A 461,373-nucleotide genomic window follows, 5' to 3' on the forward strand; every position below is an offset into this window, starting at 1 on the left:
GATCACCTCCTTTTTAAGGAGATCAAAATCTAAGCTTGCTTAGAACGACGAAAACCCAGTCCTTGCTTGCAAGGGCTGGGGGTGTAACAATTCGGTGAGTCACGCTACTCTATATGTTTTCGAAGAGCCTTTCCTCTTCTTCTTAATAATTCAAACAAACGAAAGAATCAAACTGAGCAAAGATCGATCTTTGTCTTGAGATTTTTCTGTAGGAACTCCTACATAAAAAGGAGACTGCCCCCACCCAAGTTCGGGTGGAGGAGGTGGGCCCGTGGGAGAAGCCTTTACCCCATATACTAAAATTCCCTAAACTTCAACTCCAATTTTGTGCTCAAATACATGTTGGAATTCCTACAAAATATTCAGAAGTCTAAAGATTTTTTTCCAAAAAATAACTTAAACTTAACATATTTATAAATAAATTTCCTTTAATTCACCAGGCTTTCTTTTAGGAAAATTTTTGAATAAAAAGTAAGTTATTCGTCTTTGGTAATATTAGAGGTTTTTTAAATACCTCTTAAACAGAATGCAAACTGATATTTGGAAACTTGTAATAGGTGGATTAATGGTGATATTTCCGTTATTCTATTTTTTACCAAGTTCTTCTTCAGGAATGATGGAAGCAGACAGAAATCTACCTGAATTTCAAATTAGTGAAGAATACGGTGTACCTACAGATATACGAGAGGCTCTAATCGGTAAAGAGAATCTGGTCTATTTTGGATATCTCAACTGCAAGACAGTATGTCATGGTAGTTTGCAAAAATTGAAAAATCTAATTTCGAAACAAAAAGATCTAAGACTCGTATTCGTAAGTTTAGATCCTGAATCGGATACAGAAGAACGTTTTGAAAAATATTTTTCCGATCTAAAAACGGAAACGAAATTTATCCGGTTAGAATCGCGGGGAAGGGCCTTCGAACTCGCAAGACTTTTCGGAATTATGGCATTTTCTTCTAATAAAAGTGGAGATATAGATCATCCAGATTCTGTTCTTTGGGTAAATTCTCAGGGAAGGATCAGAGGATTGATTTTCGAATTTGATAAACATTGGGATCAAAACCCACAAGAACTTATCCAATTCATAAGCGATAAAAAATACAAAAGCCTCTAAACATTTAAGCGATTTATAACTAAGCAAAAAATAGACCGGGATCCTTTCTAAGGCAGCCCCGAAACAAATAAAGTCCGAAATCGGACCTAAAAATAAAAACCCTTCCAGGGGAAATATATGAATCCGCCTCAGCCTAAACAAAGTATCCAAGATACTGCAAAACTAAAATTTAAAGAAGAAACTAAGAGAGTAGATCGCTTTTTCTATCTCCTTCTTTTGGCACATATTCCTTTTGCATTGTTATTATCTTTAGAATATGGAACCTGGAAATTCGTTTTAAATTCTTCGATAATCATTACGATACTTTCAAGTATTGGCTTTCTGTTCTTACGAGGACAATATATTCTCAGAATTTTAAATGCTATCCTTATCATGGCATGGTCTGGGATTTTGATCCAGTCTCAGTTTGGAAGAATAGAGATGCATTTCCACGTGTTTGTTGCATTGGCATTTCTTCTCTATTATAGAGATTGGAAAACACTTCTCCCCGGGGCATTGTATATCGCAGTTCATCACGGATTATTATCTTTTTGCCAAAGTATAGGATACAAGATTTCGGAAACTCCAATAATTATATTCAATTACGGAAACGGTTGGGACATTGTTCTTCTGCATGCAATTTTTGTAATTTTCGAGACTGGAATATTGATCTACTTCTCCGCTACTTTCAAAAAAGAATTTTTGAATCAAGCAATTAATCTGGCAGAATTGGAAGAAGTCCGAAAATACAATGTTTCCATACAGGGAGAAGTTCGAGGAAAATCAGAATCCGTAAACGGAATTTTAGAAGGTTTAGTTCGGAGTTCAGCTACGGTAGCAGATAGAACGACCGACCAAGCAAATAGTTTAGAAGAAATTAATGCAAGTATGAACCAAATTTCAGAGGCGATCTCTGATGTATCTGATTCTGCAAAAAAACAGTTGGAAGCGACTGGAACCTTGGAGAATTCTTTTCAAAATTTAGAGATAAGTTTCCAGGATATGGAAGCCGGACTTGTTTCCACCAAATCATTATTCGAAACAGCATGGAAACATGCGAGAGAATCTGAAGAAAGCCTTATGGCGATCGAAAGATCCATCAAAAGAATTGAATCCAGCTCTTCCAGCACTAGTGCTAAACTTGGAACGATTACAGATATTGCAGATAAAGTCAATCTTCTCGCATTAAATGCATCTATAGAAGCAGCAAGAGCTGGGGAACATGGAAGGGGATTCGCAGTGGTCGCGGACGAAATCTCAAAATTGGCAGACCAAACTGCGAGCACCATCAAAGAAATTTCCAAATTGATCCGAGATGGCAAAGAGGAAATGACAAAGAATACGGATATAGTTCAATCCGGCACAAAAACAATTTCATTAATCTTGGGAGATGTAGATTCCATTAAAGAAAGTTTAGATTCTTTCTTTTCTCTTTTAGCAAAACAAACAGATATTCGGGTTACTGTGGCTGGCGCTCTATTTAATGCCGGAGAAATTTCTCAAAACGTTCACAAAGCGACGGAGGCGGAGAAGAAAAGTTTAGAAGAGATCCGAAACTTTTTAGACCGGATCCAAAATTCAAATGCAATCATCGCAACCCATGCACTTGAAGCGGCAGATCAGGCCAGAAAATGTGAAGAATTAAGCGATTCCTTGCAAAAGCAGGTCCAAGAATTCAAAGCTTAAACGCAGAAATGGAAGCCAGAAATTTCTTTCCAAACTAAGATAGAATTTTCCAATCTGTAAAATTTTTCGTTTGAAATATTTTCTTTCCAAATAGAAAGTTCCTATTTGTTTCCGACCCTTACTATGAAAAAATTTCTATTTATCTCTGTTTCCGCATTAGCCGTTGCAGTCTTTTTAGCAATACCAGGCACTATTAGCTCACAAAGTGGCGATATCGAAGCTGCTATCCAAGCCGCTTGCAACCGTTTGGTAGAAGGCGGACTCTATAAAAGTTGCAAACCAGCCCCAGGATTCTCGCTCGGACAAGGTTATTACAGCCAATCCGCGCAAATTAAATGCCAATGCGAGAACAAATCCGATAACGGAAAAACAATCGTTACTATTTCTCTCTGGCAAGGATATTGATCCTTATCTAAAATCTCGACTTTCCGGGTTTAATATCTTTCCTGGAAAAGTCGGGATTATGTCTAATTAGACCTTCGCAAAAAAGGAAATCTATTTTGGACATTTTTTCAGTTCTTTTCTTTTTGCGATTATATTCAAAATCACATCTTTGATCACATCTTTATAGTATAATTGTCCTTCTTTTTGATCTTCTCCGGCCCAAAAGAAGAAAATCAACGGCAACCAAAGCCAAGACTTGGCCTCATGCAGATAGGTTTTCTTAAATAATAATTTTTGATCTTCAAAAGCAGAAATATCGAAATTCTCGAAAGCAGTTAATCTACTAGGAAAGATCGTCAGAGTCATTCCGGACAGAAGTCTTCCCGCATATCCAAGTGACGAATAAGTGATTCTATTGTTGATTTGGATAAAAACACCTTTTTGAATATCGGTTCCTTGCTTATCATTTGAGGAAAGAATGCCAGACTCGTTAAAGACTTCTTTTGCCATCACATCCAAGACTGGATGAGACTGGCCATTGTATTTATCTTCTGTAACCTTTATATTTGTTCTTTTACCATCGGCAGATTGTTCCGTACTGATATCCGGAGGAAGTCCATTAATCAAAGTTTTAAACGCAACAACGCTCAAACAGGAAGAAGGTTCCAGATGATTTTTGGAAAGAACCGGGTCAACTGTATGATAGTACAAACAATTGAAACTTATACTTGCGAATAAACCAAGGATGAAAATAGAAATGATAGAAGCTTTCATAACAAGCCATTATAGATAGCTCCAAATCGATGGAGTCAAGAATAGTAAATAAATTATCTTCTAATTTGCTTATAGAAAAGAACAGGGAGCATCTAAACTTCTTTTATTTCTACAACCAGCCACTATTCCTAATGCGACATAATACCTATTATCGGAAGTTGGGAATATGTCTGCAAAAGGCGAATTCTATCAAAAATAACCCATTGTCGAAGTGCCTACAAATACAAATCCCAGGACCTCGAAACCTTCTTCTTATCCTTTAAAAATCGCTCAGATCATCATGTAGGATCAAATCGTCCAGATATACGTTTGCATAATCAGTCCGGATCCCGGAAGTTCCCCAGCTAAAAGTTCCATCGGTAATAGATAACTGCAGAACATTATCTACATAAAAATCGAGATGATTTCCAATCGCTACCAAGGTCAGCTTGTACCATTGTTTGGTATTGAAAGACTTTCGATTTCCAGACTGATCCTTAAGAATTCCATTCGCTAAATGAGTATAAACTCCACAAAGTTTTTTCTTAAAGTAAACAGATCCATCACTTCTAAGCGATGCCACATATAAATCGTTTTCGGTCCTATATCTTGTAAATAGATGAATTCCCTGCCAACTATCTGAAGAAGCTTGCCAAGAATCGATATAGAATCGAGCCTCCAACGCTTGGTCCGTCCACTTTACGCGGGAACCATTATATACACCTTGGACAAGCATTCTGAAATTGTAATCTTCCGTTTTTGCTCTTTTATAAACTCCATTGGAAAGATGTTTAGATACCAAACTCCCGGAAGTTACTTCTAAATGAGATTGTAAAGACTTATTAGAACTATTTTCTATCAAGTCTCCATCGGTGTATGTTTCAAAACCTTCAAAAGAAATTCCTGCAGGCGTTTGCCATATGTAGATTTCACTGGATCCACTCGGATAATAACCTGTTCCAGGAAAAAATTCATAGATTCCAGGTGGATTACAAGAGCTCGCTTGCAATTGGTTTACAGTTTTGGCAGAAGGATCTAAAACCTGTTCCAAAATAATATTTGTCCCAAAATCAAAAACGCCCAAATACAGAAAACTAGCAAAAACTAACATTCTAAAGGTGGAAGTCATCTTGTAACCCATCCAATTATTTTCGACCCGAGATCAGATACCTTCAGCCTTTGAAAGTCAAGCTGTTAACCTTCTCTTCATTAAAATTGAATCCAAAGAAAAGCGACCAGGTCCAGATAAATATAGAAATAAACAACCAAGGGCTTGTGAATACTCGGATCGAATCTCATGTAGTACCGCCCAAAATCCAAAAATCGGCGGAGCTTGAGGCGGTAATAATGGAGAAGTTTCAAATAATAGAGGCAATTTTGTTAGATACATTGCCACGAGCATTTGAATAATAAATACGAAACTTAATGGTTTTGTTAGAATTCCGAGTATCAGCATGGCTCCTCCCAGAATTTCCAATCCGCCGATAAAGGACGCAGTCATTTCAGGATGCGAAAATCCTAATTTTGTAAATCTTCCGATACCTTGATTTACAAAGAGGAATTTAATGATTCCTTCCCAGATAAAAACTCCGCCAACAAGGATCCGGATGATAAGATTAGATCTATCACCCTCCTCGACACGAAAGAAATGATTAATAAAATTACTTAAATACATAGTTTTTCCTTTGGTATAAGCAATGGCCTAAGTCTAAATACCATCGCTTTATAAATTGTTTTATAGTTAGAATATGAAATGATTCAAAAGGTAGAAAGAATACGATGGCGAGTGAACGAACGATAAAATTAGGAGTTTAAACTCCTCTACAAGGATTAGCGAAACCTACTAGGACTCCCATTCACAAAGACTACGAACCGTAGTATATTTTAGACCGTATTACAAATTTCGAATAGACCGCTTTCTACTTCCAGGATACCGACAATACTTCGGTCTGGAAAATTATTTTCACTAGTATGTAATCAATTAATTACTTATAATCTTGAATTCAAATCTTCTAAATAGGAATTTGGTCCTATGCGACCATCCGTTTCAGTTATACTTCCTACATACAACGAAAGTAAAAATCTGCCCATTGCAGCCGATAGGATAACCAGATCTTTGTCTGATTACCGTCATGAGATTATCGTGGTGGATGATGATAGTCCAGATCATACTTGGGAGGTTGCAGAACACCTTCAGGAAAAAATCCCACAACTTAAAGTGATTCGTAGATTAAGCGGTAAAGGTTTATCTTCTGCAGTATTAACTGGTATGGGCGCTGCAGAAGGAGAAGTTTTCGTGGTGATGGATTCCGATCTGCAACATGACGAAAAAATCCTTCCGGAGATGATCCGTTCCTTTTACGAGCGTGATGTGGATCTATGCTTAGGTACCAGATACGCTAAAGGTGGATCTACTGGTAAATGGTCTTTGGCTAGGATCGGCATCAGCAGATTTGCAACTTTCTTAGCAAAAGGACTTTTAGGTCTTCCAGTTTCAGATCCTATGAGCGGTTATTTCGGCATTAAACGTTCCGTTTATTCGGAAACTAAAAACTCAATCAACCCTAGAGGTTTTAAGATACTTCTAGAATTTTTAGGGAGAAGTAAAGAGAACCTTAAAATAGAGGAAATCCCTTATACCTTCCAAACCAGAATGTACGGAGAAACAAAACTGAATAATTCAGTGATCAAAAATTTCTTTTTGGCAATTTTAGATATTCGTTTTGGAAAATGGATTTCACCGACATTTCTACTTTATTCACTCGTTGGCGCAAGTGGAGTACTTGTAAATTTAGTCGGATTTTTGATAGCTGAATTATGTAAATTTCCGGAAGTCCAAACAGGGATATCTTTCTTGGATCCCTTTTCACTTTCTGTATTTTTTGGGATAGAACTTTCGATCCTGTCCAACTTCTTCTTAAATAACTATTTTACATTTTATGAAAGAAGATACTCCGGAAAAAATTTGAGCTTCGGATTTCTATTATTCCATTTAGTGAGTATGGTAGGGATTTTAGTGCAGATGTCTGCATTTCATTTTATCTACTATTCCATCTTTAAACAATGGAATGGAGCATCTGAACTTACTTTGAAATTCAGTGCAGATATTCTTTCCATTCTGACGGCGATGGTATCAAATTATTTCCTAAATTCCAATCTAACCTGGTCCAAAAAGCCTGAACTGAAGAGTTAAAACTTAGGCGAGAACATCTTTCCGTCTAAGTTTTAATTGATTTCTTCTACCTTCTTTTTACATTATAAAAGCCTGTCTTTCGGGTTATGAGAAGAAGATCAACATCCTTCTCAATCATTATTGGAGAAGAATATGGCCAAGGTACTGGTTCCTTTTGCTGATGGAATGGAGGAAATGGAAGCAGTTATAATTATAGACGTGCTTCGCAGAGCCGGGATAGAAGTAGTCTCTGCTGGGATTTCCACAAATACGGTTACTGCATCCAGAGGAGTTAAATTAGTCTCCGATTCTCTTTTATCGGAAATATCCCCTTCTTCCTTCGATATGATTGTTTTGCCAGGAGGAAATCAAGGCACCAAAAACCTGAATGCAAGCGCACTGCTTTCGGAAATATTAATAAACTTTAAAAAAGAAAACAAATGGATCGGCGCAATCTGTGCGGCACCAAATGTTCTGCTAACTCATAGTATTCTTCAAAACCAAAGATTCACAGCATTTCCAGGAAGTGTTCCGTCTAACGAAGAATACACTGGGAATAGATTAGAACTTTCTGATAAAATTTTAACGAGTATAGGCCCAGGTTCGGCATTTGAATTCTCCTTAAAAATTGTGGAACTTCTCTCCGGAATGGAAAAAAGAAAAGAAGTAGAAAAGAATTTATACTTACCTTTCTAAAATGCAGTTCTCTCATTCATTAATAGATAAATTCAAAAATTCTAAAAATATCCTGGCACTTACCGGTGCTGGAATTTCCGCAGAAAGTGGAGTTCCAACTTTCAGAGGAAAAGAAGGACTTTGGAAAAAGTATCGTGCGGAAGAACTTGCAACTCCTCAAGCGTTTGAAAGAGATCCAAAACTAGTTTGGGAATGGTATCTTTGGAGAATGGAATTGATCTCTACTAAGTCTCCTAATCCTGCTCATTTTGCATTGGCAGAATTAGAAAGAAAAAGATCGAATTTTAATCTAATCACTCAAAATGTAGATGGACTTCATAAAAAATCAGGTTCCGAAAAGATCATAGAGATCCACGGAAGTATTTTTAGGAACAGATGTATTCGCTGCAATAGAACTTACGATTCGGATATTTCTAAACTTAAAAATTCAACTGACTGCCCGAACTGTAAAAGTTTAGTCCGACCAGATGTTCTATGGTTCGGAGAATCATATGATTCTGATCTTCTAAATCGTTCGATATCACTTGCAGAAAGTTCTGAAATTGTTTTTGTGATCGGTTCTTCCGGAGCTGTAGGAATTCCGGTAGAACTAGCTCGGATCGCAAAAGAAAATGGAGGGTTCGTAATCGAAATCAATATAGATCCTAGCGGATATAGCAGATACGCAGATCTATTTTTGCAAGGAAAAGCAGGAGAAATCCTACCAGAACTTATTACCTATTTTGTTTGAGTTTTAGGGAACTTTTTTTCTAACTTTTGGAAGATATAATCTCCGAATACTGGAAAACAATTCGGGGACATATGGCCTGGGTCAGCAAATTCTTCACAATTATAATTTGGATCTTCATTCATATTCCAGAATTCAGTACCTGTTTCTTGGTTAAACTTCTCTACGATAGGTTTCCAAACTTCGATAGGAGTTTTAAGCCCTTCTGAAGTTTCCACCTTTCTAGTCATATACAAATTAAAATAAGGTCTAGCGACCTTTACCCAAATTGTGGCGTACGGAACATTATATTCTTTTAATATATGGATAGAATCCTTTTGCATCTCGAACATATTCGTGTGAAATGTATAAGGTTTCAAATATGAAGAAAAGTCCATTTCAGAAGCCTGTACAAGTTGCTCATCTGTATGCTTTTGGTTGACCAAATCTCTTGGAGTACTTCCTTTTTCTTGCTTCAGCATGGTTAATACTTTTTGGACAGCATCCTGATAAACTTTTGCCAAAGCGGAGGAATTTTGCATCCTTTCTGAAATTCGCCATAATTTAGGCCTGTCTCTATATGTATGAAATAGATGTTTGGAAATAAACACGGACAATTCTTCTCTCGAATACCTGGTCCAATGTCTAAAGAAAAAATCCGGAGAAAGTCCGTAATTCAACACTTCGTCGAGGGCAAGAACTGGAGTCTTATTATAGATTTCTAATGATTGGTCTAAAAGTACAAAATCCGGTCTTGTACCATCTGATTGAAATCTTTCTATCCAATATAAGAAATAATCAGGAGAACCGCCTGGAACTGAAAAATTATACAACACCCAATCCGGATGTTTCTGCTCCAATTCTCTAGTAGGAAGCAAAAGTGCTCTTGAATTTCCAAAGAAAACCAGAGTTTTTTTACGAGTGCTTGAGTCCTTCTTCAAATATTCTCTGAGATCTGAATACAGATCTTCTTTGCTGATAAAATTTAGGTGAGATAGCGTATTTGAATAATAATACTGAAAAAACTCTAAGGTGAACAAACGATCCAAACCTAAAGAAATTAATAGAACAAGTAAAGGAAGAAGTAAGAATGTATTCTTTTTCATAATTTTTTCAGTCCTAGAACTGGCAATAGATACAGGCTCCGGAATCCTCCGATAATAATGCGATCGCAAATACTGTTGCTACTCCACAGGCAACAAGAAGCCAATCTTTTCCTCTTCCCCATTGCAATAATAGATCCTTCCTAGTTTGAATCCAATGAAATACAATAAATCCCAAATAAGAATATCCTATCTTCTCAATATTCTTCATGGATTCCAAAATAAAAGGTGAAGGCCCTGTAACTAAAGAAATCGAATTTTCTATCCAACCAAAACCCAAGGATTGTAAGGATGCAGAAAGATAATTTTGTGTATTCGTTACAAGTCCAATAACATGCTGAACCATCTTTGTGGCTGAGTTCGCTCTGAACAAAATAGCGCTGAAAGAGAATAAACAGAATACGAATTGTATTCTTAAAAAATTGAGAATTTTACTTTTGGAATCCTCGTCATTCCAACCAAACTTACCGACCAGAAATCTTTCGAATGCAAGTATGACTCCCCAATAGAATCCCCAAGCAATAAAGGTATAATCAGCTCCATGCCAGACTCCACCTACTGTCATTGTAATGATCAAGTTTAGGTAAGTACGCCATTCTCCTTTTTTACTTCCGCCCAATGGAAAATAGATATAATCCCTAAGCCAGAAAGAAAGACTCATATGCCATCTCTGCCATAACTCTCTTCCGGAAGGAGAAAACAAAGGTGCATTAAAATTTTCAGGAAGTTCAAATCCAAAATATAGACCCACCGCCCTCGCCATATCTGTAAGTCCCGAAAAATCACAATATACTTGGATCGCATATCCGAATGCAGCTAAAACAAGCGAAACATTATCGTACTGGCCTGGACTTCCAAAAACAGGAGCGATTACTCCTGCTACAGGATCTGCGATCAGTATCTTTTTGATCAAACCTGAGATCATAAGATAAGAAGCTCGAACGATCTTATCCTTATCCGGGCTCAAATGGCCTATATTTACGAAATAATCCTTGGTTCTTAAAATTGGGCCTACGATCAACACGGGGAAGAATATTACAAAACCGAGATATTGCTTAAGACCAATCAATTCCCCTTCAGGTTTTCTATAAGCATCCACAGCCGCAGCGATCATTTGGAAGCTGTAGAAACTCACTGCCAAAGGAAGAGAGATCTGTAAAATCCTAGGAACTTCGTCAAAGAATGGATACTTAGTAAGATCAAAAAGTATCCTGTTCATAAAATAGAAATACTTAAAGAAACCTAAGTTGATCGCGTTCAATAGAACAGCGAATATCATCCAACCTTTAGGTTTTGTAGAAGTTTTGATCTTAAAATAAGCGAAGTAATTGAATAAAACGATGCTTAAGAAATGAAGAAAGAAGTAGATCCCACTTAAAATAGTAGAAGAGGCTACTATATAAAAGATACCACTGGAAATGAGTAAAAAATCAGATCTTCTTTTTTCTGGAAGAAGCCAATAGATAGAATAAACGATTGAGAAAAAAACGAAAAATAAGATCGAATTGTAGAGCACTCTTTTACTTTCCCTTCTTGAATAGTTCCTTCCAGTAGAGAATCTCTCCCGGAGAAAGTTTTGCGCCCAGAGTTTTTTCTTCCCGAGTCGGTTTTTCAGCTAAGGCGCTTTCTATTTTTTTTACGAACTCTTCGGAAAGTATAGGTTTTGTTCCTAGTCTTTTTGCAAAAGCCAAAATTTCCTGATCAGAAGTCACCACGAATAGATCCGCAGGCCTAGGAGCAAATTTGATATATTCTTTGATCAAATCGTCCGCTTTTCTGTCCAAACTGAAATAAACCTGTATTTTTCCGTACAAATCTTCTTTGGTTTCGTTCCCTTTTTCTTTTTTACCATCAAAGAAAACATGGACCTTAGAACTTTTCAGCTTAGATGAATAAGATTCTAAAATTCTCAAGAGGCCTACTCTGGCATCCCTTAACCGATTGGAATACATATACTCTTCCAATTCAGGAATTTTGTAAATCAGATTGAAACCGTCTACGACTAAATGCATCCCTTTAAAACTAGTGACCAGAATGTATGTTTTGGAAAAACTTGTAAACACCGAACCGAATCGGACAATGGCACATGGCGGAAGCAAATTCCCAACCCGCAAAATCCTCTAAAATCCGAAACTTCATACGAGCAGTAAAATACTGGAGAAGTGTTTTACCGGGAACGGCAAGAGATTATTTTCTTTTAGGCCTAGCCGCAATCGACGTATTCTTTCTATTATTCGTAAACTCATACAAAGAATTCATCCACAAAGATATTCCTGCCTATGTTCTTGCATTTGACCTATTCGTCATTTTTTTATGGGGAATAGAAGTTTGGATCAAGGTTAGACAAAAAAAAGACATTAAAAAATATCTGAGAACCAACTGGTACGAACTCATAGGAATCGTTCCACTTTATTTCCTCCGACCCTTCTTACTTTTAAGAGGAGTTAAACTTGCAATTGCATTTTATAGATTCGGAACTTCCGGACAGAATGTAAGCGAGGTATTAACTCGTGAGATCACATTCAGATTCAGAGATGTAATCGTAGATACAATTGCAGATGCAGTATTTCTACATTCATTGGAAAGAGTGGAAGAAGTGATGCTAAGATTAGATTATAGTCAGCTCGCAAAAGAAGCCATTTCCAAACATAATGACCAGCTCAATTCCAAGGTAAATGAATCCTTACAATCCAAATTTTTATTAGAAGAATTATCCAAGATACCTTTCATGTCGCAAATCTCTCATAAATTAGGAGAAGATATTGGAAGAATGATTGCAGAAGTTTTAGAAACAGAAGTGATCGGAGATATTATGAAAGATATTACAGCGAATATCTTAAAAGAAATGGCGGAACACGTGAAAAAACTTCCTTTAGAGAGGATAACGGAACCGAAAGAGGAAATTTCCTCTCCTCCCTCAATTCCGGAAACTTAATATTTCAAGCCGCTCCACCTGGAAGCCTTAAGATCAGAACTTGAGTGGTTGATTTTGCAAGAAGTTTACCTTCTTCATCAAAAGCCTCACCTTCTAAATAAATATGCTGGTTACCTCTTGCCACAACTTTTGCTTGTACGGTAATCCTTTGGTTCTCTTTTACCATACGAATATAACTAACGCTTAATTCTAAAGTAGTGGTAGGTTTACCCGCTGCCAAATAGCATAATGGACCAAAAGTATTGTCGAAGGCTGCAGCTAAAAATCCGCCTTGAAACACTCCCATCGGATTGGAGAATCTAGGCTCCACATAAAAACTGCAGACCATCTCCTTCTTACGCACATACGAAACGAATTCACCGGACAGTTCCTTAAAAGCGGGAGGAGGAACCTTTAAGCCTGGTGCGGCTTTGGAAAACTTCTCCCATTCTTTCTGCATATCATCTAAATCTTTTTGATTCGCCAAGGTGGATCTCCTAGTCTATATTCCGATCTTGGAAAGAAATTGGATTCGGGCAAATTAAAATTGCCATGATTTGGTGACACAACCATTATGTAGGAAAATGAACCCGCTCTTTTCTATAGAAACTAAATTGAAAAACGGCATCCGGACCGCATGGCAAGAATTAGGGACCAAAAAAGAGATCGCTCTTGCAATCGCAGGAGGAGGGATCAAAGCATTTTACGGGCTTGGTTTTGCATATACACTAAGGACTTGGGGACTAAAAATTAAAGAAGTTTCTGGAGTGAGTGCGGGAGCCGCAATGGCAATTAGCACCTTATCCGAAACGGAAGAAGACAGTTCCAATTATTTCCAAGAGCTGACAAAACGAAATCCTAAAAACTTTTATTGGAATAGGCTTCTTCGGATCAGTGCCCCATTCCCTCATCATGGGATCGCGAGAAGGACTGTAGAATACTGTCTTAGATTTTCCAAACTCATCTCAAAAGCCGCAAAGATCCGGATCCATACAGTAGAGATCCCTAATGAAAGTTTAGACAAAAACAAAAAAGGCCAGCCGATCCAGAGGATCCTTTTTGCTAAAGCTGCTTCTATCATCCGAGCTTATTTTAAGGATGAAACTTTAAGAAGAAAGGGAGAACAACCTTTTGCAGTATTACAAAAAATGAAAGATTGGGGATGGAGAGAAAAAGTTTTTACTGAGAAGGACCTAACAGATCCTGAAACAATCACACAGATTGTTATGAACTCTTGCTCAGCTTTTCCCGTTTTGCCTCTCCAAAGTTTTAATGGAAATTATTATCTGGTGGCTTAACCAATAACTTACTGCTGGAAAACTTCTCCTCTGACCTACCAAAGATAGGAGTTTTTTATGAACCTACTACCTTAGTGGGAAAATCTGCCTCGGTCTTATCGGATACATTGCTTGTTTCTCCTGAGGGGCCATTTATTGAGCAGGGTTTTGATTATACCAATCCAAACCTTGTAAGGCATGCATTCGAGACAGGACGTAAGGATGCAGAAGAACAAAAAGAAAGGATCTTAAGTCATCTGGATCCAAATTGGAAAAAACACTTGCATTCTTTTTTCGAACAAATAAAATAATTAACTTGCTCCTCAAATATGAGGGGGTTGATCCCCTTCTCCTTCGAAAGGAGCCTTAGAATTAGCGAAAACGGTAAATAGAAAAAAATTTTCAGGACCCAAGAAATGCCCAAAATCGTAAATCACGAAAAATATAAGGCCGAGATTCTCTCTAAGTGTGTGGATATTTTGGCAAGGCGAGGGTATTCGGCCGTTTCCATGAGAGAAATCGCGACCGAATTGGATGTTTCCACCGGAACTCTTTACCACTACTTCTCCACTAAAGAAGATATATTTAAAGAACTCGTAAAGTTCGTATTAAACAAAGACATCGAAGAATTACAGGTCTATTCCAAGGGAGAAGAGAACCAAACCATCGAAAAAAGAGTAGAGGCGCTCTTCACAATGGTAAAGGACAGAGAGACCTATTTTCAAAATCTTCTCTATATCATTTGCGATGTTTCTAGATTAAAGAATCATGAGGAAGAGAAACAGCTGATCGCAGAAGCGATGAAAGAATACGTAACCATTATTACAAAACATTTAGGCATCACTAATCCTAATTTAAACAGACTCTTGATCAGTATTATTTTAGGAACTGTGGGTCAAAGAATAGTAGATCAAGAATCTATCAAACTGGATGAAGTCGCAGAAGTTGTGAAAGATTTTATGGGAGTTGTTCTCGCGAACACTTTCACTTTCTGAAATTTTTAGATTGGGGGTTGCTAACTCTGCAAACTCCGAGATATTCTTTTCTGTAAATAATTCGAGTCGATTTGTTGGAATTCCAACAAGAAGTTTTGAGTGAAAAAATAATTGTAGAAATTAGAATTTCATGATATAGAAACGAAGGCCTCCCACGAGCCACTCCCCTCCACCCAAAACTCGGGTGGGGGCAGCGCGCTCGGACCTGTTGGAACTCCAACAGTAGAATATTTCTTATCTCAGAACTTCTTCTTTTTTGCCTGAATATATATCAGTGATGAGTCGCGAATATTTATCTGTCACAACATGGCGTTTTACTGAAAGTTTCGCGGTTAGTTCATCTCCAGTCTCAAATGGTTTCGGCAATAATCTAAAATCCACGACCCTTTCAAACGATTTGAATCCATTCGTCGAAGAGATTGAATTTTTAATCACTCCTTGGATTTTGACTGCACATTTTATTTCTTCTTCCGCAGAACTAAATCCAACGCCTGGTTTATAGTTCGGAAAAAAATCAGGATTCGGAACAATCAAAGCAGAAAGATATTTTTGGTCCTGACCGATCACCATACATTGTAGTATGAATTCTGATTGGCTTAGAATATTTTCTATCGGGACCGGTTCCACGTTCTCTCCACCTAATAGAACGATTGTTTCCTTTGTTCTACCTACAATTTTCAAACAATTATTATAAGTCATCATCCCAAGGTCACCCGTGTTGAACCATCCACCGTTCATCACTTTGCGAGTGTTCTCCTCGTCATGATAATATCCAGACATGACCTGATCCCCTTTTACATGGATCTCTCCTTTGATCGCGTATCCTTTTGATCCACCCTCTTCAGTAGTCCAAAGAATTTTAGAAGTATTCGGATCAACTACCCTGAGAGAAGTTCCCTTATATAAAGGACCCACTGTTCCCATCACGGCTTCATCCAAAATGCGAACGGAGATCACAGGAGAAGTTTCGGTAAGTCCATATCCTTCCAAAACTTGGATTCCAATCGCATTAAAAAATTTGTCTACATGGATCGGAAGCGCTCCGCCACCGGAAACTGTACCCTTCAATTTTCCACCGGTCGCCAGTCTGATCTTTCTAAGAACGATCAGATCCAAGAGAGTTGCAGGAAGAATATTCAGAATATATTGAATTACTTTGAAAATTCCTACAAATAAGGAAATAATGGAACTTCTTCCATTCAGATCCAATTCTCTAAAACCAAGCCAACGTTTTGCGGATTGAATATTGGAAGAAAAAAATAAAGCCGCATGAAACAGACTTTGTTTTACACCGGAAGACTTCGCAACAGTCGCATAAATCCCTTGGTAAACACTTTCCCAAAGTCTCGGAGCAGAAGCCATAAATGTAGGTTTTACTTTTTTAAGATCTTCTTTCAAAGTTCTAACAGAAGAATAGTACGTACCCGCTCCGAAATAGATACAAACCATCTCGAACATTCTCTCAAAACTATGCCAAACGGGAAGAATAGAAAGTATCCTCTCTCCTGCTTCAAGTTTAATCGGAATTCGATTAATCTGAGACATGATATTCTTATGAGTTAGAGGAACTCCCTTTGGGCGACCGGTTGTTCCAGCAGTATAGATCAGAGTAAAAAGATCTTCCTCCTGAATTTGGGAAATTCTATTCTCAATTTCACGATTTCCTTTATCTCTAAGTTCCTTTCCTCTTTGTACTAAATCCCAGAATCTGAGTTCTTTTCCAGTTCCTTTAGCATTCTTATCTATTAGAATAATTGTATGTACATTCTGGATGGCACTTTGGTTTTGGTAGAGTTTCTTTAATACTGAATCATTTTCAGCAAATACAATTGTAGCACCACTATGAGGAAGAATATGGTTTAGATCAGAATCGGTCACATCTGTCCCTCTCGGAACATCTGCTCCACCCGCCATCACGATTGCATAATCAGTAATAATCCATTCTAAACGGTTGTCAGCAAGAACTGCTGCATGTCCTTTGTAGGGAAATTCCAACTCTATAAGAGCAGTCCCGAGCTGTAATCCTAACTCATACAATTCGGAATAGCTGACTGAATCAAATTCACCCGAAGAATTTTTAGTTAGAAACGCAGCTCTTTCCCCATATTTATTTTTGGACGATTGATATAAATCGGCAAGAGTTTTCATGCCACCTCCTAGGATGGAGGAAAGTATAGAGCCCGCTTAGATATTTGTCGTCCTGGCGTATAACTCAGGACGTGCGAATTTTAAAATTTTAACGAAGCCTTGTATAAAACTGCTGTTTTTCTAAATTCACTAGGTGTAGAGTCTGCAAATTTCTTAAAAGCTTCATTGAATGCTGATTTAGAATTGAATCCAACTGATTCCGAGATTGCTAATATCGAACGATCCGGATCTTCTAAAAGAAGCACCTTTGCTTCTTCTACTCTCCAAGAATTGATATAGTCTGAAAATTTCATGGATAGACGTTGGTTTAAAAATTCTGAAAGTTGGTGATTAGTTAGTCCTAACTCATCTGCAAGTTGAGAAAGTGTGAGATCCTCGTCTGCATAAACCTTCTCTCTTCTCATCAAAGATTCTAGGCGATCTTTGATCTTGGATTCATCCATTCCTTTCAGTCTTGATTTTTTATATCTGACTTCTCTTAAACTTTTTCCTACAAATCCCAGCCAATTCGGTTCTCTTTGAGAAAGTAAAAATCCGACCACCAACAAGACTGGAAGGCTGAATATGCTCTCCTTTACAAATTCTATTCTTCTCAGTATAGAACCTGTAAGCCCCCAGAAGATAACAAAGCAGACTAGACAAATGAAGATCAGGAACATTCTTCTGGCTCTTTCTTCGTTCTCGTCTTGCTCAGAGCGGAATAAGTAACTTTTGTAGATCCAAAGCAATGGCAGAAAATATGAAAGGATCGAAATTTTAGGAGTAATCTGCAAAAAGACTAGGATACTTGAATAGGTTTTGGCCTGAGTGATCTCTTGCAATGTGCGAAATCTAAATTCTTCTCCACCTAACCAAAAAGGCAGGAGTAGAATTACAGAAAATAGAATTGGGAGAAAGTGAAGAAGTATCTCTTTTTTAGAAAGTTCCAGTCCAAGCAATGTGATCTGAAAGTGAATATATAGAAGCGGTGCAATCCCTAATGCAAAAGGAATATGGATCGCATACAAGATAGGATAGGTTTTGACGAGTCCCGAAAGAAATGTTGCAGCTCCTACAAGCCAGAAAGAAGAACAAAACATGATTAGGGAGGCTCTTACTCTTTCTCCCAAAGAAGCAGGAGAAAGTAAGATTCCTAAAGACCAGATCCAGCCGAAAGCTATACCAAAAACTAAATAAGCAGTTTCTAAATCCATGTAACTTATTTAGAAATACCAGATAGAAACTAGATTAAAAGTCAAAAATGGTAGCGAGAAAGTATCTCCGAGGTTTCCAATTTTTTGCAAGCGGGGTTCCAACCCAGAGTTTTTCCCAATTCTTCTACAATTCTATGTAGTGATCCAGAAGAAGGTGCACCCGGCACTCCTACCCCAGATCTGCGGAAAAAGAAGTCAGTCCCCTTCTCTATTTTTTCTTCCGTAGCAATATAACGGATCTCGGCAGTATTAAACTCTTCTCCATTATTCAATGTCACTGATTCATCGTTCGATTTTTGGTATTTAAGAACTTCATACGCTAAACTTCCATATCGAGATCCTAAGGTTTCGAGATATTCTCCTGAAAGTTTTGGATATTTTTTTGTAAGGCCTTTAACTAAAGAAGAATGGTCTGAAAACTCTCCGGAAGAAAGAGGGATCTGCTCAGTTTCGCAAGGCAAAAATTTTCCTGGTAGGTATTCACAGAGTTTGTCTGTGATCTTCTCTGCTAAATGCCTACTGGTTGTGTATTTTCCGCCTAGAGCCGTATAGAATCCAGGAAGTCCCTTTTCTTTATGATCTAAAATTTCAGTTTTACGAGAAGCATTGTATGTGTCTGATTTTTCACCCGGATCTTCTACGAGAGGTCTCATTCCTCCATAATAAAAATCCACATCTGATTCTGTTAGATCCGAATATCCAAATGTATAATTAATTTCTTCTAATAGTCCTTGGATGTCAGATTTGGTGACTTTAAATTTATCCGGAGAATCTGAAAATACTGTATCTGTAGTTCCGATGATAGTTTTACCTCTCCAAGGAAGAACAAACATATGGGTCTTGTCCCTTTTCTTTAAGACGATAGCCCGAGAAACAGTCAATGATCTAGTTACTATATGTATCCCTTTGGATCGGACTAACACCTTATCCATTCCGACTCCAGCAAGAGACTCTATAGAATCTGCCCAAGGACCAGCAGCATTCACCACAGTTTTTGCAAATACTGGAAAAGTTTTGCCGCTCCTTTTATCCTTTAAAATTGCCTGATACACTTCGCCCTGCTGGGAGATAGCAACTAACTCTGTATAATTAAGAGCTGTTCCTCCCTTTTTTTCAGCGGAGAAGATGAACTCGCATGTATGTCTTTCCGGGTTCGTGTTCTGGTAATCGTAATATAAAAATCCTCCTTTGAGTCCACTGCGAGGAAGACTAGGTGCTTCCATAACAACTTCTTCAGGAGATAAAAATCTATATTTAGGGATCCAGGAATCAGAACTGATATTTTTATTTCTATCGTACGAAAAATAATCGTACATTCCAAGACCGATGCTAGTGATCCATTTCTCAGGAGTAGAATATATTGGAATAATAAAGCCTAATGTCTTCAGAGCGTGAGGACTGATCTTTGCGAGGATCCTCCTTTCCCTTAGTGATTCTCTTACTAGACCAAACTCCGCGTTTTTTAAATACCTTAAACCACCGTGAATTAACTTAGATGTCGCTTGAGTTGTACCAGAAGCAAAATCATTCTTCTCAACTAAAACTGCCTTTAACCCGCGTAAGGTGGCATCCCACAAAGTAGTGGCACCAGTGATTCCTCCCCCTATCACTAAGGTATCGAAAACCTGAGAAGAAAGCGAAACGGAAGAAGATTTGGAGACTTTTGTTTTGGCCATAGATTCACAGTATGGATTTGAGAACTCGGTCGGTCAAGACATTAGAAATTACACAAGTTCTTTACTCCAAATCAGCAGATGATAATTTTAGTTTAGACCCGGTTCTTATTTCCCGCTTATTTTAGGGACCTGAACCGAACGGAGTTCGATTCAATAGATGTCATACACTTCCTCCCGGGCAGGTAGTTTTCAAAACAAATGGAATTCTGTTCTAGGTTTTTTTAAGAAGGACCCAGATCGAGATGTGTATGAAAAAGAATACATCGAGGATCTGAAAAGACAAACTCGTTCAATCCAGTATCCTGGCGCAGTTCTTGCGATTTTCGTATGGTTGGGATTTGCTTTTGGAACAGACCAAAAATTACATCCTGAGTTCCCTGAACTTTTCTATTTCAGGATCGGATTTTCTTTAGTAGGCGTTCTTAGTTTAATTTTCCTTCTCTTGGATACTTTGTTCAAGATCCCTACTCGCAGATACAGTTTAGAAATGGCGTATGCTTTCATCGCCTATCTGCTTCTTTGCACTTCCTTTTTTACAGGCAGAATTGCGGATGATCCGAATTACGTATCAGGGCTGCAGATCGCACTTATCTCCATTGTATTTGTTCCTCTTCCTAAGAAGGCGTATTATATTTTTCTGATACTTTCTGTGATTTCATTTATAAGTTCTGCGATTATCTATTCTCCGAATTTGAGCACTCCTCAAGCTGCTTATTCTATGCAGAATCTGGGAATTGCATATCTTCTCACTATTGTGTTTTCAATAATCCTGGAAAGATATCGTTTTGTAAGTTTTGTAAGCAGATTCAAGATCCAAGAAAGTAATAAAGAAATTTCCGAGAAAATGCAACAAATCCAAGCTTTAAAAGAAAAGCAGGATGGGGACTATTTTTTAACAGCACTTCTTTTATCTCCTTTGATCAAGTTGGACAATGCCGAAAATTCTGCAGTTAAAGTGGAATTCTTACTAGATCAGTACAAAAAATTCTCCTTCAAAGAAAAGGATTACGAATTAGGTGGAGACTTCTTAAGCGCTTATATAATAAAAATCCAAGATAGAGATTATACTGCGTTTATCAATGGTGATGCGATGGGAAAATCCATCCAGGGTGCCGGTGGCGCATTGGTTTTAGGTTCTGTATTCAACTCTATTATCAGTCGTACTAGACTTTCTCCGGAAATACAATCTAAGTCGCCAGAACGCTGGTTAAAAGAAGCATTTATCGACCTACAAAACGTCTTCGAAACATTCGACGGATTTATGTTAATTTCCGCCGTTTTAGGAATAGTAGAACATTCTACCGGAGCGATGTATTATATAAATGCGGAACATCCTTGGCCTGTACTATACAGAGACGGGAAGGCAATGTTCCTTGGAGCAGAATCAAATATTCGTAAATTAGGAATTTCTGAAATGTTCGGCTCTAAGATCCAAGTCCAAACATTCCGTATGCTTCCAGGGGATACGATTTTCTGCGGATCTGACGGAAGAGACGATCTTGTTTTAGAAGAGGATTTTTCAGGCAAAAGGATAATGAATGAGGACGAGACGATTTTCTTAGCCTCTGTGGAAGAAAGTGGCGGGGAGTTAAAAACGATTCGTAGATCCTTGATCAGCAGAGGAAAACTTTCAGACGATTTAAGTATTTTATCAATTTCTTATAATCCTTCTAAAAACTCTTACATGGAAGATAAAAGATCCATTACCGAAGCAGAGTCTTCTTTCCAAAAAGGAAATATAAAAGATGCAATACACATTTTGGAAGAAGGTTTAAAAAAATCTGGAACGGTGGGAGAACGTTATTTTCCTCAGGTGGCCAAACTTCTTTCCAAATGGTATGATAAGGTATCAGAATTCAGAAAAGCAGCAGAATGGGCAGAGAAGTCTATAATCTGGGATCCTTCAGAGACTGAACTTCTATTCTATTCTTCAATTCTATGGAAGAAAGCTTATACCCAGAAAAAAGAGACGGAATATTTAAAATCAGCGGCAGAGTTAGGAGAAAAGTTAAGAGTACGTTCTCCCAATCATTTAAAAAATCTGATCAACTTGTCGGATATTTATAGGTTGCTAGGCAATTCTTTCCGGGCAAAAAAGTTATTGGATGAAGCATCTATTCTTTCTCCTGACGACCCCAAGATAGCAGAATTAAAAAAGCGTCTATAGAACATCAAATAATAAGGATGAGGAGTTCCTACATCTGATATTTGATCTAGATCGAAAATCCTTTTTACCTTGCCCTCTGGAAAGATTCATATTTATTGGAAACGTTTTTAATTAATCGGAGATAAGCCCCATGTTCTACCACGAACTCAATTCTAAAATCGACTATTCTAGATCCAATCTTAGATGGAATGCCTGGGGTGCAAACGATCAGGATTTCGGAAGAAAGGCTCAAATGCCGGAGATATTAAAACTTCTTCAAAGAGAATTCAAATTGGATTCTATTCACGAAACTCCAGCTGTTTCCTTAGAAAATATAAAACTTCCAAACAGTAAATTAAGTACTGGGGATATCAAAAACCTTAGCTCTATTGTAGGTAAAAATAATTTTAAGAACGATAGATATGAAAGAGTCTTCCATTCTGCTGGTAGAAGTTATTATGATGTAGTTCGACTTCATTTCAATACTTTAAAATCATTCGTAGACGGAGTCGTTTATCCTAAAAAAGATTCCGAGATCATTAAACTTTTAGAATATTGTTCTAAAAACAAGATCACAATCATTCCTTTTGGAGGCGGATCTTCCGTTGTAGGCGGAGTGGAAGTTTTAAAAGGAAAAGGACAAAAAGCAGTAATATCATTGGATATGACCGAGATGAAAGAGCTGGTATCTTTCGACCCAATCAGTATGACTGCAACATTTCAAGCCGGAATCTACGGACCTAAATTGGAATACGAACTTAACTTAAAAGGATTTACACTAGGACATTTTCCTCAATCATTCGAATATTCTACTTTGGGCGGTTGGGTCGCAGCAAGAAGCGCAGGACAACAATCCAACAGATATGGAAAGATAGAAGAGATACTAAATTCCGTAAAACTAATCACTCCTAGCGGAACTGTAGAAACTTTAAGAGCACCGGCAGCTTCCATTGGACCAGACTGGAACCAAATCATCGCTGGCAGTGAAGGACTTTTAGGAATTATTTCAGAAGTTACAGTCAAGATCCACAAGATCCCAGAGACTAGAAAATATTTCGGTTTAGTTTTCCCAGACCTTCTCTCTTCCATTAATTTTATCAGGAAAGCAAATCAAGAAGAAATTAAAACTTCTATGATGAGACTTTCTGATGCGAATGAGACGAGACTTTATGAGTATTTGGGAGAATTAGGAAAGAAGAATACACTGGGTCGCAAATTCAAAAAATTCCTGCAAAATTCTTTTCTAAAATTAGTAGGGATCGGAGAGAATAAATGTGTGGTTTTAGTGGGGTTAGACGGATCCAAGCAAGAAGTAGATCATTCCTTTAATAGGCTCAAAAAACTTTGGAAAAAGTCAGGCGCGATCTTTGCTGGAGAAAAGTTAGGACAAAATTGGATCCATAGTAGATATAATATGCCATTCCTTAGAAATCATGTGATGCAGCATGGAATGGGAGTGGATACGATGGAAACTTCCAGCACTTATGATAAGTTAGAAGACTTGCATAAGGCTGGGATTGAATCCCTGCAAAATTCTATTCCTGGTTCCATCGCTATGTGTCATTTATCTCATAGTTATCACGAAGGAGCTTGTTTGTATTATACAATCTTATTTCCAATGGATCTGAAAAAGCCGGAAGACCAATGGTTTAAGATGAAAAGAAATGTTTCGGATACTTTCACTTCTTTTAAGGTTCCGATCAGTCACCACCACGGAGTTGGTATAGATCATAAAAAATGGTATGAATCTAGTTTAGGTAAACCAGGACTACAGGCCTTAAACGGATTAAAAAAAGTGTTAGATCAAAAAGAAATTTTGAATCCTGGAAAATTATTCCATTCTTAAAAATACGTGAGTGCGAACGTATAAAAGCCTGGGACATTTCCCAGGCTTTTTATTTATATCAGGTGAAAACTGGACGTCTTCTTTCTAAGATGGACTTCATTCCTTCTTGTCCATTAGGACTTGCGATTGCTTGTGCAAGAAGGTCTACATCTCTTTTTTCCAAAGTGTCAGCAAGCAAACGTTGGGAATCTCTAAGAGCAATTTTCACTCCCACTACTGACTCCATTGCCATGTCTTGGAATTGAGAACACCATTTTCTGGCTTTTGTAATAACTTCCTCTGGAGTTGCAGATTCTTCCACTAGTCCTACTTGAACAGCCTCGTCCGCTTTTAGGCCTCTTCCGCTATACAATAAGTCCCTTGCAGTTTTCATTCCAACTAGGTCTTTCAAAACTGTTCCTGCGGTGGACGGAAAATTAATACCGATTAAAGATTCAGGGAAACCTAATCTTCCTTTTTTCTCTACTAAAATCCTATAATCTGAGAATATAGCAATAACTGCTCCTACTCCCATCGAGTGGCCGTTCATTGCGCAAACAACTGGTTTAGGAGAAAATAAAACTCTTCCACAAGCGCCTAATGCCTCTCTCAGAACTTCTTTAATTTCTTCCAGGTTTTTACCTACAAAAATCTCAGGATCGAATCCATTCGAAAAAAACTTATCGTTTCTTGCAGACAAAAGAATAGATTTTACTGTTCTGTCGTTTTCTGCCTGTTCAAGTACTTCTCTAAATTTGCGGAAAAATTCTCTCCCTAAAGAGTTTGTCTCATTTGTTTTGATATAAAGTTCTAAAATATGGCCGTTTTTTTCTACGTCTAACATATTCAATTTCCCTAATATTAGAATCCAAACACTGCTTGATTCAATTCATCAGTGCGGGATACTTTTTTCATTTTAATCTCGATACGATTTTGGTCAGCACCATCCGTTCTAGATACGATACGAGTGATCGTAGTTTTAGGGGGAAATTCAACTTCTCCCTGAACATTTGTGACTGCCTTTACATTTTTGCCACTGGAATCCCATTCCACGGAACGAATCCCGTTTTCTGCAGTGTAGTAAGTCCATTCTTCACCCGGCTTTCTGACGAGTACAATTCCATCATTGGGCTGAACGAGCGTCCATTGTGGTTTAAACAATTCAGCGTTTCTGTTTGAGAGAAGATAATAGATCACTGGAAAAGGTACAACTGTCTGTTTTCCGGTGCTTGGGTCAGATAAGACAATATCGTCCATTGCTTGTTCATGTATCTTGTCTACGGAAACAGTTTTGATCCGGATTGTTTGACCATCGCTAAACACTTTCGAAACACTGATCCCAAAGAGTTTATCCATAAGCTCTATTTGCATTTTGCCAGTCGGCTTATCGTAGTAGATCTTTCCAGATAAAGAGAATACGTCCTTTTTAGGGAAAAAATTCTGTATCCTAATGTCGAATTCTCCTGAATAAGAAGTATTAGATTCTTCTAATTTACGAAGTCCTTCTAAGTATTTAGATCCATCTTTGGATTTAGCGCTCCAAAATTTGACCTTTCCTTTTTGACGGAAATTAATCTCTTCAATATCAGTAGTTACACAGGATTGAAAGAATAGAATAAAACAAAATAATGATCCGAATATTGAAATTCGATTTAAATGGTTTGTTCTCAAAACAAGTCCTCCCGATCTATGATTTATTTGAGACCGGATTCGTTCTTAACCTCTCCAATTTTTCCCGAATTCGAACCTTGTCTTCCTTCTTTTGGAAAAGAGTTTCTGATTTTTCCCAGAATCTTCTAGCATCTGCAAATTCTCTTCTTTCATGATGAACATCTCCAAGATGTTCACAAATTGTGGGATCGAATTCGTTTTTATCCTGTAAAATTTGAAATGCAAGATTCAGATGTAATAAAGCCTCATCTACTCTTCCTTTTTTATAATAGATCCAACCTAAACTATCTTGATAAGCTTCGTTATCAGGAGCGAGTTCCACAGCTTTTCGGATAAGGTCTAATGCCTCGTCTAGACGAATTCCTTTTTCAGAATAATGGTAACCTAGATAATTATATGCAATCGGATTTTCAGGATCAAGTTCCATGGACTTACGAAGGTCTGACTCCATCTCAGGAATTCTTCCTAACTTCTCCAAAGTAGAAGCTCTGTAAAAATGATATACGGAAGATTTCGGCTCCAATCGGATTGCCTGTTCGAACGCTCCCCGACTAGCCTCCAACTTTTCAGACTGGAATAGTACAATTCCCAAAAGATAATACGCATAATGATTATTCGGATCATTTTTTAGAATGTTTTGGATGATCTCTTCCGATTCCTGGACCTTTCCTGGAGGATTTCCTCGGAGTAAAAATGCCAAATGTAATTCATACTTTTTAGAATCTTCTGGAGAAGAAGTAAATTGTATCGCTTTACGAACAGAAATAATGGATCTAAATACAGAACCGGACTGTTCATATACTCCCGCTAAAAAGTCGTATTGTTCTGCAAGAATTCTTGGATCTAGTTTTTCTTGTTCCGTGATCTTGATAGATTCAAGAAGTAATGTTTCTGCAAGTGTGGTCAATTGGGATTGAAGTGCGATTGAGGCCACTTCTACCAATTCTCTGATATATTCTTTTTTATCAATATTGAGATCTCTTTTTTGCACTTCTAAAACGCCTAGGCGAATAGAAAGTCTTTTCGGAAATTTTTCCTTTAAAGGAAAAAGAATACGCCTTGCATCTGAATATTTGGAATTCAGAACAGAATAGAGTCCAAATAAAACCCCGTCCTTATTTAGCTTTCCTTTTTTCTTTAGATCCTCAAAATAACCCGCAGCCATGGATCTACTTTCTATAAAGTACATCTCTCCAAGCATTAGCTCAACGGAAGAATTCCCTTGGATCTCTTGCAGAATTCTTTGCAGTTGCTTTTTGGCTTGGGAAAATTTGCCTAGCTGATCTAAAATTTTTGCGAGAAGAAATCGGATCTCCCAATTTTCAGGCCTCATCTCCAGATAACCGGAAATATAAAATAGAGCCTTTGTATTTTGGCCCAAAGCAAAGTATGTTTTTCCTAAAGATAAATATACAAATTCAGGATATTTTGGATTGGAATCTTTGTGTTTGATCAAATCTCTAAGTGAACTTAGATAAAGAACAGATTTTGCATCATTCTTCAAAGCAAGTTCAGCTGAGCTTAATAAATAATAGAAATCGGGTTCTTCTGAAAACTTACTCAGATGAGATTCCAAATAAGTCGCGGCCTTTTCATATTCTCCGCTATTTAAAAGAATGGTTCCTTTTAGAATATAGGATTCTCGAAAATTCGGATCCGACTTTTCAGCCAAGTCTAACTCGGAAACTGCATCTTTCCATTGACCCAAATAGTAATGTGCGAGTGCCTTATTCCAACGAAACACAGCTGAAACAGGAACTCCTACAGATTCAGAACAGCGAATATAATCTTGGAAATTTTTGACCGATTCTATGATCTCTTCTGTTCTTTCTCTTCCTTCAGAGTTTCTAGCCTTATTCAAACTCTCTAAACCAAGAGAGTAATAATAGGCTGGCCAAACAGCCCTCGCCTTTCCGGAAGAATCCGTGTCCCGACATACAAAAACGGAGTCAGTATTTCGGGGAGAAGCAAATAGGCTGCCTGCATCCAGAACGGATATCAGAAGGATCGGAATAATGCTTGCGTGTTTCATAATCCCCGGACTTGTATAGGGTTTGGAATCGAAAAAAGCGAAATCTTCACTCTCTCTACTCTCAAGCGAGGGACTCTATTCGTCTAACGAATTTTCCGGAACTTAAGGAAAGAAATTGTTCAGCATTCTAAAAGAAAAGAAAAAGTTATTCTTAACACTTTTGTTGATTTGGACCCTGGCAGCGATCTATATCTATCCCAGGAGATTCCAAATTTTACGTTCCTTCGCACTTTGGTTGGAACCTCCCGTATTAAACCCTTCCCTTTCAGCAAAATTGCAGTCCAAGGGAGATGATTTATTATCCGAAAAAGTAGAATACAGACAGATTGAACATTACCTTAGAACAGATCAATTGTCCAGAGCATGCGTTCGCGCGTATAGAATAGGGCAAGAAGGTACTGGAGATATTTTCAGGGTCCCAAGCTGGATGGAAGCAAAACACCAAGGTTGGACCATCGAGAGACTTTCCGACCCAAGTCAGACCAAATTTTCCACGGGAGAAAAACCTGTGGATCCATTCGATTACTGGAAAGAATTTAATAAAATTCCATTAGAAGCTTTAGATTATTATAAAAGAGCCTTAAATTATAATCCTTTCGATGGATATAATTCTCCATCTACCCAAGCTACTCTTGGAAAAGATAAACCGGAAATTGCAAGCAAAGGTCTTTTAGAGAAGATCAGAATTTCTTCTTTTGCGTCTTGCCGCCCGGAAGAAGCGATACTTGCACATTTCCAATCAATCCAAAGGATAGAAGAATTAGTATTCGAAAAATTGAAAGAAGCAAAGCCTGTTTCTATTCCTTGGTGGAAGCGAATCTTGAATTTTTTCAATTTTAGCTGCAATAAGGAAGAAGAAGGAAATGTTACGGAAGATCTTCCTAAAGAGATACGAATCTGGCAAAAGATTACGGAATCCCAATCTTCTCCAATTGTGTTTTCAGAAGATTATCCGGATACAACTACGTTAACTGCCAATAAATATAAAACTCTTCTCATGAAAACGTTGGAACTCCTCAGACTTAGAACGGATGCCTCCCATCCTTCTCTTTCTCCTGAAGAATCAGTTTCCTTATTCATAAGAGTTTTGTATTTTTCCTGTTCAAAAAGATCCATCCCTGCGGAAGCGAAATACTGGGGAGCAAGTGCGATCGCTGCTATTCCATGTGAGGCTTCTGATACAGAAGGATCTAAATTATTTTATTCTAACTTAAACCGAAATGCACAATTATTCTATAAATTAGGAGATAGAGATTCCAATTATAGGAAAAAAGCTAAGGAAATGTTCGAGGCGGTTTATCAATCTTCTGCGACAGACCTAGGAAACAGATTCGAAGCAAAATTAATGAGAGTCAGATGTTTATTGCACGAATCTGATTTTGATCAAGCACTCAAAGAATTGGACGCTTTAGATACCGAAGTCTACACAATAGATCCAAATTATCGCAATGATAAGTCCGGATATGAAGACCTGATCGAAGATAAAAAGAAACTATTGCAGTACACACTTCGTCGAAAAGGAAGATACGAAGAAGCAGACGATATTTTCGATGAAAAGAATTAAATACTTCGATTATAATGCGACTCATCCTCCTATTCCAGGCTTATTAACTAAGATCTTAGAAGAATACGAGGAAGATTTTTTCAATCCTTCCGGGCCTACTCGATTCTCATTAGCTAGACAAGGTAAAATTGAAGAAGCCAGAAAAGTTTTAGCAAAACTCACAGGTAAGGATCCTAAAGGATTTGTATTCACATCTTCTGGGACCGAAGCAGATTATTCACTCATATACTTCGCAAAACAATTTGTTAAGACAATAGCATATTTGTCTCCTTTCGAACATGCTGCCATGTATTCTTCTTTTAGAAGTTTAGGAATTCCTTATAAAGTATTAAGCGCTGACAAATCAGGACTTGTTTCCGTTTCCGAATTAGAAACTAATCTGAAGAATGAGCCAGGACCTGTATTTGTTTTACATGCAGGCAATGAAACTGGTGTGATCCAACCGATCCAGGAATTAGCAGAAGTTTCCGCGAAATACGGAATGCCTTTTTATTCCGATCTAATCCAATCATTTTCCAAAATTCCAGTTCCATTTTCAGTTCTGAATGGGTTTACATTCTCAGGTCATAAAATCGGCGGAGGACTTGGAGCATCTGTTTTATGGTTCGATCCGAAACATTTGCCTGAGGCAGGCGTTTTCCAAGGAGGAAATCAAGAAAATGGACATAGAGCAGGTACGGAAAATTCTCCTTCTATTTTAGCCTTAGCCGAAGCAGCAAAAATTCAATTTTCTGAAATGGAAAATAAAAACAAAAGATTGGAATATTATAGAAATAAGATAGAATCCAAACTCAAAAGTTTAGGTGCAGAGATAATCGCGGAGAATTCTCCAAGACTATTTTCCACAACCTTTACTCTACTTCCTTTAGATGATCTTGATTTTTTTATGATGGGAATGGAAGAGAAGGGATTTGCGGTTTCTACTGGATCTTCCTGTAAGTCTCGGTCCAGAGAAGCAGCGCCTTCTCTGCTCGAAATGGGTTATTCTAATGAAGAAGCTCTAAGAGCAATCCGTATCTCCACCGGCCTATATACATCGGAAGAAGAAGTAGATTCTTTGCTTGTCGCTTTAGAAGAAACGATTCTTTCTATTCGATAGTAGATGCCATTTCTTCCGCGTATCTGTCAGTCATACCTGCTACATAATCGCATACACATCTTTCCAGGCCTTCTTTTTCTATTCTTCTTTTATAGGTTTCCGGAATGGAATCTGGCTGTTTTCTAAAATGAAAAAATAGTTTCTCTAGAATATCTCTTCCCCTATCACTTGTGACGACCACAGATGGATGTCTATACAGAGTTTTGTATAGAAAAGATTTTAATTCTCTGACCTTCTCCCCGTAAGAAGGTTCATAGGTTGCGATCCTTTTTCCTTCTTGGAAGGCAAGGTTCAGATCAGACCGATTTGAAATTTTCCATTCAGAGATCCTTGATTCTATTGTCTGGATCATATTAGAGACCATACTATTGGTCAGTTCTCGGATCACAGTTCTAACCAAAACTTTTCCATCCAGTTTTGGGAACTTCCTTCTTACCGTTTCAGAAGTTTCAGCCCAAAGAGAAAGTGAGTTCAGATCTCCCGCTTTTAGATAACCCATTTCCAAACCATCATCGATATCATGGCTTGTATATGCAATCTCATCCGCTACGTCCGCGCATTGCGCTTCTAAACTCGGACCTTCGCTCTTTCTTTCTTTTCCAAGCATAGATCCGTCATATTCTGCCCCATGCTTCATCATACCTTTTAAGGTTTCCTTGGAAAGATTCAATCCCGGAAATTCCGGATAACGTGTTTCCAGTATAGTAACGATTCGAACTGATTGTTTATTATGTTCGAATCCACCAAATTCTCCCATCAAATCGGAAAGCATATCTTGCCCGGCATGTCCAAAAGGTGTATGCCCCAGATCGTGAGCGAGTGCTATCGTTTCTGCAAGTAATGAATTGAGTCCTAATGCAGAAGCGATCGTTCTAGAAATTCCGGCAACTTCTAGAGTATGAGTCAGACGATTACGATAATTTTCTCCAACTGAATAGACGAAAACTTGTGTCTTATATTGTAATCTTTTAAATGCGCTAGAGTGAACTACCCTATCTCTATCTCTTTGAAATGGAATACGGTACGGGTGTTCTTCTTCCTTATATTCTCGTCCGCCGGTTTCGTCTTGTAAAACTGCATAACCCGCAAGTAGAGAATTTTCGGCTTGGATGATTTGGTTTCTGTCTTTTTGCACCTGAAACCAATTTGGAACCTAAAAAGACCAAAAGCAAGCCAAACAAATCTAGTTTTTCGATTCCAATTTGCTCTGGATAAGTTTCACTGGTGCAATTCTACTCGGTAGATAAAAGTATTCATGGATCTAGTTAATATTCCGGATTTAGTCAATTTTTTTTCCCGCTTTGGGAATGAGTTCTCTTACTTAGCAGTTTTCTCCACTCTGATCCTTTGCGGTTTCGGCCTTCCTATCCCTGAGGATATTTCTTTGGTTTCCGGAGGAGTTTTGGCAGGCTTAGGATATGCAAATGAACATGTAATGTTCGGCGTCGGAATGGCTGGAGTTCTTGTAGGAGACGGTTCCGTATTCTTACTCGGAAGAGTTTTTGGGGAAAAGGTATTACAAATCCCTTTCATCGCAAAATTTTTGACCCCGGAAAGATTTGCCAAAGTACAGGAAAAGTTTTCCCAATACGGGAATTGGGTTGTGTTTATGGCAAGGTTCATGCCAGGACTTAGAATGCCTATCTATCTAACAGCAGGAACCTCGGATCGAATTTCCTTCTTTAGATTTTTGTTTTTGGATATGTTCGCTGCAGCGATTTCTGTTCCGATCTGGGTCTATCTAGGGCATTACGGTGCAAAAAATTTAGACCAATTAAGTAACTTAGTTCACCAAGGACAAATTACAATCTTTGCATTATTAGGAATTCTTGTATTAGGCCTAGTTCTATATTTTGCGATTAAAAAGAAACGTTCCGCGAATTAATACTTTTACTCGACATAATTTTGTGAATCTATACAGTTTGGTTAGATATGGATGTTCTAACCCAACCTGTGTTGGTGCTGAACGCGACCTATGTCCCGGTTGCGATCCGAACCGTAAAAGACGCCGTTATCCTTCTTATTCTTAGAAAAGCAGAACTTATTAAAGACGAAAAAGGCCTATTTATCCGGTCCGAAAAGCTGAAACTATCCACTCCGAGGATCATTCTACTCACCGATTATTATAAGGTCCCTAAACGTAAGCATAAACTCTCTAGAGAAAATATATTCTTAAGAGATGATCATGAGTGCGTCTATTGCAAACGTAAACTTCCTTCTTCCAAACTCACTTTGGATCATGTGATCCCCAAAAGTCGTTGGGAAGAGATCCCACGTGAAAAAAAACCGAAAGATTATCATACCTGGGAAAACCTGGTTACTGCTTGTAAGGACTGTAATTCCAAAAAGGGAAACAAACTTCTACAAGAACTCAAGTGGGAGATCCCTGAAAATCGGTCGACAAACAAGAGACGTTTTCCACAATTTTCAGTATCCACCCAATTGGTCGAAAAATTCGGCTGGGCGGACTATATACGCAGCTAAATGAATCTTTTTTTATCCAGAAGAATGAACACATTCTTCTCCATCTTACTACTAATCTTTTCTCTATTCTCTTGTTATAATTATTCCGCCAATCGGATCGTTACGACTCCACCCACTTTGGTAGGAATCACTTTGATCGGCACAGGAGTATATGAACTCAGACTTAGAGCAGGAAACCCAGAAGCATTTTTTAGCGGTTATACTTTATATACCGGAAGCAGTGTAGACGCATCTAGAAACCCTTCTGATTTTTCTTCAGGGAAAGCATGCCAACTTCCTTTGAACATGCTTCCGAACCAACCTAGAGAATATTCTATAGAAGTAAATCCAACTGCTGGACCACTTGCTGTTCCGGGTGCAGGAGAAAATACGAACAGAGTCTGTAAGATTGTAGCTACGTTAAATCCTGGAGATTACGTAACCCTTAGGTCTTCTGTCATATCTTTGGATTTGAATAGCGGAACAAAAGATATTTATGTATTCTCCATGCCTTCGAATACATTACAAGTTCCTTAATCTTTAAACCAGACACTTATCTTCTTAAGAGTGGTTTCCGTATCTTCTTTCCAGATACTTTTAGGAAATTTTTCCAAGAACTCTTCCAATTCGTTTTTAGCAGTTTCTAATTCCTGTCTTAAACGTAGAAGAGCAGGATTGTCTTCTTTCTTTAAATATACTGGATTTCCGTCAGTGAATTGAAAATATTTTTCGATCGCTTGAGCAGCTTTCTGCTTAGCCAATTTATAAAATTGGAATCCTTCCGGATCTTCTTTGAAATTTTCTAAAATTATAAAAGGGTCATTTTGGAGAGAAGAAAGTAAGACATCTCTCAATTGGACCAATTCCTTAAATAAAATATCCGTTTCGTATTCTCCAGAATCAGGATGATACTTACGAGAGAGTTCCCGGAATCTACTCCGGACTAGATTAGCGTCGAATTTTTTTGGGAGTCCGTAAAAGTCCAGGGCACGGCTCAGCAGGTCCCCGTCTTCCAACCTAATTTCCTATGAGCTAGGAATTTTTTGAGTTGGATTTTGGATTGGACCATATTCAACTCCTTGCGATATTCCTGCAGAATGATCTCCATCTTTTCCCCTACTTGGGAATTCAAATCCCTGGACTCTTCCAATTTTTGGAAGATCGTATCGGAGAGTCGAATAATTTCTAAGGTTTGAGGAGAAGATTCTTCTAATTGTTCGATCTTGCGATCCAATCGTTTCATCTTTTCGACTAGATCTGAATTTTGGATTTCCAGTTTGGCAGTACCTTCTCCGTCACCGAATCCTAAAATTTGCAACTGGCGTTTTTGGAGTTCGATCAGTTTATCCAAAAAGGAAATTTTTTCCTCATAGAGTGAGGAAAGTTTTTCTCCGATAGAACCTAGATTTTTAATTTCCCTGCCCGCCATTCTCGATCTTAACCTTGGAGAGAGAGTCCAGTTCTCTGAGAACCAGCGGAAGGCATAGGAACCACGGATGAAGTTTTTTCCTTCTTCTCAATTTCTTCCCAGGCAAGTTTTAGATCTTCCAGATATTTGATAATTTCAGAAAGGATCTCGCTGTCCTTCTTCATGTTTGCTTCGAGTAACCGTTTTTTAATATAAACATAAATACCAAGAAGGTTGTTTGCGACCTCTCCACCGTTCTCCATGTTTAGAGCGAGCATCAGTTCAGTCACAATCTCTTGGGCTTTTAGGATATTATTATTCACCACGTCGTACTTGCGGGGTGTATTATTCTCGATGGCAACGTTCAGGAAGCGAATAGCCCCTTCATATAACATCACGATAAGCCGGCCCTGACTCACAGTAGAAATTTCATTGGATTTATACTGTTCGACGGACGCCGTCGATTTTCTAGCAAGTGACATGTGTCTCTCCTGAAATACTTTTCGACAAAATTCCGGACCGCCTTAACGTGGACTGGTAATTCTTAGCGTATCGGATGCGAAAATTCTTGGCAAGCCTGATTCCCAAACCCAGAAAAAAGCTTGTCTTTTTGGCCTCCGGGCGGGGGAGCAACCTAGAAGCTGTCCTTCAGGTAATCCAAAAGGGAAAAATCCCCGGAAATCCGGCATTCTTAGTCACTGACAACCCGGAAGCGCCCTCTATCCAAATTGCTGCCCACCATAATGTCCCGGCCAAGGTTTTAGACTTCAAATCTTATTCCAAAAAGGAAGAATATCATCTGGATCTTCTCCGCACCTTGGAGGAAATCTCTCCAGATCTGATTGTGGCCTGCGGCTACATGAGAATTCTAAAACCAGAAATCATCCGAGCCTTTAGAAATAGGATCATCAATATACATCCTTCTCTTCTCCCCTCCTTTACTGGTCTACATGCTCAGAAACAGGCATTCGAGTACGGAGTTAAGTTCGCGGGTTGCACCGCTCATTTTGTGGACGAAGGCGTGGATTCTGGTCCTATCATTTTGCAGGGAGTTGTTAAAATCGAGGAAGGAATGACCGAAAGAGAATTGACTCTTGCCATTCTCAAAGAGGAACATAAAATCCTGCCCCTCGCGGTTAAACATTTCTGCGAAGATCGGCTCCTCATTAAAGACAGGAAGGTCTCAATCCTCTAGCATGATCAAAATCACTCGCGCCCTTATTTCAGTTAGCGATAAAACAGGACTTATCGGATTTGCTAAGTACCTGGAATCCAAAGGAGTGGAAATCATTTCCACCGGCGGAACCCTCAAAACACTTACCGAAAACGGAATCAAAGCAATCGCAATAGACGATTATACCGGGTTTCCAGAAATTTTGGACGGAAGAGTAAAAACTCTCCATCCAAAGGTTCACGGAGGACTTTTAGGTGTGACCTCCAAACCAGAACACAGACAGAAAATGGAAGAATTGAAAATTCCAAAGATCGACCTGGTTGTTGTGAATTTATATCCATTCGTTCAGACGGTTTCTAAACCTGGGGTTCATCTAGACGAAGCAATAGAAAATATCGATATTGGCGGACCTTCTATGATCCGTTCCGCAAGTAAAAACTACAGACATACAGTAGTAGTTACAGACCCGAATGATTATAAAACTGTAGAAGAATCCATGAAGGTAAATGATGGTTCCGTAGACGCGGACACTTCTTTCCTTCTAATGAGAAAAGCATTCTCTCATACTGCAATGTATGATACCGCAATCTCTTCTTGGTTCAATAAGCTTGCTGGGGAGAAGTTTCCAGACATTCTAAATCTTTCCTTCACCAAAAAACAAAAGCTTAGATACGGAGAAAATCCTCACCAGGGAGCCGCATTCTACGAGCCTTTGTTTACCAAGAGCGAGTTTTCTCCTCTACAAGGAAAAGAATTATCTTTTAATAATATGTTGGATTTTGATGCGGCATTCCATATCTCCGCACTTCTTCCCGACAATACTGTTTGTATCATCAAACACTTAAACCCATGCGGGATCGCGTATGCGGATGACACATTAGAAGCATTCCGTTTGGCAAAAAGAACGGATCCGATTTCTGCATTTGGCGGGATCATTGGGATTAAAGGTACGGTCACCGGAGAATTAGCAGTTTTAATTGGAGAAACTTTCGTAGAGGGTGTGATCGCTCAAAAATTCGAACCTGCTGCTTTGGAATATTTCTCTAAGAAACCGAATGTTCGTCTGATTGAGATTGCGGATTTCCAAGAAGCATTGGATGAAATGGATTTAAGACCGATCCATCACGGAATTCTTTTACAAGATAGAGACTATGCAACCATCACAGAAAAAGATCTAAAGATTGTTTCTAAAAAACAACCTACTGAAGAAGATATCAGAGGTTTGATGTTCGCTTGGTCTACAGTTAAATTTATCAAGTCAAACGCGATCGTTTATACGGAAGAGAACGCAACTTTAGGAATAGGTGCCGGACAAATGTCCAGAGTGGATTCAGTTCAGCTGGGTGCTACTAAGGCTCTGAACGTAGGACTTTCAGTTGTAGGTTCTTATGTTGCTAGTGATGCGTTCTTTCCTTTCAGAGATGGAATTGATGCAATTGCAAAAGTAGGAGCTAAAGCAATCATCCAACCTGGAGGTTCTATCCGGGACGAAGAAGTGATCAAGGCAGCTGATGAGCATGGACTGATCATGGTGTTTACCGGCATGAGGCATTTTAGGCATTAAGATGGAATTCTTTCTCTACCTGATCTATTTAGTAATTACATTAGTAGCTGTTTCTTTAGGAGACTATTATTTCGGACTTATCTACCTAAGTGGAAAAGATACTTTCGAAAAACAGGAACTGACTGATTGGGCGAGAATTATTCCTTCTAAGATCGTTTCCATTTTTGAATCTGCGGGAAGTCTTCAATATGGACTTCTCGCATTTGGACTCTCCGCATTCTCTGCATATGTCTGGACTTTAACTGGAGGACTGATCGGTTCTCCTCATTATACAGATTCTTTTGGAAATTATTTCTTCCTATCTTTTTTGATGCCAGTGCTTGTGCTCGCATTCTACTCTTTTATCTCTTCCGAGGTTTTAAGAGCAGCCAGGATCTCTCGTAATAGCGGATCCTTTCTCGCAAGACTCCTAAACCAAGAGATTCCACTACTTTCTGGGATCTTTATTTCTGTGATCGCTTCGAATCTGGCAGTTTACGGTCTCTACCATCAGATTTCCTTTTTATTCGTTCTTCCGAACGTACTGGCCCTAATCGTCCTTCTTATCCTAAGATGGAACGGAAAGGTTAAATTTGGAGGAATTCGTGTGGACAGAGAGGAAGAAGATGTGGACGATTTGGGGGAAGATTCCTAATTCTTGTTCTGTTTTCTGCCGATAGTTAAAGAATGAAAGGGCAATCCATCTTCCTGTTCTTATTCTCCTTACTCCTTCCTTGGAGTTCCGTATTTTCTCAATTTCCGGGAGATAATTCCAGAAATAACGGCTCCAAACCTACCTTAGACGGATTTGCAGAAGTCTCCTGGGAAGCATCCTATGGGCAAGTCAGAGACAAATTTTTATCTTTGGCAGCTAATCCGGGGAGTGATGAAAAAATAGAAGTAGTTCATGAAGATAAAGAGAAGTCCCTGCTTGTAAGAAGAAATGGGATCTTCTACCTTTACCGTTTTTATTCCACTCCTAAATTGGTTCTTGATTCCCGTCCAAAAGACAAAAACCAACCTCGTCCCGAAAAAGAAACTTCTCCAGATGAAGACGAACATTTGGAGCCAGGTAAATTATTCTCAGTTGGAGTCTCCTTCCGTTATCTTCCGGGGAAAGAGGTTCAGTCCAAACTGGAAAATAAATATGGAAAACCTAAAAAAGAAACCCTAGACGATAAGAAGATCGGCGGAGCCGTAATTTGGGAATTGACCGACGAAAGACAAGCTCCGCCAGCAGGCGGATTCATTGTCCAATGGAAGGAAGCTTATAAAAAACAACCATTTACTAGAAGAGTGGATTATTTCAGCTCTAAGGTAAAGGCCCAGATCGAAAAAGAATACAAAGAGTTCTTCTCTGCCGAAGAAATCAAAACTTTAAGAGATCTGATCCCGTAAGAAATCCTTGACCGAGGGCCCCTAAGGACGCCAGTATCCAGAGAGATTCAAAATCTTTTGGAGCCCAATCGTGGAATTATATTTAGATACAGCCAATGTGGACGAGATCAAGGAGATCGCGTCCTACGGTCTTTTGGACGGAGTTACTACAAACCCTTCATTGATCGCTAAGTCGGGTCGTAGCTTTAAAGAAGTTATTAAAGAGATTTGTGCAATTGTGCCTGGTCCTGTAAGCGCAGAAGTTCTCGCAACCAAACATGAGGAAATGTTAAAAGAAGCGGACGAACTTGTAAAGATCGCACCAAACGTAGTTATCAAAGTTCCTTTAATTCCGGAAGGATTAAAAACCGTAGTGAAACTGACTGAGAAAGGAATCCCAACGAACGTAACACTTTGTTTCTCAGCTCCTCAGGCTCTTCTTGCTGCAAAAGCGGGAGCTACATACATTTCTCCATTTATCGGTCGTGTAGATGATACTTCTTGGGACGGGATGGAACTTATCTCTGAGATCAGAGAGATCTATGATAATTACGGTTATGAAACTAAAATCTTAGCTGCTTCCATTCGAGGGCCAATCCACTTAAAAGAGTCGGCACTTCGTGGAGCAGATTGCGCTACTATGCCGATCTCTGCTTACCAACAGCTATTCAAACATCCACTTACCGATATTGGCTTAGAGAAATTCTTAGAAGACGCTAAAAAACTGAAGTGGTGATTTAGCTCTTTTCTCACGCAGAGTCACAGAGCCGCAAAGAAAGTAAAATTTATGGATTTTTATCCCTAAAAATCTCTGCGTCTTAGCGCCTCTGCGTGGGATTAAACTCCGAGACTCTTTTTCTCTTCGCGGCGTGGCGTGAAAACCTTAAGGAAGTTTCTTCTTCCCTGTCAAATCATTCATTAAAATTTCAGACTGTTCTAATATACAAAGTACACTTTGGTGAGAACCGTCGTAATATAGATCACAAGAACTTAATGTATTCATATCCGCCGCAGAAGCTCCATATCTAAAAGCAAGTTCTCTGATACGCGGCCACCAGGATTTTTCAAGTCCTAACTCGTAATAACCTTCTCTATAACCTGGATAAACTTTAGGCCAGATCAAATAGGTTTTGATCCCTTCCTTCTCCGCTAACTTTAAGAATTCTTCTACAAAGAAAAATTCGGTCTCTCCCAAAGTGAATCCGGAAAGGTAAATACTCTTAAGACGAAGTGCATCCTTTTCTAATTTTTTAGGATTATTACTGGCACTTGCATATGCAAGCTGTTCTCCATTCCCAAGCTCCAAGATCAGATTTTCATGATTTTGATCCGCTCTATACAGTTTCAACTTACTGCCGGTCAGCCGGCTCCAAAAAAGTTTAAACCCAGGTTTTATCTTTCTTATACTGAAAAATTTTTCCTTCCAAACTTCCAATTTATCGGAGAAGGGAAACTTCTCCCAATATGTGTTTTTAAATTCCTCGTCCGCACCTAGTCTTAAAAAAGGTTCATAGAATAAACCCTTAGAATCATCAAAACCTTCCGGGCTGATCACATAAAAAACCGCCTTAGGCTTAATCCCAGCATCTATAATTTTGCGAAACCAATAGAAACCATAAGCAGGAACAGCCTGCGGTCCTGAAAAATTATACACAGTCCAATCTTTTGCAAAAGAACTTGGAAGTGTTTTGATAGAGTAAGGATAGGCTCTGGAATCTCCGAATGCCAAAAGTAAATTTTTATCTTTAAGAGAAGATTCCTTCTGAAGTTTCTCGAATAGATGTTTTCTTTGGGTATAATAGACAGGATTCCCTTCTTGGTAAAAAGAAGTTTGAAAGAAGTCCAAAAGAAAAATTTTATCCGCGAAGAATAAAACGATCAGAAAGAGTAAAGGAAGATAGATATATTTCTTTTTCATGATATTTCTCAGAATTGTCCGTAAAAGAAATCAGCGTTTCCGCTAGGTAAAGCAAGTAAGACTAAGATCCACACGATTGGAAGAAGTGCCATTTTCCACTGGAATTTAACCTTAAATTTATCAGGCCATTCTTCCGCAGAATGGAATAGGATCGCGACTAAAAGTGCAAAAATACAAGGTTCCATATTCGGGAAAGCTACCCCATTCGACCAAACGAATATTCTTTGCACAGCTGCTAGAGCAGATCCAAAATCAGGAGTGAAGAATAATATCCAAGAGATACTGTAAATATTCAGAACAAACAAGTAAGTGATAGTTCTCTTCACATATGGGATCTCAGGTAGGATCGTAATTTTCCAATCAGTTAAAACTCTTTCGATAGAAAGATATAAACCTGTTAAAACTCCCCAAAGAAGATAATTCAAATTTGCTCCGTGCCAGAGTCCACCCAAAGCAAATGCTACGAGATAATTAAAACAAGTGCGTAATGTTCCACTTCTGGAACCACCAAGTGGTATATACAAATAATCGCGGATCCAAAAGGAGAAGGTTAAATGCCATCTTCTCCAAAAATCTCCAAATCCATTAAAGAAGAATGGAGCCCTAAAGTTTTGAGGAAGAGTAAATCCTAAAAGTTTCCCCATTCCCCTTGCAATATCAGTCAGTCCTGAAAAATCCAAATACAGATAGATTGCAAAGAAATACACTGTATTTAACAGTGCTGCTCCAGAAAAAGCGGATGTTTCTGCAAATACCTGAAATATAGAGCCTGACATCAAAACAGAAACTACCGATTTCTTAAAAAGACCGATCACTACGAGCCAAAGCCCATCCACCATATCTTCCTTTTCCATTTTAGGAGAATCGAATTGAGTAGCTACATCATTAAACCTTAATATAGGCCCTGCGATCATTACAGGAAAAAGGAAAATATAAGAAGTTAACTTGAAGAACCCTATATCTTCAGTGATTATTCCTTTCTTCTTATCTACTAAGAGAGAAATAAATTGGAATGTATAATAGCTGATTGTCAAAGGAAGAACTACTTCGAATCCGGCCCAGTCCAACGATTTGGAAAGTATTCCATCTAAGCTGACCTTATTTTGAAAATCAGGAATTCCAAAAAATATCCCGATAATATCAGCAAAAAAATAGAAATATTTAAAAAAAGCTAAATTAAGAACATTGAATCCAACCGAGACAGGCAAGAACCATTTTTTCGATAAGAAAAATCGAATGAATGCCCAGTTGATGGCCACTACTATGATAAGGTGGAATAAAAACTTCCAGGAGGAGAATGCGTAAAATAACGCAGAACTTAAGATAAGAAAATATTTCTTTAAAGCGTCCGGAAGATTCCAATACACCAGAAATACTAAACAGAAAAAAAATAAAAATTCTAAACTGGTAAAATTCATGGTCTCCAAACTTTAGGATCCAATAAGACAAACTTACCTTCTCCGATTTTCAATTTTTCCAAGGAAAGTTTTCCGATCCGTATTCTTTGTAGATCAATCACCCTTCCCCCGAGTATCGAGAACATTCTGCGGATCTGACGTTTTCTTCCTTGCTTCAAGATCACTCTGAACTTGGAAGATTCTTCACCTTTTACTAAGGATGTAACCTTCTCCGCTTTCAAAAATTCTCCCTCGTCCATAAACCCCTTAGTGAATCTGTCCTTCACTTCCTTGGCATCCAATTCTTCTTCTAAGATTACTTCGTATTCTTTTTCGGAACCTTCGGATGGATGGGTGATTTCTTGGACTAAATTCCCTTGGTCGGATAAAAGAAGAAGTCCCCTGGAATCCAGATCCAATCTTCCTGCTATAAAAAGTTTTCCGTATTTTTTAGGGAGTAATTCAAAAACTGTATTGGAATGAAAACGATCGCTATGGGAGCAAAGAAAACCTTTAGGTTTGTTTAATGCGAGGAATACGGACTCTGCAGGAGGAACTAATTTTTTATTTCCTACCAGAACTATGTCTGAGCCGACTCGAATCTTTGTGCTTAGATTTTTTTCCACGGCTCCGTTAACTTTCACTTTGCCGGAAAGGATCAATTCTTCTACCTTTCTGCGAGAACCTAGGCCGCAGTCTGCCAAGAATCTGTTGATCCGGATCTCTTTGGAGGAATCTTCCCCCGATTTTTCTTTTGCGCTTTTTTCGCCCAAACTTGCCCCCGGTCTTGCCGATCCCTCCAGATTCGAACACCCACCTATTTCCGGCTACCCAAAACACTTGACTCTTTTCGGACTCGGATAGAGGCTTTAAGGGTGAATCCTCTTAAAAAGAAGCCAAGATCCAATGCATACCAACCTGCTCCCGAAAAACCGGATTGGTTAAAGGTTAGGCTTCCTTTCCGTGAAAAGGAAAATCCGGTCGATTTCGTCCGTAATTCCGTTGAAGGAGGAAAACTCAATACTGTCTGCGAGAGCGCTTCTTGCCCGAATCTAAACCATTGTTGGTCCAGAAAAACCGCTACGTATATGCTTGCAGGAGATATTTGTACAAGACGTTGTTCCTACTGTGATGTTGCCTTTGGAAAACCACTCGCATTAGATCCAGAAGAACCTTTAAGAGTAGCAGAATCCGCAAAAGCTTTAGGTCTCAATCATGTAGTAATCACATCAGTAAATAGAGATGATCTTTCAGATGGGGGAGCTGCTCATTACAAGAGAACTGTAGAGCTGATTCGAGAAAGATTGCCTGAATGCAAAATTGAAATTTTAGTCCCTGATTTCAAAATGAGGGAAGAAAATTTAGAGATCGTATATTCTTCCAAGCCAGACATATTCAATCATAACCTAGAAACAGTGGAGAGATTATTTCCCTCTGTAGCTCCCGCCAAAAAATACGAAAGATCTTTGGATGTCTTACAACACGCGTCTGAGCGAGGATTATTAACCAAAAGTGGGTTGATTTTGGGGCTTGGAGAAACATTAGAAGAAGTTCATCAGACTTTAAAAGACCTAAGATCCGTTGGTGTTCAAATGGTTACTCTAGGACAATATCTACAACCTACTCCTACACATCTTCCGGTCAGTGAATATATTCGTCCGGAAGTTTTCAAGGATCTGAAAGAATTCGGAAAAGCCTTAGGATTCAGAACCGTATTCTCCGGACCTTTGGTCAGAAGTTCTTATCACGCGGACGAGCAAGTGCCGTGGTTCGCAAACTAAAAAGAACCAAAGATAAACTTCCGGACGTTCCGGAACCTGGAGAGATGAAAAAAATCATCTTCCATTCTGTCCTATCTTACCTTTCAAAACAAGATGGTCATGTTTCTAAAATGGAGATCAAAGATCTTCTATTCGATGCCATTAGTTTAATTCCAGGTTTCAGAGTGGAATGGGGAGAGATCCAAAAATTCGGCCGAACGAAACTTCTGGTAAATTACAAGGATAAGGTTCTAGTTTTAGATCTGGAAGAAATTTCAACGATGATCCTGAAACTGTGGGATCATTACCTGGATACCCATCCTCATCATAAGTCTAGGTAAGAGGAGGCAGAGTTCTGTCGAGGCCCAGTGATTTATTGGCACGCAGAGGCGCGGAGCCGCAGAGAAATATTTTGAATTAGTGGTTCTAAAAAACCTCTGCGTCTTGGCGTCTCTGCGTGAGAAAAATACTCTGTGTGCTCTGTGCGAAAAAACTCCGTGCCCATAAATAGAAAAACCCGAGCCACCTTACGGTAACCCGGGATTTTTCCACCTTTAAGCTTGTGCCTGTGGATTAGTTTTCGGATTTAGTTTGGAAGTCGTAGATAACTTCTTTTACATCATCCTGGTTGATCTTCTTAATACCGTCTTCGGTATGGACGATCATTGTACTACCTTGCTGGTCTACGATCGCTCCGATGATGGTAGTTTTGCCATCAGCCAGTACGATTTTTTCCAGTTTTTCGTAGTAGTTTACAAGATCCTTATTGGTTTTCAGGTTTTTAGGAGCGGAAACAAGAACGTTCTTGAATCTTTTCAGCTCGTCAGCCTGACGCTTAGCTAATTCTTCTTCGATTTTCTTTCTCTCAGCTTCATTAGCAGCGTTTGTAGCTTCGTCTACTTTACCAGACTTAGGATCGATATTCAGTTTTACTAATTTATCGGTAGTGTCTTTGTCCAGAGTAACGATGGTTCTGATCTCTTCTTCTTCGGTTTTGGAAACTCCAGCGCCACTTAATTTAGTAACCGCTTTAGGAATGTCTTTCTCCAAAGTAGCGTCTAGCTTAGTAAGTTCTTTCTCGCCGAATTTTTTATCAGGAGCTTTTACTATAGAAGACTCATCTTTTTCTAAGATAACTTCAGCTTTGTCTAAAGAAGCTTTGATCTTTTGCAATTCTGCGTTGGCAGAAATTTCTTCTGCACTTGCACCTTCCAGAGCGCGAACTCTTGGAGATACTGCAACGGATCCTTCTAATACTTTTACAACAGATCTGTCGTTTTTAGTACGATCTACAACGAAAGAAGTTCCTCTAACTCCCGCGATTGCGGTCGGAGTTACTACAGAAAACTGATCGTCTTTGCTTGCTTTATTTACTTTAGCGAAAACTTTTCCAGAAACTAAAGACAATCTAGTGTCAGTGTTTCCTTGGGTATTCAAAGCGAGAGCGGAGAATTCCAAGCTTGATTTTTCAGCTAAACGAACAGCTGATCCATCGGAGAATTGGATATCGACTTTCGCTTTTGCCTTGGTTTCAACCTTGTCCCCTTCTTTAAGGACGGTTCCAAGACTAGCTTTGTCTTCAGTTAAGTCAGCGTGTTGGATTTTTGCTTCTCCTACGCTAAATACTACGATTGCCGATGGTTGGCTCTGTTTTGCGTTCGCGGAATCCGCGTTCTCCGCAGGCTTTTTACAAGCTCCGGATGTCAACAGACCGACCATTAGGACGGCCGATGCAACGGAAATGATCTTATTCATACCCCTATCCTTCTTTGATCGAGATTAATCAGAAACCGCGGTGGAGGCAGTCCGATCTATATTGGGTTAACATCTATGGATTTGGGATTTTCAATTTATTTCAATTTTTTTTTCCAATTTGGAAGATATTTCCTGAACTAAAATCACCAAAATACAGCTCACCTGTGAAATCTTGGCCAAATGTGCTAATTAGGAAGTGAGTATCCCCTAATACAGTTAGTTTCCTTTTACCTTCTGCTTCGGTAGGAAAACCAAGCAGTTTTCCAGAGACAAAGTCAGCAAAAATATACCACCCAAAGTATTTGGAAAGATTTTTCCCTCTGTAAACGTACCCACCTGTGATAGAACGCCCTAAATCATGATCATATTCCAAGATTGGATCGGTTAACCCTGGTTTTTCGCAAGAATCCTTAGGTAAAAAGCAATGAAATCCTTCCTTTATATTCCATCCATAGTTTTTGCCTTTTAGAACCAGATCTACTTCTTCCCAATCATCCTGTCCTACGTCCGCAAGATATAGATCTCCTGTTTTGGTATCGAAGGAAAACTTCCAAGGATTTCTGAATCCATAAGCCCAGATCTCGGGTAAAAAGCCTGGTGAGTTTTTGTAAGGATTGTCTTCCGGAATTTTATATGGAGGAGCATTTGAATCCAGATTAGGTGTTATTCGGATCAAGGTGCCTAGATAAGTAGAAGTGTTTTGCCCATGTTTGTATGGATCTCCTCCTGCGCCTCCATCCCCAAACCCAATATATAATTTTCCATCTGGTCCGAAGCTTAACTGACCCGCATTATGATTGGAATAAGGTTGATCCACTCTTAATAAGATCCTTTTACGATCCTGCCAACGAATGACCTTAGAATCATCCCATCTAAATTCTAAAATGAATGTTTGGTCTTTACCAGCTTCCTTTGAAACCGCGTTGATATAAAAGAGTTTGTTTTCGGAAAACTTAGGGTGAAATGCAAGACCCAGTAAACCTTCTTCCGATCTCGTCTCAACATTTCCTGTAAAATCTGCGATGAGCCTGGGCTGCTTACTTTCAAAATTCCAAAGAAGGATTTTTCCCTTCTTCTCTAATACAACCATCTCTCCCGGTAAACTTGGATGGAATTGTATATCAGTGATTTCTTTAAATCCGGAAGCAACCGGGGTCCAACCAAAAACGTATTCGGTGCCGCTTACCTTTGTAGGTTTTTGTTTTTTAGTTTTGGCAAGAAGATAGGTGTCCGAGCCTGCGAAAAGTAAGGAGAGTCCCAGAAATAGAGAGAAGGTTAAGAACCTATTGCAAAATCGTCTCATTCTGGCAGAAAAAATACAGTTTGAAATCTCTCAGTCAAGGATGAAAAAGCCAAAAACTAGATGCCAAAACTCCCATGTAAACCAGTCTGGAGTTAAGATGAGCACGAGTACCCTTCGCCCCGAATCTTCCATTGCCTTGTTAGAGGAAATGGAAAAAAAATATAAACAGATCCCATTCGAAGCAATTCTGAAGCAGGATATTCTGAGGCAAGGGATCCATTTTCTTCCTGAATCTTTTCAGATAGAGGGAGATTATAAGACAAAGGATTATTTCATCTTCTCCTTCGACCATATTCCACTTGCTGATATGAAAGAAGGAACTGATTCCAAGGCTCCAGAAGAGATCAAGATCACAGGAGGTTATTTCGATTTATTACCTACTGTAGTTTCTACTCGTAATAACCCGGAATCACCTTACAAAGTAAAACGTATCCCTGCTGGAGAAAAAGACGAAGGCATACCTGGTCTTTATTTAAACGAAACATTTTTAGGAAAGCTGGAATATCCGCCTAAGCCTGCTTGGTACAGACACAAAACCAAATCAGGAAAAATCCCTGGAGAGATAGCACCTGTAATCGAATGGGGATACTTGATCTACTTAACAGTTTTCCGCAACTGCCAATACTTTGGTAAAGACGAAGAATGTGCTTACTGCGATATCAATCATAACTATCGACAACAGAAGAATGCTGGCAGACCGTACACAGGCGTTAAAGATATCGAAGATATTTTAGAAGTTCTGTCTTGGATAGATGCGGAAGACGAGATCGCAAAAGTTTACACGATCACGGGTGGTTCTGTCATCACTTCTCTCAAAAAGAAAAACGAGATCGATTTTTATTTAGAATACGCACAAGCAATCGAACAAAGATTCCCTGGAAGATGGATGGGCAAAATCGTTTCTCAAGCTTGGGAAAATGAAGATTGCAAAAAATTCAAAGACGCAGGTATCCAAGTTTATCATCCGAACTACGAAGTATGGGAACCGGAACTATTCAGAAAAATCTGTCCAGGTAAAGAAGCATACATTGGTAGAGATACTTGGATCAGAAGGATTGTAGACTCTGCAGAAATTTTTGGGCCTTCTTATGTAATCCCGAACTTTGTAGGGGGAGTAGAACTTTCGAGGCCTTGGGGATTTGCAACAGTTGCTGAAGCAATCAAGTCAACGGGAGAAGGTTTGGACTTCTTCATGTCCAAGGGAATCATGCCTAGATTTACCGCTTGGTGTCCTGAACCTTATACAACTTTAGGAACACAGGCTGGTCCTCCACTGGAATATTTCTGTGAATTACTCACAGTCTGGAAGTCTACATTCGAAAAATATAATCTTCCAGTTCCTCCAGGTTACGGAGAACCAGGACCAGGAAAGGCGGTATTCTCTGTATCCGCCTTTATGGATGTGATTGGTTATCCAGGAAGGGTTTAATCCCCCACATTTGAAGAACGTTGCACTCTTCTCCAGGTATTTGCCCAAGAAGCGAAAGAGTTTTGGTTTCTAGTTTGTAGATATAGTTTTCCTTTACCGGAAAACTTAGCTACAAGTCCTTCACCGGATAAGAATAGAGATTTTAATCCGCCCACTTTATCTATATGATAATCCAAACTAGGTTCGAATGCTACAATATGCCCTGTGTCCACGATGTACATTCCATCCACATCTACTTGGTGGATTGCTCCAAAGCTAGAAAAGAAAAGGTCCCCTGTTCCGGAAACTTTTAGGAAGAATAAACCTTCTCCCGCGAAAAATCCTTTGAAACCTCCCCATTTGCTGTCTATCACAAGCTCGGTTCCACCTGCAACATAGGCTCCTCTACTTAAGATCAATTCTTCGTTTTTGAGGGTTATATGTTCTAAGTCTCCTTGTGTGGCTGAGGTTAAAAATAATTCCCCAGTTCCACCTTCTACTGTGAATGTGTTCTGGAAGAAGGACTCACCGCTGAACAATGCTCTTTTTGCAGACGCGAATATTCCGCCTTGGGCCTTGGTCTCCATTTTGACTTCTGGGGACATTGCTACCATCGCTCCGGATTCCGCACGGATGGATTCTCCAGAATTCATATTAAGTTTTAAGATGGGAAAATCAGGTTTTGCTAATATTTCAAATTTCATATATTATTCCTTTCTAGGTGGTAATTCAGATCTGAACCAAGCGCCTAATGTAGGCACATTTCTGGATTGGAGCCAAAGCCTTCCTCTCCCTTTAAATTTGGCGACTAAACCTTCCCCACCCAAGAAGAATGATTTCCAACCTCCAAACTTAGTGATCTCGTATTGTAGACCTTCTTCGAATGCGACTATATGGCCTGTATCTACTATAAATTCACCTTCCACATCCAACACTTCTATCCCGCCATAGCTTGAGATAAGAACAGGACCGGATCCAGAAAGTTTTAAGAAGAATAAAGACTCCCCGCTAAAAAAACCTTTTAGTCCTTGGAACTTTGTATCTAGATCGATTTCAGGTTTTGCAGCGAGAAAGGAACTGGATTGAATGAAGATAGTTCCATTTAAGTCCAGTTTTTCGATATCACCAGGAAGTGTCGGAGCAAGTAATACTTCTCCAGGTTGTGACGCGGAGAATGTATTCATCCAGAAAGATTCTCCTCCTAAAAAAGCAGCTTTCAGGGATTTGAATAATCCTCCTTGTTGTGCCTTACTAGTTTGCATTTGGATATGAGAGCTCATACTCATAAGAGCTCCCGCTTCCGCCTTGATAGATTCTCCGGAACTTAAATTAACTTTCGCTACGGAATAAGATGGTTTGTATAAAACTTCGATATTCATTATAATTCCTAATGTTTGTTAAACTGGAAGAAGTTTGGTAAGCCAGCTGATAAATCCAGATGGCACTCTTGATTGGATCCATAGAGTTCCGTTACCCGAAAAATTTGCGACCAGACCTTCTCCACCCAAAAGTGTGGATTTCCAATTTCCACCGGCTTTTCCCACTTTGAACTGTAGAGAATTTTCGAACGCAACAATATGACCCGTGTCTACAGTATAATTTCCTTGAACTTGGATTGGAATGATAGCTCCATAAGAACTTAAGAATACCTTTCCGGTTCCGGAAATTTCTAATAAGAACAGACCTTCTCCTCCAAATAAAGAACGAAGACCACCAAATTTAGAAACAACTTGGATGCCTGGATCGGAAGCCAGATAAGATCCTGATTGTACAAAAATACTTTTTCCATTCAGATCCAGATCTATGATATCACCTGGAAGATCAGGAGCGAGCCCAATCTCTCCACCAGAATCAGGAGCTGTGTAAGTATTGAAAAAGAATGATTCTCCTCCGAAAATTTTTCGAGAAAGTGCCGAAAGAAAACCGCTTCCCATTTTGGTTTCCACGCCCATTCGGGAACTCATGTATACCATGGCTCCGGCTTCCGATTTAATCGATTGACCAGGGCCTAATCTAAGTTTCAATAAGGAGAAGGAAGGTTTATGAGAGATTTGGAATTGCATACGCGGGAAACTTTGGAAAATATTTTCCAAACCGTCAATCGATTCCCGATGGCCACTATATCTTTCTATACTTCTTCTTTTTGAAATTAATCCCAATGAAACATATTTTAATCACCGGAGCAAATCGAGGAATCGGTCTAGAGCTCGCCAATTTATATTCCGAAAAAGGTTACACTGTTTACGCAGCTTGTAGAAAAAGTTCAGAACCGTTGCGCAGGCTCGGCGTAAAAGTTTTTGAAGGCCTAGATCTGACCCAAAGTCAAAGTTTCGATACTCTTTCCAGTTTTTTGACTGGGGTCAAGCTGGACGTATTCATCAATAACGCCGGAATCCTTATCCCGGACAATTTAGAGAGTGTGGACTTCACTGAGCTCGAAACCCAGATCCAGGTAAATGCAATCGGACCGATAAGGCTAAGTCGTCTACTTCTTCCTAGACTTGGTCCAAACTCTAAATTGATATTTATTACTAGCAGAATGGGATCCATCGCAGACAATACATCTGGCGCCTATTACGGATATAGAATGTCCAAAGCGGCTCTAAATGCAGGGGCAGTCAGTTTGGCTCGCGACCTTGCACCTAAAAAGATTTCTGTAGGTATATTCCACCCCGGAATGGTAGCCACCGAAATGACTGGAAGACAAGGAATTCCACCGAGAGACGCGGCCGAGGGACTGGCACATTTGGTGGAAAAACTAGGTCCAGAAAGGTCCGGAAGATTCTTTCATCAAAACGGGGAAGAGTTACCATGGTAAATGGATTCTGTCTCCCTAAAACAACACTGTTGTAAAAAAGAGACAGAAGTACAGAAATTTCTTTCAAATTATGTCTAGTTGTCTCTGTACCGAGCTATAAAGCCCGTCTAAAATCATCTTTTTGCACTGCACCTGGCATGGATATTGCTTCTATAGTCCTAAAGGGTTAATTTTGGACTTGGATTTCCCAAACGTCCAATAGTAAAGAGCCCAGTGCAAAGCGAATGGATTCCGGAAGCGAAAGTTTCCGGGGTAGGAAATGATGAATTTCACAGAACATAGAAAAACTCTTAAAGAAACAGTTAGAATTAAGGGGATCGGATTACATTCCGGCAAGGAAGTAAATCTGGTCGGACACCCTGCTCCTGTAGGAACAGGTATAGTCTTTGAATACAGAAAGGGAGAAGATAAAGCCTCCATTCCTGTAGAACTAAGCAATGTAGTAGATACGAGTAACGCAACCACACTTGGAGACGGGCTCCACAGAGTCCAAACCGTAGAGCACCTGATGGCTGCGGTATTCTCCTTAGGAATTACGGATATGATTTTGGAAATCGACTCCGTTGAAGTTCCAATTATGGACGGATCCTCCCTTCCTTTCCTAGAGGCTTTTGAAAGCACAGGCTATACAGAATTCGAAGAGAAAATCGAACCTATTTATGTAAAGAACCCAATGTGGGTGGTAGATGGGGATAAATACCTTGTGATCCTTCCAAGCGAAACCTGGAAAGTGACCTACACAATAGACTTCCCTCATCCTCTTCTAAAAGGCCAAAATATCACAATCGACCTGGACAGAGATGTCCTCAAAAACGAAATCTTGCCAGCCAGAACATTCGGATTCCTAAAAGACGTAGAAGCTCTACAAGCGAGGGGTCTTGCAATGGGAGGTTCTCTGGACAACGCAATCGTCCTTACCCAGGACGGATACCTGAACGAATCTCTTCGATATGAGAATGAATGCGTCCGCCATAAAATTTTGGACCTGGTAGGTGACCTTTCTATTGCCGGAAGACCTATTATAGGACATTATTTAGCTTCCAAGGCGGGCCACGCACTCGATGTTTCCATGGCTAAATTAGTAATGAGTTCAGTAACTGGAAACGAATTGGGTAAATACAAAAGCCGTCGTATTCCTCTTTTCAATAGAAAAGCTGCAATGGTCTAAAAATATTCGATATCGCGCCTCTGTTCGGGGCGGGATATCCTAGATTTATAAAAGACTTGTCGATTCACTAAACTACTGTATTTCTACCTGCGGATATTCATCTATGAATGGCGGCGGGAAAAGAAGTACATACATGGGAATAGTCGCTTTTCCCGGCAGATTTTACGGTCGTTGCGTAAAAGTCGGAACAAAGAGAAGACATCTTGCTCACGGCGCTTATATCCACGAGAGCCAAAAAACGGAAGAGCTTAAAAAACTATCTAACGCACTCGATTCTTCCAAAATAGAATTAAAATCTATCATCACTAGTCTCAAAGCTAGGGAACAAGACAGAGAGTTAAAAGAAATTTTAGAAACCCAGGTCACAATTACGGAAGATCCAGGGCTGCAAGATTCGTTCAGAAATCGGATCAAAGAATACAATGAAAACGCATTTTTAGCAGTCCAAAATACGATCAACGAACTCACGGACAAGTTCACTCGTTTGGACAATCCATTCTTCAGAGAAAGATCAGATCATTTCCAAGATATTTCCAATCGGATCTTAGAAAACTTATTAGATAAAAAGGAAGAAGTTTCTTTCTTAGCAGATCAATCAGAGGACGTGATTTTAGTCGCAAGACAATTGACTCCCTCTCAGATGATTCTGATGGATAAGAGTAGAATTCGAGGGATTGCCACGGATCTTGGCGGAAAAACTGGACATATGGCGATCCTTGCCAGAAACTACGGAATCCCAACCATAGTTGGCCTAAAGGAATTTTATAGAAACATTAACGATTTTGAATATGTTTTTTTAGACGCGGATACGGGGCAAATCGTAAGAAATCCTACGATAGAAGAAGTGAAATATTATGGTGCCTCTTCTCCTTTAAGCTTTGAGACAAAGGTAATAAAACCGAAAAAAGCAGTCACAAAAGACGGAATCAAGATCCGACTAAAATGTAATCTGGAATCGGATACCGATTGCGAGCTTGCGAAAAAAGCGGATGTAGACGGCGTCGGTCTTTTCAGATCGGAGTCATTATTCTTAAAATACCAAGACAAAAACGTATCAGGCGAAGAGCAATTCTTAGCCTATAAACGTATTGCAGAAGGAATGGATCCAAACCCGGTGTATATCCGCACCTTTGATATAGGTGCTGATAAATTTTCCACAGGAGAATTTGAAGAGAATCCATTTTTGGGCAATAGAGGAATTCGGTATAGTCTCCAGAATCAAGAATGGTTCAAAGAACAATTGATCGCTATCCTTAGAGCTTCCGCTTATGGAAATTTGAGTATAATGCTTCCTATGGTGACAAATCTAGGAGAGATCAAGAAAACAAAAGAGATAATAGAAGAATGTAAAAGAGAACTTACGACTAAAAAAGAAAAGTTCAACAAGAAGATCAAAATTGGAGTGATGGTGGAAACACCTTCTGCTGTATCTTCTATGGATGTTTTAGCAAGAGAGGTGGATTTTTTCTCTGTAGGCACAAATGATCTATTACAATATTTAATGGCAGTAGATCGAAACAATGTGAATGTTTCTTCTTTATACAATCCATTCCATATTTCTTTTTTAAGAGCTTTGGTCCAAATTGTTGAAACTGCTTGGAAATACGAAAAACCATTGAGTATCTGCGGTGAACTTGCTTCAGACACAAATTTTACGATCTTACTGTTAGGAATGGGATTTAGGGAACTTTCAATCTCAATTCCATTCGTAGGACCAATCCGTAAAATTTTAGGATCCGTAAGTCTAAAACAGGCGAACTTTCTTTTGAAAAAAATTATGGAACTTTCTGAGAATGAGGACTACGAAGCGATTGAGGCCTTCTTATTCAGCAAACATCTCGAATAAACAAATTACTCCAAAATAGAAAGTTTTAGCAGATTCTTACAAGCATGATCCTATAAATACTGCTACCTTTCTAGTATGATCCAGTATTCAAACGACAGATTAGATATCGCATTAGAAGACATCCTAAATTACTCCGCAGATCTAAAAAACGGACTGACTAGTCATACTACGATGGTAATCGAGGCGCTCTACTCCTTAGGAAGGCCTGAAAAGATCCCAGCTTGGTTAGATTCATATAAATCAGAATTTAAGCCCAAAGGGCCGATTATAAAAGAAATCACGGAAGAAAATTATAAAGCCGCTTTAGGAAACACGGATAGAAACACCGATTGGGTGAACTTCTTTCAAACGGAATTGAAACAAAAAGATTGGAAGGATATTTTAGATCTTTGGGTAAAAAGGTTTTCTCCCGGTTTTTGCTCGGACGCGACTCATGGAATTATACGAGTAGGTCATGCTGTCCGAAATCTTTCCAGATTAGTTACAGAACTTCGTTTAAGAGAATTAGCGGAAGGACTGGGCAGATGGGCCTCTACGTACCAAACTCTTCCCACAAAAGAAAATTCAGACATTTTAAAACTAAGACCTGAAGTTGCCATTTCTAAGGTCAAAATCGTGCCAAAGGAAGCGAGAAAATACAATGGTACAATTGTAGGAGCATTAAAGGATTTAGATGAGAATCCTTATTTTGCAGAAGTAATCGACATAGTTGATCTGTCTGGATCCGTAGAGGTGACGATATCGGAACTTAGTCTTACATTCGCAAAAATATTTTTAGAGAATGCACACGATACTTTAGGAGCAATCGTTTTTACTCACGGAGTCACAAGTATTGTTTCTATCCGACATTTACTACCTTATGTATCCGAAAAAACAAAGAAGAAACTATTAGAATACGGATGGCAATCTTCCTCGTCCCTATATGCAAGCTTTGGCGATCCCAAAAAATTCGATATAACAAAGCCAAATTCTAAAACAAAACAAGAGTTAATCGACAATGCTGTGGAAAATGGAGATGAGCATGCAATCAAGCTAACAGAGGCTTGCTTATTAGAAAACGATATTTGCCCGGATTCTACCTATTATTTAGCTGCAGAAAAAGCGATCCGCTTACTGGAGAAAACAAAGTGATCGGAAAAAGTAATATATTCGGAGTATTCTTAATAATTGGAGGATCATTACGGATACTCGCATCCTTTCCAATAGAATTTCAGATCATACGTAAGGAAACCTTCTATTGCATTATAGATAGCTTTCTTTTCTTAGGGATTATAGGGCTATATTTACGATTCGAGATCCCTCTTCGAAGTCTGAAATTTTTAGCGTTTATTGTTTCGTTGTTTTCTTCCTTACTTTTACTTAGCAGAGGTTTCATTTTATATGAAACGAATCCATATTTTGTTGGAGCCAGTTTTCTTTTATTGGGGGCAACCACTTTTAGTTGGAGGATCCGAAATATTAGTTCAAAAATAAAATTTTCTTTTTATTCCTTTTTAGGTTCTCTCATTTTCGGGATTTCTGCATCCATTTTACCAATACAATCATTTCTATTTTCGATCTCTGGAATCTTATTTGGACTGGGCGCAATATATTTAGGAAGGAAAAAATAACGAAATTAGTTTCAGAATAGGTATAACTTTGTTTTAGAATTTAAAAACTGAGAAGGAAAAAAGCCGTACGCTTTTTTGAATGAATTCGCATAATGAGCAGAATCATAAAAACCTACGGCGTGAGCTGCATCCGTCAAATTTTCTCCCTGAGAAATGGCAAGGGTGGCGCTCTTAAGTCTTTGCCAATTCCTAAATTCGGTTATAGAAATTCCTACCAGTTCTTTAAAAAGGTGTTCTAATCTGGATACTGAAAGTCCCGCAAATACGGAGAGCTCTGCTGCATTCAGATTTTCTAATAAATTTTCGGAGATCTTATTCACCACTGAGGAAATCCTTGGATCTGTGGCATTAGAGATAAATTTCGGTGGGATTAAAACATCCAATTTGTTTAAATATATTTTTTGTTTTTCTCGATCCTCGGGACAATAAAATAGCTCATTAGAGATAGTTTTGAATTTTTCGCCAAGTTCAACCGGTTCAAAAAATATTTCCGACGAGTAAGATCCAAAATGATCTTCTACATCTTTTGGATCTGTGCTCAAGGCCGCAATTGTAGAGCCATTTCCGAGAAAATCAATACTCAGTCCTTTCGGAATTAAAATAGAATGAAAAGATTCCCAAGGATGTCCCTCTTTTCGAATTTTGAAAGTTCCTGAATTTAAATTGGAAAGAAGATAGCTAGAACGATCCGAATGAAAGGATAATTCCGAAATATTTCCAATCAGTAATGATCTAGAATTCCAAACGAATATTTTCATCGAAGGAGCCTATATCACTATAGATAGAATTACTTTTCTTGCGAGGATATTTCGGAAAATTCTAAACTTAAAAACAAAAAAGGATTCTGTTCTATCTTCTTTTCTTGTAAGAATAAAGGTCCGAATGATTCTTTTGGTTTTAAAAAATTTAAATACGATTGTTTTTCGGTCCTAAGAAAAAAATTTCCTTCTATCTTTTTATCCGAATTGAAATTTGATATTTCTTTAAGAATAGACGGAAGATTTCTATCTTCCGATTTTTCGTGTGAAAAGAGGATGAGATAATTCTTATCTTTCAACTTCCCTTCCAATACGAAACCTTCCGAACCAAAAAACTTCCTGAAAGTTATATCCGTTTCAACTTCATCTAATCTGCAATATACGCACAAATTTTCGGAGCCGAATACTTTAGGTAAGAAAGAATCAATTTTTATCCCGACTGTTTGATCCCAACCTGAACTTAAACAAAGTCCCTTTCTAAACGAAGGGCTTAAATTTTTTATCTCTAAGTGGCTTCCGGTTTTTTGAAATCCTAATTCTGCGCGTGCTAAAACGAATCCCAAATTTAAGACTGAGAAGTCTCGAACTCTCGAAAAATCCCAGACCTCTTTCTCCCTTAATGTGGAAAAATAAAGGTTGTCCAAAGCATATAGGTCCGAATGACCATAAGGTTCGAAAATACTGGGTTTGGAAAGAGTCGTTTTCGCCATATATATTCAATATCGGCGGCTTGTAAAATTCCCCGCAGGGTAAAAAAAAAGCCCCGGTTTAAACATCGAGGCTTCTTCTTTCCTTTTTAAGGGCTATCCACCCATATTAAGAGAATTATTTATCCGTTGTGTAGACTTTTTTAATCTTATCAGCGTATTTTTCAGCAATTACGTGACGTTTCATCTTCAACATATTGTTTAACTCGTCTCCTACCTCGAAAGGTTTGGAAACGATAAAGAATGGAGTCACTTGCTCGAAGGACTTAAATCCGTTCTTAGCATTATTTAGAGCTTTGATCTCTTTTCTGAATAGATCCACAACTTTGGCGTTTTCGTTCAAAGCGTCTTTATTAGAAATATCTACTCCGTTCTCTTTAGCCCATTCCCCTAACTTTTCAAAGTCAGGAACAATGATTGCTCCCAGGTTTTTCTGGTCTTGGCCAATGATCATACACTGACTGATATAAACGGATTCTTGGAGTTTGTTCTCGATAGGAACCGGCTCCACGTTCTCTCCACCTAACAGAACCACTGTATCTTTTGCTCTTCCGGTAAGTGTTAAGGTATTTTTAAAATTGATCATCCCCATATCACCGGTATTCATCCATCCGTCTACAAGTGCCTTAGAAGTAGCTTCTTCATTTTTGAAGTAACCCTTCATAACTTGAGGACCGTTTACGAATACAACACCCTTGCGACCTAGTTTGCCTTTGATCACTTTTCCGTTTGCGTCGATCTCAGTTAGAACTTCGTTATTATCATTTCTGATCTGAAGATGAGTTTTAGGAACGATAGAACCTACAGAACCTATAATCAATTTTTGGAAAGTTCTTACAGAAAGCACAGGAGAAGTTTCAGTCATACCGTAACCTTCCAATACATTGATACCAATATTATTGAAGAACTCATCTACGTGACGAGGAAGCGCTCCTCCTCCTGAAATAGAAGCTTTCAGTCTTCCACCGGTAGCAGTTCTGATCTTAGAAAGAACTATCTTATCAAGAGTTGCACTATTGAAGAATACTCCAAGTCCTGCCAGAATATATAAAGGCAGGCTTAAGAAAGAAAATTCCGTTGAAGCAAGTAGATAAGCCGCTATGGAAGAAGCAACTGTCAATGTGAAAGGTCCAGTTAAAACCAATTGGATCGACATTAAGATCCCATAAAATAAGGAAGTGATTGGATTTCTTCCGTGATAATCCACTTCTTTTCCTGTGATAAAACGAACTGCAGCGTTTTTCTTATCAGAGAAGAAGTAAGCTAATTTGAATAATCCACGACGTAGCGCAGGAGTTTGGCTTGGATCGTTGATCCTTGTATAAATACCGTTGTAAATATTTTCCCAAAGACGAGGAGCGGAACCCATGAAAGTAGGTTTCACAGTTGCTAAGTCTTGGCGAAGATCCCTTACATTTGTGTAATATGTAGCTGCACCAATGCTGATACATACATATTCCACAACTCTTTCGAAGACGTGCCATACAGGAAGAATAGAAAGTAATTTTGCTTCAGCATTGATCTTTAACATAGGAGTTACGTTCAATACCTGGTGCATCATATTAGAATGTCTTAATTGAACACCTTTAGGAAGACCTGTAGTTCCTGATGTATAGATCAATGTAAAAAGATCTTCAGGTTTGATAGCTGCAACTCTATCTTCGACCTTGCGAGAACCAGAAGCTCTCAAACTTTTTCCCTTTTCGATCAGGTCATACATTTTAAGAACGCCTGGTGCCTCAGATTCTTTATCCATTAGGATAATAGTTTTAACTTTTCCGAGCTGGGATTTGTTTCTGTTGAATTTCTCCAACATTTTATCGTTTTCTATGAATACTACTTCGGATTCTGAGTGGCTAACGATGTACACGATCTCAGAGTCAGTGATATCTGTTCCTCTTGGAACGTCAGCCGCACCGGTCATAATGATACCGTAATCTGCAATGATCCATTCTACACGGTTATCAGCGAGTAACGCGACATGATCTCTGGATTGAATACCAAGTTCGATCAAAGCCTCGGCAAGATTTACACCTGCTTCGTATAACTCAGAATAGTTGATCGGCAAATAATTTTTTTGCGCATCTTTGTATAAGAAAGCAGGTTGATTTTTAAATTTTTCTGCAGACTCACGAAATAATTGGGCGAGATTCTCAGCCATGAATGGAAATTCTCCTGAAATGAAATGGAAAGATGGATGATGTCCGGCAACACCTACCGGGAATCTGATTCCAGATTCAAACTAAATGCTTAAAGATAAATCCTTTTTTTTAAAACCAGTCGGAGTTTGGCTTTTATTACACGATCGTTATGGATAAAGCGCAATTTTAAGGAGATTCGAGCCAGTTTTTTAGTCTTCCGGTCAATATTGGTAGATCTTTCTCAGAAATCCCATATTGGGAATGAAGTTTCTTTCCGGATTTACTAAAAACGAATAATGCTGGCTGTCCTTCAATTTTAAGTGGGGTCACAAGCTCCCATTTCGGGTCCAAAAGGCTCGGATATAACATTCCAAATTCAGAAGCTGCTTTTCTGATCTCTTGTAAACTTAGATCGTCCTCAGTGTTCACACCGAATACAACTGCTGGAGATTCTTTCAATTTTTCTCTCAGCTTTTCGACTACTGGGACTGCTTTTTTACAGGGCTCACACCAACTTGCCCAGAAATCCAAGACCACTAACTTGCCTTTGTCTTCCGAAAATTTATGAGAATTCCCGTCCCAATCCTGAAGTGTAACTTGGTAGAGCAATGGTTGCTCATCCGACCTGCAATCGTTTAAGAATAAAATAGAAGAAAGAAAAAGGAAAATAGGCCAGGCTTTTCTAAAAACCATACTTCCAGCTTACAAATAAGAATCCAAGCTACAAGTCATTTACTTCAATTCTACCTTGCTTTAAAGAGACTAGCTCAAAAACTTGTACAAGGTTTTCAGCCTTGGAAGAAACCAGGATCTATAATTATTTTTTCCAATTTTCAGAATTCCATTCTTATTTGGAAGCAAGGAAGTTCCGCGGAGAAGGAATCCATTTCGACTCAGGAACCCTGGGAGAAGTATCTAAAAAGCCACCAACTCTTTCTGCATTTTTGGATCCTAAAAAAGGATTAATCCTACAACTAAAATCCAACAAAGCTCTAGAAAGAATCTGTACTGACTGGTCTGATCATTCCTGGGAAAGAAAAGAAGATCTATTCGTTTGGAAGATAAGCCCAACCGAGCAAATTTATTTTCAGGCCTTGGACAAAAACCGCATCCATACTCACTGGAAATCTGCTACCGATATTATTTTTTCTGGAACGATAGAAGTAGGAACAAAATCGTTCTTCCAGAAAATCTTAAACTTTTTTAGAAGAAACTAGATCTCTAAAAATCTTTTTCACTAATGCAGCAGATTTTTTTCTTTCAAATCTTCTGAGATCAGGTTTAGGAAACTTGAACTTTTTCTTCTGAAAATCTAAAATTGCATTCTTCCATTCTTCAACTGACTTGGGAGAAATATATACACAAGATTTTTTAGCAATTTCTTGAAATACTTCGAGATCGGAAACGATACAAGGAAGAGAATAAGCAAGCGCCTCTAATAGTGGTATTCCAAATCCTTCGTAAATAGAAGGAAAAACAAAAAGGCTTGCTTGGGAATATAGATATTTCAGTTCTTCTTCACTTACAAAATCAAACCAGTAAAGTTCTCCTGACTCGGATGCCTTTCTGAATTTTTCCAAAAATTCGGAAGATTCCCAACCTTCTTTTCCAGCATGAACCCAAACCAGCTCCGATTTTTCTTTTTTAGCTTCCTTATAAGCTTCCAGAAGTGTTCCAAAATTTTTACGCGGCTCCAATGTCGAAACAGTTAAGAAAAATTTTTTAGGTAGTTTAGAAATCCGTTTTGTAGGAGGTGTTTTAATCTTTTGGATCTCTTTAGGATCATATCCAGGATAGATGATATCTATTTTATCTTTTGGAAAGGAAGAATACTTTAATATCTCCGAAGAAGTAAATTCAGAGTTTGCCAAAATAAAATCCGCTCTTTGAATACTTCTTCTTAGATAGAAAAGCTGCTGGAATCTTGCGACAAACCTCATTGTTTCGGGAAAACGATAAGCTACAAAATCGTGATACGTTAAAACCCCTGGAATATTCTTAGATAAGAATAGCGGAAAAACCTGCTGAGTTCCCCAAAATAGATCGATCTCATATTTTCTGAGTTGAAAAGGAAGATAAAATGCAAAGTAGATCCCTCCTTTTTTAGACAATAAACCTTGTCCTATCACCGGTTTTATATTCGCATTTTTGAATATATCCTTATAACCTTCATGAATAGGTCTATGTGAAAAAAGGTAAAACTCAAAATCAGGATCTTTCTCGAAACCTTTCAAAACGGATTCGATCAATCTGCCCACACCTGAAACTGGCGTGGATAATGGCCTAGCGTCCAGGGCAATCTTGTATTTTTTTCTATTTGAATTGGACAAAGAATGAATTGCCTTTTCTAAGTTTGATTTACCAACGATCCCTGACTGAACCTTGTAGGGAAGTTTTAAACTTTTCCCAAATCTGAGTCACAAGTCCGGATTCTCCAGCGAGTAAACCTATTCCCAATTTAGATGTTAAAAATGGATAATCTTTACCAGAACGAATTTCCAGATCTTTCCCAAGGGAAGCTCGGAGTATCGCAATTCCTCCTGCTACATCCCAATCGTTTTTCGGCCTAAGAGAAAGTGTTAAAGGATATTTTCCAACTGCTACTAACGCAAGTTTATAGGCAATGGAACCTTTCGACTCTAATACAAAATCATTTCCATAATCTAATTTTTTGAAAAGTCCTGCTTTCGATTCAGAAATAGAAACTAGGATTTTCGGAAGTTCGGAAGATTCAAATTTCGGAAGATAAAAAGTATTTTCCCAATCTATCTTATTTTCATTAAAAGGAGGCTTTAAGATTGTATAATATGCACCCTTACCTTCCAGACCCCAAAAAAATTCCCCTGTTGCGGGATTCATCACGATCCCAAAAACAGGTCTACCTTCTTCCAGGAGTCCTAAACTAATCGCAAATTCTGGATTTTTAGCTACAAATTCTCTGGTTCCATCAATTGGATCCAATATCCAAACTCTTTCGCCTTGTAGAGAAGAATGAGAAAAGTCTGAATCTTCTTCCGAATAAACTTTGTCTTTTAGGATTTTGCGGATACCGCCTGCAATGATCTCGTTTGCTTGCAGGTCAGCTTCGGTGAGAGGATCTCCTTTGGATTTTTCCATCACATGGAAATTTGTTCCATAGATGGAAAAGATCCGATCTGCGGCTTCCAGAACAAGTTTAGAAACTAATTCCGCTTCTTCCGGAAATCGCATGAAAGAAGATTATTTTCCGGCAGGCTGTGCTGGTTGTTTATCTTCTTTATGAGGTTCTTCGTCCAAATTATCAGGACGAACATAGAATACCTCGTTGATAGGAGTTTGCAGATAAATTTCCGGATCCATTAGATAACTGTAAAATACGATATAAGTTTTGTATTTTACATATACTCCATAAGTTCCCTTTTGAGGCTCATATGATATAGAATCCGCTTTTAGATCCTTAGTGTATTCCTTATAATCCAAGTATTTACGATGAAGGCTGTATTTTAAAGCGGAGAGAAGATTTTTTTCTAGTAACGCTTTTTTAGCGGATTCAGATACTTTTCGATTCTTATTAAATTCTTCTACTTTATTAAATTCTTCTACTAAACCGCTGACTTTTCCAGCAAACAATGGGGTCCCGAGGCAGATGGCCAAGGATAGTATTACGATCCGTTTCATTGTTTCTCCTATGTTCCTGTGAATAATATCGGTATTTTTAGGGGCGAACTTTCCCCCTTGTTATAATTTCTCTAAGGGGGTATAGGCAAGGAAAAAGTTTTTCTCCAAGCCTCCAAACTTAATTTTTACCTTGCGGTTTTTGCCTGTTCCCTGGACAGAAATCACCTGTCCCAGGCCAAATTGGGCATGTTTGACCTTATCTCCTTCTCGGATATCTGACTCTTCTCCCAAAGGTTTGGAAGAATCTTCCCTTTCGTGAGTAGTTTCTGGGATTTTATAAGCTCCAGAAGAAGCAGTAGGAGGCCCAGATGGTCTGCGAACACCTTTTTGGGCGAAAATACCTTCTTCTCCAAAACATTCGGATGGAATTTCTGGAAGGAAACTGGATGGGATCCTGTCCTCCACTTTTCCAAATTTTCGAGAGGTCCTGGAATAGCTGAGATATAATTTCACTCTAGCTCGGGTCAATGCCACGTAAAAAAGCCTTCTTTCTTCTTCCTTTCCATTCGGTTCTTCCAAACTCATAGAATGGGGGAAGGTCCCTTCTTCCAAACCGGTCAGAAATACTGTAGGGAATTCCAGTCCTTTTGCATTATGGACAGTCATAAGATGAACATAATCAGTAAGCTGAGCTGAATCTTCTTCCGAAGTAAGAAGGCTGATCTGGTTCAGATATTCTTCCAAGTTCGGAGAGTCTTCTCTGGACTCGTATTCCTCGATTGAGTTAACGAACTCTCTTACGTTCTCTACTTTAGAAACTGCTTCCTCATCATGAGCGTCTCTTTCCATATAATCGATCCAACCGGATCTTCCTACAATCTCCAAAGCGATCTTGGACGGAAGCTCTCCTTTTTCTTTTCGATCGATCAAATCTTCAAATAGATGATAAAGCTCTTTGGCTTTTCCTAAACTTGCTTTTTTTAAGGGAAGATCTGGATGTCCTATCGCTTCCAGGAAAGAAATTCCTTTGTCTAAGGAGAATGTCCTGATCTTCTCCACGCTTGCCTCGCCTATTCCCCTAGGAGGAGTATTCACAATTCTTAATAAAGAATTGGAATCCATAGGATTTGCAACTACGTTGAGATATGCGATCATATCTTTGATCTCGGCTCGGTCGAAGAATCTAAAACCACCAAAAATTTTGTATGGTATACCGGAAGATCTAAGTCCTTCTTCGAAGTATCTGGACTGTGCATTCGTTCTGTAGAAGATCGCAAAATCTTTATAGTCAGCACCTCTTGCAGAACCTGCCCTAATTTTTTTTACGATATCGTATGCTTCTTCGGTTTCGTTCTCGAATTGTGAAACGGAGATAGGTTCTCCCAATTCATTGTTTGTGAATAATTCTTTCTCTTTTCTTCCACTATTATTTGCGATCACCTTGGAAGCTGCACGTATGATCCGAGAAGTAGAACGATAGTTTTCTTCTAATTTTACTACGTAAGCATTCGGAAAATCACTTTCGAAATTTAGAATATTCGTAATATCTGCGCCTCTCCAGGAATAGATGGACTGGTCATCGTCCCCTACTACACAGAGATTCCCCCTATCTCCGGAAAGTAAACGTACCAATGTATATTGTGCCTTATTTGTATCCTGGTATTCATCCACCATGATATAGTTCCATCGATCCTGATACGATTTTAGAACGGACGGATTCTCTTTGAATAATTGTACAGTCTTTTGGATTAAGTCCCCGAAATCTAAGGCCTGATTCTTCTTCTTACGTTTTTCATATTCTTCGTAAATGTTTGAAATCATTTGAGATCTATGAGAAAAATTCTCTTTTCGAATATACGAATCAGAATCGGAAAGTCCATCTTTCCAGGATGAAAATATCCCAGTTAAAGAGGAAGGTTTGTATTGTTTAGGATCCTCATGCAGATCCTTGATCACTTGCTTAATTAAAGATTCCTGTAATACAGAATCATAAACAGTAAACCCGGAAGGCATACCTAAGTAAGTAGTTTCTCTTCTTAAAATATACAAACATAAAGAGTGAAATGTTTTAATCTGCACATTCCATGGGATGGAGGGCACCAGTTTTGCCACCCTTTCCAACATTTCTGCGGCGGCTTTATTGGTAAAAGTGAGTGCACAGATTGAATCTGTCCTTTTATTCAGGATCAAGTTTGCAATTCTATGAGTGATTACTCTAGTTTTTCCAGAACCTGCTCCTGCTAATATTAAAACAGGACCTTCTAACTTTTCGACTGCGGCTTTTTGAGGTTCGTTCAAGCCTTGTACTAGATCAATTGACAAAGCTGAAACTCCTTAGAATCGGTAATCACCGATACCAAATACGAACTGAAATGCGTTATCTGATTCGTATCTTTCAAAAGGTGCCCAGAAATTTCCGGTAGGCTTTAATTTCTGCGCGAAGTAAATACGCAACGGAAGAACAGGAATTTGGACTCTCAGACCCACACCCCAGGAATATCTCATTCTATCCATTGCAACGTTATCCGCCGATAGGATCAATCTTCCTGGATTATTCAATTCGTCATATGTTACGTCAGCCTTACGTCCATTCTGCAAATTGAAATTGTTTTGGATGTACCAACCGATCGGGTTAGCAGCAATCTGATCCGCCTTATTCTTATCATAAGATTCGAAATAATCTTTTTTAGTTCCGACCGCACGATTCGTCTGCTCATATAGAGCACCTCCATCCAAGAATACAACAAGCCATAGTAAGCTTGGTTCAATTGGAATACGAATCTCTGTATCAAAGAGAAGACGATGCTGAGCCCCATCTCTCCATTCAACTGGATACTTTTGGTCGTTATAATACCAACCTCTTAAAGATTCATAACCACCGATGATAAGTAAATCCTGAGGACGGATATAAGGATCTTGAACAGGATCTTGATTATGAGATCCACCCATCGGAGCCCTTTGGAAAATAAAAGTATCAGAGGTCCTGAATTCCTGAACTACTCTCCATCTACGAAGAGCGTTGTTTCGGATCAAACCTCCAAAAGTGAAGTCAAACCAAGTATGATAATATTCCGCTAAGACCCTATATTGGTCGAAGTGAGAAGATCCACCAAGATACTGTCCTACGTTATCCACCTGAAAGAGAAGATCATAACCACGAGTTGGAGCAAATACGTTATCTCGGATATCATAAGCAAGACCATTCGTAACCTGAGAACGGAACTGCCATCCCCTTCTTACGTTAGCCAAAACTGCATCCGACACAAGTGCAGTCGGGTTGGAATATGAATAAAATGCAGGAGTATATCTGTGAAAATGGGTCCAGTTGGTCCCGAGCCTGTGAGCCACACCCATGGTGACCCCCAAACCGTTGTTATCGTAGGTAGCATTTTCAACAGTTGGAGAAGTTGTACTATCAGAAATGGAAATCGTAGAAGTAGAACCTAAAAATATGGTTCGAGAGAAATAGAACATGGAAAGGGAAAGCGACCAAGGAGTATCGTACATCCAAGGTTCTGTCCAAGAGATCTGAAAGGATCTACGGTAAGGTCCAAATTCCAAACGACCCGATACCTTTTGACCAGTTCCGTTTAAGTTGTTTTCACCAATTTCAGTAAAGATGGTAAATCCTGTGATAGTTCCGTAACCACCACCCATAGAAACTGTTCCGGTAGGCTGTTCTAATACTTCAATGACAAGATTCATTTTGGTATCATCCGAACCAGGTCTCATGTTAAAGTTCACTTCTTTGAAGTAACCTAGGTTGAAGATTCTCTCCCGCGAACGGTTTACTAAGCTAGAATCGAATAAGTCGCCAGGTTTAAAAAGTAACTCTCTACGAATTACCTTGTCCTGGGTTTTCTTATTACCTTTGATAATTACGTTTTCGATCTGAGCCAAATTGTTCTCACGGATAGTAAAATCCACATGAACAAATTTACGCCCTCTCAACTCTGGACTATCTCTATAAATTTCTCTTAATTTACGGATATTTAATTGTTTATATTCTTCCTCGCAGGATTTTTTCTCCACCTCGGTTCTTCTGGAGGCGCAATTTTCATAATATTCCAAACTTTCTGAATCCAAAGAAACGATCTTTCTTCTTGGAATGACCTGTGCGAAAATATGTCCTTTGGAACCATAGAGTTCGTTTACTGTAGCTCTATCTCTGGAGAATACAGTCTCATCGAAGATCTCTCCCGCATCTTTGGCACTATAATCTAAAGATTTTTCGATTTCAGGGACCGTAAATAGTGGTTTTAATTTGTCTTTTGGAGTTTCAGGGGGGTTATTTTCTTTGTTCAAGAAGATCGGTCTTCCGTCCCCATCTGTAGTCATATCGTGAGCTACAGTATATCCGTTAAAATAATACACCTGCCCTTCAAAGAGTTTGATATTGACTATGATTACCCTTCTATTTTTCTTTTCGGGGTTTTCCCAGTGGATCTCCCAGTTAGTACCTTCTCGGATCAACTCCGAGTCCAGGTATCCCTTACTTCTTAAATAAGCCTGGATAACTTCCTTATCTTTTTCGAATGAACTTTCTTTGAAGTTACCACCTTCAAATAGGCCTTCTTCTTTTAACTCCATAAGACCTAAGATCTCTGAAGTTTCGATAGTCTCGTTCCCGTAGATATTGATCTTTGCAACAGGAATCTCTTCGCCCTCATCGATGATGAAGCGGACCTTAACTAAGTTTGTTTTTGGATCGGGCTTTCCAAGCTCTACTTTTACATAAGCCAGGAAGAATCCTTCGTCTTTATATTTTTGTAATATAACATCTCTGGACTTCGTAACCTTTTGTGGAGTAATTACTTCATTGTCCTTAAGAGGCATTTTGTCTCGGAGATCCGCGGGAAATACTTCATCTGCTCCGATAAATTCGACATCTTTGACTCTAGGTCTTTCTCTGAGTTCGAAAATGACCCGAACTCCACCTTCCATTTCTTCAGCTTTGATATCTATAAAGTAGAAAAATCCGGATGCAAATAACGCCTTTAAGTCTCGGTCAATAATTCCTTTGGTGAGGAGTTTACCTGTTCGGAGTTCCAAAAGACCACTGATATCCGAATCGGATGTGTTCTTATTTCCGCTAAATTTTATTTCTCGTACGATCTTCCCGAAATAATCACTCTTTTTGGAGAAAAGTTGAGAGATCTCGCCGGAGTAAAAAAAGAATCCGCTTACAAAAATAACGGCAAAGGATTTATATATAGATACTTTTCGTTTCAAGAGTCTTTTGAAATCGCCATAAGGCTTTATTTAAAATCGAGACCGTTTTCCTTCTCGAAATAAGTCTTTAGATCCACCTGAGCGGATCACTGACCTCCCGGTTGACGAACCATCGCAAGATTGAATCTTGTTACTCCGGCTTCGTTCACTTTATCGATTACCTTAACGATGGTTTGGTAATTTGCAGCACCATCTCCTCTGATAATCACCCGATTTTTACTCTGTTCTTTTTTGTCTTTGTCGTCGCCTTGGTTTTGGCCATTGAACAATTTTATCTTTTCAGTCAGTTTTTCTAAAGGTACTGGTTCAGTGTCTTTATCTAGGAAAATTTTTCCGTCTTTATTGACAGTGATTACCAATTCATCTTTTTTCTTTTCCTGAGCAGTGCTAGAAGATCTAGGGAGTTCTATTTTCACAACAGTGGATTTCTCCAAGGTTGCATTCATCAAAAAATAAATTACGATGAAGCAAATAACGTCAATCATAGGAGCAAGCTCAATCTGGCCTGCCCTAAAACTTCCGCTCTCTCCCCGACTCCATTTTTTAAATTTCATCTTACTTTAAAAACCTAAGCGCCTGCTCGGATAGACTTTCCATTTCGGAAATCGCATCTTCTTTTTTCTTTTGAAAAAAGTTATGGAAAATATAAGCTGGAATTGCAACCGCGAGTCCCATAGCAGTGGTAATCAATGCTTCACTGATCCCGACCTCTGCTCCTCTCGTTCCGGATCCTTCTGCGAAGGAACGTATGATCCCAAGAACAGTTCCCAAAACTCCCAAAAGTGGAGAGATGGTAGCTATCGTAGCTAACGGAGAAAGGAATTTTTCCATTCTCTGGATCTGATTTAAACCTTGGGTTAAAATTTCATCATCCACAGAAGATGCATTTTTCTTAAACTGAGTAATACCAGCTTGTAAAACTTGGGAGACCGGACCTTGGCTCAGACTTCTCATTAAGTCGGAAGCGGAGTCGTAGTTTTTATCTCTGAGTAGATCTTTTACCCTTCTCCAATCGTCCGGAGTAATAGACTTCCAGCGAGAAAAGAAGATCAGCCTTTCGATGATGATTGTAAATCCTACTATAGAAACAAGAAGGATCAGAATAGGTACGGTTTCCGGTGGAATAATGGAAACCAAAGAATCTGTTTTGGCAAGGATCATATCGGCTTGAGGTTCTCCAAGGAGTAGGGTTTCCAACTCGGCTGTCCCTGCCAAACGATTTTTAAAAGGAAGTTTTCCTTTTTACCGGCAGCGATTTACGCCCCAGTAAAAAGGGAATTTGAGAAGACGAATTATACCGCCTTCTTTTTGAGCAATTCCTTTGCGTGATGGAGAGCGCCTTTGGAGATATTTTGACCCGCAATCATTCTCGCAAGTTCCATTGTTCTCTCCTCCATTCCGAGGAATTCAGTTTCAGAGACAGTTCTTCCCTCTTTGACTCGTTTGCTTACTAGAAGATGATGGTCCGCAGCCGCAGCTATTTGCTGTAAATGAGTGACTAAAATGATCTGGTGAGTTTTAGAAAGAGTTCTGAGTTTTTTTGCTACGTCGGAAGCAATCTCTCCACCCAGACCAGAGTCAATCTCATCAAAAACCAAAACTTTTCCGTCAAAATTGGAACCAAGTACACTTTTGATAGCCAACATTACTCTGGAAATTTCCCCTCCAGAAGCAATTTTACGAAGCGGCCTTGGCTTTTCTCCAGGGTTTGGACTAAAATAGAATTCTGCCTGGTCCAATCCGAATTCGTTTACCAAATAGGATTTTCCTTGGGCCTCTACTTCTCCTTCAGGACTTGTCTCCCAACGAAGAACTACTTGTAGCCCAGCTCCCTTCATCCCTAAAACTTCTAATTCAGATTTGAGTTTGGATTCGAATTTGTTCAATACTTCTCGTCTAGATTTAGAAAGTTGCAAACAAGCTTGGGTTAATTTATCTGCCGCCCTTTTCTTTTCCTTTTCCAGAGAAGTTTTAGAATCTAAGTTCTGCTCTAGAGCTGCGAGTTCGTCTTCTGCCTTCTTCTTTGTTTCTAAAATTTCAGAAATTGAATTTCCATATTTTTTCTTTAGCTTATGGATCAGATCAAGCCTGGACTGTACATGAGATAGTCTTTCCGGAGAGAAAAATACCTCTTCCTTTTGATCCTGAGCAGTAGTATTGATCTCACGGATTGTTACATATACTTCCTTAAGAGCAGAATCCATTTCGTTTAATGATTCGCTCAAAACTTTAATCTTATCGGAAGCAGCAAGCACTTTAGGAAAAATGCCTAACACAGAAGATTCACTTTCATGCAGGTAACCGGTGATTATATCTAGGTTCTCAGCGAGTTTTTCTCCATGAACGAGTAGGTTCTCCTCTTTACTGAGTTCTTCCTCTTCTCCCAATTTTAAATTAGCAGTGTGGATCTCTTCTATTTGGTATTGGAGTATCTCTTTTTTGCGATTTCTATCAGCATGAGATAATTCTAATTCTTCCAATCTCTTTTTGAGGCTTTTATAAGTTAAAAACCCTTCCTTCACTTCTCCTCTTAGTGTGTGCAAACCTGCAAAACCGTCCAAGATATCCAACTGTTGGGCCTTGTCTAAAAGCAGAATTTGATCATTTTGATTATGCACTTCGGATAGAATTTCTCCTAAACCACGAAGTACTTGAGCGGATGAAAGGGAATGATTGATCTGGATCTTTGTTTTTCCGTCCCGAGTGAATTCCTTTCGGATTACGATTACGGAACCGTTTAGAGGAAATCCATGCTCCCTCATCCAAGTTATGGCGCTTGGATTTTGGGAAATATCGAACTCTGCTTCTAAACAATACTTATCCGAGCCTGTTCGGATATCCATCGTACTGCTCTTTCCTCCGAGTAAGGATGAAAGAGCATCCAGTAAGAGAGATTTTCCGGAACCGGTTTCTCCCGTAATCGCAGTTAAGCCCCCTCTTAAGTCAATCTGGGCTGATTCAATTAATGCAAAATCTCGGATACTAATTGTCTGAAGCATAATTTTTCCCCTTAGCTACAACATACTATTCGGATGATTGTATACTTTTGTAAACTATTTTTTTGTATAGTATTTTGAAAAAATTAGAATAGGAAAATGGAATTGAACACATATTTCTACTTAGAAAAGTAAGATTCCCTCGGAATGTCCATTCTGTTCGTCTTTGATTATAACAGAAAAACCTTATTATTTATGACTGAAATTTTGCAATGCAAAGATAAATAACGTTGGCGTTCATAAATGTGATTAGGAAATCAAGGAGACATTTTACGAATCTACTCTGCTTCTTTTTTAAAAAATGGATAATTTGAAGGCAAATATTATGGAACGATTATTCTCATTATATATATTAACCCTTTTTTGTAGCTTTAGTTTGTTATTTATTGCATGCTCAAGGGAAGACGTAGATGAGATTCAAGGTAAGAAAAAGAAATCCAACTGCACAGTTGAATATATAGGGTGCGTGGAATATTATAAACAATGCATAGACAACGGCACTTGTGATTTAAGTCAATATACTGGATCGACGACGGAAAAAGCACAATCCTTTTGTTCTAGTAGCTTTTTACTTTGCGTTGGATATATAATGGGAGGCGCATCTGCTGGTCGAGATTAGCTCTCCCATACGCAATCGTGCAGCATACTAGGATATATTCGAAAGAGGGCCACCCCGCGAAAGATCGAACCGTGGTCAAAAAATCGTGGATACGATTTTTTGACCGGAGGCGAGAGCTTGATCCGAAACGGACTTAAAGTCCGGTTCGGACGCGGCCAACCTTTTAAGTTTGTATCCTTTTTGAGATCTGGAACTCGCCGATTTTTGATTGCATGAATCGTCCTAGGGGAAACACTGGGTATCGATTTTTCTCCCACAGAGGACGTAAACGAGCATGGCAAAAAGTTTCAAAGATTTAGACGCCCAGCTCTCAGACTACATCCTCAGCCGCTCCCGCATCTCCGTTCAATCTTCCAGAATGAATTCCAAATTGGAAAAATACGTTTTGCGTATTCTAACGGAAGTTCTGGAAAAATTAGGCCAAACAAGATACATTGAGATGTTGTATACGATCACCAAAGAAATGGCGATCAATGGAGTAAAGGCCAACCAAAAGAGGGTTTTTTTCGAAGATCTTGGTTTGGATATCCGAAATCATGAGCATTACGACCAGGGTCTGGCCCAGTTCAAACAGAACTTCTCCGAAAAAATGGCTGACGAATATGGGAAACGTTGTCTTGCAAGAGGCGTTTTTGTCAAAATTTCAGTTACTTATACTACCGAAGGTTTGGTCGTCGAAGTAGTTAATAATACTCCTGTGATTGAGATCGAAGAATCTCGTATGAGGGAGAAGATGAGAAAGGCGATGGAATATAATGATATCGCCGAGTTCTATATGGATAATATGGACAATACTGAAGGAGCTGGTTTGGGTATCGCTTTAATCATGATCCTTCTCAAAAGTGAGAATATTGATCCAAAACTATTCAGAATCCAAACAAGCACCGCAGAAACTGTCGCCAGGGTAGAAATCCCTTTCACCGACAATTACGTAACTATTAGAAGTAAGGAAATCAACCAAGTTGGAAATCACAAATAAGACTGCCGTAATCACCGGTTCCGCCGGAGGTTTAGGCAAAGAGATGGCCCTTCATTTTGCAAAATTAGGAGCCAATATTGTTCTATCGGATATCTCCGCAGACAAACTGGAAGGCGCCAAAAAAGAGGTAGAAGCTCTAGGCGTTAAAGTGATCGCGGTGCCTACAGACGTTTCTAAGGAAAAAGACGCCGTTGAACTCATGGAGAAAGCAGTTTCCGCCTTCGGATCCGTAGATATCGCAGTTTTGAATGCGGGGATTTTGAGAGATGGTCTCTTAATAAAAGCGGATAAACAGACTGGTAAGGTTGCGTCCAAGATGTCTTTGGCAGAATGGCAGGCAGTAATCGATGTGAACTTGACCGGAGTATTCTTAACAGGCAGAGAAGCGGCAGTTCAAATGGTAAATAACGGTACCAAAGGGGTAATCATCCCTATTGCCTCTGTTTCTATGCATGGTAACCCAGGCCAAACCAATTATTCCGCAGCGAAAGCCGGAGTAGCAGCGATGACTAAACTATGGGCGAAGGAACTCAGCCGTTATGGTATCAGAGTCGCGGGTATTGCACCTGGATTCATCGCTACAGAAATGGTAATGAAAGACATGAATCCGGAAGCTCTCAAAAAATGGGAAGCGTTGATCCCGATCGGTAGATTAGGCAGACCAGATGAGATCGCTAGCACTGCGGCATTCATCGCTCAAAACGATCTGGTAGACGGAGTCGTTTTGGAAATTTCTGGAGGGGTCAAAATTTGACCCCTTTGTTTCTTTTATTCCCTTTCTCAGTCCATTAGTTTTCCTTAATTCTTCCACACTTTTGCCTTTAATAATTTCATTTCGCCTATCTTGGTTAAGCTGAAAGCTTGTTCACCCTTCAAAACGTTTTCTTGAATTAGAAATCTGGCAAATTCGAACTTTATAATAGTATATATTTCGTTTATTGTTAAATTAGAATATTGAGTTTTTGGGATCTTCTAAACGTAAGAGGGTTCTAATATTCGAAGGATTGAAAGTTATAATATTCAATTTCTCTAAGCTTGAGGTTATTATATCTACAATTGGTAATAAATTATTTTCCATTTTATTTACATAATTATATCATAATTTACATGATTTCTAATTTTACAAAAAATAGAGATAGTTTTCGGAAATCCTTGTAAATTTCAAAGGTTATGTTAGAGTGGATTCAAATACAACAGAAGGCAGATTATGGCAGCCCAAAAGTTAGAAATTAAAAAAACTCATCTGGATTCTACCATCCGCGGACTTAAAGCAGTAGCTCATCCTGACAGATTAAAAATTCTTCTCCATCTTTCTAGAAAAGAACATAGCGTAGGAGAACTCGTAGACGCACTTGGTATCAGCCAATCAGCTGCTTCCCAACACTTAAGCAAAATGAAAGAAGCAGGATACTTAGGAAGCAAAAAAGTTTCTAACCAAGTATTCTACTCTATCAAAGACGCAAAATTCAAAGCATTCGCAAAATCTTTACTTCAGATCTTTTCTAAGTAATTAATAGCTGTGGGGGGTCTTCAGGGGCCCCTTTATTACTCTTCTTTTTTCAGCAAATCCACGTAATCCGCAATCGCAGTTTCCAAATCAGTAAAACCTTCTTTGTAACCACTTGAGATCAGTTTTTGGGTCTCTGCCTTCGTATAATATTGGTATTTTGCCTTTAAACTTTCAGGCATTTCCATATATTCAATATTTTCAGGTTTTCCCATTGCTTTGAATAAAGCAGATGCGAGTGAATTCCAAGTTTCAGCTTGTCCTCTTCCAACATTATATAAACCGAATTTACGATTTTCCAAAAGGAATAAGCTAATCTTGGCCGCGTCCTTTACATAGAGAAAATCCCGTTTTTGTTCGCCATTCTTATAGTCTGGGCGATAGGATTTGAATAATTTCAATTTTCCTTCTGAAGAGATCTGTTCGTATCCTTTTAAAACAACGGATCTCATATCTCCTTTATGGGCCTCCCCAAACCCGAAGATATTGAAGTATTTCACACCAGTGATTTGATCCAAGAATCCTTTTTTTAAGGCGTATAGATCGAACATATGTTTGGAGTATCCATACATATTCAAAGGTTTTAGAGGATGGATCGGGGTCTTATCATCATATCCAAACTGCCCTTCTCCATACGTGGCCGCAGAAGAAGCATACAAAAATTGGATTTTTCTGCGAAGAGACTCTTCTGCTAATATCTTTGTATATTCGTAGTTATTTCGGATCAAATAAGAAGCATCAGTCTCCGTTGTAGAAGAACAGGCTCCTAAATGGAAGATATGAGAATAATCTTTTAAAATATCTGTAGTTTGAACTTTTTGAAGGAACTCTTCTTTTTCTAAATAATCTGTATATTCCAAACCTCTAAGGTTTTTCCATTTGTTAGTCAGGCCCAAATGGTCTACTACAAGGATATTTGAAATCCCCTGCTCGTTTAGAAGTCTAACTACATTACTTCCTATCAGTCCGGCTCCGCCGGTAACGATTACTCGTTTCATTCCCATTCTTCCATTTACCTACATTGAATCCAGAAGTCTACCAAATCTATTCTCTACTTGTTTGGTGATTTTAAGATCTTCTTCTAGAACCGGAGGATACCAAGTTTTTAGTCTTGCATCTACAAGGATTGGACCTTGGAAAGAAATATGATTCCGAACTACTTTAGAATCTCCATAGATATCAGCGGCTGGTTCGAATCGAGTGAATACATTCCAAATAAAATCGTGATCAGATTTTGTTGCTTCTTCTGAATTATCTACTAAGAATACGAATAAAAATCCTTGGGTGATTGCTTCCTTGCGAAGTGTTTCTAAAGCCCCATCCCCTTTTTTGTATTTTGGTCCGGAAACTACTAAGATTCCAGGGCAATATACTTTTGGATTTTTGAATTTAGAATTTTTAATATTAGAAGTGATCTTAGGTTTTAATTTTTGGGTTTTAGGTCCCACTCCAAGTAAAACTGCCTTACTTCCTTCATTTACCTTTGGTCCTGTATAATCCAAAGTGTCTTGAGAAATATTGGAGAAGATATGTAAGTCAGTCTCCGGTTGGAATCTCTCCAGTGCGGCAAGGAAAGTAGTTTTAAAATCCATCAATGGAACATCTTGGTCAGTAACGATCAAAAATTTAGTAAGGGATAATTGTCCTTCTCCCAAAATCCTAAGAGCGCCCATGAATGCTTCTTTTTTATATCTTTCTTTTACGATCGCTGCCGCTAAGGAATGTACTCCGGATTCTTCGTAAGCCCAAATTCCTTTTACTTGGGGCATAACGATGGGGAACATGGGAGATAATAGATGTTGTAGATACTCCGCGATCCAATGGTCTTCCTGTGGAGGACGTCCTACAACTGTAGCAGGCCAGATTGCATCTTTTCGAGCATAAATTTTATCAATTTCAAATACTGGATAATCATGTTTAAGCGCATAATATCCATAATGATCTCCGAAAGGTCCCTCCGGTCTTCTAATCTTCGGAGGAATTTTTCCGATTAATGCAAAATCAGCATCTGCCACGATTGGAAGAGGACTGATCTTTTTGTTTTTGATAATTTTAAGTCTTTCACCTAACAAAAGCGAAGCGAGAAGAAATTCACTAATCTCTTCTGGCAAAGGTGCCACTGCCGAAATCGTTAAAGCAGGTGGACCTCCTACATAAATATGCGCAGGTAAAGCGTTACCTTCTGCTTCGGCCTCTGAATAATGAAAGCCACCGCCCCTATGGATCTGAATATGCATCCCTGTAAGCTTAGCTCCATGGAATTGGATACGATACATTCCCAAATTTCCTTTTCCGGTTTTGGGACTTTCTGTATACACCAAAGGTAATGTGATAAATCTTCCTGCATCCTTGGGCCAGGATTTTAATGCAGGCAATTCGTCGAGGCTTTGTAACTCTGAATCCAAAATAGGAGCCTTACTCACCTTTCTAAGGCCGACTTTCAAAGCAGTCCAAGCGAGAGATCTTGCTTCCCATACTTTTTTAGGAGTAGGAGGCATTAAATGTTTTGCAGTATATGCGATTTTTTGAATAAACTTTACAGGATCTTCTCCGAATGCGATCTTGATCCTGCTTTCTGAACCATACAAATTAGTAGCTACAGAAAATCTGGAACCTTTCACATTCGAGAATAGAAGTGCCGGTCCTCTTTTGGCAACAACCCTTCTTTGGATTTCTGCGATCTCAAGAATTGGATCCACCTCTTCTTTGATCTCCAAAAGTTCTCCTTTTTTAGAAAGTTCTTTTACGAATTCGGAAGTAGATCGAATATTCATAGTTTTCCTTTAAAATAATAATTCAATTATCTAAACCTGGTAAAACAGCTCCGTCTTTAGCCAGAGTCTGTTTTATTTTTTTTGCAATAGAAGAAGGAAATTCAGTCTCCAAGTTTTTCCAATTGCAGTATTTGATTTCTATTGATGGCCGAATTTTGTGAAAATTTTCTAAAATTTTTCTCTCTAATTTTTGATCCAATGCTGTTTCAGAAACAAAACCTTGGATCTTATGATGAGTAATCGTGTGTTTAAATTTGATTCCAAGATCAAAAGATTTTAAATTCCAATCCAAAACGGGATCTGCTTCATAAGGATTTTTTCCTTCGAACGAAAAAGGAAGAGAATATATTGTTTTAAAAAATCTTCTCTCTGGATAGCGGACCAGTAAAATTCCCTGTTTGGTCTTTAGTATATAAAAACGGATATTTAATGGGATTTCCTTCTTCTTCTTTTCTATTACCGGGATCTCTTCTTGGACACCATTTCGGTAAGCTATACAATCATTTTGAAGAGGACATTGGGTACATAAAGGTTTTGGAATACAGATGCGGGCTCCTAACTCCATTACTGCTTCGTTATGATCTCCCGGGAACTCAAGATTCAAAAATGAATCCGCAATCTTTTGTAAAACCGGATCCGCTTTAGGACCTGACTCTTTGAACATGACCAATCGAGAAAGAACCCTTTTTGCATTCCCATCCAAAACAGCAAAAGGTAAATTATAAGAAATAGAAAGAATAGCTCTTGCCGTATAAGGCCCCACTCCAGGAAGAGAAAGTGCGTCTTCTAAGGTTTTTGGAAATTTGCCACCGAATTCATTGACTAGTTTCTGAACTCCGGCCAAAAGATTTTTGGCTCGGGAATAATAACCAAGTCCTTGCCAGTAACGGAATACTTCCTCTTCCTCCGCGATCGCAAGATCTTCCGGTTTGGGAAATCGATGCATAAACTTTTCATAGAGAGGGAGCATCGCTGCAACTCTTGTCTGTTGCAGCATAATCTCACTTACCCAAGTTGAATATGGTGTTCTGTTTTTTCGAAATGCCAGGTCTCGTTTTTCTTTTAAGAACCAACTTCTAAGCTTTAAATTCGTTTTAGGATCGAATTCGTAAGTCGGAAGATCGGTTACTTTTTGTTTCAAACCGGCGGGCATGTATCTGACTATCGGAGCCTTTTACTCCAGGGAGAAAAGGAGTTTTCGAAGCCGGTTTGTTGGAATTCCTACAATTTATTTGGGTGCCCCACCCTTTTTCTGGGTGGGGGCCGGTCTGTGGTACCCGGAGTCCGTCCTATCACAAAAAACTCAAACAAGCAAGCAAGATTCTAAACCAGAAGTCCTGTAGGAATTCCAACAAGACTTCTCCCAGTTCCCGCTTGTTCATTCCTATCTATAGCAAAAATCCTCCTGACACCTCTAAATCCTGAGCAGTCACCCAAGAAAACTCGTCGGACAACAAATTCACAATAACCTTAGCTATATCATCCGGACTTCCAATTCTTCCTAAAGCAGTCTGATCCGCTATAGGTTGGATGTACTCTGGATGTTTATCAAATGCTCCTCCTCCAAGATTTGTATGAACTGGACCTGGAGAGATTGAATTCACTCTTATCTTTCTAGGAGAAAGTTCTTTTGCAAGATACTTAGTCCAAGAAGTCAAAGCAGCTTTCGAAGCACCATAAGCGGAATACCCTACAAAGGATCCGTGACTTGCTGAACTGGATGTATTCACGATTCTTCCGTTATCTTCTATAATTTTAACAAGATGCTGTGTTAAGAAAAATGGCCCTTTAAAATTCGTGTTTAGCATTTGATCGAAATATTCCTCTGTAATCTCTGTAAAAGGCACCCCTCCTCCGACACCTCCGTTATTTACCAAGTAATCAAAAGTTTTTCTCTTCCAAATATCTTCTAGATTCATTTTTACAAGCTCAGCAAAAGTTTCAAAGGAAGACTTTTGACTAAGATCTAATTTAAGACTTACTGCTTTTGAGCCGTATTTCTCCACTTCTTTTACTACATCTTCTGCGCCTTTCTTATCCGAATGATAAGTAAGAATTACACCAATCCCTTTTTTACCTAGTTCGATCGCGGTATTTTTTCCGATCCCGTTACTTGCTCCTGTGACGATTGCAATATTCATAACGTCCTCCAATACCCTGAAGCGTAGAACATTTGATAAAGATAGTAAAGATCGGATCATGCCGATTGATTGCCTAATCCTACCGACTTATCAATAAATCGAAATATTCCATAAATTTAGCTTTAGATAATATGATTTCATTCTATTATGTTACAGAATGAAGGAAATTCTGAAAGAGATTGCTGAACTAACAATCCAGGCAACAACAAAACCAACTAAAACGGAACTCCCAAAAGTATTACTTATAAAAGGAGAAGTATCCGAACACCAACTTGCGGCGGTCTACGAACCTATGATCGGTTTAGTCGTGCAAGGAGGGAAAACGATCTCGATAGGAGATCAAACTATTCAATTAAAGGCGCCTTCTTATTTTGTAATTTCCGCTGATATCCCGGCCACAGGAAAAGTTCAACAAGGCAAAACTGGACCTTACATTTCTTTGGGACTCGAATTGGACCAGGACTCCATTTTAGATTTATTAAATGATCTTCCTAAAGATCCTTCAGAAGAAAATGCAGAGAATGAGTTCATAGCCTGCGAAGCGTCTACTGAATTTTTAGAAGTTTGGGTTAGAATGCTCCGACTTCTTAAAACACCAGAACATATTCCTGCCCTTGCTCCTATCTATGAAAGAGAAATATTATATAGAGTCCTTCTTGGTCCCCAAGGATGGCGTTTGAGAAAATTTTGCCAAACTCAAGGAAAAGGACCGACTATCTATCCTGCAATTCGATGGATCAGAGAAAATTATACTGCCTCAATGGAGATTAAACGATTAGCGGCAAAATCCAGATTGGGAGTTACAACATTTCATAGACAATTTAAACAGATAACAGGCCTAAGTCCTATTCAATTCCAAAAACAACTCAGATTGCTCGAAGCGAGAAAACTTTTAGTCCATAGTGCTTATTCCGCGTCACGCGCTGCCTTCGAAGTTGGATACGAAAGTGTTACTCAATTCAATCGAGAATATTCCAGGTTTTTCGGGAACTCTCCAGTAAGAGATGCTTCCAACCTAAGAGAAAAAATAGCATTGACGAGGTACTAAAACTCATAAGAATCCAGCGATCGGTTTCTTAACGGAGAAGTATCAAATGCAAACTTCTAAACAGAATCTCACTTTAGCGCGCTTAGTATTCGGTTCTACCGCTCTAGTTTGTTTTGTAGGTGTTCTATTAGAACTTTGGTATGCCTACAATCATCAATCCTCTCTTCCACCAAACGCAGGTTTCACCCGCACATTTGGTCCCGGCTTTGATAGTTTGCTAAATCAATTTTCATTTTTTACAACCCAATCCAATTTAATCTTAGGGATCACCACTCTCCTTCTTGCATTGAATTTGGATCGAACATCTTCTAATTTTCATATTTGGAGGTTGATAGGGATCATTGATATTACGATTACTGGAATTGTTTTTAACTTCGTTTTACAGACTGTTCCTAAAAATGATCTCATTGCAGATACTGCGAGTAGATTAGAACACGATATTGCTCCTATAATAGCTGTGATTGGTTGGATTATCTTCGGACCAGCAAGAACAGTCACGTTACGCAGGATTTTAATAGCTGCCATTCTTCCTATTGTATACGCTATATTCACTCTAGCAAGAGGAGCAATTCAGGAATGGTATCCATATAATATTATGGATGTTCCTCGACTTGGTTATTCAGGGGTCATGATCAATATTATAGGGATTTTTGTTCTGTTTTTATTGATCGCGGGATTTTTGGCGTTAGTAGATAAACTTTTATCTTCCAAATTTGGAAGAATCTCTTTCCCAAACAGTTAGATTTCTTTTCATCTGTTTGTAGGAGATCCTACTCACAGCTGAATCTTTAAAATGGTTCTTGAATTCCTTTTCATCTAGATCCGAGAGATTTTCTTTTTTGAAAAGTTCTCGGATCTTAAATTCTCCTATCTCCGTTTTCCAACCCTTCTTGCGGGCTTTTACCTGATTCCAAGGGCAAATCTCTTGGCAGATATCGCAGCCGTATACCCAACCATGTAGAGAATCAACATTCTCGGATCTATCTTCTATCGTTTTATAAGAAATACATTTACGAGCATCAATTTTATAAGGTTCCAAAGCACCTGTTGGACAAGAATCGATGCATGCCCTGCAAGTCCCGCATCTGTCCTTTGCTTGGATGGAAATGAAACTTGTAGGAAGATCTGTAAAAATTAAACTGATAAAGAAGAAGGATCCATATTCTTCATGAATTAAATTTGTATTTTTTCCGATCCAACCAACCCCAGCTTCCCTTGCTAAAATTTTTTCGGGAACAGGGAGAGAATCTACACCTTGTCTGAATTTTTGGTTTGGGAACTTCTTCCTTAAAAATTCTAATAGATCAGAAGCTTTTTTACGAAGAACGGAATGATAATCTTCTCCCATAGCATACCTGGAAAATCGATAAGGCAGATCTAAGTTTTCATATTCAGGATCATTATATAATGCGCCTAATGCAATCACCGATTCAGGTTTAAATCCAAGTCCTTCTAATTCTAATCGAAGGTTCATGTTTTTAGGATACCAATCCATATTTCCATGACGGCCTTCTCCGACCCAATGAAGTATGTTTTCTTTGTCTTCTGAAGGAACAGAAGCAGGTCCCACTCCAAATAATTGGAACCCATTCGTCATCGCAATATCTTTCAGTTCATCCAGAAGTTCTTTACTTTCAAGAAGCATATCTTATTCTTTCTTCATGCAGGAAGGAGAAGAAACATCCTTACATTCTATATCGGGAGGAATTCCTCTCCAAGAACTTTTAAGCGCAGCAAAAGAAGCTGGCTTGGATCTTCCTAAAGAAAGAACAAGACCCTTGGGTAGGATTTTACTCGCAGGACTTTTAGGGGCGCTGCGAGGTTTTGAGGAGAGAGGACTTTCTCCCTTCTTACCAACTCATAAATACATTTTTGCTGAGATCGTTTCGGACCTAACCGACGCTTATTCTATCTTGTCCCAAGAGTCGGATGAAAAGATGATTTTACAAGCAGCTTGCGACTTCGGCATCAAAAAAGTATATCACCTAGAATGGAAATTATACTCTTCCCACGATCTATTCTAAATTCAGACCGCAAAAAATATAATAGCGGAGAAGGATACAAGCACCACCGCTTCCAAAAGCCCTGCTCCGAAATTTTGATCTCTTTCTATTTCTTCCTGTAATGTTGAGCCAGGCAATACCACCCAGTCTGCAAAAAAATGCAAAATAGGAATGATTATGAATGCAAGTCCTAGATCCAATAGTAGTAAGATCCCTGTTTGGTATAAAGATTCAAATTCCCTAAACAATGCTCTAGTAAGTAAGATCCCGATCGCAAGCAACGCTCCTGCAAATGCAGTTCCAGCCGCAAGGTTTTGTTTTTCTTCCAACTCTAATCTGAGTTTATAAGGGATCCAAATTTTATAATATACTGAGAATAAGATCATTCCGATCTGTCCCACTGAGAAGAAAATTACAGAGATAATTGATCCTATGATTGTTTTCTCCACAAGAGGAGAAACAGCTATACCTAATCCCTGTGGGAAAACCTTCTCTCCTATATCTCCGTTCAATGCAGCTGCTATAAAGAATGAACTTGCGATTGTTCCGCCAAATAGAACTGACGCAACAGCTAAGTTTCTTTTTTCATATATTTCTTCGATTGCATCTATCCCGCCTAAAATCAGTCCATCGTTGATTTTTTGGGAAAGAAGAAGAAGTATTACTCCTAAGATAGAAAAAGAAGACACTTGGAAAAGATCTCCGAGTAAATCTCCCTTTTCTCCAGGATGAGAAACTATTGTGATAAATAATATGATGACCCCGATATAATAGCCGGATAAGCTCAGAGCGAGCGCGCTATTATCGGATTTTACTAATTCCTCGTCTAACTTACGAGGTTCCGTCCAGTCCTTGAGTTTTTTGCCGATGTAAAAGACTAAAAAGCCTAAAACGAAAAAGGCAAGATCCTTACCTAGTAAAGAAATATATTTCCAAACGAAATCCATGCACGACAGATTACTATGCTTGGGTCAAAATTTCATAGCCTTTTTCAGTGACAAGAATGGTATGTTCGAACTGAGCGGACCATTTTCCGTCCTTTGTGGTCACAGTCCATCCATCCTTTTTAGAAAAAATCACTTCCCAAGTCCCTAAATTCACCATTGGTTCTATAGTGAATGTCATTCCAGGTTCGAGTTTGGCTAGTTTACGGCCGGAACGATAATGAGGAATTTGAGGTTCTTCATGGAAACCTCTTCCTATTCCGTGGCCCATTAGATCTTTAACGATCCCATATCCTTTAGGAGTCAGGTAATCATCGATCGCATTTGATATATCGCTTACACGATTTCCAGGCTTTACCTGTTCTATCCCAATCCACATAGCACGTTCTGCATCTTTAACGAGACGTTCCACTTCCGGAGAAGTTTTACCACCTACTATAAAAGTACGAGAACTATCACCATGATATCCATCTACGATAGGAGTCACGTCTACGTTAACGATATCTCCTTCTTTCAGAACATCGATTGCTTTAGGTATCCCATGACAAACGACTTCGTTGATGGAAGTACATACTGATTTCGGAAAACCCTTGTAACCTAATGGAGCCGACTTGCCTCCATTCTTCTTAGTGAACTCTTCGCAGAGATCATTGATCGCAAGAGTACTAATACCGGGTTGAATAAACCCGGAGATATAGTCCAGAAGCGCGGCGGCTAATTTGCCCGCCGCCCTCATTTTCTCGATTTCAGTCTTGTTCTTGATGTAGATCAAGAATGGATTAGAAGTCGGTTGGTCTAACCGTAGTGCGTTTGTTCGCCTCGGTACGTTTTAAAGCATCGTCGATCAGTCCGTATAACTTTTCATTCAAGCCATCGACCGCGTCTCCGGAAGTCATAAAGCCTTTAGATTTGATATAAGCTTTTACCTTGCTTGCGACGATGAGGGTATCCTTTTCAGCGCTTTGAGCCATGGAATTCTTCCTCTTAACAGTAGTTTTCTTTTTTTGTACCATACGAACGAGCTTTGGGAGCTTCTCCTTATTTCATCCCGAGACTTTTCCGGAACGTTTCAGATTTACTGTGATACGTTTCCAGACGCCTCGAAAAAAGGAATCATTTTCGGATTGCTACCCTACAATTTCAGTTTTTTATTAAAAACGAAAGGATCTCCCTATGAAATTTTTTGCATGTCGTATAATACAAGTGGGAACGAGACATATTGGGGAAAAACTTTGGGGTCAAGAAAAAAATCATCCCTTTTTCACCGTCTCGTTTTGAATGATAGTTTGGACCAAAGAAGTTTCGAGCCCTAATTTTTCAGCGATCGTCTCTGGTTGCCAATGAAAATTATGAAATAAATTCAACACTGTTGCTTTCTTTCTAGCTACAAGGGGATCTTTATCCGAAGTCTTTCCGGACTTGCCCCCGCCAGTCTTAGATATATTGGTCTGGACTACGTCCATGAATGCAGAAAGTTTTTCAAAGGTATCTTCTGCTTCGGAAAGTAAACCTTCTAGGTCGTCCTTAACCGATAAAGCACCTTCTTTCATATCATCTAATCTTTGTTGAAGAGTGCTGATCTGTTTATGGCGCTCTCCTAACTCAGACATTAGGTCTTCTATCTTATCAAACTTAGCTTCTACAGAAAGTATCTCTTCTTTTCTGCCTGCAAGAGTCTCTAATCTGTCGTCGGTCTTTCTTAAAGTTTCTGCGACTTCTCTTTCTCTCGCTTCTATTACGGAGATTTCTTTTTCCATCTCACGTATTTTCTGAGCCAACTTGAATGAATTCTCTTTATGACCTTGGCTATCTTGATCAAGTTGTTTGATCTCTTCTCTAACGGATACAACTCTACCCAAACGATCTTCCAGATCTAAGAAGCGGGATTCCATTTCGAATGCTCGCTCTCCGGCTTCGACCAACTTGCGATGAGTATCGTTCCACTGAGAAGATTCTTCCATGATTCTTTCGAATTCTTCTTTTAAAACTTCTGCTTTTTCTTCTATAGAAAGAATTTCCGAACTTCTCTCTTCTGCCTGAGATATACGAGTTTCCAGATCTTCTTGTACTTTTTTGATCCGAACTAAGTTTTGATCCAGATCTTCATACGTTTTTTCCGTATGATTTGCATCTTCCAGAGCCTCTTTCATCTCAGAGACAAACTCTTCAGAACGTTCTATAATTTCTTTTACATCTAAGAAGAGTGCAGAACGTTTTTCTGCATCCAGGATTCTTTCAGAGATCTCATCCACAGAAGAGCGCAATTTCTCTGCTTCTTCTTCCAATTCGGAGAATAGAGAACGTTTTGCATCTTGGATCTCTGATAGATCTTTGCGAAGATCGATTTGAAGAACACGATATTCTTTTTGTGCCTTCTGGAATTCTTCTCTTCCTGTTTTTAGGAATTCCTCCGAAGATTCTTCGGTTTCTTTCAGTAAATATTTTACCTGATTTTGGAATTCCTTCATCTGGCCTTCGCTTTCTTTGATCCCTGAATCTAAAGCTTCTTCCAGATGTCGTTTTACATCCGCTAAATGTTTTGCGATCCTTTCTTCCAATTGGCTTAATTGGATCTGGCCTTTGTCTAAGAGAGCGGATAATTGTCTGTTGATCTTGGAATCGATCGTATCGTTCAAACGATCTATTTTTTCTTCCTGTCTTTCGAAGAAGTCTTGGCCCGATTCTTTCAGTTTGTCTAAAACGACTCTTGCCTGCTCCCCTGCCTTCTCCAGTTGGGATTCGGTAGAAGTACGGATCTTCTCCGCTTGCATTTCTAAAAGTTTTTCATTCTTGCGCAGAAGGTTTTCGAATCTTTCTCCTACAGCAGAATATTCCACTTTTACGTTCTCTACGTTTGTAATTGCTTCAGCTCTAAGATCTTTGAAACGAGAGATAAGATCTTCTCTGACCTCTTCTCCCTCTTTTTGGAAGTTTGTTTTGTATTTAGATACAAATTCTTCGATCTTATCTTTTTGCTCTGCATAAGATTTGGAGAATTCTTCCAGATATTCCGCACCTTTAAAATGGATCTGTCCCAGTCTTTCTTCCAATCCACGGATCGCATCCATGGTATGATTTTTCTGGGATTGTACTTCTTCTTCCCAAGAACGAGAGAAGTGTTCGAATCTCCTGTCCATTTTGCGGAACTCGTCTTCTATAGAAAGACCGATCTCGCTTACCTTGGATTCTGCTTCCGCAAGAATATCACCTGCGGTTCCTTCCAATGCCTCTCGGATATCTTTTACGTAAGAATCCATTTCTTTCATCCGGGTAGAAACCTGGACGTCGAAAATTTTTACATTTTCTCTGATAGAATCCCATTCAGAACGGAAACGTTCAGAATGAGAAGCATGTAATGCACCAACTTCTTCTTCCAAAGAACCTTTTAGTTCTTTTACGGATGTCTCCATTTCCTTCATTCTAGAAGAAATTTGAGAAGAATAGTCCTTAACGTTTTCTTTAATAGCTTCCCAGTCCGCACGGAATTTTTCCGCTTGAGAGTGTTGCAGGACTTTGAGTTCTTCTTCCAAAGATTCTCTTACTTGGTCCAATTTCAGTTTGGACTTTCTTTCTTCTTCCGAACGAGAAGATTCTAAAGCGGAATGGAATTCTTTTAATCCGGAAAGGATTTCCTTTCTCAGATCTTCTGCTTCTATTCTTAAGCTGCTGGAAATACGATTGAATTCGTCTTCGAAAGAATCTATTTGGCGCATCAGATCCGCTTTGCGGGAATCTGCTTGTTTTAATAATTTATTCTCAGCTTCCAAATATTTTTCTTGGAAGATATTGATGGAGTCGTTGATTCCTTCGGCTTGGCGTCTAGTCTCGTTCAAGATCTCATCACGACGAGTCAGCGTTTCGAGGCTCATTCCTTCTATTTCTTTACGAATGGTTTCGATCTCTATACGAACCCCGTTTAGGAATGCTTCTTTGGAATGAACTACTTGTTCTAATACTTGATCGTATTTTTGGCGAATGACTGATTCATTACGGGAGAAGGTTTCCTCTAACTTACGATCCGCAAGTTCCGCTTTCTCATCCACTCTAGTTTCTAAACGATCAATTTTTTCGGATACGGACAAGAAAGCAGTCTGCATTCTATCCGTCCTGGCATCTAGATCCTCTTCTTTTACTTTTACTGATTCGAGAAGAGTCTGAACTTCTTCTCGAGCAGAATCTACTTTGCCTACTGTTTCATGATATAATGACTTTGTTTGAGCTTCTAATCTCTGGCGGAAAGCTTCACCTAATTCTTCCAATCCAGACTCGATACGATCCGCTTTAACTTCTAATAATCCCTCTAATTCAACTATCTTAGAAGCTAGTGATTGTAGAATATCATCAGAACGGAAATTAAGTTTTTCCTGGAAGGCTTCGAGTAAAACTTCTGCCTCGGAACGAAGTTCTTGGATACGATTTCCGATACCATACACTTCTTTTTTGCCAAGCTCCAGTCTTTGCAATCCATCCTGGATAGATTGAGATTCTTGGCGAATATCAGAAGAGAGATGGACTACTTCTTTTAGATCTAACGTAACTGCGTTTAAAAAATCCCGATTGGAACGAATCGTTTCCAATAATTGTTTGGATTCATCGTTGAGACCTCTTACCTCTTCAGCAAGTTTTCTGGTCTGTTTTAAACTGATCTCCAGTTCAATTCCGGAATCCTTTACGGATTGGATTTTTTCCAGTGCGATCTCTTGCAATTCTTCCTGGAGTTTGCCAGTATATCTTTTGATCTGGCTGAGCTTATAATTCGACTTGTCCATCCTGCGAAGGAGGATAGTAATGCCTACACTGGCTAAAAAGGGTAAAAGAAGTTCTAGGCCCATACTTAGAGTTTCAACGAAGATTCTATGAAGAAAAACCCTTCAAAGAATTATGTCGCATCAAATGGATAGGAATACTCGCGAGCAGGGGAATAAATCAAGAATTATTTCTCCAATCCCCAAAAAAAGGCCATATACGGCATTTGCGGGCATTTATGACGGAGTCATGAAACGGGCACCTTATCGTGACTGGGCAAAGATGATTTTGGAATCTTACCAGATCGGAACCCAAAAAATCCATCCAAAAATCGCATTGGATTTAGGCTGCGGTACCTGCAAAATTTGGAAATTTCTACCTTCTTCCACGGAACTTTGGGGAATCGATAATTCTCCTGAAATGCTTCAAATCGCCGATTCTAAGCAAATTAGAGGGGTCCGGAAACTAGGGGACCTTTTATCTTTTCCTAAATTGGATCGATCATTTGATCTAGTTTTTTCGGTGCACGATACTCTGAACTATTTCCAAACAGAAAAAGAACTCTCTCAGATATTTGCCCAAGTTTCAGGCGCTTTGGAGAAGAATGGGGTCTTCTTTTTTGATGTTAGCACCGCTGAAAATTTTCGAAAAAATTTTAAAGGTAAGGTCCTAAAGGAGACCCACGGGAAGACAAAACTCGTCTGGAAGAATGAATTTGATCCGGAAACTTCCATTTTAAAGACCAGTTTGGAATTTTCGGAGCCCGGAATTTCGGAACTGGAGGAGCATTATCACAGGGCTTATCCACTCGAAACTTGGTCGAAGAACCTACAAAATTCAGGCCTTGAAATTCTAGGAATTGGCTCCGATTATGAGTCCTGGGAAATTTTTCCAAAGGCGAATTATTGGAATTTTATGTGCCGAAAAATTTGAGTCGCTTGTTTGAACTATAGACCAGAGTTCTTTCCCCGTTTTATTGTTGGGATGCTCCGGTTTTAGGAGTCTATCTCAGTAAACAAGCTGTTACCTATGGCCAAATTAACGATACAAAATAAACACGGAATCGTTCGTTTCGAAAATCAACTCCTGGATGGATACGAAAAGGTATTTGATGAGATTTCGGAACAGGCTTCCAGGGCACATATCCAAAACCTAACCTTGGACATGACCCCAACCAAAAAAATTACCTCAAGTGGCGTTGCAAAGCTACTGACTCTTAGAAACCTTTTGGACCATTTTGGAGTAAAATTAGAAGTAGTGAATCTTCAACCTACTCTAATGGATGTGCTTCGTAAGTTCAAAGTGGATGCAATGCTTCGTATCAAGGCATAAATTCCGGGAAAAAAAGTTGCATAGGCTTTAAGGCCCGAAAGAATAACTTTCGTGGCCTCTCTTCAGGTATCCGATCTTTCTAAATCCTATTTTGGAAAGGTCGCGATCTCTAATCTAAATTTCTTCATTCCTAAAAACAGAATCACAGGTTTGCTTGGACCCAATGGTGCTGGTAAAACAACCGCACTCAGAATTCTAACAGGTTTTATTCGACCAGATAAAGGTTCCGTATCACTCGACGGAATCTCTTTAGAAAAAGATCCACAATCTATTAAACAAAGATTAGGCTATCTTCCCGAATCTTCCGCGATCTATCCAGATATGACTGTGGGAGAATATTTAGATTTCCTAGGGAATGCGAGAGGAATGGAGGTCTCCTTCTTCAAAAAAAGAAAAAAAGAAGTATTAGATATTTGTGATCTAAGGTCCCAAACTTTTTCTTTGGCAGGAATTCTGTCCAAAGGTACAAGACAAAGACTTGCTTTAGCGGGAGCATTGCTTCATGATCCGGATTGGATCGTTTTAGATGAACCTAGTTCCGGTTTAGATCCATTACAAATCTCTCATTTCAGGGATGTTTTGCGAAATTTAGGAAAAGATAAAATAGTATTATTATCCACTCATATTCTTTCAGAAGTAGAAGAAACCTGTGATCACGCCTTAGTTTTGCACAAAGGGAATTTAGTAGCTGATCTTCCTGTTTCTGAATTCAAAAGATCTGACTCAGTCCTTTTAAGAGCCAAAACAAATAAGGAAACTTTAGAAAAAGTTTTAGAAGGAAAGAATGTGCGAATTCTTTCTTCCGAAAAAGAGGGTGAATATACTAAATTCAGATTAGAATCCACTTCTTGCAAACCGGAGGAAATTTTTGAACTCATACGAAGAGAGTCTTTTCCAATTTTAGAATATAAGATTTCCCAAAAGTCTTTAGAATCAGTCTTTCAGGACCTGGTTTCCGGTTAAAATATGAAGCTTCTAAACATACCTCCGGGGCTTGTTGCCGTTTTTAAAAAAGAATGGGACAGTTATTTTAATACACCTATTGGCTATGTATTCTCCATCCTATACTTATTCTTATCCTCCTTCTTATTCTTTTATGGATTAGGAGAAGGTTCCTTCTGGGATAGAAAAGTTGCAGGTATGGAAGAATACTTCGTATGGACTCCCCTGCTATTTGTAGTATTTATTCCTGCGATCACGATGAGACTTTGGTCCGAAGAAAAAAGATCAGGGAGTCTGGAGATAATATTCACTTTGCCTATCTCTAAGTGGGAAATCGTTGGAGCTAAATTTTTAGCAGCTTGGGCATTTTTAGGATTCACAGTTTGTTTAAGTCTTAGTATCCCATTTTTCATCTGGGCATTCGGCGATCTTGATTTAGGGATCGTATTTGCAGGATACGTTGGTTGCTGGTTACTAGGTGGAGCATATATTAGCCTCGGGATCTTTCTTTCTTCCTTCGGAAGAGACCAAATCAGTTCCTATATTCTAACAGTTCTTGTTTGCCTTTTCTTTTTTCTATTAGGGACTCAGCCGGTTCTGAAATTTTTCGGAGGCGGGCCTTCTGCGTTTGCATATCTATTCGCTCTATCCTCTCATTTTGAATCTTTTCGCTTAGGGATATTAGATCTTTCGGATACTCTCTATTTTCTCAGCTTTATTTCAGCAAATCTAGGAGGAAATGTTTTCTTTCTCCGGAGAAATTATCCATGAGAGAATTATTACGTCCTCTATTAGATATTTCTAAATCTCCTTGGTTTGGTTTCGCAAATGGGATTTTACTTTTTGTACTTTTGAATGGACTTTTCTCCACAATCCCGTGCAAAGCAGATCTTTCCAGATCTGGAAGATTTCAAATTACATCCAGCACAGTAAAAGTATTAAAAGAAATAGACGATCCACTGTATATAGACGCGTTTTATTCTTCAGAGATTCCAGGAGAATACAAGGCAAGAGCAGAACTCAGCAAAGAACTTTTAAAAGAGATCGCCAAGATAGGAAAGGAAAATGTTTCTTTGCGATTTTACAATCCCTCTAGCTCGGAAGAAGATGCAAGAAAAGCAATGGAGTTAGGATTAGAACCTCAAATCCTACAACAAACTTCCAGAGATTCAGCCTCAGTCAAACAAGCCTTTATGGGAATTGTCCTGACCTTGGGTCATAAAACCGAAGTTTTATCCTTCGTATTTTATACAGAAGATTTGGAATACCAGATCTTAAATTCGATCCGTAAAATGCAAAGGCAGGATAAGGATTCAGGAATTGTTCTCTTAAAATCACCAGGAAATCTTTCCCTCCAAGAACAAGGCTCTACCAAAGATAGGATCGAAATTTTTGCAAGAAGAGTTTTGAGAGGAGAATACGGACCAATTTTAGAATTGGATCTGGAATCAGAAGAAATTCCCCAGGAAACTGAAGTGGTGCTTTGGATAGGAGGAGGAGCTCTTTCTAAAAACACAGAGCAAAAACTGGACAAGTTCCTCTTAGGTGGAGGAAGTTTACTCCTTCTCTCCAAAACAATGGAGTTCAAAACAAACTCTGAAAGAGGAAGTTTCGGACTTCTTTCAGGTGATTTAGGAGCAGGACTCGCGGAGAAAAATCCAAACTCAGCGGAAATGGTGCGATTTTTAGAACATTATGGAATTCGAATTAACTATGATATAGTTCTAGAACCGGATCATTCCTTACCAATGGGCTCTGTAATAGAAATTGAACCGGGAATTTTAGGAAAATATCCTTATCCTCCTTGGATTGTTCCAGACCAAAAATCAAATACCTTAGATCCAAATAGCGCATTTACCAAAAACCAAGAAAGTCTTTTGATCCCTTGGTCTTCTAGTTTGAATATTCTAGCTGAGAAACAGAAAGAAGTAAAGTTTACAATATTAGCAAAAAGTGGACAAGATGCTGAGTCCAGAACAGAGCCAATCTCTCTTGGAGAAAAACAAATTCTTTCTACTCCGATCCAAGCGAATGGCGGACCTTTTACGCTTGGAGTTTATGCAGAAGGAAAATTTACTTCTTATTTTCCTGACTTCCAACAAGGTGTAAAAGATCCACAATCTAAAAATAAACCAACTAAAACGGGCAGGATTCTAGTATTTGGTTCTCCCTATTTAGTTTCAGATCTTTTGGCATTTCCGGAATTCTCAGAAATACTGAAAAACTCAAATATTCCATTTTTATTAAATGCAATCGATATACTCAAAGGAGAAACAGATCTTATAGAAGTTCGTTCTAAACAATCTGCAGTTTTAAAACTAAAACCTTTACCATTCTTCTTAGAAACTGCGATCAGCTTATTTCATTTATTTTTAGTTCCTGGTTTATTAGCTCTTTATGCCTTCCGCAGGCTGAAGAGAAGGAACGTATAATAATGGATTTTTCAAGACCTAAAGAACTTCTCCGCTACACGTATAGAGAATATCCACAGATACTATTCTTTTTGGGGAATATAATATTAGCCTTCCTATTATTGATCGCAAAAGATCCATGGGACTGGTTCAAAAAGACCTACCAAAATTCTGAGCCCTTCTATAAAACTAAATCAGAAGAGATTCAAACCATCATCAGCGGACGCAAAGGTCAGGAGAGTGTTCTAAACCGAAATCTAGATGGATGGATAGTTCAGCTACCATCTGGATTAGTATTGCCAGGAGATTCTGCCAGAATCGAAGAATTAATCCAAACTTGTTTACATCTGCGTAAATTCACTCTACTCTCAGAATCCAGTTCAATTTCTAAGGAAGAATTCGGCTTAGGAGGAGATGAACCAATTATAGAACTCAAAAGTGTTTCCGGAAATTCATTGGGGAAAATTCTAATTGGAGCCCCTGTCAGAAAGGGTTCAGGGACCTATATCCTGGACGAAAAAAATCAGATCTGGTTAGTTAAAGAAAATCTAAAATCAGTTACAGGCGGAGGTAAACTAGACTTTTTCCTGAGTAGATCTCTTGTTCCGCCCTTTCCTGATAGAGAAAAAGTTTCGGAGATCAAGATCTCGGGACTTGCCTCTGTTGATTTTACTTTAAGTAAACAAGATGAAAATTGGATCTTAGAAACTTCCAGTGGGCAGATCCTTGCATCTTCTGAGGAAGTAGAAAACTATTTAGAAGAAATCAAAAAACTAAGTGCGGACGAAGTTATTTTGGAGAAGTCGGAAGAATATGTTCCGGTTCCTAAAGATAGAAATTTTAAAATTGAGATTGTAACTAGCACGGATCGTTATCTAGTTTCTCCGATTGGAATGACCAAGTTAGGAAGTTATGTTTTCCAGAGAGAGGGCCTAAGTTACAGATTGGTCTTGGATCCCTGGAACCTGGAAAGGATACTACAAAAGGATCTTGCAGACTTTTCTAATAGGTTTCTTTCTCCCTGAACACCTCTGAATCAATGGTTGACACTCCGGGGGGATAAAAGTTTCCTTCCTTAATACCACAACCTAATAAGGAATTCGTATGGCATTAATTGAAGAATTGGATCAGCAGGGGAATTTTCTATTTCGCTGGAGATCTTATATACCAGGATTTATTCTTCTTCTTTGTCTATACTCTTTGAGCAAATTCGAATTTTTAGAAGATTCTTACGAGATCAACTTATACTATGCGGCCGCTTGTTTTGCAGTTAGCTTACTTGGTTTAGCAGTTCGTTGTTTTGTGATCGGTTATGCCCCTGCCCGCACTTCCGGTAGAAATACTAAAGAGCAAGTAGCAGACGTGGTTAACCAAGAAGGAATTTATTCTCTTGTTCGCCATCCTCTTTACTTAGGAAATTTCCTAATGTATTTGGGACCGGTTCTGTATTTCAGAGATATTCCCCTACTTATAGTATTTTCATTATTTTTCGGATTCTATTACGAAAGAATAATGTTTGCAGAAGAAAAATTCTTGAGAGATAAGTTCGGTCAGGACTATCTGAATTGGGCCGATAAGATCCCAGCATTCATTCCGAAATTTTCAGGTTATGTAAAACCTAAACTTGGTTTTTCATTCCGAAATATTCTTAAAAGAGAATATCCAAGTTTATTCGGTATCTTAGTGATCTTTGTATTATTTGACTACGCGGCAAGTTTTAAGGTTGGATTCGGAGATTGGAAAGAGCCTTGGACTGTGATCACCGAACCTCAGATCTGGGCATTCGGGATTGGCGCTGCGTTCTATACAATTGTTAGAGTAATAGTAAAAACCACTAAGTGGTTGGTGGTAGAAGGCCGTTAATTTTCGGCCTTCTTCTTATTTTAAACGTTCGCAGTATATTCCAGATAAGATTTGAATTTTTCCCCATCCTTGGTCAAAAAGATCGGGGTTGGGTATTCTCTTTTTAAAGGAAGTAGCGCGAAACCTTGGTCGTAAAAAACGATCTTCTCTACCTCATTCAGTTTATAACTGAATTCTGAATTTCTTGCTTGGAAAGTAAATCCACCCGGGATCTCTCTAATACTTCCCTTACCCATTCTTCTAAAACCTTTTAAAGTTTCAGGTCGGATCTTTTCTTGAAGAGCCTCATACGGTAATCTTCCGGAAAGATCTAGGAATAATACTCCTTCCATAGACCATTCTTCTTCTTTAGGGATTCTAGGCTGGGTGCGTTCAGGTTCAGTTACCATTTCTAAAATTTCTCCCCTTTTTGTTTCATCCCAAATTTCAGTTCCGAATTCTTCCTCAGTGGAAACCTCAGGTTCAGTTCTTTGAGATTCCATTCTTTGTCTTTCGGAAAGAGGACGGATCTTTCTATCTTCTGCAAACGCCTGATCCATTTGAGAATAGGTTTCCGAACGTCCCTGTTTTTTAAGAGAAGCTAATGTATCATAGGAAATTTTTTTCTCTCTTGCTTGCGGCAGGTTTCCTTTTGGAAATTGGCCGGCGCTAAACTCTTTTTTAGAATTAGGCTGGAAGGAAACATAAATAAAGCAGAGGATTCCTACTAAAATGAGTGCTAAGGCAATATAGAGCATCATTATATGTATCTATCCAATTTCGCCGTTCCTGAAGCATTTTTCGGGCGGTTTTTCTCCTTTACAGATTCCAGGCGCGGGCCAGGCTTCCTTGTAAACGTAGTTTTATGACAAATCCAGACGGAATTTCAGTTAAAGATATTTTATTCAAAGTCGGATCAGCAGTTTTTTTGGGAATTCTTGTCCTAATGCTGATCATTATGCTATTAAAGCCAGATGTGGAACAAGTAGGTATTGATATGCTCGCCGGAAAGGCAAGCATCACCATGGGAAGTATTGACGACCAAAGTGTCCCAATCGATTCATTTAACGCGGCTAAAAGATTTTGTATCCAGATGTACCAAGGACAAGGTTCCGAAGCGCTCTGGGCAGATTGTGCCTTCCAATCTTTAAAAGGACAATATATCTTCCGCAAGATCGGAAACGCGGTAGGTTTTACTATCACTGAAGAATCAGAAAAACAGGCCCTTATGCAGGAAGCTGAGAGAGTCTCTAAAAATTCTCTCCAAGGTGCAGGATATTCCGAGGAAGACCTGAAAAAACCAGTAGAAATTTATCGTCAATTACTCCAACAGGCACCTTTGCGCTTTAGGATTGATTATAAAGTGTCCCAGGCTCTATTCCAAAACTTCCTTCCAACCGAGATCCGACGCACGGATGGAGAGCTAAATGTACTCTCTGAAGCATCTGGTGCAAGAGTGGATCTGGATGCAGTTTTATATACAGAAGAAGATCTAGTCAAAGCTTCCGAAAGAAATTTAGAGCCTACAGACGTTCAACTCAAAGAGTTGTACGACAAAGAATCCTTGGATCCAAATACTCTAAAAGGTAAAGATGGCAAGCCTGTTCCATTTGAAGAAAGAAAAACAGTCCTAAGAAGTAAGTTCTTATTAGAAGCACGTAAAAACGCTTTAGAATCTTTAAAAGCTAAACTTGTTACTCTTCAAAATGAGCCAGACGGTTTGCAAAAAATCGCAACACTTTTAGGAAGACAAACTGTTTCCTTGAAAGGTAAATCTCTTTCCGACCTGAAAAAGATCAGCGTTGGCAAAGATGTATTCTCCTTAAGCTCCGACAAAAAGTTCTTACAAGATTTGAGCCTTCCAGGTTTGACCCAAAAGAAAAACATCGGACCATATAGAGAAGGAGAAAAATACGCGATTGTTTCTTTCTCCGGAGTCAAATTGGGAACTCCTGATCCATCTTTCTTAAGAACCAGGGATAATGGTTCCTTACTCACTGCAATACTCATGGAAATTCCGCAATCCCTAGAGGAAAGTATCAAAGTCGAACGAGCATCCGTTAGATCCGTTTCGGAGGAATAATGCAAATCCGCGCCGAGTTAGTAAACCCATTCTTAGAAGCAGCTACAATTGTCTTCCGGGATATATTACAGACCGACCTGATCCGTGGAAAGATCGGTATCAAAGACACTCCTGAAACCACCCTGGAACTTGCGATCATCATCGGAGTTCTGGGAACTTTTAACGGAGAAGTTATCTACGGTTTGAACTACGACGCGGCTTATAAAATTTCAAAGAAGCTGATGCCAGGTATGAGCGATGACGATATCAAGAATGAATATAAAGATATCTTAGGTGAGATCGCAAACATGACTACAGGTAACGCGATGAATATTTTCGCAACTGCAGGTCAATCGATCGAGATCACTGCGCCAAACATCGTGGACGCAAAAAACGAAACAATAAAGATCCCTAAAAAACAAGCTTTAGGGATCAGTCTATTTTCCAAATTCGGAAAATTAGAAGTAAACGTAGCCTTAACTTAAAGATCGCTTTTCGCGAATGATTCCATTTCCATTCTCAAGGGGGAATACACTCCTTGGGATTCGGAAACAGACTTATCTAAATACTTCTTCAAAAAACGTTTCGCCCATTCCCCTTCTCCCGCCTTATAGCTGGATTTAAAAAGTAAATAAGCACCTAATTCCTTTTCTTCTCTTTGTCTTTTGAATTCTCTTGAGGAGATATCTTCCGCATTGGGAAAAGTTTTACCGAAACGATTCCAAAAATCCATAAGATAACTGCGAGCATCAGAATATCTTCCCAGTTTAAAAAGCATATCACCTAATTGTAATAAAGCCCTGGATCGATATTCACCTTCTCCCTCAGTGGCAGTTCTAAGTAGAATGGACTCTGCTTCTGAGTTTTTTCCTTGAGCCCTAAGAGATCTCGCAGTTTCTAACGAAGTTTTCCATCTGGAATCATCCTCTGCAGGAGCTTCCGCATTCGAATCTGGAGCCTTAGAATTGTCTAATTTAGATAGTTCTAATTTTGCTTGAGAACTTGCAGTTCCTTCTGTCGATGCAGCTTTCCCGAATTCTTCTTTGGCTGCATCTTTTTGTCCGTTTCTAAGTCGTAAAAGCCCTCTTTCATAAGCGGCTCTACTCGGGTCCGCTGCGGCTTCCTTTTTCTTGCCGTTCTTTTTATCTTTTCTATCTGCAAGATTTGGAAGTTTAGTTTTCTTTTCTTTGATCGGTTCTGAGGTCTGCGGTTTTACTTCTGTAATTTTTGGTTCTTCGCTAGTTGCTTGTGTATTTTCAGAAACTGATTCTGAACCTGCATCTGATCTCTGTTCTGCAACTACAGAACTTGCATCAATCGGAGGAAGCGGTTCATCCGGAGAAGTTCCCCTGGTGGAAAAACTTCCCTCTGTCGGCTCTGGAATTGGCAAAGGAAAATCCGCCGCCAATTGATCTGCGAAAAGAAGAATACTTAAAATAATTAGAATATATTTCACTTCATTCGCCCCTAGGCTTTTGTTCTTTTCTAGGCGGACGACTTAATCTGGACTCTTCCTTTTCGGAAGGAAGCTCTCTATTAGGTTGTTTAGTACTAGGTTGCAAACGAGGAGAATCGGATTCATTTCCGCTCGGGCTCAGATCCTCTCTAGGTGGTCTTTCATTCTCTGTAGGAAAGAAAACTCTCGAATCCCCATCCTTTATCTTAGAATTGCGGATTGTATCTGACTCTTCCAGCTCAGGTTTAGGAGAAGAAGGATCCATCTTTGGTTTTTCCAAAGAATATCTTTCAATATCCAAGGAAGAACTTCCTGACTCCGAATAAGAAGGATCGCTCCATCTAACATCCTTTCTTTTCCGATTATATTCTCTTTCTATATCTTCTAAAAATAGCGCCTTACGATCCAGTTCCTTTGCCTGGTCCTCTTCTCCCGCTAAAGCCAATCCCTTTTGGAAACTGAACCAGCCTAAAACCATAGCGACTAGAACCGCCAAGCTAAGAGCAGCTGTGCCGATCGTCTTTACCACTTTTGGAGGGAGATTTCCCAAAACCTGGTCGATCGAGACCCTGATATTGGTTAAGATGGAGAATGGATTGAATGCCATAGGTTTACCCTAGGATCATCGGCCGTTTTCACGGTTTTTCAAGGACATAATTTTTGAAAAAAGGAAGGGAAATCCTGACTTGTAGTAACTTCGACAGATCAAGCCCAGTCTGAAAATCAGCAGATTTCGGAGATTTTTCGCCTTCTTCCCATTAAGTCTTTTTACAGGTTTTCGATTGTAAAAAATAGGATGGAACTTACTCTCCAACAACGGCCCCCCAGGATGAGCGACTCAATTCGCAATTATACTGAATCATTATTAAAAGATCTGGAAGAGAACGAAAACGGATTTTTCAAGGTGGAAAATCTGGACGGACTCGCGTACCTCACCATCTTCCCAGCTGGGAGAAAGGGTAAAGAAGTAGAATATCGCGAAATTCTAAAACGTTTGGATGTATTCAAAATTTCAGGAGTTTCAGAAGAAGAAGTCAAACGTATCTTAAAGACCAAAGACTCAGAACCTCATCTAATCGGAAAATGGCCAGGCAAACCGGAAGCCTCTAGTCTGGACCTGAAAATTTCAGACGATAAGATGTCCGTCCACGGAATTCTCCACCCGCCTAAATTCGGTGGAAAATTATTAACTAGGGACGAGATATTATCTAAGTTACAGACCTATGGTATCGTTTTTGGAATTATAGAAGAATCAATTCTCAAACTTTCTCAGGCAGAAGATTATGGAAAAAGGACCTTAGTTGCCCAGGGAGAATTTCCTATTCCAGGAAAAGACGGAGACATCCGCATACTGTTCCAACATCCAGGCACTCCTACTTTAGAAGAAGACGAATTTGGAAGAGTAGATTTTAAGAATATTCAAATCATCCAAAGTGTTAAGAAAAACCAGAAACTTGCGGAAAAAATTTCTCCATCTCCAGGTAAACCTGGCAAAAACGTAAAAGGAGAAGTCCTTCCATTCGAAGAAGGTAAATTAGCAGAATGGAAATTAGGCCCAAATGTTAAAATTTCAGAAGATGGAAATGTAGTTCAATCCTTGATAGATGGCCGACCAATATTAGATCGTTTCGGACTGATCCGAGTTGATGAGGTTTGTTTACTGGAAAATGTAGACTTCTCCACAGGAAACATAAATTTTCCCGGTACAATCATTGTTGAAGAATCTATCGCTGACGGTTTCACTCTCGAAACGGACGGATCCATTATAGTTAAAAAATCTGTAGGTAAAGTTTTTCTAAAAGCAAAAGGAGACATCGTTCTTTCCGGAGGATTTATGGGAAGAAACGGTGGAATGATAGAATCAGGTGCAGATATCTATGCAAAATTTATAGAACAGGGAAAGATGATCGCTAAAAATTCTATCTTCATAGAAGAAGCTGCGATGCACTCTGAACTGATTGCAGGGGAATCCGTTGTAGTTAGAGGTGGAAGAGGAGAAATCATCGGAGGACAATGTGTTGCGGGGAAAATGATTACCTGCACGAAACTCGGTGCAATCGTTGAGACACGAACCGTGCTCAGCTGCGGAATGCCTCCTGAACTTCTTTCAGAATTAGAGGATCTAAAATCAGAGATCCGTAAAAACCAGGATATATTAAAAAAAGTAGATATTAGTATCCAAAAACTAAGCGACGATTCCCAAAGAAGAAGTTTAAGCCCCGAAGAAAAAGATAGTCTTCCAAAATTACAGGCAATCCGTCAGAAATATAGTTCTATCTTAGAGAATTTATTTGCTCAGGAACAATCTGCGATCCTATCCTTCGATCCTGATAAAAATTCATTTATAGAAGTAGAAAGAGAGATTTTCCCAGGAGTGGAAGCTAACCTAGGAAGGAACAAAAAGTTCAGTGTAAAATTGAAAGAAATCCCAGGTCCTTCTTTCCTATACTTAGGAGGAGATGGTCAAATCGCTCATTCTAAGGTAAAACCTAAACGATTGGGGCTTTTACAGGAAGAATCTCCAGAATCAGATTCTTCCGCAGATTAATTCCCTTCCGGAAATAATTCCCTGCAAGACGGGATCCCGCCAGCTTGCTCCATATCTGAACAAGGAGTTTTAAGAAGATCGTCCATACAACGTTTTACTTTCCCTATCTGTTGGTCGGTGACCTTTTCGTAATCATCCGGAAGAATGGATTGATTACTTTGCTCGGCCATACATTGATCCAGCGAAGAAAATCCTGACTTGGCCGCATTCTGCTCTCCGGAAGGAAGTGTCTCCAAATATTGAGCAGAACATTCTAAATTTTTTTTACACAACTCTTTAATATAGTTTTGGCTAAGTTGTTTGACTTCTTTTTTGGACAAAGATGGTCCCTTTCTGCAGGAAAGAATTAAGAGTGAAAATACAATTATAGAGATAAATTTCATTTGGGTTATCGAAAGCATATGCTTAGATTATACAGAATAGACGGACAATTCTTCCATTCTGCAAGCTGTTCTTTTTAATTATTTCATTTTTGTGAGAATCAAACGATTCCCTTTTCCGGATTGGTCTATATAAAAATGGTCCGTTAGTTTCCGAACCAGGTAGAGACCGATTCCTTCTTCCCTATAATCTCCTGGGTCAAATCCTCTGATCTCAGAAATATTTTTCTGAACTCCGAAATCTCGAATCCTGACTTCCATACGATTTTCGAGAACTGTGACTTCTAAAAAGATTGGATAATTCGTTTTTCCAAGATATGCGTGTTTAATCACGTTCAGAAGACATTCCCCCACTGCCAATTTCAGATCGGCAGCATCATACAGGGAAAATCCCGATTCTCTTGCTAGGTTGTAAACGAAGTTCCGCGCTACAGTCACGTAACGCGGATGGGAAGGAACTTGTATCCGAAATTGATTCGAATAATCGGTTTTTTTGATCTCGGCCAAAATCAGGTCCGGGGAAAATTATCCTCTCGGATGGAATTTCTTATGAACTTCCTTCAGAGTTTTATTCGCCATATGAGTATAGATTTGGGTAGTCGAAATGTCGATATGCCCCAAAAGTTCCTGAACCGATTTTAGATCCGCGTGGTTTTCCAACAAGTGGGTTGCGAAAGAGTGTCTCAGAGTGTGAGGAGTCACTTTTTTCTTGATGCTTGTTCGTTTGATATAATGGTTCAGAAGTCTCCAAACGGATTTTCTATTAATAAAAGATCCTTTTTTGGAAACGAAAAGGTAATCACAATTTCTGTTTTTCAGAATATAAGGTCTGCTTTGTTTTAAGTAACGATTCAGAATGTCCAAAGATTTCTCACCAAATGGAACTAGTCTTTGTCGTCCGCCCTTACCTTCTACAGTTAGGGTCATTCCGGACATATCCATATCAGTCAATCTCAGGTTACATGCTTCCGAAATTCTAAGTCCGGAAGAATACAGAAGTTCGAAAATACATTTGTCTCTGAGTTCGTAGAGATTATCCTCTTTGATCACAACGAATAATTCATCGATCTCTTCTTGTGTCAGATAATCCGGGATGGATCTCATCACTTCCGGAGTTTCGATCTTTTCCGTTGGATTTGAATCCAGCTTCTTTTCGTCTTTTAAAAATTTATAAAATTGGCGGATGGCAACTACTTCGCGAGCGATCGTCTTTGCAGAAATTTTACGATTCCTCTCTTCGTTCAAGAAACGAACTATGTCGTTCGCCTGGACTTCTAAGAAGTCGAGATGTTCTTTTTCGAGGAAGTTCTTAAACTTGTTCAGATCGTATCCGTACGAGTAAATGGAATTGTCGCTCAGACCCTTCTCAACCGAGAGGTATTCTTGGAAATTTTGTAGTAGATTCTTATGAGAAGATGTCACTTTCTTAGTCCCGCTTCCGATTATTACAGTACTAAATCCTTCGGACAAATTCTCCCTCGAGATTGAAACTTTTTTAAGATTGCGGCACGAGGAGGCCCGTAAATTGTACAAATTCGACGGGCGGACATAACAAAAAACCGTCCTTTTTCTTATCCCCTAAGGGAAAAAAAACTATGGAAATGAGACAGAAGTTCCGATACGCCATAATTTTGCTTATGTCCCAATTTGCTTTGAATTGCGATTCCTCAGGGGAACTAGCAAGTAAGGCGAGAGAAAAAGAAGCGCAAGGCAACACAGCAGAGGCTTTATATTATTACGATTTAGCACTTAGAGAAAATCCTGAAAATTTTACGGCGAATAAAAATTTAGGAATTCTTTTAGCAGAAAGCGGAGAAGCACCTGGATCCGCTTCTCTCTATCTAGAAAAAGCTCTTAAAAAAGATCCAAAAAACCCTGAGATACTTCTATATCTTTTGGAAATTTATATCTTAGCAGGCTCCAAAGACGAGACCGAATCCGTTTTAAGGGGATTTTCCGAAAGTTGGGACAAGGACAGAGAGAGTCTCGCCAAGTTTCTAAGCTCTTGTATCTTAGATTCCAAGAAGAATATTTCTGAAAGAAAACGTTTCCAAGAGAATCGTATCCCTGAATCGAATCCCGCCTCTAAAAGACTCTTTGAACTTTGCGGAAAAAAACTCTATGAGGAAACTTCAGGTAAATGAGAGAGATTACCTACTCGCGAAAGATCCGCTTTATTTTTTTATTATATTCTGTTTTTCTGTTTGGTCTCTTAGAAATTTTACTGAGACTTCCCATTTTTCCTTCCGTTCAATTTAGATTAGATGACAAAAAACTTCATTGCCTTCAAACTTCAGAGAATTTAGATTCAATACCTTGGATGAGGCTTTGTCCAAGCCAAAGTTTAGAACTTTTTCATCCGGAAAAGAATATTCGTTATCATATTTCTACTGATTTTAGAGGAGAAAGGATTACTTCTAACAACGGAAGCAATGGCGCTGATCTTGCAGATCGGAACTCCTACAACGCTGATAGACATGAAATTTGGGTTTTGGGAGATTCTGTTGCTTTAGGATATTTGGTTAGCGACCAGGAAAGTCTTCCTTGGGCTTTAGATTCTATTTTAGAACAAAAGAATGAACATGTAAAAGTCAGAAATTTGGGAGTGGATGCTCTGGGAAGTTTTGGCATCCAAGAAAGATTAACCGAAGTTTTGAAGGAATCTTCCCCACCTCAGGCTGCCTATTGGATCTATCATATTTCCGATTTTACTGATTCTTATAAAGAGTTAGAATTACAATCTTCTTTAAAAAAAAGGATCTTAGTACGAGTTTCCTATATCCTTTCCAAATATAGTGCAGTATTCAACGCGTTCAAAATCGTTTATGAGAAGTATAAACCGGAATCAGCGGAAAATTTAGTAATTCCTTCCAGTGGTAACGTTCTGAGTCCGGATCATCCTCATAGAAAAGCAGCTATCTCTTTATTTGAATTTGTAAAAGAGAAGAAGGTCCCTTTTACCTTAGTATTTCTGCCTGAACCGAATGAAAAATATGATCCGGTTGTTGATTCAGCACTCGTAAAAGAAGTCAGACAGATCGCAGTCGATTCTAAAATTCCCGTGTTGGACCTCCAACAACCCATTTATGATTTTTGGAAAAAGAACAATCAGGAAATCTTTCTTCCGAAAGACGGACATCCAAACCCAGCGTTATATAGTTTCATTGCACAAGAAATAGCAAAAGACATTCATTAAAAACTCTCCGCGTCTTTGCGACTCTGCGTGGCGAAAATTGGATCAGATTTAATTCTCACGCAGAAACACGGAGTCGCAGAGATTTAGTACGCGGCAGTGATGCGCAGACCTTTAGTCCGGGCGAAGCCCGGATGAGCGCGGCTGCGCGAAGTCGTAGCAGCACGGTCCGAGCAAAGCGAAGGAGCCGCCCAAATCTTAAAACTGGAAGTACAAGAAAGGTGCGCTTACAGTCACACTGTATAAGATAAAACAGATAGAGATCAGGATTGCTGAGATACCATATACCCAGATACGATTCTCAAAAAGTTTTTTGGCCCAAGGAGTCTCTTTTTCCATCAGGTAATCTCCAAGCATTAGTATAAACACTGTGGAAAGAACGGATAACGGTACTGGTAGGAAATCGCCTTCTACTCCAGAGAACATTCTGCTGACCATTGCCCAACCTACTTGGACGCTATTGCCAATTCCTTCGACTGGTCTTGCCCGGAAGAAATACATGGAAATTCCGAAGATGGTAAATGGATATGCTACTTTAATTGTGCTCGGGATCTTTTCCCAATAATTTTTAATTTTTTCGAAAGAGAATGCGAATCTTTCAATCACCATTAAACTCGCGTGAACAAATCCCCAAACTACGAAATTCCAATCTGCACCATGCCAGATTCCGCTCACAAATGTTGTGAGGAAAAGGTTTATATAAGTTCTGGAAATTCCTTTTTTGTTTCCGCCCAAGAAGATATATACATATTCCTTCAGCCAAGAGCTGAATGATATATGCCAACGTCTCCAGAATTCTGAAACTGTTTGAGAAAGGAAAGGTTGTCTGAAGTTAATTGGAATATGAAATCCCATGATTCTTCCGGTTCCGATTGCCACATCAGAATATCCTGAAAAGTCGCAATACATTTGAATAATGTATAAGGAACCTGTGACTGCCAAAGAAAACCATCCATAATGAAGAGGATCCGCAAATACTGGATCAATGACGGCAGCAATCGGATCTGCTACGAATGTTTTTTTGAAAAGTCCCCAGGCAAGTTGTCTAATCCCAGGCAGTAAATTCTCTTTTTTGAATGTATATGTATCCAAGAATTGATGGAGCATATCCTGGGCACGAATGATCGGACCAGCCACCAATTGTGGGAAGAAACTTAGGAATAATCCGAATTGAAATAAACTCTCAGCTCTTTTTACTTTTTTGTGATATACGTCGACCGCATACGCGATTGCCTGCAAAGTAAAGAAAGAGATCCCCATTGGCAATAGTATCCCTGATGGATATGCATAATATGGCTCACAAGGAACGAGACCAAGGATCGTATTCCAAACTGTAAAAGAAAAATCCAGATACTTAAAGAAGTATAGTAAAGATAGGTTACCCCAAATAGCTATATTCAGGAAAAATAATTTTCCAAATCTGGATTCTGATTTGTCCATCCATAATGTGCAGAAATACGTGATCGCTATGGAATAGATCAGTAATAAGATGAATGGAACCCTGAAAACTGCATAAAAATATAAGCTAGTAACGAGTAGCCAAAGTTTTTGGAATCTGGAAGGTACCAGGAAATAAACGAATATGACTATAGGAGCGAAAAGTAAATAATGAAGGGAATTAAAGAGCAAGATCAGTCTCCTTCAATTTGGCCTTGAGAGATTCTGCCGCCCAAATATTTCCTCTTTTCGTAAAATGCCCGTCTTCCGGAATATAGTGATCTAAGATTCCGAATTTTTTGCCGTTCTGATCAAAACCACACATAGAAGAAGTTTCCTTTTTGAAACGTAAAACTTTCACTCCACGTTTTTCGAAAAATGCAGAGGCGCGGGTTGCGTAATTTTCTAAAGGATGGTATTTTCCATTATTATAACAATAAATCTCTTCTATTTGGATCGGGAGGATCACAGGAACCAGTTTGAATCCTCTTTCCTTTGCAAGATCTATCATCTTTTGGTAATATTCTTGAGTGAGTTCTGGTAAAATCGGAAGAGTTTCGAAAGAAGGAGCAGAATCCACACAAGTAACGTGAGCCGGAATCGGTTCAGGGCACATTGCACCAAATACCGCAGAAGTTGGCGTAATATCCGAATCACAATTTGGCCTTTTGACAGGCCTAAAAAAAGAAGACTCAAAATAAGAAATTAAATTTCCAGAAGGGTGGCTATCGCTTACTTGAGCACCCGCATCCGGAGCGGTAAGCATAGTACATTTATAAAATCCTGCTGAATCCAGTTCTTTACAAATTGAAAGTTTTGTAACTGCAAACGTAACTTGTATCTGTTCGTAAGCTAGTTTGAGAGCCTGGAGTGTATAAGAGATTCTTGTTAAAATAAATTGTAATTTAAAATTCCGAGCGTAGTTCGGATCTTTTTCTCTGATTGCATCTGTTTGATCATCAGGTAAGATCCCCTTTTTTGCAAGAGCTTCCGGCATATCGAAATCGTTTGGAGAAATAAAGAAGAGTACTTCTTTAACATTGTCTAATTTCGTAGAAATATCTTTAAGCCTGTAATAAGAACCTCTAGAACCATAGGCGTCCACTCCCAAGTTCAGTGCTTGGCGAGCTTCTCCTTTTAATTTTATTCCATCCAAGAGTTGACAGAATGTGTCTGAGTCGCCTACCCCAAATCCCATTACCAAACTATCTCCTAAGCATAGAAGTTTCGGTTTTCCAGGGATCGGTTCTTCTTTTCCTCTCAGGCCAAGGGAGTTTATGCTAAACTGGCCTTCCCATTTTCCAGCAAAATGACTGACATATTTGGATTGGCCTGGCTCAAGAGCCACGTAATAATCGGGATGAAAACTATGGATGAGTTTTAGATCTCTATAGTATTGTAGAGAAGGACTGCGTAATAGAACCAAACCGGCTTCGGTTCCGAGGAAGATTAAAATCAAAAAAACTAGGCCGAAAAACGATTTTTTGGCGAAATCCATGAATACTGGATAGCATTTGGATTCCTACCCGGATGACAAGACAATTCATCTAGGAAAAGGACTGTTGGAATTCCGACTCTTTCTTCTCGAAAAAAAAGATCTACTTTACAATTCCCCAGTCTAAAAATAAAATCAATTTAGAATCATTCTAAATCATTAGAGGAAATGAGATGCCCCATAAAGTAGTCATCATTGGATCCGGCCCTGCGGGTCATACGGCAGCAATTTACGCAGCCAGAGCGAATTTGAACCCAGTTATGTACGAGGGATTTATGGCGGGGGGAATCGCCGCAGGTGGACAGCTCACCACTACCACTGAGGTGGAAAATTTCCCAGGTTTTCCTGAAGGAATAGATGGAACCCAACTTACAAATTTGTTCCGTGCCCAATCCGAAAAATACGGCACTAAAATTATCACTCAAACAATCACCAAAGTGGATTTCTCTAAAAGACCGTTTCGTATTTGGTCGGACGATGAATTGATCGAAGCAGAGACTGTGATCATTGCAACAGGTGCTACTGCAAAAAGAATGTTCATCCCGGGCGAGGATTCTTATTGGCAAAAAGGAATTTCTGCATGCGCAGTTTGTGATGGCGCACTTCCGATCTACAGAAACAAAGAACTAGCTGTTGTAGGTGGTGGAGATTCTGCAGTGGAAGAGGCCGCTCACTTAACTAAGTTCGCATCTAAAGTGTATCTGATCCACAGAAGAGATTCTTTAAGAGCTTCTAAGATCATGCAGAAAAGAGCTACCACTCATCCTAAGATAGAAATTATCTGGAACACTGCCGTGGAAAGTGCACAAGGAAACGGGAATCAACTCACTTCCCTTGCTGTGAAAGAACTTACTACTGGAAAAACGAAAGAACTTCCTGTGGGTGGTTTATTCTATGCGATCGGTCATAAGCCGAACACTGAAATTTTCGAAGGCCAATTGGAGCTGGACGAAACTGGTTATATCAAAACAGTTCCAGGCACCACTCGCACAAGTGTAGAAGGTGTATTTGCCGCTGGAGATGTTCAGGACAAAACCTATCGCCAAGCAATCACTGCTGCTGGCTCGGGATGTATGGCCGCTCTTGAAGCAGAAAGATGGTTAGAAGCTCAAGAAGAGTAAAGCGACAATGGTGCGCCTACGGGCGCTCTATCATCTGTCCTCTTTTTTGAAGAGTATCATAAATAAATAATATAGGAAGGTTCGGCTTCTTTTTATTGGAGCTGGATTCTTCTTCTCTTTTTACAATCATTACAAGTTTATTTTCCGGAGTGTCCGGTAGGATTTTTTCCAGATAGAACTTTTTGGGAAGAATAGGAAGTAGTTCATCATAGTTCGGATCGTATACAAAAACCTTTTTGGAATCCTTTTGGTTTAGATATCCATCCTTGTTGGTATCTTCTGGCATTCCAACGATCACGAATTTTTTTCCGGTTTTTAAACCTGGGAATACATCTTCAGAGATTTCTCCAGTTTCTGAATCGGAACTTAGTTTTTCAGGTTCTGCCCCGTAAAAATAATCCCAAATATACACACTCTTATTGAATACCTTACGATTCCTTCCAGTTTGAAGATCCACGAATACTAGATTTTGAGCATGGTTTAATGTTTTGCGGGGTCCGAAATTTTCCCTGTCCCTGTTTAAGCCTAGCGGATAATATAAAAATTTTCCCCAAACTACGGAAGAATGTTCTACTAGATCATCATCCGGTTCTACGTATACAGTCTGGATGCTGTTAGACGGATTTTTTGCGAGTTCAATGCCTCGGTCGTATACGAACCAACTTTTTAACAAAGTAAATACGATCAGGATGATGATAATCCCGATTACAAAATATACGGAGAGACGAAACTTTTCCATAGAACGGATCTAAAGAATCCGTTTTATGCCTTAGGGGTCAATCTTCTTTCTTTCCAAAACTCCGGTTCTTGTAGGAACTAATAATGCAGAAGAGATCTCTCCAGTATCTTCTCTTAACACTGTAAGAGGATTATAAGTATCCACTACGATCTTTCCATCGACTAAGAAATTATATTGGTATTCACCAGGTTTTAATTTTTTGACTACTCTGAAGGTTCCATTCCTTTCTTTGATCAAAAAGTCGGATTCTGGATCCCAGTGGTTGAAATCTCCGATCAGACTTACAGACTCAGCTTGGGGCTGATAAATTCTGAATTCTACAGTTCTAAATTCTTTTTCTTCGTAAGGAGAATCTTCTAAAACCCTAGTGCTTGTCTGTTTATTTGGCCCACCCTCTCGAAATGCAATCCTGGAAATTAAGGAGCCTTCTCCATCTTCTACAGTATCAGGGTTTTCAGGATCATGCGTAAAAATACCATCTACCTTAAACTTATATTCATAGGCAGGTTTCGGCTCATAGAGTTGGTCTCCGTGAATGTCCACTACTCCGTAAAAGATTCCCTTATCATTTTTCTGTAAGGAAACACATTGCCAGTGACTGAATTCTCCACAAACGCTTACCTCGTCGTTTGCAAGACCCTCATAACTGAATAAAACTCCACGGTTCAATAATTTACCGGTTTTCAAAGCCGAGAATGTATCCACAAATCGAATGAATCTAGGCGGTACAGCCTTTCTCAAATTCTCCAATTGCCAGAAATAATAAATTTTTTCTTCAGGAAGGGCTTCTTCTCCCTCCTCATAATCCACTGACCGGAAGGCTCCGATCCAATCTTCTGCCTCTTCCGCAGCAAGGGCGAAGGTCAATATCAAGGTAAGTAAGGCAACCGCCTTGGCTTTATGCACCATAAACCGATTGTCGTAGGTTTTCCCGGAAACCCTAAGCGTATTTCCAGGGCTTGTATTAGATCCGACATAAGGAAAAAATCTTTGCTCTTTCAACGACCAGCCGATACTATTGGAAGGACTTTATGGCTGATTATTCAGAACAGGAACTGGAGCAGATCCGCTCCATCTTGGATCCGTTGAACAAGAATCCGGAATCTTCCGAAGATTTGAATCCTATGCTTTCCTCGTTCCGCGAGAAGATGGGATACGGCGTTCCTATATCTATCGGGGATGACGATGAGGACCAACAGGAAGAAGGATCCGAAGAAAGTTTCGATCTAGGTGACGAAGAAGAAGCACCAGAACCTATCCAAAAGCCAAAGCCATTATCCTTTTCCGAAGACGATGATATCGATCTAGACGAATTATTAACTGAACCTTCCAAAGCGAGCGCAGATGCGGGAGAAGATCCTTTTGGCGGATTTGACGAAACTCCGCCTGCATCCGACGATTTCGGTGATTTTGGAACTCCAGAGCCAGAATCGGATCCATTTGCAGATTCAGGCTTAGATGATTTCGGTGCGCCTTCCGACACAGCAGAACCTGAAGCGGGTCTGGAAGATTTTGGAGCTCCTACAAGTGAAGAAGATCCATTTGGTGGATTCGACTCTTCTCCTGAACTAGATACTCCTTTTGATTCTTCTCCTAACGAAGATTTAGTTTCCTCTTCACCGAGTGCTGACCCGTTCGCAGATTCTGATCTAGGAATGGATGATTTCGGGGCAGGAAGTTCCGATTCTTCGGACGATCCTTTCGCAGGAATGGGTGGAGAAGAACCTGGAGGTTCCGGTCTAGAAGACTTTGATTCTCCTGCTCCTTCCGCTTCCGATGATCCATTTGCAGCATTCGATGCTTCCGGAATGGAAGATACTCCCGGAGACGAATTCGGTTTAGAAGAAGGAGACCCGTTTGGAGCCTCCCCTACCTCAGGAGATTCTGATTTTGGAGACCTAGGTGGCTTCGATTCCGAACCGTCAGGTTCCGGAGATTTTGGCGGAGATGATTTTGCCGAAGCTCCTACAGACTCCGACCCATTTGCAGATTTTGCACCGGTTTCCGGTGGAGACCACGATCCGTTTTCAGATCTTTCCAGCGCAACTTCCATTCCAGAATCTGATCCATTTGCTGATTTTGCAGCAGAACCTGCTTCCCCAATGGAAATGGAATCTGTTCCTGAATCTTCAGATTTTACAAGCTTCTCCCCGGATCTGGATTCAGACTCAGGTGATGAGGATCTTGGAGGCGCCGCATTTGAAGAAGACTTACGTTCTTTGGGTGGAGAAGATAAGGACGAGATAGATAAATCTCTTACAGACGAAGAACTTGCAATTATTCAAAGAGAAATACTTCGTTATCCTCCACTTTTACGCAGAACGGTCATTGAATCAATTGTCCAAGACCGTCTTTCTAAAAAGGCTCAAAGAGATCTATTAGAACTTATTAAAATAGAAAGTAGCCCTGAGGATATCGCTGCATTCTTATCATCCGCATTAGGTGTCACAGTTGCACTTACGGATAGAAGTGGAGCTTATTCCGCAGATGGCGTTCCTATCATTTCTTCTGACCCTATCTATACAAGAGAAGGCGTATTAGAAAGAAGGAAGAAGATCCGCAGAACATTCTTCGCAGCTGCAGCAGCGCTGTTGATCGGATTTGGAAGTTATTTCACTTACAAACATATCATTCTTCCAAGACAAGCAGCTCAAAATTACGAAGCAGGCCTGGAACAGATCCGTGAACTAGGGGCTAAAAGATTCGCGGGAACTTTGGGCGATGAAGAAAGAAAAAAATATATAATCAATATAGAAGATTCTTATGAGAAAGGTTTCGATATTGATCCTTATAATCTGAAGTATATGAACCTGTACGGAGTGGAATATAGCCGTGCAGGAGAATACGATCTTTCCTTCCAAAAATTATTCGGTAAGATAGAGCCGGATTTAGGAATGGGAACATTAGATTCTTGGAATAAAAGAGAACAATCTCCTATGGTCCGATTGGCTCAGGGAGAATCCTGGAATGATAAAAAGCTTAAGACCAATAAAGGTGTAAACCAAGGGATAGAAGGTATCAAATTCCTTTTAGATCAGGAAAAAACACCAAGAAAGGTAATGGTCGCGGGTGCATTCCTCGCAATGAGACTGAAAGAAAGGACTCACGATAATAATACCTACAGAAATCTTGGCTGGTTCCATTCTCAGATCATGCCGGATTTTGCTGAACCGAGCGAAGGCAAGAAAGGAAGATATAAGAATGACGCGTTAGCCGTTGATTATTATTCCAAGGTATTCACTGACGGAGAAAGTCCTTATGATGAAGATTCCACTGCTGGTATCGCTAAAATATACTATAACAGAAGAGAATTTGGAAAAGCAGCGTCTTTTTACAATAGAATTGTAGAAGCAAATCCAAAGAGTATCCCTGGCCAAGCAGGACTTGTTTCTACATATTTAGAAATGTGGAAAGAAAGTGGAGATCCTCAATTTGTTTTGAACCATCATCGTCTTCTCAGAAACAATCTGGACATGGAATCAGAACTCCCCTTCTACACTCTTGCAAAATTAGCATCTTTTTATGCTGCAATTGATCCGGAAGAGCTTAGGATAAAATATAATATCAATCCGGTTGACCAAGTTTCGGGAATCGAAATAGAAGAAAGTGCAATCCGTCTTTTAGATACTATTTATAGAAAGTCTATGGAAGATGAAAGGACTGGAGTTGAGATAGAAGGAAAAGATTACGCAGAAGGATATTACCAACGCGGACAATATTATCTTTCTCAAAAAGAAAATAGCCAAGCAAGAAGATTCTTCGAAAAAGCGGCTACTCTAGATCCGAAACATTGGCTAGCAGTCCTGGAACTTGCGGAACATTCTATCCGAGTTGGAAATTTTGAAGAGGCAACAGATCTTTTAAAAGAAGCTGAATCTCGTTATACAAATAGCGAGCGTTGGTTCGGCTCAAAAGATGAAGACGAAACATTATTCGAAGGAAATCCTGCACGCATTCATTTCGATCTTGGAAAGATCAGATATCTATTGTCTGCAGGACTTTCAAACAAGGATTCGCTCAAAGAATTTCCTGGTAGAAAAATTTATCCATTCCGTTCCCGCTCCGAATCTGATGGCAAAAGCCTTTCTGTATTAAAAGAAGAAGAAGAAAAAAGAAATCGTAGAAACGAACTTAGAAATTCGCTTCAAGAATTTGCAAAAGTAGATTCAGAAGAGCCTAAATTTGATTTAGTCCGTAAATGGAGAAGAGAACTTCCGGCATCCATGTTGAGAGAAATGAAATTTTTCAAAGGCTGGGTAGAATATATGGATTCTGACTTCGACAAATCTTTAGCGGATTGGACAGGTTTCGAAGATAAGGACGAGTATTATAATCCTACTCTTCTCATGGCAAAAGGAAACGCATTTTTTTATACCGGTCAGACCAAAACTGCTCTCGGATATTTCCTAAGAGTAAAAGATGATATGGAAGAAAAACTTCCTCAAATGAGTTCACCTAAAACGGAAGATCCATATCACCAAGAAGTGTATCAAACTCTGACTGCTGCTTACAATAATATTGGTGCGTGTTACGAAACTCTATCGAAAAAAGCAAATGTACAAGAGTCCGAAAATTACACTGCACAAGCCCTACAAAATTATTGGAAAGCAATCGAAACTGCTCGTAAGATCAATGAAGCAAGCGAGATCTCACTTGCAAACAAAGACCTTTTATTTAAAAAAGAAGCTCTCAAAAGAGAGCCTCTTTTAGAAGACTGGGTCTCACCAACACTAGATTCGATTAAAGATCTAGTGCGTAAATAAAGCCTAACGCCGGATGACTCCGGCATTAGGCAGTCTATTTTAATCTTTTGTACATCGAACTCTAAAAGATACTGTATTTGCAGCACCACCTCCAAAAGGAGATACTCCACAATTTACTACCTGTAGATCGTAAGTTGTAAGAGAGTTCTCCATGATAGTGGCGGGACAAGTAGTGGTCGGGAAATACGTTCCGGAAGCTGTATCTATATCCACATGAAAAGGACCAGCGCCTCCTGTCACATTCACCCCGAAATTCACAGAAAAATCCACATTATGAATAAATAATGTAGGCATTTGATCTGCATCGTCCATAAGAAATCCAATCCCTCCTGCTCCTTCCTTACAGTCCAACTTGTCAGTAAGGGTAAAATAATTACCTCCCACAATCATGCTAACGGTATCTGTATCCGGTTTCGGAAGGTTTGAGATCGAGTTCGCAGCCAACAGAGCAATCACACCTTCATTGCCCCCATCTTTCTTGCCGTCACAGTTCACTACATTTGTTAAAGTTAGTATACTGATGATTAAAGTTTGAAAAATTATAGATAGTCTCATCCAATTTCCTGTTTTGCTATATTTCTATTTTCGCTAATTTCTTTTCACTTTCTCAGAAGAACAATTAGCAAAGGTATTATTTGAGGCTGAAGGAACTATAGTTAGCTAAATCGGAATGAACAATACAATCCAGGGAACTAACATCAGAAATTTATATGGAGAATTTGCGGAATTAGCCGTAAAATGCGGTGCTGGGACCTACAGCATCGCTTTCACTGAGGCGTTTACTTTTTCTTTTTGACGAAAAGAGATTTAATAGCTACTACAATAAAGAATCCGAACATTCTGCTCAGGCGAATTAGTCTCCAAGGACGGACCATAATTCTCCAAAGCCAAGTTAAACCCTTCAGTTTGAAAACGTTCGGAGCCTTTTTTACTTTTCCGGAAAGAATATCCATAGCCGGTCCGACTCCAATCACAACTGCGTGACCGAAAAATGCGGTATTATTTTCTACCCAGATCTCTTGGTCTGGGAAATCCATTGCAAGAAATATAATATTTGGACTGGTCTTACGAATGGATTCTTTTACAAGCAACTCGCGTTGAGTATTTAGGTAACCCGCATGACGTCCTACGATACGAACTCCAGGAAAATGTCTGGAAAGATTGAAATAAACTTTCTCAACAATCTCTTCCTTTCCACCCAAAAGAAAAATAGAATAATTTCTAAGCTCACATAGACGGACTAAGTCCATCATAAGTGCAATTGTAGGAATTCTCTCTTTTAATTCCCCGCCTAATTTTTTAGCAGCCCATTGAAGACCTGCGCCTTCTGCCAAAATGAGGCTAGCTTTTTGCGCTATCCTATGTAATTTCTTCCCTTTACGGAGGGCCATAGTCTTGATCGGATCTAAAAGAAGGACATGATGAAATTTATCCTTCTCTTCCATGAGATGATAAATTTTTGCTACTGCCTCATCTAGGCTGGCATTATCAAAAGGCACACCTAAGATAGGCGCCTTTTCCAGATCATCCACATTCAGGGTCTGATAATCTAGTAAGTAGTCGCGATCATCCTTTGCAGATAGATGGCGTATTTCCCCTGGCTGTTTCATAGGGATCATCTTATTGGACATAATTTGTGAGTCAATTGAAACTTGTGATTCCTATCCTCCAAAATTAAGGAAGAATCGGCATATAAGTCTCAGTGTCCTTTATGGATTCTTTATTTCCTTAAGAATACGAACGCAATCGTAAAAAGAATCTCTTTCAGAAGCAGAGGCAATCATCGCATAGGATAATGGACCTAATTCAGATAGCTCGATGATCTGCTTGGGGCCGATCCCGCCGATCGGGGTGACAGGTATTTTAGCAATTTGTAAGGCTTCTTGGACTCCGGATAGTCCAATAGGAAGATCTTCAGTGTTTTTTGAGTTGGTAGCATACACTGGTCCAATTCCAGTATAGTCCCAAACACCGGGCTCTAAGCCCGCTATGTCTTTAGAATTATGACAAGAAGTGCCTAGGTATAATCCGCTTGAGCGGACCTTCTTCTTATCCTCTAAGGAAAGAGAAGCATAATCTTCTTTTCCTATATGAAGCCCAAAACATTTCCATTCCAAGGCCTCTTTCCAATAATCGTTGAGTATGATTGGAAAATCAGGAAAAGCTTCTATCAGGCTTTTATAAACCTTCTTTAATGAATCTGGAGTTTCTTTTTTGGCGCGTATCTGATAGAATGGGATCCATTCTCTTTGGTAACTCCAAAGTTCCACAATACTGACCGGGTCCTTGGAAAATTTGGAACAATATTCTAAATCAAGGATTGGATATATACCAGGTGCTTTCCAGATGCTATGTCTAGGTCTAAGTGGGAATTCCAAAAATGATTCAACCTCCTCCTACAAATTTCAGGATCTCTATTTTATCTCCTTCCTCTAAGAAAGAATTCTTCCAATGGTCCCTTTTTAGGATCTCTCCATTCTTCTGGATCGCTACCGTCTCCGGTTTTAATTTTAAGGATTCTAATAGGGAAAATAAGTCCGGAGAAGAAAGTTCCCCGATAGAGAATTCCTTACCGTTTACAATCATTCCATGCACCTCGGTCTAGATACTTCATTCCGGTTGATTCTCCGCTAACGTCGAATGTTTTTTAGTTTACCGTTCTGTCCGGGCCGAAAACGATTTACTTATATGACCCGATTTCTCCCGTATTTACTAGCAATCGCACTCCTAGGTATTTTATCTTGTAATAGCGGAGAGAGAGATATCAAGGGAAATGCTTTGGCGACTTTCTACGCAAACTGCACCGGTGGATCTTATCCTGCCTGTAAGAATGCTTGCGAAAATAAGTACGGCACCACGGTCACTACAACAAATTTGGCCGGTTTGAATTCCTGCCTTACTTCTTGTAATACAAGCTGTAATGTTTCTACATTTTGCTTCCAATTATCCCAAAGCTGCAAAAGTGATTGTGATAATTATCTGAACACCTGCATTCTAGTTTTAGGTGCGAGTGGATTCGGCCAGTAATCAGCGTAAGTTTCCCAGCCTAAACATGGAGGCCGCAAAAATTCCCGCGGTCTCTATTCTTAAAATAGATTCTCCCACATTTACAGATAAAACCCCAAACTGAGAGATCAGTTCTAATTCTTCTTTTCTAAATCCACCTTCCGGTCCTATCAAAACTGTTTTGTTCTGTATATTTTCTGGATTGAGTTGTACTGCTGATCTTGGATCGAAAAGTATAAGCTCTTCATTTTTAGATTTGGATTCTTCTAAAAATTTAGAAAGTGCAAACGGTCCTTTGATCTCAGGTAAAAAATCTTGATTAGACTGAGAAGAAGCTTCCGCCGCTACTTTTAGAAGTCTTTCCTGGTTTAGGTCCTTTCTATCCGAATGAGAAAATATTAAAAAAATAAATTCAGTAATTCCAAGCTCTGTCCCTTTTTGGATGAGCCATTCTAATCTATTTCCTTTCGGAATTGCAGTCGCTATCTTTGCTTTAGTTTTAGGTCTTTCTTTTTTTTCAGTACCGACAAGACTTCCAATCTTGGAAGAAGAAGGTACACTGTAAGTAAAACTTAACCCCGCACCATCTTTGATGATCACTGTTTTATCTTCAGAAAAAACTCGAAATGCTTTTAAATGGGAGATTTCTTCTCCCTCTAGTTTCAGTTCGGGAGAAGAAGAATATCCTGGTCGAAAAAAAACAATTTCTTCGGAGGACATTAGAGTCTGTTTAAATTATCCAATTCAAATAGAGAAGGATCCGGTTTTACATCCCTATCCACCTCAGTATATTCCAATACGCTGATCGCACCTGTATTCAAATCCAACATTTCCAATCGACTGACTATATCTTCTTTTGTGACCTTCTGTTTTGCTTTTACCTTCACTGGACCGTACTTTATGTTCATTGTTTTATAAAGTACCCCGTCTTTGTCATGGAAATCCAAACGAATAGGTCTTAATGTATCCGGTTCCAAAAGTAAAATCAGTTTGGAATAAAAATAAGGAACGATTGGTCGAAGAGCAACCCGTTTCATCTTCTTCCCTGCAATATCCAAATCACTTTGAACGATAGGATTATAATTTGCTTGGTAAGAAGTTCCCGCCAGATCCACAAAACTGAATCCAGTGTTCAGATGGTTTTCGTATTTTTCTTCGTCGTTCTTTTTGAAAATTTTCCGAGAAAGAGCGTTAAAGGCGAAGATCAACTCTCCATCTTCTTTAAATAAGATCTTATATTCTAAACCTCGACCTTTGCTTTCAAATAGAGAGAGTGAATCTTCTCCCTTTCTGAAAATACTCATATCCCAGGTCCAGGAATCTCCTGTCTTTTTGATCAGGATCAGATTTGCTTTTACTAGACCATCCGTTTTTAAGAGTGCCTGGTCTAGTCTTGCGACTAGTTCCTGGGCAACTCTTGCTTTATCTGGCGGAGTCTGAGCATGGGAAACATCCCCAGCCATGAAAATCGGGAATATTAAGATTATCGAAATAAGATGAAACTTTTTCAAAACCTTTCCTTCCCGATAAATCCAAGGGATCTAATTTAATTACTCTGCTCTTAAACTAGGTGCACTATAAGAGTAAAGACTGTGAACAGAACCTTGGGCTTGAGCGGATTCACTCCTTCTTTCGAATCTGAGTTTTCCTTCCCGAAGTCCTTTATGTAAATCTTGGACGGAACGGAATCCCATATCCTGAAAAGAAAGTCTTAGTCCAAGGCTTAAATAAGGAATAAAGTTCAGAATTGAACCTCTATCCACTACGGAACCACTTACACCCTGGGCCACTTTTACTTTTTGCCCCTCATTGAAATAACGTTTGTCACCGCCAGCTTTCATAGCCTCGATGCTGGCCATTCCTCGATACTTTTTGAGACGTATTCCGTTTTCATAAAAATACTCTCCGGGTGCCTCGGATGTTCCTGCAAACATAAATCCCATCATACATGCAGAAGCCCCAATTGCCAAAGCATTTGCGATATCTCCAATATTGGAAATTCCACCGTCTGCAATAACTGGAACATCATGTTTTGCCGCATGGGCAGCAGTCTGGTAAACAGCAGTTGCCTGTGCTCTACCCACAGCCATGGTGTCTTGAGTGATACAAATGGAACCAGGCCCCATTCCGATCCTAAGTCCGTCCGCTCCCGCACCAATCAGATTTTCTGCTTGGCCACGGGTGACCACGTTACCACCGATCACTTCTAGGTTTTTGAAATTAGATTTAATGAATTGGAGCATCTCTATCTGGTAGATCGAGTTCCCTTGAGCGGAGTCAATGATGATCACATCTACTCCTGCCTCATACAATGCAGCAACCCTGTCCCTGGATTCAGGTAAGGTAGAAACCGCAGCTCCACATCTGAGCCTTTTGTTCTCGTCCTTGGAAGAATCAGGAAATTCTTTATTCTTCTTCAGATCAGAACGACTTACTAAAGAGATAAGTTTTCCGTCTTTATCTATGATCGGAAGTTTTCCGATCTTCTCTTTTTTGATAATATCGTTTGCTTCTCTTAGAGTGATCCCTGCTTTACCCGTAATCACTTCTGTGGTCATAACTTTTTCCACAGGGATAGAACGATCTCTCTCAAAATCGATATCTCTATTTGTTACAATTCCGACCAACTTTGAATTTCTGGTTCCGTCTGCAGTGATCGGTATTCCAGTGAATCCCAAAGTTTCTTTAATCCTGTCCAAATCATGGATTGTATTTTTTGGTCCAAGAACAACCGGGTCTGAAATAAAACCGTTCTCAAAACGTTTCACTTTGCTGACTTCAGCAACCTGTTCTTCTACAGTATTATTATAATGGATAATTCCAATCCCTCCCATAAGGGCCTGTGCAATAGCCATTGAGGACTCAGTCACAGTGTCCATTGGGGAACTTACGAATGGTCTTTTGAGTTTGATTTTTTTTGTTAATCTAGTCTCTAGTTCTACGTCAGAAGGATTGAAGTCGATAAAACCGGGCAGGACTAAAAAGTCCCGATAAGTAAGCCCGATTTGCATGCTGAAAAGTTCTTCGCCGGATAGGCCGTCTAAAAATTGGGAGTCTCGGTAAGATTGGTTTGACATTAGTGTACCTTACCTATTACATCAAAACGAAGCCAAAGGCTGGAATCAAGATAATTTTCCGCCGGAATCCGATCGACCTAGGAATTTAATGGAAAAGGTTCAAAGGAAACAAAGAGACAAAGAGTTCATCACAGATCCTGGTAAAAAACTCCATATCATTGGAAAATTTCTACTCAAAACAGATCTACTCGTAAGGGATACGGAAACTCACGAATCCGTTCAACTTCTCTCCGTCAATAAGGACGCCACAAAAATTTTAGTACAAGGTCGAATGGCCGAACAATTTAAGCTGAATGCTCATATTGTTTTGTACAAATTACTCGCGAGATATGTCGAACTAGAGTGCGAGGTCCTAGAAGAAAAACCCAATAATCAATACATCATGCAGGTGGAGCATGTTTCCATCGCAAGCAGAGAAAGAAAATTTACGAGGATCAAACCTCCAGATGGCAGTGTTTGGATCACTAACCTGCGCACTAGCAGGACCACAATCGACGCGAACTTATTCAATATACCGACTTCTGTAAAAGTCAATTTTGCGGATACGGAAAGAACTCTTAAACCAAAGTTCGATATTGTCAAAATAGATGTTTTCAATTCTATCGGGGATAAGTTCGACCTAGTCAAAAAGACAGGTAAAATATTATATATCCCGAATACACAAAAACCGGATTGTTATAAATCATCCGATCCCGACGGATTTATAGATTATGAGCATGAACTAGGCGACGAAGATGATGTTCGTAAAAAGATCATAGAATATGCAAACCAAAAGATCAGATCAGAACTGATCGTTCCAGTTATCTATATCAACCACGATGAGCAAGCAATTCCAATCGGATATGTACATGCCCAAAATAGGACAAAAGAAATAGATTTAGCAGAAGTAATGGAAATTAAGACGCTTACATTTGATATGGTAGACCGGATCAGAGAATCCAATACCATTCTAGTAAAGGAAAGATTTTCTGTTATAGATCTTTCTACTGGCGGCTTGAGAGTGAAGATCAATCATCCTGATCTTAATAGCGAACTTCCCAGAAGAAAAGGATTTACATTCGATATTTTTTTCAAAATGCAATCACCGATCACTGCTTATGGAGTAGTACGTTCAATTGCAAGAGATACGGACGGTAATTTATATGTAGGACTTTCTTTGGAAGGAAATTCTGCAAGACCTGGAGAGAAAAAACGTTTTATAGACAATGTAAATCGTATGCTTTCTGACTCCGGTGTAAAAGTTGGCTAAATTTGAAAAAAATTTCCAAAAGCCGATCTTATTTTGGCTTCATCATTTTTCAAAAAGATATATTATATAGAGTGAAGCGGTAACGCCTAAATTCTATTAGAGCCCCGCTTTATGGAGGCTCTATGATATATTCTCCAGAAATCAAAACATTAGATCCCTGTAAGGGCAAAATTGTCTGGGCGCCAATCAAATCTCTCTGGTTCATCTCTTCCATTTCCATTTTTCTAATATTCGGGTATTCAACGTATTCAAGTTCGAATGCGTTAATATCATTTATATTAACCATTCTCACACTTAGTTTTGGACATTCTGTCGGAATACATCGAGGTCTGATCCATGACTCGTTCTCTTCTTCGATAGCACTAAAACGTTTCTTAACCTATTTAGGAGTTTTGACAGGTTTAGGTGGTCCGATTTCCTTAAGATATTTACATGATCTGAGGGATTGGGCGCAAAGAAGTCGGGCATGCCATCCTTTCTTTTGCCATTACGATAATATATTTAAAGATTTCATAATACAGATGAATTGTACAATAAAATTAGAGCGGCACCAAACATTTCGTTACGAAAACAACTACGGAGAAGATAAAATCATTCAATTCCTGGAAAGAACTTGGCTACTGCAACAGATTCCACTCATTATACTCTTTGCATATATCGGAGGCCTAGGCCTGGTCGTATGGGGAATATTTGGAAGAACTTCTACATGCATATTAGGTCATTGGTTAGTGGGTCACTATGCTCATAAAAGAGGTGAATTGATCCGAATTGTCCCAAATGCATGCACGCAAGGATATAATGTTCCTTTTATTTCACTTCTTACAATGGGGGAATCACTTCATAATAACCATCATGCATATCCGGAATCAAGCAAGTTCTCTCTTCAAAAAGGAGAGCTGGATCCTGGTTGGTGGTGTATACAGTTCTTAAGTTTATTCGGATGGATCAAATCAACGAATGTAGCGGAGGTCGGAAGAACTTAAGGAAAGTCCCACATTCGAACATCTACGAATAGAACATTTCCTTCTTCCATACTTTTGGAGTAAGTTACTAAAAGAAGGTGACTTTCCAAATCAAAGTATGGATTACTTGCGATCCAACCTCCGGAAGAATCTTTTGCGTTTCTATAAAATTGTTCTAAGAAATATGGTCTCCAACTCCAATTCCTCCCTACAAAAGAATCGTCTTCCAACATTCCTGAATCCGAGATACTTGAATAATTAGGAGAAAGTTGTCTTCCTTCATGATTGGTAACATACATTCTAAAAACGGATTTTTCCAAAAGATAAGAATTTCTTAATTTAATAGTTACAATTCCTTCCGAAGAGATGACTTCGATCCCGGAAGATTCCAAACGATCTTCCAGTTCCTTCTCCTTTTTAATCCTTCGAAGTAACTGGTATTTCTTATAATTAAAGAATAGTTCATGGAGTTGGGAGAACCGGATACTCAAACCATTGATATCCATTAACTCAGGACTTGGTTCTGCAAAATAAAAACCTTGTAAGAATCTTGCCCCGTAAGTGAGAGCATTGTATAATTCTGTTTCAGTTTCTAAACCTTCGAATAATAGAGAACATCCTAAACTTTCAGCAAGCCTGGACAAAGTAAATAGGATCTCTTGGAAATTTCGAGAAGCAACGGAACTGCGAATCAGGCCTAAATCAACTTTGATAATGTCTGGATGTAATGCACCGATACGGTCCAGGTTAGAAGATTTAGATCCGAGATCATCTATCGCGACTAAAAACCCCGATCTTTTATACAAATTGATCAAAGGTTTTAACTGATCTATTTCTCCTGAAAAATGTTCTTCTACAATTTCAACAACTATCCTTTTAGGATCCAAACCCGAACTTCTTGCGATTTGTAAAGTATAAGGTTCCTCATCCGTTTTTGAAGAAAGATAATCCTGCATAAAAGAAGGAGATATATTTAGAAAAAGTTTTGCCTTAGGATCTATACCCGGAGTATTACTGATCTTCTCCACCGCTTTTTTGCGAACGGTCCTATCTATTTCTAATTTAAGATTTTTGAATTCTTCTCGTTCAGAGATAGAAAAAGAGTGAGGTATATCTGCTAAGAAGAATGGGCCAAGACTATGGACAGCGCCTTGTTTATCTATAAATCGAGCTAAAGCCTCGTAACCAAAGATTGAGTCTTTTTCGACAGATAAAATAGGTTGGAAGTATGGAACTATCTCACCTTCGGAAAACCATTCCTGCCATTTGGACGCGTTCCAAGAAGTTCTTCCTTCACTCATTCTTAACAATAAAATGGAAACCCTGTAAGAAGGATCAAGAATTTAAAATCAAAAGTTTAGATCAAATGCTAAAAGAAGAATGAAGACTAATTAAACTAGTAACCGACTCCCAGTCCACAACCGAAACCGTCTGGAATTCCAATCCAAGGAGTTCTTGGTTCAGAATTTTGTATCAAATATCTATTGCCGCCTAAGTTTTCTCGGAGAATTTCCACAAATCTCTCTTTTGTGAAAAGATCTTGCGATTCGGTTAACAATTTCAATCTATCATAGTATACTTTCAAATTTGGATCTAAGATCTGGTTTTCTCCGGAAGAAACAGATTCTAAGTATCCTAAAGGAATATTTCGAGTATAATGCCCCACTCTCCAGTTAGAGACTGATTTCAATTTACTTAATAAAGGGTCCGTTAAAGCGTTTGCATCGACGATCTTATGAGTTTCTCCGGAAAAATAGCCATAAAAGCCTACGTTAATCGTAGCGCATGCCTTTCCTGGATCTTTAGGGGCCTTTTTATACTTTCTACCTGCATCCGCCCATCCATGAGTCGGGAAGTCCTTGAATTTGAGGGAGCGTATAAAATTTGTGCTTCTAAAATAAGCACCTTTTTCATCTTGGATCTCTCGATCATTTCTAAGCCTAGTATACTCTTTTGTAATATACAGATACGAATTTTGGTTTAACAGAAATAAGGCGATAAAAAATAGAACGCTCACTCTAGGAAGAATAATAGGAGAAAGTTCCACGAATAGGAACATACAGGCGACAAATGGAAGGGCAAAAAATCTTCCCGCCATAAAATCCCCGCCTATAGTGCATATATAAAGGATATATAGGCCTATACCGGCAGATAATGTTGCGTGTAAAAATTTACCTCTCCATACAAAATATGGCAAAAGTAAAACTACAATAACGACTGAAAGTGAGGTATAAATATCCCAACGAAAACTATTTTCTAAGTAGTCCAGACCGTAAGGCCATAAATTAGAAACCGTTAGGCCAGTGTTCAATTTTGCATAAGCAGTATTCGGGAACAGATATCCATAATATACTAATGAAAACGCTGACCAAAAAAGAATTGGCATAAGCCCGAGAGCAGCGGCCCCTATAAACTTACCCCAGATTTTTTTTCCTTTTAAAAATTTATATAAATACAGAAGAAAAGGAAGTTCCAAAAGAACGGTATCTTGCCTATTCAAATATGATAGAGAAAGATAAAAGAAGAAGAGGAAAAAGTCTCTAAAATCTCCCCTCTTCTCTAAATCAAATACCTTAGATAAAAATAAAATAATCAAAAGAAAAGAAAGCGGGTTTTCCAAACCAGAACTGGAAAAATCCACAAATGCTCTGGAGATAAGTAAACTTAAAAGTATCCAAGAACCATACTGCCAGTCCCCTTTTCTTTTCCCAAAACGAGAAATAAGCAAAGAAACCGTTGCTCCAACACAGATCCAAGAAAGAATTAGAGAAGAATAATATACTGGAATTTTGCAAAAAGAAAGAAAGATTATGCAGAATAGCCAGAGAGGATGAGTATAAGCCTGGACTCTTTCATAAGTATTCCACCTAAGTCCAAAACCATTTAGAAAATTCTCTACAGTCCTGAAACTGATATAAGCGTCTTCTGTGACCCAAGAATTTACGATGACCACATAAGCGAATAGAATACATGAGATCGGAAAAAGAGTTTTTGGAAGAGGCTTTTTAAAAAAAGACAAGAGTTTTTCTGAGACTGAATCCACTCACTCCAAAGAAACATTCGGAATCCAACTGTCATTCAGAATTCGGATGCAAATGAAATTGTCCAAACTTTACTTTGGGATTTCTTCTTGACCTTGGGTTTTCATGGGACTTCCTAGCAGAATGTTCAATAGCCTTCTATCCAGGGTTTCTTCTTTTATTGGCAAGCCTTCTGGCTTCTTGATTTTTGGAGCCGTATTTCTATCATTATTTCTGGCATGGCAGTACCAAACAGGAATTCGGGTCGGGGATGGAGCAATAAAACAACAGCAGCTTGCGGACCTTCTACAAAACGGCTTGCCGGATTTTTCCTGTAGATACTCAGGAAAAGAAATCGATCCTGAATTTAGATTTTTACCTTTAGATCTGAAAAAAGGGTCCACGATGACCCATGTCTATAAAGGAAAATGTTATTACGTATTTCCTTTTTATTACACTGCAATCCAGTACCCGTTCGCGCTTCTAATGGGAAGATTTGGAAGCTTCTTCTTATCTTTAGCTTTCGGAATACTAACTCTAAGAGCATTATTCCAAATTTCAGAATTATTCCAGTTAAAAGAACAATCTAAATTATTCTATTTGATCTTGCTACTTCTAGGATCTGCATTCAGCTTATTCGCAACCGATATTTCCGAAACGATCATAGCGATCTACGGAGTTACCCAAGGAATTTATTTTTTACTAAAGGAAGAAGAATCTTCCAGTTCAACTGACTTAGTATTTGCAGGAATATTTTTTGGACTTGCAGCATTTTTCCGGCAAGAAACAATTCTATTGGCGGCCAGCCTTTCCTTAGTTTATGCTTTCAGAATATTCAGAAATCCGAAAGCTGCACTATTCCCATTTATATTCGGGACTTTCCTCATCATCCAGGCTATAATCAATTATTCAGTAGTTGGACATCCGCTGGGATCGAGAGGTTACCTGCAAGAAGCCGCTTCTTACCGGTTGATCGCACAGATCTACTATTTAGGACAATTGGTGTTTTTAGGAAAAGGATCCTTAGGACTATTTGGAGCATACCCTGCATTAGCATTTATCGTTTTATGGAGACCAAAATCGAATTCATTAACTCGGGTTTTATATGGAATCGGGATATTCATACTTATATCCGGATTCTTGACCTCTACAAAATTTTGGCAGGGAGTTTTATTTGGGCCTAGGTTCTTAATGATCGTTCTTCCGTTTCTGCTTTTATTCCTATTTTTTATTTTAGAAAAAAATTGGGAAAAACTAAGCAAACCATTTAAGATTATTGCGATCATTCTTATTTCCTACTCCGTCGTAGGGGGTGTAATATTCGATAGACTATATTATAAATTCACAAAGTCAGTTGTAAATGAACAAAAAGAACTGAGCGACCATACTTCCAAAATTGTAATCTATAGAAAGGGTTCGGTATTTTTACCTTCTAATTCTTATAGAGAAGAAAGAGAAGTATATGAAATCGACTCCACTGAATCTTTCGATGTGCTTTTGGAAAAATTGTATAAGATTGGAAAAACTCAGGCAACTGTGGTTGGCTTTAAGGATACTTATCCGAAAAATATTTTAGTTCCTAAATCAGAACAATTTACTTTTAAGAACAGAATATTCTACCAAAGCCCTTCTATCAATATGGAAACTTTAGAGTTTCATAAAATAGAAAAGTGATACAGTTTCTCACTGAGTTCGCGGAGTGCACAGAGATAAAAGGAATTACAATTAGTCTCTGTGATCTCGGTTAACTCCGTGCGAACTGAAAAATATTCTCTTATTTTCCCCAGACCCTTCTGAATAGATCGGACTCTAATAGATTTTTAGGATCTAGTTTCTTTTTCATTGCTCTGAACTTTTCTAGGTTTTGTTTAGGCATGGATCTTCTATAAACTTCAGGGCGAAGAGTACTATCTTTTGCAAAATAGAATCTTCCTCCATTCTTAACGACGATCTCGTCCATTTCTTTGGCGAGCTCCCAAAGTTTAGTCTTATTTCCTTTAGTCATAGGAAAGTCCATAGCCATCGAATAACCATCTACCGCATGAGTGAGTAAGAACTTGTCCGGTCTATGTTTTTTAAAAACGCCAAGCCAGTTTACAATCCCTCTTTTTTGACAAAGACTTAGGATCTCTTCGAAACCCTTGACTGCATTTTCCTTTGGAATAAAACTTTGGTATTGAATCATCGCACCGGGCTTGTACATAAATTTCCAATTCGGAACATAGTCCAAAAGAAAAGCATACTCTGCATGCCCTTGCTCATAAGGTTTATTATTATTTAAAAATCCTGAGATCCACTTTCCAAAGTTTACGAATCTCATTCCAAATTTATTGCTGAAAGGATACATGAAAAGCCACATCCAAGATTTAGGAATGATCCCTAAGAATGTGCTTGGAAGAATCTGATTTTCCAATTTGCAGTTTTCAGGAAAGTCAGGATCTTCTCCTGCTTTTAGATGAACTGCTTTATGGATTTGACCTCGACCAATACCTTTTCCGGAAGCAAATCCATCCACCCAACCAACTAAATAATCAGATTGTTTGTATTCTCTTTCGAAATAATCATACATCTCTTGTAGGTTCGAAGTATTCACCGGCCAAACCTTCATCTTTCCGGAGTAGATTTTTTTAAGTTTGATGGTTACTGTTAGAAACGCACCTAACATTCCAAAACCGGAAATAGCAGAGTAGAATAGATCCGAATTCTTTTTAGGAGAACATACTGATTCTTTTCCATCAGGACTTAGAAAAGTAAATTCTTGGATATGATCTCCAATCGGCCCAACTGCGAAGTTATTCTTTCCATGAATATTCATAGAAAGTGCTCCACCTAAAGTAGGGAACATTGTTCCACTTACAACCGGTGGCCAAAATCCTCTTTCGATTCCGAATTCCCAAAGTTGTTTGATAGTCACTCCGGACTCTGCAACTAAGATTCCAGTTTTGGGATCAAAAGATAAAATCTTATTGAAGTTGCGGATATCTACTACGACCCCTTTTTCATTAGTGGCGGCATCGCCGTAACTACAACCGCCACCTCTAAATGCAACTTTCGTATTCGTATCTCTTGCGTAAGAGAATAGATCCTTAAAGTCCTGAATAGAAGTCGGTAAAAAAACCTTACTATTGGAGAAATGATTCATTCCCCAGGCTTCTACTTTTTGAACAGTACTTAAGCGGGACTCGAACTCTTTAGGATCGAAACCCGCTTTTTTAGTTTTGGAAGATGTAGCTTTTTTAACGGTCTTTTTTTTAGAAGCGGTTGCCATTTTAGATCACCTTTTCCTTAAACGGAAAGTTTTCTGAAAATAAAAGAAGGGATAAGTCTGATTATGAGAGAAACGAGCGCCCAGCGAGCCGGCACATAGAAGTTTTCTTTTCCTGCATTTACTTTTGCTAATATAACTTGAGCTGCTTCCTTAGCAGTGATCAACCACATAAGTCCAGGTAAACCTTCTGTCATTGGTGTCTCGATCATTCCAGGTTTTACTGTAACCACTTGGATCCCTTTTACAGCTAAACGATTACGTAAAGCTTCCAAGTAAGTGGACATTCCAGCTTTAGATGCATTATAAACCGGGTTTCCTCTACGCCCTCTATCGCCTGCGATAGAAGAGATACCAATAATTTTTCCTGCTTTCTTTTCTTGGAAATAAGCAGCTGCAGAATCCAACCAAGCTACACAGCCTAGAAGATTGACTTCTAACATTTCTAAATCTTTTTCAATAGGAAATTCTTCCGGACCAACTCTATGCATCACACCGGATGCGTAATAAATTTCGTCCAAGCCGCCTAATGCTTTCACAGCCTTGGCAAATTCTCCAGGGATCTTGGAGTATTCAGTAACGTCATGTTTGACGAATAAGTTTTTTACTTTGGAAGAAGGAAGTTTTTTCAGTTCCTTATCTCTCCTTGCAAAAGCAGCGACTTGATGTCCCTCTTCGATCAATTGAGATGCAATTTCTTTTCCGATACCGCTAGAAGCGCCTACTACGATGATCTTTTTAGCCATACCAACCTTTCTGGGACGCAAGGCCAGTATGACAAGCCTGATTTAAGCGGTTTTGAAGAGAAGATCTACGAGGGAATATCTTCTGCGACTCTGCGTGCCAATTTATACTTCTTCAATTTCACGCAGAGACCAAAGGCACAGAGAAAACTACGAAGTAAGTTTCCCACCATTTGCAGCATTCTTCGAAAAATAATCAGAGAGAAAAGAATCACTCTTCGTCCAAACCCCAGTCTCGCGATCCAAAATTTCGGAAGGTTTCCAGTTCCTTTTATAATCCATCTTAGGATGTCCCGGAAGAAAAAGGCCTAATTGAAATTCTTTAAAACCATTCTCCTTTGCCCAAAGGATAGAAGATAGAATCAGAAAATTTCCCAAACTCCTTTTACTTTCGTCTGGATCAAAAACGGAATACACAGCAGAGACTGTCTCGAGCCCCAGATCCAATAAAATCCAACCTAAAAGTACATCTCTTTTATACAGAAGAAGTTCTCCAGAATTTTCAGAACCCTCATACATCTGGAACTTCATAGTTTCCAAAATTTCGGATTCCGATTCACCGTAGCTTCCTTCATGACGAGATGTTTGGTACCTCACATATAAACTCTCTTTATCCGCATCAATTACAGGTGGAGAAGTTTTTATTATCAAATCTTGATTCTTTTTGATCAGTCTTTTGTGATTCGAACTAGGAGAAAATTCAGACAATAAAACTCTATAGCTAAGACAATGAGAACAGACTGAACAATTGGTCCTATAAAAAAGATTACCTGACCTTCTGAAACCAAAACGAAAAAGATCATCTAAAATTTCAGGAGGAAGTTTCTCTTTAGAAAAGAAACCCTTCACTTTGGAATTCCTTTCCGGATAATAAGCGCATTCCGACTCGGGAGTCTCAGGAAGAGAACCAAGGAATGTAAAATAGTCCAGCCCCATCTTTGCCATGATACAGATCTATTTTTACATTGCCAAACCAAAGCCTCCGAAGGATAGGACTATTGATGGTATTTGGTTTAATGATGGATCATCCGGCACGTTGGAACGCTTATAAATTAGCTTTCGGATTTACGATCCTCAGCTATCTTTTTTATTTCTTATCCCTTCCGTTTGTTCTATTCGCATTATTAGCAGCGGGACTACTCTGCCTGATCGGAGGGTTATTTTTCCCTCAAACATTCGATCAACTGTATCGAACTTTCCAATTTTTGGTTTTAGGTATACTCTCCTTTTTAGGCTCCCTTGTAATACTGATCGGGTATCTAATTTTTTGGAGACCTTTACAATTCGTATTGGGAACTAAAAACCAAGATCCAAAGCAGTGAAAAAGTTCAAAATATACTGCGACGGCGCTTCTAAGGGGAATCCGGGGCCGTCTTCTATTGGAGTTGCTGTTTACGAACAAGAAACGGAAGTGCATTCTATTTCCCGTAGGATCTCCGACGGGACCAATAATGCTGCTGAATGGGCAGCTCTGGAAGCAGGGATAGAATATTGCCTCTCCCAAAACGCGGTAGAAGTCACAGCTTATCTGGATTCCGAATTAGTAGTGAAACAATTTAAGGGAGAATACAAGGTTAAATCCCCTCACTTGCAAGTTGCAAAGGAAAAAGTAAAAGGCCTTACATCCAAACTCAAATTGTTCTCCATTCATCATGTCCCCAGGGAAAAGAATAAACGGGCAGACAAGCTCGCCAACCTAGCTTTCGAATCTTGATTGCTCGGAAAATTTGGACGGCCCCTTCGCTTCGCTCGGACCAGGCTACTACGGGTTCGCGCAGTTGCGCTCATCCGGGCAAGCCCGGACTTAAAGCCCTCCGTATCCTTTCCGCGGTTGACTCACGCAGAGGCGCTAAGACGCGGAGCTTTTACAAAATAAAAAATGGTTTCCCGATAGAGTTCTTTATAAAAAAATCCTAAGCATGGGTCATAAGATAATCCTAATTTTGTTTCTACTCTTAATTCAAGCCTGTAAGGCGGGCATCTTAGATAAAATGAAAGAGCTTCAAAAAGAAGGAAAGTATCTGGAACTTGCAATTCTATGCAACGAACATGCTGACCAAGAATATAAAGAAATCTGTAATTCTGCTTGGGACGAAACAGGAAAAAAAATAGACCTTATACTTTCCCAACAATCCGACCTTCCCTTCTTAAGGGTTTCTGTAGACCAAAAAACTAAAAAGCAAGTGGAAGAAATTTTTGCCAAAAACCCTGCGCTCAAAGACCGTTATCTACCAATTTGGAAAAAGATCGTCCAGGAATAATGAACTCTGATCCGAATAAACTTATCTCCCAAATCCCTTCTCCTTTTTTAGAAGATCTACTAGAGATCAGTACTATAATAAGAAATCATGGAGGAGAAGCTTATCTTGTCGGGGGAAGTGTACGAGATCTAATCTTAAATAAAATCCCTCACGAATATGATTTAGCTATTTCAATCCATCCGGAAGAAATACAAAAGATCTTCAAAAGAACTGTTCCGACTGGGATCAAACATGGAACCATCACAGTGTTATTCCATGATAGATCCTATGAATTGACCACATTCAGAAAAGATGAAGATTATCTAGATGGAAGAAGGCCAGAAACAGTACAATTTGGAGTGAGCCTGAGTGAAGATCTAAAAAGAAGGGACTTCACAATGAATGCTTTGGCCTTAGATCTTCAAAAAAAGATCTTGGTAGACGAGCATTCCGGAACAGAGGATATTCAAAATTCTTTAATTAGGACGATTGGTAACCCAATCTCCAGATTTACTGAGGACGGGCTCAGACCAGTTCGTGCAATTCGATTTGTTTCGACACTCGGATTTACAATCCATCCGGAAACTGCAGAGGCAATAGAAACCTGCAGACCGGTCACTGCAAAGGTTTCTCCAGAAAGAATACATGACGAATTTTTAAAAGTTCTCAAAAGTAAAAATCCGATCGGTGGATTGGATCTATTAAAAAAATATAAAATTCTGGAATTATTCTCCAAAACAAAATTATATTCAGGAGACTGGGAAAAACATAAAAATGGCTTTTCCAAACTTCTCCAAGTATCTGAAAAATCAAAGATAGCCTATTTCCTAATTATCTGTTTCTCTGAACTAAATTGGCTTTCTGACTCGAATATATTTTTTAAAGAACTCAGATTCTCCAACCAAAGAACAAAGGATTCTCAATTTCTGGTTAAAACCTTATACTCTCTTATCCAGCAAAAAGAAGAATTAAAAACTGCTCCGGGACTTCGAACTCACCTACTTCATCCTATCGCTCAATATGTAAGTAAGAAAGAGCTCTGGTCTTGGTGCTTAGAACTTTCTCTTCTTTGGTCTGCCTACTTAAACGAAGAAGCATTTTGGCTTTCTGGGGCGGAAGAAGAATGGAAGAAGGATCCACCGCTATTACTCTCAGACCTTACTATAGATGGAAATCTTATCCGAGAGAAATTCCCGGAACTACCTGCCCCTAAACTGGGAGAAGTATTGAGATCTTCTTTGCTTGCTGTCCTCCAGGACCCGAATCAAAATTCAGAAGAACTTCTGCTGGATAAGATTCGAAAAGCTAATTAATCCAAAAATTTGGGTCTGACGTTAAACCGTCGAAGTGCCTACAGGGTTCCTTCCCCCTCAAAACATCTTCCTTTGCCTAGTCTTTCAGCATCCGAATTGATGCTTAAATAATAAGCACTATGTTAATATATAAAAAATAGTCCAAAAAGTATATAATTTCTGAACATCAAATATTGGATTTAGAATCGTTTTTAAGCCTAATTTAGTCTCTTTGCCTATTTTTAGCAAGCTGGCACGCAAGTTGCATAGATATGGGCATAGGAGATTTAGGAGAATGATGAGAAAAAAAACAATGAACCTCATTGCTACCTTTACTCTGGTGACCGCCTCTTCGGTTTTTGCCCAACCGAAAAAGGAAACGCCGGACCCGAAGGCAGCAGGGGCAGTGAAAACCGCTCCAGCCCCAGAACCTGTTGAAACGAAATGGTATGACGCAATCGACTTTTCTGGATTCGTGGATGTGTACTACATGTACAATAACAACCCGTTGCAAGGAAATGATATCGACGCGACCAGAGCGTTCGAGACCAATAACAAGAACTTTGCAGTCAACGCTGCGGCATTAGCAGTTCAAAAAACTGCGGAGAAGTCTAGTCCTTGGGGATTCCGTGTGGATTTCCAAAACGGATTAAATAACCCGTACCAAGAAGGTCTTTATAGCACTGTTAACGGTGTATATAACTACAACCTGTTAAAACAAGCATACATCAGTATGTATTTCCCGGTCCTGAAAGGGATGACATTGGATATTGGAAAAATGGCAACTCATATTGGATATGAGGTGATCGAGTCAATGGGTAACCCCAACTACTCGATAGGGGCCATCTTCCAAAATACAATCCCCTTCATTCACACCGGTGCTCGCTTAACTACTCAAGTTACCGATAAATGGTCTGGAACCTTTTATCTTTACAACAGTGGTGGTGGTACTGGTTATCTGGCCCCAACAGAAGCAAATTTGACCAACGGAGCAAAAAACACCTTCGTAGAAGGAGCAACTCAGCATAAAGCGGTTGGAACTCAGGTTAAAGGACAGATCATCGAAGACAAACTTTCCGTTACTTGGAACACTTTGTATTCTCAAGATGGCGCGACTGGAGTCGTAGATCCTACTTTAGCGTATATTGCAGGGCAAGTTGGTGCACCTACCCCTGGAGCACCTAGAGCAAAGTATGATACTGACTATTGGTTCATGAACCATGCGATCGTATCCTTTACTCCTCACGAAAAGATCACTTTAGACTTTGATTATACTTGGAGTGAAAAAGCAGGTGGCTTTGCACCGGTTAACAAAGAGTCTGCTCTTGCTAACGCAGACGGTTCTGATCCTTACACTTTGGAAAAAATCCTAGGTGGAGCAGTTAACACTAAAGACAACAAGGCTACTTACAGAGCTTACGGTTCTTGGATTAAAGTTAAGTTCAACGAAGAATGGGGAGTTAACTTCCGTTTCGAGTACATCGACGATAGTAAATATAACACCCAGTTGACTACTTTCAACCCTTTCAGAAATGCGAATGCTTATTTGGGCGAAGCTCGTGCGGCAGAAGACGCATCTTTAGCTGCGGCAGTTAAAGCTTCTACTCCTGCTCTTGCTGGCTTAAGCGATAACGAAGTATTGCAAATTCTGAAACCGAAAGATTACACCAATTACGGAAATACCCACTACGGATCTTACAAAACGTTTACGGTAACTCCTGTCTGGAACTTCACTGAAAATCTACTCATTAAACTTGATATGAGAAGAGACTGGGCGAACGGATACCAATTCGTTAACTCCTCAGGTGAAAAAAGTAAAGATCAGTTAGGTCTAACCTTAGGAATCGTTGCTAAGTTCTAATCAAACTTAAAAAACGAGACATTAGAAAAGAGCGTCCAAAAGGGCGCTCTTTTTTTATTTGCTTACTGAATTGATACCAAGGATTAAAAAAGAAGAAGGGTTACTGCTCAGAAGTCCAGATCCGATTGTCCAGACATGGCGACCAATTGTCTTCTGAAAGAATGCGGAAGAACATTCCAACAGGATCTGAGAGTTTTTTTCCAAAAGCCGCCTTCGGCTTTTTTCAATTTTGCCTTTAAGTGCTCACTCATCTCAAGATCCTCTCTTAAGTTTTTTAGATCGAAAAAAGGTTCAAAAAACTTCGGGTGATTCGATATTTCGTAGATCGGAATTCCAAAAATCTATCCAGAAAATTGTGGATTCTCTGGATAGATTTTTACGATTTTTACGTCCTATTTGGGACAGCTCGGGACTAATTAACCTTTTACACAAAGAACCTGTCTTAATTCAGAGACAACTTCTACCAAGTCCTTTTGGGAATCGATTACATCGTGAATATCCTTATAAGCGCCCGGAATTTCATCCAAAACACCGGTATCCTTTCTGCACTCGACTCCGCTGGTTTGTTCAAGAAGATCTGATTCGGTAAATTTCCTTTTGGCTTCTCCCCTACTCATTCTTCTCCCTGCTCCGTGAGATGCAGATTCAAAAGAATCAGGATTTCCTAATCCTTTTACGATGAATGAACGGGACCCCATAGATCCAGGAATAATACCAAATTCTCCTTTCTTTGCGCTAATTGCTCCCTTTCTGGTGACAATAATGTCCTCTCCAAAATGTGTTTCTTCAGAAACGTAATTATGGTGACAGATCACTCTAGAAACTTCTTGGACCTGAGGAAAAAATTTCCTTAGAGCTTCAAAATACAACTCCAACATTGTTAGGCGATTTAAGTAAGCGTATCTTTGGGCCCAGAATAAATCCCGCCTATACTCTTTCATTTCTATCGTACCGGAAAGAAAAACTGCCAAATCTCGATCTGGCAAAATTTCCTTATGAGCAAGTTTACGCGCTCTATGAATATGAAATTCAGCTAATTCCTTTCCAATATTTCTAGAACCTGAATGAAGCATCATCCAAACTCTGTTTTCAGTATCTAAACAAAGTTCTATAAAATGATTTCCTCCTCCTAACGTTCCACATTGGCTTAAAGAACGCTCATAAAGCGGTTTTGCACGCTCCGAAAGATGTTCGAACTCTTGTTTAAATAGAGATTTAGCTAATGCGTAAGTTTCCCCATGTTTAAAAAGTTTTTCAACGACTGGACGTTTATGCATCCCAAAGCCAACTGGAATCTTCTTTTCAATCTCTGAACGAATTTCTTTCAGGGAATCTGGTAGATCATCCCCCGTTAAATTCGTAAGAACTGCCGCCATCCCGCAGCCTATATCAACACCAACCGCCGCAGGTGCGACTGCATCTTTCATCGCGATAACCGATCCAACTGTAGCACCTTTTCCGTAATGAACATCAGGCATCACAGCCACATGTTTAAATACCCATGGCAGGGAAGCTATATTACGCAATTGTTGTAAAGCGGAGGAGTCCACTTTATCTAAATCGGTCCACAATTTGACCTTTACTGTTTCTCCTTTTAATTCTGACCTACACATTTACTTTACCTTGTTGATTCGCTTGATATATACGAATCTAAGGAAGACACAGACATTTTTTTGATTAAGGAAAAATTAAATTTTTGGAAACCGTCTCAAAGTAAATTTCTATGTAGATAAGCTCATATAAATTTCCTCCAAAATTTCAGGGCTACTCTTAAGCTACTAAAACCCCATAAACGATAATGGCGATCCCAACTAAATTTGCTGTGACCCCGATTCCACCTATAATTTTTCCTAGAGGCGGATTTTCTTTGAATTCATCTTTAACACCTTGGAGCCAGTCCACTGTATCTTTTAGAGCAATAAATCCAGAAGAAACTGCAAATGAGATCGCTCCTATTAAAGCAGTCGTCTCAGAAAGTGGAGCGAGTTGAAACGCGAATACTAATCCAAGGATCATAGCACCTTGCATTAAAGGCCCAATATGAGCAGCTTGCAAATATCTGGAGGGAAATTCGGCTTTCATTCTCGCGAATGCATATGCGAATCCAGTCAAACTTCCGTAAGCTAAATTTAAAACTCCAGTTAGGATCAAAATTTTTTCGGGTAAATTCATAGTCATCACCTATTTATATTTAGGCTTGAGTAGATATTCGTTCATTCAGAATGCGTCAATTCAGTTTTCATTCTTCAAAGATTGAACAGAAAATAAAAAGGCCGCGTTTAATCGCGGCCTCTTAAAACTTTAATTCGATTATGGATTCAAACTATCGTTTCTTTTTAGTGACTTTTTTCTTCACTTTTTTACTTCCATTTCGATTAACAGGAGCTGCATCTTCTATTTCCTCTTCATTGTATAAGGAAACATATGCTTCCGGATGAAGTGCAAATGATTCCTCTTCTACAGGATGTTTTCTATCTCCTACTACAACTAAATAGAGAGACGGAAGAACGCTCAATACCAGGAATAATGCGGAAAATAATCCTCCAACGATTACCGTAGCTAATGGTCTCTGGACGTCGGAGCCTACCCCAGATGCCAGGGTAGCCGGAATCAATCCGAGAAGAGCAAGTAGCATTGTCATCAACATTGGTCGTAATTGGATCACTGCAGCTTGTGTGACTGCTTCCTTTGTAGTCAATGTAGGTTCATCCATTAAAAGATGATTTGTTCTAGATACAAAAAGAACCCCGGACATCGTAGCAATTCCAAATAGAGAAATAAATCCCACCCCGCTGGATACGTTAAAATAATACCCTCTGAGTAGAAGTGCATACATTCCTCCTACCAAGGAAAGAGGTAAACAGGCCAAGGCCACGTAAACATATTTTAGATTTCTATAAAGTAAAAATAATACTCCAAAGATAATCGCAATAGTTACTGGGATAACTATGGCTAACTTTTTACCCACCCGAGCCAGGTTCTCATATTGTCCTCCATAGCGAACTTCATATCCTTCCGGAAGTTTGATCTTTGCCTGGACCTTCTTCCTAAGTTCATTCACAAATCCACCCTGGTCTCTTCCCCTTACGTTCGTACGAACTGTGATCGTCCGTCTACCTTCTTGACGGAATATCATAGTAGGTCCGTCTTCTAAGGTAATCTTTGCCAATTGAGAGAGAGGAACTCTTTCACCTTTAGGAGAAATAATTGGCATTGCTTCTATCGCTCTTTTGGAAGCTCTATAATCTTTGGAGAATCTGACGACGATCCCGAATCTTGCAGGCGTTTTTGGAGGAATATCCGAAGGACCCTCGTATAGAGTACTGATCCTTTGCATTCCAATGGCAGCTTCTACCATCTGTTGTATATCGCTTACATTGATCCCGTAACGAGCTGCTGCTTCCCTGTCGATCCGGACGGTCAATTGAGGGCTATCCGCTTCCTGCTCGATCCCAAATTCACTTGCCCCGTGCATGTCTTTTACAATTTCAAGGATCTCTTCTGCAAGCTTACGCATTACTTTTAAGTCTTGTCCAGAAACGAAAACAGCAAGGTCTGCGATTGTTCCCATAATCGCTTCGGATAGGTTATCCATGATAGGCTGAGAAAAACTGATCCTTGCCCCTGGAAGAGTTGCTTCCAGGTCGTTTTTCATTCTGAGAAGAAGTTCCTGTTTAGTAATTCTTTCCTTCCAATCATCGTAATCTTTTAAACTTACTAATACTTCTAATCGGTTTGGAGGAAGCGGATCTGTTCCATCGTCGTTCCTTCCCAACTGAGAAAGTACTACGTTGACTTGTTCATTTTTATAGATAGTTTCTCGGATTTTAGGCATAAACTTGCGAGCTTCCGGAAGGGAGATCCCCACTGGGAAGAAAATCCTTAAGTTAAAACCGCCTTCATCCATTTCTGGTAAGAATTCGGTTCCGAGTTTGTATCCGCCTATTCCCAAAAATAAAGTAACCGCTAAGAATGTGTAAATGACCACCTTCTTGGATCTTTCTACTAGATAGACTATTAGTTTTTTATAACGTTCTTCTACCCAACCGTAAAAAGGGTTATGCCAAGCAATCGGTCCAGGTTTCTCTGATTCGAAATAATTTCGGAACATAAAAGTCATCATGACAGGAACAACTGTCATAGAGAATATCAATGCTCCTAAGATCGCGAAGGAAATAGTAAATGCCATCGGTTTGAACAATCTTCCCTCGATCCTTTCGAAAGAGAAGATAGGTAAATAAGCAAGTATGATGATCAAAATAGAGAATAAGATCTCAGTACCTACTTCACCTGCAGACTCAGCAGTCAGTTTAATGATACCTTTGCTTTTGTCAGATGGAGTGGCGTCCCTATATCTTCTGATGATATTTTCTACCATGATAACGGCACCATCCACTACGATCCCGAAGTCGATGGCTCCTAAGGAAAGTAAACTCGCAGGGATTCCGGTCATATTCATGAGAAGGAACGCGAATAATAGCGCAAATGGAATAGTTGCCACAACTACCAAAGAAGCCTTAGCACTCCCTATAAAGAAGATGAGTACTAAACTGACAACCATCACACCTTCCAGGAGTGTTCTCCCAATAGTGCGTAACGTATAATTTACAAGATCACTTCTGTCGTAAGTGGTTCTAAGTTGAACTCCTTCAGGAAGATAGTTCTCATTGATCTCTTTTACCTTGGCACGTATCCTGTCACCCATCTCATTCGGATCACCCCAGCGGCGCATTGCCACGAGCCCCTGAACGGAAGAATCCACATCCACGACTTGATCATCTATTCGAACAGTATAACCCAGGACCCCACTTGGTATAGGGTGGGAGATTTCAACTGTGGCAAGATCCCTGATAAAAACAGGGACTCCATTCACGGTTTTCACTACGATGTTCTCTATATGCTGGGCTTCTCGAATAGCACCTAAGGAGCGGATCGGAAATCCTTGCTCTCCTTGCAATAGTAGATTTCCTCCTGTGTTCAGGTTATTTTCCTGAACTGCTTGGATCACATCACTTATTGTAAGTTTATAACGTATTAATTTATCGGGAGAAGTTACTATATGGAATTGTTTAGGTAAACCACCAAAAGTCACCACATCTGCGATTCCGGGAATAGAAAGCATCTTAGGCATTACGATCCAATCCTGGATGGTTCGGAGTTCCATAGGAGTATGGTTCCCGGATGACTCCACTACGTACCTGAAAATTTCGCCCACCGGAGAACTCATCGGTCCTAAAGCGGGTTGGACTTCCTCAGGAATATCCGCATCTGCGACTCTTTCCATAAGTCGCATCCTCGCAAAATAATCATCTGTTCCGTCCTCAAATACGAATTGGAATACGACGAGACCATTAATCGTTCTAGAACGACGGACAGCAACTTTAGGGATCGCATTTAAAACCCTTTCGATTGGAAGAGTGATCCTTTCTTCCACTTCCACAGCAGCTTTACCAGGAAATTTAGCAATTAAACGGACCTGAGTATCCGCAATATCCGAATACGCTTCCTTTCGAATATCTGTCCAAGCCCATATGCCTAAAACCGAGATAAAGAGCGAAGTGATAATAGTAGGGATTCGATACTTGAGTACCGATTCGATGAGTTTATCAATCATTAGTAAGACCTCGTATCAAACAAGTAACCCAACTGAATTAGAAGCTGAGGATTTTTATAATCTCCACTTCCTACTCCCCCGCCAACTTGTAAGAAGAAATTTCCTAAAAGGAAATCGTAAGTTAGTCCTATATATCTTTGGTTTAAAGTTACTTTCTGTTTATCCCTGCTATCATATTCCAAAATAGCCGCTAGATTCGGATTTTGTTCCGCAACATAAGAACGAATGATTAAATCTTCAAAAGTAGGATCTCGATGCTGGTATCCAGGAAAATCAGTACCAGTAGGATAAGAAGTCTGTCCTCCTCTTCCTAATTCGGGAGCAAAAGGATTCACTTGAAATTGTCCTAATACCACAGAAACACTGTGAGCAATTACGGAAGTTTTCCAAAAACTAAATCCGAGATCGGCCTGCCATCCCCACCAATGCGGTCCCCAATGGCCTCCCGACCCGCGTATTACAATATCCTTATAATAGTATCCTAAATTAAAATTGATACTACCTGGAGAACCTACAGTCGCTCCGTACACGAAGAAATTAGTGGATTTTGGAAGAGCTTTCTGAGTAAGTTCATCCTTTTCTTCCTGTCCGAATCTGGTCTTACGATCCGCATCGGGAGTCCATTCCGGGGAATAATCCTCGGTTTTTTCGATCTTATCTTCCTTCTTCTTTTCTTCCGAATAAACGGATGAAACAAAAGAAAATAAGAATATTAAAATAATAAAACTTAGTATTCTTTTCATAGAGGTTAAAATCCGAAACTAAGTCCTTTCAATAGAATGGCTCCTTCTATAACCACTCGGTCCCCTTTGGTTAAACCTTCCAGAACATTGACTCTTTCTCTGGTGGAAATCCCAAGCACAACTTCTCTTCTGAAAAATTCGTGAGGAGTTTCTTCTACAAATACATAGTTTTTACCTTCTACGGTAACAACTGAGTTAAAAGGGATTACTACGGAGTCGCTCCCTGTTTCTTCAGGGAATTTTACTGTTGCGAACATTCCAGGTTTTAATCTATAACCCTCATTTCTGATCGCGATCCTGACTTTTACAGTTCGTGTATAAGGATCTACGTTATCTCCGAGTGCTTCTGCTGTTCCATTCCATTCTTGGTTTGGGAAGGAGTTAAATACAACTTTCACTCTTCTTCCTTTTTGTAGACTGGAAAGTTGGGATTCGGGAACGTCCGAAATGATCCAAGCAGTTTGACCTGCAGCCTTTTTGATCAATGCAGGATTTAAACCAACTGCTCTTAGTTTTCCCTCGAACTCTGCGAATTCTGCCTCATCGTTATTTACTTCAGTTTCTGCTTCGATCAAATCTTTCTCAGTAGCTACTCTGTGTTTGAACATATCCTTGATACGATCTAAGTTTTTGCGGGATCTGTTCAGACTGTTCTTAGCATGAACATAACCTACATAAAGATCATTCAATTCAGCAGATTCAAATAATACGATCTGCTCTGAATCAGATACTGAAGGAGAAGTAGTTGCAATCAATCTTGCAGGAGCTTCTACATTTACGAATTCTCCCGGTTTACCTATCTCTGCACTTTTTACAATTTCAAGGCCCGGACTGTTTTCTTTAAATTCGATCCTTTCCCCGTGATCATGGACAATCGCTTTTTGAGGTCGAGGAGCGTTCTTCTTCCCACCCTTGCTTAAAGTGAAAGAAACGATGGAAACGGAAATTGCCGCCACCAGAACGATTAATATAATTCTAAGTTTGTTAGATGATGGAATCATTTCGAGCTCCCTTCCTTAGCACCGGAATCTCCGTTGGACTTGTAACTTGGGACAATCAGCCCCGTTCCGACCGAGTAATTTACTCCTTCGATTGCTTCCATCCTGTCCGTTTGGAGGCGTAACATCTCCACGATACTGGATCTGTATGTTTCGAAGAAGTCTGCGAATTCTAAAATGGATATATAACGTTTTTCGTAACTAAGGATCATATCCTCCGCGAGATCTGCGTAATCCTTAGTATATGTGTTTCTGAATTTTTTATAGAGATCGTCTTTTGCTCTCGCAGTTGCTAATGCAACGCTTACATCGTTCTCTACTTCCAAAATTAAGTTTTTCAATTCTTGTTTTCGGACTTGGATGGATTTTTCGGCAGCCTTGATATTACCCTGGTTCCTATCGAAGATCGGAATGTTCAACTGAGCTGTAATCCCCCAGTAGTTCTGGAAGGCCGTTCCCCCTCTGTTGTACATCGGACCAAATGCAAGATCAGGAATTGCGTTTGCATGTTGCAATTCCAGATTCGCTTCTTCGTATCTTAAAGCTTGCACTGCTTTTTTTAGGTCGGGTCTGTATTCCCTGGCCTTAGTAAGCATATTATCTAATTTTAAACCTTCAATGGTTGCTTTTTCAACAAAGTCTAAATCCAGAACAGGAACGATCGCAACTGACTGACTTTTGTAAGTGTCTTCGTTAAGTAAAACTCTTAGGTCCGCTTCCTTCTCCAGGACTTTGATCCTAAGATCCTCTCTTTCTTTTCTTAAGAAAAATAGAAGTGCTTTTAAACGTAAAACTTCCGATTGAAGAACTGCTCTTCTTTTATAGGCAAGCTCTGCAGAGTTAACTGTTTTATCCAGAGCGATCAAACTTCTGTCATAGAAAGCAATCGCATCTCTATAATAATGAATAAAGTAGAAGGTCCTACGAAGTTTAGTAATCAGTGCTCTTGCAAGATCATAGAATTCTTGCTCGCTCATTTTAGCACTTAACTCAGCAACTCTGATCCTTTTATCTATCTTACCTCCAAGCAAGAATACCTGTTGGATTTGGACAACAGTTTGCCCGGATCTGGTAAAGTCGAAATAACGTTGTGTGGGCTCTGCGAAGATACTTTGATCTATAAAAATATTCGGGTTCGCATAGAGGCCAGCTTGTTCTATGCCTGCTTTTCTTGCGTCTATGTTAAATTTGGAAGCAAGTAATAGAAGGTTATTCTTCCAAAGTAATTCTTCTGCCTTAGCAAGTTCTAAACGTACCTGTGTCCTTTCTTGATCTCCTGAAGCGGCTGCTATCCTTTCTTCAGAATATAAAGGATCATTTCCACCAGGAGCACCACCCGAGGAAGAATCCGGCTGAGATATGGTCTGATTTGTTGCCCAGACCAAGATTAGAAACGTTAGTATCTTTTTATTCATGTTTGTACGAAGTTATCCGTGAAGATAGCTTTTGCTTATGCAAGACTCCCCTATGGAACGAAGATCATAGACCTATGGCGTGAAAACCGTTCCGAAGTAATATATTACGATTAAGCCAGGCTAGGTGGAGGGAGATTTGTTAGGGAAAAGTGGAGAAGTCGGTTTGATCTGTATCGACCGTCTACAAATACGATCTTAGAATCGAATGTGGGAAGGGTCCAAGGACAGCCAACTAACTCATCGGCAATAAAATCAACAAGTCTGCTGTCTCTTTCTCTTGCTTGAGTGTAAACTAATCCTTCGGAATCCTTAAGATCCGATTCAAGGGCGGTGGAAATGTTCTTCTTTGTTTGTGATAAAGAAATGGCGCGGCTTTCTAAGTCCCTATCTACCCATTCCAAAGTAGATGAGAAGACTACCAGAGCTATCTGTAATAAAATCAGCAGAATGTAAGGTATGCGCCGCACTATTATGCCAAAAGAATATAGACGATTATTTCGTCAAGATTTCGAGAATTTTTAGACTGAAAAGAGCACTAGATCGTTTAATATAAAAGAACTATCCCAAAACGTTATTAACGCAATGGGTCCGGAGGAGTATGAGTGACTTTCAGCACAGCCCCTCTGGAGAATAGAATTTTAATTTCCTTATCTGGCCTTGACCCTTCCGCATATTTAGAGATTGGCCTGTAATAGAGCCATTCTTCCATTCCAGGCGCCCAACTATTGACAATTCGTTTTTCGTCAGGCTCCCCAAGTTTCCCTTTTACAAATAATTTATTTTGACTCATCAATGTACGGATTAACTCAGTACGAATAAAAATATTCGAAGCGGCTTCTACAACATTAGGATCCGCATCTTTTCCGAGTAAACTTATGTCTGCATCCGGAATAGATTTCAGGACGAATTCCTTACACTTTGCGTCATCTGCAAAGGTTTCCATACATTCAGAATATAAACGTTTTGGGCTTTTAGATTCCTTATTGGATTCAGGAAAGAAATAAGCACATTGAGAGATAGAGAGTAAACAAAAAGCAGCAAATAAGAACTTAAATTTCATTTTCTTTTCCTCCTACTCGTTTTTCTCTCAGATCCCCCGCCTCCGGAAGAAACCGGCATTGCCTCTGCTGCAGGATTTTTAGGTTTAGCTCCCTGCAATTCTTGGAAGCCTCCAGTAAGTTCTTGTCCTACTTTTTTATACTCTTTTTTCTCTTCTGGCAACTGAGTTTTTTCGGTAACTTCTACACGAACCAAGAAGCTAACGATCTCATACTTCATGTTCTCGATTGCTTGGTCGAATAATCTGAAACCTTGCAGTTTATATTCTACTAGAGGATTCTTTTCTCCGTAACCAACAGTCCATATACCCTCTCTTAGATGGTCCATGGAGTATAGATGTTCTTTCCAGCGATGGTCCAGAATATCTAAGAAAATATTTCTTTCCAAAAGTTTCCAAACATCAGCGCCTATACGATCCGCTTTATCTTGGTAAAAACTTTGAGCAGCATTGTTCAGAGAATCAAAAATTGCTAATTGAGGATTTTTGGATTTTTTAATTTCATCCTGATCTACTTTCCAAGGAAGTCCTAGGCCTTCGAACCACTCTTTTAAAACATCCCATTCCCAACCGTTAGGATTTCCGCCTTCACAGGTAGCAACCACTTGGGCTTCTATCATTTCTTCTAAGAAACTTTTTGCCTGACCGGTAACATCTCCACCTTCCAGAACTTCGTTTCTCATTTTATAGATAACAATACGTTGACGGTTCATCACATCGTCATATTCCAATAGGTGTTTACGAATATCGAAGTTATGACCTTCTACCCTTTTTTGGGCCCTAGCAATTGCGTTAGACACCATTGGATGCTCGATTTCTTGTCCCTCGGGCATCTTGAGTCTTTCCATAATACCCGCAATCCTATCGGATCCGAAAATCCTCATCAGATCATCTTGTAAGGAAAGATAGAATCTACTGGAACCTGGATCCCCTTGACGACCGGAACGACCTCTGAGCTGATTGTCGATCCTTCTCGCCTCATGTCTTTCTGTTCCCAAAATATGAAGGCCGCCTGCTTCCAGAACCTCTTCATGGTTCTTTCTCCAGATTTTTGCGCTGGTTAAGATCTCATTTGCTTTGGATTTTTTTGCTTGAGAATCTAATCTTTGGGAAATGGATTCTGCTCTTTCAAAATCAGCGCGAACCACTGCTTCTTTAAATTCACTGATTACTGGATCTGATTCCTTCCAAGACTCGAGGCTTTCTTTAAATAACTGAGCCCCGCCTAAAACGATATCAGTTCCCCTTCCCGCCATGTTAGTAGCAATTGTAACCGCCGCAGGTTTTCCCGCGTTTGCGATAATTTCTGCTTCTTTTTCGTGGAACTTAGCATTTAGAACGTTATGTGCAATTCCCGCCTGAGCTAAAAGTCGAGCAAGAACCTCTGATTTTTCGATAGAGATCGTACCTACAAGAACAGGTTGTTTTTTATCTCTACAATCTTTGATCTCATTTAAGATAGCAGTGAATTTTTCTTTTTCAGTTCTATAAACTCTATCAGCTGCATCCTTTCTTTGAACAGGAACGTTTGGAGGAATTACGATCACATCTAGATTATAGATCTTATGAAATTCTTCCGCTTCTGTGTCTGCAGTTCCAGTCATACCAGAAAGTTTTTCATATAATCTGAAATAGTTTTGGAAAGTGATACTTGCGAGAGTTTGGGATTCTCTTGCAATCGGAACTCCTTCCTTTGCTTCCAAAGCCTGGTGAAGTCCATCTGAATATCTCCTACCAGACATCAAACGACCGGTAAACTCATCTACGATGATCACTTCTCCATTTTGGACCACATAGTCCACGTCTCTTTGGAATATTTTATGAGCTTTTAATGCTTGGTGAACGTGATGAACTAAATCTACGTTTTGAGGAGCATATAAGTTCTCAATTCCTAAGATCTCTTCTACATGAGCCACACCCTTTTCAGTCATGAGAGTGTTTTTGGCCTTCTCATCCTTCTCGTAATCCTCACCTTCGATGAGGCGAGGAATGATCTTATCTATACGAGTATATTTATCTGTGGATTCATCAGAAGGACCAGAAATGATAAGTGGAGTTCTTGCTTCATCGATCAAAATCGAGTCCACCTCATCCACGATCGCAAAATAATGTGATCTTTGCACTTTATGATCGATATGAGAAACCATATTGTCTCTCAAATAATCGAAACCATATTCGTTATTAGTTCCGTAAGTGATGTCTGCAGAATATGCTTTTTTACGATCATCATGGTCCATATCATGCTGGATAATACCAACTGATAGTTCCAAGAAATCGTAAATTGGTTTCATCCAATTCGCATCCCTTCTTGCCAGGTAATCGTTCACTGTTACAACATGAACCCCTTTACCGGCTAAAGCGTTTAGATAAACTGCAAGTGTAGAAGTTAGAGTTTTACCTTCTCCAGTCTTCATCTCGGAGATATTTCCCCAATGAAGAGAGATACCACCCATCATCTGCACATCGAAATGGCGCATCCCTAATTTTCTTAGGGCGGCTTCTCTGACAGTAGCAAATGCTTCCGGAAGAATATCATCCAAAGTCTCTCCCTTTGCGAGTCTTTCTTTAAACTTTCTAGTTTGGGAAGAAAGTTCAGAATCGCTTAAAGAGCGCATGGACTCTTCCAGAGAATTGATCTGGACTACAATCGGAGTAAGTCTTTTGAGGTCTCTTTCGTATTTACTTCCGAATAGAACCCTGAGTAATTTCTGAATCATTTATGCACCATCAACCGTTTCAATTCAATAGATAATAGTCCCGGGAATTCGGGACATTGGATAGAAATATTATAAATCCAAAATTCCTTCAAAGAGCGCTCTACCGGCTCTTTCCATCTGAGACCTAAGGTCTTCCGTTTCGGGTCCGGGAATCCATCCTGCTTTTTTAATAAACTCAGAATGTATATTCTTCCAAACGCCCAACATATTCTCTGTTACTTCCAGATGACATTGGATGCCGAAAACACGATTTTCATATCCAAACATCTGGTTAGAATAAAAACTTCCTTGTAACAGATGATCAGCACCTTTAGGGATCTCGAATACATCTTCATGCAAATGGAATGCAGGAAAAGAAGAAGTACCATTCAACTTAGAGAATGCAGGATTAGAAGGATTTACCACTTTTACGTCGGAGAACCCTACTTCCGGGCCCTTCTCTCCTTCGTATACTTTAGCGCCCAAAACAGTTGCTAAGATCTGGGAACCTAGACAGATACCTATCACCTTCTTATCTTTCATAGATACCAAGTGTGATGCGAGTTCCAGCCAAGGTTTGAAAAATTTATGCTGTTTTGGATCATGAACCGTCTGAGGTCCGCCTAAAAACACAACAAGATCAAACATCTGATGAGCCGCAGGAACGATATGCACTCTTTCGTCGTACGCATTATGATAGGTAATTCGATAATTCCTGGCTTGCAAAGAATCTAATAGAGTTCCAGGACCCTCACAGTCCTTGAACCGAATGATGAGACATCTCATGATTGGCCGGCCATTCTTTTGAAGAAGATCACTTTCATATTTTTAGGGATTTTATTAGGATCAGACTCTTCGCTGATCGGCCCAATAAAATTATAATATAAGATCAAAGGTTTTGTTTTGAATAGAAGTGTTTCCGGAGTTCCAGTGACAAGTCCTTCCGCACGATCCACTTTGAAAGGTGGCTTCATAATAATGACAGGAAGTTGTATCCCGAATTTTTTAACTTCTTCTTTCATCAAAACTGCAGCTTCTTTCATTTTTTGTTCGGTAGAAAGAGCTTCCGGATTATCAAAAAATATATCCGGATCCACGATCATATATAACTTGATATGTGGAGTTTTTTTCAGTTCTGCATTCAGATAATTTAAAACTGGAATTTCCTTAACACAAGGAAGACAATTCGGTCCATACACATTAAGTGCAATACGGTCAGCATCAATATCCGATATCCGGATATTCTCTCCTTCCAAACTGATGCCTTCAAAATCTTTAACACCTAGATTGGATTGTTCTGACGGAGCACAAACTGTAAGAAGGCTCGCTATTAATAAAAGGATTAGGCGGAAGAAAATCCCCTTGGAAAAGGGAAAACTAAGCCTGGAATCGGAGTTGGCCTGAGAATCCATGGGCGTTTACCAAAATCGAAGATTCTCCCCAGAATTCAAGGAATAAACGAAAGATATAAGGGATTGACAGAGAAGAGAAATTGAGAATGATGGTAGTTTCAAAGGCCTCTATCCCCTCTCAGGAATACAAAATGACCCAGAACCAGAATTCAGAATTCGATATTGTAACTTTGATTGAACTGGCCAAAAAAAACAAGTACGAAAGAGCCGTAGCCGGCTTCCAAATCCTGGATAGAATCGACAGACTCGAATTACCTAAGAAAATCAAAGGACGCAAACTTGCCGTCCAAGCGATGTTTGCACTCGCAAACGACGAAGTTCAGTATAAATACGTAACTAAAGAAGAAAGAGCCATCACCGAAGCGGAAGCACAAGGAAACGGCGCTACTTATTCTCAATTCAACGGACTTTTCGAAGCTCCTCAAGCTCCTATCGCAGAAGAAGATATGGAAGAAGATTTCATCCCAGAAGAAGCTGCAAAACCTCTTATGGACATGGAAGATGGTGAAGAGGGAGAAGCCTACGACGAAGAGGAAGATGATGACGACGACGAGGATGAAGACGAAGAAGATGATGATGATTCCGACGACGATGACGACGACAAGGAAGAAGAAGACGAGGATTAATCTATCTTCCAGCTTGTCCGGCAATCTGACGGTTCTCTGAATTTGAAGGAGGAAAATTCCTCCTTCCATCTACATTCCACACAAAATCCAATCAAAGAGGGAGAGAGAATCTCCCTTTCTATTCCTTCTCCCCTTCAAAAAGACGAATTCCTGGTGATCATTGGCATTGGTTGCGGGTATCATGTGATTTCTTATTTGAAATCTGTCGAAGATACTACAAAAATCCTGCTACTCGAACCATTCTCCGAACTAGAAACCTTAGTTGGACCCGACCTGAAGGAAAAATTAGGCGGAGTTCCTATCTATTACGGTTGGGAAAAGTTTGAGAAGCTAGATAGATCCAACTGGATTGCTGCGAACACCAAGAACCTCCGAATTTTCATTCACCCGAATTATTCCAGACGGTATCCAGATCTGAGCGAAAAGATCCTCTCCTTCTTTCAAAAAAAAGAATCTGTTTCACAGAACAAACTCGCGAAGCAAGAATTCGGAAGACTCTGGGTCAGGAACTTCTTCAAACATCTGAAAAAATCGTCTGAAAGTCCGAACTCTTATCGAATCCTGGGTAAAACTCTTTCGCCTAAACCTGGAAAAATTGGATGTTTTGTAGGAGCTTCGCCAAATTTAGAATCTGAGATTGATTGGATCAGGAAAAATAAAGAAAAAATCTTCTTACTTAGCTCAGATACTGCACTCGGATATTTATTAGAAAATGATATCCAACCACATGCTGTACTCTCCATAGACAGCGGACTTGGAACCTTCTACCATTTTCCGGAACAAGTTCCTGAGAATATTCCGATCTTCACATGGTTTGGCGGAGCTAGTAGGATCTTCGAACTGAAAAATCCAAAGGTTATCTATCTTTCTACTCACCCATTGGACCAGATCCTAGGAGCAAAATTTTATCCAAAGGCTCCAATCTTAGAAAATCCCACTCTAAACGTGGCGGGTCTTGCAGTTTCCTTACTTCAATCTCTAGGAGCAGAATCAGTTCTATTGAAAGGATTCGGTTTCGAAAGAGAAGGAGGAAAAACCCATTGCAGGTCCACAGGTTACGAAAGATACGATAGATTTTTCATCGATCGTAAAAGAAGCTTATACAATTCGAGATATACGCCTGATTCTCGATGGAAAACAAGAACGAGTGTCCTAGAAATATTACAAAAATGGAGTCCTATCCCAATCCTTTCCGAAATCGGCTCTAAGATCGAGATATTCTCTGGATGGGAAAATTCTTTGGAAAGTTATCCTTCTTCTTTTCCTGGTTCCGGACAGAACTGGAGAAAACTCTGTTCCGGAATTTCGGAACTTCCCAATGAGATCCAGATCCTTCTTCCTAGAGAAACTAGGCTTTTAGATCCAAGAACCTAATTTTGAGTCGAAGAACCTATAAGAAGAAGATTCTACTACTTGACATTCCGGGAGAATTCTCCAAAACTCTCTAGTTCCGGGAAACCGGCCAACCTTTCGGTTTAGGATTATGAATAAAGGTTATATTATTTGTGTCGATGATGAAGTGTCAGTACTGGAGACTCTCCAGGAACAACTTCATAACGAGTTCGGAAAGACTCATGAGATCGAAACCGCAAGAAGCGCGGAAGAGGCACTTGCCTTATTGGAAGAGATCCAAGCTTCCGGTTATGTGATCGAAGTTATCATTACGGATCAGGTAATGCCCGGGATGAAAGGAGCCGATTTTTTGGAATCGGTCCACAAACGGTCTCCTGATTCGATCAAAATTCTGCTCACCGGTCAAGCCGGTCTGGATTCCGCAATCCACGCGATAAATTTCGGGGGATTGAGCAGATACGTGGAAAAACCTTGGAACATAGAGGATCTAACCAGAGACATCCGATCTTTGATAGAAAAGTTCCGGCAGAACCTGGAGAATCAACATTTAGTCAATGAGCTTAACAGAAGAATTAAGGACCTCGAAGAAGAAAACCGCAAACTACAGCAAACAGGTGAATAACCTGCCTGAGCGTATTGGTAAAATTTTCCTAGGAAACATTTGCTCGTTCTCCCTGGTACTTTGTTTGTTTTCTTTCGGTTCCTTGGCCGCTAAAGAAGCTCCACCTAAGCCTAAATATACAGAAGAACAGATCCGCAAAAAGAAAGAAGTTCTCTCCAAGATCTTAAAATACGGAACCACAAAAGAAAGAGCAAGCGCTCTTAGAGAATTAGAAGATTTTCCAAAAGAAGACGCAGGAGAATTATACGATCAAGTCGGAGTAATCCTTTCCAAGGATCCGGATTGGTCTATGAAGATCTATGCACTTAGAATTTCAGGAATCCTAAAACTCACTCAATTCGAAGATAAGATCATTGCATTATTAAAACATGACCAACAAGACGTGCAGAAAGAAGCAGTCTATGTAGTCAAAAAGCTCAAATTCGATTCTGCAATTCCAGTTTTAACTGAATTGCTCAAAAGCCAGGATTTCACCAAAAATTCAAATTTTCTAATCGCGCTCATCGAATGCTTGGCTGAATTTCCTCAGGCAAACGAACCATTCTCCGTATTAGAAGCAAGATTCCAGGAGAAGTTTAATGATCCTGAAGTGAGAGCTCAAATCGCACTTTATTTCGGAAAAGTAAAAAAGTCTTCAATCGAGAATGTTCTGATCGCAACTGTAAAAGACGAAAAAGAGCCGATCACTCTTCGCGCTTACTCTGTAAACGCACTCGGAAAAATCAAATCAGAAGCTGCGATTACTCCTCTCAGAGAATTATTAGAAAAGATCAGAGCATTAAAATCCAAGAACGATATCCAAGATTACCAAGCACTTAAGATACATACAATCACTGCTCTTGTTTCCTTAGGAGATAAGGAAATTATAGAAGAATTATATTCATTCGCAAGAGATGACGATGCAATGGTCCGACTTCGTGCCATCAAACATTTGGCCGAAACAGAAGATCCTGCAGTGATCGAAATTTTAGAATATAAGGCACAAAGAGATCCTAGTGAAAAAGTAAAACGTGCGGCACAAAATGCATTAGACCAGCTTCGCAAAAAACTAGATCCGACTTTTGTTCCTACAAGTCCCGATACAAAACCTGCAAAAGATACTAGCACCAGAAAGGCTGGCAGCGGCGGATCCAACTCTTCTTCCAGAAGGTCTAGACCAAGCAGCGGAGGCGGAGATGGTTCCAATCCAGTTCCATTAAGTGGAGAAGGTAGCGGATCTTCCTCCGGTAGTGGCGGTGGATCCGGTTCAGGTAGTGGTGGTTCTTCCGGAGGAGGAAAACCCTCCGGCGGAGAATCAGAGGATCTGGAAAACGATTAATGAAACAATTCCTTCTCCTATCCGCGATCCTTTGTTTGATACCTACATCGGATGGGAGAAGATTGGATGCGGAACCTGCAGGAAACACCTATCGCGGGACAATCACTCTCAAAGAACCTAGAGCTTTAGATATAAAGGAATCCTTAACGGATTCTTCTCCGAATTATCCAGAAACGATCAAACTATATTACCAAGGTCTAAAGGAAAATTACGTAGTATTCTACGATTGGAACGGCCATACTCTTTATTATAAATATAGAGATAATAAATTTGATAGAAGATTAAAAAAATATGTTTCTAGGCTGGCGCCAGGTGCACCCTACGAGGTCACAGGAGAATACCAAGGAGTATTCGTATTCGAAAATAAAACGATTCGAAGATTTAAGAAAAAAGGAGAAGATACATTAGCCGACAGAAAGGAAAAACAATCTATACCTGTATTCCAACTAGTCAAATACAGAGAATTGATCTTAGAGGAAATTATCTTTTGATCCGACTCCCCTTTTCCTACTTCTTTCTGCTCTTATTCATCTTTGCAAATATATCCATAGATTCTGTTCCTTTAGATCCGGACCAAAAAGTCTATCAACCTGGAGAAACATTCACAGAGGATTTTATTAAAATCGATTTTCCTGAAAAAGCACTCGTCCGCACTGAATCCAGAAAACGGTGGAGAGCAGTTCCACTCAAAGACAGACCTTGGCTTGTAATTTGGCGCAAACTGGATCGAGTAGGAGAAGAAACTCTTGGAACCAAGACCCTAGAAGCTGTTTTTCCAGATAGTGCTCCTGAAAAATTCACTATTTATAGGACGGAGATACTACGTTGGTCTAAAGAAGACAATTCTGGGGGAAATCCACTCCAACTCTATTTCTTCCTACTCAGAAAAGAAGATAAGGCCTACACATTCTATATCGCTTTCTACAAAGAACGCCAAGACCTGAAAGAATGGTTTTCAAATCCAAACCGATATCTGAACCCACAGTAAAATCGACTTGCTAGGAGGCGCGGTCCTCAAAAAATGGAGCCTCCGGGCCTATAGCTCAGTTGGTTAGAGCAGCAGACTCATAATCTGCGGGTCGAAGGTTCAAGTCCTTCTGGGCCCAAAAATTTCTTCTCATTTGCCCATACAGCAGATTCAGAATCTCCGGGTTGCAGGTGCAATTCCTTCTGGTCCCAAGAATTCATTCCTTACAATCTACATAAAGTCCCAGAAGGACTTGAGGCTTTTGAGCGAAAGCATTTATAGCGACCCTATCGAGCGCCCCTTAGGAAGCGAGATCCCCGACAGGGTGACTGAGCAAGGCGAAGTCAAATCTCACATCAAACAAACTGCATTTGAATCAACAAAGGTAGGGAGCGTAAATAAACGCGTGCCGAGTCCATGGATGGACGAAGGCGCGAAAAAGACGCCGCGGAGCTAAAGTCGAGCAGGATGCGAGATCAAGTGCATCAAATCATTTCTATCTAAACTTTCGGTTAAACGATTGGTTTTGATTTTATCTAACCACTCGTTTAGCCTAGCGGCTACCGACTCGCTTCCGCGGTCGTTTCCTCACCCCCTATGGGTCGCTGGGGATTGTAGCGGCAGTCCGATCCCCTTAGAATCGCAGGTGCACCGCCTGCTTTTAACCACCCACCCCATGGTCCAAATTTGTTCTCAAAAACCAATCTGCACCAAAATATAGAAAGATACTTTCTGCATAGAACAGAAGGAAGGAGATCCATTTTAATCTGGATCCTAACCCAAACCAAACTGAAATATCCAAACACAGAAACGTATAACACATGTTTAATGCCGCAGATAAGAACAGCGTAGTATCTTCGACGAGCTTAAACAGAATAAGACATAAACTATTCTAATGAGACAAAATAAGGTTAAGAATTCTTAATATTACATCTTTTGCATTAGTTTTTCAGAGTCTGAGCTTTTTAGAAGGGAGTCTAAATTTTTCAGTTTTGCTTGCTCTCTTATTTGGGATATCTTAAATTGTGTCATAATTACTGAATTAGTCAAAACTTTGACACAGTTTGTGTTAGGAGAATCGGGATGATCCAGACCGTAGAAAAAATTTTTAGAGAATACTTCCCCATCCCGGAAGAAAGAAAGAAAACCATCCTTCTTGTGGAAGATGAGGCTATCATTGCACTTTCTGAAACCCAAAGATTAAAGAAGAATGGGTACAGAGTTATCTCTGCCTACACCGCAGAGGAAGCTGTTCAAATAGCGACTAACGACTACACAATCGATTTAGTTCTTATGGATATTGACCTTGGAAAAGAAGAGGACGGAACAGACGCCGCAGTTCGTATCCTAAAAACTAGAGACATCCCTATTGTATTTCTCTCCAGTCATACCGAACCTGAGATCGTTGAAAAAACGGAAAAAATAACCTCTTACGGTTATGTGGTTAAAGATTCAGGAGAAACTGTTCTAATTGCTTCGATCAAAATGGCTTTTAAACTTTATGAGTCTCATCTTCGGTTAAAGAGAAGCGAAGAATCCTTAAAAGAAAACCAAGAACTTCTTAAAGCTACATTAAGATCCATCGGTGACGGAGTTATCTCTACTGACGAATTAGGCAATATTACAGATATGAACTATGTTGCAGAAACTTTGACTGGCTGGTCCAGAGTGGACGCAATTGGTGAACCTATCGAAAGGGTTTTTAAGATCGTAAACGCGAAAACCAAAAGAAGGATGAGAAATTCTGTAGATGTACTTATCCCTAAGGAAAAAATGATGGGCTTGGAAAACCAAGCATTACTCATTTCTAAATCAGGTTCGGAACATAGGGTTGCAGAAAGTTCTGCTCCGATCCGTTCTGAAAAAGGTTATACCGCAGGATCTGTTTTAGTTTTCAGGGACATCTCTAAAGAATACAGTTTGTTAGAGAATATTAAAGAAAGTGAAACTAGATTTAAATCTGTCGCAAATGCGGCTCCAGTAATGATTTGGGTTTCCGGTCTGGACAAAAAATGCAATTGGTTCAACCAAACCTGGCTGAATTTTACCGGTAGAAGTATGGAGCAGGAAATGGGAGATGGTTGGGCGGAAGGTGTTCATCCAAACGACTTGGAAGAATGTATCCAGATCTATTCCAGCCATTTCGACGAAAGAGAAGCTTTCAGTATGACCTATCGTTTAAAAAACAAAAACGGGGACTGGAGATGGATCCAAGACAATGGTCTTCCTATAACCAATGAATCGGGGATTTTTGCCGGTTTTATCGGTTCCTGCGTAGATATCACAGAAGCAAAAGAAGCATTAGAAACCTTGGCAAAAGATCTTCACGAAAGAGAATATCTTTATACGGAACTCCAACATAGAGTTAAGAATAGTATGAGTATGATCAGTTCTATCGTAGAGATAGAAGCGTCCAGATCTTCAGATACTAGGTTGGAAAATACCTTAGAGAATTTAGTAAATCGTATCCATTCCGTCGGCAATTTGTATGAGATGTTATCTACTTCTAATAATTCTCATACTGTCCGTTTGGATCGTTATATCCAAAAAATCACTGAACATTTATTAAATGCATTCCGGGAAAAAACAAAGGAGATCTCTCTGCAACTTGATCTAAATGGTCTAGAGATAGATGTAAAAAGTGCAATCCCTCTCGGGCTCATCTTGAATGAATTAGTCACCAATATTTTCAAGTATGCATTCCCTCAAAAGCAGGAAGGAAAAATTTCTATCCGACTTTTCAAAGAAGAATCTTGGGTGAACTTAGTTGTATCAGACAATGGGGTCCCCTTTCCGAAAGGATTTCGCACAGATTATTCTCCCGGACTCGGACTTCAACTTGTGAATATGTTAGTCGATCAGCTGAAAGGAAAAATCCAATGGAAATTGAATGGAGAGAAAGAAGTTTCGATCCGCTTCTGCGGTAGAGAAGAACATTCAGATCAATTTTCGTTCGCAAAATCTTAGAAATTTCTTCCCGATTTTTCTAAATTTCGGCCCAAAATAAGCCAGAATTCCAGATTGCCAGGGTACAGGGTGAAATGGAAACTTAAACTATGGACCAGACCCTAGCCCGAAAGGTCAACCCCAAGCCCCGCAGAAAAGGGGGCGCTTATGCGGTGGGAGCAGAAGATATTTATATCTTTCCGCTTTCAGAAAGTACAAACCTGTTTCTTCAAAAAGTTTGGACTGCATTCGTAAACAAGATGGTCTCTATGACCCTTCCGAATGGAAAACCCGTATTCCAATACGCAATCTTCGAAGCGATCCAAGATAAAAATTTGAAGATTGTAGCATCTTCCACCCATTTCAGAATGAAACAGGTGACTGATAGGATTGGCCTCCAAAGTATCGAGGACTTCATCCGAAATACAATCCCTATCTCCATCCAAGATCCTGGAAATCTTTCCGCCAGATATTTGAGAGAAGCTATTCTTTCTGTGGAAAAGAAAGCAAGACCGGAAGTTTATTTTCACAGCCTCGACGATGAAAGAGTCCATCCCAACTTAAAACAACTTCTTACCAAAACAATGAACTACGCGGCGGGTATTCCTTTATTTGTGAAAGGTTCTCCGATCGGGATGTTATGGGGGATCCGAAGGGACAATATGAGTCCCGAACAGGAAGAAGAAGTTCGTCAGCAATTGTACAGTCTTTACGACGTAGTAGACTTCGTGATCTCCAAAGAGATGGGTCTAAAGGGAGATCCTTACTATGCGCGTAAGAATATCGAAAAGTCGGATCTTCATTCCAGAGCAAAACACCTGTTCTATACTAGAGGTTTCGGACAAGACGAACCTGTCACAACCATAGTATTCGATTCTCATACCTACCAAAGATCTTACCGTTTGGACGCGAGTTTTTTAATCCCTTCTGGAGATGGATACTCGGTTAGTTTAAAACGTTTCGAACCGAAGGAAAGAAATGATACGGGTAAGAACCTTCTTCTTATTCCTGGCTTCTTTTGTAGAAGGTCCGTAATGGACAAGGTGGCCAGAGAGTTATCTCTCCGCCATGGTTATAGAGTTTTCTCTATGGATATGCGGGGAAGGTCCAGAAGGACCCTTCCACTCTTTGGAATCCGAGAAGGCTGGACTGTGGATGATTTTATCCAAGAAGATTTTCCGGCAGTTCTTAACTGGATCAAAGAAAATTTTCCAAACGAAGAGCTTGTTGTAGTCGGTCATAGTATGGGGGGAATGATCCCTCGCTTCTACTGCTCCGCCTATGAAGAAATTGTAAAAAGAAAAAAAGACTCCCCTGTCCCACTTATAGATCCTAAAGAATTAATTTCAGGAATTGTTTCGATTACTTCTCCGAATTTCGTAAGACTACAAGCGCAAATTCCAGGTCTAGACATTCTGAAAATGGGACTGAAATTGGTTCCTTCTAAAACGATCTCTGATTTTCTCTTTGACCTGACTTCATTTTCTCTGCAAACCACTCTTCCTACTGTAGATCTTAATAAATTTTTCAAATTTCTTTTAGGTCTACATTCTTCCCTGAGAGCGGTTTCTTTTGATCTTCATGCAAAAGTTGTAAACCTGAGAGACTTCGTTGGATACAAACAGATCTCTCCTCCTGAATGGTATTTTCTGATCGAAGATATTTTCTGCGAAGAATCAACAAAAGTAGTTCTTCAATTTTTGAGATCTCAATTGAGCCAGGACCGATCTTTTCTTTCCTACGACGGAACTTTGGATTATACCGCGCTCCAAAAAAATCTGCAGATCCCACTTTTTTCAGTTTTAGGTTCTGTGGATAAAGTAGTTCCGAGCGAAACAATTGAGAACGATCTAGCTGCTCTTCCTCACAAAAAAAATAAGATACTTTCTTACGAACAGGGTCACTTAGGTATTGTTTTCCATATGCCAGTGGTGAAGGAAATGTGCTCCGAAATTGACACCTGGATCAAAGGATTGGACTCGACTTGAGCCCCAGGTTTAGAACGCTTGACATTTCGGGAAACGAACGATAGGTTCAAATACTAGGAAATGGATCTTTTGGAAGCGACCATATATAATATCTCTCTCACGAATGTGGGCTTTGCCGTATTTTTGAAGGCAAAAGACGATTCGGACCAGAGAGTTGTTCCGATTTTTATCGGTCCTTTAGAAACACATTCCATTACATCGGTTTTAGAAGGAACAAAACCTCCTAGACCTATGACTCACGATCTGATGACAATTTTACTCACCACTCTAGGAGTGCAGATCGTAAAAATCGCAATAGAAGAAATAATAGATAATACTTTCTACGCAAAGATCACTTTGCGTAAAGACGAGGAATTGATCGTGCTTGATGCAAGACCGAGTGATTCAATCGCACTTGCTCTTCGCGCTAACGCTCCTATTTATCTGGCAAAAAAAGTCATCGAAGAAGCTGGGATCGTCATGAAAGACGACGAGATCCCTGGAGAGACAATCGGAAAGGAAAAAATTTCTCAGCTTCCTAAGTCTCAGTTGGAGATCCTACAAGACTCTTTAGACAACGCTCTAAAAGCAGAGGACTACGAGACAGCTGCAAAGATCAGAGACCAGATCCGCAAACTTCTGGAAAATCCCTCCTAATTTCTTTTCAAATCGGTAAAATTTCCGATTTTATTCCCGAACATACTGGACCTAAGTCCTTTCCTTCTGTATCCTTGGTCGCCTTGGAGCAACAATCATGGAAAAATCTCTAATGGACATCCTAAACGCCGGAATTGCGCTATTTCAATCCGGAGAAGATAAACTAAAACAAAGCCTTTCCGATCTAGACCATGCCTATCAGGACCTCAAAAGCAAGGGAGCACAGAACCAATCGGAACAGGCAAATAGACTTAGGGACCTAATCCAGAAAACGGTGGGTGATGCTCAGGACAAACTACTGAATGCAAACGAAAGTTCCAAGGCAGTGATCAACCAGCTCAAAGAGAATTTCGAAAAGATTTCCGTTCAAATCGACGAGGCTCTTCCGGAAGAATTTAAAACAAAGGCGAAGTCCGCTTTAGAAGAGCTGAAAAAGCTGACTAAAAAGTAAAATTCGGAAAACTTGATAAAAGTTAACTCTTAGAAAAATTCGGGACAAACAAACCGGGTCCCGGATACTAGGCCTCATCTTATTCAGGCCACCAATGATGAGGAAACAATCCTTCATATTAATACTAACAGTCTTCATTGACATGATGGGATTTTCCCTCATCTTCCCTATTTTTCCAGAAACTCTAAATCATTTTTTAGCTCAGGCGGGAGATCCTGTTTTGGATCTTTTGGCGGGTTGGACTTCCAGAATTTTGGACGGAAGAACAAGCGACTGGAAACTTTTCGTGGCACTCTTCGGCGGAATTGTAGCAAGTTTATATTCAATTCTTCAATTTTTGTTCTCTCCTATTTGGGGAAAACTTTCAGACAGTACGGGCCGTAGACCTGTTTTAGTTTTTACCTGCACAGGTAGCTTTTTGGGATACCTAGTATGGTTATTCTCCGGAAGTTTTTCCTTATTCGTTCTTTCGAGACTGATCACAGGTCTTATGGGCGGGAATGTTTCGGTGGCAACTGCTGCGATGGCAGATTCTACATCTGAACAAGACAGAACGAAAGGAATGGGAATGATAGGTGCTGGGATCGGTCTTGGATTTATCGCAGGCCCTTCTATTGGTGGAATTTTAGCGCATACGGATCCTTCTTACCTTCTTCCTTTTTTACCTTTGGATAAGATGACGATCTTTCCTTCTGTTGCTCTTATGGCAACTGCTGCGTCTTTCGTAAATTTACTATTAATACTTTTTAGATTCAGAGAAACTCTTCCTCATAACTTGCGTAAAAAATCAGAAGGAAGATTACATCCTGCCTTAGGAGTTTTTGATCTAGGCTCCAAAGAGATCATGTATTTAGGATTTTTGAATTTATACTTCCTATTATTCTTTTCTGGATTCGAATTCTCTCTTAATTTTTATCTGGATCAATTCTTAGGATATAAGCCGGTAAGTATCGGTTATACTTTTGTTTATATAGGACTCATAATAGTATTCGTGCAAGGTGGGATTATCCGCAGGATCAGTGGAAAAGTTCCTGAAAAGAATGTAGGACTTCTTGCTTCTATATTTTTGATATTAGGATTTTCTTTCTTATATTTTTCAAGCGCATCGGTGATTGCTTCCGAACAATCTACATTTTTATTATTTGTGGCATTGACATTTTTAGCAATGGGAAGTGCATTCTTAAATCCTACTGTATCTTCTATCGTATCCCTATTCTCTTCTCCAAGTGAGCAAGGGAAAAATTTGGGAATTTTAAGAAGTTTAGGATCTTTCGGAAGAGGGATCTCTCCGATTATATTCAGCGTAGTGTATTCTCAAAAAGGACCTCAGATCTCATTTTTGTTATCTGGGATCTTGAGTTTTGTTTTCTTAGGTCTATTTCTGTTTGTAAAACAGCCTTCTCCTAAAAATTAAAAACGAAGAAATGCTGCTACAATTATCGCGGGTCAAAGGACTGCGTTTAATGCTTCCTTCAATCTATTAAAGTGTAGATTTTCGTTCAGCTTAGACCCATTCTCTAGTCTAAGCAAGAATGTATCTCTTACCTGGCCTGAATCAGTAACTGCTTTAAAAGATAGAATATCTACTCCGAATAAAAATAAGATCTGGGAAATCTCGAATAAGATACCAGGTCTATCTTCCATTCTAAGATCCATTACTGTAGAATCGCTAATCTCTGAATTGAATAGGAAAATTTCAGGAGAAATCTCTACCTTGGCTCTCAAACTTTCCATTTTTTCAGGATGATTTGCCAGATAGTTCATTACTGACATTCCACCGTAAAACAACTCATGCAAATCTGCATGTATTGCATTCAGGTGCTCATCCGTCATAGGAGCACCATCTATACGTTTCACGATGAAGATGTCCTGGATATAACCGTCCATGGAGGTTTCGGCAATTGCCTCTTCTATATTCCAACCATGAACATATAACACTGCTGTTACTCTATAAATGATCCCTATCTCGTTTTTGGAAATATTGACCTTTAGGGCATAGGCCTCGCCCCTAGGGATACAAGAGAGATGTAGAGGTTTTCCTGGCGTAGTGATCATCGGATACCTTTGATGCTAAATGCTGAATTCCTGGACATTTTATCCAATGAATCCCGGACTTTTGCATTCTACTAACTATACTGCAAAAGGCGTGCCTTTTTTATATATGCTTATAATAAAATTAGGAGAAATGAACAAGCCCGAGTTCCCCGGGCTTATTATTCTTAAAGAGCGAACTTAATACCTAGATTCGCAGAGTAGATTTTATCGTCAGTGGCCATAGCTTCTGCCAATACCTTGAACATCAATATGTTCAATTCAAAACCACCAACGAAATAGTTCATCTGAGTTCTAACATCAGCAGATCCACTAGTCCTTAAGGATAATGTTCCACCTGCATTACCGTTCATCTGCTGGATCACCTGAGGAGGAAGACCGGATGCATTAGGATCCAAGGCCAAATAAAGCGGCCCGCTCACTCCTAAATTCAGTTTAGTATATCCGCTATTATTGGAAATACCGGCACCAGCAAACAAGGTTAAGATATAGAAGAGACGAACCCCTGTTCTAATATCTACCGGAACAGATTGAACCTTAGATTGATAAGCGAAATTAACGTCCGCATCCCATTTACCTGTGGCAGGACCAAACTCAACCTTAACTGCATCGGATCCACTCGGGTGATAGTTCATATTGATCTCTTCCCATTTTCTATGGAAACCGATCCCTAAACTAACTCCAGTAAAGCCGAAAAAATCTAACTTTGTATATCGTTCTCTAGCAATTTGGAATCTAACGGTCATTCCGAAACTGTTTACATTTCCAGACATGGATAAGTCTTTAGAAGTAGAATCGCTCAGAGACTTTATATCTCCGTTAGCAATATTACCTTGGAAACCGTGAGCATAAATATTGATCCTATGTAGAAACGATCGATTGGAATCCTTATTCTTATCGTCTTTCTCCGGTTGGTCCGCAGGTCCTTGACCAAGTAACCATCCAAGGTTTACACCCACCATTGCTCCAGGATTAATCGAAGCTCCTACATTTGGGAACTTAGGGATAGAAATATCTGCATATTGGATATTGATATCGTCTTTTTGGACTCCAGCAACTCCAAGTCCCGCTCCCACTTGGAAACGATTAACTGTCCCTGGTCCCATCATTGATGAATTGATATTTGCAAGAACAGAAGCGTCTGCCATTGATTTGGTGAGCTCATTCAAATATTCTTTGCGGATGGTTTCTTCCAACCCGTTGAACTGAGACACTGTGGATGCTGGAATTATACTACAGACATTGTTTCCGGATGCAGGAGGAAGGCAGGAAACCTGAGCCTCTGCAGAAGAAACTGGGATGAAATATACAGAAGAAGCTAAAATAACAAAGGCGGCATACCGAATACACCGCCTAACTATACTCTTTAAAGGAGCCATTCGATCCATTTTACCCTTGGACGATAGCTATTTCGAGTTTATTTCAGAGTCCTAAACTTCCACCAATAATTTCTTTCATGATTTCAGTAGTTCCCGCGTAGATCGTCTGGATCCTTGCATCCAAATACGCTCTTGCAATCGGGTATTCCATCATATAACCATATCCTCCGAAGAACTGGAGACAAAGGTCTGTATGACGTTTTTGCATCTCAGTGGAGTAATATTTAGCCATAGAAGCCTCTACAGTTAATTTTTTCCCAGCAAGATGCTCCGAAACCACTTTGTCGACGAAGGTGCGGCACATTTCCAGTTCCGTAGCCATCTCCGCCATTTGAAATTTGATGTGTTGAAAACTTCCGATCTTTTTCCCGAAAGCCATCCTCTCTTTAATATATTTTAGAGTCATTCTCTGAACAAGTGCAGTGGCTTCTACCGCTGCGATTGCCAATACGAGACGCTCTTGCGCGAGTTTCATCATCAAATAACGGAAACCTTGTCCGTCTTTTCCGATTACATTCTCTTTAGGAACTACTACGTCGTTGAAGTATAATTCCGAGGTATCCTGAGCCTTTAGCCCGATCTTCTCGAGATTACGACCTCTTTCGAAACCTTTCATCCCCTCTTCTATCATAACAAGCGAAATCGTGCCATTTTCATGTTTCACGGCAGTAATTACTAAATTTGCAAGCTGTCCGTTGGAAATAAATGTTTTCTGACCATTGACAACATAATGGTCTCCCTTATCCACGGCGCTGGTTCTAAGGCTTTTTAAATCAGAACCCGCTCCAGGTTCTGTCATAGCGACTGCTAAAATGCTGTCCCCGCTGCAACAACCAGGCAACCATCTCTTCTTTTGTTCTTCATTTGCATACGCACTGATATAAGGTGCGATCACATCGTTATGAAGGGATACAAAGAATCCACTATTCCCAGCTCTGGAGGATTCTTCTATTACAACAACGTTATATAGAAAGTCTGCACCTGATCCACCATATTCTTCCGGAACATCTGGACAAAGTAATCCGCTTGCTCCCGCCTTCTTCCAAAGTTCTTTCGGAACCATTCCGACTTTTTCCCATTCATGATGATGAGGAGTAACTTCTGTTTCGAAAAACTTGCGCGCCATATCCCGAAAGGCGTTATGCTCTTCGGTAAATTGTAGGACTCTATCCATTTATATCCCCCGTGTCAGTAGACGGTATTCATTCTCATGTAAACGCCGGGATTCCGTTTAATGTACTGGATGAGTTCGTTCTGAGAAATAGAGAACAATTCCGTTTCTGATTCTGCTTGGAACGTGTAATTTGACACCAGCTTCTTGGATATCGAGTAAATCTCACCAACGAAATCTCCGTCTGTCAACTCGGCCAATTTTTTGCCATGTTGATATACGCTTACTTTTCCATGACGAATAATATATGCCTCGTGGTAAAACGCTTTTTCCGTAATAAGCACTGAACCTTTGTTCACCTTAGAAAGCCTCATAATCATTTCTAATTGAGTGACCTGATGGCTGGTAAGTCCTTTAAAATGACGCGAATCTAACAGTGTTTTCCAAGAGTTACTATCACGAATGCTGTTCAGTCGTATTAAGTTTTGTCTTAGGTCTGTATTTCTAATAAACTGTAAGAACTTATTCTTCTCTATTGTAAGAGCTACTACATCAGTTTCTGCAAAAACATCCGCAGCTCTTGGAAGATCTAGAACCAGAGAAGCTTCTCCAAAATATTCATATTGCCCATATCGTTTAATGGGCGCTATATCGGACTCACTTAAGAGTCCTTCAAACTTTACGTTTCCGGAAGCGATGATATAAAATTTATCACCCGGAGTTCCCTTCTTGATAATCTGATCACCACGTTTGTATTTTTCGTCGCGTACGATCAGTAGGAATTCCTTCGCCTTCTCTATTGGGAAACCGCTGAAAATATCAATTTGGCTTAAGATGTCTAGAAGGTTATAAGCCTCCATATGTTTAGGAGGAGTGATTTCAGGATAAACAGTGTTCTCTATTCCGAAACGAGCTAGTTTCAGTTTAGTACCGGGAGGCATATCCGTTCTTGCGATATGATACACAGTGATTTTTTCCTGGATCTCAGGAGGTAAACTTGCTAAATAACTAACTCTTGTATGAAGAGGAGGAATTCCCGCCTCATGATAGATAATCCTTCTGTCCCACGGGAATTCTTTTAAAAATTTCCAACGAGATTCCGGAAGAACTCCTTTCTCGTACATCTTATCATGAACGTCAGGTTCATTTAAATGATCAGAAGTATACACGAAAGATTGGTCTTGGAAGAAAAACTCGAATCCTACAGAAGGAATAGAATGTAATGCATAATGAAAATTGAATTCTCCACCGTTGATCATCGCAGGCCTTCCTATGATGATTTGCTGGAAATTGAAAAGTTCCAATAATTCCTTACGAGGAATTTTAGTAAGAGCTGAGTATTTACGGATGAAACTTTCCATCACAGTTGCAGTTGCATGAATTGTGATCTTGGTTTCTTCCATAATTTTCTGGAAAGTCCCCGCATCATGATCCGCATGGCAGTGAGTAAGAATCACGTGGTTTATCAGTTTAGGATTTACATTGGACATCCTAAGCCACTCTGTAGAATTCACAGGCGGATCCACCATGATACCTTGGTGGTTTAACCAGATAATAAAACCTGAAGTGTTATCCTCAGGATCAAATCCATGAGAAGGTCCTAGACAAGTAATTCCAAGCAAAGGAGCTTGAAAAGGTTCCTTTAGTCTATGACCGATCTCATATTTGATATTAAATCCAACTTCTCCAGGAATCTCGGTCTCTTTAGTTCCGTCAGTAATTCTAAAATCACCTGAAGGAAGTTTACGGACCAAAACCTTTCCTAAGTTGACCATATTATCTTTATCGAATACTTGGAAGTCGACTACATCATCTAACCCCTTATATCCTCTAAAATATGCCATCTCTGCCTTCATATCAGGAAAGCCGAAAGATTCTGCCCCATCCAAATATTCGGACTCTAAATTGATCTCTTCAGGACCCATTAAGGATTCTTTAAGTACTGTGATGAGCTGATCTTTCTGTTCAGCAGTACAGATGATTGTGGTCTTTTTTTGTCTTAAGAAGAAGTTAAAGTAAATCGGGAATTCAAGCTCTGCAGTGCTGATCCCTTTTTCTACATGAAAGAATTTGTTAGGAAGTATAAATACCAGGGGAGTCTTTTTTTCAGCCATCGTATCTTTGATGGTCTCGGGAGGAGAGCCGATTTGAAAGAAGCCCTCACTTGTTTCTACTAGATAGCCCCCTCTAGGAAGCTCTATGTATCCCCTGGTTTGTTCTTTTAGCATGGAAAATTCCGCCGCAGTCGAGATCGAATTTTTTATTTATGTCTTTCGATGAAACTTTTGATTTGCGCCTTAGGAAGAGCTCCTATGATCTTATCCACCAATTGTCCGTCTTTGAAAAGTAGAAGGGTCGGCAAAGATTGGATATTTAATTTTTGCGCCGTGTCCTGGTTGTCGTCTACGTTTAATTTTTTAATTTTTAAGATATCATTCATCTCGGACGAAAGCTCTTCCAGAACCGGGGAAACCATTCTACAAGGACCACACCATTCCGCCCAGCAATCTACTAGAACCATACCCTTGTTGATCTCGGAACTGAAAGTTGAATCGTTTATTTCGGTCAATGCCATGTGCTAGATTTTCTCCTGTTTTTTTCCCACTCTTTATAACAAATTGGACGGGTCTATTTCTTCTTTTTCTTCTTTTCCTTCTCAGCTTCTATCGACTCTACCTTTTCTTTTAGGGATTCTATCAGGGTTTTTGTCTTTCCCAGGTCCTCCGTTTCGCCTGTGGTTTGCAGGATTTTACGGTTTACCTCCAAAAGGGATATGGATTTTTTCAAATCCCCTGCGTCCTGAGTAGACAAATCGAATTTGGCACGATATTCCTGGGCCGCGAAGTTACAAAGTTCCAGAATTAAATTATAGTGTTCTTGTCTAGGATAGTAAAACGGATTCTCCAAGTCTCTTTCCTTCTCAAAAGCCCGGAAGTCAAAAAGATTCTTACTAAGTATGGCGATTTTGAAATGTATCTCCGGAAAGCTCCATTTCCACTTTGAGTTTGAACCGAACGCCTCGATTGTATTGGTTGTGCAGGTCTTAAGTCCCTTTACATAATTTAGTCTTTGGAGAGGATTAAATTCTATAATTTTAGCAAGAAGGTCCTTATTCTCCCCTAAACCAGACTCAAAGTCGGTTCCGACTACCTTCTCCATAAAAGAGATCGCACTATAAATTTCTTTCCTCCCCTGGTTGAGGTAGGTATCCGATTTCAAATCCAAGATCGCTACGGAGATCTCATTGATTAGAAGGCAGGTATTTATGTTTTTGATAGAATTTAAGGAAAGAGCCACATTAAAGTAGCCTTCCATTTTAGGATCTTTTCTGGATTGGGCCTTGAGAAGATTTGCTTCCTTCTTCAAATCCTCCAAAAATGCGCGAAAATCCGCCAGTTTCTCCTGGAATTCCTGCTTTTGTTCCTTGGTAAGGGCCATTAATTACACCTGCACATTTATCAGACTTCCGACAGAAAGAGCGTACATATAATCGGAATTCGGAGCATTCTCCGCTTTTTTCCGATCTTCTTCTTTTTCTTCCTCTCCGCCCGGTTCTCGAACTGGAAGAGGAACGGAGATTGAATCTAATGGGCTGGATTCTATTCTCATAAACTCGTCCGTTTTTGCCTTTCTATCTGAACCGAAGTCCCAGTAGAATTATCGGCTAGTTCCTACTAACTATTTGACATATATTACAGAGGCAAAATCCTAACTAAGGAGATAGTATATGTACGCACCACTCGCATTTTTAAATTTAGGCCCTTGGGAAATCTTTTTCATACTAGGTTTAGCTCTCCTGCTTTTCGGGGGCAAGCGACTTCCCTCTTTAGCAAAGGATTTAGGGGACGGAATACGCCAATTCCGGAAATCTCTATCCGGAGATGCAGAATCTGAATCTGCTAAAATCCAGGAACCAGAAGCAAAACCAGCGACTCCTGCTTCTTCCACTAAAAAATCCAAAAAATCCGCTTAAATATGATTAGGGCCCTCGGGCCCTTTTATAACCGGGAAGGAATTCCAACCTTTCGATATGCCTTCTAAAAAAAAGAGCCTTTCTAGTATTCCCCAACCTGTAATCTCTGCATCAGAGGAAAGTCTTCCTCATGATAGAGAAAAGTTTATGACCCTGGGGGAACATTTAGAAGAATTACGTTCCGTACTTATCCGTTCCATTCTTGTCTTTACTGTTTTCTTTGTGGTTGCTTTGTATTTCGGAGAAGAGCTGCATAAGATAGTTATTAAACCGTACAAGAACATTTTGGGGGAATCAGCTACATTCTACCAAATCAAACTCATGGCTCCTTTCATGGTTTATCTACGAACTGGATTCATGGTCTCTATTTTGATTACTTTTCCGTTCGCGTTAGCTTTTTTATGGAGCTTTGTTTCTCCCGCATTGGAGCCCAGAACCGCAAGACTCGGAAAAGCGCTTATTGCATTTTCCACAGTTCTATTTTGGTTAGGAGTTTGGCTTTGCTGGGCACAAGCATTCGAAAGTTTCCTAAAAATATTCTTAGTCACTGTTCGACCTTTAGATATAGAAACCAGACTTCCTATAGACGAATACTATGACGTATTCTTCAATATGCATCTGATCTTCGGATTGTCTTTCCAACTTCCGGTGATCATGGTATTGCTTGCAGCAGTCGGGATATTAAAACTTTCTTTTTTGCTAAAACATTGGAGAGAAGCATTCATAGGGATCGCATTCGCTGCAGCAGTATTATCTCCCGGACCAGACGTAATTTCCATGTTAATGTTATTCGTTCCATTGCTGGTCTTATTCGCGATCTCTCTGGCATTGATCGCAATTATAGAGAGGAAATGAGTTGTTTCCAAATCTTCAGTCCAAGCATAAATTAGCATTCGCTTCATTTACCGCGTCTTTTGTATTATTCTTATCTTATTTACTTTTGGACGATTTTCTCTTCGGGGAAGAGATCAGAAAAGAATTAAGGGCATATGTTTGGGTTCGTCTGGGAGTCGGTCTTTTATTTTCAATTGTTCTAGGAATAGTCACCTATTTTCTATTAAATTTAAGTTTTAAATCTCTCAAATCTATTTCTCAACTATTACAAAACTGGTCCCAGGATGTGTATGAGGATTCAGGAGAGTCTGAAAAAGATGATGAGTTAGGAGAACTTGCTAGACATTTCCGCATCGCTCTTTACCAGAAAAAAACTAAAGAAGAAACAGTATCCCAAGAATCTTTAAACAAAAAGGAAAGAGAACTTTCAGATAGGATCCAGAAATTTTTTCATAAAATCAGACTTCATAAGATCAAAAATCTAGATATCACCGTTTTTCCTCGGTCCTCCGATACTGGAGAATCAGATTACGCAAATATCATTCCGACTGCCGACGGTTGTTTTGGAGTGTTAGCAGGTTTCCCCAATCACGGAGCAATTGAATCTTCTCTCAAGGCAAGGATAGAAGGAATGATCTCACTCGCTCAGGAAACCACTGGGCTTAGAGGAGAAGATCTACTCTATAAAATAGACAGAGCTCTACGATCTACGCCTATCTCTTATCTGAATCTCACACTATTCTATTTAGAAACTAGAAATGGAGAAGCAGGCATCTTGCAATTTCAAAAACTGCCCGCGCTTGTTCATAAAAGTGGTAAAACGAATATATTACCGATCTCTAAACAGGTATTTTACGATTTCAGAAATTCCGCAAGAGACGTTAAGAAGATTCAGATCAGACCTGGAGAATATTTGGTTTTCTTAAGTGATAGACTGACTGAACTTACTAGTTCGGCAGGTGTAAATCCACTTTTGATCCAACTACAAAACTGGAGTTCTGGCAGAGAATATAAAAACTCCAGAGAACTCACACTGGACTTCGGAAGATTTTTAGAAATGGAATCCGGCAAAAAAGGACTTTCTAAGGCAGCAATTCTGACTGTGGGTAGAGTCCGAGATTAGAGACGCAGAGGGTGTAAAAGAGTCACGGAGTTTTTGGCACGCAGAGACGCCAAGACGCAGAGTTTTTTAGAATTTTTTACTTCTCAATTTTTAAACAAACCTCTCTGCGGCTCCGCGACTCTGCGTGAGATAACCGTGCACTGCGCCTCTCCAAAACTCTGTGCGAGCCAAAATCGACCGCGGGACAATATTCATTTTTTAGAATGAAGAAAAAATTAAAAACAAAACCTATGCAGTCCTGTCTAATCAGGGAAATTTTTTCGACTTAAAAATTCAGAATTTCTCAGCGCTTAAAATTCATCCAATATTCCAAACCAAACGAGGAACAAAATGATCCCAACAAAAGGTTATGCTGCAGCTATTTCAAAGGCTCCTTTAGCACCTTTTCAATTCGATAGAAGAGATGCAAAAGACGAAGATGTTGTCATCGATATCAAATACTGCGGTATCTGTCATTCGGATATACACCAAGCAAGAGATGAATGGGGAGGATCCATATTTCCGATGGTTCCCGGACACGAGATCACAGGCATTGTTTCAAGTATAGGATCCAAAGTTACTAAGTTTAAAGTAGGAGATAAGGTAGGAGTAGGTTGTTTCGTAGACTCTTGCAGAGAATGTGAACAATGTAAAGCAGGACTGGAACAATTTTGCGAAACAGGAATGAGTGCCACCTATAATGGAAGAGAACAAGACAGAAAAACCCCTACCTATGGCGGTTATTCAAATAAGATCGTAGTAGATCAGAATTATGTTCTAAGAATTCCTGATAATCTTCCTTTACATGCTGCAGCTCCCCTACTTTGTGCAGGCATCACACTATATTCTCCACTTGCTCATTGGAAAGCAGGTCCTGGTAAAAAGGTAGCGATCATTGGTCTTGGTGGACTTGGTCATATGGGTGTGAAGATCGCTCATGCACTCGGAGCGGAAGTTACGGTGCTTAGCCAATCCCATAAAAAAGAAGCGGATGCTAAACGTTTAGGCGCAGATCATTTCTATGCTACATCGGAGAAGAGCACATTCAGTAAGTTAAGAGGAAGTTTTAATCTGATCATCAATACCGTTTCCATGCCTTTAGACTGGAACGCGTATCTTAGCCTATTGAGAGTAGATGGTTCTATGGTAGTAGTTGGTGTTCCAGAAGAGCAAGTTCCAATAGGAGCATTCTCTTTAATAGGAGGCCGTAAAAGTTTGGCAGGATCTTTAATTGGTGGAATTGCAGAAACCCAAGAGATGTTAGATTTCTGTGGTAAACACAATATCACTAGCGATATAGAACTGATCTCAATTCAAAATGTGAACGAAGCCTACGAAAGAGTGATTAAAAGTGATGTACGTTACAGATTTGTGATAGATATCGCTACTCTAAATTAGGAGACGCAGAGCTTGTAAGAGGCGCAGGGATTATGGCACGCAGAGGAGCGGAGACCGCCGAGGATCTAAAGTTTAAAATTATAAAACCTTAAACTTCCACTCTGCGGCTTTGCGTCTCTGCGTGAGAAACAATGCCGCGGTCCCTGCTCACTCTGCGTCTCTTAAGCGATTTTCGGTTCTTTTTTCAGAATTAGTTTCGGAGGTTTGGTTCCGGTTACTGCCTCTTCTGTGATGATAACTTCTTCTACGTCTTTGCGAGAAGGAATCTCATACATAAGATCCAGCATTAGATTTTCTACGATGGCACGTAATCCTCTAGCTCCGGATGCTCTTTCTATCGCAAGTTGAGCAATCTTATCTATAGCTGCTTCTTCGAAGGAGAGTTTTACATTTTCCATTTCTAGGATCTTAGTGTATTGACGTAAGATTGCGTTCTTAGGCTCTCTGAAAATACGTTTGAGCATTTCAACACTTAAGTCTTGCAGAGTAGCGATCACTGGCATACGGCCAATAAATTCTGGGATAAGTCCGAACTTCATCAAGTCTTCAGGGATCACTCGCGCAAGTATTTCACCTTTGCTTTCGTCTCTTAAAATTTTTCCGTCTTTTTCATCGCTACCGAAACCGATCGTTTTTACACCGGTTCTAGTTTTGATAATATTATCCAGGTCAACGAATGCTCCACCTAGAATAAATAGAATATTTTTAGTATCTACTTGTAGATATTCTTGGTGCGGATGTTTTCTTCCACCCTGAGGAGGAACGTTTGCAACTGTTCCTTCTATAATTTTTAAAAGAGCTTGTTGTACACCTTCTCCGCTCACGTCTCTCGTGATGGATGCGCTGTCTGATTTGCGAGCGATCTTATCTACTTCGTCTATGTAGATGATACCGATCTCTGCTTTTTTAATATCATTATCAGCATTTTGGATCAGCTTGAGGATGATGTTTTCTACATCTTCTCCCACGTATCCAGCTTCAGTGAGTGCGGTAGCATCTACGATCGCAAACGGAACCTTAATGATCTTTGCTAGTGTTTGTGCTAACAAAGTTTTTCCGGAACCCGTAGGTCCGATCAGAAGAATATTCGATTTTTCTAATTCGATATCCGCTTTTTTGTCTTTGAGATAAATTCGTTTGTAGTGATTATAAACCGCAACGGACAAAGCTTTTTTAGCATGGTCTTGTCCGATTACGTATTGGTCTAGGATCGCTTTAATAGCTGCAGGATTAGGGACTTCTCCCAAAAGTTCTGTGCGTTCTTTTTCCTGCTCAGGCTCTTCTGCAATGATCTCATTACAAAGAGAGATACATTCGTCGCAAATATATACACCTGGACCAGCAACCAGTCGTTTTACGGAGTCTTGTTCTTTTCCGCAGAACGAACAAAATAATTTTTGTTTATTATTGGTTCCGGTAGGTTTTTTTGCCACGGGATCCCCCTATCAGTTCTTTTGACGCTCTATAGAAATTACGGAATCGATAATCCCGTATTTTTGGGCCTCTTCTGGAGTCATGTAAAGATCCCTCTCGGTATCCTTTTGCACTTCTTCCACAGACTTGCCCGTGTGTTTAGCGTACAAACCGTTTAACACCTGCTTTAATTTCAAAACTTCCTTCGCTTGGATAGCGATATCGGAAGCCTGACCAGTAGCCCCACCAGTCGGCTGATGCATCATAATTCTGGAATGCGGAAGAGCAGATCTTTTGCCCTTTGCCCCGCCTGCCAGAAGAAGAGCAGCCATAGAGGACGCTTGGCCAATACAAAGTGTACGAACGTCGGCCTTAATATACTGCATAGTGTCATAAATGGCAAGCCCAGAAGATACATATCCACCGGGAGAATTCAGGTATAAATAGATGTCCCTGTCCGGATTTTCCGCGTCTAGGAACAGTAATTGGGCGATGATTACGTTCGCGTAATCGTCAGAAATTGCGTCACCTAGAAAGATAATTCTATCCTTTAAGAGGCGGGAAAATACGTCATACCGCATTTCTCCGCGACCGGTTTGCTCTATAACTGTAGGAATTATTGCCATACTTCTCCAGTTTCCTTATTAGAAAGGAATTCCTTTAGCTGACGGATACTCATCTTCTCGTTGTATTTCTTTTCTACAAGCTGGAAGAGGGTATCGTCTATCTTTTTTGCTAAAAAATTGTCCCGGTAAGTTTCCAGAAGTTTACCTTTTTCCAATTCTTTTTTAAAATCGGCGTCAGACATACCATATCTTGAGGCAAGGGTGGAGATTTCACGGTCGAAATCCTCGTCCGTCAAAACAATATTTTCCGTAGAAGCCAGTTTCTGTCTGGAGAAATACCCTTTCAGTCTATTTTCAGCGATAGTTTTGAAGGAACCCCTTACTTCTTCCAAAGGTTTTCCAACCATTTCAGCATATTTTTCAATACTTGGGATCTGTTCCTTAGGTATTCTAGCTTGGCCTCTTCCTAAAACATCCTGCATCATATTTTGATACACATGCTCAGATTCTTCTGTAAGATAGGACTCAGGGAATATAAACTTGGAATCTGCAACCAGTTCCTTGTAGATCTCTTCCATCTTCTTATTTTTTACAGCTTCAGTATAATTCTTTTGTAGATCAGTTTTGACCTTATCTTTCAAAACTTGTAATGAAGAAGAGCCGTCATATTCACTAGCAAGATCATCGTCCAATTCAGGAAGAACTTCTTTATAGATCGCCTTTAAGGTCATGGCGAATTCCATCTTCTTGCCAGCCAGATCTTCTCTTGGATAGTCGCTCGCGTAAGTATAAGAAAAGTCCTTGGTCTCTCCTGTTTTGATACCGTAAAGATTATCATCAAAACCAGGAAGATTATTACCATCTCCTAATTTATAATCGCTTGAACCGTTTTTTGCGTTCTTAGGCTCCTGCCCTTCTTCCTTCACTTCGAATTCCATATCCACGATATCGCCGCTCTCGGCTCCTTCGCTCGGTTCTCTCAGAAGTTTTCTAGCAAGCTGTTTGCGAACGAACTGGAGCTCTTCCGTAACATCTTCGTCTGTTACTTGTACTTCAGGAAGTTTGATCTTGATCTTTTTGTATTTCCCTAAGGAAACTTCCGGATCAGTATCATACACCGCAGTTGCCACTAAACTTTTTTCGGGAACATAGTCCTCTACAGTAAATTTAGGGAAACGTACAATCTTGTGTTCCAGTTTCCCGGAAAGGTCACTGACAGTTTCTAATAATAGAAGATTGATTGCGTCGTTTGCTACCGAGTCTCCCAAATGGCGTTTTACCATTTCGATCGGTGCTTTTCCAGGGCGGAAGCCCGGGATCTTGAGATCCTTTTGTTTTTCTTTATAAGTCTTTTCGAACGCCTTTTCTAGATCGTTCTTATCAAAGGTTAACTTAAGGTCTACGGATGCGTTTTGATTTTTCTTTGTCTTGAATTCCATGGTCTCAGAAGACAGAAAGCGGAGGACGCCTTCTGTAAGCGGGAAACGGGATTCGAACCCGCGACCCCCTCCTTGGCAAGGAGGTGCTCTACCACTGAGCTATTCCCGCATGGTTGGTAGAACCATTTTTTCTCTCGGGGACCCCATGTAAATCGGTTTTTGATCAGAAACTTATGACTTTGGAGGCTTTAAATCCTCGGGAGAATTCAGGTTAATAAAAGAAGATTTTTCCATTTCCGGAATAGACAAAAGACTCGGATTTCCTCTTTCGATTAGAGTTTTAGGAGAAAAAGAATTTAAGACCCCTTTTTCAAATTCGAGGAATAAAAACCGCAGATAATCGGAAGAATAAAGACCGCATAACGGTTCGATTCCTTCTTTCGTTTGATAAAAAACCCCTGAACCGATCATCTCTTTTTCGGAATATAACCTTGCCAATGTTTTGATCCTCATGTAAGGAAGATCTACAGCTAAGATCAAAAAATTTTTAATTTTTGGTTCGTTTTGGAAATCAAGGAAAGAACTGAAAATCCCTTGTAGCGGACCTTCCATGTCCGTAATTGAGTCCGACACTAAAAACTCATTAGGCACATGTTTAGAATATTCTTCTCTTTGTTCTTCTCGAATAGATACGCGAACATTCCTACATAAGAATTTTAATTTTTTATAAGATTCTATAAGAAAAAATTTTTGGCTTTTGAGAGATAAAAAGGATTTATCCCTTCCCATTCTGGAACTTTTTCCGCCTGCAAGTAATATCCCTACGGAATCAATGGCTCTCATGTACGCAGCCCTTCGACCACTCGGAAGAACCGTCAAAATAAAATTCCTTTTTCCAGATCGGAACCTCGTGTTTTACTCGATCAATTATATAACGATTGGATTCGTAAGCCTCTACCCTATGCATGGATCCTGTCTCAACAATGACTGCTATCTCGGAAATTTCTAATTTTCCAACTCTATGTATGCAGTTTGCATGAAGAAGGTCCCATTTTTTACAAGCATCTGCGAGAATAGCCCGGATCATCTCGTTTGCCATCGGCGCATATGCTTCGTATTCTAGATGAGTTACCTTCTTACCTTCATTTAAATTTCGAACAATCCCTGAAAATACTACAAATCCTCCCATCTCGGGAATATCAGGTAACTGAGAAGATACAAAAATGGGAGAAGAAGAAATATGAGAATGAGCTTCTAAAACGGACATCTCAACCACCGCTAGAAGGAGGAAGTATTGCAACGACTGAACCTTCTCTCAAAACAAAATCATCACCCACTATGGATTGATTTACTGCGAACCTGCTGACTTTGAGAATGGATTCGGAGCCTGGATTTTTACGAGTGAGAATTTCACGAAGACTTAAAATAGAATCTCCTTCTGAAACTTCTAATTTTTTCAGATCTGGAAAATGATCTTTAATAGCGGCAAAAAACAAAAGTTGAATATCCATCTATCCGCCTATATATTTCATAGAAAGTTCACTTCCGGTAAACTCGGTTTTTTTGGTTTTCATTGCCAGATCTAAGGAATTCTCTAACTCTGATTCATCTTCTGAAACTGGAAAAGAACGAAAATCACTTAAACATCCGTAAATTTTACCCAAATGATCCATCCTAAGACGATTACAACCATCACAAAAAGGTTCCGTATGATTTGCAATAATTCCGAATCTATAGTTTTCTGAAGTGTGATAATATTTTGCGGTGGATTCAATCGGAGTATTCTCAGGTTCAAAATCAAATTCCTGACTCAACTCTTCTTTTATTTTTGCAGCGGAGAAAAATAACTCTGAATGTTTTGATCGAAGAGGCCCCATCTTCATGAGTTCCAAATAGCGGATCGGAAGATTTCTTTCTCCCGCCCAATGAAGAATAGGACGGATTTGTTCTTCATTATAACCTTTTAATACAGTGCAGTTTAATTTTACTTCCAGTCCTTCTTGTATGGCTTCTTCTATCCTATTTAATAAACGAATTACAGGAAGATTTTTTCCCGAGATCAAAGAAAAGGATTCCTGGGACAGTGAATCCAAGGAGAAATTCATTCTGTCAAGCCCTGCCAACCTCAGATCCTTAATCAAACCATCTCTAAAAAAACCGTTAGAGGTCAGAGCGATATTGGGGATCTTCTGTTCTTTAGCAACTCGAACAAGACTCGGAAGATCTTTATGAAGAGTCGGCTCTCCACCTGTCAAATGGATCTCTTTGATAGAAATTTTACGGGAAAGAAGAAGTATATTTTTATGAAGAAGTTCCGCGCTTAAGAAAGAACCATTTGCTCCTTCTCCATTTAACGCAGTGCCGGGAGCACAATATACACAGCCGAATCCGCAAGAGGATGTAACACTCACTCTAAGCACTTCGAATTTTCGACCGTAAGCATCCACGATGTCCAAGCTTACTATACCCGGACGCTTATGAAAGCCAATTAAAAAGTCTTGTCGGGTATGCAAAAATATAAGATCCTTTCCTGAGATGAGTCCGGAGCAGAAAAAGTATTTTTCCAGACAAACTAAACTACCGTTTTTAGGAGAATCGGGCCAAACTGGGCTTCTCCAAAAATCAGCATTGGTGATCGGTCTCGGAGGCTTAGGCTCACCTGCTTCTTTACATCTAGCAACGGCAGGAGTAGGAAAGATCGGTCTTTGGGATTTTGATACGGTAGAATTAAGCAACCTTCATAGACAAACCACATTTACTCTTTCTGACATCGGTAGAAAGAAAACAGATACCGCAAAAGAATATATACAGGCAAGAGTTCCTGGAATCCAAATAGAAACATTTACTGAATTTTTTTCAGAAAGGATAAATCCAAGTATATTCAATAATTGGGATATTATATTAGATTGTACAGATCAGATCCAAGCTAAATATACAATCAATCGATTCTGTATCCAAAATTCCAAACCCCTAGTCACCGCATCCGTTTTTAGAACTAGTGCGCAGATCGCGATCTTCTCACCGAAAGGAAAACCTTGTTATAAATGTTTATATCCGAATTTAGAAGGATCTGAACTTCTTTCCTGCGAAGATGGAGGAGTTCTAGGCGTCCAAACTGCAATCGCAGGTTTATACCAAGCTTCCTTCGCAATACAATATTTATTATTTCCGGAAAAATCCCCTACTCACTCCACATTTCAACTCGAATGGGAATCCCCACTTCTTTATGAAACTTTTTTAGAGGCAGATCCAAATTGCACAGAATGTGGTTCAGGCAAAAAGGAAGAAACTCTCTTAGATGAAATTGACCTGAAAGATTGGAAAGAATGGAAGAAGGACCCGAAATATATTTTGCTCGATGTAAGAGAATCGGAAGAAAGAAAGGAAACTCCGATTGGTAATTCTATTTTTTCACCACTTTCTGAACTTTCTATAAATACCGCGCTTAGCTTTTCTAATGAGAAAATCTATATTACAATTTGTGAATCAGGTATCCGATCCCAAAAAGCAGCTAAAATCCTAAAGGAAGCAGGGCTCACTGCATATTCTTTGCAAGGTGGGAGAAAAATTTTAGCGTTAGAGGAGATTATTTAAAAATCTAACTTTTACGACGAACGATAGGCTCTAACTCTATTTCCATAATGTGAAATATATAATAACCCCGACTATTATAAAAGTGATTCCAAATTGGAGAAAAAATCTAGAGAATGATATTCCTGCCAGACGAAGTGACCAACCGTTTCCCTTATCCTTTAATTTATCCTTGATTTCATCCAAAGCATACCGGTCCCACCCATAACATTCGAACCAAATTACTTTTCCAGACATTGTTTCCAAGGCTATCGTACTCCAGCCCAGGTAATATTCCAAATATGTATATTTGATTTCGTCCTTACTGCAATATCCAGAAGACAAAACCTTGTTTTTAGAGTATTGCTTATACAAAAACTTATCATCTGTAATTAAAATTTCTAGATTTGGACTAAAAAACCAAACAATTAATATTATTAGAGCGTAATCACTGATACGAGTCGAATTCCATTCTTCTTGCGGTAAACTCAGCAATCTTTCTACCTACTAATTTTTCGACCAAATGTAAAGACATCAAGATCCCTCTGGAAACTCCTCCAGAAGTTAAAATATGTCCATGATCTATAAATTTTTCGTTAGCGACATTTTTGATTTTAGGATAGTTCTTCCAAAGAGTTTCTTGGTCCATCCAATGAGTGGTGACTTCCATTCCGTCCAAGATCCCTGCTTCGGCGAGCAAAAACGCACCAGTGCAGATAGAGGCTAAGATCTTTACCTTAGGCTCCATCTCTTTAATCCAAGAGATCAACTTCTTATTATGTATCTCGATTTCTTCTGCTCCGTATCCCCCGGGGATGATTAAAATATCCGGAATCCCTGCTTCTTCTAAGATAAGATGAGGAAAAACTGGAAATCGGTTCCTTGCATGTAGGAGTTCCTTCTTTTCAGCAACTATAGAAACTTTGAATAATTTCTCCTTATTTTCATTTTCAGTGATGGAAAATACTTCGTAAGGACCTGAGAGATCCAAAACTTCCACTTCATTAAATGCTAAAATATGAACGCTAATCTGCTCCATAATCCCTCTTTGTCATATTCTTAACTACAAACTAGTCTGAAAATAATTTCCTAAAAAGTACTTGATTATTTCCATTCCATAACCATATGGTTATATAAAGTATGAATCATGCACTTAGTCAGTCTTCTCGATTGGACGCTACATTTGCCGCCCTCTCAGACCCTACCAGACGGGCAATCCTCTCACGTTTAGCGAATGGAGAGGTTTCCGTAATGGATTTGGCAAAACCGTTTTCCATGAGCCAACCAGCAATTTCAAAACATTTAAAAGTTTTAGAAAGAGCCGGACTCATCTCGGGAATCAAGGATGCCCAGAAAAGATTACGCAAATTAGAAGCCAAACCATTGGAAGAAGCTACCGAATGGTTAGAAAATTATAGAAAATTCTGGGAAGGAAGATTCAACCAATTGGATTCACTTATAGAAGAATTAAAACTTTCTAAACAACCTTCCCGAAAACGTAAGAATAAAAAAAGGAGTATAGAATGAGTAGCTTTGTTGGAACTTTAAAGGTAGAAGCTAAAGGAGACAGAGAGATTGTGATGACCCGCGAATTTAATGCGGGCAAAGATCTAGTTTTCGACTGTTTTACAAAACCTGAATTAATCAAACGCTGGTTATACGGTCCAGACGGTTGGAGTTTAGATGTATGTACAGTGGATCTAAAAGTTGGCGGAAAGTATAGATATGTTTGGAAATATCTAAAAGACGGATCAACAATGGGAGCCGGAGGAACTTATAAAGAAATTTCAGGACCAGACAAACTAGTTCAGACCGAATCATTTGATGAAGCTTGGTATCCTGGAGAAGCTTTGCTTACTACAACATTTGTTGAAAAATCTGGAAGAACATATATTACGATCAATGTTTTATATGAAAGTAAAGAAGGTAGAGATACAGTTATAAAATCTCCAATGGAAGGCGGAGCTTCTCAAAGCTATAATCGTCTGGAAACATTACTGAATACTCTTTCGCAAAACTTATAAGGAAAAAATAATAATGGATCCAAAAACAAAATCGATCTTAAAAAGTATCGGAGCAGTATTTACAGGTATTTTGATCAACGTTATACCAGCTCTTATAATAGATGCCATCCTTCATGTTACGAATTGTTATCCTCCCATGGGAGAAAGAATGTCTGACAATCTTTTCATTCTAGCGATCTCCTATCGTTTAGCTCTTGCCATCTTAGGTGGATTTTTCACTGCTAAACTATCGCCTCATAGTCCAATAAGGCACGTGATCGCATTAGGTATTATAGGCACAATCGCGAGTAATTTGGGGCATGTCCAAATGGGAGATATGGGACCTGCTTGGTATTCCATAGGACTCATCGTAATTTCAATCCCACTCTCTTGGTTGGGTGGATTTATATTCCTAAAACGTAGAGGATAAGACAATGCAAAAAGCAATTCCATTTTTAATGTTCGATAAGGGTTTAGAAGAGGCTCTCCAATTCTATTCTAGTATATTCAAAAATATGAAAATAGAAAATCTCACAAAACTAGGCGGAGATATGTCTTCTGCCAAGTTTGAGATAGAAGGCCAAAAATTTTTGGCTTTTACAGGAGGCCCACATTTTAAATTTACCGAGGCGTTTTCCATCTATATCAGTGCAGAAACCCAGGCAGAGATAGATGACCTGTATGAAAAACTTTCCGCCGGCGGTAGTAAACAACCTTGTGGTTGGGTAAAAGATAAGTTTGGTCTATCTTGGCAGATTATTCCGCCTATCTTGGAAAAATATCTATATGATAAAAACCAAGAGAAGGCCGGGAGAGTAACTCAAGCAATGTTGCAAATGCACAAGATAGAAATATCAAAATTGCAAGAAGCTTACGACAAAAACTGAATTCTCTGAGATCCGCTGATAGACTCGCGCTTACCTATGATCGCTGGTCCTTAAGCGGATTTTTTACTCAACGAAACTGGAATGCCGCTAAATGCAGCATTTCCAGAAAGTTCATCCAAAACCTGATCGTCAGTTAGATCGTTGATACTTGATCCAGCAAATTTAGAAGCAACTTGTAAAGACACTCCTTCTTTTGCATGTCCGAATCCATGAGGGATACTCACCACTCCCCTCATCATCTCATCCGTAATTTCTACCGGTAATCCGATCTTACCTACTCTGGATTCCACAAGAACTTCCTCTTCTTCTTTAATACCGAGTAAGTTGGCATCTTCCGGATGGATCATGAGTGTACATCTATCTTTTCCGGTCATTAGTTTTGGAAGATTATGCATCCATGAATTATTATTTCTTAAATGTCTTCTGCCTATTAGTAAGAAAGATCCATTTTCTTTTTTGTCTTCGAGAAGTTTTTGTCCGTATTTGGCTAATCGATCCAAATCGGAAACTACTTCCTTAGGAACAAGTGCTATCATCTTATCTTCCGTCCAAAGCCTATTCGGAAAACATGGCTTTAGTGCTCCAAGATCTACACCATGGGGACTATTTTTTAAAAGTTCCAAACTCATTCCGACCGGAGATCCTGATTTTTCTCCATATGGTCCTGATTTCAAAGCATGGTCAATGATCGCAGAAGGTGTGATCTTTGTTTTGATCAATTCTTTAGGTAGAGGCTTTTCGGACTTTAAAAGTTCTATTCTTTTCGTTAGATCCGAAAAAATTTCCCAATCGTGAAGCATTCCATCTTCCGGCTCGAATGCAGGTTGGTTATATCTGACAGTGTTCCTTACAGCAAAAACATTAAAAACTAAATCATAATGGTCATGTTCTAAGGCAGAACTAGGCGGAAGAATATAATGCGCATGTTTTGTTGTTTCATTCAGATAAAAGTCCACGCTTACCATAAATTCCAGATTAGAAATTGCTTTTTCTAATTGAGAACCGTTCGGAGTAGAAAGCACTGGATTTCCCGCAGAAGTAACAAGTGCTTTCACTTGGCCTTGTCCAGGTGTTAAAATTTCTTCTGCAAGTGCAGCAACTGGTAATTCCTCGTTAAATTCAGGTAAGTCTCTAACTCTTGAACCGTACGTGTGAAAACTACCAGGGGAACTTTTCATTACTCCTTTAGGATCTATCATATCCACGGCGGGAAGTGTAAACATCGCACCACCTACTGAGTCCATATTTCCCGTAATACAGTTAATAGAATTGATTAACCATTGGCAAAGTGCTCCGAATGCCTGTGTAGAAACTCCTACACGACCATAACATACTGCGCCATTCGCTTTGGAAAATTCAAGAGCAATTCTCTCTACCGTGTCTGCAGAAATCCCGGTTAACTTTTCTGTTTCAGCGGCAGGATACTTTGCAGCGATTGATTTTAATTTTAGTAAATCTTCTTCTTTGATTAGAGAATTTGTCTTCGTTAAGTTTTTCTTAAATAATACATCTATAATAGAAAGTAAGAAAAATGCATCCGTACCTGGAAGAATAAAATGATGCTCGTCAGCATGGATTGCAGTTTCAGTTTTTCTTGGATCTATAACTACGTATTTTCCACCTCTTTCCTGGATCTCTTTGAGTCTCTTTTTTACATCAGGGACAGTCATTAAACTTCCATTAGATGCAAATGGGTTTCCACCTAAGATTAAAAAGAAATTGGTTCTATCTATATCAGGAATTGGGACCAGAAGTTGATGACCAAACATCCAATAAGAAAGTAATTGGTGAGGAAGTTGGTCTACAGAAGTTGCAGAATAATTATTTTTCGTTCTTAATCTTCCTATAAATCTTTGGCCAAATAACATGGAACCATAATTATGAACACTTGGATTTCCGCTATATACTGCAATGGAATCGTTTCCGTATTTATTTTGGATCGCTACAAGTTTTGTAGCGATATCAGTGAGAGCCGTGACCCAGTTCACCTTCTCCCAACCTTTTTCTGTACGTTTTAAAGGAAATTTAAGTCTGTCTGGATCTTCGTATAAATTTTTAAGTTCCGGCCCTTTGGCGCAAAGATGTCCCCTACTGAACTTATCGTCTTTATCTCCTCTTACTGCGACTACTACATCGTTCTCGATCTCGAGTCTGAGTCCGCACATAGCTTCGCAAAGTGTACATGATCTATAATGTTGGCGTACCATTTCCTGCCCCTGTCCCAGGAAGGAGTTATCTCCTATCCGAAATCAGAAAGCAAGCATTTACGAGTATTAGCGAACTTTATATAATTGGAGGATCGAACTATTTCAATAGTTTGTTTAAATAAGGAACCAGGTGTTTGGAGAGTATCTTATGGCCTTCAGCAGTTGGATGGATCCCATCGTCTTGGTTCAATCTACGATCTCCGGCAACTCCTTCCAGTAAGAATGGCATAAACTCTGTTTTTTCTTTCTTAGCTACTCTTGGAAAGAGAGTCGCAAATTCTTTTGCATACTGAGGACCCATATTCGGAAGTGTTCTCATTCCAATTAATAGAATTTTAATAGACGGGTATTTGGACCTCGCATCTCGAATGATCCTTGTTAGATTCTCTTCCGTCATCTTTGTAGGCAGCCCTCTCAAAGAATCGTTTGCTCCCAATTCCAATACGAGTACATCATATTTAGTATTCAAAACCCAATCGAGTCTTGCAAGCCCGCCTGAGGTAGTGTCTCCGCTCACACCTGCATTTACATATCCTAGATCAGGATATTTTTTTTGAAGTTCTAAATATGCCAAATGAGCAAATGATTCTTCTGGCCCATTCAACCCATAGCCAGCAGTCAAACTGTCTCCGAAAAATAGGATCTTCTTGCCGTTTGTTTTTGTTTCCATCTTAGGAGAAACCTTTGGTTCTTGTTCGGAACCTTCTTTATTGCAAGAAGCAACAAAGCAAAAGATTACTAAAATACTAAAAAATCCATAATATGATAAACGGCTCATTTTTTCTCCTAACTTCAATCCGACCCATTTTGTCCAAACAATATCCCAAAAACTGGGCATTAAGTTCTGCTTTACGAATACACAACCGATTGGGATCTAGTAAGTATGTTCAAACGGTTACTAGTCGCAGGCATTACCGCCGCTTTCTTACTTTTCTTATTCTTTTGGTTGGGCCAATTTAGAAGTGAACTCCAAGCCCAGGAAATCCAAGAAGGAATGCTTCGTCAAGCTGAGGAGATTACTTCTAAACTTAATGCAGAAGAATTAGTAGGACAGGTCATCCATGTTGCGATCCCTGGAACCGTTTTAGATCCAATCGCTAAAAAAGAAATCGAAACAATCAAACCTGGTGGAGTGATCTTATTCGGAAGAAACCTAGGCTCCAAATCGGAGATCAAATCTTTGAATAAGGATCTTCAGACAAGTGCATTAGAAAATACTGGATTACCATTACTTATCTCAGTAGACCAAGAAGGCGGAAGAGTGATCCGAGTGAAAGATGGAGTCACTCAATTCCCTGGCGCAATGGCACTTGGCCAAACCAAAGACAAGGACATGGCAAAAAAAGTAGGCTTTGTCACTTCTTACCAATTAAGAAAACTTGGACTGAATTTTTTATTCGCTCCAGATATGGACATCAATAATAATCCGTTTAATCCGGTAATCAATACAAGATCATTAGGAAGTAATTTAGAAACTGTATTAAACGCGGGAGTTTCATTTGAAGAAGGAGCAAGACTTGGCGGCTCCATTCCTGTAATCAAACATTTCCCTGGACATGGGGACACCAATGTGGATAGTCATTTAGGACTTCCTAAAATAGAAAAAACATTGGAAGAGCTTAAAAGTTTCGAACTTATTCCATTCCAAACTGCAATCCAAAATGGTGCAGATGCGATTATGAGCGCACATATAGTGTATCCAAAGATTGATCCAAATTTCCCTGCTACTCTTTCTTCTAAAATTTTAGGAGATCTACTTCGCAAAGAATTCCAATACCAAGGATTAATCATCACTGATGCGATGGAAATGGATGCGATAGACGAACATTATCAAAAAGAAGATCCAGGAGTATTGGCTTTAATTGCAGGTGCAGATATTATCCTAATGACTAGCTGGGGTCCAACTACTCAATCTATGAGAGATCAGATCTTAAAGGCTTACAAAAAAGGAACCTTAGTCAGAGAAGGAAAAGATCTTTTAAAAGAAGCAGTCAAAAGACAAATTTATTATAAACTAAAATATGGGATCATCTCAGAGTTTGGCGAACTTGCTAAAAACGGAAGAGCGAGCTCGATATTCCCAAAAGAACTTCCCGAAATATTAAAAAATCATTTTTCCGAGCAAGACAAGAATAGAGAAATTTTATTCTCCCAATATTACCAGGAGACATTGAATAGAGATGTAAGCAGAAAGGCAATTGTCTCCTTTCCTAAAACTTTTCTTCCTGAAAGTGCAACCATCGAAAATACTGTTTTCTATTTAAAGGGAGAAGAATTTCTCTCTGATCTAAAAGCCCGTTCTATTTCGAATTCAGACCTTGCCACTCTTCGTAAAAAATTAGAGAAAAAAGAAGTTAAACGTGCGGTCCTAAATTCATTCACTCAAACTGAATTAGATTTAGCCGGCTCTCTCGCTCAGAAATTTCCGGAAGCAGAGATTGTATGTTTACATTACGGAACCCCATTCTTAGATCTTCCGGACTTTTCCAATCTGAAAATATTATTCTCCTTCTCTCCTACTCCTGAATCCAAAAAGGCACTATTGTATTCTGTGTTAGATAGAAAGAATGAGATTCCACTTGTGGATCTTATCTTAAAACCGAATCCTAAGAAATCTTCCGCGTCCGCAGAAATGGAAGAAGACTCGGTAACTAAAAATACAAAATAATTTGGAAACCAAGATCCCGGTCATACACAAAACAAATAGACCGGGAATCTATGTACATTATCCTTTCTGCGTTCACAAATGTAGCTATTGTGATTTTTATTCGGAAGGTATCGGACTCGAACCTTCTCCCCTCGAAGAAAATTTGTTTTCCAAGTATAAAGAAGAAGTTATACTAAGACTCAAAAATTTTCCGAACTACCGAGACCTAATTTTTGATAGTTTATTTTTTGGCGGAGGAACTCCTTCTAAGGCCTCCTACGAACGATACGCAGATTTTATAAAATTCCTAAAAGATAACCTTAATCTTTCTCCTGATTCTGAGATCACTTTAGAATGTAATCCTGAAGATGTAACTCCGGAATACCTGCAGGGATTGTATGATGCTGGGATAAATAGAGTTCATGTTGGAATCCAGTCCTTCCTACCCAAAAATCTAAAATTTCTAGACAGATATTTCGATCCGGAAACCTATACAAAGACATTAGAAGCATTACAAACTTGTAAAATAAAAAATTACGGTGCGGATCTGATGTTCGGGGTCCCAGGGCAAACGGAAGCAGAATTTTATGAAGATGCAAATTCCGTTCTAGCCTCAGGAGTTTCTCATATCAGCATTTACGCACTCACTGTGGAAAAAGGTACCGAATATAGTAGAAAGGTTTCCGCAGGATCAGTTTCTCCTCCTTCTGAAGAAATACAGGAAAAAATCCTACAAGACTTGCCGAATTTTTTGAGGTCTAAGGGTTTTGAGCAGTACGAAGTTTCTAATTATTCCAAACCTGGACTTTTCTCTCGTCATAATATGAAGTATTGGACTTATGAGTATTATTTAGGAATTGGACCAGGAGCACACGGATTTTTACCTTCAGGTAGATATTCAAATCCCAGAAATACTTCCGCTTATATTAACGGCACAGGAAAAAATCCTTTTTCTTATGAGGCTTCCGATCCATTTGAAGAAATTCTAATTTCTCTCTTTAGGATATTTCTTCCGATTGATCTAAAAGATTTTTTAGATTATTTTCCTGATAAGAAGGAGAATGTACTTTCTAAACTAAAACAAAAGGCCTCAGAAGGAAAATGTATTTTGGATGGTACAATTTTCCAATGGAATCCAAAATCAGTTTTATTTTTGGATTCAGAAATTTTAGATCTGGCGGACCAGGAAGAGATCAATCCACTTTAAACTTTTCAATAAGTTTGGAAAGTTGCTCCGCCAACATTTGAGTTTCGCCAGAGAATGTAGTAAGATCGTCGGCACCACCTGCGATTTCTTGCGTTCCTTCCGAAATACTTATAATCGTTTTTGTGATCTCATTTGTGGCGTTTTTCTGTTCTATGACAGCTTCTTCAATCTGCATACTGAAAGAAGTTAAAGTATTGGAACTTGTTTGGATCCTGCCGGTATTCGTTTCCTGGTCTTTCACGGACACTAGTACCTTATTGGCAGAAATTTCGAACTCATTCACGCTTTGTTTCAGTTTTTTTAATATTTGAGAAGCTTCTTCCACCTTGGAGTTACCATTCATCACCGCATCGTTTGTGGATTCCACAAGTTCTCCGATCTCTTGGACCGAACTGGAAGTTTGGGAAGCGAGTTTTCCTATCTCTTCTGCGACGACTGCAAATCCTTTTCCGGCTTCTCCTGCTCTAGCTGCTTCTATCGCGGCGTTTAATGCAAGAAGGTTCGTTTTTTCTGAAATCTCAGTGATAATAGATAAGATTTCCGTAATTCTAGATGCGCTTTCTCCTATTTCACCCATTGCAGTTGTTGACGCGAACATCGCATTTTCTCCGGTCACAGCCTGCCTTTTAGACTCAACAGCAAGATTGACTAGACCCTGCATCTCTTGGTTGATACTAACGATCTGTTCTTTCAATCGCATAGAGTTGCCGTCGATCTCTCTGGTATTTTCCACTGCTCTTTCCATGGACTTGCCAACGTTTTGAGCAGAAGCTGCAAGCTCCTCTACGGCTGCAGAAGATTCCTCAGCAGCGGAAGCCTGGGTTTGTGCGATATCTGCAAAATTTCTAGATGAAACAGCCATCTCTTCGGATTTAGAACTCAATTTTTCAGAAGAAGATCTCATCTCCTTAACTACGTTTAGAAGATTTTCTCTCATCTGATCCATAGAGATGAATAATGTGCCAATCTCATCCTTTACAGGATAATCATTCTGAACAGTAAGATTTCCTTTTGCGATCTCATCAGAAAAACCGATCGCCTTCAAAAGGCCGGAACTTACCAATCTTTCGAATATTAAATTTAAGGAAAGTAACACAACAACGAGTATTAGAAAAGAAGAAAGTACTGCTTTCAGGATAATATCTCCAATATTTTCATAATATACTGAATTCGGAATACTCACCATCAAAGTCCAAAATTTAGGATCCTTTCCTATGTGAAATGGAAAATAATAAGCTGTATTCCCGCTTGACTCATATACGAATCTTTTTCCTTCTTTTACATTTTCTAGATATTGTTTAAGTTCATTCTCGTCTGGAATCTTTTTACCAAGTAAGTCATGATTTTCTCCATTGATTGCGTATAAACCTGCAGGGGAAATTAGCGCAATATGGCCTTTACCTCGAAATGGTCTTTTATTCCCGATCCTTTCTTGCAGATTTTTCAGATCAATGTCCATACCTGCTGCGCCATAAAAATGGCCTTCTACGCTGATAGGTACCACAAGAGAGATCATCAGGATATTTTTACCACTGACAGTATAATAATAAGGTCCAACAACAGTTGGTTTATCCGTCTTCTTAGTGATCTGGTAAAAATCTCCGGTGCCGTCCGTATTATTATAATCTCTTAATGCTTCCAGATCTACTATATCCTTGTCACGAGCTCTGTTTAAATATGGAATAAAACGACCAGATCCATCGTGGCCAGGTCTGTTTTTGTATAATAAATCTTTACCGTCATACGCATTCGGTTCATAACAAAGCCACATACCAAAATAGTCTTGGTTACGTTTCATAATTTCTTGTAATGTCTGGATCACCTGTTCTCTCTGAGGAGAAGCATAGATCAAAGGGAAACGAAAACCACGGATCAAACCCATGAGAGTATTCAACTCTTCCATAATTTCATAGGTCCATCTTTCCGCTGTAACATCGGAACTCTGCTCCACTTCCTCCCTTAGATTCTGGTAAGAAGAATAGGAATTATAAGCCGCAAGCAGAGCAAAGGCAGTGAATAAAACGATGGAAATATATAAAGAAATTCGGAGCCTAATACTCATAAGGGCTCCATTCTTTAATCGGAAAGAAATTTTGGAACGCTTTTTCTTTCTAACTGACTTTGAATTTTCCGATCAAATTGGACAATTGTTCCGATTGTCCATGCATATCTCCGGAGAATGTAGTGAGATCGTCGGCACCGGTCGCAATCTCCTGTGTACCTTCTGAGATATTTACGATGGTTTTGGTGATTTCCTCCGTTGCTCTTCTTTGCTCGGTTACAGCTTCTTCAATCTGTAAACTGAAGGTCATGAGAGAATTTGCACTTTCTGCGATCTCTTTTGTATTGGATTCCTGGGTTTTAACAGAACTCAAAACTGCCTTCGCGGATTTATCGAATTCATCTACCCTTTCTTTAATCCTTTGTAGTATCTGTGACGCTTCTCCCATCTTATTATTTCCATCCAATACTGCGTTATTGGTAGAATTAACAAGCCCGCCGATCTCCTGAACAGAACTGGAAGTTTGGGAGGCAAGTTTTCCGATCTCTTCTGCGACCACGGCAAATCCTTTTCCTGCTTCTCCTGCCCTGGCTGCTTCGATTGCTGCGTTTAATGCGAGAAGGTTCGTTTTTTCAGAAATCTCAGTGATCAAAGAAAGTATCTCATTGATCCTGGAAGCACTATCACCAATAGCTCCCATGGCACGGTTGGAAGTGCTCATCGCAGATTCCCCGGTAACAGCTTCTTCTTTAGAAGAGGCAGCCAAACTTACCAAGCCTTGCATCTCTGCGTTAATACTTGCAATTTGTTCCTTTAATAATATTACGTTTCCGTCAATTTCTCTCATGCTGGAAACTGCTCTCTGCATGGATTTACCAACATTTTGAGCAGAAGCAGCCAATTCCTCTACTGCGGCAGAACATTCTTCCGCTGCAGAGGCTTGTGTCTGAGCTACATCTGAAAAGTTCCGAGAAGAAACAGCCATTTTCTCTGCTGTTCCGGCTAACTTGTTTGTCGAAGAACCAATTTCTTTTACAACACCAAATAGATGTTCTCTCATTGTATTCATTGCTGATAATAGAGCACCTATCTCGTCATTACGGTGGTAATCGGAAGAAGCGAGTAGATTTCCCTTCGCAATCTCTTCTGAAAATCCAATCGCCTTTAATAATCCTGTAGAGATTAATTTCTGGAATATAAAATGCAAAACTACTACGATCAAACTCACAATGAGTAAAGAAGAAACTGCATTCTGCAGAAGTACGCTAAATAGTTCTTTTACAAATATAGAATTCGGAATGCTAATCTGCATGATCCATTGTTTCTGTCCTTTTCCTATCTTAAAAGGAAAGAAATGATGTGTATGACCATCAGACTCATATGTAAAACGTTCATGCTCTTCTGATTTAGATTGAACTAGCTTTAATTCTTCTGCGTCAGGAATAGTCTTACCCACTAGACTAGGATCTCCACCATTCGCAGCATAAATTCCCTTAGGAGAAATAAGCGCAAGATATCCTAAACTTCTGAATGGTTTTATAGCCCCCATGGATTCTTGCAATTGAGCAGTGGTAATATCCATCCCAAGTACTCCCCAAAATTTTCCTGAATTACTCACAGGAACACAAAGAGAGATCATCTGAACTTGTTTTCCACCAGCTAAATAAGAATAAGGATCCGTAACAAAAGGCTCCATTGTCTTTTTCGGGATTTGATAAAAGTCCCCACTACCGTCAGTCGCATCATAATTAGTAGAAGGTTCTATCACAGCATCGGTAAGTGATTTTACGGAATGAACATAAGTGACAAATCTTCCTGTAGAATCATGCCCTTTCTTATTTTTGTATTGGGCATCCAAAGTATCAAAAGCATTCGGCTCGTATACGGCCCACATCCCAAACCACTTAGGATTTCGATGTAGGATCTCCAACATAGTATTGGTAACTTCTTCTCTTTTAGGATTGGAGAAAATGAGAAGCATTCTGAAACCTCTGGTCATTCCCATAGCGGAATCCAGATAATCTTTCACCTCAAAAGTATATCTTTCTGCACTTAATGCAGAACCTGATTCGATTTCCGCATGTAAACTGCGATAAGAGATCACCGAATTGATCGCAGTAAGCACTGCAAAGCCTAAAAATAAAACTAAGGATAGATATAATGAAATTCGGGCCCTGATACTCATAGGAGGGAATTAGAATAGGGAAATCACAAATATGGAACAAAAAAATTCTTTCTGATACGAATTTGTAAAAAAGAAAAACGATCTGCAATCCGAGATCGTTTTATTTCGAATATCTGTTAGTTTTTACTTGGAAATAAATTTCCGAGGTCGAATTTACTTGTAACCTGATTGTAATAATATTGTAACAATAGATTTAGATGTATAAATTCGCTCCATTCACCTATAATCAGTTTGATCTGTATTTTAAGGCAATCTGGCCTGTCCGGGCAATCTCTTGGATCCCATATTTTTGCATCATTTCCATAAAATGTTCCACCTGTCTGGTATTTCCGGAAAATTCTATGGTCATTGTGGTCTTTGTCAGATCCGCAATCTTCGCTTGGAATACTTCGCAAATAGAAATGATCTCAGTACGATTTGAATCTTCTACCTTAACCACAACAAGTACTAGCTCCCTGCTAATACAGTCATGATACGCAAGATCCTCTACTTCAATCACATCAGGCAATTTTAGAAGTTGGCGTTTTACCTGTTCTACTACTGAATCATCCCCTTTGACTACGATTACCATATTCGAAATTTCAGAATCCTGGGTAACACCTACCGCGATGGAATCTATATTATAACTTCTTCTGGTAAATAGACCGGACACATGGCTCATCACTCCAGGATGATTGTTTACCAAAATTTTCAGTATATGTTTCATTTTTTACCGGCCCGAACTGTGTCGGAAAATTCAATCATGTCTTTTTGAGATTTGCCCGCAGGGATCATAGGGAATACTTTTTCTTCCGCAGGGATCATAACTTCTAGTATTCTTGCATCATCGTCTTCTAAGAAAAATTCCAATGCTTTGTCTATTTCGGATTTATTAGAAATTCTTAATCCTTTTATGGAATAAGCTTCTCCCAATTTTACGAAATCTGGATTATAATTCCATTCAGATTCGGAGAATCTTTCCTCATAGAATAGTTCCTGCCATTGGCGGACCATTCCTAAGAAATTATTATTAAAGATCAGGATCTTAACCCCTTTCTTGTACATCGCGATGGTAGCTAATTCCTGGATATTCATTTGGATGGAACCATCTCCAGAAACGCAGATCACTGTCTTATTAGGGTTTCCGAATTTAGCCCCGATTGCTGCAGGAAGACCATACCCCATTGTGCCAAGTCCACCGGAAGTCAGCCAACGATTTGCTTCTTCAAAAAGATAGTACTGAGCGGCCCACATCTGGTGTTGTCCCACATCTGTGGAAACAATTGCCTTCCCCTTACTTTTTTCGTATAATTTCTGCAAGAAACCCTGAGGTTTAATGGTATCAGTAGTATCATCAAACTCTAATGGATGGTTCTTCTTTAATGTGTCTAAGAATCCAACCCAATCAGGGCGATCTACCTTATTTATTTTTGGAATAAGTGCCTTTAGTACTTCTTTCAGGTCTCCATGTAAAAGATAGTCTACGGAAACTCTTTTATTAAATTCTGCCGTATCTATATCTATATGAGCGCGAACAGCATTCTCCGCAAATTCTCCAGGTTTAGCAACTCGGTCATCAAACCTAGCTCCTAAGTTTAGAATATAATCACATTCTAATACAGCTTTATTAGCATAAGCTGTACCATGCATTCCTAACATCCCAACGGAAAGTTGGTGAGTCCCAGGAAATGCTCCTATTCCCATAAGCGTTGTGGTGACAGGAATATTTCCCTTCTCCGCGAGCTCCCTGATCTCTTTGGAAGCATTTGCATTGATTGCTCCTCCTCCCACATAAAGAAGAGGACGTTTTGCTTTATTCAATGCTGCCGCAAATGAATCTAGATCTCCACCGATCGGAGGTTTTTGATAATGTCTAGAATCTATTTTAAGTTTATCTACTTTTCGAACGGAAGTAAGTTCAGTTTGTACATCCTTAGGAAAATCCAAAAGAACTGGACCTGGTCTTCCACCTAAAGCGACTAAGGTCGCCTCTTGGAAATGGCGAGCAATATCATCAGCGGACTTTATAAGTGCATTATACTTCGTGATTGGGATTGTAATCCCATAAATATCCGCTTCTTGGAAAGCATCCGTTCCGATTGCATTGGTGGCTACTTGTCCGGTGATCGCCAAGATCGGAACAGAGTCTAGTTTTGCATCAGTAAGTCCGGTTACAAGGTTTGTAGCACCAGGACCGGAAGTGGCGATACAGACTCCAAGTTTACCAGTTGAACGTGCATATCCTTCTGCCATATGGATGGCGCCTTGTTCATGGCGGACTAGGATATGTTTTATTTTAGTACTTTTATATAATTCGTCGTAAAATGGCAGAATTGCTCCGCCTGGATATCCGAAGACGATATCCACTCCGTATTCTTCCAGGAGTTCGACCATCAAACGGGCACCGGAGATTTTTGCTTCGGTTTTCGGCATCTTTCCCTCGTTAGAATCCATTCCATGCGAAGTAAGGGCCCTGTCAAGAAGGAAGAATGGACTATAACTTTCGTGTTATTTTATGCGCTGCAAACCGGCATTTCTCGCTTTTTTTCTAATTTCAAATTTTCTTTACGGATTTAGTACCAAGGAAAACCTTTACTCATCCGTCAAAGTAATATTAAATAAAAAATTGAATGAAGAATCTACCGGATCTTCTTTCTAAATTTAAAAAGGAACTTCGGTCCTATGAACGAGCCTATTGAAAAACCCCAAGCAGGAAAGGAAGAAGAAGATTCACATTTTGCTCAGATCAAAAGTTTAGCAAAAGAAGCATACCGTTTTCTGGATAGCAGACAATGGGACAAGGCCGAATCTAAATTGAAGGAACTTCTGGCTAAAGAACCGAGTAATACTTATGGTTTAGTCGGGATGGGAGACCTTCATTTTAAACGAAAGGAATTCAGGCAAGCTCTGGATTTTTATAACAGATGTATCAAAGAAGATTCATCCAATAAGTTTTCCCTGATGGGACTTATGAACTGCTATAGAGAGATGAACCTACTCAATCGGGTCATCGAAGTAGCGGAAGAATACAGGCATATTACTATCACCGACGCATCCATCTTAAGTAGAGTTGCGGACGCTCATAGAAAACTTAAAAACTTTAAAGAATCAGAAGTATATTACATGCAGGCATTGCAGATCAATCCTAAGGATCAGTATGTGATCGTAGGTTTGGGGCATTTATTCTTCGCCTGCCAAAGATATAAAGACGCAATCAGCTGGTGGGAAAAACTTTTAGTGATCCAACCGGACAATATCAAAATCCTAACTGAGATCGGAAACAGCTATCGTAAGATCAAAGATTTTGATGAGGCGATCCGTTATTATCGCAGAGCTGCGGACCTAGATCCAAGGAATTTCTTTGCATTGTATGGTTTGGCAGAATCCTATCGTGGTAAAAAAGATTTTCGCAAAGCAAACGAATTCTGGGAAAGAATTTTGGAATTCGATCCTGACAATAAACTTATCATCAATAGATATGCAGATAGTTTAAGAGGTATGGGAGAGTTCGATAAAGCATTAGAATGTTTTAATAGAATTCTTTCTGAAGGTGAAGATTATTTTGCGCTTCTTGGAAAAGCTTCTTCATTAAAAATGAAAGGTGCAAGAGATAAGGCAGAAGAAATTTATGTGGATCTTCACAAAAAATTCCCGATGGATCCTCGCCCTGTTGTAGAACTTTCGGAACTTTATTCCGATATGGGAAAACGGGACGAAGCTCACAAGTTATTAAACGACTTCCACAGAAAGCAGCCTTTAAACGAAGAAGTAAAACAAAAGCTGGATTCTTTCTCAGAATAATTCAGCCATTTATTTCGATTCGATTTTTCTCCCTCTCTATAAAATCAGGGAGGGAGAAAATTTCCTCTACTCCATTCTTTAAGTATTTCGCCTCCGCATCCCAAACTCCATCCTTTCTAGTCAATTCCACATGATGGTGCCAGATATTCCCTTCCTTGTCGGAAAAGATGCGGGGAACTCTGGCTGGATTTAGGTATAGTGTACCTTCTTCCTTTCTTTTCCATATTCTAGTTTTTACCCTTAATTTTCTGGAAGAATGGTGCATATGTCCCGCAATCACTACCTTCGGTCTTTTTTCTTGGTTTGAAATCTTACGGACAAAATTTCCGAGATCCTTGTCTCCAAAATCCCCTTCTTCGGTTTTGAAATCACAACCCCAGATATCATATGCTCTGTCTCCCAAGCCAGAAGGACCATTATGCGCAAGAACGATTAGATCTTGTTTTTGGAAGTCAATGCCCTGGATCAATTCGTTCAATTTTCTTTCAGATTCTTCGTAAGAAGAAATTCCAAATACAGATTTGATAAATAGCTGAAAATTAAACCGGGCGCCCATTGAAAGTGGTCTCGCACCTAAAATAAAAAGACCTTCTCCTTCCTCGAAAAGATTGTACTGGCAGATACGAGTATCACCCAGATCCTTAACTAACTTTTTGTATCTTAGAAGATGAAATGTATGACTTAAGTAACCCATGTTAGGTGAAGCATTTGTAATCTCCATTAGCAATTGAGGAATAGAAGTTGTATCATGATTTCCTAAAATGAGATACTTTGGCTTCCGAACTTTAGAGATCAATTGGGCAATCTTATTTGCATTCCCTGGCCTATTGTTTCCAAGATCTCCGGTGAATATCACGGAATCATAATTACTTTTAGAGAAGTATTCTGTGTCGACCCAGGTCCAGAATCCATGTATATCGCCCACTACAGCGATCCGTTTATCAGAAGAATCAAATATCAATTTTATATTCCTAAATTTTAGGTTTCGCCACAGTGGCTTTTTAAAAGAAACTTTTTTAGATCATACTAGGTCGAAAAAAAATCAACCAGGATCGCGCATGAAAAACATAAACAAGGAAATTTCCTTATTCTCCGCAAGGTTTCTGTTCTTAACAGAAGGTTTAGGTTATCTGATCGGAACTCCATTCGCGATCGTATTTTTGGTCCATTTTATGGACTTGGATCTGACCGGAGCGAACTCTCTTTGGGTCGTAATGGGAGTGATCTTTATCCTCGGACTTGTTACAAGTTCACTTTCTTCTTTTTATAAAATAAAACCATTACGAAAATATTCCAAACAATTTGCAGAAGGTGCGGTAACAAGGGAAACAGTCATGGCTGCTCAAAAAGCAGTCTTCCGCCTACCAGTTCTTCATGCAGTAGATATACTCGTCCGGATCTGGATTGGAGGGGGGATATTCGTAGTTTCTCTCGGGATTTTTCTACCTATCAGTAAAACAGATTATTCCATTCTATTGGGACTGATCGTATTCGGTGGCCTTTGGAGCGCTGTATATTTTTACCTAATCACTGATTGGTTAAAGGATAATTTAACAAGAACGGACCTATTCGGTTCTATTTCTCTAGAATCCTTGGTTAAACTAAATCTGACTAAAACCCTAGCATTGATCTTCTTTTCCATCGTCCTAGTTTTAGCAATCGGAGTTTCTCTAGTAGTTTACAAACTCAATTATGAATCTCTAAAAAATGCTTACACCAATCAAATGCTGAATGTGGCTCAAACCCTTGACCTTCTTACACAGGGTATCTATGAAGACACGGAAGAAGAAGCTGAACTTATTATTCGAAACAAAACCTTAGGTAGTTTAGTATCTCAGAAAAAATGGAAAGAAGCGGAGAATTTACTAAACAATTTTTTAGGATCCAGCCAAAGATTTGAAGGGATCGCAGTTTGGAAAGAAGCTGGAGATTGGTTCTCCCATTCTGTGGGAACCGGAACCTTAGCAAGTAGTACTATAGTTCCATTAACTACCGCATTTCAACTTCCCGGAGCAGACGAAATACGAAATACAAATAAGGAGAAGGCATTCTTTTTTAGCGAACCTTCTAATTCTACTCAAAATGGTTCTCCTGTCATCTTGTATATTAGAGAATTTGAATTAAATGATGGATCCAAGGCCTTTCTTGTGTTCTCCGTTCGGATAGGAGATCTGACCAATAATATCGTTCAATCCATAAAGATAGGAAAAACGGGTTATCCGGGACTCCTTACTCCTAAGATGACCTTCTTAAATCATCACAGCGAAAATATGAGATTAAAAAAAATGGAAGATCTTCCTTTTGCAAAATCATTCATAAACGCACAAGATGGAGTCCCGATCAAATACGTGATGGATGGAGCCTATAAATCCATGCTAGTCCATACGAATAAAAAGTATGGATTTAGATCTTTCGTAACCATAGTAAATGAAGAAGTTTCTAAAGAAGCAATCTCCACTATCTTCTACATGTTAGCGATTTCATTTAGTGGGCTGTTTATAATCGGATTTATCATTTATTTCATTCTATCCAAAAGTTTAAAACCGTTGAGAGATAGCCAAAACCTGATCGAAAAGATGTCTGAGGGAGATCTGACCCATAAACTCACAGTTCTTTCCAGAGATGAGATCGGAGAAATGGCGATCAGTATTAATGAATTCAATCGCAAAGTAAAAGGGGTCCTTTATAAAATTTTTGATGCATCTCATAGTTTAGCAAATTCTTCCGAAGAAATGTCAGGAACTTTAAAAACAATCTCTGATAATGCACAAAGCCAAGCTGCTGCCTCTGAAGAAATTTCGGCATCTATCGAGGAGATCTCCGCAGGAATGGATGCGATCTCTTATAGAACAAAAGAACAAGTCAGTCTTTTGAACTCTCTGGATTCGGAGATGGTAGAATTTTCTAGTTCTATCCAAGCAACTTCTGAAAACCTGGAAAACACTCTCACTCATGTAAAAGAGATTACAGACGAGGCGAGAAGAGGCGGAAAATCTCTGGAATTAACTGACCAAAGTATCAGGAAAATTTCTCAGAGTTCCGACCAGATCACAGGTGTGATCGAAATTATCACAACAATCTCAGAACAGATCCATCTTCTAGCTTTGAACGCAGCTATCGAAGCTGCAAGAGCGGGTGCCGCAGGAAAAGGATTTGCAGTAGTCGCCGACGAAATCTCAAAACTCGCGGACAAAACGTCTGAAAGTATGAAGGAAATAGAAAATATCATCCAGGCAAACGAAACTGAGATCGGGATCGGAGTCAGCAATATCCGGGATACGGTAAGTGTGATCGGGGGAATTATCCAGAGAATAGAAACGATCTATATCCGAATGAATGAGGTATCTTCCGTGATGGGAGAACAGCTGGTCCGAAATAAGGTAGTGAACAAAAAAGGCCAGGAAGTAAAGGAAAGATCAGAAGGTATCCAAACTGCAATCCAGGAGCAAAAGCTGGCTATCGAAGAAATTTCGAAAACAATTTCAAGTATCAACGATCTGACACAATCTAACGCTTCTTCTACAGAGGAATTGAGTTCGGGTTCTGTAGGCCTCGCACATTTATCTGAGGATCTGAAAAACCAAGCAGAGTACTTTCATTTTTGAAAATGCTCTCCCGAATTTTAGGGAGATAAATAAGATTTCGAAACTTAGTTGCATTTTAGAGAATTTATTCTAATTTGCGCTTATATGGAATGGGAAAAGATCTTAAGGGACTCAGTTAGGGACGGTTCAATCAAGGAATTGTATCTCAGGAGAGTTCCCACCCTGAAAACCTGTGACGACTGGAATAAGGTAAAGGAAATAGGTCTGATCGATCATAAAACCAAATACGCCCATTATAAGGGTGGATTAGTCAAATTTGGGGAAGGTCTTTTTTTCGTGAGCGAAGAAAGGCTGCAAGCCCTGGCTCCATTCCGCAAATGGGAATTCAAAACCAAAATCAAAGTCACCCCGGACTGAAAGCCGCAGAGAGCAAAGAGACCCAAGGATTTTTGCACGCAGAGACGCGAAGACGCAGAGAGAAACTGATTTAAGTTTTTTCTGTTTTTTAGAATTTTCTCACAACAAAAGATATAGGAATCAAAAAGAAAACGACTTATTAAATTCCAAAACTCCGCGGCTCTGCGCCTCCGCGTGAGAATGCTCTAAGTTATCTTATCTAGTTAAATTGATGATCAGGTTTAGTTTTTCTGCGACTGTGATCACGTCTTGGACGCGGGTTTTGTCTACAAGCACTGCGGTTGGTCCAATCTCATCCAGAACGATCTTCTTTCCTTTGATCTGCCCAAGCAGAAGTTCCATCACGTTCTGGTCTTTTGTGCGAACAAGAACACAGTCTTCTGCAACTTCTACAACAGGAAGGTTTCCACCCCAATCTTCTAATAAGAATAGAAGGTTTTGGGCAAGTTCCGCTCTGCTGGATGCTTTTAAGAAGTCCACGAATTCGTTCGTTTTGTATCCGAGAAGAATTCCCAATTGGTATGCTTCTTTGGTTAGAACAAAAGTATAAACTCTATCGTAGTCTTTAAGTTCTGTGAACGCTTTTAATAAATGAATTCCGTAAATAGAAACTTTTTCAGGGAACGCGATCACGGAGAAGTCCGGGTTGATAGTGATTCCACCCTTCTCCGTAACTCCTGCAAGCTCTCCAGTTTGGAAGAAATATTCTCCAAGTTTAGAAAGAGTCAGGAAACGGTTCGGGTATTCTACTTCTAATAATCCGAATAAATGCAAATAGAAGATCGCACTCATGATCTCCTTACGAAGATCTGCCAGATCAGTCTGGAAGTTTTTAGTGCGGAAACCAGGACTGAAGATCAAATGTTCCCTGATAATATTAGAGAAAATAACGGAAAGATGGATACGTTTGGACTTGATAATCAAGTTCACACATTTGTCCAAGATCATCTTATCGTAAAAAGGCATTTCCGTAGGTTGGAAAACTTCCGGAGGATTTACCCTTTTCATTCTAGCTTCGTTCACCTCATGGATGACGAGTTTCATGATCTCAAATATATCCTTTGCCAGGAAACCATCCAGGTCCCCTCTCAAGATGATATTTTCGCCTTTGATATCCGCCAGGTTCAGAAGTTTCAAAATTGGAAGTATAAGTTCCATTTGATAGATCTGGCTTTTCTCAGGAAAGATACTGATGTCCGGATTTAATAATTCCTGCTCCGTTCTTTTATGATCCGCCTGTTTTACTTTGCCGGATTTGGCCAGAACCAAGCCCTTTCTGCTAATATAAGAAAGTAACTTCTTTGTATTTAAGAAGAAGTCCAACTCGTTCGTAGCGAGTTTTTCTTGTCTTTGGCGAGTTCCTTTTTTAACGGAAGGAAGGATCGGATTATTTTGGATGTATTTTAAAAGTTCTTCAGGAAGAGCAAAAATTCTTACGAACTTCTCCTCTACGAAACAAACATCTGCAATCATTCCTTTTTCAACTAATGCAGGAATGATTGTCTCGTATTTGCCTCTGCTCATTACGATAAAACTTCTGATATCGTCTGCGTCAGCAGCACCACCGCTTAGATAGATCCTGACTACAGTATCTCTTTCCAATTCGGATAAAGATACGATAGCTGACTCATACGCCTCGTCGGAAGTCGCGTGAGTGATAAATTTGCGAATGCTATCTATCTTTGCAGGAGCCTTAACCGCCTTTTTCCATTCGTTGGAAATATCAGTCAGTTTCTTGCGATCTAGAAGTTTTTCGACAGAGACCTTGTATTTATCCCCTTTCAGGTTTTGGTCTAAGGAAACAAGTGCAGCCAGCTCGTCATAAGCATGATACTTATCCAGGTTATTGGTAAGTCTTTCTCTGTTTTTTCTTTGGTATACGAGCTGGTATTTGCGGAGAAGGTTAAGTTCCATCTCCACGTTGATTGGTGGAATGTTTACTTTACGAGAGATTTCTCCCAGAGTAAGAACATTCTTATTTTTTAAGATAGAAGTATAGATATTAACTTGGAGAACAGTGAGCTTTTCCAGCACACCTTTGAGATAAAACTCATCCAGAAAACTATCGAAAAGGAACTTAACGTTCTTATTCTTTTCTTTGAACGGAAGCTTTGGAATGTTCCAGAGAGATGCGGTCTTCTTTAGGTCATTCAGTTCGAGTTTTTCTAATTCTTGCAATAAAACCGATTCGCCGCTCATACCACTGACCGAAATTCTCGTTCGAAAGCCATACTCTAATTCTCGCCGCTCCCGTAAACCAAAATACGGTTTTCTCGACGGAAGATGATCAGGTAGACCCAAGTACCTTTCTTCAGGTTCCTTTATCCTGATTAGGTTCTTTTCTCCCTGATTTGGATTGTGTTCCTTTCAAGTTCTCTTAATCTGGAGCTGAAATGCCAGGATTCCTAGACCAACTTCTGCAAGGGGTAAACAGTGCTAGTCGTATAGTGACCAGTAGTTATGTTTTTTCCACCAAAACCATCCTACTTTTAAAGGATTTAGCTACAGGAGGAAGTGGATCTCGTAATATTCCAGTTCGATTGAGAGAAGCGTTTGAAGAATTAGGCGCAACGTATATTAAATTAGGCCAATTTATTGCCTCGGCCCCTTCTCTATTCCCGGAGGAGATCGTAACGGAGATGCAAAAATGTTTGGATTCCGTACGACCTCTACCTTTCTCAGATATCCAAAAAGTATTAAAAAAAGAACTGGGTAAAGATTACCAAAAATTATTCCAAAGTATAGATCCAGTCCCAATGGCATCAGCATCTATTGCACAAGTCCATTCTGCAGTAACCAAAGACGGTTTGGATGTAGTAGTAAAAGTGCAAAGACCTGATATAGAAAGCGCGTTAGGAGCAGATTTAAATCTTCTATTCTTAGCCTCTAAACTATTCGAAATATTTGTGCCTGGTCTGAATAAATCAGGACTTTCTGAAATGGTAGGAATGTTCCAATCTTCCATCTTAGAGGAAATAGATTTTATAAAAGAAGCAAACAATTGTGAAGAATTCGAAAGATATCTTCTATCTTCTGGAGAAACAAGAGCAAGAGTTCCTAAAATTTACAGAGAACTCAGCACCAAAAAGGTTTTGGTAATGGAAAAATTTTATGGAGCTCCGATCACAGACGAAATTTCTTTACGAAAATTTAGTAAAGATCCCTCCAGGACACTTTCAGACGCGCTTGAGATCTGGTTTTCTACACTTTCTAAATCGGGTTTTTTCCATGCAGATGTACATGCAGGAAACCTAATGATCTTAAGGGACGGTACAGTAGGTTTTATAGATTTCGGGATCGTAGGAAGAATTTCCTCTAAGGTCTGGGAAGGTCTGATGATCTTTTTAGAAGGTCTTGCATTGAACAGAACGGATCGTATTGCGAGTGGTTTAGTTCGTATGGATGGAACCGCCAAAGGTGTAGACGAGAAAAAACTAGCAAAAGACCTTGAGACCGTTTTTGATCAAATGAGTAAGATGGTCCTGGATATCCAAATGGGAGAATTGGATGCTTTGGATGAGAAGAAGATGAATACTATCCTTTTTGAGTTCAGAGATATTTCAGATCGAAACGGATTAAAGATCCCCAAGGAATTCGGGCTTCTCGTTAAACAAATCTTATACTTTGACAGATATATCAAATCTTTCGCACCGGAATTAGATCTGATCCGGGACAGGGAAAAATTTATAAAATGAAATCCAAACTTTTCGAATTAGAAGAGGGAGAGTCCGGAAAAATCACCGGAATAAAAAACGAATCCGGAAAAACGGGACTGGTCCGAAATCTTTTAGATATGGGATTTCTTCCCGGAACAAAAATCACCGTGGTCCGTAAATTCCAAGACCAAGATAAGATGATCGTAAAATTAGGCCTTGTCCGATTGGCCATTCGAAAATTAGAAGCGGATCTTTTGGAATTGAATTAGTTTATGAAATTATTAAATACCGAATTACAAACTCAAGGATCTAAAACGGAAAATTTCCGAGTCTTACTGACTGGAAATCCAAACTGCGGTAAATCTACATTATTCAATCGATTGACTGGGCTTAGACAAAAAACAGGAAACTACCATGGAGTCACCGTAGAAAAAGCAGAAGGGATCCTTCATACAGAAGATAGAACAGTTAACATAGTAGATCTTCCGGGAGCATATAGTTTAGGCGGAGAATCCGAAGATAAACAGGTAACGACCCGCATCTTGCTCTCAAAAGAAACAGAAGACAAATTGATTTTTGTATTGGATGCAGTTGCAATTGAAAGAGGACTCCAATTTTTATTGCAGGTATCTTCTCTCAAGATCCCAATGATAGTCGCAGTCACGATGAACGATACCTTAGAAAAAAAGGGAGTTCATTTAGATCTTAAAGTTTTATCTAAGGCATTCAAAGTTCCTTTTTATTTTGTAAATCCAAGATCAGGAGAAGGTGTAGAAGTTTTAGAAAATGTTTTAACTGATCCTTCTGCTTATAAAACCCCAGACCCGGATTTTTCCTGGGACAAAAAACGAACCGCTTTAATCGAGTCAGTACTTTCTAAACTTTTGGTGGACGATCCGGATTCGGTTCGATTCGTATTAGAAAATAGTTTTAAAGAATTTAGTGGAGAAAGTTTACAAACAGGGCTACCTTCTTCTAATTTTTTTCCGGAAAAAACGCGTGAATTCATTCGTTCTGAATGGGAAAAATCCAAATTAGAATTTTCTTATGGAGAAGAACTAGTCCAAAGATCCATCTGGATCAAAAAACTTTTATCTAAAGCAGTTTCTGGTTCAGAAATCGCAGAAAAAGGGATCTTAGGATTTGCTGATAAAATACTTCTGCACCCAATCTGGGGACTTACAATCTTCTTAGGGATCATGGCACTTGTTTTCCAATTCTTATTTACCTGGTCCGAAGTTCCCATGGATTGGATAGAAGCAAGGATTGGAGATCTTGCGGATTGGACTGGGAATTATCTTCCTGAGGGGCCGGTGCGATCTCTCATCCAAGAAGGAATGATAGGAGGAGTCGGAGCAGTTTTAGTATTCATTCCTCAGATCAGCTTATTATTTCTATTCATTGGGATCATGGAAGAAAGCGGGTATATCGCAAGAGCTTCGTTTCTAATGGACAGGTTCATGGGAAAATTTGGACTTTCCGGAAAATCCTTTATTCCATTACTTTCCAGTGCAGCATGCGCAGTTCCAGCGATCATGGGAACTAGAACAATTGAAAATAAATCTGATAGACTTACTACAATCTTAGTGTCTCCACTAATCACCTGCTCTGCCAGATATCCGGTTTATATTTTGGTAATTGGGACAGTCTTTTCTGCTGAACCGGTTTTCGGGATCTTCTCCCCTAAAGTCCTAGCGTTATTTGGCCTTTTTCTGTTAGGGATGTTTGCTTCAATGGGAGCAGCTTTCTTATTCAAAAAAACTTTTTTTAGATCAGAGCCTGCATATTTTCTAATGGAACTTCCCAGATACCAGTGGCCTTCTCTCAAAAGTTTATTTTTTACAGTTTATAAGAAGATCAGAGCCTTTATAGGAAACGCAGGGAAAGTAATTTTATTCATCTCTATCATACTTTGGTTCCTAGCAAATTATCCAAGGGTAGAAGGCCCTAAAAACGAAGACTTAAATCCTGCACAAGCCAAGTCCTTACAAATCTCAGAATCCTATGCGGGAAGAATGGGAAAAATGATGGAACCAGTCTTACAACCGATCGGTTTCGGCTGGAAGATGGGGCTTGGGATCATTACTTCATTCGCAGCGAGAGAAGTAATGGTATCCACATTGTCCATCGTATATGGAGTCCAGGGAGAAGATTCGGAAGATGAAAATCTAAGGTCAGCGCTTAGAAAGGATAAAGATCCGGAAACTGGAAAACCGGTTTGGACCATTGCAAGTGCGTTAAGTTTACTCGTATTTTTTGCATTTGCCTGCCAATGTATGTCTACTCTTGCGGTAGTAAAAAAAGAGACAAACTCTCTTTTCTGGCCATTCTTTATGTTCACATATATGACAGTTCTTGCATATACTTCCTCATTTTTAGTTTTCCATTTTTCTAAATTTTTAGGCTGGAATTGATCATGATTAAAAGACTGCCTGCAAACCTTAAGATAATTATATTTTACTCTTTTTGTTTTTTTGTCCTTCTAATCATTTTTAGATTTGCTCTGCTGTTTATCTATTTGTCGAAATTGGGTAATTCCCCGATTAGCGAAGTGATTATTTCCTTTTTGATTGGAGTACGTTTCGATCTATGTGTGATCTCCATAGTTGTCGGATTATCTTGGATCTTATCTTCTTTTCATTATCCAAACCGTTGGACAGTCTACAGATACATTTGGGGAATCCTACCAATTCCATTATTCTTATGGATGACTGGTCATTTGATCGGTGACACCATCTATTTCGGAGAAGCGGACAAACATCTGGGTTACGAAGGATTTGTTTTCTTAGGAAAAGATCTACTGATATTGATAGAAGCCGGAATTAAGAACGATACATTAACAGTAGTTTTGGGATTGATCGGGATATTCACAGGACTTCCTGCGTTAATTTACCTTTTTATAAAGCATAATGGCTACCAATACTCACCTGAAAATAGGAACAAAGAATTAGTACAGATCCCGATCGCTATTATCTTATTACTTTTTCTTTTTCGAGGAGGTCTACAAGCCAGGCCTTTACGATCCACAGAGGCAATCCATTCTGAAAATCCTTTCTTAAACCAACTCCCCTTAAACGGAGTATTCACAACGATTATGGATCTAAAATCCAAATCAATTCTTCCTGAACTGCAAATGTCTAAAGAGGAATCAATTCGGATCGTACAGCAAGAAATCGATTATCCAGGTGCAAAATTTATAGATCCCGAATATCCAATTTTAAGAGAAACCTCAGAAACCAGAAAGGATACTCCTCCAAATATAGTTCTCATTCTATTGGAAAGCTGGACAGGGAAATTTCTGAAGCCGAACGGAGATGGTATCGTTGGGGGAAAAGAACTTGCTCCTAATTTTAATTCTCTAGCAAAAGAGGGCAGATATTTTTCTAGATTTTTTGCAACCGGAGGAAGGACAGTAAATGGACTCATGTCTGTTCTTACAGGTATTCCGGATCGTCCAGGCATCACAGTAGTACGAACGCATCAGGTTTTAGGAAATTTTGGAGGCCTCGGATCTATACTAAAAACCCTAGGATATTCTACATATTTCGTGCACGGAGGCGATGTAGGATTTGATAATATGAGTTTTCTTTTTCCTCATTGGGGTTTCGATACAATCATAGGAAAAGAAGAAATCGAAAAAACGGGAAAATATAAATCAGGTGCCTGGGGATTTTATGACGGAGATGTATTAGAAGAACTGCATGAAACCATCTCAAAAGCGAAACAACCTTTTGCAGTAGTCAGCTTAACTCTAACCACTCATTATCCTTATCAAGTTCCAGAAACAGGACAAAATCCTTTTCCGGAAACCATGAAGGATTCTGATTATTTCAATACCTATGCGTATTCGGACGAGTCTATAGGGAAATTTATGGAGAAGGCGAAGAAGTCCCCCTATTTCCAAAACACTATCTTTATATTTGTAGCAGATCATACACACCATCGAGATTTAAATCCATTCGAAGATCGTAATATTCCACTTTTAATCTATTCTCCTAAATATGTTAAGTCAGGATTGGATCCTAAACTTTCGTCTCAATTAGATGTGATCCCAACTATCTTAGGACTTGTTGGCAAGAAAGTAAAATTTTCTTCCTTTGGTAAGGATCTACTTTCTAATTCGCCAGTGCCCCAAGACAACGGTTCTTATTTTGCGTTTTCCAGTGTGATTGGTTGGATTGAGAACGAATATGCTCTTTATAGATCCACAGAAGGTGAACTCAGAGAGGCTTATCCAATGCCTTGGAATATAAACAAATCCAAGTGTGTTTCTATGAAGGAAACCTGCGATGAATATGAACGAAAGGCAAAAGCGTTTTTAAACCTAAGTTATGAGCTTCTGAATACAAATCGGATCTTCCCAGAGAAATAAGGTTTGGCGAAAGATCTCCCCACCCTTCCTGGGTGGGGGCCGGTGCGGTGGTACCTTCGCAACCCATCTCCTAAAATCGGAAATTTTTCCATCAATTTTCATAAAGACGGTTTGTAGGAGCTCCTACAAATATTTCCTTTTTAATTTCTTGCCTTCTCACCCAACATGAATTCCGAGAGAAATCCTTCCCTTTCCGGCCGGGTTTACCGATCCTAGTCTTAAGGGTATCACCCTTTTATTTCAGGAGAAAGAATGTCTTTTTCGAAAAGTTTTCGTTTGGAAGAAAAATGGGAGATCGGTCCGGATTCTTCTCCCTTTATAATTGCTGAGATCGGATTGAACCATAATGCAGATCTGGAATTAGGAAAGAAAACGATACAGGCTGCGAAGCAAGCGGGAGCGAACGCAGTAAAATTCCAAAGCTATACGACTGAAAATTTTTTAGACATTAAAAATCCAAAGGCAAAAGTCCTGGTGGATATTTTCCAGACTTACGAACTTTCCGAGAAACTACATATTGAATTCCAAAAAACTGCAAAAGAAGAAGGCCTCTTCTTTTTCTCTACTCCTTTGGATACAGGAAGTGTCGACCTTTTAGTGAACTTAGGAGTGAAAGCTCTTAAGATCGCGAGCGGAGATATTGTGAACAAACAACTTCTTCAAAAATGCGCAAGCACTGGACTACCTTTATTTTTATCCACCGGAGCCGCAGAAGGTTTTGAAGTCATTCGCGCGTTAGAATATTTGGAATCCGAAAAAGTTAAAGATCTTGTGTTATTCCATTGTGTTTCGCTTTACCCTACTCCTCCTGAAAATGCAAATTTACAAACCTTGGAATATTATAAAAATATCTTCAATGGTCCTCTAGGTTTTTCAGACCATACTGCCGGAAGCCTCGCAGGAGCATTGGCAGTTTCTCTCGGTGCATGTGTTTTAGAAAAACATTTTACTTTAGATAAAACACTTCCCGGTCCAGATCATACAATCTCCGTAGATCCTTCTGAGCTCAAATCCTATGTAGAAAATGCAAAACTTGCATTTCAAATGAGAGGAGAAAAGAAGAAGGTAGTACAACCTCAGGAAGCAGGTGGAAGATTTTTTGGAAGAAGAGGAATTTACTCTGATCGAAATGGAAATCCTATCTCACTTCGCCCGGACCTGAGCCAAGAAGATAAAAGATATTTTGATTCATGGAAGTTAGATGAGGCAAATTCCATCGTCAAAGAAGGTAAAGGACCGAAACCAGGAGAATCTTTCTCAGCTTAATATGATCCGAAAAATCTGTCTTTTATTTACAGCGCTTTCTTTCGGTATATCTGCAGCTCCCAAGTCCTATGGGTCTCTTGGTTCCGAAGTAGATTTTTTGGATTTCGGAAAAGTCACAGTGGCGCCCTTTTCTTATTCGGTATCCTCTTCTTACGATGAAGAATACGGTGCATTCAATCTATTCGATTCAAATCCTAAATCTTATTGGTATTCTTCCGGAGAGAATAAACCGGAGTGGATCATAGTAGATTTCGGTTCTAAAAGACTGATCAATTCAGTAGAAGTACTAGTTCCTATGTTTCGAGGCAAAAGGGCAACTGAGGAATACGAGATACAAGTCCTTCACCAAGAAAACTGGAAAACTATTTTTAGAAATGATAAAGTAGATTTAGTCAATCATCACAATATTCCTCCAATCGATGCATCCATTCTAAGATTATATTTTCCTAAAAAAGAAGAAAAGAGTATTGTAATCGGCGAATTTAAGATCTTATTAAATGGAACAGTCTTAAACTCCGTATCCAGCCGATTTACCGGATATCAATATCCGGTTCCGGATGGACTTCTTCCTGAAAAAGATTACCAGCTTCCGGGAGCACCCAGAGAATATAGGAACGGAATCCACAAAGGATTAGATATTTATTATAAACGAGAGAAGATAGGACCACCTAGGCGTCTGACCTTCGAGGATGTATTGGTTTCCCCGGCGGACGGAACGATCATACGCGCGGATCTGGATTATTCTCCCATGACACTTTCTGAATTCCAAAAATATTCTGCATTAGCCCAGAAAAACGGAGTTACTTATGTGGAGAAAGATTTTGGGGGCAGACAGGTTTGGATCGATCACGGGAATGGGGTCATGACCTCTTTCAATCATCTTTCTTCGATCAAAAGATGGATCAAACCTGGTGCAAAAGTAAAATCCGGAGAAGAGATCGGTAACGTAGGAAATTCAGGTCTGATGGGAGAAGCAAAAGGAAACGATGAAAACATCCATTTGCATTTTGAGATCTGGGTAGACGGAGAATATTTAGGTGCAGGAGTTCCTACCAACCAGATCAGGAAGTTACTTCAGTTTTTCTTCTCTAAATCGAATTTGAATTAAAGCTCATTTCGCACGGAGAGGTGAAGACACGAATTCCGGTAAACCGGCTGATCCGCTTATTATCACCGAAGCTCGGCGATACATTTATTCTTCATATTGTTATCACGAATACGATAGCAATAATTTGAACGTTTTTCGACCCGAGCCCTGCACAGGTTTTTCTCATCTTCATTGTGAATGCGAGAACAATGACTCGAACTCTCTTCGGTTTGAGCTAAACACATGTTCTTTGTATCATTATCACGTATAGAGTAACATTTGCTTGCGTTTGTCCCAACTAAGCCTAAACATTCATTCTTCATATCATTATCTCGAATACGACTGCAATAGCTTGAACTTTTCTCAACCCGAGCCCTGCACAAATTTTTCTGATCATCATTACGAATACGAGAGCAATAACTCGAACTTTCTTCGGCTTGAGCCAAACACATATTCTTTAAATCATTATCACGTACAGAGTAACATTTGCTTGAACTTTGTGCATTAAGATGGATTGACAAGGTCACAAGAATTATACTAATTAAAATAAGATAAAAACTTTTATAATAATTCATAGAATCAATGGACCTTATCAAATTTTACAACATACCCTTCGTTCTCAAATAACCTAATATTTTTGTTCCGAAAAACCAAGTGATCCATCCGCCTACTGCTGCGAAAGCGTAGAGGAAAGAGAATAATAATCCGTATTTGATAGTCCACTCTAAGGATATTTTACACTTCTTTAAAAAAGTAATAAATCCTCCAGCGACTGCACCTGTTTCTTTTAAGGTAAATTTGATCGTACAAAATTCATTCTCCTGATCGAATTCACCTAACTTCACTCCTAAGTCTTGGATCTTACCTTCTATCTCTAAAATTTCTTTTTCTAGAGAGATCAATTCTTCTATTTTACCGTTTCTTCCTTTTAAACTCAAGAGTCCTGCTTTGGATTTCTCTAAGGAGATTCTAGTCGCTGTGATATTTTTGTATTCGTTTGTTTTATCTGTCTTATTCACGGAGATGGAATCGATGGTTCCGATCGTCTGAATGGATTCCACCATAGAATCGAACTTATCTGGATTCACACCGATTCCTAATTGCAAAGTTCTTTTACCAGCTAACCCTGACCTTTGTTCGTATTGGATCACACCTTTCGCGTCTTCTACCATCTTACGGGTTTTCTTTTCATTTTCATCAAACTCAGAAGTTCTGGAAGAAACCGCAGCTACCTTCTCATATTTTTGGGAAGAAGCAGAAATTGGAGCCTTATCTTGGGAAGCATAGAACTTTTCAGATGCATAGTTCTTACGTCCATAATCGAAGTTGATAGAGGAACCTTGTTCTTGGTTTACAATATTTGTTTCTGGACCGACTGCATAACTGTAGATAAGCCTGATTATAAATAAAAATGCGAAAATCCCCGCAAATACGAGAGAAAACTTTTTAACAAATTTAGAAACACTGCTGAATTGTTCCATCCTACCCTACTTTTTGGCCGAAAGATTGATTTATTGGACCCTTGCTGCTTCGGATCTGATCCGTTGCAATAGATCTGATTCAACAAGATTTCCATTATGAAGGCATTTTTTATAATACGAATTTCGGATATGCACCCGCTCTTCATCCGTTAAAGCCCAATTTGGGACTTCTTTTCTGAGCCTAAAAGCTAAATGAGAGAGTACAATCGCCACAGTTACTGAAATATTATAACTTTCTGTAAAACCGTACATGGGAAGTTTTAGGAACATGTCTGCTTCTCCCATAGAATAAGAAGATAATCCTTTTTCTTCCGATCCGAATAATATTGCGCTAGGTTTATCCAATGGTAAAGTATCTAGTTCGTAAGAATTTTCTACTATATGAGGAGAAGTTGCCACGATCCTGTATCCCTTCTCCCTTAAACCGCTTATACATTGTCTAGTATTATCATAATTAGGTTTTTGGTATTTATGAATCTGGATCCATTTTTGAGCGCCTAGAGAGATACCTTCATTCGGTTTATAAGAGTTTCTATTTTCGACAACATGGATCTCGGTTAGGCCTAAACATTCAGAAGTTCGTACGGGAGCGCTAGCATTATAAGGTTGGAATATATCCTCCATTACAATTGTTAAGTACTTTGTACGAAAAGAAGCAACTTCATGGATCTTCGAAACCTTCTCCGCTGATATTAAAGTTTTAAAATATTCTTCTAAACGTTTTGCTTCCTCTAGATTTATAAAATTTGAATGTTCTTGAGTGAGTTTCATGTTCAAAATGTTTTAATTCCTAGACAATTTCTGAGTGAAAATCGGAAGCGGCAACAATTACACTAAACATTGATATAGTAATTATGTACAACAAGATTTATTTTTTGCTTCGAGGCAGTTTCCAAAAGAGTTAATATAAAAAATCGTGAGAAAATAAAAAAATTCTAAAGTTTTTTTAAAAAGGGATTGTACTTTGTTTCCGAAAATCTATTATGTCCCCTATCTTGTCCGGTGGTGAAGGAAAATGCCCGAGCAATTGCAAAAGATTCTGAACAATATCAAGGAGTTCTTCAACTCTTTAGATACTACAAAGAAACTGATTTTAGGTGGAGTGGCGATCACTGTGGTCGTTGCCTTAGGGCTTCTGACAACCGTTTCCTCTCAAAAGAATAAGGTTATTCTCTTCCAAAACCTTACTGCGAAGGATTTCGCTGAGGTCACCAAGAAATTGGACTCCATGGGCTATTCGTATAGCACTGGGGACACCAGTATCGTGAGTGTGGATCCGGAACAAAGACAAGAAATTATCACTAAACTTGCCCAAGAGAACCTGATCCCTGCAGGTGTGCAAGGCTGGGAACTATTCAATGTGGAGAAATTCACAGAGACCCAGTTTGATAAGGACATCAAAAAATATAGGGCCCTAAAAGGAGCCATCGAGCAATCCTTGATGACTTTAAGACCTGTAGACAAAGCATTCGTGAACATCGCAATACCGGAAGATGAACTGTTCAACTCGAATGCTTCCCCAGTAAAAGCTTCGGTCATTTTACATTTTATTCCTGGAGTCGAAGGGATTTCCAAAAAAGAAGTAAAAGGTATCGTAAACTTGGTTTCCAGAGCGGTGCCTAAACTCAAACCGGAAAACGTAGTAGTCGCTGATGCGGACGGCAAGATCATCTCTGACTTCGAAGAAGACCTGGAAAAAGAAAGATTAGAACTTAGAGTTGTCCAAGAGAAATTACGGATCCAAGAAGAACAAAGGATCCAAAGATTAATCGACGTAAGAAACACTCTTCGTTGGTTCTTAGGCGGAGAAGACAGAGTAGACATTACTCGTTTTGAGTACATGTTAAACTGGGACAAGGAATCTTATAAAGACAACCAAGTCTCCCCAGTAATCGAAAGACCCGATGATCCAAATACTCCTTATTCCGAGTTAAAGATCGTAGACGGTTATAGCTTAAAAGTTTCTTCCAAAGAAACCAGCGAACAATTCACAGGAAGAGGTTTCACTCCAGATGGACCTGCGGGAACTGAGCCTAACCTTCCTCCTGGTTATAAAGATACCGACTATCAAAAAGCAGATTATAAGAAAACTGAAAATATCAATAACTTCGAATTCAACAGAAGAGTAAGCGAAGTACAAAAACAACCTTGGAAGATCGAAAAAGTGAATCTCTCCGTGGTTGTAGACGGCCAGTGGACTAAAAAGGAAAACGCAGACGGAACAGGATACGATAGGACTTATATCCCTGTTTCCGACGAAGATATTAGAACTGTTCGTAAAAACTTAGAAGCAGCAGTAGGGATAGACAAAGCAAGAGGAGACCAAATCTCCGTAATCAGCATTGCAAAAGATCGCACAGCTCAGTTCGCTGCAGAAGACGAAGAATTAAGAAAACAGAAAGCAATTCGACAAATGGTCATCGCATCCTTAGTCATTGTATTATTCTTAATACTCACTATCCTCATCTACAGAGCGATCAAAAAAGAAATCGCAAGACGCCGCAGACTCCGCGAAGAAGAACTCGCAGCAATGCAGCAGATGATGAGAGAAGCAGCACTTCGAGTCATGGACGACGGAAGTGCAGAAGTCGAACTCTCTCTGGACGAAAAACTCAGAAGAGAACTTCTCGAAAACGCGATCAATCTCGCCAGGGAAAAACCGGAAGAAGTGGCACAACTTCTCCGCACCTGGTTATCTGAAGAGGAAGCAACCTAATGAGTATCCTGTCCGGAAAAAGAAACCGGGCGGGACAGCTCCTCCGAATCCTGGGGGAGCATCTTCCCCCGGAAGTGTTTCGCCATCTTGGCCCTCAGGACACGTCGAAACTTTTAGAAAGTTTTCACAAGTCCGGCAAGATAGAAGCAAAACAAGAAAGAGAACTTTTAGGCTCCTTCTTAGAAGGACTATCCACAGTCCCAAAAGAAGGAATCGATCGAGACACCTTGGCTCTTATCCAAGAACTCGAAACTATTCTGAAAGAAGATTTGGTTTCCGAACCGGAATGGTCCGAAGAACTCAAATCCTATACCAAGGAAGAACTTTCCAAAATCGTAGCGGGAGAGTCAGCAGACAGAATCGCGCTTATCTTCTGCTACGCGGATCCGGATACTTCTGCCAGGGTATTGGAAGAATTTCCGGAGGAAACCCAGGAGGAGATCCTACTATCCATCCGGAATTTGGATCTTTCCTCTGCTGGACTTTTGGACTCTTTGGAGAGGTTTTTACGCTTCAAGAAAGAAGTTCTAAAATCCCCTCAATCTGGAGTTCCTACCAGGGACAAGGGTGGCAAAAGAGCCGCAGAACTTTTAGGTAAATTGGACCCCCAAGATTCTCAGAAATTATTCGCAAGGATACGCGAAAAGAGCCAGTCGTTTGCCGAAAATATAAATAAGCATTTCTTCCGAATGGAAGACCTGATGGATCTGAGCCGAGAAGCCCTAAACAAGTTTATGTCGGAACTCCATCCAATCGTAACCGCAACTGCCTTTAAGGGCACGGAACCGGAAACGAAGCAGGTTTTATTGGAAAGGTTGGACCCATCTCTTGCCTACTCCATCCGATTGGAAGAAGATTCCATGGGCCCCGTTTCTCTTGCAGAGATTGAAACCGCCCAGAACGGACTACTTGAAATTTTTAAGGAATCCGTAGAATCAGGAAGAATCAAGTTCCGGAGAAAGAACTAATATGGCAAAACTAGTCTTCAAACCTATCCAGATCGCGGACATGCAGGATCAGGTAGAGCTGCAAATTCCGGACAAATATAAAAAATTTCATAGGGACGAAGACGCCGAAGAGTTCGAGGTCGACCAAGAAGGAAATATTATCGAGCAATACCAAGGTCCTTCTATTGAAGAGATCGAGGCGGAGCTTAACCGTTACAAAGAAGAAACGGAAGAAAATATCAAAACAATGCTCGAGGACTCCCGCCGTAAGTCGGAGGAAATCGAGGAAGAAGGTCGTAAAAAAGCCTTCCAAATGATCCAGGATTCTAAAGAGAAGATCAAACTCGAAGAGGATTCCGGCAAAGCCAAAGCGGAACAGATCTTGGAAAGAGCCAAGATGGAAGCCGAAAGAATGATCAAAGAAGCCGAGATGAAAACGGCTGAGATCGAACATGAGGCTTACTTAAAAGGATTCGAAGCTGGACGAGAAGTAGGTTTCAGAAAAGGCCAAGGGGAAGTCCGACGTCTAATCGACCGTCTCGGAACAATCGTAGGTAAAGCCATCGATATCCGTGCAGAACTTATCCAGGCATCCGAAAAGCAGATGGTGGAGATGATCCTTATCATCGCTCGTAAGATCATCAAAGACGAGATCATCGAACGTAAAGAAATCGTACTCAATAATATTAGAGAAGCCTTGAAACGTATTAAGGACAGGGACCGTGTGGATATCCGAGTCAACTTTGCAGACTTAGAGATCACCACCGCTCACAAAGACGAACTTATCAAACTTATGGAGTCCCTTCGCAAGGTCAATATCTACGAAGACTCTCGCGTCGACAGAGGCGGGGTCATCATCGAAACAGATGTTGGAGCAATCGATGCAAGGATCTCCACCCAGCTCAAAGAAATCGAAGAAGCAATTCGAAATGCGGAGCCGATCTAATACAACATTCACGTCCAAACTTAGTCTCCTACCCGGCCGCCCTCACAGGCGGTCGGGTCAGGGGGGTTTTCTTTGTAGGCACTTCGACATGCTTTGCTTTAATCTCATAAGTGACATAATTCCGTTATATTCTCATTATCACTTGACTCCGGGCAAAATCCCGGGGACAGTATCCTCAATCTTTCGAGCCTAAGATCATGATAGAGAAGAAGTTTCACGAAAAGGTAGACGTCATCTCCAAGTATTTCCTGATCTTGGACCGCACAGAAACCATTCGCAAATCCGGAAGAGTCGTTCGAGTCTCCGGAAACGTAATCTATTCAGAAGGACCTCCTGACTCCAAAATCGGAGAGATCATGGAAGTACAAAAAGCGGGAACAGAAGGTTACCTGCAATGTGAGATCGTAGGTTTCGAAAATCATGTATATACACTAATGCCTTTAGGTCCTGTAGAAGGTGTGTATCCAGACGCATTCGTATTTTCTTCGGGAAGAAGTTTGAATGTTCCAGTTGGAAGAGAACTACTCGGCCGAGTATTAAACGGTGTAGGACGTCCAATCGACAAAAAAGGACTCATCATCACTTCGGAAGAAAAGTCTCCCGAAGGAGAAAGTATCAATCCTCTGGATCGACCAGTGATCCGGGACATTCTTCTTACAGGTGTAAGAGCGATAGATGGAATTCTGACCGTAGGTAGAGGACAAAGATTAGGGATCTTCTCTGGATCTGGCGTAGGAAAATCAAGCTTACTCGGTATGATCGCAAGGTTTACTAATGCAGATGTGAACGTGATCGCACTCGTTGGAGAACGAGGCAGAGAAGTAAACGAATTCTTAGAAAGAGACTTAGGAAAAGAAGGTCTCGCAAAATCTGTGGTATTTGCAGCAACTTCCGATGCGCCCAAGATGGAACAGGTAAACTGCGCATTACTCGCCACCTCAGTTGCCGAATATTTCAGAGAACAAGGATTACATGTAAACTTGATGATGGATTCCTTGACCAGGTTTGCGCATGCAAACCGTGAGATCTCAGTCTCCAATCATGAGCCACCTATCACAAGAGGTTTTAGTTCATCTGTTTTTACTAAATTAGCAAAACTTGTAGAACGTTCCGGAACTTCCAAATCAGGAGGAAGTATCACTGGGTTTTATACAATTCTGACAGACACTGACGAGATGGAAGATCCTATTGCGGATGCTGTTCGAGGTTATATAGATGGTCACATCATTCTTTCACGTAAACTCGCAGAAAGAAACCACTACCCAGCAATTGATATCCCTGCTTCTCTTTCCAGGGTTATGCAATCAATAACAGATGAAGATCAGTTCATGCGAGCTGGGATGATCCGAGAACTGATCTCTACTTATAATTCTGTGGAAGAATTGATACTTCTGAATGCGTATGTAAGAGGGTCTGATCCCAAAGTGGATCTTGCTATTCGCAAAAAAGATAATATAGATTCTTATCTAAAACAAAGACTTATGGAAAGGAGTCTTTTCCCTCAGACAGTTAGCGGTCTAAGAGATATTTTAAAAGAAGAAAGAGAAGAAGAGGAATTTTAATCTATGAAAAGATTCCAATTCAGACTCGAACCAGTGCTTCGTTTAAAAAAAATCAAAGAAGACCAAAAACTCAAAGAACTTTCCGAACTCGTGGCAGAAGTCAACCAACGGCAATCGGAAATAGACTCTAATGAAGCAAGGATACATTCCTTATCTTCTACCACATTATCAGGAAATACAGACCTAAGAGAATATTCTTATTTGCAAACGTATATGAGACAACTTCTGACCAGGAACACTGAGTTAGAAAATGAGATACGTTCTTTCGATGAGTCGGTTGAGAAAAAAAGAACGGAAGTCTCAGCGGCAAGAAAAGAGAAGAAGGTACTGGAACTTCTAAAGGAAAACCGCTTCAAGGAGTATATGCACTCTTATAGAAAGGCGGAAAGAATCCAGGCAGAAGAGCAATTTTTAGCAGATCTTTACAGGAAACAGAGGGAGGAAATTTATGGGTATGATAGATCTAAACGGGATCCGAAAGTATTTACCTATGATACGGGAGGCGTCGAGCGCACCGGTACAGAAGATGCGGGACTTTCTGAGCTCAGAAAACTTTACGAGCGTTATAAAAAGTGACCTCCCCTTTTTAGAAGTACGTAAAACCGTAAATTCTTCCGATCCTTTAATCGGGAGTATGGCAAATCTCCAAGATAAAATTTCTCATTTGGAAAATAAGGCAGGAGAATTGGAAAAAAGAATTTCAGGCTCCAGGCTGGACATCCGGGTATAAAAAGTGGCAAGTTTAACCGACAAAGCAAGAGCAGTCTATTTAGTACTTCTGATCTTCTTCTTAGTAATGATCGGATTTTTCGCGTTTCATTATTTTCAGATCATAGACGCTACTGAAATTTTTCCTTTCTTAAGAACAGAACCTGGCTTAGTAAATGCGGACTCTGAATCTCCTTCTGAATTAGAAAAGTTAGAATTCCGTAAAGAGATGGAAAGACTCGCCAAGGACAGGGACGAAATCTCTCAAAAAGAAGAAGAACTCAAAAAAGAAAAAGAACGCCTGGAAGCGGAACTCGAGAAAATCGAGGAACTCAAACGAGGTCTTACTTCCAAGGAGAATGAACTAAAATCTTCTGAATCTGAAAAGAATAGCAGAGGCAAATTGGTTAAGGTTATGGCGGAGAAGGTAGCGAATATGCCACCTGATAATGCAGTGCAGATGCTTACCAACTGGCCGGACAAAGATATCATAGACGTATTCATCCAAATGGACAAGGACGCAGAACAGGATGGTAGGCAAACAATCACTACTTACCTTCTCACCTTATTCCCAGCAGAGCGTAGGGCGAATATTACGAATAAATGGTTGTCCAGATCCGATGTGATCAAGGCTCCTGAATCCAATTCTGAGTCAGAAGAACTTTAAATTTATGAAAAAGAAAACGATCCTATTTTTTTCAATATTAGCAATTTCTACAGGAGCAATTTATTCTAAGAGCAAAAAAGCTTCTGCTCCTGCAAAGCCTAAGTATGTTTCCGGAGAAGAGTTAGTCAATAATCCGGGCAAAGCGGTTGGAGAAACTGTACGAGTTGCTGGAACTGTAACCCATGTATTATATAAAGGAAATTCTATCCGATTTGTAGTTCATTTTTCAGGAAAACCAGTGGTCTTAGATTCCGACGATTACAGTTTAATGAACAGAGTCTCCGTTGGTTCTTATGTAGAAGTTTGTGGATTCTATTTAAAAAACAAGAAGTTAGAGCTGGACGGAAAGAGAACGGATATGCCTTCTATCGTCATAGAACAAACTTACTGTACGAATTAATATTTCGCGCCTAGCACAAATTCGCCGAGAAGTAAAAGATATATCTATTCATATTCTATAATTACACCTCTGCGTTCTCAGTGGCTCTGCGTGATAATTTACTCTCTACCTTTTTTAACAGTCTGCGCCTTAAAAGACTCCAATCTTTCTTTTGCGTTTTTTCTAATATTCGCATAAAAGAAATGAAAATCACCAGTATGTAAATTCCCGTCTTTTCCTAAGTTCGGGGTCCGACTAATCTCAGGTTCGTGGATCCATAAAACACCTGAATTACATTTTGCATCCGCAATACCGGGGATCAGTTGATCAAAACTTCGATTCACACTACCTAAATTTTCAGACTTTGGAGAAACTTCTTCATCATGCTTCCAACTGAGAGGATTCACACAAACAGTGTCTTTTCCATATCTGTCCAATAATCTTCCTGGAGAATTTCCCCATATATAAGAGTTCCAGCCGACAACACATCCTGTATCTTTCGGACTGGAACATACAGGTAGACCTGCCTCTTCTTGTTTAAACGGGAATCCGATCGAATAACCCACCACAAGATTTTTCTTATATTCCGGATTCACAGAGATCACTTCTTTAAGCAAACGAACAGAATGTCTAGTGCCTTGGCTATGAGACGCAATGATATATGGACGGCCCTTATTCCAATGTTTCATATAGTATAAAAAGGAAGCTTTCACATCTTGATATGCAAAATCTAAAGCGGTCTCCCCTTCCGGAACATCTTTCGTAAAAACAAAAAATGCAGCCTGTCTATATCTTGGAGCATATACCTTACAACATTCATTGAAAGCACTTGCTTGGGTCTTGACTGGATGTTTATCGGTTCTTTCGTTTAAACTTTCATCCTTTAGATCCCCATTCCAATATTTTGGCCGAAGAAGTAATGTAGTTGGATGAATATAAAAAGTATCCGCCTCTGCCAGTGACTGATTATCTTTAAAACCTGAATTTTCAGGAACAAGATCTGCGTTATCTTTTTTATCCGGAAGCGCAGCCCAAAATTCTGATTTAGAATAATCAGGTGCTATTAAATTTTTACTCTCTTCAAAATCCTTTCTGGGTTTTATAAGATATATACATTGAAAACTAAAAATTGAGAATACTGAAATAGAAATGAAAGCACGTAAGAGTTTCATATTAGCTCATCCTTGGCTCAAAATAAGACATTAGAGAACGGATTAGGTTTCCTAATTTTGCGGAAACTCTAAAATAAAATTTCTTCTAAGCGAGAAACTGCGTGTTCCAATTGATCATTCACTATAGTGTGATCGAACTCGTCTTTATGAGCCAGCTCTTCTTTTCCGTTCTTGATACGTTTTAAGATACTTTCTTCGGAATCGGTTCCTCTTCCGCGCAGTCTTTTTTCCCATTCTTCCTCATTGGGAGGCAGTATGAAGATAGTGATTACTTTTTCCCCCAGCTTTCGCTTTAGCTGAGCCGCACCTTGTACGTCCAGATCCATGATGACAGATTTACCAGAGGACATACACCCGTTCACGAACTTTAGTGGAGTTCCGTAATAATTATCATGGACCTTGGCCCATTCTAAAAATTCACCCTTATCGATTCCTGCTTCAAATTCTTCTTTGCTTAAGAAAAAATACGTTACGCCCTCTTTGTCACCTGGACGCGGAGCTCTAGTCGTACAAGAAACTGAAAAAGCCAAATCAGAATGTTTGGCTCGGATCATTTGAATAAGTGTAGATTTGCCTCCTCCAGCAACGGAGGACAGAACAATAAGCTTGGGAGATTTCAGTCCTTTTCTTCCTCTTCTTCTGCAATAGAATTATCCCTGCTTTCTATCCTTCTTGTGAGGGCTTCTACTCTTAAGTTGGAAAGGATCAAATGATTGGAGTCAGTAATTATAATGGACCTGGTCTTTTTTCCTTGGGTCGCGTCTACCAAACTGTTATTACTTTTGGCTTCGTTTCGGATCCTCTTTGCAGATGCTGAATCCGAATGAATGATACCCACGATCTTGGAAACCATGACTATATTTCCAAAACCTACGTTCAAGACGCTAAATTGGGACATTAGGTCCTCCTATTTCTCTCCAACCTAAATCTTTCGATAATGTCCACCTCACCGGTGGCGAGATCCAAGGCTTCTGAGATTTCCTCATGAGAGTATCCTTTTTTCAAGAGGAAAACTACCTTCTCAATTTTACTCGCCCCTTCTCCCAGGTCTTTTAGCGCCGTTTCAGAAGAAATTTTTACGGAATCCTGCTTTTGAGGAACGTAACCAGCAATTTTTCTTTCCAGAATTTTTCCGAAGTTCTCTTCCACAGGAATTTTATTGTCCGTTCTTTTGGACTTAGAACTCGTTTTTTTAGGATCAACTTCAGGAGTATAATCAGGTTCTGCTTTTAAAGAACCTCCGCTAATATCTTCCGGAAATTCAATTTTGTTTTCTTCGAATGGATCTCCATCCAAAGAAATATCAAATGTAGAACTTGGATTATACATAGGCTGAGGAGTTCTGCTAGGAGAAATTTCAGACATCAATTCCTGAGAATCTTTCCAGCCCATTACATTCTTAATCGTTTTACCGAAGTTTTTCAGAATTCCCAAAGTCCCGGATTCTTCTTCCGGAGAGGAAGCAGTTTCTTTTTTGAGATTTTTTCTTTCCGGATCCAAGAACGGTTTAGGATTTTCTGGAGAATAATTTTCTCTCAGATTCTGTTTATAGAGTCTTCCTACACCTTCACCTGCTTTTGCAGCAAGTTCTTGTTTTCTATTCTCTAATGATTCCGCCGGGCTAGTTTTAAGTTCTTTTTGTTTTTCACGAATGAGGGTCAGATATTCATTTTTAAATTTTTCCTCATCGGAAATTTGAACCTCTTCTTGGTGAGTAAGGATAGAAGGAACACTCGATTCTAATTCTTCTTCTACCGTCTCGAATTCCAAGATTGGTTCAGGAGAAACATTCTGTTTTTCCGATTTTTTAGCTTCGTTAGAAAATACTCTATCCGGAAGTGATTCCAGTTTTTGGAGAATGGTTTTGTATTTATCCTCCAAAGAATCGGAACGTTGGACCAAAATTTTATAAGCTTGGATCTTTGAGTTTAAAAGTTCGATTTGGCTTTCGGTTTCTGTTTGGATCTCATCTACTAGAGTTCGAATCTCTTCGTTGATACGACGGATCATATGAGAACGGATCCTCTTCGTCACCTGAGCGGACACACCAACGTACAAGCCTATGGCTATAATAATGTTTAAGAATAGGACTGTGAATAATTCCATCGCACAAGCGTCCTTTTCGAGAATATTTCCAACAACATCCCTCGGAAAGCCGGCACGGTTTTATTAAGCTATATAGTCCACTGTGGAACGAGTAGGTGTCCGTATTTCGGTTTTCCTACCGCTCTTATCATAGGAGAAAATTCTCTCCTTTCCACCCTCGGGTTTTGGCCCTTTATAAGAACGGATTTCCTTTTCTATTTCTCCGATCCTTTGGGTGTATGAGTTACGAAGTCTTTCTCTATATTCAGGAGATAATGAAAAAGTTTCGGTGTACATCTGCACCGCATACTTTTTATCTATAGAATACTCTCGGATCGATTTTTCATTCTGAGCGATAACGTTAGAAAGAGTATGTGGGTTCTCCACCATAGTCCTTCGGACTAGATCGTTCGCAGCGCCGTATCCGGAAAGAGGTTCGTTCAGCCTCATATCCTTTATTTTCCTCTAGATCTGTTTTTTCTCCAGTCTTTTTTATCCGGTTCAGGATCTTGGTACGGCAATTGTCGGATTACCCCGTTCTCTTCCACGAAGGTCTTATGTTTGATCTCGTTACGGGTCTTAAAGTCAGCACTCTTGATCTTGATGGTAACACCACCGAATAGGGTCTTTTCGACACTGATTTTACCATTTGCGGCTCTTTCTTCTATATATGCCTTGAGGTTCTGGATCTCGTTTTCGTATTCGCGGACCCGGACCTCCAGCTTTTCTGTGGCCTTGCTTGTTTTAATCAATTGCTGCTCATGGTCTTGGGTAAAGGAAGCTGGGTCATTCTCCTTTCTTGCCTTGAGAGTCTTAAGACTTTTGGAGATCTGTTCGAATTTATCTTGGTTTTCGGCCAATTTCTCTTCGTATTCGGAGATCTGTTTTAATACCTTAGGATCTGTTCCTACTATAAGTTCAGTTGCTGGGTTGGCAGAAGATCCGATGACCTTAGCTGCAATCGTATCAGAAGCACGAATCGTACCTCCTACAATCTGTCCCCTCTTACCGTTGGAGATTACCTTTCCACCTGCACTCACAAAGCAGTGTAGAATTCCTTCTTGGACCACGACATCTTTTTCTGTAACTACAGTTGCGTTCTGGATAAACTTAGCGATTACGTTTCCGCCAGTAGACTCGATACGAGCCTCATCTCTTCCGGAAACCCCTTGGCGAATAATAATATCTCCGTCCGCTTCCACATTTGCTTTTTGGACAGTACCGTAGATCTCTATATTTCCAGCTGCTTTAACTGAGTAGTTATCTTCTACGTTTCCAGTAATGATCACAGAACCTAAGAATGTAACATTACCAGTTTTAATTCCTACATCACCATTGACTCTGTAAACTGTTTCAACTGAAAGCCTACCACTTGCATAGACAACTTGTCCATTTACCTCGGCAGTGAGTTTGGTTCTGTCTTCGGAAAGGATGGTTCCCTTTCCTTGTTTGAGCTCTGTATCTAATCCGTCTTTGGCAGGTAGAAGTTCATTGAATAATGTGCGGCCGTATTTCCCTCTTTCTGCAGGGATTTTTTCTGCCAGAAGTTGTCCTACCACAACGTTCTCGATCAGATCCATGTCTTTATAATCTACTTTTCCGGATTCATCCTCTCTGAAGACGACCTTCTTGCTGATACGAACATGGAAGATGACCTGTGCATTTTTTCCGTTAACAGGAGGATCTCCTTCCGCCGCAGTGAAAGGTTGGTTATAGAATTCGTCCTCTAACCTTTTTTGGATCTCTTCTTCTTTAACTCCGTATTTGATACCTGCGTTTTTGAGGTAATTGACTACATCTTTTACTTCTAAATCTCTTCCACCAGGTTTCGGAGGGATAAAAGTGATCTTTGCTTTCATTTTATCAGGAGCAATATCCAATACCATTTTACCTTCGGCACCCTGCCTTGGTTTCATATTGGAAATATAGATTGGTTCACCCTTAGTCTCTTTTACGATCTTACGGATTTGGTTATCATCTACTTCATTAATTCCTCGAACGGAAAGTCTGCGAGAAACTTCTGAAAGTTCGATTGCTTTTCCTTCGCCGGAAGGTGGATAGATTGTGAGATAAGTTCCGTTTCTGAAAATCTGGACGACTGCTCTTCCGTCTCTATCCTTAGGTTGTAGGAATTCCTTCAGATCTTTGGAGACAAGTTTGCCTGATCCACCAGTTAATTTTTTGTCCAGCTCTGATAGTTCATCTAAGAATGTATCCTCAGGAAGAACAGATGCTCTGATATGCCAAGGTTCCGAACCGAAAAATTTTTTCTTTCCACGTTTGATTACTATATAATCCAACTCGTGTGATTTTCTTTTGAGATGGGATGCGGCCATCTGCAAACATTTCTCCAATGTAGGAGCTATAACTTCTACCTGCTCATGTTGGAGCTTATCTAATTCTTTTGATTGGTCTTTTAGAAAGGATGTAAGACTCAAAGCTGATGCTCCTCCAATGAAATTCGGTCCGGGGTTTTGAAGATCGGATTCCCCGGAGAAGGGGGTGGCCTGAGACCTTGGCTCAGGCCAGGGGGAAAACATTCCCCCATATTATTTTTTACTAATAACTGATTTAACCTTTCCTAATTTACTACGAAGTCTTGCTACAGCTCTCGTATGAAGTTGGGAAATCCTGGATTCGGTTACTTCCAATACTTCTCCGATCTCTTTTAAAGTTAGATCTTCGTAATAATAAAGAACGATTACTTTTTTTTCTTTGTCTGGTAGTGTTTTGATCGCTTCCACGATCACATTTTTGATCTCTTCTTTTTCGATGATGGTGTCAGGGTTCATGTTCATCGGAGATTCTAATGTCTCCATGAAAGAAACCTCATCATTCTCATCACCAAGAAACCAAATATCATTTAAAGAGACGAGTGACGTGCCGCTGATCTTAGTAAGAAGTGAGTTGAACTCCTCGACGGAGATTCCCATTTCTTTTGCGATCGCCTCATCTTCTACATGAGCGCCCTCTTTGTTCTCGAGCATTCCAATAATCTGCTCCAACTGTTTCGCTTTTTGGCGAATAGAACGAGGGATCCAGTCGATGGAACGAAGTTCGTCAAAGATAGAACCTCTGATACGAGTCATTGCATAGGTTTTAAATTTGATCTGTCTATCTGGATCGAATTTTTCGATCGCATCGAGAAGACCAAACACACCATACGAAACTAGATCATCGAACTCAACGTTCTGAGGCATACCGATCGCAATACGACCAGCCACGTGTTTGACTAGAGGAGAATATTTTTCTACAAGATAACTGCGAATATTTTGGTCTTTGGTTGCCCTATAAGACTTCCAAAGTTCGGTTTCATCCGTATTATTGTATTTTTCGAAAAGTTTGGACATAACAACGGAATGGGCTGGTCCTCTGCTTAAGAGTGTCGTGGACCAAACCGATTTGCAATAGCATTTTTTGACTCAAAAAAGGGAAATCAAGCAGTTTTTTGTCTCATTGGGATTCTGAGCGGATTTAGGCAGAAATCGCGCAGTCGGAGTTCCTATATTCGCGGAATTTGATACTCGTTGGATGGAAATCTCGGTGTTGGAGTTCCGACGAACCAAGAATTCGGTCGGAAAGATTTTTACTATTTGTCCTGGCTTCCGTCGTCTTTGGCTAACATTGTGCGGATTGCTTCCGCCATCAATTTAGGCTCATTTTTAATCGCGATATTTTCTACGATTATATGATCTCCAAATTTATCCGCTTTTTTGCGTGGAATCCCGCTCGCAGCTGCTCTCATTTCGTCGGCGCTACCTGGAGAATCAAAATGAGGGGTGGAAGTATCTAGATCTCCATGCCCTGAATGAGAATGGCGTCCCTCTCCGTCGAGCCCATCCTCGTCTCCACCGGAATGGGCACCGGTGAAATTACTCAAAAGTTCTAAAAACTCTGGGACTTTGGAAGCTAAAACGGAATAAACCCCGAATCCGAAAACAGCCATACCGACCGTGGATAAAAAGGTGATGAATGCGATATGGCCAAAGTAATTTCCGACCATGATGCCACAGACCAGACTTATGATGAGTCCTAAAAAGGAGAAAAAAGCGAGGAAACCAATTTGGAGGTTCACTCTTCCTCGCTCTGTTGTTTTTCTCTAACATCCACGAAATTGAAGAATTTTTTGAAAAATCCTGTGATGCCGGAATCGTCAGAGCTATCCATCTCTTGGTTCAGTAGAGAATATGTAATCCGATTCAAGCAAGCTGCTGCTTTACTCTTAGGTGAATGGATGATATACGGTTTTTGTTCCCGGATACTTTTTTCTACCTCGTCATCTTGGAAGATAAATCCTAAATTTTCTACTCTGACTTCTAAGAACTGACCGGAAATATCAATTACACGATCAGCAACCTTTTTACCTTCGATCGCAGAACGTACACGGTTCACGACCATCTTAAGATTTTTGTCTCTGCTTTGGGAAACAATCGCTTTGATGAGTCCATAAGAATCAGTAATTGCAGTAGGTTCAGGCGTAGTAACTACGATCACATCATCCGCAGGAAGAGTGAGTCCAATCACATTAGAACTGATCCCTGCTCCAGTATCTATGATCATATAATCATAGGAATCCAGATCAGCAAATCCTTTGATCAAATTATTTCTTTGGGTATCGTTCAGGTTTGCAAGCTGAGAATAACCACTTGCGCCCGCAATAATGTCCACTCCCTCGGGAGCTTGGATGATGATATCCTTTAAACTTTTATGTCCCTTGACTACGTGATACAAATTGTATTTAGGGATGATCCCTAAGATCACATTCACGTTAGCAAGTCCTAGGTCTCCGTCAAATACGAGGACTTTCTGTCCTGCCTTAGCCATAGAGATAGCAAGGTTTACGGAAATAGTACTTTTACCGACCCCACCCTTTCCGGAAGCGATCGCTATAATCTTAGTCATAGGTTTGGTTGAAGACACGAGTTTTAAACTCGTATTACCCTCGGTAAGTTTCCGCAACTGAGTCGCTTGGTCCATCCTAACCTCTTTCTCTGGGACTTAGGTTTATCGAAACCTTAAGCGGAGAATACTTCTCCACGGATTTCGATGAGTTTTTCCGGATTTACTGCGCATTCAGCGAGTTGGTGTTTTTCCGCTGGGATCATATCGAAGGGAACTTCTTGGCCAACACTTAAATGGGTAAAACCCTTATTAAGTGTATCGGCTAGTTCCAGAAATCCACCCAAAAATTCCGCTTCGTCCAGTTTAGTTAATAAAATTCTACGGAACCCAAGGGGCTCGTAGGCTTTCATTACGGAGTGGGTGTGATGATACGAAGATGTGGCGGATAATACAAGGATATTTTCAACGTTGTCTCTTTCTCCGAAAGCGGAAAGGTATCCGTACATTTTGCTAAGCTGGTCCACATTGCGATGGCTATAACCCGCAGTATCTATCAGGATAAGTTCCGACCCGTCTCTTGCCAGGGTCTCCTGAAAACGTTTCAGATCTTTTACCGCATAAAAAGGCATTTCCATGGTATCAGCGTAGCGTTTTAACTGCTCGATTGCCGCAATCCTGTAGTTGTCAGTCGTGTAAAGAGATACTGATTTCCCCATATGAAGATGATACTTAGCGGCTAGTTTTGCGATGCTAGTAGTTTTTCCGCTGCCTGTAGGTCCTACAAAGAAGACTACTTTCCTTTGTCCTCTTCTTGTACCCTTAAAAATATCAGGCTCCACCTGCACTCGTTCGGAAAGAACTTCTACAATCTTTTCCTGAACTGCAACTGTACGAGATCGATCCAAAGGAGATAGTCTTTGCTCCGCTTGGGAAATAATTTCTTCCGCGTATGCCTCGCTCATTCCTTCTTTAACGAGCTTATCCCTCATTTTAAGGATATTGGAGTCTTGCTCCTTACGAACAGATCTGGAAATTTTAGGCTCGAATTCTTTGGAAAAAGAAAGTCCAAGATTTTCTTCGGATTCTATTGCCTCCGAAGTAACTTCTATCAATTCTTTTGGCAAAGAAGAAGCTCTGCTCGGGCGAGAAGTTCTTTCTTCCCAGCTAGGCAATTCTTCCAGACTTCTTCTTTTTTCAGAACCAAGAGTGGACTTTTGTTTTAGAAGTTCTTTTAGATCTTGGAGTTTTTTCTCTACCTTCTCTCTCGAACTTGCCTTTTCCGGAATGCCAACTTGGATCTCCACGACTTTGCGAGCCATAAGTCCCGTTCCAAAAACCCCACCTTCGGTAAGAATTCTATGTTCGATGACATGGGCTTCTGGGCCGTATTTCATCTTCATCTGCATTAGGCAGTCCTGTAGATCCTTGCCCCTTATCTTTGCGAAATCCATGTTATCCTCCTGTTTTTTCGATTAAAATATTACGTTTTCTTAAACCACTTCTGCTGGTTCTGCTGCCTGGGCTTGAGCAATCCTTAGCTCACCTGCGATTACTGTCGGAACAGAAGAATGTACTTCTTCTAATGCGAGAACCGCAAAGTTCCTAGGCGGGAATTCTTTCGCTAAAAAATAAGCAAAAGGCATTCTCACTTCTCTATTCACCACGTAGATCGGGAATCCTCTTCCTTCCTGTACCCTACGATTCATATCAGCCACAGATTCCAAAAGTCTTCTTTGGAAATCCGGAGGAAGGACCAAAATATCTCTTCCTTCCAAACGATCTTGCGCGAGAGATTTGTTCAATCTGTCGAGCACCCGACCTTCTACCACTATGACTTGTAGTTTTCCATCCACCATATAATCTTTTACGATCGTGTTGGAGATAGATTGTCTTACGAATTCTGTAAGAACGTACGGATTCGGATACTTGCTCATCTTGTTTACAACTGTTTCCAGAATTGGAACAAGATTGCGAATTCCCAAACCTTCCCGGAGAAGATTTTGAAGGACTTGTTGGAGCATTCCCAAATTTCCAGGCTTGTCGGCTTCCAATTCCTGGATAAGTGTTGGATACTGAGATCTGTAATGATCCAGAAGTTTTTTGACTTCTTCTCTTCCAAGCAAACTGGAGGCATGAGTTGCAAGCAATTCTCTCAAATATGTAATGATAACTGTAGAAGAATCTACCACGATAAAACCTTTAGACTCAGCATCTCCTTTCGAATCCGCAGAGATCCATTTTGCAGTTCTTCCATAGGCAGGTTCCATGAAAGATTCTCCTTCGATAGAAGAAAGATCCTGGCTTTCTGCAGAAGGCATTGCCATTAGTTTTTCAGGGCGAATTGTGCTGGAGCCGACTTCTACTCCGTTAATCTTGATCGTGAATTGATCAGGAGGTATTTCCAAATTATCTAATATACGGATTGGAGGAATAACGATCCCACTTTCACGTGCAAACTTCCCTCTTAAATTGGAAATTTGGTCCATCAATGTTCCGCCTTGAGTAGCGTCCACCAATGGCACCAAATGATATCCAAATTCGATCTCGATAGGTTCAATCCTAAGTTCGTCGTAATAGTCTCGAGGTTTGCGATCTCCAACCGCTTCTTTTTCCTTTTTCTCCAAAACCTCAAGTTGCTCTTGAACAGTTCTCTCAAGTGAGTAAGCAAGATATGCAAGTCCACCTGAAAGAAGTACCATTGGAATAAAAGGCAGGCCTGGGATAAATGCACCGAGTCCCATAGAAGCCGCGACTACATATAAAACCTTTGAGTTTGCAAATAGCTGAGTTTTAAATTGTTTTGCAAGATCCGATTCAGAGCCGGAACGAGTAACAATAATACCTGTAGCAACAGTTGTGAGAAGTGCCGGGATCTGGGAAACAAGTCCATCACCAATAGTGAATTTTCCATAAGTTTCGACCGCGGAAATAAATGATTCTCCACGGATACTTGCACCGATTATCACTCCACCAATCAGATTGATTGCAGTGATAATCAATCCTGCTCTCACGTCCCCTTGTACGAATTTACTCGCTCCATCCATGGAACCGTAAAAGTCCACTTCTGCTTCTATCTTCTTCCTTCTTTTACGAGCTTCCGCTTCATTTATATTTCCCGTGGAAAGTTCCATATCGATTGCCATCTGTTTACCAGGCAATGCATCTAACGTGAACCTTGCTGCCACTTCCGAGATACGAGTCGCACCTTTAGTGATCACAAGCACCTGAACAATCACTAAGATTAAGAAGATAATAAATCCAACTACATACTTACTTAAACCGGACTCACTTCCTACTATAAAGGATCCAAATGCATCAATGATTGCGCTATTTACCGCAGGACCTTTCGACAAAATTTGCCTGGTCGTAGAAACGTTCAGTGCCAATCGATAGATCGTAGTAATCAATAATAGGCTTGGAAAAATAGAAAACTCAGATGGTTCTTTAATTGATAAAGAAGTCATAACAATGAGCAAACTTAATGCCAAACTGAATAAAATCAGAATATCTAAAATAAAGCCCGGAAGTGGAACGACTAACATTCCAACGATAGCAACTGCTCCCGCACCCAGGATGAAGTCGGATTGTGTATACCATTTCTTATCCATAATATTCTCCTAGGTTTAAGAAGCGTTTCGGAACGCTTTCCGGAAAGATTCGAGTTTCGTAAAGATCACACTGAGAGCTGTATAGAATTTGGCAGGAACTTCCTGACCAATTTCCACCTCATCGTAAAGTGTTCTTGCCATTGGGCGGTCTTCGACTGTTGCGATATCGTTCGCTTTTGCCACCCGGATAATACGTAATGCGAAATCGTCCACACCCTTAGCGATCACAACAGGTGCCCTGTGTTTGCTCGGTTTATATTCTAATGCCACTGCAAAGTGGGTCGGGTTTGTAATTACAACATCTGCTTTAGGAACTTCTGCCAGCATCTTACTCTTTTTGATCTGATCTCTGGCCATTTGTCTTCTTCTTGCTTGTAAAGAAGGGTCCCCGTCTTGTTCCTTCATTTCTCTTTTAGATTCGGAAGGAGTCATTTTAAGTGCTTCTTCGTATTCATATTTTTGGAAGAAATAATCTCCGACGCTGATCGCGAGTAATAGTATCCCCACTACTATGAAAATTTTGAATGCAGTGAAAGTAATTAAAGCTACCGATTCTTCAAGGCCCATGTTTCCAAGCATTAGGATCTTGAAGAAGTCCTTCTCTATTACAAAATAGGAAACCCAAGCGATTACAGCCACTTTAACTAATGATTTTGCTAAACCGAATAACGTCTGACGATTCGGAAGTACCTTTTTGAAATTAGGGCGTATCCTTCCGAAATTGAATGCTAGAGCTCTAGGCGCGAATAAAAAGCCTGTTTGGACTACGTTCCCCACAATCGCAGCAACCACTGTAATTCCCATCAAAGGAAGAAGAAGTTGCGTAATATCCACAAGAGCATTATTCAAAAGTTCACTCATTGCTTCGGAGCTAATCACATTCGCAGAGCGTATTCCGAAGAAATATTTTCTCAAAAGATAATAGGATCTCATGAAAAAATATTCTCCCATGAGATACATTAGAACAATACCCGCTAATAGAACAATCGCCGATGCGACTTCAGGACTTTTAGGGACATTTCCTTTTTCTCTTTCTTCCCTTCTTCTTCTTTCGCTGGCAGGTTGTGTACGTCCCTCGTCTTCCGCTGCGAATAATTGAAGATCGATGCGAAAAGGAACAGTAGCTGGAATTGGCTGCGTCTGTTGAGTCCCTTGTTGGAATTCCAACAAGGCGGTCTTCATCCTATCTAGAATCTCCAACATGCGCAGATTCCCATCGTGCAGGAACTCCCACATTTTTTTAGAAAGGAATCCCATTAGTTTGGCCATCCTTTCAGCATTAAGTTCATCTTCTCGAAGGAAAGTTGGAATGCATTGTCCATCTGAGTGATCAAAAAAGGAACAATCAGAATCATAACTACAAGGCCAATCGCAATCTTGATCGGAAAGCTAAGCTGAAGAATATTCAACTGAGGAGCAGCTTTTCCCATCAAAGCTTCTGAAACAGTAACTAAGAATAAAACCCCAAGTATCGGAAGAGAAATTTTGAATGCGACTAGGAACATCGCACCAACTGCTTCTTCCATAGCCTTATAAAGACCGTCTTGGATCTCAGGAACAAGTTTCAAAACTTGCACCTTCTCGAATGAATATACCAAACTTTCGAATAAAAAACGATAAGCTCCCAGTGAGAGAAACAGAAGCATACCCAACATATTCTTAAGAGTACTGATTACTGGAAGACTGGTTTGAGAAATCGGATCCAAGATCTCGGCATAACCGAAACCAAGTTGAACGTTAAAAAATTCTCCGGCCATTTGGAAAGAGGAGAAAACCAAACTTACCAAAAATCCCATGAGAATCCCGATAAGCACCTCGGCCATCACAACTAAACCGTAGTCAGCCATATTGCCCGGGATTGGAGGAACGAAGGATGCACTTACAGGAAATAAAATTACAGCGATTAGAAAACCAAGAGTCATTCTTTGAGCAAAAGTGATAGAGGCAAAAGAAAACACAGGAGCCACAGACAGAAGCCCCACGATCCTTGCCAGGATCAAAAGAAACACTTGGAAATTTCCTATAAAGTATTCCATTTTTTTAATCTAAAACTTCTCTATCATCAGGAAAAGATCCCTGGTATAATCCGTCATCGTTTGGAGCATCCACCCAGCAAAGATCACGATCACTGCAAAAATAGATAATAACTTAGGAACAAAAGCGATCGTAGGCTCTTGGATAGAAGTTGTGGTTTGTAAAATACCAATAATCAATCCTACCACCATTGCAGTCAGCAGAATGGGGGCAGAAAGTTTAAGAGTCACAAATAGTGCATCTCTGATCAAAGTAATTGCGTCTACTTCCGTCATTTATAACTCCTTACGAGCTCGTAGACGATTAAATTCCAACCATCCACAAGAACGAATAAGATCAATTTAAACGGTAAGCTCACCATCACAGGAGGAAGCATATTTAAACCCATGGAAAGAAGCGCGGACGCAACCACAAGATCCACAACGATAAAAGGAATAAATATAATTATACCGATCCAGAATGCCTTCTTTATCTCCGAAAGCATAAACGCAGGAATAAGAACGTAATTCGGAACATCGTCGAAGGATTCTACATTCTCTACTTTTCCAATCTTTAAAAATAGAGCCACATCCTTGGCACCACTTGTCCCTATCTGTCTCATCATAAATTCTCTGAGTGGGACCATGGATTTATCAAAAAATTCGTTGGTATCTATTTTACCTTCCATGTACGGATTTAAACCCTTCTCGTACACAATATTCAAGGTAGGTGCCATAATGAAGAATGTCATAAATAGAGCAAGCCCCACCATTACCTGGTTAGGTGGAAGGTTTTGGATAGAAAGCGCTCTTCTTACAAAATCCAGAACAATCACTATCTTAGTAAAAGAAGTCAGGGACATCACGATGGCAGGAGCCAAAGAAAGGATCGTGACCAAGAACAAGATCATCAAAGAAAGACTTGTCTCTCTCGGACCTTTTGCTTCGTTTACATTAATATTCAGATTTGGAATTGGGATCCGAGGGGCATTTGCTTGTGCAAAAGTATCTTCAGGGATCGCAATCATCAAAACGGCAAATAGAAGAACTCCCGAAAGTATCTTCCACATAATCGATTTATGTCTCATACCTTCAGAAAACTTTTTCCCAGCCTTTGTAGCGAACCCCTCTCCCACTTTTCCCCCTAGTTCAAATCGAATAATCCGTTCTCCAGATTATTCCTTTCCTTCTTAATTTCGTCTAACTTCTCTTTGAGTTTTCTCTGTTTTTCTTTTCTCTCGCCAGGAGTTTGTCTGAGAGTTTGTTCTTCATCTTCCGATTTCCCGGTCAGACGAATATTCAAATCCTTTAATTGCTCCAAAGCGGTGACCAAAAAACCACCTTCCGGAGGTTTAAATTCGTCTCTCATTCTCCGGAGCTTTGCCTTAGTCTCCGTATCCGTAATTTCGGAAATTAAATTAATACCGTTATCCGCCACACCTAACACAAAAATTTGCCCTGTTACTTCTACAATCTGTAACTGTTTATTCGTGCCCAGGTTCAAACTTCCGAGAAGATTCATTTCTCCTCGAACAGGAAGAGAACCTTCTCTGGATTTAGCGAGAGTTCTTAAAACCCAATATGCGGCTCCACAAAGAATTCCTAATACAGAAACAATCCTAAATAATATCCCGGCAAGACTTGGCCCATCTGAAACAGGCTTATATCTTTCTTCCACAGGATTCGGTGCTGACTCAGTTGGGGCTTCCTTTTTCTCCTCTTGCTTAGGAGTAGATGGTGCCGAAGACTCAGGCGCTTTTTTATCAGCGGTGCCTAACTCTTTTTTGAGAACTTCGTCCATTTGTTCTCTTTCGGAACCTTGAGAATATAATCCTCCGGCAATACCCGATAAAATACAAAAGACTCCGAACGCCAAAGCGAGGGAGCCGAATCCTAAAAAAAACGAATGGATCGTTTGAAAAATTCGGCTCATCCGCCTCCCGACTCCGGCTTGATCCTATCGGCCGGACTTACGATATCCGTTACACGCACACCGAAGTTTTCGTCGATGACCACGACCTCTCCCTTCGCAATCAACTTACCGTTTACCAAAAGGTCCACTGGCTCACCAGCAAGCTTGTCCAACTCAATGATTGAACCTTCTCCCAAACCTAAGATATCTTTAATATACATCTTGGTTCTTCCGAGCTCCACAGTCACGGACATCTGAACGTCCATGAGAAGATTTAAATTCGGAGTACCTTGGGCTCCGCTTGCAGTAGCAAGATTCGGGAAAGAAACTCCCTTCATTCCTACTTGGGAAATTCCACCACCGCCCATTCCGCCTTGGTAGCCACCGCCACCATAATCGCCTCCCCCTCCTCCTCCGGACCTTTTGGAAAGAGAGAGAATATCATTCGCCATAGATAAAGAAAGAAGGAACTGAATTCTAAATGAAGGAAGGCCTTCGATCGCTAAATTGAAGAAGGTCCGCACAAGCGGGTCACCCTCCGGAAGCACTAATGCTGCAGGGGAAGTTACATGTCTAGTTTCCGCAGGAGAACCATTTACTCCACCACCAGTCTTAGCAGCGATCTGAGATTGAAGTGCCCCCATAATAGGAGTTAAACTATCTCTTAGAGTTTGGAGTTGGCCTTCGTCAAGACCACCCGAATCGAAACCACCCATCATCATGTTTGCAATACGAGCAGCATTATCAGCTCCCATAGCAAGCACGACTCTTCCATTCAGATTTCCTGAATAGGTAGAATATAATAAAAACGTGTTAGATTTAAGTTCTGCTTCTACATCCTTCCGAGACTTTGCTTCGGAAGTTGGGTTCATAAAGTTAGAAGTTTTGGAAAGAATAGCTGCTAAGGTATTTCCAGCAGTCATAAAACAATGAGAAAGAAAATCGGACAGAAGGTCCCTATCTACCGGAGAAAGACCGGCAGCTTCTTTGGACCCGCCTCCGGCAGCCATGCTGCTGCCTGGATCAAATGAATCGTTTGCGCCCGCTAATAAGGCGTCTATTTCTTCCTGGGAAAGGGATCCTTCACCCATTATAAGGCACTCTCTCTTAGTTTTGGATTAGGAGACATAATAAAAAGAAATTTGTCGACCCTTTTTTTTCTTGCTCAGAAAATCGGTGGGAAAAGGCCGGGGAACTACTAGATAAAACCCCCATTCAGGACTAAAAACAAGTATATTTTCCTAAAAAAGAAATCAGGTCTCTATATTCCTCATTAACCCTGTAATCTTCCTGCGCCTTGTTCGAATTTCCTTTTAGTAAACCTACCTAGAGCGACCCCCGAGGCCTAATTTTTACGTAAATTGGGCTTGACGAGCGATTGGAAGTCTCGTATTTTACCAATTGGTAAATTAACTAGATGGTTAAATACGAGACACAATCTGACCGATTAAGCAATACTTTCGCTGCCTTGGCGGACCCAACAAGGAGAGAGATCCTTCTGTATTTGGTCTCAGGAGAGGCGACAGTAAAGGAACTGGCAGAGCCTTTTAATATGAGCCTGCCTGGGATTTCTAAACACCTCAAGGTTTTAGAAAAGGCTGGGCTGATTGAAAGGGGAAGAGAGGCCCAATGGAGACCCTGTAAGATTCGGCCGGATGGATTAAAAGAAGCTTCCGGTTGGTTAGATCATTACCGCCATTTCTGGGAAGAAAGTTTGGATCGTCTCGATGCGTATTTACAACAACTCCAAGCTAAAGAAAAAGAGTCGGAAAAATAGACGATCTTTCGGGAATTTGTCCCGGTGCTATATTAGAATTATATAAAAAGGTACATTCAGAATGTCTGAAATTAAAACTGAAATCACTCCAAAAGCCACGAAAAAAGAGTGGATAGGCTTAGCGGTAATCGCACTACCCTGCCTGCTATATGCGATGGATTTAACGGTTCTTTATCTTGCGGCTCCTCAATTGACTGCGGATCTAAACCCTACCCCTTCTCAACAATTATGGATCATGGATATCTATGGATTCTTAGTCGCTGGATTTCTTGTGATCATGGGAAATCTGGGAGATAGGATTGGGCGCCGTAAACTTCTTCTCTATGGAGCGGCAGCGTTCGGAGTGGCATCCGTTCTTGCTGCATTCTCTCCTAGTTCAGAAATTTTGATCTTAACTCGCGCGATCTTAGGGATCACAGCAGCAACCTTGGCTCCTTCTACCTTATCATTAATTCGTAATATGTTTTTGGATCCGGAAGAACGGACTTTTGCGATAGGCATCTGGGGGATGAGCTTTTCTTTAGGAGGAGCAATCGGTCCTCTCGTGGGCGGTGTCTTATTGGAATATTTCTGGTGGGGTTCTGTTTTTTTGATGAGCGTTCCAATTATGATCGTTCTCCTAATTGTCGGACCTAAACTTCTTCCTGAATTCAAAGACCCTAATGCTGGCAAGATGGACCTGCCTAGTGCAGTTCTATCCTTAGTATCTGTTCTTTCCATCATCTATGGATTGAAACAGATAGCGGAGAACGGCTGGGGACTCGTTTCTATTCTCACGATACTTGCTGGACTTTTCGTCGGAGCCATCTTTATCAAAAGGCAAACCACTCTGGCTGATCCAATGATAGATCTTCAGTTATTCAAACTTCCTGCTTTCAGTGCGGCAGTTATTGGGAATACAATGACCATCTTTGTAGGATTAGGGGCCTTTCTATTTATTTCTCAATATTTACAATTGGTTTTAGGTCTTTCTCCTCTGGAGGCAGGGCTTTGGACTTTGCCTGGAGCAGCGGGTAATGTGATCGGTTCTCTTACAATTCCTATTATAGCTCGTAGCATGCGACCATTATACGCGATGTTAGGCGGTTTGATCTTACTTGCAATCGGCATGCTCCTTTATGCTCTGATCAATACTGAGAACGGAATATGGATGATAATATCAGGATCTATAATCATGTCCTTCGGGATTTGCACAGTTGTGATCTTAGGAACAGATATCATTGTAGGTTCTGCGCCGCCGGAAAGAGCTGGAGCCGCAGCTTCTATTTCTGAGACGGCAGCTGAGTTCGGTGGAGTTTTAGGAATTGCTGTACTCGGAAGTATAGGTGTAGCGATCTTCAAATCCAGGATCAATTCAATTAATCTTCCTGGGCTTACTCCTGAACAATTGGAAAGTTCTCATAATACTTTAGCTTCTGCAGTAGCGTTAGCAAAAGAACTCCCGGAACCAAGTAGACAAATACTCCTCAGCACCGCCCAAGGAGCATTCACCGACTCATTACATTTTATTTCTTTTTTGAATGTAGGGATCTCGGTTGCATTGGCATTTGCGATCTTCTTCATCTTAAAGGATAGAAAAGCGCGGGAAACGACTGTAGAAACAGCAGAATTAGAAAAAGCAGCAAGATAATATTTATATAAGGAAAATAGAATGAAGGCAGAAGTTTCAGTCGTTGGAAAAGAAATCATAGGGGTTAAAACTTTTGATGCCCCAAGAGAATTAGTTTGGAGTGCTTGGACAGACCCAAAACAAGTAGCGATCTGGTGGGGACCAAACGGTTTTACGAATACCATTCATGAAATGAGCGTGAAGCCAGGAGGAGTCTGGAGATTCACAATGCACGGTCCAGATGGAATTGACTACCCGAACCGTGTCGAATTCATAGAAGTAGTCCAACCTGAAAAACTAGTCTACGATCATGGGGATGATTCAAATCCAAAACAATTCCATGTGACTGTATTTTTCGAAGAAGAAGGTTCCAAAACCAAACTTACCATGAGATCCAGATTCGCGAGCGAAGAAAATATCAAAAAAGTCGCAGATTACGCGTTGGAAGGACTTAGACAAACTCTAGGCCGCCTAGAAAATTTCTTGGGAAAGAATTAAAATAATTCGGAACGATTCCAAAGTATTATCAAATATAATAATTTTTTAAAAAGCGGAGAAGAAGTTTGTGAACGAAATCAAACAACCTGAATTTAAAGAGATGGTATTAACTAGGACTCTCAATGCGCCAAGAGATCGGGTTTGGAAGGCTTGGACAGACCCTAATATGGTATCTCAATGGTGGGGCCCTCATGGATTTACTGCTCCTCTCTGCCAATTAGATCTTCGTCCTGGTGGTGAGATACTCATCCATATGAAAGATCCGGAAGGTGGGATCAATCCGATGAATGGTACGTATAAGGAGATCATTACTCTAGAAAAGATTGTATTCTCCTCTTATATCGCATTCGAGATGGATGGGAAAAAGCCAGCAGCTGAAATCCAGATCACTATTCTTTTTGCAGACAAAGGTTCTCAAACCGAACTCCAAGTTCGTGCACTTCCTATCAAGGTGGATCCAGAACTCTATCCTGCAGTGGAAGGAATGGAAGAAGGTTGGAACCAAACCCTCGATAAACTCACAGCAATTTTCGCTTAATTACCCTGGATGGGAAAAAACAAAATAAATATTAAGGAAACAGAATATGAAAGTAAATCCGTTGCAGATACTAAGTTTTTGGATCATCATTTTTCCTTTCCAAAAAAGGAAAAGAGCCGGAGCTTAATATGGACTCAAAAGTGGGAGGCTACTCCCACTATTTTCATAAACCTTCTGAGAACAAAGAAATCCGCAGCAAAATAATAGAGAGTGATGTTTTTCGTAAGAAAAAAATCTTTTTCACAGCTCTATTTTCCGTTCCGGAAAAAAAACAAGAGATAAGCGGATTTTGGGAAGAAGCCTTGGAAAGATTAGCGGAACTTCTCCGTAGGATACAAGGATCTTGATGACTGTGCATTATTAAAATTTGGGAGATTTTTTCAGTAATCTGACCGGAGGGAGATCATAGGACGGTAGGAGTTTTTTACGATCTCTCTGATATTTTTGAAAGTAGGTGCCGGAAGATTCTCATTTGATCAAAAAATCTTTGGAAGTAAATCCGAGTAGATTAAATTCTATCCCTAAGAGCTGTTTTTACTCTTAGGGAATTCTTTAGTGATAGATTATATCCGCAAAATTTTAGATGCGAGAGTGTACGACGTCGCAGTCCATACTCCCTTGGACTCAATGATCCGAATGAGCCAAAGATTAAATTCTTCGGTTCTATTAAAAAGGGAGGACTTACAACCAATCTTCTCCTTTAAGATCCGGGGAGCATATAATCTAATTTCCAGACTTTCCTCAGAAGAAAAAAGATCCGGAGTGATCTGTGCATCGGCAGGAAATCATGCACAAGGAGTTGCACTCTCTGCCCAAAAATTAGGGATCAAGGCAATCATCGTAATGCCTATCACTACCCCATCCATCAAAATAGAAGCAGTCCAATATTTCGGTGCAGAGATCGTTCTACATGGAGATACTTTTGATGAAGCATACTCCCACGCTAGAAAATTAGAAAAGGAGAAGGGACTAAAATTTATTCATCCTTATGACGATCCGGAAGTGATTGCAGGACAAGGCACAGTTGGTTTAGAAATATTACAGCAGTATCCTAATCCTATCGAAGCCGTTTTTATTCCAATCGGCGGAGGTGGTTTGGCCGCAGGTGTTGCTTCTTATATTAAATTTTTAAGACCTGAGATCAAAGTAATAGGAGTAGAACCTTCCGACGCAGCCTCCATGAAAGAAGCAATCTCCGCTGGCAAAAGAGTAATCTTAGAAAGAGTTGGGCTATTTGCAGACGGGGTTGCAGTCAGACAGGCAGGTGAAGAAACATTCAAGATTTGTAAAGAACTCTTGGACAACGTTTTAGTAGCTAACACAGACGAGATCTGTGCTGCCGTTAAAGATATATTCGAAGACATGAGGGTTATTGCGGAACCAGCAGGCGCGTTATCTCTCGCAGGTTTAAAATCTTACGCAAATCAAAACCCAAATCGAAAAGGTGCACTTATCGCTATCAATAGTGGCGCCAATATGAATTTTGATAGGCTCAGACATGTGGCAGAAAGAGCTGAGATCGGAGAATCCAGGGAAATTCTACTCGGAGTTACCATTCCGGAAAAACCAGGAAGTTATCTAAAATTTGTCCAGACCTTGGGAAATAAGATCATCACTGAATTCAATTATAGATATGCCACAGATAAACAGGCGCATGTGTTCGTCGGTTTAAAACTGAAAGTTTCTTCTGAAAAAGAAAAGGTAATTTCCGAATTAGAATCATTAGGTTATGAGGTATTGGACATTAGCACGAATGAAACCGCGAAGATCCATATAAGATACATGGTAGGAGGAAGAGTCTCGGAACTAAAAGACGAGATCATTCTAAGATGTGAATTCCCGGAACGTCCGGGTGCATTATTAAAATTTTTAGAGTCTGTCGGAACTAATTGGAATATTACATTATTCCACTATAGAAATCATGGAGCTGACTATGGGCGGGTATTAGTGGGATTTCAAGTTCCTTACTCCGATAGAGAAGGTTTTAGGGAGAGACTCAAAAGCCTAGGTTATCCTTACGAAGAAGAAACAGATAATCCTGCTTATAAAATGTTTTTACACAGTGTTTGATTAAAATTGGTATTAGGGACCGTTGCTAAATTCTCAGGTATCTACTCTAAAATAGGCTTTCTTCACCATTTTTTGCACATCATATCTTCGGCCGGGATCTTCTCCCAGGCAAAAGAACATGATACCGTACATTACATTTTCCTTAAACAGAGTGATGTGCAGAATATGAAGATTACTTCCCTTATCCTTATAATAAACTCGGAAAGCTGGACGACTTGCTACTTCCAATTCCCCGAATTCAATAATTCTGCCATTTCCTTTTTTAATAGAATCTATGATCCCTATCTGGAAGTCTTGATTGAATGCACCGTGATCTATACTTTCAGTTAATTCTTTTCGTGTGATGAGTACACTTGCGGATTCATTATAATCTTTTGCTGCAAAAATCCCTCCTGCAAAAGGTTCCATTGGAAACCAATCGAAAGGAATGGTAAGATTGAGAGGAGAATTCGGCTCCTTCTTCTTTTCCGGAGAGAGGGAGACAAATGCAGAGAATATCAGAAAAACAAAAAGGATCCGATGTAAATATTTTAAGATCACCCTTTTGTCTCTCTCCATGATGCCTTTTATTAATTTCGGTTTCGAAAAGAGCATATTTTAGTTTGAAAGAGGGTTTTGAGACTGAATCAAGGAATTCCTAGATCCCCAGGTTCCCCCTGAGCATATAATCTGAGAGAATCGAAGCTGTAAATGCCTGTATTATGATAATCTCCCCAAACCAGATTGATAGCGTATCTTCCTACTTTGGAAAAAGACAATAATTTGGCGTCTTTGATCCCGCCTGTAGTTGCTCCTACTTTTCCCCCGTGGCCACCTTTGCAAACAACGCAAGGGCATCTTTTCCTGAGTTCTAATAGAGGAAATTCGGAGATAACTCCGTCTTTCCATTCTATTTTTAGAATATTCTCATCGAATTCTATGTTTTCTGGGGTAGTCGCTTTTAAACTAAGACTCATATTATCTAGGAAGTTTTAAAACCTGTTTTCTGAAAGTTCCTATTGTGGTCCCGTAAGTGACCTTTTCGTTCAGAGGAAGTTCAGTAAAATCGAAAGTATCTCTTTCTAAGATCAGGATCACAGTGGAACCCATTTCGAATCTGCCTAGTTCCGCACCTTTCTCGATCATGATAGAAACATCTTTATAATCTTCTTCTTTGGTTGTTCTGATAAGAGTATTCGTGATGATCTTCTTATCGTAAGTAACGCGTATACGACCAACGTTAGAAGCTCCAACTTTGATCACTGCCACAAGTCCGTATTCGGTCTGTAAGAATGTGATCAATCTTTCATTCTTAGGAAAAAGTCCCCTGATCCCGAAAACCGCCAATTCATTTACTGGGAACAGTTTTCCAGGTTCATAATAATATCCTAATATTCTTCCATATGCAGGAGAATGTATCCTATGATAATCCTGGGGAGAAAGGTAGAATGTAATATATTTTCCATTTTGGAATTTAGAAAGATACTTATCTCCTCCGATCAATTCCTTCAGGTTATAATCCACACCTTTCGCTTGTATAATTACTTGATCATCGATATCTCCAAAACCCGTGATCTTAGCATCCACAGGAGAAACAAGTGCATTCTCCGCAGAATCAATAATCCTCGCTTCTGCTTTTAATGCCCTGGTGAAAAACTGGTTTAAAGAATTATACTCTTGGATCTCCAATTCGGCTTCATTCAAATTGATCTTATAAGCTTTTGCAAATGCCTTTAAGATCGGGATCATTATAAATCTAGGCAGCCTCAAAGAAGCTAAAATACCGAATAGCAAAGACACAAGATTTTTAGGAAGGATGGAAAGAAGAAGAAGGTAAAAATCCTTAAAGATTTCGTAATGTGCCCCACCCTCTAAGAATTTTCTGAGTTCTGCTTGAGCAACTTTAGCTAAAAGAACTAAGCTGATGAGCACAGGAACCGCAGTAATAAGTGCAAGCCCATAACCGATACCGAATACTTGTAATAAGAATTCTTCTCCATATTGAACATAAGCATATGCGGAACCAAGTAAAGAAGCTACGAATAAGATACGATACGCGTTTGCGAATTTTTCTCCGAAGATATATCTAGCATTTTGTTCTCCGGTATAGAACCAGCCGGAGATAGCAACGATAGAGAATAACAAGAAGGAAGCAATCAAAGCGAGTCTTGCGGGATCCGTAGGACCGTTTATTAATACCGATAAGAAATTTTTGACCGACTCAAGGTCCTTAACTCCGAAAGAGAATAATGCATAGATCACTAAAGTGGAGATCACAAATCCTTCGAAGAATGTAGCAAGCATGCTCACGATTCCCTGTTTTGCAGCGGAATCAGTGCGCACCACCCCGGCTACTCCCGCACTCTTTCCTATTCCGGTTTCCGTGGATAAGAAGAACATTCCCGTTCCAGTGCTAAAAATCCTTGCGAGAGAAAATCCTCCTCCAAGCAGCAAGGAGAATGGTTGCATTGCTTCATTAAAGACTGCTTCAAGAAATCCATAAAAATTCCCTAAATGATCTCTAAATAAAAGAACATAACTTAAGAAAAATAAAATTAGACCTATTGGAGCAATATAAGAAGAAACTCTTCCGATCCTTCTGATCCCACCTAATACTACGAATACTACAATGATAGAGACTAAAAACGGAACAGTCATCCCCTGGATATCCAGTCCATTTTGCGCTAGGAAGGAAGCTCCTAGAATAGGCATCGCACTTCCCATAGAAAGTACGGTTAATAAACATGCCAAAGAAAAAGCAATAGCAAGCCATCTAGCTCTAAGCGCTTTTTCTATAAAATACATTGGACCTGAAAGATATCTTCCGCTTTCCAACTTGATCCTGAATCGGATCGCAAGTGTAGAAGAAACAAAACGAAGCGGCATGATCAGAAAACTAGAAAGCCAGATCCAAATTAGAACTCCTGGACCAGCTAATACCAACGCAAGTGCAGATCCAAGAACAGCTCCAGGAAGTAAAGAGGAGCCTGTTCCGGCGTAGAATGCTTGAGAATGTACCAAACGTCCTCGGGAACCTTTATAGTCCATGTTCCCGGAAAAAATTTTAAACGCTAAAAATAGGAACCGGACTTGAGGAAACTTCAAACGGAAGGTAAGGTACAACCCTATAAAAACTAAAAAGTAAAAATATGGTTTTAGAAGATCCAAATCCAGAAACGGAAATAGTTTAGTAGTCAGCATCCCAATCAATCTTTCCTTAAAATAAAGGCTTTTACAATTCTAGGCCCGGAAAATTCTGCTAGCATGCCGGGCTCCAACACAGTTTTCACGCGTCCAGTCCCAAAACCACTCCTTTTTAAAAAGCGGTCGCCTCTCAAAGGAAGAAGAGTAAGTTTCTATTCTATCATCCTAACCGGTATCCTATTCGGAATGATCTCTTTAGGTGCAGAAGAAAACGTCACAACCACACCTAAACTGAAGGAAATGGCTGAAAACAGGACTTCTGAAACTCCTGATACCTGGGAATTCGGAGCCAGATTCGGCTTTGGAATGAGAGGACCGAACAGATTCGATCAGAATTTAAATGGTTTTAGCTCGAATCTAAACCCTCTCGTTGCAAGCCAAACAAAGCAGGAGAACACAAGAGGAAGTATCCAAGGAGAATTTTTAGCAAGAACCAGGCTAAGTGAAAACTTTAAGATCGGAATGATAGGCGGATATAGATATTTCGATCCATTTTATCTCACGAATCTAACCTCTGAACCATTTTATACTAAACTAGATTTCCAAATGGAAAGTTTTTATCTTCTAGGAATGGTCTGGCAAGAAGGTAGACTAAACAGGTATTTTCGTTGGGAAACCGGGCTCGGTCTCGGGATCACAAGAGCATTGTGGATAACAAAAGGTTACGCCACAGACGGAAAAGATTATTTCCAGCAAAATGGAAATATGCGAGGAAGCGGGTTAGAGTTCAGATTAGAAGGTTCCTTAATCCATCCAATCAATGAAAGGGTCAGCTTAAGTTTCGGAACCTATTTGGCTTGGATTAATATTACTTCCTTTGATGGTTCCTTTAACGGAGATGCTGCTTCCTTCTATGTAAGACAGGACGGAAGACTTACACCTCTAACCGAATCTGCAAACCAAGACAATATATTATTATCCAATCAATATTCCAGAAAGTTGGATATGCAGTCCGCATATGGCGGACTGTTTTTCGGTGTGAATTATAAATTATAAAATCCTAATACTCACTTAGAAACGGGAAGGATCAAATCAGGATGTTTAGGAGAATTGATATATTTAGATTCGGTCACCTTCTCCTTCATTTTCCTTAATGTTTCGTAAGGAATATCGACCACTACAAAATTTGCGATAGAGCTTGGGATACTTCCACCTGGGTCGCTTAAAATCTGGTAGGTAACCTCTATTTCATCCCCAGCAGGTACCAATTTCCAAAAACCTTTGAGCGTTCCTCTCACGAGTCCTTTTTTCTCCGGAACTATATTTGGAATAGATCGAATCGTATAGGTCACAGTTCCAGTAGTTTTGTCCTGACTAAAAACCGTATGGACCACAAAGTCTCTATCATTTACTGGCCAAGGTGCACCATTTTGGATATAAATATACTTTTCTCTCGGGTTCAAAACTTTTACTGCTTCCGCGTGCTTACAATCTTTGAACCAAGTCACGTAATTCGGATTGTCTTCTATTAAAGAAACAACGGTATTAAGATCCGCTTTCAATTTTGTTTTACCACGGAATTCCTTTAATTCGGAACCTTCCACTTCTCTGGTATGAACAGTGATCCCGTTTTTCTCCTTCTCTAAATCCCAAGAAAATAACTGCATCGGGATCAAAAGAAATACAATCAAATATAAATGTTTCATAAGAATGGTTAAACCTCTTGGCGACTGGCTCTAATTCGAACCAATGATTTAACCGGATCTCGGATCAGATCAACCGTAAAATTGGATGGAATTCTATAAGTTCGTAAATATTAATCAATATCTAAAGAACTGGGTTCTCTTTTGTATTTGAGAGGTTTTTGGAGATATTTGATCAGAAGGACTTTATTTCCTTTATCATTAAACTTAACCACGTCGAAAACTTTTCGAGTCATCATAATCCCGCGGCCATGAGTATAACTTTCCTCATTCAGTTTTTCTCCGTCCAAATTTAACATCTTCTTAAAATCGAAACCGTCTCCCTCATCCTCTATCTCGAATCCGATTCGTTTAGAATTCAGGGAATAAGCCACTTTTACGTTCCTCGCCCCGTAAAATGCCTCTCTTTGCCTTTTTTGGATGAACTCCATATAATTTCCGGACTTCATTGCATCCGTTTTTTCATCAAAGCTAATCCCCAAGTTTCCATGTTCAATCGCGTTGATCAAAACTTCTCTAAGACAGGTTCGAATTGCAGTGATCACTTCGGAACCTGCAAATTGACTTAAATTAGATGTAAGTTGCCTACTTAATATATCAGCATTTCTAAGATAATTATTCACAGTAAAATGCATACTTTCAGAGATTAGGAATCGAGAAAGAATGTCTTCCGAAATCTCAGAAACTTTACCTAATACTTTTCTTCCAGCCTCACTCTCGAAAGATTGAAGACGAATCTTTACCGGTTTAGGCTCCATTACATATTTCTGTTTGAACTCTGAATGGAATTCGACTGTCTTTCTTGTTCTCAAATGTTCTTCTAATTTTTCTTTTGCAAGAAGAAGTACGATATAACCTTCTTGAGTATCCAGAGTATAGATCAGATCTAAGAAATTTTTACCTTCTACTTCAGCGGGTTTATGACCTGTGAGTCTTGAAAGAGTACGGTTTGCGTCCTTAATATTTCCTTCTTGGTCCAATGTAAGAAGAAGTTCTTCTGCTCCTTCAAATAAATTCCTAAAACGAAGCTCGGATTGTTCGATTGCTTGTTTCGCCTCATTGAGATCTTCTACCTTAGAAGAAAGATTTTTAGAAAGATCATTCACTCTATCCGCTAAGGCTAATGCCAAAAGAAGAATATGCATTGCTGTCCCGATCTCTACTCCCCAATAAGCCAAAGAGATTGTATGAGGAATGATTCCCGAGAATCTTAAAACAAATACGAATGCTCCGGTAACTAAAGCAAGCCAAGCCCCCAAAAAGAAAAGTGCAGGTCTTAAATTTCTGGAAAATCCCTGGAAGCCCAGATATAAGATCGCGACCAATGTGATCGTAGACAGAAACACATAAAGAGCTAATGCAAATCCGAATGGAAAAAAATATCCAACCACCACTAACACATAAGATAAAATCGATATTCCTTTTAAGATCTTATTGGAATTCGAATAATTATTAGGAGCATCGAAATAAAAACGAATAAAGTCCGCAGTGGTCCCGGAAACTAAAAATGTAAAAGAAGTGATGATATGACTTGCCCAAACCACAGAATTTGGCCAGAAAAATTGAAAAGAATATCCATGAAGTGACCATTGGGCGAGAACTCCTGCACCAACATAACCAAAGAATGCTAAGTACGTTTTTTCCTTTGTAGATAAGAACAAAAACAAATTGTATAAAGCCATTACCAAAAGAGATCCGAAATAGATCCCAAGTAATATCTGCTCATTGCTTATATTGGAAAAAAAGTCTTCTGACTTATAGGCAAACGCAGCAAAATTCACGGAACTTTTAGTCTGGATCCTTAGATAAACTGTGTCCTTTTCCCCTGCTTTTAACTCTAAGGGAAAACTTGGGAATCTATACTGGATAGGTCTTTCGCTGAAAGGAATTCTGTCCCCACCTCGAAACAAAACCTTGTCTCCTTTGGAAGCCAGATATAGCTCTGCCTTGTCCAATTGGCTATAATGGATTTCCAAAATCCAGGAAACTGAATGAGAAGATTTGTTTTCAAGAGGAATCTTGAACCAATGAGCTTGGTCTGAATATCCTAAACTTGCAGAAGAAAGTGGATAAAATTCCTTCTTTTGCATTTTTTCGAAATTAGTATCCCCCTCTTCATCCGCCCAGACCTCCGCATGTGGGACCAAAGAAATCCCATCGTAAGGAAGAGAAGAAGGATCGAATGCAAAAATGGGACTACAAATAGACAGAGTAAAAAAAATGAACGAGAGTTTACGAAAAATTCTCCAAGTCGAAAAATTCTGGATGTACAAAAACCCTTTCACTCTTTCTAAAAAACCGGAGGGAAAAGTTTGCCCGTACCTGATCGGCAAGCAAGTCAAAATTCTCCTTCCGGAGACTAAAAGAGGATTTTAGCCTTTTTTACTTTTGGATGCCGCGTCTTTGATCAATCCTGCGGCTATTTCGTTCCTCTGGATCTGGCTTGTGCCTTCATAGATCTGTAGGATTTTAGCGTCCCTATAAAATTTTTCTACAGGATATTCTTTGGTGTATCCGTATCCGCCGAAAATTTGCACCGCATCCGAAGCAACTTGTACAGAAGAATCAGAGGCGTAACATTTTGCCATTGCAGAAAATTTTGCAGCGTCTTTGTGGAAAGTCTCTGCATACACCCCTGCTTTGTAAGTCAAAAGTCTGGAACCTTCGATCTTGATAGCCATATCAGCAAGCATGTGTTGGATTGCTTGGAAAGAAGCTATTGTAGTTCCAAACTGCTCTCTTTCTCTTGCATATTCAATTGCTGCATCAAATGCACCTTGCATTAAACCAACCGCTCCCGCAGCAACTGCAGGTCTAGAGAGAATGAGTGTCTTAAAAGCATGTAAGAATCCCATATTCTCTTTTCCACCCAAAAGATTTTCTTCAGGGATCTCGCAGTCTTCCATAATAAGCTGTCTTGTTTCAGAACATCTGATCCCTAATTTATCTTCTTTTTTTCCGAAGGAAAATCCTTTCGTTCCTTTTTCTATGATAAAACAAGAAATCCCTCTTGGGCCCCTGTCTTTATCAGTCATAGCAAATACAGTATAGATATCGGCCTGACCAGCACTACTGATCCATTGTTTGGTTCCGTTTAAAACATAACGGTCCCCTTTTTTCACAGCAGTAGTCGCCATTGCTGGAACATCTGAACCTGCTCCTGGTTCTGACAAACCGAATGCAGCAGTCTTTTCTCCAGAAGCAAGAAGTGGAAGCCATTTGTCTTTTTGAGCCTTGGTTCCGCCCACATCGATTGGCAAAGCTCCTAGTTTTGTAGAAGTGAAAGCAGTGTTGACTCCTAAACATCCCCAAGAAACTTCCTCTGCGAGGACGATACCTCCCATCATTCCATAACCTAGCCCGCCATGTTCCTCATCGAACAACGCCTGGTATAATCCTGCTTCTTTAAATTTTTGTAAAATAGCTTTCGGATACTCGTTATTTTCGTCGTAATGCATTCTGTTCGGAACGACTTCTTTCCTGACTACGTCCCTGACCAGATCTCTGAGTTGTTGTAATTCCTCTGGTAATTCGAATTGAAGCGGTGAATTCAAGCTTGCCTCCCAATGATATTCTTTTTCAAATTCGGATATTGATTCCTAGGCAATCTTTAGAATAAGGTATGGATAGATCAAGCGAAGCTTTTCACTTCGCCTAATAGAATAAATCGATTGTTTGTTACACGAACTAAAGGAAGCGATCTAAAATCTTATTTTAGATTCCAAACTAGAACACCTAACAATACGAACTTCAGAACTTCCCATTTTTCCATTTTAGTTCTTCCGTTCCATACAAGGCCTAAACTTAAAAATGCAAAGAAAAACCAAACTCCAAAGACTGAATATAAAACCAAAGACATCTTTCCCAATTTTATAAGCTTCAATAGATATACGGAAAGTCCAGCAAGAAGAATAAACTGCAAAACTCCATATACTTTTCTGGAATTAGAAATGATCGGATCGAATTTTGTATAAGTGGTCCTGTTTATTTCAGGGACCTTCTTCTCTCCTCCAAGTGAATCTGGTCTCCAGTCAGGCTTTTTGATTAGAAGAAGAAGTTTATCTTTCCAGTTAGGAGTAACCTTCACTAAATTCCAAAGAGAAATGTACACATGCAAATTTGCCCAGATAGGATTGAATGTAGGAAGAGGTTCCGTTAATCCGTAGATCGGCTCCTTCTTCTCTTCCGCGTATGTTCCAAACCAACGATCCCAGAGTATGAGTATACCTCCGTGATTCTTATCTAAATATTCAGGATCACGCCCATGATGGACTCTATGGTGAGAAGGAGTTAAAAGCACTTTTTCCATCCAGCCCAGCTTACCGATCAATCGAGTATGGACCCAGAATTGATAAATCTTCAAAATCCCATGACAAATAAAGAACATCCACCAAGGAATTCCGAGCAAAGCCAAAGGAAGATTGAAAGCATATTCAAAAATCCTTTGGAACATGGATTGGCGAAGTGCCACAGTTAGATTAAATTCTTCGCTGGAATGATGGGTAACATGACAGGCCCACAAAAAATGGATCTCATGAGTTGCCCTATGAAACCAATAATAAATAAAATCTACTGCAAGCAAGACGAATGTCCATGCAAGAAACGATTCTAGGTTAAATTGCCAACCCTCCGCAGTTCTTATCAGCGGAGAAGAAGATGGAAATTCGCCTAGATTGAAAAGAGTTTGGACTGAATAGTATATTCTAATTTTATCATATAGAAGAATGGCCCCTAAAGTGATTATGACTCCGGTAAAAGAGTATAAAATTCCAGTTGCCAGATCAGAAACAGAATCATTCCATCTATAAACTGATTTTTTTCTTCCCCAAATAAATTCTATCACGGCCAGTCCCAGGAAAAAAGGAACCGCCTTGTCCAAAATCGTTTCTTGCATATCCCACACTCTTCTCTTTAATTTACTGTATTTAAGAATTTTGCTAATTTACGGACGAGGAACCTAGGGCTGATCCTGATAGATTGTGCCATTACCTTGTTTGCCACTCCGGAGATCACAACAGCCTTACCTGCCTTCACACCCTGGTAACCGACCTTGGCAACATAAGCCGCATCTGCTTTCGGAACAAGACTACTATTTAAGATCGCAGACTTGTCCATTTCTGCTCTTTTGAAAAATTCAGTTTTAGTTGGACCTGGACAAAGACAGGTAACATTGATCCCGTCTTTACGAACTTCTTCCGCAAGTCCTTCTGAGAAAAATAGAACGTAAGCTTTGGATGCATAATAATTCGTCATCATAGGTCCAGGCTGGAAGGCAGCAGTAGAAGCCACATTTAAAATTTTTCCTGAATGTCTTTCTCTCATGTCCTTTAAGAACAGATGAGTTAATTCCACAAGCGAAGTCACATTGACTTGGATGAGATCCAATTCTTCTTTCAAATCCAAAGAATGGAATTTTCCGTTTGTCCCAAAGCCTGCATTATTTACTAAAAGATCTACGATCGCTTTTTTCTTTTTGGCGAAGTCGTAAATCTTTTTGGGAGACTTTGGATCGGATAAATCTGCGGAAAGGATTTCTACATTCGCGCCTAAACTTTCCATTTCCTTTTTTACTGAGTTTAGGGTTTTGAGATTTCTTGCTACGAGTATTAGATCGTAACCATCTTTAGCGGCTAATTTCGAAATTTCATAACCGATGCCCACGCTTGCTCCGGTAATTAATGCTGTTTTTTTCATGATTGATAAGATTCCTTATTGAAAGAGTGTATCTGTTTTTTCGCTGCCAATTTTAGATTTGGATTTCCTTTCAGGAAAGTAGAAATTGAAAAAAGCTTTACCTTAAGCGCAGTAATAGCGCATACTCTTGTCGCTTATGATAAAACTACACGGTTACCCGATCAGCAATTATACGAATAAGGTCAAATTGGCACTTTTGGAAAAAGGTTTGGAGTTCGAAGAAATCCGCACTCCTTTCTCTCAAGACGAGGAGTTCCTACAAAAAAGCCCAATGGGAAAAATCCCCTACTTAGAAGTAGATGGAAAGTATCTGGTGGAGTCCCAAGCAATTCTGGAATTTTTGGATGATGCCTATCCTAATACTAAACGTTTAATCCCGGCGGATCCATTCGAAGCAGCCGAAGTTAGAACGATTATATCATTCATAGAAAATTATATAGATATTCCAGCCCGCAGATTGTATGAATCAATTGTAGAAGGAAAAACAATCTCACCTGAAACTGTGGAACTCACCAGACTCTCCATTCAAAAGGGAGCAAGAGCGCTTTCCAGAGTGGCAAAATTTTCTCCTTATATAGCAGGGAAAAAATTCACTGCAGCAGACTGTTCTGCGTTTGCCACCTTTCAGATCATAAACGATCATATCGCAGATTGGATCTCTCCGAATCCACTTTTCGAAATTCCAGGATTACAAGCATATCTGGATATGATGATGCAAAATCCAAATGCAGCTAAAGTGGACAAGCCTAAGTCAGTCGTGATGAAAGCTTTAAAAAGACTCCGCAAATAGAGCGGATCTAAATCTCAGACTTTTGTGCGCCGCGTTTTTCCTTGAGAAAAATTCGGATCAAACCTAGTTACAAAAAATCTGGTTGACTGGTTCGGTTCGCAAATTAACTTGCTGGTGGTCTTTATGGAAGCAGAGAAAGTCATTTCGGTCCCTATCAAAGAACTTCCTCACTTAAAAGTGATCCTAGCCGGATGGTACAATTTTTTAAAGGATAGTTACGATCAGAAAACGATAGATGCAAACGCCTTTAAAGATTCTTTAAAGACGAATGTGGTCTATAATATCGATTCCGACCAAGTAGAATTGCTACTTTCAGGTACGGAACAATTGCTTCAAAGCTTCCGCAAAAAACTTTCTTAAAGTTTTTCAGGCCACTAAATCATAGAGTTTTAATAAAGCATCTGGCTCAGGATCTCTTCCCAGAAAACGTTTAAATAGCACCATCGCGTTTTCGGAGCCTCCTTTTTCCAAAACCTCGGTTCTATATTTTAGAGCAAGATCAGCATCAAAAATTCCCTTGGATCTAAATGCAAAAAAAGCATCCGCTGCTAATAGTTCCGCCCATTTATAGCTATAATATCCTGCTGCGTATCCTCCTGAGAAAATATGCCCAAATCCGTTCTGGAACTTGTTATATCCAGGAGGAAAAAGAACGCTGACTTCTTTTCGAACGGTATCCAGAATATTCTGCACTTCCCCTTCCGAATATTTCTGCAGATGGATCCTTATATCAAAAATCCCGAATTCTAGCTGTCGAACTACTCCCATTGCAGCCAAAAAGTTTTTAGTATCCTTTAACTTTCGAGCGAGTTCCTTAGGGATTGGTTTTCCTGTTTCATAATGGAAAGCGAAGAAGTCTAAGACTTCCGGTTCATAAGCAAAATTTTCCAAAAACTGTGAAGGAAATTCCACTGCGTCCCATTCTACTCCGTTGATTCCGCTCACAGGAGGTTCTTCTATTTTTGCGCATAGATGATGGAGTGCATGTCCCATCTCATGGAAAAATGTAACTACATCCGAATGATTTAAGAGAGAAGGAGCAGAATCCTTAGAAGGAGGAAAATTACAAACCACGAATGCAGAAGGCAGGATCGTTTTACCGGAAAGTCTATTTCTAGTTTCCCAATGATTCATCCAGGCGCCGCCCTGTTTGTCTTTTCTAGATTCCAGGTCCAGATAGAGTCTTGCAATAATTTCCGAGCCGTTTTTCACATGATAAACTTCTGTTTTAGGATCCCAAATGGGAGCATTCGTTTTTTCGAATTTTAATCCTAAGAGTTTTTCCAAAAAGGAGAAGGTTCCTTTTACCACAGTATTCTTTTCGAAATAAGGACGAGTTAGTTCTTCATCAAAATCATAGTCCTTCTTCTTTAACTTCTCCGAAACATAAGCGCTGTCAAATGCTTGGAAGTCTGGAATGCCAATTGTTTCCGCAAACTTTTTGAGTGCAGAGATTTCCTTCTCCGCTACAGGTTTTGCAAGTTTTCCAATTTTCTGTAGGAAGTCCAATACCTGCTCTGGAGAATCTGCTACCTTAGTGGCCAAAGAAGATTCTGCGTAATTTTTATATCCGAGTAATTTTGCAGACTCATCTCTTAGAGCCAGGATCTCTTCTAATATTTTTCCGTTCCCGGGGGCACGAGTTACATATGCTTTATATAATTCTTCTCTTTTGGAACGATTACTTCCGTAAGTCATATAACAATTATAACTCGGAAATTGAAGAGTGAATGTATAAGTCCCGTCTTCGTTTTTGTATAATGCCTTGTCTGATTCGGGGATTTCTTTTACATCTTCTTCCGATTCGATTTTCATTTCGAAAGAATTTGTAGAGTCTAAAAGATTTTGAGAAAATTGATTAGAAAGATCCGACAGCCTAAGTTGTATTTCTTGTAGACGATTTTTTTTATCTTCGGGAAGTCCAACTCCACCTAGTTTGAATTGTAAGATTGCGTCTTCTAAAACTTTGTTTTTAGGCCTGTCTAAGCTCAACTTCTCATTGGCATAAATTTGAGAGTATAATTTGAATAATTCTTCGTTTTGACCGAGCTCAGTATAAAATTCTGTGATCTCTGGAAGGATTTCGGTATAATGTTCTTGGGTTTCTTCACTATTCTTAACACTATTTAGGTGGGAAAGTACAGTGAACTCTTCCTGCAATTCTTCCATTGAATTATTTAGGGGACGTATTATGGACTCGTAATTTACGTCTTTCTTCTGTAAAACTTCTTCCAAAACCTTCTTAGTGTTTTGTATCTTTTCTCTCACCTTCTCTTTTTGAGCAGAAAGTGCAATTTGGGGAAATTCTTTGAATAGAACTGAGGAACTCATCGATTCCAGACTTTCTCTTCCCGAATGGAAAAGCACCTATTTTCCATCTTGACAAGATTGAAAAACTGATTCGAATTCCTCCATTCCGGCCCTCTCATGAAATCTTATCTTCTTATACCTCTATTCTTTCTTTATTTGAGCTGCTCGAGTCCCCCCTTGCCCGTATTCCAAACTATGGAAGGCATCTGTCCCAAGTTGGATCTATTCGTTTTATCACAGCCTGAGATAGATGTACAGACGGGGAATGATCTGGTAGGGATCTATTGTAAGGCAAATATCACTCCTATTGGATTTGAATGGGAGATTAGCCTGGTTTTCAGAGATGAGATCCATCCAAGCACTTGGAAGGATTTTTTTTACAGGATTTACAGAAGGATCCGTTATGGTAGGACCTACGACATTGAATCATTTATAGTCAGACTGGAACCTGATGCCAAAACTTTTCAATTGGAACTGAAGAATGTTTATTCAGGAGAGCAGATTTTCCAAGAAGACCCAGTCGTTCACAAGGATAGAATACTTTCTTCTACACTTTTGGAAAATCGAAACTCATTGCCGATTCTTTATGTAAACACTTGGAATCATATGTTTGGGGAGAAGGACAATAATCCAGAGCTCACGAAACAAGAGATCCAAATTTCCGAGTTTCGTTTCGGATCCAGAAGCCAACTAGACGGGTATTTCGGGACTTATTGATAGGAAAAAGCCTTTTCCGAGCGGAGGATCTCAAAATCCTGGAAGAAACTTAAAACGAAGCAGGAGTTCTCACTATGGCTAAAATCCCTACTTCCCCCTTCGCGGAACTAGGTCCTAAAACTCCGGTGGAAACCGGAACCGTAAAACGGGGCATTTACGGTAGATATCTGGAAGAATTTACGGAAGGTGCAATTTTCGAACATCCAAGAGAACTGACAATCGATCGTTCTTTTGCACAAGAGTTTGCTACCACATTTATGGAAGCAAATCCACTTTATCTTTCCGCTCCTTACGCACAAGCTCACGGATTTAAGGATCTATTGGTTTCTCCTTTGATGGTGTTCAACATAGCACTTTCTTTGGGAGTTCAAAACGATTCTGAAAAAGCACTCGCAAACCTTGGATACTATGACGTTCAATTCTTGAAACCTGTATATCCAGGAGATACACTTTCCGCTAAAACCAAAATTAACAAAATTGATGATAAGGGAGCAGATAAACCAGGTATCGTTCATGTTCGTACAATCTGTTTGAACCAAAACAAAGAATTAGTTCTTCAATACGAAAGAAAGATCATGATCTATCACTCTAATGGAAAACCGAAAGGAACTCCGAAACCAGTGATCAAAGATGCGTTCTTCCCTGAGACAGATAGTCCAGTGATCGAACTTCCTGAGCTAAAATTTCCAAAAGGTTTCGAAACTGCTACCTGGACAGATACTTATTTCGAAAATTTTGCAGCTGGTCAGATCTATATCCACCAAAACGGAAGAACAATCACTGACGAACATTTCCCTTGGACTTACAGAGTTGGAAACACTCATCCACTTCATTACGATAAACTTTACTCTTCTGGAATCTCCGGACCAATGGGTGGAGAGCCTGTCGTTTATGGTGGACTCGTATTCGCATGGTTATGCGGACTTTCTTCCAGAGATGTAACTGAAAATGTAATTTGGGACCTTGGATTCACCGAAGGATATCATACTCAACCTTCCTTCAGCGGAGACACTGTGACTGCGATCACTAGAGTTCTTTCTGTAACAGATAGAGGAACCGAATTCGGAATCCCTGCAGGAGAAGTTCATCTTCAGTTCATCGGTCTGAAAAACATCAAAGCAAATGATGCTTTCGAAAAATTCGGAGCGGATCTATTCTTAAAAGAGAACGATAAGAAAAAACACGGGAAAGAAAAACTTCCTGAGAAAATTTTCGAAATCGAAAGAAAGATTTTAGTTAAGAAGAAGTAAAAGCCGCAGAGATATTAGAGACGCGGTGTAGTAATGACTCACGCGGAGGCACAGAGTCGCAGAGGTTTATAGGAATTAGTAAAACTAAAAACTCTCTGCGTCTTCGCGTCTCAACGTGCCTAAAAAACTGCGTCTCTTTTGAGTCTTAGCGACTTCGCGTGGGCTATGTCTCACCCTTCTAAAGTGGCGCTCATAGAGCCTTTTGAGGCTGGTAGTAAAGGATCTGGTCCGTAATTCAGGATTAAGTCTTGGATATGTTCTGCGTGTTCTAGTTCGCCTGCAAACACCACTGTCTTTTTCTGGGCATCTACTTCTACAGCGTGACTAAACGCTTGCTCCGGAGTCATCTTACAAATGTCCATGAGCATCATGATCACATATTCGTAAGTGTGTTCGTTATCATCCCATAAAACCACTCTCCAGGGTCCGCCGATTTGCACCGGATCTTCTGTGGTGATTTCTTCTATCGAGGGTGAGTTAGGCATGGCACGAAAAACTTACACCCGGCGTTCAACACCGGGTTATTTGTTATTTGGATTGGACTGCTTTTTTTGCAAGTTCCACTATGTTTTTAGACCTGAGCCCGAAATAATCCAGAAGTCCAGACCAAGTGCCGGATTTGCCGAAGCTGTCCTTCATTCCTAATTTAAGAACTCTTACTGGGTGTTCTTCGGATAAAAATTCGCTGACTGCAGAACCTAATCCTCCAATCACATTATGCTCTTCGCAAGTGACAACTGCACCACAAAGTTTAGCATATTTTAATATAGCTTCTTTATCGATCGGCTTGATGGTAGCCATGTTCAAAAGAGTAGCCTGGATGCCCTCTGCTTCCAGTTCTTTAACAGCTATCATCGCTTCGTTTACCAAAACACCGTTTGCAATGATAAGAACATCTTTACCTTCTCTCATCACTTCCGCTTTTCCGATCTCGAATTTATAATTTTCTCTTTCGATCAAAGGAAGATTAGGACGGCCTACTCTTACGTAAACCGGTCCTTTATAATCTGCAATTGCATGGATGATCTGTTTAGTTTCGTTATAATCGGAAGGACAGATCACTACCATTTCAGGAATGGCTCTCATTGTGGCAAAATCTTCGATACATTGGTGAGAAGCTCCGTCCTCACCCACTGTAATTCCACCATGAGAAGCTACTAATTTTACATTTAAGAAAGGATAAACAATGCTATTACGCACCACTTCCCAGGCTCTTCCGGATAAAAACATCGCGAAAGAAGAAGCAAATGGAACATAACCTGCAAGAGCAAGTCCGGCTGCATGACCAACTAAATTCTGCTCCGCAACTCCTACGTTGAAAAAACGATCTGGAAATGCTTTTGCGAATTTGTTGGTTTTAGTAGAACCGGAAAGATCCGCGTCTAGTACTACGATATCGGAACGGCTTGCACCCAATTCGTGCAATGCGTCTCCGTAACCGTCTCTGGTTGCTTTTTGATCTGCGCTAGATGCGGATACTGCTCCCATTAACCTTTCAATGCTCCTGCTTTATCAGTTCTTTCCCAGGTAAACGTCTCTCCACTTCTTCCGAAATGCCCGTAAGCAGCGGTTTCCCTGTATTTTCTTCCCTTCTCCAATAATTGTAAGGATTCAGTAATCCCTCTTGGAGTTAGTTTGAAGTTTGCTTTAATTCTTTTTACGATTTCTTCTTCGGAAAATTTGCCAGTTCCGAAAGTATCTACGTGAACCGAAACTGGCTCAGCAACACCGATCGCATAAGCCAATTGCACCTCGCACTGAGAAGCAAGACCTGCAGCTACCACGTTTTTCGCGATATATCTACCCATGTAAGCAGCGGAGCGGTCCACTTTAGATGGATCTTTTCCGGAGAATGCTCCACCACCATGTCTTCCGTAACCACCGTATGTATCCACGATGATCTTACGTCCTGTCAGACCAGTATCCCCGTGTGGTCCACCGATGATGAACTGACCTGTTGGGTTGATAAAATATTTCGTATCTTTTAAGAAGTTCGCAGGAATAACTTTTTTAATACATTCTTCAATTACAGATTCCTCAATTTGTTTGTGAGAAACATCAGGAGAATGTTGTGTAGAAATTACAACTGTATCTATACGAGTAGGTTTTCCGTTTTTATATTCTACAGTTACCTGAGACTTAGCATCCGGACGTAACCATTTTAATTTACCGTTATGACGTAATCCGGACAAATGTCTAACTAACTCGTGAGAGTAATAGATCGGCATAGGCATAAGTTCAGGAGTTTCATCGATAGCGAACCCAAACATCAAACCTTGGTCACCCGCACCTTGTTCCTTAAACAGACCTTCTCCCTCAGTAACACCTTGAGAAATGTCAGGACTTTGGGCATGAATATGTGAAGAAACTACAGCGAACTCAGCGTCAAAACCTAAAGAAACATCGTTGTATCCGATATCCTTGATTACATTCCTTGCGATCTCTACCGAGTCTATTTTGCCCTTACTAGTTACTTCCCCCGCAACTACCACTAGGTTTGTAGTCACTAAAGTTTCGCAAGCTACCCTGGATTTAGGATCCTGAGCTAAATAAGCGTCCAGAATTGCGTCGGAAATTTGGTCGCAAACCTTGTCCGGGTGTCCTTCCGATACGGATTCCGAGGTAAAGATGAAGTCTTGAAGGGACATTCGATTGTAATTCCTGTTAAAATTATTTCGAAGGGGAGAATCTTCCCCGCCTAAAACTATAAACCTATGTAAGTCGTCACTGTCAAGTGAATCCGCCCCAACCTTTTCCGGTCCCAGAAGGGTTCCTAAGGAAATTTAGTCAAAACTTATGAAATTGGTTTGTAGGATTTATACGGTGAAAAAAGCATTTCTTAGATGAAAATTCGGGTCTCCGATATTAAGGTAAAGAACCGCATTCGTAAAGATTTAGGTGACTTACATGGTCTCAAATCTTCCATACAAAACTTAGGGCTTTTGCATCCGATCATTATCGACCTGGACAATAAATTAGTCTCTGGCGAAAGACGCCTGGAATGTGTAAAACTTCTGGGCTGGGAATATGTTGATGTCAGAATCGTAGATGTACGAAGTAAAAAAGAAAGAGTTTTGATCGAAGCCGAAGAAAACAATGTGCGGCTACCGTTTACCCCAGAAGAACAAGAAAGGGCTCAAAAGCTATTAAGAAGATATTCCCATACAGGGATCCTTGGTAGATTGTTTGCCTGGTTATTGGATCTTTGGGAATGGTTTTGGTCCTGGCTTTTCAAAAACTAAACTAAACCACCTATCCATCATCCCCTCATTCAAAACGTTTCTGTTAAGAGACCTGGAAATTTTTTTACTCTTCAAATGGAACTTGTTATATGATCCCCGGTGAGACGTAAATTACCACTTTGTAAAAATTTTGCACCGCAAAAGAGGTGTAGGAAACAAAAATTTATTAATTAGATTTACAAAAAGGAATCTCTTCTCTATCTTGAGCAATCCATACCAAGGAGATCTCTCGAATGAAAAAATCTTCGATCCTTATAATCTCCACCGCTATAATGGTCAGCTTTGCTGCATGTATCGGTGGACTTCCCGGCCTACAAAGTAATTTCTCGGTCGGTGAACAAGACATTCCAGGAGTAGGAGTTAAGAAGCTTTTCGCACCTTATTCTGAAACTGTGAACTATTGGGGATACATCAAACCAGGACAAGCCGCTGACGCAGTAGTAAACGGAAAGAAATCATATTTCCTTTATATTTGGGTTCCAGCAGCTATCGTTGAATTAGGTGTTCGTCTAATTTCCCCTACCGGAGAAATTGGTGAGCCATCTAGCGGCGACTTCGTGAGCGAGGCTTTCAAAGCTGCAACTCCTGAAGAAAAAAGCATGCCAAACTGGTTCGATACTTGGATTCGCGTAGAGCGCTTAGCAGCTATTATGCCGAACCAAATCGAAGGAGCAGCTAAAGGAAAAGCACTTCAAAGTCTTGGCGACAATGACGATGGAGACGATACTTACACTGAAGAGCGTCACAACAAGTATAACTCTTTACTTCGTATCCAAATTCCTAATATTCCAAAAAGCTTAGATGAACTTAAAAACATCGACACTAAAAAACTTTTAGTTCGCGGTTTATACAGAATTACCTTCACTACTTACAAAGTAGGCGAAGTTAAAGGTTCTTTCGTAGCTACTGTTGGAGTTCTTGGCCCTCCAGGTGTTCCAGGTCTTTCTCCTATTCTTCACGCAAACCCAGCTGAATTGCAAAAATTAGCTGTTGATGCAGAAGAAAAATTGAAAGCTGCAGTTGCTGGAGACAAGAAGTAATCCTTCTTTTTTCCCGCTTTGCTTAAAGCCGAAAGCCGTCGGGTCAAACCGGCGGCTTTTTTATGCCATCTTCTATATGCAATTTCTCACGCGAAGGCGCAGTGGCGCGGAGTTTATTTTCTTTTTCCAAATGCTCAATGTTCAATTTTTTGACCCAATCCTTAAATTAACTAAATCCTCTAAACATCATAAACCATTATCCAAACCCTCTCTGCGACTTTGCGGCTCTGTGTGAAAATACCTCTTTCCTACTCTGTAGCTTCTTTGCGAAAAACCTAATACTGTTCAGTTTCAAAAAAGTATCCATTCTCCTCTTTTTTACCTTTCCAGATATAAATCATAAATTAACGCTTCCTTAAGAAACGCAATCAAATTGAACATAAGTTCATTTATATATTTTATATTCGGAGAATATCCATGCTTGAAAATAATTATTTCTTAGAGAATGAAGACCTTAAACAATATTTCGAATCCTTAATAGACTGGGAAGAAGTGGTAAATGCTTTCGAACAAGGATTTTCCGACAAAAAAGAATATGAAAAAACCGGCAAAGAAGAACTGGCATTAGCTCCAGGAAGTAAAGAAGAAGCCATTGAATTTTATAGATCCGTATTGGAATCGGCAGGAGAGATCGCAGGAAAAGAAATAGCTCCATTTGCACAGAAAATGGATGCAGAAGGTTTAATATACGAAAAAGGTAAAGTTAAATTCCCTAAAGAAATGATAAACGCAGTCCATCTGGTCAAAGAAGCCGGAATTCTTCCCTACTCTATCGGACGTAAACACGGCGGACTTGGACTACCTTGCACCGTGCAAGCAATGCTTATGGAAATGTTTTCCAGAGCAGATGGATCTGTTGCGATCGCTTTAGGATGTATGAATCTTGCGGAAACCATTGAGAGATTTGGTTCAGATGAAATGGTACAAACTTACGTACCAAAAATGGTAGCTGGAGAACTCTGCGGTGCAATGGCACTCACAGAACCGAATTATGGATCAGATCTCCCGAATTTACAAACAAAAGCAATCAAAGGAGAGGATGGAGTCTGGAGAATTACAGGAGCCAAACGATTTATCACTCATGGCTGTGGTTTTGATGATAAACCGTCCATCATCCTTACATTAGCAAGAACCGGAAGTCCAACAAGTGGCGCAAGAGGACTCTCATTCTTTATTGTTAAAAGTGAAGATGTGGAAATCGCAGGCATAGAGAAAAAAATGGGGTTACATTGCTCTCCCACCTGCGAGGTAGTTTATGAAAATACTCCAGGTATATTAATCGGAGAAGAAGGTTACGGCCTTGTAAAATATTCCATGGCAATGATGAACGGAGCAAGACTTTCCATCGCAGGACAGGCAATGGGAATCGGAGCTGCCGCATATTATGAAGCTATAAAATACGCTGATGAAAGGGAACAATTCGGCAAGAAGATCAAGAATATCCCAGCAGTGAAAAAAATGTTGGATCTAATGGACAGAGAGATTCTCGCAATGCGTTCCATTTTACAGGAAGCTTCCAGATCAATAGACCTATATCATTGGAAGTCGGAAAAAATGAAAGAGTCCGGAGTAGACGAAAGAGAAATCAAAAAGGACGAATCAATCAAAAAATGGGAAAAACTCGCAAACCTATTTACTCCATTATCTAAGTATTATATTACAGAACAGGCAAATAAGATAGCATTCGATGCACTGCAGATTCATGGAGGAGCAGGTTATACATACGACTATGATATTTCTAGAATCTATAGAGATGTAAGGATCACAAATATCTACGAAGGAACCACACAATTGCAGGTCGTAGCAGCCATTGGAGGAATTGTCACCGGACTCGGATCCAAAGGGATCTTAAGACAATATTTGGATGAAGAAATGTCAAACTTCTCACCTTCTAGAGAGCTTTCAGACAATCGCAAAACACTGGAAGAGTCCCATTCTATATATTCTTCATTAGAAAACGGAACATCCAAGGACGAAGTCGCATTCGAGCTGGTAGAATCTGCAACCAGAGTCATAATCGGCGTGATTTTAGAAAGAAGCCTAAAAAAGCTGGATGGAGATCCTAAAAAGGAAAGAGCTACGCTAGTACACTTTTATAACCTAGATAGCTCAGCTTTATTAGAATATAATAAAATCCGCATCCAAAATAAGAAGAGCCTGGCCCTAGTTTAGGGCTTTTCTCCGTTTCCAATTTTCGATGATTTGATACATACGCAGTGGATAGATAAGGAATCTATCCGCGAACATCATCAAAGCAAATATCCTCGAAGGTAATACTCTCTTTTTATTCCAGCGAATCCCAGATATAACCGCCGAAGCGACCTGTTTCGGGGTTTGAGAAGGAAAAGGCACCGGAACCTTCTTACCAGCTGCATCGAAAAAATTTGTTCGAGTAGCGATTGGATAAACAATCATCAACCGATGAGGTTTTTTTAGTTCAAACTGAAATGCTTCCGCAAAAGAATGCACCGCCGCTTTGGTTGCAGAATACAATGCATAACCTGGGATAGACAGAAAGCTCATAGCAGAAGCGGTGATGATATAATAGACCGGGTTAGAATATTCTGACTGAACTTTTTGCAAGCCGTAGATAGCGGAGAAAACATTTGTCTGAAAAATTTTTTCAATACGTTTCCAATCTGGCTTCTTAATCTCTTCATAGTATGCAAAACCTGCATTTGCATAGAAGATATCAATACCGCCCAAAACCTTTTCTGCTTCCTTAAAAATTTTATCTACGTTTTCAGAAGAGGAAACATCACATTTAAATTTTTTCACCCTCTCGTCCGATACTTCTAAGCGAGAAGGATCCAGATCCACTGCTAAAATTTTAACACCATCGAATTTAAGAAGTTTAAGTAAAGTTTCCTTCCCAATTCCGGATGCAGCCCCAGTTATCACGACACGTTTTCCTTTTATATCCATCTTCCCTTCCTATTTAGATCCTGTAGAAATTAATTTAATCCGACTATTTAGGAAACAAAAATACTTACATCCAGGCTTTTGTAAACATCTGTTCACAAAACAAAATCAATTAATCGAAAGGTTTATAACGAACAATGTCAGGAAAATAATAAATTATTTATTCAATCCTTATCCAAACGATTCAAAAAATATCTTTCCTTTCAAAATATCTTTTGAACAATCGTTACGGCATATTCATAAATGTTATGCATTGAATCCGGGTTTGCTCCAGGATACTTAAAATGATACAAAGGAATTTTTATCATATCTTCGAAACTATTCATAGAAAAGTTTCATACACATTCTCCATAGTTGCGTTTTCTTTAACCGGCGGATGGTTCGGGGCAATGTATGCCTATTTTTTTGGTCAGGCAACCATCCCGATGTTTTCTGTAAAAACACATTATCCGATCATTCTCTCCTTTTTTTTAGCAACAATCTTAGTTACAATCTTACATAGTATCCAATATGGGTTCTTAGCCCGATTTGGGTTTTCTGGAATTGAAACTCATATCAGAAGAATTAATAAAGCCTTGGATCATAATTCTTCCATACGAAGACTAGGCTCGGAAGAATTGGATCTAATACTATCCGATCTAATTAAATTACCTACTCATAATATGATCACCGCATTCGGTTATGGATGTTTTGTTTTTTCAGTTAATGTGGTAGCCTATTTAATATTTAATTATGAGCTTAAAGAACTTTGGTATATTTTTTTAGGCTGGTCGGCAGCTATTTTCGTTTATTGCGGCTTTAGTTATATTATCACGGATTATATCACGGGTCCCAAAAGGGTAATGTTAAAGAAAGTCTTGTTGAGTAGATCCTACTCTTCTAATTTTCCAGCCGGATTTTTGGGCTTAAAAGGAAAGTTTGGATTTCTACTTTCCTTGGTATTACTTTCTTTAAGCATATTAGCAGTTTATGTAGGACTAAGGCCAAATTCTTATTTAGAGATCGTCATTTTCATCGGGCTCACCTTCTTTGCTGCTACCATACTCATTATATTATACTTCCAATCCATTTCGACTACCCTAGAGCAAATCGGAAAATCTGCGAATGATCTGGCTGCAGGTGGTCCAGGAAAATTGCCCCTGGTTTCGAATGACCGAGAATTTTTAGGATTTGCAAGAGACTTTGCAAAAGCGACAGGAGAAATAGGAAGGATCAGAGAACATCTTCAATCTTTAGTCGAAGAAAAAACTTCGGAGCTTAGAGAAACATTACGAACTGTAGAAGAACTTAAAAAACAACAGGATGGAGACTATTTTCTTACTTCTCTTTTGATAAAACCCCTTGGGATCAATCGAACGACTGGAAGAAAGGCAAAAGTTGATTTTTTAATTAAGCAGAAGAAGAACTTCGTATTTAAGGGTAAAGAAAGCGAGATAGGCGGAGATATTTGTATCGCACAAGAAATCCTTTTAAGAGGAAAGGAATACACAGTATTTTTGAATGCGGACGCTATGGGAAAATCATTACAAGGAGCAGGAGGTGTTCTTGTATTAGGAGCTGCATTCCACTCTATTCTACAAAGAACACTTACAAATGAAAATACCTACTCACTATACGCTGAAAAATGGATAAAGAATGCATTTACAGAATTGCATAAATTATTCCAGGGCTTCGATGGAAGCATGTTAGTCTCCATGGTTTTGGGCGTTTTAGATGAACAGGCAGGCATATTATACTATATTAATGCAGAGCATCCTTGGTCCGTTCTATACAGAGATGGAAAAGCCTCCTTTTTAGAAGAAAGTTTACAATACAGAAAATTAGGGACTCCTGGTATGGAAGGAAGTTTAAGCGTAAAAATTTTCAGACTCCAACCGGCCGATATTCTAGTTATCGGATCTGACGGAAGAGATGATCTAGAGATCCCTACTAAGTCTGGAGAAAAAACAATGAATGAGGATGAGTCCCTATTTATGAAAATAGTAGAATCTTCTGAGGGTAATCTTCAAACAATTTTAACAAACTTGGAAGCTAAAGGAAGGATTACGGATGATCTTTCACTTCTGCGAATTGAATATGATCCCGGCAAATCCTCAAACAGAACGAAACCAGGGAAAGAAGTTCAAAATCTAAGCAAAAAAGCGAAAGAATTCTTAAAAAATAAAAACATTACGGAAGCAATTCTTGCAATTGAAGAAGCGCTAAACCTATCACCGAAAAACCAAATATTAAAGAGAGATTTGATCAGGCTGCATTATAGAAATGGAAATCACCAAGAAGTTTGTTCTCTTATGGATTCCTATGTAGAGGAAAATCCGGGCGATACAGACATGATCTATACTGCTTCCTTCTGTTTCAAAAAAATCGGGAACTTCAATCGTTCCTTAGAACTTGCAGAAAGGATCCAACTTCGGAATCCGGGGATCCCTGCAAATTTAGCACATATAGCAGACTTAAATTTAAAATTAGGGAGATCCGAGAAAGCAATTAACTTTGCAAAACTAAGCCTCGAATTAGATCCACAAAATGAAAGTGCCGTTCAAATTTTAAAAAGTTTGAACGGAAAATCCTAATCGTAAGTTATATTAAATTTTCGAGATTCGCTCTTGCAGAAGGAGATCCTAAAACCGCAATTTTATCCGATTCTACAATCCGTTTACCAGTTTTTCCGGACCAAGCTAAGTTCAACATAGACTTGGCAACTGTCTTGGCATGAATAGATCTATACTTTTTCAAAGGACCCAAGAGTAAAGGATTGATCAAAAATGCAAGTTTAGCCCCGATCTTCTCCCCTAACCTAAATTCTTTTCTATCTCCTTCCAAAAGAGAAGGTCTAAAAATCCCAAAAGTCTCAAAACCAAGTTTTGAAATTTCTTCCTCTACTTCTCCTTTTACCTGATTATAAAATACGAAAGAATTCGGATCTGCTCCTAGTGCTGTCACTATAAAGAAAGATTTTACTCCCTTCTCTTTTGCAACTTTAGCAAAGCTGATAGGATATTCAAGATCTACCTTTTTAAAATTCTCTCTTGAGCCTGCTTTGCCAATCGTAGTCCCTAAAGTGCAAAATGCATCTGTAATACCTTGCGGAAACTCGGGGAACTTTTCCCAATCGGTAAGGATCAATTCTAATTTGGAATGAGTCCATTCCAATGGTTTTCGGACCAAAAGATAAACCTTATCCCAAGACGGATCTATTAATAATTCCTGCACAAGTTCTCCGCCCACAAGCCCGGTGCCGCCTGCAATGATAGCAACTCTATGGTTCATTTTTCCATCCTGTTCTTTCCAAGGCTGATCGATCTTGGTTTTATATAAAAGTTCCAACGATTCTGATATTTATATCGGAATTATAACATTCCTTTTGTTATCCGAGTCAGTCGAAAACAATAAGAAACGATTGAAGCAAAAATGGAAAGGAGTATTTTAGGAAGCTATGCCTATCAAAGATTATCTACCTAAGTTTCTTTGTAATATCTTAGAAATTACCGACCGAAACAAAATGGACGATTCGGTCCGTAAAGTTCTAGAAAATGAAGAGATCATAGGTGCCTATGTATCCAACGCCTTCCGATATCTGCTTTTAATATTTTTTGCTGCTCAATTAGCTTTGAACTGGAAAAGCGGAGATGCGATCGTAAACGGGATTGCATTTGCAATTTTCACCGTAGTTACGATTGGGCATACATATGTGATACGCACTTGCACACATTGGGCAATCAAAGGTTTTTCTTATTTGGCATTGGTCTCTGACTTTTTTGTCATCAGTTCCTTATTATTGTATTATACTCTTCATCAAAATTCCTTTGATCTAGGATTTGCGATTAAGAATCCAATCATGAATTTTCTATTCTTCCCTCTTGCGTTTTCATTGATCCAATTCAGATTAAGATATGTCGTCTTAAGCGTAATCCTATTCTATCTAGTTTATTTCGGAATATTCTCTTACGCGTTAATATACGATAAGATGGTGTTCGCAAAGGATTGGGGAGATTATGTAATGGGACCGAATGTCTTAGTCACAGACGCGCTATTCGGAAGACCCATGGTTTATCTAATACTCGCATTTTTCTTTTCTTTTGGAATATTAAGAACTTTGATCATGATCAGGCGAATAGGCGAAGGAGAAGCACAAAGATCTCTGCTATCTCGCTACTTCTCACCAGGAATGGTAGAAGAAATGATGACTAACCCGGATGTATTGGAAGGACGAAGACAAACTGCAACCATACTATTCACTGATATCCGAAACTTCACTGCACTTTCAGAAAACATGGACCCATTGGAACTGAGTAGATTCCTGTCTTCCATTAGAGAAACATTAACTGATTGTGTTTTCGAATTCGGCGGAACCTTAGACAAGTATATAGGCGATGCTGTCATGGCCACATTTGGAACTCCTTATCCTTCTGATGATCCTGCATCAGATGCAATTAGAGCGTTGCAATGCGGTCAGAAAATGTTGGAAAGATTAGGAGAATTCAATAAGGCAAGAGAATCCAAAGGATTAGAGCCAGTTAGTATTGGAATAGGTATCCATACGGGAGAAGTTTTCTCCGGAAATATTGAAACTAGCAGAAGAGCGGAATTCACAGTGATAGGAGATGCAGTAAACACTGCTTCCAGAATTGAATCACTTACTAAAAACTTTGGTAAAGAACTGTTAGTCTCAGAAGAAACCTGGAAACTAGCAGGTGCAAATTTCAGAGGAGAAACACTTCCGCCAGTACAAGTAAAAGGAAAAGAAAAACCGGTGACTGTGGTTGCAGTTGGAGCTTAAAAAATTTAACCGGTTGTAGGTTCTATTCTAAAAATATCCACTACTCGATGCATTCGGATCGTTTGACCGCTCAGCATAAGACTCATCTTCTGCAAGTCTTCTAATAGCGATCCGATCCGAACTGCACCCTCTTCTATTTCACAGAAAAAATCTCTCATTCGGTTTAATTCAGAATAACGTTTCTCCATATCTGCGGCAACGGATTCGCTCATATTAGCAACTCCTTGGATAGAGGTTTCTAAATCATCTGATCTGGAAGAATAATCTCGAACCGAGTCGAAAGCCCCTTTCATAGTTTTGGAAAGCTCCGGGATTTTAACCAAGATCGACTTAAATGAATCCACGGTTTCGGCCAAGGATTGTAAAGATCCATCTACGGTTTCCCAGATCTCTCTCAAATACATATTTGCCTGCTTTGCATTTGAAGCAGTTTTCTCAGAAAGAACCGAAATCTGCTGTGCTACCACTGCAAATCCTTTATCTCCACCTCTTGCAGACTCAATTGACGCGTTGATAGATAACATTCCGAGTTGTTCCGCTATTTTCTGAAGAATTCCCACAAGCTCCTCTACTTTTTTAGCGGAACCATTCAGACCTTGCATACTTTTAACGGTCTTCTCTAATCTTTTCTCTCCAGTAAATGCAATGGACTGTATAGAGTCGCTGATTTGATCTGATGCTAAAATATCAGTTTGGAGTTCCTTCATTCCTTGGGACATTTCCTCCGACATTCTTCTCATTTCGGATGATCTTCTTCTTTCTTCTCTCACCAGATCGAGTACTGCCTTTAAAGAAGTTTCCAATAAGTCTGAGGTTTCCCTTATTAGGGTTGTTTTTTCTTTTTGATTTTCGATTTCTTTTGTAATAGCAATGGTAGAAGTTTCTAAATGCCCGGATTCGTTTTCGATCTTATCAGAGTTTTCTTTTACAACTCCGATAATTTGAGTTAAACTCAAAAGTAAACGATTGAATAATTCTGCAACGGCACCGGATTCTACTCCAGGATCTACATCTATCCTTTTCCTTAGATCTTTGGAATCTGCAACGTATTTCATTGCGTTCATTAAATCTAACCATACAGTTTTAGCTCCGTGCTCGGATTCATTTAGGCCTCTATCTTCTTCTTCCGAAGATACACGGATCGATATGGTAAACTTCATAAGAAAAAATAGAATAAGTCCCATACTAAAAGACCAAACAGCGCAAACGGCCACACCTGTTAGTTGAGCCTGCCACTGATTCCAACTACGCAGTGATTCTTCTTGTGCAAATAAACCCACAGCCAAGGTACCCCAAATTCCCCCTACTCCATGCACTGGAAACGCACTGACCACATCGTCTAATTTTAAAATATTCTCCATGATCCAGACGGCAACTTCTGCAAGTATACCTGCAATCAATCCAATAATTAAAGAAGAAGCAGGACTCATAACATCACAACCTGCAGTGATTGCGACTAGTCCTGCGAGAACTCCGTTAATCGCTCCTCCTACATGAGGAACACCTTTAGTAATATAATCAAATATGATTGCCGCACTACATCCTGCGCAAGCAGCCAAACTAGTATTCACGATAATTTTGGGGACAGCGTCAGTTAAAGAAAGTGTACTTCCACCATTAAATCCGAACCAGCCGAACCATAAGATAAAGGTTCCTAAAACAGAAAAAGGGAGATTATGACCGTATAACTCTCGAGGTTTTCCATCCAAATCAAAACGATCCTTTCTAGGACCGAGAACAATCACCCCCGCAAGAGATACCCAGGCTCCTACAGAATGTACGACTGAACTTCCAGCAAAATCATGGAAACCGGATCGACTCAACCAGCCTCCGCCCCAAGCCCAGTGACCGAAAACAGGATATATAAATAAAGAAACAAAAAGAGAACAAACCAAATATGCCTGGAATCGTATCCGTTCGGCAACTGCACCGGACACGATAGTTGCAGCGGTTCCCATAAATGTAACTTGAAAAAGGAAGAAGGCAAATTCTTTGCCTGTGCTAAGACCTTCTAAAAGAAATAGATCTTTACCGAACCAACCATTAAAACTAGTCCCATACATTAAACCGTAGCCGATCAAAAAGAAACAAATAGTTCCTACAACATAATCGAGTAGGTTTTTGATCGCGACGTTGATCGAGTTTTTAGATCTTACTAACCCGGATTCTAAAAGTAGAAAACCGGCTTGCATAAAAAAGACAAGTGCGGAGGCGAAAATCACCCATAACGTATCTACATTCTTTGCTAATTCTTTGGCGGCTGGAAGAACGGGATCCAATGAGAGAACCTCTCTTCGTTCTAAGAATGAGCATATGTATTGATTGATTATTTATTGAGAAAGAAAAAAACGTAAGCCGACAATAATTTATAACGTTACTTAATAAGCGAACTGCATTTGCATCGCTTCAGTAACAGGTAAATATCCCTCAAATAGGGTAATAGTCACGAAATCGCAGGTAACGCGAAAATTCCTGTCCTGCGACTTCGCATTGTAAATAATTTACTTCACTCCTGCTTTTTGTAATTCCTTACCAAGCTGTCCAGTAATCGTGCAAAAATACATTCTCCAATCGCTTACGAAAGATTTGAACGGGTATATAAATGTGGCAGGACGGTTTTTTTCTAAGAAGAAATGCCCGATCCATGCGAAAAAGTACCCGCTAAACAATGCTCCCAGTAAGTACCAAGCGTTTAGATAGAAGATTGCAGAAACGATAAACACAAGAGCACAAGTGGTTCCGATAAAATGGAATATCCGGTTCATTTTATTCGAATGTTCTCTCAAGTAAAATGGCCAGAATTCCTGTAGGGTTTCGTATTTTTTGTTTTCAGTCATCTTTGTCCCTCCGGAACTACATGATACGCGAGGGAAAAAGAATCCGCAACAACTTCTCTTCCATATATAATAACGTTCGTTATTTAAAAAGTTGGGGTTCCGACAATCCTTCCAGAGATTGGATATACTCCAGATAAGGCTTTATTTTGAATTTTTTAGAAGTAGAGTCGGAGGACATATAACGGATATTTCCAAGCACCGCTCTTTCGGGAGACCAAGGCCGATCGAATGCCCCAAAACACCAAAGAATACCTGTATAAGAATTCGGATCACGCCCATCATACGCATATTTATGATTCAAATCTTCTAATATACGAAATGCTTCCTCGGGTGAAGAGGACCATTCTATTACTTTTTTGCCCCATAACATTCTTAGATAATTTTGAATGGTGCCTGTAAGAACTAATTCTTTCTGAGCTACATTCCAAATAGGATCATGAGTCATCGCGTTTTCAAATTGTTCTTTAGAATATGTATATTCTCTCTTATCGCCTCTATGGGCATCTAAAGAAAGTTTAGCCCAATTCGGAAGAATGGAAAGATCCTTCCTAAAACTAGGCTCCTTATAAAACAAAAGATAACCCAGCTCTCTCCATGTGAGAAGTTCATCTAAAAAAGAATTTATATTTGGATTTGGATGAAAGAACCCCTCATTCTTTCCTCTATAAGAGTGATTCAATATATCGGGACTCCAATCTATTTTAGGATCAGAACTCAAAACCGCAGTTACGATCTCATCTATAGAGATCATTCCGAAATGTAAATAAGGAGAAAGAGAAGAAGCTTTCATTCTTTCAGGAGGCCTCGGTTCACTTCTTTCTTCGGAATAAAATGGAAGCCCTTCTTTTAGGAATTTTTTGAGAAGTTTCAGTCCTTCTTTTCTTCCCCCAGTCTTACCAGGGACAGGAAGAACATTCTGGAATTGAGAATTCATTTTTTTCAGATGGGAAGAAATGTCCTCTTTGTTTCCCGAAAATAGAAATTTCGGTTTTTTTAAAAGATCAGAGTTTGGAATCCCTTTTGGATTCGGTTTAGGATTAGATCTATGAACGTAAGATTCCGCAAATTTATCATGAAGTTTAGGTCTCAAAACACGAGCATACCCAAATGATTTTTCGTAAGAAGCTAATGGAGTGATAGAGTTAGAATCTACGAGCAGAAGTTTACAATCGAGCGTCTCGGAAACCTTCTCAGCATGTTCGGGAAGAAAAAAACAAGGAAAATCGTCCGTAATTACAACAGAAGCTTTCTTTAAAATACTCGGAATGATCTCGGAAAGTGAATGGTCTTTTGTTTCCACAAAAGACCAATATGTAAACCCTCGTTGTTCCGCATCTTCTGCAGTATCACAAATTCCTTCTAAAAGAAATTGTTGGAGTCTAGGAGAACTCCATCCAAAATCCATCATTACAGATTCAAAGATGACTAATGGTTTTTTAAATTTTTTAGCAAGATGAATGGAATAGTCCAGGCAATGGTTCCAAGCTAATCTTCGATTGGCTCGGATCCAATAGAGAATATACTCTCCATCTTCTAAGACGGGCTTTTTATTCCCTTCTCTTACCCTGATTAAGTTTCTTTCTGATAACAAGATTCTTCCTTAGACTTCTCTTTTCAAAAAACGGGAAATGAAAAATTTGAGGGTTTAGAAGGAATTTACGCAATATTTTAGCACTCTATCGGCTAAAGTGCTTGACCTCCCACCCCTGTTTCGGATTTCCTGGAATTTATATTCAAGCACTCATTTATTACAAGTGCTAAAGAGACTGAAAGGAGAAAGTCATGGCGATTAAACCACTGGGCGACCGTGTTCTGGTTGAACCTAAACAAGACGCCGAAGAAAAAATCGGCAGCATCTTCGTTCCTGATACTGCGAAAGAAAAACCGCAAGAGGGAAAAGTTGTAGAGGTAGGAAGCGGACGTTATGAAGACGGGAAGCTTGTTCCTTTAGAAGTTAAACCAGGTGATGTCGTTCTATACGGCAAATATTCCGGGACTGAAATTAAATCTGACGGCAAAGAATACTTAATCATCCGCGAAAGCGATATCCTTGCCATCGTGAAAAAGTAATCGGCCGAGGGAAGAATAATGGCAAAAGTTATTGAATATAATGAAACAGCGAGACGCAAACTTTTAGAAGGCGTTAATAAACTCGCTAATGCAGTGAAAGTTACCTTAGGTCCTAAGGGAAGAAACGTGGTAATCGATAAAAAATTCGGTTCCCCTACAATCACTAAGGACGGAGTTACCGTAGCGAAAGAGATCGAATTAGAAGATGCTCTTGAGAATATGGGCGCTCAAATGGTAAAAGAAGTTTCCACAAAGACAAATGACGTTGCTGGAGATGGAACTACTACTGCTACAATTCTCGCTCAATCCATCATCAATGAAGGATTGAAAAACGTTACTGCCGGTGCAAACCCTATGGCCCTGAAACACGGGATCGATAAAGCGGTTACTGCAGCTGTTGAAAGTATCAAAAAACGTTCCGTAAAGATCGAAAACAAAAAAGACATCGCTAACGTTGCAACTATTTCTGCGAACAACGATAAAGAGATCGGAAATCTTATCGCAGACGCAATGGATAAAGTTGGAAAAGACGGCGTTATCACTGTTGAAGAAGCTAAATCTATCGAAACCACTTTAGACGTGGTAGAAGGTATGCAATTCGACAGAGGATACGTTTCTCCTTACATGGTAACTGATCCTGAAGCAATGATCGCAACTTTAAGCGATCCTTATATCCTGATCTATGACAAAAAGATCTCCTCTATGAGAGACCTTCTTCCTGTATTGGAAAAAGTTGCTCAAGCAGGAAGACCTTTAGTGATCATCGCAGAAGAAGTAGAAGGAGAAGCATTAGCTACTATCGTAGTAAACACTCTTCGTAAAACTATCTCTTGCGTAGCTGTTAAGGCTCCTGGATTCGGAGATCGTCGTAAAGCGATGTTAGAAGATATCGCGATCCTTACTGGTGGCCAAGTGATTTCCGAAGACCTCGGAATGAAACTGGAAAACGCAACAGTTCAACAACTTGGACGTGCTAAAAAAGTTACTGTGGATAAAGAAAACACCACCATCATCGAAGGACAAGGTGCTTCTAAAGATATCCAAGGCCGCGTAGGTCAGATCAAAAAACAGATCGAAGATACTACTTCCGAGTACGATCGTGAAAAATTACAAGAACGTCTAGCAAAACTTGCTGGTGGAGTCGCAGTAATTCATGTTGGTGCTGCTACTGAAGTAGAAATGAAAGAAAAGAAAACCCGTGTGGAAGATGCACTTTCCGCTACTCGCGCTGCGGTAGAAGAAGGTATCGTTCCTGGTGGTGGACTTACTCTTTTAAAAGCACAAGAAGCCGTAGGCGGGCTGAAACTCGATGGAGACGAAGCTACCGGAGCAAAAATTATCTTCCGTGCTTTAGAAGAACCTATTCGTATGATCACTTCTAACGCTGGTCTGGAAGGATCCGTGATCGTAGAGCAAGCAAAAGCTAAAAAAGGAAACGAAGGTTTTAACGCACTTACTATGGTGTGGGAAGACCTACTACAAGCGGGAGTTGTTGACCCTGCAAAAGTGGTTCGTTCCGCTCTTCAAAATGCTGCTTCTATCGGTTCCATGATCCTAACTACAGAAGTTACAATCACCGACAAACCTGAAAAAGAAGGCGCAATGCCTCCTATGGGTGGAATGGGCGGTATGGGAGGAATGGGCGGCATGATGTAATTGCCTGCTCTTCCTTTCGGAAAAGTTAAAAAGCCGGGGTTTTGCACCTCGGCTTTTTTATTATAATTTGATCCCGAGAACCCTATCTATCTCGTTCCCGTCTTTTGTGATCGTGTGACTATATAATAAATTCAGAATAGAATATTTGCTATATTTAGTCTTGGTTTCATATTCCCAATCCCAGAGAAGGCCTCCCATTCCAGGAATTGCTAAAATTCCCATCGCATGTAACCCGTTCATATTATTTCCATATTGTCTGTAATAGAATAATCCGGGACCCACAAGCATCAGATCTTCTTCTTTGGAAATTTTTTGATTTCTATAATATAATAATCCTAAACCAAGCATATCGAATCTTCCGTCTTTTTCTGAAGAGAAATATCCCAGGACTGGAGGTATTAATGACGCAGTTCCTGCAGCATCCGAATGATAATAATACACAGGAAGGAAATTAGCCAGAGTTTCTCCAGGAGTGGATTTCAGACGCATCCAAAGGAAATTTGTATCCGAGTAATCAGGACGTCTTTCAAGGCCGAAGATCAATCCTCCTAAAACCGCGAATCTTGTTCTTTGTTCTTCCGATTCAGTATGGATCAAACCTAAGAATAAATTTAAATTTCTCCTTTTTTGGTAAGATTCGTAGTTAGTATCAAAAATCCCTGCAAACCCCCACCGATCCCACTCACTGTCCTTATAATTATAAAATCCTAATGCAAACCAGAACCTAGATTCTTTACTTTTCCTATAAAATGCAAGAGGAGCCAAACCATAAGCAGTACGTTCCGGATTGTCCAAATAAAAAGCGGGACCGATTACTAATCTTTCTAAACCCGAATTTCCGGATTTATAATCAGTAATTAACAAAAAGTTTAAATGTTTTTCTTTTTTAAACGGATCATTCTCCGATTCAAATCTATATATAGGAAAAAGATACGATTTGAAATATATACTAGTCGTTTCTTCTTTTTTAAGATCCTTAACAGTATGCAATGTATTTGAAAAAAGGAAGAATGCATTAAAATCCCTCCACTGATCTACAACCTTATCGGTACTTCCTTCCTTAGATGAAACGGATTCGTATTTAGAATAATCGATCAGTTTTAAGAATGTTACGTCTCTCTTGAAATATTCACGATATTCCATGTTCTGCTTTTCGGAATATGTGAATAAAAGAGGGATAGGTAGAAAGTAAAAAGAAGAACTAGTTTCCAGAGTTTTACTTCCGGAAGTCGAAAAAATCCCAATTGGATTCGCATTGAAGGAATTCCAACTTCCTTCTTGGAATTCAGTTCTATCGGAATAAAATAAAATTCCCCAGGTAACCCTTTCTTTAAAAAGATTCGGGACATTCCTTTCCTTATTAGAATAAAAAGGATAGATCGCAAATGAACTCTCTTGATCGGAACCTGAACCGTTTAATAAGCCTAAAACATTCCATCCGGAACCATTCCCCTTTTTATAACCGTAGTAAAGAATTGGAACAGTTGTATAACTCTCTACGATATTATCCCCTTCCTTCTCCGAACCCGAAAAATAAAAAGGAAATATATGAAAGCGACTCGAAGTTCTTTCTCCACTTTTTTCTTTAGATGAAGAAACGAGCCCCAAAAAGTTCCCTTTAGAAACGGACGGAGAAGATTCGTTATAATATCCTAATATAAAAAGTGTATTTTCCGTCGAGTTTCGTTTATAGTAGATCGTAGGGAAAAACAAAAAGTCTACCTTAGTGGTTTGTTCCTGAGTTTCAGTGGCTTTCTTAGATCTTGAATAATAATAAAATGGAGTGAGTAAAGAAGAGGATTCTTCTCCGTTCAATTCCCTCTTACTGGAATAAGCGGATAATAAAGTATAAAAATTGGAAACATAAGCTTCTTCAGACGAGACCTTAAGTTTAGAACCATAACTCAAATAAAAAGGAATTAATAAACTATAGGATTTCTCTTGGAATAGATCCTGATCTTGACTTGACTCAGAGCCAGAGTGGAATAAAGGCAAAAGTAAAGAATGAAAAGATCTGGTGGTAATATTTCCCTCTACGACCCTTTTTCTATAATACAAAGGAGAAATTGTGCGAGAATGATCCTTAGATTGGTCATGAGCGACTAACGGGAAAATCCTAAATCCCCAAGAATCCGGAGAATAATAAAAACGTGTGATTGGCCAAAGAACCGAATAATCCCTCACTTCTCCTTGTTTTCCTCTTAGGAAACCGAAAAGAAGATAGGACTCTTGGAAATTTTCCTTTTGGTCTTGCCTTCCATAAAATGGAAAAAGAACAAAATAGGATTCGTCTCCGATCCTACTCCAAAAGAATAAAGGAGCGGCATAAACTTTATCTGAAGTTTTTTCAGACCAAGAAAACCAACTTAAAGGTAAAAGCCTAAAATGACGTCTATCGTCTCCTCTCTCATAACTGAAAATCCCGAATAGAGCGCTAACTCCCCAGAAAGAACGAACTTTCTCTCGAGTTAATCTATTATACTGCCCCAGACCTTCTTTTTCATCTTGAGAATTTTTAGCAGAAATATTCTCAACAGGCAAATTGGAAGAGGATAATTCACTAGGGTGATTTTCCTTCCAAAATTGTAATTCTTCTTTGTTTACTGAAGTTCTTGTAGAAATGCTAAATAAACTATAGAATAAAGAAACATCCGCATCCAGATAATAATCTTTTTCAGTAGAACCAACTCCGGCAGTGCCAGAAAAACTTCCCAAAGTTTTAGAAGAAGAATAAGCTAATTTCAACTCTAAAGTTTTATCAGCCTCATAATAGTTTAACCAGAGAGGAAGGAACATATCTCCCTTACTTCGGGAATTACTCCAATTCCAATAGAGAGGGAACCAAGTTGAGAATTCCTCCTTACGAACCTTATCTACATTCGAAAACCATAATAGAGGCCAGATCCAAGTATTATTTTTATCTTCTGAACGGTTCCAATAATGAAAAAGACCAAAATGTGTATAAATATCATAATCTTTTCCAAAGCGGAAATAGAAAGGCAGAACTAAACGAAAGCTATCCCGTTTATAAAAATAGAACGGAAACGCGTAGGTATATTTTGCATCCCCCGCCTTGTCAAATCCTCTGCCCACAAGACCGAGAACATTCCAATAAGAATATTCATTTGTGCTATTTGAAAAATAGAATGGGTAAATCCTTCTTCTTGATTCTTGGTCCGTATCATATCTTTCATACAAAGTGACCAATGAGTATTTTTCAAACTTTGTCTTATACTCCTTAGAGTAAGATAATGGAGTAATGAGTTCCTTATAATCAGAAGTCTCGTTCCATTGAAAGATTGGAAGTAGAGTATAACTTTCAGATTTATATCCGGCCCAAGAATCCCGATAGAAATACCAAAACGGAAATAAAACCCATCTTTGGTACTGATCACCAACCTCACTCTTCCTGGAATAAAATGGGCCTACCCAAGTTCTTGTTTTATTCCAATAAGTGAACAATGGAATGATCCAAGTGTATTCGTTGCCAGTTTGGTTTCCTTTGGCCCATAATGGAATAAAATGAAAATATTCATCTGACTTATAGTACCAAAAAGGGAAGAAAGATCCTCGCTGAAATTTTCCTTGTTCATCCCAAGAAAGGTAGGTATTGATAAAATAATTCTGTGAGGCTTCCTTTTCCTTATTTCTATAAAAAAGCGGAAATAGGATTCTATATCCAGATGCATCCGAAGAATAATAAGAAATCGGAGTGATTACTTTTGATTCATCAGGTTTAAAGGAATGAAAATAGAGCGGAAAAAATAAAAATTTAGAAGACCCGTTCCAATTTTTCGTATAATAAAAATTTAAAGCATAAAGATCTAGATCTGTTGCGGTCCTGCTATAATAGAAAGGAAGTGGTAATAAACCGAATTTTTCCGTTCCATTATCAAAATAGGCCGGGAATAAATAAAGATATTCATTTTTCTTATGGAACATCAGAGGAAATAAATAAGAAGAAGAATAATCTCCCTTCTCGTTGGAATTCCAACCACTGATCAATAATACATTTGTATCGGACTTCCCTCCCTTTTCCCATTTTCTATTAAAAACGATCGGGATATTCGCAGTATAATTTTGCAATTCACCATTATGATAATTTCGATCCAAGAAGAAGGCTAAGTAATAGGAAAATTTTGTCTCTTCTTTTCCACCTCCTCCCAATTGAGGGGTTTCCTTCCATGTTTGTCCAAAAAGCGGAGTAAAAAAAGATCCTTCCTGGCCAGAATTCCAGGAATTATAAGAGAATAAAGGGAAGATGGTAAAATTAAAATCTTCTTTATCAGAATAAGAATTATATAATGTATTATAGAAGAATATAGGAAAAAAAGTGAAATTGAATTTTCTTTTACCGGAGCCCCAGTATACCAAAGGAAGAATGGAACCATAAGAAGATTCCTTATCTTCTCCCCAATGGAAGATCATAAAATGATTCCAATCGTCTCCATTTGTTCTATTCCTAAAAAATAAGAATGGAACCGCAAAATAAAATGATTCTTCCTTACCACTTTCAATTGTTTTACTTCTTCCAAACAAAGGAAGAAAGGACGGAAAAGATACCCAACTTTCCGAAAATTTTTCTCCTCTGGATTCGTAAGAGTTATAGTGGAATAAGGAAAAGTTTACACCGGAATCTGATTGAGGGTTCTGGATGCGCTGGGCATAATACAGCGGAAAAAAATAAGATCTAAAGGACTCATTCTCCTTAGCAGACAAATGATCAATAAGCGGGAAAAAACTGGTCTGAGTAAACTTAGGGTAATTCGTGCGGGTATAAAGTACAAGTATATTTAAGGAATAATGTGGTCCCCAATATTCTTCACTGGCAAAAGGAGGTAGCCTAAATCTATATTTATCTTCTTTATCACTTCCTAATATAGGTTTTTTTTCAGAAGTGAGAGTGTCGAAATAATCAGTTGCTTGGACATCGGAAGAAAAACAGACAAGAAGGACCGTAAAAGAGAAAATGGCGCTTCCGATTTTGGGAAGAAAATTTTTGAAAAAATTCCTAATCATAAACTTCCAAAAGTTTTAATTTACTCTTTTCTCCCCTGAGGATTTTGACCTTAGAAGGAGCCAGGCCCAATTCTTCTGCGACGGCTCTAACCACTGCATCATTCGCCTTACCTTCGGTAGCAGGCTCCTTTACTGCAACGATCCAAACACCATCCTCTGACTTAATCAAAGACGGCTTTTTAGAATTCGGTTTTACCCTGACCTGAATTTTCACCGCGGATCTTCCGGGCAAAATTACTTCTTACGAAATATTTTTCCAGCTATTAACCTTATCTCTTCTATACCTAAAAACAGACTGACTAGGAAAAAAATTGCCATACCGGGGAGGACAGCTGCGCAAAGAGAAATCCTGGAAGAATTCGCATAACTTAAACCTTTTTCGGAGAGGAACCCTAAGGCTTCAGGATGGATCATTTCCCTGTAGAAAAATAAAAATGCCGCCATCGCTAAAAGTGGCAGGACCAATTTTGCAATTTTTAATAGAAAACCCTTCCAGGGAAAAGCGACATCGTGCTTTTTTAAATAATTAGAGAGCAAGGTCCATGTCACCACGGTTGATACAGCAGAAGACAAAGCAATTGCTGAATGTTTTAGGAAAAGGATCAAAGAAAAATTCAATGTCAAGTTCAGAGCAAAGGTGAATGCTTGTACTCTCAAAGGAGTTTTTGTATCTTGGAATGCGTAATAAGTAGAGATCAAAACCTTATTCATGCTATAGAATGGGACAGCAACAGAATAAAATACCAACGGTAAGATAGTAGTTTCAGTAGCAATATGATCCCATCTTCCGCCGTAATAAATGGAATCCAAGATTGGACCCGCCAAGATACCAATGCCTAGAGCTGCTGGTGCAGTTAGAAATCCTGCAAATCCTAATACTCCTAACATTTCTTTAGGAACTTCAGAATGTTTATCCTGCTTTAAGGATGAAAGTAACGCAGGCAAAGTTGTAGTAGCAAGCGCAACACCTATAATTCCGGTCGGGAGTTGTACTAATCTTTGCGCATAATCCAAACTAACAACTGCACCTAAACCAGGATTCGTATTTTGCACATAGTTTGCTAAAAATATATCCACTAAAAGGCCGAGTTGGTAAAAACCTCCTCCGACCGCAGCAGGTAACATTAATTTAAATATTTTTGAAATAGCAGGATGTTTATAATTCCAGGAGAATATTGGGCCTTCTCCATTTTTAGAAACATACCATGCCTGGACACCCAACTGGATAATTCCTCCCCCCACAATTCCGAAACAAAGAACCCTAACCTTGGTCAGAAGTTCCCAATCTACAAAAGGGAAAATTCCCAGAAATATAGTAAGGTAACTTAGGTTCAGGATGATAGGAGAAAGAGAAGGAACAAAAAATCTATTTTTGACGTTAGAGATCGCCATATAGATCGAAGACAAACTTGCCGTGACAATTAAGAAAAATAGAATATAGGTAAGTTCTACTACAAGCCCAGAATATTCTGCAGTTCCACCAACGAGGATCGGAAGAGCAAAAGGAGAAAATGTAAAAACGATTACTACAAAACTTAGAAGGATTACGAAAAGAAAACTTAATACAGCTCCGCTCATCTTTCGAGCTGCAATTACTCCATCCTTCTCCGCATCCGAATATAATGGCATGAAGGATTGGGAAAGAGTTCCTTCCGCGAGTAAATTTCGGAACATATTCGGTAATCTATATGCTACAGAAAATGCGGAGGCGACTGTTCCTGTCCCGAAAGACACGGCCATAAAATGGTCTCGGAACACCCCTAAAATTCTGGAAATGAGTGTGTAAAAAGAAAGAGCGAAACTTCTTCTGGCTGCTTGGGACAAGAGATCCTACGTGGTCGGTGTTTCCGGCGAACTGAAACTAACCTAATAGTTTCTCCAAGTAGCGAACTCCACCGGTGCGACTCACGTCAAACTGAATTCCACAATTAGGACATTGGTGACGACCTAAGGTCTTGATCCTAAGCCTTGCTCTACAAGATTCACAATATAAGACTCTTTCTTGGATATTACGAGCTTGCTCCAAAGAATGATCCAGATCTTTTCCAATTTTAGTCTTCTCCACTGGTTCTTGTCCGGGGATTGGAACAGTGCTGATCTCAGGAACATACACGTCCGATTTAGTTAAGGAAGAAGAAGGACTAGAATAAAACTGGATCGGTTTTGTTTGTCTAAGAGAAGAAATATTTTCCGATTTTTCAGCGAGAGTCCTTCTATCCTCGATCTTCAAAGAAGAAAGCCATACTTCTGCTTCTTTTTCATGAGTAAAAAAGTTAGAACTCTTATTCAAACCGAATAATCCTAAAACCAGTAAACCTTCTTCATTCCAATCGCTGAATGCAATATTGCCGCCGAACTTTTCGAAGAAGTTTTTTAATTCTACAAGCGCAGAAATACCATCCTCTTCTATATATTCCACAAAGCGAGAATTGACTAATACAAGTCTTTCCCCTTCTTCCCAGCGAGTTTTAATAAATCGTACTAGGTCGAATGCGGAATAGGAATCAAGAACCCCTTTCGGAGTTACCTTCAATATATGCCCTAGTTTTGTAGTATGAATTTCCAAAAAAGTTTATCCTAGATAAATAGCGTCTATAATTTCCGCTTTCTCTCGATTGACTGCTTGTGCGGGAGAAGAAGCCACAGGCGATACAGGAATATTTCTCTCTATACTTGCAGGTGCAGGCTGTTGGTAAGAAGGAGGTGCATTTTCTCTCCAACGAATAGGTCCTTGGGTTTGTGCAAAGTCAACCTTCTCCCATAAAGGAGGAGAAGAAGGATCCGCAATATATTTTCCATCTTGAGTAAAAGATGTGCGAACACTTTTAACGAGCAAATGAGCAAATCCTAATATAAGAGCGCAGATAAGAGCGATAATAGCGTTATTCTGCAGAATCCACCAAAATAGTTCTGTCTGGATTTTTACAAAATGTGCAAAATTCCCTCTTTCATATTTCATATGAAGAGAAGCTACTCGTTCCAATTTCTCAGGATGATACACTGCCATAGAAAGAAGAACACTTGGTACAGAAATTTCAGGGAAATAAGGAGAAACGATCTGCATCAGTTTATCATTCTGGAATGTATTCTTGTCTCCCAATAAGATTGGAGTTCCAATTTGCCATTTCCTCAAATGATGAGCAGCAGTGTAGTTTGTAGATAAAAACTTAGGTTCAGGCTTTCTTTTAGCTCTTGGTTCGGACACGTAGTCTTCGTTAGATGATGCAAGAACTACTCCAGAGTCATCTGTCATACTGATCTCCGAAATGATAAATCCTTCTTTATCTCCTGAAGTCACTTTAACAAGTCTCGTGAATGCAAAATTCAGATCTTCCAATCTATCTTTGCTTAATTTCCCTTCGCTGGACTTAGAGATAGCTCCAATTGTATCTCTTGCTCTTTGGTCAGAAAGATTTTTGATCTGCTCAAAGGATGCAAGAGAAGATTCCAAGAAGGACCATGCAGAGGCTCCGGCAGCAATCCCTTCGCAAATTAATAGTGCTAAAATGAAAAATAATATATGTTTGAAAATTTGCACCTGAGAACCTCTCTTCTTTTAAAAATCGGCCGATTTCGGCTTTTTTCTAAAGAATAAAAATCAATTTTCGGTGCTGATCTTGTCTCGAATCGGCTTTAAATTTTCCAGAAATTTGGACTGAAAAGCTTGGATCCATTCCTTCTTCTTATCTTTTCCACTAGAAAGTCCCAGTTGGGAGATAGAGATCATCGATTTCCAGTCCTGCCCGCAAGGATGAATGCACTGGAAGGCTGAAAAATCATTAGAAACATTTATAGCGATCCCGTAACTAGTAAACCAGGACTTGAACAAAACTCCCATGGAAAGAATTTTACGATTGGGAGAAGTGGAAAGATAAAGCCCTGGAGCATTCGGATTTTTTACAAGATCCAAGTCCCAAACTTTCTTTGTGGAATAAATTGCAGATTCAAGGACTTGATCCAAAAATTCTGAGATGGAAATTTCTCTATTTTTTAAGTCCAAATGTATATAGGTAACGATCTGTCCGGGCTCATGAGCGGTATAATCCCCTCCTCTTTTTATGTATTGGAGAGAGATTCCATGTTCGGAAAGGAAGTCCTCATTTCGGAGAAGATTGTCGATATTATAATTGATCCCCCCGGTTATCGTAAGAGGGTGTTCCAAAAATAGAATCGATTCCCTTCGATTTTCCCGGGACTTTTCCTGGAAGCGGACGTAATCTTCGTAAGGAAGGGGATTTTTCAGGGAAAAAGCCTGCACACTCGTATTATTTATGGAAAAGCTGCTCGAAGTCATCTCCTTTATACTCCAAAGATCTCCGCGAGGAAGAAACCGTCAGGAACTTGCAAAACTGGTCTATCTTTCTGACGGAGTATTCTTTCAGAAATACGCCAAAGTAATTACTCAGCAAAAATACATCCATTTGGAAGATTCTCCTTATCCGATGGAACTGAATCAGGCACTTCTTCACCTGAAAGAAAATAGTCTAATAGATGTGACCCCAAAATTGACTGAGACCGGGATCTCTGGTTATCTGTTAACTTGGGTAGGAACTGAACATGAGGACGAAATTGACCTGAATCGTCAGGAAAAAAGAATCCTTCGCAAGGTCCTGGAAAATTTCAAAGGAAGTGTTTACGACGAAAATAGAGTGTATCCGAATTTATATGAAAATTACGTGATCACTCCTCTTTTCTCGGAAATTAAGTTTAGCAAAGAAACTATTAACACTAAAATCCATTTCTTTAAGAGAAAAACGCTTTTGAATATCTCAGGCAAAATATTTAAGGTACTTTTTAGCGAGTAAACACGAATGCTCATCACTGTTTGTAAAGGTAAAATCCATAGAGCCACGGTAACCGATGCTGACCTCAATTATGAGGGAAGCCTGACGGTAGATATGGATTTGGTAGATGCCGCTGGAATGTTTCCTTATGAAAAAGTTTCCGTTGTGAATGTAAACAATGGATCCAGATTCGAGACATATCTGATCGAAGGCAAAAGAGGTTCTGGAGAGATCTGCTTAAACGGAGCTGCTGCCCGTCTCGGAATGAAAGGAGACAAGGTAATAATTATCTCCTATGGCTCCCTGGAAGAAAAAGACCTGCCAAAAGGTTATAAACCCCAAGTCGTTCTCGTAGACGACAAAAACCATATCAAAAAAGCCTAAATCCTTAGGCTTTAAATCCGCTGGACTAAATCTATAACCCGGATAGAATCGATCCGTTTTCCGCCCTAAACGGAATTCTTCTCATTTTTTTAAGGAAAAAGGAGAAGGAACGGCTAAGTTTCGGGGCTTAGAAGTCGATATTCAATATGAAGAACCGTACTGGGACAATAAATCGCATGAAATCCGTCGCAAAATTTTCTTTTATCCTATTATTCTTAATTTTGGGAAATGGCGTTTCCGGCCAAAACAATGCAGAGAAGGAAAGTAAAGGTTCCGAAGGAGTGGAATTTTATCCGCTCGCGTATTACGACGATAGACTCTTAGTCAAAGAAGTTTCCTTCTTCCGTAGACATGCAGATAACGGAAAAGGCGAGTTCATGGACGTAATGGTAGAGCTCGAAAACAGAGACTTCGACGCTGCAAACTTCTCCATTTATATTTTAGCGGTAAACGAAACTCCTCTTTCTAAAGTGGACGATCGCAGAGAACTGGTTCCATTCCCTAAATGGAGACAGTATGACGTAGAAGAACAGACTAAGGTAGTTAACTTCCAGAACCTGGTTCCAGTAAAGCTAGACAGCAAAAATGTTTGGGGCGAGAAAAAATACGGTGAAGTGAAGAAGAGCTACGACGAAAAGATCGCGAGAGGAGAAAAAGTAAAATTCCCTAATCCGAATCTAGACACTCTAGTTCATTATCTTACTAATAACCCTAAAGATGCTCTTCCTATCGTTCTTTACGGAGAAGAAGGTCCTGCAAAAGACAAAGTTCTGATCAGCAACTTCGTTCCTCAAACAGCTGAGGATCTACAAAAACAGAAACATGACACTTTAAGCAAACACACTTATACCGTATACAATGCTAAGTACAAATCCACGATCTTCTCACACCACTACACAGAGTATCGTCCTGGATATTTTACTTTTAATAAGGTTGTGGTTCTGATCTTCAACCCTCAAAAAGAGAAGAACAAACTAGTCTATCGTAAGATCATAGATATCAATGGGTTGAAATTGGTGAACTAAGACTTATCCCTTATTAACCAACCTCAGTATGAAAGAAGGATCCGAAAGGGTCCTTTTTTATTGGAATCAACTTTCCGCATAGTTTCAGCTCATTTAATTTACAAATATAAGGGCAAAATATGAAGTTGGGCAGAATCGCTCAGCAAAACTATCAAAAGAAAAAGATCCATCTAAGACAAATACTTGTAAAAATGATTTGAGATTATGAAAATAAAGGAAATAATCAGAATCCTAGAGAGCGGATGGTTGGTATTTGGTAAACCAAACTGGAAGCCATAAACAATTTAAACATCCTCAGAAACCCGGAAGAGTAACTGTAGCCGGTAAACCAAATGCGGATATTCCTCCTGGAACTTTGAATAGTATCTTGAAACAATCAGGTCTAAAGTAATCATTTATGGAATATCCAGTTATTATAGAAAAAGGCCCTACAAGTTTCGGAGCCTATGTTCCGGATCTACCTGGTTGCGTTGCAGTCGGGAAAACAGAAGAAGAAGTTACAAAACTAATCAAAGAAGCAATTGAGTTTCATTTAGATGGATTGAGAAAAGAGGGAGAACCGATTCCCGCCCCCTCAAGAGTGACACTTGTATCCATATAATAAAAAAGGACCCAAAAGTGTGGGTCCTTTTTTTGTGCTTAGGGATTTTGACCGGATTGTGGTCGACGGTAACGATCTATACTGCCCGGAACGAATCTTGTGGTCCAAAGTCCTCGGTCGATGTTTTTTTCCACCCAACCTTTTCCATGATCCCATCTTCCATCCGATATAAAATCGAAAAAGTAAGAGGAATTCATGTAACGGTAGGAGTCCATGATATCTAAGATATCTCGACTCTCCGAGTCCTCAGGAGCCTCTTCGAAGAAGAAGTTGCTATCCATTCGCCTCTACCATGATTCTTTCCATCCAAATGTCCATCTTTATTTAGCTAATGAGAAAATAATCTAGGGTTGCCCTAATTCTAAGACTCATCCCCTGATACTTTAGACTCTGGCTCCTCTCTATTCTCCTCTCGCTGGTTCGAAATGGAATAGAGAAAAGTCAAAAATCCCTGGTTTTTTTCAGGATTGGACTCCTTTCTCAAAAACTTAGACCTGGTCTTTCTGAAAGATTGTTTGGTCTGTCTGAACTTCTCCGCCTCGTCCAAAAGTCCATCCAATCGATTTTCCAGAAAAAATCTGAGTTCTTCCTGCAAATCCTCGCCGATTTTTTCGGATCCTTGTTCTGAATTTTTTGGCTCCTTCTCCATTTCCGGCCCCCATATGATATTTTAGGTTTTCCCCGGACAAACAGGTGCCCAATCCGAAGAATGGAGCGCATTTTTTTTCTTGCGACAAGGGAGTTTAGACCCAAATTTGAGGGAATGCTAAATCCTACAGAACTCACGGAAACCCTAGTCTCTGGGAAAGATATCGAACTGGAATATCGATTTATTTCAGACGAGGACCACCAGCAGATTTACCTTCTGCTACTTCAGGTTTTAGGAAATCTGGACAGATTATTTCTTACGGAAGTGGTTTCCACCATTCTGAAAGAACTTCTGATGAATGCGAATAAGGCCAATGCGAAGAGGCTTTTTTTCCTAACCGAAGGGTTAAACATCAACGAAGCATCTCATTATAATAAAGGGATGAAACGTTTTTTAGAAGAGATCATTCATAAATGGGATGAACAGGAAAAAGTACTCAAAGGTTCCAATTTATCTGTTCGTCTTCGTGCAAAGATCATGAACCAGAATTTGATCTTCTTGATCGAGAATGATTCGGCACTTCTTCCCCAAGAGTCCGAAAGGATCAAAGCAAGATTAGAATCCGCAAGTAAGTTCAATGATCTATCCGATGCATTTCTTTCTATGGCGGACAGCCAAGAAAGTGCAGGCCTTGGACTTGTACTCATACAGTTATTACTAAAAAACTCCGGTATCGGTTCTGATAAATTTAAGATAGAGACCGACGGAAAGATCACCAGAGCAACCTTAGTGATCCCTAAACAAATCGTTCCTTTGGAAGTTGCTACCAAACTCAAGGACAGAATCCTTACAGAAGTAGAAGGCCTTCCCCCACTTCCTCATACTCTTACAAGGATCATAAATCTTTGTAATAATCCTGACTCGGATTTAGGTGTAATCGCAAACGAGATAGAAAGAAATCCTGCAATCAGTGCGGATCTTCTTAAACTTTCTAACTCAGCAGGTTTCGCGAGTAGGAATAAAGTAAATACCATCGTCCAAGCTGTTAAGGTTGTGGGACTGAAGAACGTCCGAAATCTTTTGTATGTATCAGGCGTACGAAAGATCATGGAAGGAAGATATTCCAAACTTCAAGAAGTATGGAATCATTCCAACCTGGCGAGTTTTTTCGCTAGGCAGGTTTCTCAAAGAGCGGGACTTGGAAAACTTTCCGATATCGCTGCAGTAGGCGCCTTACTCCATGATTTGGGAAAATTCATATTGCTTTCATTGGACCCTACATTATTCAAACGTTTGGCATCTTACCAAAAGCATAGGGACCTATCCAATTCCACAATCTTAGAAGAAATTTCCACAGGTATTTCTCATCCCACTTTAGGGGCAATGCTTGCCAGAAAATGGGATTTTCCTCCAGACCTAGTACATATGATCGAATTTCATCATAGAGCATTCATGGCGACTAACACGATTTATACGGATTTAGTTGATTCTGTATACGTAGCAAATATGATGTGTGATTATCTGGATAAGAAGACCAGCTACTATGCAGCTGACTCGAGTATACTAAAAAAATTCCAGTTAGATGATAAGGCAAAATTCGAAGAGACCTGCGAAAAATTAGCAAAGGCCTACGAGATCGCGAATGAAGAAAACTGAATCCAATAATCTGCTTAATTTACACGGAATTAAGTTTTATAGATCTGGAACTCCCATTCTAGATGGAATCGATTTCCAGATCAATTCTGGGGAACATTGGGTGCTTTTAGGCCGCAATGGGGCCGGTAAGACAACACTTGTAAATTTGATCTATGGTTCCGTTTGGCCTACTGCAGGTAGGATCAATCTTTTCGGAGAAACCTTCGGAGAAACTCCGCTACAGATCCTACGTAATAAGATTGGAATCTTGGATTCTTCTCAGCAAGAAAGTGCACTTCAAAAAAGTCTTACAGTTTACGATGTACTCCTTACAGGTTTTTTTCATACCATAGGTTTTTATAGAGAATCAAATGCTTGGGAAGAAAAAGAAGCAGAGCGGATTTTAGAAGAGAACGGTTTCGATGCTAAAAGAAACCAATTATTCCGAACTCTATCTTCTGGCGAGAAGAAGAAAATCCTTTTCTTAAGAGCAATGTGCACTTCTCCTGAATTTGTGATCTTAGATGAGCCTTGCTCCGGATTGGATCTAACAGCGAGAGAGGAATTCATAGATTTCTTAGATGAATATAAGAAGAATAGAAGTTTCACTTCTATTTATATCACGCATAGGATCGACGAGATCCCTCCATTTTACGAACACGCAGCTCTTCTGAAATCGGGCAAAATTTTATTCTCAGGCGAGATCAAGGAGGCATTCACTTCTGCAAGACTTTCGGATCTATATGATCGCAAAGTAGAGGCAGAAAATCGGAATGGCACCTGGGTCGCAGTAACTGAGAGAAAATAATTATAGATACTCCGCGTAGTCGCAGGCAGGAAAGCGGGAGCAGATATAATATTCTTTCTTTTTGGAAGATTTCTTTTTTACTCTCTCCCCTTCTTTGCATACAGGACAAAATCCGTATTTCGGGGCTTTTGGTTTTTCCTTTAACTGCTTACTAATAGCAGCTATATTCGTTTTCTTTAATTGAGAATCTAAAACAGAGTAAAATTCGGAAAGAACCTTGGACCTATTTTCTTCTCCCGAAGCGATAGAATCCAATTTTTGTTCCATTTCGGAAGTGAACTTTTCTCTGAATAAATCGGCAAATGCAGCCTGTAAAAATGCGTTTACCCTTTCTCCTAAGCTCTCGGCGTATAATTTTCCTTTTTCTGAATATACATATTTTCTTTTGTATAATGTTTCCAGGATAGAAGCGAAGGTAGAAGGTCTGCCTATTCCTTCTTTTTCTAATTTGGAGACAAGACTTGCTTCTGTGTATCTAGGAGTAGGTTCTGTAGTTTTTTCTTGGATTTCCCAAGGATCTGGAGTTAATATTTCTCCTTTTTTCCATGTAGGAAAAATGTCTGCGCTTACATTATAGATCTTTTTATAACCAGGATCTATAGTAAAAAGTTTCTCTCCTTTCCAAACTTCCTCTCCTCCATTGGCCAGAAACTCCAATCTTTTCCAAGTTTCAGGTTTCATTTGAGAAGCAATTGTACGTTTCCAGATCAGTTCATATAGTTTTTTGGAATCCTTACTTAAATGACGATCGGCGACTTCGAATATGAAGGACGGCTCCAAAAACACATCCACAGGACGGATCGCTTCATGAGCATCCTGTGATTTTCCTTTTGTCTTTTTGACTCTGTAGGTTTGGGCCTTATCTGATACAAATTCATTCCCGAATTTTGAAGCGATCTTTCGACGGATAGAATCAATCGCGGCTTCTCCAATCCGGACCGAATCAGTCCTCATATAAGTGATCAATCCTTGGGATTTTCCTTTTCCCAGATCAGTTCCCTCATATAGTTCCTGAGCAAGCTTCATCGTTTTGGATGCAGAAAATTTTAAGATCCTAAATGCTTCCTGCTGCAAAGTTGCAGTAGTGAAAGGTGGTGGAGGCAAAGTTTCCCCCAGTTTTTCTTTTCTTTCTGCAATCTTTAATACTTTTGATTTTTTTAATATAGAATCCAGGAATTCGGATGCTTCTCTTTGAGTTAAGAAGTTGTCTTTTTGAGGATAAAAAAGGATCCTTTCGTTTTCTCCAGTTCCATAAAACACAGTCGCAGAAACTATCCATGTAGTAACCGGGATAAAACTTCGAATTTCCTCTTCTCTTTCGCAGATCCATTTTAATGCAACCGACTGCACTCTTCCTGCGGAAAGACCTTCTCCATTTACCGCTCTCCATAGAAATGGACTTACCTTATATCCGATCAGTCTATCTAAGATCCTTCTGGCCTTTTGAGAATCTACCAGATCCAGATCGATCTTGTCCGGTTCTGCGATAGCCTGTAAAATTTTGTCCTTTTGGATTTCTTGGAATCGAATTCGGGAGATATTAGCCTTCTTCCCTAATTTTTGAGCCAGAATATAACCTATAAATTCACCTTCCCTGTCTGGGTCAGTTGCGATGAGTATAGAAGAATGAGACTTCGCTTCCTTTAAAATAGAAGATAAGACTTTCTTTTTTCCTTTAAGAGGAACATATTCGGGTTCAAAATCTTTTTCAATTTTGATCCCGATCCGATCTGGGGGAAGATCTAAAATATGTCCGAAGGTGGCGAGCACCTTATATTCTTTTCCTAAATAGGAAGAGATAGTTTTGACTTTGGTAGGAGACTCTACAATTATTAAGACGGACATTGGGGATCAGGCCGGAAATCCGGCCCTTCCGTATTTTTCTAATGAGGTCCTAACTCTTCAATCAAATATCCGTTCGGATAAGTAGGGTTATTTCTTTTGGTTACGTAATAGGGAGTTTTCCGAGGCGGCCAAAAATATCTCAAGGCAAATGCCCTAAATTTTAAGACTGCGTAGGTCAGAGCTGCAATAATCGGATTAGCTTTCGGAAATCCCATAGCCTCTCTAAGAGGTTTATCCATAAGTGAATATACTGCATGATATACTAAATATTCCAGACCAGGGATTTTAGGAATTCTGGCAGAAGCGATCTTCATGGTAGCACGTGCTACTTGTTCGGAGTCAGCAGTGCGGCGAAATTTTTCCTTTTCGAAACGTAAATTGAACTCCAGCATTTCTTCGTAGGTTTCCGGAATATTTTTGATATTCATCATTTTTCCGATCCGTTTCCAGAGATAGAAATTGGCGAGTCTTTCCTTTTCGGTACTCTTTCTCCAGCCGAACTTTTGGTTCCATCGATCCGGCTCGAATATAAAAGTTGTAAGTGTATAAAGAAAGTCTTCGTTCTTGATATCATATTCTTTGTGGATCTGGTTCAGTCTTCTAATGGCTTCTCTTCCTCTTTCGCTGTCCAGTCCGTTCTCTATAAATTCTGCGAGGATAAGCGCGGTATCGTCATATCTTTTTTGTCCTGCAGATTCGAATCGTTTGGTTGTATTCAATATTTTTGAAATAGAGGGAATTGCAAATGTCCTGAAGAAAGATATTGCGAGTGAAATTTCCACATCCTGAGGAAAATCATAACTTCCCGAAAGGAATACGATCTTTTGCGCATCCTTCTCCGCATCTAATTCATTAATTTGTTTTAATATTTTCAAACGGTTGAACATCTGTTTATTTTTTCCTTTGATACCGAACTTTTGATTTATCTCTTTTTCGCACAGATGTTCGGTTAAATTTGAAACGCAAGTCTTTTATTATAATGCTTTTATTTCAAACAAAAGGGTTTTAGCACGCAGAGTCGCGGAGCCACAGAGGGTGGAGTTGTAGGAATTCCTACGTAAGTTAAAGTTTCCCCGCCCGCTTAGGGTGGGGGCCGGTGCGGTGGTACCCCGATGGAGTTATCATAAAAAGTGATTTCTTACAACCAGATTATTTTTTAGAAATGATGTAGGAACTCCTACATCATATTTACTCGCCAGCTTCTCCGTTTGCTCCCTTGCGAAATGTATCTTTGGGAAAATACAAAAAAATCCCGACGTTACCGCCGGGATTTTAGATAGGAAAGATTGTGGTCTATTCTTAGCCGTTAGACGGAACTGGGAAAAGTCCTTCGATAGAAAGATATCTTTCGCCAGTGTCGTAATTGAAAGTAAGAACTGTAGCTCCTTCCGGAAGCTCAGGAAGTTTTTTAGCAACCGCTGCAAGAGCTGCACCGGAAGATACCCCTAAGAAAATACCTTCTTCTTTTGCTGCACGAAGTGCATATTCGAAAGCCTCGTCCTTAGAAACTTGGATAACTCCGTCTAGTAGATCGGTGTGTAAGTTTTTAGGAATGAATCCAGCTCCAATTCCTTGGATGGGGTGTGGTCCAGGTTTTCCTCCGGAAATTACAGGGGAAGCTTCCGGCTCAACTGCGAATACTTTAGTTTTAGGGAACTTCTCCTTTAAAACCTTTGCAACTCCAGTGATATGTCCGCCTGTTCCTACTCCTGTGATCAGAGCATCCACTCCGTTAGGAAAATCTTTCAGGATCTCTGCAGCAGTTGTTTCAATATGAACTTTAATATTTGCTTCGTTCTCGAACTGTTGAGGCATCCAAGCTTTTGGATTTTCAGAGACCAGTTGTTTTGCTCTTTCGATTGCGCCAGGCATTCCTTTTTCACGAGGAGTTAGGTCGAATTCTGCGCCGTAAGCAGCCATAATTCTTCTTCTTTCCACACTCATAGACTCAGGCATAACCAGGATTAAACGGTATCCTTTAACTGCCGCAACAAGTGCCAAACCGATTCCAGTGTTTCCGGAAGTTGGCTCGATGATTACTGTATCCTTAGTGAGTTTTCCGCTTTTTTCAGCGTCCTCGATCATAGAAAGCGCGATACGATCCTTGATAGAACCGCCTGGATTGCTACGCTCTAATTTAGAATATACATTGTATTTAGATCCAAAGAGTCGGTTGATTTTTACGTGGGGAGTATTACCGATCGTCTCTAAGATATTATTTGCTTTCATTAGGAATTCCTACCTCTGGAGCTGAATTTTTGTGAACTTGTCAATATATTAAACATCTTTTTCAATATATCAAATGCGATCAATGAAAAAAGATCGAAACTGTCTGGATATTTCTAAGAAGATCTAAACTTCTTTCAAGACAATTCCGGCTAAAAAGGCTTCTGTTTCCGGTCCCCAAGAAAGTCCTAATCCTTTATAAACCGCATAAATACTAGAAATATGCACATTAGAATCACCAGGTGTGGCTGCATATCCTCGCACTTCTTTTCCATTCACTTCCAAGGCAGAAAGCGGGAATACAGCATGAGAAAAAATCCTGCCGTATAATCCGCGATCTCTTCCTGAAGAGAAAATTGAGTTCGTAGAAACAAGTTCTGTGATACTTAAGAATGGATCATTATTAATCTTTGAAACGAGCCATTCTTTAGTAATTTCTCTTTTTAAGCGGAGATGAAAACGGATCAGGTGCATATAAGGTGAGTTAATCGTTACGGAAGAAGATCCCAATTTGATCTTAAAACCTAAATCGTTATATACCTCGTTCAATAATCTTCCGTGGTGGGTTCCCGTTTCTGATTCAGGAAGAACAAGCAAAGGCCCAGTTACGTGAGGATCATTTTTGGCCATGTCCGCATCCCGTCTAATCACGAAAAAATCGGCTTCTTCGATGATACTTGCAAGTTCTTGCGGTTTTTCTGAATAGAAGGGCCTGAGTATTCCAGCTAATGTATGAGTGTTACATGTAGACACATGTATAAACTTAGGTGGATTTTTTTCTAAGAGAGGAGCGCTTTCCGGATATATAAATTGAGGTCCGAAAGAATGTTCACTTCCCTGAGCGATGAAAATTTTGATCAGATCGTAGATCTGTTCTGAGTATTCCGATTTTCTTTTGTCCGCAACTCCGGGAGGAGAAGAATCGCAAACCACCTGGCATTGGGACAATGCATCTTGCTTGGAGATCCATTCTGGAAAAAAGTCCCTGACCCTATTCGCACCGTCGTCTACTATGATCCCACCTTTTTCAAGCAGGGAAAGTATCTGAGGTATTTCGGATTTTTGTAATTTGTAGGGCTCCACAAATACTTGGAATCCGCCAAATTTATTCTTTAATAATAATAACAAAGAAGCCAGAGGCCAGCCTATGACCCCTGTCCCTCTTAGATATACTCCTGGAACTTTTGCTTCGCTCACATAGTAAAGTATTCAGCATATTCCCTAAACGTATAGGAAATTTTTAGAAAATTAAACTATGCTGATCCTATAGGAGAAATCATCCAAATAATTATTCTTATAGCTAACGTAATTTGCAGCGGTTCTCTCGATCAAATTCCTTTCTTCTTCCGTGATGTCTCTAATGATCTTTCCAGGAGATCCCATTACCATTACGCCTGGTGGAATAATTTTGCCCGGAGTTATCATGGCACCCGCGGCTACAAAAGAGTATTCTCCTAACTCAACCCCATCCATGATAATTGCTCCCATTCCTACGAACGAATTATTTTTAAGTTTGCATCCATGAAGAACAGCTCTGTGACCTACAGATACATTATCCCCTATTTCCACTGGATGAGTGTTTCTGGAAACATGAACTACTGTCATATCTTGTATATTTACATTGTCCCCGATACGAATATAATTCACATCTCCACGTATCAAAGTTTGGAACCAGATTGAAGAATCTTTTCCTATTACGACGTCCCCTACTACTAAAGAACCTGGAGCTAGGAACACTCCGTCTTTAAAGATAGGACGTTTACCCATATATTCTAATATATTTCCGGCTAGATGTACTTCTTGCATTGTTTTTCCCTCAATCGCAGTTCAATCTTACAACATTCCTTGAGCGACACAAGTCCAAAATATGGATGCTTTCTTTAACTAGGTCGCTCACGTATCGAAATTTAATTTCGCACAAATTTTAGAATTTCTATCTTTTCTAAAGATTGTTTTGAGGTCTTGTTCCATCCTGATCTTAAAAACCAATCTTCCATTTCGGTACCTAATTTTTCAGATTTGTTTTTTCCTACACTTTTCAGAATAGATAATGTGATAGGTTCATAACGCACTAAGGCAATAGATCCTCTTTTAGAAGAAAGAATTCTAGTTAATTTTGGTATATCTTTTAGAGTTCCTATCCTCATTACTTTTTTACGTAAAATTTCCTGACCAAATAACGCAGATATGCTTGGGTCAGTTGTAATGTAAATATCCGGATTCGAATCCAATAAGAATTCGTTGTATTTCACATATTCTTTGGAAAGTTTTTCCTGAGTTAAAAAGTAGATCTTAGAGAAGTATAAGGTCACTAAAAATAATATGTATGTCAAAACCCAAACAATCTTTGGAATTCTCTCTGAATTCTTTTTTGAGAAAAATAAAACAACAACCGGGACCATCAGCCAAGATAAATATCTAGTTCCCCAATCTATATTAGAATCGTTTGGAGCAAGATAAGCACCCAAAAAGAGGGAAATTAAAACTGAAAGGGAAAGTTTTCTTTCATATTTTTCGAGTTCTTTCCAGCGAATAAGAAAGTAGACCAACCAAAGTAATACCCAAGGGCAGAAATACAAAAATCCAATCCTTCCATGTCCGAAAATGAGTAGAGAAAAGTATTTTTCAAATCCTGTATCCCAGCCTATTTTCGCATTGGTTTCTATTCTTGTTCCCAAAGCAGAACCGTACAGATAATAATTTAGAATTCCGTAAAATATGATCCCGATACCTGTTCCAATGAGTAGAACCAGTCTGTCCTTATCTCTTACAGAAACTTCCGCTCTTCCTTTATAAATGAATTCGAATAGATGAAGTACGCCCAATAAGAAATACAAAATTGCATTTTCTGGTCGGAAGAAAAATCCGAGTCCAACAAAAAAACCTATAAAAATTCCGAGCGGCCTATTCTTTACAGGGCAGGCGTAAAACGTAAGACCAACACAGGTTAGAAGAAATGTAATGGAATAATCAGGAAATAATGCAGAATGAAAAAAAGTAGGCCCAATGCTTAAAAAAAGAACGGAAGCCCACCTCAAATTTAATTCGAATTTTAAGAAAAATACTCCGATCCAAAAGAACAAAATAGAAACATAAAATAGAAAACTATAATCTCCTAATAGACCAAACAAAGAAGCAAATAGAGAGAATGCTACAGGGAATGGACCGGAAATCCCGTTTTCTCGATGCACCTGCCAACTTGGAAAAAAATTGCATCCGCCTAAATCTTCTAAAATTTTGCAGCTGAAGTATTGGCTTTTGAATCCTGAATCTACGAATGCCTGTGCCTGGACGATTTTGTTTTGGTTATCTGAAACTAAAACTGAATTTGCATCTATCTTGAATATGAATAATGCTGTGAATATAATACAGCTAAGTGGAAATAAAAACTGAAGTTTTGAAATTAGATTTTTTCTGCCAATTTTATCCAAGGAAAAGTATATCCTTTATTTTCGAATCGGAATATATAACCCTCGAAAATCTTATATTTCAACTTTTTTTTGAATAAAATCTACTTTGCCCATTTTCTATCCATTCATACCTTAGCTTATAATGTTCTCATTGAAAAAAGAGTTCGGAGAGAAGGAAAAAAAATTTGACCGAAAGAAATTCGCTCAGATAATTTCGATCTCTCTAGTAGCCGGTTTTACCTTGGCGGCTATTATTCGGATCTGGTTTATTTTTCCGTTTGTCCCAGAAACGGAAGAAATGTCTCCAGCTCTCCCAAAGGGAAAGAGAATTTATATCTCCCGATTTGTTCGGGATTCATCCTTGTTTTTAGGTGATGTGGTCCTAGTCGAACATCCTACCCAAAAAGGAAAAGTAGCGCTTGTACGTATTATGGGAAAATCAGGAGACCAGATCTCTATCAAGGATAAGATTCTTTATAGAAACGGTATCTCTGAGGCTCAGGAAAAATCAGACTTCTCCTTACAATTCAAGGATGTTAGACCAGCTTTCTCAGAAACATACTCTAACCGGGACAATCTTTCTAACCTTACTATAGAAGATCGAAATTACTTTTTACTATGCGATAACCGAGATGACTGCGTGGATTCCAGAGATTTCGGCCCCTTACCTTTTGAAAAGATCCTAGGCAAAGTCCTGTAAATCAACCCTAGAATCCGTTACAAAATTCACCAAAAAACGGATTTTCAGGATGGTTTTGTTATAAAAACATGTATTTGAGAGCTTACAGCTCCTCGTTTTATCAAATAACATTAAGGAAATAAAGGGAAGAAAATGACAAGAATCGCTATTAACGGTTTTGGCCGAATCGGTCGCTTGGTATTCCGTTCCGGGATCAAAGACCCAAATATTGAATTTGTAGCAATTAACGACCTAGTAACCCCAGACAACCTGGGATATCTTTTAAAATACGATTCTACTCATGGACGTTTTAACGGAACCGTTTCTCATACTGACGATGCATTGATCGTAGATGGCAAAAAAGTTCTTTGTGTATCCGAAAGAGATCCAGAAAAACTCCCTTGGAAAGATCTAAAAGTGGACTATGTGATCGAATCTACTGGTCTATTCACTGACAGAGTCGGCGCTGAAAAACATATCAAAGCAGGCGCTAAAAAAGTAGTGATCTCCGCTCCTGCAAAAGACAAAGACATCCCTACTTTTGTAATGGGAGTAAATAACGAGAAATACGATCCAAGCAAGGATCATGTTGTTTCCAACGCTTCCTGCACTACTAACTGTTTGGCTCCAATCACTAAAGTAGTTCTAGACAATTTCGGGATTGAAGAAGGTCTAATGACCACTATCCACGCTACTACTGCAACTCAACCTACTGTTGACGGTCCTTCTAAAAAAGACTGGAGAGGTGGAAGAGGCGCAATGCAAAATATCATCCCGGCTTCTACAGGTGCTGCTAAAGCGGTTGGTCTTTGTATTCCTGAAGTAAATGGAAAGCTTACTGGTATGTCTTTCAGAGTTCCAACTCCAGACGTTTCTGTTGTGGACTTAACTGTTAGAACTACTAAAGAAACCAGCTTAAAAGAAATTTCTGCAAAAATGAAAGAAGCTTCTGAAGGTGCAATGAAAGGAATTTTAGGATACACCGATGAGATGGTTGTTTCTAACGACTTCTTAAGTTCTACCCTATCTTCTATCTTCGATGCGGACGCTTGTATCGAGTTGAATTCCAGATTTTTTAAATTGGTTTCCTGGTATGATAACGAGATGGGTTACTCTAACAGAGTTCTAGACCTAATCCGTTACATGGCTAAAAAAGGTTAATAAATGCAAATACCCCAGTTACCTAGACTCGAAAACGAGGACGTCAAGGGGAAACGAGTTTTTCTGAGGGTCGATTTTAACGTCCCTCTGGATAACGGAAAAGTTACCGACAAGACTCGAATTGAAAAGACTCTTCCTACAATTGAACTTTTGGTAAAAAAAGGTGCTAGGGTGGTGATCGCAAGCCACCTTGGTCGGCCTAAAGGTAAACCGGATCCTCAATACTCTATGGAACCAGTTTACGAAGTTTTTAAAGGTTTAGTTAAAACTTCCGTAATATTCTCCAAAGACGTGATCGGAGAAAATGTCGTAAAACTTTCCAAGGAACTTAAAGACGGCGAGATCCTGGTCCTTGAAAATTTACGTTTCCATAAAGAAGAAGAAGAGAATAATGCTGCTTTTTCCAAAAGTTTAGCTGCTCTTGCTGATGTTTATGTAAACGACGCATTCGGTGCAGCTCATAGAGCCCACGCTTCTACGGAAGGAATTGCCCATCTTCTGCCTTCTTTTGCAGGTTTGTTGATGTATAAAGAGATCACCGAACTTTCTTCCCTTCTTTCCCGCCCCGCAAAACCTTTCGTAGCAATCATCGGAGGTTCCAAGGTTTCTTCTAAGATCAGTGTGATTAAAAACCTGATCGAAAAAGTAGATCATATTTTGATCGGCGGAGGAATGGCTTACACATTCCTGAAATCCAGGGCCATTCCAGTCGGAAATTCATTAGTTGAAAAAGATTTCGAAGTAGAAGCTTTCCAACTGATTGAAAGAGCCGGAGTCGCAGGTGTAGATTTTCAACTTCCTGTGGATCACGTGATCGCTGATAAATTTGATGCGAACGCAAAGACCAAAACCGTAGACAAAATGGGGATTTTGGACGGTTGGATGGGAATGGATATCGGTCCTAAGACGATTGCAAATTACGAAAAAGTAATTAAGAATGCGGCAACCATCGTTTGGAATGGACCAATGGGAGTTTTTGAATTCGATAAATTCGCACCTGGAACTATGGCAATCGCAAAAGCGGTTTCTAAGTCTAAGGCCAGAACTGTCGTAGGTGGAGGAGATTCCATCGCTGCGATCAATAAGGCGAAAGTCGAAGATAAGATCACTCACGTTTCTACTGGAGGAGGAGCCTCCTTAGAATTTTTAGAAGGTAAAAAACTCCCTGGAGTTGTTGCTCTTCTAAAACAATAATCTAAAGAATTAAAGGAAATATATATGCGCCCTAAAATTATCGCTGGTAACTGGAAAATGAATCTTTCCGAAAAGGAAGCATTGGCACTCGCAAGCGGCCTAAAGGAAAAGTCTTCTTCTCTCCCAGATAATAAAAAGGCGGTTGTATTTCCTTCTTCTATTCATCTTGCTGCAGTTGCTCGAATATTAGAAAATTCGAAAATTGCAGCAGGAGCACAGAATATCTACCCTGCTCCTCTTACTGCTATGACTGGAGAAACAGGTCCAGACCAACTTTCAGAATTAGGGATAAAATTTGCACTTGTTGGGCACTCTGAAAGAAGACAATTCTTGGGTGAAACAAGCGTATTCTGCAATCAAAAGATCTCTTACCTTACCAAACATGGTTTCACCGCTGTGTATTGTGTAGGAGAAACTTTGGCAGAAAGAGAATCTGGCAAAACCTTTGAGGTCCTTCAAAAACAGATCCAAGAAGGTTTAGGTTCAATCGAAAGTGATCAATTCTCTCGTATTTGGGTGGCTTACGAACCTGTTTGGGCGATCGGAACCGGCAAAGTAGCGACTCCTGCTCAAGCACAAGAAGCTCATGCATTTATCAGAAAAGAGATTTCCGGATTATTCCAAAATGGAAAAACAATCTCTGATGTTATGCCTATCCTTTATGGCGGTTCAGTAAAAGCCGATAACGTGAAGGAACTACTATCCCAAGCGGACATAGATGGTGGGCTCGTAGGTGGGGCCAGCCAAAAGCTGGAAAGTTTCTTAGCTTTATTCTAATTTATTACTACCGTCATAGAGTCCGCTTTGGAAACCCCGAAACGGCTTGTCAGCCTAGGGCTTGGCGGTAGTTTGGATTTAAAGCGGATTATTTCGCCAAAAAACATACCTTTTTACCTTTAGGAATTCGACTCATGGGCTTTATCACCGGAACCATCCTTGTTCTTTTCGTTTTCGTCAGTCTATTTTTGATCCTTCTTGTCATGATCCAAACAGGCAAAGGAGGAATGGGTGGAGTTCTTGGTGGAGGAGCAAGCCAATCTGTTTTCGGTTCCTCTACTGCGGATGTTTTAACTAAAGCAACCAGAGTTGCTGGACTCACTTTTTTGGCACTGTCATTGATTCTTTCTTTCCTTTTTGCGAAGACTAGCGGATACAATACCACTCCAACGCCTGAGATCCTTCCTCCACCTGTTGCGGAAGAGGCCCAGGGCAACCAAGGAGGGACAAATGCCCAAGAATCCGCGCCTACTACCGCACCTAACACTCCAGCTCCAGCGCAACCTAAACCTTAATTTTTATCTCTTTCCGAAGACGGTTCTGAGAGCCGTCTTCATTTCGCTCCTTCTTCTCCTTTCCTTAATTCCTTCCATCGCTCAGAACCAAGATGCGACAAAATCCCAGAGCGGAACTGCTTCTTCTACCCAAATGTTGAACCAAAGGATCTTGCGCGCTTATGAAAGCCTAAGTGTTGCGAGAGAACTTTTAAAATTTGAAAGAATGGAAGCTCTACCGATCGGGACCTTGGTAACTTGGGTGGGAAATTTTCCAAACCGTAAAGGTGTGAAGATTACTAAGTTCTCTGTGACCCAGTCTACTACTCCTGGCGGGATAGAAAGAGCAGAAGAAAAGTCCATTCTTCTGGAATTTAACGGTTCCACTCTTTCTAAGGTGGTTTCAGAAATTAAAACTGCGAATTATTCTGCAGAAGATACGATCATGATCCGCATGACGGACACTACCCCTTTGGATAATAACGTGGATGATCTGGTCATCTATGCGGATAAGAACGGAAAAGAGGCAGAATATCCTCTGAATTACCTACCTGATGAGGGGGTAAACCGGGATAGGTCCGAGTTTAAGAAAGAATTTTACTTAAAGCTGATCGAGGATTTTTTTGTGCACGTTCTAAGACTTCAGGAAATGCAGTCTCAACATTCTTCCAGAAATCAAAAAAAATTACTGCAAAGTTATAAAGAATCCCTAGAATATTGATCCGGATGTCATCCCTAATGGAAAACCTCCACGAAAGAGCGGAGGAACTCCAAGCAATTCTAGACGGAATCACAGAGCCCTTAGTTTTAATAGACTCGGGCTTCAGGGTCCGTCGTGTAAACAAGGCCACTCTTGAATTTTCGAGTGAGCCCGACTTCCCTTCTATCCTCGGCAGAAAATGTTACGAAATTCTCTACAACCGTTCTGCAGTCTGTCCTTACTGTCCGATGAAGGATCATCATGAAAACGAACCTGACTTTGACGCACAATTCGAAGGTAAGGGAGAAGTTGGACGCGAAATTTTTCACGTAGCCAATGACCAAAAGGAAACATTATACTTAGATTTTTTCCCAATTCGTAAGGACGGGAGTATTGTCTCCATAGTGGAGAAAATCAGCAATATCACTCGTATCAAAGAAAAAGAAGAAGAAAACCTTAGAATACGTAACCTTGCTTCTCTTGGTATTTTTATCTCTGGTGTTGCTCATGAGTTGAATAACCCACTCACAGGTATGAGTCTTACTCTGCAAAACTTGATGAATAATTTATCCAGCATGGATCCGGCTTTTTTCCGTAAAAGATTGGAGATGATCAAAGAAGATCTTACACGCGCTGCAATGATCGTTTTAGATGTGATCAGTTTTGCTAAACCGGATAAGTTAGTTACTACTACCGCAGATATTCATGAAACCATAATGAAAGCAAAGGATTCTGTGACTTGGGTTTATCCTGTTCTTTCTAAAAATACTGAATGGGAAATTTTAAGCGAACCTGGTATGACCTTCCAATTCAATCCGGTCAAGATGGAGAGATTGTTCATCAATCTATTCAAAAACTCTCTACAAGCTTACGATTATGGAGAAGGTAAGATCAAAGTAGAAGTCAGACGTACTCGTAATATGATGCATATTTTTGTGGAGGACACGGCCGGAGGAATTCCAGAAGATATGCTGGATAAAATTTTCTCCCCGTTCTTCTCTAAAAACAAGTCAGGGATCGGGACTGGTCTCGGACTTTCTATCTGCCACTCAATCGTAAGAGAACATTCCGGAGAATTAACTGTTCGCTCTTATGATAGAAGGACCAGATTTAAAATTTCTCTTCCATTAGTACAGCCCAAAGGAAACTAAATTGTCCAAACATCGTATCTTAGTAGTAGAAGATATACATTCCATCCGGGAAGCGGTTAAAGATATCCTGGTCCGAGATTACGAAGTTTTCGATGCGGAAAATTACGATGAGGCAGTCAAAATTCTTTCTAATGAACATATTGATCTGGTCATCACTGATATTCGTATGCCAGGAAAGTCAGGATTAGATCTGATCAAGACAATCCAAAAGGAATATCCTTCTGTCCAATATTCCTTGATGACCGCTTATAATATTAATGATTATATCAATTTCGCTTATCAACACGATATTTGGAATATCATTCCTAAATATTCCTTCTTGGACATTAATCTGATCACTGTGATGGTCAAAAAACTTTTGCAGAAAGATATCTTCGGAGTAGAAAAGTATTTCGGCCCGGATTTTAAGATTATAGAAGGAAACATAGATGAAGATTTTTTAGTTCCGCCGGAAAACGGGATCGTATTCCGTAAGATCAGTTCCGACAAGGACCGCAATTATATCTGTAATCGTGTTGGTAAATTCCTGATCGAAAAAGGCGCCCCTAATGCAGTCCAGCAAATCCTAGAAGAACTGACTTCTAATGCGATGATCCGCGCACCAAGAGACTCTAAGGGGAATTCCAAATACCAATATGAGCTCCCTTCGCGAGATCTTTTGGTTCCATTGGAGCATATACAACTCGCAGAAACGGATTATTTCGAAATAGGTTATGGAATCGCGGAGAATTCTTATATTGTAGTAGTCCGAGATCATTTCGGTTCTTTGAATAAAAAGGAAATTTTAAAACGTTTGGACAGACATATCACTGTGGACAGCCCTAGTGGTTTGCCTGCGGGTCTTGCGGATTCGCATGGTCGTGGTTTGTATATTTGTAGAGAGATCTCGGATCAGTTGATCTTTAATATTGAGAAGGACACACGGACTGAGATCATCGCACTATTGGATAAACAAACGAATAAAGGTTATAAATCTTTATCCATTTACGAAGTTTGAGGCGCAGAGGAAGAAGAGTCGCTGAGATTTTCTCACACAGAGCCGCTGAGACGTGGAGTTTTTCAAGCAGTAAGGTTTTTCTATAAAGTAATTCATTTTTTCAGTTTCTAACAATGTTGTAGGAACCTCCTACAGAAACGTTATAAACACAGATTCATAATTGTAAACGATGTTGGAATTCCTACAAACTCAACTCTCTGCGACTTGGCGCCTCTGCGTGCCAATAACGCTGCGTCTCTAAAACCTATCTCACCAATTCTCGATAAAGAACGATATCGGATCCGCCTTCCAAGAAAGCTTCTCCTTTGCGACCAGACGAATAAAAGCGAAATGGTTTTTCTCCGGAGCGGATCTTTTCTTCTTTAAGAATGTAACCTTCTTCATCTAAGAAGAATAAATTTCCTTCCCATTCTCCTGCAAACCATGATCCGGAATGAAATACTGTTTGGTAAACTGACTGTGCCTTGTTTCGATTTTTTTCGAAGAGTACTTTTCCTGATTTAGAATATAAGGTCAATTTATCGGAGAAACCTACAAGCACTCCGCCTTTATCTGAAACAGCAAGATTTACTTTATATGGGATCACTCTACCAAGATTCCACTCTTCTGATTCGGATCCATCTCTATCATATACTCGGATAAAGTCTCGATTGTTTTTTAGAAAATGAACTGCGATCTTCTGCCCATTTGCCGAAACAGAAAGGCTTTTTGCAAATACAGGTTCCTTCTCCCCTAATATAGCTTCGAAAAGTTTTTCTCCTTTACCATCTAAAAGGAATAATTCCCCACCTGAAAACAGGACTGCAGTTTCTCCATTAGAAATTCCTTTAGGAGCAAATGAGATGTCCGTTAAAAATCTTCCGTCTAATTTTTTCGCACCCAAAGAATTACCGTTAATATCAGAAACTAAAACTTGGTTATTATCTCCGGATAAAAACAATACAAGATTTCCATCTGGATGAATACGAGGATAACTTTTGTAATCTTTGGTCCAAAGAAGTTCTCCTGCTTCTGAAAAAAATTCTACAGAACTTCCTATTTTTTTATAAGCTAAATATCCTTTGGCTCTTAGCGGATATTCTATTCTGAGAGAATCGTCTGTTGGAATAGATTCTCCCCAAGGAATTCGAATATAAGAAGTTTTAGTTTTATATCCGTTGATAATTCTTTCCGGATCAAAATCACTACGAGGATCTGGAAAACTTGCTAACTTTGATTCTTTATTCCAATACCAAGTTTTTTGTACGGTTCTTGCCGACTCATATGGATTTCCTAAAAAATAATAAAATCCTAAAAAGAATACTAAACTTAGGGCCAGAATCCTGGAGATCATACAAGTTTCCTCAATCGATTGTACATTAGATAAAGAGAAGTAGCAGCCACCACTTCTCTAAAAAGCTCCCTCTTAAAAGGTAGAAAGAGTTCCTTCACTTCTGTTTTTTCGCCCTTGATATGGGTTCCTATAAATACTGTTCCAACTTTTTTTGTAGGAGTTCCACCACCAGGACCGGCAATCCCAGTAATACTAATTGAAAGATCCGTTCCAAGTAACCTTGCTCCATTATCTGCCATTTCTATCGCTGTTTCTTCACTCACTGCACCGTGAGCTTCGAGGGTTTCTTTTTTAACCCCAACTACATTTTCCTTGATCAGATTAGAATAGCTGACCACGGAACCTAAGAAATAATCCGAAGAGCCAGCACGATCCGTAAGTATTTTAGCAGCAAGTCCGCCCGTGCAACTTTCTATCGTTCCGATAGTGAGCTTTCTTTCTGATAGAAGTTTAGGAAATTCTTCGAATAAGTCCCCTGTACAAAGTCCGCGATATTTCTCTTTGGTCCTTTGGATCAGTTCTTCCACTAAACTTTTGTTTTCGGATTGATAGGTGACCCGGATAAATCCTTTTTTCGCGGCTACACCCCAGACAGCTTTTCCACTTTTCAAAGGTTCGATATCTATTATAAATTCCTGTTGGAATAAAGACTCGCTCATACCCCAGATAAACAGAAAATCTGAGTATAGTTCTCCAGAATGGAATTGTTTTTGGATAAGTGGAACCAATTCCTCTTTAAACATTGTCACCATCTCAGAAGGAACTCCAGGCATACACGCCAAGTAAGCTCCTGGTTGGAGTTCCGACCAAAACCCCGGAGCAATTCCTACAGAGTTATTCAAAACGGTTGAATTAGATGGAATAGAAACCTGTCTTAATGCAGTGGTTAGAGCCTCTTGGAATCCTTTTCCTCGGAGTCTGTACAACGTTTGTAGCCTATCATGTGCCTTTTCATTTAAGACAGGTTGAGAAGAAGTAAGATCGCATACTACTTCTAATGTATAATCATCTTCAGTAGGTCCGAGACCACCGGTCATCACAAGAAGAACTGGATTTTCTTTAGACGCTCCAGAAGCTAAATTTTTTAGTTCATCGGTGATCAGCTTAGGATCATCTGGCAATACTAGGAACTTTTCAGTAGAATATCCTAATCCAAAAAGTTCATTTGCTATCCATGAAGAATTTGTGTCTTGGCTTCTTCCCGCTGTAAGCTCTGAACCTGTGGAAATGACTGTGACTCTAGGAGGATTCAATCTTCTTTCTCCAGTCTCTCCGGAGCAGAAACTCCAAGTAGAGCTAAACCTTCTGCAAGTACGACACGGACAGATTGGCAAATTCTTGCGAGTCCCAATCTTGTAGACTCATCTGCATCTTTTAGTCTATTATTCTTTGTTATATAGAATTGAGTGAATGCTCTTGCAAGATTTTGCAGATAATTTGCGATCCTATGCGGCTCTAAGGTTGCAGCAGCATCTAACACTTCTTCCGGGAAACGAGAGATCCAGAAAAGAAGTCTTTTTCTCTCTTCGGTCATTTCAAGATTTTCTAATGCGTTTGCATCCGAGTTCGTCCCTACTTCTCTAAAGATAGAACAAACCCTCGCATGAGCATATTGTAAATAGAATACAGGGTTCTTATCAGACTCATCTTTTGCAAGATCGAGGTCAAAGTCCAGAGGAGAATCCAAAGACCTCATCGTGAAGAAATAACGAGCCACGTCCTTTGCATGTTTCCCTAAATAGCCCAGAAGATCTTCCATTGTCTGGAATTCTCCTGCACGTTTACTCATCTTCATCTTCTGCCCAGCCATAAGAAGGTTGACCTGTTGAGCGATAATCACTTGGAAATTTTCTTTAGGATAACCTAATGCTTGAACTGCACCTGCAAGTCTTGCTATATATCCGTGATGATCAGGACCCCAGATATCAATGATCTTCTCATATCCTCTGGAAATTTTGTCATTATGATATGCTATGTCCGCGAGAAGGTATGTAGGACGTCCGTCGTCCCTTACCACCACGCGATTTTTATCGTCTCCATAGCCTTCTGATTTAAAGACCTGCTTTCCTTCTTCCTCAAATACTTTGCCGGATTTTTTTAGGCTCTCAAGAACTCCCAAAACTTTCCCAGACTCATGGAGTGTAGTTTCAGAAAAAAATCTATCGAAACCTACCCCGAATAGATCTAGATCTTTTTTCTGCCAGATCAAGTTAGATTCGACTGTCCAACGGGAACATTTTTCTGCGAGCGCTGAATATTCCTTTTTATCTATGTGAGCCTTAATCTCTTTTTCAGTATTCGGATTTTCTAATAATTGTTTTGCGATGATATTAAGGTAATCCCCTCTATAACCTTCTGCAGGGATCACATTATTAGAAAGTAGCTCCTCAATGGTTCTTCCGTCTTCTGCATTCTCTTGGATAGAAGAAGGTTCTCCCAGAGCTTCTCTAATACGCACCATAGTGGACACACCTAGTAAAAACACCTGGTTTCCATAATCGTTTACATAAAATTCTTTATCTACTGAGTGACCGACTGCCTTAAGAAGATTTGCAAATGCTTCGCCAGTTGCAGCAGCTCTTGCGGAAACAATATTTAATGGTCCTGTAGGATTCGCGCTTACGAATTCTAAATTTACTTTTTTAGGATTTTCTAATTTAGGAAAAATGTCTTTTTTCTGGATCGTATTTTCTAAGAAACGGATCAAGAAAGATGGAGAGATCCTGAAGTTCACAAAACCTGGAGGAGTAAAATCTACTTTCTCGAATAGATCAGACTTTGCTTGCAGATAACCTACAAGAAGAGCGGCAGAGTCTAAAGGTTTTTTGCCAAGCAGTTTTGAATTTTCCAGAGCGAAAGAAGTGGAATAATCTCCAAAGGATTCTTCTCTGGAATATTCTATCCGGATCCTGAGGTCCCCAAAAGAAACGTTAGGCGCTTCTTTTTCACAATAAAGTTTTACTCCTTCCTTTAAAGCTTCTAAAACTAGTTGTTTAAGAGTTTCCGTTTCTTTCATTCTATCTTTTGTAATGTCCTATTTTTTAGGGGAATTATCATCCCAATCCGGAAACAACCTTTTGCTTCCGATCAGTTTCCAGCTTTTATCCAGGGCCCCGAGAACCAGATTTTTCTCCCTGAAGATACATTCAAGATATTGGCAATTTCTACCGGCCTCGGCCATTACTGGACGAGGTGGGACATCCTTCTTCCCCCATCTTTCCTGAAGAATGATGAGAAAAATTAGCCCGACGGTATAGATGAGTAAAAATGCCGTTTTAAAAAGTTTGTCCAAGATTTTCCCCCAAGGAATCGTACAACATAGCTTCAGATTTAAGTCTTCTTCCAAGAAGAGGTTTTAAGGCTCGGTTGCTTAAGCTATCCGCCTCCTTCAGGAGTTCAAGGGAAATCTTTTTGTCTTTCAAGTCTCTGTATCTCAATGCCAGACAATCTTGGACGAATAATGCAAGCCCATACTTGTCCGGTTTAGGATTTCCACAATCTCCACAGACTATCTCAAAATGGGTTTCGTCCAAACTACAAGACTGGATCTCCGAGAGATTTTTTCCACAGCTTGCGCATTCCATCTCCTTCGCTAAGAAGCCGCCCACATATAATAATTTCAGTTTGAAAAAAGGCAAGAATACAGGTTTATAACCATCCTCATCCAGTTCCTTTAAAGCCCCGAGAAGAAGTTTATATTCCATTGGATGAGAACCTCCTTCCGTTAAGAAGGAAGAAACAAGTTCCACCAGATAAGAAACCAAAACGGTGCCTGAATATCCTGTCTTTGCCTTATCGAATCTTCTGATTAGCCCAATCTCTTTTACGTTAAACGTCTCTCGACCTTGCGTGAAATAATAATCTAATACAGTAAGAGATCCAGGTTCTACCGCAGCGATAGGTCTTGTTTTACTTTTTTTGATCCCTTTGACTCGGAAACTTCCCACTTCTCCTTCTTCTGGCAGAAGGCGAAGGAATGCATCTCCTTCCGGAAGGATGCGACTTTCCATCACGATTCCTGTAGTCTTTTTTAAGGCCCCAGGATTAGATCCAGGCATAGATCCTCCTTTTCCTTCATTAGAGCCTCGTCTTCTTCTCCCCGTTCATGATCATAGCCGATTAAATGTAAAAAACCGTGAACGAATAATCTGAAAAATTCATCCTCTTCACTATGACCTATGTTCTTTGCTTGAGCCATGCATGTGTCCCAAGAAATCACTATCTCTCCTAAACTCAAGATTGGCCCGAAATTTTCTTTTTTGTTCGGGGGAAGTTCCCAAGGAGTTAGATCAAAACTTAAAGGAAAGGAAAGAACATCAGTTGCATAGTTTTTCCCTCTGCGAACCCGATTCAATTCCTGAATCGATTCATCATCGGTCAGAACCAAAGAGATATGTGTAGTAATATTAGGAAAAGAGAATGCACTTAAAATTTCCCAACGAGACTCAAGAGCAGATTCAGATAACCAAGAAGGAAGAGAATTCGGATCGAAATCCGAAGAAAATTCGAACAAGTTCAGTGACTCTTAGGGGCGTGTTTCCCCAGGATATTTTTGTTCTTCTCCTCTAAGGCCTTAGTATCCTCAGGTTTAGGATATTTGGGTCTAGAGTGAAGACTTGAAAGAAGAACTTCTTTGAAAGAATATTTTACAACTTCTAGATCTCCTAAAGTAAGCCCACATTCGTCCAATTGGTTTTCTGCCAATTTTCCGTTCACGATCTTTGTGATCAGAGCATCCAATGATTCAGGAGTTACTTCTTCCAAAGATCTACTTGCCGCTTCCAAGCTATCAGCAATCATCACGATCGCGGTTTCTTTTCTTTGCGGCTTAGGGCCCGGATATTGGAAGTCTGCTTTTTTCAGTTTTTTCTTCTGAGAAGGAGAAAGTTCCGCAAGAGCTTTATGATAGAAGAACGCCATAGTAGAAGTTCCATGATGTTCCGGAATAAAATCGATCACTTCTCTAGGAAGTCTCGCCTTCTTCGCCATCTCTATTCCGTCTAAGACATGATCGATCACTATCTTTGCAGCTTTCGCAGGATTATTCTTATCTATATTTTCCTTTTTAGGGATCAAATGTTGGTTCTCAACGAAGAATCCAGCGTTAGGGATCTTACCAATATCATGAAAATACACACCCACTCTTGTTAAAAGCCAATCAAGTTCCAAATTCTGGGCGGCCCTTTCAGACATAGCAGCCACCAAAAAAGTATGGGTATAAGTAGAAGGTGCTTTGGTTAACAAATCCTGCAACAACGGGTGACCGGTATCAGCAAGTTCCAACAGCTTAAATCTGGTAGGAATATTGAACACATACTCATAGATAGGAAGAAGTAACTGAGTTAAAGTGGAACAAACAAAGCCATTCACTAAACATAATAAATACAATTTGAATATATTCGATTCCCAAAGGTCCCTCAAATGAGAACCGGAAGGAACTGCTACCCAATAATTTCGGGAATCAAACAAATATCCTGAAGAAGAGATCAACATTTGGACCAAGGCCATATAGAACCCGGCCTTGATAAAATCGATCCTCTTTCTCATTTTTCTACCGTAAGTAGCCGCGACTACGGTCATCACAAAAGCTAAAATGAAAGAAGTAGGATTGTATCTTGAAGCGGCAAACACAAAGAAGGAAAGGAAAAACCCTATTGCGATCGACAATTGCTCGTCATAGATCATGGAGAGAATTAGACAAACCATCCCTGTCGGAATCACAAGTGCGAAGTAAAATACAGAATCGTAACTATTTTCAAAACTGAAAAATGCCTTGGATGCCAAGTAAGCCCATAACACCAAAGACCAGATCAAAGTGAACACAATCACGTTACTCGAAACATCGTTCAGACGTTTCGGATTATATTTTTTTAAGAACGCATATACTATAATTACAAAAATAGATTGGATCAAAAGAATAGATGCTATAGAGGCAACATTTGCACGAGTTGCATATCTATTTACTATTAGCAATTTCTGATAGATATCAGGAGTGATTGTCTCCCCCGCTTTCACTATGGTTTCGCCAGCATTGATTCTGCTGCTTACAGGCTCCGTCCTATCCACAACGGCTTGTTTTTGATTTTTGGTTTCTTCGGCATTATAAGTACAAGCTGGATTAGAATACACATAAGTGAGTGCAAGTTTTTGGATAATAGAAAGAAGTTGGGGATCTGTGGCTTGTAACTTCTCAGCAGCTAAACGGTTCAGGGTATCAATGGTTGCACTATCCCTGTATAGATACATACGAGGGATTACAAGCGCACCTTCGACAGACGAGATCTGCTCTTTGTTTCCACTCGCTCCAGAATTCCGGATTCTTGCTTCTGCAGCACGAATCGCGGAATAATCGCCTGGTTGATCCCTTAAAATACAAAAATTCGAAAAAACTAAATTACTGTATTGTTGGACTAGATCTCTAACTCTAGATTTTCCGGGAGTTTTAAGTAATAGATCCAACTCTTCTTTGGATCTATTCTTCCATCTTGGGACGACTGCCAACAACTCTGCAGAGGTTTTCACTTCTCCAGTTGGCTTTGGTTCCCTGTATCTCTCCATATCCTCTTGGATAGCAGGGCGAATGACTTCTATTAGAACTCTATAATCTCTATCAAAAAAATTCGGAGCAGATTGGAAGGCCTTTAATTTTTTGGCCTTTGTTTTTTCTTCGTCTTCGTAAACAATATCTTTTGTGGAGACAACTTTATCCAAAGCATTCTTGCCTTCGGAATAAGGACCGTCTTGAGAAAGATTAATTTTGTCCTGACCAAAAAATGGGATCGCGAGCATCCAAGTCACAATGATCAAAGTGATCGCAGTGAGGATTACCTGGAATTTTCGGACGAAAGAAATTGGACGGATCTTGGTCAAAGTGTCCGTGATCCAAGCCATCCCTCTTTCTAAAAGTGATCCCAAAGGAAACATTACAATTCCTCGAACTTCCTCACGATGGTTTCTACCAAAGGATGTCTAGTGATATCTTCTTTTCCGAAAAATACCTGTCCAATTCCTTCGGTCTGTCTGAACAAGTTTACCACACGATCGAATCCGGATCTACCATGTTCTAAGTCGACTTGGGTCACGTCCCCAGAGATACACATCCTGGAATTACGCCCCAAACGGGTCATAATCATCTTAAGCTGAGCAAGAGTACAGTTTTGAGCCTCGTCCAAAATGATAAAACTTTTGGAAAGAGTCCTACCTCTCATGAATGCAACGGGTGCGATCTCAATTTTAGTAAGTGCAATATATTCTTGGGTCTTTTCGAAACCGATACATTCGTTCAAAGCGTCATATACTGGACGAAGGTACGGATCCACTTTTTGATTTAAGTCACCTGGCAAAAATCCAAGATTTTCTCCTGCTTCTACCGCAGGTCTTGTCAAAACGATCTTATCCACGATCCCATTCTGCAAAAATCTACAAGCCATTGCAACTGACAGGAATGTTTTTCCGGTTCCCGCAGGACCAATCCCGAAAGTGATCAGATTATTCAAGAAAGATTGAATATACTTTTCCTGGTTTTTAGTCCTGGAATAGAGATGTTTTCCCTTGTATGTAGTGAGAATTTTTTCGTTAGGTTTGAAGGGCTCATCGTCAGACTTACGCTCTTCCTTCTTCTTTTCCCGAGTGGCTTGTTTAAGAAGATAACCGAAATCGAATTGGTCCGTAAAATCACGGTCCGGCCTGTCCCGATAATTGGTTTCCAATAATCTGAAAAAATCTAAGGCGAATTCTACCTTTGTAGGAACTCCTTCCACCTGGAAACCGTTCCCTCTCGGGATTAGATCGATCTCCAATTGTTTTTCCAAATTTTTGACACCTGTATCGTTGATCCCGCAGATCTTACGATACAGGTCTTGGTTTTCGAAAGTAAATTGTTCTTTCCTGATACGATTAAACCTTTATCAACCTAAGCTTCAATTCTTGGAGCTGTTTCTCTTCCACTTCAGACGGACATTCGCTCATCAAACAAACACCTTTCTGCGTTTTAGGGAAAGCGATCACATCTCGGATGGATTTTCCGCCAGTCAAGAGCATCATGATCCTATCGATACCGAATGCAATCCCTCCATGAGGAGGTGCCCCATATTCCAAGGCCTCCAATAAGAAGCCGAATTTTTCTTTAGCTTCCTCTGGTCCGATCCCCAAAGTGGAGAAGACCCGAGTCTGCACATCTTTGGAATGGATACGAATGGAACCTCCACCGATCTCCACACCATTTAGCACCAGATCATAGGCTTTCGCGAGTGCATTTCCCGCTTCTTTTTGGAGTCTTTCCTCGGAAGAGAAAATTTCCAAACTGGAATCTCCAGGAGAAGTGAACGGATGGTGCAAGGAATCCCAGCGTTTGCTGTCCTTGTTCCACTCGAACATCGGAAAGTCCACGATCCAGGAAATATGAAAGCTTCCTTCTGCAGGTTTGTCAAATCTTTCCGAAAGTTTCAGACGCAGAGCGCCTAGAGAATGGTTTACGATTTCTCTTTCATCCGCTCCGAAAAAGACCATGTCTCCTTCTTTTGAGCCGACTGAGTTTGCAATTTTAGAAAGAGCTTCTGGAGTGAATCTTTTTGTAATAGTAGATTCCAATCCTTCTGCCCCGTGTTTCATGTAGGCAAGGCCTTTTGCTTTATAATCTCTGTTCAACCAAGCAGTCAGATCTTCGATCTCTTTTCTGGAAATCACAGAACCGCCAGGAACACAAACCGCTTTTACTACTCCGCCGCTTGCAACCGCACCTGCAAATACTTGGAAATCTGAATCTTTTACGATTTCCGAAACATCTACCAGTTTCATTCCGAAACGAAGGTCCGGTTTATCGGAACCGTATTCTTCCATGGCTTGTTTATAAGGCATTCTGGAGAATGGACCCTTGAAATCTAAAGAGAACACATCCTTCATAATCTTGGAGAATAGTCCTTCGATCTCGGAAAGGATCTCTTCTTGGGAAACAAATGAGAATTCCATATCAAGCTGAGTGAACTCAGGTTGTCTGTCTGCCCTTAAGTCCTCATCTCTGAAACATTTTACGATTTGGAAATATCTCTCCATACCGCCTACCATCAGGATCTGTTTAAAGATCTGAGGAGATTGAGGAAGAGCATAAAATGAATTCGGATTTAAGCGAGAAGGTACCAAAAAGTCACGTGCTCCTTCTGGAGTGGACTTGTTCAGGATCGGAGTTTCAATCTCTACGAACTTACGAGAATTTAGATAATTACGAATTGCGAATACGAACTCATGACGTTTTATCATTCTGTTCTTGAGCTCGTCTCTTCTGAAATCCAGGTACCTGTATTTGAGCCTGTTTTCTTCAGAAATCTCTTCAAATTCATCCAGGGAGAATGGAGGAGTTTTTGCAGAGTTCAGAATGATGAGTTGGTCTACAACAAGTTCAATCGTCCCAGTTTTCATCTTGGGATTGATACTTTCTGCATCCCTTTTTTTAAGTTTTCCCTGGACCGCTATCACATACTCGGAGCGGATCTTTTCTGCCGCAGCAAAGTTTTCTCCCAGGATTTCTTTACGTAGTACTACTTGCAAGATCCCTGTTCTATCACGAAGATCCACAAAGATGACTCCGCCTTGGTCCCGGAATCGGAAAGACCAACCGAATAGAGTGAGAGTTTTTCCTTCTTGGGCTTCGGAAACTTCTCCTGCCCAGGCTCTTGATTTATAACCTTCTAAAATCCAATCTTCCAAAGAAATTCCATTTCCTTATTATATAATATAATAACTCGTTCCGAATATTTTCGGAGCAAACACACCGAGCCGCATTTCGATTAATAAAGACGGTCCAGTAATTTCCGGCCCTGCCGGGGACTACACGTTATCAAATCTGGAAAGTTCAGGTCGGAAGGCAAGTGGAAAAGAACCGGTTGGTCCAGACCTGTTTTTGGCGATGATGATCTCCGCCATTCCTTTCATTCTAGGATCTTCCTCTTCGTCCTTTCCCTTCTCTCCACGATAAATGAATGTAACAATGTCCGCGTCCTGCTCGATCGCACCCGACTCCCTTAAGTCTGCAAGTTGAGGTCTTTGGTCCTTGGACCTTTGCTCAATGGAACGGTTCATCTGAGAAAGTGCTATCACAGGACATCTCGCCTCTTTGGCCATTTGCTTGAGCGCTCTGGAAATCGAAGAAACCTCTTGTTGCCTTCCACCATCCCTGTTTTTGGGATCGTTCATGAGCTGGAGATAGTCCACAATAATGAGTCCAAGAGTTTCATTCGTGAGAAGTTTACGAACCCTTCCCTTAAAATCGTCCACACTTAGTGCACCGGAATCATCAATATAAATGGGAGAAGAAGTTACCTTAATGATTGCATCAATCAGCTTGGGCGCATCCGACTTAGTCACTTCGGAACGTTTTAATTTATTGGATTCCACCTGAGCATAAGAGCATACAAGCTTGAGTAGAAGTTCCATTCTACTCATCTCCAACGAGAAGATCACTACCGGTCGGTTATGGATCAGTGCCACGTTGGAAGCAATATTCAAAGCTAAAGTGGTCTTACCATTACCAGGTCTCGCCGCCAAGACCATCATCTCGTATTCTTTTAAGCCTGAAGTCATCTCATCGAACTGAGTAAAATTAGTTCTAAGACCTTTGATCTGGCCTCTACTCTCCATGATCTCTTTAATATATTCAGAGAGAGCTGCCTTATCCCCGGCAACAGGAAGAAGTCCTTTTACATCCGCAGATCTAGAAACATCCGTAAGACTTTGTTCAATTTGATTGAATACTGATTCGTTTTCGCCCGGTTCTTTCTGGATCAACTCCAGGGCGTTCATTAATAATTTAGAATATTTTCTTCTTTCGGAAAGACGTTTGATCCTTTCCGCATAATAACCCAATGGATGGGAAACTACGGAATCCTTGTAGAGAGAATAAATATATTCGTATTCTCTTTCTGGATCTTTGAGTAATGAATTTTCTTTTAAGAAGTTTAGGACGGAGACCGGATCTACTGCGATCCTTTTGTCCACAAGGTCCAGGATTGCCTTGTAAATTCTTCTGTTTGTATCTTGGTAAAAATCCTCAGGAACGAGGGGAATATCGATTAGATTATCCGCTCCTTTAAGAAGCAGAAATCCGAGAAAAGATTTCTCGGATTCCAATTCAAACAAGGAGTCGGCCTGCATTTTTGCTCCGGCTTACGCTTCGGTAGAAACGACTTCCTCTTTCTTCACATGAACTGTGATAGTCGGGAGGATACCTTCTGCAAGACGCACTTTTAATTTATAGGAACCTAGATTGCGGATAGGCTCTGAAAACTCGATTTTACGTTTATCAACTTCAAATCCTGCAGTTTTCAATAAGGCTGCTACATCGGCAGGAGTTACCGCTCCAAAAAGTTTATCCCCGCCTCCGGTTTTAACAGAAATTTCGAATTCTTTTCCGTTCAATCCAGAAGATACAGATTCCATATCTTTCTTGCGTTTTTCTTTTTTAAGATCTGCAAGTTTCTTTTGGTGAAGAGCCATTTTGGTCTTACCTTCAGAAGCTCTTACAGCAAGTCTTTGAGGGAAAAGAAAATTACGAGCGAAACCATCCGCTACTTCCTTAACGTCCCCAGCGTCTCCTAAGTTAGAAACATCTTTTTGTAATATTACTCTCATTAGTTTCTCCTTAGTTTACTTTGAACGGTAGAAGACCGATGCTACGAGCTTTGCGGATCTCTCTTGCAAGAATCCTTTGATACTTTGCAGAAGTTCCGGTAATTCTTCTTGGAATGATCTTACCACGGTTAGTGATAAATCTTTCTAAAAGTTCGGTGTTCTTATAATTAATTTGTTTAGCAAGTTCAGGGTCTGCAGTAAAACGGCAAACTTTCTTCTTATACTTGTTTTGTTTTTTAGGGGGGCGTCCTCCGTCTTGATCTAAAGGCATGCCCTCAGCAGTCATTTCCTGCTTTGTTTCTTCTTGTACTTCGTTATCTGACATGAGTTTTGTCCTCTTTAAAAAGGTATATCGTCGTCCATCGCAGAACTTCCCATATCATCTTGTGCAGATGAATAAGAAGAAGATCCGCTGCTTGCGGAAGAGCCGTACTCTCCGCTTCCATTCTCCCTTGCACCACCTATCATCTGGAAATTTTCCACAACGATACGAATGCGGGAGGCCTTCTTGCCTTCCATGGTTTCCCAGGTGTCCTGCTTAAGGCGTCCCTCGATCACGAGTTGTTTGCCTTTCTTGCAGTATTGCTGGATGATATCCGCGCCTTTTCCCCAAGCCTCGCAGTCGAAAAAATGAGTTTCCTCTTTTTTCTCTCCGCCGGTAACATAAGTGCGACCGTTAGCTAAGGAAAAATTCACAAGAGAAGTCCCGTTTACGGTTTTAAATTCCGGATCACGGGTCAGGCGCCCAACAAGGGTCACCCGATTGATATCGTTAGCCATTGAGGCGGACGATCATAGAGCGAAGTAAATTTTGGTTCAGACCAAAGTCACGCTCTACCTTTTCTAAGGCGGATTGTTCTGCATTCACTTTGAAGTGTGTGAATATTCCGTAGTCTTGGTGTTGGATTGGATGCCAAAGTTTCTTTTGACCCCAATCTTCTTCTGCGGTCACGTTGATGGAATGCTTTTTGAAGATCTCAAGGACCTCAGTTTTAGCTACTTCCTTCGCGGTTGAACGCGTGATTGTAGTAATCTCGTAGTTTCTCAAAAGTTTCTCCTATGGGAAAATGCCCGTCTGCGCAAATGCGGCGAGCAGAAGAACCGAATTTTGTCCTATTTTCGGCTTTAGGGGCAAGGGGTCAAGTGGAATAGATTTGGGCGTCTTAGCTTCTAAAAAGCTTCTAAAAAGCTTCTAAGGCGTAATTAGAATCAATATTCCAAAGGTGTTCTTCATTTCTAATTCCAATTTTCAAGATCCATTCTTTGACTCTCCTAAAATGCGCTGGAATGTCTTTTCTGTCCTATGCCCTCCCTTTTCATGAATTTTGCTTTTAATTTCATGAAATATGCCTACCATATTCTGAAAGGTTCAGAATATGGCAAACTTACAGGTCAGGGATATAGACGACAGACTCTACGAAGCATTAAAAAGGAGGGCCGAAATGGAACACAGATCCGTAAGCCAAGAAGTAGTTCTTCTAATTGAGAACTATCTAGCACACGACAATAAAGAATCCGAACGTAAGACCTTAGGTTTCTTAGAATTATCAGGCTCCTGGGTAGATGACAGAAGTCCAGACAAGATCGTAAAGGACATACGTTCCTCTCGAACTAAGAACACATTAGGAAAGGATGTAGATGAGCTATTTGATTGATACTGATATTATCATCTATAGCTTAAAGGAAGATCCAATTGTTCGGCAAAATTTTTTGGACCGTAAGAACTCGATCAAATCAGTTTCCGTAATCACATATGGAGAATTGATCTATGGAGCTCAGAAATCTTCTTATAAGGAAAGAAATCTGGCAACTGTCCGAAGAATTGCCGAACTTTTTCCAGTGATAGAATTGACCGAAGGAATTATGGAAACGTTTGGAGAGCTCAAAGCCACTCAACAGAAAAAAGGAAATATTGTGGAAGACTTTGATCTGCTCATTGGATCCACAGCATTGTATCTGAATTATACCTTAGTTACGAATAACGAAAGGCATTTCCAAAAAATCCCCGGATTAAAAATAGAAAATTGGACTTATACCGCTTAATCTAGCTCCACCCAAGCTCTGTCGCCTTCGATCCTAACTTTTGTGCCTAAGTCTTGGGAAAGTACTGCAACCTCTTTTAAAAAATTCTCTGCTTCCTTTCCTTCAAGTGGTCTTACCAAATGATCTTCGTTTTGAAATTTTCCAAAAATAGGTACAAGCTCTATATTGATCAATTTGCTTTTTTTAATATGCAGTATTACAATTAAATTATGATTTAAGTAGGCATTTCTACTTCCGAAAATTAAATTTCCCAAAGAATAAAATACGATCGTATTTCCTATCTTCTCGATCCCTTGGGGAATATGAGGATGGTGCCCTACTATAATATCTAATCCACCATCAGCCAAAGTTCTTGCGATCTTTCTTTGTTCGATTGTTGGAAATGGAGAATATTCTACTCCCCAATGAAGGGAAAGTATCCTGAATTGTTTTCCAGCAGATACTGCTTTAGTTTTTTTATCTCTTTTAGAAAATCTAGATGAATTTAGTTGGATTTTTTCCATTTGGAACTTTTTCACGATTAGTTCCGGATCTAAAGGCATGACACCTGGAGTTTGTCCTGCGTAATGAGATCTACCTTCGGCTACGTTTGTGGCAGAATAAACTCTAAGATAAGTATCCTTCCCTTCCCATATCCAAGGACGAAAGGCGAAATCCAAATTTTTCCCTGCACCTATAGAAGCAATATTCCTATTTTCTAAAAACCTAAGAGTCTCTCCTAATCCTTCCGGGCCATGATCCATGGCATGATTGTTTCCGAGAGAAACAAGATCCACACCTAAAAAGCTCATACTATCTAGATCAGATTCCTTTGCTTGGAATACATATGCTTTGCCATGGTCCCAACTTTTTTCGGATACTACAGGAGTTTCTAAATTTAAAATTCGTAGGTCTGCGCTTTCAAAAACTGATTTTAATCCTTTGACTGGGGCCAATTCTCCTTTGGACTTGATTGTGTCCCGGATCCCCCAATTAAACATAACGTCCCCTCCGAGGAGAACTTTTACCACTTCCGGATCGTCTTCTTTTCCAAATAACTTTTCTATTTGGGTTTCGATCTTATCTACGATACTTGTTTGTGGTTCACTAGGCTTCTCGGAGTTAGAAGAATTTTCCGGGATTCCGGCGCAAGTTAGCGCGAGTAAAAACGGAAAACATATAAGGACCGCAATAGAGAAAATGAAGTGTTTTCGAAAAAACCGCATCTATCCGGACAGTTTAGAATCGGTTTCGAATTAGGAAATAAATAATACAGAAAGAAACGAAACTTTCAAGGTATCCTTAAAGGCTCGAAGCTAAAGAAATACCTTGGTATTTTGCTATTTAACTGAACTCCCCATCATTTCTTTAGAAATAAATAGGCTATTGATACCTTTAGCAGGATCAATTATACTCAAAAGACAGGAAGTGTAACCGACCACAAAAAAGGAATCGTTCAGACCTAAGACAACATCTTGGGCATGGACCTCACATTTCGTGACCTCTTCCATATATTTCAAATTCGACCACACTAAATTCCCATCAGTATCGAATTTTGCTGCGAAGGCACTATTGATCGAATTAGTAAAAAGAATTTTTACCGCAGAGATCGTTCCGGCAATATATGAATTCCCATTTGGATCCACAGTAATTCCGAAACCTTGTGTTTCTGACCTGAAAAAATCAGAATAGTCTGGATTTCCGATAAGCCTAGTCCACAATTTGTTTCCATCTTTATCATATTTTACGATAAAAGTATCAGTTGTTCCGATCGGTGTTTGGCCATCCAGCTCTCCAGATGTAGTTCCAACTATATAAACATTTCGATCCGGATCTATGCCAATATCATTAGCAATGGAAACTTGATCAAGAACACCCAATGTCCGAACCCAAACCTTATTTCCATCCGAATCATATTTAATCAGAAGAGCATCCTCGATCCCGATCGGGGCTTGATCGTCAAAACCACCCTGAGCAGCTCCTACAAAATAAATTTCTCCATTCGAATCAATTGTTAGGTCACCAGCAATCGATTCCAGATTATTCGGATTCGTATTGCGCGCCATCCTCGCCCATAGTTGGTTTCCATCCGGATCGTATTTAACCATAAAATAACCGTTCTGCCCGGCTGGATTTGTTTCACCAAAGAATGTATCTGCATTCGTGGTCCCATTAACATAAATATTCCCGAACTGATCTGAAGTAATACCTCTTCCTGCAGAAGTTCCAAAATGAAAATCAGTGTTACTTCCTCCACCAATCATCTTGGTCCATTTTTTATTTCCATCTTTATCATATTTTGATAAATAAGCGTCTTGGTATCCAATTTTGTTTTGCCCATCTAACTTTTCTACGACAGTCATTCCAGTACTTAAAACATTCCCATCCTTGTCGGATGTTATTCCAAGACCATAGGTACTTCCTTTAGAGAAATCTTTAGGACCTCCACCCAAATGTCTGATCCAAAGTTTATTACCATCTTCATCGTATTTAGTAATATAAGAATCTAATTTGCCAAGCATAGGTTGCCCGCCCAAATCCCCTTCCGTAAAACCAGTAGCTATTATATTTCCGTCTGGATCTACACTCGCTCCGCTTGCGAATGTCATCTTACCGAAAACACCTAAAAATTTAGGCCAAGGTTTCTTAGGTTCAGAAGGAGAAGGAGCATTATTCACTGCGCTACCTCCAAAGACCAAAGCGAATGCTTCCGGAACGGATTGGTCTGGAGAAGAACAAGAAAGAATAAGAATAAACGAAAATAGAATGGAAATATTAAATCTTCTGATGCTGAAGCTCATGCCTTAAGTAACATTCGCTTCATTAAATTTTCGAATCCTTTTCGCCTAACGTAAGACGGATTCATTCCTTGTTTTTTATCATTCATTCCATATTAGGAACGTTTCACGGATGAATTTAAGAACCTATTATTTAAAAAGTAAAAATCCAAAAAGAACTAAAACTAATCCCAAGAGCCCGATCCTCACACCGACTTTTGCCATATCCTTGATCTCAAAGCCTCCCACAGCATAGGCTACTGCATTCGGAGGGGTGGACACAGGCAAAGACATTGCCAAAGAAGCTCCTAACGCAGATCCTAAAACCAATTGTATTGCGTAGGACTCATTTCCTGGAAGTAAAAGGGTAGCCACAGGAAGTGCCAAAGGAACCAGAAGATTTGCAGTCGCAGTATTGGATAAGAATGTAGAAAGAAAAAGTCCAATCGAGAAGAAGATCCCGAGTACCCAAAGACTTTCTCCTGGACCTGCTTGTTTACCGATCAATTCACCGAACCAGATCCCTGCCCCGCTCTTTTCTATGCCTGTTCCGAGAGCAATTCCACCTGCAACTAAGATCAAAACATCCCATTCCAAAGAACGTAAATCATTGGACTCTAATATTCCAAAAGCGGTAAATAGAAGTAGAGGAAATAGAGCCACAACTCCGGCAGGAATTCCATGAAACGATTCGCTTAACCACAGAATTACAGTAATCAAAAATCCAAACAAAACAAATCTTAATCTTTTTTCCGAGCCTTCTTCGGAGATAGTTTCATAACGAAGGGAAAGAGCTAAACCTTCACTCGCAGGGAATGCACGCAAAAGCCAAAACCAAGCTGCAATAAGCAGAATGATCAAGAGTGGAACCGCAACAAGCATCCAAGTTCCGAAAGAAATAAAATCTCCATATCCCTGGTTTTTCAAATTTGCAAATGCAATCACGTTCGGAGGAGAACCAATTGGAGTTCCAATCCCTCCCAAATTCGCAGCAAATGGAATTCCAATTAGGACTGCTTTTCTAAATTTTTCATCCTTATCTAAAACCATGAGCAAAGGAAATACCAATGCTATCATCAAAGAGGCTGTTGCAGTATTACTCATCCAAAGAGAGATGGTTGCAGTAATGCACATAAGTCCGAGTAAAACATATTTAGGAGAAGTTCCGAAATATGGAAGAACTCGATTCGCCAACCAACGATCCACTCCTACTTTTACGCAAGACTTGGCCAATGCAAAACTTCCCAAGAACAATACTACAGCAGAATCAGCGAGCGATGCCAAAAATACTGCAGGGGGACTAGGTTTTCCAGGGCCGGCATATTGTTTTAAAAATTCCCATTTACCTGGATTTGAAAAGAGAATGATCTCAGAAAATATGATCAAGATAGAAGTTGCATGACCAGGAATAATTTCAAAAATCCATAATCCAGCGGAGATCAGAAAAATAAAAAACATTCCCCCGACAGAAGCCGGAACATAACCATAAAAGGAAAATATTAAAGGTACACATGCAACGAATATGGAAAGAATAAAACCGATGTATTTTAATTTCATGTATGTTCTAAAAACCTAATATTGAAGATTCGCAACAAATAATGTAAACCGGACATATCATTCAAAAATAATAGTTCTGTTTTGAAAGATCATCACTCTATCTTCCAAAAGTAGGCGGAGAGCCCTGGACAAAACAACCTTCTCAAGATCTCTTCCGAATAAAACCAAACGTTCTGGGGAATAACCATGATCGACATGGCAAACGTCTTGGACTAAGATCGGCCCCTCGTCCAAATTTTCAGTCACTATATGAGCTGTTCCACCTATGATCTTAACCCCACGTTTATATGCTTGTTCATACGGTTTTGCTCCCACAAAAGCAGGCAAAAACGAATGATGTATATTTAATATACGATTTTCCCATTTTTTTACGAATTCTGAAGTGAGTATTCTCATATATTTAGCAAGAACGATCCAATCCGGGTGGAGCCTCTTCAAATAAGAATCCAATTGGTTTTCATGCTCTTCCCTAGTCAGCCCTTCGCTCGAAATATAATGAAAAGGAAGTTTAAAATCTCTAACCAGATCTCCTAAAACTTCATGATTGGAAACTACTCCCAAAAGTTCCATAGGCAATTCTCCATACCTCCAGCGAAGAAGAATATCTCCTAAACAATGTGGCTCTTTTGTAGCGAGTAAAACGACCTTAGGAAGCCTTGGGTTAGATAGAGTAAGCTCCGCATCTTTCGGTAGGATTTTTGCGAGTTCAGTGACGAGACCTTCTTCTTTTGAATTGTTCTCAAGAGAGTATTCCGTTCTCATAAAGAATACCTTCTCCAATGGCTCCACGAATTCCTGGTTCCCGACAATATTGGCGCCGATATTTGCTAAAAATCCTGTGATCCGATGGATTAGTCCCGCTTCGTCTTTGCAACGGATCAAAAGTATTCTATTCTTTTTCAGATTGGGTCCCTCGTTTAAAATTTCGCCTTTCCGGTTTGAAAATTCACCTAAGAAGTCCAAAATTTCGGCTAATCTTCTTGCTGAACCAGAAAAGGAATATCTTCTTTTTTCCTCTCTAAAGCCTGTTTTAGGCCAGGATTGGCTGGATCCCGAAACAATCTAGGCACTTCTACTCATTAGCACTCCATAAAAAAAAGTGCTAATTTTTATAAAAATAGGTGGAACCTTTTTTTAAATTTAGCACTCTAAGCATTAAAGTGCTAAATAAGCCAGGAGGCTAATAATGAGAAATCCCAATTTTTTTAGCGAAGTAAGAAGAATTCAAAATAGATTCCATAATTTGTTCGATCCAGTCTGGGAAGGCGGACAGGTATATCCTGCGCTAAATGTTTATACTGACCAAGACAAAATCACTGTAACTGCGGAAGTTCCGGGTCTTTCCCCAGAAGATCTAGATATCACAGTGGCGCATAACCTTCTCACCATCTCAGGTGAATGGAAGGAATACACACAAGACAAACCTCGCAGAATAGAAAGAGCGAGAGGAAAATTCCAACGTAGATTAGAACTACCTGTAGCTGTAGATTCGGAAAAAGTAGAAGCATCCGTAAAAGAGGGAGTTTTAACTTTGGCGCTTCCGATTCTCGAGAGCGAAAAGCCAAGAAAGATCCGCATAGAAGCAAAGGCATAAGGAGAAAAAAATGAGCGTATCAGAATTACTAAAAACAGAAGATAAAGTAGCAACAGGGCAAGAGAAGACTCAGAGGCCAAAACCGGTCTACACTCCTTCGACAGATCTGTATTCTAATGAAGAAGAACATCTTCTTGTTCTAGATCTTCCTGGCGTAAAAGAATCCGATCTTGAAATTTCTCTGGAAAAAGACGAACTTAGGATCTCTGCGAAAACAAGTGTATCCGACCAGAAAGGAAACCTAAGATATTCGGAATATGGAACTGGAGATTATAAAAGGACCTTCCTTGTATCCGAACCTGTGGACGAAGATAAAATTTCTGCAGTTCTTAAAAACGGGGTTCTAGAGCTGAGACTACCAAGAAAAAAACCTTTGAGCAAAAAGATAGAGGTCAAAACTAACTAATTGTTTTTCAGCAAATCCTTACTTGATAAACCGGGTGTTCAACCCGGTTTTTTTTTGCCTCAATTCTTCCGTTCGGATTTCCTGGATTTATGAGGACTTTTCTATTACTTACTCTTTCCAATTTGTTCATGACCTTTGCCTGGTACGGTCATTTAAAGTTCTTTAAGGACTTTCCTATTTGGAAAACGATCCTGATCTCCTGGGGAATTGCATTTTTAGAATATTGCCTAATGGTTCCTGCTAATCGGATCGGTTATGCAGAAGACGGGCTAAGCGGTTTCCAACTAAAAATTTTACAGGAAGTGATCACGATCACTATTTTTGTGGGATTTGCAATTTTGGTATTAAAGGAAAAAATGAAATGGAATCACGCAGTTAGTTTCCTTTTGGTGGTTCTTGCCGTTGTATTCGCTTTTTATGATAAAGAATGATTGATTTGCGCAGAGATCACAGAGACATTTTGATATATAAAGAAACCAAGCAATTTATAATAATTCTCTAATTTCTTTTGCTAATTCTTCTCCCTTAATCCCGGTCGGATATGCACTCAAGATATTTCCTGTTCTATCTACAAGATAAATAAATAAAGTGTGATCCATTCCGTATTCTCCATTACCTTTAGGCAGTTGGGTCTGTTGAGAGAATACTCCAAATCCTTTCTGCAATTCGCCGATCTGATCCTTTCCACCAGTTAAAGCTACGAGTTCTTTTCCAGGAAAATGAGAAATATATTTTCTTAATACTTCAGGCGTATCTCTTTCTGGATCAATTGTAATAAACACAGGAGTGATATCTTTGGAATCATCTTTCAAAGATATAAACGCGTTTTCTATATCATTCAATGCCATAGGACACATATCGGGACAATGAGAAAATCCGAAGTAAACGACGAACAGATTCCCAGGTAATTCCGAAGGGTGGACTGACTTACCTTCAGTATCTTTCAAGATTGCAGTTTTCCATTCTGCAACAGGAGTTTCGGATGCAAATTGAGAAGAAGGTTTCTTCTTCATATAAAATCCAACGCTGAATCCTACTCCGAGGATCAATAAGGATAAAATTATATTTTTATAATTCGATTTTAAAAAATTCATACTGCCACGATCCAGCCCATTGCCCCGCGATCCGCCATATAGGTTTGATGAGGATGGAACATATATCTTCCTCTTTTAGTAAGCGTAAATTCTACAATTGCTCTTTCAGTTTGGCCAAGGGTGATGACATCCGTATGTTCATCAGGAATTAGTTTAGTTCCGGTTCTATACACATCAAAAGTCTGGGAGTGAAGATGAAAAGAAGCAATAGGATCATGCTCAGTCATATTCGCAATATATAACCTCACTTTTTTTCCAACAGGCACCTTGATAGGAAAACGATCATAATATCCAGCTATTCCATTCCATGCATAAATATCATTACGACCAGTTTCATTCAGATCCCAACCCGCAAGTATCAACATGAACTCTAATGCAGGAGGTCTCCCGCCTGGAGGATCCACTATAAATCCTCCATACAAACCCTTGGACATATGACTCGCTAATGGAGGAACATGGCAATGATAAGGATGAAATCCGATTGGACCTGCAGTGATCTTATAAATCCTTTCTGCACCCGGTGCGATCGGTTCCCAACCATCTTGTCCGGGATCATGGGTTCCATGAAAATGAACTGAGTGAGGATGATTGGAATGATTCCTAAAAAGTAGTTCCATTTCCTGCCCAAGTCTAGCACGGATCACTTTTCCTGGGACAACACCATCAAAAGTCCATGCATCCACTACTGTATTATGAGCCACTGTCAATGGCATTTCTATAATATTGACTTCGGAACGGAATTTAGGACCAGGAGGGGCTTGCGGGATACTTGCATTCAATTCCATCCTAGACAAGAATGCAGCATCCGCGAACATTGGAGGATGGATCATACTCCCGTAGGAATTCCCACCTATAGATCCAGGCAGTCGGATAGAAACATTCGGATTCGAAGAAGGCTGACTCGGAAGAGAAGACCCGGTCCTACATAGTGGATCTTCTTTTTTACCCGAGGTAATCCCGGCGATCCCGGTACCCGCTGCGAGTCCGGCACCGCCTATTCCTAACCAACGTAGGAAATCCTTCCGATTCATATTACCTTTCCGTTTATTAGAATCTTGCGATTGTGGAGATCAGAAGTGTTAAGACCAAAAGGCCGATTCCACCATACACAAGACTGTTCTTTGCCCAAGTAGGGATTCTAGAACCACCGACTATATGATAAGCTCCCGCCCCGAATAGAGGGACAAGAATAATAGCCGCAGTCCATAAACTTCCTTTTTTAGGATCTACATCCTCTCTTTTAGACAAATCAATCAAGGCTAAAGGAGCCCAAAGAGCGAATAAAATATAGAAAATATAGTATCCGTAAAAGTTGAAAAGTAAGGTAAAAAATCCGGGATCGTAAAATTGAGTAGTTTCCATAAATAACTCCTTAATATATTCTAAAATTCTAATGTATTGTTCCTGAGATCAACCCGCTCCGACGTTCCCAACAATGGTAAACCCAAGGTAGAGAATGAAGGCAAGAGAAGCTCCGAATCCAGCGAATACCAAAGTGAATCTCAAGTATTTTGGATAAGAAGATTTACCAGAAAGAAGATAAGCTCCACCTCCGATGTAAGGCACTAAGGAAACAAATGCCAACCAAACGTATTTGCTCGGACTGATCTCTGATTTCGAAACCAGATCATAAACACTTAAGCTGACCAAGCATACATAAAGAAGAAGTGGAAGCAAATATCCGAACCAACGGAAGATCACAATTTGGATATCCAAAGGTTTAGGAACAGAGAATCCACCCAGAACGTCTCCGAACTTAGGTTTTCTTTCTGCGAGGATCTTAGCTGCCTCTTCTGGAAGTTTTACCTTATCCAAATCTAAACCGAAATCTTCGAAAGGATGAATAGCAGGTTTTACCTGTGCAGAAACTCCCCCTGGAATATTAGCTTGAGGAGGAGGAACCGGCTGGTTCTTCCAATCTCCGCTTGGATAAATTCCGTGCGTAGCATCCACCATCAAAGAAAGTGCATTATACGCCGTGAAAATTTCTCCACCCATCGGGAATCTTATCCCCGAACCGCAAGAATTCGTTTTTTCTAATAAAGGAGGGACAGAGGTCTGGAATTTATTATTCGAGAAACAGTTTCCGATGCTGATTGGTCCAGCAAGCGTCAAATCCCCAAAACCGGAAGAATGTACTATGTTTCCTTCCACAATGTTTCTATGAGAGAACCAGAAATTCTCATCTAGATTCGGAAAGATCGCAATCCCATGGTTATCATGTCCGATCACCACGTTATTTTTAATCACATTATGCAAACCACCAGCAATCAAAATCCCTGTTCCGTAAGTAGGATATTCTAAAGGTTTGATAGGAGCAGTCAGGTTATTATTATCATAGATCAGGTTTCCTATGATGTAGGTTTCTCTTTCCGGAGGAAGAAGCTCCCTATCCAAGGAATTCGGTCCTAAACCTACAATATTATTTCGCCAGATGGAGCTGATGATGTATAATTCTCCCCCCGCGTTCGTTCCTGAATAACCTAAGGCGCTATTCTCAGAAATAACATTATAGAGGATCGCTTTACATGGATAACATTGGCCTACATAGATACCTGCATCGGGAGATCCGGAAGCATAAGAATGTTCTAATACTCCATTCACTGAATCGAAGGCATAGATACCATAGTCACCGTTATTATAAGCAGTAAGATAAGAACCTCTATATCCTTTTACACCAGTCCAAAAGAAACCGTTAAGAGTAGAGTTCCTTGCAGTCATATTCTCAACTGCAACACCGTTTGCTCCAACCACGATCACACCGTTCGCTCTTTGGAACTGGCCGTCTAAGATAACTTTATTTCTGTCTGTTCCTCTTAAGGTAAGAGAAGGAGTTGTTACTACCACTTCTTCGTAATATACACCTTCGTCGATCAGGATCAGATCCCCAGGAGAAGCTGCATCCACTGCGTTTTGGATTGTTGGATACATTTGTGGAACCTTACGAGTTGTTCCTGAAAATTTTTCAGCGACTTTCCAATCCTTACCCGCTCTTGCAGCAGGATTATAAGCGGCATTTCCAACTACAATATCCGCAACCATCCCACTTTTTCCATCAGGAGAAGCGTGGAAGCTACAGTAATAAGGAAATACTCCTTCTTTAGGATAAGTGATCTTTACCTTTGCGCCTCTTGGCATCACGATATTTCCGAAACTCTTTTCGGTAGACCAAGACTTATCCACAGCGATCGCATTATGAGGGTTTGCCCCTGAATTTACAAATTCGATCTGACCGCCCACTGGGATCTTTTGCATAGGGGGAGAAAATGCATTATCCACCATAACCACATGGGCAAAACCTTCTGTTGTCTCCCCTTCTTTGCCACTGCAAGAAGAAGCGAAGGCTCCCATCAAAATTCCCAGGACTAATAATCCAATAACGGGAATGTACCTTTCTTTAAAATGCAATTTAGGCATCAGAACTCCTCTCCTCATATTCGAAGTGTCTCGGAATTTCACCAGAGACATGCCTTTTAAAAATGTGAGCTTTTGCTCACTTTTTCATTATTTTCGCATATCGTGGTGACGACACAAGCATTTTTCTACGATTTATAATCGAGCAAATGTTATAGAAACCATCTTCCTCTTAAAAGCTAAAAAGAGTTTAGGATAATTCTTTTTTAGATTCAGGATCTTTTCCTGCCAGCCCCCAACCAGTCCATCCGGTGACCAAAGAAAACAAAGGAGAAAGCAAATTTAAGAATGCATAAGGAAGATACACAAGTGTAAGGACACCAAGTGCAGTAGCCATAAAGGAACCGCATGAATTCCAAGGAACTAAAGCTGAAGTCATTGTTCCGGAATCTTCTAAACAACGTGAAAGATTTCTAGGATCCAATCCCTTTCTGGAATATGCTTCTTTGAACATTTTGCCAGGAACTACAATGGCAAGATATTGGTCCGCACAGAATAGATTGGTTCCAACACAGGTGCAGATTGTAGCTGCAAATAAGGAGCCTCTATCCTTCGCCCAGTTTAACACCTTCTCTGCTAAAACTTGGGTCATTCCTCCGCCTTCCATAATCCCTGCATAAAACATGGCAGAGATGATCAGCCAAACAGTGGGAAGCATAGAAGACATTCCGCCCCTAGATAATAATCCATCTACGACTACATGTCCAGTCTTGATCTTTGTTCCTTCGGATGCGGCGGAGACAAAATTTTTAAAAGCGGAAGAAGCAGCATCCTGGAAATTTAAAGAATTTGCATATATATTGGACTGGGTCAGAACAAAACAAACTCCACCGCTTACAATCCCTATAAAGATAGATGGAATTGCGGAAACCCTAAAATAGATGAGAAAGAATGTAAGAAGAGGAGGAAGAATTAGAACCCAAGAAATCTGGAATTCGGCTTTTAAGGCAGAGATCACAGGACCTGTTGCAGTTTCTGTTTCTCCCTGACCACCATCCCAACCCAAAAATCCGAACGCCAAAAGACAGATTCCGAAAGCGGGCAATGTAGTCCTTGCCATATTACGAATATGTGATAAAAGTGAAACTCCAGTAATCGAAGAAGCAAGATTAGTAGTCTCCGAAAAAGGAGAAAGTTTGTCTCCGAAGTAAGCGCCGGAGACCACGGCTCCTGCCACCATCCCCAAAGGTTTTCCAAGTCCCGCTCCCACTCCAATCAGCGCGACACCGATAGTTCCTGCAGTGGACCAAGAACTTCCTGTAGCTAAAGAAACAACGGAAGATAAGATAAGTGCGGATGGCAAAAAAATCTCCGGCTTTAATAATTCCAGTCCCCACACTATTAATGCAGGAACAATCCCGGAACGGATCCAAATCCCGATCAATGCACCTATCAAAAGTAAAATAAGAATAGGTTGAAGAACGTTTCGAAGAGAATCTAAAACCGTATCTTCTATCTTCTCCCAAGAAATTCCTCTGAGCCTGGAAATCCCTGCGGAGATTGCACCCGCGCTAAATAACAAAATTTGGGCCGGCCCCTCTGCAATTCCGCTTCCGAATAAATATCCTGCGGTACTCAAAGATAGGATCAAAAATCCAAGAGGAAATAAAGAGATCCAAAATCCTGGCTTTTCGTTCATTTCGGAAAATCCTGAGGCAAATTAGCGCTAATCTTGGTTTTGAGCCCAGTAAAAGGATGGATGAACTTTAAAGAACTGGAATGTAAAGCCTGTCTATCCATTCCTAGTCTTGAGATCAGATCCGGATCTTTTCCTTCTATAAATTCTATAAATACACTCTCATCCTTTCCATAAATCTTATCTCCGAGTAGAGGAAAGCCTAAGGAGTATAATGTGGCCCTGATTTGGTGAAGCCTTCCAGTTTTCGGGAAACAATACACTTTAGAAAAGTGCATCCCCTGAAAGGTACCTTCTCCAATTTTTCTAAAATTGGTTTCGCAGGTTTCAGAATCTTCTTCTATAATTTCTAATTTTTGAAAGGTATCATCAAAGACGAATTTTCTTTTTTTACGGATCAAAGAAGAAGGATCCGATATTAAAAATCCTTTCGCCTTCAAGCGGGTCGGAAAATTTCCCCAAACGTAAGAAATATACGTTTTGTTTATTTTTCTTTTGGAAAATAGATCAGCCAATTTGGAAGCTGCTTCTGAATCTTTACCGAAAACGACAACTCCGGAAGTTTCTCTGTCTAACCTGTGAATTGTATAAATTTTTTCGAAACGAGGATCTTCCTCTAATAAATCTGTGAGATTATTTTTTCTATATCTTCCTGCACTGTGGATCGGAAGATCCCCAGGCTTATTTACTGCTATATAACGTGAATCTTCATATAAAATTTTAAAATCAGTCTGAACAGGAGGTTCGAAACTTTCGCCAGGAAGATAAAGTATTTCATCCCCCTCTTTAACAGAATAAGAAGGTTTTGCAGGCTTTCCTTGTACGAGTATTTTGCCTTCTTCTAATATTTTTCTCCAATTGGATCTGGATTGGTAAGTAAATCTAGAGGCAAGAAATACATCTAGCCGAGTTCCCGCCTCTTCTTTTCCGATCTTTGTTTTGAGACCTTCCTGTATAGAAGAATTAGACAGACTCTTCTTCTCCTTCAAAACCCATATCGGGAACTTCCTCCGAAATCGTTTCCATTTCCGGAGAAGATCCTTCATCAGGAGGAGGACCAGAATCTTGGGCAGTCGACTCAGGAGCTTGAGAACCTTCCCCAGGTCCGAGTCGGGAATCTACAAATTGGTTTAAAATCTCCTCTTCCCTGGAATTTAAATTAAAGAATTGTAAACCAATTCTGAACATCTTGTCGGTATTTGTGATGTTCCTGATAACTGCTCTGTAAGTTCCTTTTAACTCTTGATTCATTTGTATATCGCAGAGTAAAATTTCTCCGACTGCAAAGCTTCTGGAAAAAAAGATGGATTGCGGGTGAAAAAATCCGAGTCCACTTCTACTTATATCTTCAGCTATACATCTCTCCTTAGACTCTTGGAAGAATCCAGAAGCAATCACATCTCTGGAAATAGCAGCAGCAAACAATGTGATCTTATTATAATCTTCCGTATCTAATGGCCTATCAGATAGAACCTGTACATATCCAAGTGGAGTATAATTTTTATAACGGATTAAAACTGAAATTTCAGAGATAAATCTGGATTCTATCTTATTCAATGCCAGAAGTTTCAAATATTCTTCGATCGGTACAAAATTTTGCCCGGCGCCACCTGAACTTCTTTCCAAACGATTGGTAACAAAGATAGACTGTTCGAAGTTATACATGATCCTAAGTCTGTTGTCCATTCTATCTGAAAAATAAATCAAAGAATCAGGATAAGTTTCCTTCATTTTTTTGGAATGTTTCTGTAGGATCGTCTCTACTATTTTATCAATAAAACCTAATGAACGTCTTAAGTGAAGTTGGTTGATAATATTGGTGAGAATGATAGGCTCCCCGCCTCCACCTTCTAATTCCACCCTGCCTTGGGCACGTTTTGCTTCGCTGACTTTTACTGCCTGGATCCTGAGTAATTCTAAACCATTGCCTTCATTTCTTTGGACAACAGTAAAAACACCATGGAAAAAATGATTATTATGAGTGAGAAATAAGATCCGTGTCTTCTCCCCATCCGCTTTTCCAGGGAGAGAAGCCAGAAGATAGAGACCGTCTTTAATCCCTACAATTTTTGCAGGATAGGATCTGCCCTTTATTTCTACAGAAACAGGCAGTCTCGCAAACAATGTTTGGAGGATTTTAGTCAGAGCCTCTGTTTCTTTGACTGTCCTATCCAAACTTTCCTCCTAAAGGAACGCTTACCTTTAACAAGGAATCCGAGTTTAACGAATCCCTCGTTTAGGGAAAGGAAATTACTGGTTCTACGGAATTTTCCGGGTCATTCCTTTTGCATTATATTCTACTAATACGTTAAGGGGATGCTCCGAGAGACCTTTATGGAATTGTATCAAAAGTCTGGCAAAAAGAAAAATCTAACTAAGATTTTGGGAGGGAGTTTCTTCTTTTTTTCTAAAAATAAATTCTTTCCTAATCTCGGAAATTTTAGAAACTCCCACAGTATTCATTGCCTGTGCCAAACCTTCCGTGTACTGACCCACTAAAAATCTGACTCCTGCCACGCCTCCGCCTACAGCAGAAATTGCCATCGGTCTTCCGATGAGAACATTATTCGCGCCCAATGCATGCATTTTGAAAACATCCGCTCCACTTCTCACTCCTCCGTCCACGGAGATTGGAAAATCAGGACCTAATGCCTCACGGATCAAAGGAAGGACTCTCGCTGTTCCAGGCATATCGTCCAAAACTCTGCCTCCATGATTGGAAACGACAATAGCATCCGCGCCTGCTTCTTTTGCAAGGATTGCATCTTCTGGACTCATTACTCCTTTTACAATAAAAGGAAGTTTTGTATAAGAACGTATTTTAGAAAGAGCATCCACTCCCCTTGTTACAGATGGGATTTTTTTCTGGACCAACGTTTTGAAATTTACCGCGTCTATGTCCATACCTAAAGCGATCACTCCCTGTGCTTCCGCTTCTTGGAATCTTTCTTTGATCAGTCCCTCGTCTTCCCGGGGTTTACAGATAAGAATACCTTTGCCATCCACTTTTTTGAGAGCTTCCAAGATGATCAGATATTTTTCGGGGCTTGCTCCATCGCCTAACCATGCCAAGCTGCCTGATGCCAAGCACCCTTCCAATAAAACCGCGGCCAAAGTATATTCGTCCATGGCTCCACTCATGTTTGTGATCGCACCTGTCATGGGCGCGCACATGAAGGAAGTGGATAATTTCTGTCCTAAAAATTGGCTCTCAGTACTTGCCTGAACATTCTCTCGGATATATCTGGGCAGAATAGAATATTCTTCTAATGCTTTGATATTGTCTTGGAAGCTGAGCATTCTTCCAACTCCACCCATTCCTGGAACTCCAGAAGCGCAGTCTGTTCCATCACAAACTTTACAGACCCAACAAATCTCTTTTCCGAAACGAATCCTTGCATTGGCTGCTATTTCTTTTTCAGAAATAGAATATAATTCATCGCAAGTGAATTTAATCGTTTCTAATACTTTGGAAAATACACTCTCTGCTTGGTTTAAATTTTCCGCAGAGATGATCACATGCCCTGTCTTTTCTATATTATTAGTTGGTTCCGGGATAATATCTCCTACTTTATGCAGAAGATAAATATCAGTCACACCTTCGATCTTCTTCGCTTCTTCTAATCCATCGATGGCAAGAAGTTTTCCTTTGGGTGCAAGTAACGCTCTCTCGATAGATACTCTATGAAATAATGGCTCTAAATTATCAGGTTCTTCGCCGAGAGCGATTAAGATAGCGGCTCTATTTAAATTGATACCACTGGATAACGGAAAAGTAAATGCGGACATGAAACCGCCGGAAAGTCTTGCAGCGATCTCTCCTACTTTTACACCAGTAGGAGTAACTTTTATATCCCCTTTACCTGCGCCTCTTCTGATCCCGAGTGCTTGCATTCCACGGAACATTACATCTTCTATTTCTTTTTGGATCTCAGGAGAAAGAGCAGAAGGCATATTATGGCCCATCTCTATAAAATAGGGTTCTCTTTCTATGATCCGGTCAGCAAGACCTGTGATCATATATTTTCCGTCCCATGCGAGTGCATCTACGGAAACTTCGGGACCAGGCATATATTCTTCGAGGATCATCTCACCAGTAGGAGAATACTTCTTTGCATGTTTGAATGCAGCCTGTAACTCTTCTCTATTATTTACTTTTACAACTCCGCGAGCACCCATATTATCCGCAGGTTTCATTACCAAAGGGAATTGTAGGAATTCCAACGCGTCACGAGTATCTTGGATACTCCATACTGGAGCAAATCCAGGAATAGGAACCCCTGCTTTTTTCAGACGTTCTCTCATCTTTACTTTATTAGAAGCAGCTTCCGCATCTACGAATCTGATCCCAGGAAGATCTAGAGCATTTGCCACTGCTGCTACAGTCATACTCGCATCAGTTCCTGCGGTGATGACTCCATCTATCTTAGTAGTTGCAGATAATTTTTTGGCCTCTCTCACCATTCCCTCGATGTCCTTTGTGGACATGATAAGAGGAAGATCACAAATTTTCAGACCAGGTGCTTCCGGATTCATATCCGCCACCACTGTTCTTAGAAGCATCGTCTTTGCTGTTTGGATGATCGGGACTTGTAAAAGTCCTCCGCCTATAATTAGGATCGTTTTCCCTGCGATTTTTTTACTCACGGAAGAACGCTTACTCCTAATTCTGAATTTTCTAAAATACTCAGATCTGATTTTTCGTAAGTGGTCACACTTCCTTTTCGGATGATCCCACCTGCGAGTAAATAATCAGAATCATTTGGATAAAAGACTGCGGATTGACCTGGAGCCACGCCTTTCACTTCTTCCAAAGGAAATACTTCTATAAAGTTTTCATTACGTACTACTTTTGCTCTGATAGGACGAGAACGGTATCTTACTTGAACTCTACATTCTGAACTTTCTGTTTCTAAAACAGGAGCCCAAGCTTGCAGATTCAAATCTTCTACGATAAAAGATTCCACAAAAGTTTGTCTCTCTTCTGCCAGTACAACTGTTCCGTCGTCTTGGATAGAGATCACATATAAAGGTGCCTTCCAAGCGATGCCTAAACCTTTTCTTTGTCCAATAGTGAAATTTTCTTTTCCGGAATGTTCTCCGATTACTTGTCCGTTCTGTAATTTGAAAACTCCAGGAGTGAAGTCTATATTCTTCTTAGCTAAAAACTTTCTATAATCGTTTTCAGGAATAAAACAGATCTCTTGAGACTCTGCTTTTTCAGCAACCGGAAGTCCCATACGTCTTGCGATCTCACGCACCTCAGGTTTGGTCATTCCACCCAAAGGAAAAACCGTATTTTTCAGATTTTCTTGGGACAATCCATATAGATAATATGCTTGGTTCTTATTCATGTCCTGTGCATTGGACACCGCATATCTTCCGTCTATTTCTACGATATTTGCATAATGCCCTGTGGCTATTTTATCAATTCCTAAAGCTGCTGCTTTTTCGAATAATGCACCGAACTTAACGAAAGTATTACATTCCACACAAGGATTCGGAGTCTTACCTTCCTTGTAATCATTTACAAACCTGTCTATGACCTTCTCTTGGAAAAGTTTCTCCATCTTGATCACATAAAAAGGAATATTTAAAGAGAGACCAACATCTCTCGCATCCCTAATATCTTCGGGAGAACAACAGGATTTTTTAGTGGTATCGCAGGCGGGTGCCTCATATTCCCAGGTACGCAGGTTGACACCGATCACTTCGTAACCTTCTTCCATGAGTAGGCCTGCAGTGACAGCACTGTCCACCCCTCCACTCATCGCTACTATGATCTTACCTTTACTCATTTCCCGGGACCGATTCCTTTCCTACTATACCAATAAGACTCCTTTTTGTGTCCAAAAGAATTCGATAGTTTTCCATCCAATTCCGGCCTAAGATCCCTACGATCCCCCTCCTATGGTCGGAATGTAAAGCGTCCGGCGGTATACCACCCGGAAACACTTCCAATTCAGGAGTACAAAAGCCAATTCCCTCAGAATCGTTTTTCACAAAAACAGGGCAAAAAGGCCGAAGAGTCCGGATCTTTGCCTGAAGTCTGCCTCCACCAAAATTGAATACTGTGGCCATCTTACCTTCCACATATTCTGTGTGATGATCCGATTTGATTGTGTCCCAGTCTAGAACGCTATATTCTGCGCCAGTATCCAAGATCCAAGATTCTTTCCTGCTTCCTGGTGGTCGAAGAAGTACAGCAGACGGTTGGCCAGACTTCAAGAACATAGGAAATAAATTTTCTTCTAAAAAACCTGGAGCTGGACTAGAGGTAGAAGATCTCCAAAGAGAAATTCTCTCCGGTAAATCCAGAACGACAACTGAACCTAAGAATGCATTCATTCCTAAAATTCCATCTACTCTTAGTTCTTTAGGGAACACATGGGAATAAAATTCCACAGATTCGAAAGGACGAATTCCTCCTATGAACAAATCATTCCTGATTGTTCTCCTTACTGATTGAACAGAACCTCCAGGAAAGCTAGCACTCAAGACTCTTTTAGGAGAATTTTCAGGAACATGATCCTCCGCAAGAAAGGAGACAAATGCTCCAGTATCAATTAGGAATCTAAGAGGTTCCCTATCCTTGTCTAGAGAAAGATAAATTACAGGAAGGTGATCTACTTCCTTTAACGGTAGTCTGATCCAAATCCCACCTGCATCCTTTTCGTAGCGGATATAGCCTGAGAATAAATTTCGAAAATCGAAGGTAGTACATCCAGCTACATAAAAGAAAAACACAGCGAGGACGATTCTGAATAGAATAGTTCTTTTTTTGAATGTACGATTCGGAAGAAAAAGCATCAGAGTAATCGAAAACCCGATTAGGATTTCAAATTTAAGGAAAAAATCGATTCTTTTTTATTTGGAAGAAATTTGGAAAAGCGAACTCCTAAGAGTTCGCTTTGGAATTACAGCAGTTTTTTGATACAACGAGAATTTGGACAGCGAGTGTAATCAATTACACAGTCTCTGTATTCAATTCCGGTCTGAGTATCCTTTGCTTTATACTCGATAAAGCAGGAATAAGGAGAAAAATCGAACTCTTCTCTTCCTAAAGCACGGTTACGGATACGTTTTCCGAGCTCCGCCTCTTCAATCTGGCTGATATAATAATGGTCCAGCTCAAGTTGTTTTTCCATGATACAGGTTTCGGTCGAATTTTAGAATTCGATAAGCCCGAAATCCCCTAGAAAATTGGAAAAAACTAGTTCTGAACCGGAATTTGGAAGGAAATGGTCTTGTTCTTCCCGGAGTGTTTTGCCTCGTAAAGAGCCTTATCCGCCCTTTCTATCAGATCCTTATTGTTTCGATCACTGGACCAAAACTCGGAAACTCCTATTGAAAGAGTGACTTGGAAATCGGGGCCTCCATTCGGATTCGGAATGGCAGCAGCTTCTACCGCTTTTCTCAAACGTTCTCCCATTTCGAAACCGCGTTTTAAGTCCGCTCCAGGCATAACCAAACAAAATTCCTCTCCGCCGTATCTCGCAGCGATATCATGTTTGCCTGCGCATTGGATCAGCCTTGCGGCAACTTCAATCAGCACCTGGTCTCCTGCCTGGTGGCCATGAGTGTCATTGAACTTTTTGAAATTGTCCACATCAGTAAAGAGAAGAGCAAGATTCGTTCTTTTTTTACGGCAACGTTCCATCTCTTCTTTCAATTTGGTCTGGAAGTAATGATGTACTTTCAAACCGGTCATCATGTCTACGGTAGCAAGTTCGTACAATCTAGAGTTCTCTACTGCAATACCCGCAAGCGTGGATAAAGTTGTGAGGAAGTCTCTGTCCTCTTCCATCCATTCTCCCATGGTGATTTTTTCACCCAAGAGAAGAAGTCCGTTCACTTTACCTTTAGCATTCAAAGGAATGATTAGATCTCCGCCAATCCTTCTTAAAAATTCAAGTTCAGGACTTAGGCCCATGGACTCTTCCACTTGATCAGGAGTCATAGCCTTAAGTTTGGTTTCTAAAAAAGTAACTAGAGGTGCATCTGTTTTGATTTTGAATCCTGCATCATCTTCTGCAAGATCGAATCCTTTGAAGCTAGGTTCTAATTCGAAATAATTGGAGTCAGCTTCTGGAGCTAAAAAGATAGCCGCGCTCAAAGTTTGCAATTGAGCTAAACAAATATTTAAAATAGCATCAATTAGATACTTATAATCCAGTGTGGAATTAAGAGCTTTACTGATCTCGAGAAGCTGTTTCTGATCATAGATCTTCTTCTCATAATATTCGATCATCAATGGATCATTGTCTTTTCCGATCAACTGTGGAATCTCCCAATACTAAATTGAAAAGATAATTTATTTCGCTAATCCGTTTCTTCGCCTACGGACTCTAAACATTTTCCGTGAAGTCGATCCGCGAGAGGTAGTAGCATCAAAAAGCTTTCCTCGGGGAAATCAAACTCTTTTTACTTTTTCATTTGACTTTCAGCCTGGGTTCAGGAAACATGGTTTCAGACGCCGCGCGGTGGAGCAGCCGGTAGCTCGTTGGGCTCATAACCCAAAGGTCACAGGTTCGAATCCTGTCCGCGCTAGAGCGTTTTACATCAAATCATTATCCTCAAAAGTAGACAAAGAGACGTTTAATTTCTACCTTTTCTACTGTTTCCTTATAAAAAAGAAACAAATCTCTTATTTGCTAATCCTTTCTATTTAGTTTCCCAACTCTTTAGAACGTTCCGTTGCTCTTTTCACTGCTGAGATAATAGCAAATGGGAACTTATTCTTCTCCAACTCTTCTAAACCAGCAATTGTTGTTCCGCCCGGAGAAGTTACTTTATTTTTCAAAACTTCTGGATGCGTATCAGGATTCTTTTCCAATTCTTTCGCAAGTAATTCAGCACCACCTATCACGGTTTGAATGGAGAGTGCCAATGCTTGAGAGTATGTCAAACCGGAGGCAACTCCACCTTCTGCCAAACTTTGTATAAACCTAAGTACATAGGCAGGCCCTGAACCGGAAAGTCCAGTTACCGCATCCACTAATTCTTCTTTGGAAAGTTCCAAACAATAAGAGATAGGTGAAAAGATCTCTTTCAGACTTTCGTATAATTCCTTATCTCCGTAGTAACCCAAAGCACCCTTTCCTACAAGAATAGGAAGATTCGGCATAATACGAACCACCTTAGATCCAGCAGGAGCAGAAGAGGAAAGTATCTTTGTATCTATACCTGCCGCAACAGATAGAATTGCTTTAGGAGCCTCCAAGGATCTAAGAGTTTTAGAAACTTCTGCAGGTTTGACTGCTAAGATAATTAGCTCGGCTTTCTTTTGGAAGTTGGACCAATCCGATTCTAATACCATTCCTTCTGCTTTTTTAGGATCTAGATAAGGATCGAAACCGATCACATCTATTTTTCTAGATTGGAGAGAACGATAGATCGCTCCTCCCATATTCCCGCAGCCTATGATTCCTATCTTATTATATTTCATGTTCTTTCTCCGAATATTGCGGTCCCAATCCTAAGATAATCGCTACCTTCTTCCAATGCAATCCTGTAATCGCCTGACATTCCCATGGATAATTTTCCTTGGGGCAAAAATTCTTTTCGTAAGTTTGCAATCTCTTTAAACACTTTTCGAGTTTCTTCAGGATCTCCTGAGCTTGGGCCCATGGTCATAAATCCTTCTAAGATACAGAACTCTGAACTTAGAGTCTCTTTTTTGAGTAGAAGTTCTAAAACTTCTTCTTTGGAAAATCCTGATTTCGAATCTTCTTCCGTTAGATTGACTTGCAGGAAGTAACGAATCTTCCAACGATCTTGGTCCATTCTTCTTTTCAAATCTTGTAAGACTTTTTGCGAACCTACTCCATGCACGAAGGAATAAAGCCCAGCATACTTTCTGATATGAGAAGATTGAACAGGGCCTATATGATGTAGTATAAAATCTTTTTCCGGTTTTCCCAAGTCGGAAAATTTTTCTGTTCCTTCTTGGACTCTATTTTCTCCGAAATGGATCACGCCACCTGAGATTGCTTCTTGTACTTTTTCTTTCGGCTGGTATTTGGAGACTGCAATGAGTGTGGGAGTTCCTACAGGTTTTAGGGACTCCAGTTCTTTTACTATAGATCTATAATTTTCAGAGACACCCACGCCTAATCGGCCTTGGACTTTTTTTTCAGACCGGAAACTTCTTGTTCCAGGATTTCCACACGTTTGCGTAAAGAGACCTTAGTCTTCTTCTTTGGAGTTCCGTTTTTCATTCCTAGTTTTCTTTCTAAACGCCCTACTCTCTTTTCAAGAGAACTGATCTTAGCATTTACGGAAGAATATGCCATTCTTCTTTTTTTGTACTTTCTTGAATGACGTTTTTCTTTTTTAAGTTTAGGACCATCATCATATTCTACCAAACTTTCGTCTCTTTGTTTGGTCCTTGGTAGATCCATCTCCTCTTTTTTAGGAAGATCAGAAGTTTCAGTAACCTTTGTCTCTGGCTTCTCAGAAATTTTGCTAGACGTATTTGAGTCCTTGTCCTTCTTCTCCTTCCCTAAACCTGGAACCTCATAGTCTTTAGGCAAAGGTTGGGAAGAAGGTTCAGTAACTGAATCCTTAGGTTTGGAAAAATCAGAGTCGAAGTTTTGATTCGGAGAAGAAAGATCTTTTCCGTCAGGTACTTCTTCCGGTGTCAGGATGGTTCTTTCAGGCTGGGACTTCTCCTCTACTTGAAAATTTTTGTCCTTATACCAAGCAGCAATCCGCTCCCTCTCTACATATAAATAAAATGCAAGAGATCCAAGTAGCAGGATTAGAAGTCCGCTGAGTAGGATTTTGAGAATATCCCGGTTCATAAAATACCTTTTAGAATTATCGGCTGGGAAAACGCCGGAATTCGGCAAAAAACCCTGCTTCTTATAAGGAGATCCATAAAATCTACCGAAAGGTCTAGAGTGGTCCGGACCGTTCTATTCTGTTTTTGCCTAAGTTTATGGATCCTTCCTAAACCAACCTGGGCACCGCCGATCAAAAGAGACCAAGACGAAGCAAACAGAGTCTTACAATTAGAAAAAGTACTCCTCGATTGGAAGCATTACAATCTTTTTCTAGTAGATTCCTTTGAGGGAGAAAGACCCTGGGAAGTTTATAGAGGAGTCTCATTCTTAAACAGGATAGATTACGTTTCTCAAGTCCCCGATTCTCAAGCTTTCCTAAAAGAAAGGGAATTATACAAGGCATCTCCCAAAGAAGAATACAGATCTATGATGGTTCAAACTTTCTTCGAAAATCCAAAACATGAACATTTAGAGATCCGACCTAAGGAAGCGATCCGTCTTCCGATTGGAATTCCAACAAGAGTGTTTTTCTGGGCTTATTCCAATAATCATAACGTGGTTTTAGAGTTGGTATTCCATCAGAAAAAATCCAAAGAGATCGTTTTGGAATTAGGAGATCTAAAGTTCGATGGTTGGAAAAGAATAGAGGCCCAAATCGCAGTCCCTGCAAAAAATATTAGGCTAAATCAATCTCTTCGTTTTCCTTTGGAGCTAGTTTCTATTCGGATCAAACCAAATCCTTTCCAACCAAAAGGTGAATTTTATTTTTATATGGACCGACTTGGGATATTGATCGATAGCAGAGAAGAATCTTATCCTGGAGCAGAGGTCAAAGACAATTGGGGTACTGCTCTGTAAGGAATTCCTTCAGCTCTCCTGGTTTTTTAGAATTAAACTTAAAAGCATTCCAGTTCATATAACCCGCAACTTCCACATTGGTTGGGTTATCATCAATAAATACATAATCTTTCCCAGGAAAATCAGTTTCTATCCATTGGTAATATTCTTGGGCAGGCTTTCGAACTCCCATCTCGCAAGAAAAATACAAAGCATCCATAGAATGAAGTATTTCTCCAATCTCTGGGAATTTCATAACTTCTTTATACCAAATCGAATAATTGCTTGCGAGGATTACTGAAAAACCTTTGGACCTTAAACTTTTTACGATCTCTAAAGTTTCCGGAATTGGATTGATCTTAGAAAACATCTTCTCTTTTAAATCCTTAGGATGAGGAAGTCCCTTGTCCTTATGAGAATCCAAATAAAATCTATGAAAAAAATCTTCCTCTTCGATTCTTCCCATTTCGAAATCTAAGAAGGCTTGCTTTTCCCGACCGTTCTTAAAATCTTCCCAATGTTCTCTTGGCAAAAGTTCTTTTAATGCCAGATGGAATGGGTCCTGGATCAGGGTATCCATTAGGTCGAATACAAATAGAGGAGATCTCATACCACTATGCTAATAACGTATCGGATTTTGACGATCCTTCTTTGGCCCTTGATTTTCGTTTTCTCTCTCTTCATTCCTGGGGCAAAAAACTTTCTCAAAACCAGAAAAGAAGATAAGAAAAGAATTCTCTCCTACCCCTTTGCACCCAAGGCCCAAAAAGTAGTTTGGTTACATGCCGCGTCGGTGGGAGAATTAGACCAATGCAAGGCACTTGCACAAGTTTATAAGAAGAAGGAACCGGAAACCTTTCTACTCCAAAGTGTATTTTCCGATTCAGTCAGGGATTCTAGTCTAGAGGCATTTCCTGCAGATCTGAAATTTCGGCTTCCCTTGGATTTTCCTTGGAGTTATGATTTTATCCTAGATAAATTTTCTCCTCAAGTTCTCATATGTATGGCCTGGGATCGTTGGCCGAATTTACTTTTAGCTGCTAAAAAAAGAAGGATCCAGACCATACTTGCTTCCGCGGTCATCACTCCTCCTAAAGGATTTTTAAAGAAGAAATTTTACAAGGTAGCATTTTCGTTATTCGATAAAATTTTAACTTCTCATTCTTCCGGAGAAGAGAAGTTTAAAGAATTACTCGGTGAAAAATTCATCAAGACTTTAGGAGATTCCAGATTTGATTCTGTAATCCAAAAAATAGAAACGAGCCAAAGAGAATTTAAAAGACCAAAAAATTATTCTTTCTCCCAAGTATTTTTACTAGCTTCTACTTATGAGCCATGTGAGAAATTATTACTTCCACTTCTGCAAGAACCTTCCCTCAAAAATACTGGGTTCTGGATCTTCCCTCATAAAACAGATCCTTCCAGGATCATTCAGTTAGAAGCCAAGATCAAATCATTCACTTCAGACTATACTTTATATTCTCGCCAAGAATTTGATTCTATTTCATCTCGGGTGATCTTATTCGATGTGCTCGGGATCTTGGCCCATGCTTATAGAGCTGCTGACTTTGCCTATATAGGTGGAGCATTACATAATAGAGTGCATAATGTTTTGGAGCCTGCTTACTTCGGACTTCCACTTCTAAGCGGTCCAAGGATCACACATGCTCCAGAAGCGATCGAACTAAATCATAGAGGCGGTCTATTCATTATCCGCACGAAAGAAGAAGTTTTAGAGATACTGCAATTAAGCTCCGAGCGAAAAGAAGCCATCCGTTTTTCCAACCGTCAATTTGTGGAAACCGGCAGAGGAGCGGCGGAGAGGATTTATTTGGAGATAAGGGCTTAGGTTCACACGGAGAACACTGAGCCCACGGAGGATTTTTATTCAGCAGTAGCGCTAGGACGCAGAGGGTTTCTGTATTGTTGGAGTTCCTACAATATCAGATTATCCCCATGTTGGAGTTCCAACATTCTAACACCAGGTCCTTATCAATCTTCTCCTCTCTGCGGCTCCGCGACTCTGCGTGAGATTTTGAGCTAAATAAATTTTTAGGCACGCAGAGACGCAAAGACGCGGAGAGTTAATCGTTTAGTATTGAGATTGTTGGAGTTCCTACAATTCAGATGTTACCCCTATGTTGGAATTCCAACATGTCTCACGATCAGCAGCCTGCCTTAATTCACTTCCCACCTCTGTGTGCCTTCGTAAGCTCTGTGCGAAAACAGTCCCTGTGCCTCTTCTACCTCTGCCACTCCGAAACAAAAAATCCTTTTCTATAACTACCAATTGAGGATACTAGGAAGGAAATGTCCGTCTACCGTTGTACAGCAGTAAGTTTGAAAACGACCGCCTTAGATTTTAAAGGAAATCGAGAAAAGATACTAGCCGCCATCCAGGCTAACGAAAATTCTTCTCTCATACTTTTTCCGGAACTTTGTATTTCAGGCTATGGTTGTGAGGACACTTTCTATTTTCCTTGGGTTTGGGAGCAATCCTGGAAAAGTCTTTTAGAGATCGCCAAAACAACCTCCGGTAAAACAGTAATTGTCGGACTTCCATTCTTCCAAAGCCCATATCTATTCAATGTAACTGCAGTTTTACAAAACGGCAAAATACTAGGGCTCATCCCGAAGCAGAACCTAGCACAAACTGGAGTTCATTACGAAAACAGATGGTTCACCAAAGGAGAAGAATCCAGAAATTACGCGATCAGTCCTGACGGATCAGAGCTTCCTTTCGGTTCCTTACTTTTTGAAAGTGCAGATTTCAATTTTGGAATCGAGATCTGCGAGGACTCCTGGGTCCAAACAAGACCAGGACAATATTTGGTAGAAGCAGGAGCAGATCTTATCCTTTCTCCGGGAGCTTCTCATTTTGCTTTGGGAAAACAAGAAATACGTAAAAAAATGTTCTCCGAGTCTTCCAGAAATTCTTCCACTGCAATTCTTTATGCGAATTTAGACGGGAACGAATCCGGTCGATTGATCTTCGAAGGCGGATGTATGGGGATCGTAGACGGGAACGTAAAACAAGAAGGTCCAAAACTCCATTTTACGGATTTTGAAAGTACTCATTTAGATCTAAATTCTACAGAACTCAGATCCAATCGTGCGCGAAATTTCAGGTCTTCCGGCACAAAAGAATTTAGATCCAGAGGAAAAGGTTTACAAAGGATAGAAATACTTCCTCTTAAAGCCCAAAAGAATTTTGATCATTCTGTCCAAGTTTCCAAATCAGATCTATTCCAGGATTTTACAAAAGCGACTTCTCTTGGTTTATTCGATTATTTGATCAAATCCAAAACTAAGGGTTATACATTATCACTTTCAGGTGGAGCCGATAGCGCCGCATGCGCACTTCTTGTTAAGGCCGGAATTTTATTCTGCCAAAAAGAATTAGGACCTAAGTATTTGGAATCCTTGGGTTTAGATCCTAAAAATCTATTATTCACACTTTTCCAAGGAACTGAAAACAATTCGGAACAAACTAAAAATTCTGCAAAACAACTTTCAGAAGAATTAGGTTTTACTCATTCGGAGATCACAGTAGATTCAGAAGTAAAATCCATGGTGGAAAAAATTTCCTCCGTAAAAGGTCTTATTCCGAACTGGAAAGATCATAATCTTGCACTCCAAAATATACAAGCAAGGGTCAGATCTCCTCTCATCTGGTTACTTGCAAACTTGAACGGACATCTTCTTCTTTCCACAGGAAACAGAAGCGAAGCAAGTGTAGGATATACTACTATGGATGGCGACTCTTCCGGTTCAGTTGCTCCTCTTACAGGAGTGAGTAAAGAATTCGTACTTTCTTGGCTAAAGAATGTGCATGAAGGAAAAGATATTATTCTTCCTAAGATAAACGCGCTCGAAGGAATTCTGAACTCTAAGCCTACTGCGGAACTAAAACCACTTTCTGAAAAACAAGAAGACGAGAAAGATCTAATGCCTTACCCTCTTCTCCAAAAATTAGAAAGGAATTTTGTGTTTTTAGGAAAATCTCCTGACAATCTTTTAGAGTCCCAGGAGTGGTCTGACGCAAAAGAAGCAGAAGAAGGCAAAAAGAAATTTTTGAAATTATTCTCCGCTAACCAATGGAAAAGAGAAAGGCTTCCGCCTTCTTTTCATTTGGATGAATACGGTTTAGATCCTAAATCCAGTTTCCGTTTTCCGATCCTAAGTGAGATTTCGTTCTAAAGTCCGGCTTGTTCGTAAGCTCTTTGCTTATCCTTCTGGACTTGTTCCAACTGTTGGATCATTGTTTGTTGGATAGTTTCTAATTTCTTTTCTTGCTCTGAATCTCCGGATCCTTTTTGCAAATCCACCAAGTATTTTACGATCTCCAATCTGTCTTTGGATTGTTTCTCCATATAATCGTAATAAGTTACCGTTTGGTCCTTGGATGCGGTACGGCTTAAAACTGCACGAGTCGCCTCGGATACTTTTTGTTCAAAAACTTTTCTTTGCTCTTTTTCAGCAGGAGTCATACGACTTGGAAGAAGCGAGTTATTCGGAAACTTTTCCTTTAGCTGTGCGAATCTTTCCATCTCTTCATTCGTATATGGTTTTCCAGTTTGAGGGTTTACTGGGTTATTCGAATCGCTTACAGGAGCTCCAGGTTTACTTTCGGAAGAAGGTTCTCCCGGTTCCGGTTCGCGATATTCCGCTTTTCCGGCCTTATAAAAATCTGAGTTTGCATCAAAAAGAGAAGGGTCCGCACCCGTTTTTCCGTAAGAAGAATTTCCAGAAGTGGATCCAGAACCTCCGCCAAAAATACTTGCGAGAGCTTCGGCTTCACTTTGTTTATTTTTGGAGTCTGAACCTTCATCGCCGGTCCAAAATAAGACTACCAGCAAGAAGATGAAGAATACGATAAAAACTACGGAAATTAATAATGTTCGAACTCTAGTCACGATGAGGGAGCCCCATATTTTTTAGTTGTAAGACCACTACAAGGTCGAATTCTATCCTTGTGGGTTGTAAATTTAGAATCCAGCAGACCCTAAAGGCAGGCAACCTAAAAACCCCTGCCGTTCAGGCGGTTTTATTCTCGGTTTTTTTATTTTTCGCTTCTTGCGGAACGAATACTGAGGTGACCCAGTCCCCCTTTGTATTCCTAACGCCTGTTGGAGTTCCCCAGATTTTTTCTGTTACAGCTAAATACGACAATATAGACACTCATAGGCCTGAGTACGATCTAAAGTATTATATCACAAATTTGGAACCTCAGTTCGTAGGTTATAATCTTTATATCACTTTTGCTATTCCATCTGCGGGAGAAACGATCAGTAATGCAAACTTGTATTTGGAAAACGGGGTTCAACCTTCGTTTCCTCAGCTGGCGGTCCAAGCTTCTACCGCTAATGTAGTAACTCACACAATCGAAAACTTACAGCCATTCTCTCCAGTGCAGTTGTTCCAAAAATGTGAGGTCTATACTTTCACATTAAGAGCATTATTAAATACCGGAATCACTTCCAATATGTCCACTCCGGTCACAAGATGTAGTTCCATCTATCCGGATCATTGTGGAATCAATACCAGTTGCAACCCAACTGCATGCACTACAGCAAGTTGCTCTGCTTCCACACAATCACTTTGTCCTGTAGGAACCGCTTGTAATCCTTGTACCAAGGGAAATGCGGCTACAGGTTGCGCCTGCCCAGCGGGAGAATCTCCGCCGGGTTGCAATCTATGAGCGAAGCTCCCATTTCCAAATTTACTATCAAACCGGGAGCAGCTTACGTAGTTGCTACTCCCATAGGAAATTTAGAAGATATTACATATAGAGCGGTGCAGGTCCTTAAACAGGCGGATGTAATTTATTGCGAAAATTCTTCTCATAGCAGAAGACTTCTCCAGACATACGATATTTCTACCCAGACTCGGACTTTATATAAAGACCAGGGTGCCGAACCTTACAAAGGTATTATAGAAGATCTGAAATCAGGAAAAACTTTGGCCCTAGTTTCGGATGCAGGAACTCCTGGGGTTTCAGATCCGGGCTCTCAACTAGTTCGGATCTTAAGAGAAGAAAATATTCCAATCGTTCCTATACCCGGGGCAAGTGCACTAACCTCCATGCTTTCTGTTTCTGGATGGCAGGTGCAGCCTTCTCTCTTCTTAGGCTTTTTATCAGAGAAGAAGGGTAAAAAAAGAAATCAATTGAAAGAGTGGGAGAACTTTGAAGGAGTTCTGACCATCTTCGAATCTGTTCACAGGATCAGAGATACTCTAGCCGCAATCAGAGAAATTTTTCCAAATTCTCCCATTCTTTTGGGGAGGGAATTGACCAAAATCCATGAGGAAATCCTGAAAATAGAACCCGTTCAGAGCCTCGAATCCCTGAAATTCCCTGAAAAGGGTGAATTTGTAGTATTAATCTATACAAATCCAAAAAAAATGCTTAACGGACGTGTCGGAGATGCCGATACTTTGGAGTGAGAGGGAAAACCCATGACTATCGATAAAATAGGCGGCATTGGCGGAGGATCTTACGAGCCACGTAAGTCGACTCCTGTACGCAAATCTGAATCTAAAGAATCATTTGATAATATTTCTATTTCCGACACTGCAAAACAAAAGGCTTCGGAAGCTCGAATCCAAGCGGAAGTCCAAACGATCGCACAAAAGATCGTGGCAAGCCCAGTGGATTCTGAACGTTCTACGAAGTTGAAAGAAGTTAAGGAAAAACTTAAGAACGGAGATTACGATAATCTCAGCCCTGAGATCCTGAACGCAGTTGCTGATCGTATCGCAGAATCTTTTTTAGGCCGTTAATCCAAATTTAAATCCGGAATTGTTTCCCTTGAATTCCGGATTTTTTATACTTCCTCTCAATTAAAAGGGAGAACGACACACAATGCCGATACTCCCCGACTGGATCAATTTTAGTTTTCCCACCAAAATCCATTTTGAAGTCGATTGTGGCTTTAAAATGGGTAACTTCGTTAAGAATATTGGCAATCGTGCAGTCATTCTTTCCACTCAAAGTGAGTTGGAGAATATGGACGAGTTCTCCATCATAAAAACTTCCTTAGAAAAACATATAGATGGTGTAATTCTCTACGACAATATAGAGAAGGAACCTACATTAAAAGAACTGGATACTGCTGCCTATTTCGCAAGGATCTCGAATGCGAATTGTATCATAGGTTATGGTTCTTACGAAAGTTTAAACACTGCAAAATTAGTAGCACTTCTAGCAAATAACGATGCGTTTGCAGAAGATGTGTTTATACTTAAAAAAAATCTTAGGCTTAAAAAACCGATCCCACTTATTCTGATCCCTACTCATCCTGTGATGGGATTGGAATGTTCGCCTACTGCCACAGTTTATATGGATGACGATCGAACAGTTCGTTATTTTTCTAATGAGTTTCTTTTCCCTGAGATGGTGATCGCTGACGCAAAGATCAGCAGCTTCATGACCTCTGCCGACGTTGCAAAGATTGGAGTGGGAATTTTAGCAGCAGCAGTAGATAGTATTCTTTCTAAATATTCCAACGAACTTACAAACTCTTCTTCCTTAAGAGCGATAGAGATTATTTATAAAAACTTAGTTCCTGCTATCAGAGACCCTAAAAATTTGCAGTATAAAAACGCGATCTTCGGCGCGAGTTTGCTTGTTGGGATGTCTCATTCCTCTAGTTCATTAGGACTTTGTTATGCACTTTCTTTGGCTGCTTCTAACCTGACAAACCTGGATGTTTTCCAGGCAATGTCCATTCTTCTTCCTCACGTAATGGAGTATAACCTCACTTCCTCAGCGGGTAAATACGTGATGATCGCAAAAGCACTCGACGAGGACATCACCAATATCTCGGTAATCGAGGCAGCCATTAAAGCGGTAGAAGGTATCCGTAAAATTTATATAGAACTCAAGATCCCGCAAAGGCTTTCTGAATACGAGGTTCGTAAGATAGATCTGCCTGGGATAGCAAGCCTTGCATCTTCTTTTCCTTTCTTAGATTCCTTGCCAAGGGAACTTCCTAAAAACGAGATCGAGACAATCTTAGTAGCCGCGTTTTAGTTTCGCACGGAGAACACTGAGATCACTGAGGTTTGCATTTGTTGGAATTCCAACATGCTTGTATCTGCGTAGTAGGAACTCCTATATTCCTCTAAGTCTTCGACCTCTGCCTGAAATTAAAAACTCTGTGTCCTCCGTGAACTCAGTGCGAACCCTTATGAGCCGAAAAAAACGAGCTTATGTCTTCGAAAAACATTTGAAAGGCCTGGTTAGGGTCCAAGAATGGAGCCTCATGAGCGAAGAATCCATAGACACGATTATCGGTGAAGACATCCAATTCCGGGGCAAGCTACGTTTCAATAATGCGCTAAAGATCAAGGGCCAATTCAAAGGCACAATTGAGACAACAGGCTCTTTAATCGTTGGAGAAACTGGAAGAGTCGAGGCAGATATCGAAACAGGAACCCTGGAAATCGAGGGAGACCTAAAAGGAAATATCAGTGCTGCCTCCAAGGTTTCCGTTCGCAAAACAGGAAAATTAGTTGGAGACGTTCGCACCCCGGATCTCGAAATCGAATCAGGAGCAAAATTCAGCGGGAATTGCATAATGTAATTATGCCCCAGCATGGACCTGACTTTCATAACCTACCAAATTCATCCATCCAAGGCCTAACTCCCCTCCAGTCCCATGTGTTCGGGACAAAGTTCGGAGGGGTTTCTGATCCTTTCAAGATCCTCTCTCAAAATATTTCAGATCTTCCTTCTCCGTTTTTATTACCGGACATGGATGAATCTATCCGCATTCTTCAAATCGCAGTTAAAGAAAATAAATCTATCTTACTCTATGGAGATAGAGATAGTGATGGCGTTTGTTCTACAAGTTTGCTCGCCAATTTTTTAAAAGGAATTCATCCAGGAAAACTCACAGTCAAAACTTCCAGCGAAGAAGATTACGGTCTATGTGAACCTGCAATGAAATATGTTAGAGAGGTGGGACCAGACCTACTCGTGACTCTGGACTTTGGAACAAGTAATAGTACCGAAATAGAGGAATTGAACCAAGAAGGAATGCAAGTAGTTGTTCTGGATCACCACGAGATCCCGGAAAGGATACCTTCTTCTTGTAAGCTAATCTCTCCTAAAAGAGGAGATTCTCTTTACCCTACCGAAAAAATCTGCACTTCCGTAATTTCCTGGAAACTGATCACCGCGTGGCTTTATTCTACATTAGATAATTATAATTCTTTGGTCTGGATCCCTGATGGAGAAACATTCTTTAGTGGTTCTCTCGTAAAGAATGGGATTAAACTTTTTCAAGGAGATAAGTCAGAAGCAGAAAAACGTTTTTCTGGAACTTTTATAGATTGGCCTACTACATCCAAAACTCAGTATCCTGAAAGAGAAGTTTTCTATTCTCAAATTTCTTCTTCTCCTGCAATCTGGGAGCAGGTTTTGAAAAATCTAGATCTTGCTTCTATCGGAACCATCACAGACATGATGCCTCTTGTAGGAGAAAATCGGATCATAGTCAAAGAAGGTTGTTTTACTCTTCAGAAGATTAAAACGGGTGAATTTTCTCATCGTCCTGGTCTAGAAAAACTTTTCTCACAATTGGATCTAGACAAGAAGAAGGTGCTCTCCAGAGATCTGGGCTGGAGTATAGGTCCTGCATTGAACGCTGCAGGTAGAATGCAAAAAACAGAAGCAGCACTTTCACTTCTTCTTTCCAACTCCGACAAAGAAGCCGAAACACTAGCAATTGATCTTCTAAAATTGAATGATGAAAGAAGAGAGAGAACCAAAAGAAATTTATTCAGGGTAGAAGGTTTTCTAAAAAGGAAAAGAGAAAGAACAGAAAGGCCAATCCTATTCTGTTACGAACCTGATTTCGAACCTGGAGTCTCCGGGATCGTAGCCACTAAACTTGTGGAACAATACAAAAGACCTGTTGTATTCATTGCCCCGGATCATGGACACGCGAAAGGAAGTGTAAGAGCTTACGGACGAGAGAATGTTCTAAACCTTCTTAAAAAAGCAGAAAATATTTTTCATCAATTTGGCGGTCATAAGGAAGCAGGTGGTTTTTCTCTTTCCATCGATCAAATCCCGAGACTTGCAGAAATTCTTTTCCAAGAAGCAGGAAGTTGGCTGGAATCAGAAAAAGTTTCAGGCTTAAAAGAAGAAGCCAAAAGTTTAGTAAGCTTGAGACCTCATGAGTTAAGAGAAAATTTATACATCGAGCTTGGACTATTCGAACCTTTTGGTATGGAAAATCCAGCGCCTCTACTCTCTGTAAAAGGTGCAAAAATACTTTCTTATCGTCCATTATCAGACGGCAAACATGCAAGGTTCAAAATTTTGACATCTTCTGAATCCATCCAATGTATTGTCTGGAATAAGGCAGAAGAGTTCTCGCAAGTATTAAGAGAAAAAGGTGAGTTAGATCTTTGGGGTTGTTTAGAAGAGAACACTTTCAAGGGAAAGACCAGCCTTCAATTCGTGGTCCAATCCTTCGAATAAATCAATCTTCTGATTCGTTAAAATCGGAATCTGGTGAACTCGCTTCTGACTGTTGTTGCTTAGACTGATCCCCGTTTTGACGACCACCTTTTCTGTTACGATCTTTAAATCGACCGCCGCCACCTTCTCTTTCTTTACGATTTCGGTTCGGACGGCCACCTTGTTGCTGCCCGCCTTCTCTTCTACCACCGCCGCCACCAATACTGTTTGGTAGAACTGGTCTTTTACGGAGAGAAATTTCCCAGAAGAATGCAGACTGTAAGGCCCTATCATTATTGTCCGCAATCGCATTGATCTTATAAACGTAAAACGCGTCGTAGAAGAAGTCTTTCTTACGGAAAAAATTGTTTTGGCTAGCTTTGTCGTCTTCGATATGAGTAAATCTTTCCTGAGACGCAAATACCTTAATCAGTCTTTCCTTATCTTTTTTAGGAGTTCCTAATCTTTGGAAAATAGGCTCCAAAGATTGTTTTAAAGAAGCAACCAGGTGCCCGCCACTCTTCTTAGTTAAGGACTCTTCAGCAAGGTCGGAGAATAAAAGTGCATAAAATATCTGAGGTGTGAGTTCTTCTCTTTCTGAAAGAAGTTTGTCAGCGATCACCAAACGTTTTCCAACTCTGGTTTCTAAAAACTTTTCGCCGAAGTCCGGATTTTTTCTGCGTTCTCTTTCGAACGCTTCCTTGAGTAGGACTTCCAAAAGTGAATTCTGCGCCATCCCCTGGAAAATAAGAGAAGTTCTCCAAGTGCGGAAAATTTTATTATATTCTTCCAACATACGGGAAGAAGAAGCTTTTTCCAACTCGTGAACATTCTTCTTAATAGATTTAGACGTACCTTTATCGATCTTAAGACCCAGAAGTACAGCGAACTTTACTGCGCGCAACATTCTGACAGGATCTTCTCTAAATGAGATATCAGGATTTCCGATTACTCTAAGTTGTCTACTTTGGATATCTTCGTATCCGCCTACATAATCCACGATGGAATCATTACGGATATCATAGTATAACGCATTGATCGTAAAATCTCTTCTGGCAGCGTCTTCTTGTGGAGTTCCGAATTTGTTGTCCCGTTTGATCAGATAATCCTGATCTTCTACAGGTTTTTCGAAACGATGTTCTGGAAGAGAACGAAAAGTACTGACCTCGATCACTTTCCCCTTAAAGAGAATATGAACGATCTTAAATCTGCGACCGATGATGCGACAGTTATTAAAGATTTTTTTAATTTGATTCGGAGTCGCGTTGGTAACAACGTCGAAATCTTTTGGCTTGCGTCCCAAAAGAAGGTCCCGCACTCCTCCGCCCACGATATAGGCCTTGTATCCGAATTTGTGGAGACGGTGGATGATCTTTACCGCATCCTCGTCGATCATTGTCTTCCGGATTGGATGCGAATCCCGATAAAACCTCTTCCCCTCCGGATAAATAAGAATGTCGTCGACGGATCCTATTTTTTTCTTGAAGAGATTGGACAGAAATTTCATATGATGGGATAGTTAAGTCCTATAATCCCCGTCGGACCCCTACCTGCAAGTAAAAATCTATGAACAACGAGGCAAAGTTCGAAGACCGCCCCAGAGCCGCAGAAAGGCTGAAGATCAAGTATCTTCGGCTTCGTTCTTCCTGGCTAAAAATCAAAGAAAAAGGCTCTCGCAAAATTTCTTTCCTGCTCGTACCACATGATCACGAAGCAGTACTGAATGTAGAGCTAAGTGTTTTTATGGCTGCATTCTTAGGAGTACTTTCTGTCCTACTTTTTGTACTCGCGAGCGCATTTGTAGTGTACATGAACTTCTTTTTTGTACCAAATCGGGAGTTGATCCGAGAGACTGACAATAATGTCGGGTTATTTCTTTATTATAACTCTCTTCTCAAAGATGCTAAGAAAGAAATTTCCGGATTAGAAAAGAAAACAGAACAGTTAAACTTAGTCGCTTGGGAAGAAGTCCCCTGGAAAAGAATTCTTACCTTTGATTACGTACCTGAGTTCAGCTTAAAGAAGAATATTCCTGAATCATCGACTAACATGGATTTATATTCTGATACAGTCGAAGGTTTTGCGGAAAGAAATATTGAATTATACAAGATCAAACATGCCTTCCAAAACGCATTTGATTATTTGGAAGAAAGAGAATCCATTCTATATGCAATGCCGAGAGGTCGTCCTTTAAAACCTGGAGTAGGATTTGTGACTTCTACTTTTGGAGGAAGAGTGGATCCGTTCGGTTTAGTCGAGATGGGAGAGTTCCACTCAGGTATAGACTTTGCGGCAGGCGAAGGAATTCCTATCTACGCAACTGCTCCAGGAGTGATAGAAGATAATGGACAATCAGCAGGTGGACTCGGAAAAAGTATTCGTATCAATCACTTGAACGGATTTTATACTGTGTATGGCCACTGTTCCGTAGTCTTTGTAGAAAAAGGACAAATTGTTACCAGAGGTCAACATATAGGCAATGTAGGCTCCACAGGAAAGGCCACAGGTCCTCACGTGCATTATGAGGTCCATATAGGTTACGATCCTCCTATGGACCCTGCAGAATTCGTGAATATGGAATAAATTTTAATCTCTCCGAAACTTTCTCGATTCGGGGAACGAATATAAGAGAAAAAAGATCCAAAGAAGGAACCATGTATAAAGTCATAGAGATTGGCTGGTTAAAAAATTTCGTCCAAGCCACGATCAGCAGCGATTGGGAAGGAATTTCCACATTCAGCATTTTAGTAGTCATCGCATTTTTAGCGGCTTCCTATCTTCTACCAAAAGAACTTGAAAGAAGAAATTTAGAACCAGCTCATGCAGATTGGCTTTTAATCTTAGGGGTTTTTGGAACATTCGTAGGCGCTAAGATATTTTTTATTTTCGAGATTTGGGACCAGATTTTCGTAGATACCCCTGGTTTTGACGGAATATACCTATATCCACTAACCCACTTTTACGGATTCCCTGGTCGTCCTGGTCTTTGGTCTAGTTTATTCTCGGGAAGCGGCTTGGTATTTTACGGAGGATTCCTATTCGGGATCTTATTTATCAGCCTGTACATGATCCAAAACAAATTGGATGTAAAGGCTTACTTGGATGCAACAATTCCGAGTATGGCATTAGGCTATGCAATTGGTAGATTAGGATGTTTTGTTTCAGGAGATGGCTGTTATGGATTTGCGACCCACCATCATATTCCACTTTTAACTTTTACATACTGGCCGACTAGTGCAGTTCCAAGCGGAGTTCCCGTTTGGAATACCCCGGTAATGGAAGCTGCTGTATCGTTTCTATTCTTCATATACTTCCAAAAATGGGCAAGATTTCAGAACTTCAAAAAGTTTAGCTTAGGTGCTCAATATCTAATCCTTCATGGACTTGCAAGATTAGCCATAGAATTCTTAAGAGTAAATAAAGCGGTAATACCGTTCTTCGATCCTCCTGTCCAAGCAAACATTCCAGGAGCTAACGGAGAAACTACAACCTTCTTAAACGGATACTACTGGCATGGATTTTCCCAATCTCAGTACGTATCAATTGCGATTATCTTGGTTGGTTTATATTTCTTAGTGAAATGGAAGTTATGGGAGAAGGAACCAGTCCCAGCTTAGGAGACACGGAGAACACAAAGGAAATTATAAATCACGCAGAGTCGCGGAGACGCAGAGGGTGTGAAAAAGTTTGTAAGAACTCCTACACAGTCTTTGGTTCTTCGTCGTATAATAATGTAGGAATTTCCTACATTATTAAAATTTTCTCAACCTTATCGACTTCGCGTGATAAATACTTTGCGGCTTTGCGCCTCTGCGTGAGAAGCCCTCTGTGTTCTCCGTGTGCTCTGTGCGAATCCTTTGAGCTATTCGCCTGAGGTGTGGATATTTTCCCCTTTGATCGTTCTGATCATATCAGCAGTATTTAAATAATTTGTAGTTTTAAAAAGGACCTTTCCATCCGGAGAGAAGATTACAAAAAATGGAAGCCCAATTTTTAATTCAGGAAACCTGGGATCATTTTCATATATTAAAAAATCTTTATCATCGTCCCTGATTTTCAACAAGATAGTTTTGCCGAGCGCTTGATTCAAAGTTGGATCCGAGATAGTTAGGTCTTCGAAAGCCTTACAGTTGGAACACCAATCTGCATAAAAATCTGCGAACACTAAACGATCTTCTGCTCGTGCAGTCTCGAATGCAGTATCAGAAATCCTATGCCATTCTAAATTTCCATGCTCTTCAACAAGATCCTTCTTGATCCCACCTGGAGCAGTTCCCCAACCCGCAAGTCGGATGAGGATCGCACTGGAACAAATCAACCCGGTAAGAAGTAACGCCTTCTTCATTCTTTCAGTGCGAAGAAGGGACTCCGATTGGTAAAAGTATGCTGTGAGTAAAACTCCAAGCGCAGCAGCCAAAATTCCAAGGCTTAAATCGAAAGGAACAGCCCATAATTGCATTGCCTTATTATAATAAGACCAAGCAAAATAGAAGACCACAAATCCCAAAACGATCTGAATCCATCTGGTCCATCTACCTCCACGAGGAAGGGAAAGTCCGAATACACCTAAAAATAAAAACGGCAATCCCAGACCCAGTCCGAACAATGCCATCTTAAATGAGGAAACAGCTAAAGAATAAATACTAATACTTTGGACCCCGGCAGTCACCTGGATCAAAATCGCAACTACGATCGGCCCGACACAAGGAGAAGATAAAAAACCTGCCCCCATTCCCAAGAGGAACGTTCCTTTCCACCCTTGGCAGCCTTTCCATTCTTTCACTGGAAAAATCGGTAGATGCAAAATTCCTAATGAAGCAAGTCCCAATAAAAAAATAATAACAGCTAAAAATAAATTGGTTCCTGGAAATCTTAGAACAGTGTTAAATGCACCACCTGAAACTCCTGCTACGAGCCCAAAGCAGAAATACATGGATGCAAGCCCTGCATAATACACCAAAGGGTGGAACATTTTGTTCGTTGCAGTTTCTCCCCTTGCTTGTATGATCCCAACTGTGATCGGATACAAAGGGTAAACACAAGGGAGAAGACTTGCACATAGTCCACCCAAGATCAGAAAGATTGCGGAATGAAACCCGAACTCCGACCCTGAAATTCCAGTCTCCAACCATTTGTTTAAAGAAGACATCCAAGACTCAGATACGATCTGAGACTGAGCTTGTAAGGAGCTAGTTAGGAAAAAGAAGAATATTAGAAGTCCGGCTCTTAGGCCAAACATTGAGGAGAGAAGGATCCGAATTTTCTTCATGAGATGGACGATTACACCCAAACAGGATTTGTCTTTCCCCTATGATTCATTATCGGATCCATAACCTCGAAACCAAGTTGCGATTTCTAAAAGTATGGTCAATCCTGAATTCCCGGATCGGTGACACCCTAGATTTGGTCCGTACATGTTTGGACGAAGCGGACGGGCGGAAAGGACGGAAAAAGCCCGATCCTCTCCTAAAAAAAGACCGGGCATCAGTTGGAAGACTACTTCAGATGGCGAACTGAAGAGTGAGTGAGAAATAGGTACTATTTCGGTCCAGATTGAATTGTTTTTGGTTTTTGATCGCGTCTCCTGCGTAAAGAACAGTCGCTCCTGCCCAGATCGAGAAGTAATCGTTAATCTTCTTGATATAAATCAGGTCATATTCCAGGAGAAGTCTGTGTCCAGGTTGCCAATTTTTCAGGAAAGGATTATTGGCATAGTTTTCGGTACTTCCTGTGACAGTCTTATTCGCGAGAAAGTCTCCGTTCGCATCGTACCCGGTTGTTCCACTAACCGCGTTCCTGTTACCGTCATACCAAGCATCTTGGACTTTATCCTTTCGAATATCGTAAACTGCGAATATAAATCTTCCCCAGGTATCATCATAGTATTGGATATGAACGGAAGAAGTTCTTACGTTTGCCCAGAAGGCAGCGTTTGCGATACCATTTCCTGAATCGAAATAAGGGAAACCGCCTGATCTTGTAGCAAATAAAGGATCCCAGGTTGCAGATCTTCCGTCACTTCTATTCGGGTCACCGGACGCTCTTGCAAATTGAACTCCCACACGAAAACCTTTATAGGTATACCCTGTTTGAGCTAAGAAGAAGGATGCGTCATGCTGGACAGTTTCCTTGTAGGCAGCGTGTTTGTTCGATCCAGATCCGATTGTTGTATTCAGACTATCCCAAGAAGCGTCTATTGTTTGGCCAGTGCTTCCTGTTTGGGCTGCGTATTCTAAACCCCAGTCCCAAGATTTTCCAGCAGGTAGACTTCTACCAGAAGCAGTTCTATTGCTCAAACGAACACCAGTCGTGAAAAGATTATCTCTACCGTTCGTTCTTTCGTTTGGATCCACAAGAGGACCGGTTGCTGTAGTAGTATTATACTTTTTGATAACGCCAATCTCATATAGATCGACTACTAGTTCTTCGGACGGTTTCCAAGTATTGTATAAGAAAGCAAGATATGTATCGTTAAGAGCTTTCGCTCCGCCAACCTTCTGGTTATTTGCAGTTACGAATCCGTTCGGACCATTACTTTCTTCCGCAAGAACAGTATAACCTGCATGAGTGGACCAAGTCTTAGTATCGAACGCCACTCTAACTCCATCAAAAGAGTTACCGATCTGGCTATCGTTACGAGCACCTATAATCCTGGAATCTCCGTAAGAGAAAACCTGACGACCTAAATACAATTTTGTATAAGGAAGAAAATCCTTCCAGATCACATACGCTTCTCGGATATCAGTATTATTTTTTACTGGTACCTGGCTTCCGGGAGCATACGCAGTACCGATAGAATTTGTAAAAGAAGTTGGACCGTATCCTGTCCCGCTCGGGTCTTTATATTGTCCATACAAACGAGTGTCTTGGATAGTTAATTTCACCGCGAAGGATTCGTTGATATCTAAAAGTGTCCAGAACTGGCTGTTTTGCGTAACGTAGTTTTTTGAATCACTTGTGGATTTATCAAAATCCTGGTTATTAAAATTTTCGAATCTAGGACGGATCTGCAAACCGAATCGGAGGTTATCAGTGAGCCAAAGATTATAGCTTTTTTTAACTGAATCCTGGTGCTCGGGTGTTAATAGTAAAGTTCCAAGTAATTCCCCATCTAATTTACCTTTCCATGGACTTTTATAAGGAGCAGCTGGAACTTTATCCTTATCTTTGTCCTTTGCATCCGCATTAGTAGTCGGAGTAGCAGAAGGAGTTTGGGTAGAAGGAGCCACAGTTTTCTCGTCTGCAGCATTAGGCTTAACCGGAGTGGTCTCAGCTTGAGTTACTATTTCCTGTTTCGGGGGCTCTACCCCTTCAGCCCATAGGCTCCCTAAGCCAAAAAGCCCGAAAGATAAAAAGAGTCGGACTGGTAAGAGTGAATATTTTTTGTTCCGACTCGGTCGGCTCAGTATTGTATTTTTTAACATATTGGGAGTCCCTTATTTTGGATTAAAATCCAATATAGCGGATATAAATTAGAGTTTAGCAGATTCTGTAAACAATTTATTTGATATTTTCCTAGATTTTTTGACCTTGGGTCGCTTTTTTGAACCTAAAATCCACATTTAATCTGACAAATCGTCATTTCCTCCGTTAAAGTAGAATATTCCGAAACTTCTTTTCCATCCAGGATTGTGCAGAAAGACCGATAGAATAAGATAGAATGTATAGAAAGACAAAATACATAGCCAGAGTTAGCATCTTAGTCTTTCTGCTATTCTCCCCTACATTACAAAAATTGAATCCAATTCCAGTCTCGATCAGTACTGAACCGGACCTGGACTATAATTACGAGTATGAGAAAAATGGTGTATATACCAAGTTTTCCGACTGGGTCCCGTATAAACTGCATAAATGGGAACCTAAGTTTTTAGAAGACTACTACGAAATGTATGGTCTCAAACTTCATTATAAAGAGAATGAACTCAGAAGGAATATATTCTTTCTAAAGGCCGGCTTACAAAAAAGATTCCGTCATCCAAGAAACGCTCTTTGCAGAGTAACCAACGAAGAAGAATACCATAAATACAGACTTCTGATCTTTATGCATATGAATCTGCAGATCATGAGATCCTACATGAGGATAGCTTCTCAATTTGATAAAAGACATTTATATTTTTATAATTTAGATTTCGCTCACGAACTAAAACAATCCTTCGAAGTTGCGGATTCATTCTATAAAGAAGCTATTCCTTACTGGGAAGCCTCCAGAAAATACGCAGATCAGGCTTCGGAAATAGATTATGATCTGGATCTTGGAACCATAGAAACGGAAAGATACGAGATAATCACAGGCAAGCTGGACTTCGGCCAGATCATTTCAGACCACAGAGAAAGACTGACTAAAAAAAGAGAAACTGTAGGCGCCTATCTGGCTAAATATCCAGAAGCGGATAAACCGAATCTGGATCAGATCCCCTAGCTGCATTCTCACGCAGAGGCGCGGAGTCGCAAAGTTTTTTTTGCGTTTTGTTAGAACTCCTACATCCCACCACCTCTCTGCGGCTTAGTGGCTCTGCGTGGAAATTATTTCTTCGTATCTCTATCTCTCTGCGTGCCCATAAAAAAACCCCGGAAAAGTCCGGGGTTTTTTAATCCATACTGAATTCTTACGATTAGCAAGAATAAGTAGTAAGGAACTCGAATGGGTGAGGACGTCCTTCCCAAGGCCAAATTTCGGTTTCGAATTTGTATGCTTTGTAAGTTTGGATGAACTCTTCGGTAAATACGTTTCCTTTTTTGAAAATTTCTTTACCAGCTAACATATGCTCCACTGCTTCTCTAAGAGTGTGAGGCATTTGTTGGATTCCTTTTTCGCGGATCTCATCCAAAGAAAGTTCAAATAAGTCTTCTTCCCGAGGTGGTCCCGGATCGATCTTATTCTGGATACCGTCGATTCCTGCCATAAGCAATGCAGCAAATGCAAGATAAGGGTTCGCAGAAGAATCTGGGAAGCGGAACTCAACACGTTTAGCTTTTTCGCCGCTAACGAACGGAATTCTCGCGCAAGCAGAACGGTTCTGAGCAGAATAAGCTAAGATCGCAGGAGCTTCGAATCCTGGAAGAAGTCTCTTATAGGAGTTAGTGGATGCGTTAGTGAAAGCAGCAACAGTTTTTCCGTGCTTCAATACACCACCAGTATAGTTAAGAGCAAGCTCGCTCAAACCTTGGTATCCGTTTCCTGCAAACAGGTTTTTGCCATCTTTCCAAATAGATTGGTGGCAGTGCATACCGTTACCATTGTCTCCGTAAAGAGGTTTAGGCATGAAGGTCGCAGTTTTTCCCCATTTATGAGCTACGTTCTTAACAACGTATTTCAATTTTTGAACGTTATCTGCTGCTTCAATAAGAGTTCCGAATTTAACTCCGATCTCTCCTTGAGCCTGAGCAACCTCGTGGTGAACCACGAAAGTTTCCATTCCGATCTTATGAAGAGTTTTAACGATATCCGCACGAAGGTCAACTTGAGAATCCACAGGAGCTACTGGGAAGTAACCACCTTTGGTTCCTGGACGGTGTCCAGTGTTGATGGAACCTGGCATATCGGTGTGAGAATTCCAAATACCTTCGGAAGAATCTAATTCATAATACTGAATATTGATCGCATCTCTTACTTTCAAACCATCGAAAAGGAAGAATTCGTTCTCTGGTCCGAAATATACGGTATCACCGATCCCAGAATCTTTCAGGTATTTCACCGCATTTTTAGCGATGGAACGAGGGCATTTTTCGTAAGCTTGGTTCTTATAGATATCCCATACATCACAGAATACTACTAAAGTAGGGTCTGCAGTGAACGGATCTAAAAAGATGGAAGTTGGATCAGGGATCAACTGCATGTCCGATTTGTGGATCGGCTGCCAAGCAGGGATGGAAGAACCGTCAAAAGGAAGTCCTTTTAGAGTGTCTTCTTCTACGGAATCTACGTGGTAAGAAACGTGGTGCCAAGCTCCTTTAATATCCGTAAAACGGAAATCGTAGAAAAGAATCTTGTTCGCTTTTGCGAAAGCGATCACTTCTGCGGCATTTTTCGCCATTGATACTTATCTCCTATATCTTTGTACTAGGGGTCTCTAATTCGCACGCGAAAAGCGTGTCCTGCTTATGTTTATGCAAGAGATGTGCCAAATCCTAATTCCCATCTTGCAAGTATCTTTCTTCTCAATAAAAAAAGAAGGAGCCCCTTGAAAAGCAGTCCATGCTCAGGCTAAAAATCCTTGAACCTGAGGCAATCAGTAAAAAACTCCGATTGAATGGATTCGATAGAATTTTCAGCCCCGAGGTCCTGGATCTATCTGTCCTTTGTCCTGCGCTAGTTTGGTACACTACGCTCAAAATATAATCATGGGAGAAACCATGCAGACCCTTGCCAAATGGCCTAGTCCATCCGAACTTTCTTTTTCAGACGGGAGAGAAGTCGGAGCAGAAATTCCGGATTCCAAAGAATATTTTCAATCAGTGTTGGCATGGGCAAAGGAGAATGATGCAGAAGAATACTTTCTCGTTCCTTTGGAAGAATGGGTTCCTTCTACTAAATTGTTATCTACACTTCCCTCTTATCCAGTCCGCGCCCAAATGGATATTCCAGATCCAGTAACCTTCTCCTATTTACTCCCACCTGTATTATTCGGGAAAAAACTTTGCTTCTGGACTTCGCAAGGGACTAGCCTAACAGACTCTTACATTCATGTACTAGGAAAAATAGAAAGATCCGAAGAACAACTTAGCAGAATTTTTGGGACTGAGATCCTTTCAATTCCTGAGATCATTTGGAAAGAAGAAGAAAAACATTCAAATTCTCTACTATTAGAAAGAAAATTATGGGGAAGAAGAGAGAATGGCAAAAGATATTCGTCCTCCTTCTCTTTTGCAAAAGCGTTTTTTGTAGGATCTTTGACTGACATTAGAGAAGTCTATGAATATGAATTAGTATCTCCAGGCCGATCCGAGTTAGAAGCCGCGATCCATAAGTTTTTATTTAAAAGGGCAGATTCCAAATACTTCTCTCTTTTATCCTCTTTGGGAAAAACCGAATCAGAGAATGGATTCGTTTTTAAACCTAAGGTCTATTTTTCATTCGGACTACAACTTATGATACTAGCATGCGTGATTGCAGAAGCCTACGAAGAATTAGTCTCTCGCTTCATACAAGAAAGGCCACAACACAAAGAAGCACTGAATAAGTTAGAAGAATGGACTAAAAAAGAATTTCATCCCAAAACAGAAGCCGGAATGGAAGCAATCTTTGAAGAAAGAGTCGTTCATTTATTGGATAAATATTCAGACAGAACTGACAGATTCCTTCTTAAACAATTAGAACAAGAATATGCACTTTCTCAAAAAGATTTGTCCGAACATTTTCAACTCAGGAAGAAGGAACTAGAAGAGAAATTGATCCCCGATCTTCTCTCCCACATAGATTCTCACACTAAACTCTCCTTTCCGGAAGACCTAAAGTCAGAGTGGGAACAATTAGGAAAAACATTACAGGTTCGCCTCGAAAATCTTCTATTGGAAAGAAAAAATTTACAAAATCCGGAAGAAAAAGGGAACGGAAAAACGCCAGAAAGCTGGAACATTCTAATCGGGCAAAGGTCTGATTAAAGAATATTAGGCCAATTTATCCTAGGAAAGGTTTCGAATCTTCGGGAGAGAAATCTTTGACAATGCCGGTATTTCAAAAAAAATGACCGGTAAATACCTTTCACAGGTATTTCCTAGGAATAACGGCGACGTAGCTCAGCTGGTTAGAGCAACGGAATCATAATCCGCAGGTCCGGGGTTCGAATCCCTGCGTCGCTAGGTCCTTTGGAGAAAACACACCCATGAAAAAAACAATCCTCGCAACCCTAATCTTGCTAGCTACGGTTTTCACCGGATTCTCCTCCGTTTCCGCTCAAAGCCAAGCATGCAACCAGATCTGTGATTTTTACACAAACTGCGTAGAAGGGCAAAAAAAGCTTAGTGCTGCAGATAAACAAAAAGTGGGAGCCGGTTGTTTGAATACCTGCCGTAAAAATCATTCAGCAGTTACTTCTTGTTATGAAACTCATTCTGGTCAATGTACAGCTTTCAATAGCTGCTTGATGGAAAGTTATAAAGGTAAAAAATAATCCTTAAATCATTCGATCGGGTATTTGGAAAAACGCCCGATCGAAATCCTTAAAGACTGGATCCAGTCCCTTCTTCCTTAACATCTCAGTAAATTCTTCAATTTTTCTAGAATCTTCTATTTCGAATTGTTTTAATTCTTCTCCGCCTGAATAACCACCAGGATCTGTTCTAGATTCTACAGACATATGAGTGATAGGCATTCCTGCCAGATGATCTCTCATCCGAATGGACTCTCTTGTAGACTGCACAAGCCCGCTATCAGGCAAAAAAAGTCTTAATGCAAATAAGAACCGAACATACTCTCTATCGGAAACAAAGATTGTCTTATCAAACTCACCTTCTGCAGGCCTCATTCGAGGAAGAGAGATTTGGATTGTGGTTCTCCAATACTTTTTGGTAAGATAATATGCATGTTCTCCTAATCGGAACATTTCTCCATAGGGATCCGAAAGTCCAAGAAGTGCCCCCACTCCAATTCGTCTAAAACCAGCAAGCCCCCCTCTGTCTGGAGCCTCTAGTCTATATCTCATATTCTTTTTCATCCCACGCAGATGATATTCTGAATAGGTTTCGGGATCGTAGGTCTCTTGATAAACTACCAGACCTTCTACACCATCTGTGATCAATACCTCGTATTTTTCCCGGTCCATAGGATAAATTTCGATAGAGATAGAGTCAAAATAAGATTTCAAAATACGAACTGCGGATCTCAAATATTCTAAATTTGTGATGGAATAATCTTCTCCAGTTAGAATCAGAAGATGGCGTATTCCTTTGGAATATAGGACTTCGGACTCTGCGCGGATCTCCGACTCATTTAATGTTTTTCGGGGGATCTTATTTTCAAAACTGAATCCACAATAAACACAGGAAGACCTGCACTCATTCGAAAGATACATTGGCATATAGAGAGAAATCGTATTACCGAATCTCTTTTTGGTCCAGTCCAGCGCAAGTCTCGCCATTTCTTCCAAATAGGAATCAGCTGTCGGATGAATTAAGGAGAGATAATCTTCAAAATTAAGAGTTTTTCCTAAATAGGAAGTATGGAGTGCGGATTCTATATCTAATTTAGATTTAGATAATACTCTTTCCTTCGCTTCTAAGAAGGAGATTTTATCAAATAACTCCGTGTACATTTCTAGATTCTTCTTCTAAAAATCCTGTAAGAGGACTGGAGGCAGATGCTCGTTTAGAAGTTTTAATCCCTGAATTAGAATATAATTTCGAAATTCTTCCAGCTTCTGTGGCGAGTTTGAATGCATATGCAGTTTTTGCAGGATCTTTTGCTATCGCAATTGCAGTATTTACAAGAACCGCATCCGCTCCTAATTCCATTGCTTGTGCAGCATGAGAAGGCAATCCGAGTCCTGCATCTACAATCACTGGTATATTGGATTGTTCTATAATAATTTCTAAATTTGCTAAGGTGCGAATCCCTTGGTTGGTGCCTATTGGTGATCCTAATGGCATTACAGTAGCACAACCTGCTTCTTCTAAATGTTTACATAGAATTGGATCTGCGTTGATATAAGGTAGGACATTAAATCCTTCTTTTACAAGAATCTTTGCAGCCTTTAAAGTTTCGATAGGATCAGGAAGAAGGTAAACTGGATCAGGAGTCACTTCAAGTTTCAACCAGTCACCTCCGCCTAGTTCTCGAGAGAGTCTCGCTAGGCGGACAGCTTCTTCTGCATCTCTTGCCCCGCTTGTATTCGGCAAAAGTAATATTCTTTCTCTGTCAATTTTGGTGAGAATATCATCTTCCGTAGAAGATAGATCCACTCTGCGTAGAGCGACAGTCACAACTTCCGTTTCAGAAGAATGGATTGCTTGTTCCAAAGCAGAGCCAGAAGAGAACTTGCCAGTACCTAAAAACAGCCTGGATTTGAACCTTCTGCCTGCGATGATTAGATCGTCTGATTCCGCCACGATTCCAGATTATACTGCTTCGGTCGCTCTTCCAGCAAAATCTCTGGCTTCATCCAGTCTCAAGCTGATAATTTTGGAAATTCCAGGCTCTTCATTTGTGACCCCGAAGATTGAGTTTGCCCTATGGATCGTAGATTGAGCGTGGGTAATGACCACAAACTGAGACTTGTCCTTGAACTTATCCAAGATCTGGCAGAAACGAAGTTTATTCGCCTCGTCAAGTGCAGCATCTATCTCGTCCAAGAAACAGAATGGAGACGGTTTTACCATATAGATCGCAAAAAGTAGAGCGATCGCAGTTAAGGATTTTTCACCACCGGAAAGTAGTCTCAGGTTTTGGACATGTTTGCCAGGAGGTTCTGCCATGATCTCGATACCAGCGTTTAAGCTGTCTTCTCCATCCACAAGTTCGAGCATTGCTTTTCCGCCGTTGAACAAAGTGGAGAATGTTTCCTGGAAATTCTCTCTAATTCTTTCGAATGTTTCTCTGAAAAGTTTTTCGGACTCTTCGTTGATATTTTTCAGAATCTCAGTGATATCATTTTTAGATCTTTCGATATCTTCTTTTTGAGTGCGATGGTGCTCGTAGATCTCTTTTACATTTCTATATTCTTCTATCGAGAGTGGATTGATAGAACCAAGCATCTGTATGTCGGACTTCAGACGTTTGAGTTTTGTCTCACTTTCCCCTTTTTCAGGCTTCCTGTCCTTGAATTCATCAGCAAGCTCTTGTTCGGAGATAGAATAATCGTTGTATAATTCTTCTGAGAATGACTCGAGCTGGACCTTATAAACAGAAACCGCCTTTTCCTTTTCAGTCAAGATTGGGAATAAATTCTTATAATCTTCCTGATTCTTCTGGATTTCGTTTTTAAGGCCTTGGATCTCTTTTACAATATTTCGGAGAGCTTCTTTTTCAGAATCTAAAGCCCGGCTCATTTCCAAAAATTCGTTATATCTGTTCTCAATCTGTTGTTCCAGCTCGATCACTTCTTTTTCGAATTCTGTTTTTTTAACGCCGAGAGTTTTGATAGATTCTTGGGCAGCCAAAATTCTCTTTTGGGTTTCTTCAATTCTTACAGAAAGAGATTTTGCGGATTCTAACTTAGAATTTTTTTCGGAATTTAATTCTAAGATTCGTTTTTCTAAATAAACGATCTTTTCGCGGATATTTTCCGCTTCTTCTCGGAGAGACTCTATCGTTAATCCAGATTCTTTGATGGAACGAGTTAGATTTTCATTCTCTAAGATCAGATCTTCTATCTCTTGGTCTAAACCTTCTTTCTGAGATAAAAATCCGTCTCTATCAAATAATAAACTGCGGATGCTATCTTCTAAGGAGAAATATTCTCCCAATTGGGATCTGAACTTTTCAGTTTCTAGTTTTCCTGCAAGATAAGAGAGTTTGTTCTTGGTTTCTTCTCCAGTATATGAATCCAAAGCGGTTTTAAGTTCCGTTTCGACCGAATGAATTCTGTCTGCTTCTCCGAGTAGGAGTTCCTTCAGACGATTTCTTTCTTCTTCCGTGGATTGAGCTTCTTTTTTACGGGATTCTAATTGGGAAATAAGATCGAAGATTACTTCTTTTAGTCTTTCTCTCAGCTCCACATGTCGTTTGTCATTGGACTGGATTCTGGTTTCCTTATCTTGGATGGAAGTATTCTCTGCTTCTATCCTGGATTCAATTTCTGATTTGTTTTTACGAAGATCCTCAATCCCTTGTTCCAGAGATTTACTTTCTCCTTCCAAATCGATTGCATCTTTTTCCAATTTTTCTTTATCGATCTGTAAAAGGCTTTGGGCAGATTCTTCTTTTATTAAGGATTCTCTAATATCAGAAATACGATCCGAATAATCTAGGATAATACCTTTATTACTTTCAACTTTATCTTTTTGGATCTGGGTTTGGGTGAGATGGTCTAAAAGTTTTTTGTCAATTTCTGCAACCTTCTTCTCTAAATCAGACTTATGATGATCTAATTCTTCGATCCTTCCTGTCTCTGCAGAAATTCTTTCGAGCAGAACTACGTTCTTTTCCTTAATTTCTTTTAACTCATTCTCAGAAGTCTCGTGTTTCTTGGTTAAGGTAGAGAATTTGATATAACGGATGATCTTATCAGTCTCATCCAGCTCTTGTTTGAGCTTAAAATACTCTTCTGCTTTCTCAGCTTGTTTTTCCTTAACTTCCATCTCCTTCTTCATTGTATTCATAATATCTTGGATACGAAGAAGGTTCTGGTTGGTGTCGGAAAGTTTTTTGAGAGCCTCTTGTCTTTCCATCTTGAATCTGGAAATACCTGCTGCCTCTTCGAAGATCAGTCTTCTCTCTTCAGGTTTGGAATGAAGGATACGATCGACCTTTCCTTGTTCCATGATAGAGTAACTGGATTTTCCGATTCCTGTATCGAGTAAGATCTTTTCGATCTCTTTCCGTTGCACACGAGAATCGTTTATTAGATATTCGTTATTTCCATCCGCGTATAATCTGCGGGTTAATTTGATGGTTGGATAATCCATCTTAATGAGTTTGGAGGAATTATCGAAGACAACGCTGACTTCAGCGAAACCCGCAGGCTTACGAGCTTCTGAACCGTGAAAGATGACATCGTCCATCTTATCACCGCGAAGACCCTTGGCGGATTTTTCGCCGAAGACCCATTTTAAAGCGTCGACTATATTCGATTTTCCGGAACCGTTAGGTCCTACAACTGCGGTAAATCCCGGATCGAGAAGAACTTCTGTCTCGTCCGCAAAGGTCTTGAATCCAACAATATTCAGGCTTTTGAGATACATATGTATTTTTGTGTTTCTTTGGGAAATTGATTGCAAGTGACCAGAATCGGGCGGACTCTGGAATGCTTAGGAGTATTATGTCTCACGATCTCCCGGAAAAAACAAGAGAAATATTCGGGAAAAAACCCTATCTCAGCCTGTATTTCCAAAATCCTCCTACAGAGCCGTTGGAGTTCCGACTCGAGGCGGCCAAAAATCAAAATGAGTTCTTTCTTTCGAAAAAAGGAAGAGCTTTGGCAAGTGCGGTCGCTCCTCTCACCCAAGCAAAACGGCAAGTGGATTCAGTTTCTATACAATCTACGGATCTTGTCGCAATTTTAGGGCTCGGAAACCCTCACTTGATCCGTGAAATAGAATCCAAATTAGAACCGGGGCAAATTTTATTACTCATCGACAAAGACAGAGATCTACTCTTTCCACTTTGGGAAGAATGGTTAGAACCTGTGATGGAAGTTCCTGGAAGACATTTATTCTTGGGAGAAAATTCTCTTTCTCTTCTATGGAATTATTTAGAATCACTTCCAGTAGAACGAGTTTCCGGTATCAGGATCGTTCGCAATGCCGCAAGCGTTTCTTTGGAAGAAATGTTCTACGCGGAAACGGATATAAGGCTTCGAAAAATTCTATCCTCTAAAATGAGCGATCTACTCACCAAATTCGAATTCGAAAGGATTTGGGTGAGAAATTCTTTAGTCAACACTGCAAATTTTTTATCTCCTCCTAGCCCAAGAACCAAAATAGAATCCTTAAAAGAAAAATTTAACGGAACACCTTCCCTACTCGTATCAGCCGGCCCTAATTTACGAAGACAATGTGAATGGATCAAAAGTATAAGAGATAAAGTTTTTGTAATGTCCTGCGATACTTCTCTTAAAGTTCTTCTTAAATACGGGATCATACCGGATGGAGTAATGACATTAGATGCACAAACTCACTCCGTATTCCATTTTTTGGGAGAAGATACATCCGAAATCCCATTATTCGCAGACTTAGTAAGCTCTCCTCCTATACTAAGAAATCTAAAATTTAAGTCGGTTGTCCACAGTATCACCGCGAAGTATTTAGTAGATGCTTCCGGAGAACTAAAAAGAGAAGCAACTGCAGGAAGTTCCAGTGCGGAATCCCTGCTTGGTCCAATCGGAGATATTCAATCTGGTGGAAGTGTTGCTACAACTGCATTCGACTTATTAAGAAGTCTCGGATGTAAACCATGCTTTTTAGTGGGCCAGGACCTTGCCTATTCAGGCAGAGAGATCCATTCCACAGGAACTCACCATAACGAAAAATGGCTTACTCTACTTAATAGAAAAACCAGTTTAGAAAAAATTAATGAAGCAGTTGTCCGAAAAAGAGATACAAGGTATGTTCCTTCTGTCACAGGCGGAGAAGTATTAACGGATTATGTGCTGGATCTATACAGACATTGGTTTGAAGAATCTTCCAAATCCTTAGACTTTCCAGTTTATAATGTAAACACACAAGGTGCAAAAATAGAAAATGCCCAAAATATAGGACCAGAAGAAGCCACACAAATCCTAAACGGATTCCAAAACCACCAATACTTCTGGCAAAAATTTCCCGCATGGAAACCTGAACTAATCCAAGAAACCTTGGTAGGATCTCCTGCAAATTTTAAAAATGAACTTTTAGAAACTATCGACACAATCAAAAACGAATTTTCAAAACCCGAAAGAAAAGAAGAAGCGTACATAGATCTACTTTCACTTTTCAGAAACACATTGGGCAAATGGGAAGATCTAAGATATTTAATCCGAAAAACGGAAGTTTACATTCTCCGCCATAAAGACAAACTGAATGAGGCACGCAAAAGAGAATTATTCTTGGGAGCTATCCTGAAGGAGTTTACTGGTTTAAGAAGAAAGTTGCTTGCCGGAGAGAATTGAAGGGAAAATTTCCTGATCTAATTTGTAGTTTAGATATAAACTCAAAGAAATATTGTTTGATTACATGCTGCAAAAATTAATCGAAAAACTATATATGCTCACTTGGAAAAAGACAAAAAACAAAGAAGAATTGTTAAATCCGGGCTCAAAGTTAAATCTCAAAGAACTACCGTCTCCTCTTCAAAAATTATATTTAATTGCAGATGGGCAAAAGGAAGAATTCCCAAACATATTTTTAGGTCATTCTTTTATGACTTTGTCTGATTCTTTAGAAGCCAAAAAAATATTAGATGAATTGGCAGAAGAGGAAAATTGGGAAAAAGAATGGTGGGACAAAAATTGGTATCCATTCGGAGACGGAGGAACAGGGGACCATCTTGTTTTAGATAAAGAGACTGGAAAAGTATTAGAATTTATTCACGATTCTGAAGATAGACCTGAATATGCTGACTCAATAGAAAACTATCTAAAAGATCTGATCGAAGGACTGGAATCTGGGAAATTTTATTTTGATCCTAAATTAGGAATTTTTAATACGGAACAACCAAAAACTTTCAAACCGGAAAAATCTAAAATCAATTGGAAAGAATTTTGGCTGGATGTAATATTATGTGATAAACCCAGAGGTTTCGGATTTACCGGACGAATTATCCAAACATTTGTTTTTATATTCTATGTTTGTCTAGTATTTTTATTCAAATGGATCTATTCCCACTATATTAGCAAATAAATAGATTCGAATAATCAGCTTTCCTTACTTATCTTAAAATAATAAAAAATCCTATGATTACTAGTTTCTATATAGATACTAGTAATCATGGAAACTCCAGGCAAAGAATTCTACAATCGACTCGATATAGATTCCGTTTTATCAGCGGTCGAAGACGCTGGATTTTCAGTTTCAGGACATTGCCTTGCATTAAACAGTTTAGAGAACAGAGTCTATGATGTTGGCTTAGAAGAAGGTGGAAGACTCGTAGTAAAATTTTACCGCCCAGGACGCTGGACTCTTAATCAAATATTAGAAGAGCATTCTTTTTTAAAGGAATTGGAAGAAGGAGAGATCCCTGTTGTAGCTCCTCTACCCTTAGAAAACGGAGTTACTGTCAGAGAAACAAAAGAAATTTATTATACGATCTGGCCTCTCCAAAAAGGAAGATTGGTAGAAGAACTAGACAAAAACAATTTGATCCAAACCGGAAGATTACTCGCCAGGATCCACAATATTGGATCCTCTAAACCGGCAAAACACAGAGTAGAATACAATCTCAAAAATTTCGGAGAGAAACCATTGCGGTTTTTAAAAGAGAAGGAGTTCCTTCCAACTCATCTATGGAAAAGATATGAAGATGCAGCCAACCGGATTTTCAACTCGTTTTCCGAAGCTTCCAAAGATATGCCATTCCATCGTATCCACGGAGATTGCCATAAAGGAAATTTAATACAAACCGCAGACGGACTTTGTTTTATAGACTTCGATGATTTTGTGACCGGCCCCGCAGTTCAGGATTTTTGGATGCTTTTACCTTTTGGAGATTCCTCCTCCGAGTATGAAAGAGAGATCTTTTTAGAAGGTTACAGAGAGTTCCGAGAATTTCGTTCTTCTTGGTTAGATCTTGTGGAACCGTTACGAGGCCTACGTTATATTCATTATTCTGCATGGATCGCGAAACGTTGGGAAGATCCTTCTTTTCCGAATGCATTTCCTCATTTCGGAACGGAAGAATATTGGGAAAGAGAAACTCAGGATCTGGAAAGATTGGGATCGGATCTTCCTGTATCTTCTGAAGAAGATGGTAGGAACTCCTTTCAAAAAACGGAAGAATCTGAACTTACAAATAAAGATTTTTTCTGGGATATGGAGGATTAAGGAATCTAATTAGCAACCAGTCCAATATTTCTCCCCGATGCGTAAAAATAGATCTCTATCAAGTAAAAAGATTCTTTCTATAAAGGATTCATTTTGAGAGTTTTGGTCGCTTACCCAAACTTCCGGGACTCCATTTCCATCCATGTCAGTGAGTTTAGTAAAAAAACGTCCGGCGGTCTCAAATCCTTTATCAAATAAATAGGAAACTACCTTCTCTTTTCCATCTTCAAGCAAGATGATTAAAAATAACGAATGAAATTCCCCTGTCACCTCATGACGGCTTTCTAAAGTCGCAAAAAGATATTTTTTCTCAGGAAGACTCCAAAGAGCGGTATGACAATGTTCTCCTGCATCACATTTTAATTCTGGAATTTCCCCTAATTTTTCTTTTGGAGCATATCTAATAAGTTCTCTGGCAAGTGAATTTAAGATCTTTATATAATCCTTATTTTTCGCTCCATATTCAACCTTTCCCGGAAACAATTTAGGTTGAATATCTCCCTTAAATACTAGATCTTCTTTATAAGAAATTTCTGATTCAGAAAGTTTCAGACGTGCGTTGAATGGATATCCAAACCAACATCCGGATTGTTCATCCTGCTTTTCGTCCAATCTTCTTGCTTTTCCTAATTCTAAGGTTTGTCCTTTCTTAAATGAAAGATACTTTAAGCCTTCCTTAGAACTCACAGAAAATTGTTTATTTTTTTTCTTATCCCATGGACCAAAGGAAATGATCTCACCCTTATGAATGAACAAATCTAAAATTAGTCCTATATTCTCTCCGGAAAGTTGCGGTTCGGAAACATAACCATCATTTCCATAAGGTTTAGATATTGAGTAGATTTCACCAATCCCTTCATTGAACAATAATTTAGCTTTTATTGTTTCTTGTTTAATCCATGCTTTCGTACCTGATTCAGTTTGGACTATAACCCATCCATATAAATTCCTACGCGGATCGGAAAGAGATTCTAAAATTTTTATCTTTTCTCCTTTCGAAAATCGAACGACGACAGAAGCAGATTCGTTCGGAGTTTCATAACCATTCCCATCTTTTCCGGAATAGTAAGTGGTTATTTTAGAAAATTCGCTCTTACGTGCCTCTTCCGGTGAAATAGTTTTTTGAGGTAGGCAGTTCGAAAAATGGAATAATAGAAGTACAAGTAAGACTTTAATATTGCTCATGGACTTGGTCAGTATATTGCTCTGCGTCTAGTATACAGACAAAAAATTGATATAGCTCTAACATTGAGCCAAAAAGGATTCCTATTCTCTGCATTTCTGGTGCCTTCTCCCCTTTGTCGAAGTTACTACAAAATTTCCTATGGACCCTGATTTCAAGATTGCCGATCTTCTCCTTTTTCTTTTTTTTTTGAGATTGACTCTCAAACCTAAAATCACAGCTTTGTCACAGTATTGTCAGGAGACACCCCATGAGCCTAGCCCAAGCATTAAGAGACGGAACCTCCGAATCTCATACCATTGCAGAAAACAACGCATTCATTCGCTGCTTTATGAAAGGAGTATTGGAGCCCAAAAGTTACGCCAAACATTTGGAATCTTTCTATTTCGTTTATGCAGCAATGGAAGAAGAGCTAGAAAATAAAAAAGACCATTCAATCGTAGGAAAGATCAGATTCCCTGAATTATATAGAAAAGGAATGATCGAAAAGGATTTAGCACACTTTTTCCAGCCAGGACATTCTCCAAAGGCGACTCCAGCTACGGAAGCTTACGTAAAACATATTAGAGAAACTGCAAATACTTCTCCCGAATTATTAGTGGCTCATAGTTATGTTCGTTATTTAGGAGATCTTTCTGGCGGACAGATCTTGAAAAGAGTAGCAGCCAAAGCTTTGGGAATAGAAGGAACATCAGGTCTGGACTTTTACGAATTTCCTGAAATTTCCAGCCCGAAAGATTTTAAGGATAAATATAGAAATACCTTAGATTCTCTTTCTCTCTCCGATTCCGAAAAAGAAAAAATCGTACAAGAGGCTAATGAAGTTTTTAAACTGAACGGGAAAATTTTCGATGAGTTAGAAGAAACTTTGATCTCCTCCATAGGCAAAGCCAAATTCGAAGAAGTTTTAGCGAGTCCTGCGAGGCACTGATTTTTGTTAAAAGTATCAGCCAAAAAAGAATCCTCCTCTCTTGGGGTGGATTCTTTTCCCTGGATCACATTATCCTTCATCTTTTTAGCTATGCTTCCGGTTACGATGATCGTGCCTGTATATAAAGAGATCATAAAAGATAGATTGGGTGGCACCGGCTACGGAGTGGCTTGGTTCCAAAGTTCCGCGATGCTTGGTTCCTTTTTATTTTCACCTTTAGCAGGATGGCTATCGGATAGATTAGGAACCAGAAAAAAATTAATCGGAACTTTTGCTATATTGGATGCATTTTTATTAGCCCTTCTCCCTTTTATGCCAAATACCTCTTCTCTTTTTGTTTTGAGATTTTTAGAAGGAGGAGCACATATCTTTGTGATAGGTTTACTCCTCACTTGTATTTCAGATAAAGAGAAGGACCAAACATCTATTTTTTATAATAAAGGAATTTTATTCGGATTAGGTGGAACACTTCTTACATTAGGAGGGGGAGTTGGCCAATCCCTTGGATTTTTAGGTAATAAGAACCCTCTTCTACCCTTTTTTGTAGGAGGATTTATTCTTTTGGCTTTGGGAATTTTATCTTTTTTCCTTTTAGAAGAAGGTAATCTCAAAAAATCAGAATGGGAAGGTTGGCAAAAAACAAAAACAGCTTTGACTCTTTCTCCTTTATTACTCATTCCTATCGCTTTTCATTTTGTGGATCGATTTACCGTAGGATATTTTTTAAGTTCTTTAAATTTACATTTGAGAGAGGATTTAGGATTTTCTCCGGGTCAAGTAGGTGGACTCTTCGGAGTCATGTTCTTGTTGATGAGCGTGTTATCTCTGCCTGCAGCACTACTTTCTAAAAGATGGAATTCCATCTCTTTAGTTTGGATTGGTTCCTTTATTTATGGAATTGCACAAGCGAGTACCGGATTTTTAAAAACTTCGACAGAATTATATGTATCCATGATCGCTTGTGGAATAGGAGCCGGGATAATGTATGTACCTGCAATGAGACTCGCTTCATCACTCGCGCCCAAAGGTTTTAATGCAAGTATCATGACTGTATTTACGGGACTCGGGTCTTTAGGATTTCTTTTAGGACCTTTGGTTTCCATCTCCGTTCAAGAATCTTTCAGCCATATTTACAACAAAAGTCAGGGTCTTGAATTTACAGGAATCCTGTATGGAGCATTAGAAATTTTATTGGTTTTAGCCACACTCCCCCTATTATCTAAATTTTTGGATAAAGAAAAAAGACTTGATTAATACAACCGAATGGTCGTATTAATTCCATATGAAAATCAGTGCAGAATCTGCAAAGGAGAAGAGGAATACTCTTATCCAAAAGGGTATTGATCGTTTTCGCAAATTTGGATATTCCGCAACAGGTATCCAGGAAATTGCAAATGAGGCAGAAATTCCGAAAGCTTCCTTTTATAATTACTTTCCTACAAAGCAGGATTTTGCTTCCGAAGCCTTGGCATACTATTCTGAAAATGCAATTCTATGGAATGAAAAGATCCTTCAAAAGACAAAAGAAGATCCAATTTCTTCTCTATTAAACCTATATAAAGAAAGGATCAAACTAGAGAAAAAACTCTTAAAAGAAGGAGTTTCTTGTTTGGTTAACGTATTCGGCCAGGAATTAGGGTATTCTGAACCTTCTCTCCAAAAGCCTTTTCAAAACTATTTTGATTCTGCTTTAGATCAATTAGCTTCTATTATCCAAAAGGTAAGGACATTCAAAAAACTAAATATATCAGGATCAGATAGAGAATTCGCATTGTTTTTGGAATCCTCATGGAGAGGTGCGATGCTTGTAACAAGAGCCATGGGTTCCTTGGAACCTGCGGAAAACTTTTACAAATATCTAATACAAATTTTAGGTCATAAGGAATAAGATATGGAAACCGTAGGAACGCAAAAAATCAGAGAAGGTCATAAACATTCTTTAAACGTAAGATGGGACGAGTTAGATGCAAATAGACATGTGAATAATAAAAACTACCAAGGATATCTGGATGAGGCCAGAATGAGAGCTATGAGAGATTGGGGAGCTCCTATGGAAGAATTTGCAGATAAAGGTTTTGGTCCAGTAATCTTGAATTTGAATCTAAAATTTATAAAGGAAATCTCGTATCCGGAAGAAATCATTATAGAGTCAGATCTTGTTTTGACTTCCCCTACAAGAGCAGTCTTTGAACAAAAAATAGTTTTGTCAAATGGTAAGATTGCCTGTCATGCAAGTACTGAGCGGACTTTGTTGGACCTGAATCGCAAACGTCCTGCTAAGTTTTTAGATGTTCTTAAATAGAAAGTGTTTATATACACTACTTCTAACCTCAGAGATTTTTAAGAAATCTTTCATATCCCGTTTGAGGTAAGCATACATTTATTTCTCGAATATTATAAGTTAGATGTGCCTAAATAGGTTGATCAGACCAATATTCGTTTTTTTTACATTACTTTTTACATAAATAATTGTGATAAAAACAGGGTTCTGAATTTAATCCTAATTAACCTAAACGTTACCCGCTTTTTATTAAAGCAAGTCGAGGTATTTCTTTTGAGATATATTAATTGTTGGATCTTACTTTGTGTATTTTTATTAAGTTCTTCCGTATACTCGAAAGACTCTGATCAAACGACGGAAGGATATACTCTTTCTAAAATTAGGATCACAAACGTTTCCGTAGACTCAGCGACCGCAAATAACGCAATGAGTCTTACAAATTCTAGATTTATCAACCAACTAAATTCAGGTACGAATGAATTCGTAAAACCTAATATTTCAAATTTCCAAGGAAAGGGAATAGAATGGGAAACAGATATCAGGCATAGTAATTTTATTAGAACAACTTATTTTCTATCTCACGCGGACTTAAGCTCAGGCGGTAACAAGCTTAATGATTTATCAACACTAAGTTTCCAACCGCTGATGGGCTCCCAGGTGAATATCACCGATCTATCCTTCAGGACCTATTCCAGTAATAGATTGATAACTTCTAGGGTTGCTTTTCTTACAGATTTTTTCTTTTTCGAGAAATCCCCTAATAAATATCTAGAAAATTTAGCATTTCGTATCGGTGTAGAGGCTTACGGAAACACCTTTAGCACTTCTTCAAAACCTTATCCATATGTTGGAGTTTCCAATGGAATGCCTTATTCCGGGATCGATGCATTGAATAGCGAAAAGATCAAGTTTACGGAAACTTTCGGAAATGCAGTGATTGGATTTAATTATAAACTCAATGTATCTCCGACTTCTAGTTTTGATTTCGGCTTCGAATACTTTAAAAGTTTCGCAAATGATTCCAAATATGAAAATAAATTTATCTCCGTATCGACAGCACTCCCTATCCCAATTTCTTCGAAATCAGATGGACTCGTAAAAAGTGAGTTAGAAGGTTTCCGAGCATCTTTAGGCTACAGATATGATATCAATGAAATTACTTTTTTAAGAATTTCATTCGCATATCAAGATTCTACACAAAAAGTCAAAAAGGCTGATATAGGGTCTACTAATCTGGGGTTCGTAAGCGATTCAACCCAGTTATTGGCAGCCTTTGCTTCTCCTATGGGTCCTTTTCCAAACTCGAGAGATACTAGATCTCAAGTCGGAATCGAATTCGGTTATAAATATTAAGAACGGGGCATATCAATTTTGGAACCAGAAAAGTTTAATAAATTGTCAGAAAGTTTTTCAAAATTCCCGAAAAAAGGAAACAAGATGAATCTCAGAAGAAAATTATCTTATATTAAAATATATTTTGTGATTCTAATCTTATTTTGTTTAAACGCTTCGATCTTAAATTGTGCGTCTGCGCCTGCATATAAGGACGTAAATGCATCCGTAATATATTTATTAAACGATGCAGAACGTCTTATCCAAGAAAAAAAATATGGAGAGGCTTCAGAATCCTTACGAGCAGTTTTCAGGATTTATCCTGAAGATGCAAAAGCAGAACTTCTCTGGGAAAAATTGCCCGAAATCTGGCAAAGAAGAACTAAATACGATAATGCATTAGGTCAAGGTTTTTCGAGAAGGTCCCCCGAAGAGAGCGGCTTTTTCGAAAGATTGGCGTGGTATATTCCAGATCGTTTATTAGATTTACTAGATATATATAGTATAAACATAATGATTGGACCTCAAATAGGCGTAAGTAGTTGGAATACTCGTGCGATCCAGACAACCTTATATGCAGGTAGAACAGTATCCTTCGGTTGGTCTCAAAAAAGAAACTTAGGAATTTCAGAAGAATCTTCAGCTGAATATGCGTTTTTAGGTTTCGGCGGGGCTGCAATCCATGGACGAAGGATTGGAACCGGAAGAAGAGCCTATGCAGGTACTTGGGATGGGTTCTTTGTACATATGCCTAACAACCCTCTTTATGTAAATTATAGAGACTATTGGAGCAATGGAGCCAAAGTAGGATTAGCTTTGATTGGAGCAGAAGTTGAAATTCATTATACAGAATTTGCGGATTTTATCGCTGGGCTCTTTTTCGTTGATTTTATGGGTGATGATTTTGCAACAACTAATTCAATTAGTTTCAATAGAGAACAAGAAGATCATATATATAGAGTGATCAATGCTGCTGATCGATATAACGAAAAACAAATGAACGAATTTCGGAATGCTTTCCCTGAATCAGAAAAAATAACGAATACTGAAGATCAAGACATTCAACTTTTAGTGCCAAAAGGAAAAAATAAAAAACCGAATTAAATCAGTATCTACTTTTAATAGCAAAGGAAAGGGACTCGAATTATCTAGGATAAGCACTATGGTAATTCGTTCCCTTCTTTTTATTACGATTATACTCTCTTATTATGGATGTATTTATAGATCCATGACATCCTTTCCCGCCAGTCCCAAACAGATCCAAAACGATTCGACAAAACCTGTAAGGTTATTGGTCTTTTTAGCAGGAGATAGATGTATAGAGGTTTGCAGAAAGGAAGATAAGTCTCCGAATTGTGCAGGCAATCCAAACGTTTGTAAGACCTGGATAAAGGATTGGATGCCAGCAGATTTCGCGTCAGGAAGTGCTGTTAGTTCAGCTTTTAAGTATTATCCACCGAGAAAGAAATGGTTTATAGAGCAAATTTCAAACATTGCGACTGAGTTATGTAAAAATAAAAAGAATCTAAATTGTTTTTACGATTCACCTGACCCTTCAGACGATCAGAATTTCTCCTCTACAGTAACTGTTAAAATCGGAGGATTTCATCGAAACATACATTGGTCCTTATATTTATCATCTTTCTCCCTTTTAATATTTCCCGGGTTTTTTAAAGAAGAATGGAGTTTGGAAATTTCAAAGACTGATTTAAAAAATCGAGTCGAACAAATTCATATTCCCACAACGGAAATCAAACATTGGTTCGGATGGCCTTTCCTATTTTGGGGTCCCGCTTTTGCGATTTCCGATGAAAAAGTTTTTACCGAGATCCTAGAGTATTCTCTTCTCAATAATGCTGCGTCGAATCCATAATCGATTTAAGGTTAATTTAAATCTAAGTTCTATCCATAACCTGATTTTAATTATATTAAATTTATTTAATTATATTAATCTATTTCCAATCAAAACCGTCTCCAAGAATAGATTCCATTTGATATAACAAATATATCATTCGATATAACGAATATGGAGCACGCAATCGCCAAAGAAGCGGAAATCATTCCATTCTTTCAACCGATTTTGTCTGTTGAAGATGGACAAATATTCGCTCACGAGGTTTTGGCTCGCAAAAAAACTTCAGATGATATCGTTTCTGCTGGTTACTTATTTTCGGCAGAGGCAGGGCTAAGTGATTCAGAGCTCGGTGAGTTAGAAGAAGGGATCTGGAGAAAAGCATTAGAAAAACTTAAAATTCATCCAGATCAATCCAAATTATTCCTAAATATTTCCCCTAATCGTCTTTATAGAGAATTGGAGAATGAAAGAATAGATTCCTTTAGATTATTACGTTTAGCCAGAGAATATGGAATAGAACCTAATCGTATCATTTTAGAAGTTACAGAAGAAGAATTTTCCGGAAGTTTGGACTCCTTAAGGATAGCAGTAGACCTTCTCCGCGCGTACGGATTTAAAATCGCATTGGACGATCTAGGATCGGAGGCTTCAGGTATAGAAAGAGTGGGACTTCTCCGCCCAGACTTTTTAAAATTAGACCTTAGATTAATAAGAGCCTCCTCTCGTTCTCCATCCGTGAGAAAAGTATTAGAACATATCCGCGACCTTGCATTCTCATTAGGAGCTTCTGTTCTATACGAGGGTTTAGAAACCCAAGAAGAATTGTATTTTGCATTAGAGGGCGGAGCAAGGTTCCTGCAGGGATTTTTACTTTTAAGGCCTGGAGCTGAACTTTCTTCAGGCAAGGAACCTTCTCTTTCGATCAAAGAAATGGTGAAATTTTTTCATCAGAAAAAAATAGAAGCACTTAGGCAAGAGCTGAATTTCGAAAATAAGATCAGACTAACTTTAGGGGAGTTTCTAAACCCTTTTCCTGTATTAAAAATCGCTAATCGATATTTGATAGATGCTTATACCGTTTTTCAATCATCTAAAGAGATCCACAGGGTATATATCACTGACTCTAAAGGAACTCAATTGTCTCCATATTATATGAGAACAGGAGAAGATTCATTTAGAGAAACAAGTCACGGGATCGGTAAAAATTGGTCTTATCTTCCCTATTTCTATAGGCAGTTAAGAGATTCTATGAGAAAGCCAGATGATTGGGGAATGAGCGAACGTTACTTTGATAGCGATGCAGTAAAGGACCTTATCGTTTTTAGCAGAGAGGTAGAATCGGGCGCCTATGTATTTTTGGACGTGACCGCTCCTCGTCTGTATTAAAAAACGGTTTCAATGAGTGGTATTGAAAATCAAATCCTCCAAGATATTTATAGAGCATCTTCCGAAGGAGGATTTCTTACGATGAGGGATTTGGAATTGAATACTTCGCTGACCGAATGGAATTTAAGGCCTCATTTAGAAGATTTAAAAGAAGCCAGTCTGATAGTGGAGCACCCGGAAGGTTTCCAGGTAGCTCCTAAAGGTAAATATTTTTATAAAAGTAATTGGGGTTAATTCGGAACTTCTAACTCCTCTTCCCCTGGTACTGTTAAAACTTCTTCCTTTTTCCCTTGCGTTCTATTCAGAATAATCACCGAAGAAATCGCGAATACACCGCCAAGTAATGTGCTCAATTTAGGTTCTTCGCCCAAAAACATCCAACTTCCCAGAAGTGCAGTGACCGGAACTAAGAATATAAATGAACTTGCTGTTCTTGATCCCAATCTGCTAGATGCGTAAAAGTATACCGTTGTTCCGAAGGTAGTAGATATTACGGAAAGATAAAGTAGTTGTACCCAAAAATTCCAATCATTGTCCATTACTCCACCTAAATCATAAGGAAATGCAAGGAACAAATCGATTACTGTTCCTATGCTGAACACATAAAAACTGTAAACCATCGGAGACATTCTTTGTCCTGTACTATGACTATTCATACTTAGAATAGCCCAACTGAATGCACAAAGTAAAAAGTAAACATTCCCGGACTGAAAGAGTAATGTCCAATCTCCTTCCCAAATTTTTAAAAGTAAGAAGCCACCGGTCAATCCGATGAATAACCCTATAAATTCTTTTCCAGAAGGTAGTTTTCTCTGAAAAGTGTGTACCAAGATATAGGTGAAGATCGGATTCATTGTGGTGACGAGTACTCCACCCGCCCCTGCTAATCCTTGGCTAAGTCCTAATAGGAAGAATTGATTATATATCGTGTATAAGACTGCGCCTATCGCAACTTGTAAGAGCCCTTTTTTATCTGGTAAGGCAATGGATTCTTTTCTGATGATCAGTATTGGAATCAAAGAAAGTGCTGTCGCTAAAAATCTCCAGAAAACGATTACTATCGGAGGTTCAGTTCCGACAATTGATTTTGCGGAAGGCCAAGCGAATCCCCAACTCACCATAGCGATCACGAGAAGGATAAAAAATTTTATAGATTGATTTTGGAACATCCCTAGTTCTGCCTCATTACCAGTTTTTTTGTTCTCTCCTTGAAGAGGAGTATAATAAAAAACCCGGCCTTTAGTGCCGGGTTTTCCTTTCGACTTTAGTCTGTATCTGAAAAGATCATGCATTTAGATCGATTAGATAACCCCTGCGAGTAATTTGATCATCGGTATTTACGCCTACCTTGGCGAGACTCTTCGGTGCTGTAACAACAGTATCCATGTTGCTGAGCGGATGAAGACGATCCGGCATATTGCGGATAGTGAATTCGGATTGGGAGAATTGTTGGGCCGCTCGGTTATTGCTTCCGGCTGCATTGATTTCTTGTAACATAACTGCGAATCCTATTTTTACAAAATTTAGACTATTCGGGAAGATTTGTAAAGAAATTTTACAACGCCTCTCCTTCCCAGCGCGAATAAACAACTTCCTCGTTTTCTTCCGGAACGGACGAACCTGCCTCATCTTCCAGCAATGTGAACCCTCTTGGTTCACCTATAAATTCAGGAAAATATTCGAAAAATAATTTGCCCGCGATAATTCTTCTGGCAGCAGGATAATTTTGTTTGAATGTATCGGAGAAGTCCAACTCAGGTAATTGGTGGAATTGGATCCTGTCTTCGAAATTGATAAAGTCTTGTTTAGAGAATCCAATATTTCTGGAAACTATCTCGTCTTTAAGCAGAATCCAATCCAATTTAAATCTCATTCGATAACCTTGGAATGCAGAAGATCTTTGGATGAGGTTAACCACTCTCATTAGGGGATATTCCATATTGTAATATGGCGTGAGATAGACCATCAGATATCTTTGGGAAAAACCGAGTGGTTCCCATACATTTTCTGGAGAAATATTATTATCACTATCGAATCTTAACTCTTCTAACATAGAGTGAAGAGCAGGAGCATTCTTTTTTTCCGTATAAAATTCCTGGATAGCGATCTCTCCGAATTCCCCGTAATAGAGCCATTTATATAAATCTTGGATCTCTGCCAAAGGATGAGCCTGCAAGAATCTGTTTAGACTCTCGATCTTCTCTTCTCTGGTACGGTTTTCGTCTATCTCCTTGTGAATCATAAACCTTAAAGGAGATTTTTAGATCGGATCTATTCCAAATTCAAGCTTAAAAATGATCTCTAGTAATTTTAGAAAAAGTTTATTCTTGGTCTTTATACTTTTCTTTATCGGAAGCGAATTCTTGGCCTTTAATTAGCCGGATCAGATTCGTTCTATGCAAAACCAAGATTGTAGAACTGATACATATGATTGCCCAAAAAATTGGTGTATTAAAACTTTTACCGTCTATTAAAGAAAGTAGATAATACGAAATAGGTAGAGTAATAGCTCCTCCTATGGAGCCGATTGAAACAAACCCAAATATTTTTTTCAAACTTAGGAATACAATTAAGGTAATAAGAATCGGCCCCGGAGCAAGGACCGCAAATACTCCGAAACTAGTAGCTACGCCCTTCCCACCTTTAAATTTTAAGAAGGGAGAAAACATATGACCAAGAACTGCGGCAACTCCACAAAATAGCGAAACTAACTCCTGGGATTCCCCATATAATAATCGAATTGTGAGCGGAAACACTGCACCTTTAGCTATATCTAAAAGTAAAACAGGAAGTCCAATCTTCCATCCAAGCATACGGGTTACATTGGTTGCGCCTATATTCCCGCTTCCTTTTTGTCTGATATCTATTCCTTTAAATTTTGCTGCTAGGAATCCGAAAGGAACAGAACCTAAAAGAAAAGAAGAAGGAAGAAATAATATATATAGCTCGTTCATTTTCGATCAGATCTCAATTCCAAACGGATTGGGATCCCTTTCAGATTATACTTTTCTGTTAGCTTCTTCTTAATGAAAGTTAATAGGTTGGATTTAAAATAATCCACATGATTTACGAATAGTATCAAATGAAACGGAGAAACAGAAACCTGTGTACAATATAACATTTTAGGAGGCCTGTTTGCAGAGAAGGACCTACCTGCTTCCGCCATCCATGCTCTAAGCGATTGATTCAATTCTGAAGTGGAGATCTTCTTCTTTGAACGAGTTGCCAGATCGATGGTCATCTCCATCATCTTATGGATCCTCTGCTTTTCCTTGGCACTTAAAGTGATAATCTGTATTTCTTTTAAGAGGGGAAATCTGGAATACAAACGGTCTTGGTAATTTTTAAAGGAATCATTGTCCTTATCTTCTATTGCATCCCATTTATTTACGGCGAGAAGAAATGGTTTTCCTTCTTCTTGGAGCATCCCTACGATTTTCTTATCGAATTCTCCAAATCCTTTGAGTGCATCCAAAAGATGAATGACTACATCCGAATTTTGAATGGTTCTTTTGGTTCTTTGGTAAGAATAAAATTCTAAGGCCTCTGCCTTATCCGATTTTCTACGGATACCTGCAGTGTCAGTGATACGGATCTTTTTACCTTCAAAGGTAACGGTTGTATCTACTGAATCTCGAGTTGTTCCAGCGACCTCGCTCACAACTGCTCTATCATAACCGCAAAGTGCATTTAATAAACTGGATTTTCCAGCGTTTGGTTTTCCTACAATTGCAAGACTGAAGTCCTCAGTAGAAACAGAAGGAGTTTCCCCCTCTTCCGTGGTTTGATTTTTTCTTTTTGCGTTTGGAAGTAAGAATGCGATTTTTTCCAATAGAAGAGGAAGATTCCTTCTTCCTATCGCAGAAATCGGTAGGATCTCCGACAAACCCATTTTATAAAAAGAATCCAGATCTTCTTCATCTTCTGGATGATCTACTTTGTTTACGCAATACAAAACTGGGATCTGATTTAGTTCAGGATCTTTTCTGAATTTATCAATAAGTCTGGAATCGTAAGAAGTGACTTCATGCAGATCTAAAAGAAAAACTACTAGGTCTGATTCTGCAACTTGTCTGAAAGCATTTTCTAGAACTGCTTCTTCCAAACTTTCAGGTCTTTCGATATCCAGCCCCGGAGTATCGCATAGAGTAAAGTCCAGGCCCTTCTCTGGATTTAAAACACGAGCACGAAGAACGTCACGCGTCACACCAGGATAATCTTCTGTGATCGCTAATTTCTTTTTGAGAAGTGCGTTGAATAATGTGGACTTGCCAACGTTCTGGCGTCCCACGATGCTAATAATAGGAACTCTTTTTTTAGAGGACATTTAGGAGTAATTCTTGGTCTTCATCGCTCTCGCGATTTCCAGTTTTGCGTCGCTTTTTTTCATATCTTCCCGTTTATCGTAGAGTTTTTTAGGTTTTCCTAATGCTAACTCCACCTTGGCCCAACGGTTGTCTTTAAAATATACTTTAGTAGCGACAAGCACCAATCCCTTTTCTTTGATCTGTTTATCTAGTTTATCTATCTCTTTTCTATTTAGCAGAAGTTTACGTGGCCTGATATCTGGATGATTGGAATATCCTCCATTCTTGTATGGAGTGATAGAAAAACTATCCAGGTAAACTTCTCCGTTCTTTATCTTTGCAAATGCATCAGTGAGGTTTGCTTTTTTTTCTCGGAGACTTTTGACTTCTGATCCGGACAAAACTATGCCTGCTTCGATGAATGAGATCAACTCGAAGTTAAACTTGGCTTTTTTATTTACCAGAGGTTGAGGGCTATTGTCTTTTTCCTTCTTCGTTGCCATAGTTCCCAGGCGCGGGAATTCCCGCAGTTGCCGTTATCGGGAAGAATGGTGAGTGAGGATCAATCTTCCCAGTTCCGCTCCGATTAAATTCGGCATATTATAAAAGTTTTCGGAAGTGATTTGGATGGAGTCCGGAAATAAATGCTCCGCAATATATCTGCGTCCCAATCCCACACCCAAAAACACGTAATTTTTATTCGAATGTTTTAGGATCTCTGCCTTTAGGCGTTTATTGTCCCGGGATTGGATCTCCTGTTCGATCTCCGTTTTACCCCTTTGTCCCCTAAAGTCCGAAATCATTACCAGTATTTTCGTCTGGGCCTCCGGGGAAAAGTAGGATTCTATCTGTTCAAGTAGCTGGTATTCTTCAATTGAATCCCCTTGCCAGTCGGAACGGAGAGAATCGAACATCTCTTCTTCCTTTTTGGAATCGAAGTATTCGTCCATTCGTTTCACTTGGACTAGATCGATCCTGTCTTTTCGGTTCATTCTATCAGAATAAGCTGTTACGGAGAAGTTTACGTCATGTTCATCCAGGATATGAGCGCTGGAAAGCATGGCGGATAATGTAGCGACCGAATATTCGAAGTTGAAGATCCTACGAGATTTCGAGACGAGAAAGGCGACTTCTACACCTTTTAGTTTTTCCTCGTCCTTATCGATTGTGGTCTTATCGAATACCTTAGAGTCCCCTTTTCCGGAAAGAAAGGAAATATATTTTCGAGTATCAATTCGGGATCCTTCACTTCTATACATCCGGTTGATGTCTATTTCTGGATCAAAAAGTCTTTCAAGATTCAGTTCTACTTCTTCCAAACTGCGTCCGAATACCTCTTTAAATTCTTTGATGCTTGTTTGGATTGTGTATTCCCAAAGTATTCTACGTTTAGCTAAGAACGCTTTGTATAATTCTTCAGTGCGATAACCCCAGGCCCCGCCTCCACCAGCGGGTTCTCCTTGGCCCATATTGCCGCGGGTCTCTTGTCCATACCAGGCATCCGGTCCTTCTTTTCTTTGGCCGCCTGTTTCAGGAGTGTTGATCTCCAGACCTTCTCTTAATTCTCTTCCTGAGTTCTTAAGTTCTGCCTTTCCAGTAAGAGGTTCTCTCTTATGTAGTTCCGGATCCCACCAACGTTTCTTTTCGATTTCGGTAGAAGGGGTCAGAGTTTTTTTTTTCTTATCCTCCAAAGTTTGGAAGAAGTCGGATACAATTTCGATTCCTGATAAGGAGAATTCTAAAATTCTCTCCAATTCCTTTCTTTCTCCAGGATCCGAGACCTGATTAGAATAAGCGATCTTTCCTCCTCGGAAAGCTATCTCACGTAAACCTTCTTTTCCAAGAGACTCATCTGCATAACGAAGGATATGATCCTTCCATTGCAAAAGATTAGAAAGTCCGAATGTATAAGGCATTAGGTTTGCAGAACCGATCGTTCTCTTTTTAGCAAGGTCCTTAATTTTAGTATGAAACTCTGCCATTTTAGAGACAAGGTCTCCTTCCGGAAGATAGAAGTTTAGGATCTCTTGTAATGTTGCATTGTCTTCTAACTCAGGGAATAAGACAGAAGTAAACCTGTTACGGAATGCTCTTGAAATTGTAGGGGTAGATTTTGTTTTTCTGAATAATTTCAGTGCGAAAATGCGGGAGTCTTCTTTTAAAGAAAGAGGTTTATCCTCAGAACTTTCCGGAGGAAGAACAAGTGCTCTTGCATCATCCGTAAGCATATTCAATTTTTCAACTAGTTCAGCACCTGCTGCTTCCAGGTTTGTGATCAGAATGTTTCCGCCTTCTCGAATACCTTTCGTAAGTGGGCCATCTACCCAACCTACTTGAGAACCTGCGATCGGTTTTAATGCACCTATAATATCTGCAGTGTGGATTCCTTTACAAAGATGAACTGCTTCTAATGGAACTCCGCTAATCTCCGTAAATAATGGTAGAATGAGTTGAGGATCTTGCTCTTCAGAATATTCGATCAGAACGTTTTCTTTGAATTGAACTGCAGAATAAACCTTCTCCGCAAACTCTCTCAGTTTTAAAGGCATTGGAACTGAAGATAGAATTTCCTTCGCGGTTTTTTCGTTGGTTACATGGATTTCCTTATCATTGCAGAATAAGGAGCCCTTATGCACTTCAAATTTTGGCTCAGGAAGATTCGGCTTAGCCTTAAGCCCTGTTTCTTTAAGTAGAAGTTCTATTTGAGAATCCCTATCTTCCCCTTTGCGGAATGGTTCTACATAAAAATTCCAAAGCTCTCTGAATCTAAGCTCAGGTTGATCCGCTTTTAAAGCCAGGATACGATTACAAAGTTTTTTGAGATTTCGGATATTGAAGTGATATTTTTCTAAATCGCCTTTTCCTAAATTACCGGAAACTACTTTAGTCTCAGTCTCCAAAGAGATACGAATGCAAGATTTCAAAATATCTGTATTCATATTAGGATATAATTTTCCTAAAATGAACAAGATCTCATCCGGAGTATGAGGATCTATAAATACTGTAGAATAATATCTGGTGATATCGAAAGGAAGAGGTTTTCGTCCCTCAAATCCTTCGGAAGGGTTTTGGGTTCCTATAAAATTAAAACCTTCTGCGCCATGGATACGAGTTCCATCACCTTCGATCAGTTCCAGATAATTGGATTCGTATACTGTAGAAAAACGTTTAATGATATGAGGTGGACAAAGGTTCATCTCATCCGCAACAAAACTGGCTCCACTTCTGACTGCGGAAGTTAAAGGTCCATCCCCCCAAGCGAAACCTTTCCCATCCAAAAGCAAACGATAAGAACCGATCAGATCTTCAGGAAGAGTATCTTCGTTAAAACTGAATCTTGCAGTAGGATGATTTCTCTTAAAGTTGATATAATAGATAAGTGCGTTTTTACCAACTCCTGCATCTCCAACAAGAAGTACAGGACGGGATTCCAAGAGAGGATACAGAATATTTTGTAAGTTCCTTACGGTAGAATCCGTTTCCACCAGATCAGAACCTAAAGTGCCGGAATTATTTCCTAATTTAGACTTAGGTACTTTGATGCCGGCGATTGAAATTGTATCCATGTCCCCAAGATCCGGAAAGTGGAATTCCGAGGCAATCTCATTTCGCTATTTCTGAGAACGATTGGTTGGGAACTCCAACTGTTCACGCGGAGGCACAGTGTAAATGGAGACGCGAAGAACTATGGCACGCAGAGGCGCAAAGACACAGAGAAAATACAGGGGATACACTTCCTATAAAATTCTCCGCGCCTCGGTGGCTCTGCGTGAGACCATAACGCTGCGGCTCATTTTACCTTGCTACTCTGCGTGCCATGATTCTCTGCGTGAAAATTTTCTACGCATCACCCAATTTCAGTTTGTTCGTCAAACGGCCTTCACATTAGAGTCTTTATATGAGCCAGAGTACCCTTGATTATGTACTAGCGCAAAGAATCCAAGGTTTGGATTCCTCAGCCATCCGAAAAGCATTCGAACTTGCCGGGACATTAAAAGACCCGATCAATCTTTCCATTGGACAACCTCATTTTCCTTGTCCTCCTAATATCGTAGAAGCTGGAGTCAAAGCTCTTCGCGACGGAAAGACTGCTTACACCTTGACCGCAGGAATTCCTGAACTAAAGGAAGCGCTTTCCCAAAAATACAAAGTGGAAAACCAGATCGATTACGCAAGCCCGGATCGTCTTTTAGTTACTTCAGGAATTAGCTCTGCATTTTTATTACTTTTTAATTCTCTCTTGAATGAAGGTGATGAGTGTCTAGTTGTAACTCCTCACTTCTTGATGTATCCTGCTTATATCAAAATTTACGGCGGGAAGATGAATACAATCTCGGAAGATTTCCAACCAGAAGATTTAAATGCATTCAAGGATAAGAAGTTAAAGATCATCATCTTCTCCACTCCTTCTAATCCTACAGGAACTGTTTTAACTAAAAAACAATTAACCGCTCTTGCAGAGCTTGCAGAAAAAACTGGAGCTTATCTGATCTCAGATGAGATCTACGAAAAATTCGATTATGATAAGTCATTCTTGTCCGTTGGATCTTTTTATGAAAGAGCGATTACTCTTTCCGGATTTTCAAAAACTTATAGTATGACAGGACTTAGACTCGCATCCATAGTTGCCCCTACTCCCATTATAAAAACATTAACTACCTTGCAACAATACACTCTGGTTTGTGCACCTTCCGTGACCCAATGGATGGGAATAGAAGCTCTCAAAACAGATATGCAACCTTATATAGACGATTATAAGGAAAAAAGGGATTATGTTTACGAAAATCTAAAGGACCATTACGAGCTGAAAAAAAGCGGGGGTGCGTTCTACTTCTTCTTAAAAATAAAGGAGAAGGACGATGATTTTGTTGTAAGAGCCGTAAAAGAAAAAGGTCTGATCTTAGTGCCTGGTTATATATTCGTGGATTCAAAAGAATATATCCGTATCAGTTTCGCTTCCGAATGGGAAAATCTGAAACGAGGCATAACAGCGCTGAAAGAACTGGCGTCTTAAGAGAAAACTTTGGCGGAGTACTATTCCGAATTTCCAAGTCTGATCTTTTTCATATGGATTGGAGGAGTTTTAGTCTCCTTTTCCATGGGAAGTTTTTATTCTACCCTGGCCTATAGAATCCTCAGATTCTATTACGGAAAAGAAAGAAAGATCGGCTCCAAACTTTTCAGACTTAAAAAAATCTTAATTGAACCCTCTGCTTGCGAATCCTGCGGGGCTCAGATCAAGGGCACTGCGATCATTCCAGTATTCGGATATTGGATTTCCAAAAAAGAATGCACTAATTGCAAAGCTCCAATCAATCCGTTATATTCGCTAAGCGAGGCAATATTCGGATTATTGTTCGTTGTCAGCTTTCTTCTTTCCGGAAAATTATTAGGTAGTTTTGCATTCGTAGCTTTATGCGGACATCTATTGGTTGCGGCAAGTACTGACTTTAAAAAGTTCTCTCTGGATTATGAAAATCTACCTTTCATTCTTTTGTTTGGGGCGTTGGCAAATTATCTATTATTCAATTCGATTCCTGGCAAAGCAGAATTGATCGTTTACGTTTCCTTCTCTGCTGTATTCTTTTTAATTTATTTTATATTTCCTTCAAGTATGGGATTTGCCGACGCAATATTCGCTCCTGCATTCGCTTTTATCAGTATGCATCCTTGGTGGATTTTTTTCTTAAATTCTTCTTATGGGATCGCGATCATTATCACTGTCCTGAAAAGGAAAAAAGGAGAAAGTTTAAGACATGTCCCGATCCCTATGGGAGTATACTTCTCGATCGGGCTCGCATTGACATTTATAGCTAGAATGATTGCAAATTCAGGTTTACTTCCGAACTGGGCGAATCTCATTCTATAAACAATATGCAAAATAATATCTCCGATATCCGTAATGAATACAGCAAAGCTTCTCTAGATGAGAATGATGTTGGAGATTCTCCCATCGATTTTTTCAAAATTTGGTTCGACCAAGCAGTTCAGTCAGAAGTAACGGAACCTACCGCAATGACATTAGCAACTGTTCGAAAGGATGGAATGCCGGACGCTAGGATAGTTTTACTCAAAGGAATCGAAAAGGAAGGCTTCCAATTTTATACAAATTACAAAAGTGCCAAGGGAAAGGAATTAGAATCGAATCCAAATGCTTGTTTGGTATTTTTCTGGGCGGAATTAGAAAGACAGGTCCGGATCAGAGGCAAAATTTCCAAAGTTTCTAGAGAAAATTCAGAGAACTATTTTCATTCCAGACCTTTCGCAAGCCAAATAGGAGCGCTTGTTTCTTCTCAAAGTGATCCTTTGGATGATAGATCCATTTTGGATAAACATTATGAAGAACTGAAATCTAAATACGAAGGCAAGACTGTTCCTCTACCAGAAAACTGGGGAGGATATATATTAGAAGCTTCTGAAATAGAATTTTGGCAGGGACGAAGAAGCCGCTTACATGATCGGATTTTATTCCGAAAAGAAAGCGGCTCTTGGGCAAAAACCAGACTACAACCTTAGTTCAGTCCGAGCAAATGCCCCATTCTCATTTTTTTAGTGAAAAGATAGTGGTGGTTATTCCCTGTAGGTTTGATCTCTATAGGAATACGATCCGTAACTTCCAGACCATAACCTTCTAACCCCACGATCTTACGAGGGTTATTCGTAAGAAGTTTCATCTTACCAACACCTATATCTTTTAAGATCTGAGCGCCCACTCCGTATTCGCGAAGATCAGGTGCAAATCCTAATTTCTCATTAGCTTCTACAGTATCCAAACCTTGGTCCTGCATATTATAAGCCTTGAGTTTATTGATAAGCCCTATCCCTCTACCTTCTTGTCTCATATAAAGAAGGATACCCTTCCCTTCTTGAGCTATCATAGAAAGAGCAGAATGTAGTTGAGGCCCACAATCACAACGTCCGCTTCCGAAAATATCCCCGGTAAAACACTCCGAATGTACGCGGACCATTATAGGATCGTTTTTATCAATTTTACCTTTTACTAATGCAACATGGACCTTATCGTCTATGATCGTAGAATAAGCTCTGACAGAAAAATCTCCATACTCGGTAGGAAGAGTTGTCTCTACTTCCAGATGAATTAGATTTTCTTTTTTCCTTCTGTAACGGATCAGATCTTCGATTGTGTAAATGTTCAGTCCGTGTTTCTCTGCGAATTTTTCCAAATCAGGAAGACGAGACATGGTTCCATCATCATTCATGATCTCACAGATCACAGAAGCAGGATAAAGGCCTGCAAGTTTAGAAAGATCTACAGATGCTTCCGTATGGCCCGCTCTTCTGAGGACTCCGCCCGAAACCGCTTGTAAAGGAAATAAATGACCTGGTTTCATCAAGTCACCTGGAGTGGTTTTAGGATCTATAAGTACTTGGATTGTAGTCGCTCTATCCTGGGCGGAAATCCCAGTAGTGGTCCCGTTTTTTGCGTCTACGGAAACAGTGAATGCGGTCCCATGTTTATCACCCAAACTCAGGTCGTCCACCATTCTGTTTAAGCCCAGTTGCCTGAGTCTGTCTCCCTCCATAGGAAAACAAATTAGGCCCCTCCCATAGGTGGCCATAAAATTCACCTTTTCTTTATCGGTGAATTGGGCGGCACAAACAAGATCCCCCTCGTTTTCCCGGTCTTCGGAATCTACGAGAATGATCATCTTCCCCGCTTTTATATCTTCGATTGCCTGTTCAATGGAGCCGATCATGATTCCACCTCATTTCTTGGACTGTTTTTTTTCCATGATAAATCCTGGCCGGCTCGGAAAAGTGAGACTGATAGTTGGTAATTCGAACCAAGGGTATCATTCTTGGAATGGGAGACGGGGGAAGTCTCCCCCAAGCTTCAGCCGCACGCGTCTTCCGCTTCCCCCTCTCCGGGGAATTTTTTAGTGCTTACCCCCGGACCCGATGTTTCCATTCTCTGCGGCTCCGCGACTCTGCGTGAAAATAAAGATGGGAAAAATTTTGGCTCACGCAGAGGCGCAAAGACGCAGAGGGTTTAAAATATAAGGATACTTAAAATCTCCGTGTCCTCAGTGAACTCCGTGTGAAAAACCTTACTTATAATTACCTAGCTGCTCTAGGTATCTTGCAATGAGGTCCACTTCTAAATTTACCTTGGCTCCGACTTTCCAGGCTTCGGAGGCGCTAGTGACAATAAGAGTTTCCGGAATCAAAACCAATTCAAATTCACCAGGTTTGGAATCCACGATCGTAAGAGAAATTCCGTCCACAGTTACGCTGCCACGTACTGCAAAATATTTAGTAAAAGAAGGATCGTGCGAGATCACAAACCTTCTTACTTTTCCCGAATCTTTTTCTTCGGAAAGAAGAATGGTCCCAGTAAGATCCACATGACCAGTCACAAAATGACCGCCCATTCTAGTGTGAGGTTGGACCGATCTTTCCAAATTGATCTTGGTCCCAACTTGGAAACTTCCAAAATTGGTAAGCTCTAAAGTTTTATAAGAAGAATAAAATTCGAATTTGTTTCCGTTCTCTTGGAAAGAAGTCACTGTGTGACAGGCACCGTTGACCGAAATAGAATCTCCGTTTTTCAGGTCTGGATCTTTCCACACAGTGACTACTTTAAATATTTTGCCATCTCCAGTGTCTTGTACAGATTCAATTTTTCCGGTACATTCTATTAATCCTGTAAACATCTTTCCAGCTCCCAAAGATCAGAACCAAGTTCTGCCTTCCATTCCATGGAAAATTTTCCCTTCCAATCAGGCAAGATTCCTTTTGGAAAAGAAACAGTATTCGATTTGATTTGTAAAATTGCATCCTCATCCGTAAGGACGGAAGAAAATAGTTTGTATAGGAAATTTCCACCTTCTACAAGTGTTGTGTTTATTTCCCACGAATACAAAACTTCTAAAATTCTGAAAACATTGGAGAAGTCGACCTTCTCAAATGGAAACTTAGAAATACGTTCTAATCTATTTAAGAAACTTGCATTATAAGATTTTTTTTCATCTAAGAAAAATGCAATATTCTTCTTTTCAGTTCTTTCATTGATACTGTTTTGTTTTTCTAAAAAGTTTTCACTGACAGAATTTTGATCAGGTAAAAAGAAAACTCTAAGTGGTTGGTAATCCTTCTCCTTCTCTTTATGGATCTGAAAAACTTCCGGATTAGAAGAATATTCCAAAACTCCAGATACAAGACCGGAAAACCCTCTGTAGGAACTCCAACGACTATCAGAATCCGCATTGGCACTTGTGATCAGCGGTGATTTATTTGGGAATGTAGAAGACAATCTAAAGTCTAAACCTGGATCATCTATTTTCACAGTATTTGGTCCAACCAAAATCGCATCTACTTTTGCTCTAAGCATGGAGAGAAATACGTCCGACTCCGGTGAAGATATTTTCTCCCTGAGACCTTCTCCCGAACTAAAATAACCTTCTTTGCTGAGAGAAGTTTTAAGTAAAATTGCAGGCCTTCTTCTTTCTATTCTGGATCTGAAACCGAATAAAAATTTAGAAGAGATTTCGGCTAACTTAGGATTTTCAGAAACTTGAACTCCTATCTCTGCCAATTTACTCAAACCGGAATGAGAAGAAACCAATGGATTTGGATCCGTCCATCCGTATTCCAATCGAACAGGTTTTTCTTCTAAGAACAGATCGATACAAGGAGGGGTTTTGCCATAATGAGAGCAAGGCTCCAAGGTTACGTATGCATTATGGGCGGGAAGTTTTCCGTTCGGAAATTTCTCTCGGAGCAAACGATACGCTTCTCTTTCTGCATGGTTCTTTCCGGTCTTTTGTGTGGAAGCTGAGGCGAGGATCTCACCGGTATTTGCGTCTTCTAAAACGCAAGCCACCGGAGGATTCGGGCTGGAATATCCGGTGGAGATAAAGGAATAACGTGTTAGTTCCTCCCGAATTTTCTCCGGGAGGATCGAACTCAAGAGCGTTTCCACCTCTTACTCAGAGTATCGTAGATGTCCACGAGTGGTGCCGCAATGAATACGGAGGAGAATGTTCCGAGGATGATCCCGAAGGTAAGAACATAGGCGAAGTCATATAACTCCACTGCTCCACCAATGATGATCGCTACCACGGAGATCAAAGTTGCTACCGAAGTATTGAAAGTTCTGGAAAGAGTCTGGTTAATCGAAAGATTGATCACCTGAGAGAAAGTATCTCTTAAGTTCCCTGCATTTTCACGGATCCTGTCGAACACCACAATCGTATCATTGATAGAATATCCAAGTAATGTAAGAAGTGCCGCAATAATAGGAACGCTCGGCTTAATTTGGAAAAATCCGATAAACGCAATTGTGATCACTAAGTCATGAATAAGAGCTAAAATCGCGCCCAATGCAAACTTGAATTGGAAGCGGAAGCTCAAATACAACATGATAAAGAAAAGAGTTAGGCTTAAAAGGGAGATCCCTGTAGAAGTTAACTCCGCTCCCACAACTGAACCTACTTGGTTCGCAGAGAGTATTTTCTTTTTTTCTAATTTAAAGTCTTCTTGTAAAAGTCCGATCAAGGCGTCGATGGCGGAAGCTTGCTGAGCCTCTACACTATCTTTACCTTTTCTTTCTACATAAAGTTGTTTGATCTGATCAACTGAACCAAGACCTATATCGATTTGATAATCGTTTTTGTCTTTGTCCATTAGGACCAATACGGCCTCTAAATTTTTAGAAGAGAAATACTCTTCTAAGTTTTTACGTTCTACATTCTCAGGGAATTCGACAACAGCTCTTAAACCTCCGTCAAAATCCAAAGAAGTAGCAAACCCACCGTATTTTCCAAAAGTAACTCCAAACCCGACTATGATCAGGATGGTAGAGAAGGTAATGGATACGTATTTATATTTTATAAAATCAAACATTTTTGGACTCCAGTTTTTTGAATCCGATCTGGAGTTTACGAACTCCAAATTTGTTTACCAATAGATCCATGATCATTCTGCTCAAGAATAAGGAGGTAAACAAGGAAGTGATGATCCCCCAACAAAGAGTGATCGCAAATCCTTTGATTGGTCCGTTTCCAAGTTTGATCATCAAGATTCCAGAGATCAAGGTTGTAACGTTACTGTCCATAATCGTCCAGAAGGCGTTTTCAAATCCTTGGGCAACCGCTGCAGAAACATGTTTTCCTGCAGCTAATTCTTCCTTAATCCTTTCGTAGATAATAACGTTAGCATCTACCGCCATACCCACTGTGAGGATGATCCCCGCAAAACCAGGTAGGGTCAAAGTAAATCCCATCAAGGAAAGAAGTGCCATAAGCACGATCACGTTCACAAGAAGTGCAATATCTGCAACCAAGCCGGATAATCTATAGATGATCAGCATAAACACGATCACGAGTGCGAATCCTAATAGAACCGCCTTCAATCCAACTTCGATGGATTCGATCCCTAAAGTAGGACCGATAAATCTCATTTCTAAAACGTTTAATGGGATAGGAAGTGCACCCTCACTGATCACGTTTGCGAGATCTGTAGCTTCTTTTTGTCCAAACTCTCCGTCGATCTGAGCATTACCACCTGCAATAGGGCTCCGAATGACAGGGTCAGAGATAACTTTATCTCCCCAAACGATTGCAAGTTGTCTTCCTACGTTTTTGGAAGTGATATCGAAAAATTTCTCAGCACCTTGTGAAGTTAAGGAGAAGGAAACGTAATAGGAAAGTCTGTTTTGGTCATAACTCTCGCGAGCGTTTCTCATATCCTTTCCGTCCAGAGAGATAGCTCTTTCCAGAACCACGAATTCTCTAGGAAGTAAAGATGCTTTAGGATTATTAGCTCTGGACCATTTTACATACAATTTATATTTTTCAGGAATATTGTACTTCTTCTCCATAGCCGCAAGGAATCTGTCCTGCTCGTCTTTTCCCAGTTTCTGTTTAACAATATTCTGGAATTTTACGATCTCGGTTTCTTCCTTTTTACCTTGGCTCATGAGTTTCATTTCTTCCAACTCAATGGCGTCGTGGTAAATACCTTTGGAGTTCGCATTAGAATCAGAAGGTTCTCTCAATCTGTATTCTACAGTTTCAGTGTTTCGGATAATATCTAATATTTGAGAAGAGTTGCTGACACCCGGCAAAGAAACCTCGATAGAATCTTGGTCCTTCTGGATACGTACTTGAGGCTCTGTTAAGTTTTGGTTGGTCAAACGATTGTCGATAATCAACTTCGCTTTTTCCAACTCTGCCAGTTTTCTGCCAGGTGTTAATTCGAAATAACTTTCGATCTCTTTCAGTTTGTCTTGAGCTTCTTTTCTTTCTTTTTCAGAAAGTGCAGCGTCACTTTTTTTCTTAGTAAGTTCTTCGATCTCTTTTGTATAAGAATCTTTTAATTTAGAAGTATAGTCGTCAAAATCACCTTTCAAAACGACTCTCATTCCACCTTGTAAGTCCAATCCTAAGCGGATTGCCAAAGGTCTTCCTCCAAAAATAAACTCTTCAACCCAAGTAGGTCTAAGTTTATTTTTAGGTTCTAAGATCAATTCTTGGTTTTCTTGAGAAAGCTGGTTGATCTTTGCAGAAGTAATAAATCTTCCTTTGACCAGATAATAATCCTGATCCGGGAAAACACTAGGATCAGGCTCTATCTGCCAATCACCTTTCGGATTATAATCGGTTTTCCATCTTTCCGCAAAACTGGTTAGTAATTCTTTGCGGTTTTCTTCGGGTAATTGTTTAAACTCTTTTCTTACTGCGAGTTCCAATTCCCTTTCGGCGAAGTTTGGATAAAGAAGCGTCAATGAAGACGCTACAACCAATATTGGAACAAAAATCCATTGGACAGATTTCAAATTCGGACTCCTAGTCTCTTCTCACTTTGTTGATGGTCACAGGGGAACGCCGAGTGACACGTGCGCCTTTGGCTCTGAATTGATATAAAGCAAAAGCAAGTATGATTGCGATGATGATGATCCCTTTTTTATGTTCTGAGAAAAATCCTGCTATAGCACCTTGTTCTTTTTGTTCCGCAGCCTTTCTTTTCTCTTCTTCTTTTTTCTTATCGTCTCCGAGTTTTAGGATCTCACCTAACTTCTCTCTGATAGAAATATCTTCCTTAGGCAAAGAAGAAGCACTAGCATCAAAACCAGGTAGATTTTTCGGACTTAGATTTGTTTCTTCATTTAACCAGTACGGCTTTTGGATCTCAGCCGATACTTCAGGATTAGGAACTTCTTTGTTTAGATTTCTCTCAGTGGTTTCAGTCGGTCCGTTAGGATCTCCTGAATTTTTTCCCTGAGTAGGATCTTCCGGTGCGATTTCCGGATCTACTTTTTTCTTAGGCTCGGATTCTTTCTGTTCGGTCTCTTTAGACTCGACTACCTTCTTCTTTTTGCCTGCATTCTTCTTTACTTTTTTCTTTCTAGAAGCTTTTGCAAGAGGTGTCTTTTTGGAAGAAGTAGTTGTCTTCTTAGGTTCGGAAACCTTGTCCAAAAAATCGATTTCTTCTCCGTCCTGTCCGAAAATCGGAAGGGTTAAGGAGATGGAAAGAAGGAGGCATAGGATCTTATTCATGAGTCGCACCGGTTATACTGATACTATCGGAAAAAGGGAATTAGGCCTCTTTCTCTTTTTCCTTCTTTCTTAAAATCGTGCTGGAATTGAAGGTAACGTTGGTGTCCTTAGCAATTGCTAAAACGACAGATTCGTTATTATCCTTAAATTCTACCACTTTGCCATGGATCCCGGAAGAAGTAATAACCACGTCTCCTTTTTGGAGGCTATCGATCATCGTTTTTCTTTTCTTTTCCTCGTTTCTTTGAGGACGGATCACTATAAAATACAGAATGATAAATAGGATCGGGATAAATAATAGAGTATTAAATCCGCCACCTTGTGCCCCAGCCGGATCTGCTTGGGCTAATATTAATAAATTTTGAAAATTGCTGAGCATGGTGAAACCTGTGTTTCCTTTTTTGGTCCTTTTTGAGACCAGTATTTTCCTTTATTATCCCTTGGTAATTAAATTTTGAAAGAAGGCGCCTGTTTTTCCGGAAGCCAACTGTTCTAATGCGGTTTTGTATCCATCTAGGATAGAACTTGCTTTACCCAAGGTGAAAAGCCCAGCTCCCGCGTTTAAGGCAACTGCATGTGTGCCCGCAATCTTCTCCCCTGCCAGGATTTTTCTAGCTAAGGACTCTGCTTGGTCCGGCCCGCTAGTAAATACTTCAGCAGGATTCAGATCTTTTACGCCCAGATCTTTCGGATCGAAGTCTTTTCTGGAGATAACCCCGTCTTCCAAAAGAGTATAATCCGTTTTTTCAAAAATGGAGAATTCATCCAGACCGTCACGCGAATGACATACTAGGGCCCTTCTCAAACCCAAACCTTGTAAAACCCGGATAAAGGTTTCAGTCAATTCGGGCTCGTAAACTCCAATGATCTGGTACTGAGGAGAGAATGGATTACTTAGAGGTCCAATCATATTGAATAAGGTCCTAAAACCCAACTCTTTACGAACTGGTCCCGCAAACTTCATGGATGGATGCCACATCGGAGCAAATAAGAATGCAAATCCGTTTTCCACTAAGTGAGATTCCACTTCTTCCTGGGTTTTTTCTGTATTATAACCTAATCTTCCGAGTATATCGCTGGAACCGGTATGAGAAGAAACGGAACGGTTCCCATGTTTAGCAACTTTAATCCCAAGAGAAGAAAGTACGATCGCAGAAAGTGTAGAAATGTTTACAGTTCCCTTTCCGTCACCGCCGGTTCCGCAGGTGTCCAGCATATCAAAAGGAAAGGCTGTTTTAGGTTTGAGCGCGTTCTTGCGAAGCGCTAAACAAAAACCCAATAATTCATCTACAGTTTCTCCCTTTGCTCTCATCGCGGTCAAAAAAGAAGAAAGTAAGATCTCGGATACTTCTCCCTTCATTACTGAATTAATCGTATTTTCCGCTTCTGAAACTGTAAGATGTTTTTTTTCTAATACTTTGATGATAGCTTGTCTAATTTCCATTTTTACCGAAGGCCCTCCGAATAGAGCTGTAACGGATCACTTCTCTGTTTGAGATCAAATAACGTATTCCGGAAAGTACAGTGATCAAAGTGGTCAATAACATTCCAAAGTAAGGAACAAATCCACCTAGTCCAAATACCAACTCGTTCCAGCCGGGGGCACCGTTTTCCTGCCAAACCTTAATGAAAGCAACTGCGTTTTCAGAAGCGATCCCAAAAACGGTCATACCTGCAAGTTTGCCGCTTTGATAGACCTCATTGATCAGTATTCTTTTATTCGAAGAAACTAATATAAAGAAGATCAAAATTAAAATAATAGCACCCATTTGGAAGGCAGTTTTCACTTTTCCAAGCATGGTGGTTCGGATCGATTTCCCCAAACGGATCGCAAGATAACGTAAGGTTGTGATAAGCATATCTCTTCCGATGATGAGTATCACCATCCAAAGTTCTATTTGTTCATGTAGAAAAATGAACGTGGTAAAACAACCTACTACGATGATCTTATCTGCAAGTGGATCCAGAAATTTTCCGAACTCGGTCTCTTGTTTCCATTTTCTGGCCAGATAACCATCTATAAAATCGGTGATAGATGCCAGAGAAAATAAAACAAGAGCGGCAATATGATATGCTTGCTCCTTCTGATACAAAAACCAGATAAAAAAAGGAAGAGAAGCAACTCTCAGTACGGTAAGCGCGTTGGGTAAGTTAATATTCGGATTCAAGATTCCAACCAAGTTCCCATCATGTCGTATTCGTAAAAAGACTCGATTTTCACTTTTCCGATTGTTCCAGGCTTCAAAGAAGGATCTTCTACATAAACCACTTCGTCAATTTCCGGAGCATCTTGCAAACGTCTCACGATTGCAGTATTTCCTTCCAATCCATCTACGATCGCAGTATAAGTTTTTCCTATCCTGGACTCGTGAATCTCTTGTAGGATTTTCAAATGGGCATCTCGGATCAGGTTAATCCTTTTTGCCTTTTCCTTGTCGGAAACTGTTTGGGTAAGATCTGCACCCTTTGTTCCTTCTTGAGGTGAATAAGAGAATAAGTTCAGCTTTTCCGGACGAGTTTCTTCTACAAAACGTAGGATCTCATCCACATCTTCCCCAGTTTCTCCAGGAAACCCTAAAATAAAAGATGTTCTGATCTCAAGATCAGGTCTCATTTCTCTAGCAAGAGAATATAGATCCTTAAACTGCGAATATCCCCCGCTTCTATTCATGTTTTTTAATACTCTTTCGGAAACATGTTGTAGAGGAGATTCAAGATAAGGAGCGATTTTAGGGGTCTCACCCATTAATCTAAGGATCTTTTCAGTCTTCTTATCCGGATATAAATACAATAATCGCAAAATTTCTAGATTGTCCACTTCCGATACTGCTTTAATCATATCCAGAAGTTTGTCCGAGTCTTTTCCATAATACACTGTATCTTGGGAAACAAGACAGATCTCTTTTGCACCTGCCGCAATTGCTCTTTTTGTATCTCTTAGAATTTCTTCCAAAGGAGAATCTACGAATTTTCCACGAAGAGAAGGAATAATACAAAATGCACATCCTCTATTACATCCGTCTGAAACTTTTACGTAGGCATAAGGTTTAGAATAATTCTCTATTTCAGGAGAAAGTTTCATTCTCTCTACTATATCAGAATTGAATTCAGTTTTTGCAGGAGAAGAAATATCTCTACGAAAAGCTTCTTTAATGATCCTTCCTGCTTGGGAATATTTTCCAGTTCCAAAAACGAGATCCACTTCAGGAATTTCTGCGGAGATATCTTTAGGATATCTTTCTGCAAAACATCCTACAACGACTAACTTCTGGCCTTCTTGTTTTTTAGCGTGAGCCGCACCCAAGATAGTTTGGATGGTTTCTTCTGTAGCAGAGCGAATAAAAGTACAGGTATTGATCAAATGGAAATCGGAATCTTCCGGTTTTGTAGCCGGAAGAAACCCTTCTTCCAAAAGGGAATGATGCATGCTCATTGAGTCCACGGTATTTTTGGGACATCCAAGAGTGGTGATGTAGAACTTTTTATCCAAACGAAGCCTTACTCGCCCAACTCCTTAATGATAAACTGAGTGCTATCGTAAGGGTTTGGTGTTTTAATATAAACTTTCTTTACTAATTTTCCGGGGCGTCCTAAGACCACTTTAGGTTTTCCGTTTTGGATCATCTCCACTGCGGAACCATCACCCACTTTGATCTCCAGACGATCTTTCGCTTCTAGAGTTTTATTTTCTCCGCCTTGAACAAGGCCCCTAAATCCCATTTGCCCATCTATCATGAACTCTGCATAACTTGGTTTAGAGAAAAATAATGTAACTTGGATCGGGACATCACCTAAAGTTTTAGTGGAGTCCTCTCCTTGAGGATTAGACTGCACTGTGGTGCCTTGTTTCTCTTCTTCACTTAAAGAAACTAAAACTTTTGCAGAACTTCCAGTCACACTTTGAGCAGCGATCCTGATACTCCTACGTAAGGAAGAAATCTCAGGAATTGAATAGCTTAGAACCTTTTCCTGTCCTTCGGACAATCTGAATTTATATACGGTCAATTCAGGATAAACATTAAAAGCAAGAACTGCAGTATTCGCATCAGATCCTTGTTCTACGGAAGAGATGAAAAGTTTACATTGTTGGTTAGAAGCACTAAAGCTAACACCTTGGTTTGCAGTTAAGATAAAACTTTCAGGTCTTGTTTCCGGAACGGAACGATTGATGAAGTCAATATTTTCGGGGATCTCCAACCTTCTTCCACTTTCTTCCGAGACATCGTCATCAGAAGAAGTTCCATCGACAATGGTATAAACTAATACTACCGTAATTGCCAGGACCAGAACGGTGATTGCAGTAATGAGTTTATTCTTATCAAAATTTAGATCATAATAAAAATTAGAAGTAGGTTTGGTGAGTTCTTCTAAAGGAGCCTGGGACTCTTCTATCTTCTCACCTCTGTATAAATTGATCAGCATCCCCGTGTCTAACTTTAAGTAACTACCGTAGTTTTTTAAAAAACCTATGGTAAAAGTTTCTCCAGGGAACTGAGCATAGTCCTCAGTCTCCAATGCGAGAATGTACTTAACGGAAATATTCGTATCCTTGGATACGTCCTTTACAGTGAGCTTTTTTTCTTCCCTAGCCTCTCTAAGGATTTGCCCTACTCGTTTCTGATTCAATTTCGCTCTCCTTTCCTAGGAAGATTTATTCTTCCGACACCAAGGGGTTATTTACGATTTTAGAATTACCGTCTGGACGGAAATTAAATACTCCATCCTCGATATCCGCGTTCGGATCCAATCCGAAAAACTCTACAGTGGTGGTTTTACCTCTTCCATCACTAGCGACTGCCTTTTTGATATAAGAAGTTTGTGCATCCACGTAAAGTGTCATTGTTTCATAACCGCCGATCTTCTCCCTTTGTTCCAAAGCCAATACGAAATATTGACGATTGTCCTTCGGAGAAACCTGAGGTTGTTCGATAGATTCGAATTTATAATGATACTTTCTAAAAATCCTAGAAAGACCCTCCTCTGTTAGAGGAGAAAAAATCGGACCGGATTTATTAGATTTATTTAAAGTAAGATCCTGCTTTCCGGCAGCATTCAGTCTTTTGATAAAGATCCAAAGAGTTTTGCCATCGGAAACGATCTCGTCTCCAGAAGGATCTGAAAATTCATATTTGATCTTTCCACCCTTCTTATAATAGCAGACACCTTTTTTAGTGACCACTTTTTTGTTCGATTCCGTTTGGATCACAAAATCAGCTTTGTACGATTTTAGGTCGGAAAAAGTTTTTCTGACTTTTTTAACCACTTCAGAAGGTGAATTCCAATGGTGTTTTGCGGAAGACTGAGCACCTAGGGAGAAGCTGCCGAATAAAACGACAAGGCCAAGGGCGATAAATATAGAACGATTGCTTCTGGTATCTTTCATTCTCAGGTAATGCAGGGATTTTTTTCCAGGATGGCGAGTATCCGCCCCCCTGTCACTTGGTTTCTTTTCCCGGCCTGGAAATTCCTATACCGGGTCGAATTTTTAAGCGGACCTTAAAATTTCCCGTCCCTTAGATCCCAGGATCGGAGAAACGTATCCCCTTTCTTCCATTAATTCCATGATCCGAGCAGCCCGGTTATAGCCGATTTTCAAACGTCTTTGCAAATAGCTCGCGCTTGCTTTTCTATCCGTTCTTACGATTTCCCAGGCCTTATCAAATAGCTCCTCGTCCATCTCTTCTGCTGATTCAGATTCAGTTTCTTCTTCCAGATCAAAATCTACGTAGGTAGGAGCTCCATATTTTTTGGCCTCTTCCACGATCTTCTCAATCTCTTCTTCAGAGATAAATGGAGCCTGGATCCTTGCAAGATCCGCAGAAGTAGGAGATTTGTACAACATATCACCTTTTCCAAGAAGAGACTCCGCGCCATTCATATCCAGAATGATCTTAGAGTCAGTTTTTTGAGCCACATGGAATGCAATCCTTGCAGGACAGTTCGCTTTAATAAGACCGGTAATCACATCTACTGATGGTCTTTGGGTCGCCATCACTAAGTGGATCCCAACCGCTCTGGATTTCTGGCTGATACGAGTGATCGCATCTTCCAGATCTTTTCCGGAAACCATCATTAGGTCTGCAAGCTCATCTATAAATACCACAAGATAAGGCATTTTATTATAACCTTCTTTGTGATAATGTTCTTCAACCTTCTCATTATAAGAACGGAAGTCCCTACATTTCAATTGGGAGACAGCCTCATAACGCGCTTCCATTTCTTGGATCACCCAAGAAAGTGATTTGGTTGCCTTACGAGCATCCTTGATCACAGGCATCAGAAGATGAGGAATATCTTCAAACAAAGTAAGTTCCACCATCTTAGGATCTATCATGATGAAGCGAACTTCTTCTGGTGAAAGATTCAGAACCAGAGAAGCGATCATTGCGTTCAAACAGACTGATTTACCAGAACCAGTCGTTCCGGCTACAAGCAAGTGGGGAAGTTTATTCAAATCGATGGAGACCAACTTACCGGAGATATCCTTACCGATTACTATATTCAGATCTTTTTTAGGCTTAGGAGCTAATGAAGAACGTAGGATATCTCCTAAGAATACATCTTCCCTATGTTTGTTTGGAACCTCGATACCTATCGTAGATTTACCTGGGATCGGCGCAACGATACGAATATTCTTAACAGCAAGATACATTCTAAGCTCGTCAGTCAAAGAAGTGATCCTTCCCAGTTTTACCCCAGGAGGAGGAGTGAGTTCGTAACGAGTGATGATAGGACCTCTTTCCCAACCTACTACCTTAGCTTCGTAACCGTATACTTTCAGAGCGTTCTCGATCTCGAATGCAACCTTTTCAGATTCCACTTTAAAAAGTGCGTCTTGTACTTTTGTAGGATTGCTCTTCAAACGATTTAGAGGAATATGATACACGGAACGTTTAGAACGGAATATTGGCACCATGGAAACAGGTGAAAAAGGTAGTTCAGATTGTTTCGGTTTTTTCTCGAGAACCGGTGTTGGAGCTTCTACAACAGGAGAAGGTACGGTAATCGGAGATACCACCTCCGGCGTTATAGCCGCCTTAGGCGCCTCAAGTTCTGTAATTTCTTCCAACTCATCCGAGTCTTCTGTTTCTTCCTCGTATTCTTCTTCAGAGTCTTCCAGTTCTTCTAAAGAATCGCCCTCTTCAGTCCATTCTTCTAACTCTTCGCCTTCTTCTTCAAAGTCTTCCTCTTCGGCTGAAACTTCTTCTTTAATTTCTTTATTGAAAACAATTGGTTGGACTTCTTCCAACTCTTCCAAATCCGGCGCTGCATTCAGAACTTCCTCTTTTGCGAAAGAAGTAATTGTAGAAGTTTCACTCCTAAGGTCCAAGATCTCCCATGCCTTTTTAGAAGAAGAAACCGGAACTTCTTCTTTTCTTTCCGGAACTCCATATACTTTTTCCACTAAACGAGAAGAAGCAGTTTGGAATTGGAAAATTTTTCGATCATCTTCAAAAAAACCTTGGAGAAGACCTGAATTTCTATATTGAACATTGGATTCTCTTTGGTCCGCGACCTTAGAGTTTCCTTTTACTTTTTGGATATAAGATTCTAAATTTGCAGGAGTTTTCACTTGGTTTTGTTTTTCTGAAGAAGACCCAGAAACTTCTCTGCGGAACCAAGGAGGCACATTGTCTTCTGAGACTTCAGTGTTCGTTTCTTTCCAAGAACTAACGGAATTCATCATACTTGAAAGACCTTTGGACCAATCAGCAGATTTGGTTTTAGAAAATGTTGGTTCGTAATTTGGAATATCTTCTTCTTTTTTAGTTCTTCCACTCATATAACCAGAAAGCCATTGCTCCTTCCAGTCACGGCCGCTTTGCGCAAGAAGCCTTCCAAAAAAATGGACTGGAGATTCATTCAAATAAACAAGTATGCCATAAAAATAGACCACGAAATGGATCAGAAGTCTTCCCGTAGAACCAAGAAGATATTCCAAAGCCACCGCGAGTGCCTGGCCTAAGACTCCACCGTTAGATGCAAAAGGAACTGTTGAAACATTTCCAAAAACATTAAGACTCACAGCTACAGCGAGTAAGAATAATGGAATAGTGAGAAGTTTGTTCGTAACATCCTGAGCAGGTTTCGCAAGAAGTATCCCACCAGTCAGAATAAGCATGATCCCAGGAACAAAGGATGCGTTCCCGAATAGGTATAAGAATCCCCAGGAAAGATAATGACCAAGCCTTCCAAAAAGGTTCGCCTCCACTCCATTTTCAGCAATGGTAAAGGAACCCAGAGAAAGGGTCAGGAAAATCCCAGTGAAAAGTAGAAGATATGGCAATGCCGCCCGTCCCTTTTCCCAAATCGCTATATTTTGTCCGACTATTTGGTCCCTTCTATCCATACTCCCTAAGGATCGGCAGAAAAGGTAAATCGGTAAAGAGACTTAATTCCGTGAAATAAGACGCAGAACTGAAAAAGAGACGCCGCGTAGGAGTTTAGGCACGCAGAGTCGCGGAGTTTTTTAGGAATACAAATCCCCAAAATCTTCCCTCTCTGCGGCTTTGCGCCTCTGCGTGAGAATAATACTGTGCTTCTTTCCTCTCCGCCTCTCAAAAACCGGTGCTACCGAAGCCGCCTGCCCCTCTTTCGGATTCAGGAAGTTCGTTCACCAATTCCCAGTCGGTATGCCAGGTACGGCGGATGAGCAGCTGAGCAATCCTGGTTTTATCTTCTAAAAGATAAGGCTCTTTTCCTAGATTGAGAAGAGGCACCATCAATTCCCCTCTATAATCAGAGTCGATTGTGCCTGGAGTATTCGGAATTAGGATCTTAAACTTCGTGGAAAATCCAGAGCGAGGTCTGATCTCGAAATGAAATCCTTCTGGGATTGCAAAAGAAAGTCCTGTTGGAACTAAAACGACTTCTCCGACGGGTAATATCAAATTAGATTCCAAACATGCAGCAATATCATAACCTGCAGAACCTGAAGTTTTGATCTCAGGAAGGAGGGCCTTCTCTTTTAGTTTTTTAACTGGGATTTTCATATTAGTAAGAATAGGATTCGAAAATAGATTTTATTTTTTGTTCTTCTTTCGGTTTTAATTTTGCTAAAACGGAAAGGTGTAATTCAGGAAGTGCGAATATTTTTCGGACGGTCCCGTTAATCTCTTCTTCAGTTACCGAATGGATCTCTTTTATCCTGTTTTCTAAAGAATTATATTTTCCGTAATACAACTCTTGGAATGCGATATTATTCATTCTACTTTCAGTATGCTCGTAACCTATGGAAAGACTTCCCTCGTGGTTTGTTTTGGCATCTTTCAACTCTTGAGAAGTTACTCCCTTATCCACAAAAAGTTTTAGTTCTTCTAAGATCAGTTCCAAACTTTCTGCAAATCTTTCTTTAGAAGTAGAACATACGATTGAGTTAATTCCTACATCGCGATACGAAGAAGGATAACTTGTAATATGATAACAAAGTCCTTTTTCTTCTCTAACTTTTTGAAATAAACGAGAAGACATTCCCCCGCCTAAAACATGCGTAAGAAGAGAAAGCCTGGTCGCATCGTGAAAATTACGAGGAAAACCTTCTCCGCCTAAAATAAAATAGGCTTGTTCCGTTTCCTTATTTCCTTTGCGGAAATACCCGAATCCTTTTTTAGGGGTTTCGAATGTACCTTCTTTTCCCTTTTTAACAGAACGAGAGAAGTATTTGGAAATCAGATCAAATACAAACTCTGGTTCGTAATTTCCAGAAAGGGAAAGTATCATATTCTCCGGATGATAATAGGTCTCGTAAAATTCTCTAAGACTAGAAGGAGTCACTCCTCTAATCGAGGCTTCTGTCCCTATAATATCCCTTCCTAAAGAATTTCCTGAAAATAGATTATTATAATAAAAATCGTGGATCGCATCTTCTGGAGAATCTTCATAACCTTTCATTTCTTCCAAGACAACTTCCGCTTCTGTTCTGATATCTTGGTCCCGAAACAAAGGTTGGAACATCATTTCTGAAAGTAATTCCAAGCCAAGCTCCAGATCCCTGGAAGCTAATGTTGCATGAAAGTAAGTGTATTCTCTTGATGTGGCTGCGTTAGAGTAAGCTCCTACTCTTTCCCAATCCTCTGCTTGTTGTTTTGCAGTACGCTTTTCCGTGTCTTTGAAAAGCATATGCTCCAGGAAGTGACAGTAACCTGCGTTCTCCAAAGTCTCGGACCTGGATCCCACTTTTACATACACCCCCATAGACACGCTTACGGAATAAGGAGCTCTTTGGAACAAGACTACAAGTCCGTTCCCCAATGTTATTTTATGATTTTTTTCTTCTAGAAAAACCAATGTGCTACCCGGCGAAAAAATTTCGCCGGTCTTATTCGTTTTTTAAACTTCGAGAGCGTCTCTTCTGGAAAGATCAATCTTTCCGGTTTTATCCACGTTTAATACGCGGACACGGATGATCTCACCTTCTTTAACTACGTCTTTCACTGAATTCACACGTTTAGAATCCAATTTAGAAATATGGCAAAGTCCTTCTTTACCTGGTAGGATCTCCACAAAGGCACCGAAATCGGTGATACGTTTTACTTTGCCTTCGTAAATTTTTCCTACTTCTACTTCTGCGAAGAAACCTTCTACCATGCCTGCAGCTTTTTCTGCCTGCTCTTGGTTGGCTCCAGCAATAGTCACTTTTCCATCGTCGTCAATATTGATATCCGCGCCGGAAGCTTCAATGATTCCACGGATATTTTTGCCACCTGGACCGATCAGTTCCCCGATACGATCTTTAGGTATATATTTAACGATAATTTTAGGTGCTGTGCGAGAAACTGAATCCGCTGCTTTGGAGATAGATTTTTCCATCACATCCAAGATATGGAAACGAGCTTTTTCGGCCTGAGCAAATACCGCTTCTAGAACGTTAAACGCAACACCAGTTACTTTTAAGTCCATCTGGAAAGCAGTGATCCCTTTTCTGGTTCCTGCAATTTTGCAGTCCATATCACCGAAATGATCTTCCAATCCTGCGATATCGGATAATACTGCAAATCTTCCTGATTCATCTGAGAATAATCCCATTGCAATTCCGGAAACTGCGGACTTGATAGGAACACCTGCTGCCATCAGAGCTAAAGATCCTGAACAAACAGAAGCCATGGACGAAGATCCATTAGATTCTAAAATTTCAGATACAACTCTGATCACATAAGGAAAATCATCCGGCTTTGGAAGAACTAATTTTAGTGCTCTTTCTGCCAAGTTTCCGTGACCGATCTCTCTACGACCTGGTCCGGAAGATCTTCTTACTTCTCCTACTGAGAACGCAGGGAAGTTATAATGAAGCATGAAGTTCTTTTCTTTCTGGCCTTCCAATGTTTCATAACGTTGGTTGTCAGATGCAGTTCCAAGAGTTACAGTTCCTAAAGACTGGGTTTGTCCTCTTGTAAATACTGCAGAACCGTGAACTCCAGGAAGAGGGCTCATCTCTACGCTGATATTTCGGATCTCGTCCAACTTTCTTCCGTCGAAACGAACTCCTTCTTTTAATACCTGCTCTCTTACGATCTCATACTCGAGTTCATGTAAGAAGTTTTTGATGTCCTTGATCTTTTCGGATTCCGATACTGTCTCTTTGAAGTGTTCTACAACTTCTTTATTTGCATTAGAGATTTCTTTATTACGAGAAGCTTTATCTGCAGTCTTGTTTGCAGAAGAGATCTTATCGAATGCATATTTACGAACTTCGCCTAAAAGAGTATCATCTTTTATTTTAAGTTTAACTTCTTTTTTAACTACAGCGAGTTCTTTCGCCCAGGATTCTTGAAGTTCTACAAATTTAACGATATGTTGGTGTGCAAATTTTAATGCTTCTAACATTTCAGCGTTAGATAATTCTTTTGCTTCACCTTCGATCATAACGATATGAGTTTTAGTTCCTGCAACAACCAGGTCCAGATCTGAATTCAAGATCTCTTTGTTACCTGGGTTAATTACGAGTTCTCCGTTAATTCTTCCTACTCTTGCTCCAGCAATCGGACCATTAAAAGGAATATTAGAGATCGTTAATGCTGCAGAAGCTGCATTTAGAGCGTGACCAGCTGTAGAAATTTCATTATCAGCCGAAAGAACAGTTACTTGTAACTGAACTTCGCAGAAATATCCTTCAGGAAAAAGAGGACGGATCGGTCTATCGATGATCCTTGAATTCAAAACCTCATGCTCATAAGGTTTTGCTTCTCTTTTGAAATATCCGCCTGGGAATCTACCTACTGAATAAACTTTTTCAGAATATTCGCAAGTAAGTGGGAAGAAGTCTTGGCCTTCTTTAGGTTCGTCTGCGGCACAAACAGTTGCTAATAAAACAAGATTTCCAGTTTTATATACTACGGACCCGTGGGCTTGCTTCGCCCAATCTCCCGTTTCGAGAGTGATTGAATCACGGCCAAATTGGCCATTAATAGTTTTAGCCATGAGTGGACTCCTGATTACTTACGGAGTCCGAGAGTTTCGATCAGTTTTTTGTAACGGTCCAGATTTTGGCGTTTTAGATATTCCAATAATTTTTTACGTTTGCTTACTAATTTAAGAAGGCCAGTTTTAGAATGAAAATCTTTCTTATGAGTTTTAAAATGCTCGTTAAGATCTTTGATCTGAGCGTCTAGAAGGGCGACTTGAACTTCCGTTGAACCGGTATCCCCCTGTGCTTTTGCAAATGTGGATATAATTTGCTTCTTTTGTTCCGTAGTTACCATAGTTTGATTGTACCTGTTGCCAATTTTCGGGGGCCTAGGCCCCTGTCCAAGCTAAATTTTAGAAAAGACCTTCAAATATTTATAAGAAAGGCTTCCAGGAAGCCCCTCTCTTCTGCAATACGCCAAAATCTCTCCTTCTGGAGAGGTAAGTAGGAAGTCATGAGCTGGAATCCAGTCCAGTTTGATCTTTTTCCCGTGAAAAACGTCTTTTACCTCGGTACTCGGGATTTCAACAGAAGGAATGTCCAGAATCTCTTCTGGAGGGTGGATGATTGCTTTCCCAAGTAGAAGTGCCTCATACGTATCAGCCTGTTCAAGCTTGAGTTTACCCACCTTAGTCCTATTCAAGGACTTAAGACACATTGGGATCCCTGCTTCTTCTGCTATGTCCATGACTAGCTTACGGATATAAGTTCCACCCGAAACTCTTGTCTTTAGCTTAAATCCTTCCGGACAGAAGTCTCCAGCAGTGAACTCAAATATTTTAATCTTACGAATGCTTGGTGGAACAGAGATCCCTTCTCTAAATAATTTGGCTCTTCTCTGCCCTTGAACTTTGAGTGCAGAAACTTCAGGCGCAACCTGTTCTTCCCAGCTGGAAACCTTAGAGAGAACCTCTTCCAACTTGGGCAAAGATTCCTGATACCATTTTTGAATCTTAGAAGTTTCCCAATCTTCAACCACCAAACCTTCTCTGTCACCAGAGTCTGTGGAGAAGCCAAACTGAACGTCCGCCTCATACTCTTTGTCTTTGCCTAAAAATACTTGGGAGAAACTTGTAGAAGTGCCTACAGGAAGGACCATCAAACCAGATGCAGCCTTATCTAAAGTGCCGGTATGTCCTACTTTTTTGAGTCCGAGAGTCTTTTTGGCTTTTAAAACCAGATCGGAAGAAGTCATTCCAATTGGTTTATCTAAGAGCAAAAATCCGAATTCAGTCCGGATTTGTTGGTTTTCTCGTAAGTCGGAGGGATTCATCTAAACCTTGGATATATTCTTCGTCCCAAACAAAACTCATCCGAGGTGTGATCCTTAGATTGAGTTTTGTGGAAAGAGTCGCGGCAAATTTACCCGAGGCACTATTTAATCCAGCGAGTAATTTTTCCTTTTTTTTGTCCGTAACGATAGCCGTAACGTACACCTTTAGATTTTTGGAATCGTCTGAGAGTTCCGATCTGTGAACGGAAACCATATGGACCCGAGGGTCCTTGACTTTTCCGGCCAGGATCATCATGGCGACGGTCCGAACCGTCTCCGCTTCGATTTTCCTTTTACGGATCGGATTCACTCTAACACTACTCCAGTTTCCGTTTTACTACTGTGACAGTATAAGCTTCGATCGTATCGCCTGTTTTGAAGTCGTTGTAATTTTCCAACTGGATACCACATTCGAAATTGTTCACTACTTCGTTGACTTCGTCTTTGAATCTTCGAAGAGACTTGAGCTTTCCGTCGAATACTTGGACTCCATCGCTGATCACGCGAATACCAGAAGCTTTTGTGATCTTTCCGGAAGTAACCATACAACCTGCGATATTTCCGATCTTGGAAACTTTGAAAACTTCTCTGATCTCTGCAGTTCCGATAACTTCTTCGATCCTTTCCGGTTCAAGAAGTCCTTCCATTGCCATCTTGATCTCATCCACAACCTGATAAATGATGTTGTAGTATTTGATCTGAACGCCTTCTTTCTCGGCGAGTGCAATGGTTTTAGGATTCGCACGAACATGGAAACCGATTACGATCGCGTTAGAAGCAGATGCAAGCATCACGTCCATATCCACGATTGCTCCCGCTCCGGACTGAATCACATTCAGTTTTACATCCGAAGTAGAAAGTTTTTCCAGGGCTTCCTTGATCGCTTCCGCAGAACCACGAACGTCTGCTTTGATAATTACTTTCAGTTCTTTTAAAGCACCCTGTTTGATGAACTCGTTCATGTTTTCCAGAGTGACTTTGGAACCTGCAGCTCCTGCGTTTCCAATTCTTTCGAATTCGATACGGTGTTGAGAGATGTTTCTTGCTTCCTTCTCATCTTCTACAGAGTCGAAAGGTGCTCCTGCATCAGGAACTCCGTCAAGTCCAGTAACCTGAACAGGGAAAGCAGGTCCTGCTTCCTTGATCAGATGACCATAGTCGTCATACATCGCACGAACTCTACCGGAGAATACGCCGGCAACAAACGGATCACCAACTCTTAGGGTTCCGTTTTGGATAAGAACTGTTGCAACTGCTCCGCGGCCCGGATCCAGTTTTGCTTCTACAATCGTACCTTTTGCTCTACGTTTAGGATTCGCTTTTAGATCCAGAACTTCTGCTTGTAGAAGTACTGATTCTAAAAGTTTATCGATCCCGATATTCTCTTTCGCAGAGATCTTGCAATACATTGTGTCCCCGCCCCATTCTTCCGATTGAAGTCCATGGTTGGCGAGTTCCTGCATGATCTTATCAGGATTTGCAGAAGGTAGATCCACTTTGTTGATCGCAACTATGATAGGAACTTTTGCATCTTTTGCGTGAGACAATGCTTCCAAAGTTTGAGGCATCACTCCGTCGTCAGCAGCAACCACTAAGATCACGATATCCGTAACCTTGGCTCCCCTTGCTCTCATAGATGTAAATGCTTCGTGACCAGGAGTATCCAGGAAGGTGATTTCCCCTCTGGAAGTTTTTACCTGATAAGCACCGATATGTTGTGTAATTCCACCGGACTCTGTATCGATGACGGAAGACTTACGGATGGTATCCAATAATCTTGTCTTACCATGGTCAACGTGACCCATGATGGTAACGACTGGAGGTCTATGAATATAATCTTCAGGACTGTCTTTTTCTTCGTCGATTAGAGTTTCTTCATATAGAGAAACTACTTTTACTTTACAGCCATACTCATCTGCAAGGAGAGCAGCTGTTTCAGCATCGATGATATTATTGATGGTCACCATCATTCCCATTTTCATGAGTTTTCCGATGACATCTCCCGGCTTAAGATTCATTTTCTTAGCCAGTTCTCCTACTTGGACATTCTCCAAAAGAGTAATCTCTTTCGGAACGGATACGCCTGTAGGCCCACTTACTTTCTGTTTTCTATAGGATTGACGGAAGAATTTAGAATTTTCAGATCCTTCCTGACCTTCTGGTCTTCCGCCTCTATCTTTATCATTACGTTTTTTACCGGAAGGAACTCCTCTTCCGCCTTCAACAGGTCCTAAACCTGGAGGTGGAGCTCCCGTACCAGGGCCGCCTCTAAATCCGCCACCCTGACCTGGACCACCTCGGAAACCGCCGCCTTGGCCTCCGCCTGGACCACCACGATATCCGCCACCGCCTTGACCACCTTGGCCTCCACGATAACCGCCACCGCCTTGACCACCTTGGCCTCCACGATATCCGCCGCCACCTTGACCGCCTTGGTAACCACCGCCTTGACCACCCTGGCCTCCGCGATAACCGCCGCCACCTTGACCGCCTTGGTAACCACCGCCTTGACCACCCTGGCCTCCGCGATATCCGCCGCCACCTTGACCGCCTTGGTAACCACCGCCTTGACCACCCTGGCCTCCGCGATATCCGCCGCCACCTTGACCGCCTTGGTAACCACCGCCTTGACCACCCTGGCCTCCGCGATATCCACCACCGCCTTCACGGTCTTGGTATCCTTGGTTTCCGTCTTGGCGATTTCCTCGGTAATTTCCTTCGCCACCTTCACGGTTTTGGGTCGGGAATGTTGGCCTCTGACTTGGACGAGATACTATAATATTATTGTCTTCTCTCTGGAATGGAGGTCTACCTTCTCCCAGAATATGTTCTGGAGGAGCAGATCTTGGAACCGGAGGTTCTTGGCGAGTGCTTGGTTCCGGAAAGAGAGGTTCTTTTTTAGGAGGAGTTGAACTTTTAGGAGTGCTTGGTGGGGGAGAAGCTGCAGCAGCCGGATTATTCGGAGCCGGATCTGCAGGGGCTTCTTTCTTCGCAGAAGCAGAAGGCGTTTTTTCGTCCGGCTTCTTTTTGATAACCAGCTTCTTCTTCTTGCTTGCGTCAGCAGAAGCAGAGCCCTGGAGCTTTTCCTTGATTGATTTATTCTTTTCTTCCATATAATGTCCTGGTCAAGTACGCGATGTACTGAAAACGGGCGCTAAGCCCAACCCTCGTGAGAGATTAGCTCTCCTCCACCCACTCTACAGATTCCGCCAATATCCTAAGGATTTGTGCGGCTGTAGTCTGTCCTATGCCGGGGAGTTTTGCCAAGTCATCTTGGCTGATCTCGATCAATGTCTCGACGTTATTGATCCCTGCGCTCCTTAATAGGCCAATCAATCGGGCAGAAAGTCCAGGTAAGTCTTCTAGAGCAGTTGCTCCGTCGTCCTCTTCTTCTTCCGTACTAGCGACTGGAGGACTGAATAATTTATCCAATCTCTCTCTCGCTTCCGGAGAAGAGAACTCTTCGTTATACTGGGCTATGGTTTTGATATCGATCCTAAATCCGGTTAACTGTGACGCCAACTTTACATTGGAACCATTGATCCCGATTGCAAGAGATAATTGTTCTTCAGGAACGATTACCATTGCTTCTCTACCTACGGAGTCTGCCTTTACATCGTAAGGTTTTGCCGGAGAGATCGCGTTTGCGATAAACTCTGTCGGGTCCGAAGAGTATTGAACGATATCTATTCTTTCGTTTCCTAATTCCCGAACGATGGACTGGATACGAACCCCTTTCATACCAACGCAGGCGCCCACAGGATCAATATCCCCTCTGGTAGCATAAACCACGACTTTAGTACGAATGGAAGGTTGACGAGCCACGTTAACGATCTCTACGAGTCCATCGTAGATTTCCGGGATTTCCATTTCGAAAAGTTTACGAACAAAGTCCGCAGATGCTCTGGAAAGAGTGATCACTGGGATCGGCTCTCTTGGACGAAGTTCAACTTTTTGTATGATTGCTTTTAGGCGATCCCCGCTATGATATTTTTCTCCGGGGTTTTGCTCACGTTTAGGCATTACTCCCTCGACCTTACCAAGATCGATGGACATAGCGTCTTTTTTCCAACGTTGGAAATAACCGTGAGTTAGTTCGCCTTCTTTTGCTTTGTATTCCTGATACAGAAGTTCTTTTTCCATATCTCTCAAACGTTGGAATACCATTTGTTTTGCTTGAGATGAAATGATCCTGGAAAGCTCCATCGGCTTTTCTCTAAAATCCAGGACATCTCCCTCGGTTGCGTTAGGATAAACAGCCTTAGCGTCTTCTAAGGAAATTTCCAAACCGTTTGCAGGATTGGAATCCACAACTTTGCGGGATACTACAATGACTACATTCTCTCCGTCTCCGGAGGAGGCAAATTCTACCTTGATCGGACTTTCCTCTTCTTCGAGAGTTTCAATGCCCGACTTCTTTTTGTACGCGGTAATCAAAGAGTCACGAATGACTCCCATCACGGCTTCCCTGTCTAGGGACTTGTCGGCACAAAATTGTTGGATTGCTTCCAACAGATTGACTTCGACTTCTTTCTTTTTAACTGCCATAATCAAATACTTACGTACAAATTTCCTTTCAGTATATCCTTCAATTCCAGAATGACTTCCTTTTTTTTAAAACCTTTTGTCTTCCTCTTGGAAAACGGTTCTAAAAAGATCCTGTCTTCTTTCCTATCCAGAATCTTAAAGATTCCTTCTTTATCGCCCGACCCTTCTGACTTATAGACAAGACGGACCGGTATTCCACGGAATCTATCCAGATCCTCGGGAATCACCAGTTTTCTTTCCGCACCAGCGGAAGAAACCTTGAGAGTATAGTTCAGATCCGGTGAGATCTGCTCCAACTCTTCATTCAGTTTTCTGGAAACTTGCTCACATTCCAGAAGGCTGACGGAACCGTACGGGTGTTCGAGGTGATCCAACTCTACCTCGATCAGCGTATGGTTTGGCCTTTGGCTAACCATGAGTGCATACAGCTTGACGGGAGTGAGAAGGATTCGATCTAAGATCGTTTCGATAACTTCTTTACTGACTGTCAATGCCGGCCTTACAGAGAGTCTCTGAACCGCTTCGTTTTCCCTCAAAAAAGAGGAAAAAACAACCTACAAAATCAGATTATCTCCGAATTTTTTAGGTTTTCCCATACATTCAATGGGTGGTTCCCGATATTCATTCAAAATATTTTTGGCTAACCCTAGTGTAAAGTAAAAAATAAGCCCAGTTCCGAGCCTTCCTCTTGGTATAAACGAAATTGCTTGTTTTCATATACTAAAAAGAAGGATGGTAATGAAATGTCCCGGGCAAACCAAAAATAGGCTCGGGTTTTTATCAGAACCATGCAAAATTCTTTTACTTCCAGAAATTGGACCTTATCTGTCCGCAAATACCTTCCCTTTTTATTATCTTCTATCTTATTGATAGGAGCTTGTTCCAAATTCCGAGTGGATGATTATAATCCTTACCTCTACGGAAGAGTTAAATTAGGAAAAGATTTAAAAGAATTACAAGTAAGTATAGTCAATCGGGTTCCTACAAATGTTCCAAACCAAGTTGCAGTTGCTTCCGGAGTAATTTACGTTCCCGACTTCGAACAATCATTGATCAAAGCATTCAATTCAGACGGAGATCTGAAATTTGTAATCGGAAACTCCAAAGAAAAACAAGACAAAGTCAAAACTTATAATATTAAATTAGGAAGGATAGGGCTCGTTACCGTTTCAGACGGAGATGATATCTATGTTCAGTCCAGAATTTCTAAAGAAGATGCTAAGTCCGACAAAGTAGCAGAAAATATTTATACGAAAAAATCCGGAGAATTTCGCACAGAAGCAGAAGAAGCAGTTCCTTCTGTGATCTTAAAAATAAATGATTCTGGAAAACTTTCCCAAACGATCTATGCAGATGGCGTAGGAGGTTCGATTCCATTCGGTTATATAGAAAGAATGGAAGCGGGAAACAGCGATCTTCTTTTTGTTTTCCATAGACAGAACGGAGTGATGAGACTCAGCATTTTTGACGAGTCCGGAAAATTAAAACAAAAGGTAGAAGGTTCCGATTTCAAAGACTCTCTGAACCAGGGAGAAGCCTATACTTGGTATGTGGATTCCTTCATCTCCCATCCGGACGGAGAATATGTACTCGGCTCTTTTAGTTTTTATGAAACCAAATCGGGAAGATTCAAAAACAGAAAGATCTTAAAATACGAACTGAAAGACAAAAGAATTACTCCGATCAAAGAGATCCAAGATCCGTCTGAAACACTATACTGGGTCCTAAACAACGACAACTTCTTCATTTGGGAAACAGAAGTAGAAGAAGGAAATTCAATCCGACTACAAGTCCATGACGAGGACGGAAATCATGTAAATAATATCCGCCTCAACTACCCTCCACCTCGGGGATTATGGAGAGAAACCTGGATGGATACAAACGATGAAATCTATTCCATGAAGATCCGATCCGGTTATTTAGAGATCCATAAATGGAAATAAAATGAACCGAGAAAATTTCCAGGTTCTATTTAGCGAAGAAGAAGCAAAACTCCTAGATGAGCAAACTATCCGAGACAGAAAAATTTCGGGGACATTGCTCATGGGATTTGCAGCACTTTCGATTTTTAAGACCTGGGAAGACATTTTCCAATCCGCAAAAAAAGTAATAATACTCTGCGGTTCGGGAAATAACGGAGGAGATGGTTACGCTCTCGCCCAATTTTTAAGGGCAGAAGGTATACTAGTGGAGATCTATTCCAAAGAAGGAAACTTCTCCGAAGAAACAAAATATTATAAAAATCTAACAGAAGAACTGAAAATATCAAACTTTCCTTTAGAGAAATTCAAATCGGATCTTGTAAATTCAGGGGAAGTAATAATAGATTCTCTTTTAGGAACTGGATTTAAGGGACCATTATCAGGAGAAATTGCATATGCGGTGTCTGAGATCCGCTTAGCAAAAGAAAAACTAAAAAATTCTTTGCTGGTTCTGAGTATAGATGCGGTTTCAGGATATTCTCCAGACGAAAAAATCCCATTTACTACAGATATTCTGGCAGAAGTCGGATCTCCTAAGATCAAGAATATATTCTACCCCTTATCTAAAGATAGAAAATCATTCCATCCGATCGGATTTGTCCGACAAAAATTCCAAACTTCTAAATATCTTTTGCCAAGAGCAAACAAAGAAGAACTAATCTCTAAACTTTCCAGAGAAAAAGATTCACATAAATATAAAAACGGTTCCGCGGTATTTATAGGTGGATCAGAAGGAATGTCAGGTGCAATTTTATCTTCTGCACTTGCTTTCCAAGAATTAGGAGGAGGAATTTCCCAAATACTCACCCCTTCTGCCAATACTCTCATAAAGGTTCTCAAAAAAGACCCGTCCTTTATGATCTCACAGTTAGAAACTTCTAAAAAATCTACTGATTATCCATTTTTGAAAAAAGCAGGTGTAGTATGTGTTGGACCTGGACTTGCTCCTTCCGATCTTCCTTCTTTAACTTTTTCCAAAGAGACAACTTTGGTCTTTGATGCAGGCGCATTTAAGTATTTAGATGAAAAACATCTTGGCCCTCGCACTATACTCACTCCTCATTTAGGTGAATGGTCTTCCATCATCGACAAAAAGGTCCGAAGCCAATATTCCGCATTAGAACATGCTAATACATGGGCCAAGGAAAAGGGAACATATTTACTTTTAAAAGGACCTGTTTCCATATTATTCACTCCCGAAGGAAATTCATATTATTGGGAATTCCAGGAACCTAAATTGGCCGTCATGGGAACTGGTGATTTACTTGCAGGAATTCTAACATTCTTCTTATCCAGAGGAGAAGATATGATAGAATCAGTCAGACTTTCTCAAAGTGTACTTCTTTATTGCGCGGAACTCTGCAAAGGATATCCTACAGCAGGCAGGATCCGCAAGAAGATCCGCACTCTGATTGATTTCTAAATTATCTAGAGAAAGTCACTCAGACTTAAATTTGATCTTACGATGAGTTCCATCGCAATAAGGTTTATTAGAAGAACCACCACAACGACAAAGGTAAGTTTCGGTAGTTTTATTTGTTACCTTTCCAGTCCCAGAACAAATTTCTAAGTTTCCGTTTACCTTTAATGGGCCGTTTTTAGTGGGATCAATATTTAGAATTCCATTCCGAACAGGTAAGGCTTGAAATTCTTGTACCTGTGGTTCTCCAGTTGCAACAAATCCGATACTTACATGAGTAGCATCACAAAAAGGTTTATGAACAGAAGCTCCACATCTGCAAAGTGTAAGCCTATATTGTTTTTCTACACCTTCTAACTCTATATCGGCGTGTATTGCAAGAGGCCCATTTTCTCTCACTCTTAAAACATTTACAGGAGGAGCAGCTTCTTTGAAAGAAGGATCATTCGATTCAAAACGGATCGCGCCGGAAGGACAATTCAAAGCTAAAGATTTAATCTCTTCTACACTTGCTTTGTCGGGGTAGATCCATTCTCCTTCCACATTCGGGACAAACACGTCAGGCCGACTCAGCACACAATTTCTGGAATGAATGCACTTCTTGCCATCGAAAAGAATTGTGGCGTCTTTTCCTTTTACAATTTCCATGATTAGGCTCCCAACCTTAATTATGCACAATCTTTAATAACATGCAAACGAATCATTTAGGAACATATTTAGATAAAAAGGAAGAATTTGCCTTATTCCATTGTGCAATCAATGCTGTTCTCTGCTTATTCAATGCCTGATTGGTTTTATTATATTTATCCGCCAACTGATTGGTTTCAGTTACATATTTATTGTACTGATCCACATCTTCTTGGGTTCTATCCTTTGCACTTTTTAGATCGAACGCTTTTTTGTATTTTTCAAATTGTTCTTTTTTAAGTAGAAACTCTGTTAGGACAGGGAATTGTTCAGATGCTTCCATTTTATAGAAATTTAAAGTATTTTTACAGGCAACTAAAAGGCTGGAGTCTCCCTCGTAAGTAGGAATTTTTTCTAATTCAGAAAGACCTTCTTCCGAATATTTTTGAAGAGTAGAACGATTTTGCTCAATCCCATTTATATCATTTTTATTTAGAGCATCCAGAAGATACATTTCTTGTTTGTAACTTTTGAAATCAACCAAGTAGACAATCCCCTGGTAGTTCAAAACTTCAGAGGCTTTTTTAAGTTTGATACTTGTAGGATCTTGTTGCTCTATCAGATTAATATTATTATTAGAGGCAAATTCTTTCTCTTTTTCTTTCAGTTCATCTCCAATCTCTTTTAATTTTTCGTTGGCCTTCTTCTTGGCAAGCATATAGGCTTCCATCGCATCGTAGGATTCTTCTGAAACTTCCTGCATATTGACTAACTTTCCATAATCTTCCTTTAGGATAGTATACATAGTATTCAGATATTTTATTACTGAATTTTTATAATCCGAATTTCCATCATAAGGAACAGCTTGGTTTGCATTTAAGATTGCCTTTTCGACAGAAACAATGATCGCTCTTCTTTTATTTTCTACCAGAGAAGGATTCTTGCTATGTGCAATTGCCTGCACATAGGCCAAAGTTTCCTTTCCGATCTGCTCACTCGGACCGGTGAGCTCATTCATATGTTTTAAAGCAGAAGCAGAATCTTTTGCGAAAATTTTTCCGGTAAGAATAAAACCCAAAAGTATGAATAGAATGAATGTTTTATTAAGTAATTGTTTCATTTTTTAATTTTCCTTCCGTAGATTTGCATATATTCCTGCATAATTTGATATGCCTCATCAATATACAGGTCCTCCTCCAATCTTGTTTTTCTTTCTAAATTGATCTCTTTTGTATAAGAATCCATCTTTTCCAGACCTTGATCGAAGGAATGAGTATCTACGCTAAATTTATTCGATTTCCGAGTAGTTGCAGCCTGGTAGTCCTCATAAAATTTTGCTAATTCGGAAAATTCTTCATAAAAATCATCAGCGTCCAAGGAAATCTTGTCCATAGACTTTATCTTCTTACGAAGTTTAGAAGAAAGAGAGCCTAACCTGGAAAAATTGGGATCATCATCGACCCGGTCCTCACTTCCATCCTTGATTTCGGAAAGTTCCAGTTCAGGTAATCTTTTATATGTTATCTCCTTATAGATCTGTTCAGTTCGGATCGCCTCTGGTACATCCTTTTCCCTTCCATATAGATCAGAAAGATCAGGCAATGGAATATCAGGAATCACTCCTTTCTGTTGGTGACTCATCCCTTGGACGCCAAAATAAAAATTTGTAGTCAATTTTAGAAAATCGGAATTTCCTTTTTTATTTTCATCTAAGGGAAGAAGGATTTGAGAAGTTGCCTTTCCATAACTGGGACTGCCAATCACCAAAGCCCGATTATAATTTTGCAAAGCGGAAGCTAAAAATTCAGAAGCAGAAGCGCTTTGCCCATTTAATAAAATGATCAGAGGTCCATCATAAATAGTACCTCGATTTGTATCCTTGATAATGACTAATTCCGAACTAGAAAATTTTTGCACAAACAATGGCCCTTGGTCGATAAAGATCCCTGCAAGATCTATAGCTTCTTCCAAAGAACCTCCTCCATTATTTCTGAGATCCAGGATCAACCCTTGAATATTATCTCTTTTTAATTTAAGGATTTCTCTTGCAATGTCTTGGGCGCAACCTCCTCCTTCTGTTTCCCATTCAGTATAAAAAGCCGGTAAATACAAATAGCCGATCTTATTTTTACCGTTCAAAAGATAACTAGAAATTGTATTTTCTTCCAGACCTATCTTTTCTTGGACCAAGAATACGTTCAAGATACGGCCGTCGTTCTTTCTTACTTTAAACACTGCTTTTTTGGTTTTCGTTCCAGAAAGAATGGATTCCATCTCTCCTGGAGAATAATCCGAAGTGGAGACTACTCGATTTTTATCATCCGGGAATCGAACTTCTAAAATTCTATCCCCTCGATTCAATTTTTCGGATCTCCAAGCAGAGCTACCCGGAATCAGTCTTTCTATCTTTGTGTCCCCGAAAAAGCCACGATCAAAAACAATCCCGAATGAATACCCCTTTGAAGAGAGAGACGTTTCAAAACGTTGTTTTTCTGATGCGGAGAAAAAGGAACTATGTGGATCGAATTTTCCTAATATAACATTCAAGAATAAGGATTCCAAATAAGAATCAAAACCGTCAGGATGTTCGAGTATATTTTTAATCCTTTCTTTTTCTCTTTGTATAGCTTCTTTTCTAAGTTCTTTTTCAGAGGACAAAAAATTATTTCGGAAATCCTCTTTTTTAGAGAATTGTTCAGAATAAAATTTAGATGTTAATATTTTATATCTTAGATAGCGAGCCCATCTATCCTTCCAATCTGTTTTATCTTTTGGATATTCGGTCTTTCTTTCCGGATAAAATTCAAACTCCCCTTTAGTTACCAAGGGAGTATTTGATTTTTCTAATTCGTTTAGATAATCTAAAGTGGTCTTCAGGCGTTCTTTGTACAAACTTAATGTATTTGAAAAAAAGGAAGAAATTTGACCTACTTCTTCCGAATCCAGTCGAAAGGACTTTCTTCCTAATAAATCCAAATCTTCTTTAAGAAAATAAAATCCCTGAGAATCTAAGCTCATCCAAAAGGAAAGTTTTACCTCTTCTGATAAACTGGGTTGTATTCTGGATTTTCCTAAATAGTGACGTTCTGCCACGATAGAGAGGATTTTTTTGGCCTTCTTCTCCGTACCAAAACCTGGAGAGGTTTGTGCCGAAACTGGGAAGGATAAAAGTAGAAGTATAAATGCAACTTCTGTCCATTTTAAAGATGAGAATTTGAAAAAGTACACTGAAATATGTATCTGTATCGAATTAAAAAATTCGATCAACCCATTTACGGTGGAATGCTTGCAATCTTTTCTAGGAGAAAGTAATCTATGGAAAAAGGACCTAGGAATATCTAAAATGAGTAAAGGTTATCATTCCCGCTCTCCGGAAGAATTCCAGGATTTCTTGCGTAAGAGTAAAGATGCAGGCAAATCAAATAATCGTTCCAAGTTGATCCTGTTTTTTGACGTTATACTATTACTCTTTATTTTTTCTGTAGTGGCCAAACTTTTGAATCCTTTAGCTTTTTCTGGCCAAACGGAATCCAAGGAAATTTCCTCCGGATTTGTAAGCTATCGCCTTTCTTCTAGCAAAGAAAATTCTAAGGAGTTCCCTATCTTCTTTCTTTTTCTGAAAAACAAGGGACCTGAAAGTTTATCTTTTCCGAATACGGAAGATAAGATCCGAGTTTTTATAAAAAGTGGGGATCTGAATTGTTTGGAAGATTCTTGGTCTATTGCTTCTAAAAACGTAACGCCGGGAAGTACGAATTTTTTTAGATACGAAATTTCTTCTGAACTTCTCTCGAATCTTCCTCCTGAATGTAAAACTCAGGAAAAATCAATTTTAAATAATATTACCAATGTTTTCCAAGGTGGGAAAAAAAGATCCTTTCATGCTGAAATCTTACGAAAAGACGAAAACATTTCTTTAGAAATTCCTAATTTTTGAGATATTATGAACGAAGAGATCCAAGCATTAAACAAGATAGTCGCGATTGTAGACGAAAAAGCTTCCTTATTTAAAAAAGATTGGAGCCATATGCCTAAGATCAGGGCCGTAACTGAGAAAAAACTGATCTTAGATCTGATAGAGAACGCTTTACAATTGGCGAAAAATATTCGGCCTGCGCCAAACGATCTTCTGGGAGATTTGCAAAAATTGAAAGCAGAGTTTTCTAGGTTACCGTTGTAACAGTTCAGCGATGTTGGAATTCCAACAAATGTGCAACGTAGAATGTAGTTGTAGAGATTTGAATTTTATGATATAGGGACGGGGTTCTCCCACGGGCCACTCCCCCCTCCCGAACCTGGGCGGGGGCGATCTCAATACCCATGTTGGAACTCCTACAGAGATTGATCTAAATTTCTTCTTTAATCGTAATTTTTTATCAACTTCTTCCATTTCCTTTCTGTATCTTCCAGATAATCATGGATCTCAGAGTAAGATCTTCTTCCTTCTAAATAGTCCAAAAGAAACTGGTCTCCCACCAAAAGTTGGATCGCAGGCAGATCGGATCTGAATTCGTAAGGTCCTTGTAGGAATTCAAACTTTTCCGGATAAAATTCTCTTAATGTTCGTATAAGTAATAAACCGAATAGTAAGCTATGAAATTTTTTAGGTTTATCTAATAGGATTTGGTAACCTCCACATACTTGTCCCGCATGTTTATGGAAGGTAGGAATAAACTTTAATGGCCTAAGTCTAAAAATCCCTTTTTGTTTTTCTTGGAGCTTTTCCAGAAGTGATCTATCCAGATCATCGATATAAGGTGCACCAAAAGTTTCAAATGGACGAGTAGTACCTCTTCCTTCCGAAAGATTTGTTCCTTCCAAAAGACAAAGCCCAGTATATACATAACATGTTGTTTGAGCTGGAATATTTGGAGAAGGCGGAACCCATAAAAACTCGGAACTCTTTTGGGGATACAGATCCAATCGATAGAGTTCTAAATCCAAATCAAATGTATCTTTATAATATTCGAGAAGGCCGGCTGCAGAGAGACCATGCCGGTGCAGTGTTCCCTCTACCCCGACGAAAGATGCAAATTTTTTTTCTAAGGGAGAACCCTCTATCTTAGAACCGGCAGGATTTTTTGCATTCGATACTAAGATGCGAGGCCTTACTTTTCCCTTTTTGGCAAGTCGATCAGCTGCTTGCATCGCATACAATGCGGTAGTTAAAAATGTATAATAACGGGCGCCTACGTCTCTGATATCTATAATCAGAGTATCCAAGTCGGATAAAATTTCTTCTGCAGGAGTAAGACTTTCCTCATTATCTCCATATAAATTTAGGACTTGAGTGTCACCCAAATCATAGATTAATCCACTTCCTGAAACCTGGTCTTGCAGCTCTGCAAAAAGACCATGCTCAGGTAAAAATAGTTTTTTGAGCCCATATTCTTTTTGGATGGTCCGGAAATGATAGTCACCTTTCCAACCGTACGCGCTTTGGTTGGTAAGCATTCCAATGGATTTTGCATCCGAGAGAATTTTACTTTTTTTCATTTTCTAAAGAGGTTATTTTCCGGAAAGTTCAGGAGTCAAGCAGGACTATTAGCGCCTTACTCTTGGAAATCTTTTGCCTTATCGACAAGGTCCTTTTTAGAGAATCCTTTAAAAAAGAGTTTCCATTCTTAGCGAAGGATAGTTTTCTTCTTAATTTGCCCCAACAGCGATCGTATGGCATTAGATACAAGCGTACCAAATCAAAAAGTAACAATAAAAGCCGGGACGGTTTTATTTCCGGAAGGAAGTGCCGCGAATTCTCTCAACGTATTGCATAGCGGAGCCTTGCGCTATTTAGTAGAAGCTCCCGGTGGCAGAAAACTGGAATTATTCAAAATTTCAGGAGCCAATTTAACTCCTGGTGCCTCGGCACTTTTCGGCAGCGGACGTTATCCTTTTACGATCGTTGCAGAACAAGATTGCGTGCTTTCAACATATGTTATGTCCCCGTCTACTGTGGGTCGTTCTCTCGCAGCCAGAAGTTCTTTGGGGATTATGGTAGGTCGTTCTCTTTTGAGAGAGATCACTGAGTCTTTCAAAAGAGTGAACCAACTCAGAAAGATCGCTTCTGATATGGGAAAGACGAACGATAATCTTTCTCTTTTATATTACCAATTCAATCCAAGCGTTTTTCCGGATATCAAGCCTGGGCAACCAATTGCAGATCCAAGTTCGGAAATTGTAGACCCGGTCTTAAGACTTGCTCGTGAGAATTTAAAACATTATTTTGATAACGGTGGAATTCTTCCCGAAAGACCTACTGCAAATTATGTGGAAGAAGATCATTCACAGCTTCTGGTAAAATATTATCCGGAAGAAATTGAATTCCAAGATGGAGAATTCAATTTTGTTCGTAAGGTAATCTTAGCCGACCCAAATTTACTCGCTCAATTATTCGCTCCTGATCCAAGTATGGTTTCCTATATCTGCGATAAACTCGGAAGAGTACAGAATAATATTACAGAAAACGCAAAAGGTATATTAGAAGAATTAGATGAAAACTTCTCTCTACTTTTAGGCGGAGTCGAAAGTCTTACTGAAAAATATTTCCTAATCCTAGACATGGCAGCGAATGGTTATGCAACCGCTCCTCCAGAGTTTGTTGTCCCTATTTTACAAGTTGTCTCTCAAAAGATAGAAAGAGCGCTTGCAGGTCATCAGGCAATTTTTGGTTCTGCGATCCCAGGACCTTCTCCAAATATTAAACCGTTTATCGAAAAGACCGCAGGTCTTGCTAAAAAATTCGAGGCTTCTAATCCGACTGCAAAGGCAGCATCGAATGGAAGCGGAATTTCTGTGGATGGCTCCGCGGATGCGACTGCAATTCGAAAAGAATTGGCGAATTCTGCCTCCTCTATCATTCAATTTTCCGGCATGGGTGGAGACGCAATTAAAGAGTTTTCCGCGATGATGGTGAAACTCAAGTCTTTGAAAAACCCTCTGGATTCAGACAACGATACTCGTAAACTCCGAAGATCCATTACAAAAACCTACTTCGATATATATGCTGCATGTTTCCAAAAATACGTCAATTCAGGTAAGAATGTCCCTAAACCTGTAGACCTAATGTTGAAATACGGTTTCTTCGATGAAACAATGCTGGACGATTCTCAGTTAGTGTTCATGTCCACATTCAAGGATGCGATTACTTCTGTTTCAGATATTCCCATCCATTATGGCACAGAATGGTTGGAAAAAATTTATAAAAGAGAATGCCCTACTTCATTAGATGAACTTGGTCAGAACTTCTTTGACAAAGTCAAGATGGACAACCGGAACGCTGTTTTCAAAAAAGAATCCGATCTTCCTCCAGACATAGATAATCCGGAAGCAAGGTTAAAATTCGAATTTGGAGCTATGTATGAGGCGAACGTTCGACTTACTACCGGTTCCCTGGCCACTTATCTTCCTATCTTGACAAAGTATCATTCTCAGATCCCTCTAGGAAAAGCATACGTTACCAAAAAAATGCTTACTGATACGATCCACGATATCATGGCAGTCGACTTCTCTGTATTTAATAGAGAGGTAATCTATAATAACCCGGAGATGGGGATCAATAAGGAATTCATCCAAAGAGCGATCATTCCTGATTTCGTAATTGTTCCTTCTATCGGTAGCAAGATCATGATGTGGCAGGAACTTTCTATCCACAGAGGTTCCGGCTCCAAAGAAAGTAGAGGTAGGATCGTTCTTCCTATCTTCGTGCAGGGAGATCTCAAATCACTTTTGATAGATGCCTTCGCCGCATTCCGTTGGGAACTTTGTAAAACAATCTTAGGACCTGAATGGAATAACGTAGGAAATCCATCCATCACTGCGGACTATATGGACTATGTTCAATTCTATAAAAAGAACAAAGATCTTTCCATTGAGATCAAAGAGAAGTTAGCTGCCGAATTCAAACGTTTCCGGAACGAAAGAGATATTTTTGCAAACGATTACCAGCTTTGGATCAAATACGAAGCGGAAGGTGTACAAAGATTAAACCGAGTTGTTCGCGGAATTTTTTATCGCCATATTCCTTTCGCAAGAACCATTCGTGAGAAGGTTTCTAAAATGCCTGCTTTCGGTGAGATCAATAATAGATTTGTGAATATTCGATCCCGTAAATTTACCGAATTAGAAAACAGATACAAAAAATACATCAACGCACTCGGAAGTCTTCCAGATCAACTCCGGGAAAATATGGAATTCTACCGAGTTTAATAAGATTAGGAAACCAAAACTGATTTGTTTTCCTTCAATAGAACTGTTACGTCTTGAATAGCTTCTCCGATCAGATCTTTTATGGAGGAGTTTACTTCCTGCAAATAACCTTCTCGAATAGATACATCGAAAGAAGCCAAAGCGTCTGCCATAGGCTTCGGAACTCCTGCGTTAACTAAAGCTTTAGAAAGTTCTTCAGCGGGAAGATCCACGTAGGAAACGGATACACCAGTTAATTCAGAAGTGAATTTAGCAAGTTCTGAGTAAGTCCAAGACTTAGGGCCGCTAATCTCTAAAATTTTATTTCCTGGTTCTGTAGAAAGTAAAGCTGCCGCTGCGGCCTTAGCACAATCCGTTCTGGATACATATGCACAGGCACCTTCTCCTCCCGAACCGTAAAGTGAACCGCTCTCAATCGCATGCTGTAGTTTAGGTATTAAATAATCCGAATATAGATTATTGCGAAGAATGGTGTATGCAAGACCGCTTTGTTTGATCTTCTCTTCCGTTCCTTCATGTTCAAATGCGAATGTGACAGGAACTTCGTCTGCTTTGAAAAGAGAAGTATAAAGAATTCGTTTTGCTCCTACTTTAACTGCAGCATCTACTGCGGCGCTATGTTCAGGGATCCTATTTCCAATATTATCCGTACTTATAATCAAGATTCGGTCTGCACCTTGGAATGCAGAAACAAGACTTGCTGGATTATCAAAGCTTGCCTTCCTGACTGTGACTCCTCTCTTTGCAAAGTCCTCAAGCGACTCAGGCTTTCGAGTTGTAGCAATAATCTTATTATGCCCTCTTTTTAATAATTCTTCTAGGACAAGTCTTCCTAGATGCCCGGAAGCTCCGGTCACGAGTACTGTTTCGGAAATATTACTCATTTGGATCCTTAAACCAATTTTGGTCTGTGTTTTTATACTCTTAGACTACTTGAAACAATAAAAGTTACAAGTTAAAATAAGAATTCTGGAATCTGGAACGCGGCAGTGGAAACGAAGGGCTTGTCCGGCTTGCCGGATGAGCGCGAATGCGCGAACCCGTAGTAGCCCGATCTCGCAAAGCGAGAGCCGCCCAAAAATTAAACTTCTTCTAATAGATAAGGGCGAGTGTATTCTCTTACGATCTCTACAACGAAACGTCCCCAAGACTTTGGATCTTCTTGGGAAATTTCGATCTGACGGATCTTTGGAAAATAAGCCTGAGGTTTGAATGCAGTATGAGTCAGCTCCATTGCTCTCAGATAATTATCAACTCGTTTCACTCGAACGAAATTCAATAACTCGCCTTGGATTTTGTCTTGAGGCATATAGCCGATGATGATAAGACGCGGGAATAATGACTTTTTGAGAAGATTGATGAAGTCTCCAAAACTATCTACACGATCTATAAATCCTTCGTAAGCACCGCCACCCAAGTTCATGATCTGAGTAACAATGTCCATTGTGAAAGAAACACCTTCTGCCGATGTCATGTCGGAGATGATCACGATTCCTTCGTCAGGTTGGAACGTTTTGAATTCGCTGGTTGGTTTAAAATGGCGTCGGAGCAATTTTGCAGTGGAGATATCTATCTCCGCCGCTTTCGGAACTAAAATTTTTCCGGATGAATCGGAGATAGGTTCTCTAGTAATAAGGTATCTTTTCTTCGCGGCGTTCTGGTTCATCACCCGAAAGGCTTTCACCTTCTCTTCCAGCTCGTCCAGAGTACAATACCCTATTTTTAAAACGTTTTCTCTCGCGCGTTTTTTGAGATCTATATCTTCCATACGAGTTTTTGGTAGCCCGGAGCGACCAGCTTAAACGGGGTTCCGAATTTCGCGAGAATTTACCGGGTATCCGGGGAGAGTATATAAAAAAAAACCAAGTCTGAAAAGCCCTCTTTTGGCTATGCAAAAAAACCGCTTGTCCGCGGGATGTGCGCTCCTTGAATGGGGAGGAATGGCCATTCTACCCATTTTAACTGACTATAGGACCGGAATAAATATTCAGTTTAGGAAGGGAATCCTTACGCTATCTTGCCTAACCTTAGTTTCCTGCTTTTCCGTGGAATTTATCCAAGAAGGAAGCCAGAAAGAAACTGTACTAGTTTCTCATAAACCTGGTTGGGAGCAAATTGAGATACTAAAACATCCTCCAAAACGTAGGAATTACAAAACGTATGGAAGAGTCATCGTTAGGAACTTTGGAGACGGCAGAATAGAAAAGTTCTATTACGAAAAGATTAAGAAAGAACTTTTTGATAGAGGTATGGACGGAATGTATCTCGCAAATGTGGGACTTGTTCCAGTTCCGCCTACAATTTTCCAAACCGGCACGACGGAAGGTTATACTACTAGTATGGCCGAGATTGTAAAGGATGCAAAAGTTATAGAAGGAGTCGCATTCCGTTACAGAGAAAGGGAAGAAGAATAATGGCAAGGCGTTTAGACAGCGAGATCAAGGTTTTGCCTAACGGAGATTGGATCTTTCGGGAGGCAAAGATTGAGCAAAAAGATATTCTGGAATATTTCCGTAAGAACCTAAAAGAAGCGGAAGACGGGATCTATATAGACAATCAGTACGGAGAATTTTCCGAGAACGGATATTTAGAATTATTCGGCTACCCTTTAAATCTGATCAGAGTTTGGGAGAAAGACGGAGAATTTTATTTTCTAAGCGACTCCGGAGAAGAACTATCACTCTCCTCTTTACAGATCGCAGCCGATTCAGAAGGAGAATTATTCGCTAGAAAGAAAAATCATCTTTTTCTAAAGTATAAGATAGCTCGAAATGTTTCTTCTACATTAAGCGAATATTTGTCCGAATCTCCTCAAGGACTAAAATTGGTAGTTCAAAATAAAGAGATCCCCATCTTGGAAACTGGAGAACATCCAAACGTTTCTCTTCCTAAAGAATTTCAAAAATAGATCAGATCGATTTTCCCGAGAGCACTAATCTTCCTAAAACTTTTCCTGAAGATAGGTCATTCAAAGCGATATCTGCGTCTTTCAGATTTCTGATTTGAACCGGAACGGGACGAATTTTTTTTTCGGATACAAGCTTTAGAAGTTCCTTCAACTCGCCCGGAGAACCTGTATAACTCCCTCGGACTGTTAAACTTCTCAAAGAAAGAATTGGAGTCGGGATCTTTAACTCTCCACCGAAAAGCCCTACGCTAATCAAAGTCCCATTCTTTTTCAAAAGTGAAAATCCCAAGGTAGAAGTAGCACTATTATTCACAAAATCGATCACCGCAGAAACTCCTAATAGACCCGAGATTTTTTTAACTTCGGATGCAGGATCAGTATGAGAAGAAAGAACCGTATAAAATCCAAGCTCTTTTAGTTTTTCCAGACGGGCCCCATCTAGATCTAAAAAGATCACTTTTGCTTCTGTTAGAAGTGGAACTAGTTGAGAAGCAAACATCCCAAGCCCACCTGCTCCTATAATTACCAAAGAATCCGTTTTTTTAAGTGGAATTGCCTTTTTCAAGGCGCCATAAGCTGTAAGTCCTGCACATGCATAAGAACATGCATATTCAGGAGACAGATCGTAAATATCTAAAAGCCATTTTTCATCCGGGACTAAAATACGATCCGAATAACCTCCGTCTTGGTAGATTCCTAAAGATTTAGGAGCAGAACAGAGTTGAGGATTTCCAGATTCACATTCTTCGCAAGAACCACAACCGATCCAAGGATATACTAATTTTGTTTGCCCTACGGAAACAGCAGTGACCTTAGATCCGATTTTTAAAATTTTGCCTACAACTTCATGACCTGGAGTTAACGGAAGTTTGACTCCTCTATCCTTAACGAATAGTTTTTCTTCTCCGCCTATTTTATAATACCCATCCCTTAAATGAAGGTCGGAATGACAGACTCCACAAGAGATCACTTCTAATAATACTTCATGATCTTTAGGTTCTGGATCTTGTTTTTCTTCCCATTCCAAAGAAGATCCGAATTCCACCAATCTAACACTTTTCATTTTTTAAAGATAAACCTCTTTTCTTTTGAAAACACGATCCATTTCTTCTGAAATCATTCTCAAACCCTCTTCCGGAGCCTTTAGAAGATTTACCTTTGTAAAAAATCCATGTGTATAACCCTTGAATTCTTTGAATAAAACAGAAACTCCTGCTTCTTTTAATTTTTCTGCATATAGTTTTCCATCATCTCTTAGAGGATCGATGTCAGCTATACAAACAATCGCAGGAGGAAGATCCTTCCAATCAGTTTGGTATAAAGGAGAAGCCTGACGATCTGATCTTGTATTGCGATCGGGAAGATATTGAGAAATAAACCATTCCATATCTTTTTTGGTAAGACCTGGACCTAATTCAAATTCTTTATACGAATCCGTATCGCAGATCGCTTCCGTAACAGGGTAGATAAGAATCTGCAGATCGATTTTAGGACCAGCTGCTTCTTTAGCTCTCATAATGGTAGAAGCAGCCAAATTTCCTCCTGCACTATCACCCGCAACTACCAAGGGAAGATTTTTCCATAGATTTTCATTCTGAGAAAAGATCCATTCTAAGGAAGTATATGCATCTTCTAATGGCAAAGGAAATGGGAACTCAGGAGCTAATCTATAGTCGACTAAAGAAACAATACTTGAAGTGATCTCCGCAAGTGTGCGAGCAAATGGATCGAAATCTTTTAATCTTCCTACAACCCAACCTCCACCGTGGAAGTATAGAATTTTGGATTTAGGTTCTGTTTTTGGAATATAATTTTTTACGAATACGTTTCCAATTTTGGATGGGATGGAAATATCCTGGACTTCCCGCATAGGCGGACCTTGTCCCAAAAGTTCTCCGATAGCTGAATAGCCGTCCCTTCTTTCCTGGATACTTCCTTGGGTAAAACCTGTGAGTCCCTTAGAGGAAATCAGATTTGCGTATTCCAACATCTCCGGAGCAAATTCCATTCTTTTCTCCCTTCAATAAGTAAGGAAGAAAAGTATATTATGAAACCGGCAATTTGTCGTTCCAATTTATAGATCGGGAAAGGAGAAGTGAACTTAAAAAGAGGAGCGATTTGCTTCCATATAATAATGGTTAGGCACGAGTCCTTTGGGCCCGGAAAAATTCCTGGCTTCTATAATCTCAAATCCTAGTTTACTATACAAGCCTTGAGCGTTTGGATTCTCTTGGGAAACATCCAGGGAAATTTTGTCGTAACCTGGATAAGTCGAAACAGCAAATCTCATCAACTTCTCCGCTATTCCTTGTCTTCTTTCTTTCGCCGGAACAGCGATATGTCCCAAGTATAATCTACCGGATTTAGGAGGTTGGATCATTCCTTCCATACTTAATCCTCGGATCGCAACTTTAGGCGCTCTTAGACCATAAATACGGAAAATATTTCCTGCAGTAGCGGCATTTTGAAAGAAGAAGTTCTCTGAACGGAATATAACGATACTTCCTACTACCTCACCCTTCTTTTCAGCCAAATAATGATTCTTATAACTGAATGTGTTTTTGGTTCCCTGGAAGGACTTGATCAGAAAATCCTGGGCGGAAATTTTTCCCTCGTTAAACACATAGTCCCAGGCAGCAGGCCCGGAACTATAGATCAAAGGAACAGCAGCAGTCGCGTCTTCAGGTCTGGCAGGGCGGATAGTAATTTCGTTAGACATTCTTAGATCGCTGAGTTGAGTTCTTCTCTTAGGCGTTTTGCCTCTTCGAAGTCAGGCTTCATTACGATTGCCTTATGCAAATACTGTAAAGACCTTTCTGGACGATTCCAAATCTTATAAAGAGTAGCAAGATTAAAAAGAGAAATATGAGGTGCGTCGTTTAGGGTGCAACGAAGTGATTTTTTCAGCCAGAAAACGGATTCTCTTTCTCTTCCCATACGAAGAAGAAGGATTCCTATTTCGTTGCAAGGATTTCCGTATTCAGGATTCACTTCTACGGAACGGTAGAAATAGTACAGACCTTTTTTCCAATTACTTCTTTGGTTTTCAATCAAACCCAGAAAAAAGTAGGTCTCATGGCTTTCGGTATCTTCCAGTGAGGATTTTAGTAGGAATTCCGCACGATCCAAATCGCCGGTTCTGTAAAAAAATTTAGATGCTTCTAGCTTGTCTTCAGGCGTCAGGTTTTCCAATTATCTACCCGTTTTTATTTTTATTTTCGGACGCCTCTTGAAATAGCTTAATTCCGTTTTCCGTGTAGGACTTCCTTCTTTACATTTTCCCGAAGGAACTTGGAGATACTCTGAGCATCCAATCCGTACTCGGCAAAAATTTCCTTTCTCTCCCCGTGGTGGATTACCTCGGAAGGGAAAGCGAATGTTTTGATAAAACGTCCCAAATACTCCGGAGAGATCCTGTTTAGTAAATATCCGGAAGCTCCTCCATCTAGATAACTCTCATCCAGGATTGCAAAATGACGAACATGAGAAAGTTCTTCGTCCAAAGCATCTTTGCCTAGGGGACGAAGCCAAATCAGGTCGATTAATGTGACTGAATATCCTTCTTGTTCGAGTAGACTTGCTACCTTCTTCGCTTCTTCTAACATAGAACCGATGGAAAGAAGAGCGATATCCGTTCCTCTTTGCAGTACTCTAAAACTTCCAGGTTTTAGATCCTTCTCCGCTCCAAAATCTAAACCGGAAAGTTCTACGTTTGCTTTAGGAAATCGGATCGCAATCGGAGACTTATCATAGCTCTCCATAAACTTAAGTGAATCCACCAGGTCCTGTCCGGAAGAAGGCACAAACACATCCATATTCGGTAAGGATAGAAGATAACTTAGATCGAATAATCCTTGGTGAGTCTCCCCATCCGGCCCAACACAACCTGCTCTATCGATCACGAACCGAACAGGAAGGTTCATCAGGGAAACATCCTCCACTAACTGGTCCATTCCCCTGGTCAAAAAGGTAGAATAAATACACATATAAGGGATCACATCCCCGTTCGTCATCGCTCCCGCAAATGCAACAGAATGTTGTTCCGCGATACCCACATCGTACACATGATCCGGGAATTTAGAAACATATTCCCCGAGTCCAGAACCTTCTATCATTGCTGGAGTGACAGCGGCAATTCTTGGATTTTTTTCTGTCAGGTTGGAGAGCACCTTACCCACTATCTTAGAATAAGAAATTTTAGAAGAATCGCCTGAATCCATAGCTCCATCTTCCTTGCGGAACGGAGTTACTCCATGGTATTTAATTGGATCCTTCTCTGCAGGAACGTAACCTTTTCCTTTCTGAGTGATTGTATGAAAAAGAACAGGTCCTTTCATGGTCTTGATCTTTCTAAGCATCTTAACCAAACGAACTACATCGTGACCATCTTCAGGTCCTATATAAATAAAACCTAAATCTTCGAAAAGTCCGCCAGGAGTGAAAACATCTTTGAATCCTTTTTCTACCCTTCTGAAAAAACTTTCCATTGCGGGTCCAACGATCGGTAACCATTTAAGGAAAGTGTAAAATATTCTTTTCCAGTTCAGATAAAAATGAGAGCTGATGATATTATTCAGATAGTTGGAGATAGATCCGACATTCTTAGAGATAGACATATAATTGTCGTTTAGGACCACGAGCAGATCTTTTTTAAGATGACCTGCATGGTTCATCGCTTCTAAAGCCATACCAGTGGCGATAGATGCATCTCCAATAATTGCTGCGACTGCGTAATCTTTTCCAGTCAGATCTCGAGCAACTGCTTCTCCCAAGGCTTGGGAAATAGAAGTGCCCGCATGGCCTGTATTATATAGGTCATAAACTGACTCTTCTCTTTTAGGAAATCCTGAAAGTCCTTTGAATTTACGAACTGTGGAAAGTTTTTCTTTTCTGCCTGTTAGGATTTTATGAGGATATGTTTGATGTCCTACATCCCAGATAAGTCTGTCGTTTGGAGTATCAAAAACGTAATGTAAAGCGACTGTGAGTTCAACAACTCCCAAGTTACTCGCGAAATGCCCTCCGATCCCGGAGAGAGTATCAATGATATAATTTCGGATCTCGGAACAGAGTTTAGGCAGTTCCTCGAGGGGCAATTTTCTGAGATCCGCCGGAAGGCGGATCCCGTTCAATAACGAATCTTCCTGTTGCATGTATTCCGTCTTTGACGGTCATCGGGACTGCTCTACTGAATGCAAAGGTCTCCTTAGAAGTTTTAGGTCTTCTTCGTTCACTAAGTCAATCAGTTCATAGATCCTAACTGGTTTGGTTTTACCCTTTACCTTAACAAGATCTAATTCTCTGGCGATTATGCGGTCCTTAACCTTCTCGTAAGTATATTCCGAAATAATAATATTTGTGGCATATTCCTTGTTGGATCCTTCCAGACGAGATCCCAAGTTAATGGTATCTCCCATACAAGTATAGTCCATCCGGTGAGAACTTCCCATATTCCCAACGACAGCCGGTCCGGAATTTAATCCGATACCAATGTCCATCACAGGAAGATCTCTTGCTTTCCATTCTTCTTTCAAAACAGCGAGTCTTCTCATCTGAGCGAGAGAAGCCGCGCAGGCATAATAAGCATGGTCTTCTAGAGGAACCGGAGCCCCCCAGAAAGCCATGATCGCATCCCCCATGTATTTATCAATCGTTCCCTTGAACTCAATAATGATCTCGGTCATTTCCGAAAGATACTGATTCAGGAATTGGACCAGTTCTTCTGGACCCATTTTTTCCGACATGGTTGTGAATCCGCGAATATCCGAGAAGAAAATGGTGATGTCCTTCTTAGATCCACCTAAGTTTAGATTTTCTGGATTTTTAAGAAGTTCATCTACAACGTCTTTGGAAACGAATTTAGAGAATGTGGTTCGGATATATTTTACGTTCTCTTCTTCCGTTAGGATCTTATAAACTATGATCCCCACGAATATGAAAAATTGCTCCATGACCACGGCCGGGAATACGTGAATTATATTAAATTCTGAAAAATCGTATAATGTAACGACACTATATAAAAGAGCGATCCCTATAATGAATAAAAATCCCCAAGAGGTTTTCATTCTAGGCAGGATGAGTCCCACGATAAACGCCATAGAGAAGAAGATCAGGAAATTTCCTGCGAGCGGCATGTCCCAGAGAAAGTCCTGATTTAAGATCGTATTAATAGCGTGTGCGTGGTGTTCGATCCCTGACATATCTCCGAATGGAGACAAGTGAGTATCTTTTGCAGCACCTCTTCCTGTAGCGTAGAACATCGCGACTAAGAAGATATTATTATTCACCTGGGTAGCAGTTTCATTGTCCCAGCCTTCAGATACTTCGAAGAACTCTGTAGTATTATAAGAATATAATCCACCAGGGAAGTTGATCTCCATCTGGCCATACTCGTCTATCGGGATGATGATCTCACGAGTATTATTCGGCCTGGCCATGATATCTTCAGTGACCATTTTTAAAGATGTGCGGTCAAAATAGCTGATATTCTTTTGGGGAATATTTTTGATCTTCACATATTCACCCATTACAACTTCTACATCTTTTTTAACATCCACTCCGTAGTAGTTACAAGCTATGATTAGATCGATAGAAGGATAATATTCGTCAGCTCTACCTGGACCTGACCCCAAAATTTTTGCAACGATAGGCATTTTACGGTTCAGACCGGATTCGTCTTTTTTAATATTCGCAAATCCTAAACCGGAAGATTTTTCGGCAATTGGTTCGATAGGTGATTGCGGGAATTTTAACCAAGAAAGACCTGTTTGTTCGTCCTTTACATTCTCTAATTTGAATTTACGAAGAATTTCGGTTCTTTTCTCAAGATTAATAATTGTACTCTTGGATTCCAAACTGGTTTCCATAGGATAGTCGAACATTACCCTTGGGTTTCCATTAAGAGCCTTGGACATCTCTTCTGTTTGTCCCGGCTTATAGTCCAGGAAGAAAACGTCGAACATTAGATGATTGGTAGAAGAAGCGAATTTATCTATTATCTTTGCGTAATATTTCCAAGGAAGAGGCCATACACCACCTAGTTGGTCCAAAGTTTTGGTGGTAATCCCGATAATATTGATATCCCTTCTTGCTTTTTCAGGGGGTTTCAATTGGATTTGTTCTAAATCACCCTTGTCCGATTCCTTCTCCACTCTTGCATCTGTTTGGTTGCGAAGAACATTAAATCTCCAAGAGATTGAATTTTCTTCTAATTCTGAAACTGGAGTGAATGCAACATATAGATCAAACCAAACTAAGGATACAATGATCGCTAACCAAAGACTTCCTACTAACTGAGGATTTTTGGAAAGCTTGGTGATTGCTTTATAGAAGAAGTAAGAAGATGAAAATAAAAAAAGTGCGCCTAATAGCAGAAGTTGAAGTGAATACTCCGCTTCGGGAAAAAACGCGTAATAGAAATGTGCCAGAATTCCGAGGGTTGTTGTGACCCCAAAAATAATATCCACAACGGTAAATTTCTGGGCTGCTTTGGACTCGCTCATTCTTTCCTCCGATCCGGAAGATTCTCTCTAACGGGACGGTTTCGTCAATTTTCTTCCCAATTCAGGAAAGAAAATATCGACTATTTCATGCAGAGGTGCTAGACGCGGAGGGTTTTGGGGAATGTAGGAATTCCTACTTCACTGCTTTGTGTGCTAGTTTTTTCCTCTCAAAGAACCAGAAATCGATTGTGCATATTCTTCCAGTTTTTTTCTACAAAGACTAGGGTTAGAACCATTCTCTTCTATGATCCTTTGTACTGCGGAACCTATGATGATCCCATCTGCATACGCGGAAATTTCTTTTGCCTGTTCTGCGTCTGAGATCCCAAATCCGGCGCTCACAGGAAGTGAGATAATATCTTTCGTTATTTTGATCCTATCTTCCAGATCCGCGGAGATTGATTTTCTTTCTCCAGTCACTCCATACGAAGTAACATAATAGATAAATCCGGAAGCAAAATCACGAATTCCTTTCATCCGATTCAAAGGAGTCGCTGGGGTTACCAAATGGATCAGATCTATCCCTCTTCTTTTTAAGGATTTGAATAGTTTGTCCGTCTCAGGGGTATCATACGGAAGATCAGGAATGATCATACCTTGGATACCCGCAATTTTAGCCTTCTCCGCAAACTTTTCAAAACCATAATGAAAGATCGGATTAAAATACGTTAGATACACTAGAGGAATATGAGGATGCAAAGAATGTATCTTTTCAGTTGTTTCCAAAATTGTATCCATGGAGAACGGATTCGCAAGAGCACGTTTGAATGCTTTTTGAATTACAGGTCCATCAGCAACTGGATCAGAGAATGGGATTCCAAGTTCTAAAATATCAGCGCCACCTCTAATAAGAGCATCCGCCCAATCCACACATAGATCGTAGTTCGGATCTCCTAAAGATATATAAGGGATGAATGCGCTTTTTGAATCTGAAAAAACGCTCTTAATTGCGCTCAAATCAAATCTCCTTGTGAAAGACCAACCAGTCTAGCTACTTCAGCAACGTCCTTATCTCCTCTTCCTGAAAGACAGATCAGAATGTCTTTTTTCTTTCCGAGTTCCTTTGCAAGGTCCTTTGCATATCGGAAAGCATGAGCAGTTTCTAATGCAGGGATAATACCTTCTACTCTACAAACTTCCATGAATGCATCCAAGGCACCCTGATCAGAAACTGTTTCGTATTTCACTCTTCCAGTTGAATGTAGATGAGCATGCTCAGGTCCAACTCCAGGATAATCTAATCCAGCAGAAACGGAGTGAGCCGGAACTACTTGTCCACCATCATCTTGGATCACTAAAGTTTTGGTTCCGTGTAAAAAACCAGTCTTACCAAAAAGCATAGTGGCAGAATGTTCTCCAGGAGAAGGTCCCCTTCCCCCAGCTTCCACTCCGTATAGTTTTACTTTTTTATCATTTAGAAATCCGTAAAACATTCCCATCGCATTGGAACCGCCGCCTACACAAGCGACTACAGCATCCGGAAGTTTATCGTTCTCTTTTTTGAACTGTTTTTTGGACTCTTCCCCCACCACTTTTTGGAAATCACGAACGATTGTAGGAAATGGATGCGGCCCGATTACGGAACCTACTATATAATGAGTATTAGAAACATTTAATGCCCAATCTCTCATCGCTTCGGAGGTAGCGTCTTTTAAAGTTGCAGTCCCGGAAGAAACTCCTATCACCTTCGCTCCAAGCATTTGCATACGGATCGCATTCAGTTTTTGGCGGCGGAGATCTTCTTCTCCCATAAAAATAGCAGTTTCAAATTCGAAGAGCGCACCTACAGTTGCAGTTGCCACACCATGTTGGCCAGCTCCTGTTTCTGCAATGATCCTACGTTTACCCATTGCCTTTGCAATAAGAGCCTGACCGATCGTATTATTGATCTTATGTGCACCTGTATGGTTCAGGTCTTCACGCTTCAGCCAAATTTTAGCTCCACCCCATGCCTTGGTCAGCTTCTCAGCATAGGTGAGAGGAGAAGGTCTTCCGATATAATTCTTTCTGTAAAACTCCAGATCCTTTTGGAATTTTTTATCCTTACGGAGTTTATTGTAAGTATCTTCCAACTCGATCAACGCTTCGGTCAAGATCTCAGGGGAATATCTTCCTCCAAAATCTCCGAAGTATCCTTCTTTTTCAGTGAAGCTGCGTTCTTTAGCCATGACAGTTTTTGAAGGGATTAATCTCCCAACAACTCCTGGTATAATTCCTGACGTAGGTTTTCCACTCTGGTATTCAAATCATCAAAGTCCGTGAACTTGAAAGTTTCATCCTTATCATATTTACGATTATAGATGGAAATTTCGCCGGACTCGAAAAACTTTTTACCAACAGTGATACGAATCGGGAAACCGATCAGCTCGGAATCCTTAAACTTGAATCCAGGTCCAAGATCTCGTTCATCCCAGAATACCTCGAAACCTTCGTTCTTTAGATTTTCGTAAAATTCTAATGCCTTTGTATCTTGTTCCTCACCTTTAGTGAGAGTCACAAGACCAATTTCAAAAGGAGCAATACTGATTGGCCAGTAAATACCCTTATCATCATTACATTGTTCTATAACTGTAGCCATAGTACGGTTCACACCGATACCATAACATCCCATGGTAAGAGTTTTTGCCTTACCTTGTTGGTCCAATACTTGGATCTGGAAAGACTTAGTATATTTATCTCCAAGTTTGAAGATATGACCTACTTCTATTCCTTTCTCTGCTTTTAGAGTTTTTGCGCAGGTAGGACAAGGATCTCCCTCTCTTGCCATAGCAACATCAGCAGTTTCGTATTGGACCTTGATCTCGGAAGTAGGAACATATCCTTGGATATGGAAATCTTCTTTTCCTCCACCTACAATATAGGCACCATCTTTTTGGATAGAAGAGTCCAAAATTACCTTAAACCCAGGACCTGCATCAGAAGGCCCGATAAACCCAGGAACTAAATTAGAATTTTTTAATTCAGGCTCTGGAATCATATCCAAGTCGGACCATTTTAAATAAGACTTAAGTTTATGCTCATTCAGCTCCAGGTCCCCTCTTAAGAATACCAACAGTTTCTCTTTTCCATTCTGAAAAGCAACCGCCTTGATCGTATCCTGAGCGCGAACATTTAAGAAAGAAGCAACGTCTTCGATGGACTTTTTACCTGGAGTTGCCACTTCCTTTTTATCCTTAGGCCCTTTTGGAGAATCCTCTGCCTTTGCAATAAAAGGAGTTTTTTCACTATTAGAATTATAACCGCAGTCTCCGCAAAGAAGAAGTGTCTCTTCTCCAATAGGCGAAACCACCATAAATTCCTCAGAAGCGGAACCACCCATTGTTCCTGAATCCGCTTGGACTGGGATAGTCTTCAAACCGCAACGTTGGAAAATTTTGCGATAGGCGGTTCTCATTTCCTGGTAAGTAGCATCTAAAGAAACATCGTCCAAATGATAAGAATATGCATCTTTCATAATGAACTCTCTAGAACGAATTACTCCGAATCTAGGACGGATCTCATCTCTAAACTTGGTGTGGATCTGATAAACATTAATAGGCAGATCCTTATATGATTTCAGTAAAGGTTTTACTAAATAGGAGAAGGATTCCTCATGAGTAGGTCCAAGTGCATACCATTGGTCATGGCGATCTTTTACTCGCATCATTTCCGGGCCCATAGCACTCCATCTTCCGGATTGTTCCCAAAACTCGGAAGGTGTCATGATCGGAAGTTCAAATTCCAATGCACCGGTTGCGTCCATTTCTTCGCGGACAATATTTTCGATTTTTTTAAGGATACGTAATCCTAATGGTAGGAAAAAATAAAAACCAGAGCCTGATTTTCTAACCAGACCAGCTCGTATCATCAGCCTATGGGAAGCGACTACCGCGTCCGAAGGATTTTCTTTTTCCGTAGGTACTAAATATTTAGATGCTCTCATGACTCTCGATTATCTTAAGAAATCGTGATAAGTCACATAGAGGCCCAAGGATAAAAGGAAGAAGAATCCTAATCTCAAAACTTGCTCTTGAACAGCCATCGGCAAAGGTCTACCGGCGATCGCCTCGTATGTGAAAAAAACGATATGTCCACCGTCGGCTACCGGAATCGGAAGTAAATTCATAATCATTAAAGCGATCGAAATAAATGCCACGAACTGAAAGTAAGAGAAAAATCCATCCTCTAAGAATTGAACGGAAACTTTAGCAAGCCCTACTGGACCAGAAACGCTATCCTTGACTTTCAACCTTCCGGAAAAGATCATCCCGAGCCCTCTCAGGTTATCGCTGATCATTTTTCCTACGTCTTTGCCGGATTGTAAGAATGCCTCTCCGAAGGAAAGTTTTCGGTCCATACTTTCCTCTTTTACATGCATCTTAGCAGTAAAACCTAAAAGACCGATTTGGTAGAATCCGAGTGTTGTGTCCCAAACTTGGCCCTGCACTTCTAACTGAACTCTTTTGCCAATTTGAGTCTGGACAGTCTTTTTAAAATCTTCCAGATCTGCAAAAGACTTACCGTTTATTTTCAAGCTTAGAAGTTTGAGCTTAATTTCAGGATCATGACTTCTGAGACTGATTGTACTGATAGGTATTTCAGGATACTTTCTATCTCGAACATCCTTTAATTCCACAACAAATGCGGCAAGAGGAGTCATTTCCACTTCCGCTTTTTCACGAGTCCAAGGATTAAGTAATGGATACGTTTTACGATCCACTTCCAATTTCACTTTTTCGTTTTGGAATTTTCCAAGAGTTCTTTGTAATTCAGGAACGGTATGAACTTCTATCCCGTTAACGGATAAGATCCTGTCTCCATCGTTCAGATAATCTAAGGCTCTGGATTCGATTGCTTCTTTGTTCAGTCTTGCTTCTTGTAACGCAAGTTCACGAGGGGAAAGTTTTGGATCTAATGCGGCCTTTCTTTCTCGTTGTTTTCTATATTCTGCTGCTTCTCCATTCGGATCCAAGAAGGAAAGTTTTTTCAAAAACCAATGACTGAGAGTAGAACCGTATCCGAAGTCCACTTGTACTAGCCTTTCTCCTGCAAAATCTACTCCTATTTGAGGATCTGCAAAATGGAACTCTAGTTCTTTCCCTTCTCTCTCTACTTTGAGTTGGATATCTTTACCGCGAGCAAGCCCGAGCTCCGATAATAATTCGTATTTGGATTCAGTTTTAGTCCCATTCACGGAGATGATCTTATCTCCGCTTCTTAAACCAGCTTGGTATCCGGAAGAATATTCTGTGATCGCAGGTTCTATATAAATCTTAGTTCCAGCAGGAGAATAACCGATCGCATATAAACCGAAGATAATAAAAAATCCAAGTATCAAATTGAAAAGTGGTCCGCCGAAAACAGGGATCATTCTTTTCAAAGGTGGAGTAGATAGAAACTCTCCTTTCTCTCCTTTTAAGGCCCCACTTTCGTCCCCTTTAAAAAGAACATAACCGCCTAACGGAATTCCAGTAACCTGAAAAGTGGTCTCACCAATTTTCTTTTTCCAGATCCCTTTTCCGTAACCGATAGAGAAGATCCTGGCTTTTACTCCTACGACCCAACCCATGATTAAATGGCCGAGCTCGTGTATAAAAATACAAAGGGCCAACATGAATACAATGCCTAGAATATCTGCTAACATAAATGCACTACCTTATCTTTAGAAAAATGGAAGGCCAATTCTCTGGCCTTTCTATCCGCTTCTTCGTACCCTTCTAAATCATTCGGAAAAGTATTTGGGATCTTTTCCAAAACATTCCGAACTAGAGAAGGTATTTCGGTAAAAAGTATTTTACCTTGTAAGAATAATTCCACAGCCACTTCGTTAGAAGCATTAAAGATAGAAGGAGCAGTACCTCCTGCTCTTCCAGCCTCATAGGCCAATGCCAAGCCCGGATATCTTTCCATATCAGGCTCTAAAAAATCCAAAGTTCCCCAAGATGTAGCAGGATGCGATCTCAGTAAATTCGGAACCATTTTAGGATAATATAATGAATGCGCCACTGGAAAGATCATATCCGGATAAGAAGCATATACAAAACTTGCTCCGTCCTTGGTTTCCACAAGACCGTGAGCTACACTTTGAGGATGAATCACAACGCCTATCTTGTCATACGAAAACCCGAAAAGAAAATGAGCCTCGATGACTTCTAATCCTTTATTGATCATTCCTGCAGAGTCGATCGTAATCTTTGGGCCCATATTCCAGGTAGGATGTTTTAAAGCCTGTTCAATTGTTACTTTTGGAAGATCTTCTAAAGCAAGTTTACGGAAAGGTCCGCCGGAAGCAGTTAGGACTATCCTTTCAAGTGAGTCCTTCTTCATATTTTCCAAAAGCTGGAAAAGTGCATTATGTTCTGAATCTACTGGGACCAAAGACGATTTAGAATTTTCTAATAAACTTTTGATAAAAGGTCCGCAGCTTACCAAGGTTTCTTTGTTCGCGATCCCTATTTTTTTACCTGCGCGAATTGCGGCAACAGTTGGACGGACCCCACTTGCACCTACAACTGCTGTAACAACGGTTTCTATTTCCGGAGCCGAAACGATCTCTTCTAAACTTTTAGATCCATACAGTATATTTGTATTTCCGATCTTATTTCCAAGTATAGTTCTATCTGCAGTTTCAGAACTGATACATAAAACATCCGGTTGGAATTCCTTCGCGATCAATTCCGCTTTTTGTAAATTGGAATGTACACTGAAAGATACTAGCCGAAACTCTTCCGGAAATTGGCGGAGTATTTTGAGAGTAGACTCTCCTACCGATCCGGAGGCACCCAGTATAGAGACGCCTCTTTTCATATTGTTAGTTAGACCGGAAATCCCAGAGCGACCTTGATCTGGAGATAAAAATAAAGGATAGGAACTGTTAAAAGTAAAGCATCAGCTCTATCCAAAATTCCACCGTGACCAGGGATCAAATTCCCCGAGTCTTTTACCTTAGCATCCCTTTTCATTGCAGATTCCAATAGGTCCCCAATGATACCAACAAAAGATAAAATTAAAGAAGTTAAAAATACTTCTGCACCTGAAACTAAAGGTGCAACTCCTGTGCTTCTTTCCCAGAGAATATTGAGAAGAAATACTGAACCGATCGCAACTATGATCCCTGAAACATAACCTTCCCAAGTCTTTTTAGGAGAGATCGCAAGTCCTGCAGGATTTCGACCGAACCAACGTCCGCCAAAATATCCACCCACATCGGTCATGAATGTTGCAACCGAAACCAAGAACACATAATAGATGCCTTGGTTCATTCCCAAAAGAAGAAATAAATGTCCGAGTGGAAGTGCTGCGTAAACTACTCCTAAAATTGTGGAACTTACTGAGAAGATCGCACCATCCAGGGGCCTTCTCAAAATCTGAAGAAGGAAACTAAATAAGAAAAGTAATACAAAGGAGAAGGTCACAGCATCAAAACTAGGAACAAACAGTTTAATGTGTCTTTGGAAAAAGATCGGAGGCTCGAATTTGTTCTGAGAAGCTACAAATCTAAAATAATAAATTAATAATATTATAATAAAGAAGAATATTCCAGTTCCTTTAAAGGGCCTTCCGTCCTGACCTCTGTCAGAAAGCCTATAAAATTCCGTCAGACCTATTACTCCTGCGACCAGAAGTATTATCAGGGTTTGTAAATAATAAAAATCCCTGTAAAAGATCATGAACAGGTAGAGGGCTACGAGCACAGCCGCAGAAAGGATCCTTTTTGTAGTTTCACCCATTCTCTAAACCTCCGAATTTTCGGGTCCTTCTAGCGAACCAATCCAAAGCCTCTCTGAGATCCTTGTCTCCGAATTCAGGCCAAAGATTTTCCGTAAAAAAAAGCTCCGCATAAGCGGATTGCCATAGAAGGAAATTGGATAATCTCCTCTCCCCTGCAGTTCTAATCAATAAATCTACCGCCGGAAGGGGGTACGTATACAAATATTTTTCGAGTTCTTTTGTGCTGATCGGTTTTTGGATGGAGATGGACTTCTTCTTTCTTTCTTCCGCTACTCTGGAAAACGCGCTTAAAATCTCTTCTTGGGACCCGTAATTTAAACAAAAGTTCACAGTTAATTTGCGGTTTTTGCGGGTAACCTCAGCAGCATGATCGATTTTAGATAAAACCAGAGAGCTTAATTTCTTTCTAGAACCCGAATGTAATATTCTGATCCCTTTTGCATTGATCTTTTCTAAACGGGAATCTATAAATTCCACCAATAGATTGAATATGGATCTGATCTCTGTGATCGGACGTTTCCAGTTTTCAGTGGAGAATGCGTAAAGAGAAACTACTTCGAGACCTAAGGAAAGACTGGAGTCCATGAGACGATCAATTGCGTCTGCACCAGCCCTATGCCCTTCTGATCTGGAAAGTCCTTTAGATGTCGCCCATCTTCCGTTCCCATCCATGATGACGGCCACGTGACGGGGAATTTTCTTTTTGGAAGAAGCCAAGCTTAGACCGTAGTGATTTCCTTCTCTTTTTCAGCGGTAATTGCGGAAACTTTATCTATATAAGAATCCGTAATTTTTTGCACCTGGTCTTGTAGAGTTTTTAATTCGTCTTGGGAAATTCCTTCGGAATGTTTTTTAAGATCTTCCATCGCATCGCGGCGGATATTCCTTACGGCGACCTTCTTCTCTTCCGATTTGGATTTAACCACTTTTGCTAATTCTTTACGTCTTTCGCCCGTAAGTTCTGGAATAATAATACGAATTACAACCCCATCATTCGTAGGTTGTAGTCCTAACCCAGAGGCTTGGATTGCCTTTTCAATATCTTTCATAGTCCCCTTATCATAAGGAGAAACTACGAGAAGTCTAGGCTCTGGGGCGGAAATATTTCCCAACTGATTGATTGGTGTTGGAGTTCCGTAGTATTCCACTCTAAGATCTTCGATCAATGCAGGGTTGGCCCTGCCCGTACGAACTCCCGCAAAATCCTTTTTCAGGAGTTCCACGGTTTTATCCATCTTGGATTTCATTGCGTTGATTATATCTTCATTCGCCATCGATCCGAATATCCTCCGAGTTAGAAATCAGGGTACCTATTTTTTTGTCTCCGAGAACCAAATCTTTTAAATTGCCCCGCTTAAAAATGTCAAATACGATTATTGACATATTGTTTTCCATACAAAGACTGAGGGCAGTAGAATCCATAACTTTCAATCTTCGTTTAATGGATTCCATAAAGGAGATATGAGTGTATCGTTTAGCACTTGGATCTTTTTTAGGATCCGCTTCGTAAACACCATCCACCTTAGTGGCTTTTAGGATCACTTCACATCCTACTTCTACCGCTCTTAAACTTGCTGCAGTATCCGTAGTAAAATAAGGGTTACCTATTCCACCAGCAAAGATCACGATCCTTTTCTTTTCTAAATGTCGGACCGCTCTGCGGCGGATATAACTTTCTGCGATGGAATGAATATCGATTGCTGACTGAACTCTAGTATAGAGTCCTTTTTTCTCGCAGGCATCTTGTAGTGCCAATGCGTTTTGGATGGTAGCGAGCATCCCCATATAATCTGCGGTGGCTTGGTCCATCCCGACCTTAGCGAGATTTGCTCCTCGGATCAGGTTTCCCCCTCCGACTACCAGAGCAATCTCTACTCCTAAAGAATGAACTTCTTTGATCTCTTCTGCAAGTGAATGGGCTTTATTACTATCTATCCCAAACTCTCCCTCTCCGGCAAGTGCCTCACCGGAGAGTTTTATTAAGATCCGCTTATACTTAGAAGTTTCTTCGGCCAAGGTTTTACGCGCCGCCTACCTGGAAACGAGCAAAACGAGCTACGATGATATTTTCACCGAATTTCGCAATAGCTTCCTTAACCAGATCGTCAACGGTCTTAGTATTATCCTTGATGAAGGCTTGGTTCAAAAGGCATACTTCAGAGTAATACTTTTTGATTTTTCCAGGAATGATCTTCTCGATCTGTTCTGGTTTTTTACCTTCTTCTTTTAATTGAGCTTCCAAAACCTTAGTTTCACGCTCGATATCTTCTGCAGGAACTTGTTCTTCGCTTACGTATAGAGGAGCCATAGCTGCGATTTGCAGACAGATCTCTTTTCCGAGAGCTTCGAAAGCCTCGTTACGTGCAACGAAGTCAGTTTCAGAGTTGAGCTCGAGTAGAACTCCGATCTTTCCGTCTCCGTGGATATAGGAAATATTTCTTCCTTCTTTGGTTACGCGTCCTGCTTTTTTAGAAGCCTTAGCGATTCCCTTTTCACGCAACCAATCTGCAGATTTGTCTAGATCGTTATTATTCTCAACAAGAGCCTTTTTACAATCCATCAATCCCGCACCGGTGCGGTCTCTTAGTTCCTTAATAAGGTCGGTAGTAGATGCTGACATGATCTTCCCTCTTACTCGCCTTTATCGATTTCAATAGCGGCTGGAGCTTCAGGAGCCGGAGTGGCTGCTGGTGCTGCAGGTGTTTCTTCTTTTTTAGAAGAAGCAACTGGATCCTCGTCCATAATGAACTTACCACTTTCGTCGTATTCACCTTGGTATTCCAGAGCAAGAGCTTCTGAATCCAGATCTTCGCTGAAGCGAGGTTGTTCTACAACTCCACCTGTTCCTTCAATGACCGCGTTAGACATGGTTTCGAGGAATAAGGAAATCGCACGGATCGCGTCGTCATTACCTGGGATTGGATAGTCGATCAATTCAGGATCACAGTTAGTATCAACTACTGCGAAAATTTTAAGACCAAGCTTACGAGCTTCTTTTACCGCAATCTCTTCTTTTTTAGGATCGATCACGAAAAGAACTTCAGGAATGCTATTCATGTCCTTGATCCCGCCTAAAGTTTTGCGGAGTTTGTCCAATTCTCTACGAAGAGATAGAATTTCTTTTTTAGTTTTAACTTCTTTTTCGAAGCTATTATCCGCTTCCATTCCCTCTAGTTTTTTCAAACGAGCGATGGATTTTTTAACTGTATTCCAGTTAGTTAAAAGTCCGCCCGGCCAGCGGTTATTGATGAAGAACATGCTGCAACGGATTGCTTCTCTTTCGATAGCTCCTCTTGCTTGCTTTTTAGTTCCAACGAATAGGACTTTTTTTCCTTCGGAAGTAACCTTCTTCAATGCGTCATATGCTTCTTTAGCTTTTTGAACGGTTTTTTGAAGGTCGATGATATGGATTCCGTTTCTTGCTGTGAAGACATACGGAGCCATTTTCGGATTCCATTTTCTTGTCTGGTGACCGAAGTGAACTCCGGTTTCCAGAAGGTTTTTCATGGAAATTACTGACATGAGTTGTTTACCCCTTTTTTAGTACGAAGAACAATGTCGCCACAAGTCCCAAGAGACTTGCAGGGGTAACTTGTGCTTCGACTTTAATTACGTAAAGTTCCAGCCGAACCGGTTCTTGTAAGAGGTAGACGGAGAGGATATGGACCCCAAAAACGTTGTCGATAATTACTCCGACTACGGCTCCGGCCAAGGTTCCTAATAAGATGGCTAATGCGATTTTGGCCGCTTTTCCGCCGTCCATAGGTCGTTTCGGGCTAGCAGATACCAATTTTTCAGGTCGGACCGAAGGGTCAATCCTTATTAGGAAGGATCATCTCGCAGTTACCTTCGAAGATCACTCCATCAGCAATTTGCAGTTTTGCAGTCTTGATGTTTCCGTTTACTTTTCCGCTCGGAAGCATTTCTAATCTTTGGGTAGCGATCACATTGCCTGTGATCTCTCCGCCTACGATTACAGTCCCGGCCTTGATATTGGCTCTGACCTTAGCTCCTTCGCTAACTAATAAAAATCCTTCGGATTCTATTTCTCCCTGGAATTCGCCTGAGATTTCCAAAGGTTTTTTGAAGTTCAGAATTCCTGAAAAATGGGTTTCTCTTCCTAAAACTGTGGAGATAGTCCCGAATTCGGTTACAGTGCGGCTTGGTTTGGATGCGGTTGAGGCTTTTTTTGACATGATACCAGATTATTTCGTTTTCATCTCGAAAACCCCATCCCAATCTTCAGGTGGAGGATTCGCGATAAATGCTTCGCAGCGTCCTATGTATTTTTTAGAAGGCCCGTCGTTAGGAGTGATCTCTACTGCCTTTTTGAACAGTTCCCAAGCTTCCTTGAACTTTCTATTCTTGTACAGTGCGAGACCTTCGTCGTACAATTTCAGAGTTTGTTTAAAAGACTCAGTGACCATGAAAGCTCACTCCTTATAGAGAACGACAACCGCAGTGGAATAATTTTCCGCATGGCTGATGGATACGGAAACACCGCTATAGCCTTTCTCGAGGAACAATTCTTTCGATTTTCCGTGAAGTACCAATTCTTTTTTTCCAAAATCTTTCCCGAAAAGTTCGATTTCTCTCATATCAAGAATCACCTTATCTCCGGGTTCTATGGCCTTGATGAATGCTTCCTTCACGCAGAATCTTCCACTAAGATGTGGAACTGGATCTTTTCTACCCGAACAGTACGCTATTTCCGTTTCTGAAAATACTCTTTTCAGAAATCTTTCTCCATGTTTATCGAGTAAGTCTCTGATCCTGGAATTTTCTACTATATCATTCCCGATAGTGATCTTCATTCTTCCTCAGGCTCCGGCAGAGGTTCTTCCGAGCCTGGATCCGAGTTTCCATCTCCGCCATCTTCACTTCCAGTTCCACCTGATCCAATATCTGGACGGACTCGATATAGGATAGAAATTCGATCTGGGAAAACTCCCTGTATCTCTACCGATTTGAGAATCGGTGCTTTTTCCAAACGGATTTTTGCAACGACAGGTTTACCGTCCGGAAGGATCTTTTTAGTTTTCGGATCGTATTTATGAGAACATACCACACTTGCATTCAGACCTTTAATGATCTGGATACTTCGTAACGGAGTTTTGGATTGTAGTTTTACAGAAACTTCCTGCTCCGAGAATTCTGCTTCTAGATTTTTATCCAAGTTCTGGCATTTCACAGGAACACCGAGGACTATACTTTCTCCAGGAGTAGAAGAATCGGCTACGATATTCACTGTTACCGAAACTTCTTTTATATTATCCCTATATCTCAAACCCGCAGGAAGATCCGGCACTTTAAATTTCTGAGTGAACGTTTTGGTTTTATCCTTCAAAGAAATAGAAGGTAGATTAACTATCCTCCCGACCTTATCGAACTCGGATGGATTACCTACAACAACCAGGCTCGTAGGAGAAACGAAATGAGAAGATTTGATATAATCTTTAGGAGGATCTCCAGCAAGTTTAGGCTCGATGATTAAAGTCCTGCTCACATTTGATTCAACTATGATCTTCACTTTTTCTTTTCCAGGAATTTTAGAAATTCTTAATCCCGGAGTAGTCCCCCCAAAGCGGACCACATTTACATTATTCTCACCAGGATGAAGATCAGTAGGAGAAATATATGCCTTTAAGGAAGGAGTGTAGAAGTTCACATAGTCGCGAACTCCTTCTACCTTAACTGGAAAGGTAGTATCAGATCCTTTTGCGATGATGAGTCCACCGGTAAGTTTAGGGTATTCTATCTTTATATTTACTTCTCTTACAAGAATTTTAGAATTTTGTAAATTGATATAGAATAATGTGGCAAGAATAACAGAGCCAAGTTTTGCCTGCCAGTTATTTAGAAGGGCCTTAATCATTAGATTCCCCTACTTCTTCCGATTCAAACTTTTTGTCTGCATTCGGATTTCCCGGTCCCGCTTTCTTCTCCTGAAGGATTGTATTCAAAAGATTTTTTAACTCGATCGGTTTTACCGGGTGGATCATTTCCCCGTCATGACAGACTGAAATTTCTCCAGTCTCTTCAGAAGTAACAACTATAACTGCATCAGATTCTTCTGCAATTCCAAGCGCTGCTCTATGTCTTGCACCCATACGAGCATCATCCAAATTTTGGGCCATAGGCAAAAAAGCACCGGCACATGCAATACGGTTTTGCTCAATGATGACCGCTCCATCATGAAGAGCAGTGTTCTTTTTGAATATGGTTAGAAGAAGGCTTGTAGAAAGAATTGCATCCAATTGGACAGCCTGTTCGGCGATATCTTTCAAACTATGTTCTCGAACGATCGCAATCAGAGATCCGGTTTTGTTTTTTGCCATGATCTTAGAAGCTTCTACAATCTCATCCAGATCAGTGGCAGTTTTCAAAAGGAAAGGACGGAATAATCTAAGCCTTGCCATATCACCGGTAATCTTACGAAGTTCTGGCTGAAGTAGAACTATGATCGCAAACACAAGTGCTGGACGAATATTATCTATGATCCAATCTAAAAGTTCAAAATTGAGGGTCTGGGCAAAAATACCAAGAACCCAAATAAGTCCGATCCCCAAAAGAAGCTGAACCCCTCTGGTTCTGCGGATGGTAGAATAGAATTGATAGATTAAAAAACTAACTATCAGAATATCCAGGATCATCACGATCCCGAACTTATCACTTTGGAATAAACTGATGTTTTTTAAAAAATCCATTTCAGGAACCTTATAACCCTAATACGGAAAACATATCATAGAGGCCTTTTTCTCTTCCGATTAAAAATTCAGCCGCTTTTACGGAACCAACTGCAAAAGTTTTTCTGTCTTGTGCCTTATGTGAAATTTCCACTCTTTCTTCTGGAGTGAAAAAATAGACAGTATGATCTCCTATCACTTCTCCCGCTCTAAGAGTATGGATCGCTATTTCTTTCGGATCTCTTTCAGGAAGAATTCCATGTCGACCATGTACAATATTTGACTCTGTCCGAGATAGAGTCTCCAAAAGGATTGCTTTTAGTTTTTCTGCAGTTCCGGAAGGAGCATCTTTTTTGTGGCGATGATGAATATCCTGGATCTCAATATCAGCTAGATCACCCATTACTTTTGCGGCGATCTCAGTCAGTTTAAAAAGAAGATTCACCCCGATGGACATATTAGGAGAATACACGATCGGAATAAATTTAGAAGTTTCTTTTAATAATTCTTTATGAGTTTCTACGAGACCAGTTGTTCCAACCACAACAGGTTTTTTGAATTCTTTGCAAGTAGATAGAACATCCGATAAAACTTCTCTAATTGAAAAGTCGATTACAGTATCACATTCAGAAATAGATTTAGAAAGATCGTCCGAAAACAAAATTTCATTTTGCTTGAGACCGGAATGTAAGCCGGAATCCAAGCCTAGATAAACGGAACCCTTACCTACTACCGCAGCGGAAAGTTCCGAAACTTTAGACCCAGAAAGAACTTGTATAATAGCCTTCCCCATTCTTCCAGAAGCGCCAATGACTGCGACACGATTCTTGCGGGCCAAATCGAATTCCTTATTTATAACCTTTTGCGAGCAGTTCCGAAACCGTTTTTTTCAAACGATCCGCTCCAGGACCAGCACTTAGAGAAGTCATAGGAAGACGTATCTCACCGGAACAGAATCCATGCCAGCTCATCACAGCTTTGATCGGAATCGGGTTGGTTTCTATAAATGCTAATGCGAATAATTCTATAAAATCGTAATGGATCTTTTGAGCGGAAGTAATATCTCCCTTTTGGAAAGACTCCACTAATTTCACGAGACTTTCCGGAAATAAATTGGAGATCACAGACACCACGCCCTTTCCACCTAAGGAAAGAAGAGGAAGAGTCAGGTTATCATCTCCAGAAAGAACAGTCATCTTGTCTCCAACCAAAGAGATTAATTTGGACATTTGTCCAAGATCTCCAGTGGCTTCTTTCATAGATCTGATCTTAGGATGTTCGGAAAGCCGAAGAACAGTCTCCGGCAATAGATTCACAGAAGTTCTACCGGGAATATTATACAACATCACAGGCACGGAAGAATGATCCGCGATCTCTTTAAAATGAAGATATAATCCCTCTTGGGTAGGTTTATTATAATACGGATTAACCTGAAGTATTCCGTCTACTCCGTCTTTGCAGGCAGCTTCTGTTAGTTCAACAGCCTCTCTTGTAGAGTTGGAACCTGTACCGGCTACGACCAAAATCCTCTTTTTAACATGTTTTACAGTTTCGCGGATCAGTTCCGCGTGTTCTTCATGAGAAAGAGTAGGAGATTCGCCGGTGGTACCACAAGGCACCACCCCGCTTACCCTTGCTTGGATCTGTTTATCCAAAAGAGAAAAATAGGAATCATAGTCTATTTTCCCGTTCCGGAATGGGGTAATAATGGCAGTAAATACGCCTTGAAACATAATATATAAATTCCTGATCCCTGGGCGATTTGGCAACCCCTATTTGATAAGGGTCCGGACCTGAGCCCAATGAAAGACTGGATCTAGGAACTCATTTTCGGAGAGAGTGATTTCGTAAAAAATGAAGATGGTGATTCCGACAGTGCACGAGAGAAATATATGAGATACAAAAGAATTCTAATCACACCTGACAAATTCAAAGGTACTCTTAGCGCTGTTCGTGTTGCTCGAGCTATGTCTGTGGGAATATATTCGGTATGGGGAGAAACTACCCCTATAGTTGAACTTCCGCTCGCAGACGGGGGCGAAGGAAGTCTCGTTGCTCTCCATTCTATGCGTCCGAAACTGAAACTTCAAACTGCAATCCTTCCCGACGCTTGTAAACACAAGCGGAGCGTTTGTTATTTAACAGACGAGATATCTGCCTACTTTGAATCGGCCAGACTATTTTCTTTAAACTTTCGAGGCAATCGACAATATCCCATCCTTGATCGCATGAGCAGTGGAATTGGTAGATGGGTCCAACAAATGTTAGTCAGGAACAAACAGGAAATATTTTTGTTTCTGGGTGGTACGGCAATATGTGATGGAGGACTAGGAATTTTGTTCGAATTCGGCTTTCAACTGTTAGACGGTAAAGGACGTTCCATACATTCTCTTCGAAACTTACCGACCGCTCGAACGTTAATCCCTCCCCAAAATTTCATTTCTCCGAAGGGAAATATTACGTTACTCACTGATGTCACAAATCCTTTAGTTGGCCCAACGGGTGCTCCCCAATTATTTGCACCACAAAAGGGTGCTTCTAAAAGTGATGTTTCCCTTTTGGAAGACGGACTCGGACAACTCTCTATCCTTTGGGCAGAGTTTTCCGGACGAAACAATTTAGATTGGCCCAATGGGGTGGGAGCAGGTGGCGGAATAGCACTCCCCTTTCTTGGCATGTGGGGAAAGCGAGCTACACTCAAATCGGGCTCACATTTCTTTTTAGAAGAATCCGGCCTAGCTCACACGATTCGTGAGGGAGATTTGGTATTAACTGGTGAAGGCAGAACAGATGCAGGCACTATCTCAGGCAAACTTGTAGATGCTGTAGTTCGTTTGTGCAGACAAAAAGGTGCAGATTGTTTGATCATTAGCGGATCTGTTTCCGACAGAGATCGGTTAAAAGCAGAGAATTATCCGCAAATAGTTGCCGTTTCGTCTGACGGTGTTGTACCTTCACGTAAAACTGCTGCAATAAAATTGTCTCAAGCAGTTTCACGCGCTTTCGATGTAATACAATAATGTTTGTATCTTAATAATGATTACGAACCTGATCCATTCTCCAGCTAAGATAAATCAATACTCCCATTTCCAAAAAACCGGACCAAATAAATGTGGCAGAAATTCCTATCCGATCTGAAAAAAATCCGGATAAAATTCCGGAGAATGCAGGCACCAGAAGAAAGACCAGACTATAAAGAGAAAGTATCCTTCCTCTAATATGATTTTCTGTATTCTGTTGGATTCCAGCTGGGATCAGAGTTATGATTACACCGGTCATAAACCCAAAGACAAAAAAGCAGACAACAGTAAGCAGCAAACTTTCTGCAAGAAAAGGGATGAGTGAAAATAGAAAACAACTGAATAGCGCCGTTCCAAAAAGAATATGCCCCTTCTTCTTTAAACCATGAAGAAGAAAGGTAACCCCTCCTCCGATCACAAGCCCAACCCCTAAAGCAGAAAGTAAGGCTCCCCTCTCTCCTTCACCTAATCCTAAAACTTCTTTAGCATATTTTGGAAGAAGCACCTGTACAGGACCGACTAAAAGAACCACTGCTCCCATAAGGAGTAGGAACTGGGAAACAAGCGGAGAATTTTTTAAATAGGCAACCAACTCAGAAATTCCAGGCCCAGAAGAAGAAGTATGGCTTCTCTCCCTCATCTGAACCGGAATCAAGATCAAAAAGAAAACACTCAAAACATAAGCGGAACCAATACTCATAAAAACATATTTAAAGGAGAAGTATTCCTTAAAATATCCGGCCACCAAAGGAGCAAGGCCATATCCAAAAAGAACAAGAGTGTTTAACCAAACACTATGTTTTCCTATTTTAGAATGTTCTAATAGATCTCCAAGTATTGCAAATCTTCCAGGCATTACAAAAGAAAGCCCTATCCCAGAAAGAACCGAAGACACAAGAAGAAGGTAAGGCTTTCCAGGAGAGATCCATTCAAAATGTAATGCAAAAGCGGCAAATCCTGAACCGCAAGCCATTGTAATTTGAGCCACGGCAAGAAGCCATTTTCTGGAATGTTTATCCAGTAACCTTCCAGCAGTAAAACTCAAAAACAAAAGAGGAAAACATATAAAAAAGAATACCCAACCTGAGAAGGTATCCGAATTAGAAAGACTTTGGGAAAGAATAATAGCGGTATAATTGAACATATTTCCCGCGAGCAGGCCCAGGATAGAAGATAGATAATAAAAAAGAATCACACATGGATATTGAGAAAAATCATCTCTCCAAGCAAGCCTAAATTCAGAGGAGAAGGGCTTAGTTTGAAGAATCAACGATGTGGATCACGCGGAGCAACAGAGAGTTTTAAGGCCGAGCCATACACATCTACAGAAACGAAATCATTCAAATTTTCGATTATCAACTGTTCTCCGAAAGTTAAAGTTATATAAAGAAGCTATATTGTTTTTTTCTCCCGGAATTTTAACGCGCAAAGAAGGCAAAACAGATGTTTCAGATACATTCATTTTTCATTTATTATAAAATAATAAAGTATATCCCGGAACGAATCCAGCTCAGGTCGAATTCGATTCACCAGACTTTACGGACGCCCCCATTACCTCCGGCGATTCTGACAATTCCAGAAATCAAGGGATTTTAGCAGATTTTCCAGATATGTTACTTCCCAACTATATAGTCAAAATTGAAACGGTTCCTCCTACTTCTTCTATTTCTTCTTTCACTTTTCAAACAGGAGGAGCACTCGACTAACTGCGCCCTGGCGAATCACATATTCAGTCGATTAAAAATAGACTGAATCCCAAATTAGCCACTCGAGGAACAAACGAACACTGTTCAAAGTCTTAATTTGTGATATTATCACTCACACGAGGGATCAAAATAGTATATTATAAAATTTTAATTATATATCAAACCTTACATTCTAACACTGTTCAGTGAGAGGCCACTCATTGTAATATTACGGATGTTCAATATAGATAGAATTATTTTATAAGCCGAATATAATTGAAAATTGACTTCGAAATTCCAATCATCATGCTTTGACTCGAAGAGAATATAGAAATCTACTTCAATAGAGAGTGGAGTTAATTTAAAAATGAACATTCGAAACTTTTGGAAAATCCTAAGCGGGACTTTCCTAATCGTGGGAGCGTCTACGCTTTCGGCGCAAAGCCAAACGCAAATGTTTTCCAGACCCGGAGTAATTGGTGACTCCTTAAGCCAGGGTTTTTATGGCGCAACCGTAGAAGAAAAAACTCAGAACTGGGCTTACCCAGTTTTAGTATCCAAACAAGCTGGTTCGAACGTTTCGTATAACGTATTAAAAGGACCTTACTTAAACTTCGAAGATGTACTTAAAGGTGATTGTGGGGTATTCTGCATCGCTGCTTCCATCATTGGTGGAAACGGATCTACTGTTGGACTTCCAACACATGCAGGGATC

General features: G+C 39.8%; 431 protein-coding genes, 4 tRNA genes and 3 pseudogenes (1 of these 438 only partly in view). 177 read left to right on the forward strand and 261 right to left on the reverse strand.

The window, feature by feature from the left end:
- Nucleotides 1–565 precede the first annotated feature (565 nt).
- From B1C82_RS04075 to B1C82_RS04085, 3 genes are all read left to right on the forward strand, one after another.
- A complete protein-coding gene (locus B1C82_RS04075) occupies nucleotides 566–1,114 on the forward strand; it encodes an SCO family protein (RefSeq protein WP_234008445.1) in 549 nt (182 codons plus the stop codon).
- A gap of 117 nt (nucleotides 1,115–1,231) precedes the next feature.
- The gene (locus B1C82_RS04080; RefSeq protein ID WP_086446350.1) at nucleotides 1,232–2,779 is read left to right on the forward strand and encodes a methyl-accepting chemotaxis protein; all 1,548 of its coding nucleotides are present in this window, start codon (nucleotides 1,232–1,234) and stop codon (nucleotides 2,777–2,779) included.
- Nucleotides 2,780–2,902: 123 nt separating this feature from the next.
- The gene (locus tag B1C82_RS04085; RefSeq protein ID WP_086446351.1) at nucleotides 2,903–3,184 is read left to right on the forward strand and encodes a hypothetical protein; all 282 of its coding nucleotides are present in this window, start codon (nucleotides 2,903–2,905) and stop codon (nucleotides 3,182–3,184) included.
- Between the two features lie 90 nt (nucleotides 3,185–3,274).
- Here B1C82_RS04085 and B1C82_RS04090 read toward each other — a convergent pair whose 3' ends face one another.
- The 3 genes from B1C82_RS04090 to B1C82_RS04100 all read right to left on the reverse strand — a co-directional run bounded on the left by B1C82_RS04090 (nucleotide 3,275) and on the right by B1C82_RS04100 (nucleotide 5,591).
- Nucleotides 3,275–3,937 carry a hypothetical protein gene (locus tag B1C82_RS04090; RefSeq protein WP_086446352.1) on the reverse strand — a complete coding sequence of 221 codons (663 nt, stop codon included), beginning with the start codon at nucleotides 3,935–3,937 and terminating at the stop codon, nucleotides 3,275–3,277.
- Nucleotides 3,938–4,196: 259 nt separating this feature from the next.
- Nucleotides 4,197–5,045 (reverse strand): pectate lyase, encoded by an 849-nt coding sequence (locus tag B1C82_RS04095; RefSeq protein ID WP_086446890.1) that lies wholly within the window; start codon nucleotides 5,043–5,045, stop codon nucleotides 4,197–4,199.
- A gap of 57 nt (nucleotides 5,046–5,102) precedes the next feature.
- Nucleotides 5,103–5,591 (reverse strand): DoxX family protein, encoded by a 489-nt coding sequence (locus B1C82_RS04100; protein WP_086446353.1) that lies wholly within the window; start codon nucleotides 5,589–5,591, stop codon nucleotides 5,103–5,105.
- Nucleotides 5,592–5,948: 357 nt separating this feature from the next.
- Between B1C82_RS04100 and B1C82_RS04105 the strand changes: the two genes are divergently transcribed.
- The 3 genes from B1C82_RS04105 (at nucleotide 5,949) to B1C82_RS04115 (ending at nucleotide 8,514) form a co-directional block, all read left to right on the forward strand.
- Nucleotides 5,949–7,109: a glycosyltransferase gene (locus B1C82_RS04105; RefSeq protein ID WP_086446354.1), complete on the forward strand. Its 1,161-nt coding sequence runs from the start codon at nucleotides 5,949–5,951 to the stop codon at nucleotides 7,107–7,109.
- A 132-nt stretch (nucleotides 7,110–7,241) separates the two neighbouring features.
- Nucleotides 7,242–7,784, forward strand: a complete 543-nt coding sequence (locus B1C82_RS04110) for a DJ-1 family glyoxalase III (RefSeq protein WP_086446355.1) — start codon at nucleotides 7,242–7,244, stop codon at nucleotides 7,782–7,784.
- Between the two features lies 1 nt (nucleotide 7,785).
- Nucleotides 7,786–8,514 (forward strand): SIR2 family NAD-dependent protein deacylase, encoded by a 729-nt coding sequence (locus B1C82_RS04115; RefSeq protein ID WP_086446356.1) that lies wholly within the window; start codon nucleotides 7,786–7,788, stop codon nucleotides 8,512–8,514.
- On the opposite strand, the gene B1C82_RS04120 is transcribed toward B1C82_RS04115, so the two are convergent.
- From B1C82_RS04120 to B1C82_RS04130, 3 genes are read right to left on the reverse strand one after another with little or no spacing between them, the layout of a single operon-like run.
- On the reverse strand, nucleotides 8,502–9,596 hold the full coding sequence (locus tag B1C82_RS04120) for a DUF1574 domain-containing protein (RefSeq protein ID WP_086446357.1): 1,095 nt from the start codon (nucleotides 9,594–9,596) through the stop codon (nucleotides 8,502–8,504). The genes B1C82_RS04115 and B1C82_RS04120 overlap by 13 nt on opposite strands.
- Before the next feature lie 13 nt (nucleotides 9,597–9,609).
- Nucleotides 9,610–11,109 (reverse strand): MBOAT family O-acyltransferase, encoded by a 1,500-nt coding sequence (locus B1C82_RS04125; RefSeq protein ID WP_086446358.1) that lies wholly within the window; start codon nucleotides 11,107–11,109, stop codon nucleotides 9,610–9,612.
- Between the two features lie 4 nt (nucleotides 11,110–11,113).
- On the reverse strand, nucleotides 11,114–11,605 hold the full coding sequence (locus tag B1C82_RS04130) for an NYN domain-containing protein (RefSeq protein ID WP_199775821.1): 492 nt from the start codon (nucleotides 11,603–11,605) through the stop codon (nucleotides 11,114–11,116).
- A 74-nt stretch (nucleotides 11,606–11,679) separates the two neighbouring features.
- Between B1C82_RS04130 and B1C82_RS04135 the strand changes: the two genes are divergently transcribed.
- The gene (locus tag B1C82_RS04135; RefSeq protein WP_086446360.1) at nucleotides 11,680–12,528 is read left to right on the forward strand and encodes a hypothetical protein; all 849 of its coding nucleotides are present in this window, start codon (nucleotides 11,680–11,682) and stop codon (nucleotides 12,526–12,528) included.
- Between the two features lie 4 nt (nucleotides 12,529–12,532).
- Here B1C82_RS04135 and B1C82_RS04140 read toward each other — a convergent pair whose 3' ends face one another.
- Nucleotides 12,533–12,994: a PaaI family thioesterase gene (locus B1C82_RS04140; RefSeq protein WP_086446361.1), complete on the reverse strand. Its 462-nt coding sequence runs from the start codon at nucleotides 12,992–12,994 to the stop codon at nucleotides 12,533–12,535.
- A 97-nt stretch (nucleotides 12,995–13,091) separates the two neighbouring features.
- Between B1C82_RS04140 and B1C82_RS04145 the strand changes: the two genes are divergently transcribed.
- The 3 genes from B1C82_RS04145 to B1C82_RS04150 all read left to right on the forward strand — a co-directional run bounded on the left by B1C82_RS04145 (nucleotide 13,092) and on the right by B1C82_RS04150 (nucleotide 14,779).
- Entirely contained in the window at nucleotides 13,092–13,805 is a 714-nt protein-coding gene (locus B1C82_RS04145; RefSeq protein WP_234008444.1) for a patatin-like phospholipase family protein, read from the forward strand.
- A gap of 74 nt (nucleotides 13,806–13,879) precedes the next feature.
- Complete coding sequence (locus B1C82_RS20800; RefSeq protein ID WP_234008443.1) at nucleotides 13,880–14,095, forward strand: hypothetical protein; 216 nt, start codon at nucleotides 13,880–13,882, stop codon at nucleotides 14,093–14,095.
- 105 nt (nucleotides 14,096–14,200) lie between these two features.
- Nucleotides 14,201–14,779, forward strand: coding sequence for a TetR/AcrR family transcriptional regulator (locus B1C82_RS04150; RefSeq protein WP_086446362.1), 579 nt, complete (start codon nucleotides 14,201–14,203; stop codon nucleotides 14,777–14,779).
- Between the two features lie 234 nt (nucleotides 14,780–15,013).
- Here B1C82_RS04150 and B1C82_RS04155 read toward each other — a convergent pair whose 3' ends face one another.
- From B1C82_RS04155 to B1C82_RS04165, 3 genes are all read right to left on the reverse strand, one after another.
- Complete coding sequence (locus B1C82_RS04155; RefSeq protein ID WP_086446363.1) at nucleotides 15,014–16,927, reverse strand: AMP-dependent synthetase/ligase; 1,914 nt, start codon at nucleotides 16,925–16,927, stop codon at nucleotides 15,014–15,016.
- An 80-nt stretch (nucleotides 16,928–17,007) separates the two neighbouring features.
- Nucleotides 17,008–18,120, reverse strand: a complete 1,113-nt coding sequence (locus B1C82_RS04160) for an AraC family transcriptional regulator (RefSeq protein ID WP_086446364.1) — start codon at nucleotides 18,118–18,120, stop codon at nucleotides 17,008–17,010.
- A gap of 41 nt (nucleotides 18,121–18,161) precedes the next feature.
- The gene (locus tag B1C82_RS04165) at nucleotides 18,162–19,796 is read right to left on the reverse strand and encodes a glycerol-3-phosphate dehydrogenase/oxidase (protein ID WP_086446365.1); all 1,635 of its coding nucleotides are present in this window, start codon (nucleotides 19,794–19,796) and stop codon (nucleotides 18,162–18,164) included.
- 157 nt (nucleotides 19,797–19,953) lie between these two features.
- On the opposite strand from B1C82_RS04165, the gene B1C82_RS04170 reads away from it, so the two are divergent.
- Together B1C82_RS04170 and B1C82_RS04175 are read left to right on the forward strand one after the other, a co-directional pair.
- Nucleotides 19,954–21,963: a SpoIIE family protein phosphatase gene (locus tag B1C82_RS04170; protein WP_086446366.1), complete on the forward strand. Its 2,010-nt coding sequence runs from the start codon at nucleotides 19,954–19,956 to the stop codon at nucleotides 21,961–21,963.
- Between the two features lie 130 nt (nucleotides 21,964–22,093).
- The gene (locus tag B1C82_RS04175) at nucleotides 22,094–23,788 is read left to right on the forward strand and encodes an FAD-binding oxidoreductase (protein ID WP_086446367.1); all 1,695 of its coding nucleotides are present in this window, start codon (nucleotides 22,094–22,096) and stop codon (nucleotides 23,786–23,788) included.
- 58 nt (nucleotides 23,789–23,846) lie between these two features.
- Here B1C82_RS04175 and B1C82_RS04180 read toward each other — a convergent pair whose 3' ends face one another.
- From B1C82_RS04180 to B1C82_RS04190, 3 genes are read right to left on the reverse strand one after another with little or no spacing between them, the layout of a single operon-like run.
- On the reverse strand, nucleotides 23,847–24,611 hold the full coding sequence (locus B1C82_RS04180; RefSeq protein ID WP_086446368.1) for an enoyl-CoA hydratase/isomerase family protein: 765 nt from the start codon (nucleotides 24,609–24,611) through the stop codon (nucleotides 23,847–23,849).
- 17 nt (nucleotides 24,612–24,628) lie between these two features.
- Nucleotides 24,629–25,438 (reverse strand): hypothetical protein, encoded by an 810-nt coding sequence (locus B1C82_RS04185; protein ID WP_086446369.1) that lies wholly within the window; start codon nucleotides 25,436–25,438, stop codon nucleotides 24,629–24,631.
- Between the two features lie 16 nt (nucleotides 25,439–25,454).
- Nucleotides 25,455–27,470: a tetratricopeptide repeat protein gene (locus tag B1C82_RS04190; protein WP_086446370.1), complete on the reverse strand. Its 2,016-nt coding sequence runs from the start codon at nucleotides 27,468–27,470 to the stop codon at nucleotides 25,455–25,457.
- A gap of 115 nt (nucleotides 27,471–27,585) precedes the next feature.
- Here B1C82_RS04190 and B1C82_RS04195 point away from each other — a divergent pair, with 115 nt between their 5' ends.
- Together B1C82_RS04195 and B1C82_RS04200 are read left to right on the forward strand one after the other, a co-directional pair.
- A complete protein-coding gene (locus tag B1C82_RS04195) occupies nucleotides 27,586–29,034 on the forward strand; it encodes a hypothetical protein (protein WP_086446371.1) in 1,449 nt (482 codons plus the stop codon).
- Nucleotides 29,021–30,133 (forward strand): cysteine desulfurase family protein, encoded by a 1,113-nt coding sequence (locus B1C82_RS04200; RefSeq protein ID WP_086446372.1) that lies wholly within the window; start codon nucleotides 29,021–29,023, stop codon nucleotides 30,131–30,133. The genes B1C82_RS04195 and B1C82_RS04200 overlap by 14 nt, the downstream gene beginning before the upstream one ends.
- On the opposite strand, the gene B1C82_RS04205 is transcribed toward B1C82_RS04200, so the two are convergent.
- Complete coding sequence (locus B1C82_RS04205; RefSeq protein ID WP_086446373.1) at nucleotides 30,123–31,268, reverse strand: deoxyguanosinetriphosphate triphosphohydrolase; 1,146 nt, start codon at nucleotides 31,266–31,268, stop codon at nucleotides 30,123–30,125. The two genes, B1C82_RS04200 and B1C82_RS04205, sit on opposite strands and share 11 nt — an antisense overlap.
- Nucleotides 31,269–31,388: 120 nt before the next feature.
- On the opposite strand from B1C82_RS04205, the gene B1C82_RS04210 reads away from it, so the two are divergent.
- From B1C82_RS04210 to B1C82_RS04220, 3 genes are read left to right on the forward strand one after another with little or no spacing between them, the layout of a single operon-like run.
- Nucleotides 31,389–32,018, forward strand: coding sequence for a DedA family protein (locus B1C82_RS04210; RefSeq protein WP_086446374.1), 630 nt, complete (start codon nucleotides 31,389–31,391; stop codon nucleotides 32,016–32,018).
- Nucleotides 32,019–32,065: 47 nt separating this feature from the next.
- Entirely contained in the window at nucleotides 32,066–32,617 is a 552-nt protein-coding gene (locus tag B1C82_RS04215) for an HNH endonuclease (RefSeq protein ID WP_086446375.1), read from the forward strand.
- Nucleotides 32,618–33,133, forward strand: a complete 516-nt coding sequence (locus B1C82_RS04220; RefSeq protein ID WP_086446376.1) for an LIC11661 family lipoprotein — start codon at nucleotides 32,618–32,620, stop codon at nucleotides 33,131–33,133.
- Here the strand turns inward: B1C82_RS04220 and B1C82_RS04225 are convergent.
- Genes B1C82_RS04225 through fliS form a run of 3 tightly spaced genes read right to left on the reverse strand, consistent with a single transcriptional unit; the run spans nucleotide 33,130 to nucleotide 34,486 of the window.
- Nucleotides 33,130–33,612 carry a molecular chaperone DnaJ gene (locus B1C82_RS04225; RefSeq protein WP_086446377.1) on the reverse strand — a complete coding sequence of 161 codons (483 nt, stop codon included), beginning with the start codon at nucleotides 33,610–33,612 and terminating at the stop codon, nucleotides 33,130–33,132. The genes B1C82_RS04220 and B1C82_RS04225 overlap by 4 nt on opposite strands.
- Nucleotides 33,591–34,025 carry a hypothetical protein gene (locus B1C82_RS04230; protein ID WP_086446378.1) on the reverse strand — a complete coding sequence of 145 codons (435 nt, stop codon included), beginning with the start codon at nucleotides 34,023–34,025 and terminating at the stop codon, nucleotides 33,591–33,593. Before B1C82_RS04230 ends, B1C82_RS04225 begins: the two co-directional genes overlap by 22 nt.
- An 8-nt stretch (nucleotides 34,026–34,033) precedes the next feature.
- Nucleotides 34,034–34,486 carry a flagellar export chaperone FliS gene (gene fliS / locus B1C82_RS04235; protein WP_086446379.1) on the reverse strand — a complete coding sequence of 151 codons (453 nt, stop codon included), beginning with the start codon at nucleotides 34,484–34,486 and terminating at the stop codon, nucleotides 34,034–34,036.
- Nucleotides 34,487–34,572: 86 nt separating this feature from the next.
- On the opposite strand from fliS, the gene purN reads away from it, so the two are divergent.
- From purN to fsa, 5 genes are all read left to right on the forward strand, one after another.
- Nucleotides 34,573–35,199, forward strand: a complete 627-nt coding sequence (gene purN, locus B1C82_RS04240; RefSeq protein WP_086446380.1) for a phosphoribosylglycinamide formyltransferase — start codon at nucleotides 34,573–34,575, stop codon at nucleotides 35,197–35,199.
- Nucleotide 35,200: 1 nt separating this feature from the next.
- Nucleotides 35,201–36,742 carry a bifunctional phosphoribosylaminoimidazolecarboxamide formyltransferase/IMP cyclohydrolase gene (purH, locus tag B1C82_RS04245; protein WP_086446381.1) on the forward strand — a complete coding sequence of 514 codons (1,542 nt, stop codon included), beginning with the start codon at nucleotides 35,201–35,203 and terminating at the stop codon, nucleotides 36,740–36,742.
- Nucleotide 36,743: 1 nt separating this feature from the next.
- Nucleotides 36,744–37,376 carry a hypothetical protein gene (locus B1C82_RS04250; RefSeq protein WP_086446382.1) on the forward strand — a complete coding sequence of 211 codons (633 nt, stop codon included), beginning with the start codon at nucleotides 36,744–36,746 and terminating at the stop codon, nucleotides 37,374–37,376.
- Between the two features lie 32 nt (nucleotides 37,377–37,408).
- On the forward strand, nucleotides 37,409–38,119 hold the full coding sequence (locus B1C82_RS04255; protein WP_086446383.1) for a hypothetical protein: 711 nt from the start codon (nucleotides 37,409–37,411) through the stop codon (nucleotides 38,117–38,119).
- Between the two features lie 70 nt (nucleotides 38,120–38,189).
- Nucleotides 38,190–38,834 carry a fructose-6-phosphate aldolase gene (fsa, locus tag B1C82_RS04260; RefSeq protein ID WP_086446384.1) on the forward strand — a complete coding sequence of 215 codons (645 nt, stop codon included), beginning with the start codon at nucleotides 38,190–38,192 and terminating at the stop codon, nucleotides 38,832–38,834.
- 147 nt (nucleotides 38,835–38,981) lie between these two features.
- Here fsa and B1C82_RS04265 read toward each other — a convergent pair whose 3' ends face one another.
- The 3 genes from B1C82_RS04265 to B1C82_RS04275 are packed head-to-tail and all read right to left on the reverse strand — an operon-like array spanning nucleotide 38,982 to nucleotide 42,186.
- Nucleotides 38,982–40,016, reverse strand: coding sequence for a DUF1574 domain-containing protein (locus B1C82_RS04265; protein WP_086446385.1), 1,035 nt, complete (start codon nucleotides 40,014–40,016; stop codon nucleotides 38,982–38,984).
- Nucleotides 40,017–40,024: 8 nt separating this feature from the next.
- On the reverse strand, nucleotides 40,025–41,434 hold the full coding sequence (locus B1C82_RS04270; protein WP_086446386.1) for an MBOAT family O-acyltransferase: 1,410 nt from the start codon (nucleotides 41,432–41,434) through the stop codon (nucleotides 40,025–40,027).
- On the reverse strand, nucleotides 41,431–42,186 hold the full coding sequence (locus tag B1C82_RS04275; RefSeq protein WP_086446387.1) for a pseudouridine synthase: 756 nt from the start codon (nucleotides 42,184–42,186) through the stop codon (nucleotides 41,431–41,433). Before B1C82_RS04275 ends, B1C82_RS04270 begins: the two co-directional genes overlap by 4 nt.
- Nucleotides 42,187–42,288: 102 nt before the next feature.
- On the opposite strand from B1C82_RS04275, the gene lipA reads away from it, so the two are divergent.
- On the forward strand, nucleotides 42,289–43,194 hold the full coding sequence (lipA, locus tag B1C82_RS04280) for a lipoyl synthase (RefSeq protein ID WP_086446388.1): 906 nt from the start codon (nucleotides 42,289–42,291) through the stop codon (nucleotides 43,192–43,194).
- A complete protein-coding gene (locus B1C82_RS04285; protein WP_086446389.1) occupies nucleotides 43,179–43,514 on the forward strand; it encodes a hypothetical protein in 336 nt (111 codons plus the stop codon). The genes lipA and B1C82_RS04285 overlap by 16 nt, the downstream gene beginning before the upstream one ends.
- 232 nt (nucleotides 43,515–43,746) lie before the next feature.
- Here the strand turns inward: B1C82_RS04285 and B1C82_RS04290 are convergent, their stop codons facing one another.
- Nucleotides 43,747–44,928, reverse strand: coding sequence for a lipoprotein LipL45 (locus tag B1C82_RS04290; protein WP_086446390.1), 1,182 nt, complete (start codon nucleotides 44,926–44,928; stop codon nucleotides 43,747–43,749).
- A 100-nt stretch (nucleotides 44,929–45,028) separates the two neighbouring features.
- On the reverse strand, nucleotides 45,029–46,231 hold the full coding sequence (locus B1C82_RS04295) for a PQQ-dependent sugar dehydrogenase (protein WP_086446391.1): 1,203 nt from the start codon (nucleotides 46,229–46,231) through the stop codon (nucleotides 45,029–45,031).
- Nucleotides 46,232–46,328: 97 nt separating this feature from the next.
- Between B1C82_RS04295 and B1C82_RS04300 the strand changes: the two genes are divergently transcribed.
- Nucleotides 46,329–47,660, forward strand: coding sequence for a radical SAM protein (locus B1C82_RS04300; protein ID WP_086446891.1), 1,332 nt, complete (start codon nucleotides 46,329–46,331; stop codon nucleotides 47,658–47,660).
- Here B1C82_RS04300 and B1C82_RS04305 read toward each other — a convergent pair.
- From B1C82_RS04305 to B1C82_RS04315, 3 genes are read right to left on the reverse strand one after another with little or no spacing between them, the layout of a single operon-like run.
- On the reverse strand, nucleotides 47,657–48,343 hold the full coding sequence (locus B1C82_RS04305) for a TIGR00266 family protein (RefSeq protein ID WP_086446392.1): 687 nt from the start codon (nucleotides 48,341–48,343) through the stop codon (nucleotides 47,657–47,659). The two genes, B1C82_RS04300 and B1C82_RS04305, sit on opposite strands and share 4 nt — an antisense overlap.
- 3 nt (nucleotides 48,344–48,346) lie before the next feature.
- A complete protein-coding gene (locus B1C82_RS04310; protein ID WP_086446393.1) occupies nucleotides 48,347–49,018 on the reverse strand; it encodes a TIGR00266 family protein in 672 nt (223 codons plus the stop codon).
- An 18-nt stretch (nucleotides 49,019–49,036) separates the two neighbouring features.
- Complete coding sequence (locus tag B1C82_RS04315) at nucleotides 49,037–49,702, reverse strand: TIGR00266 family protein (protein WP_162494903.1); 666 nt, start codon at nucleotides 49,700–49,702, stop codon at nucleotides 49,037–49,039.
- Between the two features lie 89 nt (nucleotides 49,703–49,791).
- Here B1C82_RS04315 and B1C82_RS04320 point away from each other — a divergent pair, with 89 nt between their 5' ends.
- From B1C82_RS04320 to B1C82_RS04340, 5 genes are all read left to right on the forward strand, one after another.
- Nucleotides 49,792–50,457, forward strand: coding sequence for an SDR family oxidoreductase (locus tag B1C82_RS04320; RefSeq protein ID WP_199775819.1), 666 nt, complete (start codon nucleotides 49,792–49,794; stop codon nucleotides 50,455–50,457).
- A 262-nt stretch (nucleotides 50,458–50,719) separates the two neighbouring features.
- Nucleotides 50,720–51,625: a UDP-3-O-acyl-N-acetylglucosamine deacetylase gene (lpxC, locus tag B1C82_RS04325; protein WP_086446396.1), complete on the forward strand. Its 906-nt coding sequence runs from the start codon at nucleotides 50,720–50,722 to the stop codon at nucleotides 51,623–51,625.
- A gap of 103 nt (nucleotides 51,626–51,728) precedes the next feature.
- On the forward strand, nucleotides 51,729–53,471 hold the full coding sequence (gene ptsP / locus B1C82_RS04330) for a phosphoenolpyruvate--protein phosphotransferase (protein ID WP_086446397.1): 1,743 nt from the start codon (nucleotides 51,729–51,731) through the stop codon (nucleotides 53,469–53,471).
- A gap of 75 nt (nucleotides 53,472–53,546) precedes the next feature.
- The gene (locus B1C82_RS04335; RefSeq protein WP_086446398.1) at nucleotides 53,547–54,602 is read left to right on the forward strand and encodes a questin oxidase family protein; all 1,056 of its coding nucleotides are present in this window, start codon (nucleotides 53,547–53,549) and stop codon (nucleotides 54,600–54,602) included.
- The gene (locus B1C82_RS04340) at nucleotides 54,599–55,081 is read left to right on the forward strand and encodes a hypothetical protein (protein WP_086446399.1); all 483 of its coding nucleotides are present in this window, start codon (nucleotides 54,599–54,601) and stop codon (nucleotides 55,079–55,081) included. The genes B1C82_RS04335 and B1C82_RS04340 overlap by 4 nt, the downstream gene beginning before the upstream one ends.
- 11 nt (nucleotides 55,082–55,092) lie before the next feature.
- On the opposite strand, the gene B1C82_RS04345 is transcribed toward B1C82_RS04340, so the two are convergent.
- From B1C82_RS04345 to B1C82_RS04360, 4 genes are all read right to left on the reverse strand, one after another.
- The gene (locus tag B1C82_RS04345) at nucleotides 55,093–55,839 is read right to left on the reverse strand and encodes a helix-turn-helix domain-containing protein (RefSeq protein WP_086446400.1); all 747 of its coding nucleotides are present in this window, start codon (nucleotides 55,837–55,839) and stop codon (nucleotides 55,093–55,095) included.
- A 29-nt stretch (nucleotides 55,840–55,868) separates the two neighbouring features.
- Nucleotides 55,869–56,549, reverse strand: a complete 681-nt coding sequence (locus B1C82_RS04350) for an LIC11631 family protein (protein WP_086446401.1) — start codon at nucleotides 56,547–56,549, stop codon at nucleotides 55,869–55,871.
- Between the two features lie 115 nt (nucleotides 56,550–56,664).
- Complete coding sequence (locus B1C82_RS04355; protein WP_086446402.1) at nucleotides 56,665–58,707, reverse strand: AMP-dependent synthetase/ligase; 2,043 nt, start codon at nucleotides 58,705–58,707, stop codon at nucleotides 56,665–56,667.
- A gap of 166 nt (nucleotides 58,708–58,873) precedes the next feature.
- Entirely contained in the window at nucleotides 58,874–59,380 is a 507-nt protein-coding gene (locus tag B1C82_RS04360; protein ID WP_086446403.1) for a TlpA family protein disulfide reductase, read from the reverse strand.
- Between the two features lie 101 nt (nucleotides 59,381–59,481).
- On the opposite strand from B1C82_RS04360, the gene B1C82_RS04365 reads away from it, so the two are divergent.
- On the forward strand, nucleotides 59,482–59,904 hold the full coding sequence (locus B1C82_RS04365; RefSeq protein ID WP_086446404.1) for a hypothetical protein: 423 nt from the start codon (nucleotides 59,482–59,484) through the stop codon (nucleotides 59,902–59,904).
- On the opposite strand, the gene B1C82_RS04370 is transcribed toward B1C82_RS04365, so the two are convergent.
- From B1C82_RS04370 to recN, 8 genes are all read right to left on the reverse strand, one after another.
- Nucleotides 59,881–61,017: a glycosyltransferase family 4 protein gene (locus B1C82_RS04370; protein WP_086446405.1), complete on the reverse strand. Its 1,137-nt coding sequence runs from the start codon at nucleotides 61,015–61,017 to the stop codon at nucleotides 59,881–59,883. The two genes, B1C82_RS04365 and B1C82_RS04370, sit on opposite strands and share 24 nt — an antisense overlap.
- A 28-nt stretch (nucleotides 61,018–61,045) precedes the next feature.
- Nucleotides 61,046–61,897 (reverse strand): 3'(2'),5'-bisphosphate nucleotidase CysQ, encoded by an 852-nt coding sequence (locus B1C82_RS04375; RefSeq protein ID WP_086446406.1) that lies wholly within the window; start codon nucleotides 61,895–61,897, stop codon nucleotides 61,046–61,048.
- A gap of 9 nt (nucleotides 61,898–61,906) precedes the next feature.
- A complete protein-coding gene (locus B1C82_RS04380) occupies nucleotides 61,907–62,344 on the reverse strand; it encodes an LIC11625 family surface-exposed protein (protein WP_086446407.1) in 438 nt (145 codons plus the stop codon).
- A gap of 60 nt (nucleotides 62,345–62,404) precedes the next feature.
- Complete coding sequence (locus B1C82_RS04385) at nucleotides 62,405–64,606, reverse strand: ATP-dependent helicase (RefSeq protein ID WP_086446408.1); 2,202 nt, start codon at nucleotides 64,604–64,606, stop codon at nucleotides 62,405–62,407.
- A gap of 12 nt (nucleotides 64,607–64,618) precedes the next feature.
- Complete coding sequence (locus tag B1C82_RS04390) at nucleotides 64,619–67,516, reverse strand: BamA/OMP85 family outer membrane protein (RefSeq protein WP_086446409.1); 2,898 nt, start codon at nucleotides 67,514–67,516, stop codon at nucleotides 64,619–64,621.
- An 86-nt stretch (nucleotides 67,517–67,602) separates the two neighbouring features.
- A complete protein-coding gene (locus B1C82_RS04395) occupies nucleotides 67,603–68,070 on the reverse strand; it encodes an ExbD/TolR family protein (RefSeq protein ID WP_086446410.1) in 468 nt (155 codons plus the stop codon).
- A 1-nt stretch (nucleotide 68,071) separates the two neighbouring features.
- Nucleotides 68,072–68,677 (reverse strand): MotA/TolQ/ExbB proton channel family protein, encoded by a 606-nt coding sequence (locus B1C82_RS04400; RefSeq protein ID WP_086446892.1) that lies wholly within the window; start codon nucleotides 68,675–68,677, stop codon nucleotides 68,072–68,074.
- Between the two features lie 131 nt (nucleotides 68,678–68,808).
- Complete coding sequence (gene recN / locus B1C82_RS04405; protein ID WP_086446411.1) at nucleotides 68,809–70,515, reverse strand: DNA repair protein RecN; 1,707 nt, start codon at nucleotides 70,513–70,515, stop codon at nucleotides 68,809–68,811.
- An 890-nt stretch (nucleotides 70,516–71,405) separates the two neighbouring features.
- Here recN and B1C82_RS04410 point away from each other — a divergent pair.
- The 3 genes from B1C82_RS04410 (at nucleotide 71,406) to B1C82_RS04420 (ending at nucleotide 73,620) form a co-directional block, all read left to right on the forward strand.
- On the forward strand, nucleotides 71,406–72,110 hold the full coding sequence (locus tag B1C82_RS04410) for a histidine kinase (protein ID WP_086446412.1): 705 nt from the start codon (nucleotides 71,406–71,408) through the stop codon (nucleotides 72,108–72,110).
- On the forward strand, nucleotides 72,094–72,864 hold the full coding sequence (locus tag B1C82_RS04415; RefSeq protein ID WP_086446413.1) for an SDR family NAD(P)-dependent oxidoreductase: 771 nt from the start codon (nucleotides 72,094–72,096) through the stop codon (nucleotides 72,862–72,864). The genes B1C82_RS04410 and B1C82_RS04415 overlap by 17 nt, the downstream gene beginning before the upstream one ends.
- Before the next feature lie 453 nt (nucleotides 72,865–73,317).
- Nucleotides 73,318–73,620, forward strand: coding sequence for an ArsR/SmtB family transcription factor (locus B1C82_RS04420; protein WP_008592190.1), 303 nt, complete (start codon nucleotides 73,318–73,320; stop codon nucleotides 73,618–73,620).
- 35 nt (nucleotides 73,621–73,655) lie between these two features.
- Here B1C82_RS04420 and rfaD read toward each other — a convergent pair whose 3' ends face one another.
- The 4 genes from rfaD to B1C82_RS04445 form a co-directional block, all read right to left on the reverse strand.
- Nucleotides 73,656–74,621 (reverse strand): ADP-glyceromanno-heptose 6-epimerase, encoded by a 966-nt coding sequence (gene rfaD / locus B1C82_RS04425; protein ID WP_199775813.1) that lies wholly within the window; start codon nucleotides 74,619–74,621, stop codon nucleotides 73,656–73,658.
- A gap of 12 nt (nucleotides 74,622–74,633) precedes the next feature.
- The gene (locus tag B1C82_RS04430; RefSeq protein ID WP_086446414.1) at nucleotides 74,634–76,391 is read right to left on the reverse strand and encodes a UbiD family decarboxylase; all 1,758 of its coding nucleotides are present in this window, start codon (nucleotides 76,389–76,391) and stop codon (nucleotides 74,634–74,636) included.
- Nucleotides 76,392–76,413: 22 nt separating this feature from the next.
- Complete coding sequence (locus tag B1C82_RS04435) at nucleotides 76,414–77,544, reverse strand: A/G-specific adenine glycosylase (protein WP_086446415.1); 1,131 nt, start codon at nucleotides 77,542–77,544, stop codon at nucleotides 76,414–76,416.
- Between the two features lie 235 nt (nucleotides 77,545–77,779).
- Nucleotides 77,780–78,532 carry an SDR family NAD(P)-dependent oxidoreductase gene (locus tag B1C82_RS04445; RefSeq protein ID WP_086446417.1) on the reverse strand — a complete coding sequence of 251 codons (753 nt, stop codon included), beginning with the start codon at nucleotides 78,530–78,532 and terminating at the stop codon, nucleotides 77,780–77,782.
- A gap of 157 nt (nucleotides 78,533–78,689) precedes the next feature.
- On the opposite strand from B1C82_RS04445, the gene B1C82_RS04450 reads away from it, so the two are divergent.
- Both B1C82_RS04450 and B1C82_RS04455 read left to right on the forward strand, forming a co-directional pair.
- A complete protein-coding gene (locus B1C82_RS04450) occupies nucleotides 78,690–79,580 on the forward strand; it encodes an AraC family transcriptional regulator (protein WP_086446418.1) in 891 nt (296 codons plus the stop codon).
- A gap of 46 nt (nucleotides 79,581–79,626) precedes the next feature.
- Complete coding sequence (locus B1C82_RS04455; protein ID WP_086446419.1) at nucleotides 79,627–80,322, forward strand: Pr6Pr family membrane protein; 696 nt, start codon at nucleotides 79,627–79,629, stop codon at nucleotides 80,320–80,322.
- On the opposite strand, the gene queG is transcribed toward B1C82_RS04455, so the two are convergent.
- Entirely contained in the window at nucleotides 80,281–81,225 is a 945-nt protein-coding gene (gene queG, locus B1C82_RS04460; RefSeq protein ID WP_086446420.1) for a tRNA epoxyqueuosine(34) reductase QueG, read from the reverse strand. The two genes, B1C82_RS04455 and queG, sit on opposite strands and share 42 nt — an antisense overlap.
- A gap of 16 nt (nucleotides 81,226–81,241) precedes the next feature.
- Between queG and B1C82_RS04465 the strand changes: the two genes are divergently transcribed.
- Nucleotides 81,242–81,604 carry an LIC_11502 family protein gene (locus tag B1C82_RS04465; protein WP_086446421.1) on the forward strand — a complete coding sequence of 121 codons (363 nt, stop codon included), beginning with the start codon at nucleotides 81,242–81,244 and terminating at the stop codon, nucleotides 81,602–81,604.
- 2 nt (nucleotides 81,605–81,606) lie between these two features.
- On the opposite strand, the gene B1C82_RS04470 is transcribed toward B1C82_RS04465, so the two are convergent.
- From B1C82_RS04470 to B1C82_RS20930, 5 genes and pseudogenes are all read right to left on the reverse strand, one after another.
- Nucleotides 81,607–82,530, reverse strand: coding sequence for a DUF350 domain-containing protein (locus B1C82_RS04470; RefSeq protein WP_086446422.1), 924 nt, complete (start codon nucleotides 82,528–82,530; stop codon nucleotides 81,607–81,609).
- 13 nt (nucleotides 82,531–82,543) lie between these two features.
- On the reverse strand, nucleotides 82,544–83,299 hold the full coding sequence (map, locus tag B1C82_RS04475) for a type I methionyl aminopeptidase (protein ID WP_086446423.1): 756 nt from the start codon (nucleotides 83,297–83,299) through the stop codon (nucleotides 82,544–82,546).
- 7 nt (nucleotides 83,300–83,306) lie between these two features.
- Nucleotides 83,307–83,540, reverse strand: coding sequence for a hypothetical protein (locus B1C82_RS04480; protein WP_010515511.1), 234 nt, complete (start codon nucleotides 83,538–83,540; stop codon nucleotides 83,307–83,309).
- Nucleotides 83,541–83,777: 237 nt separating this feature from the next.
- On the reverse strand, nucleotides 83,778–85,946 hold the full coding sequence (locus B1C82_RS20925; RefSeq protein ID WP_418288019.1) for a SpiroCoCo family coiled-coil protein: 2,169 nt from the start codon (nucleotides 85,944–85,946) through the stop codon (nucleotides 83,778–83,780).
- 174 nt (nucleotides 85,947–86,120) lie between these two features.
- A pseudogene (locus tag B1C82_RS20930) lies at nucleotides 86,121–87,359 on the reverse strand (SpiroCoCo family coiled-coil protein); the annotation flags it as partial.
- Nucleotides 87,360–87,420: 61 nt separating this feature from the next.
- Here B1C82_RS20930 and B1C82_RS04490 point away from each other — a divergent pair.
- From B1C82_RS04490 to lmtA, 7 genes are all read left to right on the forward strand, one after another.
- Nucleotides 87,421–88,206 carry a class I SAM-dependent DNA methyltransferase gene (locus B1C82_RS04490; RefSeq protein WP_086446425.1) on the forward strand — a complete coding sequence of 262 codons (786 nt, stop codon included), beginning with the start codon at nucleotides 87,421–87,423 and terminating at the stop codon, nucleotides 88,204–88,206.
- A 96-nt stretch (nucleotides 88,207–88,302) separates the two neighbouring features.
- Nucleotides 88,303–88,605, forward strand: a complete 303-nt coding sequence (locus tag B1C82_RS04495) for an STAS domain-containing protein (protein WP_086446426.1) — start codon at nucleotides 88,303–88,305, stop codon at nucleotides 88,603–88,605.
- A gap of 51 nt (nucleotides 88,606–88,656) precedes the next feature.
- Entirely contained in the window at nucleotides 88,657–89,568 is a 912-nt protein-coding gene (locus tag B1C82_RS04500) for an ABC transporter ATP-binding protein (RefSeq protein ID WP_086446427.1), read from the forward strand.
- 3 nt (nucleotides 89,569–89,571) lie between these two features.
- Nucleotides 89,572–90,318, forward strand: coding sequence for an ABC transporter permease subunit (locus B1C82_RS04505; RefSeq protein ID WP_086446428.1), 747 nt, complete (start codon nucleotides 89,572–89,574; stop codon nucleotides 90,316–90,318).
- Nucleotides 90,315–91,979, forward strand: coding sequence for a GldG family protein (locus tag B1C82_RS04510; RefSeq protein ID WP_086446429.1), 1,665 nt, complete (start codon nucleotides 90,315–90,317; stop codon nucleotides 91,977–91,979). Before B1C82_RS04505 ends, B1C82_RS04510 begins: the two co-directional genes overlap by 4 nt.
- Before the next feature lie 2 nt (nucleotides 91,980–91,981).
- The gene (locus tag B1C82_RS04515) at nucleotides 91,982–92,983 is read left to right on the forward strand and encodes a DUF4340 domain-containing protein (RefSeq protein ID WP_086446430.1); all 1,002 of its coding nucleotides are present in this window, start codon (nucleotides 91,982–91,984) and stop codon (nucleotides 92,981–92,983) included.
- Nucleotides 92,984–93,062: 79 nt separating this feature from the next.
- Nucleotides 93,063–93,821, forward strand: coding sequence for a lipid A Kdo2 1-phosphate O-methyltransferase (lmtA, locus tag B1C82_RS04520; protein WP_086446431.1), 759 nt, complete (start codon nucleotides 93,063–93,065; stop codon nucleotides 93,819–93,821).
- Between the two features lie 20 nt (nucleotides 93,822–93,841).
- Here the strand turns inward: lmtA and B1C82_RS04525 are convergent, their stop codons facing one another.
- Complete coding sequence (locus tag B1C82_RS04525) at nucleotides 93,842–94,561, reverse strand: LIC_11490 family protein (protein WP_086446432.1); 720 nt, start codon at nucleotides 94,559–94,561, stop codon at nucleotides 93,842–93,844.
- Between the two features lie 104 nt (nucleotides 94,562–94,665).
- Between B1C82_RS04525 and B1C82_RS04530 the strand changes: the two genes are divergently transcribed.
- Both B1C82_RS04530 and B1C82_RS04535 read left to right on the forward strand, forming a co-directional pair.
- Nucleotides 94,666–95,883 (forward strand): synaptonemal complex protein 1, encoded by a 1,218-nt coding sequence (locus tag B1C82_RS04530; RefSeq protein ID WP_086446433.1) that lies wholly within the window; start codon nucleotides 94,666–94,668, stop codon nucleotides 95,881–95,883.
- Entirely contained in the window at nucleotides 95,883–96,347 is a 465-nt protein-coding gene (locus B1C82_RS04535) for a chemotaxis protein CheX (protein ID WP_086446434.1), read from the forward strand. The genes B1C82_RS04530 and B1C82_RS04535 overlap by 1 nt, the downstream gene beginning before the upstream one ends.
- Here B1C82_RS04535 and B1C82_RS04540 read toward each other — a convergent pair.
- Together B1C82_RS04540 and B1C82_RS04545 are read right to left on the reverse strand one after the other, a co-directional pair.
- Nucleotides 96,344–97,318 carry a tetratricopeptide repeat protein gene (locus B1C82_RS04540; RefSeq protein ID WP_086446435.1) on the reverse strand — a complete coding sequence of 325 codons (975 nt, stop codon included), beginning with the start codon at nucleotides 97,316–97,318 and terminating at the stop codon, nucleotides 96,344–96,346. The two genes, B1C82_RS04535 and B1C82_RS04540, sit on opposite strands and share 4 nt — an antisense overlap.
- Before the next feature lies 1 nt (nucleotide 97,319).
- A complete protein-coding gene (locus B1C82_RS04545; protein WP_086446436.1) occupies nucleotides 97,320–97,925 on the reverse strand; it encodes an LIC_11485 family protein in 606 nt (201 codons plus the stop codon).
- Between the two features lie 222 nt (nucleotides 97,926–98,147).
- Here B1C82_RS04545 and B1C82_RS04550 point away from each other — a divergent pair, with 222 nt between their 5' ends.
- The gene (locus B1C82_RS04550; RefSeq protein WP_086446437.1) at nucleotides 98,148–99,866 is read left to right on the forward strand and encodes a DUF342 domain-containing protein; all 1,719 of its coding nucleotides are present in this window, start codon (nucleotides 98,148–98,150) and stop codon (nucleotides 99,864–99,866) included.
- On the opposite strand, the gene B1C82_RS04555 is transcribed toward B1C82_RS04550, so the two are convergent.
- Genes B1C82_RS04555 through xerD form a run of 3 tightly spaced genes read right to left on the reverse strand, consistent with a single transcriptional unit; the run spans nucleotide 99,863 to nucleotide 101,668 of the window.
- Complete coding sequence (locus B1C82_RS04555) at nucleotides 99,863–100,267, reverse strand: LA_2478/LA_2722/LA_4182 family protein (protein ID WP_086446438.1); 405 nt, start codon at nucleotides 100,265–100,267, stop codon at nucleotides 99,863–99,865. The two genes, B1C82_RS04550 and B1C82_RS04555, sit on opposite strands and share 4 nt — an antisense overlap.
- Nucleotides 100,268–100,327: 60 nt before the next feature.
- A complete protein-coding gene (locus B1C82_RS04560; RefSeq protein WP_086446439.1) occupies nucleotides 100,328–100,753 on the reverse strand; it encodes an ATP-binding protein in 426 nt (141 codons plus the stop codon).
- 18 nt (nucleotides 100,754–100,771) lie between these two features.
- Nucleotides 100,772–101,668: a site-specific tyrosine recombinase XerD gene (xerD, locus tag B1C82_RS04565; protein WP_086446894.1), complete on the reverse strand. Its 897-nt coding sequence runs from the start codon at nucleotides 101,666–101,668 to the stop codon at nucleotides 100,772–100,774.
- Nucleotides 101,669–101,841: 173 nt separating this feature from the next.
- Between xerD and B1C82_RS04570 the strand changes: the two genes are divergently transcribed.
- Together B1C82_RS04570 and B1C82_RS04575 are read left to right on the forward strand one after the other, a co-directional pair.
- A complete protein-coding gene (locus B1C82_RS04570) occupies nucleotides 101,842–102,390 on the forward strand; it encodes a tetratricopeptide repeat protein (protein ID WP_086446440.1) in 549 nt (182 codons plus the stop codon).
- Nucleotides 102,387–103,442 carry an LA_2486 family SGNH/GDSL-type esterase gene (locus tag B1C82_RS04575; protein ID WP_086446441.1) on the forward strand — a complete coding sequence of 352 codons (1,056 nt, stop codon included), beginning with the start codon at nucleotides 102,387–102,389 and terminating at the stop codon, nucleotides 103,440–103,442. Before B1C82_RS04570 ends, B1C82_RS04575 begins: the two co-directional genes overlap by 4 nt.
- A gap of 195 nt (nucleotides 103,443–103,637) precedes the next feature.
- On the opposite strand, the gene B1C82_RS04580 is transcribed toward B1C82_RS04575, so the two are convergent.
- On the reverse strand, nucleotides 103,638–105,068 hold the full coding sequence (locus B1C82_RS04580) for an MBOAT family O-acyltransferase (RefSeq protein WP_086446442.1): 1,431 nt from the start codon (nucleotides 105,066–105,068) through the stop codon (nucleotides 103,638–103,640).
- Entirely contained in the window at nucleotides 105,058–106,374 is a 1,317-nt protein-coding gene (locus B1C82_RS04585; RefSeq protein ID WP_086446443.1) for an LA_2490 family SGNH/GDSL-type esterase, read from the reverse strand. Before B1C82_RS04585 ends, B1C82_RS04580 begins: the two co-directional genes overlap by 11 nt.
- A gap of 170 nt (nucleotides 106,375–106,544) precedes the next feature.
- On the opposite strand from B1C82_RS04585, the gene trxB reads away from it, so the two are divergent.
- The gene (gene trxB, locus B1C82_RS04590; protein WP_086446444.1) at nucleotides 106,545–107,492 is read left to right on the forward strand and encodes a thioredoxin-disulfide reductase; all 948 of its coding nucleotides are present in this window, start codon (nucleotides 106,545–106,547) and stop codon (nucleotides 107,490–107,492) included.
- 16 nt (nucleotides 107,493–107,508) lie between these two features.
- Here trxB and B1C82_RS04595 read toward each other — a convergent pair whose 3' ends face one another.
- Nucleotides 107,509–108,231 carry a hypothetical protein gene (locus B1C82_RS04595; RefSeq protein ID WP_086446445.1) on the reverse strand — a complete coding sequence of 241 codons (723 nt, stop codon included), beginning with the start codon at nucleotides 108,229–108,231 and terminating at the stop codon, nucleotides 107,509–107,511.
- A 30-nt stretch (nucleotides 108,232–108,261) separates the two neighbouring features.
- Nucleotides 108,262–109,140: an early set domain-containing protein gene (locus tag B1C82_RS04600; RefSeq protein WP_086446446.1), complete on the reverse strand. Its 879-nt coding sequence runs from the start codon at nucleotides 109,138–109,140 to the stop codon at nucleotides 108,262–108,264.
- 122 nt (nucleotides 109,141–109,262) lie between these two features.
- Here B1C82_RS04600 and B1C82_RS04605 point away from each other — a divergent pair, with 122 nt between their 5' ends.
- Nucleotides 109,263–112,994 (forward strand): tetratricopeptide repeat protein, encoded by a 3,732-nt coding sequence (locus B1C82_RS04605; RefSeq protein ID WP_086446447.1) that lies wholly within the window; start codon nucleotides 109,263–109,265, stop codon nucleotides 112,992–112,994.
- A gap of 39 nt (nucleotides 112,995–113,033) precedes the next feature.
- Here B1C82_RS04605 and B1C82_RS04610 read toward each other — a convergent pair whose 3' ends face one another.
- The 4 genes from B1C82_RS04610 to thiS form a co-directional block, all read right to left on the reverse strand.
- The gene (locus tag B1C82_RS04610; RefSeq protein ID WP_086446448.1) at nucleotides 113,034–113,549 is read right to left on the reverse strand and encodes a hypothetical protein; all 516 of its coding nucleotides are present in this window, start codon (nucleotides 113,547–113,549) and stop codon (nucleotides 113,034–113,036) included.
- Between the two features lie 224 nt (nucleotides 113,550–113,773).
- Nucleotides 113,774–114,604, reverse strand: coding sequence for a WecB/TagA/CpsF family glycosyltransferase (locus B1C82_RS04615; RefSeq protein ID WP_020771613.1), 831 nt, complete (start codon nucleotides 114,602–114,604; stop codon nucleotides 113,774–113,776).
- Between the two features lie 99 nt (nucleotides 114,605–114,703).
- Entirely contained in the window at nucleotides 114,704–115,372 is a 669-nt protein-coding gene (locus tag B1C82_RS04620) for a thiamine phosphate synthase (protein ID WP_086446449.1), read from the reverse strand.
- Nucleotides 115,373–115,379: 7 nt separating this feature from the next.
- On the reverse strand, nucleotides 115,380–115,580 hold the full coding sequence (thiS, locus tag B1C82_RS04625; protein WP_086446895.1) for a sulfur carrier protein ThiS: 201 nt from the start codon (nucleotides 115,578–115,580) through the stop codon (nucleotides 115,380–115,382).
- 102 nt (nucleotides 115,581–115,682) lie between these two features.
- Here thiS and B1C82_RS04630 point away from each other — a divergent pair, with 102 nt between their 5' ends.
- Nucleotides 115,683–116,021 (forward strand): hypothetical protein, encoded by a 339-nt coding sequence (locus B1C82_RS04630; RefSeq protein WP_086446450.1) that lies wholly within the window; start codon nucleotides 115,683–115,685, stop codon nucleotides 116,019–116,021.
- Here B1C82_RS04630 and B1C82_RS04635 read toward each other — a convergent pair whose 3' ends face one another.
- The 3 genes from B1C82_RS04635 to guaB form a co-directional block, all read right to left on the reverse strand.
- Nucleotides 116,022–116,720: a 16S rRNA (uracil(1498)-N(3))-methyltransferase gene (locus tag B1C82_RS04635; protein ID WP_086446451.1), complete on the reverse strand. Its 699-nt coding sequence runs from the start codon at nucleotides 116,718–116,720 to the stop codon at nucleotides 116,022–116,024. It lies immediately after the preceding gene.
- Nucleotides 116,720–117,463 carry an outer membrane lipoprotein-sorting protein gene (locus tag B1C82_RS04640; protein ID WP_086446452.1) on the reverse strand — a complete coding sequence of 248 codons (744 nt, stop codon included), beginning with the start codon at nucleotides 117,461–117,463 and terminating at the stop codon, nucleotides 116,720–116,722. The genes B1C82_RS04635 and B1C82_RS04640 overlap by 1 nt, the downstream gene beginning before the upstream one ends.
- 87 nt (nucleotides 117,464–117,550) lie before the next feature.
- Complete coding sequence (gene guaB / locus B1C82_RS04645) at nucleotides 117,551–119,077, reverse strand: IMP dehydrogenase (protein WP_086446453.1); 1,527 nt, start codon at nucleotides 119,075–119,077, stop codon at nucleotides 117,551–117,553.
- A gap of 88 nt (nucleotides 119,078–119,165) precedes the next feature.
- Between guaB and B1C82_RS04650 the strand changes: the two genes are divergently transcribed.
- Together B1C82_RS04650 and B1C82_RS04655 are read left to right on the forward strand one after the other, a co-directional pair.
- Complete coding sequence (locus tag B1C82_RS04650) at nucleotides 119,166–120,326, forward strand: DUF1577 domain-containing protein (RefSeq protein WP_086446454.1); 1,161 nt, start codon at nucleotides 119,166–119,168, stop codon at nucleotides 120,324–120,326.
- Between the two features lie 122 nt (nucleotides 120,327–120,448).
- A complete protein-coding gene (locus B1C82_RS04655) occupies nucleotides 120,449–121,309 on the forward strand; it encodes a fatty acid desaturase (RefSeq protein ID WP_086446455.1) in 861 nt (286 codons plus the stop codon).
- On the opposite strand, the gene B1C82_RS04660 is transcribed toward B1C82_RS04655, so the two are convergent.
- Together B1C82_RS04660 and B1C82_RS04665 are read right to left on the reverse strand one after the other, a co-directional pair.
- Nucleotides 121,306–122,589 carry an EAL domain-containing protein gene (locus B1C82_RS04660; RefSeq protein WP_199775812.1) on the reverse strand — a complete coding sequence of 428 codons (1,284 nt, stop codon included), beginning with the start codon at nucleotides 122,587–122,589 and terminating at the stop codon, nucleotides 121,306–121,308. The two genes, B1C82_RS04655 and B1C82_RS04660, sit on opposite strands and share 4 nt — an antisense overlap.
- A gap of 95 nt (nucleotides 122,590–122,684) precedes the next feature.
- Nucleotides 122,685–124,307, reverse strand: a complete 1,623-nt coding sequence (locus B1C82_RS04665) for a hypothetical protein (protein ID WP_086446457.1) — start codon at nucleotides 124,305–124,307, stop codon at nucleotides 122,685–122,687.
- A gap of 127 nt (nucleotides 124,308–124,434) precedes the next feature.
- Here B1C82_RS04665 and B1C82_RS04670 point away from each other — a divergent pair, with 127 nt between their 5' ends.
- The gene (locus tag B1C82_RS04670) at nucleotides 124,435–125,982 is read left to right on the forward strand and encodes an LA_3751/LA_3752 family putative glycosyltransferase (RefSeq protein WP_234008440.1); all 1,548 of its coding nucleotides are present in this window, start codon (nucleotides 124,435–124,437) and stop codon (nucleotides 125,980–125,982) included.
- Nucleotides 125,983–126,082: 100 nt separating this feature from the next.
- Here the strand turns inward: B1C82_RS04670 and B1C82_RS04675 are convergent, their stop codons facing one another.
- The 3 genes from B1C82_RS04675 to B1C82_RS04685 all read right to left on the reverse strand — a co-directional run bounded on the left by B1C82_RS04675 (nucleotide 126,083) and on the right by B1C82_RS04685 (nucleotide 129,261).
- Nucleotides 126,083–127,576 carry an FAD-binding oxidoreductase gene (locus B1C82_RS04675; RefSeq protein WP_086446458.1) on the reverse strand — a complete coding sequence of 498 codons (1,494 nt, stop codon included), beginning with the start codon at nucleotides 127,574–127,576 and terminating at the stop codon, nucleotides 126,083–126,085.
- 17 nt (nucleotides 127,577–127,593) lie between these two features.
- Nucleotides 127,594–128,319, reverse strand: coding sequence for an SDR family NAD(P)-dependent oxidoreductase (locus B1C82_RS04680; RefSeq protein WP_086446459.1), 726 nt, complete (start codon nucleotides 128,317–128,319; stop codon nucleotides 127,594–127,596).
- 147 nt (nucleotides 128,320–128,466) lie between these two features.
- Nucleotides 128,467–129,261, reverse strand: a complete 795-nt coding sequence (locus B1C82_RS04685; protein ID WP_086446460.1) for an arginyltransferase — start codon at nucleotides 129,259–129,261, stop codon at nucleotides 128,467–128,469.
- A 56-nt stretch (nucleotides 129,262–129,317) separates the two neighbouring features.
- Between B1C82_RS04685 and B1C82_RS04690 the strand changes: the two genes are divergently transcribed.
- The 5 genes from B1C82_RS04690 (at nucleotide 129,318) to B1C82_RS04710 (ending at nucleotide 133,709) form a co-directional block, all read left to right on the forward strand.
- The gene (locus B1C82_RS04690; protein WP_086446461.1) at nucleotides 129,318–129,638 is read left to right on the forward strand and encodes a hypothetical protein; all 321 of its coding nucleotides are present in this window, start codon (nucleotides 129,318–129,320) and stop codon (nucleotides 129,636–129,638) included.
- On the forward strand, nucleotides 129,635–130,030 hold the full coding sequence (locus B1C82_RS04695) for a ribonuclease HI family protein (RefSeq protein WP_086446462.1): 396 nt from the start codon (nucleotides 129,635–129,637) through the stop codon (nucleotides 130,028–130,030). Before B1C82_RS04690 ends, B1C82_RS04695 begins: the two co-directional genes overlap by 4 nt.
- A 277-nt stretch (nucleotides 130,031–130,307) precedes the next feature.
- A complete protein-coding gene (locus tag B1C82_RS04700; RefSeq protein ID WP_234008439.1) occupies nucleotides 130,308–130,577 on the forward strand; it encodes a hypothetical protein in 270 nt (89 codons plus the stop codon).
- A complete protein-coding gene (locus tag B1C82_RS04705) occupies nucleotides 130,574–131,869 on the forward strand; it encodes a CCA tRNA nucleotidyltransferase (RefSeq protein ID WP_086446897.1) in 1,296 nt (431 codons plus the stop codon). Before B1C82_RS04700 ends, B1C82_RS04705 begins: the two co-directional genes overlap by 4 nt.
- A gap of 277 nt (nucleotides 131,870–132,146) precedes the next feature.
- Entirely contained in the window at nucleotides 132,147–133,709 is a 1,563-nt protein-coding gene (locus B1C82_RS04710) for an outer membrane beta-barrel protein (protein ID WP_086446464.1), read from the forward strand.
- Nucleotides 133,710–133,816: 107 nt separating this feature from the next.
- Here B1C82_RS04710 and B1C82_RS20645 read toward each other — a convergent pair whose 3' ends face one another.
- From B1C82_RS20645 to B1C82_RS04765, 12 genes are all read right to left on the reverse strand, one after another.
- Nucleotides 133,817–133,960, reverse strand: a complete 144-nt coding sequence (locus B1C82_RS20645) for a hypothetical protein (protein WP_167373747.1) — start codon at nucleotides 133,958–133,960, stop codon at nucleotides 133,817–133,819.
- Nucleotides 133,961–134,125: 165 nt separating this feature from the next.
- Nucleotides 134,126–135,322: an RtcB family protein gene (locus B1C82_RS04715; RefSeq protein ID WP_086446465.1), complete on the reverse strand. Its 1,197-nt coding sequence runs from the start codon at nucleotides 135,320–135,322 to the stop codon at nucleotides 134,126–134,128.
- 157 nt (nucleotides 135,323–135,479) lie between these two features.
- Entirely contained in the window at nucleotides 135,480–135,881 is a 402-nt protein-coding gene (locus tag B1C82_RS04720) for a hypothetical protein (protein ID WP_086446898.1), read from the reverse strand.
- A 151-nt stretch (nucleotides 135,882–136,032) separates the two neighbouring features.
- On the reverse strand, nucleotides 136,033–139,323 hold the full coding sequence (locus B1C82_RS04725) for an efflux RND transporter permease subunit (RefSeq protein ID WP_086446466.1): 3,291 nt from the start codon (nucleotides 139,321–139,323) through the stop codon (nucleotides 136,033–136,035).
- Nucleotides 139,323–140,066 (reverse strand): hypothetical protein, encoded by a 744-nt coding sequence (locus B1C82_RS04730; protein ID WP_086446467.1) that lies wholly within the window; start codon nucleotides 140,064–140,066, stop codon nucleotides 139,323–139,325. The genes B1C82_RS04725 and B1C82_RS04730 overlap by 1 nt, the downstream gene beginning before the upstream one ends.
- Nucleotides 140,067–140,071: 5 nt before the next feature.
- Nucleotides 140,072–141,067 carry an efflux RND transporter periplasmic adaptor subunit gene (locus B1C82_RS04735; RefSeq protein WP_086446468.1) on the reverse strand — a complete coding sequence of 332 codons (996 nt, stop codon included), beginning with the start codon at nucleotides 141,065–141,067 and terminating at the stop codon, nucleotides 140,072–140,074.
- Nucleotides 141,064–142,479 (reverse strand): TolC family protein, encoded by a 1,416-nt coding sequence (locus B1C82_RS04740; protein ID WP_086446469.1) that lies wholly within the window; start codon nucleotides 142,477–142,479, stop codon nucleotides 141,064–141,066. Before B1C82_RS04740 ends, B1C82_RS04735 begins: the two co-directional genes overlap by 4 nt.
- A gap of 110 nt (nucleotides 142,480–142,589) precedes the next feature.
- On the reverse strand, nucleotides 142,590–142,946 hold the full coding sequence (locus B1C82_RS04745) for a hypothetical protein (RefSeq protein ID WP_234008438.1): 357 nt from the start codon (nucleotides 142,944–142,946) through the stop codon (nucleotides 142,590–142,592).
- A gap of 107 nt (nucleotides 142,947–143,053) precedes the next feature.
- On the reverse strand, nucleotides 143,054–143,539 hold the full coding sequence (locus tag B1C82_RS04750; protein WP_086446471.1) for a hypothetical protein: 486 nt from the start codon (nucleotides 143,537–143,539) through the stop codon (nucleotides 143,054–143,056).
- Entirely contained in the window at nucleotides 143,536–146,253 is a 2,718-nt protein-coding gene (gene secA / locus B1C82_RS04755; RefSeq protein WP_086446472.1) for a preprotein translocase subunit SecA, read from the reverse strand. The genes B1C82_RS04750 and secA overlap by 4 nt, the downstream gene beginning before the upstream one ends.
- Nucleotides 146,254–146,322: 69 nt before the next feature.
- Nucleotides 146,323–147,018 carry a type 1 glutamine amidotransferase gene (locus tag B1C82_RS04760; RefSeq protein ID WP_086446473.1) on the reverse strand — a complete coding sequence of 232 codons (696 nt, stop codon included), beginning with the start codon at nucleotides 147,016–147,018 and terminating at the stop codon, nucleotides 146,323–146,325.
- Complete coding sequence (locus tag B1C82_RS04765) at nucleotides 147,015–147,644, reverse strand: TlpA family protein disulfide reductase (protein ID WP_086446474.1); 630 nt, start codon at nucleotides 147,642–147,644, stop codon at nucleotides 147,015–147,017. The genes B1C82_RS04760 and B1C82_RS04765 overlap by 4 nt, the downstream gene beginning before the upstream one ends.
- 86 nt (nucleotides 147,645–147,730) lie before the next feature.
- On the opposite strand from B1C82_RS04765, the gene B1C82_RS20650 reads away from it, so the two are divergent.
- The 7 genes from B1C82_RS20650 to B1C82_RS04800 all read left to right on the forward strand — a co-directional run bounded on the left by B1C82_RS20650 (nucleotide 147,731) and on the right by B1C82_RS04800 (nucleotide 152,669).
- Nucleotides 147,731–148,270 (forward strand): DNA primase, encoded by a 540-nt coding sequence (locus B1C82_RS20650; RefSeq protein WP_162494904.1) that lies wholly within the window; start codon nucleotides 147,731–147,733, stop codon nucleotides 148,268–148,270.
- 42 nt (nucleotides 148,271–148,312) lie between these two features.
- On the forward strand, nucleotides 148,313–149,644 hold the full coding sequence (locus B1C82_RS04775; protein WP_086446475.1) for a 6-hydroxymethylpterin diphosphokinase MptE-like protein: 1,332 nt from the start codon (nucleotides 148,313–148,315) through the stop codon (nucleotides 149,642–149,644).
- Nucleotides 149,645–149,753: 109 nt separating this feature from the next.
- On the forward strand, nucleotides 149,754–150,245 hold the full coding sequence (locus B1C82_RS04780) for a response regulator (protein WP_086446476.1): 492 nt from the start codon (nucleotides 149,754–149,756) through the stop codon (nucleotides 150,243–150,245).
- Nucleotides 150,178–151,563, forward strand: a complete 1,386-nt coding sequence (locus B1C82_RS04785) for a HEAT repeat domain-containing protein (protein WP_167373748.1) — start codon at nucleotides 150,178–150,180, stop codon at nucleotides 151,561–151,563. The genes B1C82_RS04780 and B1C82_RS04785 overlap by 68 nt, the downstream gene beginning before the upstream one ends.
- On the forward strand, nucleotides 151,563–152,054 hold the full coding sequence (locus tag B1C82_RS04790) for an LIC_11959 family protein (protein ID WP_086446477.1): 492 nt from the start codon (nucleotides 151,563–151,565) through the stop codon (nucleotides 152,052–152,054). Before B1C82_RS04785 ends, B1C82_RS04790 begins: the two co-directional genes overlap by 1 nt.
- Nucleotides 152,051–152,551: a hypothetical protein gene (locus B1C82_RS04795; protein ID WP_086446478.1), complete on the forward strand. Its 501-nt coding sequence runs from the start codon at nucleotides 152,051–152,053 to the stop codon at nucleotides 152,549–152,551. The genes B1C82_RS04790 and B1C82_RS04795 overlap by 4 nt, the downstream gene beginning before the upstream one ends.
- Nucleotides 152,552–152,595: 44 nt before the next feature.
- Nucleotides 152,596–152,669 (forward strand) — tRNA-Ile (locus B1C82_RS04800).
- A 522-nt stretch (nucleotides 152,670–153,191) separates the two neighbouring features.
- Here B1C82_RS04800 and B1C82_RS20545 read toward each other — a convergent pair.
- Complete coding sequence (locus B1C82_RS20545; RefSeq protein ID WP_157894094.1) at nucleotides 153,192–153,353, reverse strand: hypothetical protein; 162 nt, start codon at nucleotides 153,351–153,353, stop codon at nucleotides 153,192–153,194.
- Between the two features lie 260 nt (nucleotides 153,354–153,613).
- Between B1C82_RS20545 and B1C82_RS04810 the strand changes: the two genes are divergently transcribed.
- The 5 genes from B1C82_RS04810 (at nucleotide 153,614) to B1C82_RS04830 (ending at nucleotide 159,965) form a co-directional block, all read left to right on the forward strand.
- On the forward strand, nucleotides 153,614–155,497 hold the full coding sequence (locus B1C82_RS04810; RefSeq protein ID WP_086446480.1) for a PAS domain S-box protein: 1,884 nt from the start codon (nucleotides 153,614–153,616) through the stop codon (nucleotides 155,495–155,497).
- An 89-nt stretch (nucleotides 155,498–155,586) separates the two neighbouring features.
- Nucleotides 155,587–157,464, forward strand: coding sequence for an alpha/beta fold hydrolase (locus B1C82_RS04815; RefSeq protein ID WP_086446481.1), 1,878 nt, complete (start codon nucleotides 155,587–155,589; stop codon nucleotides 157,462–157,464).
- 60 nt (nucleotides 157,465–157,524) lie between these two features.
- Nucleotides 157,525–158,100: a bifunctional nuclease domain-containing protein gene (locus tag B1C82_RS04820; protein ID WP_008592198.1), complete on the forward strand. Its 576-nt coding sequence runs from the start codon at nucleotides 157,525–157,527 to the stop codon at nucleotides 158,098–158,100.
- A gap of 97 nt (nucleotides 158,101–158,197) precedes the next feature.
- A complete protein-coding gene (locus B1C82_RS04825; protein WP_086446482.1) occupies nucleotides 158,198–158,551 on the forward strand; it encodes a phasin-related domain-containing protein in 354 nt (117 codons plus the stop codon).
- A 97-nt stretch (nucleotides 158,552–158,648) separates the two neighbouring features.
- Complete coding sequence (locus B1C82_RS04830) at nucleotides 158,649–159,965, forward strand: MFS transporter (RefSeq protein ID WP_086446483.1); 1,317 nt, start codon at nucleotides 158,649–158,651, stop codon at nucleotides 159,963–159,965.
- Between the two features lie 32 nt (nucleotides 159,966–159,997).
- On the opposite strand, the gene B1C82_RS04835 is transcribed toward B1C82_RS04830, so the two are convergent.
- The 7 genes from B1C82_RS04835 to B1C82_RS20655 form a co-directional block, all read right to left on the reverse strand.
- A complete protein-coding gene (locus tag B1C82_RS04835; RefSeq protein ID WP_086446484.1) occupies nucleotides 159,998–160,606 on the reverse strand; it encodes a hypothetical protein in 609 nt (202 codons plus the stop codon).
- A 164-nt stretch (nucleotides 160,607–160,770) separates the two neighbouring features.
- Entirely contained in the window at nucleotides 160,771–161,991 is a 1,221-nt protein-coding gene (locus B1C82_RS04840; RefSeq protein ID WP_086446485.1) for an Lsa36 family surface (lipo)protein, read from the reverse strand.
- Nucleotides 161,992–162,025: 34 nt separating this feature from the next.
- Nucleotides 162,026–163,156: an acyl-CoA dehydrogenase family protein gene (locus B1C82_RS04845; RefSeq protein ID WP_086446486.1), complete on the reverse strand. Its 1,131-nt coding sequence runs from the start codon at nucleotides 163,154–163,156 to the stop codon at nucleotides 162,026–162,028.
- 14 nt (nucleotides 163,157–163,170) lie between these two features.
- Entirely contained in the window at nucleotides 163,171–165,321 is a 2,151-nt protein-coding gene (locus B1C82_RS04850; protein ID WP_086446487.1) for a cAMP/cGMP-dependent 3',5'-cyclic-AMP/GMP phosphodiesterase, read from the reverse strand.
- 32 nt (nucleotides 165,322–165,353) lie between these two features.
- The gene (gene trxA / locus B1C82_RS04855; protein ID WP_086446488.1) at nucleotides 165,354–165,668 is read right to left on the reverse strand and encodes a thioredoxin; all 315 of its coding nucleotides are present in this window, start codon (nucleotides 165,666–165,668) and stop codon (nucleotides 165,354–165,356) included.
- A 53-nt stretch (nucleotides 165,669–165,721) separates the two neighbouring features.
- Nucleotides 165,722–166,531 carry a hypothetical protein gene (locus tag B1C82_RS04860; RefSeq protein WP_086446489.1) on the reverse strand — a complete coding sequence of 270 codons (810 nt, stop codon included), beginning with the start codon at nucleotides 166,529–166,531 and terminating at the stop codon, nucleotides 165,722–165,724.
- Nucleotides 166,532–166,534: 3 nt separating this feature from the next.
- On the reverse strand, nucleotides 166,535–166,702 hold the full coding sequence (locus tag B1C82_RS20655; protein WP_165780493.1) for a hypothetical protein: 168 nt from the start codon (nucleotides 166,700–166,702) through the stop codon (nucleotides 166,535–166,537).
- Nucleotides 166,703–166,820: 118 nt separating this feature from the next.
- On the opposite strand from B1C82_RS20655, the gene B1C82_RS04865 reads away from it, so the two are divergent.
- The 4 genes from B1C82_RS04865 to B1C82_RS04880 all read left to right on the forward strand — a co-directional run bounded on the left by B1C82_RS04865 (nucleotide 166,821) and on the right by B1C82_RS04880 (nucleotide 170,400).
- Entirely contained in the window at nucleotides 166,821–167,066 is a 246-nt protein-coding gene (locus B1C82_RS04865; protein ID WP_086446490.1) for a Sec-independent protein translocase subunit TatA/TatB, read from the forward strand.
- 57 nt (nucleotides 167,067–167,123) lie between these two features.
- Nucleotides 167,124–167,921: a twin-arginine translocase subunit TatC gene (gene tatC / locus B1C82_RS04870; protein WP_086446491.1), complete on the forward strand. Its 798-nt coding sequence runs from the start codon at nucleotides 167,124–167,126 to the stop codon at nucleotides 167,919–167,921.
- Between the two features lies 1 nt (nucleotide 167,922).
- On the forward strand, nucleotides 167,923–169,023 hold the full coding sequence (gene rktP, locus B1C82_RS04875) for an Arg-Lys translocation region protein phosphatase RktP (RefSeq protein ID WP_086446492.1): 1,101 nt from the start codon (nucleotides 167,923–167,925) through the stop codon (nucleotides 169,021–169,023).
- 330 nt (nucleotides 169,024–169,353) lie between these two features.
- Nucleotides 169,354–170,400, forward strand: a complete 1,047-nt coding sequence (locus tag B1C82_RS04880) for an NAD(P)-dependent alcohol dehydrogenase (RefSeq protein ID WP_086446493.1) — start codon at nucleotides 169,354–169,356, stop codon at nucleotides 170,398–170,400.
- Between the two features lie 161 nt (nucleotides 170,401–170,561).
- Here B1C82_RS04880 and clpX read toward each other — a convergent pair whose 3' ends face one another.
- From clpX to B1C82_RS04920, 8 genes are all read right to left on the reverse strand, one after another.
- Nucleotides 170,562–171,833 (reverse strand): ATP-dependent Clp protease ATP-binding subunit ClpX, encoded by a 1,272-nt coding sequence (gene clpX / locus B1C82_RS04885; protein ID WP_086446494.1) that lies wholly within the window; start codon nucleotides 171,831–171,833, stop codon nucleotides 170,562–170,564.
- Nucleotides 171,834–171,845: 12 nt separating this feature from the next.
- Nucleotides 171,846–172,439: an ATP-dependent Clp endopeptidase proteolytic subunit ClpP gene (clpP, locus tag B1C82_RS04890; RefSeq protein WP_008592146.1), complete on the reverse strand. Its 594-nt coding sequence runs from the start codon at nucleotides 172,437–172,439 to the stop codon at nucleotides 171,846–171,848.
- A complete protein-coding gene (gene tig / locus B1C82_RS04895; protein WP_086446495.1) occupies nucleotides 172,430–173,818 on the reverse strand; it encodes a trigger factor in 1,389 nt (462 codons plus the stop codon). The genes clpP and tig overlap by 10 nt, the downstream gene beginning before the upstream one ends.
- A gap of 37 nt (nucleotides 173,819–173,855) precedes the next feature.
- A tRNA-Gly gene (locus B1C82_RS04900) sits at nucleotides 173,856–173,927 on the reverse strand.
- Between the two features lie 62 nt (nucleotides 173,928–173,989).
- Entirely contained in the window at nucleotides 173,990–174,601 is a 612-nt protein-coding gene (locus tag B1C82_RS04905) for a molybdenum cofactor guanylyltransferase (protein ID WP_086446496.1), read from the reverse strand.
- Nucleotides 174,588–175,025 (reverse strand): molybdenum cofactor biosynthesis protein MoaE, encoded by a 438-nt coding sequence (locus B1C82_RS04910; protein ID WP_086446497.1) that lies wholly within the window; start codon nucleotides 175,023–175,025, stop codon nucleotides 174,588–174,590. The genes B1C82_RS04905 and B1C82_RS04910 overlap by 14 nt, the downstream gene beginning before the upstream one ends.
- Nucleotide 175,026: 1 nt before the next feature.
- Entirely contained in the window at nucleotides 175,027–175,269 is a 243-nt protein-coding gene (locus B1C82_RS04915; RefSeq protein WP_086446498.1) for a MoaD/ThiS family protein, read from the reverse strand.
- Nucleotides 175,270–176,214, reverse strand: a complete 945-nt coding sequence (locus B1C82_RS04920) for a radical SAM protein (RefSeq protein ID WP_086446499.1) — start codon at nucleotides 176,212–176,214, stop codon at nucleotides 175,270–175,272.
- 79 nt (nucleotides 176,215–176,293) lie between these two features.
- Here B1C82_RS04920 and B1C82_RS04925 point away from each other — a divergent pair, with 79 nt between their 5' ends.
- Nucleotides 176,294–177,352: a HesA/MoeB/ThiF family protein gene (locus tag B1C82_RS04925; RefSeq protein WP_086446500.1), complete on the forward strand. Its 1,059-nt coding sequence runs from the start codon at nucleotides 176,294–176,296 to the stop codon at nucleotides 177,350–177,352.
- Nucleotides 177,353–177,388: 36 nt separating this feature from the next.
- Here B1C82_RS04925 and B1C82_RS20550 read toward each other — a convergent pair whose 3' ends face one another.
- Nucleotides 177,389–177,823 (reverse strand): hypothetical protein, encoded by a 435-nt coding sequence (locus B1C82_RS20550; protein WP_157894095.1) that lies wholly within the window; start codon nucleotides 177,821–177,823, stop codon nucleotides 177,389–177,391.
- Nucleotides 177,777–178,367 (reverse strand): DJ-1/PfpI family protein, encoded by a 591-nt coding sequence (locus B1C82_RS04935; protein WP_086446502.1) that lies wholly within the window; start codon nucleotides 178,365–178,367, stop codon nucleotides 177,777–177,779. Before B1C82_RS04935 ends, B1C82_RS20550 begins: the two co-directional genes overlap by 47 nt.
- Before the next feature lie 101 nt (nucleotides 178,368–178,468).
- Between B1C82_RS04935 and B1C82_RS04940 the strand changes: the two genes are divergently transcribed.
- Genes B1C82_RS04940 through B1C82_RS04955 form a run of 4 tightly spaced genes read left to right on the forward strand, consistent with a single transcriptional unit; the run spans nucleotide 178,469 to nucleotide 180,218 of the window.
- The gene (locus tag B1C82_RS04940; RefSeq protein WP_086446503.1) at nucleotides 178,469–178,855 is read left to right on the forward strand and encodes an ArsR/SmtB family transcription factor; all 387 of its coding nucleotides are present in this window, start codon (nucleotides 178,469–178,471) and stop codon (nucleotides 178,853–178,855) included.
- The gene (locus B1C82_RS04945) at nucleotides 178,852–179,352 is read left to right on the forward strand and encodes an SRPBCC family protein (RefSeq protein ID WP_086446504.1); all 501 of its coding nucleotides are present in this window, start codon (nucleotides 178,852–178,854) and stop codon (nucleotides 179,350–179,352) included. The genes B1C82_RS04940 and B1C82_RS04945 overlap by 4 nt, the downstream gene beginning before the upstream one ends.
- 13 nt (nucleotides 179,353–179,365) lie before the next feature.
- Complete coding sequence (locus tag B1C82_RS04950) at nucleotides 179,366–179,761, forward strand: hypothetical protein (RefSeq protein ID WP_086446505.1); 396 nt, start codon at nucleotides 179,366–179,368, stop codon at nucleotides 179,759–179,761.
- A 4-nt stretch (nucleotides 179,762–179,765) separates the two neighbouring features.
- Complete coding sequence (locus B1C82_RS04955) at nucleotides 179,766–180,218, forward strand: VOC family protein (protein WP_086446506.1); 453 nt, start codon at nucleotides 179,766–179,768, stop codon at nucleotides 180,216–180,218.
- A gap of 50 nt (nucleotides 180,219–180,268) precedes the next feature.
- On the opposite strand, the gene B1C82_RS04960 is transcribed toward B1C82_RS04955, so the two are convergent.
- Both B1C82_RS04960 and B1C82_RS04965 read right to left on the reverse strand, forming a co-directional pair.
- Entirely contained in the window at nucleotides 180,269–182,383 is a 2,115-nt protein-coding gene (locus B1C82_RS04960) for a molybdopterin oxidoreductase family protein (RefSeq protein ID WP_411550346.1), read from the reverse strand.
- A gap of 139 nt (nucleotides 182,384–182,522) precedes the next feature.
- Nucleotides 182,523–183,203 (reverse strand): arylesterase, encoded by a 681-nt coding sequence (locus tag B1C82_RS04965; RefSeq protein ID WP_086446900.1) that lies wholly within the window; start codon nucleotides 183,201–183,203, stop codon nucleotides 182,523–182,525.
- A gap of 105 nt (nucleotides 183,204–183,308) precedes the next feature.
- Between B1C82_RS04965 and B1C82_RS04970 the strand changes: the two genes are divergently transcribed.
- Nucleotides 183,309–185,093 (forward strand): glycoside hydrolase family 3 protein, encoded by a 1,785-nt coding sequence (locus B1C82_RS04970; protein WP_086446508.1) that lies wholly within the window; start codon nucleotides 183,309–183,311, stop codon nucleotides 185,091–185,093.
- 1 nt (nucleotide 185,094) lies between these two features.
- On the forward strand, nucleotides 185,095–186,279 hold the full coding sequence (gene hemW, locus B1C82_RS04975) for a radical SAM family heme chaperone HemW (protein WP_086446509.1): 1,185 nt from the start codon (nucleotides 185,095–185,097) through the stop codon (nucleotides 186,277–186,279).
- Here hemW and B1C82_RS04980 read toward each other — a convergent pair.
- The 4 genes from B1C82_RS04980 to ilvB form a co-directional block, all read right to left on the reverse strand.
- Nucleotides 186,266–188,341, reverse strand: coding sequence for a methyl-accepting chemotaxis protein (locus tag B1C82_RS04980; RefSeq protein WP_086446510.1), 2,076 nt, complete (start codon nucleotides 188,339–188,341; stop codon nucleotides 186,266–186,268). The two genes, hemW and B1C82_RS04980, sit on opposite strands and share 14 nt — an antisense overlap.
- A 49-nt stretch (nucleotides 188,342–188,390) precedes the next feature.
- Nucleotides 188,391–190,466 carry a methyl-accepting chemotaxis protein gene (locus tag B1C82_RS04985; RefSeq protein WP_086446511.1) on the reverse strand — a complete coding sequence of 692 codons (2,076 nt, stop codon included), beginning with the start codon at nucleotides 190,464–190,466 and terminating at the stop codon, nucleotides 188,391–188,393.
- Between the two features lie 226 nt (nucleotides 190,467–190,692).
- On the reverse strand, nucleotides 190,693–191,172 hold the full coding sequence (ilvN, locus tag B1C82_RS04990; protein WP_086446512.1) for an acetolactate synthase small subunit: 480 nt from the start codon (nucleotides 191,170–191,172) through the stop codon (nucleotides 190,693–190,695).
- On the reverse strand, nucleotides 191,169–192,878 hold the full coding sequence (gene ilvB, locus B1C82_RS04995) for a biosynthetic-type acetolactate synthase large subunit (protein WP_199775811.1): 1,710 nt from the start codon (nucleotides 192,876–192,878) through the stop codon (nucleotides 191,169–191,171). Before ilvB ends, ilvN begins: the two co-directional genes overlap by 4 nt.
- A gap of 249 nt (nucleotides 192,879–193,127) precedes the next feature.
- On the opposite strand from ilvB, the gene B1C82_RS05000 reads away from it, so the two are divergent.
- Entirely contained in the window at nucleotides 193,128–194,246 is a 1,119-nt protein-coding gene (locus tag B1C82_RS05000) for a tetratricopeptide repeat protein (RefSeq protein WP_086446514.1), read from the forward strand.
- Nucleotide 194,247: 1 nt separating this feature from the next.
- Here B1C82_RS05000 and B1C82_RS05005 read toward each other — a convergent pair whose 3' ends face one another.
- Entirely contained in the window at nucleotides 194,248–195,207 is a 960-nt protein-coding gene (locus B1C82_RS05005; RefSeq protein WP_086446515.1) for a metallophosphoesterase, read from the reverse strand.
- 97 nt (nucleotides 195,208–195,304) lie between these two features.
- On the opposite strand from B1C82_RS05005, the gene B1C82_RS05010 reads away from it, so the two are divergent.
- Both B1C82_RS05010 and B1C82_RS05015 read left to right on the forward strand, forming a co-directional pair.
- Nucleotides 195,305–197,851 carry a methyl-accepting chemotaxis protein gene (locus B1C82_RS05010; protein ID WP_086446516.1) on the forward strand — a complete coding sequence of 849 codons (2,547 nt, stop codon included), beginning with the start codon at nucleotides 195,305–195,307 and terminating at the stop codon, nucleotides 197,849–197,851.
- Between the two features lie 84 nt (nucleotides 197,852–197,935).
- Entirely contained in the window at nucleotides 197,936–198,208 is a 273-nt protein-coding gene (locus B1C82_RS05015) for a hypothetical protein (protein ID WP_010515454.1), read from the forward strand.
- A 195-nt stretch (nucleotides 198,209–198,403) separates the two neighbouring features.
- Here the strand turns inward: B1C82_RS05015 and B1C82_RS05020 are convergent, their stop codons facing one another.
- On the reverse strand, nucleotides 198,404–200,407 hold the full coding sequence (locus B1C82_RS05020; protein WP_086446517.1) for a helicase: 2,004 nt from the start codon (nucleotides 200,405–200,407) through the stop codon (nucleotides 198,404–198,406).
- A gap of 194 nt (nucleotides 200,408–200,601) precedes the next feature.
- On the opposite strand from B1C82_RS05020, the gene B1C82_RS05025 reads away from it, so the two are divergent.
- From B1C82_RS05025 to B1C82_RS05050, 6 genes are all read left to right on the forward strand, one after another.
- Nucleotides 200,602–201,903, forward strand: coding sequence for an ABC1 kinase family protein (locus B1C82_RS05025; protein WP_086446518.1), 1,302 nt, complete (start codon nucleotides 200,602–200,604; stop codon nucleotides 201,901–201,903).
- Nucleotides 201,900–202,133, forward strand: coding sequence for a FeoA family protein (locus B1C82_RS05030; protein WP_008592751.1), 234 nt, complete (start codon nucleotides 201,900–201,902; stop codon nucleotides 202,131–202,133). Before B1C82_RS05025 ends, B1C82_RS05030 begins: the two co-directional genes overlap by 4 nt.
- Before the next feature lie 3 nt (nucleotides 202,134–202,136).
- Nucleotides 202,137–204,278 carry a ferrous iron transport protein B gene (gene feoB / locus B1C82_RS05035; protein WP_086446519.1) on the forward strand — a complete coding sequence of 714 codons (2,142 nt, stop codon included), beginning with the start codon at nucleotides 202,137–202,139 and terminating at the stop codon, nucleotides 204,276–204,278.
- Nucleotides 204,279–204,280: 2 nt separating this feature from the next.
- Nucleotides 204,281–206,236, forward strand: coding sequence for an LTA synthase family protein (locus tag B1C82_RS05040; protein WP_086446520.1), 1,956 nt, complete (start codon nucleotides 204,281–204,283; stop codon nucleotides 206,234–206,236).
- 252 nt (nucleotides 206,237–206,488) lie between these two features.
- Nucleotides 206,489–207,502 carry an N-acetylneuraminate synthase family protein gene (locus B1C82_RS05045; protein ID WP_086446521.1) on the forward strand — a complete coding sequence of 338 codons (1,014 nt, stop codon included), beginning with the start codon at nucleotides 206,489–206,491 and terminating at the stop codon, nucleotides 207,500–207,502.
- Between the two features lies 1 nt (nucleotide 207,503).
- On the forward strand, nucleotides 207,504–208,610 hold the full coding sequence (locus B1C82_RS05050) for a M23 family metallopeptidase (protein WP_086446522.1): 1,107 nt from the start codon (nucleotides 207,504–207,506) through the stop codon (nucleotides 208,608–208,610).
- 578 nt (nucleotides 208,611–209,188) lie between these two features.
- On the opposite strand, the gene B1C82_RS05055 is transcribed toward B1C82_RS05050, so the two are convergent.
- Nucleotides 209,189–210,070 carry a DUF4349 domain-containing protein gene (locus B1C82_RS05055; RefSeq protein ID WP_086446523.1) on the reverse strand — a complete coding sequence of 294 codons (882 nt, stop codon included), beginning with the start codon at nucleotides 210,068–210,070 and terminating at the stop codon, nucleotides 209,189–209,191.
- A 30-nt stretch (nucleotides 210,071–210,100) separates the two neighbouring features.
- The gene (locus B1C82_RS05060) at nucleotides 210,101–210,841 is read right to left on the reverse strand and encodes a TrmH family RNA methyltransferase (RefSeq protein ID WP_086446524.1); all 741 of its coding nucleotides are present in this window, start codon (nucleotides 210,839–210,841) and stop codon (nucleotides 210,101–210,103) included.
- Nucleotides 210,842–211,085: 244 nt separating this feature from the next.
- Between B1C82_RS05060 and fliF the strand changes: the two genes are divergently transcribed.
- The 7 genes from fliF (at nucleotide 211,086) to B1C82_RS05095 (ending at nucleotide 218,016) form a co-directional block, all read left to right on the forward strand.
- Nucleotides 211,086–212,786, forward strand: coding sequence for a flagellar basal-body MS-ring/collar protein FliF (gene fliF, locus B1C82_RS05065; RefSeq protein ID WP_086446525.1), 1,701 nt, complete (start codon nucleotides 211,086–211,088; stop codon nucleotides 212,784–212,786).
- Nucleotides 212,786–213,754: a FliG C-terminal domain-containing protein gene (locus B1C82_RS05070; RefSeq protein ID WP_086446526.1), complete on the forward strand. Its 969-nt coding sequence runs from the start codon at nucleotides 212,786–212,788 to the stop codon at nucleotides 213,752–213,754. The genes fliF and B1C82_RS05070 overlap by 1 nt, the downstream gene beginning before the upstream one ends.
- A gap of 1 nt (nucleotide 213,755) precedes the next feature.
- Nucleotides 213,756–214,679: a flagellar assembly protein FliH gene (gene fliH, locus B1C82_RS05075; RefSeq protein ID WP_008592071.1), complete on the forward strand. Its 924-nt coding sequence runs from the start codon at nucleotides 213,756–213,758 to the stop codon at nucleotides 214,677–214,679.
- A 197-nt stretch (nucleotides 214,680–214,876) separates the two neighbouring features.
- Nucleotides 214,877–216,241 carry a FliI/YscN family ATPase gene (locus B1C82_RS05080; protein WP_086446527.1) on the forward strand — a complete coding sequence of 455 codons (1,365 nt, stop codon included), beginning with the start codon at nucleotides 214,877–214,879 and terminating at the stop codon, nucleotides 216,239–216,241.
- A 3-nt stretch (nucleotides 216,242–216,244) separates the two neighbouring features.
- Nucleotides 216,245–216,817 carry a flagellar export protein FliJ gene (gene fliJ, locus B1C82_RS05085; protein ID WP_086446528.1) on the forward strand — a complete coding sequence of 191 codons (573 nt, stop codon included), beginning with the start codon at nucleotides 216,245–216,247 and terminating at the stop codon, nucleotides 216,815–216,817.
- Between the two features lie 157 nt (nucleotides 216,818–216,974).
- A complete protein-coding gene (locus B1C82_RS05090) occupies nucleotides 216,975–217,616 on the forward strand; it encodes a periplasmic-type flagellar collar protein FlbB (protein WP_086446529.1) in 642 nt (213 codons plus the stop codon).
- A 4-nt stretch (nucleotides 217,617–217,620) separates the two neighbouring features.
- Nucleotides 217,621–218,016: a TOBE domain-containing protein gene (locus B1C82_RS05095; protein WP_086446530.1), complete on the forward strand. Its 396-nt coding sequence runs from the start codon at nucleotides 217,621–217,623 to the stop codon at nucleotides 218,014–218,016.
- Nucleotides 218,017–218,114: 98 nt separating this feature from the next.
- Here B1C82_RS05095 and B1C82_RS05100 read toward each other — a convergent pair whose 3' ends face one another.
- The 17 genes from B1C82_RS05100 to fliN all read right to left on the reverse strand — a co-directional run bounded on the left by B1C82_RS05100 (nucleotide 218,115) and on the right by fliN (nucleotide 234,717).
- Nucleotides 218,115–219,167, reverse strand: a complete 1,053-nt coding sequence (locus B1C82_RS05100; protein ID WP_086446531.1) for a DUF3089 domain-containing protein — start codon at nucleotides 219,165–219,167, stop codon at nucleotides 218,115–218,117.
- A 68-nt stretch (nucleotides 219,168–219,235) separates the two neighbouring features.
- Nucleotides 219,236–219,769: a guanylate kinase gene (gmk, locus tag B1C82_RS05105; protein ID WP_086446532.1), complete on the reverse strand. Its 534-nt coding sequence runs from the start codon at nucleotides 219,767–219,769 to the stop codon at nucleotides 219,236–219,238.
- A 14-nt stretch (nucleotides 219,770–219,783) separates the two neighbouring features.
- Nucleotides 219,784–220,065 carry a DUF370 domain-containing protein gene (locus tag B1C82_RS05110; protein WP_008597280.1) on the reverse strand — a complete coding sequence of 94 codons (282 nt, stop codon included), beginning with the start codon at nucleotides 220,063–220,065 and terminating at the stop codon, nucleotides 219,784–219,786.
- Nucleotides 220,065–221,273, reverse strand: a complete 1,209-nt coding sequence (locus B1C82_RS05115; RefSeq protein ID WP_086446533.1) for a hypothetical protein — start codon at nucleotides 221,271–221,273, stop codon at nucleotides 220,065–220,067. The genes B1C82_RS05110 and B1C82_RS05115 overlap by 1 nt, the downstream gene beginning before the upstream one ends.
- A 63-nt stretch (nucleotides 221,274–221,336) precedes the next feature.
- The gene (locus tag B1C82_RS05120) at nucleotides 221,337–221,702 is read right to left on the reverse strand and encodes a hypothetical protein (RefSeq protein ID WP_086446534.1); all 366 of its coding nucleotides are present in this window, start codon (nucleotides 221,700–221,702) and stop codon (nucleotides 221,337–221,339) included.
- Nucleotides 221,703–221,707: 5 nt separating this feature from the next.
- Nucleotides 221,708–223,690 (reverse strand): FapA family protein, encoded by a 1,983-nt coding sequence (locus tag B1C82_RS05125; RefSeq protein ID WP_086446901.1) that lies wholly within the window; start codon nucleotides 223,688–223,690, stop codon nucleotides 221,708–221,710.
- 111 nt (nucleotides 223,691–223,801) lie between these two features.
- On the reverse strand, nucleotides 223,802–224,602 hold the full coding sequence (gene whiG, locus B1C82_RS05130; RefSeq protein ID WP_086446535.1) for an RNA polymerase sigma factor WhiG: 801 nt from the start codon (nucleotides 224,600–224,602) through the stop codon (nucleotides 223,802–223,804).
- Between the two features lie 239 nt (nucleotides 224,603–224,841).
- Nucleotides 224,842–225,327 (reverse strand): hypothetical protein, encoded by a 486-nt coding sequence (locus B1C82_RS05135; RefSeq protein WP_086446536.1) that lies wholly within the window; start codon nucleotides 225,325–225,327, stop codon nucleotides 224,842–224,844.
- The gene (locus tag B1C82_RS05140) at nucleotides 225,324–226,229 is read right to left on the reverse strand and encodes a MinD/ParA family protein (RefSeq protein WP_086446537.1); all 906 of its coding nucleotides are present in this window, start codon (nucleotides 226,227–226,229) and stop codon (nucleotides 225,324–225,326) included. The genes B1C82_RS05135 and B1C82_RS05140 overlap by 4 nt, the downstream gene beginning before the upstream one ends.
- A gap of 38 nt (nucleotides 226,230–226,267) precedes the next feature.
- Nucleotides 226,268–227,545 carry a flagellar biosynthesis GTPase FlhF gene (flhF, locus tag B1C82_RS05145; RefSeq protein ID WP_086446538.1) on the reverse strand — a complete coding sequence of 426 codons (1,278 nt, stop codon included), beginning with the start codon at nucleotides 227,543–227,545 and terminating at the stop codon, nucleotides 226,268–226,270.
- A 39-nt stretch (nucleotides 227,546–227,584) separates the two neighbouring features.
- Complete coding sequence (locus B1C82_RS05150; RefSeq protein WP_086446539.1) at nucleotides 227,585–229,702, reverse strand: flagellar biosynthesis protein FlhA; 2,118 nt, start codon at nucleotides 229,700–229,702, stop codon at nucleotides 227,585–227,587.
- 15 nt (nucleotides 229,703–229,717) lie between these two features.
- Nucleotides 229,718–230,905, reverse strand: coding sequence for an EscU/YscU/HrcU family type III secretion system export apparatus switch protein (locus B1C82_RS05155; RefSeq protein WP_411550344.1), 1,188 nt, complete (start codon nucleotides 230,903–230,905; stop codon nucleotides 229,718–229,720).
- A 53-nt stretch (nucleotides 230,906–230,958) separates the two neighbouring features.
- Nucleotides 230,959–231,738, reverse strand: coding sequence for a flagellar biosynthetic protein FliR (gene fliR / locus B1C82_RS05160; protein ID WP_086446541.1), 780 nt, complete (start codon nucleotides 231,736–231,738; stop codon nucleotides 230,959–230,961).
- Nucleotides 231,739–231,747: 9 nt separating this feature from the next.
- Nucleotides 231,748–232,011 carry a flagellar biosynthesis protein FliQ gene (fliQ, locus tag B1C82_RS05165; RefSeq protein ID WP_086446542.1) on the reverse strand — a complete coding sequence of 88 codons (264 nt, stop codon included), beginning with the start codon at nucleotides 232,009–232,011 and terminating at the stop codon, nucleotides 231,748–231,750.
- Entirely contained in the window at nucleotides 232,008–232,802 is a 795-nt protein-coding gene (fliP, locus tag B1C82_RS05170) for a flagellar type III secretion system pore protein FliP (protein WP_199775817.1), read from the reverse strand. The genes fliQ and fliP overlap by 4 nt, the downstream gene beginning before the upstream one ends.
- A gap of 56 nt (nucleotides 232,803–232,858) precedes the next feature.
- The gene (gene fliO, locus B1C82_RS05175; RefSeq protein ID WP_086446543.1) at nucleotides 232,859–233,647 is read right to left on the reverse strand and encodes a flagellar biosynthetic protein FliO; all 789 of its coding nucleotides are present in this window, start codon (nucleotides 233,645–233,647) and stop codon (nucleotides 232,859–232,861) included.
- Complete coding sequence (gene fliN / locus B1C82_RS05180; protein ID WP_086446544.1) at nucleotides 233,644–234,717, reverse strand: flagellar motor switch protein FliN; 1,074 nt, start codon at nucleotides 234,715–234,717, stop codon at nucleotides 233,644–233,646. The genes fliO and fliN overlap by 4 nt, the downstream gene beginning before the upstream one ends.
- A 326-nt stretch (nucleotides 234,718–235,043) precedes the next feature.
- Between fliN and B1C82_RS05185 the strand changes: the two genes are divergently transcribed.
- The 6 genes from B1C82_RS05185 to ilvA all read left to right on the forward strand — a co-directional run bounded on the left by B1C82_RS05185 (nucleotide 235,044) and on the right by ilvA (nucleotide 240,118).
- Nucleotides 235,044–235,403, forward strand: a complete 360-nt coding sequence (locus tag B1C82_RS05185) for an ArsR/SmtB family transcription factor (protein ID WP_086446545.1) — start codon at nucleotides 235,044–235,046, stop codon at nucleotides 235,401–235,403.
- A gap of 61 nt (nucleotides 235,404–235,464) precedes the next feature.
- A complete protein-coding gene (locus B1C82_RS05190) occupies nucleotides 235,465–237,033 on the forward strand; it encodes an MFS transporter (RefSeq protein ID WP_086446546.1) in 1,569 nt (522 codons plus the stop codon).
- Between the two features lie 21 nt (nucleotides 237,034–237,054).
- Nucleotides 237,055–237,510 (forward strand): SRPBCC family protein, encoded by a 456-nt coding sequence (locus B1C82_RS05195; protein ID WP_086446547.1) that lies wholly within the window; start codon nucleotides 237,055–237,057, stop codon nucleotides 237,508–237,510.
- 67 nt (nucleotides 237,511–237,577) lie between these two features.
- The gene (locus B1C82_RS05200) at nucleotides 237,578–238,048 is read left to right on the forward strand and encodes an SRPBCC family protein (RefSeq protein WP_086446548.1); all 471 of its coding nucleotides are present in this window, start codon (nucleotides 237,578–237,580) and stop codon (nucleotides 238,046–238,048) included.
- Nucleotides 238,049–238,176: 128 nt separating this feature from the next.
- The gene (locus tag B1C82_RS05205) at nucleotides 238,177–238,395 is read left to right on the forward strand and encodes a hypothetical protein (protein WP_086446549.1); all 219 of its coding nucleotides are present in this window, start codon (nucleotides 238,177–238,179) and stop codon (nucleotides 238,393–238,395) included.
- Nucleotides 238,396–238,603: 208 nt separating this feature from the next.
- Nucleotides 238,604–240,118: a threonine ammonia-lyase, biosynthetic gene (gene ilvA, locus B1C82_RS05215; protein ID WP_086446550.1), complete on the forward strand. Its 1,515-nt coding sequence runs from the start codon at nucleotides 238,604–238,606 to the stop codon at nucleotides 240,116–240,118.
- Between the two features lie 33 nt (nucleotides 240,119–240,151).
- Here the strand turns inward: ilvA and B1C82_RS05220 are convergent, their stop codons facing one another.
- From B1C82_RS05220 to asd, 3 genes are all read right to left on the reverse strand, one after another.
- Nucleotides 240,152–240,676 carry a hypothetical protein gene (locus B1C82_RS05220; protein WP_086446551.1) on the reverse strand — a complete coding sequence of 175 codons (525 nt, stop codon included), beginning with the start codon at nucleotides 240,674–240,676 and terminating at the stop codon, nucleotides 240,152–240,154.
- A gap of 68 nt (nucleotides 240,677–240,744) precedes the next feature.
- Entirely contained in the window at nucleotides 240,745–241,074 is a 330-nt protein-coding gene (locus B1C82_RS05225; protein WP_086446552.1) for a DUF971 domain-containing protein, read from the reverse strand.
- 1 nt (nucleotide 241,075) lies between these two features.
- Nucleotides 241,076–243,298, reverse strand: a complete 2,223-nt coding sequence (gene asd, locus B1C82_RS05230; protein WP_086446553.1) for an archaetidylserine decarboxylase — start codon at nucleotides 243,296–243,298, stop codon at nucleotides 241,076–241,078.
- Nucleotides 243,299–243,361: 63 nt separating this feature from the next.
- On the opposite strand from asd, the gene B1C82_RS05235 reads away from it, so the two are divergent.
- Nucleotides 243,362–244,297, forward strand: a complete 936-nt coding sequence (locus B1C82_RS05235; protein ID WP_234008436.1) for an LIC_11366 family protein — start codon at nucleotides 243,362–243,364, stop codon at nucleotides 244,295–244,297.
- Between the two features lie 11 nt (nucleotides 244,298–244,308).
- Here B1C82_RS05235 and B1C82_RS05240 read toward each other — a convergent pair whose 3' ends face one another.
- The 5 genes from B1C82_RS05240 to B1C82_RS05260 all read right to left on the reverse strand — a co-directional run bounded on the left by B1C82_RS05240 (nucleotide 244,309) and on the right by B1C82_RS05260 (nucleotide 250,638).
- The gene (locus B1C82_RS05240; protein WP_086446554.1) at nucleotides 244,309–244,947 is read right to left on the reverse strand and encodes an START domain-containing protein; all 639 of its coding nucleotides are present in this window, start codon (nucleotides 244,945–244,947) and stop codon (nucleotides 244,309–244,311) included.
- 110 nt (nucleotides 244,948–245,057) lie between these two features.
- Nucleotides 245,058–247,229 carry a 7TM diverse intracellular signaling domain-containing protein gene (locus B1C82_RS05245; protein WP_086446904.1) on the reverse strand — a complete coding sequence of 724 codons (2,172 nt, stop codon included), beginning with the start codon at nucleotides 247,227–247,229 and terminating at the stop codon, nucleotides 245,058–245,060.
- Nucleotides 247,230–247,316: 87 nt separating this feature from the next.
- Nucleotides 247,317–248,498: an acyl-CoA dehydrogenase family protein gene (locus B1C82_RS05250; RefSeq protein ID WP_086446555.1), complete on the reverse strand. Its 1,182-nt coding sequence runs from the start codon at nucleotides 248,496–248,498 to the stop codon at nucleotides 247,317–247,319.
- A 155-nt stretch (nucleotides 248,499–248,653) separates the two neighbouring features.
- The gene (locus B1C82_RS05255; RefSeq protein ID WP_086446556.1) at nucleotides 248,654–249,838 is read right to left on the reverse strand and encodes a sterol desaturase family protein; all 1,185 of its coding nucleotides are present in this window, start codon (nucleotides 249,836–249,838) and stop codon (nucleotides 248,654–248,656) included.
- A 17-nt stretch (nucleotides 249,839–249,855) separates the two neighbouring features.
- A complete protein-coding gene (locus B1C82_RS05260; RefSeq protein ID WP_086446557.1) occupies nucleotides 249,856–250,638 on the reverse strand; it encodes an SDR family NAD(P)-dependent oxidoreductase in 783 nt (260 codons plus the stop codon).
- 136 nt (nucleotides 250,639–250,774) lie between these two features.
- Between B1C82_RS05260 and B1C82_RS05265 the strand changes: the two genes are divergently transcribed.
- The gene (locus tag B1C82_RS05265; RefSeq protein WP_086446558.1) at nucleotides 250,775–251,428 is read left to right on the forward strand and encodes a glutathione S-transferase family protein; all 654 of its coding nucleotides are present in this window, start codon (nucleotides 250,775–250,777) and stop codon (nucleotides 251,426–251,428) included.
- Nucleotides 251,429–251,551: 123 nt separating this feature from the next.
- A complete protein-coding gene (locus B1C82_RS05270) occupies nucleotides 251,552–251,788 on the forward strand; it encodes a hypothetical protein (RefSeq protein ID WP_086446559.1) in 237 nt (78 codons plus the stop codon).
- A gap of 6 nt (nucleotides 251,789–251,794) precedes the next feature.
- On the opposite strand, the gene B1C82_RS05275 is transcribed toward B1C82_RS05270, so the two are convergent.
- Nucleotides 251,795–253,759, reverse strand: coding sequence for a M3 family metallopeptidase (locus tag B1C82_RS05275; RefSeq protein WP_199775809.1), 1,965 nt, complete (start codon nucleotides 253,757–253,759; stop codon nucleotides 251,795–251,797).
- Between the two features lie 96 nt (nucleotides 253,760–253,855).
- Between B1C82_RS05275 and lsa23 the strand changes: the two genes are divergently transcribed.
- Together lsa23 and B1C82_RS05285 are read left to right on the forward strand one after the other, a co-directional pair.
- Nucleotides 253,856–254,455, forward strand: coding sequence for a surface adhesion protein Lsa23 (gene lsa23 / locus B1C82_RS05280; protein WP_086446561.1), 600 nt, complete (start codon nucleotides 253,856–253,858; stop codon nucleotides 254,453–254,455).
- A gap of 74 nt (nucleotides 254,456–254,529) precedes the next feature.
- A complete protein-coding gene (locus B1C82_RS05285) occupies nucleotides 254,530–255,705 on the forward strand; it encodes a MaoC family dehydratase (protein ID WP_086446562.1) in 1,176 nt (391 codons plus the stop codon).
- Nucleotides 255,706–255,875: 170 nt separating this feature from the next.
- Here the strand turns inward: B1C82_RS05285 and B1C82_RS05290 are convergent, their stop codons facing one another.
- The 3 genes from B1C82_RS05290 to metK are packed head-to-tail and all read right to left on the reverse strand — an operon-like array spanning nucleotide 255,876 to nucleotide 258,353.
- Nucleotides 255,876–256,190 (reverse strand): ATP-dependent Clp protease adaptor ClpS, encoded by a 315-nt coding sequence (locus tag B1C82_RS05290; RefSeq protein ID WP_086446563.1) that lies wholly within the window; start codon nucleotides 256,188–256,190, stop codon nucleotides 255,876–255,878.
- A gap of 43 nt (nucleotides 256,191–256,233) precedes the next feature.
- The gene (locus B1C82_RS05295; RefSeq protein WP_086446564.1) at nucleotides 256,234–257,193 is read right to left on the reverse strand and encodes a transketolase family protein; all 960 of its coding nucleotides are present in this window, start codon (nucleotides 257,191–257,193) and stop codon (nucleotides 256,234–256,236) included.
- Nucleotides 257,193–258,353: a methionine adenosyltransferase gene (gene metK, locus B1C82_RS05300; protein ID WP_086446565.1), complete on the reverse strand. Its 1,161-nt coding sequence runs from the start codon at nucleotides 258,351–258,353 to the stop codon at nucleotides 257,193–257,195. Before metK ends, B1C82_RS05295 begins: the two co-directional genes overlap by 1 nt.
- A gap of 195 nt (nucleotides 258,354–258,548) precedes the next feature.
- Here metK and B1C82_RS05305 point away from each other — a divergent pair, with 195 nt between their 5' ends.
- The 3 genes from B1C82_RS05305 to B1C82_RS05315 all read left to right on the forward strand — a co-directional run bounded on the left by B1C82_RS05305 (nucleotide 258,549) and on the right by B1C82_RS05315 (nucleotide 262,159).
- Entirely contained in the window at nucleotides 258,549–258,947 is a 399-nt protein-coding gene (locus B1C82_RS05305; protein WP_086446566.1) for a ParB N-terminal domain-containing protein, read from the forward strand.
- Between the two features lie 233 nt (nucleotides 258,948–259,180).
- Complete coding sequence (lipL32, locus tag B1C82_RS05310) at nucleotides 259,181–259,987, forward strand: major surface lipoprotein LipL32 (protein ID WP_086446567.1); 807 nt, start codon at nucleotides 259,181–259,183, stop codon at nucleotides 259,985–259,987.
- 417 nt (nucleotides 259,988–260,404) lie between these two features.
- Nucleotides 260,405–262,159 (forward strand): acyl-CoA dehydrogenase family protein, encoded by a 1,755-nt coding sequence (locus tag B1C82_RS05315; protein ID WP_086446568.1) that lies wholly within the window; start codon nucleotides 260,405–260,407, stop codon nucleotides 262,157–262,159.
- Here the strand turns inward: B1C82_RS05315 and B1C82_RS05320 are convergent.
- The gene (locus B1C82_RS05320) at nucleotides 262,151–262,912 is read right to left on the reverse strand and encodes an SDR family NAD(P)-dependent oxidoreductase (RefSeq protein ID WP_086446569.1); all 762 of its coding nucleotides are present in this window, start codon (nucleotides 262,910–262,912) and stop codon (nucleotides 262,151–262,153) included. The two genes, B1C82_RS05315 and B1C82_RS05320, sit on opposite strands and share 9 nt — an antisense overlap.
- A 281-nt stretch (nucleotides 262,913–263,193) precedes the next feature.
- Here B1C82_RS05320 and B1C82_RS05325 point away from each other — a divergent pair, with 281 nt between their 5' ends.
- Entirely contained in the window at nucleotides 263,194–265,482 is a 2,289-nt protein-coding gene (locus B1C82_RS05325) for a PP2C family protein-serine/threonine phosphatase (protein WP_086446570.1), read from the forward strand.
- 7 nt (nucleotides 265,483–265,489) lie between these two features.
- Here the strand turns inward: B1C82_RS05325 and B1C82_RS05330 are convergent, their stop codons facing one another.
- A complete protein-coding gene (locus B1C82_RS05330; protein WP_086446906.1) occupies nucleotides 265,490–266,179 on the reverse strand; it encodes an oxidoreductase in 690 nt (229 codons plus the stop codon).
- 166 nt (nucleotides 266,180–266,345) lie between these two features.
- Here B1C82_RS05330 and B1C82_RS05335 point away from each other — a divergent pair, with 166 nt between their 5' ends.
- On the forward strand, nucleotides 266,346–267,689 hold the full coding sequence (locus tag B1C82_RS05335; RefSeq protein WP_411550343.1) for an adenylate/guanylate cyclase domain-containing protein: 1,344 nt from the start codon (nucleotides 266,346–266,348) through the stop codon (nucleotides 267,687–267,689).
- 5 nt (nucleotides 267,690–267,694) lie between these two features.
- Here the strand turns inward: B1C82_RS05335 and amt are convergent, their stop codons facing one another.
- From amt to B1C82_RS05350, 3 genes are all read right to left on the reverse strand, one after another.
- A complete protein-coding gene (amt, locus tag B1C82_RS05340) occupies nucleotides 267,695–269,968 on the reverse strand; it encodes an ammonium transporter (RefSeq protein ID WP_086446571.1) in 2,274 nt (757 codons plus the stop codon).
- 222 nt (nucleotides 269,969–270,190) lie between these two features.
- Nucleotides 270,191–270,526, reverse strand: coding sequence for an Mpo1-like protein (locus tag B1C82_RS05345; protein WP_086446572.1), 336 nt, complete (start codon nucleotides 270,524–270,526; stop codon nucleotides 270,191–270,193).
- Nucleotides 270,527–270,605: 79 nt separating this feature from the next.
- Complete coding sequence (locus B1C82_RS05350; RefSeq protein WP_086446573.1) at nucleotides 270,606–272,117, reverse strand: deoxyribodipyrimidine photo-lyase; 1,512 nt, start codon at nucleotides 272,115–272,117, stop codon at nucleotides 270,606–270,608.
- A 191-nt stretch (nucleotides 272,118–272,308) separates the two neighbouring features.
- Between B1C82_RS05350 and groES the strand changes: the two genes are divergently transcribed.
- Nucleotides 272,309–272,596 (forward strand): co-chaperone GroES, encoded by a 288-nt coding sequence (gene groES / locus B1C82_RS05355; protein ID WP_086446574.1) that lies wholly within the window; start codon nucleotides 272,309–272,311, stop codon nucleotides 272,594–272,596.
- A gap of 18 nt (nucleotides 272,597–272,614) precedes the next feature.
- A complete protein-coding gene (gene groL, locus B1C82_RS05360) occupies nucleotides 272,615–274,252 on the forward strand; it encodes a chaperonin GroEL (RefSeq protein WP_086446575.1) in 1,638 nt (545 codons plus the stop codon).
- Between the two features lie 60 nt (nucleotides 274,253–274,312).
- Here groL and B1C82_RS05365 read toward each other — a convergent pair whose 3' ends face one another.
- The 6 genes from B1C82_RS05365 to lipB are packed head-to-tail and all read right to left on the reverse strand — an operon-like array spanning nucleotide 274,313 to nucleotide 283,565.
- Nucleotides 274,313–279,271, reverse strand: a complete 4,959-nt coding sequence (locus tag B1C82_RS05365; RefSeq protein ID WP_086446576.1) for an LA_1737 family protein — start codon at nucleotides 279,269–279,271, stop codon at nucleotides 274,313–274,315.
- Entirely contained in the window at nucleotides 279,264–279,485 is a 222-nt protein-coding gene (locus B1C82_RS05370; RefSeq protein WP_199775808.1) for a DUF167 domain-containing protein, read from the reverse strand. Before B1C82_RS05370 ends, B1C82_RS05365 begins: the two co-directional genes overlap by 8 nt.
- 20 nt (nucleotides 279,486–279,505) lie before the next feature.
- Nucleotides 279,506–281,095: a murein biosynthesis integral membrane protein MurJ gene (gene murJ / locus B1C82_RS05375; protein WP_086446578.1), complete on the reverse strand. Its 1,590-nt coding sequence runs from the start codon at nucleotides 281,093–281,095 to the stop codon at nucleotides 279,506–279,508.
- A 37-nt stretch (nucleotides 281,096–281,132) separates the two neighbouring features.
- Complete coding sequence (locus tag B1C82_RS05380) at nucleotides 281,133–281,837, reverse strand: STAS domain-containing protein (RefSeq protein ID WP_086446579.1); 705 nt, start codon at nucleotides 281,835–281,837, stop codon at nucleotides 281,133–281,135.
- 6 nt (nucleotides 281,838–281,843) lie between these two features.
- The gene (locus B1C82_RS05385; RefSeq protein WP_086446580.1) at nucleotides 281,844–282,809 is read right to left on the reverse strand and encodes an LIC_12071 family protein; all 966 of its coding nucleotides are present in this window, start codon (nucleotides 282,807–282,809) and stop codon (nucleotides 281,844–281,846) included.
- A gap of 60 nt (nucleotides 282,810–282,869) precedes the next feature.
- A complete protein-coding gene (gene lipB / locus B1C82_RS05390; protein ID WP_086446581.1) occupies nucleotides 282,870–283,565 on the reverse strand; it encodes a lipoyl(octanoyl) transferase LipB in 696 nt (231 codons plus the stop codon).
- Here lipB and B1C82_RS05395 point away from each other — a divergent pair.
- From B1C82_RS05395 to B1C82_RS05415, 5 genes are all read left to right on the forward strand, one after another.
- Nucleotides 283,543–284,076 (forward strand): type II toxin-antitoxin system antitoxin SocA domain-containing protein, encoded by a 534-nt coding sequence (locus B1C82_RS05395; protein WP_086446582.1) that lies wholly within the window; start codon nucleotides 283,543–283,545, stop codon nucleotides 284,074–284,076. The two genes, lipB and B1C82_RS05395, sit on opposite strands and share 23 nt — an antisense overlap.
- A gap of 6 nt (nucleotides 284,077–284,082) precedes the next feature.
- The gene (gene panD, locus B1C82_RS05400) at nucleotides 284,083–284,439 is read left to right on the forward strand and encodes an aspartate 1-decarboxylase (protein ID WP_008592788.1); all 357 of its coding nucleotides are present in this window, start codon (nucleotides 284,083–284,085) and stop codon (nucleotides 284,437–284,439) included.
- A 176-nt stretch (nucleotides 284,440–284,615) separates the two neighbouring features.
- Complete coding sequence (locus B1C82_RS05405; protein WP_086446583.1) at nucleotides 284,616–285,464, forward strand: hypothetical protein; 849 nt, start codon at nucleotides 284,616–284,618, stop codon at nucleotides 285,462–285,464.
- Between the two features lie 253 nt (nucleotides 285,465–285,717).
- Entirely contained in the window at nucleotides 285,718–285,855 is a 138-nt protein-coding gene (locus B1C82_RS05410; RefSeq protein ID WP_234008434.1) for a type II toxin-antitoxin system HicA family toxin, read from the forward strand.
- A 6-nt stretch (nucleotides 285,856–285,861) separates the two neighbouring features.
- On the forward strand, nucleotides 285,862–286,065 hold the full coding sequence (locus B1C82_RS05415) for a type II toxin-antitoxin system HicB family antitoxin (protein WP_234008433.1): 204 nt from the start codon (nucleotides 285,862–285,864) through the stop codon (nucleotides 286,063–286,065).
- 38 nt (nucleotides 286,066–286,103) lie between these two features.
- On the opposite strand, the gene B1C82_RS05420 is transcribed toward B1C82_RS05415, so the two are convergent.
- Both B1C82_RS05420 and B1C82_RS05425 read right to left on the reverse strand, forming a co-directional pair.
- Nucleotides 286,104–286,346 carry a hypothetical protein gene (locus B1C82_RS05420; protein WP_086446584.1) on the reverse strand — a complete coding sequence of 81 codons (243 nt, stop codon included), beginning with the start codon at nucleotides 286,344–286,346 and terminating at the stop codon, nucleotides 286,104–286,106.
- A gap of 80 nt (nucleotides 286,347–286,426) precedes the next feature.
- Nucleotides 286,427–286,714: a hypothetical protein gene (locus B1C82_RS05425; RefSeq protein ID WP_086446585.1), complete on the reverse strand. Its 288-nt coding sequence runs from the start codon at nucleotides 286,712–286,714 to the stop codon at nucleotides 286,427–286,429.
- Between the two features lie 114 nt (nucleotides 286,715–286,828).
- Here B1C82_RS05425 and B1C82_RS05430 point away from each other — a divergent pair, with 114 nt between their 5' ends.
- Nucleotides 286,829–288,310, forward strand: coding sequence for an HDOD domain-containing protein (locus tag B1C82_RS05430; protein WP_086446586.1), 1,482 nt, complete (start codon nucleotides 286,829–286,831; stop codon nucleotides 288,308–288,310).
- Nucleotides 288,297–289,097 (forward strand): ABC transporter ATP-binding protein, encoded by an 801-nt coding sequence (locus B1C82_RS05435; RefSeq protein WP_086446587.1) that lies wholly within the window; start codon nucleotides 288,297–288,299, stop codon nucleotides 289,095–289,097. Before B1C82_RS05430 ends, B1C82_RS05435 begins: the two co-directional genes overlap by 14 nt.
- Here the strand turns inward: B1C82_RS05435 and topA are convergent, their stop codons facing one another.
- The 6 genes from topA to B1C82_RS05465 all read right to left on the reverse strand — a co-directional run bounded on the left by topA (nucleotide 289,098) and on the right by B1C82_RS05465 (nucleotide 296,599).
- On the reverse strand, nucleotides 289,098–290,942 hold the full coding sequence (gene topA / locus B1C82_RS05440) for a type I DNA topoisomerase (protein ID WP_086446588.1): 1,845 nt from the start codon (nucleotides 290,940–290,942) through the stop codon (nucleotides 289,098–289,100).
- A 38-nt stretch (nucleotides 290,943–290,980) separates the two neighbouring features.
- On the reverse strand, nucleotides 290,981–291,829 hold the full coding sequence (locus tag B1C82_RS05445; protein WP_086446589.1) for an oxygenase MpaB family protein: 849 nt from the start codon (nucleotides 291,827–291,829) through the stop codon (nucleotides 290,981–290,983).
- A 412-nt stretch (nucleotides 291,830–292,241) separates the two neighbouring features.
- The gene (cysK, locus tag B1C82_RS05450) at nucleotides 292,242–293,171 is read right to left on the reverse strand and encodes a cysteine synthase A (RefSeq protein WP_086446590.1); all 930 of its coding nucleotides are present in this window, start codon (nucleotides 293,169–293,171) and stop codon (nucleotides 292,242–292,244) included.
- Nucleotides 293,172–293,294: 123 nt separating this feature from the next.
- A complete protein-coding gene (locus B1C82_RS05455; protein ID WP_086446591.1) occupies nucleotides 293,295–294,365 on the reverse strand; it encodes a hypothetical protein in 1,071 nt (356 codons plus the stop codon).
- Nucleotides 294,366–294,416: 51 nt separating this feature from the next.
- A complete protein-coding gene (locus B1C82_RS05460) occupies nucleotides 294,417–294,974 on the reverse strand; it encodes a gamma carbonic anhydrase family protein (protein WP_086446592.1) in 558 nt (185 codons plus the stop codon).
- Nucleotides 294,975–295,075: 101 nt separating this feature from the next.
- Nucleotides 295,076–296,599: an LA_3751/LA_3752 family putative glycosyltransferase gene (locus B1C82_RS05465; protein ID WP_234008432.1), complete on the reverse strand. Its 1,524-nt coding sequence runs from the start codon at nucleotides 296,597–296,599 to the stop codon at nucleotides 295,076–295,078.
- A gap of 121 nt (nucleotides 296,600–296,720) precedes the next feature.
- Here B1C82_RS05465 and lepB point away from each other — a divergent pair, with 121 nt between their 5' ends.
- The 8 genes from lepB (at nucleotide 296,721) to B1C82_RS05505 (ending at nucleotide 303,731) form a co-directional block, all read left to right on the forward strand.
- Nucleotides 296,721–297,278 (forward strand): signal peptidase I, encoded by a 558-nt coding sequence (gene lepB / locus B1C82_RS05470; RefSeq protein ID WP_086446593.1) that lies wholly within the window; start codon nucleotides 296,721–296,723, stop codon nucleotides 297,276–297,278.
- A gap of 132 nt (nucleotides 297,279–297,410) precedes the next feature.
- A complete protein-coding gene (gap, locus tag B1C82_RS05475) occupies nucleotides 297,411–298,418 on the forward strand; it encodes a type I glyceraldehyde-3-phosphate dehydrogenase (RefSeq protein WP_086446594.1) in 1,008 nt (335 codons plus the stop codon).
- 3 nt (nucleotides 298,419–298,421) lie between these two features.
- Entirely contained in the window at nucleotides 298,422–299,612 is a 1,191-nt protein-coding gene (locus B1C82_RS05480; RefSeq protein WP_086446595.1) for a phosphoglycerate kinase, read from the forward strand.
- Between the two features lie 24 nt (nucleotides 299,613–299,636).
- Nucleotides 299,637–300,389: a triose-phosphate isomerase gene (tpiA, locus tag B1C82_RS05485; RefSeq protein ID WP_086446596.1), complete on the forward strand. Its 753-nt coding sequence runs from the start codon at nucleotides 299,637–299,639 to the stop codon at nucleotides 300,387–300,389.
- A gap of 134 nt (nucleotides 300,390–300,523) precedes the next feature.
- A complete protein-coding gene (gene secG / locus B1C82_RS05490) occupies nucleotides 300,524–300,904 on the forward strand; it encodes a preprotein translocase subunit SecG (RefSeq protein WP_086446597.1) in 381 nt (126 codons plus the stop codon).
- Nucleotides 300,905–300,929: 25 nt separating this feature from the next.
- Nucleotides 300,930–301,604 (forward strand): endostatin-like outer membrane lipoprotein LenA, encoded by a 675-nt coding sequence (gene lenA, locus B1C82_RS05495; RefSeq protein WP_086446908.1) that lies wholly within the window; start codon nucleotides 300,930–300,932, stop codon nucleotides 301,602–301,604.
- Between the two features lie 5 nt (nucleotides 301,605–301,609).
- On the forward strand, nucleotides 301,610–302,734 hold the full coding sequence (locus B1C82_RS05500; protein ID WP_086446598.1) for an LIC_12097 family sensor histidine kinase: 1,125 nt from the start codon (nucleotides 301,610–301,612) through the stop codon (nucleotides 302,732–302,734).
- Between the two features lies 1 nt (nucleotide 302,735).
- Complete coding sequence (locus B1C82_RS05505; protein WP_086446599.1) at nucleotides 302,736–303,731, forward strand: response regulator transcription factor; 996 nt, start codon at nucleotides 302,736–302,738, stop codon at nucleotides 303,729–303,731.
- A gap of 244 nt (nucleotides 303,732–303,975) precedes the next feature.
- Here the strand turns inward: B1C82_RS05505 and B1C82_RS05510 are convergent, their stop codons facing one another.
- The 13 genes from B1C82_RS05510 to rpsF form a co-directional block, all read right to left on the reverse strand.
- Nucleotides 303,976–305,064, reverse strand: coding sequence for a TolB-like translocation protein (locus tag B1C82_RS05510; protein WP_086446600.1), 1,089 nt, complete (start codon nucleotides 305,062–305,064; stop codon nucleotides 303,976–303,978).
- Nucleotides 305,061–306,317: a nicotinamide-nucleotide amidohydrolase family protein gene (locus tag B1C82_RS05515; protein WP_086446601.1), complete on the reverse strand. Its 1,257-nt coding sequence runs from the start codon at nucleotides 306,315–306,317 to the stop codon at nucleotides 305,061–305,063. The genes B1C82_RS05510 and B1C82_RS05515 overlap by 4 nt, the downstream gene beginning before the upstream one ends.
- Nucleotides 306,314–308,080: an arginine--tRNA ligase gene (argS, locus tag B1C82_RS05520; protein WP_086446602.1), complete on the reverse strand. Its 1,767-nt coding sequence runs from the start codon at nucleotides 308,078–308,080 to the stop codon at nucleotides 306,314–306,316. Before argS ends, B1C82_RS05515 begins: the two co-directional genes overlap by 4 nt.
- 259 nt (nucleotides 308,081–308,339) lie before the next feature.
- Entirely contained in the window at nucleotides 308,340–309,122 is a 783-nt protein-coding gene (gene recO, locus B1C82_RS05530; protein ID WP_086446604.1) for a DNA repair protein RecO, read from the reverse strand.
- Nucleotides 309,095–309,496, reverse strand: a complete 402-nt coding sequence (ybeY, locus tag B1C82_RS05535) for an rRNA maturation RNase YbeY (protein ID WP_199775816.1) — start codon at nucleotides 309,494–309,496, stop codon at nucleotides 309,095–309,097. The genes recO and ybeY overlap by 28 nt, the downstream gene beginning before the upstream one ends.
- 83 nt (nucleotides 309,497–309,579) lie before the next feature.
- Entirely contained in the window at nucleotides 309,580–311,988 is a 2,409-nt protein-coding gene (locus B1C82_RS05540) for an HD family phosphohydrolase (protein WP_086446606.1), read from the reverse strand.
- Entirely contained in the window at nucleotides 311,988–312,956 is a 969-nt protein-coding gene (locus tag B1C82_RS05545) for a PhoH family protein (protein WP_086446607.1), read from the reverse strand. Before B1C82_RS05545 ends, B1C82_RS05540 begins: the two co-directional genes overlap by 1 nt.
- Nucleotides 312,957–312,960: 4 nt before the next feature.
- On the reverse strand, nucleotides 312,961–314,766 hold the full coding sequence (gene aspS / locus B1C82_RS05550; RefSeq protein WP_086446608.1) for an aspartate--tRNA ligase: 1,806 nt from the start codon (nucleotides 314,764–314,766) through the stop codon (nucleotides 312,961–312,963).
- Nucleotides 314,767–314,886: 120 nt separating this feature from the next.
- Complete coding sequence (gene dnaB / locus B1C82_RS05555; RefSeq protein ID WP_086446609.1) at nucleotides 314,887–316,209, reverse strand: replicative DNA helicase; 1,323 nt, start codon at nucleotides 316,207–316,209, stop codon at nucleotides 314,887–314,889.
- Nucleotides 316,210–316,221: 12 nt separating this feature from the next.
- A complete protein-coding gene (rplI, locus tag B1C82_RS05560; protein WP_086446610.1) occupies nucleotides 316,222–316,686 on the reverse strand; it encodes a 50S ribosomal protein L9 in 465 nt (154 codons plus the stop codon).
- Between the two features lie 10 nt (nucleotides 316,687–316,696).
- A complete protein-coding gene (gene rpsR, locus B1C82_RS05565; RefSeq protein ID WP_086446611.1) occupies nucleotides 316,697–317,011 on the reverse strand; it encodes a 30S ribosomal protein S18 in 315 nt (104 codons plus the stop codon).
- Between the two features lie 14 nt (nucleotides 317,012–317,025).
- Nucleotides 317,026–317,466 (reverse strand): single-stranded DNA-binding protein, encoded by a 441-nt coding sequence (locus B1C82_RS05570; RefSeq protein WP_086446612.1) that lies wholly within the window; start codon nucleotides 317,464–317,466, stop codon nucleotides 317,026–317,028.
- A complete protein-coding gene (gene rpsF / locus B1C82_RS05575; RefSeq protein ID WP_008592451.1) occupies nucleotides 317,459–317,734 on the reverse strand; it encodes a 30S ribosomal protein S6 in 276 nt (91 codons plus the stop codon). The genes B1C82_RS05570 and rpsF overlap by 8 nt, the downstream gene beginning before the upstream one ends.
- A 328-nt stretch (nucleotides 317,735–318,062) precedes the next feature.
- Here rpsF and B1C82_RS05580 point away from each other — a divergent pair, with 328 nt between their 5' ends.
- On the forward strand, nucleotides 318,063–318,341 hold the full coding sequence (locus B1C82_RS05580) for a FitA-like ribbon-helix-helix domain-containing protein (RefSeq protein ID WP_086446613.1): 279 nt from the start codon (nucleotides 318,063–318,065) through the stop codon (nucleotides 318,339–318,341).
- Nucleotides 318,325–318,729 (forward strand): type II toxin-antitoxin system VapC family toxin, encoded by a 405-nt coding sequence (locus B1C82_RS05585; protein WP_086446614.1) that lies wholly within the window; start codon nucleotides 318,325–318,327, stop codon nucleotides 318,727–318,729. Before B1C82_RS05580 ends, B1C82_RS05585 begins: the two co-directional genes overlap by 17 nt.
- On the opposite strand, the gene B1C82_RS05590 is transcribed toward B1C82_RS05585, so the two are convergent.
- The 4 genes from B1C82_RS05590 to purU all read right to left on the reverse strand — a co-directional run bounded on the left by B1C82_RS05590 (nucleotide 318,726) and on the right by purU (nucleotide 324,005).
- A complete protein-coding gene (locus tag B1C82_RS05590) occupies nucleotides 318,726–319,934 on the reverse strand; it encodes a CapA family protein (protein WP_086446615.1) in 1,209 nt (402 codons plus the stop codon). The two genes, B1C82_RS05585 and B1C82_RS05590, sit on opposite strands and share 4 nt — an antisense overlap.
- Before the next feature lie 114 nt (nucleotides 319,935–320,048).
- Entirely contained in the window at nucleotides 320,049–321,509 is a 1,461-nt protein-coding gene (locus B1C82_RS05595) for an SBBP repeat-containing protein (protein WP_086446616.1), read from the reverse strand.
- Between the two features lie 126 nt (nucleotides 321,510–321,635).
- On the reverse strand, nucleotides 321,636–323,042 hold the full coding sequence (locus B1C82_RS05600; protein WP_086446617.1) for an SLC13 family permease: 1,407 nt from the start codon (nucleotides 323,040–323,042) through the stop codon (nucleotides 321,636–321,638).
- Nucleotides 323,043–323,099: 57 nt separating this feature from the next.
- Nucleotides 323,100–324,005 (reverse strand): formyltetrahydrofolate deformylase, encoded by a 906-nt coding sequence (gene purU / locus B1C82_RS05605; protein ID WP_267890333.1) that lies wholly within the window; start codon nucleotides 324,003–324,005, stop codon nucleotides 323,100–323,102.
- Between the two features lie 223 nt (nucleotides 324,006–324,228).
- Here purU and B1C82_RS05610 point away from each other — a divergent pair, with 223 nt between their 5' ends.
- The 3 genes from B1C82_RS05610 (at nucleotide 324,229) to B1C82_RS05620 (ending at nucleotide 325,473) form a co-directional block, all read left to right on the forward strand.
- Nucleotides 324,229–324,636: an Hsp20/alpha crystallin family protein gene (locus tag B1C82_RS05610; protein ID WP_086446618.1), complete on the forward strand. Its 408-nt coding sequence runs from the start codon at nucleotides 324,229–324,231 to the stop codon at nucleotides 324,634–324,636.
- A gap of 10 nt (nucleotides 324,637–324,646) precedes the next feature.
- A complete protein-coding gene (locus B1C82_RS05615) occupies nucleotides 324,647–325,042 on the forward strand; it encodes an Hsp20/alpha crystallin family protein (protein WP_086446619.1) in 396 nt (131 codons plus the stop codon).
- Nucleotides 325,043–325,131: 89 nt separating this feature from the next.
- Nucleotides 325,132–325,473: a DMT family protein gene (locus B1C82_RS05620; RefSeq protein ID WP_086446620.1), complete on the forward strand. Its 342-nt coding sequence runs from the start codon at nucleotides 325,132–325,134 to the stop codon at nucleotides 325,471–325,473.
- Nucleotides 325,474–325,527: 54 nt separating this feature from the next.
- Here the strand turns inward: B1C82_RS05620 and B1C82_RS05625 are convergent, their stop codons facing one another.
- From B1C82_RS05625 to B1C82_RS05680, 12 genes are all read right to left on the reverse strand, one after another.
- Entirely contained in the window at nucleotides 325,528–326,136 is a 609-nt protein-coding gene (locus tag B1C82_RS05625; RefSeq protein WP_086446621.1) for an SCO family protein, read from the reverse strand.
- Nucleotides 326,133–327,167 (reverse strand): multicopper oxidase domain-containing protein, encoded by a 1,035-nt coding sequence (locus B1C82_RS05630; RefSeq protein WP_086446622.1) that lies wholly within the window; start codon nucleotides 327,165–327,167, stop codon nucleotides 326,133–326,135. Before B1C82_RS05630 ends, B1C82_RS05625 begins: the two co-directional genes overlap by 4 nt.
- 16 nt (nucleotides 327,168–327,183) lie before the next feature.
- Complete coding sequence (locus B1C82_RS05635; RefSeq protein WP_086446623.1) at nucleotides 327,184–327,498, reverse strand: PLDc N-terminal domain-containing protein; 315 nt, start codon at nucleotides 327,496–327,498, stop codon at nucleotides 327,184–327,186.
- Nucleotides 327,499–327,546: 48 nt separating this feature from the next.
- Nucleotides 327,547–329,553 carry a right-handed parallel beta-helix repeat-containing protein gene (locus B1C82_RS05640; RefSeq protein ID WP_086446624.1) on the reverse strand — a complete coding sequence of 669 codons (2,007 nt, stop codon included), beginning with the start codon at nucleotides 329,551–329,553 and terminating at the stop codon, nucleotides 327,547–327,549.
- 187 nt (nucleotides 329,554–329,740) lie between these two features.
- On the reverse strand, nucleotides 329,741–331,189 hold the full coding sequence (nhaC, locus tag B1C82_RS05645) for a Na+/H+ antiporter NhaC (protein ID WP_086446625.1): 1,449 nt from the start codon (nucleotides 331,187–331,189) through the stop codon (nucleotides 329,741–329,743).
- The gene (locus tag B1C82_RS05650) at nucleotides 331,186–332,232 is read right to left on the reverse strand and encodes a pseudouridine synthase (protein ID WP_086446626.1); all 1,047 of its coding nucleotides are present in this window, start codon (nucleotides 332,230–332,232) and stop codon (nucleotides 331,186–331,188) included. The genes nhaC and B1C82_RS05650 overlap by 4 nt, the downstream gene beginning before the upstream one ends.
- Entirely contained in the window at nucleotides 332,150–333,361 is a 1,212-nt protein-coding gene (locus B1C82_RS05655; protein ID WP_086446627.1) for a PilZ domain-containing protein, read from the reverse strand. The genes B1C82_RS05650 and B1C82_RS05655 overlap by 83 nt, the downstream gene beginning before the upstream one ends.
- Nucleotides 333,362–333,556: 195 nt before the next feature.
- Entirely contained in the window at nucleotides 333,557–335,854 is a 2,298-nt protein-coding gene (locus B1C82_RS05660; RefSeq protein WP_324612537.1) for an alpha-hydroxy-acid oxidizing protein, read from the reverse strand.
- Nucleotides 335,830–336,984: a tRNA 2-thiouridine(34) synthase MnmA gene (gene mnmA / locus B1C82_RS05665; RefSeq protein WP_086446629.1), complete on the reverse strand. Its 1,155-nt coding sequence runs from the start codon at nucleotides 336,982–336,984 to the stop codon at nucleotides 335,830–335,832. Before mnmA ends, B1C82_RS05660 begins: the two co-directional genes overlap by 25 nt.
- Nucleotides 336,977–337,996, reverse strand: a complete 1,020-nt coding sequence (locus B1C82_RS05670) for a retropepsin-like aspartic protease (protein WP_086446630.1) — start codon at nucleotides 337,994–337,996, stop codon at nucleotides 336,977–336,979. The genes mnmA and B1C82_RS05670 overlap by 8 nt, the downstream gene beginning before the upstream one ends.
- A 107-nt stretch (nucleotides 337,997–338,103) precedes the next feature.
- Entirely contained in the window at nucleotides 338,104–338,334 is a 231-nt protein-coding gene (locus B1C82_RS05675) for a hypothetical protein (RefSeq protein ID WP_020770850.1), read from the reverse strand.
- Nucleotides 338,335–338,399: 65 nt separating this feature from the next.
- On the reverse strand, nucleotides 338,400–339,464 hold the full coding sequence (locus tag B1C82_RS05680) for a sensor domain-containing diguanylate cyclase (protein WP_086446631.1): 1,065 nt from the start codon (nucleotides 339,462–339,464) through the stop codon (nucleotides 338,400–338,402).
- Nucleotides 339,465–339,663: 199 nt separating this feature from the next.
- Here B1C82_RS05680 and B1C82_RS05685 point away from each other — a divergent pair.
- A tRNA-Met gene (locus tag B1C82_RS05685) sits at nucleotides 339,664–339,736 on the forward strand.
- 118 nt (nucleotides 339,737–339,854) lie between these two features.
- Here B1C82_RS05685 and proC read toward each other — a convergent pair.
- The 3 genes from proC to B1C82_RS05700 are packed head-to-tail and all read right to left on the reverse strand — an operon-like array spanning nucleotide 339,855 to nucleotide 341,991.
- Nucleotides 339,855–340,634, reverse strand: a complete 780-nt coding sequence (gene proC, locus B1C82_RS05690; RefSeq protein ID WP_086446632.1) for a pyrroline-5-carboxylate reductase — start codon at nucleotides 340,632–340,634, stop codon at nucleotides 339,855–339,857.
- On the reverse strand, nucleotides 340,631–341,296 hold the full coding sequence (locus tag B1C82_RS05695; protein ID WP_086446633.1) for a YggS family pyridoxal phosphate-dependent enzyme: 666 nt from the start codon (nucleotides 341,294–341,296) through the stop codon (nucleotides 340,631–340,633). Before B1C82_RS05695 ends, proC begins: the two co-directional genes overlap by 4 nt.
- A 2-nt stretch (nucleotides 341,297–341,298) precedes the next feature.
- Nucleotides 341,299–341,991 carry a hypothetical protein gene (locus B1C82_RS05700; protein WP_234008429.1) on the reverse strand — a complete coding sequence of 231 codons (693 nt, stop codon included), beginning with the start codon at nucleotides 341,989–341,991 and terminating at the stop codon, nucleotides 341,299–341,301.
- Nucleotides 341,992–342,090: 99 nt separating this feature from the next.
- On the opposite strand from B1C82_RS05700, the gene B1C82_RS05705 reads away from it, so the two are divergent.
- Entirely contained in the window at nucleotides 342,091–342,831 is a 741-nt protein-coding gene (locus B1C82_RS05705; RefSeq protein WP_086446635.1) for a flagellar filament outer layer protein FlaA, read from the forward strand.
- Here the strand turns inward: B1C82_RS05705 and B1C82_RS05710 are convergent.
- Nucleotides 342,803–343,420, reverse strand: a complete 618-nt coding sequence (locus B1C82_RS05710; RefSeq protein WP_086446636.1) for an HAD family hydrolase — start codon at nucleotides 343,418–343,420, stop codon at nucleotides 342,803–342,805. The two genes, B1C82_RS05705 and B1C82_RS05710, sit on opposite strands and share 29 nt — an antisense overlap.
- A 6-nt stretch (nucleotides 343,421–343,426) precedes the next feature.
- Here B1C82_RS05710 and B1C82_RS05715 point away from each other — a divergent pair, with 6 nt between their 5' ends.
- Both B1C82_RS05715 and nadE read left to right on the forward strand, forming a co-directional pair.
- On the forward strand, nucleotides 343,427–344,659 hold the full coding sequence (locus B1C82_RS05715) for a 3-deoxy-D-manno-octulosonic acid transferase (protein ID WP_086446637.1): 1,233 nt from the start codon (nucleotides 343,427–343,429) through the stop codon (nucleotides 344,657–344,659).
- Nucleotides 344,660–345,120: 461 nt separating this feature from the next.
- Nucleotides 345,121–347,010, forward strand: coding sequence for an NAD(+) synthase (nadE, locus tag B1C82_RS05720; RefSeq protein ID WP_086446638.1), 1,890 nt, complete (start codon nucleotides 345,121–345,123; stop codon nucleotides 347,008–347,010).
- Here nadE and B1C82_RS05725 read toward each other — a convergent pair.
- Nucleotides 347,007–347,726, reverse strand: a complete 720-nt coding sequence (locus B1C82_RS05725; RefSeq protein ID WP_086446639.1) for an LIC_20245 family lipoprotein — start codon at nucleotides 347,724–347,726, stop codon at nucleotides 347,007–347,009. The genes nadE and B1C82_RS05725 overlap by 4 nt on opposite strands.
- A 77-nt stretch (nucleotides 347,727–347,803) precedes the next feature.
- On the opposite strand from B1C82_RS05725, the gene B1C82_RS05730 reads away from it, so the two are divergent.
- From B1C82_RS05730 to recJ, 6 genes are all read left to right on the forward strand, one after another.
- Complete coding sequence (locus B1C82_RS05730) at nucleotides 347,804–348,511, forward strand: LIC11073 family putative lipoprotein (protein ID WP_411550345.1); 708 nt, start codon at nucleotides 347,804–347,806, stop codon at nucleotides 348,509–348,511.
- Nucleotides 348,508–349,257 carry a 16S rRNA (cytidine(1402)-2'-O)-methyltransferase gene (rsmI, locus tag B1C82_RS05735; RefSeq protein WP_086446641.1) on the forward strand — a complete coding sequence of 250 codons (750 nt, stop codon included), beginning with the start codon at nucleotides 348,508–348,510 and terminating at the stop codon, nucleotides 349,255–349,257. The genes B1C82_RS05730 and rsmI overlap by 4 nt, the downstream gene beginning before the upstream one ends.
- Before the next feature lie 12 nt (nucleotides 349,258–349,269).
- Nucleotides 349,270–349,593: a flagellar biosynthesis anti-sigma factor FlgM gene (locus B1C82_RS05740; protein WP_008592868.1), complete on the forward strand. Its 324-nt coding sequence runs from the start codon at nucleotides 349,270–349,272 to the stop codon at nucleotides 349,591–349,593.
- Between the two features lie 82 nt (nucleotides 349,594–349,675).
- Complete coding sequence (locus tag B1C82_RS05745) at nucleotides 349,676–350,845, forward strand: iron-containing alcohol dehydrogenase (protein ID WP_086446642.1); 1,170 nt, start codon at nucleotides 349,676–349,678, stop codon at nucleotides 350,843–350,845.
- Between the two features lie 232 nt (nucleotides 350,846–351,077).
- Nucleotides 351,078–351,398 carry a bactofilin family protein gene (locus B1C82_RS05750; RefSeq protein WP_010515397.1) on the forward strand — a complete coding sequence of 107 codons (321 nt, stop codon included), beginning with the start codon at nucleotides 351,078–351,080 and terminating at the stop codon, nucleotides 351,396–351,398.
- Nucleotides 351,399–351,400: 2 nt separating this feature from the next.
- On the forward strand, nucleotides 351,401–353,305 hold the full coding sequence (recJ, locus tag B1C82_RS05755) for a single-stranded-DNA-specific exonuclease RecJ (protein ID WP_086446643.1): 1,905 nt from the start codon (nucleotides 351,401–351,403) through the stop codon (nucleotides 353,303–353,305).
- 1 nt (nucleotide 353,306) lies between these two features.
- Here recJ and pcnB read toward each other — a convergent pair whose 3' ends face one another.
- Entirely contained in the window at nucleotides 353,307–354,791 is a 1,485-nt protein-coding gene (gene pcnB, locus B1C82_RS05760; RefSeq protein WP_086446644.1) for a polynucleotide adenylyltransferase PcnB, read from the reverse strand.
- Nucleotides 354,792–354,850: 59 nt separating this feature from the next.
- On the opposite strand from pcnB, the gene B1C82_RS05765 reads away from it, so the two are divergent.
- Both B1C82_RS05765 and B1C82_RS05770 read left to right on the forward strand, forming a co-directional pair.
- Nucleotides 354,851–355,867 carry a M23 family metallopeptidase gene (locus B1C82_RS05765; protein ID WP_086446645.1) on the forward strand — a complete coding sequence of 339 codons (1,017 nt, stop codon included), beginning with the start codon at nucleotides 354,851–354,853 and terminating at the stop codon, nucleotides 355,865–355,867.
- A gap of 71 nt (nucleotides 355,868–355,938) precedes the next feature.
- Nucleotides 355,939–356,901, forward strand: coding sequence for a prolipoprotein diacylglyceryl transferase (locus tag B1C82_RS05770; RefSeq protein ID WP_086446646.1), 963 nt, complete (start codon nucleotides 355,939–355,941; stop codon nucleotides 356,899–356,901).
- 245 nt (nucleotides 356,902–357,146) lie between these two features.
- Here the strand turns inward: B1C82_RS05770 and B1C82_RS05775 are convergent, their stop codons facing one another.
- Nucleotides 357,147–358,553, reverse strand: a complete 1,407-nt coding sequence (locus tag B1C82_RS05775) for a cytochrome c biogenesis protein CcdA (RefSeq protein WP_086446647.1) — start codon at nucleotides 358,551–358,553, stop codon at nucleotides 357,147–357,149.
- Nucleotides 358,554–358,785: 232 nt separating this feature from the next.
- Complete coding sequence (locus tag B1C82_RS05780) at nucleotides 358,786–360,708, reverse strand: alginate export family protein (RefSeq protein ID WP_086446648.1); 1,923 nt, start codon at nucleotides 360,706–360,708, stop codon at nucleotides 358,786–358,788.
- 236 nt (nucleotides 360,709–360,944) lie between these two features.
- On the opposite strand from B1C82_RS05780, the gene B1C82_RS05785 reads away from it, so the two are divergent.
- The gene (locus B1C82_RS05785; RefSeq protein WP_086446649.1) at nucleotides 360,945–361,703 is read left to right on the forward strand and encodes a hypothetical protein; all 759 of its coding nucleotides are present in this window, start codon (nucleotides 360,945–360,947) and stop codon (nucleotides 361,701–361,703) included.
- Nucleotides 361,704–361,896: 193 nt separating this feature from the next.
- Here B1C82_RS05785 and glnA read toward each other — a convergent pair whose 3' ends face one another.
- Complete coding sequence (gene glnA / locus B1C82_RS05790) at nucleotides 361,897–363,318, reverse strand: type I glutamate--ammonia ligase (RefSeq protein WP_086446650.1); 1,422 nt, start codon at nucleotides 363,316–363,318, stop codon at nucleotides 361,897–361,899.
- A gap of 319 nt (nucleotides 363,319–363,637) precedes the next feature.
- On the opposite strand from glnA, the gene B1C82_RS05795 reads away from it, so the two are divergent.
- The 3 genes from B1C82_RS05795 to B1C82_RS05805 all read left to right on the forward strand — a co-directional run bounded on the left by B1C82_RS05795 (nucleotide 363,638) and on the right by B1C82_RS05805 (nucleotide 365,394).
- Nucleotides 363,638–364,885, forward strand: a complete 1,248-nt coding sequence (locus B1C82_RS05795) for a hypothetical protein (protein WP_086446651.1) — start codon at nucleotides 363,638–363,640, stop codon at nucleotides 364,883–364,885.
- A 124-nt stretch (nucleotides 364,886–365,009) separates the two neighbouring features.
- Nucleotides 365,010–365,083 (forward strand) — tRNA-Met (locus B1C82_RS05800).
- A 23-nt stretch (nucleotides 365,084–365,106) separates the two neighbouring features.
- On the forward strand, nucleotides 365,107–365,394 hold the full coding sequence (locus B1C82_RS05805) for a Cys-rich protein (protein ID WP_086446652.1): 288 nt from the start codon (nucleotides 365,107–365,109) through the stop codon (nucleotides 365,392–365,394).
- A gap of 3 nt (nucleotides 365,395–365,397) precedes the next feature.
- Here B1C82_RS05805 and thiH read toward each other — a convergent pair whose 3' ends face one another.
- The 3 genes from thiH to B1C82_RS05820 are packed head-to-tail and all read right to left on the reverse strand — an operon-like array spanning nucleotide 365,398 to nucleotide 370,120.
- Nucleotides 365,398–366,534 (reverse strand): 2-iminoacetate synthase ThiH, encoded by a 1,137-nt coding sequence (gene thiH / locus B1C82_RS05810; protein WP_086446653.1) that lies wholly within the window; start codon nucleotides 366,532–366,534, stop codon nucleotides 365,398–365,400.
- Nucleotides 366,515–367,327: a thiazole synthase gene (locus B1C82_RS05815; RefSeq protein ID WP_086446654.1), complete on the reverse strand. Its 813-nt coding sequence runs from the start codon at nucleotides 367,325–367,327 to the stop codon at nucleotides 366,515–366,517. Before B1C82_RS05815 ends, thiH begins: the two co-directional genes overlap by 20 nt.
- A gap of 9 nt (nucleotides 367,328–367,336) precedes the next feature.
- On the reverse strand, nucleotides 367,337–370,120 hold the full coding sequence (locus B1C82_RS05820) for a chromosome segregation SMC family protein (RefSeq protein ID WP_086446655.1): 2,784 nt from the start codon (nucleotides 370,118–370,120) through the stop codon (nucleotides 367,337–367,339).
- Between the two features lie 77 nt (nucleotides 370,121–370,197).
- On the opposite strand from B1C82_RS05820, the gene B1C82_RS05825 reads away from it, so the two are divergent.
- The 3 genes from B1C82_RS05825 (at nucleotide 370,198) to B1C82_RS05835 (ending at nucleotide 373,894) form a co-directional block, all read left to right on the forward strand.
- Entirely contained in the window at nucleotides 370,198–372,024 is a 1,827-nt protein-coding gene (locus tag B1C82_RS05825) for a motility associated factor glycosyltransferase family protein (protein ID WP_086446656.1), read from the forward strand.
- Nucleotides 372,025–372,088: 64 nt separating this feature from the next.
- On the forward strand, nucleotides 372,089–372,754 hold the full coding sequence (locus B1C82_RS05830; RefSeq protein WP_086446657.1) for an SMI1/KNR4 family protein: 666 nt from the start codon (nucleotides 372,089–372,091) through the stop codon (nucleotides 372,752–372,754).
- Between the two features lie 87 nt (nucleotides 372,755–372,841).
- A complete protein-coding gene (locus B1C82_RS05835) occupies nucleotides 372,842–373,894 on the forward strand; it encodes a serine/threonine protein kinase (RefSeq protein ID WP_086446658.1) in 1,053 nt (350 codons plus the stop codon).
- 9 nt (nucleotides 373,895–373,903) lie between these two features.
- Here the strand turns inward: B1C82_RS05835 and B1C82_RS05840 are convergent, their stop codons facing one another.
- Entirely contained in the window at nucleotides 373,904–375,079 is a 1,176-nt protein-coding gene (locus B1C82_RS05840) for an SH3 domain-containing protein (protein WP_086446659.1), read from the reverse strand.
- A 248-nt stretch (nucleotides 375,080–375,327) separates the two neighbouring features.
- Here B1C82_RS05840 and B1C82_RS05845 point away from each other — a divergent pair, with 248 nt between their 5' ends.
- The 9 genes from B1C82_RS05845 (at nucleotide 375,328) to B1C82_RS05885 (ending at nucleotide 383,096) form a co-directional block, all read left to right on the forward strand.
- Entirely contained in the window at nucleotides 375,328–376,008 is a 681-nt protein-coding gene (locus B1C82_RS05845; RefSeq protein ID WP_086446660.1) for a biliverdin-producing heme oxygenase, read from the forward strand.
- Nucleotides 376,009–376,011: 3 nt separating this feature from the next.
- The gene (locus B1C82_RS05850) at nucleotides 376,012–377,262 is read left to right on the forward strand and encodes an MFS transporter (protein WP_086446661.1); all 1,251 of its coding nucleotides are present in this window, start codon (nucleotides 376,012–376,014) and stop codon (nucleotides 377,260–377,262) included.
- A gap of 28 nt (nucleotides 377,263–377,290) precedes the next feature.
- Nucleotides 377,291–377,896, forward strand: a complete 606-nt coding sequence (locus tag B1C82_RS05855) for a TetR/AcrR family transcriptional regulator (protein WP_086446662.1) — start codon at nucleotides 377,291–377,293, stop codon at nucleotides 377,894–377,896.
- Nucleotides 377,897–377,899: 3 nt separating this feature from the next.
- Nucleotides 377,900–378,310 (forward strand): acyl-CoA thioesterase, encoded by a 411-nt coding sequence (locus B1C82_RS05860; protein WP_086446663.1) that lies wholly within the window; start codon nucleotides 377,900–377,902, stop codon nucleotides 378,308–378,310.
- 252 nt (nucleotides 378,311–378,562) lie between these two features.
- Nucleotides 378,563–379,642, forward strand: coding sequence for a hypothetical protein (locus B1C82_RS05865; protein ID WP_086446664.1), 1,080 nt, complete (start codon nucleotides 378,563–378,565; stop codon nucleotides 379,640–379,642).
- An 84-nt stretch (nucleotides 379,643–379,726) separates the two neighbouring features.
- Nucleotides 379,727–380,725 carry an outer membrane protein assembly factor BamD gene (locus B1C82_RS05870; RefSeq protein WP_157894096.1) on the forward strand — a complete coding sequence of 333 codons (999 nt, stop codon included), beginning with the start codon at nucleotides 379,727–379,729 and terminating at the stop codon, nucleotides 380,723–380,725.
- Between the two features lie 58 nt (nucleotides 380,726–380,783).
- Nucleotides 380,784–381,494, forward strand: coding sequence for a hypothetical protein (locus B1C82_RS05875; RefSeq protein WP_086446666.1), 711 nt, complete (start codon nucleotides 380,784–380,786; stop codon nucleotides 381,492–381,494).
- A 153-nt stretch (nucleotides 381,495–381,647) separates the two neighbouring features.
- Nucleotides 381,648–382,862 (forward strand): EAL domain-containing protein, encoded by a 1,215-nt coding sequence (locus B1C82_RS05880; protein ID WP_086446667.1) that lies wholly within the window; start codon nucleotides 381,648–381,650, stop codon nucleotides 382,860–382,862.
- A 12-nt stretch (nucleotides 382,863–382,874) separates the two neighbouring features.
- The gene (locus B1C82_RS05885) at nucleotides 382,875–383,096 is read left to right on the forward strand and encodes a hypothetical protein (RefSeq protein WP_086446668.1); all 222 of its coding nucleotides are present in this window, start codon (nucleotides 382,875–382,877) and stop codon (nucleotides 383,094–383,096) included.
- Here B1C82_RS05885 and B1C82_RS05890 read toward each other — a convergent pair.
- The 7 genes from B1C82_RS05890 to B1C82_RS05920 form a co-directional block, all read right to left on the reverse strand.
- Complete coding sequence (locus B1C82_RS05890) at nucleotides 383,093–384,031, reverse strand: DMT family transporter (RefSeq protein ID WP_086446910.1); 939 nt, start codon at nucleotides 384,029–384,031, stop codon at nucleotides 383,093–383,095. The two genes, B1C82_RS05885 and B1C82_RS05890, sit on opposite strands and share 4 nt — an antisense overlap.
- A 115-nt stretch (nucleotides 384,032–384,146) precedes the next feature.
- The gene (locus B1C82_RS05895; protein WP_008592748.1) at nucleotides 384,147–384,359 is read right to left on the reverse strand and encodes a hypothetical protein; all 213 of its coding nucleotides are present in this window, start codon (nucleotides 384,357–384,359) and stop codon (nucleotides 384,147–384,149) included.
- A gap of 58 nt (nucleotides 384,360–384,417) precedes the next feature.
- Entirely contained in the window at nucleotides 384,418–385,104 is a 687-nt protein-coding gene (locus B1C82_RS05900; protein WP_086446669.1) for a hypothetical protein, read from the reverse strand.
- Between the two features lie 79 nt (nucleotides 385,105–385,183).
- Nucleotides 385,184–385,816: a glycerol-3-phosphate 1-O-acyltransferase PlsY gene (gene plsY, locus B1C82_RS05905; protein ID WP_086446670.1), complete on the reverse strand. Its 633-nt coding sequence runs from the start codon at nucleotides 385,814–385,816 to the stop codon at nucleotides 385,184–385,186.
- Nucleotides 385,813–387,189 carry a ribosome biogenesis GTPase Der gene (gene der, locus B1C82_RS05910; protein ID WP_086446671.1) on the reverse strand — a complete coding sequence of 459 codons (1,377 nt, stop codon included), beginning with the start codon at nucleotides 387,187–387,189 and terminating at the stop codon, nucleotides 385,813–385,815. The genes plsY and der overlap by 4 nt, the downstream gene beginning before the upstream one ends.
- On the reverse strand, nucleotides 387,190–387,672 hold the full coding sequence (smpB, locus tag B1C82_RS05915; RefSeq protein WP_086446672.1) for an SsrA-binding protein: 483 nt from the start codon (nucleotides 387,670–387,672) through the stop codon (nucleotides 387,190–387,192).
- Nucleotides 387,673–387,705: 33 nt separating this feature from the next.
- Nucleotides 387,706–390,735: an AAA family ATPase gene (locus B1C82_RS05920; RefSeq protein WP_086446673.1), complete on the reverse strand. Its 3,030-nt coding sequence runs from the start codon at nucleotides 390,733–390,735 to the stop codon at nucleotides 387,706–387,708.
- A 332-nt stretch (nucleotides 390,736–391,067) separates the two neighbouring features.
- Here B1C82_RS05920 and B1C82_RS05925 point away from each other — a divergent pair, with 332 nt between their 5' ends.
- From B1C82_RS05925 to pdxH, 3 genes are read left to right on the forward strand one after another with little or no spacing between them, the layout of a single operon-like run.
- Nucleotides 391,068–392,183, forward strand: coding sequence for a pyridoxal phosphate-dependent aminotransferase (locus B1C82_RS05925; protein WP_086446674.1), 1,116 nt, complete (start codon nucleotides 391,068–391,070; stop codon nucleotides 392,181–392,183).
- 9 nt (nucleotides 392,184–392,192) lie between these two features.
- Entirely contained in the window at nucleotides 392,193–393,038 is an 846-nt protein-coding gene (locus B1C82_RS05930; RefSeq protein ID WP_086446675.1) for a prepilin peptidase, read from the forward strand.
- A gap of 5 nt (nucleotides 393,039–393,043) precedes the next feature.
- Nucleotides 393,044–393,685 carry a pyridoxamine 5'-phosphate oxidase gene (pdxH, locus tag B1C82_RS05935; protein ID WP_086446676.1) on the forward strand — a complete coding sequence of 214 codons (642 nt, stop codon included), beginning with the start codon at nucleotides 393,044–393,046 and terminating at the stop codon, nucleotides 393,683–393,685.
- Here the strand turns inward: pdxH and B1C82_RS05940 are convergent.
- The 23 genes and pseudogenes from B1C82_RS05940 to rimP form a co-directional block, all read right to left on the reverse strand.
- Nucleotides 393,682–394,887 carry a bifunctional 3,4-dihydroxy-2-butanone-4-phosphate synthase/GTP cyclohydrolase II gene (locus tag B1C82_RS05940; protein ID WP_086446677.1) on the reverse strand — a complete coding sequence of 402 codons (1,206 nt, stop codon included), beginning with the start codon at nucleotides 394,885–394,887 and terminating at the stop codon, nucleotides 393,682–393,684. The genes pdxH and B1C82_RS05940 overlap by 4 nt on opposite strands.
- Before the next feature lie 351 nt (nucleotides 394,888–395,238).
- Complete coding sequence (locus B1C82_RS05945) at nucleotides 395,239–395,844, reverse strand: riboflavin synthase (RefSeq protein ID WP_086446678.1); 606 nt, start codon at nucleotides 395,842–395,844, stop codon at nucleotides 395,239–395,241.
- Nucleotides 395,829–397,100, reverse strand: coding sequence for a bifunctional diaminohydroxyphosphoribosylaminopyrimidine deaminase/5-amino-6-(5-phosphoribosylamino)uracil reductase RibD (locus tag B1C82_RS05950; RefSeq protein WP_086446679.1), 1,272 nt, complete (start codon nucleotides 397,098–397,100; stop codon nucleotides 395,829–395,831). Before B1C82_RS05950 ends, B1C82_RS05945 begins: the two co-directional genes overlap by 16 nt.
- Complete coding sequence (gene secF / locus B1C82_RS05955) at nucleotides 397,097–398,035, reverse strand: protein translocase subunit SecF (RefSeq protein ID WP_086446680.1); 939 nt, start codon at nucleotides 398,033–398,035, stop codon at nucleotides 397,097–397,099. The genes B1C82_RS05950 and secF overlap by 4 nt, the downstream gene beginning before the upstream one ends.
- The gene (secD, locus tag B1C82_RS05960) at nucleotides 398,028–399,968 is read right to left on the reverse strand and encodes a protein translocase subunit SecD (protein WP_086446681.1); all 1,941 of its coding nucleotides are present in this window, start codon (nucleotides 399,966–399,968) and stop codon (nucleotides 398,028–398,030) included. Before secD ends, secF begins: the two co-directional genes overlap by 8 nt.
- Before the next feature lie 10 nt (nucleotides 399,969–399,978).
- Nucleotides 399,979–400,689, reverse strand: a complete 711-nt coding sequence (locus B1C82_RS05965) for an SRP-less Sec system protein (RefSeq protein WP_086446682.1) — start codon at nucleotides 400,687–400,689, stop codon at nucleotides 399,979–399,981.
- A 40-nt stretch (nucleotides 400,690–400,729) separates the two neighbouring features.
- A complete protein-coding gene (yajC, locus tag B1C82_RS05970) occupies nucleotides 400,730–401,068 on the reverse strand; it encodes a preprotein translocase subunit YajC (RefSeq protein WP_086446683.1) in 339 nt (112 codons plus the stop codon).
- A gap of 54 nt (nucleotides 401,069–401,122) precedes the next feature.
- Nucleotides 401,123–402,133 carry an anthranilate phosphoribosyltransferase gene (gene trpD / locus B1C82_RS05975; protein ID WP_086446684.1) on the reverse strand — a complete coding sequence of 337 codons (1,011 nt, stop codon included), beginning with the start codon at nucleotides 402,131–402,133 and terminating at the stop codon, nucleotides 401,123–401,125.
- Nucleotides 402,123–402,857, reverse strand: coding sequence for a CDP-diacylglycerol--glycerol-3-phosphate 3-phosphatidyltransferase (gene pgsA, locus B1C82_RS05980; protein ID WP_086446911.1), 735 nt, complete (start codon nucleotides 402,855–402,857; stop codon nucleotides 402,123–402,125). The genes trpD and pgsA overlap by 11 nt, the downstream gene beginning before the upstream one ends.
- On the reverse strand, nucleotides 402,854–404,179 hold the full coding sequence (rimO, locus tag B1C82_RS05985; RefSeq protein ID WP_086446685.1) for a 30S ribosomal protein S12 methylthiotransferase RimO: 1,326 nt from the start codon (nucleotides 404,177–404,179) through the stop codon (nucleotides 402,854–402,856). Before rimO ends, pgsA begins: the two co-directional genes overlap by 4 nt.
- A gap of 8 nt (nucleotides 404,180–404,187) precedes the next feature.
- Entirely contained in the window at nucleotides 404,188–405,315 is a 1,128-nt protein-coding gene (locus tag B1C82_RS05990) for a helix-turn-helix domain-containing protein (protein WP_086446686.1), read from the reverse strand.
- A 25-nt stretch (nucleotides 405,316–405,340) separates the two neighbouring features.
- On the reverse strand, nucleotides 405,341–406,072 hold the full coding sequence (locus tag B1C82_RS05995; protein ID WP_086446687.1) for a LolA family protein: 732 nt from the start codon (nucleotides 406,070–406,072) through the stop codon (nucleotides 405,341–405,343).
- 102 nt (nucleotides 406,073–406,174) lie between these two features.
- A pseudogene (locus B1C82_RS06000) lies at nucleotides 406,175–408,178 on the reverse strand (DNA translocase FtsK); the annotation flags it as partial.
- Between the two features lie 405 nt (nucleotides 408,179–408,583).
- Nucleotides 408,584–409,039, reverse strand: a pseudogene (locus B1C82_RS20935) (DNA translocase FtsK 4TM domain-containing protein); the annotation flags it as partial.
- Between the two features lie 208 nt (nucleotides 409,040–409,247).
- A complete protein-coding gene (gene dut, locus B1C82_RS06010) occupies nucleotides 409,248–409,682 on the reverse strand; it encodes a dUTP diphosphatase (RefSeq protein ID WP_086446690.1) in 435 nt (144 codons plus the stop codon).
- 1 nt (nucleotide 409,683) lies between these two features.
- Nucleotides 409,684–410,976, reverse strand: coding sequence for a M16 family metallopeptidase (locus B1C82_RS06015; protein ID WP_086446691.1), 1,293 nt, complete (start codon nucleotides 410,974–410,976; stop codon nucleotides 409,684–409,686).
- 42 nt (nucleotides 410,977–411,018) lie between these two features.
- The gene (gene pnp, locus B1C82_RS06020) at nucleotides 411,019–413,106 is read right to left on the reverse strand and encodes a polyribonucleotide nucleotidyltransferase (RefSeq protein ID WP_086446692.1); all 2,088 of its coding nucleotides are present in this window, start codon (nucleotides 413,104–413,106) and stop codon (nucleotides 411,019–411,021) included.
- 14 nt (nucleotides 413,107–413,120) lie between these two features.
- Nucleotides 413,121–413,387, reverse strand: coding sequence for a 30S ribosomal protein S15 (gene rpsO, locus B1C82_RS06025; RefSeq protein ID WP_086446693.1), 267 nt, complete (start codon nucleotides 413,385–413,387; stop codon nucleotides 413,121–413,123).
- 51 nt (nucleotides 413,388–413,438) lie between these two features.
- On the reverse strand, nucleotides 413,439–414,365 hold the full coding sequence (gene truB, locus B1C82_RS06030) for a tRNA pseudouridine(55) synthase TruB (protein WP_086446694.1): 927 nt from the start codon (nucleotides 414,363–414,365) through the stop codon (nucleotides 413,439–413,441).
- Complete coding sequence (gene rbfA / locus B1C82_RS06035; protein ID WP_086446695.1) at nucleotides 414,322–414,675, reverse strand: 30S ribosome-binding factor RbfA; 354 nt, start codon at nucleotides 414,673–414,675, stop codon at nucleotides 414,322–414,324. Before rbfA ends, truB begins: the two co-directional genes overlap by 44 nt.
- A gap of 7 nt (nucleotides 414,676–414,682) precedes the next feature.
- Entirely contained in the window at nucleotides 414,683–417,478 is a 2,796-nt protein-coding gene (gene infB / locus B1C82_RS06040) for a translation initiation factor IF-2 (protein ID WP_086446696.1), read from the reverse strand.
- Between the two features lie 64 nt (nucleotides 417,479–417,542).
- The gene (nusA, locus tag B1C82_RS06045) at nucleotides 417,543–418,913 is read right to left on the reverse strand and encodes a transcription termination factor NusA (protein ID WP_086446697.1); all 1,371 of its coding nucleotides are present in this window, start codon (nucleotides 418,911–418,913) and stop codon (nucleotides 417,543–417,545) included.
- Nucleotides 418,914–418,915: 2 nt separating this feature from the next.
- Nucleotides 418,916–419,341, reverse strand: a complete 426-nt coding sequence (gene rimP / locus B1C82_RS06050) for a ribosome maturation factor RimP (protein ID WP_234008504.1) — start codon at nucleotides 419,339–419,341, stop codon at nucleotides 418,916–418,918.
- 360 nt (nucleotides 419,342–419,701) lie between these two features.
- Between rimP and B1C82_RS06055 the strand changes: the two genes are divergently transcribed.
- Entirely contained in the window at nucleotides 419,702–420,856 is a 1,155-nt protein-coding gene (locus tag B1C82_RS06055) for an LIC_12708 family protein (protein ID WP_086446698.1), read from the forward strand.
- A 1-nt stretch (nucleotide 420,857) separates the two neighbouring features.
- A complete protein-coding gene (locus B1C82_RS06060; RefSeq protein ID WP_086446699.1) occupies nucleotides 420,858–422,318 on the forward strand; it encodes a bifunctional ADP-dependent NAD(P)H-hydrate dehydratase/NAD(P)H-hydrate epimerase in 1,461 nt (486 codons plus the stop codon).
- A gap of 15 nt (nucleotides 422,319–422,333) precedes the next feature.
- Here B1C82_RS06060 and B1C82_RS06065 read toward each other — a convergent pair whose 3' ends face one another.
- From B1C82_RS06065 to B1C82_RS06075, 3 genes are read right to left on the reverse strand one after another with little or no spacing between them, the layout of a single operon-like run.
- Nucleotides 422,334–422,963, reverse strand: coding sequence for a CDGSH iron-sulfur domain-containing protein (locus B1C82_RS06065; RefSeq protein ID WP_086446700.1), 630 nt, complete (start codon nucleotides 422,961–422,963; stop codon nucleotides 422,334–422,336).
- A gap of 52 nt (nucleotides 422,964–423,015) precedes the next feature.
- Nucleotides 423,016–424,062 carry an LIC11966 family surface protein gene (locus B1C82_RS06070; protein ID WP_086446701.1) on the reverse strand — a complete coding sequence of 349 codons (1,047 nt, stop codon included), beginning with the start codon at nucleotides 424,060–424,062 and terminating at the stop codon, nucleotides 423,016–423,018.
- The gene (locus B1C82_RS06075; RefSeq protein ID WP_157894097.1) at nucleotides 424,059–426,170 is read right to left on the reverse strand and encodes a carboxy terminal-processing peptidase; all 2,112 of its coding nucleotides are present in this window, start codon (nucleotides 426,168–426,170) and stop codon (nucleotides 424,059–424,061) included. The genes B1C82_RS06070 and B1C82_RS06075 overlap by 4 nt, the downstream gene beginning before the upstream one ends.
- 49 nt (nucleotides 426,171–426,219) lie before the next feature.
- On the opposite strand from B1C82_RS06075, the gene B1C82_RS06080 reads away from it, so the two are divergent.
- Nucleotides 426,220–426,879, forward strand: coding sequence for a hypothetical protein (locus tag B1C82_RS06080; protein WP_234008505.1), 660 nt, complete (start codon nucleotides 426,220–426,222; stop codon nucleotides 426,877–426,879).
- Nucleotides 426,880–426,885: 6 nt separating this feature from the next.
- Nucleotides 426,886–427,122, forward strand: coding sequence for a hypothetical protein (locus B1C82_RS06085; protein ID WP_086446703.1), 237 nt, complete (start codon nucleotides 426,886–426,888; stop codon nucleotides 427,120–427,122).
- A 179-nt stretch (nucleotides 427,123–427,301) separates the two neighbouring features.
- On the opposite strand, the gene B1C82_RS06090 is transcribed toward B1C82_RS06085, so the two are convergent.
- A complete protein-coding gene (locus B1C82_RS06090) occupies nucleotides 427,302–428,438 on the reverse strand; it encodes a DUF1343 domain-containing protein (protein ID WP_086446704.1) in 1,137 nt (378 codons plus the stop codon).
- 174 nt (nucleotides 428,439–428,612) lie between these two features.
- Between B1C82_RS06090 and B1C82_RS06095 the strand changes: the two genes are divergently transcribed.
- Nucleotides 428,613–431,147, forward strand: coding sequence for a Crp/Fnr family transcriptional regulator (locus B1C82_RS06095; RefSeq protein ID WP_086446705.1), 2,535 nt, complete (start codon nucleotides 428,613–428,615; stop codon nucleotides 431,145–431,147).
- A 5-nt stretch (nucleotides 431,148–431,152) separates the two neighbouring features.
- On the opposite strand, the gene B1C82_RS06100 is transcribed toward B1C82_RS06095, so the two are convergent.
- Nucleotides 431,153–432,031: an SDR family oxidoreductase gene (locus tag B1C82_RS06100; protein ID WP_086446706.1), complete on the reverse strand. Its 879-nt coding sequence runs from the start codon at nucleotides 432,029–432,031 to the stop codon at nucleotides 431,153–431,155.
- A gap of 197 nt (nucleotides 432,032–432,228) precedes the next feature.
- Complete coding sequence (locus B1C82_RS06105) at nucleotides 432,229–432,915, reverse strand: hypothetical protein (RefSeq protein ID WP_008592254.1); 687 nt, start codon at nucleotides 432,913–432,915, stop codon at nucleotides 432,229–432,231.
- A 172-nt stretch (nucleotides 432,916–433,087) separates the two neighbouring features.
- Between B1C82_RS06105 and B1C82_RS06110 the strand changes: the two genes are divergently transcribed.
- Together B1C82_RS06110 and B1C82_RS06115 are read left to right on the forward strand one after the other, a co-directional pair.
- A complete protein-coding gene (locus tag B1C82_RS06110) occupies nucleotides 433,088–433,561 on the forward strand; it encodes a hypothetical protein (protein ID WP_234008491.1) in 474 nt (157 codons plus the stop codon).
- The gene (locus B1C82_RS06115; protein ID WP_086446708.1) at nucleotides 433,561–434,055 is read left to right on the forward strand and encodes a hypothetical protein; all 495 of its coding nucleotides are present in this window, start codon (nucleotides 433,561–433,563) and stop codon (nucleotides 434,053–434,055) included. The genes B1C82_RS06110 and B1C82_RS06115 overlap by 1 nt, the downstream gene beginning before the upstream one ends.
- Nucleotide 434,056: 1 nt before the next feature.
- On the opposite strand, the gene B1C82_RS06120 is transcribed toward B1C82_RS06115, so the two are convergent.
- The 25 genes from B1C82_RS06120 to dapA form a co-directional block, all read right to left on the reverse strand.
- Nucleotides 434,057–435,118, reverse strand: coding sequence for an alcohol dehydrogenase (locus B1C82_RS06120; protein WP_086446709.1), 1,062 nt, complete (start codon nucleotides 435,116–435,118; stop codon nucleotides 434,057–434,059).
- A gap of 3 nt (nucleotides 435,119–435,121) precedes the next feature.
- A complete protein-coding gene (locus tag B1C82_RS06125; RefSeq protein WP_086446710.1) occupies nucleotides 435,122–436,063 on the reverse strand; it encodes an alpha/beta hydrolase in 942 nt (313 codons plus the stop codon).
- 93 nt (nucleotides 436,064–436,156) lie between these two features.
- Nucleotides 436,157–436,774 carry a GNAT family N-acetyltransferase gene (locus tag B1C82_RS06130; RefSeq protein WP_086446711.1) on the reverse strand — a complete coding sequence of 206 codons (618 nt, stop codon included), beginning with the start codon at nucleotides 436,772–436,774 and terminating at the stop codon, nucleotides 436,157–436,159.
- A 2-nt stretch (nucleotides 436,775–436,776) separates the two neighbouring features.
- A complete protein-coding gene (locus B1C82_RS06135; protein ID WP_086446712.1) occupies nucleotides 436,777–437,247 on the reverse strand; it encodes a tetratricopeptide repeat protein in 471 nt (156 codons plus the stop codon).
- A gap of 47 nt (nucleotides 437,248–437,294) precedes the next feature.
- Nucleotides 437,295–439,208, reverse strand: a complete 1,914-nt coding sequence (gene dxs, locus B1C82_RS06140) for a 1-deoxy-D-xylulose-5-phosphate synthase (RefSeq protein ID WP_086446713.1) — start codon at nucleotides 439,206–439,208, stop codon at nucleotides 437,295–437,297.
- Nucleotides 439,209–439,226: 18 nt separating this feature from the next.
- Complete coding sequence (locus B1C82_RS06145; protein WP_086446714.1) at nucleotides 439,227–441,557, reverse strand: adenylate/guanylate cyclase domain-containing protein; 2,331 nt, start codon at nucleotides 441,555–441,557, stop codon at nucleotides 439,227–439,229.
- Nucleotides 441,558–441,710: 153 nt separating this feature from the next.
- On the reverse strand, nucleotides 441,711–442,514 hold the full coding sequence (trpA, locus tag B1C82_RS06150) for a tryptophan synthase subunit alpha (RefSeq protein ID WP_086446715.1): 804 nt from the start codon (nucleotides 442,512–442,514) through the stop codon (nucleotides 441,711–441,713).
- A complete protein-coding gene (gene trpB, locus B1C82_RS06155) occupies nucleotides 442,511–443,725 on the reverse strand; it encodes a tryptophan synthase subunit beta (protein WP_086446716.1) in 1,215 nt (404 codons plus the stop codon). Before trpB ends, trpA begins: the two co-directional genes overlap by 4 nt.
- A 17-nt stretch (nucleotides 443,726–443,742) precedes the next feature.
- Nucleotides 443,743–445,479: a proline--tRNA ligase gene (locus B1C82_RS06160; protein ID WP_086446717.1), complete on the reverse strand. Its 1,737-nt coding sequence runs from the start codon at nucleotides 445,477–445,479 to the stop codon at nucleotides 443,743–443,745.
- A 9-nt stretch (nucleotides 445,480–445,488) separates the two neighbouring features.
- Nucleotides 445,489–447,180 carry a site-2 protease family protein gene (locus B1C82_RS06165; RefSeq protein ID WP_086446718.1) on the reverse strand — a complete coding sequence of 564 codons (1,692 nt, stop codon included), beginning with the start codon at nucleotides 447,178–447,180 and terminating at the stop codon, nucleotides 445,489–445,491.
- Nucleotides 447,174–448,343 carry a 1-deoxy-D-xylulose-5-phosphate reductoisomerase gene (gene dxr / locus B1C82_RS06170; protein ID WP_086446719.1) on the reverse strand — a complete coding sequence of 390 codons (1,170 nt, stop codon included), beginning with the start codon at nucleotides 448,341–448,343 and terminating at the stop codon, nucleotides 447,174–447,176. The genes B1C82_RS06165 and dxr overlap by 7 nt, the downstream gene beginning before the upstream one ends.
- A gap of 8 nt (nucleotides 448,344–448,351) precedes the next feature.
- A complete protein-coding gene (locus B1C82_RS06175; protein ID WP_086446720.1) occupies nucleotides 448,352–449,266 on the reverse strand; it encodes a phosphatidate cytidylyltransferase in 915 nt (304 codons plus the stop codon).
- The gene (locus tag B1C82_RS06180) at nucleotides 449,259–449,984 is read right to left on the reverse strand and encodes an isoprenyl transferase (RefSeq protein ID WP_086446721.1); all 726 of its coding nucleotides are present in this window, start codon (nucleotides 449,982–449,984) and stop codon (nucleotides 449,259–449,261) included. Before B1C82_RS06180 ends, B1C82_RS06175 begins: the two co-directional genes overlap by 8 nt.
- A gap of 2 nt (nucleotides 449,985–449,986) precedes the next feature.
- Nucleotides 449,987–450,541 carry a ribosome recycling factor gene (gene frr, locus B1C82_RS06185; RefSeq protein ID WP_086446722.1) on the reverse strand — a complete coding sequence of 185 codons (555 nt, stop codon included), beginning with the start codon at nucleotides 450,539–450,541 and terminating at the stop codon, nucleotides 449,987–449,989.
- A complete protein-coding gene (pyrH, locus tag B1C82_RS06190) occupies nucleotides 450,531–451,283 on the reverse strand; it encodes a UMP kinase (RefSeq protein ID WP_008592152.1) in 753 nt (250 codons plus the stop codon). Before pyrH ends, frr begins: the two co-directional genes overlap by 11 nt.
- A 4-nt stretch (nucleotides 451,284–451,287) precedes the next feature.
- Entirely contained in the window at nucleotides 451,288–451,887 is a 600-nt protein-coding gene (gene tsf / locus B1C82_RS06195; protein WP_086446723.1) for a translation elongation factor Ts, read from the reverse strand.
- Between the two features lie 11 nt (nucleotides 451,888–451,898).
- Nucleotides 451,899–452,789 carry a 30S ribosomal protein S2 gene (gene rpsB / locus B1C82_RS06200; protein WP_086446724.1) on the reverse strand — a complete coding sequence of 297 codons (891 nt, stop codon included), beginning with the start codon at nucleotides 452,787–452,789 and terminating at the stop codon, nucleotides 451,899–451,901.
- A gap of 7 nt (nucleotides 452,790–452,796) precedes the next feature.
- Nucleotides 452,797–453,057, reverse strand: coding sequence for a hypothetical protein (locus B1C82_RS06205; RefSeq protein ID WP_199775842.1), 261 nt, complete (start codon nucleotides 453,055–453,057; stop codon nucleotides 452,797–452,799).
- A gap of 22 nt (nucleotides 453,058–453,079) precedes the next feature.
- Nucleotides 453,080–453,463 (reverse strand): bactofilin family protein, encoded by a 384-nt coding sequence (locus tag B1C82_RS06210; RefSeq protein WP_008592741.1) that lies wholly within the window; start codon nucleotides 453,461–453,463, stop codon nucleotides 453,080–453,082.
- A 9-nt stretch (nucleotides 453,464–453,472) separates the two neighbouring features.
- Nucleotides 453,473–453,694: a tetratricopeptide repeat protein gene (locus B1C82_RS06215; protein WP_008592471.1), complete on the reverse strand. Its 222-nt coding sequence runs from the start codon at nucleotides 453,692–453,694 to the stop codon at nucleotides 453,473–453,475.
- Between the two features lie 6 nt (nucleotides 453,695–453,700).
- A complete protein-coding gene (acpS, locus tag B1C82_RS06220) occupies nucleotides 453,701–454,081 on the reverse strand; it encodes a holo-ACP synthase (protein WP_086446726.1) in 381 nt (126 codons plus the stop codon).
- Nucleotides 454,078–455,142: a YbbR-like domain-containing protein gene (locus B1C82_RS06225; RefSeq protein WP_086446727.1), complete on the reverse strand. Its 1,065-nt coding sequence runs from the start codon at nucleotides 455,140–455,142 to the stop codon at nucleotides 454,078–454,080. The genes acpS and B1C82_RS06225 overlap by 4 nt, the downstream gene beginning before the upstream one ends.
- Nucleotides 455,135–455,974: a diadenylate cyclase CdaA gene (gene cdaA / locus B1C82_RS06230; protein WP_086446728.1), complete on the reverse strand. Its 840-nt coding sequence runs from the start codon at nucleotides 455,972–455,974 to the stop codon at nucleotides 455,135–455,137. The genes B1C82_RS06225 and cdaA overlap by 8 nt, the downstream gene beginning before the upstream one ends.
- A gap of 10 nt (nucleotides 455,975–455,984) precedes the next feature.
- A complete protein-coding gene (dapB, locus tag B1C82_RS06235) occupies nucleotides 455,985–456,791 on the reverse strand; it encodes a 4-hydroxy-tetrahydrodipicolinate reductase (RefSeq protein WP_086446729.1) in 807 nt (268 codons plus the stop codon).
- 10 nt (nucleotides 456,792–456,801) lie between these two features.
- Complete coding sequence (gene dapA / locus B1C82_RS06240; protein ID WP_086446730.1) at nucleotides 456,802–457,686, reverse strand: 4-hydroxy-tetrahydrodipicolinate synthase; 885 nt, start codon at nucleotides 457,684–457,686, stop codon at nucleotides 456,802–456,804.
- A 159-nt stretch (nucleotides 457,687–457,845) separates the two neighbouring features.
- On the opposite strand from dapA, the gene B1C82_RS06245 reads away from it, so the two are divergent.
- On the forward strand, nucleotides 457,846–458,973 hold the full coding sequence (locus B1C82_RS06245) for a glycerate kinase (protein WP_086446731.1): 1,128 nt from the start codon (nucleotides 457,846–457,848) through the stop codon (nucleotides 458,971–458,973).
- Between the two features lie 10 nt (nucleotides 458,974–458,983).
- On the opposite strand, the gene B1C82_RS06250 is transcribed toward B1C82_RS06245, so the two are convergent.
- Entirely contained in the window at nucleotides 458,984–460,168 is a 1,185-nt protein-coding gene (locus tag B1C82_RS06250; RefSeq protein ID WP_086446732.1) for an MFS transporter, read from the reverse strand.
- An 857-nt stretch (nucleotides 460,169–461,025) separates the two neighbouring features.
- Here B1C82_RS06250 and B1C82_RS06260 point away from each other — a divergent pair.
- Nucleotides 461,026–461,373: the 5' portion of a hypothetical protein gene (locus B1C82_RS06260; RefSeq protein ID WP_086446734.1), read on the forward strand. Its footprint extends 927 nt past the window's final position; 348 of the gene's 1,275 nt are visible here — the first part of the coding sequence; it begins with the start codon at nucleotides 461,026–461,028; its stop codon lies beyond the right edge, outside the window.

Origin of the sequence: Leptospira venezuelensis (genome assembly GCF_002150035.1) — a bacterium.
GTDB classification, from domain to species: domain Bacteria; phylum Spirochaetota; class Leptospiria; order Leptospirales; family Leptospiraceae; genus Leptospira_B; species Leptospira_B venezuelensis.

Excerpts from the sequence above, each read along its gene's own strand:
- lmtA (WP_086446431.1), top strand. The coding sequence starts at position 93,063 with ATGGCATTAATTGAAGAATTGGATCAGCAGGGGAATTTTCTATTTCGC.
- lepB (WP_086446593.1), top strand. The coding sequence starts at position 296,721 with ATGTTCTCATTGAAAAAAGAGTTCGGAGAGAAGGAAAAAAAATTTGAC.
- B1C82_RS04685 (WP_086446460.1), bottom strand. The coding sequence starts at position 129,261 with ATGGCAAAGATGGGGCTGGACTATTTTACATTCCTTGGTTCTCTTCCT.
- B1C82_RS05040 (WP_086446520.1), top strand. The coding sequence starts at position 204,281 with ATGATTAAAAGACTGCCTGCAAACCTTAAGATAATTATATTTTACTCT.
- B1C82_RS05000 (WP_086446514.1), top strand. The coding sequence starts at position 193,128 with ATGAACGAGCCTATTGAAAAACCCCAAGCAGGAAAGGAAGAAGAAGAT.
- B1C82_RS05595 (WP_086446616.1), bottom strand. The coding sequence starts at position 321,509 with ATGAGCTTCAGCATCAGAAGATTTAATATTTCCATTCTATTTTCGTTT.
- B1C82_RS04345 (WP_086446400.1), bottom strand. The coding sequence starts at position 55,839 with ATGAAAATATTCGTTTGGAATTCTAGATCATTACTGATTGGAAATATT.
- tig (WP_086446495.1), bottom strand. The coding sequence starts at position 173,818 with ATGGAATTCAAGACAAAGAAAAATCAAAACGCATCCGTAGACCTTAAG.
- B1C82_RS06225 (WP_086446727.1), bottom strand. The coding sequence starts at position 455,142 with ATGATTAAGGCCCTTCTAAATAACTGGCAGGCAAAACTTGGCTCTGTT.
- B1C82_RS20545 (WP_157894094.1), bottom strand. The coding sequence starts at position 153,353 with ATGTGTTATACGTTTCTGTGTTTGGATATTTCAGTTTGGTTTGGGTTA.
- B1C82_RS05305 (WP_086446566.1), top strand. The coding sequence starts at position 258,549 with ATGAAAATTCGGGTCTCCGATATTAAGGTAAAGAACCGCATTCGTAAA.
- B1C82_RS04600 (WP_086446446.1), bottom strand. The coding sequence starts at position 109,140 with ATGGTGCATAAAGCCAAGGCGGTTGCCTTACTTACCTTGATATTGACC.
- B1C82_RS05890 (WP_086446910.1), bottom strand. The coding sequence starts at position 384,031 with ATGTTCCAAAATCAATCTATAAAATTTTTTATCCTTCTCGTGATCGCT.
- B1C82_RS05050 (WP_086446522.1), top strand. The coding sequence starts at position 207,504 with ATGATCCGAAAAATCTGTCTTTTATTTACAGCGCTTTCTTTCGGTATA.
- B1C82_RS04270 (WP_086446386.1), bottom strand. The coding sequence starts at position 41,434 with ATGAATTTTACCAGTTTAGAATTTTTATTTTTTTTCTGTTTAGTATTT.
- B1C82_RS05820 (WP_086446655.1), bottom strand. The coding sequence starts at position 370,120 with ATGTATCTCAAAAGCCTGAATATTGTTGGATTCAAGACCTTTGCGGAC.
- recJ (WP_086446643.1), top strand. The coding sequence starts at position 351,401 with ATGCCCCAGCATGGACCTGACTTTCATAACCTACCAAATTCATCCATC.
- B1C82_RS05265 (WP_086446558.1), top strand. The coding sequence starts at position 250,775 with ATGATAAAACTACACGGTTACCCGATCAGCAATTATACGAATAAGGTC.
- B1C82_RS04445 (WP_086446417.1), bottom strand. The coding sequence starts at position 78,532 with ATGAATATTGCAATCGTCACAGGAGCAAGTAACGGGATCGGAAAAAAT.
- gap (WP_086446594.1), top strand. The coding sequence starts at position 297,411 with ATGACAAGAATCGCTATTAACGGTTTTGGCCGAATCGGTCGCTTGGTA.
- B1C82_RS06160 (WP_086446717.1), bottom strand. The coding sequence starts at position 445,479 with ATGAGAGCATCTAAATATTTAGTACCTACGGAAAAAGAAAATCCTTCG.
- B1C82_RS04760 (WP_086446473.1), bottom strand. The coding sequence starts at position 147,018 with ATGAGATGTCTCATCATTCGGTTCAAGGACTGTGAGGGTCCTGGAACT.
- B1C82_RS05640 (WP_086446624.1), bottom strand. The coding sequence starts at position 329,553 with ATGCCTAAATTGCATTTTAAAGAAAGGTACATTCCCGTTATTGGATTA.
- B1C82_RS04105 (WP_086446354.1), top strand. The coding sequence starts at position 5,949 with ATGCGACCATCCGTTTCAGTTATACTTCCTACATACAACGAAAGTAAA.
- B1C82_RS05480 (WP_086446595.1), top strand. The coding sequence starts at position 298,422 with ATGCAAATACCCCAGTTACCTAGACTCGAAAACGAGGACGTCAAGGGG.
- B1C82_RS04680 (WP_086446459.1), bottom strand. The coding sequence starts at position 128,319 with ATGGCTAAAAAGATCATCGTAGTAGGCGCTTCTAGCGGTATCGGAAAA.
- B1C82_RS04555 (WP_086446438.1), bottom strand. The coding sequence starts at position 100,267 with ATGCTTTCGATAACCCAAATGAAATTTATCTCTATAATTGTATTTTCA.
- B1C82_RS04470 (WP_086446422.1), bottom strand. The coding sequence starts at position 82,530 with ATGGATTTCGTTTGGAAATATATTTCTTTACTAGGTAAGGATCTTGCC.
- B1C82_RS05580 (WP_086446613.1), top strand. The coding sequence starts at position 318,063 with ATGGCAAACTTACAGGTCAGGGATATAGACGACAGACTCTACGAAGCA.
- B1C82_RS04860 (WP_086446489.1), bottom strand. The coding sequence starts at position 166,531 with ATGGCCCTTACCAAGGAACAAAAGCAGGAATTCCAGGAGAAACTGGCG.
- B1C82_RS05615 (WP_086446619.1), top strand. The coding sequence starts at position 324,647 with ATGAGCGTATCAGAATTACTAAAAACAGAAGATAAAGTAGCAACAGGG.
- frr (WP_086446722.1), bottom strand. The coding sequence starts at position 450,541 with ATGGCGAATGAAGATATAATCAACGCAATGAAATCCAAGATGGATAAA.
- B1C82_RS05220 (WP_086446551.1), bottom strand. The coding sequence starts at position 240,676 with ATGGAGAGAGACAAAAGGGTGATCTTAAAATATTTACATCGGATCCTT.
- B1C82_RS05240 (WP_086446554.1), bottom strand. The coding sequence starts at position 244,947 with ATGAAACATTTATATTTGATTGTATTTCTTTTGATCCCGATGCAGTTA.
- B1C82_RS04465 (WP_086446421.1), top strand. The coding sequence starts at position 81,242 with ATGCAGGAAGGAGAAGAAACATCCTTACATTCTATATCGGGAGGAATT.
- B1C82_RS04815 (WP_086446481.1), top strand. The coding sequence starts at position 155,587 with ATGGACCAGACCCTAGCCCGAAAGGTCAACCCCAAGCCCCGCAGAAAA.
- B1C82_RS04735 (WP_086446468.1), bottom strand. The coding sequence starts at position 141,067 with ATGATTCCATCATCTAACAAACTTAGAATTATATTAATCGTTCTGGTG.
- B1C82_RS05420 (WP_086446584.1), bottom strand. The coding sequence starts at position 286,346 with ATGGATAGCAACTTCTTCTTCGAAGAGGCTCCTGAGGACTCGGAGAGT.
- B1C82_RS04310 (WP_086446393.1), bottom strand. The coding sequence starts at position 49,018 with ATGAATATCGAAGTTTTATACAAACCATCTTATTCCGTAGCGAAAGTT.
- rplI (WP_086446610.1), bottom strand. The coding sequence starts at position 316,686 with ATGAGAGTAATATTACAAAAAGATGTTTCTAACTTAGGAGACGCTGGG.
- B1C82_RS04710 (WP_086446464.1), top strand. The coding sequence starts at position 132,147 with ATGAGAAAAAAAACAATGAACCTCATTGCTACCTTTACTCTGGTGACC.
- B1C82_RS05155 (WP_411550344.1), bottom strand. The coding sequence starts at position 230,905 with ATGTTGGAGATTCTAGATAGGATGAAGACCGCCTTGTTGGAATTCCAA.
- cysK (WP_086446590.1), bottom strand. The coding sequence starts at position 293,171 with ATGAAAGCAAATAATATCTTAGAGACGATCGGTAATACTCCCCACGTA.
- smpB (WP_086446672.1), bottom strand. The coding sequence starts at position 387,672 with ATGGCAACGAAGAAGGAAAAAGACAATAGCCCTCAACCTCTGGTAAAT.
- B1C82_RS04255 (WP_086446383.1), top strand. The coding sequence starts at position 37,409 with ATGAAAGGGCAATCCATCTTCCTGTTCTTATTCTCCTTACTCCTTCCT.
- truB (WP_086446694.1), bottom strand. The coding sequence starts at position 414,365 with ATGAATCCCTCCGACTTACGAGAAAACCAACAAATCCGGACTGAATTC.
- B1C82_RS06175 (WP_086446720.1), bottom strand. The coding sequence starts at position 449,266 with ATGGGTGAAACTACAAAAAGGATCCTTTCTGCGGCTGTGCTCGTAGCC.
- B1C82_RS05185 (WP_086446545.1), top strand. The coding sequence starts at position 235,044 with ATGGTTAAATACGAGACACAATCTGACCGATTAAGCAATACTTTCGCT.
- B1C82_RS04880 (WP_086446493.1), top strand. The coding sequence starts at position 169,354 with ATGATCCCAACAAAAGGTTATGCTGCAGCTATTTCAAAGGCTCCTTTA.
- B1C82_RS04570 (WP_086446440.1), top strand. The coding sequence starts at position 101,842 with ATGGAAATGAGACAGAAGTTCCGATACGCCATAATTTTGCTTATGTCC.
- mnmA (WP_086446629.1), bottom strand. The coding sequence starts at position 336,984 with ATGAGTAAAGGTAAGATCATAGTAGCGATGAGTGGAGGGGTGGACAGT.
- B1C82_RS20650 (WP_162494904.1), top strand. The coding sequence starts at position 147,731 with ATGATGGTAGTTTCAAAGGCCTCTATCCCCTCTCAGGAATACAAAATG.
- B1C82_RS04660 (WP_199775812.1), bottom strand. The coding sequence starts at position 122,589 with ATGAGTGAAGGAAGAACTTCTTGGAACGCGTCCAAATGGCAGGAATGG.
- B1C82_RS05510 (WP_086446600.1), bottom strand. The coding sequence starts at position 305,064 with ATGATCTCCAGGATTCTGGCCCTAAGTTTAGTATTCTTTTTAGGATTT.
- B1C82_RS04980 (WP_086446510.1), bottom strand. The coding sequence starts at position 188,341 with ATGAGTATTAGGCTCCGAATTTCTTTATATATTTCCATCGTTTTATTC.
- B1C82_RS05415 (WP_234008433.1), top strand. The coding sequence starts at position 285,862 with ATGGAATATCCAGTTATTATAGAAAAAGGCCCTACAAGTTTCGGAGCC.
- rpsB (WP_086446724.1), bottom strand. The coding sequence starts at position 452,789 with ATGTCAGTAATTTCCATGAAAAACCTTCTGGAAACCGGAGTTCACTTC.
- acpS (WP_086446726.1), bottom strand. The coding sequence starts at position 454,081 with ATGAAGATCACTATCGGGAATGATATAGTAGAAAATTCCAGGATCAGA.
- B1C82_RS20645 (WP_167373747.1), bottom strand. The coding sequence starts at position 133,960 with ATGAGTGAGCACTTAAAGGCAAAATTGAAAAAAGCCGAAGGCGGCTTT.
- B1C82_RS05785 (WP_086446649.1), top strand. The coding sequence starts at position 360,945 with ATGTATAGAAAGACAAAATACATAGCCAGAGTTAGCATCTTAGTCTTT.
- B1C82_RS05780 (WP_086446648.1), bottom strand. The coding sequence starts at position 360,708 with ATGTTAAAAAATACAATACTGAGCCGACCGAGTCGGAACAAAAAATAT.
- B1C82_RS04955 (WP_086446506.1), top strand. The coding sequence starts at position 179,766 with ATGCAAAAAGCAATTCCATTTTTAATGTTCGATAAGGGTTTAGAAGAG.
- B1C82_RS04985 (WP_086446511.1), bottom strand. The coding sequence starts at position 190,466 with ATGAGTATCAGGGCCCGAATTTCATTATATCTATCCTTAGTTTTATTT.
- B1C82_RS05335 (WP_411550343.1), top strand. The coding sequence starts at position 266,346 with ATGCCTATCAAAGATTATCTACCTAAGTTTCTTTGTAATATCTTAGAA.
- groES (WP_086446574.1), top strand. The coding sequence starts at position 272,309 with ATGGCGATTAAACCACTGGGCGACCGTGTTCTGGTTGAACCTAAACAA.
- B1C82_RS04200 (WP_086446372.1), top strand. The coding sequence starts at position 29,021 with ATGAAAAGAATTAAATACTTCGATTATAATGCGACTCATCCTCCTATT.
- B1C82_RS04910 (WP_086446497.1), bottom strand. The coding sequence starts at position 175,025 with ATGTCCGTTTTAGAAGCTCATTCTCATATTTCTTCTTCTCCCATTTTT.
- fliH (WP_008592071.1), top strand. The coding sequence starts at position 213,756 with ATGGCAAAACTAGTCTTCAAACCTATCCAGATCGCGGACATGCAGGAT.
- B1C82_RS04480 (WP_010515511.1), bottom strand. The coding sequence starts at position 83,540 with ATGGTACAAAAAAAGAAAACTACTGTTAAGAGGAAGAATTCCATGGCT.
- B1C82_RS04610 (WP_086446448.1), bottom strand. The coding sequence starts at position 113,549 with ATGAGACTATCTATAATTTTTCAAACTTTAATCATCAGTATACTAACT.
- dxr (WP_086446719.1), bottom strand. The coding sequence starts at position 448,343 with ATGAAAAGAGGCGTCTCTATACTGGGTGCCTCCGGATCGGTAGGAGAG.
- B1C82_RS04750 (WP_086446471.1), bottom strand. The coding sequence starts at position 143,539 with ATGAAATTTAAGTTCTTATTTGCTGCTTTTTGTTTACTCTCTATCTCT.
- secG (WP_086446597.1), top strand. The coding sequence starts at position 300,524 with ATGGGCTTTATCACCGGAACCATCCTTGTTCTTTTCGTTTTCGTCAGT.
- B1C82_RS04315 (WP_162494903.1), bottom strand. The coding sequence starts at position 49,702 with ATGCAATTCCAAATCTCTCATAAACCTTCCTTCTCCTTATTGAAACTT.
- lipB (WP_086446581.1), bottom strand. The coding sequence starts at position 283,565 with ATGACTTCGAGCAGCTTTTCCATAAATAATACGAGTGTGCAGGCTTTT.
- pnp (WP_086446692.1), bottom strand. The coding sequence starts at position 413,106 with ATGGCTAAAACTATTAATGGCCAATTTGGCCGTGATTCAATCACTCTC.
- trxB (WP_086446444.1), top strand. The coding sequence starts at position 106,545 with ATGCCCCATAAAGTAGTCATCATTGGATCCGGCCCTGCGGGTCATACG.
- B1C82_RS05745 (WP_086446642.1), top strand. The coding sequence starts at position 349,676 with ATGCCGATACTCCCCGACTGGATCAATTTTAGTTTTCCCACCAAAATC.
- B1C82_RS04530 (WP_086446433.1), top strand. The coding sequence starts at position 94,666 with ATGACAAATCCAGACGGAATTTCAGTTAAAGATATTTTATTCAAAGTC.
- B1C82_RS04970 (WP_086446508.1), top strand. The coding sequence starts at position 183,309 with ATGTTCAAACGGTTACTAGTCGCAGGCATTACCGCCGCTTTCTTACTT.
- B1C82_RS04395 (WP_086446410.1), bottom strand. The coding sequence starts at position 68,070 with ATGAAATTTAAAAAATGGAGTCGGGGAGAGAGCGGAAGTTTTAGGGCA.
- lpxC (WP_086446396.1), top strand. The coding sequence starts at position 50,720 with ATGAATTTCACAGAACATAGAAAAACTCTTAAAGAAACAGTTAGAATT.
- B1C82_RS04675 (WP_086446458.1), bottom strand. The coding sequence starts at position 127,576 with ATGGCAACCGCTTCTAAAAAAAAGACCGTTAAAAAAGCTACATCTTCC.
- recN (WP_086446411.1), bottom strand. The coding sequence starts at position 70,515 with ATGCTTCAGACAATTAGTATCCGAGATTTTGCATTAATTGAATCAGCC.
- pdxH (WP_086446676.1), top strand. The coding sequence starts at position 393,044 with ATGCAAAATAATATCTCCGATATCCGTAATGAATACAGCAAAGCTTCT.
- B1C82_RS04635 (WP_086446451.1), bottom strand. The coding sequence starts at position 116,720 with ATGTCCTCCGAAGAAATTGTTTTTTTTCGACCAGGATATTCTTCTTCT.
- B1C82_RS04350 (WP_086446401.1), bottom strand. The coding sequence starts at position 56,549 with ATGGCGAAAACGACTCTTTCCAAACCCAGTATTTTCGAACCTTATGGT.
- B1C82_RS05460 (WP_086446592.1), bottom strand. The coding sequence starts at position 294,974 with ATGCAAGAAGTACATCTAGCCGGAAATATATTAGAATATATGGGTAAA.
- B1C82_RS04490 (WP_086446425.1), top strand. The coding sequence starts at position 87,421 with ATGGATAGGAATACTCGCGAGCAGGGGAATAAATCAAGAATTATTTCT.
- B1C82_RS06120 (WP_086446709.1), bottom strand. The coding sequence starts at position 435,118 with ATGAAAAGTGTTAGATTGGTGGAATTCGGATCTTCTTTGGAATGGGAA.
- B1C82_RS05095 (WP_086446530.1), top strand. The coding sequence starts at position 217,621 with ATGAAAAAGAAAACGATCCTATTTTTTTCAATATTAGCAATTTCTACA.
- nadE (WP_086446638.1), top strand. The coding sequence starts at position 345,121 with ATGTCCGTCTACCGTTGTACAGCAGTAAGTTTGAAAACGACCGCCTTA.
- B1C82_RS06115 (WP_086446708.1), top strand. The coding sequence starts at position 433,561 with ATGGCAAGGCGTTTAGACAGCGAGATCAAGGTTTTGCCTAACGGAGAT.
- B1C82_RS04965 (WP_086446900.1), bottom strand. The coding sequence starts at position 183,203 with ATGAGCCGTTTATCATATTATGGATTTTTTAGTATTTTAGTAATCTTT.
- B1C82_RS05110 (WP_008597280.1), bottom strand. The coding sequence starts at position 220,065 with ATGTCCCAATTTAGCGTCTTGAACGTAGGTTTTGGAAATATAGTCATG.
- B1C82_RS04730 (WP_086446467.1), bottom strand. The coding sequence starts at position 140,066 with ATGAAAAGAATACTAAGTTTTATTATTTTAATATTCTTATTTTCTTTT.
- B1C82_RS05880 (WP_086446667.1), top strand. The coding sequence starts at position 381,648 with ATGGAGCACGCAATCGCCAAAGAAGCGGAAATCATTCCATTCTTTCAA.
- B1C82_RS04400 (WP_086446892.1), bottom strand. The coding sequence starts at position 68,677 with ATGATCCTTGCCAAAACAGATTCTTTGGTTTCCATTATTCCACCGGAA.
- B1C82_RS05995 (WP_086446687.1), bottom strand. The coding sequence starts at position 406,072 with ATGAAAGATACCAGAAGCAATCGTTCTATATTTATCGCCCTTGGCCTT.
- plsY (WP_086446670.1), bottom strand. The coding sequence starts at position 385,816 with ATGAACGAGCTATATATATTATTTCTTCCTTCTTCTTTTCTTTTAGGT.
- B1C82_RS05430 (WP_086446586.1), top strand. The coding sequence starts at position 286,829 with ATGCTAAATCCTACAGAACTCACGGAAACCCTAGTCTCTGGGAAAGAT.
- B1C82_RS05635 (WP_086446623.1), bottom strand. The coding sequence starts at position 327,498 with ATGGAAACTACTCAATTTTACGATCCCGGATTTTTTACCTTACTTTTC.
- B1C82_RS05585 (WP_086446614.1), top strand. The coding sequence starts at position 318,325 with ATGAGCTATTTGATTGATACTGATATTATCATCTATAGCTTAAAGGAA.
- fliF (WP_086446525.1), top strand. The coding sequence starts at position 211,086 with ATGCCCGAGCAATTGCAAAAGATTCTGAACAATATCAAGGAGTTCTTC.
- B1C82_RS05345 (WP_086446572.1), bottom strand. The coding sequence starts at position 270,526 with ATGACTGAAAACAAAAAATACGAAACCCTACAGGAATTCTGGCCATTT.
- feoB (WP_086446519.1), top strand. The coding sequence starts at position 202,137 with ATGAAATTATTAAATACCGAATTACAAACTCAAGGATCTAAAACGGAA.
- B1C82_RS04825 (WP_086446482.1), top strand. The coding sequence starts at position 158,198 with ATGGAAAAATCTCTAATGGACATCCTAAACGCCGGAATTGCGCTATTT.
- B1C82_RS04175 (WP_086446367.1), top strand. The coding sequence starts at position 22,094 with ATGTTCTACCACGAACTCAATTCTAAAATCGACTATTCTAGATCCAAT.
- B1C82_RS05925 (WP_086446674.1), top strand. The coding sequence starts at position 391,068 with ATGAGCCAGAGTACCCTTGATTATGTACTAGCGCAAAGAATCCAAGGT.
- fliN (WP_086446544.1), bottom strand. The coding sequence starts at position 234,717 with ATGGGTGAAGGATCCCTTTCCCAGGAAGAAATAGACGCCTTATTAGCG.
- lsa23 (WP_086446561.1), top strand. The coding sequence starts at position 253,856 with ATGAAATCTTATCTTCTTATACCTCTATTCTTTCTTTATTTGAGCTGC.
- B1C82_RS05315 (WP_086446568.1), top strand. The coding sequence starts at position 260,405 with ATGCTTGAAAATAATTATTTCTTAGAGAATGAAGACCTTAAACAATAT.
- B1C82_RS04335 (WP_086446398.1), top strand. The coding sequence starts at position 53,547 with ATGATCCAGTATTCAAACGACAGATTAGATATCGCATTAGAAGACATC.
- B1C82_RS04080 (WP_086446350.1), top strand. The coding sequence starts at position 1,232 with ATGAATCCGCCTCAGCCTAAACAAAGTATCCAAGATACTGCAAAACTA.
- B1C82_RS04215 (WP_086446375.1), top strand. The coding sequence starts at position 32,066 with ATGGATGTTCTAACCCAACCTGTGTTGGTGCTGAACGCGACCTATGTC.
- B1C82_RS04840 (WP_086446485.1), bottom strand. The coding sequence starts at position 161,991 with ATGGATCGAATGGCTCCTTTAAAGAGTATAGTTAGGCGGTGTATTCGG.
- B1C82_RS05805 (WP_086446652.1), top strand. The coding sequence starts at position 365,107 with ATGAAAAAAACAATCCTCGCAACCCTAATCTTGCTAGCTACGGTTTTC.
- B1C82_RS04230 (WP_086446378.1), bottom strand. The coding sequence starts at position 34,025 with ATGGCGGGCAGGGAAATTAAAAATCTAGGTTCTATCGGAGAAAAACTT.
- B1C82_RS05590 (WP_086446615.1), bottom strand. The coding sequence starts at position 319,934 with ATGCGGTTTTTTCGAAAACACTTCATTTTCTCTATTGCGGTCCTTATA.
- B1C82_RS04845 (WP_086446486.1), bottom strand. The coding sequence starts at position 163,156 with ATGGATAGAGTCCTACAATTTACCGAAGAGCATAACGCCTTTCGGGAT.
- B1C82_RS05395 (WP_086446582.1), top strand. The coding sequence starts at position 283,543 with ATGGAAAAGCTGCTCGAAGTCATCTCCTTTATACTCCAAAGATCTCCG.
- B1C82_RS04850 (WP_086446487.1), bottom strand. The coding sequence starts at position 165,321 with ATGCTAAAAGAACAAACCAGGGGATACATAGAGCTTCCTAGAGGGGGC.
- B1C82_RS04915 (WP_086446498.1), bottom strand. The coding sequence starts at position 175,269 with ATGGATATTCAACTTTTGTTTTTTGCCGCTATTAAAGATCATTTTCCA.
- purH (WP_086446381.1), top strand. The coding sequence starts at position 35,201 with ATGATCAAAATCACTCGCGCCCTTATTTCAGTTAGCGATAAAACAGGA.
- pcnB (WP_086446644.1), bottom strand. The coding sequence starts at position 354,791 with ATGAAATTTCTGTCCAATCTCTTCAAGAAAAAAATAGGATCCGTCGAC.
- B1C82_RS05860 (WP_086446663.1), top strand. The coding sequence starts at position 377,900 with ATGGAAACCGTAGGAACGCAAAAAATCAGAGAAGGTCATAAACATTCT.
- B1C82_RS05275 (WP_199775809.1), bottom strand. The coding sequence starts at position 253,759 with ATGAGTTCCTCAGTTCTATTCAAAGAATTTCCCCAAATTGCACTTTCT.
- B1C82_RS05020 (WP_086446517.1), bottom strand. The coding sequence starts at position 200,407 with ATGAGCGGCGAATCGGTTTTATTGCAAGAATTAGAAAAACTCGAACTG.
- B1C82_RS04935 (WP_086446502.1), bottom strand. The coding sequence starts at position 178,367 with ATGGAGCAGATTAGCGTTCATATTTTAGCATTTAATGAAGTGGAAGTT.
- B1C82_RS04115 (WP_086446356.1), top strand. The coding sequence starts at position 7,786 with ATGCAGTTCTCTCATTCATTAATAGATAAATTCAAAAATTCTAAAAAT.
- B1C82_RS04640 (WP_086446452.1), bottom strand. The coding sequence starts at position 117,463 with ATGGCTGGGGATGTTTCCCATGCTCAGACTCCGCCAGATAAAGCAAGA.
- B1C82_RS04375 (WP_086446406.1), bottom strand. The coding sequence starts at position 61,897 with ATGCGATTTCCGGAAGAAGCGGAATTAGTTTCTAAACTTGTTCTGGAA.
- B1C82_RS04865 (WP_086446490.1), top strand. The coding sequence starts at position 166,821 with ATGTACGCACCACTCGCATTTTTAAATTTAGGCCCTTGGGAAATCTTT.
- B1C82_RS04505 (WP_086446428.1), top strand. The coding sequence starts at position 89,572 with ATGAAGCTTCTAAACATACCTCCGGGGCTTGTTGCCGTTTTTAAAAAA.
- B1C82_RS04130 (WP_199775821.1), bottom strand. The coding sequence starts at position 11,605 with ATGCATTTAGTCGTAGACGGTTTCAATCTGATTTACAAAATTCCTGAA.
- B1C82_RS05150 (WP_086446539.1), bottom strand. The coding sequence starts at position 229,702 with ATGGATAAGAAATGGTATACACAATCCGACTTCATCCTGGGTGCGGGA.
- B1C82_RS05710 (WP_086446636.1), bottom strand. The coding sequence starts at position 343,420 with ATGAGATCTCCTCTATTTGTATTCGACCTAATGGATACCCTGATCCAG.
- B1C82_RS04170 (WP_086446366.1), top strand. The coding sequence starts at position 19,954 with ATGTCATACACTTCCTCCCGGGCAGGTAGTTTTCAAAACAAATGGAAT.
- B1C82_RS04085 (WP_086446351.1), top strand. The coding sequence starts at position 2,903 with ATGAAAAAATTTCTATTTATCTCTGTTTCCGCATTAGCCGTTGCAGTC.
- B1C82_RS05945 (WP_086446678.1), bottom strand. The coding sequence starts at position 395,844 with ATGTTTACAGGATTAATAGAATGTACCGGAAAAATTGAATCTGTACAA.
- B1C82_RS05285 (WP_086446562.1), top strand. The coding sequence starts at position 254,530 with ATGGCTAAAATCCCTACTTCCCCCTTCGCGGAACTAGGTCCTAAAACT.
- B1C82_RS04785 (WP_167373748.1), top strand. The coding sequence starts at position 150,178 with ATGAGCTTAACAGAAGAATTAAGGACCTCGAAGAAGAAAACCGCAAAC.
- B1C82_RS04595 (WP_086446445.1), bottom strand. The coding sequence starts at position 108,231 with ATGGAAAAGTTTCGTCTCTCCGTATATTTTGTAATCGGGATTATCATC.
- B1C82_RS05965 (WP_086446682.1), bottom strand. The coding sequence starts at position 400,689 with ATGAATAAGATCCTATGCCTCCTTCTTTCCATCTCCTTAACCCTTCCG.
- B1C82_RS04360 (WP_086446403.1), bottom strand. The coding sequence starts at position 59,380 with ATGGTTTTTAGAAAAGCCTGGCCTATTTTCCTTTTTCTTTCTTCTATT.
- B1C82_RS05830 (WP_086446657.1), top strand. The coding sequence starts at position 372,089 with ATGCTGCAAAAATTAATCGAAAAACTATATATGCTCACTTGGAAAAAG.
- B1C82_RS05500 (WP_086446598.1), top strand. The coding sequence starts at position 301,610 with ATGTCATCCCTAATGGAAAACCTCCACGAAAGAGCGGAGGAACTCCAA.
- argS (WP_086446602.1), bottom strand. The coding sequence starts at position 308,080 with ATGAAAGAAACGGAAACTCTTAAACAACTAGTTTTAGAAGCTTTAAAG.
- B1C82_RS04810 (WP_086446480.1), top strand. The coding sequence starts at position 153,614 with ATGATCCAGACCGTAGAAAAAATTTTTAGAGAATACTTCCCCATCCCG.
- B1C82_RS04615 (WP_020771613.1), bottom strand. The coding sequence starts at position 114,604 with ATGAAACAGCCAGGGGAAATACGCCATCTATCTGCAAAGGATGATCGC.
- B1C82_RS05715 (WP_086446637.1), top strand. The coding sequence starts at position 343,427 with ATGCTAATAACGTATCGGATTTTGACGATCCTTCTTTGGCCCTTGATT.
- B1C82_RS05055 (WP_086446523.1), bottom strand. The coding sequence starts at position 210,070 with ATGGAACAATTCAGCAGTGTTTCTAAATTTGTTAAAAAGTTTTCTCTC.
- B1C82_RS05320 (WP_086446569.1), bottom strand. The coding sequence starts at position 262,912 with ATGGATATAAAAGGAAAACGTGTCGTGATAACTGGGGCTGCATCCGGA.
- B1C82_RS06125 (WP_086446710.1), bottom strand. The coding sequence starts at position 436,063 with ATGGAATTTGCTCCGGAGATGTTGGAATACGCAAATCTGATTTCCTCT.
- B1C82_RS05235 (WP_234008436.1), top strand. The coding sequence starts at position 243,362 with ATGCCGGGCTCCAACACAGTTTTCACGCGTCCAGTCCCAAAACCACTC.
- B1C82_RS04740 (WP_086446469.1), bottom strand. The coding sequence starts at position 142,479 with ATGAATAAAAAGATACTAACGTTTCTAATCTTGGTCTGGGCAACAAAT.
- B1C82_RS05325 (WP_086446570.1), top strand. The coding sequence starts at position 263,194 with ATGATACAAAGGAATTTTTATCATATCTTCGAAACTATTCATAGAAAA.
- B1C82_RS04630 (WP_086446450.1), top strand. The coding sequence starts at position 115,683 with ATGACCCGATTTCTCCCGTATTTACTAGCAATCGCACTCCTAGGTATT.
- thiH (WP_086446653.1), bottom strand. The coding sequence starts at position 366,534 with ATGTACACGGAGTTATTTGATAAAATCTCCTTCTTAGAAGCGAAGGAA.
- B1C82_RS05255 (WP_086446556.1), bottom strand. The coding sequence starts at position 249,838 with ATGCAAGAAACGATTTTGGACAAGGCGGTTCCTTTTTTCCTGGGACTG.
- B1C82_RS05195 (WP_086446547.1), top strand. The coding sequence starts at position 237,055 with ATGAAGGCAGAAGTTTCAGTCGTTGGAAAAGAAATCATAGGGGTTAAA.
- B1C82_RS05290 (WP_086446563.1), bottom strand. The coding sequence starts at position 256,190 with ATGCCTAACTCACCCTCGATAGAAGAAATCACCACAGAAGATCCGGTG.
- B1C82_RS05205 (WP_086446549.1), top strand. The coding sequence starts at position 238,177 with ATGGACTCAAAAGTGGGAGGCTACTCCCACTATTTTCATAAACCTTCT.
- B1C82_RS05825 (WP_086446656.1), top strand. The coding sequence starts at position 370,198 with ATGTCTCACGATCTCCCGGAAAAAACAAGAGAAATATTCGGGAAAAAA.
- B1C82_RS06110 (WP_234008491.1), top strand. The coding sequence starts at position 433,088 with ATGGCCATTCTACCCATTTTAACTGACTATAGGACCGGAATAAATATT.
- B1C82_RS05260 (WP_086446557.1), bottom strand. The coding sequence starts at position 250,638 with ATGAAAAAAACAGCATTAATTACCGGAGCAAGCGTGGGCATCGGTTAT.
- B1C82_RS04940 (WP_086446503.1), top strand. The coding sequence starts at position 178,469 with ATGAATCATGCACTTAGTCAGTCTTCTCGATTGGACGCTACATTTGCC.
- B1C82_RS06095 (WP_086446705.1), top strand. The coding sequence starts at position 428,613 with ATGGCATTAGATACAAGCGTACCAAATCAAAAAGTAACAATAAAAGCC.
- B1C82_RS05330 (WP_086446906.1), bottom strand. The coding sequence starts at position 266,179 with ATGAACCATAGAGTTGCTATCATTGCAGGCGGCACCGGGCTTGTGGGC.
- B1C82_RS05875 (WP_086446666.1), top strand. The coding sequence starts at position 380,784 with ATGGTAATTCGTTCCCTTCTTTTTATTACGATTATACTCTCTTATTAT.
- dapA (WP_086446730.1), bottom strand. The coding sequence starts at position 457,686 with ATGTTTCAAGGCGTATTTACTGCCATTATTACCCCATTCCGGAACGGG.
- B1C82_RS04535 (WP_086446434.1), top strand. The coding sequence starts at position 95,883 with ATGCAAATCCGCGCCGAGTTAGTAAACCCATTCTTAGAAGCAGCTACA.
- rfaD (WP_199775813.1), bottom strand. The coding sequence starts at position 74,621 with ATGGGAATGAAACGAGTAATCGTTACCGGCGGAGCCGGACTGATAGGA.
- B1C82_RS04305 (WP_086446392.1), bottom strand. The coding sequence starts at position 48,343 with ATGAAATTTGAAATATTAGCAAAACCTGATTTTCCCATCTTAAAACTT.
- B1C82_RS04150 (WP_086446362.1), top strand. The coding sequence starts at position 14,201 with ATGCCCAAAATCGTAAATCACGAAAAATATAAGGCCGAGATTCTCTCT.
- B1C82_RS04700 (WP_234008439.1), top strand. The coding sequence starts at position 130,308 with ATGAAAGAGCTTCAAAAAGAAGGAAAGTATCTGGAACTTGCAATTCTA.
- ilvB (WP_199775811.1), bottom strand. The coding sequence starts at position 192,878 with ATGCCGAAAACCGAAGCAAAAATCTCCGGTGCCCGTTTGATGGTCGAA.
- B1C82_RS04725 (WP_086446466.1), bottom strand. The coding sequence starts at position 139,323 with ATGATTGATAAACTCATCGAATCGGTACTCAAGTATCGAATCCCTACT.
- B1C82_RS05540 (WP_086446606.1), bottom strand. The coding sequence starts at position 311,988 with ATGTTTCCTTTGGGATCACTTTTAGAAAGAGGGATGGCTTGGATCACG.
- B1C82_RS05900 (WP_086446669.1), bottom strand. The coding sequence starts at position 385,104 with ATGATTCACAAGGAGATAGACGAAAACCGTACCAGAGAAGAGAAGATC.
- B1C82_RS05940 (WP_086446677.1), bottom strand. The coding sequence starts at position 394,887 with ATGATCGGCTCCATTGAACAGGCAATCGAAGATATAAAAGCGGGGAAG.
- rsmI (WP_086446641.1), top strand. The coding sequence starts at position 348,508 with ATGAGCGAAGCTCCCATTTCCAAATTTACTATCAAACCGGGAGCAGCT.
- dnaB (WP_086446609.1), bottom strand. The coding sequence starts at position 316,209 with ATGCAGGCCGACTCCTTGTTTGAATTGGAATCCGAGAAATCTTTTCTC.
- B1C82_RS05435 (WP_086446587.1), top strand. The coding sequence starts at position 288,297 with ATGAAGAAAACTGAATCCAATAATCTGCTTAATTTACACGGAATTAAG.
- B1C82_RS04420 (WP_008592190.1), top strand. The coding sequence starts at position 73,318 with ATGGCAGCCCAAAAGTTAGAAATTAAAAAAACTCATCTGGATTCTACC.
- trpB (WP_086446716.1), bottom strand. The coding sequence starts at position 443,725 with ATGGCTAAAGAACGCAGCTTCACTGAAAAAGAAGGATACTTCGGAGAT.
- recO (WP_086446604.1), bottom strand. The coding sequence starts at position 309,122 with ATGCCTGGATCTAATCCTGGGGCCTTAAAAAAGACTACAGGAATCGTG.
- B1C82_RS04925 (WP_086446500.1), top strand. The coding sequence starts at position 176,294 with ATGAGTCCGGAGCAGAAAAAGTATTTTTCCAGACAAACTAAACTACCG.
- guaB (WP_086446453.1), bottom strand. The coding sequence starts at position 119,077 with ATGTCAAACCAATCTTACCGAGACTCCCAATTTTTAGACGGCCTATCC.
- B1C82_RS04190 (WP_086446370.1), bottom strand. The coding sequence starts at position 27,470 with ATGAAACACGCAAGCATTATTCCGATCCTTCTGATATCCGTTCTGGAT.
- clpP (WP_008592146.1), bottom strand. The coding sequence starts at position 172,439 with ATGGCAATAATTCCTACAGTTATAGAGCAAACCGGTCGCGGAGAAATG.
- B1C82_RS06215 (WP_008592471.1), bottom strand. The coding sequence starts at position 453,694 with ATGGTCACTGAGTCTTTTAAACAAACTCTGAAATTGTACGACGAAGGT.
- B1C82_RS05795 (WP_086446651.1), top strand. The coding sequence starts at position 363,638 with ATGCAGACCCTTGCCAAATGGCCTAGTCCATCCGAACTTTCTTTTTCA.
- B1C82_RS05045 (WP_086446521.1), top strand. The coding sequence starts at position 206,489 with ATGTCTTTTTCGAAAAGTTTTCGTTTGGAAGAAAAATGGGAGATCGGT.
- B1C82_RS05445 (WP_086446589.1), bottom strand. The coding sequence starts at position 291,829 with ATGTTCAACCGTTTGAAAATATTAAAACAAATTAATGAATTAGATGCG.
- thiS (WP_086446895.1), bottom strand. The coding sequence starts at position 115,580 with ATGATTGTAAACGGTAAGGAATTCTCTATCGGGGAACTTTCTTCTCCG.
- B1C82_RS05840 (WP_086446659.1), bottom strand. The coding sequence starts at position 375,079 with ATGAGCAATATTAAAGTCTTACTTGTACTTCTATTATTCCATTTTTCG.
- B1C82_RS06090 (WP_086446704.1), bottom strand. The coding sequence starts at position 428,438 with ATGAAAAAAAGTAAAATTCTCTCGGATGCAAAATCCATTGGAATGCTT.
- B1C82_RS04135 (WP_086446360.1), top strand. The coding sequence starts at position 11,680 with ATGGCGGAAGCAAATTCCCAACCCGCAAAATCCTCTAAAATCCGAAAC.
- B1C82_RS05675 (WP_020770850.1), bottom strand. The coding sequence starts at position 338,334 with ATGGAAAAACAACTTGAGCTGGACCATTATTATATCAGCCAGATTGAA.
- B1C82_RS06210 (WP_008592741.1), bottom strand. The coding sequence starts at position 453,463 with ATGTCAAAAAAAGCCTCAACCGCATCCAAACCAAGCCGCACTGTAACC.
- B1C82_RS06085 (WP_086446703.1), top strand. The coding sequence starts at position 426,886 with ATGAACGAAGAGATCCAAGCATTAAACAAGATAGTCGCGATTGTAGAC.
- B1C82_RS20925 (WP_418288019.1), bottom strand. The coding sequence starts at position 85,946 with ATGAAGGAAATGGAGACATCCGTAAAAGAACTAAAAGGTTCTTTGGAA.
- tsf (WP_086446723.1), bottom strand. The coding sequence starts at position 451,887 with ATGTCAGCATCTACTACCGACCTTATTAAGGAACTAAGAGACCGCACC.
- ptsP (WP_086446397.1), top strand. The coding sequence starts at position 51,729 with ATGAATGGCGGCGGGAAAAGAAGTACATACATGGGAATAGTCGCTTTT.
- B1C82_RS04835 (WP_086446484.1), bottom strand. The coding sequence starts at position 160,606 with ATGATCACTACGCCAGGAAAACCTCTACATCTCTCTTGTATCCCTAGG.
- B1C82_RS04830 (WP_086446483.1), top strand. The coding sequence starts at position 158,649 with ATGAGGAAACAATCCTTCATATTAATACTAACAGTCTTCATTGACATG.
- dut (WP_086446690.1), bottom strand. The coding sequence starts at position 409,682 with ATGAAAATCCCAGTTAAAAAACTAAAAGAGAAGGCCCTCCTTCCTGAG.
- B1C82_RS05025 (WP_086446518.1), top strand. The coding sequence starts at position 200,602 with ATGCCAGGATTCCTAGACCAACTTCTGCAAGGGGTAAACAGTGCTAGT.
- B1C82_RS04790 (WP_086446477.1), top strand. The coding sequence starts at position 151,563 with ATGAAACAATTCCTTCTCCTATCCGCGATCCTTTGTTTGATACCTACA.
- secF (WP_086446680.1), bottom strand. The coding sequence starts at position 398,035 with ATGTTTGATTTTATAAAATATAAATACGTATCCATTACCTTCTCTACC.
- B1C82_RS04780 (WP_086446476.1), top strand. The coding sequence starts at position 149,754 with ATGAATAAAGGTTATATTATTTGTGTCGATGATGAAGTGTCAGTACTG.
- B1C82_RS05270 (WP_086446559.1), top strand. The coding sequence starts at position 251,552 with ATGGAAGCAGAGAAAGTCATTTCGGTCCCTATCAAAGAACTTCCTCAC.
- B1C82_RS04075 (WP_234008445.1), top strand. The coding sequence starts at position 566 with ATGGTGATATTTCCGTTATTCTATTTTTTACCAAGTTCTTCTTCAGGA.
- B1C82_RS04515 (WP_086446430.1), top strand. The coding sequence starts at position 91,982 with ATGGATTTTTCAAGACCTAAAGAACTTCTCCGCTACACGTATAGAGAA.
- panD (WP_008592788.1), top strand. The coding sequence starts at position 284,083 with ATGCTCATCACTGTTTGTAAAGGTAAAATCCATAGAGCCACGGTAACC.
- fliQ (WP_086446542.1), bottom strand. The coding sequence starts at position 232,011 with ATGACGGAAGTAGACGCAATTACTTTGATCAGAGATGCACTATTTGTG.
- tpiA (WP_086446596.1), top strand. The coding sequence starts at position 299,637 with ATGCGCCCTAAAATTATCGCTGGTAACTGGAAAATGAATCTTTCCGAA.
- B1C82_RS06055 (WP_086446698.1), top strand. The coding sequence starts at position 419,702 with ATGCAAAATTCTTTTACTTCCAGAAATTGGACCTTATCTGTCCGCAAA.
- B1C82_RS04960 (WP_411550346.1), bottom strand. The coding sequence starts at position 182,383 with ATGTGCGGACTCAGACTCGAGATCGAGAACGATGTAGTAGTCGCAGTA.
- B1C82_RS04090 (WP_086446352.1), bottom strand. The coding sequence starts at position 3,937 with ATGAAAGCTTCTATCATTTCTATTTTCATCCTTGGTTTATTCGCAAGT.
- B1C82_RS04455 (WP_086446419.1), top strand. The coding sequence starts at position 79,627 with ATGCAAACTTCTAAACAGAATCTCACTTTAGCGCGCTTAGTATTCGGT.
- B1C82_RS05120 (WP_086446534.1), bottom strand. The coding sequence starts at position 221,702 with ATGAGGCTGAACGAACCTCTTTCCGGATACGGCGCTGCGAACGATCTA.
- B1C82_RS05570 (WP_086446612.1), bottom strand. The coding sequence starts at position 317,466 with ATGGCTAACGATATCAATCGGGTGACCCTTGTTGGGCGCCTGACCCGT.
- B1C82_RS05070 (WP_086446526.1), top strand. The coding sequence starts at position 212,786 with ATGAGTATCCTGTCCGGAAAAAGAAACCGGGCGGGACAGCTCCTCCGA.
- B1C82_RS04210 (WP_086446374.1), top strand. The coding sequence starts at position 31,389 with ATGGATCTAGTTAATATTCCGGATTTAGTCAATTTTTTTTCCCGCTTT.
- tatC (WP_086446491.1), top strand. The coding sequence starts at position 167,124 with ATGCCTTCTAAAAAAAAGAGCCTTTCTAGTATTCCCCAACCTGTAATC.
- B1C82_RS05770 (WP_086446646.1), top strand. The coding sequence starts at position 355,939 with ATGTATAAAGTCATAGAGATTGGCTGGTTAAAAAATTTCGTCCAAGCC.
- B1C82_RS06130 (WP_086446711.1), bottom strand. The coding sequence starts at position 436,774 with ATGTCTAACGAAATTACTATCCGCCCTGCCAGACCTGAAGACGCGACT.
- trxA (WP_086446488.1), bottom strand. The coding sequence starts at position 165,668 with ATGGCATTGACCGAAATAAACGATTCAACTTTCAGTTCCGAGATCAAC.
- B1C82_RS05600 (WP_086446617.1), bottom strand. The coding sequence starts at position 323,042 with ATGAAATTAAAATACATCGGTTTTATTCTTTCCATATTCGTTGCATGT.
- B1C82_RS05225 (WP_086446552.1), bottom strand. The coding sequence starts at position 241,074 with ATGAGTCTTAGTTTAAAAGCGACTACCCCAGAAAACATAGAATTCGAT.
- B1C82_RS05765 (WP_086446645.1), top strand. The coding sequence starts at position 354,851 with ATGAACAACGAGGCAAAGTTCGAAGACCGCCCCAGAGCCGCAGAAAGG.
- rpsR (WP_086446611.1), bottom strand. The coding sequence starts at position 317,011 with ATGTCAGATAACGAAGTACAAGAAGAAACAAAGCAGGAAATGACTGCT.
- nusA (WP_086446697.1), bottom strand. The coding sequence starts at position 418,913 with ATGGCAGTTAAAAAGAAAGAAGTCGAAGTCAATCTGTTGGAAGCAATC.
- B1C82_RS06145 (WP_086446714.1), bottom strand. The coding sequence starts at position 441,557 with ATGAGCGAGTCCAAAGCAGCCCAGAAATTTACCGTTGTGGATATTATT.
- B1C82_RS06245 (WP_086446731.1), top strand. The coding sequence starts at position 457,846 with ATGAGATACAAAAGAATTCTAATCACACCTGACAAATTCAAAGGTACT.
- B1C82_RS04410 (WP_086446412.1), top strand. The coding sequence starts at position 71,406 with ATGGCAAAAAGTTTCAAAGATTTAGACGCCCAGCTCTCAGACTACATC.
- dxs (WP_086446713.1), bottom strand. The coding sequence starts at position 439,208 with ATGCAACAGGAAGATTCGTTATTGAACGGGATCCGCCTTCCGGCGGAT.
- B1C82_RS05190 (WP_086446546.1), top strand. The coding sequence starts at position 235,465 with ATGTCTGAAATTAAAACTGAAATCACTCCAAAAGCCACGAAAAAAGAG.
- der (WP_086446671.1), bottom strand. The coding sequence starts at position 387,189 with ATGTCCTCTAAAAAAAGAGTTCCTATTATTAGCATCGTGGGACGCCAG.
- metK (WP_086446565.1), bottom strand. The coding sequence starts at position 258,353 with ATGTCCCTTCAAGACTTCATCTTTACCTCGGAATCCGTATCGGAAGGA.
- B1C82_RS05365 (WP_086446576.1), bottom strand. The coding sequence starts at position 279,271 with ATGATTAGGAATTTTTTCAAAAATTTTCTTCCCAAAATCGGAAGCGCC.
- B1C82_RS06165 (WP_086446718.1), bottom strand. The coding sequence starts at position 447,180 with ATGTTAGCAGATATTCTAGGCATTGTATTCATGTTGGCCCTTTGTATT.
- B1C82_RS04605 (WP_086446447.1), top strand. The coding sequence starts at position 109,263 with ATGGCTGATTATTCAGAACAGGAACTGGAGCAGATCCGCTCCATCTTG.
- B1C82_RS04165 (WP_086446365.1), bottom strand. The coding sequence starts at position 19,796 with ATGGCCAAAACAAAAGTCTCCAAATCTTCTTCCGTTTCGCTTTCTTCT.
- B1C82_RS04655 (WP_086446455.1), top strand. The coding sequence starts at position 120,449 with ATGATATATTCTCCAGAAATCAAAACATTAGATCCCTGTAAGGGCAAA.
- B1C82_RS04495 (WP_086446426.1), top strand. The coding sequence starts at position 88,303 with ATGGCCAAATTAACGATACAAAATAAACACGGAATCGTTCGTTTCGAA.
- B1C82_RS05895 (WP_008592748.1), bottom strand. The coding sequence starts at position 384,359 with ATGTTACAAGAAATCAATGCAGCCGGAAGCAATAACCGAGCGGCCCAA.
- fliJ (WP_086446528.1), top strand. The coding sequence starts at position 216,245 with ATGAAAAGATTCCAATTCAGACTCGAACCAGTGCTTCGTTTAAAAAAA.
- B1C82_RS05140 (WP_086446537.1), bottom strand. The coding sequence starts at position 226,229 with ATGGACCAAGCGACTCAGTTGCGGAAACTTACCGAGGGTAATACGAGT.
- B1C82_RS04295 (WP_086446391.1), bottom strand. The coding sequence starts at position 46,231 with ATGAGACGATTTTGCAATAGGTTCTTAACCTTCTCTCTATTTCTGGGA.
- B1C82_RS05030 (WP_008592751.1), top strand. The coding sequence starts at position 201,900 with ATGAAATCCAAACTTTTCGAATTAGAAGAGGGAGAGTCCGGAAAAATC.
- B1C82_RS04300 (WP_086446891.1), top strand. The coding sequence starts at position 46,329 with ATGAGCACGAGTACCCTTCGCCCCGAATCTTCCATTGCCTTGTTAGAG.
- B1C82_RS05775 (WP_086446647.1), bottom strand. The coding sequence starts at position 358,553 with ATGAAGAAAATTCGGATCCTTCTCTCCTCAATGTTTGGCCTAAGAGCC.
- B1C82_RS05610 (WP_086446618.1), top strand. The coding sequence starts at position 324,229 with ATGAGAAATCCCAATTTTTTTAGCGAAGTAAGAAGAATTCAAAATAGA.
- infB (WP_086446696.1), bottom strand. The coding sequence starts at position 417,478 with ATGGAAGAAAAGAATAAATCAATCAAGGAAAAGCTCCAGGGCTCTGCT.
- B1C82_RS05740 (WP_008592868.1), top strand. The coding sequence starts at position 349,270 with ATGACTATCGATAAAATAGGCGGCATTGGCGGAGGATCTTACGAGCCA.
- B1C82_RS05845 (WP_086446660.1), top strand. The coding sequence starts at position 375,328 with ATGAGCCTAGCCCAAGCATTAAGAGACGGAACCTCCGAATCTCATACC.
- B1C82_RS05015 (WP_010515454.1), top strand. The coding sequence starts at position 197,936 with ATGGAATGGGAAAAGATCTTAAGGGACTCAGTTAGGGACGGTTCAATC.
- proC (WP_086446632.1), bottom strand. The coding sequence starts at position 340,634 with ATGAAATATAATAAGATAGGAATCATAGGCTGCGGGAATATGGGAGGA.
- B1C82_RS05405 (WP_086446583.1), top strand. The coding sequence starts at position 284,616 with ATGAAATCCGTCGCAAAATTTTCTTTTATCCTATTATTCTTAATTTTG.
- B1C82_RS04160 (WP_086446364.1), bottom strand. The coding sequence starts at position 18,120 with ATGGATTTAGAAACTGCTTATTTAGTTTTTGGTATAGCTTTCGGCTGG.
- B1C82_RS04545 (WP_086446436.1), bottom strand. The coding sequence starts at position 97,925 with ATGGCATTCAATCCATTCTCCATCTTAACCAATATCAGGGTCTCGATC.
- B1C82_RS05620 (WP_086446620.1), top strand. The coding sequence starts at position 325,132 with ATGAGGACTTTTCTATTACTTACTCTTTCCAATTTGTTCATGACCTTT.
- B1C82_RS04120 (WP_086446357.1), bottom strand. The coding sequence starts at position 9,596 with ATGAAAAAGAATACATTCTTACTTCTTCCTTTACTTGTTCTATTAATT.
- B1C82_RS04720 (WP_086446898.1), bottom strand. The coding sequence starts at position 135,881 with ATGAATTTACCCGAAAAAATTTTGATCCTAACTGGAGTTTTAAATTTA.
- B1C82_RS04110 (WP_086446355.1), top strand. The coding sequence starts at position 7,242 with ATGGCCAAGGTACTGGTTCCTTTTGCTGATGGAATGGAGGAAATGGAA.
- B1C82_RS04510 (WP_086446429.1), top strand. The coding sequence starts at position 90,315 with ATGAGAGAATTATTACGTCCTCTATTAGATATTTCTAAATCTCCTTGG.
- B1C82_RS05750 (WP_010515397.1), top strand. The coding sequence starts at position 351,078 with ATGAGCGAAGAATCCATAGACACGATTATCGGTGAAGACATCCAATTC.
- B1C82_RS04670 (WP_234008440.1), top strand. The coding sequence starts at position 124,435 with ATGGGACTTCCTAGCAGAATGTTCAATAGCCTTCTATCCAGGGTTTCT.
- topA (WP_086446588.1), bottom strand. The coding sequence starts at position 290,942 with ATGTCCGTCTTAATAATTGTAGAGTCTCCTACCAAAGTCAAAACTATC.
- B1C82_RS06065 (WP_086446700.1), bottom strand. The coding sequence starts at position 422,963 with ATGGAAATTGTAAAAGGAAAAGACGCCACAATTCTTTTCGATGGCAAG.
- B1C82_RS04380 (WP_086446407.1), bottom strand. The coding sequence starts at position 62,344 with ATGAAACGGATCGTAATACTATCCTTGGCCATCTGCCTCGGGACCCCA.
- B1C82_RS05115 (WP_086446533.1), bottom strand. The coding sequence starts at position 221,273 with ATGGAATTATTCACAGTCCTATTCTTAAACATTATTATAGCCATAGGC.
- B1C82_RS04550 (WP_086446437.1), top strand. The coding sequence starts at position 98,148 with ATGAGCGACTCAATTCGCAATTATACTGAATCATTATTAAAAGATCTG.
- B1C82_RS05425 (WP_086446585.1), bottom strand. The coding sequence starts at position 286,714 with ATGGAGAAGGAGCCAAAAAATTCAGAACAAGGATCCGAAAAAATCGGC.
- B1C82_RS04450 (WP_086446418.1), top strand. The coding sequence starts at position 78,690 with ATGAAGGAAATTCTGAAAGAGATTGCTGAACTAACAATCCAGGCAACA.
- B1C82_RS06100 (WP_086446706.1), bottom strand. The coding sequence starts at position 432,031 with ATGAGTAATATTTCCGAAACAGTACTCGTGACCGGAGCTTCCGGGCAT.
- B1C82_RS05670 (WP_086446630.1), bottom strand. The coding sequence starts at position 337,996 with ATGCTTTTTCTTCCGAATCGTACATTCAAAAAAAGAACTATTCTATTC.
- B1C82_RS05010 (WP_086446516.1), top strand. The coding sequence starts at position 195,305 with ATGAAAAACATAAACAAGGAAATTTCCTTATTCTCCGCAAGGTTTCTG.
- B1C82_RS05295 (WP_086446564.1), bottom strand. The coding sequence starts at position 257,193 with ATGGGAGCAGTATCCGCATCTAGCGCAGATCAAAAAGCAACCAGAGAC.
- B1C82_RS20655 (WP_165780493.1), bottom strand. The coding sequence starts at position 166,702 with ATGAGAATAGAATCCAGCCCATTAGATTCAATCTCCGTTCCTCTTCCA.
- B1C82_RS05855 (WP_086446662.1), top strand. The coding sequence starts at position 377,291 with ATGAAAATCAGTGCAGAATCTGCAAAGGAGAAGAGGAATACTCTTATC.
- B1C82_RS04095 (WP_086446890.1), bottom strand. The coding sequence starts at position 5,045 with ATGACTTCCACCTTTAGAATGTTAGTTTTTGCTAGTTTTCTGTATTTG.
- whiG (WP_086446535.1), bottom strand. The coding sequence starts at position 224,602 with ATGTCCAAACTTTTCGAAAAATACAATAATACGGATGAAACCGAACTT.
- B1C82_RS05885 (WP_086446668.1), top strand. The coding sequence starts at position 382,875 with ATGAGTGGTATTGAAAATCAAATCCTCCAAGATATTTATAGAGCATCT.
- B1C82_RS04430 (WP_086446414.1), bottom strand. The coding sequence starts at position 76,391 with ATGAATATTCGATCTACTTCCGAATTCGTAAAAGAACTTTCTAAAAAA.
- B1C82_RS05835 (WP_086446658.1), top strand. The coding sequence starts at position 372,842 with ATGGAAACTCCAGGCAAAGAATTCTACAATCGACTCGATATAGATTCC.
- nhaC (WP_086446625.1), bottom strand. The coding sequence starts at position 331,189 with ATGAACGAAAAGCCAGGATTTTGGATCTCTTTATTTCCTCTTGGATTT.
- glnA (WP_086446650.1), bottom strand. The coding sequence starts at position 363,318 with ATGGCGAAAAATGCCGCAGAAGTGATCGCTTTCGCAAAAGCGAACAAG.
- B1C82_RS04650 (WP_086446454.1), top strand. The coding sequence starts at position 119,166 with ATGGAAAAGGTTCAAAGGAAACAAAGAGACAAAGAGTTCATCACAGAT.
- B1C82_RS04950 (WP_086446505.1), top strand. The coding sequence starts at position 179,366 with ATGGATCCAAAAACAAAATCGATCTTAAAAAGTATCGGAGCAGTATTT.
- B1C82_RS06105 (WP_008592254.1), bottom strand. The coding sequence starts at position 432,915 with ATGGAAGATATAGATCTCAAAAAACGCGCGAGAGAAAACGTTTTAAAA.
- fliS (WP_086446379.1), bottom strand. The coding sequence starts at position 34,486 with ATGTCACTTGCTAGAAAATCGACGGCGTCCGTCGAACAGTATAAATCC.
- B1C82_RS05100 (WP_086446531.1), bottom strand. The coding sequence starts at position 219,167 with ATGAAACTCTTACGTGCTTTCATTTCTATTTCAGTATTCTCAATTTTT.
- yajC (WP_086446683.1), bottom strand. The coding sequence starts at position 401,068 with ATGCTCAGCAATTTTCAAAATTTATTAATATTAGCCCAAGCAGATCCG.
- B1C82_RS04945 (WP_086446504.1), top strand. The coding sequence starts at position 178,852 with ATGAGTAGCTTTGTTGGAACTTTAAAGGTAGAAGCTAAAGGAGACAGA.
- fliR (WP_086446541.1), bottom strand. The coding sequence starts at position 231,738 with ATGGAATACTTTATAGGAAATTTCCAAGTGTTTCTTTTGATCCTGGCA.
- B1C82_RS05920 (WP_086446673.1), bottom strand. The coding sequence starts at position 390,735 with ATGGATACAATTTCAATCGCCGGCATCAAAGTACCTAAGTCTAAATTA.
- queG (WP_086446420.1), bottom strand. The coding sequence starts at position 81,225 with ATGCTTCTTGAAAGTAAAGAACTTCTGGATGAACTGAAAGATATTGCG.
- B1C82_RS05870 (WP_157894096.1), top strand. The coding sequence starts at position 379,727 with ATGAATCTCAGAAGAAAATTATCTTATATTAAAATATATTTTGTGATT.
- ilvN (WP_086446512.1), bottom strand. The coding sequence starts at position 191,172 with ATGAAACATATACTGAAAATTTTGGTAAACAATCATCCTGGAGTGATG.
- B1C82_RS04355 (WP_086446402.1), bottom strand. The coding sequence starts at position 58,707 with ATGGCTGAGAATCTCGCCCAATTATTTCGTGAGTCTGCAGAAAAATTT.
- fliO (WP_086446543.1), bottom strand. The coding sequence starts at position 233,647 with ATGAGCCGAATTTTTCAAACGATCCATTCGTTTTTTTTAGGATTCGGC.
- B1C82_RS05625 (WP_086446621.1), bottom strand. The coding sequence starts at position 326,136 with ATGAATTTTTTAAAATCGAATTATAAAAATATAATTTTATCCTTATTG.
- B1C82_RS04585 (WP_086446443.1), bottom strand. The coding sequence starts at position 106,374 with ATGGATTTCGCCAAAAAATCGTTTTTCGGCCTAGTTTTTTTGATTTTA.
- B1C82_RS05700 (WP_234008429.1), bottom strand. The coding sequence starts at position 341,991 with ATGAACCGGGATATTCTCAAAATCCTACTCAGCGGACTTCTAATCCTG.
- flhF (WP_086446538.1), bottom strand. The coding sequence starts at position 227,545 with ATGGATTTCGCAAAGATAAGGGGCAAGGATCTACAGGACTGCCTAATG.
- B1C82_RS04435 (WP_086446415.1), bottom strand. The coding sequence starts at position 77,544 with ATGCCCGCCGGTTTGAAACAAAAAGTAACCGATCTTCCGACTTACGAA.
- B1C82_RS04690 (WP_086446461.1), top strand. The coding sequence starts at position 129,318 with ATGGTATTTGGTTTAATGATGGATCATCCGGCACGTTGGAACGCTTAT.
- B1C82_RS04250 (WP_086446382.1), top strand. The coding sequence starts at position 36,744 with ATGGAATTCTTTCTCTACCTGATCTATTTAGTAATTACATTAGTAGCT.
- B1C82_RS05630 (WP_086446622.1), bottom strand. The coding sequence starts at position 327,167 with ATGAATCGGAAGGATTTCCTACGTTGGTTAGGAATAGGCGGTGCCGGA.
- B1C82_RS04145 (WP_234008444.1), top strand. The coding sequence starts at position 13,092 with ATGAACCCGCTCTTTTCTATAGAAACTAAATTGAAAAACGGCATCCGG.
- B1C82_RS06060 (WP_086446699.1), top strand. The coding sequence starts at position 420,858 with ATGAACCGAGAAAATTTCCAGGTTCTATTTAGCGAAGAAGAAGCAAAA.
- B1C82_RS05080 (WP_086446527.1), top strand. The coding sequence starts at position 214,877 with ATGATAGAGAAGAAGTTTCACGAAAAGGTAGACGTCATCTCCAAGTAT.
- rpsO (WP_086446693.1), bottom strand. The coding sequence starts at position 413,387 with ATGGTAACTACGGAACAAAAGAAGCAAATTATATCCACATTTGCAAAA.
- asd (WP_086446553.1), bottom strand. The coding sequence starts at position 243,298 with ATGCTGACTACTAAACTATTTCCGTTTCTGGATTTGGATCTTCTAAAA.
- B1C82_RS04290 (WP_086446390.1), bottom strand. The coding sequence starts at position 44,928 with ATGAATAAGATCATTTCCGTTGCATCGGCCGTCCTAATGGTCGGTCTG.
- secA (WP_086446472.1), bottom strand. The coding sequence starts at position 146,253 with ATGATTCAGAAATTACTCAGGGTTCTATTCGGAAGTAAATACGAAAGA.
- B1C82_RS04155 (WP_086446363.1), bottom strand. The coding sequence starts at position 16,927 with ATGAAAACTCTTGCCGATTTATATCAATCGTCCAAAAATAAATATGGG.
- B1C82_RS04765 (WP_086446474.1), bottom strand. The coding sequence starts at position 147,644 with ATGGATTCTCAGGCCAACTCCGATTCCAGGCTTAGTTTTCCCTTTTCC.
- groL (WP_086446575.1), top strand. The coding sequence starts at position 272,615 with ATGGCAAAAGTTATTGAATATAATGAAACAGCGAGACGCAAACTTTTA.
- B1C82_RS04265 (WP_086446385.1), bottom strand. The coding sequence starts at position 40,016 with ATGAAAAAGAAATATATCTATCTTCCTTTACTCTTTCTGATCGTTTTA.
- trpD (WP_086446684.1), bottom strand. The coding sequence starts at position 402,133 with ATGGAAATTAGACAAGCTATCATCAAAGTATTAGAAAAAAAACATCTT.
- B1C82_RS04100 (WP_086446353.1), bottom strand. The coding sequence starts at position 5,591 with ATGTATTTAAGTAATTTTATTAATCATTTCTTTCGTGTCGAGGAGGGT.
- B1C82_RS06070 (WP_086446701.1), bottom strand. The coding sequence starts at position 424,062 with ATGAAACAATTACTTAATAAAACATTCATTCTATTCATACTTTTGGGT.
- fliP (WP_199775817.1), bottom strand. The coding sequence starts at position 232,802 with ATGAGACATAAATCGATTATGTGGAAGATACTTTCGGGAGTTCTTCTA.
- B1C82_RS04220 (WP_086446376.1), top strand. The coding sequence starts at position 32,618 with ATGAATCTTTTTTTATCCAGAAGAATGAACACATTCTTCTCCATCTTA.
- B1C82_RS04820 (WP_008592198.1), top strand. The coding sequence starts at position 157,525 with ATGGATCTTTTGGAAGCGACCATATATAATATCTCTCTCACGAATGTG.
- B1C82_RS05650 (WP_086446626.1), bottom strand. The coding sequence starts at position 332,232 with ATGAAGGATCTTCTCCGGAAATGGAAACGATTTCGGAGGAAGTTCCCG.
- B1C82_RS04180 (WP_086446368.1), bottom strand. The coding sequence starts at position 24,611 with ATGTTAGACGTAGAAAAAAACGGCCATATTTTAGAACTTTATATCAAA.
- B1C82_RS04575 (WP_086446441.1), top strand. The coding sequence starts at position 102,387 with ATGAGAGAGATTACCTACTCGCGAAAGATCCGCTTTATTTTTTTATTA.
- B1C82_RS04525 (WP_086446432.1), bottom strand. The coding sequence starts at position 94,561 with ATGATGCTCTATATTGCCTTAGCACTCATTTTAGTAGGAATCCTCTGC.
- B1C82_RS04715 (WP_086446465.1), bottom strand. The coding sequence starts at position 135,322 with ATGTGTAGGTCAGAATTAAAAGGAGAAACAGTAAAGGTCAAATTGTGG.
- lipL32 (WP_086446567.1), top strand. The coding sequence starts at position 259,181 with ATGAAAAAATCTTCGATCCTTATAATCTCCACCGCTATAATGGTCAGC.
- B1C82_RS04905 (WP_086446496.1), bottom strand. The coding sequence starts at position 174,601 with ATGAGAGCCATTGATTCCGTAGGGATATTACTTGCAGGCGGAAAAAGT.
- cdaA (WP_086446728.1), bottom strand. The coding sequence starts at position 455,974 with ATGGATTTTTTAAAAAACATCAGTTTATTCCAAAGTGATAAGTTCGGG.
- B1C82_RS05060 (WP_086446524.1), bottom strand. The coding sequence starts at position 210,841 with ATGAAACTCACTCAAGAACATTCAAATTTTATAAATCTAGAGGAAGCA.